General features: G+C 52.4%; 440 protein-coding genes, 14 tRNA genes, 3 rRNA genes, 6 pseudogenes, 4 riboswitches and 2 other annotated features (2 of these 469 only partly in view). Of the genes and pseudogenes, 67 read left to right on the top strand and 396 right to left on the bottom strand.

Annotated features, from left to right (window positions below; all coding sequences use genetic code 11):
- The 15 genes from alaS to ACZF99_RS18740 form a co-directional block, all read right to left on the bottom strand.
- On the bottom strand, positions 1–1,819 hold the 5' portion of the coding sequence (gene alaS / locus ACZF99_RS18670) for an alanine--tRNA ligase (protein ID WP_483606572.1). Its footprint begins 806 nt before the window's first position; only the first 1,819 of its 2,625 coding nucleotides appear in the window; it begins with the start codon at positions 1,817–1,819; the stop codon falls past the left edge of the window.
- Positions 1,820–2,320: 501 nt separating this feature from the next.
- Positions 2,321–3,268, bottom strand: coding sequence for a ribose ABC transporter substrate-binding protein RbsB (gene rbsB / locus ACZF99_RS18675; RefSeq protein WP_483606573.1), 948 nt, complete (start codon positions 3,266–3,268; stop codon positions 2,321–2,323).
- Between the two features lie 25 nt (positions 3,269–3,293).
- The gene (locus tag ACZF99_RS18680; protein ID WP_483606574.1) at positions 3,294–4,253 is read right to left on the bottom strand and encodes an ABC transporter permease; all 960 of its coding nucleotides are present in this window, start codon (positions 4,251–4,253) and stop codon (positions 3,294–3,296) included.
- A complete protein-coding gene (locus ACZF99_RS18685) occupies positions 4,243–5,754 on the bottom strand; it encodes a sugar ABC transporter ATP-binding protein (protein WP_483606575.1) in 1,512 nt (503 codons plus the stop codon). Before ACZF99_RS18685 ends, ACZF99_RS18680 begins: the two co-directional genes overlap by 11 nt.
- A gap of 30 nt (positions 5,755–5,784) precedes the next feature.
- Positions 5,785–6,180: a D-ribose pyranase gene (rbsD, locus tag ACZF99_RS18690; protein WP_483606576.1), complete on the bottom strand. Its 396-nt coding sequence runs from the start codon at positions 6,178–6,180 to the stop codon at positions 5,785–5,787.
- A gap of 1 nt (position 6,181) precedes the next feature.
- Positions 6,182–7,123 carry a ribokinase gene (gene rbsK / locus ACZF99_RS18695; RefSeq protein WP_483606577.1) on the bottom strand — a complete coding sequence of 314 codons (942 nt, stop codon included), beginning with the start codon at positions 7,121–7,123 and terminating at the stop codon, positions 6,182–6,184.
- A 37-nt stretch (positions 7,124–7,160) separates the two neighbouring features.
- Positions 7,161–8,198, bottom strand: a complete 1,038-nt coding sequence (locus ACZF99_RS18700) for a LacI family DNA-binding transcriptional regulator (protein WP_483606578.1) — start codon at positions 8,196–8,198, stop codon at positions 7,161–7,163.
- 215 nt (positions 8,199–8,413) lie between these two features.
- Positions 8,414–9,481, bottom strand: coding sequence for an AI-2E family transporter (locus ACZF99_RS18705; RefSeq protein ID WP_483612837.1), 1,068 nt, complete (start codon positions 9,479–9,481; stop codon positions 8,414–8,416).
- Positions 9,482–10,216: 735 nt separating this feature from the next.
- A complete protein-coding gene (locus ACZF99_RS18710; RefSeq protein ID WP_483606579.1) occupies positions 10,217–11,386 on the bottom strand; it encodes a mannitol-1-phosphate 5-dehydrogenase in 1,170 nt (389 codons plus the stop codon).
- Positions 11,383–11,820, bottom strand: a complete 438-nt coding sequence (locus ACZF99_RS18715) for a PTS mannitol transporter subunit IIA (RefSeq protein WP_483606580.1) — start codon at positions 11,818–11,820, stop codon at positions 11,383–11,385. Before ACZF99_RS18715 ends, ACZF99_RS18710 begins: the two co-directional genes overlap by 4 nt.
- Before the next feature lie 42 nt (positions 11,821–11,862).
- Positions 11,863–13,986, bottom strand: coding sequence for a BglG family transcription antiterminator (locus ACZF99_RS18720; RefSeq protein ID WP_483606581.1), 2,124 nt, complete (start codon positions 13,984–13,986; stop codon positions 11,863–11,865).
- An 80-nt stretch (positions 13,987–14,066) separates the two neighbouring features.
- Positions 14,067–15,497 (bottom strand): PTS mannitol transporter subunit IIBC, encoded by a 1,431-nt coding sequence (locus ACZF99_RS18725; RefSeq protein ID WP_483606582.1) that lies wholly within the window; start codon positions 15,495–15,497, stop codon positions 14,067–14,069.
- Between the two features lie 247 nt (positions 15,498–15,744).
- Positions 15,745–15,954 carry a hypothetical protein gene (locus tag ACZF99_RS18730; protein ID WP_483612839.1) on the bottom strand — a complete coding sequence of 70 codons (210 nt, stop codon included), beginning with the start codon at positions 15,952–15,954 and terminating at the stop codon, positions 15,745–15,747.
- 32 nt (positions 15,955–15,986) lie between these two features.
- Positions 15,987–16,490, bottom strand: coding sequence for a PRC-barrel domain-containing protein (locus ACZF99_RS18735; RefSeq protein WP_483606583.1), 504 nt, complete (start codon positions 16,488–16,490; stop codon positions 15,987–15,989).
- 98 nt (positions 16,491–16,588) lie between these two features.
- On the bottom strand, positions 16,589–17,740 hold the full coding sequence (locus ACZF99_RS18740; RefSeq protein WP_483606584.1) for a cysteine desulfurase family protein: 1,152 nt from the start codon (positions 17,738–17,740) through the stop codon (positions 16,589–16,591).
- Between the two features lie 188 nt (positions 17,741–17,928).
- On the opposite strand from ACZF99_RS18740, the pseudogene ACZF99_RS18745 reads away from it, so the two are divergent.
- Positions 17,929–17,994: pseudogene (locus ACZF99_RS18745) on the top strand (hypothetical protein); the annotation flags it as partial.
- 180 nt (positions 17,995–18,174) lie between these two features.
- On the opposite strand, the gene ltrA (ACZF99_RS18750) reads toward ACZF99_RS18745, so the two are convergent.
- The 4 genes from ltrA (ACZF99_RS18750) to ACZF99_RS18765 form a co-directional block, all read right to left on the bottom strand.
- Positions 18,175–19,560, bottom strand: a complete 1,386-nt coding sequence (gene ltrA / locus ACZF99_RS18750; protein WP_483606585.1) for a group II intron reverse transcriptase/maturase — start codon at positions 19,558–19,560, stop codon at positions 18,175–18,177.
- A 454-nt stretch (positions 19,561–20,014) separates the two neighbouring features.
- A complete protein-coding gene (locus ACZF99_RS18755) occupies positions 20,015–21,502 on the bottom strand; it encodes an IS1182 family transposase (protein WP_483606586.1) in 1,488 nt (495 codons plus the stop codon).
- A 196-nt stretch (positions 21,503–21,698) separates the two neighbouring features.
- A complete protein-coding gene (locus tag ACZF99_RS18760) occupies positions 21,699–22,922 on the bottom strand; it encodes an MFS transporter (RefSeq protein ID WP_483606587.1) in 1,224 nt (407 codons plus the stop codon).
- Between the two features lie 76 nt (positions 22,923–22,998).
- Positions 22,999–23,592 (bottom strand): TetR/AcrR family transcriptional regulator, encoded by a 594-nt coding sequence (locus tag ACZF99_RS18765; protein WP_483606588.1) that lies wholly within the window; start codon positions 23,590–23,592, stop codon positions 22,999–23,001.
- Positions 23,593–23,726: 134 nt separating this feature from the next.
- Here ACZF99_RS18765 and ACZF99_RS18770 point away from each other — a divergent pair, with 134 nt between their 5' ends.
- The gene (locus ACZF99_RS18770) at positions 23,727–23,933 is read left to right on the top strand and encodes an RNA chaperone Hfq (RefSeq protein WP_483606589.1); all 207 of its coding nucleotides are present in this window, start codon (positions 23,727–23,729) and stop codon (positions 23,931–23,933) included.
- A 60-nt stretch (positions 23,934–23,993) separates the two neighbouring features.
- Here the strand turns inward: ACZF99_RS18770 and cymR are convergent, their stop codons facing one another.
- Positions 23,994–24,413, bottom strand: a complete 420-nt coding sequence (gene cymR, locus ACZF99_RS18775; RefSeq protein WP_483606590.1) for a cysteine metabolism transcriptional regulator CymR — start codon at positions 24,411–24,413, stop codon at positions 23,994–23,996.
- A gap of 239 nt (positions 24,414–24,652) precedes the next feature.
- On the opposite strand from cymR, the gene mnmA reads away from it, so the two are divergent.
- Positions 24,653–25,786 carry a tRNA 2-thiouridine(34) synthase MnmA gene (mnmA, locus tag ACZF99_RS18780; protein ID WP_483606591.1) on the top strand — a complete coding sequence of 378 codons (1,134 nt, stop codon included), beginning with the start codon at positions 24,653–24,655 and terminating at the stop codon, positions 25,784–25,786.
- An 88-nt stretch (positions 25,787–25,874) separates the two neighbouring features.
- On the opposite strand, the gene ACZF99_RS18785 is transcribed toward mnmA, so the two are convergent.
- Positions 25,875–27,188 (bottom strand): replication-associated recombination protein A, encoded by a 1,314-nt coding sequence (locus ACZF99_RS18785; protein WP_483606593.1) that lies wholly within the window; start codon positions 27,186–27,188, stop codon positions 25,875–25,877.
- A 397-nt stretch (positions 27,189–27,585) separates the two neighbouring features.
- Here ACZF99_RS18785 and ACZF99_RS18790 point away from each other — a divergent pair, with 397 nt between their 5' ends.
- Both ACZF99_RS18790 and ACZF99_RS18795 read left to right on the top strand, forming a co-directional pair.
- Entirely contained in the window at positions 27,586–27,882 is a 297-nt protein-coding gene (locus tag ACZF99_RS18790; protein ID WP_483606594.1) for a CD3324 family protein, read from the top strand.
- 140 nt (positions 27,883–28,022) lie between these two features.
- Positions 28,023–28,943, top strand: coding sequence for an HNH endonuclease (locus ACZF99_RS18795; protein WP_483606595.1), 921 nt, complete (start codon positions 28,023–28,025; stop codon positions 28,941–28,943).
- Between the two features lie 288 nt (positions 28,944–29,231).
- On the opposite strand, the gene ACZF99_RS18800 is transcribed toward ACZF99_RS18795, so the two are convergent.
- The 9 genes from ACZF99_RS18800 to ACZF99_RS18840 form a co-directional block, all read right to left on the bottom strand.
- Positions 29,232–31,394 carry a HelD family protein gene (locus ACZF99_RS18800; protein ID WP_483606596.1) on the bottom strand — a complete coding sequence of 721 codons (2,163 nt, stop codon included), beginning with the start codon at positions 31,392–31,394 and terminating at the stop codon, positions 29,232–29,234.
- Between the two features lie 162 nt (positions 31,395–31,556).
- Entirely contained in the window at positions 31,557–32,225 is a 669-nt protein-coding gene (locus ACZF99_RS18805) for a YdeI/OmpD-associated family protein (RefSeq protein ID WP_483606597.1), read from the bottom strand.
- A complete protein-coding gene (locus ACZF99_RS18810; RefSeq protein ID WP_483606598.1) occupies positions 32,222–32,974 on the bottom strand; it encodes a tRNA threonylcarbamoyladenosine dehydratase in 753 nt (250 codons plus the stop codon). Before ACZF99_RS18810 ends, ACZF99_RS18805 begins: the two co-directional genes overlap by 4 nt.
- Before the next feature lie 39 nt (positions 32,975–33,013).
- Positions 33,014–34,792 carry an aspartate--tRNA ligase gene (gene aspS / locus ACZF99_RS18815; RefSeq protein ID WP_483606599.1) on the bottom strand — a complete coding sequence of 593 codons (1,779 nt, stop codon included), beginning with the start codon at positions 34,790–34,792 and terminating at the stop codon, positions 33,014–33,016.
- Between the two features lie 44 nt (positions 34,793–34,836).
- Entirely contained in the window at positions 34,837–36,081 is a 1,245-nt protein-coding gene (gene hisS / locus ACZF99_RS18820; RefSeq protein WP_483606600.1) for a histidine--tRNA ligase, read from the bottom strand.
- Between the two features lie 631 nt (positions 36,082–36,712).
- Positions 36,713–37,177: a hypothetical protein gene (locus ACZF99_RS18825; protein WP_483606601.1), complete on the bottom strand. Its 465-nt coding sequence runs from the start codon at positions 37,175–37,177 to the stop codon at positions 36,713–36,715.
- Positions 37,178–37,195: 18 nt separating this feature from the next.
- Positions 37,196–37,369, bottom strand: a complete 174-nt coding sequence (locus ACZF99_RS18830) for a hypothetical protein (RefSeq protein WP_483606602.1) — start codon at positions 37,367–37,369, stop codon at positions 37,196–37,198.
- A gap of 133 nt (positions 37,370–37,502) precedes the next feature.
- Positions 37,503–37,955 carry a D-aminoacyl-tRNA deacylase gene (dtd, locus tag ACZF99_RS18835; RefSeq protein ID WP_483606603.1) on the bottom strand — a complete coding sequence of 151 codons (453 nt, stop codon included), beginning with the start codon at positions 37,953–37,955 and terminating at the stop codon, positions 37,503–37,505.
- Positions 37,956–37,982: 27 nt separating this feature from the next.
- Complete coding sequence (locus ACZF99_RS18840) at positions 37,983–40,160, bottom strand: RelA/SpoT family protein (RefSeq protein ID WP_483606604.1); 2,178 nt, start codon at positions 40,158–40,160, stop codon at positions 37,983–37,985.
- Between the two features lie 318 nt (positions 40,161–40,478).
- On the opposite strand from ACZF99_RS18840, the gene uraA reads away from it, so the two are divergent.
- Entirely contained in the window at positions 40,479–41,768 is a 1,290-nt protein-coding gene (gene uraA / locus ACZF99_RS18845) for a uracil permease (RefSeq protein WP_483606605.1), read from the top strand.
- 69 nt (positions 41,769–41,837) lie between these two features.
- Here the strand turns inward: uraA and ACZF99_RS18850 are convergent, their stop codons facing one another.
- From ACZF99_RS18850 to ACZF99_RS18875, 6 genes are all read right to left on the bottom strand, one after another.
- Positions 41,838–42,353, bottom strand: a complete 516-nt coding sequence (locus ACZF99_RS18850) for an adenine phosphoribosyltransferase (RefSeq protein WP_483606606.1) — start codon at positions 42,351–42,353, stop codon at positions 41,838–41,840.
- 57 nt (positions 42,354–42,410) lie between these two features.
- Entirely contained in the window at positions 42,411–44,816 is a 2,406-nt protein-coding gene (recJ, locus tag ACZF99_RS18855) for a single-stranded-DNA-specific exonuclease RecJ (RefSeq protein WP_483606608.1), read from the bottom strand.
- A 44-nt stretch (positions 44,817–44,860) separates the two neighbouring features.
- Positions 44,861–45,817: a cation diffusion facilitator family transporter gene (locus ACZF99_RS18860; protein ID WP_483606609.1), complete on the bottom strand. Its 957-nt coding sequence runs from the start codon at positions 45,815–45,817 to the stop codon at positions 44,861–44,863.
- 115 nt (positions 45,818–45,932) lie between these two features.
- The gene (gene secF, locus ACZF99_RS18865; RefSeq protein WP_483606610.1) at positions 45,933–46,826 is read right to left on the bottom strand and encodes a protein translocase subunit SecF; all 894 of its coding nucleotides are present in this window, start codon (positions 46,824–46,826) and stop codon (positions 45,933–45,935) included.
- Positions 46,816–48,069: a protein translocase subunit SecD gene (gene secD, locus ACZF99_RS18870; RefSeq protein ID WP_068784619.1), complete on the bottom strand. Its 1,254-nt coding sequence runs from the start codon at positions 48,067–48,069 to the stop codon at positions 46,816–46,818. The genes secF and secD overlap by 11 nt, the downstream gene beginning before the upstream one ends.
- Before the next feature lie 121 nt (positions 48,070–48,190).
- Positions 48,191–48,433 carry a post-transcriptional regulator gene (locus tag ACZF99_RS18875; RefSeq protein ID WP_068785339.1) on the bottom strand — a complete coding sequence of 81 codons (243 nt, stop codon included), beginning with the start codon at positions 48,431–48,433 and terminating at the stop codon, positions 48,191–48,193.
- A gap of 249 nt (positions 48,434–48,682) precedes the next feature.
- On the opposite strand from ACZF99_RS18875, the gene ACZF99_RS18880 reads away from it, so the two are divergent.
- On the top strand, positions 48,683–50,296 hold the full coding sequence (locus tag ACZF99_RS18880; protein ID WP_483606611.1) for a putative polysaccharide biosynthesis protein: 1,614 nt from the start codon (positions 48,683–48,685) through the stop codon (positions 50,294–50,296).
- Between the two features lie 10 nt (positions 50,297–50,306).
- On the opposite strand, the gene ACZF99_RS18885 is transcribed toward ACZF99_RS18880, so the two are convergent.
- A complete protein-coding gene (locus ACZF99_RS18885; protein ID WP_483612841.1) occupies positions 50,307–51,005 on the bottom strand; it encodes a DUF421 domain-containing protein in 699 nt (232 codons plus the stop codon).
- A gap of 230 nt (positions 51,006–51,235) precedes the next feature.
- Between ACZF99_RS18885 and ACZF99_RS18890 the strand changes: the two genes are divergently transcribed.
- Positions 51,236–51,628, top strand: a complete 393-nt coding sequence (locus ACZF99_RS18890; RefSeq protein ID WP_483606612.1) for a TIGR04086 family membrane protein — start codon at positions 51,236–51,238, stop codon at positions 51,626–51,628.
- A gap of 82 nt (positions 51,629–51,710) precedes the next feature.
- Positions 51,711–52,550 (top strand): phosphatase PAP2 family protein, encoded by an 840-nt coding sequence (locus tag ACZF99_RS18895; protein ID WP_483606613.1) that lies wholly within the window; start codon positions 51,711–51,713, stop codon positions 52,548–52,550.
- 47 nt (positions 52,551–52,597) lie between these two features.
- Here ACZF99_RS18895 and yajC read toward each other — a convergent pair whose 3' ends face one another.
- The 17 genes from yajC to ACZF99_RS18980 all read right to left on the bottom strand — a co-directional run bounded on the left by yajC (position 52,598) and on the right by ACZF99_RS18980 (position 75,081).
- Positions 52,598–52,906: a preprotein translocase subunit YajC gene (yajC, locus tag ACZF99_RS18900; RefSeq protein ID WP_483606614.1), complete on the bottom strand. Its 309-nt coding sequence runs from the start codon at positions 52,904–52,906 to the stop codon at positions 52,598–52,600.
- A gap of 37 nt (positions 52,907–52,943) precedes the next feature.
- Positions 52,944–54,083 carry a tRNA guanosine(34) transglycosylase Tgt gene (gene tgt, locus ACZF99_RS18905; RefSeq protein ID WP_483606616.1) on the bottom strand — a complete coding sequence of 380 codons (1,140 nt, stop codon included), beginning with the start codon at positions 54,081–54,083 and terminating at the stop codon, positions 52,944–52,946.
- Positions 54,084–54,135: 52 nt separating this feature from the next.
- Complete coding sequence (gene queA, locus ACZF99_RS18910) at positions 54,136–55,164, bottom strand: tRNA preQ1(34) S-adenosylmethionine ribosyltransferase-isomerase QueA (RefSeq protein WP_483606617.1); 1,029 nt, start codon at positions 55,162–55,164, stop codon at positions 54,136–54,138.
- A gap of 7 nt (positions 55,165–55,171) precedes the next feature.
- Complete coding sequence (locus ACZF99_RS18915) at positions 55,172–57,262, bottom strand: SpoIID/LytB domain-containing protein (RefSeq protein WP_483612843.1); 2,091 nt, start codon at positions 57,260–57,262, stop codon at positions 55,172–55,174.
- Positions 57,263–57,310: 48 nt separating this feature from the next.
- The gene (ruvB, locus tag ACZF99_RS18920; protein WP_483612845.1) at positions 57,311–58,315 is read right to left on the bottom strand and encodes a Holliday junction branch migration DNA helicase RuvB; all 1,005 of its coding nucleotides are present in this window, start codon (positions 58,313–58,315) and stop codon (positions 57,311–57,313) included.
- Between the two features lie 31 nt (positions 58,316–58,346).
- Positions 58,347–58,964, bottom strand: a complete 618-nt coding sequence (gene ruvA / locus ACZF99_RS18925) for a Holliday junction branch migration protein RuvA (protein ID WP_483606618.1) — start codon at positions 58,962–58,964, stop codon at positions 58,347–58,349.
- The gene (gene ruvC, locus ACZF99_RS18930) at positions 58,961–59,464 is read right to left on the bottom strand and encodes a crossover junction endodeoxyribonuclease RuvC (protein WP_483606619.1); all 504 of its coding nucleotides are present in this window, start codon (positions 59,462–59,464) and stop codon (positions 58,961–58,963) included. Before ruvC ends, ruvA begins: the two co-directional genes overlap by 4 nt.
- A gap of 249 nt (positions 59,465–59,713) precedes the next feature.
- Entirely contained in the window at positions 59,714–60,397 is a 684-nt protein-coding gene (locus ACZF99_RS18935; RefSeq protein WP_483606620.1) for a BofC C-terminal domain-containing protein, read from the bottom strand.
- A gap of 243 nt (positions 60,398–60,640) precedes the next feature.
- A complete protein-coding gene (gene tnpA, locus ACZF99_RS18940; protein WP_240268557.1) occupies positions 60,641–61,114 on the bottom strand; it encodes an IS200/IS605 family transposase in 474 nt (157 codons plus the stop codon).
- 182 nt (positions 61,115–61,296) lie between these two features.
- Positions 61,297–61,370, bottom strand: a tRNA-Pro gene (locus ACZF99_RS18945).
- A gap of 153 nt (positions 61,371–61,523) precedes the next feature.
- Positions 61,524–63,113, bottom strand: coding sequence for an alpha-mannosidase (locus tag ACZF99_RS18950; RefSeq protein WP_483606621.1), 1,590 nt, complete (start codon positions 63,111–63,113; stop codon positions 61,524–61,526).
- A 158-nt stretch (positions 63,114–63,271) separates the two neighbouring features.
- Complete coding sequence (locus ACZF99_RS18955; RefSeq protein WP_483606622.1) at positions 63,272–66,424, bottom strand: cellulase family glycosylhydrolase; 3,153 nt, start codon at positions 66,422–66,424, stop codon at positions 63,272–63,274.
- Positions 66,425–66,428: 4 nt separating this feature from the next.
- Positions 66,429–68,738 (bottom strand): glycoside hydrolase family 3 N-terminal domain-containing protein, encoded by a 2,310-nt coding sequence (locus ACZF99_RS18960; protein WP_483606623.1) that lies wholly within the window; start codon positions 68,736–68,738, stop codon positions 66,429–66,431.
- 129 nt (positions 68,739–68,867) lie between these two features.
- Complete coding sequence (locus ACZF99_RS18965; protein WP_483606624.1) at positions 68,868–70,532, bottom strand: ABC transporter substrate-binding protein; 1,665 nt, start codon at positions 70,530–70,532, stop codon at positions 68,868–68,870.
- 152 nt (positions 70,533–70,684) lie between these two features.
- Complete coding sequence (locus ACZF99_RS18970; protein WP_483606625.1) at positions 70,685–71,602, bottom strand: carbohydrate ABC transporter permease; 918 nt, start codon at positions 71,600–71,602, stop codon at positions 70,685–70,687.
- A gap of 15 nt (positions 71,603–71,617) precedes the next feature.
- Entirely contained in the window at positions 71,618–72,598 is a 981-nt protein-coding gene (locus tag ACZF99_RS18975) for an ABC transporter permease (RefSeq protein ID WP_483606626.1), read from the bottom strand.
- 254 nt (positions 72,599–72,852) lie between these two features.
- Complete coding sequence (locus ACZF99_RS18980; protein ID WP_483606627.1) at positions 72,853–75,081, bottom strand: helix-turn-helix domain-containing protein; 2,229 nt, start codon at positions 75,079–75,081, stop codon at positions 72,853–72,855.
- A 261-nt stretch (positions 75,082–75,342) separates the two neighbouring features.
- Here ACZF99_RS18980 and ACZF99_RS18985 point away from each other — a divergent pair, with 261 nt between their 5' ends.
- From ACZF99_RS18985 to ACZF99_RS18995, 3 genes are all read left to right on the top strand, one after another.
- The gene (locus ACZF99_RS18985; RefSeq protein WP_483606628.1) at positions 75,343–76,032 is read left to right on the top strand and encodes an N-acetylmannosamine-6-phosphate 2-epimerase; all 690 of its coding nucleotides are present in this window, start codon (positions 75,343–75,345) and stop codon (positions 76,030–76,032) included.
- On the top strand, positions 76,029–76,925 hold the full coding sequence (locus ACZF99_RS18990; protein ID WP_483606629.1) for an ROK family protein: 897 nt from the start codon (positions 76,029–76,031) through the stop codon (positions 76,923–76,925). Before ACZF99_RS18985 ends, ACZF99_RS18990 begins: the two co-directional genes overlap by 4 nt.
- A gap of 62 nt (positions 76,926–76,987) precedes the next feature.
- The gene (locus ACZF99_RS18995) at positions 76,988–78,490 is read left to right on the top strand and encodes an alpha-L-fucosidase (protein ID WP_483606630.1); all 1,503 of its coding nucleotides are present in this window, start codon (positions 76,988–76,990) and stop codon (positions 78,488–78,490) included.
- A 45-nt stretch (positions 78,491–78,535) separates the two neighbouring features.
- Here the strand turns inward: ACZF99_RS18995 and nagZ (ACZF99_RS19000) are convergent, their stop codons facing one another.
- Positions 78,536–80,113, bottom strand: a complete 1,578-nt coding sequence (gene nagZ, locus ACZF99_RS19000; protein WP_483606631.1) for a beta-N-acetylhexosaminidase — start codon at positions 80,111–80,113, stop codon at positions 78,536–78,538.
- A 959-nt stretch (positions 80,114–81,072) separates the two neighbouring features.
- Between nagZ (ACZF99_RS19000) and ACZF99_RS19005 the strand changes: the two genes are divergently transcribed.
- On the top strand, positions 81,073–82,047 hold the full coding sequence (locus ACZF99_RS19005) for a tyrosine-type recombinase/integrase (RefSeq protein ID WP_323077366.1): 975 nt from the start codon (positions 81,073–81,075) through the stop codon (positions 82,045–82,047).
- A gap of 194 nt (positions 82,048–82,241) precedes the next feature.
- Positions 82,242–83,060, top strand: coding sequence for a tyrosine-type recombinase/integrase (locus tag ACZF99_RS19010; protein WP_483606632.1), 819 nt, complete (start codon positions 82,242–82,244; stop codon positions 83,058–83,060).
- Positions 83,061–83,204: 144 nt separating this feature from the next.
- Here ACZF99_RS19010 and ACZF99_RS19015 read toward each other — a convergent pair whose 3' ends face one another.
- The 4 genes from ACZF99_RS19015 to ACZF99_RS19030 all read right to left on the bottom strand — a co-directional run bounded on the left by ACZF99_RS19015 (position 83,205) and on the right by ACZF99_RS19030 (position 87,182).
- Positions 83,205–84,041: a hypothetical protein gene (locus ACZF99_RS19015; protein WP_127575942.1), complete on the bottom strand. Its 837-nt coding sequence runs from the start codon at positions 84,039–84,041 to the stop codon at positions 83,205–83,207.
- Entirely contained in the window at positions 84,025–85,947 is a 1,923-nt protein-coding gene (locus ACZF99_RS19020; protein ID WP_127575943.1) for a DUF2326 domain-containing protein, read from the bottom strand. Before ACZF99_RS19020 ends, ACZF99_RS19015 begins: the two co-directional genes overlap by 17 nt.
- A complete protein-coding gene (locus tag ACZF99_RS19025) occupies positions 85,911–86,324 on the bottom strand; it encodes a hypothetical protein (protein ID WP_127575944.1) in 414 nt (137 codons plus the stop codon). Before ACZF99_RS19025 ends, ACZF99_RS19020 begins: the two co-directional genes overlap by 37 nt.
- A 123-nt stretch (positions 86,325–86,447) precedes the next feature.
- The gene (locus ACZF99_RS19030) at positions 86,448–87,182 is read right to left on the bottom strand and encodes a hypothetical protein (RefSeq protein ID WP_127575945.1); all 735 of its coding nucleotides are present in this window, start codon (positions 87,180–87,182) and stop codon (positions 86,448–86,450) included.
- Between the two features lie 331 nt (positions 87,183–87,513).
- Between ACZF99_RS19030 and ACZF99_RS19035 the strand changes: the two genes are divergently transcribed.
- Complete coding sequence (locus tag ACZF99_RS19035; protein WP_127575946.1) at positions 87,514–87,966, top strand: DUF6650 family protein; 453 nt, start codon at positions 87,514–87,516, stop codon at positions 87,964–87,966.
- Positions 87,967–88,156: 190 nt separating this feature from the next.
- Here the strand turns inward: ACZF99_RS19035 and ACZF99_RS19040 are convergent, their stop codons facing one another.
- The 58 genes from ACZF99_RS19040 to ACZF99_RS19325 form a co-directional block, all read right to left on the bottom strand.
- Complete coding sequence (locus ACZF99_RS19040) at positions 88,157–89,155, bottom strand: tyrosine-type recombinase/integrase (protein WP_483606633.1); 999 nt, start codon at positions 89,153–89,155, stop codon at positions 88,157–88,159.
- Positions 89,156–89,198: 43 nt separating this feature from the next.
- Positions 89,199–89,396, bottom strand: a complete 198-nt coding sequence (locus ACZF99_RS19045) for a hypothetical protein (RefSeq protein WP_127575948.1) — start codon at positions 89,394–89,396, stop codon at positions 89,199–89,201.
- A 273-nt stretch (positions 89,397–89,669) separates the two neighbouring features.
- Positions 89,670–90,962 carry a group II intron reverse transcriptase/maturase gene (gene ltrA / locus ACZF99_RS19050; protein WP_127575949.1) on the bottom strand — a complete coding sequence of 431 codons (1,293 nt, stop codon included), beginning with the start codon at positions 90,960–90,962 and terminating at the stop codon, positions 89,670–89,672.
- Positions 90,963–91,596: 634 nt separating this feature from the next.
- Positions 91,597–91,971, bottom strand: a complete 375-nt coding sequence (locus tag ACZF99_RS19055) for a hypothetical protein (protein ID WP_255315338.1) — start codon at positions 91,969–91,971, stop codon at positions 91,597–91,599.
- 19 nt (positions 91,972–91,990) lie between these two features.
- Complete coding sequence (locus ACZF99_RS19060; protein ID WP_483606635.1) at positions 91,991–92,722, bottom strand: hypothetical protein; 732 nt, start codon at positions 92,720–92,722, stop codon at positions 91,991–91,993.
- Between the two features lie 149 nt (positions 92,723–92,871).
- On the bottom strand, positions 92,872–93,168 hold the full coding sequence (locus ACZF99_RS19065) for a hypothetical protein (protein WP_483606636.1): 297 nt from the start codon (positions 93,166–93,168) through the stop codon (positions 92,872–92,874).
- An 83-nt stretch (positions 93,169–93,251) separates the two neighbouring features.
- Positions 93,252–93,542, bottom strand: a complete 291-nt coding sequence (locus ACZF99_RS19070) for a DUF7678 domain-containing protein (RefSeq protein WP_483606637.1) — start codon at positions 93,540–93,542, stop codon at positions 93,252–93,254.
- An 84-nt stretch (positions 93,543–93,626) separates the two neighbouring features.
- Positions 93,627–93,788, bottom strand: coding sequence for a hypothetical protein (locus ACZF99_RS19075; protein ID WP_164744144.1), 162 nt, complete (start codon positions 93,786–93,788; stop codon positions 93,627–93,629).
- Between the two features lie 19 nt (positions 93,789–93,807).
- Positions 93,808–97,071, bottom strand: coding sequence for a DUF5704 domain-containing protein (locus ACZF99_RS19080; RefSeq protein WP_483606638.1), 3,264 nt, complete (start codon positions 97,069–97,071; stop codon positions 93,808–93,810).
- A gap of 276 nt (positions 97,072–97,347) precedes the next feature.
- Entirely contained in the window at positions 97,348–98,499 is a 1,152-nt protein-coding gene (locus ACZF99_RS19085) for a copper amine oxidase N-terminal domain-containing protein (protein ID WP_127575954.1), read from the bottom strand.
- Between the two features lie 118 nt (positions 98,500–98,617).
- Positions 98,618–99,598, bottom strand: coding sequence for a hypothetical protein (locus ACZF99_RS19090; protein ID WP_127575955.1), 981 nt, complete (start codon positions 99,596–99,598; stop codon positions 98,618–98,620).
- Positions 99,585–100,133, bottom strand: a complete 549-nt coding sequence (locus tag ACZF99_RS19095; RefSeq protein ID WP_127575956.1) for a hypothetical protein — start codon at positions 100,131–100,133, stop codon at positions 99,585–99,587. Before ACZF99_RS19095 ends, ACZF99_RS19090 begins: the two co-directional genes overlap by 14 nt.
- The gene (locus ACZF99_RS19100; RefSeq protein WP_127575957.1) at positions 100,130–100,528 is read right to left on the bottom strand and encodes a hypothetical protein; all 399 of its coding nucleotides are present in this window, start codon (positions 100,526–100,528) and stop codon (positions 100,130–100,132) included. Before ACZF99_RS19100 ends, ACZF99_RS19095 begins: the two co-directional genes overlap by 4 nt.
- Before the next feature lie 81 nt (positions 100,529–100,609).
- On the bottom strand, positions 100,610–101,089 hold the full coding sequence (locus ACZF99_RS19105; RefSeq protein WP_009226907.1) for a hypothetical protein: 480 nt from the start codon (positions 101,087–101,089) through the stop codon (positions 100,610–100,612).
- 88 nt (positions 101,090–101,177) lie between these two features.
- Positions 101,178–103,250 carry a hypothetical protein gene (locus ACZF99_RS19110; protein WP_127575958.1) on the bottom strand — a complete coding sequence of 691 codons (2,073 nt, stop codon included), beginning with the start codon at positions 103,248–103,250 and terminating at the stop codon, positions 101,178–101,180.
- On the bottom strand, positions 103,240–105,111 hold the full coding sequence (locus ACZF99_RS19115) for an ATPase, T2SS/T4P/T4SS family (protein WP_127575959.1): 1,872 nt from the start codon (positions 105,109–105,111) through the stop codon (positions 103,240–103,242). Before ACZF99_RS19115 ends, ACZF99_RS19110 begins: the two co-directional genes overlap by 11 nt.
- Positions 105,112–105,114: 3 nt before the next feature.
- Positions 105,115–105,945, bottom strand: a complete 831-nt coding sequence (locus tag ACZF99_RS19120; RefSeq protein WP_240267630.1) for a CpaE/TadZ family protein — start codon at positions 105,943–105,945, stop codon at positions 105,115–105,117.
- On the bottom strand, positions 105,935–106,666 hold the full coding sequence (locus tag ACZF99_RS19125; RefSeq protein ID WP_127575961.1) for a hypothetical protein: 732 nt from the start codon (positions 106,664–106,666) through the stop codon (positions 105,935–105,937). Before ACZF99_RS19125 ends, ACZF99_RS19120 begins: the two co-directional genes overlap by 11 nt.
- A gap of 11 nt (positions 106,667–106,677) precedes the next feature.
- On the bottom strand, positions 106,678–107,799 hold the full coding sequence (locus tag ACZF99_RS19130; RefSeq protein ID WP_127575962.1) for an SAF domain-containing protein: 1,122 nt from the start codon (positions 107,797–107,799) through the stop codon (positions 106,678–106,680).
- A gap of 39 nt (positions 107,800–107,838) precedes the next feature.
- Positions 107,839–108,069 carry a hypothetical protein gene (locus ACZF99_RS19135; protein ID WP_483606639.1) on the bottom strand — a complete coding sequence of 77 codons (231 nt, stop codon included), beginning with the start codon at positions 108,067–108,069 and terminating at the stop codon, positions 107,839–107,841.
- Between the two features lie 8 nt (positions 108,070–108,077).
- On the bottom strand, positions 108,078–109,559 hold the full coding sequence (locus ACZF99_RS19140; RefSeq protein ID WP_483606640.1) for a CpaE/TadZ family protein: 1,482 nt from the start codon (positions 109,557–109,559) through the stop codon (positions 108,078–108,080).
- A gap of 25 nt (positions 109,560–109,584) precedes the next feature.
- The gene (locus ACZF99_RS19145; protein ID WP_127575618.1) at positions 109,585–109,776 is read right to left on the bottom strand and encodes a hypothetical protein; all 192 of its coding nucleotides are present in this window, start codon (positions 109,774–109,776) and stop codon (positions 109,585–109,587) included.
- 4 nt (positions 109,777–109,780) lie between these two features.
- Entirely contained in the window at positions 109,781–110,095 is a 315-nt protein-coding gene (locus ACZF99_RS19150; protein WP_127575619.1) for a hypothetical protein, read from the bottom strand.
- Positions 110,092–110,880: a DNA adenine methylase gene (locus tag ACZF99_RS19155; RefSeq protein WP_483606641.1), complete on the bottom strand. Its 789-nt coding sequence runs from the start codon at positions 110,878–110,880 to the stop codon at positions 110,092–110,094. Before ACZF99_RS19155 ends, ACZF99_RS19150 begins: the two co-directional genes overlap by 4 nt.
- A gap of 48 nt (positions 110,881–110,928) precedes the next feature.
- Positions 110,929–111,165 carry a hypothetical protein gene (locus ACZF99_RS19160; protein ID WP_009226896.1) on the bottom strand — a complete coding sequence of 79 codons (237 nt, stop codon included), beginning with the start codon at positions 111,163–111,165 and terminating at the stop codon, positions 110,929–110,931.
- A gap of 21 nt (positions 111,166–111,186) precedes the next feature.
- The gene (locus ACZF99_RS19165; protein ID WP_483612847.1) at positions 111,187–112,143 is read right to left on the bottom strand and encodes a M23 family metallopeptidase; all 957 of its coding nucleotides are present in this window, start codon (positions 112,141–112,143) and stop codon (positions 111,187–111,189) included.
- Positions 112,144–112,170: 27 nt separating this feature from the next.
- On the bottom strand, positions 112,171–112,350 hold the full coding sequence (locus ACZF99_RS19170) for a hypothetical protein (protein ID WP_483606642.1): 180 nt from the start codon (positions 112,348–112,350) through the stop codon (positions 112,171–112,173).
- A gap of 15 nt (positions 112,351–112,365) precedes the next feature.
- The gene (locus tag ACZF99_RS19175; RefSeq protein WP_483606644.1) at positions 112,366–112,581 is read right to left on the bottom strand and encodes a hypothetical protein; all 216 of its coding nucleotides are present in this window, start codon (positions 112,579–112,581) and stop codon (positions 112,366–112,368) included.
- Positions 112,582–112,599: 18 nt separating this feature from the next.
- On the bottom strand, positions 112,600–114,117 hold the full coding sequence (locus ACZF99_RS19180; RefSeq protein WP_483606645.1) for a hypothetical protein: 1,518 nt from the start codon (positions 114,115–114,117) through the stop codon (positions 112,600–112,602).
- Positions 114,114–116,606, bottom strand: coding sequence for an ATP-binding protein (locus ACZF99_RS19185; protein WP_483606646.1), 2,493 nt, complete (start codon positions 116,604–116,606; stop codon positions 114,114–114,116). Before ACZF99_RS19185 ends, ACZF99_RS19180 begins: the two co-directional genes overlap by 4 nt.
- A gap of 33 nt (positions 116,607–116,639) precedes the next feature.
- Positions 116,640–116,873 carry a hypothetical protein gene (locus tag ACZF99_RS19190; protein WP_483606647.1) on the bottom strand — a complete coding sequence of 78 codons (234 nt, stop codon included), beginning with the start codon at positions 116,871–116,873 and terminating at the stop codon, positions 116,640–116,642.
- A gap of 8 nt (positions 116,874–116,881) precedes the next feature.
- Positions 116,882–117,586 (bottom strand): TcpE family conjugal transfer membrane protein, encoded by a 705-nt coding sequence (locus tag ACZF99_RS19195; protein ID WP_483606648.1) that lies wholly within the window; start codon positions 117,584–117,586, stop codon positions 116,882–116,884.
- A 4-nt stretch (positions 117,587–117,590) separates the two neighbouring features.
- The gene (locus tag ACZF99_RS19200) at positions 117,591–117,848 is read right to left on the bottom strand and encodes a hypothetical protein (RefSeq protein ID WP_036646570.1); all 258 of its coding nucleotides are present in this window, start codon (positions 117,846–117,848) and stop codon (positions 117,591–117,593) included.
- Positions 117,849–117,927: 79 nt separating this feature from the next.
- Positions 117,928–118,746 (bottom strand): conjugal transfer protein, encoded by an 819-nt coding sequence (locus tag ACZF99_RS19205; protein ID WP_483606649.1) that lies wholly within the window; start codon positions 118,744–118,746, stop codon positions 117,928–117,930.
- Positions 118,747–119,622 (bottom strand): replication-relaxation family protein, encoded by an 876-nt coding sequence (locus tag ACZF99_RS19210; RefSeq protein WP_483606650.1) that lies wholly within the window; start codon positions 119,620–119,622, stop codon positions 118,747–118,749.
- 164 nt (positions 119,623–119,786) lie between these two features.
- Complete coding sequence (locus ACZF99_RS19215) at positions 119,787–122,084, bottom strand: type IV secretory system conjugative DNA transfer family protein (RefSeq protein WP_127575690.1); 2,298 nt, start codon at positions 122,082–122,084, stop codon at positions 119,787–119,789.
- A 300-nt stretch (positions 122,085–122,384) separates the two neighbouring features.
- Positions 122,385–123,086: a hypothetical protein gene (locus ACZF99_RS19220; RefSeq protein ID WP_127575628.1), complete on the bottom strand. Its 702-nt coding sequence runs from the start codon at positions 123,084–123,086 to the stop codon at positions 122,385–122,387.
- 76 nt (positions 123,087–123,162) lie between these two features.
- A complete protein-coding gene (locus ACZF99_RS19225) occupies positions 123,163–123,789 on the bottom strand; it encodes a hypothetical protein (protein WP_127575629.1) in 627 nt (208 codons plus the stop codon).
- Positions 123,790–124,225: 436 nt separating this feature from the next.
- Positions 124,226–124,720 carry a hypothetical protein gene (locus ACZF99_RS19230; RefSeq protein WP_127575630.1) on the bottom strand — a complete coding sequence of 165 codons (495 nt, stop codon included), beginning with the start codon at positions 124,718–124,720 and terminating at the stop codon, positions 124,226–124,228.
- Between the two features lie 430 nt (positions 124,721–125,150).
- Positions 125,151–125,951, bottom strand: a complete 801-nt coding sequence (locus ACZF99_RS19235; RefSeq protein ID WP_127575631.1) for an arsenite methyltransferase — start codon at positions 125,949–125,951, stop codon at positions 125,151–125,153.
- A gap of 73 nt (positions 125,952–126,024) precedes the next feature.
- A complete protein-coding gene (locus tag ACZF99_RS19240) occupies positions 126,025–126,369 on the bottom strand; it encodes an ArsR/SmtB family transcription factor (protein ID WP_127575691.1) in 345 nt (114 codons plus the stop codon).
- An 18-nt stretch (positions 126,370–126,387) separates the two neighbouring features.
- On the bottom strand, positions 126,388–126,561 hold the full coding sequence (locus tag ACZF99_RS19245) for a hypothetical protein (protein WP_164744107.1): 174 nt from the start codon (positions 126,559–126,561) through the stop codon (positions 126,388–126,390).
- A 201-nt stretch (positions 126,562–126,762) separates the two neighbouring features.
- Positions 126,763–127,260 carry a GNAT family N-acetyltransferase gene (locus tag ACZF99_RS19250; RefSeq protein WP_371859502.1) on the bottom strand — a complete coding sequence of 166 codons (498 nt, stop codon included), beginning with the start codon at positions 127,258–127,260 and terminating at the stop codon, positions 126,763–126,765.
- Positions 127,261–127,332: 72 nt separating this feature from the next.
- Positions 127,333–127,782 (bottom strand): MarR family winged helix-turn-helix transcriptional regulator, encoded by a 450-nt coding sequence (locus ACZF99_RS19255; RefSeq protein ID WP_127575633.1) that lies wholly within the window; start codon positions 127,780–127,782, stop codon positions 127,333–127,335.
- Positions 127,783–127,840: 58 nt separating this feature from the next.
- Entirely contained in the window at positions 127,841–128,899 is a 1,059-nt protein-coding gene (locus tag ACZF99_RS19260; protein WP_127575692.1) for a flavin-containing monooxygenase, read from the bottom strand.
- Between the two features lie 219 nt (positions 128,900–129,118).
- Positions 129,119–129,553 (bottom strand): protein-tyrosine phosphatase family protein, encoded by a 435-nt coding sequence (locus ACZF99_RS19265; RefSeq protein WP_127575634.1) that lies wholly within the window; start codon positions 129,551–129,553, stop codon positions 129,119–129,121.
- A 27-nt stretch (positions 129,554–129,580) separates the two neighbouring features.
- Positions 129,581–129,859: an iron-sulfur cluster biosynthesis family protein gene (locus tag ACZF99_RS19270; RefSeq protein WP_127575635.1), complete on the bottom strand. Its 279-nt coding sequence runs from the start codon at positions 129,857–129,859 to the stop codon at positions 129,581–129,583.
- A gap of 41 nt (positions 129,860–129,900) precedes the next feature.
- Entirely contained in the window at positions 129,901–131,664 is a 1,764-nt protein-coding gene (gene arsA, locus ACZF99_RS19275; protein ID WP_127575636.1) for an arsenical pump-driving ATPase, read from the bottom strand.
- Between the two features lie 19 nt (positions 131,665–131,683).
- Entirely contained in the window at positions 131,684–132,043 is a 360-nt protein-coding gene (gene arsD, locus ACZF99_RS19280; protein ID WP_127575637.1) for an arsenite efflux transporter metallochaperone ArsD, read from the bottom strand.
- Between the two features lie 61 nt (positions 132,044–132,104).
- On the bottom strand, positions 132,105–132,524 hold the full coding sequence (gene arsC / locus ACZF99_RS19285) for an arsenate reductase (thioredoxin) (RefSeq protein ID WP_127575638.1): 420 nt from the start codon (positions 132,522–132,524) through the stop codon (positions 132,105–132,107).
- 14 nt (positions 132,525–132,538) lie between these two features.
- Entirely contained in the window at positions 132,539–133,600 is a 1,062-nt protein-coding gene (gene arsB / locus ACZF99_RS19290; protein WP_323077416.1) for an ACR3 family arsenite efflux transporter, read from the bottom strand.
- Between the two features lie 90 nt (positions 133,601–133,690).
- A complete protein-coding gene (locus ACZF99_RS19295) occupies positions 133,691–134,023 on the bottom strand; it encodes an ArsR/SmtB family transcription factor (RefSeq protein ID WP_323077417.1) in 333 nt (110 codons plus the stop codon).
- An 83-nt stretch (positions 134,024–134,106) separates the two neighbouring features.
- Positions 134,107–134,805 carry a response regulator transcription factor gene (locus tag ACZF99_RS19300; RefSeq protein ID WP_164744108.1) on the bottom strand — a complete coding sequence of 233 codons (699 nt, stop codon included), beginning with the start codon at positions 134,803–134,805 and terminating at the stop codon, positions 134,107–134,109.
- A 2-nt stretch (positions 134,806–134,807) separates the two neighbouring features.
- Positions 134,808–135,470, bottom strand: coding sequence for a phosphate signaling complex protein PhoU (gene phoU, locus ACZF99_RS19305; RefSeq protein WP_127575642.1), 663 nt, complete (start codon positions 135,468–135,470; stop codon positions 134,808–134,810).
- A 35-nt stretch (positions 135,471–135,505) separates the two neighbouring features.
- On the bottom strand, positions 135,506–136,261 hold the full coding sequence (gene pstB, locus ACZF99_RS19310) for a phosphate ABC transporter ATP-binding protein PstB (RefSeq protein WP_127575643.1): 756 nt from the start codon (positions 136,259–136,261) through the stop codon (positions 135,506–135,508).
- A 15-nt stretch (positions 136,262–136,276) separates the two neighbouring features.
- The gene (gene pstA, locus ACZF99_RS19315; protein WP_127575644.1) at positions 136,277–137,161 is read right to left on the bottom strand and encodes a phosphate ABC transporter permease PstA; all 885 of its coding nucleotides are present in this window, start codon (positions 137,159–137,161) and stop codon (positions 136,277–136,279) included.
- A gap of 2 nt (positions 137,162–137,163) precedes the next feature.
- Complete coding sequence (pstC, locus tag ACZF99_RS19320) at positions 137,164–138,042, bottom strand: phosphate ABC transporter permease subunit PstC (protein WP_127575693.1); 879 nt, start codon at positions 138,040–138,042, stop codon at positions 137,164–137,166.
- A 188-nt stretch (positions 138,043–138,230) separates the two neighbouring features.
- Positions 138,231–139,229, bottom strand: coding sequence for a PstS family phosphate ABC transporter substrate-binding protein (locus ACZF99_RS19325; RefSeq protein WP_372489729.1), 999 nt, complete (start codon positions 139,227–139,229; stop codon positions 138,231–138,233).
- 252 nt (positions 139,230–139,481) lie between these two features.
- On the opposite strand from ACZF99_RS19325, the gene ACZF99_RS19330 reads away from it, so the two are divergent.
- Entirely contained in the window at positions 139,482–140,195 is a 714-nt protein-coding gene (locus ACZF99_RS19330; RefSeq protein WP_164744109.1) for a response regulator transcription factor, read from the top strand.
- Here ACZF99_RS19330 and ACZF99_RS19335 read toward each other — a convergent pair.
- The 9 genes from ACZF99_RS19335 to ACZF99_RS19375 all read right to left on the bottom strand — a co-directional run bounded on the left by ACZF99_RS19335 (position 140,192) and on the right by ACZF99_RS19375 (position 148,566).
- Positions 140,192–140,518, bottom strand: coding sequence for an ArsR/SmtB family transcription factor (locus ACZF99_RS19335; protein WP_127575646.1), 327 nt, complete (start codon positions 140,516–140,518; stop codon positions 140,192–140,194). The genes ACZF99_RS19330 and ACZF99_RS19335 overlap by 4 nt on opposite strands.
- 319 nt (positions 140,519–140,837) lie before the next feature.
- Complete coding sequence (locus ACZF99_RS19340) at positions 140,838–141,038, bottom strand: SHOCT domain-containing protein (protein WP_127575695.1); 201 nt, start codon at positions 141,036–141,038, stop codon at positions 140,838–140,840.
- A 186-nt stretch (positions 141,039–141,224) separates the two neighbouring features.
- The gene (locus tag ACZF99_RS19345) at positions 141,225–142,448 is read right to left on the bottom strand and encodes a murein hydrolase activator EnvC family protein (RefSeq protein WP_275693633.1); all 1,224 of its coding nucleotides are present in this window, start codon (positions 142,446–142,448) and stop codon (positions 141,225–141,227) included.
- A 118-nt stretch (positions 142,449–142,566) separates the two neighbouring features.
- Positions 142,567–143,034: a MarR family winged helix-turn-helix transcriptional regulator gene (locus tag ACZF99_RS19350; RefSeq protein ID WP_127575648.1), complete on the bottom strand. Its 468-nt coding sequence runs from the start codon at positions 143,032–143,034 to the stop codon at positions 142,567–142,569.
- Between the two features lie 158 nt (positions 143,035–143,192).
- Positions 143,193–144,572, bottom strand: a complete 1,380-nt coding sequence (locus ACZF99_RS19355) for a sensor histidine kinase (protein ID WP_178020418.1) — start codon at positions 144,570–144,572, stop codon at positions 143,193–143,195.
- 4 nt (positions 144,573–144,576) lie between these two features.
- Positions 144,577–145,254: a response regulator transcription factor gene (locus ACZF99_RS19360; RefSeq protein ID WP_323077419.1), complete on the bottom strand. Its 678-nt coding sequence runs from the start codon at positions 145,252–145,254 to the stop codon at positions 144,577–144,579.
- Between the two features lie 62 nt (positions 145,255–145,316).
- The gene (locus ACZF99_RS19365) at positions 145,317–145,712 is read right to left on the bottom strand and encodes a cupredoxin domain-containing protein (RefSeq protein ID WP_240267645.1); all 396 of its coding nucleotides are present in this window, start codon (positions 145,710–145,712) and stop codon (positions 145,317–145,319) included.
- Positions 145,713–145,916: 204 nt separating this feature from the next.
- On the bottom strand, positions 145,917–146,114 hold the full coding sequence (locus tag ACZF99_RS19370) for a heavy-metal-associated domain-containing protein (RefSeq protein WP_036644998.1): 198 nt from the start codon (positions 146,112–146,114) through the stop codon (positions 145,917–145,919).
- Between the two features lie 43 nt (positions 146,115–146,157).
- Positions 146,158–148,566: a heavy metal translocating P-type ATPase gene (locus ACZF99_RS19375; protein ID WP_240267646.1), complete on the bottom strand. Its 2,409-nt coding sequence runs from the start codon at positions 148,564–148,566 to the stop codon at positions 146,158–146,160.
- Between the two features lie 183 nt (positions 148,567–148,749).
- Here ACZF99_RS19375 and ACZF99_RS19380 point away from each other — a divergent pair, with 183 nt between their 5' ends.
- A complete protein-coding gene (locus ACZF99_RS19380; RefSeq protein WP_323077422.1) occupies positions 148,750–150,000 on the top strand; it encodes a hypothetical protein in 1,251 nt (416 codons plus the stop codon).
- A 289-nt stretch (positions 150,001–150,289) separates the two neighbouring features.
- On the opposite strand, the gene ACZF99_RS19385 is transcribed toward ACZF99_RS19380, so the two are convergent.
- On the bottom strand, positions 150,290–152,251 hold the full coding sequence (locus ACZF99_RS19385) for a spermine/spermidine synthase domain-containing protein (RefSeq protein WP_483606651.1): 1,962 nt from the start codon (positions 152,249–152,251) through the stop codon (positions 150,290–150,292).
- A gap of 37 nt (positions 152,252–152,288) precedes the next feature.
- Entirely contained in the window at positions 152,289–152,615 is a 327-nt protein-coding gene (locus ACZF99_RS19390; protein WP_127575697.1) for a metal-sensitive transcriptional regulator, read from the bottom strand.
- A 154-nt stretch (positions 152,616–152,769) separates the two neighbouring features.
- On the opposite strand from ACZF99_RS19390, the gene ACZF99_RS19395 reads away from it, so the two are divergent.
- Positions 152,770–153,288 (top strand): hypothetical protein, encoded by a 519-nt coding sequence (locus tag ACZF99_RS19395; RefSeq protein ID WP_323077424.1) that lies wholly within the window; start codon positions 152,770–152,772, stop codon positions 153,286–153,288.
- 66 nt (positions 153,289–153,354) lie between these two features.
- Here ACZF99_RS19395 and ACZF99_RS19400 read toward each other — a convergent pair whose 3' ends face one another.
- A complete protein-coding gene (locus tag ACZF99_RS19400; protein ID WP_127575656.1) occupies positions 153,355–153,684 on the bottom strand; it encodes a four-helix bundle copper-binding protein in 330 nt (109 codons plus the stop codon).
- A 183-nt stretch (positions 153,685–153,867) separates the two neighbouring features.
- On the opposite strand from ACZF99_RS19400, the gene ACZF99_RS19405 reads away from it, so the two are divergent.
- The 3 genes from ACZF99_RS19405 to ACZF99_RS19415 all read left to right on the top strand — a co-directional run bounded on the left by ACZF99_RS19405 (position 153,868) and on the right by ACZF99_RS19415 (position 155,269).
- Positions 153,868–154,290: a NusG domain II-containing protein gene (locus tag ACZF99_RS19405; protein ID WP_127575657.1), complete on the top strand. Its 423-nt coding sequence runs from the start codon at positions 153,868–153,870 to the stop codon at positions 154,288–154,290.
- A gap of 29 nt (positions 154,291–154,319) precedes the next feature.
- Entirely contained in the window at positions 154,320–154,754 is a 435-nt protein-coding gene (locus ACZF99_RS19410) for a hypothetical protein (RefSeq protein ID WP_172200683.1), read from the top strand.
- 62 nt (positions 154,755–154,816) lie between these two features.
- Complete coding sequence (locus ACZF99_RS19415; RefSeq protein ID WP_127575659.1) at positions 154,817–155,269, top strand: putative iron-sulfur cluster-binding metallochaperone; 453 nt, start codon at positions 154,817–154,819, stop codon at positions 155,267–155,269.
- 84 nt (positions 155,270–155,353) lie between these two features.
- On the opposite strand, the gene ACZF99_RS19420 is transcribed toward ACZF99_RS19415, so the two are convergent.
- From ACZF99_RS19420 to ACZF99_RS19480, 13 genes are all read right to left on the bottom strand, one after another.
- Complete coding sequence (locus ACZF99_RS19420) at positions 155,354–156,721, bottom strand: sensor histidine kinase (protein WP_127575660.1); 1,368 nt, start codon at positions 156,719–156,721, stop codon at positions 155,354–155,356.
- Positions 156,714–157,421 carry a response regulator transcription factor gene (locus ACZF99_RS19425; protein WP_127575661.1) on the bottom strand — a complete coding sequence of 236 codons (708 nt, stop codon included), beginning with the start codon at positions 157,419–157,421 and terminating at the stop codon, positions 156,714–156,716. The genes ACZF99_RS19420 and ACZF99_RS19425 overlap by 8 nt, the downstream gene beginning before the upstream one ends.
- A gap of 64 nt (positions 157,422–157,485) precedes the next feature.
- Positions 157,486–157,767, bottom strand: coding sequence for an FAD/FMN-containing dehydrogenase (locus ACZF99_RS19430; RefSeq protein WP_323077425.1), 282 nt, complete (start codon positions 157,765–157,767; stop codon positions 157,486–157,488).
- 79 nt (positions 157,768–157,846) lie between these two features.
- The gene (locus tag ACZF99_RS19435) at positions 157,847–158,392 is read right to left on the bottom strand and encodes a class I SAM-dependent methyltransferase (RefSeq protein WP_308193141.1); all 546 of its coding nucleotides are present in this window, start codon (positions 158,390–158,392) and stop codon (positions 157,847–157,849) included.
- A 106-nt stretch (positions 158,393–158,498) separates the two neighbouring features.
- Positions 158,499–158,696 carry a hypothetical protein gene (locus tag ACZF99_RS19440; protein ID WP_036644990.1) on the bottom strand — a complete coding sequence of 66 codons (198 nt, stop codon included), beginning with the start codon at positions 158,694–158,696 and terminating at the stop codon, positions 158,499–158,501.
- The gene (locus tag ACZF99_RS19445) at positions 158,693–160,102 is read right to left on the bottom strand and encodes a sensor histidine kinase (protein ID WP_009224861.1); all 1,410 of its coding nucleotides are present in this window, start codon (positions 160,100–160,102) and stop codon (positions 158,693–158,695) included. The genes ACZF99_RS19440 and ACZF99_RS19445 overlap by 4 nt, the downstream gene beginning before the upstream one ends.
- On the bottom strand, positions 160,089–160,835 hold the full coding sequence (locus ACZF99_RS19450) for a response regulator transcription factor (RefSeq protein ID WP_009224860.1): 747 nt from the start codon (positions 160,833–160,835) through the stop codon (positions 160,089–160,091). The genes ACZF99_RS19445 and ACZF99_RS19450 overlap by 14 nt, the downstream gene beginning before the upstream one ends.
- A 2-nt stretch (positions 160,836–160,837) precedes the next feature.
- Entirely contained in the window at positions 160,838–161,623 is a 786-nt protein-coding gene (gene lgt / locus ACZF99_RS19455; RefSeq protein ID WP_009224859.1) for a prolipoprotein diacylglyceryl transferase, read from the bottom strand.
- Between the two features lie 18 nt (positions 161,624–161,641).
- Positions 161,642–162,775, bottom strand: a complete 1,134-nt coding sequence (locus ACZF99_RS19460) for a YVTN family beta-propeller repeat protein (protein ID WP_009224858.1) — start codon at positions 162,773–162,775, stop codon at positions 161,642–161,644.
- A 105-nt stretch (positions 162,776–162,880) separates the two neighbouring features.
- Complete coding sequence (locus ACZF99_RS19465; protein WP_323077428.1) at positions 162,881–164,302, bottom strand: YncE family protein; 1,422 nt, start codon at positions 164,300–164,302, stop codon at positions 162,881–162,883.
- 323 nt (positions 164,303–164,625) lie between these two features.
- Positions 164,626–164,820 carry a DUF2933 domain-containing protein gene (locus tag ACZF99_RS19470; protein ID WP_009224856.1) on the bottom strand — a complete coding sequence of 65 codons (195 nt, stop codon included), beginning with the start codon at positions 164,818–164,820 and terminating at the stop codon, positions 164,626–164,628.
- Between the two features lie 206 nt (positions 164,821–165,026).
- Positions 165,027–165,611, bottom strand: coding sequence for a TVP38/TMEM64 family protein (locus ACZF99_RS19475; RefSeq protein ID WP_009224855.1), 585 nt, complete (start codon positions 165,609–165,611; stop codon positions 165,027–165,029).
- A gap of 100 nt (positions 165,612–165,711) precedes the next feature.
- A complete protein-coding gene (locus tag ACZF99_RS19480) occupies positions 165,712–166,971 on the bottom strand; it encodes a cell wall-binding repeat-containing protein (RefSeq protein ID WP_127575667.1) in 1,260 nt (419 codons plus the stop codon).
- Positions 166,972–167,183: 212 nt separating this feature from the next.
- Between ACZF99_RS19480 and ACZF99_RS19485 the strand changes: the two genes are divergently transcribed.
- Entirely contained in the window at positions 167,184–167,741 is a 558-nt protein-coding gene (locus tag ACZF99_RS19485; protein WP_323077429.1) for a C40 family peptidase, read from the top strand.
- A gap of 48 nt (positions 167,742–167,789) precedes the next feature.
- Here the strand turns inward: ACZF99_RS19485 and ACZF99_RS19490 are convergent, their stop codons facing one another.
- The 10 genes from ACZF99_RS19490 to ACZF99_RS19535 all read right to left on the bottom strand — a co-directional run bounded on the left by ACZF99_RS19490 (position 167,790) and on the right by ACZF99_RS19535 (position 179,250).
- Positions 167,790–169,385 carry a methyl-accepting chemotaxis protein gene (locus ACZF99_RS19490; RefSeq protein ID WP_323077430.1) on the bottom strand — a complete coding sequence of 532 codons (1,596 nt, stop codon included), beginning with the start codon at positions 169,383–169,385 and terminating at the stop codon, positions 167,790–167,792.
- A 121-nt stretch (positions 169,386–169,506) separates the two neighbouring features.
- A complete protein-coding gene (locus tag ACZF99_RS19495) occupies positions 169,507–170,181 on the bottom strand; it encodes a methyltransferase family protein (RefSeq protein ID WP_323077432.1) in 675 nt (224 codons plus the stop codon).
- A gap of 26 nt (positions 170,182–170,207) precedes the next feature.
- Positions 170,208–172,508, bottom strand: a complete 2,301-nt coding sequence (locus ACZF99_RS19500; protein ID WP_323077434.1) for a spermine/spermidine synthase domain-containing protein — start codon at positions 172,506–172,508, stop codon at positions 170,208–170,210.
- Between the two features lie 115 nt (positions 172,509–172,623).
- Positions 172,624–173,091: a C40 family peptidase gene (locus ACZF99_RS19505; RefSeq protein ID WP_323077435.1), complete on the bottom strand. Its 468-nt coding sequence runs from the start codon at positions 173,089–173,091 to the stop codon at positions 172,624–172,626.
- 36 nt (positions 173,092–173,127) lie between these two features.
- On the bottom strand, positions 173,128–174,282 hold the full coding sequence (locus tag ACZF99_RS19510) for a multicopper oxidase family protein (protein ID WP_323077436.1): 1,155 nt from the start codon (positions 174,280–174,282) through the stop codon (positions 173,128–173,130).
- Between the two features lie 241 nt (positions 174,283–174,523).
- Positions 174,524–176,110, bottom strand: a complete 1,587-nt coding sequence (locus tag ACZF99_RS19515; protein WP_127575672.1) for a multicopper oxidase family protein — start codon at positions 176,108–176,110, stop codon at positions 174,524–174,526.
- 124 nt (positions 176,111–176,234) lie between these two features.
- Entirely contained in the window at positions 176,235–177,155 is a 921-nt protein-coding gene (locus tag ACZF99_RS19520; RefSeq protein WP_483606652.1) for a hypothetical protein, read from the bottom strand.
- A 202-nt stretch (positions 177,156–177,357) separates the two neighbouring features.
- Positions 177,358–178,236, bottom strand: a complete 879-nt coding sequence (locus tag ACZF99_RS19525) for a M56 family metallopeptidase (protein ID WP_127575674.1) — start codon at positions 178,234–178,236, stop codon at positions 177,358–177,360.
- The gene (locus ACZF99_RS19530; protein ID WP_127575675.1) at positions 178,202–178,633 is read right to left on the bottom strand and encodes a BlaI/MecI/CopY family transcriptional regulator; all 432 of its coding nucleotides are present in this window, start codon (positions 178,631–178,633) and stop codon (positions 178,202–178,204) included. Before ACZF99_RS19530 ends, ACZF99_RS19525 begins: the two co-directional genes overlap by 35 nt.
- Before the next feature lie 146 nt (positions 178,634–178,779).
- Positions 178,780–179,250, bottom strand: a complete 471-nt coding sequence (locus tag ACZF99_RS19535; protein WP_127575676.1) for a C40 family peptidase — start codon at positions 179,248–179,250, stop codon at positions 178,780–178,782.
- A 4-nt stretch (positions 179,251–179,254) separates the two neighbouring features.
- Positions 179,255–179,388, bottom strand: a riboswitch (cyclic di-AMP (ydaO/yuaA leader).
- 406 nt (positions 179,389–179,794) lie between these two features.
- Here ACZF99_RS19535 and ACZF99_RS19540 point away from each other — a divergent pair.
- Complete coding sequence (locus ACZF99_RS19540; RefSeq protein WP_323077439.1) at positions 179,795–181,954, top strand: copper-translocating P-type ATPase; 2,160 nt, start codon at positions 179,795–179,797, stop codon at positions 181,952–181,954.
- Between the two features lie 145 nt (positions 181,955–182,099).
- Here the strand turns inward: ACZF99_RS19540 and spoIIP are convergent, their stop codons facing one another.
- From spoIIP to ACZF99_RS19560, 4 genes are all read right to left on the bottom strand, one after another.
- Positions 182,100–183,068, bottom strand: coding sequence for a stage II sporulation protein P (spoIIP, locus tag ACZF99_RS19545; protein WP_178020446.1), 969 nt, complete (start codon positions 183,066–183,068; stop codon positions 182,100–182,102).
- Complete coding sequence (locus tag ACZF99_RS19550; protein ID WP_127575679.1) at positions 183,013–183,630, bottom strand: class I SAM-dependent methyltransferase; 618 nt, start codon at positions 183,628–183,630, stop codon at positions 183,013–183,015. The genes spoIIP and ACZF99_RS19550 overlap by 56 nt, the downstream gene beginning before the upstream one ends.
- A 148-nt stretch (positions 183,631–183,778) precedes the next feature.
- The gene (locus ACZF99_RS19555) at positions 183,779–186,169 is read right to left on the bottom strand and encodes a heavy metal translocating P-type ATPase (RefSeq protein WP_127575680.1); all 2,391 of its coding nucleotides are present in this window, start codon (positions 186,167–186,169) and stop codon (positions 183,779–183,781) included.
- A complete protein-coding gene (locus ACZF99_RS19560; RefSeq protein ID WP_127575681.1) occupies positions 186,162–186,530 on the bottom strand; it encodes an ArsR/SmtB family transcription factor in 369 nt (122 codons plus the stop codon). The genes ACZF99_RS19555 and ACZF99_RS19560 overlap by 8 nt, the downstream gene beginning before the upstream one ends.
- Positions 186,531–186,773: 243 nt before the next feature.
- Between ACZF99_RS19560 and ACZF99_RS19565 the strand changes: the two are divergent.
- The 3 genes and pseudogenes from ACZF99_RS19565 (at position 186,774) to ACZF99_RS19575 (ending at position 190,882) form a co-directional block, all read left to right on the top strand.
- Positions 186,774–189,694: pseudogene (locus ACZF99_RS19565) on the top strand (Tn3 family transposase).
- Positions 189,691–190,254 (top strand): tyrosine-type recombinase/integrase, encoded by a 564-nt coding sequence (locus ACZF99_RS19570; RefSeq protein ID WP_255315307.1) that lies wholly within the window; start codon positions 189,691–189,693, stop codon positions 190,252–190,254. Before ACZF99_RS19565 ends, ACZF99_RS19570 begins: the two are co-directional and overlap by 4 nt.
- A 451-nt stretch (positions 190,255–190,705) precedes the next feature.
- On the top strand, positions 190,706–190,882 hold the full coding sequence (locus ACZF99_RS19575; protein WP_178020448.1) for a hypothetical protein: 177 nt from the start codon (positions 190,706–190,708) through the stop codon (positions 190,880–190,882).
- A gap of 190 nt (positions 190,883–191,072) precedes the next feature.
- Here the strand turns inward: ACZF99_RS19575 and ACZF99_RS19580 are convergent, their stop codons facing one another.
- The 4 genes from ACZF99_RS19580 to ACZF99_RS19595 form a co-directional block, all read right to left on the bottom strand.
- Positions 191,073–191,669 carry a response regulator transcription factor gene (locus ACZF99_RS19580; protein WP_323079124.1) on the bottom strand — a complete coding sequence of 199 codons (597 nt, stop codon included), beginning with the start codon at positions 191,667–191,669 and terminating at the stop codon, positions 191,073–191,075.
- A complete protein-coding gene (locus ACZF99_RS19585) occupies positions 191,557–193,086 on the bottom strand; it encodes a sensor histidine kinase (RefSeq protein WP_323077443.1) in 1,530 nt (509 codons plus the stop codon). The genes ACZF99_RS19580 and ACZF99_RS19585 overlap by 113 nt, the downstream gene beginning before the upstream one ends.
- 105 nt (positions 193,087–193,191) lie before the next feature.
- Positions 193,192–193,277: riboswitch (cyclic di-GMP riboswitch) on the bottom strand.
- 813 nt (positions 193,278–194,090) lie between these two features.
- Positions 194,091–194,303 (bottom strand): GNAT family N-acetyltransferase, encoded by a 213-nt coding sequence (locus tag ACZF99_RS19590; RefSeq protein ID WP_371859506.1) that lies wholly within the window; start codon positions 194,301–194,303, stop codon positions 194,091–194,093.
- A 54-nt stretch (positions 194,304–194,357) separates the two neighbouring features.
- Complete coding sequence (locus tag ACZF99_RS19595) at positions 194,358–194,543, bottom strand: hypothetical protein (RefSeq protein ID WP_127575685.1); 186 nt, start codon at positions 194,541–194,543, stop codon at positions 194,358–194,360.
- A 152-nt stretch (positions 194,544–194,695) separates the two neighbouring features.
- Here ACZF99_RS19595 and ACZF99_RS19600 point away from each other — a divergent pair, with 152 nt between their 5' ends.
- From ACZF99_RS19600 to ACZF99_RS19615, 4 genes are all read left to right on the top strand, one after another.
- A complete protein-coding gene (locus ACZF99_RS19600) occupies positions 194,696–195,970 on the top strand; it encodes a hypothetical protein (protein ID WP_127575686.1) in 1,275 nt (424 codons plus the stop codon).
- A gap of 119 nt (positions 195,971–196,089) precedes the next feature.
- Complete coding sequence (locus tag ACZF99_RS19605; protein ID WP_127575687.1) at positions 196,090–196,725, top strand: hypothetical protein; 636 nt, start codon at positions 196,090–196,092, stop codon at positions 196,723–196,725.
- Positions 196,726–197,144: 419 nt separating this feature from the next.
- Positions 197,145–197,471: a hypothetical protein gene (locus ACZF99_RS19610; RefSeq protein WP_127575688.1), complete on the top strand. Its 327-nt coding sequence runs from the start codon at positions 197,145–197,147 to the stop codon at positions 197,469–197,471.
- Positions 197,472–197,512: 41 nt separating this feature from the next.
- Positions 197,513–199,333 carry a hypothetical protein gene (locus ACZF99_RS19615; protein ID WP_127575689.1) on the top strand — a complete coding sequence of 607 codons (1,821 nt, stop codon included), beginning with the start codon at positions 197,513–197,515 and terminating at the stop codon, positions 199,331–199,333.
- A gap of 224 nt (positions 199,334–199,557) precedes the next feature.
- On the opposite strand, the gene ACZF99_RS19620 is transcribed toward ACZF99_RS19615, so the two are convergent.
- From ACZF99_RS19620 to ACZF99_RS19910, 59 genes are all read right to left on the bottom strand, one after another.
- Positions 199,558–199,639: transfer RNA gene (locus ACZF99_RS19620), tRNA-Leu, on the bottom strand.
- A 287-nt stretch (positions 199,640–199,926) separates the two neighbouring features.
- Positions 199,927–200,000: transfer RNA gene (locus ACZF99_RS19625), tRNA-Arg, on the bottom strand.
- A gap of 9 nt (positions 200,001–200,009) precedes the next feature.
- Positions 200,010–200,084, bottom strand: a tRNA-Gly gene (locus ACZF99_RS19630).
- A gap of 16 nt (positions 200,085–200,100) precedes the next feature.
- Positions 200,101–200,176 (bottom strand) — tRNA-Lys (locus ACZF99_RS19635).
- A gap of 24 nt (positions 200,177–200,200) precedes the next feature.
- Positions 200,201–200,277 (bottom strand) — tRNA-Asp (locus ACZF99_RS19640).
- Between the two features lie 34 nt (positions 200,278–200,311).
- Positions 200,312–200,385: transfer RNA gene (locus ACZF99_RS19645), tRNA-Met, on the bottom strand.
- Positions 200,386–200,425: 40 nt separating this feature from the next.
- Positions 200,426–200,501: transfer RNA gene (locus ACZF99_RS19650), tRNA-Val, on the bottom strand.
- Positions 200,502–200,521: 20 nt separating this feature from the next.
- Positions 200,522–200,593, bottom strand: a tRNA-Glu gene (locus tag ACZF99_RS19655).
- Between the two features lie 17 nt (positions 200,594–200,610).
- A tRNA-Ser gene (locus ACZF99_RS19660) sits at positions 200,611–200,702 on the bottom strand.
- 66 nt (positions 200,703–200,768) lie between these two features.
- Positions 200,769–200,841, bottom strand: a tRNA-Asn gene (locus ACZF99_RS19665).
- A gap of 5 nt (positions 200,842–200,846) precedes the next feature.
- Positions 200,847–200,963, bottom strand: a 5S ribosomal RNA gene (rrf, locus tag ACZF99_RS19670).
- A gap of 144 nt (positions 200,964–201,107) precedes the next feature.
- Positions 201,108–204,040: ribosomal RNA gene (locus ACZF99_RS19675) — 23S ribosomal RNA — on the bottom strand.
- A 273-nt stretch (positions 204,041–204,313) separates the two neighbouring features.
- A 16S ribosomal RNA gene (locus tag ACZF99_RS19680) occupies positions 204,314–205,867 on the bottom strand.
- Together the 16S, 23S and 5S rRNA genes with 10 tRNA genes alongside form the textbook arrangement of a ribosomal RNA operon.
- A gap of 422 nt (positions 205,868–206,289) precedes the next feature.
- Complete coding sequence (locus ACZF99_RS19685) at positions 206,290–208,161, bottom strand: LysM peptidoglycan-binding domain-containing protein (RefSeq protein ID WP_483606654.1); 1,872 nt, start codon at positions 208,159–208,161, stop codon at positions 206,290–206,292.
- A 165-nt stretch (positions 208,162–208,326) separates the two neighbouring features.
- Complete coding sequence (ilvE, locus tag ACZF99_RS19690) at positions 208,327–209,205, bottom strand: branched-chain-amino-acid transaminase (RefSeq protein WP_483606656.1); 879 nt, start codon at positions 209,203–209,205, stop codon at positions 208,327–208,329.
- On the bottom strand, positions 209,205–210,101 hold the full coding sequence (gene pheA, locus ACZF99_RS19695; RefSeq protein ID WP_483606657.1) for a prephenate dehydratase: 897 nt from the start codon (positions 210,099–210,101) through the stop codon (positions 209,205–209,207). The genes ilvE and pheA overlap by 1 nt, the downstream gene beginning before the upstream one ends.
- Before the next feature lie 78 nt (positions 210,102–210,179).
- Positions 210,180–211,133: a homoserine kinase gene (thrB, locus tag ACZF99_RS19700; protein ID WP_483606659.1), complete on the bottom strand. Its 954-nt coding sequence runs from the start codon at positions 211,131–211,133 to the stop codon at positions 210,180–210,182.
- The gene (thrC, locus tag ACZF99_RS19705; protein ID WP_483606660.1) at positions 211,130–212,200 is read right to left on the bottom strand and encodes a threonine synthase; all 1,071 of its coding nucleotides are present in this window, start codon (positions 212,198–212,200) and stop codon (positions 211,130–211,132) included. The genes thrB and thrC overlap by 4 nt, the downstream gene beginning before the upstream one ends.
- A gap of 30 nt (positions 212,201–212,230) precedes the next feature.
- The gene (locus ACZF99_RS19710; protein WP_483606661.1) at positions 212,231–213,517 is read right to left on the bottom strand and encodes a homoserine dehydrogenase; all 1,287 of its coding nucleotides are present in this window, start codon (positions 213,515–213,517) and stop codon (positions 212,231–212,233) included.
- A gap of 52 nt (positions 213,518–213,569) precedes the next feature.
- The gene (locus ACZF99_RS19715; RefSeq protein WP_483606662.1) at positions 213,570–214,007 is read right to left on the bottom strand and encodes an ACT domain-containing protein; all 438 of its coding nucleotides are present in this window, start codon (positions 214,005–214,007) and stop codon (positions 213,570–213,572) included.
- A gap of 127 nt (positions 214,008–214,134) precedes the next feature.
- Positions 214,135–215,448: a GTPase ObgE gene (obgE, locus tag ACZF99_RS19720; RefSeq protein WP_483606663.1), complete on the bottom strand. Its 1,314-nt coding sequence runs from the start codon at positions 215,446–215,448 to the stop codon at positions 214,135–214,137.
- Positions 215,439–216,203: a Spo0B domain-containing protein gene (locus ACZF99_RS19725; RefSeq protein WP_483606664.1), complete on the bottom strand. Its 765-nt coding sequence runs from the start codon at positions 216,201–216,203 to the stop codon at positions 215,439–215,441. The genes obgE and ACZF99_RS19725 overlap by 10 nt, the downstream gene beginning before the upstream one ends.
- Positions 216,204–216,356: 153 nt before the next feature.
- A complete protein-coding gene (gene rpmA, locus ACZF99_RS19730) occupies positions 216,357–216,668 on the bottom strand; it encodes a 50S ribosomal protein L27 (protein WP_016311130.1) in 312 nt (103 codons plus the stop codon).
- Positions 216,669–216,686: 18 nt separating this feature from the next.
- Positions 216,687–217,019 carry a ribosomal-processing cysteine protease Prp gene (locus ACZF99_RS19735; protein ID WP_483606665.1) on the bottom strand — a complete coding sequence of 111 codons (333 nt, stop codon included), beginning with the start codon at positions 217,017–217,019 and terminating at the stop codon, positions 216,687–216,689.
- A 14-nt stretch (positions 217,020–217,033) separates the two neighbouring features.
- Positions 217,034–217,345 carry a 50S ribosomal protein L21 gene (gene rplU / locus ACZF99_RS19740; RefSeq protein ID WP_044481735.1) on the bottom strand — a complete coding sequence of 104 codons (312 nt, stop codon included), beginning with the start codon at positions 217,343–217,345 and terminating at the stop codon, positions 217,034–217,036.
- A gap of 13 nt (positions 217,346–217,358) precedes the next feature.
- Positions 217,359–217,447 (bottom strand) — a sequence feature (ribosomal protein L21 leader region).
- Positions 217,448–217,502: 55 nt separating this feature from the next.
- Positions 217,503–218,690: an Rne/Rng family ribonuclease gene (locus tag ACZF99_RS19745; RefSeq protein ID WP_483606666.1), complete on the bottom strand. Its 1,188-nt coding sequence runs from the start codon at positions 218,688–218,690 to the stop codon at positions 217,503–217,505.
- Between the two features lie 89 nt (positions 218,691–218,779).
- Positions 218,780–219,637 (bottom strand): M50 family metallopeptidase, encoded by an 858-nt coding sequence (locus tag ACZF99_RS19750; protein ID WP_483606667.1) that lies wholly within the window; start codon positions 219,635–219,637, stop codon positions 218,780–218,782.
- Positions 219,630–220,535, bottom strand: coding sequence for a peptidoglycan DD-metalloendopeptidase family protein (locus ACZF99_RS19755; protein WP_483606668.1), 906 nt, complete (start codon positions 220,533–220,535; stop codon positions 219,630–219,632). The genes ACZF99_RS19750 and ACZF99_RS19755 overlap by 8 nt, the downstream gene beginning before the upstream one ends.
- A gap of 415 nt (positions 220,536–220,950) precedes the next feature.
- Complete coding sequence (locus ACZF99_RS19760) at positions 220,951–222,096, bottom strand: FtsW/RodA/SpoVE family cell cycle protein (protein ID WP_483606670.1); 1,146 nt, start codon at positions 222,094–222,096, stop codon at positions 220,951–220,953.
- 3 nt (positions 222,097–222,099) lie between these two features.
- Positions 222,100–222,897 carry a septum site-determining protein MinD gene (gene minD, locus ACZF99_RS19765; RefSeq protein ID WP_483606671.1) on the bottom strand — a complete coding sequence of 266 codons (798 nt, stop codon included), beginning with the start codon at positions 222,895–222,897 and terminating at the stop codon, positions 222,100–222,102.
- 3 nt (positions 222,898–222,900) lie between these two features.
- The gene (minC, locus tag ACZF99_RS19770; protein ID WP_483606672.1) at positions 222,901–223,560 is read right to left on the bottom strand and encodes a septum site-determining protein MinC; all 660 of its coding nucleotides are present in this window, start codon (positions 223,558–223,560) and stop codon (positions 222,901–222,903) included.
- 78 nt (positions 223,561–223,638) lie between these two features.
- Entirely contained in the window at positions 223,639–224,169 is a 531-nt protein-coding gene (gene mreD, locus ACZF99_RS19775) for a rod shape-determining protein MreD (protein WP_483606673.1), read from the bottom strand.
- Complete coding sequence (gene mreC / locus ACZF99_RS19780; RefSeq protein ID WP_483606674.1) at positions 224,166–225,044, bottom strand: rod shape-determining protein MreC; 879 nt, start codon at positions 225,042–225,044, stop codon at positions 224,166–224,168. Before mreC ends, mreD begins: the two co-directional genes overlap by 4 nt.
- A 96-nt stretch (positions 225,045–225,140) precedes the next feature.
- On the bottom strand, positions 225,141–226,175 hold the full coding sequence (locus ACZF99_RS19785) for a rod shape-determining protein (protein ID WP_483606675.1): 1,035 nt from the start codon (positions 226,173–226,175) through the stop codon (positions 225,141–225,143).
- Positions 226,176–226,486: 311 nt separating this feature from the next.
- Complete coding sequence (gene radC, locus ACZF99_RS19790; protein ID WP_483606676.1) at positions 226,487–227,176, bottom strand: RadC family protein; 690 nt, start codon at positions 227,174–227,176, stop codon at positions 226,487–226,489.
- Between the two features lie 128 nt (positions 227,177–227,304).
- Positions 227,305–227,910: a Maf family protein gene (locus ACZF99_RS19795; protein WP_483606677.1), complete on the bottom strand. Its 606-nt coding sequence runs from the start codon at positions 227,908–227,910 to the stop codon at positions 227,305–227,307.
- A gap of 218 nt (positions 227,911–228,128) precedes the next feature.
- The gene (locus ACZF99_RS19800) at positions 228,129–229,337 is read right to left on the bottom strand and encodes an SPOR domain-containing protein (protein WP_483606679.1); all 1,209 of its coding nucleotides are present in this window, start codon (positions 229,335–229,337) and stop codon (positions 228,129–228,131) included.
- Positions 229,338–229,521: 184 nt separating this feature from the next.
- The gene (gene murC / locus ACZF99_RS19805) at positions 229,522–230,844 is read right to left on the bottom strand and encodes a UDP-N-acetylmuramate--L-alanine ligase (RefSeq protein WP_483612852.1); all 1,323 of its coding nucleotides are present in this window, start codon (positions 230,842–230,844) and stop codon (positions 229,522–229,524) included.
- Positions 230,845–230,903: 59 nt separating this feature from the next.
- Positions 230,904–232,277: a bifunctional folylpolyglutamate synthase/dihydrofolate synthase gene (locus tag ACZF99_RS19810; RefSeq protein WP_483606680.1), complete on the bottom strand. Its 1,374-nt coding sequence runs from the start codon at positions 232,275–232,277 to the stop codon at positions 230,904–230,906.
- Between the two features lie 22 nt (positions 232,278–232,299).
- Complete coding sequence (locus ACZF99_RS19815) at positions 232,300–234,978, bottom strand: valine--tRNA ligase (RefSeq protein WP_483606681.1); 2,679 nt, start codon at positions 234,976–234,978, stop codon at positions 232,300–232,302.
- A gap of 254 nt (positions 234,979–235,232) precedes the next feature.
- Positions 235,233–235,706 carry an IS200/IS605 family transposase gene (tnpA, locus tag ACZF99_RS19820; protein WP_240268557.1) on the bottom strand — a complete coding sequence of 158 codons (474 nt, stop codon included), beginning with the start codon at positions 235,704–235,706 and terminating at the stop codon, positions 235,233–235,235.
- 159 nt (positions 235,707–235,865) lie between these two features.
- Positions 235,866–236,126, bottom strand: a binding site (T-box leader).
- Between the two features lie 84 nt (positions 236,127–236,210).
- The gene (locus ACZF99_RS19825; RefSeq protein ID WP_483606682.1) at positions 236,211–237,656 is read right to left on the bottom strand and encodes a LysM peptidoglycan-binding domain-containing protein; all 1,446 of its coding nucleotides are present in this window, start codon (positions 237,654–237,656) and stop codon (positions 236,211–236,213) included.
- A 128-nt stretch (positions 237,657–237,784) separates the two neighbouring features.
- The gene (locus ACZF99_RS19830) at positions 237,785–238,726 is read right to left on the bottom strand and encodes an RluA family pseudouridine synthase (RefSeq protein ID WP_483606683.1); all 942 of its coding nucleotides are present in this window, start codon (positions 238,724–238,726) and stop codon (positions 237,785–237,787) included.
- Positions 238,723–240,027 carry a glutamate-1-semialdehyde 2,1-aminomutase gene (hemL, locus tag ACZF99_RS19835; protein WP_483606684.1) on the bottom strand — a complete coding sequence of 435 codons (1,305 nt, stop codon included), beginning with the start codon at positions 240,025–240,027 and terminating at the stop codon, positions 238,723–238,725. Before hemL ends, ACZF99_RS19830 begins: the two co-directional genes overlap by 4 nt.
- A 179-nt stretch (positions 240,028–240,206) precedes the next feature.
- Positions 240,207–241,208 (bottom strand): porphobilinogen synthase, encoded by a 1,002-nt coding sequence (gene hemB, locus ACZF99_RS19840; RefSeq protein ID WP_483606685.1) that lies wholly within the window; start codon positions 241,206–241,208, stop codon positions 240,207–240,209.
- Between the two features lie 57 nt (positions 241,209–241,265).
- A complete protein-coding gene (cobA, locus tag ACZF99_RS19845) occupies positions 241,266–242,813 on the bottom strand; it encodes a uroporphyrinogen-III C-methyltransferase (protein ID WP_483606686.1) in 1,548 nt (515 codons plus the stop codon).
- 6 nt (positions 242,814–242,819) lie between these two features.
- Positions 242,820–243,782, bottom strand: coding sequence for a hydroxymethylbilane synthase (hemC, locus tag ACZF99_RS19850; RefSeq protein WP_483606687.1), 963 nt, complete (start codon positions 243,780–243,782; stop codon positions 242,820–242,822).
- Positions 243,783–243,784: 2 nt separating this feature from the next.
- Positions 243,785–244,435: a precorrin-2 dehydrogenase/sirohydrochlorin ferrochelatase family protein gene (locus tag ACZF99_RS19855; protein ID WP_483606688.1), complete on the bottom strand. Its 651-nt coding sequence runs from the start codon at positions 244,433–244,435 to the stop codon at positions 243,785–243,787.
- A gap of 181 nt (positions 244,436–244,616) precedes the next feature.
- Positions 244,617–246,050 carry a glutamyl-tRNA reductase gene (gene hemA, locus ACZF99_RS19860; protein WP_483606689.1) on the bottom strand — a complete coding sequence of 478 codons (1,434 nt, stop codon included), beginning with the start codon at positions 246,048–246,050 and terminating at the stop codon, positions 244,617–244,619.
- A 207-nt stretch (positions 246,051–246,257) separates the two neighbouring features.
- Positions 246,258–246,656, bottom strand: coding sequence for an adenosylmethionine decarboxylase (gene speD, locus ACZF99_RS19865; RefSeq protein ID WP_483606690.1), 399 nt, complete (start codon positions 246,654–246,656; stop codon positions 246,258–246,260).
- Positions 246,657–246,978: 322 nt separating this feature from the next.
- Positions 246,979–247,563, bottom strand: coding sequence for a non-ribosomal peptide synthetase module (locus ACZF99_RS19870; RefSeq protein WP_483606691.1), 585 nt, complete (start codon positions 247,561–247,563; stop codon positions 246,979–246,981).
- 197 nt (positions 247,564–247,760) lie between these two features.
- A complete protein-coding gene (gene yihA / locus ACZF99_RS19875) occupies positions 247,761–248,405 on the bottom strand; it encodes a ribosome biogenesis GTP-binding protein YihA/YsxC (RefSeq protein WP_483606692.1) in 645 nt (214 codons plus the stop codon).
- 51 nt (positions 248,406–248,456) lie between these two features.
- Positions 248,457–250,793, bottom strand: a complete 2,337-nt coding sequence (gene lon, locus ACZF99_RS19880; RefSeq protein WP_483606693.1) for an endopeptidase La — start codon at positions 250,791–250,793, stop codon at positions 248,457–248,459.
- 153 nt (positions 250,794–250,946) lie between these two features.
- The gene (lonB, locus tag ACZF99_RS19885) at positions 250,947–252,665 is read right to left on the bottom strand and encodes an ATP-dependent protease LonB (RefSeq protein ID WP_483606694.1); all 1,719 of its coding nucleotides are present in this window, start codon (positions 252,663–252,665) and stop codon (positions 250,947–250,949) included.
- A 412-nt stretch (positions 252,666–253,077) separates the two neighbouring features.
- The gene (ispG, locus tag ACZF99_RS19890) at positions 253,078–254,199 is read right to left on the bottom strand and encodes a flavodoxin-dependent (E)-4-hydroxy-3-methylbut-2-enyl-diphosphate synthase (protein ID WP_483606695.1); all 1,122 of its coding nucleotides are present in this window, start codon (positions 254,197–254,199) and stop codon (positions 253,078–253,080) included.
- Positions 254,200–254,321: 122 nt separating this feature from the next.
- A complete protein-coding gene (gene clpX / locus ACZF99_RS19895) occupies positions 254,322–255,578 on the bottom strand; it encodes an ATP-dependent protease ATP-binding subunit ClpX (RefSeq protein WP_059040933.1) in 1,257 nt (418 codons plus the stop codon).
- 12 nt (positions 255,579–255,590) lie between these two features.
- Positions 255,591–256,181, bottom strand: coding sequence for an ATP-dependent Clp endopeptidase proteolytic subunit ClpP (gene clpP, locus ACZF99_RS19900; RefSeq protein ID WP_483606696.1), 591 nt, complete (start codon positions 256,179–256,181; stop codon positions 255,591–255,593).
- A gap of 254 nt (positions 256,182–256,435) precedes the next feature.
- Positions 256,436–257,857: a trigger factor gene (gene tig / locus ACZF99_RS19905; RefSeq protein ID WP_483606698.1), complete on the bottom strand. Its 1,422-nt coding sequence runs from the start codon at positions 257,855–257,857 to the stop codon at positions 256,436–256,438.
- Between the two features lie 249 nt (positions 257,858–258,106).
- Entirely contained in the window at positions 258,107–258,994 is an 888-nt protein-coding gene (locus ACZF99_RS19910; RefSeq protein ID WP_483606699.1) for a hypothetical protein, read from the bottom strand.
- Between the two features lie 243 nt (positions 258,995–259,237).
- Between ACZF99_RS19910 and ACZF99_RS19915 the strand changes: the two genes are divergently transcribed.
- Positions 259,238–259,311: transfer RNA gene (locus ACZF99_RS19915), tRNA-Arg, on the top strand.
- A gap of 1,154 nt (positions 259,312–260,465) precedes the next feature.
- Here the strand turns inward: ACZF99_RS19915 and ACZF99_RS19920 are convergent.
- The 8 genes from ACZF99_RS19920 to ACZF99_RS19955 form a co-directional block, all read right to left on the bottom strand.
- A complete protein-coding gene (locus ACZF99_RS19920; RefSeq protein WP_483606700.1) occupies positions 260,466–260,900 on the bottom strand; it encodes a DUF1801 domain-containing protein in 435 nt (144 codons plus the stop codon).
- A 206-nt stretch (positions 260,901–261,106) separates the two neighbouring features.
- The gene (locus ACZF99_RS19925; RefSeq protein WP_483606701.1) at positions 261,107–261,718 is read right to left on the bottom strand and encodes an N-acetyltransferase family protein; all 612 of its coding nucleotides are present in this window, start codon (positions 261,716–261,718) and stop codon (positions 261,107–261,109) included.
- Positions 261,719–261,904: 186 nt separating this feature from the next.
- A complete protein-coding gene (locus tag ACZF99_RS19930; protein ID WP_483606702.1) occupies positions 261,905–262,855 on the bottom strand; it encodes an L-lactate dehydrogenase in 951 nt (316 codons plus the stop codon).
- 136 nt (positions 262,856–262,991) lie between these two features.
- The gene (gene nikC / locus ACZF99_RS19935; protein WP_483606703.1) at positions 262,992–263,891 is read right to left on the bottom strand and encodes a nickel transporter permease; all 900 of its coding nucleotides are present in this window, start codon (positions 263,889–263,891) and stop codon (positions 262,992–262,994) included.
- A gap of 13 nt (positions 263,892–263,904) precedes the next feature.
- Positions 263,905–264,909: an ABC transporter permease gene (locus tag ACZF99_RS19940; RefSeq protein WP_483606704.1), complete on the bottom strand. Its 1,005-nt coding sequence runs from the start codon at positions 264,907–264,909 to the stop codon at positions 263,905–263,907.
- 39 nt (positions 264,910–264,948) lie between these two features.
- Positions 264,949–266,613 (bottom strand): ABC transporter substrate-binding protein, encoded by a 1,665-nt coding sequence (locus ACZF99_RS19945; RefSeq protein ID WP_483606705.1) that lies wholly within the window; start codon positions 266,611–266,613, stop codon positions 264,949–264,951.
- Positions 266,614–267,031: 418 nt separating this feature from the next.
- Positions 267,032–268,030 (bottom strand): ABC transporter ATP-binding protein, encoded by a 999-nt coding sequence (locus tag ACZF99_RS19950; protein WP_483606706.1) that lies wholly within the window; start codon positions 268,028–268,030, stop codon positions 267,032–267,034.
- The gene (locus ACZF99_RS19955) at positions 268,027–269,016 is read right to left on the bottom strand and encodes an ABC transporter ATP-binding protein (RefSeq protein WP_483606707.1); all 990 of its coding nucleotides are present in this window, start codon (positions 269,014–269,016) and stop codon (positions 268,027–268,029) included. Before ACZF99_RS19955 ends, ACZF99_RS19950 begins: the two co-directional genes overlap by 4 nt.
- Positions 269,017–269,575: 559 nt before the next feature.
- Between ACZF99_RS19955 and ACZF99_RS19960 the strand changes: the two genes are divergently transcribed.
- Complete coding sequence (locus tag ACZF99_RS19960; RefSeq protein WP_483606708.1) at positions 269,576–270,088, top strand: glutathione peroxidase; 513 nt, start codon at positions 269,576–269,578, stop codon at positions 270,086–270,088.
- Positions 270,089–270,184: 96 nt separating this feature from the next.
- Here ACZF99_RS19960 and pstA (ACZF99_RS19965) read toward each other — a convergent pair whose 3' ends face one another.
- The 4 genes from pstA (ACZF99_RS19965) to ACZF99_RS19980 form a co-directional block, all read right to left on the bottom strand.
- Positions 270,185–271,066, bottom strand: coding sequence for a phosphate ABC transporter permease PstA (pstA, locus tag ACZF99_RS19965; RefSeq protein WP_483606709.1), 882 nt, complete (start codon positions 271,064–271,066; stop codon positions 270,185–270,187).
- Between the two features lie 3 nt (positions 271,067–271,069).
- Entirely contained in the window at positions 271,070–271,948 is an 879-nt protein-coding gene (gene pstC, locus ACZF99_RS19970; protein ID WP_483612854.1) for a phosphate ABC transporter permease subunit PstC, read from the bottom strand.
- A 132-nt stretch (positions 271,949–272,080) separates the two neighbouring features.
- Positions 272,081–272,941, bottom strand: a complete 861-nt coding sequence (locus tag ACZF99_RS19975) for a phosphate ABC transporter substrate-binding protein (RefSeq protein WP_483606710.1) — start codon at positions 272,939–272,941, stop codon at positions 272,081–272,083.
- A 26-nt stretch (positions 272,942–272,967) separates the two neighbouring features.
- The gene (locus ACZF99_RS19980; protein ID WP_483606711.1) at positions 272,968–274,389 is read right to left on the bottom strand and encodes a stalk domain-containing protein; all 1,422 of its coding nucleotides are present in this window, start codon (positions 274,387–274,389) and stop codon (positions 272,968–272,970) included.
- A 167-nt stretch (positions 274,390–274,556) separates the two neighbouring features.
- On the opposite strand from ACZF99_RS19980, the gene ACZF99_RS19985 reads away from it, so the two are divergent.
- Together ACZF99_RS19985 and ACZF99_RS19990 are read left to right on the top strand one after the other, a co-directional pair.
- Positions 274,557–274,937 (top strand): PilZ domain-containing protein, encoded by a 381-nt coding sequence (locus tag ACZF99_RS19985; protein ID WP_483606712.1) that lies wholly within the window; start codon positions 274,557–274,559, stop codon positions 274,935–274,937.
- An 89-nt stretch (positions 274,938–275,026) separates the two neighbouring features.
- A tRNA-Gly gene (locus ACZF99_RS19990) sits at positions 275,027–275,100 on the top strand.
- A 398-nt stretch (positions 275,101–275,498) separates the two neighbouring features.
- Here the strand turns inward: ACZF99_RS19990 and ACZF99_RS19995 are convergent.
- From ACZF99_RS19995 to ACZF99_RS20005, 3 genes are all read right to left on the bottom strand, one after another.
- A tRNA-Arg gene (locus ACZF99_RS19995) sits at positions 275,499–275,572 on the bottom strand.
- Between the two features lie 88 nt (positions 275,573–275,660).
- Positions 275,661–276,011, bottom strand: a complete 351-nt coding sequence (locus ACZF99_RS20000; RefSeq protein WP_483606713.1) for a hypothetical protein — start codon at positions 276,009–276,011, stop codon at positions 275,661–275,663.
- Between the two features lie 34 nt (positions 276,012–276,045).
- Positions 276,046–276,360: a hypothetical protein gene (locus ACZF99_RS20005; RefSeq protein WP_483606714.1), complete on the bottom strand. Its 315-nt coding sequence runs from the start codon at positions 276,358–276,360 to the stop codon at positions 276,046–276,048.
- Positions 276,361–276,530: 170 nt separating this feature from the next.
- Here ACZF99_RS20005 and asnB point away from each other — a divergent pair, with 170 nt between their 5' ends.
- On the top strand, positions 276,531–278,375 hold the full coding sequence (gene asnB, locus ACZF99_RS20010; protein WP_483606715.1) for an asparagine synthase (glutamine-hydrolyzing): 1,845 nt from the start codon (positions 276,531–276,533) through the stop codon (positions 278,373–278,375).
- A gap of 93 nt (positions 278,376–278,468) precedes the next feature.
- Here the strand turns inward: asnB and ACZF99_RS20015 are convergent, their stop codons facing one another.
- The 3 genes from ACZF99_RS20015 to ACZF99_RS20025 all read right to left on the bottom strand — a co-directional run bounded on the left by ACZF99_RS20015 (position 278,469) and on the right by ACZF99_RS20025 (position 281,064).
- Positions 278,469–279,101, bottom strand: coding sequence for an XTP/dITP diphosphatase (locus tag ACZF99_RS20015; RefSeq protein WP_483606716.1), 633 nt, complete (start codon positions 279,099–279,101; stop codon positions 278,469–278,471).
- 2 nt (positions 279,102–279,103) lie between these two features.
- The gene (rph, locus tag ACZF99_RS20020; protein WP_483606717.1) at positions 279,104–279,865 is read right to left on the bottom strand and encodes a ribonuclease PH; all 762 of its coding nucleotides are present in this window, start codon (positions 279,863–279,865) and stop codon (positions 279,104–279,106) included.
- Between the two features lie 140 nt (positions 279,866–280,005).
- Positions 280,006–281,064 carry a GerMN domain-containing protein gene (locus tag ACZF99_RS20025; RefSeq protein ID WP_483606718.1) on the bottom strand — a complete coding sequence of 353 codons (1,059 nt, stop codon included), beginning with the start codon at positions 281,062–281,064 and terminating at the stop codon, positions 280,006–280,008.
- Between the two features lie 152 nt (positions 281,065–281,216).
- Here ACZF99_RS20025 and ACZF99_RS20030 point away from each other — a divergent pair, with 152 nt between their 5' ends.
- A complete protein-coding gene (locus tag ACZF99_RS20030) occupies positions 281,217–281,783 on the top strand; it encodes a phosphatidylglycerophosphatase A family protein (RefSeq protein ID WP_483606719.1) in 567 nt (188 codons plus the stop codon).
- 80 nt (positions 281,784–281,863) lie between these two features.
- On the opposite strand, the gene ACZF99_RS20035 is transcribed toward ACZF99_RS20030, so the two are convergent.
- The 3 genes from ACZF99_RS20035 to ACZF99_RS20045 all read right to left on the bottom strand — a co-directional run bounded on the left by ACZF99_RS20035 (position 281,864) and on the right by ACZF99_RS20045 (position 284,916).
- On the bottom strand, positions 281,864–282,865 hold the full coding sequence (locus ACZF99_RS20035; RefSeq protein ID WP_483606720.1) for an MBL fold metallo-hydrolase: 1,002 nt from the start codon (positions 282,863–282,865) through the stop codon (positions 281,864–281,866).
- Positions 282,862–283,596: a class I SAM-dependent methyltransferase gene (locus ACZF99_RS20040; RefSeq protein ID WP_483606721.1), complete on the bottom strand. Its 735-nt coding sequence runs from the start codon at positions 283,594–283,596 to the stop codon at positions 282,862–282,864. Before ACZF99_RS20040 ends, ACZF99_RS20035 begins: the two co-directional genes overlap by 4 nt.
- Positions 283,597–283,767: 171 nt before the next feature.
- Entirely contained in the window at positions 283,768–284,916 is a 1,149-nt protein-coding gene (locus ACZF99_RS20045; protein ID WP_483606722.1) for a peptidylprolyl isomerase, read from the bottom strand.
- 238 nt (positions 284,917–285,154) lie between these two features.
- Here ACZF99_RS20045 and ACZF99_RS20050 point away from each other — a divergent pair, with 238 nt between their 5' ends.
- The 6 genes from ACZF99_RS20050 to ACZF99_RS20075 all read left to right on the top strand — a co-directional run bounded on the left by ACZF99_RS20050 (position 285,155) and on the right by ACZF99_RS20075 (position 292,940).
- Positions 285,155–286,510, top strand: coding sequence for a dipeptidase (locus tag ACZF99_RS20050; protein ID WP_483606723.1), 1,356 nt, complete (start codon positions 285,155–285,157; stop codon positions 286,508–286,510).
- A gap of 134 nt (positions 286,511–286,644) precedes the next feature.
- Positions 286,645–288,132 (top strand): IS1182 family transposase, encoded by a 1,488-nt coding sequence (locus ACZF99_RS20055; RefSeq protein WP_483606049.1) that lies wholly within the window; start codon positions 286,645–286,647, stop codon positions 288,130–288,132.
- A 454-nt stretch (positions 288,133–288,586) separates the two neighbouring features.
- A complete protein-coding gene (ltrA, locus tag ACZF99_RS20060) occupies positions 288,587–289,972 on the top strand; it encodes a group II intron reverse transcriptase/maturase (protein WP_483606585.1) in 1,386 nt (461 codons plus the stop codon).
- Between the two features lie 721 nt (positions 289,973–290,693).
- A complete protein-coding gene (locus ACZF99_RS20065) occupies positions 290,694–291,647 on the top strand; it encodes an ArsR/SmtB family transcription factor (protein WP_483606724.1) in 954 nt (317 codons plus the stop codon).
- Positions 291,648–291,660: 13 nt separating this feature from the next.
- Positions 291,661–292,563 carry an MFS transporter gene (locus ACZF99_RS20070; RefSeq protein ID WP_483606725.1) on the top strand — a complete coding sequence of 301 codons (903 nt, stop codon included), beginning with the start codon at positions 291,661–291,663 and terminating at the stop codon, positions 292,561–292,563.
- A gap of 32 nt (positions 292,564–292,595) precedes the next feature.
- On the top strand, positions 292,596–292,940 hold the full coding sequence (locus ACZF99_RS20075) for a hypothetical protein (protein WP_483606726.1): 345 nt from the start codon (positions 292,596–292,598) through the stop codon (positions 292,938–292,940).
- Positions 292,941–293,117: 177 nt separating this feature from the next.
- Here the strand turns inward: ACZF99_RS20075 and ACZF99_RS20080 are convergent.
- The 32 genes and pseudogenes from ACZF99_RS20080 to ACZF99_RS20235 form a co-directional block, all read right to left on the bottom strand.
- Positions 293,118–293,207 (bottom strand): annotated as a pseudogene (locus ACZF99_RS20080) (helix-turn-helix domain-containing protein); the annotation flags it as partial.
- Positions 293,208–293,224: 17 nt separating this feature from the next.
- The gene (locus ACZF99_RS20085; protein ID WP_483606727.1) at positions 293,225–294,787 is read right to left on the bottom strand and encodes a recombinase family protein; all 1,563 of its coding nucleotides are present in this window, start codon (positions 294,785–294,787) and stop codon (positions 293,225–293,227) included.
- A complete protein-coding gene (locus ACZF99_RS20090; protein WP_068783160.1) occupies positions 294,777–294,974 on the bottom strand; it encodes a hypothetical protein in 198 nt (65 codons plus the stop codon). Before ACZF99_RS20090 ends, ACZF99_RS20085 begins: the two co-directional genes overlap by 11 nt.
- Positions 294,975–295,014: 40 nt before the next feature.
- Positions 295,015–295,497, bottom strand: a complete 483-nt coding sequence (locus ACZF99_RS20095) for an ArpU family phage packaging/lysis transcriptional regulator (protein ID WP_340929130.1) — start codon at positions 295,495–295,497, stop codon at positions 295,015–295,017.
- A 52-nt stretch (positions 295,498–295,549) separates the two neighbouring features.
- The gene (locus ACZF99_RS20100; RefSeq protein WP_068783162.1) at positions 295,550–296,032 is read right to left on the bottom strand and encodes a hypothetical protein; all 483 of its coding nucleotides are present in this window, start codon (positions 296,030–296,032) and stop codon (positions 295,550–295,552) included.
- A 15-nt stretch (positions 296,033–296,047) separates the two neighbouring features.
- Positions 296,048–296,194 (bottom strand): hypothetical protein, encoded by a 147-nt coding sequence (locus ACZF99_RS20105; RefSeq protein ID WP_483606728.1) that lies wholly within the window; start codon positions 296,192–296,194, stop codon positions 296,048–296,050.
- A complete protein-coding gene (locus ACZF99_RS20110; protein ID WP_483606730.1) occupies positions 296,191–296,877 on the bottom strand; it encodes a hypothetical protein in 687 nt (228 codons plus the stop codon). The genes ACZF99_RS20105 and ACZF99_RS20110 overlap by 4 nt, the downstream gene beginning before the upstream one ends.
- A 160-nt stretch (positions 296,878–297,037) precedes the next feature.
- Entirely contained in the window at positions 297,038–297,511 is a 474-nt protein-coding gene (locus ACZF99_RS20115; RefSeq protein ID WP_483606731.1) for an ASCH domain-containing protein, read from the bottom strand.
- A 39-nt stretch (positions 297,512–297,550) separates the two neighbouring features.
- Positions 297,551–297,898 (bottom strand): hypothetical protein, encoded by a 348-nt coding sequence (locus ACZF99_RS20120; RefSeq protein WP_483606732.1) that lies wholly within the window; start codon positions 297,896–297,898, stop codon positions 297,551–297,553.
- 585 nt (positions 297,899–298,483) lie between these two features.
- Positions 298,484–300,991, bottom strand: a complete 2,508-nt coding sequence (locus tag ACZF99_RS20125; RefSeq protein ID WP_483606733.1) for a DNA methyltransferase — start codon at positions 300,989–300,991, stop codon at positions 298,484–298,486.
- On the bottom strand, positions 300,988–302,508 hold the full coding sequence (locus tag ACZF99_RS20130; protein WP_483606734.1) for a DNA cytosine methyltransferase: 1,521 nt from the start codon (positions 302,506–302,508) through the stop codon (positions 300,988–300,990). The genes ACZF99_RS20125 and ACZF99_RS20130 overlap by 4 nt, the downstream gene beginning before the upstream one ends.
- A gap of 11 nt (positions 302,509–302,519) precedes the next feature.
- Positions 302,520–302,954, bottom strand: coding sequence for a hypothetical protein (locus tag ACZF99_RS20135; protein ID WP_483606735.1), 435 nt, complete (start codon positions 302,952–302,954; stop codon positions 302,520–302,522).
- 20 nt (positions 302,955–302,974) lie between these two features.
- Positions 302,975–303,655, bottom strand: a complete 681-nt coding sequence (locus tag ACZF99_RS20140) for a hypothetical protein (RefSeq protein ID WP_483606736.1) — start codon at positions 303,653–303,655, stop codon at positions 302,975–302,977.
- The gene (gene dnaN / locus ACZF99_RS20145) at positions 303,655–304,797 is read right to left on the bottom strand and encodes a DNA polymerase III subunit beta (protein WP_483606737.1); all 1,143 of its coding nucleotides are present in this window, start codon (positions 304,795–304,797) and stop codon (positions 303,655–303,657) included. Before dnaN ends, ACZF99_RS20140 begins: the two co-directional genes overlap by 1 nt.
- Complete coding sequence (locus ACZF99_RS20150) at positions 304,794–305,258, bottom strand: hypothetical protein (protein ID WP_483606738.1); 465 nt, start codon at positions 305,256–305,258, stop codon at positions 304,794–304,796. The genes dnaN and ACZF99_RS20150 overlap by 4 nt, the downstream gene beginning before the upstream one ends.
- Complete coding sequence (locus ACZF99_RS20155; RefSeq protein WP_483606739.1) at positions 305,245–305,622, bottom strand: hypothetical protein; 378 nt, start codon at positions 305,620–305,622, stop codon at positions 305,245–305,247. The genes ACZF99_RS20150 and ACZF99_RS20155 overlap by 14 nt, the downstream gene beginning before the upstream one ends.
- Entirely contained in the window at positions 305,594–306,946 is a 1,353-nt protein-coding gene (locus ACZF99_RS20160) for a replicative DNA helicase (RefSeq protein ID WP_483606740.1), read from the bottom strand. The genes ACZF99_RS20155 and ACZF99_RS20160 overlap by 29 nt, the downstream gene beginning before the upstream one ends.
- On the bottom strand, positions 306,936–307,262 hold the full coding sequence (locus tag ACZF99_RS20165; RefSeq protein WP_483606741.1) for a hypothetical protein: 327 nt from the start codon (positions 307,260–307,262) through the stop codon (positions 306,936–306,938). Before ACZF99_RS20165 ends, ACZF99_RS20160 begins: the two co-directional genes overlap by 11 nt.
- A complete protein-coding gene (locus tag ACZF99_RS20170) occupies positions 307,234–308,064 on the bottom strand; it encodes a replication protein (RefSeq protein WP_483606742.1) in 831 nt (276 codons plus the stop codon). The genes ACZF99_RS20165 and ACZF99_RS20170 overlap by 29 nt, the downstream gene beginning before the upstream one ends.
- A 16-nt stretch (positions 308,065–308,080) precedes the next feature.
- Positions 308,081–308,590: a hypothetical protein gene (locus ACZF99_RS20175; protein ID WP_483606743.1), complete on the bottom strand. Its 510-nt coding sequence runs from the start codon at positions 308,588–308,590 to the stop codon at positions 308,081–308,083.
- A gap of 117 nt (positions 308,591–308,707) precedes the next feature.
- Positions 308,708–309,466, bottom strand: coding sequence for an MBL fold metallo-hydrolase (locus tag ACZF99_RS20180; RefSeq protein ID WP_483606744.1), 759 nt, complete (start codon positions 309,464–309,466; stop codon positions 308,708–308,710).
- 204 nt (positions 309,467–309,670) lie between these two features.
- A complete protein-coding gene (locus tag ACZF99_RS20185) occupies positions 309,671–310,606 on the bottom strand; it encodes a RecT family recombinase (RefSeq protein WP_068783181.1) in 936 nt (311 codons plus the stop codon).
- 14 nt (positions 310,607–310,620) lie between these two features.
- Complete coding sequence (locus ACZF99_RS20190) at positions 310,621–310,773, bottom strand: DUF6906 family protein (protein WP_483606745.1); 153 nt, start codon at positions 310,771–310,773, stop codon at positions 310,621–310,623.
- A 5-nt stretch (positions 310,774–310,778) separates the two neighbouring features.
- On the bottom strand, positions 310,779–311,024 hold the full coding sequence (locus ACZF99_RS20195; RefSeq protein ID WP_483606746.1) for a hypothetical protein: 246 nt from the start codon (positions 311,022–311,024) through the stop codon (positions 310,779–310,781).
- Complete coding sequence (locus ACZF99_RS20200) at positions 311,014–312,597, bottom strand: ATPase (RefSeq protein ID WP_483606747.1); 1,584 nt, start codon at positions 312,595–312,597, stop codon at positions 311,014–311,016. The genes ACZF99_RS20195 and ACZF99_RS20200 overlap by 11 nt, the downstream gene beginning before the upstream one ends.
- A gap of 44 nt (positions 312,598–312,641) precedes the next feature.
- Complete coding sequence (locus ACZF99_RS20205) at positions 312,642–312,869, bottom strand: hypothetical protein (RefSeq protein ID WP_483606748.1); 228 nt, start codon at positions 312,867–312,869, stop codon at positions 312,642–312,644.
- 10 nt (positions 312,870–312,879) lie between these two features.
- Entirely contained in the window at positions 312,880–313,203 is a 324-nt protein-coding gene (locus ACZF99_RS20210; RefSeq protein WP_483606749.1) for a hypothetical protein, read from the bottom strand.
- A gap of 158 nt (positions 313,204–313,361) precedes the next feature.
- A complete protein-coding gene (locus tag ACZF99_RS20215; protein ID WP_483606750.1) occupies positions 313,362–313,523 on the bottom strand; it encodes a hypothetical protein in 162 nt (53 codons plus the stop codon).
- Positions 313,511–313,786 (bottom strand): hypothetical protein, encoded by a 276-nt coding sequence (locus ACZF99_RS20220; RefSeq protein WP_483606751.1) that lies wholly within the window; start codon positions 313,784–313,786, stop codon positions 313,511–313,513. Before ACZF99_RS20220 ends, ACZF99_RS20215 begins: the two co-directional genes overlap by 13 nt.
- Positions 313,783–314,025, bottom strand: a complete 243-nt coding sequence (locus tag ACZF99_RS20225; protein WP_483606752.1) for a DUF7667 family protein — start codon at positions 314,023–314,025, stop codon at positions 313,783–313,785. Before ACZF99_RS20225 ends, ACZF99_RS20220 begins: the two co-directional genes overlap by 4 nt.
- 67 nt (positions 314,026–314,092) lie before the next feature.
- Complete coding sequence (locus ACZF99_RS20230; RefSeq protein WP_483606753.1) at positions 314,093–314,812, bottom strand: ORF6C domain-containing protein; 720 nt, start codon at positions 314,810–314,812, stop codon at positions 314,093–314,095.
- A 67-nt stretch (positions 314,813–314,879) separates the two neighbouring features.
- Entirely contained in the window at positions 314,880–315,101 is a 222-nt protein-coding gene (locus ACZF99_RS20235; protein WP_483606754.1) for a helix-turn-helix domain-containing protein, read from the bottom strand.
- Positions 315,102–315,281: 180 nt separating this feature from the next.
- Between ACZF99_RS20235 and ACZF99_RS20240 the strand changes: the two genes are divergently transcribed.
- From ACZF99_RS20240 to ACZF99_RS20250, 3 genes and pseudogenes are all read left to right on the top strand, one after another.
- A complete protein-coding gene (locus ACZF99_RS20240; RefSeq protein WP_483606755.1) occupies positions 315,282–315,986 on the top strand; it encodes a helix-turn-helix domain-containing protein in 705 nt (234 codons plus the stop codon).
- A gap of 276 nt (positions 315,987–316,262) precedes the next feature.
- Positions 316,263–316,403 (top strand): hypothetical protein, encoded by a 141-nt coding sequence (locus ACZF99_RS20245; RefSeq protein WP_483612856.1) that lies wholly within the window; start codon positions 316,263–316,265, stop codon positions 316,401–316,403.
- Between the two features lie 871 nt (positions 316,404–317,274).
- Positions 317,275–317,658: pseudogene (locus ACZF99_RS20250) on the top strand (Ltp family lipoprotein); the annotation flags it as partial.
- A 27-nt stretch (positions 317,659–317,685) separates the two neighbouring features.
- Here ACZF99_RS20250 and ACZF99_RS20255 read toward each other — a convergent pair.
- On the bottom strand, positions 317,686–318,018 hold the full coding sequence (locus ACZF99_RS20255) for a YolD-like family protein (protein ID WP_483606756.1): 333 nt from the start codon (positions 318,016–318,018) through the stop codon (positions 317,686–317,688).
- A gap of 11 nt (positions 318,019–318,029) precedes the next feature.
- On the bottom strand, positions 318,030–318,314 hold the full coding sequence (locus tag ACZF99_RS20260) for a hypothetical protein (protein ID WP_483606757.1): 285 nt from the start codon (positions 318,312–318,314) through the stop codon (positions 318,030–318,032).
- 219 nt (positions 318,315–318,533) lie between these two features.
- On the opposite strand from ACZF99_RS20260, the gene ACZF99_RS20265 reads away from it, so the two are divergent.
- The gene (locus ACZF99_RS20265) at positions 318,534–318,746 is read left to right on the top strand and encodes a hypothetical protein (protein WP_483606758.1); all 213 of its coding nucleotides are present in this window, start codon (positions 318,534–318,536) and stop codon (positions 318,744–318,746) included.
- 22 nt (positions 318,747–318,768) lie between these two features.
- On the opposite strand, the gene ACZF99_RS20270 is transcribed toward ACZF99_RS20265, so the two are convergent.
- Together ACZF99_RS20270 and ACZF99_RS20275 are read right to left on the bottom strand one after the other, a co-directional pair.
- A complete protein-coding gene (locus ACZF99_RS20270; RefSeq protein ID WP_483606759.1) occupies positions 318,769–318,912 on the bottom strand; it encodes a hypothetical protein in 144 nt (47 codons plus the stop codon).
- The gene (locus tag ACZF99_RS20275) at positions 318,912–319,121 is read right to left on the bottom strand and encodes a helix-turn-helix domain-containing protein (RefSeq protein WP_483606760.1); all 210 of its coding nucleotides are present in this window, start codon (positions 319,119–319,121) and stop codon (positions 318,912–318,914) included. The genes ACZF99_RS20270 and ACZF99_RS20275 overlap by 1 nt, the downstream gene beginning before the upstream one ends.
- A gap of 137 nt (positions 319,122–319,258) precedes the next feature.
- On the opposite strand from ACZF99_RS20275, the gene ACZF99_RS20280 reads away from it, so the two are divergent.
- Positions 319,259–319,492, top strand: coding sequence for a hypothetical protein (locus ACZF99_RS20280; RefSeq protein WP_483606761.1), 234 nt, complete (start codon positions 319,259–319,261; stop codon positions 319,490–319,492).
- A 94-nt stretch (positions 319,493–319,586) separates the two neighbouring features.
- A complete protein-coding gene (locus tag ACZF99_RS20285) occupies positions 319,587–320,447 on the top strand; it encodes an ATP-dependent DNA ligase (protein ID WP_483606762.1) in 861 nt (286 codons plus the stop codon).
- Between the two features lie 79 nt (positions 320,448–320,526).
- Here ACZF99_RS20285 and ACZF99_RS20290 read toward each other — a convergent pair whose 3' ends face one another.
- The 35 genes and pseudogenes from ACZF99_RS20290 to ACZF99_RS20460 form a co-directional block, all read right to left on the bottom strand.
- Positions 320,527–320,796: a holin gene (locus ACZF99_RS20290; protein ID WP_483606763.1), complete on the bottom strand. Its 270-nt coding sequence runs from the start codon at positions 320,794–320,796 to the stop codon at positions 320,527–320,529.
- A gap of 19 nt (positions 320,797–320,815) precedes the next feature.
- Positions 320,816–321,727 carry a peptidoglycan recognition protein family protein gene (locus ACZF99_RS20295; protein WP_483606764.1) on the bottom strand — a complete coding sequence of 304 codons (912 nt, stop codon included), beginning with the start codon at positions 321,725–321,727 and terminating at the stop codon, positions 320,816–320,818.
- 2 nt (positions 321,728–321,729) lie between these two features.
- A complete protein-coding gene (locus ACZF99_RS20300; protein WP_483606765.1) occupies positions 321,730–322,035 on the bottom strand; it encodes a hypothetical protein in 306 nt (101 codons plus the stop codon).
- A gap of 82 nt (positions 322,036–322,117) precedes the next feature.
- Entirely contained in the window at positions 322,118–322,399 is a 282-nt protein-coding gene (locus ACZF99_RS20305) for a hypothetical protein (RefSeq protein ID WP_483606766.1), read from the bottom strand.
- 37 nt (positions 322,400–322,436) lie between these two features.
- Positions 322,437–323,837 (bottom strand): tail fiber protein, encoded by a 1,401-nt coding sequence (locus tag ACZF99_RS20310; protein WP_483606767.1) that lies wholly within the window; start codon positions 323,835–323,837, stop codon positions 322,437–322,439.
- Entirely contained in the window at positions 323,838–324,395 is a 558-nt protein-coding gene (locus tag ACZF99_RS20315; RefSeq protein ID WP_483606768.1) for a phage tail protein I, read from the bottom strand. It abuts the gene before it with no gap.
- Positions 324,388–325,500, bottom strand: coding sequence for a baseplate assembly protein (locus ACZF99_RS20320; RefSeq protein WP_483606769.1), 1,113 nt, complete (start codon positions 325,498–325,500; stop codon positions 324,388–324,390). The genes ACZF99_RS20315 and ACZF99_RS20320 overlap by 8 nt, the downstream gene beginning before the upstream one ends.
- Positions 325,493–325,825, bottom strand: coding sequence for a GPW/gp25 family protein (locus ACZF99_RS20325; protein WP_483606770.1), 333 nt, complete (start codon positions 325,823–325,825; stop codon positions 325,493–325,495). The genes ACZF99_RS20320 and ACZF99_RS20325 overlap by 8 nt, the downstream gene beginning before the upstream one ends.
- Positions 325,822–326,214, bottom strand: coding sequence for a phage tail protein (locus ACZF99_RS20330; protein ID WP_483606771.1), 393 nt, complete (start codon positions 326,212–326,214; stop codon positions 325,822–325,824). The genes ACZF99_RS20325 and ACZF99_RS20330 overlap by 4 nt, the downstream gene beginning before the upstream one ends.
- Positions 326,211–326,639: a phage baseplate assembly protein V gene (locus ACZF99_RS20335; RefSeq protein ID WP_483606772.1), complete on the bottom strand. Its 429-nt coding sequence runs from the start codon at positions 326,637–326,639 to the stop codon at positions 326,211–326,213. The genes ACZF99_RS20330 and ACZF99_RS20335 overlap by 4 nt, the downstream gene beginning before the upstream one ends.
- Position 326,640: 1 nt before the next feature.
- The gene (locus ACZF99_RS20340) at positions 326,641–327,675 is read right to left on the bottom strand and encodes a phage late control D family protein (RefSeq protein WP_483606773.1); all 1,035 of its coding nucleotides are present in this window, start codon (positions 327,673–327,675) and stop codon (positions 326,641–326,643) included.
- A 1-nt stretch (position 327,676) separates the two neighbouring features.
- Entirely contained in the window at positions 327,677–327,883 is a 207-nt protein-coding gene (locus ACZF99_RS20345) for a tail protein X (protein ID WP_483606774.1), read from the bottom strand.
- Positions 327,880–330,246 carry a phage tail tape measure protein gene (locus tag ACZF99_RS20350; protein ID WP_483606775.1) on the bottom strand — a complete coding sequence of 789 codons (2,367 nt, stop codon included), beginning with the start codon at positions 330,244–330,246 and terminating at the stop codon, positions 327,880–327,882. Before ACZF99_RS20350 ends, ACZF99_RS20345 begins: the two co-directional genes overlap by 4 nt.
- Before the next feature lie 190 nt (positions 330,247–330,436).
- Positions 330,437–330,766 carry a phage tail assembly protein gene (locus ACZF99_RS20355; RefSeq protein ID WP_483606777.1) on the bottom strand — a complete coding sequence of 110 codons (330 nt, stop codon included), beginning with the start codon at positions 330,764–330,766 and terminating at the stop codon, positions 330,437–330,439.
- 14 nt (positions 330,767–330,780) lie between these two features.
- The gene (locus ACZF99_RS20360; RefSeq protein ID WP_483606778.1) at positions 330,781–331,302 is read right to left on the bottom strand and encodes a phage major tail tube protein; all 522 of its coding nucleotides are present in this window, start codon (positions 331,300–331,302) and stop codon (positions 330,781–330,783) included.
- Between the two features lie 14 nt (positions 331,303–331,316).
- Entirely contained in the window at positions 331,317–332,756 is a 1,440-nt protein-coding gene (locus ACZF99_RS20365) for a phage tail sheath family protein (RefSeq protein WP_483606779.1), read from the bottom strand.
- Positions 332,749–333,039: a hypothetical protein gene (locus ACZF99_RS20370; RefSeq protein ID WP_483606780.1), complete on the bottom strand. Its 291-nt coding sequence runs from the start codon at positions 333,037–333,039 to the stop codon at positions 332,749–332,751. Before ACZF99_RS20370 ends, ACZF99_RS20365 begins: the two co-directional genes overlap by 8 nt.
- Complete coding sequence (locus tag ACZF99_RS20375; protein ID WP_483606781.1) at positions 333,029–333,502, bottom strand: hypothetical protein; 474 nt, start codon at positions 333,500–333,502, stop codon at positions 333,029–333,031. Before ACZF99_RS20375 ends, ACZF99_RS20370 begins: the two co-directional genes overlap by 11 nt.
- Complete coding sequence (locus tag ACZF99_RS20380) at positions 333,503–334,090, bottom strand: phage tail protein (protein WP_483606782.1); 588 nt, start codon at positions 334,088–334,090, stop codon at positions 333,503–333,505.
- Positions 334,087–334,410: a hypothetical protein gene (locus ACZF99_RS20385; protein ID WP_483606783.1), complete on the bottom strand. Its 324-nt coding sequence runs from the start codon at positions 334,408–334,410 to the stop codon at positions 334,087–334,089. The genes ACZF99_RS20380 and ACZF99_RS20385 overlap by 4 nt, the downstream gene beginning before the upstream one ends.
- Positions 334,400–334,738, bottom strand: coding sequence for a DUF7210 family protein (locus tag ACZF99_RS20390; RefSeq protein ID WP_483606784.1), 339 nt, complete (start codon positions 334,736–334,738; stop codon positions 334,400–334,402). The genes ACZF99_RS20385 and ACZF99_RS20390 overlap by 11 nt, the downstream gene beginning before the upstream one ends.
- Positions 334,739–334,757: 19 nt before the next feature.
- Entirely contained in the window at positions 334,758–335,798 is a 1,041-nt protein-coding gene (locus ACZF99_RS20395) for a major capsid protein (protein WP_483606785.1), read from the bottom strand.
- A 16-nt stretch (positions 335,799–335,814) separates the two neighbouring features.
- On the bottom strand, positions 335,815–336,207 hold the full coding sequence (locus ACZF99_RS20400) for a head decoration protein (protein WP_483606786.1): 393 nt from the start codon (positions 336,205–336,207) through the stop codon (positions 335,815–335,817).
- Positions 336,208–337,308, bottom strand: coding sequence for a head maturation protease, ClpP-related (locus tag ACZF99_RS20405; RefSeq protein WP_483606787.1), 1,101 nt, complete (start codon positions 337,306–337,308; stop codon positions 336,208–336,210).
- A gap of 22 nt (positions 337,309–337,330) precedes the next feature.
- Positions 337,331–338,992, bottom strand: coding sequence for a phage portal protein (locus ACZF99_RS20410; RefSeq protein WP_483606788.1), 1,662 nt, complete (start codon positions 338,990–338,992; stop codon positions 337,331–337,333).
- Positions 338,989–339,216 carry a DUF6148 family protein gene (locus tag ACZF99_RS20415; RefSeq protein ID WP_483606789.1) on the bottom strand — a complete coding sequence of 76 codons (228 nt, stop codon included), beginning with the start codon at positions 339,214–339,216 and terminating at the stop codon, positions 338,989–338,991. The genes ACZF99_RS20410 and ACZF99_RS20415 overlap by 4 nt, the downstream gene beginning before the upstream one ends.
- A 26-nt stretch (positions 339,217–339,242) precedes the next feature.
- Positions 339,243–340,919, bottom strand: a complete 1,677-nt coding sequence (locus tag ACZF99_RS20420) for a phage terminase large subunit family protein (protein WP_483606790.1) — start codon at positions 340,917–340,919, stop codon at positions 339,243–339,245.
- Positions 340,920–341,067: 148 nt separating this feature from the next.
- Positions 341,068–341,595, bottom strand: coding sequence for a hypothetical protein (locus ACZF99_RS20425; protein WP_483606791.1), 528 nt, complete (start codon positions 341,593–341,595; stop codon positions 341,068–341,070).
- A gap of 251 nt (positions 341,596–341,846) precedes the next feature.
- On the bottom strand, positions 341,847–342,089 hold the full coding sequence (locus ACZF99_RS20430) for a hypothetical protein (protein WP_483606792.1): 243 nt from the start codon (positions 342,087–342,089) through the stop codon (positions 341,847–341,849).
- A gap of 464 nt (positions 342,090–342,553) precedes the next feature.
- Positions 342,554–342,769, bottom strand: a complete 216-nt coding sequence (locus ACZF99_RS20435; protein WP_483606793.1) for a hypothetical protein — start codon at positions 342,767–342,769, stop codon at positions 342,554–342,556.
- Between the two features lie 16 nt (positions 342,770–342,785).
- Positions 342,786–343,463 carry a hypothetical protein gene (locus ACZF99_RS20440; protein ID WP_483606794.1) on the bottom strand — a complete coding sequence of 226 codons (678 nt, stop codon included), beginning with the start codon at positions 343,461–343,463 and terminating at the stop codon, positions 342,786–342,788.
- 60 nt (positions 343,464–343,523) lie between these two features.
- On the bottom strand, positions 343,524–343,697 hold the full coding sequence (locus ACZF99_RS20445) for a hypothetical protein (RefSeq protein ID WP_483606795.1): 174 nt from the start codon (positions 343,695–343,697) through the stop codon (positions 343,524–343,526).
- Positions 343,698–344,572: 875 nt separating this feature from the next.
- Positions 344,573–344,725 (bottom strand): annotated as a pseudogene (locus ACZF99_RS20450) (LuxR C-terminal-related transcriptional regulator); the annotation flags it as partial.
- Positions 344,726–344,843: 118 nt separating this feature from the next.
- Positions 344,844–346,334: a glycerol kinase GlpK gene (gene glpK / locus ACZF99_RS20455; protein ID WP_483606796.1), complete on the bottom strand. Its 1,491-nt coding sequence runs from the start codon at positions 346,332–346,334 to the stop codon at positions 344,844–344,846.
- A 241-nt stretch (positions 346,335–346,575) separates the two neighbouring features.
- The gene (locus ACZF99_RS20460; RefSeq protein ID WP_483606797.1) at positions 346,576–347,010 is read right to left on the bottom strand and encodes a MarR family winged helix-turn-helix transcriptional regulator; all 435 of its coding nucleotides are present in this window, start codon (positions 347,008–347,010) and stop codon (positions 346,576–346,578) included.
- A 275-nt stretch (positions 347,011–347,285) separates the two neighbouring features.
- Here ACZF99_RS20460 and ACZF99_RS20465 point away from each other — a divergent pair, with 275 nt between their 5' ends.
- Genes ACZF99_RS20465 through nagA form a run of 3 tightly spaced genes read left to right on the top strand, consistent with a single transcriptional unit; the run spans position 347,286 to position 350,073 of the window.
- Entirely contained in the window at positions 347,286–348,155 is an 870-nt protein-coding gene (locus tag ACZF99_RS20465) for a MurR/RpiR family transcriptional regulator (RefSeq protein ID WP_483606798.1), read from the top strand.
- On the top strand, positions 348,149–348,877 hold the full coding sequence (gene nagB / locus ACZF99_RS20470; protein ID WP_483606799.1) for a glucosamine-6-phosphate deaminase: 729 nt from the start codon (positions 348,149–348,151) through the stop codon (positions 348,875–348,877). The genes ACZF99_RS20465 and nagB overlap by 7 nt, the downstream gene beginning before the upstream one ends.
- A complete protein-coding gene (nagA, locus tag ACZF99_RS20475) occupies positions 348,877–350,073 on the top strand; it encodes an N-acetylglucosamine-6-phosphate deacetylase (RefSeq protein ID WP_483606800.1) in 1,197 nt (398 codons plus the stop codon). Before nagB ends, nagA begins: the two co-directional genes overlap by 1 nt.
- Positions 350,074–350,164: 91 nt before the next feature.
- Here nagA and ACZF99_RS20480 read toward each other — a convergent pair whose 3' ends face one another.
- A complete protein-coding gene (locus tag ACZF99_RS20480) occupies positions 350,165–351,241 on the bottom strand; it encodes a YhcN/YlaJ family sporulation lipoprotein (protein ID WP_483606801.1) in 1,077 nt (358 codons plus the stop codon).
- 212 nt (positions 351,242–351,453) lie between these two features.
- Here ACZF99_RS20480 and ACZF99_RS20485 point away from each other — a divergent pair, with 212 nt between their 5' ends.
- The gene (locus ACZF99_RS20485; protein ID WP_483606802.1) at positions 351,454–352,527 is read left to right on the top strand and encodes a glycosyltransferase family 4 protein; all 1,074 of its coding nucleotides are present in this window, start codon (positions 351,454–351,456) and stop codon (positions 352,525–352,527) included.
- A gap of 71 nt (positions 352,528–352,598) precedes the next feature.
- Here the strand turns inward: ACZF99_RS20485 and ACZF99_RS20490 are convergent, their stop codons facing one another.
- From ACZF99_RS20490 to ACZF99_RS20605, 24 genes are all read right to left on the bottom strand, one after another.
- Positions 352,599–353,669 carry a glycosyltransferase gene (locus ACZF99_RS20490; RefSeq protein WP_483606803.1) on the bottom strand — a complete coding sequence of 357 codons (1,071 nt, stop codon included), beginning with the start codon at positions 353,667–353,669 and terminating at the stop codon, positions 352,599–352,601.
- 17 nt (positions 353,670–353,686) lie between these two features.
- On the bottom strand, positions 353,687–354,673 hold the full coding sequence (locus ACZF99_RS20495) for a polysaccharide biosynthesis protein (protein ID WP_483606804.1): 987 nt from the start codon (positions 354,671–354,673) through the stop codon (positions 353,687–353,689).
- Between the two features lie 44 nt (positions 354,674–354,717).
- The gene (locus tag ACZF99_RS20500; protein ID WP_483606805.1) at positions 354,718–356,025 is read right to left on the bottom strand and encodes a nucleotide sugar dehydrogenase; all 1,308 of its coding nucleotides are present in this window, start codon (positions 356,023–356,025) and stop codon (positions 354,718–354,720) included.
- A gap of 67 nt (positions 356,026–356,092) precedes the next feature.
- Positions 356,093–357,052: a glycosyltransferase gene (locus tag ACZF99_RS20505; RefSeq protein ID WP_483606806.1), complete on the bottom strand. Its 960-nt coding sequence runs from the start codon at positions 357,050–357,052 to the stop codon at positions 356,093–356,095.
- Positions 357,053–357,111: 59 nt separating this feature from the next.
- Positions 357,112–357,519: a hypothetical protein gene (locus ACZF99_RS20510; RefSeq protein ID WP_483606807.1), complete on the bottom strand. Its 408-nt coding sequence runs from the start codon at positions 357,517–357,519 to the stop codon at positions 357,112–357,114.
- Between the two features lie 124 nt (positions 357,520–357,643).
- On the bottom strand, positions 357,644–358,354 hold the full coding sequence (locus tag ACZF99_RS20515; RefSeq protein WP_483606808.1) for a glycosyltransferase: 711 nt from the start codon (positions 358,352–358,354) through the stop codon (positions 357,644–357,646).
- Entirely contained in the window at positions 358,351–359,283 is a 933-nt protein-coding gene (locus tag ACZF99_RS20520) for an NAD-dependent epimerase/dehydratase family protein (protein WP_483606809.1), read from the bottom strand. Before ACZF99_RS20520 ends, ACZF99_RS20515 begins: the two co-directional genes overlap by 4 nt.
- On the bottom strand, positions 359,276–360,106 hold the full coding sequence (locus ACZF99_RS20525; RefSeq protein WP_483606810.1) for an SDR family oxidoreductase: 831 nt from the start codon (positions 360,104–360,106) through the stop codon (positions 359,276–359,278). Before ACZF99_RS20525 ends, ACZF99_RS20520 begins: the two co-directional genes overlap by 8 nt.
- Positions 360,103–361,089: a polysaccharide biosynthesis protein gene (locus ACZF99_RS20530; protein ID WP_483606811.1), complete on the bottom strand. Its 987-nt coding sequence runs from the start codon at positions 361,087–361,089 to the stop codon at positions 360,103–360,105. Before ACZF99_RS20530 ends, ACZF99_RS20525 begins: the two co-directional genes overlap by 4 nt.
- The gene (wecB, locus tag ACZF99_RS20535; RefSeq protein ID WP_483606812.1) at positions 361,082–362,173 is read right to left on the bottom strand and encodes a non-hydrolyzing UDP-N-acetylglucosamine 2-epimerase; all 1,092 of its coding nucleotides are present in this window, start codon (positions 362,171–362,173) and stop codon (positions 361,082–361,084) included. The genes ACZF99_RS20530 and wecB overlap by 8 nt, the downstream gene beginning before the upstream one ends.
- Before the next feature lie 4 nt (positions 362,174–362,177).
- Positions 362,178–363,683, bottom strand: a complete 1,506-nt coding sequence (locus tag ACZF99_RS20540) for a glycosyltransferase family 4 protein (RefSeq protein ID WP_483606813.1) — start codon at positions 363,681–363,683, stop codon at positions 362,178–362,180.
- A gap of 64 nt (positions 363,684–363,747) precedes the next feature.
- Positions 363,748–364,497 carry a CgeB family protein gene (locus tag ACZF99_RS20545; protein ID WP_483612858.1) on the bottom strand — a complete coding sequence of 250 codons (750 nt, stop codon included), beginning with the start codon at positions 364,495–364,497 and terminating at the stop codon, positions 363,748–363,750.
- Between the two features lie 407 nt (positions 364,498–364,904).
- Positions 364,905–365,990: a CgeB family protein gene (locus ACZF99_RS20550; RefSeq protein WP_483606814.1), complete on the bottom strand. Its 1,086-nt coding sequence runs from the start codon at positions 365,988–365,990 to the stop codon at positions 364,905–364,907.
- A gap of 180 nt (positions 365,991–366,170) precedes the next feature.
- Positions 366,171–366,557 carry a hypothetical protein gene (locus ACZF99_RS20555; RefSeq protein ID WP_483606815.1) on the bottom strand — a complete coding sequence of 129 codons (387 nt, stop codon included), beginning with the start codon at positions 366,555–366,557 and terminating at the stop codon, positions 366,171–366,173.
- Entirely contained in the window at positions 366,521–366,865 is a 345-nt protein-coding gene (locus tag ACZF99_RS20560) for a hypothetical protein (RefSeq protein ID WP_483606816.1), read from the bottom strand. Before ACZF99_RS20560 ends, ACZF99_RS20555 begins: the two co-directional genes overlap by 37 nt.
- Complete coding sequence (locus tag ACZF99_RS20565) at positions 366,862–367,221, bottom strand: alpha-helical endospore appendage domain-containing protein (protein ID WP_483606817.1); 360 nt, start codon at positions 367,219–367,221, stop codon at positions 366,862–366,864. Before ACZF99_RS20565 ends, ACZF99_RS20560 begins: the two co-directional genes overlap by 4 nt.
- 25 nt (positions 367,222–367,246) lie before the next feature.
- On the bottom strand, positions 367,247–367,534 hold the full coding sequence (locus ACZF99_RS20570) for a nucleoside-diphosphate sugar epimerase (RefSeq protein ID WP_483606818.1): 288 nt from the start codon (positions 367,532–367,534) through the stop codon (positions 367,247–367,249).
- A 123-nt stretch (positions 367,535–367,657) separates the two neighbouring features.
- Positions 367,658–368,983, bottom strand: a complete 1,326-nt coding sequence (locus tag ACZF99_RS20575) for a glycosyltransferase family 2 protein (RefSeq protein ID WP_483606819.1) — start codon at positions 368,981–368,983, stop codon at positions 367,658–367,660.
- Positions 368,967–370,250, bottom strand: a complete 1,284-nt coding sequence (locus ACZF99_RS20580) for a GT-D fold domain-containing protein (protein ID WP_483606820.1) — start codon at positions 370,248–370,250, stop codon at positions 368,967–368,969. Before ACZF99_RS20580 ends, ACZF99_RS20575 begins: the two co-directional genes overlap by 17 nt.
- A 31-nt stretch (positions 370,251–370,281) precedes the next feature.
- Complete coding sequence (locus ACZF99_RS20585) at positions 370,282–371,013, bottom strand: sugar phosphate nucleotidyltransferase (protein ID WP_483606821.1); 732 nt, start codon at positions 371,011–371,013, stop codon at positions 370,282–370,284.
- Between the two features lie 38 nt (positions 371,014–371,051).
- Positions 371,052–371,798 (bottom strand): glycosyltransferase family 2 protein, encoded by a 747-nt coding sequence (locus tag ACZF99_RS20590; protein ID WP_483606822.1) that lies wholly within the window; start codon positions 371,796–371,798, stop codon positions 371,052–371,054.
- Complete coding sequence (locus ACZF99_RS20595) at positions 371,795–372,919, bottom strand: glycosyltransferase family 2 protein (RefSeq protein ID WP_483606823.1); 1,125 nt, start codon at positions 372,917–372,919, stop codon at positions 371,795–371,797. The genes ACZF99_RS20590 and ACZF99_RS20595 overlap by 4 nt, the downstream gene beginning before the upstream one ends.
- A 13-nt stretch (positions 372,920–372,932) precedes the next feature.
- A complete protein-coding gene (locus ACZF99_RS20600) occupies positions 372,933–373,760 on the bottom strand; it encodes a glycosyltransferase family 2 protein (protein WP_483606824.1) in 828 nt (275 codons plus the stop codon).
- 404 nt (positions 373,761–374,164) lie between these two features.
- Positions 374,165–375,337 (bottom strand): glycosyltransferase family 4 protein, encoded by a 1,173-nt coding sequence (locus ACZF99_RS20605; protein WP_483606825.1) that lies wholly within the window; start codon positions 375,335–375,337, stop codon positions 374,165–374,167.
- 232 nt (positions 375,338–375,569) lie between these two features.
- Between ACZF99_RS20605 and ACZF99_RS20610 the strand changes: the two genes are divergently transcribed.
- A complete protein-coding gene (locus tag ACZF99_RS20610; protein WP_483606826.1) occupies positions 375,570–376,688 on the top strand; it encodes a YheC/YheD family endospore coat-associated protein in 1,119 nt (372 codons plus the stop codon).
- Between the two features lie 93 nt (positions 376,689–376,781).
- Here the strand turns inward: ACZF99_RS20610 and ACZF99_RS20615 are convergent, their stop codons facing one another.
- Genes ACZF99_RS20615 through ACZF99_RS20625 form a run of 3 tightly spaced genes read right to left on the bottom strand, consistent with a single transcriptional unit; the run spans position 376,782 to position 379,809 of the window.
- Positions 376,782–377,585 carry an energy-coupling factor transporter transmembrane component T family protein gene (locus ACZF99_RS20615; protein WP_483606827.1) on the bottom strand — a complete coding sequence of 268 codons (804 nt, stop codon included), beginning with the start codon at positions 377,583–377,585 and terminating at the stop codon, positions 376,782–376,784.
- Complete coding sequence (locus tag ACZF99_RS20620) at positions 377,582–379,204, bottom strand: ABC transporter ATP-binding protein (RefSeq protein WP_483606828.1); 1,623 nt, start codon at positions 379,202–379,204, stop codon at positions 377,582–377,584. The genes ACZF99_RS20615 and ACZF99_RS20620 overlap by 4 nt, the downstream gene beginning before the upstream one ends.
- The gene (locus ACZF99_RS20625; protein WP_483606829.1) at positions 379,204–379,809 is read right to left on the bottom strand and encodes an ECF transporter S component; all 606 of its coding nucleotides are present in this window, start codon (positions 379,807–379,809) and stop codon (positions 379,204–379,206) included. Before ACZF99_RS20625 ends, ACZF99_RS20620 begins: the two co-directional genes overlap by 1 nt.
- A gap of 111 nt (positions 379,810–379,920) precedes the next feature.
- Positions 379,921–380,032: riboswitch (TPP riboswitch) on the bottom strand.
- Positions 380,033–380,219: 187 nt separating this feature from the next.
- On the opposite strand from ACZF99_RS20625, the gene asd reads away from it, so the two are divergent.
- The gene (gene asd, locus ACZF99_RS20630) at positions 380,220–381,017 is read left to right on the top strand and encodes an archaetidylserine decarboxylase (protein ID WP_483606830.1); all 798 of its coding nucleotides are present in this window, start codon (positions 380,220–380,222) and stop codon (positions 381,015–381,017) included.
- 41 nt (positions 381,018–381,058) lie between these two features.
- Here the strand turns inward: asd and ACZF99_RS20635 are convergent, their stop codons facing one another.
- The 3 genes from ACZF99_RS20635 to pdxR all read right to left on the bottom strand — a co-directional run bounded on the left by ACZF99_RS20635 (position 381,059) and on the right by pdxR (position 384,825).
- Entirely contained in the window at positions 381,059–381,988 is a 930-nt protein-coding gene (locus tag ACZF99_RS20635) for a DUF4097 family beta strand repeat-containing protein (RefSeq protein ID WP_483606831.1), read from the bottom strand.
- A 461-nt stretch (positions 381,989–382,449) separates the two neighbouring features.
- Positions 382,450–383,235 (bottom strand): helix-turn-helix domain-containing protein, encoded by a 786-nt coding sequence (locus tag ACZF99_RS20640; protein WP_483606832.1) that lies wholly within the window; start codon positions 383,233–383,235, stop codon positions 382,450–382,452.
- Positions 383,236–383,292: 57 nt separating this feature from the next.
- Positions 383,293–384,825, bottom strand: a complete 1,533-nt coding sequence (pdxR, locus tag ACZF99_RS20645) for a MocR-like pyridoxine biosynthesis transcription factor PdxR (protein WP_483606833.1) — start codon at positions 384,823–384,825, stop codon at positions 383,293–383,295.
- Positions 384,826–384,958: 133 nt separating this feature from the next.
- Between pdxR and ACZF99_RS20650 the strand changes: the two genes are divergently transcribed.
- The 3 genes from ACZF99_RS20650 to ACZF99_RS20660 all read left to right on the top strand — a co-directional run bounded on the left by ACZF99_RS20650 (position 384,959) and on the right by ACZF99_RS20660 (position 387,223).
- Positions 384,959–385,579 (top strand): pyridoxamine 5'-phosphate oxidase family protein, encoded by a 621-nt coding sequence (locus ACZF99_RS20650; protein WP_483606834.1) that lies wholly within the window; start codon positions 384,959–384,961, stop codon positions 385,577–385,579.
- 113 nt (positions 385,580–385,692) lie between these two features.
- On the top strand, positions 385,693–386,991 hold the full coding sequence (locus tag ACZF99_RS20655; RefSeq protein ID WP_483606835.1) for an aminotransferase class I/II-fold pyridoxal phosphate-dependent enzyme: 1,299 nt from the start codon (positions 385,693–385,695) through the stop codon (positions 386,989–386,991).
- A gap of 109 nt (positions 386,992–387,100) precedes the next feature.
- Positions 387,101–387,223, top strand: coding sequence for a YjcZ family sporulation protein (locus tag ACZF99_RS20660; protein ID WP_483606836.1), 123 nt, complete (start codon positions 387,101–387,103; stop codon positions 387,221–387,223).
- Between the two features lie 61 nt (positions 387,224–387,284).
- Here the strand turns inward: ACZF99_RS20660 and ACZF99_RS20665 are convergent, their stop codons facing one another.
- The 5 genes from ACZF99_RS20665 to ACZF99_RS20685 form a co-directional block, all read right to left on the bottom strand.
- Complete coding sequence (locus ACZF99_RS20665) at positions 387,285–388,499, bottom strand: ABC transporter permease (RefSeq protein ID WP_483606837.1); 1,215 nt, start codon at positions 388,497–388,499, stop codon at positions 387,285–387,287.
- A 2-nt stretch (positions 388,500–388,501) separates the two neighbouring features.
- Entirely contained in the window at positions 388,502–389,254 is a 753-nt protein-coding gene (locus ACZF99_RS20670; protein WP_483606838.1) for an ABC transporter ATP-binding protein, read from the bottom strand.
- Positions 389,255–389,277: 23 nt separating this feature from the next.
- Positions 389,278–390,708 (bottom strand): DEAD/DEAH box helicase, encoded by a 1,431-nt coding sequence (locus ACZF99_RS20675; RefSeq protein WP_483606839.1) that lies wholly within the window; start codon positions 390,706–390,708, stop codon positions 389,278–389,280.
- A 407-nt stretch (positions 390,709–391,115) separates the two neighbouring features.
- Positions 391,116–391,892, bottom strand: coding sequence for an SDR family NAD(P)-dependent oxidoreductase (locus ACZF99_RS20680; RefSeq protein ID WP_483606841.1), 777 nt, complete (start codon positions 391,890–391,892; stop codon positions 391,116–391,118).
- Between the two features lie 443 nt (positions 391,893–392,335).
- Positions 392,336–392,794 carry a chemotaxis protein CheX gene (locus ACZF99_RS20685; protein ID WP_483606842.1) on the bottom strand — a complete coding sequence of 153 codons (459 nt, stop codon included), beginning with the start codon at positions 392,792–392,794 and terminating at the stop codon, positions 392,336–392,338.
- A gap of 270 nt (positions 392,795–393,064) precedes the next feature.
- Between ACZF99_RS20685 and ACZF99_RS20690 the strand changes: the two genes are divergently transcribed.
- Both ACZF99_RS20690 and ACZF99_RS20695 read left to right on the top strand, forming a co-directional pair.
- The gene (locus tag ACZF99_RS20690; protein WP_483606843.1) at positions 393,065–393,967 is read left to right on the top strand and encodes a LysR family transcriptional regulator; all 903 of its coding nucleotides are present in this window, start codon (positions 393,065–393,067) and stop codon (positions 393,965–393,967) included.
- 52 nt (positions 393,968–394,019) lie between these two features.
- Positions 394,020–394,829, top strand: coding sequence for a histidinol-phosphatase (locus ACZF99_RS20695; protein WP_483606844.1), 810 nt, complete (start codon positions 394,020–394,022; stop codon positions 394,827–394,829).
- 162 nt (positions 394,830–394,991) lie between these two features.
- Here ACZF99_RS20695 and ACZF99_RS20700 read toward each other — a convergent pair whose 3' ends face one another.
- Positions 394,992–395,564: a GNAT family N-acetyltransferase gene (locus tag ACZF99_RS20700; RefSeq protein WP_483606845.1), complete on the bottom strand. Its 573-nt coding sequence runs from the start codon at positions 395,562–395,564 to the stop codon at positions 394,992–394,994.
- Entirely contained in the window at positions 395,561–396,304 is a 744-nt protein-coding gene (locus tag ACZF99_RS20705) for a DUF1361 domain-containing protein (protein ID WP_483606846.1), read from the bottom strand. Before ACZF99_RS20705 ends, ACZF99_RS20700 begins: the two co-directional genes overlap by 4 nt.
- Before the next feature lie 176 nt (positions 396,305–396,480).
- Here ACZF99_RS20705 and ACZF99_RS20710 point away from each other — a divergent pair, with 176 nt between their 5' ends.
- Positions 396,481–396,810, top strand: coding sequence for an MGMT family protein (locus ACZF99_RS20710; RefSeq protein WP_483606847.1), 330 nt, complete (start codon positions 396,481–396,483; stop codon positions 396,808–396,810).
- Here the strand turns inward: ACZF99_RS20710 and nagZ (ACZF99_RS20715) are convergent.
- The 7 genes from nagZ (ACZF99_RS20715) to selD form a co-directional block, all read right to left on the bottom strand.
- On the bottom strand, positions 396,798–398,102 hold the full coding sequence (nagZ, locus tag ACZF99_RS20715; RefSeq protein ID WP_483606848.1) for a beta-N-acetylhexosaminidase: 1,305 nt from the start codon (positions 398,100–398,102) through the stop codon (positions 396,798–396,800). The genes ACZF99_RS20710 and nagZ (ACZF99_RS20715) overlap by 13 nt on opposite strands.
- Positions 398,103–398,176: 74 nt before the next feature.
- Positions 398,177–398,752 carry an LOG family protein gene (locus tag ACZF99_RS20720; protein ID WP_483606849.1) on the bottom strand — a complete coding sequence of 192 codons (576 nt, stop codon included), beginning with the start codon at positions 398,750–398,752 and terminating at the stop codon, positions 398,177–398,179.
- Between the two features lie 29 nt (positions 398,753–398,781).
- Positions 398,782–399,333, bottom strand: coding sequence for a hypothetical protein (locus tag ACZF99_RS20725; RefSeq protein WP_483606850.1), 552 nt, complete (start codon positions 399,331–399,333; stop codon positions 398,782–398,784).
- A 68-nt stretch (positions 399,334–399,401) separates the two neighbouring features.
- Entirely contained in the window at positions 399,402–399,860 is a 459-nt protein-coding gene (locus ACZF99_RS20730; protein WP_483606851.1) for a DinB family protein, read from the bottom strand.
- 168 nt (positions 399,861–400,028) lie between these two features.
- Positions 400,029–402,458 (bottom strand): S-layer homology domain-containing protein, encoded by a 2,430-nt coding sequence (locus ACZF99_RS20735; protein WP_483606852.1) that lies wholly within the window; start codon positions 402,456–402,458, stop codon positions 400,029–400,031.
- Between the two features lie 127 nt (positions 402,459–402,585).
- On the bottom strand, positions 402,586–403,629 hold the full coding sequence (gene mnmH, locus ACZF99_RS20740) for a tRNA 2-selenouridine(34) synthase MnmH (RefSeq protein WP_483606853.1): 1,044 nt from the start codon (positions 403,627–403,629) through the stop codon (positions 402,586–402,588).
- 15 nt (positions 403,630–403,644) lie between these two features.
- A complete protein-coding gene (selD, locus tag ACZF99_RS20745; protein WP_483606854.1) occupies positions 403,645–404,697 on the bottom strand; it encodes a selenide, water dikinase SelD in 1,053 nt (350 codons plus the stop codon).
- Between the two features lie 205 nt (positions 404,698–404,902).
- Between selD and ACZF99_RS20750 the strand changes: the two genes are divergently transcribed.
- Positions 404,903–405,985, top strand: coding sequence for a permease (locus ACZF99_RS20750; protein WP_483606855.1), 1,083 nt, complete (start codon positions 404,903–404,905; stop codon positions 405,983–405,985).
- Between the two features lie 69 nt (positions 405,986–406,054).
- Here the strand turns inward: ACZF99_RS20750 and ACZF99_RS20755 are convergent, their stop codons facing one another.
- From ACZF99_RS20755 to ACZF99_RS20815, 13 genes are all read right to left on the bottom strand, one after another.
- Entirely contained in the window at positions 406,055–406,498 is a 444-nt protein-coding gene (locus ACZF99_RS20755; RefSeq protein ID WP_483606857.1) for a hypothetical protein, read from the bottom strand.
- 22 nt (positions 406,499–406,520) lie between these two features.
- Positions 406,521–407,501, bottom strand: coding sequence for an ABC transporter ATP-binding protein (locus ACZF99_RS20760; RefSeq protein WP_483606858.1), 981 nt, complete (start codon positions 407,499–407,501; stop codon positions 406,521–406,523).
- On the bottom strand, positions 407,473–408,504 hold the full coding sequence (locus tag ACZF99_RS20765; protein ID WP_483606859.1) for an ABC transporter ATP-binding protein: 1,032 nt from the start codon (positions 408,502–408,504) through the stop codon (positions 407,473–407,475). Before ACZF99_RS20765 ends, ACZF99_RS20760 begins: the two co-directional genes overlap by 29 nt.
- Before the next feature lie 48 nt (positions 408,505–408,552).
- Positions 408,553–409,398: an ABC transporter permease gene (locus tag ACZF99_RS20770; RefSeq protein WP_483606860.1), complete on the bottom strand. Its 846-nt coding sequence runs from the start codon at positions 409,396–409,398 to the stop codon at positions 408,553–408,555.
- A 7-nt stretch (positions 409,399–409,405) separates the two neighbouring features.
- Complete coding sequence (locus tag ACZF99_RS20775; RefSeq protein WP_483606862.1) at positions 409,406–410,356, bottom strand: ABC transporter permease; 951 nt, start codon at positions 410,354–410,356, stop codon at positions 409,406–409,408.
- 62 nt (positions 410,357–410,418) lie between these two features.
- Complete coding sequence (locus ACZF99_RS20780) at positions 410,419–412,029, bottom strand: ABC transporter substrate-binding protein (protein ID WP_483606863.1); 1,611 nt, start codon at positions 412,027–412,029, stop codon at positions 410,419–410,421.
- 307 nt (positions 412,030–412,336) lie between these two features.
- Entirely contained in the window at positions 412,337–412,858 is a 522-nt protein-coding gene (locus tag ACZF99_RS20785) for a YfiT family bacillithiol transferase (protein ID WP_483606864.1), read from the bottom strand.
- 32 nt (positions 412,859–412,890) lie between these two features.
- A complete protein-coding gene (locus ACZF99_RS20790) occupies positions 412,891–415,278 on the bottom strand; it encodes a histidine kinase (RefSeq protein ID WP_483606865.1) in 2,388 nt (795 codons plus the stop codon).
- A gap of 86 nt (positions 415,279–415,364) precedes the next feature.
- A complete protein-coding gene (kdpC, locus tag ACZF99_RS20795) occupies positions 415,365–415,937 on the bottom strand; it encodes a K(+)-transporting ATPase subunit C (RefSeq protein WP_483606866.1) in 573 nt (190 codons plus the stop codon).
- 26 nt (positions 415,938–415,963) lie between these two features.
- Entirely contained in the window at positions 415,964–417,991 is a 2,028-nt protein-coding gene (gene kdpB, locus ACZF99_RS20800) for a potassium-transporting ATPase subunit KdpB (RefSeq protein ID WP_483606867.1), read from the bottom strand.
- A gap of 27 nt (positions 417,992–418,018) precedes the next feature.
- A complete protein-coding gene (gene kdpA, locus ACZF99_RS20805) occupies positions 418,019–419,671 on the bottom strand; it encodes a potassium-transporting ATPase subunit KdpA (protein ID WP_483612860.1) in 1,653 nt (550 codons plus the stop codon).
- A gap of 51 nt (positions 419,672–419,722) precedes the next feature.
- Entirely contained in the window at positions 419,723–419,803 is an 81-nt protein-coding gene (gene kdpF, locus ACZF99_RS20810) for a K(+)-transporting ATPase subunit F (RefSeq protein WP_483612861.1), read from the bottom strand.
- A 100-nt stretch (positions 419,804–419,903) separates the two neighbouring features.
- On the bottom strand, positions 419,904–420,329 hold the full coding sequence (locus ACZF99_RS20815; protein ID WP_483606868.1) for a hypothetical protein: 426 nt from the start codon (positions 420,327–420,329) through the stop codon (positions 419,904–419,906).
- 171 nt (positions 420,330–420,500) lie between these two features.
- Positions 420,501–420,683: riboswitch (cyclic di-AMP (ydaO/yuaA leader) on the bottom strand.
- A gap of 281 nt (positions 420,684–420,964) precedes the next feature.
- Here ACZF99_RS20815 and ACZF99_RS20820 point away from each other — a divergent pair.
- A complete protein-coding gene (locus ACZF99_RS20820) occupies positions 420,965–421,396 on the top strand; it encodes a hypothetical protein (RefSeq protein WP_483606869.1) in 432 nt (143 codons plus the stop codon).
- A 103-nt stretch (positions 421,397–421,499) separates the two neighbouring features.
- Positions 421,500–423,002, top strand: coding sequence for a DUF4274 domain-containing protein (locus ACZF99_RS20825; protein ID WP_483606870.1), 1,503 nt, complete (start codon positions 421,500–421,502; stop codon positions 423,000–423,002).
- Between the two features lie 167 nt (positions 423,003–423,169).
- Here the strand turns inward: ACZF99_RS20825 and ACZF99_RS20830 are convergent, their stop codons facing one another.
- From ACZF99_RS20830 to ACZF99_RS20900, 15 genes are all read right to left on the bottom strand, one after another.
- A complete protein-coding gene (locus tag ACZF99_RS20830; protein ID WP_483606871.1) occupies positions 423,170–423,961 on the bottom strand; it encodes a nucleotidyltransferase domain-containing protein in 792 nt (263 codons plus the stop codon).
- 40 nt (positions 423,962–424,001) lie between these two features.
- A complete protein-coding gene (locus tag ACZF99_RS20835; RefSeq protein ID WP_483606872.1) occupies positions 424,002–424,337 on the bottom strand; it encodes a cupin domain-containing protein in 336 nt (111 codons plus the stop codon).
- Positions 424,334–424,912, bottom strand: a complete 579-nt coding sequence (locus tag ACZF99_RS20840) for a DUF4269 domain-containing protein (protein WP_483606873.1) — start codon at positions 424,910–424,912, stop codon at positions 424,334–424,336. Before ACZF99_RS20840 ends, ACZF99_RS20835 begins: the two co-directional genes overlap by 4 nt.
- Before the next feature lie 212 nt (positions 424,913–425,124).
- Positions 425,125–425,730 (bottom strand): class I SAM-dependent methyltransferase, encoded by a 606-nt coding sequence (locus ACZF99_RS20845; RefSeq protein WP_483606874.1) that lies wholly within the window; start codon positions 425,728–425,730, stop codon positions 425,125–425,127.
- Positions 425,731–425,749: 19 nt separating this feature from the next.
- The gene (locus tag ACZF99_RS20850) at positions 425,750–426,445 is read right to left on the bottom strand and encodes a DinB family protein (RefSeq protein WP_483606875.1); all 696 of its coding nucleotides are present in this window, start codon (positions 426,443–426,445) and stop codon (positions 425,750–425,752) included.
- A 148-nt stretch (positions 426,446–426,593) separates the two neighbouring features.
- On the bottom strand, positions 426,594–427,406 hold the full coding sequence (locus tag ACZF99_RS20855; RefSeq protein ID WP_483606876.1) for a VanW family protein: 813 nt from the start codon (positions 427,404–427,406) through the stop codon (positions 426,594–426,596).
- 359 nt (positions 427,407–427,765) lie between these two features.
- Positions 427,766–428,473: a DUF1961 family protein gene (locus ACZF99_RS20860; protein ID WP_483606878.1), complete on the bottom strand. Its 708-nt coding sequence runs from the start codon at positions 428,471–428,473 to the stop codon at positions 427,766–427,768.
- A complete protein-coding gene (locus ACZF99_RS20865; RefSeq protein WP_483606879.1) occupies positions 428,460–430,700 on the bottom strand; it encodes a glycoside hydrolase family 88/105 protein in 2,241 nt (746 codons plus the stop codon). Before ACZF99_RS20865 ends, ACZF99_RS20860 begins: the two co-directional genes overlap by 14 nt.
- A 13-nt stretch (positions 430,701–430,713) precedes the next feature.
- On the bottom strand, positions 430,714–431,982 hold the full coding sequence (locus tag ACZF99_RS20870) for a hypothetical protein (protein WP_483612863.1): 1,269 nt from the start codon (positions 431,980–431,982) through the stop codon (positions 430,714–430,716).
- A 265-nt stretch (positions 431,983–432,247) separates the two neighbouring features.
- On the bottom strand, positions 432,248–433,054 hold the full coding sequence (locus ACZF99_RS20875; protein ID WP_483606881.1) for a polysaccharide deacetylase family protein: 807 nt from the start codon (positions 433,052–433,054) through the stop codon (positions 432,248–432,250).
- A 30-nt stretch (positions 433,055–433,084) separates the two neighbouring features.
- Positions 433,085–435,967, bottom strand: coding sequence for an exo-rhamnogalacturonan lyase family protein (locus tag ACZF99_RS20880; protein ID WP_483606882.1), 2,883 nt, complete (start codon positions 435,965–435,967; stop codon positions 433,085–433,087).
- Positions 435,968–436,440: 473 nt separating this feature from the next.
- Positions 436,441–438,729 (bottom strand): helix-turn-helix domain-containing protein, encoded by a 2,289-nt coding sequence (locus ACZF99_RS20885; RefSeq protein ID WP_483606883.1) that lies wholly within the window; start codon positions 438,727–438,729, stop codon positions 436,441–436,443.
- A gap of 184 nt (positions 438,730–438,913) precedes the next feature.
- Positions 438,914–440,509 (bottom strand): extracellular solute-binding protein, encoded by a 1,596-nt coding sequence (locus ACZF99_RS20890; RefSeq protein ID WP_483606884.1) that lies wholly within the window; start codon positions 440,507–440,509, stop codon positions 438,914–438,916.
- 128 nt (positions 440,510–440,637) lie between these two features.
- Positions 440,638–441,519 carry a carbohydrate ABC transporter permease gene (locus ACZF99_RS20895; protein WP_483606885.1) on the bottom strand — a complete coding sequence of 294 codons (882 nt, stop codon included), beginning with the start codon at positions 441,517–441,519 and terminating at the stop codon, positions 440,638–440,640.
- Between the two features lie 14 nt (positions 441,520–441,533).
- Positions 441,534–442,466: an ABC transporter permease gene (locus tag ACZF99_RS20900; protein WP_483612865.1), complete on the bottom strand. Its 933-nt coding sequence runs from the start codon at positions 442,464–442,466 to the stop codon at positions 441,534–441,536.
- Positions 442,467–442,800: 334 nt separating this feature from the next.
- On the opposite strand from ACZF99_RS20900, the gene ACZF99_RS20905 reads away from it, so the two are divergent.
- The gene (locus ACZF99_RS20905) at positions 442,801–444,801 is read left to right on the top strand and encodes a beta-galactosidase (RefSeq protein ID WP_483606887.1); all 2,001 of its coding nucleotides are present in this window, start codon (positions 442,801–442,803) and stop codon (positions 444,799–444,801) included.
- 130 nt (positions 444,802–444,931) lie between these two features.
- On the opposite strand, the gene ACZF99_RS20910 is transcribed toward ACZF99_RS20905, so the two are convergent.
- Genes ACZF99_RS20910 through ACZF99_RS20920 form a run of 3 tightly spaced genes read right to left on the bottom strand, consistent with a single transcriptional unit; the run spans position 444,932 to position 448,465 of the window.
- The gene (locus ACZF99_RS20910; RefSeq protein WP_483606888.1) at positions 444,932–446,554 is read right to left on the bottom strand and encodes an extracellular solute-binding protein; all 1,623 of its coding nucleotides are present in this window, start codon (positions 446,552–446,554) and stop codon (positions 444,932–444,934) included.
- 47 nt (positions 446,555–446,601) lie between these two features.
- Entirely contained in the window at positions 446,602–447,522 is a 921-nt protein-coding gene (locus ACZF99_RS20915) for a carbohydrate ABC transporter permease (RefSeq protein ID WP_483606889.1), read from the bottom strand.
- Positions 447,523–447,541: 19 nt separating this feature from the next.
- Entirely contained in the window at positions 447,542–448,465 is a 924-nt protein-coding gene (locus ACZF99_RS20920) for an ABC transporter permease (RefSeq protein WP_483606891.1), read from the bottom strand.
- A gap of 344 nt (positions 448,466–448,809) precedes the next feature.
- On the opposite strand from ACZF99_RS20920, the gene ACZF99_RS20925 reads away from it, so the two are divergent.
- Positions 448,810–450,555: a sensor histidine kinase gene (locus tag ACZF99_RS20925; protein WP_483606892.1), complete on the top strand. Its 1,746-nt coding sequence runs from the start codon at positions 448,810–448,812 to the stop codon at positions 450,553–450,555.
- Complete coding sequence (locus tag ACZF99_RS20930; RefSeq protein ID WP_483606893.1) at positions 450,552–452,180, top strand: response regulator transcription factor; 1,629 nt, start codon at positions 450,552–450,554, stop codon at positions 452,178–452,180. The genes ACZF99_RS20925 and ACZF99_RS20930 overlap by 4 nt, the downstream gene beginning before the upstream one ends.
- A 74-nt stretch (positions 452,181–452,254) precedes the next feature.
- On the opposite strand, the gene ACZF99_RS20935 is transcribed toward ACZF99_RS20930, so the two are convergent.
- The 7 genes and pseudogenes from ACZF99_RS20935 to ACZF99_RS20965 all read right to left on the bottom strand — a co-directional run bounded on the left by ACZF99_RS20935 (position 452,255) and on the right by ACZF99_RS20965 (position 457,618).
- A complete protein-coding gene (locus ACZF99_RS20935; protein ID WP_483612867.1) occupies positions 452,255–452,317 on the bottom strand; it encodes a hypothetical protein in 63 nt (20 codons plus the stop codon).
- A gap of 198 nt (positions 452,318–452,515) precedes the next feature.
- Positions 452,516–453,070 carry a GNAT family N-acetyltransferase gene (locus ACZF99_RS20940; protein ID WP_483606894.1) on the bottom strand — a complete coding sequence of 185 codons (555 nt, stop codon included), beginning with the start codon at positions 453,068–453,070 and terminating at the stop codon, positions 452,516–452,518.
- 212 nt (positions 453,071–453,282) lie between these two features.
- A pseudogene (locus ACZF99_RS20945) lies at positions 453,283–453,624 on the bottom strand (histidine phosphatase family protein); the annotation flags it as partial.
- 249 nt (positions 453,625–453,873) lie between these two features.
- Complete coding sequence (locus tag ACZF99_RS20950) at positions 453,874–454,431, bottom strand: GNAT family N-acetyltransferase (protein ID WP_483606895.1); 558 nt, start codon at positions 454,429–454,431, stop codon at positions 453,874–453,876.
- Between the two features lie 211 nt (positions 454,432–454,642).
- Positions 454,643–454,873: a hypothetical protein gene (locus tag ACZF99_RS20955; RefSeq protein WP_483606896.1), complete on the bottom strand. Its 231-nt coding sequence runs from the start codon at positions 454,871–454,873 to the stop codon at positions 454,643–454,645.
- Positions 454,874–454,882: 9 nt separating this feature from the next.
- Positions 454,883–456,094: a Ger(x)C family spore germination protein gene (locus tag ACZF99_RS20960; RefSeq protein ID WP_483606897.1), complete on the bottom strand. Its 1,212-nt coding sequence runs from the start codon at positions 456,092–456,094 to the stop codon at positions 454,883–454,885.
- 3 nt (positions 456,095–456,097) lie between these two features.
- The gene (locus tag ACZF99_RS20965; protein WP_483606898.1) at positions 456,098–457,618 is read right to left on the bottom strand and encodes a spore germination protein; all 1,521 of its coding nucleotides are present in this window, start codon (positions 457,616–457,618) and stop codon (positions 456,098–456,100) included.
- A 187-nt stretch (positions 457,619–457,805) separates the two neighbouring features.
- Between ACZF99_RS20965 and ACZF99_RS20970 the strand changes: the two genes are divergently transcribed.
- Positions 457,806–458,918, top strand: a complete 1,113-nt coding sequence (locus ACZF99_RS20970; protein ID WP_483606899.1) for a GerAB/ArcD/ProY family transporter — start codon at positions 457,806–457,808, stop codon at positions 458,916–458,918.
- A gap of 14 nt (positions 458,919–458,932) precedes the next feature.
- Here the strand turns inward: ACZF99_RS20970 and ACZF99_RS20975 are convergent, their stop codons facing one another.
- Both ACZF99_RS20975 and ACZF99_RS20980 read right to left on the bottom strand, forming a co-directional pair.
- Positions 458,933–460,216 carry a glycoside hydrolase family 140 protein gene (locus ACZF99_RS20975; RefSeq protein WP_483606900.1) on the bottom strand — a complete coding sequence of 428 codons (1,284 nt, stop codon included), beginning with the start codon at positions 460,214–460,216 and terminating at the stop codon, positions 458,933–458,935.
- Between the two features lie 23 nt (positions 460,217–460,239).
- Positions 460,240–461,373, bottom strand: partial view of a response regulator gene (locus ACZF99_RS20980; protein WP_483606901.1) — the 3' portion only. It continues 468 nt past the right edge of the window; 1,134 of the gene's 1,602 nt are visible here — the last part of the coding sequence; its start codon lies off the right edge, out of view; its stop codon occupies positions 460,240–460,242.

The following is a 461,373-nucleotide window of genomic DNA, read 5'->3' on the forward strand; positions in this document are numbered from 1 at the left end:
GCTCCTCCGGCGAAATGCTGCCAAGATGGGAGAAGTCGAAGCGCAGACGCTGCGGTTCAACAAGGGAACCGGCCTGGTTCACGTGCTCGCCGAGCGTTTCCTTCAATGCCTTATGAAGCAGATGGGTTGCCGTGTGGTTCTTCACCGTATGGCTGCGTTGTTCCCGGTTTACGGAAGCCGTGACCTCCGAACCGACCCGCAGTTCGCCGGTTTCCACCGTCACCTGATGGACATGCTGCCCGTGGGGCGCTTTAAACAAGCCCTCCACGGCGGCGCTGCCGGAGCCGCCGCGAAGGGTGCCCTGGTCGCTGACCTGGCCGCCGCTTTCCGCGTAGAATGGCGTCGAAGCCAAAATGATTTGGCCCGATCGGCCGGCGCCAAGGGTGTCAACGAAAGCGTCGTCGGCCACGATGGCTACGATGCTCGTAGTAACTTCAAGCTCATTATATCCAACGAATTCTGTTTTAGTCGTAAAATCGGATAAAACTCCGCCCTGCACCTTCATGCTGCCGCTTTCGTGACGAGCAGCCCGGGCACGTTCTCGCTGTTCCTCCATGGCAGCCTCAAAGCCTTCACGGTCAACGCCCAGCCCTTGCTCCGCCGCAAAATCCTCGGTCAAATCCAGCGGGAAGCCGTAGGTGTCGTACAGCTTAAACGCGTCCGCCCCGCCGATCAACGTACGGCCGGCCGCTTTGGCTTCACCGCTGATATCCGCCAAAATCGCCAAGCCGTCGCTCAGCGTTTCATGGAACCGTTCTTCCTCCGCACGGATGACCTTCTCAATAAACTCGCGTTTGGTCACGACGTCCGTATAGTAAGTGCCCATGATGTCCCCGACGGTTTCCACCAGACCGAACATAAACGGCTTGTCCAAGCCGATCAGCTTGCCGTAACGTACCGCGCGGCGCAGCAGACGGCGAATCACGTAGCCCCGGCCTTCGTTGGATGGCAGCACGCCGTCGGCCACGGCAAACGTCACTGTGCGGATGTGGTCGGCAATGACCTTAAGCGCCACGTCGCTATCCTCGGCAGAACCGTAGGTTATCCCGGCCATTTGGGCCGTTTTCATAATGATCGGTTGAAACAAGTCGGTATCGAAGTTCGAGTTCACATTCTGCAAAATGGACGCAAACCGCTCCAGACCAGCCCCGGTATCGATGTTCTTGTTCGGAAGCGGCGTGTAGCTGCCGTCCTTGTTATGGTTGAATTGCGAAAATACGAGGTTCCAGACCTCGAGGAAGCGTTCGTTCTCCCCGCCCGGATAACATTCGGGATCGGACAGATCGCCGTAAGCTTCGCCGCGGTCGTAGAAGATTTCCGTACAAGGCCCGCAAGGCCCTTCGCCGATATCCCAGAAGTTGTCCTCCAGCTTGACGATGCGCTCCGCCGGAAGGCCGACCTTTTCGTTCCACAGCTTAAACGCTTCTGCATCCTCGGGATACACCGTCACCGACAGACGCTCCGGGTCGAAGCCGATCCACTTCTTGTCCGTCAGGAATTCCCAGGCCCACGTGATCGCTTCCTCCTTAAAATAGTCCCCAATCGAGAAGTTGCCCAGCATTTCAAAAAACGTATGGTGCCGGCGCGTTTTGCCGACGTTCTCGATATCGTTGGTGCGGATGCATTTCTGCGAATTGGTGAGGCGCGGATTTTCCGGCTTGACCCGCCCGTCGAAATACGGCTTGAGCGGGGCCATCCCGGCGTTGATCCACAGTAGGGACGGATCGTTATGCGGGACGAGCGAGGCGCTCGGTTCGATTTTATGGCCTTTGCCGGCAAAGAACTCCAGCCATTTGGAACGGATTTCACTTGCTTTCATCAGTTTTGACCTCCTAAATGATCCTCTGAAAAATAACAAAAACGCCCCTGAAAATCAGGGACGATTGCATCGCGGTACCACCCTGGTTATCGCTCCGATGCGGCTGGACTTTCGTCCGCCGGCGTCTGCAGCGATCGCCTCGTCGGTCCGATAACGGGGACCTGCCGGTGAATTTATGGTTCACACTCCGAAATTAGCTTTCCGTCCGCGCGAGATTTGGGGTTCTCTCAGCCGCCACCTGGGCCTTCCCTTGCGGGACGCCGCCTGCAGCGGAACCCTTCTCTGGTTAATCCGCTTGCCGAACGTACTTGATTTCATCAACGTTTTTTGATTTTACACATAACATTTCAAGTATATAAGGCGAATAATCTCGTGTCAATGCGGCGAAGGAACGCCATTCATCAAAGCTGCTGCAGCGTTCTTGATCTCATCCAGAATGATGGTTGCGGCTACAGCAAGCTGATCTTGCGGCATTCCTTCGCGTCAATGATTGCTATCCTATTACTTGGTTACAAGTTCCAAATCAACGGGTACCGAGGCATCTACCGATTCACCAGCGGCAACCTTCATCGCAACGTCAATAGCCTGCTGACCGATAAGTTCCGGCTTCTGAGCTACAGTAGCTGCCATCGTGCCGTCATTCACAGCGTTGACTGCGTCATCCGTCGCATCGAAGCCCACGACGACGATTCCCGTCTTGCCCGCAGCTTCGATGGCTTGCAATGCGCCAAGGGCCATCTCATCGTTATGGGCGAACACCGCTTGAACGTCACCGTTACTTTGCAGGATGTTCTCCATAACGCTAAGACCTTTTGCCCGGTCAAAATCTGCCGGCTGAGATGCGATAACCTTCACATCATTCTGGTTGTCAACTGCATTGTGGAACCCTTCCCCGCGGTCACGAGCCGCCGATGTTCCGGCTGTTCCTTGCAATTCAACGATATTTCCCTTCCCGCCGATCGCTTCGAGAATGTAGTCGCCTGCCATCTTCCCACCGGCTACGTTATCCGAGGCAATATGTGACACAATCGTTCCACCATTAGCCGCGCGGTCTACCGTGATAACCGGAATATTGGCGGCGTTGGCCGATTCTACAGCCGTCGCGATCGCGTCGCTATCCGTCGGGTTAATCAGAATAACATCTACCTTCTGTTGAATCAAATCTTCAATACCAGCGATTTGCTTTGACGTATCGTCCTGCGCATCTACGACGATCAGATCTGCACCTGCTGCCTTGGCCGCCTTATCTGCCCCGTCCTTCAAGGTTACGAAGAATGGGTTATTCTGAGTCGAGATCGATAGCCCAATCTTAACCTTGCCGCCCGAAGAACCCTCGTTTCCACCGTTTCCGGTTGATTCGGTCGTTCCGCCTTCATTCCCCGTCGTACACGCCGACAGCATCAGAAATACCGCAAGAAGAAGTGTCCATGTGGATGCTAATTTTTTCATAGCTTATGTCCCCTTTACATTTAAATTAGGTTGTTCTTTTCTTCGATCGATCAAGAAGCACCGCGATTAGAATGACCAGACCCTTTACAACTAGTTGATAGAACGATGACACGTTCAGCAGGTTAAGTCCATTGTTCAGCACCCCTATGATTACGGCGCCGATCAACGTGCCTACAACCCAGCCTTTGCCGCCTGACAGGCTTGTACCCCCGAGTACAACCGCCGCAATTGCATCGAGCTCATAAGAGGTACCTGCCGTTGGTTGCGCTGAGTTCAGCCGCGATGTCAACACAATGCCGCTAATCGAAGCCAACAAACCGCTAATGGAGTAAACCAGCACTTTAACTCTGGTTATGCTGATCCCTGAAAGCCAAGTCGCCTCCTCGTTGCTTCCCACGGCGTAGACACGCCGTCCGAAGGTAGTGTGTTTTAATACGATGTATACCACTGCAAATGCAACCACCATCCAAATAATCGGAGTTGGAATTTGCAGAAAGTACCCTTTACCCAGCAAGGCAAAATCTTTATTCAGTCCAGTAATGGGTCTCCCGTCCGTATATACCAGCGTTAAACCGCGGAAGATCGTCATTGTGGCAAGGGTCACGATAAATGGAGCCAGTCTCCCTTTGGCCACGATAAAGCCGTTGATCGCTCCCATGATGGCCCCTGCTCCCAGCCCGATCAAAACAGCCAGCCAAGTATCCATACCCCCAGCCATCATACCCGCCGATAATGCGCTGGATAGTGCGAGAATCGAGCCGACCGACAAATCAATCCCACCGGTTAAAATAACGAACGTCATACCAAAAGCAATCAAAGCGTTGATCGACACTTGCCGAAGCACATTCAACAGATTGTTGACCGTCAGGAAGTTATCCGCGGATACCGCCAGCACGACGACAATTAACAACAACCCGATGAGCGAGCCAATCCCCTGCAGCCTGACCTTGTTCTGTTTGTGACCATCGGCCGCTTTAGCTTTCATACCGATCCCCTCCCGTAGCGCACATCATAATTTTTTCCTGGGTAGCTTCTTCTCTATTAAAATGCCCCGTAAGTTTGCCTTCACGCATAACCAGTACCCGGTCGCTCATCCCCAGTACCTCCGGCAACTCGGAGGAGATCATCAAGATCGCAACTCCTTCGGAGGCCAGTCGGTTCATCAAATCGTAAATTTCCTTTTTGGCGCCGATATCGACGCCTCTTGTTGGTTCATCAAGTATTAAAACCTGCGGTTTTGTCGCCAGCCATTTGCCGATGACAACCTTCTGCTGATTGCCCCCGCTTAATGATCCGACTTCTTGACCGCTGCCCGATGACTTGATGCGCAAACTGTTGATCATCGTTTTTGCCAACTCTTCCTCCTTGGCATAGTTCAGAACCCCCAGATGCGAAACCGCCTCCAAATTAGTCAGATCCAGGTTATCCCGGATCGACATCGATAGGATAAGCCCTTCATCCTTCCGGTCCTCTGTCACCAGCGCCAGCCCAGCGCGGATGGCATCCATCGGCTTTCGAATCTGGACAGGCTTGCCGTTTAACCAAATTGACCCGCTATCGATCGGCATAACCCCAAACAGCGCCTTGGCCATTTCTGTTCTCCCAGCCCCCATCAGACCGGAGATGCCAACAATTTCACCCGCTCTTACCGAGAAGGAAATATCCTCTATCATCCCTTTTCGGGTCAGTCCTTCGACCCTCAGCTTCTCTTCGCCAAACTTAATATCCAGCTTCGGAAACCGATCCTTGATCTCCCGGCCAACCATCATTTTCACGACCTGATCCATTTCCGTGTTGGCCACTTGCTCGGTTCCAACATATCTGCCATCCCGCATGACCGTAATCCGGTCGCAGATGCGGAAGATTTCCTCCATCCGGTGGGAAATATAGATCATGCCTACGCCCCGTTGCTTCAAAGAATCGATTACGCGAAACAGGCCCTCAATCTCCCGATCTGTCAGTGCGGCGGTAGGCTCGTCCAATACCAGAATCTCGGTATTCATCGAGAGGGCCTTCGCAATTTCCACCAATTGCTGCTGGCCGACAGACAAGTCTCCAACTAGTGTCTCAGGATGAATCTTCAATCCGAGCTGAGACAGATAACGGGTTGATTCTTGCTTCATTTTGCCCCAGTGAATCAGGTTTGTTCGGCCCAAAGTGAACTCTCTGCCAAGGAAAATGTTCTCCATCACCGTTAAATGCGGAATCAGGTTCAGTTCCTGATGAATCATTACGATTCCAAGCTCCTGAGCGGAAGACGGAGTTGGGATGGGCTGCTCTTCCCCTTTTATGCGAACGCTTCCATTATCCCGTGCATAAATACCGTTAAGGATTTTCATAAGCGTGGATTTCCCCGCACCGTTCTCCCCCATCAAAGCATGCACTTCACCGGCTTCCAGCGAGAACTGGACCTGCTGCAGCACTTTTACGCCGGAGAAGCTCTTATCGATATCCTTCATTTCCAGCAGTGGCGTACCCAACTTCATGACCTCCATTCCTCACAAGAACATCGATTTTCAAAAAGTGACCCCAGCCTGCAATACCACATTGGCATAGGGTGTGAATTCCCCCGTCCGAATGACCGCTCTGGCCTTCTCTGTCACTTGTTTGAACTGTTCATGCGTGACTTTCTCTTCATGCGCCGGGCTTAGCAAATTTGCCGTAGCCCGATATAACTCCGGACTGACCTGTTCCATTTCAGCAGCGACGATATAACGCTCTACCTGCAATTCCTCCAGAATCGTCTCCAGCGTTTCCAAATATCCCGGCACCCCTTTCTTCAAGGCCAGATCTATTCTTCTGACGCCAGGAGGAATCGGAAGCCCGCAATCCCCAATCACAATCGTATCCGTATGACCTAGCTCGCTGATTACTCTGGACAGTTCACTATTGATAACCCCTATTTTCTTCATATCATTCTTGCTCTCCCGTCTGCTGTCTTTCTGCTGCGAACCTACGTGCTTCTTCTTTCGTTGGCATGCCCTTCTGAGCCCCAAATTTCGTTACGGCCAGACCGGATACAAGCGTTGCATAGCGAATCGATTCATCTAAACTCTGCCCGCGAGCGAGCGATACAGCCAATCCGGCATTATAGCAATCGCCAGCTCCAGTCGTATCGACCACCTTAACAGGATAGCCCGGGATTCGGCATAGGGTGCCGTTATCATCCAGATAAGCCGAGCCAGCACCGCCCAACGTCGTCACAACATGTGCGGTACCTTTGGCTTTCATGCTCCGCATCGCCAGTTCAAGGTCCTCGCCCCCCGCCTCCATGCCGGTGTATCTGCCAAGCTCCGTACGGTTCGGCGTAATGTAATCAACGCTAGCGAGCAACTCATCCGGAAGCGGCTGCGCAGGCGCGGGATTAAGCACAACCGTCTTCCCCAGCGATTTCGCCTTCTTTGCCGCATAACATACGGTCTCTACGGGGATTTCGAGCTGCAGCAGGACAATGTCGGCCTGCCTCAGCTTATCTTCATAACGGTCGATATCGGCCGGCTCCACCTCATCATTCGCACCTGGGACAACAGTGATACTATTGTCACCGTCCACCACAAAAATCAAAGCGGTTCCCGTCGCAAATCCATCCAAACGTTTCACTCCGTCAACGTTGATGCCATTGTTCCGGAGGGAGCTCAGCAATTCTTCACCGAAGGCATCATTACCAACCGCCCCAATCATTGTTGTCTCAGCGCCAAGACGCGCTGCGGCGACCGCCTGATTAGCTCCCTTTCCTCCAGGAGTGAAGTTGACCCGCTTGCCCATCAAAGTCTCTCCAACCTGCGGATATTGTTCCGTCTCAACAACGATATCCATATTTAAACTTCCGATAACAACTACTCGGGTCTTATCCATAAGCATTCAGTCCCCCTAGAACAATACTGACAACTACTTATTTGCGCTCGGATCTTGGAACAAAAGCTAAAGTAGATTCCCGAGCCAGCAGCTTGACATCCAACTCATAGGTCAGATCCTCTTCCAGTTTCCCTTCGATCTTCTTGATCAACAGACGTGAGATCAAAGCGCCCATCTCATAGAGTGGCTGAGCAATCGTAGTCAACTCAGGCATTGTGACCTCCGTTGTCTGAATGCCGTCAAAGCCGCAAACCGCAACATCGCTTCCGACCGCCATTCCCATCCGCGTTAATGCTTTCAGTGCGCCAATCGCCATCAAATCATTGCCAGCGAAGATCCCATCGATATCCGGATGACGCTGTAGAAGCCGCTCGGTCGCGCTGATCCCTCCGCGGATTCTGAAGTCGCCTTCCTCAAGCAAGGTGGGTGTATACCACGACAAATGATGAACCGATTCCTCAAACCCGATCAAGCGATCCTTGCCAGTTATTAAATCCTGGGGACCATAGATATGAGCGATTTTTCGGCAGCCCATATCAAGCAAATGCTCGACGGCCAGCTTGGCCCCCTCCTTGTTCTTTGATCTTACAACGCTGGCGTTCTCTTTCGAGGGCCCCCGGTCCAGACAGACAAAAGGAATTCCTAGCTTCGTTAGCATTTCCGCCTCTTCTGTACCGAATGTCTGTGAGGCGAATATGAATCCGTCAATATACTTCTTCTTAAGAGTCTCAATATATCTCTTTTCTTTGTCCACCTGATCATCCGAATTTCCCAGGATTACAGTGTACCCGTAGGTAGCAGCAACATCCTCTACCGCTCGAGCCAAATCCGAGAAAAATAAGTTCGAGATATCCGGAAGGATGAGAGCGATCGTATTGGTTCTCTTGCCAGCTAATCCGCGTGCTACCTGATTGGGTGCGTAATCCAGCTTCTCTATTGCGGATTTAATCGAGCGCTCTGTTTCCACATTGACATAACCGCTCTTATTCAAATACCGCGACACGGTCGAAACGGATACGCCTGCTAGCTTCGCTACATCACGGATCGTCGCGATAACAACCACCCCAATCTGCATATGGTATCGGTTCCATCAATTGATCAAACGAAATGATATGATCAATTATGGACAGATTCTATTTCCAAGTTCACTATATGGTACCGGTTCCATATTTCACGAGTTAAATATAACATGCCTTTCGACAAAATACAACCCTTCCGAGGCCTATCCGTCTCAGAAGGGGAAAAGTACCAACATAAAGATAAACGATCCGCAGATAGTCGGTTGCGTATCTAAACTGTTTTTCTACGCACGTAATAAGCATAGAAATGCTGAATAACCACCTTCACCACGGCAAAAAACGGCACGGCAAAAATTAGTCCGGGCACTCCCGCCAGTTCCCCGCCGATCAGAAGCGCCAATATAATAAGCATCGGGTGCATATGCAGGCTGCGTCCCACCACCTGCGGCGAGATGACGTTGCTTTCGATCGTTTGGCACAGCATGTTGACGAGCAGGACGAACAGCACCATTTTCCACGAGATCGTCGTCGCCATGACCAGGGCCGGGGCCGCCCCGAGGAACGGACCGAGGTAAGGAATAATGTTGCACAGCGCAACCACCCCCGCCAGCAGTAGCGCAAACGGCATTCCGATGAGCATGTAGCCGATGTAAGCCAGCACTCCGATCATCACGCACACCAACAGTTGCCCCCGAACGTAGTTGCCCAAGGCCATGTCGATTTCCTTCAGCAACGTAATGATCGATTTGCGCCGCGAGCGCGGCAAATACTGCAGCATCAGCCGTTCGATCAGCTCGATGTCCTTCAGCATGTAGAAGATCAGGAACGGGATAATGAACGCATTAAACACCACCCCGATCGTCGTTCCGATATTGTCCAGGAAGCCGGAAATGGCGCTAGCCAGCCGGTTCTCGAATTGATAAAACCAATGGTTCATCCCCATGCGGATACTTCCCGGCAAAATGCCGTTATCCCAACGATTCATCATTTGCTGCGTGTGAATGGTCAGCTCCGGCAAATGCTCGCCCAGCTCCTCCAGTTGTTCAACAAACATCGGGATCACGTTCATGAGCACGACCGCCAAGAGGGTCAGGAACACCGCGTAAATCAGCAGCACGGCCATCGTCCGGGGCACCTTGCGCCCGCCGAGCATGCGAACGACCGGATTCAAGATATAAGAGATGATAATGGCGATCACAAACGGAGCAAATACGGCCTTCAAAAATCCGTAAACGAGCGCAAACATCGGACGCAACTGCCACACGAAAAACAAGATGACCAGCCCCAGAAGCAGCCAGACGCCATATCGGAACAGCTTGCTTTTGGTGATCGGTTCCATTGGCTCCATCGGTTCCATCGGCTTCAAACCTTCTCCCTCCTACGCGGCGAAATCTTCGTATAGATCAGTATTTGCCCGGGGAGGGAAATTTATGAGGGAGGGGGGCGAAGCACCGGGGAGGTGAGGGATGACGGGTACCGGCAACCGGAAAAGAGTAGAAAAGCGCTGGGGGGGCCGACGGGTGAAATGTTTATACGCTCGCAAAGGCAACCACTGGCGTTTCTTCAGAATCATTTTCTCCCTCTGGCCTTTTCGCGCTCTTCGGCACGATGGGTCCGTAGGCAACTCCTTAATGGACCTGAGAGACGCTATTTGCTCATTTCCCGAAGATTTCCCGGCGTAACGGACTCAGCCGACCTTATTGGGGTTAAAATGCAGCCAACAGAGCCAATTTCGCGGGAATAAGGTCATCTGAGTCCGTTAGGATTCAAAAGTACGGACCTCTTGGTCAATAACGCCTCCTGGGTCCGTTAGCCGCGCGTACGATGATCCAAACTCAAAACAGCCCGAACGCATCTTGTATTTCAGATGCGTCCGGGCTGCTACTCCACTCCACCGCTAGCGGCGGTGGAGCGAGCCGGAGAATTTAGCTTCAAGCAGGTGAATAACGAACCAGAGGTAGTTTACGTCCGCATTTGGGAGCCGCTTGTCCTCCTTCCGTTCTCATCCGTGACAAAGCTTACGGACAAGAACGGCCCGAGGTCATTATTTACATGCGTTGAATAAGCTAATCCCCTACTTATCGCCGCCTAACCGGCTCTTCAACTTCTCATCATGCGCCAGCACCGCTTGATGGATCGGGTGCTCGGCGTCAAGGCCGGTGTATTTGGCCAGGGTCCGCGAAGCGCCGGCTTCTCTCAGTGACGCTTGCAGTTCCGCGGCTTCCGGATCGTCCGGAGCATCGAACCGGAGCGCCATCGCCATCGTCAGCGCCAGGTATCCGTAGCCAAACTCCCGTTCATACGCCTGCGTCGCCGGGGAGACCAGCCGGTCGCCGGCGGACAGCTTGCGGATCGGCGAACGGCCGACCCGCGAAACCTCGTCCGTCAGCGCCGGATTGGCGAAGCGCTCCAGAATCGTATCGATGTATGCCTGATGCTCGGCCGGCGAAAATCCATGCTTCGCCACAAGCACTGCCCCGGTCTCCGAGAGAACGGCGCGCACATGACCAACGACCTTTTCGTCGTTCATGGCTTCCTGAATCGTGGCATGGCCCTGCAGGTATCCCATGTAAGCGGCCGAGCAATGGCCGGTATTTACGGTAAACAATTTGCGTTCGATATATGGCTCCAAGCGATCGACGTAGTGAACGCCTTCCACCCGGCGGAAGCCGTCGAACATTTGCGATTGGTCGATGGCCCACTCATAAAAAGGCTCAACCACGACCTGCAGCGGGTCCTCATGTTGCTGCAGCGGAACGATCCGGTCGACCGCCGCATCGGGGAAGGCCACGTTGCCGTCCGCCCACTGCCGCGTCGCCTCGTCCAACTGGGCATACACATGCTCCTTGAGCTGCGAACTGCCGCCGACGGCGTTTTCGCAGGCGATCACATGCAGAGGGGCCGAAGCTTCATTGGTTTTCCGCAACATCAAGCCTTGGGCGATCGTGCCGGCGATATGCTTCAGCACCGACACGCCAACCGCCGTCGTGACCAGATCGGATTCGGCGATCGCCCGGGCGGCGGCCACGGGGTCATTCATGCTGTTGATCGCCGTCACGCCGCTTACAATTACGGTCTCCCGCTGATCGCTGGCCAGCGTGACGGGATATTCCTTGCGCCGCGCCAGTTCCGAGACGAGCTTCTCGTTGACGTCGATGAAACAAACCTCGTAGCCCGAGCGGGATAACAACCAGCCGATAAACCCTCTCCCGATATTGCCTGCGCCAAAATGGACCGCCTTCATGCTTCCATGCCCCCTTCAAGGATTTCCGCGATTTCCTCTTCCGTTGCAGCGTTCATGATCCGCTCCAAATTGGATTCCTCGGTAAACACCATGGCGACGTTGGTCAAAACCTCCATATGGTCCCCGCCGGCAGCGGCGATGCCGATAACAATAAAGGCCGGCTCATCGCCGCCGAAGTCCACGCCTTCCGGGAAGCGAACGACCGACAGCCCGGTCGAGGAAATCATGCTCTTCGCTTCCTTCGTCCCGTGCGGGATCGCCAGACCGCCGCCCATATAGGTGGAGACGATCTCTTCGCGCTCGACCATTTTGTCGACATACTCCTCGGTAACGTGGCCGGCGTCAACCAGCAGCTTTCCGGCCATGCGGATGGCCTCGTATTTATCGTTGGCTTGGCCGTTCAATATCATTTTCTCTTTAGACAGTAATTTCATAATTGTTCTCTCCCTTTCCACTGAGTTTCCTATCTTCCCTGGTTACAGCTTCTCGAAATAAACCAACAGCTCGGTCGCCAAAAAATTGCGGATCTCCTGGCGTTCTCCCGTTTCCAGCAGTTCCACCAGCTCCGGCTTCAGCAGCAGGGCGCTGATTTCGCTGAGCACCTCCAAGCTCTCGCGCGACAGCTCGCGCGGCGCGAGCATGAATAGCAGCGCACCCACCTGCGTGCCGCCGTCCAGCAGCACCGGCTGCTCCAGCCGGAACAATGCCAGCGAACGATAATTCACAAACCGGGTTCGCGTATGAAACAACGCAAGCGAAGTGCCCGGAATGACCTGGCTGGCCATCTTCTCCCGTTCCAGCAAACGGTCGGCGACGGCCGGCACATCGGATACGGTTCGCTTAACGGCGGACTCTGCCGCCCCGAAGCTCCCGGGGCCGGAAGGCGGAACGAACGACCGGTTCATTTCCTCCAGCGCCGCCGTCACCGTCTCCCGCAGCGAGAATCCCCGGTTATCCAGGGGACTCACGACAAATTGCTCCAGCAAGCTGACGACTTCGTTCAGCGCCATCGACAACGACCGGACTTTGTCGAAGGCTCTGGTTTGGGCCGAGTCCGGCTCGGAAGCGGGCTTGCGCGACTTCAGCGTCGTCTGCTGAACGTACTCGAGCAGTCGTTGGCTGTCCTCGTCCGTGAGCAGCGGACTCAACTTGACGTAACGATCCTCCGCGAGCGGCAGGTCGATCGTCGAAATAATCAAATCATAATCGGACTCCGGGAGTCGCTTGGCTTCGTACCAAGAGACGTTGCCAAGCACTTCGATTTGCGGCATTTCCTTGGCCAACCGCGTGGCCAGCAGCTTGGAGGAACTCAGTCCGCTCGAGCAGACCAGAATAGCCCGCACGTTGCGGCCAAGTTGGTTCAACCGTTCGATCGAGGCGCCGAAATGCATGACCAGGAAGCCGATCTCCTCGTCAGGCACGTCCAGGCCGGCTGCGCTGTCGTTCATCGCCTCCCTTACGATGCCGAACAATTCCTCGTAATCCTTGCGAATGGCGCCAAGCAGCGGGTTGCGGATGCGCGAGCCTTCGCGGATCCGTTTAAACGCCGGGCCCATGTGCTCAAGCAGGCCGCTGCGCAGCAAGCGGTCCTCCTGGAACGGGACGCCGGTCCGCTTGACGACGTTCTCCGTCAGCCGGTACACGGTTTCGACCAGCTCCAAATCCGCTTGCACCAGTTCGGGAGAGGTCTCTTTAGCCCGGCTGAACAATCCGTTCATATAGGCGATTTCTTCCGGCGGGAACGCAAGCGCGAGCCTAGTGGTCAAACTGTGGGCAAAGCGGGCCGTTTCACCTTCCTCCTGCTCGCCGCCCCCGGCGAAAGCCGGCTTGCCGGGGCTGCCTATGCCGCCAACGAGTCTTCCCGCCTTGATCCGGTTCACCGTAACGGAAAGATGGATCAGCAGTTGCGTATAAGCATTTTCGGACAAATGTTCCGTCCAAGACCAGTTCATCGCCCACAACGTATTTTCCACCGTCATCAGGTTACCTGTGCCGACGACCTCCAGCAGTCTGGCGGTCGCCGAGGAAATTTGGCTTTCCGGCGATCCCCCGATCAGATCGGAATAATCCAGGTGATCGGCCGCCAATTGGCATAACGCAGCGCGTTTGCCCTGTTCATCGCCGATCAGTTCCACACCGTAGCCCCGACGGCGGACCAGTTCCAGCCCGAAGCGGCGGGCCCAGGGCTCTACCTCGTCCAAATCGCTGCTGATGGTCGCGACCGTGACCTTCAAGCCATGGGCCAACGTAAACAGCTTGCACGGCTCCTGCTCCTCCAGCAGCCGGCAGATCAACAAGAGCTGTCGCTCCTCCCCGGAGTAATCACTTGGCTTATCCACCAGCAACAATCGCCTGGCCTCCCGCAGCTTCTCGCCTTCCTCGCTGTCTGCGGCGTTGCTCCAGACGGAGATGCCGGTGCCGGATTTGCGGTGCAGGACCAAACCGAAATAGGCCAGTATTTTTTCAATTTCGTCCAGTTCCCGGTGGACCGTTCTGACGCTGACGTTGATCTCCGCGGCGATTTCCGCGGCGGTCATCCCGTTCTTGCGTCCGAGCAGGAGGATGAGGATTTGCTTTTGTCGCGCGGTCATTTTCCTCATATCAAGTCTCCCCCTAATATAGACGCAAAACACCGGCGAAGATCGCCAGTGTTTTGCCCCCGCATCGTTACCGGCGCAGCTTATCCTTTTAGCCGTTCGACCAGTTCATCGTATTTGGGACTTTTCAGAAAATTATCAATGGAGATATGCTCGGCGTCCGGTTTGTTCGCAATCGCGCGATCCGTCAGCGTTTTTTGCGTAATCACGATGTCCGCGTCGCTTGGGATCTCGCTAACCGCCGAATTGACGACCGTTACCTTCACGCCCGCATCCTGCATTTTCTTTCGCAGAACCGATGCGCCCATCGCGCTCGACCCCATACCGGCGTCGCATGCGAACACGATTTTGTTGACCGTTTGTTTCTGCACGCCGCCCGCAGCGGCAGGTGTTGCCGCCTGGTTTTTCGTACCTGCGGCTTTCATCTCTTTCATTTTGGCTGAAGCTTCATCCAAGTTCATGTCCTCTTCGTCTTGTTTACCCGTTTTGAGCAGCAGCGAAGCGACAAGGAAGGAAACGACCGTGGCAACAATAACCCCGCTTAACATCGGCACATATCCGCCCTTCGGCGTCATCAGGAAGTAAGCGAAGATACTGCCCGGCGAAGGTGAACCTACGAGACCGGCACCGGTCAATTGGAACGTGAACGTACCCGCTACGCCGCCGGCCATGGCCGCCAGAACCAGAATCGGTTTCATCAAGATGTACGGGAAATAGATCTCGTGAATCCCGCCCAGGAAATGAATGACCACCGCTCCAGGTGCGGACTGCTTCGCCATGCCGCGTCCGACGAGCCAGTAGGCAAGCAGAATGCCAAGACCCGGTCCCGGGTTGGATTCGAGCATATAGAGCATCGATTTGCCGACCCGAAGCGCTTCCTCCGAGGCGATCGGCGTGATCACGCCATGGTTGATCGCATTGTTCAGGAACAACACCTTGCCCGGTTCAATGATCAGGTTAACCAGCGGCAGCAATTTCGCGTTCACCAGGAAGTCAACGCCCGAAGACAACGCTTTGCTGATGGCCGTAACGACCGGACCGATGCCGGAGTAAGCTCCGAGCGCCATCAAACCGCCAAAAATCCCGATCGAGAAGTTGTTCACCAGCATTTCGAAACCGGATCTGATTTTGCCTTCAACCGCTCTATCGAACTGTTTGATGACCCAAGCGGACAAAGGACCCACGATCATCGCGCCGAGGAACATCGGAATGTCGCTGCCGACGATGACCCCCATCGTCACAATCGCCGCCGTTACAGCGCCGCGTTTGCCGTGTATCATATTTCCGCCGGTGTAACCGATCAGAAGCGGCAACAAATATTTGATCATCGGATCGACCAGCTTGCCGAGATACTCATTCGGAATCCAGCCGGTCGGAATGAATAACGCAGTAATTAACCCCCAGGCGATAAACGCGCCGATATTCGGCATAACCATACCGCTAAGCGCACGGCCGAACTGCTGGACTCTGACCCGGACACCGCCGACGCCTGCCGTCTGTTCTTTCGTTGCCATATAGAGAAACCCCCTTGATATGATGATGTACGGACCATCAATAACCTTGACAGATTGACTCCCGTGTTTCTAACCCCATCCTAATTCAAAGCGCTTTCTTTCTCAATCAAATCAAAACACGGTTTCGTCATGATTATTGTTGACAACATTTGAAGAGCGATTCTCCGCAGGCAAAAAAAAGCCGCCCCCTCGCGCTGAAAAAGAGGGGACAGCTTCTGCATTTCCGCAGCCTGGCCGGAATATAATGTTACGGGGAAGCATGCATTTGCGGGAAATCCTGCACCATTTCCTCTCCGAAGAACAGATCGTCCAGCGAACTGAGCGTTCCGTCTTCCTCGACTTGATACACGGACATTTTGTCGCCGTTCACCGTCAGTTCGATAAAGCAACCCCAGCAGTAGAACTGATGGGTGCCGATTTTTCCGATATCCTTGGAATTGCAGTTTGGACATTTCATCATCAAACCATCACCTATCCATCCACAAAAATTCACGGCTTTTCAAGCAGTTGTTCGCTGCCTGGGGGCACCATGATTACGTTTTCCCCTCGGGCCATTTCCGGCATAAAAGGCAGGAGCTTGCGCCCCTCCATCAGATCGGTGAAAAACCCGTCGCTAATTTCAATTCCAGTAATTGTGTTTCCCAATTCATGTTCAAAATAAACATCCGTCACATGGCCCAGACGAATTCCGTCCTCGGTCAGGACAGGCAGCTCTTTCAATTTCCCGTTTCCCGTTAAAAAGGTGTTCTGTATGTTCTCGGCTCCCCATTTGCGGACAGCCTGGTGATTGCGAATCATCACGGCGTCTTCGCCGTAGGCCACGATATCGTCCCATCGCACCGTTTTGACGCCGGAATTCCAAAACAAACGGTTCTCCAGCTGGATGCCGACGATCGACCAATCGTGGTTCAAGATGATATCTATGACTTTCCCGACCTGCTTGCCATGCTCCACATCGTAGACGGTCAGGCCGATCATTTCCTGCATTCTCATGTTGTAAAGGACACTCCCTGTTTGGGCATTTCGCACTGCGCCGAAAAACGCTTGACCTCCCCTCCGCAAAAGCTGGTTTGACCCCAAAAAGGTGCCTATTATTTTCTTCTACGGAGACGTTCCAGGATGGTTCCAATTTTTTCGGCAGTTTCGGTCATTTCTTCCCTAGTATTACCCATTCCTACGCTAAAACGAATCGCCGAACGCAAAAAACTTGCCGGAAGGTGCATGGCTTCCAGCACATGCGAAGGCTCCAACGATCCTGAAGTGCAGGCTGAGCCGCTCGAGGCCGCAATGCCTTCCATATCCAAATTCATCAGCATCGTCTCCGAATCGACTTCCGGAAAGCTGAGGTTGACGATATGCGGCAACCGATCGGTCGGGTGGCCATTCACGTGGAAGGCTTCGCGGGTAATCCGCTGTTCCAAAGCGAGCAGCAGCTCCCGAATCAGCAACTGATCGTGCGCGGCTCGGGCCTCCCGCTCCGCCGCGGCCAATTCGACCGCTTTGGCAAACCCGGCAATACCGGCCATGTTTTCCGTACCGGCGCGGCGTTTTCTCTCCTGCAGCCCGCCGTGCTGGATCGGCTCCAGCAGCAGATCCTTCCGTACATATAATGCCCCGACGCCTTGGGGGCCGTTGATTTTATGCGAAGAGAAGCTCATCAGGTCGATCGGCAGGTCGCGGCAGGAAATCGGCAGCGCGCCGAGCGCCTGCACGGCGTCCACGTGAAAGACGATCCCCCGCTCCTTGGCGATGGCGCCGATTTCGGCAATCGGTTGAATCGTTCCGACCTCGTTATTGCCGTACATCACGCTGATCAGGATCGTATCGGGACGCATCGCTTCCCGCACCTGATCCGGATGCACCCGGCCATGACGGTCCACCGGCAAATAGGTCACCTCGAACCCATCCTTCTCCAAGCGTTCGCAAGAATGCAACACCGCATGGTGCTCGATCGCGGTCGTGATGATATGGCGGCCGTCCGCTTTGCGGGCGGATGCCGTGCCGAACAAAGCCAAGTTATCGCTTTCCGTCCCCCCGCCGGTAAACACCAGCTCATCCGGGCGGCAGCCGATCCGAGCCGCGACCGTATCGCGCGCCCCGTTCACCAGACGCTTCGCCTCCCGGCCGTAATAATGAACGCTGGATGCGTTCCCGAGTTGCTCCCGCATCACCTTCAGCATCGTTTCCGCGACGTCCGGATGGATCGGCGTGGAAGCGGCGTGATCCAAATAGATATGCTTCATGTTCCTTAGCCACCTTAACTTAAGGGAATACGCGCCGATGACGGTGGGACATATTCCTAACAAATTTTGAGCGAACTTAATTCTATATTATTTTATCCGAAAAAACTACTCATGCGTGAAATACGACATTTTTCGAACCTTTCTTCCTTTAGCCGCCCGACAATCCGGCCGATTTTTCCCGGGAATGGTTCGCCTGGTCCAACAGCCTGTTTGCCGCATTGATATGCAAAGCGATGGACAAAGGACTTGTTTAACGAAAAAAAGCCTGCCGTAGAGAGAGCCCTGCAAAAGCCTCGTTTCTAGGTTATTGGGGGCTCGGAACTGGAAAATAAATTCGATAAAATCGGATAGGAGGCTACCCATTAATTGAGTAGCCGACCTTCCACACCACCGTGCATACCGTTCGGTACACGGCGGTTCAATCGCATTGAGTGCTATTGACGTAGACGCTCGTATTGGGCAGGGAAGTCATAATAACCCGCCTGTGCGAGCCTTTCGTTTGTTACAGAGCGATTCAATACTGCGCTTCCGGCTATTCGCCAGTAGCCCAGCCTTGTGTTCCCCCATTGGTAGGCCTGCCACTTCGGCACCCCCAGCTTGCGCAGGTTTTGCACCTTCGTTTTCGGTCTCTTCCACTGTTTCCAGATGTACATCCGCATCCGTCTTCGCAGCCATTCATTCCAGTTTTGCAGAATCCGCTTCATATCCGCTACGTAGAAATAGCCGATCCATCCGCGAATGTAGACCTTTACGTTTTCCATCACCTGCCGCGCATTCCTGCCTTGGCTTCGACCCGTTAGCTCTTTCAGCTTCTTCTTCGCCTTGGTCAGCGCTTGACGATGTACGCGTACGTATATGCCCCTTCCGTTCTTCCCCAAGGCAAATCCGAGGAATTTGAAGTGCTTCTGCGCCACAACACTGACGACCTTGCTCTTCTGCGTGTTCATTTGAAGCTTTAGCTTCTGTTCCAAATAGGTCCGGCTCGATTCCAGCAGCCGTATGGCTGCTCGTTTGCTCTTCGCCAATACCACGATGTCATCCGCATAGCGGATGACCCTCACGCCTCGGCTTTCCATCTCCTGATCAAATTCGTTCAGGTAGATGTTGGCCAACAGCGGGGACAACGGGCCGCCCTGGGGAGAACCTTCCTCCGTTGCCCGGCACACGCCGTTCTCCATGACTCCGCTTTTCAGGTACTTCTTGATCAGATCAATGACGCGTTTGTCCTGGATTTGTTTGCGCAAGAGATTCAACAGAAGCTCGTGGTTCAGCGTATCGAAGTATTTTGACAGGTCAATTTCGACCGCTTGTCCATAGCCCTGCTCCGCATACGCTTTTACTTTTCGAATGGCTTGCTGCGCGCTTCGCCCCGGGCGGTAGCCGTAACTGCCTTCCGAGAAGCGCGGCTCGAACAAGGGTTGCAGCTCTTGAGCGATGGCTTGCTGAATCACCCGATCTACGACCGTCGGAATGCCTAGCTTTCGCACGCCGCTTCCATCTGGTTTGGGGATTTCCTTTCGCCGTACCGGGCTCGGTCGATAACTTCCATTCCGGATACTTTGTAGGAGTTCCTCTCTGTTTTCACGCAGCCATGGCAGTGCCGCTTCGACAGTCATCCCATCGATTCCGGGCGCTCCGTGGTTGCGCTTGACCTGTTTGTACGCTCGGTTCAGATTCTCTCTGTCCAGGATGCGTTCCATCAGTTCGGTTGCACCGTCTCTTTCTCTACCTTCCCGAGCTTCGATGCTCCGCACTCCTGCATACCCTTCGCGTTCCACGCTATCTCTTTGCCGGCAGCCCTTTCGGTATTCTGCTTTCATCGCGTCGACTCTCCTTTCGGTCTGTACTCAAGACTTACGATTGTTCAGCCCTTCCGCTCGCCGTCGCGGCAAGCGTACTATGGCGTCTGCTGACTTCTCACAGCAAGCTTTACTCCATGTTTCGGATTTTTTTTTTTTTTTCTTCCTACTCCACGTCTGTGAGACCTCCCCGGGTAAGGGCGATAACTTTCCCCTCATCCATCTGCCACATCTACATGATGAGATTCGGGCAGTATTGGACTTTACTTTGACGTGCAAGCTCGTCCGTCTCATCATGCCTTATATGTGATTTCTGTTCGTCAGACCGAGGGTTTGCCTCCGGCTTCCTTCAGATTCGGCCTCGCGACCGACACCCTTGCCTTCAGCTAACAGTTCCTACTGCCAAGCCTGTAGCGGACTTTCACCGCCTAGTTATCGCCCATGCCGGGCGCACACGGAAAAAGCAGCTTCATCCTCACCCGAGGATGGGCTGCTTTTGCTCTTTTAACTTCACCATCCGTTTTACGTTTACCACAAACGCGGTGAGGTAGGCTTGTATTCGCATGCGGAAGAGACCCCGGTACCTGGCTGTATCCATACCGTGGAATCTCTTCATTTCCGCGTTCTTGTGTTCAATGATCGGTCTGCGCTTGATTCGTTCCTTGAACGTATCACTGAACTCGAACTCGATCTGTTCCTTATAATGTTCGGCGATGATCCGAATCGAGTAAGTCTTACTCTTGGCGCCCGGCTTGTAGCATCCTTCGCGCAGCGGACAGGTTTTGCATATCTCGACGTCAAAGTAAAAGACGAGTGATCGGCTCTCTCCGCTGGTCTTGCTGCCTTGAATCGCCTTCCGTTTGCTTCGCTCACCGGCCGGACAAACGACGAAATCGGCATCCTTGTTATACTCGAATCCTTCTTGACGCTCGCCCCCTTCGTGGACAATTGGGTTTAAGGGCACGACAGGCGATATGGTTTCCTTTTTCATTCTCGCCAGATTATCCTTGCCCGAATAGGCGGTATCCGCAATGATTTCGTTTACGGTTACACCGTTTGCTGTGGTTTGTTCGAGCAATGCCGGTAATTGCTTGCCGTCGTCAGTGCTTCCCGGTGTTACCTCCAGCGCGGTAATGATCTCTTCCTCCGTCATGGCGATATGTTCTTTGTAGCCAAAGAACGATTTGCTACTACTCTTCCAGCCGAAACGTGCATCCGGGTCGATGGCGGAGAGAATCCCCTTTTGTGAGAGGAGTCGCTCATCCTCGATGATTTGTTTGGCGATGCCCAGTTTCTCACTCACCGCTCCTTCATGGTCCGGAAGCAGTTCCTCCACGGTCTCTCCCAGTTGCGCCAAGTAGGTCAGCATGGTTTTCTCCGCTTCCGTATCTTCGCTTTTAACGGAGGGCAGCTTAGGTAGTTTCTTCTCCAACTTGGGGTGGCGTTTGACTACGACGCGAAACAGACGCTTGGCCGCGTCACGCAGCACGTCGAACGGCTTTTGTTTTGGGCTGCCGGCCCGTGTATGCGTGGCATCCAGGATAATGGTTTTGCTTTTGACTAAGCCTTGCTCAATGCATTGACTGACCACATGCTTCAGTACGTCTTCGACCTGACTTGCTCCTAGCCGGTGATTACGAAACCGCGACAGCTGGGAGGCGTCTGGCAGCGGATCCTCCGGATTGATCCCGAGAAACCACTTGTAAGCCAGATTCACCTCAGCTTCCTGAATCATTCGCTCATCCGAGAGGTTGTACAGGATCTGTAAGAACAGCAGTCGAAACAACAGTTCCGGCTCGTTTGCCGGTCTGCCGTAATACTTGCAGTAGGAATCCTCCACTAGTTCGTATACAAATCCGAAATCCACCGCAGCATCGATCTTGCGAAGCAGATGGTCTTCCGGCACAAGCTGATATAGCTCCGCATGGAATGATGCGGTTAGTTGTCTGGCTGGCTGCAGCAAAACGGCTCAACTCGCTTCTCTTTTTCTTCCAGTATACAGCAAACCCAGCACCGAAGGGGTACTGGGTTGCTTTTTACAGAAACTGTATTCGTTTTGCAGGGCTCTCCGTAGAGCAGGCTGAAGCGACAAAAGCCAATCGGATCATGCAACGAACGGCTTATTCCCTCGGGAGGCTGCCTCGGCAGTCTCCCTTTTTTTAATATTCCGCCTGCCGCGCCGCGGCCGAAGCCCGCGGAGAGCCTGCCCTGATGGCCAACACGAAACAAAGAATCAGGACGGCCGCGGCGGAGATGTACGGATAACGGATATCGATGTCGAACAAAAAGCCGGCGACGAGCGGACCCGCGATATTGCCGAGACTGGTATAGGCCGAGTTAAGACCGGCGACATAGCCCTGCTGATCTCCGGCCATTCGGGACAATTGCGTACCGACTGCCGGCCGCAAAATGTCGATGGACAAAAACACCAGGAAGGTCACCAGGAAAATCAGCCAGTAGCGATGAACGAACAAAGTCAACAGGATGCACAACCCGGCCGTGATCAAACTGACGGAAATGACCCGCTTCTCCCCGAAGCGGTTGAGGATGGAGCCGAAGACCGTCGCCTGCACGACGGCGCCGGAAATCGAGCCGAACGTGATGATCATGGCGATATCCTTCGGCGTGAAGCCGAATTTATGGTCGACGAACAGGCCGAAGACCGTCTCATAATTCGCCAAACCAAACGACAAGACAAAGACAGTAATCAGACTGATAAAATAGGGCTCCCGGTACGAGCGGGCCAACTGGACGATTAGGCTCTCCCGTTTCGGTTTTGGCATAACCGCCGCTTCCGTCTCCGGCCGCCGGCTTGTGAGCTTCAGCGATTCCGGCAACAAAATGCTCGTAATCACGGCAGCGATCACCCCTGCCGCCGCCGCGGCATAAAACGGGACGCGAATTCCGAATTCGGCAATAAAACCGCCGATCCCCGGACCAATAATAAAACCGGTGGTAATGGAGGCGTTGATCAGCCCCATGCCTTTGGCTCTTTCCTCACCCGAAGTAACGTCGGCCGCATAAGCCATGACGGCCGGCATGATGAGCGCGGCGCCGACGCCTCCCAGCATTCTCGCCGCAAACAACGGCGCCGGTGAACTTACCGTCCCGAAGAGCCACTCCGACAAGGCGAAGACGACCATTCCGGAGACGATGATTTTTTTTCGGCCCAGCGAATCCGATAAACGGCCAGCCAGCGGCGAGAACAGCAACTGCGTCAGCGAAAACGCGGCGACCAGCATGCCGACCATGCTGCCGCTGATGTTAAGCTCCGTCATATAGGTCGGCATGATCGGAACGACGAGCCCGATCCCCGTAAAAACGAGGAAGATATTGATCATAAGCAACAGAATGGCCCCGTTGTTACGAAGTAATAAAGACATAATGGTTTCCTCCACATGAGAATAAAAAAATCTATTTTTATATACTGAACATTCAGTTTGTATTCATAAGCAAAAACTACTTAGGAACAATTCCGTTCAAAAATACGGCCATCGCCGCGCGGTACAAATGCAGGACGTCTTCGAACCTAACGAGCCGCGTCATTTGACTCAACCCTACCAGCAGGCTTTCCAGCACGACGGAGAGGGTTTCGGCGTCGCCCTGCGCGAATTCCCCTGCGATGATGCCCTCCTCCAACAGCTGCTTGTTGAAGGCAAAATGATTGGCAAAGATTTCGGCGATTTTCACCCGAACATCATCAGCCAAGCTTTCGTCGTTCATAAATTCATCCATCGCCTTTGACATGGGGTGATCCAATTCATCGAGCGCCAGTTGCTCAACCATCCCGTATAGTTTATCCGTCGCCGTAGGGTAGGAAGCTTCCTTTTCCCTCCAGCGCTGTTCCCATTCCGTGTCCCACTCTTCGATCAGGTGCAGGAATAAGCCTTCCTTGCTCTTAAAATGATAGTAGATGTTCCCTTTGCTGCTTCCAGTTGCCTTTACGATATCCTCAATAGAAGTCGCCTTGTAGCCTTTTTTTAAAATCAGTTCCTTGGCCGCGCCGACGATTCGTTTTTTTGTCTCCAGGCTTTGCTGCAGCTTTTTGTTCATCGGAAACACTCCAATCTATACTGAACGTTCGTTTTGTATCATAACAAAAAACGAAGCAAAGATCAAACCGATGGAGCGTATGTTATACTAAAAGGGTAATATTTCAAATCCTTAAAAAGAGAGAGGGATAAACCATGAATGAAGGTCCGTTCGGGCAAGAGGAGCAACTCAATCAATTGATGCAGAGTCAGGTTGACTGTACGATCATTACTGTTAACGGCGTGCAGATCAGAGGTACCATTCAAGCCCACGATAAATATTCCGTTCTGATTCGCACTCAAAACGGAATGCAGAATCTGATTTATAAAAGTGCGCTATCCACAATCCGCTCCGGAAAATAAAGCGAAAAGAAGATGCTGTTATAATGGGAAAACAAGGGCTCCAAACGGAGCCCTTGTCCTTTAGATGTAGAACATATAATTTTCCTTCAAGCCATGTTCTTCATAGTTGATCAAGTTCTCCAGCGTTGTCGAGTCCAGCACTTCGGCGATGCTGTCGCGGATGCGCAGCCACAGATCGCGTTTCGCCGGATCGTCCTCTTCGGTAAAATCTACCGGAGAAATCGGCCCTTCCAACACGCGGATGATGTCTCCCGCCGTAATTTCGCTTGCATCTTTGGAAAGAATATAACCGCCGTAAGCTCCGCGCACGCTTTTCACCAGACCGGCGTTCCGCAGCGGCGCGATCAGTTGCTCCAGATAATGCTCGGACAATTGGTTTTTCTCGGCGATGCTTTTTAGGGAAGTCGGCCCTTCGCCGAATTTGGCGGCCAGCTCCATCATAATCGTCAATCCGTAACGTCCTTTTGTGGAAATCTTCAAAGAAGGCACCTCTTTCAATTTTCAAATAAACTTTATATAATTGTACATTGATCCATGAAAGACAGTCTCGGGCGATAAACCGCGTTCTTCCGCGGCAGCAGCGCCCAAATCCGGGAATTCCTCCCTATTCCTATCTTTACCCTGTGCTTATCGTAACATATCATATGTGTTTTGGAAAATAAAGCAACGATTATGGTACAATAAACGGCGAGCGAACGCCGCTCAAAGGAGTGATGATCATGGCAAAGCCCATTAGTGAAACACGCGTCGTCGTCGGCATGTCCGGCGGCGTCGATTCCTCGGTGACCGCGCTCCTGCTGAAGCAGCAGGGCTACGACGTCATCGGCATATTTATGAAAAACTGGGACGATACCGACGAATTCGGCTATTGCACGGCCGAAGCGGATGCCGAAGATGTGCGCCGCGTCTGCGAGCAAATCGATATCCCTTATTACACCGTGAACTTCGAGAAGCAATATTACGATAAAGTATTTGCCTATTTCCTCGAGGAATATAAGCGGGGCCGGACGCCGAATCCCGACGTGATGTGCAACCGGGAAATCAAGTTTGGCGAATTCCTGAACAAAGCGCTGGATCTCGGCGCGGATTACGTTGCGACCGGGCACTACGCTCGGGTGGTGGAAGAGAACGGGGCGTACAAGCTGCTGCGAGGCGTCGACAACAACAAGGATCAAACCTATTTCCTCAATGCCCTGAATCAGGAGCAATTGTCCAAAGCGATGTTCCCGATCGGCCATCTCCCGAAACCGGAGGTACGGCGGATCGCCGAAGAAGCCGGCTTATACACGGCCAAGAAGAAAGACAGCACCGGCGTCTGCTTTATCGGGGAACGCAATTTCAAGGAATTCTTAAGCAACTACCTGCCGGCCAAATCCGGCGAAATGGTCGACATCGTCACCGGCGAAGTCAAAGGCCGCCACGACGGCCTGATGTACTATACGCTGGGCCAACGGCAAGGCCTTGGCATCGGCGGCTCCGGCACCGGCGAACCGTGGTTCGTTGCCGACAAGGACCTGGAGCGCAACATTTTGTACGTCGTGCAAGGCGATAAGCACCCAAGCTTGTACTCGACGTCGCTGATCGCTTCCGGCGTCAATTGGATCGCGGGAGCCGACAAGCTGCCGGAAGGACCGTTCCACTGCACGGCAAAGTTCCGGTACCGCCAGCCCGATCAAGGCGTGACGCTGACGAAGCGGCCGGACGGCACCGTGCACGTGGCGTTCGATCAGCCGCAAAAGGCGATCACCCCGGGCCAAGCCGTCGTGTTCTACCAAGGCGAGGAATGCCTCGGCGGCGGCACGATCGAAGCCCCGGCAAAACTGCGGGCGGAGGCTGCGGCGGCGCAAGCCTAAGCAAAAATAAAGCGGGAGTTACGGCGTCATCTTGACGCGGGACTCCCGCTTTTTTGACGTTAAATAGTCGGGGCTCTTTGCGCTCCGGTTACTTGCCGTTTCGGCGCCGCAGTTCCTGATTATGCTTGATTTTCGCTTCGTTCCCCTGCTCCGTGGCATGATAAAACGTTCGGCTGGCCAGGCGCTTCGGCAAATATTCCTGCTGCACGTAATGACCGGGGTAGTCATGCGGATATTTATAGCCTTCGTGCCCGAGCTTTACCGCTCCTTTATAGTGGGTATCGCGCAGATGCAGCGGCACCTCCGCGGATTTGACCTCTTCGATGGCCGCCATGGCGTTTCCGATCGCCTCCACGACGCCGTTCGATTTCGGGCTTTCGACCGCGAACAGAATCGCCTGCACGACGTTCAGCTTCGCTTCGGGCCAACCGTTGTTGCGGTAGGCGTCCAGAGCGCTGACCGCTTGCACCATCGCCTGCGGATTCGCCAGCCCGATGTCCTCGCTGCTGGCCGCAATCAGCCGGCGGATAAAGGTCATCGGATCCATCCCGAGCTTCTCCACGGCGTACAGAAACCAAAACACTGCGGCATCGCTGGAGCCGCGAATGGACTTGTGGAACGCGGACAAGACATCATACTGCGTCGATTCGTCCGCTTTGACCAGCGGCCGCCGGATCGACTCTTCGGCCACTTCCAGCGTGAGGTGCACCGTGCCGTCCGGTTGCGGCGGTGTGGTCATTGCCGCCAGCTCCAGGGCGTTCAGCGCGCGACGAATGTCGCCGTTGGCCATCGCGGCGATGTGCAGAAGCGCTTCTTCGTCGGCCTGGAGCGGCATGAAGCCTAGCCCCTTCTCCTTATCCTCCAAGGCCCGCCGCATCGCGATCAGCGAATGCTCTTTCGTCAAAGATTCCAATTGGAATAAGGTGGAACGACTCATCAAGGCGCCGTTGACGTAATGGAACGGATTTTCCGTCGTCGCGCCGATGAAGATGATCGTGCCTTTTTCCACCGCCGGCAGCAGGGCGTCCTGTCTCGAGCTGTTGAAACGATGCACCTCGTCCAGGAACAGGATCGTTTTCGTGCCGTAGAAAGCTTTGTCGTTCTGCGCCTTCTCAATGACCTCGCGGACATCCTTCACTGAGGCGTCAACCGCGTTCAAGCGAACGAATTCCGCTTTCGTATGATTGGAAATAATGTGCGCGAGCGTCGTTTTGCCGCAGCCGGGAGGGCCATAAAGCAAGATTGAGGATACCTGGTCGGCTTCGATCGCCCGCCGCAGCAGCTTCCCCGGACCGACGATATGCTCCTGCCCGATATATTCATCCAGCGAGGTCGGCCGCATCCGGTCGGCCAGCAGCCGCCCCGCCGGGCTTTGCTCCTGATTGTAGGAAAACAAATCCACCTTCAAGTCACTTCCTTGATCGTTAGCATGATAATGGAATGATACCAAACTTATTCTAGCATACCTGCGTAAAAAACACTTATAATCGTTCTTTCGCTTTCCCCGCGGCGGGAAATGTGAGTTAATATAGATGTCGGGCCGACGAATCACGGGAAAGGGGGCTGATCGAAGTGATTTCAGTGAGTGAGGTGGCTGCCGCGTAAGCGGCGCCGCAATTAGCGGGGGGCTGGGAACAGCCTCCCTTATTTATGTTTGACGACGACTGTGTTAAGATAGATCCAGTAAAACCAGATTTTGTATTGCGTTCAAATACTAAACCGAAAGGGGGATGCGACCATGTTGACTTCTGTTGCAAATGTTATCAAGGACGGACCACGAAACAAGGAGGTACATGATCGTGAATTACAAGAATGGAAAGGATGTTCTTCCCCCTAGGTTGTTGCAGGAGCTCCAAACCTATATTCAAGGTGAGCTGCTGTACATTCCCAAACCGGAACGGTCGAGGGCGCTGTGGGGGGAATTGAGCGGTTCCCGCATCTCCATCGCCAAGCGGAACGAAGAGATTTTTCGCCTGTACCGGGCCGGGAGCTCCGTACGGGATTTGGCCGGAAGATTTCACCTATCCGATGAGAGCATCCGTAAGATATTGACCAAGATGCGCACCCTAAGACAACCCTCAGCCGTGACCGAGTAACCGGCAATGGGGGATCATCCAATGACGAATCATATACAAACCATAAGCCAAGACCGGCTGGTCTTGGCTATATTCGTATGGAATCAGGTATAATGGTATCATATCCTACTTGCAGCCTATTCCAAACCGAGGTGACTCCCTTGACGCAACAGCAACCCGAACATGTCTCTACTTCCGCGAGAGCGGTAAAAATATGCGCCTATTGCGGAAAATCGAAGCCGCTGGGCGAATTCCTGCGCCGGACCGGCAAGCGCTCCGGCAAAGGCTCGCGCCGCGGCGCCTGCCGCAGTTGCCGCGCGCAGCGCAAGCAACAGCGGGCCCAGGCCGCGTTGCCGCCGGCTGCGGCCCCCGAGCCCGTTGCCGATGCAGCGCTTGCGGCGCCAGCGGCAACGCCCGCCGCAGCGGCGCCGGGCAGCGGCGTCCGCGCTGGCGAAGCCGCGGCCGGGCCAAGCGCGCCGCCGGGCGCGGACACCGCCGCCGCCGGCACGGCCAAGGCGGCGCGCAAACGCAAGCGCAAGCGCCGCAGCAAAAAGGCCGCGGCCCAGATCGCGGCCGTCAAGGACGGCGCAAGCACCGCCAATGCGGGGCCGGCGGCTACCGCGAGCCGGCCAAGCGCCGACGCCGCGCCGGCCAAGCGGCGGATCAAACGGGCGCTGCCCGCCCCGCCGCCGAAGGTCGAGGGGCCCGATGTCCAGACCCTGCGCCCCAATCGCAACGGCATGATCCGCCTGCGCGGGCGCACCGACAAAGGCCGGCGCTGGCAGCAGGAAATCGACTTTGAACTGGCCGTCACGCTCGTGCGCGAGCATATGGCGGTCGTCGTGAACCCGTTCACCATCCGGCGTTTATTCACCAACAAAGCGTTCCGCCATTATATTTTGACGCGGGATCATTATACCTGTTTCTTCTGCGGCGAATACGGCGATACGATCGACCACCTGCTGCCCAAAGCCAAGGGCGGTCACACGACCCCGGTCAACTGCGTTTGCGCCTGCAACCTGTGCAACCAGAGCAAAGCCGATCGGTGGCTGGACGACTTTATGCAGGATGACGCGCTGTAATAGCCGTCTCGTTCATGACTTCACAATATGATCTATGCAAAATTCAAGTACAATCGGGCGTCTCTGGCGATTTTAGCGGAATGTGTATGAAATTTCATACACATTCGCGCAGCCTAAAGGCGTATGCCCTGAATCTATACGAAAAATCGAATACCCTTCAGCACCGAGGTGCTCCCGGTCCTTATTCCGTGTTTATCGGAGCGCAACCGACTCCTCTCCTGAACGAAAGGGAGAATGCCTTAAAGGGAGCCGCTTCCCTATAACCCATCCCTTATTCGCTCGGCAACCTTAATCTTCCAGGCATATCCTGGCCGCATACTCCGGCGCCCCATCACCGGAGACATAATCCGGCAGCTCCTCCCCATGCAGCAGCCACAGTTCGTGCAGCGCCCGGGTGCAGCCGACGTACAGCAGCTTGGCGTCCTTTGGCCCGTAATGCTCCCGGTCGACGTCCGTCACAATCACGGCATCGAACTCCAAGCCTTTCGACAGATACACCGGCAGTACCGATACACCGCCGGCGTATTGCGTCAGCTCCCCGTTGATCAGGTTCGCCTCCAGACCAACCTCGCTTAACGCGGCATGCAGCTCCTCCGCCTCTCGCATCGTCCGGGTCAACACCGCCGCCGTGCGGAAGGAACCGACCAACACCTTGTCCAGCGCCTTCCGAATCAGCGTCAGCCGCTGCCCGCCATCCGCTTCCAGCAGCCGTACCGGCTCCCCGCTGCGGAACACCGGAACGGCCAGCAAATCCGCGCCTACGCCCCGCTCCAAAATCTCGTTGGCGAATTGGATGATCTCCATCGTCGATCGATAGCTGCGCGTTAACGCAAAAAAAGCGGTTTCTTCCGGCCGAAACAGCTCTTTCATCTCCTCCCAATGGCGCACCCCTTTGTAGTAATGGATGCCTTGGGACAAATCTCCGAGAATCGTAAAAGAATGGCCCTTCACAAAGCGGTCCAGCACATGCACCTGAAAAGGGGTAAAGTCCTGCGCCTCGTCGATCACGACGTGGTCGAAGGTCAGATTGCCGTCGATTTCGTGGAGCAGCGTATACAGGTACAGAAGGGCGGCCAGATCCTCTTCCTTAACGGCATTTTTCTTCAGGTAAGCTAGCGTATCCTTCCAAATCCCCCGCGGGATCCGATCCGAGACATCGGCCACTCCCTCCGTTCCGCCGCCTTTCCGCATGCCGAACAGCTCGCGGTACAAGCTGAGCGGCGTCAGCTCCGGCCATTTTTTCGCATAGCTTTTTTCCCGCTGCTGGGCTTTTTTCTTCCTGTCCTTGAGCGCTGCTGCCGATGGCGCCTTCTTCAGCTCCATTTCGATCCAGCGGTGAATTCGCGCCAGCACGCGTTCCTTGCGGCGGGCCACCGGATAATGGCGATACTCCCCTTCAAACCAGCCGATGATCTCTTTGCGCGGCAGCCGCGCTCCTTCCCAGGGTTCGAAATCGTCCTCGGGCACGCAGCCGGACTCGAGATTCGCTAAGGCCGCGTCGATGATCTCCTTGAACGCCATCGATCCTTTGAAACGGCCGGGCAGTTCCGCGTCGGCCAACGCCTCTTGGTCTTTCGTACCGCCGTCAAACCAACGCGATAGCGCCTCCGAGCCATCGGACGGAACCTCGTCCAGCTCGAGCACCTTGGCCGCCCAATCGCTGAACGTACTCTGCTGGATATCCCCTACCCCGAGCTCGGGCAGCACTTCCGAAATATAGTCGATAAACATATGGTTTGGCGCAAAAATAACCAAACGCTCCGCTTTAATCTGCTCCTTATACTGATACAACAAAAAAGCCAGCCGATGCAGCGCCACGGTCGTTTTCCCGCTGCCGGCCACGCCTTGAATAATGAGCGCCGTATTTTTCGCCGCACGGATGATTTGGTCCTGCTCGGCCTGGATCGTCGAGACGATATCGCGCAGGCGGTTGTCCTTGTTCTCGCCAAGCCGATAAACGAGGAATTCATCCGATACGGCCGGACCGTCGCTGTCGCGGTTATACGTATCCACCACCCGCTCCAGAATGCCTTTGCGGATCACGCTGTTCCGCTTCAAATATACCAAGCCTTCGATCAAGCCCTCAGGCGCCACATAAGACGCGTCGTCCCCGCCGGTAAATGAATAGAACAAGCTGGCCACCGGCGCGCGCCAATCGATCACGATGGGGTCTTTGCCGTCTTGGTCGCCTACGCCGACCTTGCCGATATAAAGCGGCGTTTTTCTTCTTCCCCGCTCCTCGAAATCCAATCGCCCAAAATAGGGTTCATGGATCGACTGCTCCAACTGCTTTCGCTGGTTTTCCCGGTTCTCCTCGAGAAGTTGTTCGGTAAAGTCCTGCCCGGTGTACACCGGAATCGAACGCAGCCGCTGTAGCTGCCGGTCGATCTCATCCAAGGTGCGGTCGAGCCGCGCCTTCTCTTCTTGATAGGCACTTTGAAAATCATCCATTTCAGTTACCTCCTAAGGTTTTGTGTACTCCAAGCGTCAAAAGGATTTCCATTATACCACTACTTTGGGCCAAAAAGCGAATTTTCTCAAAATGAAAGACGCCGATCCGGGCAGCCTTTTATCCACCCGAAATCAGCGTCATCCTCGTTGTTACATCTTCTTTTAAGCTTTATCCGACGGGCGCTTCAAGCCCCGCTTCAGCTTCTCGACCGTTTGGGCGATCCGGTTCTCCCGGGTTTCCGCCCGCTTGGCGTCCAGGATCCACTCGATATACGCTTTCCGGTGAGATGGGGCCAACCCGGCAAAAAATGCGGCAGCGAGCGGCTCCTGCCCGAGCGCTGCCGTCAGCTCCGCCGGCGTTTCCGGCGGCGGAGCCGGCTGGCGCTTCGCCTTCGGCTCCCCCTTTCCGGCCGTACGGCGGGACGATCCCGGCGTAAGCTTCACCTTATCCGCCGGGCGAAAACGCATCGCGGACCAGGTCTCGTCGATCGAGATCAGCGCGATCCCGTCGTAACCCGCGGCTTTGACCGTTTCCCAGCCTTTGTCCCGGGTCAAATCGGTGCCTGCTTTGGCGCCGCCTTTCGGATAACATAACCACAGCAGCCCATCCGGCTTAACGGCGCGCAGCGCTACGGCCGCCCCTTCCTCCACGTCCCGGATCGACCGAAAAAACATCTGCACGAACTCGTAATTTCCGGCCCGTTGCTCATCCAAGGCGGCATGCTCCGCGCTTAAGCCCAACCGCTCCACATACCCCTGCGGCGCATCCAGCACGAGCACGTGCCCGCTCTCCGCAGGCAAGCGCAGCTTCTTGGCCAGTTCCGGATTCATACGCGCACGCCTCCGCGCTCCAGCAGCTCGCGCACCGCTACGCTGACCATGATCAAGCCGACCACCGGCGGCACGAACGAGTTGCTGGCCGGCGGCTGCTTGGCCTTGCGGATCTTGGCGCCGGCCGGAGCGATTTTCTCCGTGACGTCCTGGCGTGGCTTCACCGGAGGTTCGGTCGAGAAGACGACCTTGACGCCCTTCTTGATCCCGGCCTCCCGCAGCTTCGTGCGAATCACGCGGGCCATCGGATCCATATGGGTTTTCGAAATATCGGCAACCTGGAATCTGGTCGGGTCCATTTTGTTGGCGGCCCCCATGCTCGACAAGATCGGGATTCCCCGTTTCAGGCACTCTTTGATCAAATGAATCTTGTACATGATCGTATCCGAGGCGTCCAGCACGTAATCGATTTCGTACTTAAACAGTTCTTCGCAAGTCTCTTCCGTATAGAACATATTCAGTGCGATCGTTTCGCACTCCGGGTTGATCAGCTTGACCCGTTCGCACATCAGATCGGCTTTCTTCTGACCGATCGTCGTCGTCAACGCATGGATTTGCCGGTTGATGTTGGTGATATCGACGACGTCCTTGTCGATCAGGATGATCCGGCCGATTCCGGTTCTGGCCAGTCCCTCGACCGCCATCGCCCCCACGCCGCCGACGCCGAGCACGGCCACCGTGCTGTTCTTGAGAATATCCAGTCCCTCCGCCCCGATGGCGAGTTCTGTCCGCGAAAATTGATGAAGCATGGTCTAGTGTACCTCCCGATAGGTTGACGTCTTAATCGGTTATTTCTTCGCTTCCGCCAGCTTGGCGGCGAGCTTGATATGCAACTGATCCAGCTGCGCCCCGTCCACTTCGGATGGCGCGTTCATCAGCAAATCGGTCGCGCTGGCCGTTTTCGGGAAGGCGATCGTTTCGCGCAGGTTGGAACGGCCGGCCAGCAACATCACCAGGCGGTCGAAGCCGAAGGCGATCCCGCCGTGCGGCGGCGTGCCGTATTCGAACGCGTCCATCAGGTAGCCGAATTTGTCCTGGGCTTCCTCCGGCGACAAGCCGATCGCCTTGAACATTTTCTCCTGCACCTCGCGTTTGTATATCCGCATCGAACCGCCGCCGACTTCGTAGCCGTTCAGCACAAGGTCGTACGCTTGGGCAAGGATTTTGCCCGGATCGGCGTCGAACAGCGGCAGATCCTCCTCGCGCGGACGGGTGAACGGATGGTGCTCGGCGATGTAGCGTTTTTGCTCCTCGTCCCAGCCCAGCAGCGGGAAGTCGACGACCCAGGCGAATTTGTAGACGCTGTCGTCGATCAGGCCGAGATCGCGGCCGATTTTCAGGCGCAGCGCACCCAACACGTCGGCGACAACCTTCTTGTTATCGGCGGAGAACAACAGCAGGTCGCCTTCCTCGGCGCCGGTGCGTTCCTTGATCGCTTCGATTTCCTGCTCGGTGAAGAACTTCACGATCGGGCCGCGGAATTCGCCCTCCTTCACCTGGATCCAGGCGAGTCCCTTCGCGCCGTAACGGGCCGCATACGGTCCGAGATCGTCGATGTCCTTCCGGCTCCATGTGCCGCAGCCTTTGGCGTTCAGCACTTTCACTTCCCCGCCCTTCTCGATGACGGAAGCGAACACCTTGACGCCGCTTGTGGCCACGAGGTCGCTCACGTTGACGAGTTCCAAGCCAAAGCGAAGGTCCGGCTTATCCGAGCCGTACTTGTCCATCGCATCGGCATAGCTCAGGCGCTGGAACGGCGTAGGGATATCGATGCCTTTCGTTTCTTTGAACAGGCGCACCACCAGCTTCTCCATCATGTCCAGCAGCTCGTCGCGCGACAGGAACGACGTCTCGATGTCGACCTGGGTAAATTCCGGCTGACGGTCGGCACGCAGATCCTCATCGCGGAAGCAGCGGGCGATTTGATAATAACGCTCGATTCCGCTGACCATGAGCAATTGCTTATACAGCTGCGGCGATTGCGGGAGAGCGAAAAATTCGCCCGCATGCACGCGGCTCGGTACGAGATAATCGCGGGCGCCTTCCGGCGAGCTCTTGGTCAGGATCGGGGTTTCGACCTCAATGAAACCTTCTCCGTCGAGAAAATCGCGGAAGACTTTGGCGGCTTTGGAACGCAGCCACAGCGTCTGCTGCATTTCCGGACGACGCAGATCGAGGTAACGGTATTTCAAACGCAGCGATTCATCCACTTCGATACCGTCTTCAATGAAGAACGGCGGCGTTTTGGCTGCATTCAACACTTCGATTTCGGTGATGTGCACTTCAATATCCCCGGTAGGCAAATTCGGGTTGACCGTTTCGGCATCCCTTTGCACGACTTTCCCTGTGACGGCCAGCACGTACTCGCTGCGCACCCGGTCGGCGGTTTGCAGCGCTTCGCCGGAGTAAGCCGGGTTAAAGACGATCTGTACGATCCCGCTTCGGTCGCGCAGGTCGATGAACAGGACGCCCCCCAAGTCGCGGCGGGTTTGCACCCAGCCGTTTAATGTAACGGATTCTCCGATGTTCGCGGTGCTAAGCGCCCCGCATTGATGCGTTCGTTTCATCGTAACTCCCCTTTTCGCTTTTGACTATTGTTTATAGGTTAAGGTTATTTCAACTCTTGAATCAGTTCGCTTAGCTTCACCGTGCGCTGCTCGCCGCTTTCCATCGACTTCAGCGCGATTTCCCCGCGCTGCAGCTCATCGTCGCCGAGAATTGCCGTGTAGCGGGCCTGCATCCGGTCGGCGGATTTCATCTGCGCCTTCATCTTCCGGCCCAGGTAATCGCGTTCGGCGGAGAATCCCGCTTGCCGCAGCTTGAACAGCTGGCTCGTAACTTCCTTATCCGCCGCTTCGCCCAGGGCGATGAAATATACGTCCAGCGGCTTGACGGCGCCGACTTCGATCTCTTGCTTTTCCAGGATCAACGCGATCCGTTCAAGTCCCATGCCGAACCCGATGCCCGGCTGATCGGGACCGCCCACCTCGGCCACCAATCCGTTATAACGCCCGCCGCCGCCGATGGTGTCAATCGCGCCGATGCCTTGGGCTTTGTATTCAAACGCCGTATGGGTGTAATAATCCAACCCGCGGACAAGGCGAGGATTGATCTCGTAGTCGACCTCCATCGCGCTCAGCAGCTCCCGTACCTTCGCAAAATGCGCGGTGCATTCCTCATCCAGACTATCCAGGATGGACGGCGCGCCGACGAATTTGTCCTGGTCGGTCTTGCAGTCGAGGACGCGCAGCGGATTGCGTTCGATCCGGGCTTGGCAGTCCTTGCACAAGCTGTCCTTCATCGGCAGCAGGAATCCGAGCAGCTTCTCGCGGTAAGCCGCCCGGCTGGCCGGATTGCCGACCGAGTTGATCTCCACCTTTACGCCTTGCAGACCCAACTCGCGGCAGAACTGGTAACCCAGAGCCACAACTTCGGCGTCCATCGCCGGATCGGTCGCCCCGAACGCCTCTATCCCAAACTGGTGGAACTGGCGCTGGCGGCCCGCCTGCGGACGTTCATAGCGGAACATCGGCCCGATGTAATACAGCTTGCTGACATCCGGTTCGCCGTACAGCTTGTTCTCCACATAGGAGCGGACGACGCCGGCCGTCCCTTCCGGACGCAGCGTCATGCTGCGCTCCCCTTTGTCCAGGAACGTATACATTTCCTTCTCGACAATATCCGTCGTCTCCCCTACGCCGCGTTCGAACAGCGAGGTCTGCTCGAAAATCGGGGTCCGAATCTCCCGGTAGTTAAAGCGCCGGCATAAATCCCTGGCCTTCTCTTCGATAAATTGCCATTTCTCGACGGTTCCCGGCAACAAGTCCTGCGTGCCCGTCGGTTTTTGAAAAGCCATATCGTTCATCCTCCATCTCAGACTCGTAAGCCAATATAAAAAATCCCCCGTCCCTGTCTGTTCCAACAAACAGGGACGAGAGATCGGTTCGCAATCACCCGTGGTGCCACCCACATTCCGAATTCGATGTCCGTCACGCAGGTTCGCGCGTCGGCTTCCAAGCATCGCATTCGCTCTTACGCGGTTATCGCCCGCCTACGCCGCACGTCTACTATCCAAGCGAAAAGTAGCTTCAGATTTCGCCGCCGGTTCTCGGGGAAGTCTTTCGTTCAATCATCACCGGAATCCTTCCAGCCTGCTTCGCCGTCCGGGAACGGTATCGATCCGTTCGTTAGCCGCCGCCGAAGTCGGGGATTCTTCTCTGTGGATGTGGGGTTGAACTACTTTGTCCCGTCATCAAATGATTATGAGGTCAACTGTTATTTTTAGATTGTATGAAACCACCGCACTAAAGTCAAGCCCGAACCGCGAAAAATGTCCGAACAAAGAAAAAAACCTGTCACCAACGGGGTGCAGGTTCCAAAGTATTATATTAAAAAGGGGGTCATGCTGTTATTATAAACAAGCAATGTTAAGGGAACATGTATCTAATATTACAGTTATATTACAGAGAACAAAATCCGCAAACGGCTCACGGTTCGGCAATATAAGCGCCTTGCTCGCGCAATTTCCGCACGACGGTCTCGTAATCGCTGTCCTTAACCTTTGCGCTAAGCACGTATTTCCATCCCTGCGGCTCGTCGCCGGTGTCAATGAGCGATTCCGATGCCATCGGCCGGTCCCCGGCAACGGCTTCGCTGCGCTCTCCGTTCAACGCGTCGCCGGCATAACGCTCCCCCATGGCCGTAACCGGCAGCACGCTCTGCACGCCGCGTACCGTTCCGGGCAAGGGCACGATTCCCGGGTTATTCGCCCCCGATGCGCTGATCACCCCGTTATTTAAAGGCAGCAACGGAACTTGGAGCCGGTCGTCCTCTCCCCATTCATTGGATACATGCCCCGCCTCTACCTCATTGATATTGTAGGCATGCAAAGTGATACGTGCGCCTTCCACCTGATCTTCCGTATTGAAATAGGCCTGAATATGTTGGGTCATGCCGATTCCTCCTTATGATCAACATCTGCTTCCGGGTCGAGGTTGCCATTCGACGGAAGGCCTGGCCTCCCGCATCAGCGCGTCAAAGCGCTCCGGCTCGACCAAACGGGCCGACATCCGAGCTTCGCTGCGGTGCCCTGCCGTTAAGAGCGGAATGGACTGCCAGTCTCTCGATTTTGCGGATTGGTGCACGGACAAGCAACTCCTTTGATCGTCAAGCTCTTTACCACAAGGTTGTACCAAAAAAGGCCCGCTTATCCTCCAAAACCGTAAAACCTCCGTTGAAATTAGAGGAAATTGTCCCATCTTATTTTTCTTTTTCTATTTATGCCTCGCCACCGGAGCTGTCCACGATCAAGGTCACCGGGCCCCAATTGGTGAGCTCGACGTCCATTTCCGCGCCGAACACCCCGGTCTCGACCGTCAGTCCTTTGGCCCGCAGCAGCTCGTTTAATCGCTCGTACAGCGGCTCGGCCGTTTCCGGCCGGGCTGCCGCCATGAAGTTGGGGCGTTTGCCCTTGCGGCAGTCTCCGTACAAGGTAAACTGGGACACCGATAAAATCGCCCCGCCGATCGCCGTTACCGCGAGGTTCATCTTGCCCGCTTCGTCTTCGAAAATCCGCAAACCGGCGATCTTCTCCGCCAAATAGGCGGCATCCTGTTCGGTGTCCCCATGCGTCACGCCGACCAGCAGCATCAGCCCCGGGCCGATCGCCCCCACCGTAACGCCCGCCACGTTCACCCGCGCCTCCCGGCAGCGCTGCACAACCACTCTCATTCTTGCTCGAACTCCTTCCGATCCCTTTTATTGCATGATCCGGTGCACAGTGTAAACATCCTTCACCCGTTTAATTTTCTCCACAACGGACTGCAGATGGTCGGTGTTGCGAATCAGGATCGTCATATGCACCAAAGCCATTTTGTTCTTATCCGAGCGGCCCGACACGGCCGAAATGTTCGTTTTGCTCTCCGACACGGCTTGCAGCACCTCGTTAAGGAAGTTGCGGCGGTCGTGACCGGTAATTTCGATATCGACGCTGTAATTCGCTTCGATCGCTTCTTCCCATTCCACGTCGATCACGCGCGCCGCTTCTTCGCCGTCGCTCCCGCCCGGAATGTTCGGGCAATCGCTGCGGTGCACCGAGACCCCCCGGCCGCGGGTGATGTAGCCGACGATGTCGTCGCCCGGTACCGGATTGCAGCATCTGGCAAAGCGCACCAGCAAATTGTCGATGCCCTTGACAACCACACCGTTCGTCGGGCGATGCCGGCGTTCTTCCGGCGCCTTCACTTCCTTAACCTCCGAGGTCAACTCGATGTGCCCGGCGGCCTCTTCCTGCTCTTTGCGCAGTTTCTCGGTCAGCTTCGTCACGACCTGCGAGGCCGTGATGCCGCCGAACCCGATCGCCGACAGCATGTCGTCGATGTCGTTGAAGGCGTATTTCTTCGCCGCTTCCAGCAGCTTGTCGTCGCTCATCCACTGGGAGGGCTCGATCCCCGCCCGTTTCAGCTCACGTTCGATCGCTTCACGGCCTTTTTCCACGTTTTCTTCGCGTTTCTCTTTCTTGAACCATTGCTTGATTTTGCTGCGGGCATGGGAGGATTGGGCGATTTTCAGCCAATCCTGGCTGGGTCCGTACGAATGCTTGGACGTCAAAATCTCCACGATGTCCCCCGTTTTCAGCCGATGATCCAGCGGCACGATCCTTCCGTTCACTTTAGCTCCGATCGTACGGTTGCCGACCTCGGTATGGATACGGTAAGCGAAATCCAACGGGACGGAGCCCGCCGGCAGCTCGATCACTTCCCCGGACGGCGTAAATACGAATACGAGGTCCGAGAAAAAGTCCATTTTCAGCGATTCCACGAACTCCGAAGCATCCTTCGCTTCATGCTGAAGCTCAAGGATTTCGTTAAAGAACGTGATTTTATTTTCCAAACCGCCCGTTCCTGTGCCTTCCTTATACGCCCAATGCGCCGCAATCCCGTATTCGGCGGTCCGGTGCATCTCCCAGGTACGGATCTGAACCTCCGTCGGTTCCCCGTTCGGGCCCACGACTGTCGTATGCAGCGACTGATACATATTCGCCTTCGGCATGGCGATGTAATCCTTGAACCGCCCCGGCATCGGCTTCCACAACGTATGGATGATCCCCAGGGTTGCGTAACAGTCCTTAATATTGTCAACGATGATGCGAATCGCCAGCAGATCGTAAATTTCATTGAACTGCTTATTTTTCATCGTCATTTTCTTATAGACGCTATAGATATGCTTCGGCCGTCCGGACAAATCCGCATGTACGCCCATTTCCTCGAGCTTCTCGGCGATGCGGGCGATGACGTTCTTGATGTATTCCTCGCGTTCTGCCCGTTTCTTGCGCATTAAGTTGGCGATCCGGTAGTACTGCTGCGGGTTGAGGTATCGTAAGGCGATATCCTCCATTTCCCATTTGATCGCAGAAATACCTAATCTATTGGCGATTGGACAAAAAATTTCCAGCGTTTCGTAAGCGATACGGCGCTGGCTCTCCTCGGACTGATATTTAAGCGTCCGCATATTATGCAGCCGGTCCGCCAATTTAATGACGATCACCCGGATGTCCTGTGCCATCGCAATGAACATTTTGCGATAGTTTTCGTTCTGCTGCTCCTCTTTGGATCGGAACTTGATCCGCTCCAGCTTGGTTAAGCCGTCGACAAGCAAGGCGCAATCGTTGCCGAAATGCTCCTGTATCTCCTTTAAAGACACCGTCGTGTCTTCAACCACATCATGAAGCAGGGCCGCAATGACCGACAGCGCATCCATTTGCATGTTCACTACAATATCCGCCACTGCCAAAGGATGCAGAATATAAGGTTCCCCGGATTTGCGAACCTGTCCGTGATGGGCTTCGTCCGCAAACTCGTACGCTTCCCGAATCCTCTCGAGATCCGGTTCCTTTATATAGGCAGACGCCTTTTCGAGTAATTGCTCTATGCCCATTGAGATCCTGATGATTCCTTTCTATATGAAAATATACTGAAAAAACGCATACAAGAGCATAAATCGCCTCATTTTGATTTCCTATAATTATGCCTCTTGCGTTCTCTCCCGTCAACTCCGGGTAATGTCCTTGCTGAGTGTACAGGCGGCTCGCAAGGTCCACCGCATTACAAAGCTGCATGACGTTAGCCGGGCGGAGGGAATGATGTAGACTGAAAAAGCAACCGTCAAGCAATTTTCTGTTGAAAATTGTCGGCAATGTCTATATCCTATTAAGGATAGTTATCTTATGAACGTACCTATAGAGGAGTGAACACGTTGCAACGTGAAATTCAAGTGAATGAGAAAGTCCCGTTCGGACCGGGCGTGCTGTTAAGCCTGCAGCACTTATTTGCCATGTTCGGAAGCACGGTGCTGGTGCCCAACCTGTTCGGCGTAGACCCCGGCATGATCCTGCTGATGAACGGCATCGGCACCTTGTTGTACATCCTCATCTGCAAAGGAAAAATCCCCGCCTACCTCGGTTCCAGCTTCGCCTTTATTTCACCGGTCATGGCCGTGCTGCACCACCATCCGGGGAACGGCTATGCGCTGGCGCTTGGCGCGTTCATCGTCACCGGCGCCATCTTCATTCTGTTTGCCCTGTTGATCAAGTATGTTGGCACGAAGTGGATCGACATCGTATTCCCGCCGGCCGCCATGGGCGCGATCGTCGCCTTGATCGGCCTGGAATTGATTCCGGTTGCCGCCGGCATGGCCGGCTGGATCAACAGCGATCCTGCCGCGGCTTGGTCGCCCGACTCGACGGCCATCACTTTATCCCTGGTGACGCTTGGCGTTACGATGCTGGGCGCCGTCCTGTTCCGCGGCTTCCCGAAGATCATCCACATCCTGATCGGGATCGTCGTCGGTTACGTCCTTGCCTATCTGATGGGTGAGGTTAACACCGCGGCGATTGCCGAGGCGAAGTGGTTTACGCTGCCGACGGTAACGACTCCGCAATGGGACATCTCGGTTATTACATCGATCACTCCGGTCGCGCTGGTGGTTATCGTCGAACATATCGGCCATCTGCTGGTGACGAGCAACATCGTGGGCAAGGACTTATCCAAGGATCCGGGACTGCATCGTTCGCTGATGGGGAACGGGATTTCCACGATCCTGTCCGGTTTCGTGGGATCGACGCCTAATACGACGTACGGGGAAAACATCGGCGTCATGGCGCTGACCCGCGTTTATTCCGTATTCGTGATCGGCGGCGCGGCACTCTTCGCGATTTTGCTCTCCTTCTCCGGGAAATTCTCCACGTTGGTTGCCGTGATCCCGCCCCCGGTTATGGGCGGGGTATCCCTGCTCCTGTTCGGCGTGATCGCCGCTTCGGGCCTGCGGATCCTCGTGGAGCAGAAGGTGGACTACTCCAAGCCGACCAATATGCTGCTGACAACGATCGTGCTCGTCATCGGCCTCAGCGGCACCAAGTTGACTATGGGCAATGTCGAGCTGAAAGGCATGGCACTGGCCACCATCGTCGGCATTTTGCTCAGCCTGTTCTTCAAGCTGATCCAGGTGCTGAAATTAAGCAACGACAGCGAAGAAGCTTCACATTAACCACATCTCTTCACTAAACAAGGGGCTGTTGCCATGTAGAACATTGGCAACAGCCCCTTTCGTCACTTATTATTCGTATTCCACCAGCGAGAATACCTCGATTCCCGGCAGCTTTTGCCGGCCGCCCAGCTCGCTCAACTCGATGAGGAACGCGGTCCCGACCACATTGCCGCCCAGTTGGCGAACCAGATTGACGGAGGTGGAAATCGTTCCCCCGGTCGCCAGCAAATCATCCGCAATCAGCACGTTTTGCCCCGGTTTCACCGCATCGCTATGCATGGCCAAGCGGTCTTTGCCATACTCCAGGTCGTATTCCACCTCGACCGTTTCGTAAGGCAACTTCCCGCTTTTGCGGATCGGTACGAACCCGACGCCAAGCGCATAAGCCAGCGGCGCACCAACCACGAAACCGCGGGCTTCCGGACCGGCGATCAAATCGATCTTCAGATGGGATACCAGCTGCTTCAGTTCGTCGACCGCCTTGCGATACATCGCGCCGTCGTTCAGCAGCGTCGTAATATCCTTGAAGCTGATGCCGGGCTGGGGAAAATCAGGAATTACCCGGATGTATTCTTTAAAATCCAAACCAATCTCCTCCTAGTTCAAATGCGATGCGAATCATTGTCTGTTTCTCGAAATCATTTATGAAGCTCCCTCAATTTGGGTCAGCATCCATTCGGTAATTTCCGGCACCCGGCCGTATTGCAGCATCTGTTCGATTTCAGCCAGCAGTCCCAGCTCCCGGTAACGGTTTGACGTTTCCAGGGCTTGCTTGGAAGGAGACGGATGGATCCGAATCATCCCCGATGCACGGATAATGAAACCCAACTCCTCGAATACGCCAAGCGAGAGCTCCAGCATCCGTTTGGACCAGCCGGTGCGTTTCGCTAGCGCAGCCAGCAAATCGTCCTCGCGAAGCCCTTGCCCGGCACCGCGATAGATCAAGCTGTACACCAGCTTGAAATCATCTCGGGAAGGCGGCTCGATCCGCTCTTGCGGCGCACGCGGCGAATGCAGCATGTAAATGCGCTCCAGTCCGGTAAAAGCCGATACCACCCCGGTCCAACCCTCCGGAGATTCCGGAAGCTCCAGGACGAACAACGTCGCCATCGCCCCGATCGCCTCCGCTTGCGCAAGAGCGTTGCCGGGACGTACGCCAACGCTCTTATCATATACCCAAACCGGAATATCCTTCAAATCAAGGGACTGGAAAAAAGCGGAGCCGCCATTCAGCACAACGGCGGAAGCGCCCTGGCCGTAAGCCGGCAGATTAACCAACTTGCCGTGCAGCTCCTCCAGCAGCAGCACCGGATTCCGGGAACCGCGGTAATCGAATACCTGCAGGTGCGACACCGCCAGATCCTGGATTATCAGCTGCGGCTTGCGCGAACCATTCCATTCGTTGATCCCGGCTTCCGCGACGATGTCGACTCGGGCCTCCTCCGCCAGCAGCGAAGCCAATTCGCCCTTGCCGAACATGACCGCTTCCACCGTTTTTCCGTTTTGGCCGAGAATCAGCTTTAAATGCTTGCCGTCTTTGCCCATTTGCCGGCACTCCAGCAGCTTGAGGCCGCGGAGGAGCAGCCTCGGGCAGGCGTTCGCCATGCCGAACGGCGCCAGATGCTGGAGCTGCTCGATGGCTTGCAGTGTAACGTCCTCCAAGGAACAGGCCAAATCCGTCTGCAGGACCGGCACGAAATGCTCGGGGCCAAGCCGATCGGCGGCAAAAGCATTTAATCGGCGGCCGAATTCCTCCAAGCGCTCCCGGTTAAGGGACATGCCTGCCGCAGAAGGATGCCCGCCGAAATGATCCAGCAAGTCGGCGCAATCCGTTAACGCTTCATAAATGTCGAAGCCGGGAATGGAGCGGGCCGAGCCTTTGCACTCCCCCGTTTCCGGGTGAATGCCCAGCACGATCGTCGGGCGGTAATAACGTTCCAGCAATTTGGAGGCCACGATGCCCACGACACCGGCGTTCCAGTCTTCGCCGGCCACGACGATGACATCCGGCAGCCCCTCCGTCTCCGCCTGACCTTCCAACTGCCGCAGCGCTTCTTCCACCATGTTCTCGACGAGCATTTGGCGTTCTTTGTTAAGCACATCGAGTTCCTCGGCGATCGCCTCGGCCTCTTCCATGCTCTCCGCCGTCAACAAGGCGACGGCGCGATTGGCATGGCTCATGCGGCCGCTGGCGTTGATTCGCGGCGCCAATCCGAAAGCGACGGACGTCGACGTCACTTCCCCGCTGGACCAGCCGGATGTCCCCAGCAGCGCCGTCATCCCCGGGAAGGCAGACCGCGCCATCGAGGCGAGACCCGCCTTCACGATCACGCGATTTTCACCGATCAGCGGCATGAGATCGGCGATGGTCCCCAGCGCGACGAGCTCCGTCCAGTCTTCGGGGGTGTCTTCTCCAAACAGCGCCTGGGCCAGCTTGTAAGCCACCCCAACCCCGGCCAATCCTTTAAACGGGTACGTACAATGGGGAAGCTTCGGATTAATCAGGGCATACGCTTCCGGCAAAACCGCCGGCGGCTCATGGTGGTCGGTGACGATCACCTCCATGCCGACCGCATTGGCGTAAGCCACCTGCTCGACCGCGCTAATTCCCGTATCGACCGTCACGATCAGCGTGAATCCTTTTTGGTGAAAATGCTCCAGCACCGGAATATGCAAACCATACCCTTCTTTGGTACGATGCGGAATGTAGTAGTCGTATGTAGCACCAAGGCGTCTCATCAGTTGAATCATCAAGGTCGTGGACGAAACGCCGTCGGCGTCGTAATCCCCGTAGATCAAGATCCGTTCCCCGTTTTCCACCGCACGGCGGATTCGGGGAACGGCTTCCTTCATGCCGCTGAGCAGCATGGGGTCATGTTGATCCGCAAGGTTTCCTCTTAGGAAAAGCTGCGCCTCCTCCGGGCTCTCTATCCCCCGCGTAACCAGCAAAGACGCAAGCAGCGGGGAAATGTTCAACTGGCCGGCCAGTCGGCTGGCAGCCTCTTGGTCGCAAAGCAGCGAATCCCAGCGATATTTGGAATGAAGCAAAAGCGGCACCTTCTTTCTTCCTGTCGGTTCTCTCCGGAGCCGGCTTACTGAAGCAGGTTCGGCAAGTCGCTGTCGGATTCCTCGGTATTGCTCTTGTACGGATATCCCGCTTCATACGGCGCGATTTGAATCCGAACGTCGATGATATGGGAAAACCGGTTAAGCAGCAGCATTTTGGCCCGATTGGCGATGTCGTTGGCTTCCATCACGGTGATCCTTGGGTTGACGCTGATCTTCGCGGTCACGGTTACATAATGACCGTTCTCCTGTGCCTTCAAATCGTCCACGGTGATGACTCCGTACACCCGCTGCACCGTTTCGATTAAGGATGCGGCATCCTCTTCGCGAATCGGCAACGCAGGCGAACCGTAAACGGAGCGTTTCACCAGCCGATAGACTTGAATCAGCACATGTAAAGCTACAAGGATCGCCGCACTCGGTTCAAGATACGCCATGGCCGGTAAATCCCAGGCTTGCCCGCCCATCGCTCCAAAAACGCCCGCCAACACCGTGACGGATGAGAACAGCGAATGGCGGTGTTTCTCGATCATCGATTGCTGATCGACGTCCGTCTTCCTGCGGGATAACCGCAGCTTGACCTGAAACAAGGCTTCCCGGACAGCCATCGACAGGAGCACGGCTGCCAAGACGAAGGTTTCCGGCGGAGTGGTGTCCGCCTCGGCGATGTCGGTAATGGCGGCAATCCACAGCTGTACGGCGCCCATCAGCAGAAAGACGGAAAAGAAAATGGTCGGCAGCGGCTCGGGCGACTCTTTGCCGGCGGACGCCGATCCGGACCCCCGTAAACGCAGGTTTCCCGGACCCGGCAGCCTGGCGGCAACCCCGGAGGCCGCATCATACGCGGAATATAATGCCCCGGCTAGCAAAGCCAAGCTTCCGTATAGCAGACCCACCGTCCCCAAAAAAACGGCAAGGACGAAATCCCCCACGATGCCGGTCCTTGCTGCCGGTTGCGAAATTACGGCTTGTTCTCGTGTCATAATCACCCTCCTGATGCACATCACAGCGGATAAGAGGCGAAAGCCGCGTCAAAAAGACGCGGCTCTATCCTCATCCAGCTCATGTTTTGGCGGTTCAATCAGGCATAGCGGCCGCTTAGGAAGCTTTGGCCGGTTTGCGCTTTTGCTTGCTCTTCAATACGAACCAGAGCGGGCTGGCGATAAAGATGGAGGAATATGCCCCAAACAACAGCCCGATCACCATCGCAAGCGAGAACATCCGGATCGACTCCCCGCCCAGCAGGAAGAGGAAGAACGCAGCTACAAACACCGTTAATGCGGTATATAAGGAACGCATGATGGTTTGCGATACGCTTTCGTTTACCAGCTTGATCAGATCCTGGCGGGACTTCTGCTTGGCAAAACGCAGGTTCTCGCGGATCCGGTCAAAGATAACGATCGTATCGTTAATCGAATAACCGATAATTGTTAATACAGCTACGATAAACGTCAAGTCCACCTCAAGCCGGAAGATCGAGAACACGGCGATGACCATAAAGGCATCATGCAGCAACGCTACAATCGCGGCTACAGCAAACCGCCATTCAAACCGGATGCTGACATAGATGATAATCCCGAGACAGGAGATCAAGACCGCGTAAATCGCATTGCGCGCCAACTCCTTGGCCATTTCCGGATCCACGGTATTCACTTCAAACGAAGCCTTCTCGTCCAGTTTCGAAATTTCCGCTTTCAGTTTCGCATCACTATCTTCATTTAAGACTTTCGTAAACCGGATATTCATCCGGTCTTCCCCGGGACTGATCGTCGCCCCTTCATCAATGCCCAGGTTCTCCAGAATCGGATTGACTTGTTCCGCCGTCAGAGGCTTGGACAGCGTAATATCGACATTGGATCCCGCTTTGAAGTCAACGCTGTAGTTCAAGCCGAAGAACGACAAACAGATAATGCCGGCAATGGTCAGGACAATCGATAGAGTGTAGAAATATTTGCTAAGATGTACGTAATCTAGATTCTTATTAAAGCTCACGAATGTCACGCTCCTTCACACCGAAATATTTCGGTTTCAACAGCTTGCCGGCTTTAAGCAGCAGGTTCAGCAGGAAACGGGAGAGATAGATATTCGTGGCGATACTAAGTACGATTTCCACGATGAGCACCAAGGCAAAACCTTTGACGGCCCCCGTACCATACGCATACATCACGGCCGCAACGATGATCGTCGTAATCTGCGAGTCCAGCACGGTACGCAGGGAGTGCTTGTCCCCTGCTTTAACGGCGGACATAATGCTCTTGCCGGACCGCATTTCCTCATGGATCCGTTCATTGGTAATAATGTTGGCGTCAACCGCCATCCCGATCCCGAGAATAATCGCTGCAATCCCTGGCAGGGTCAGGGTAAAATCGGCCCAGACGAACACGAGAATGAGCAACCAGGTGTGCACGATTAACGTGAACGAAGCGATCAACCCAGGCACCCGGTACATGCCGATCATGAACAACAGAATGAAGAGGGAGCCAATCAGGCCAGCCTCAATCGTCTTGTCCAGCGATTGCTTACCCAGCGTTGCGCCGATGCTTTGCGAATATTTCTCCGTTAATTGAAGCGGGAGTGCGCCAAGGTTGATCTTGTCGCGCAGTTCCTTGGCCTTGTCCAAGTCGCCGCCCACGCTGATTTGTGCGCTTCCGTCGGTCAGAACGGCTTGAACGACCGGGTCGGAGACCAACTCGTCGTTCATATAGATCGCTAACGGTTGTCCCAGCAACCGCTTGGTCACCTCGGCAAATTTCTCTTTGCTGTTCACTTTGATGCTGACCACCGGTTCGTTCATTTGGGTGAACTCCAGCTTGGCTCCGTTTGCAGCAAAATCCGTGCCGATCATTTCGATTTTGTTGTATTCGTCGGCGTTCTTCTCCGTGCCGTCCTTACTGCGGAACGTCAGCGTAGCTGGTTCCTTCATCGTCTTGCGCACCGTAGCCTCATCGGTCACGCCAGCCAACTTCAGGCGAATCCGGTTCGTGCCTTCCGTCGTCACTTCCGGCTCGCTTGTCCCCAGCTTGTTCGCCCGGTCCTCCAAGCTTTTGGCCGTTTGGATCAAGGATTCACGCGTAACCCCGCTTCCGCCCTCAAGCGGACTGGCTTCATATAGAATCTCAAAGCCGCCTTTCAAATCAAGGCCGAGACGTACGTTGTTCAACAGGTCGGGGGTTGTCCAAGCCATGATCCCAAACGAGACAACCACGACGGTTATGAATGCGATAATTCTTTTCATCCCGTACTTCTTTCCCCTTTCAAATTCTCAATATTCCTATTATAGCGATGGCCGAAAAACCAGTCAATTTATCTAATATTGTCAATTTGATTAACGACCGGCACGAAAAAAAAGATCCCCTTCAATCTAAACGGGATCCCCGATAAGCGGACATCGTCATATAGTTCATAAACTGGGTTACTTTTAGAGAAAGAATGTCATTGACCAACTGATACAAAGGGGGGATTCCGCCCTTCTCGTATTTATGGCTGATACACTCCCAAATGTCGGGTCCGGTGATATGCTCGTACCCGATAAGCCGGAACTCTTCGGCCTTGCTGCGACACAAGCCCTCGATTGCCTCGTTCAGTTGTTGGTCCGTCATTTGATCTTCAGCCACGTTCAAGCCCCCTTCGAAACCCCGTCTTATTACATTCTACCCTAAATCTCCGAATCCTGCTTAGAAGAGTTCTTCCATTTCCGAATCTTGCGAAAAAGACGAGTCATGAACCGGGACAGGTCTGTCATATCCATAAAGAGAGAGGTTGTACGGCCTCGCTTACGAGTTTATTAGGCAGCTGTTCGCATCGGTTGATGGAAGAAATCGAATGCTGCCGGGGGAGTGGAGTTTCGATTGAATAAACAAACCTTTATCCAGGGTACGATGATCCTGCTGGTGGCAGGGATCGTGAACCGCCTCCTGGGCTTCATTCCGCGCATCATGCTGCCTCGCGTGATCGGGTCCGAAGGCGTAGGACTGTATCAGCTCGGATACCCGTTTTTTCTCGTGCTGGTGACGATCATTACCGGCGGCATTCCGCTCGCTGTGGCGAAACTGGTGGCCGAAGCGGAATCCACCGGCAAGCCGGAGCGCGCCACGTCGATTTTGCGGACAAGCCTGGTGTTTACGACGGCAGCCGGTTTTCTGTTTACGTTTCTCTGCCTGTTTGGCGCGCCGTGGGTAACCCGGTACGTCCTGACCGATCCGCGCGTCTATCATACATTTATCGCCATGAGCCCGATGATCATCATCGTTTCAATATCTTCGGTCTACCGCGGATATTTCCAGGGAAAGCAGGATATGATCCCCTCGGCCATCTCCTCCATATTGGAGACGGTCGCCCGAATTATCGGCGTCCTCTGGTTCTCTTATCTGCTGCTCCCGATGGGGATCGCCTATGCGGCCGCCGGAGCAATGCTTGGCGTCGTGGCCGGCGAAGCGGTTGGCATGGGCGTCCTGCTATGGCAGTACCGCCGCCTGCAGCGGCGGGAGCGCTTGGATCACTCCAAGCCGGGCGCCCAGACCGCCTCCCCTGATGCAACTACCGGTGCCGGCGCTCCACCCGATGCGGCCGCATATCCGTTCGGAGCCACGCTGCGCCGGATTCTGCGCATTGCCATCCCGGTCACGGGCAGCCGGCTCGTCGGTTCGCTATCCTATCTGCTGGAATCGATCACGACCGCGCGAAGCTTAGCCATCGCCGGCGTAGGGGTCGCCGTGGCCACATCGCAATACGGGGCGCTGCAGGGGATGATCATTCCGCTGCTGCTGCTTCCCGGGGCGTTAACTTCGTCGCTTGCTGTATCGCTGGTCCCTTCCTTGGCGGAAGCGCAAGCGCGGGGCGATGTCAAAACAATCCACCTGCGGTTGCATCAATCCTTGCGGCTTGCGCTGGTGACCGGCGCTCCGTTCGCCGCGATCATGTTCGTGCTGGCCGATCCGATTTGCCGGCTGATCTATAACGACGGCACCATCGGCGGAATGCTCAAAATCATGGCTCCGTTTGCCCTCCTGCTGTATATCCAGACGCCGCTGCAGGCAACGCTGCAGGCTTTGGACAAACCGGGCCGCGCGCTCGTCAACACGCTTATCGGGGCCATCATCAAAATCTCGCTGATTTTCTACCTGGCCTCCAATCCGAAGCTGGGAATCTACGGTGCGATTATCGCCATTATCGTCAACTTCATCGTCGTTACCGTCATGCATGGGTACAGCGTGTCCAGAACTCTCGGCTACCGGTTGCCCTACCTTGACATACTGAAAGTAGGGGCTGCGATGCTCATTATGGCCGCCACCGCCGACTATTTATATAAGCATCTCTTCGTAAGCTCGCAGATGGGATGGCAATTCTTGATGGCATCCCTGTTGTCCGGTTTGCTGTATTTGGCTCTTGCCGGCATCATGGGATTGTTCAATCTCCAGGATTTGAAGCGGCTCCCCGTTTTCGGCAAATGGTTTCGGAAATAACCGGCGCGACCTATTTTTCATCGATTGCATTGATATACAGCTTGCCATTATGATCGATGCTGCAGAAGAACACCTGTTTAAAATCCGACAAGCCTTTCGTTTGGATTTGGTTTTTCAGCCAAAAGCGGGTTTTCCCGATTTTCTGCAGGTTCTCGTCGTTCACTTTGCCGTCCATGATCAGCGGCAGCGGAAGCGCCTCGAATTTGATTTTGGCGGAGAGGCTGGCCTCCCTTTTTTTGGGATGCGCCCCTCCTTCCCCTTCAGTTTTATCTTTGGGAATCACGCTCAGCTGTCCAGTTGTTTCCAATACGGCAAACTCAACGTCGGCGACGCTGTCGATCTTCTGCGAACGCAGCTGCATCATTAAATCATCCAGATTGTAGCGCTGTCGCCTCATCTCTTTGCGGTTGATCTGTCCGTTTCGGATAATGACGCTCGGTTCGCCGTCAAACCACAACCGCACCTTGCGGAAACGAAGCGACAACATCGCGATGGCGATTTGAATCAACAGCAGCGTCAGCATGGGAATGATTCCGTCATAGAGGGGCCGATTGATATCTTCCAGGGCGAAAACGGCAATTTCCGCGATCATGACCGAGATGACCAGGTCGAAGATGGACAGCTCGCCGATCTCTCTTTTCCCCATAATACGCATGACTCCGAACACCAAGAAATACATCAGGACGGTTCGGATGATATGGTTTGCCATATGCTCGATCACGGCAATTCCTCCTCCGGCTAGAAGTTCGCGCAAAACATGGTATAGCTATTCTGGCCGCCCCCTCCTCATTCCATGCGAAGGGTCGCAGGTTAAAATGCGGGAGGTTTGCAATAATCTTCCTTGCTCAATTTGGCCAAGTCAGGTCTATCCGGATAAGCTTGACCATAAAATGTGGTAAAACGTCTGTCGAAGACATTGAGGACAGGAGGCCGAGCACGATGCATTTGATCCGCCGAATATTCGGGATTCGTTTGTCCCAGCCCACCGTTGCCGGGTTATGGTACGGATTTTTATGGATGATGATTGGCGCGTTGATTTTATCCTTATTACTGCAAGGGGACATGCTTGAAGAGTTTAAAATGACGGTGTACACCTATCTCGTGCATGCCGTTGCCGTCTTATTCGGAGGAATCGTATCCGGTAAACGTGCCAAACAGAAAGGATGGTATCAAGGGGCTCTGACCGGAGCGCTGTATGTGCTGCTGCTGCTGTTGATCAGCTTCTTGGCCATGGATACGTCGTTGGGGTTTCAGGAATGGGCTTTAATCTTGCCGGGGTTTGTCATCGGCGCCATAGGCGGTATGATCGGAGTGAATCTCGTTCGCAAGTAAACCGGGTTTTACGGCGGCCTCCATTCATGATAAGTTGGACTTAGTCCAAGCGACATCATCATGAGGAGGTCGTTCTCGTATCATGTATCATTCCATGTCCGGCATTTCCGGGCTGACCGGTATTTCCGTCCTAATCCTAATCTGGGCCAACACGCTCCGCTCGCCATGGCACACCGTTATTTCATTGTTTCGGCAACTGATCAAGTCAAGGCATTTGCTGTGGCTTCTGCTGTTGACCGTCGGAGTTTTGCTGTTAAACAAATATGAACTGTTACTGGAAAATCAACTTCCCTACGATATGGATTTCACGCCGTGGATCTTAAGCATCGAGGGACATTTCGTCGCTTCATTTCAAAGCCTGTTTCATGCACCAGCCGTCACCGAAGTGGCCGCCTTCTTCTATTTAGTCGTTTTTCAAGCTTTAATTCTTGCTTCGCTGGGGATTTATGCTTCCGACGACCGACTCCCTTTGCTGTACGCCACCTGTTGTACCGTGATCTTGAATTACCTGGTGGCGATTCCTTTTTATTTGCTGTTCCCCGTAAACGAGGTATGGTCGTATCCTCCATCGGGCGCCTCTTTTTATATGCTGGAGGTCTTTCCGGATTTCGAGAAGGTTTACCGCCCTTTGTCCGGTCTCAATAACTGTTTTCCCAGCCTGCACACCTCGGTCTCCGTCTCTATGGCCATTTTGGCCACGCGCTCGGGAAACCGGCGCTGGGGCATTATGGCTTCATGCTGTTCGGCGATCATTTTGTTTTCGATATTTTATTTGGGGATCCACTGGTTAACGGACATGCTCGGAGGGCTGGTGCTGGCCGTTTCGGCCTCAACCATCGGCCTTGCTTGGGGGAAACGTATGGCGAACTCTTCGCGGCCCGGAAGCCTTAAACCGAATCATGCCATAAAAAAGAGCCTGTAGCATACAGGCTTAGCATACAGGCTCTTGCTTGGTTTGCTTATCGGAAATTACCCTTCCGACTCCTTGATCGTATGGCTGATCGCGCTCCGGTCAAACGTCAGCTTGGTTACATCATTGACGCGGATCACAACCGTGTCGTCGGTCATCTCCATGATCGTCCCGTGCAGGCCGCCGATCGTCACGATTTTATCGCCTTTCTTAAGCGCATTCAGCATCGTGCTGCGTTGCTGCTGCTTTTTCTTCTGCGGGCGAATCAGTAAAAAGTAAAAGACGGCGATCATGATAACAAACGGAATGATCATGGTAACCAGCGAATTGCCGGCCGCCGGCGGTTGTGCGGCATACTGAAAGAACATGTCTTATCCCCCTTTCCAAGATAACTAACGGTATTTCTTAAAATCCTTTGTCATTGCCAAACAGACCGTACTGCTCAAAAAACTCATCCCGGAAACTCAACAACCGATCGTCCATAATCGCCTGACGGACTTTGCCCATCAGATGAATGAGGAAATGCAGATTATGGTATGTAGTTAATCGCAGCCCAAACGTCTCGTCGGCTTTGATTAGGTGGCGAAGGTACGCCCTGGAGTAATTCCGGCAGGTATAGCAGTCGCACTCGGGATCCAGCGGTCCGAAATCGTTGGCATACTGAGCATTGCGCACCACAAGCCGGCCCTGACTGGTCATCGTCGTGCCGTTGCGCGCAATCCGGGTCGGAAGCACGCAATCGAACATGTCGACGCCGCGAATCGCCCCCTCAATCAGCGCATCCGGCGAACCGACTCCCATTAAGTAACGCGGCTTGTCGGCCGGCAGCAGGGGAACGGTATGTTCCAGCATCTCGTACATCAGCGGCTTAGGTTCGCCTACACTCAGTCCACCAATAGCATACCCCGGGAAATCCAGCGAAGTCAAATCGCGGGCGCTTTGCTTGCGCAGGTCTTCGTACATGCCGCCCTGAACGATCGCAAACAACCCTTGATCCTGGGGACGGGCGTGGCTTTGCAGGCAGCGTTCCGCCCATCGGGTCGTGCGCTCCAGCGAGTGTTTGACATATTCGTAATCCGCCGGATACGGCGGGCATTCATCAAACGCCATCATGATGTCCGAACCCAGCGCGTTCTGAATTTCCATGGCCACTTCCGGGGAAAGGAACAGTTTGTCGCCATTGAGATGGGAACGAAAATGTACGCCTTCTTCCGTGATTTTGCGCATCTCGCTAAGCGAAAACACCTGAAACCCGCCGCTATCGGTCAGAATCGCCCGGTCCCAATTCATGAATTTGTGCAGTCCGCCCGCCTCGCGAATGATCTCATGTCCCGGCCGCAAGAAGAGATGGTACGTATTGCTCAAGATGATCCGCGCATCCATCTCCTTCAATTCTTCCGGACTCATCGTTTTCACGGTCGCTTGCGTTCCGACCGGCATGAACACCGGCGTATCGAACGAGCCGTGCGGCGTATGCACGCGCCCCAGCCTTGCGCCGGATTGCTTGCAGGTCTTGATATGTTCATAGGTTATTGCTGCTGCCAATCTGATCAACCGTCCTCTTCTTAATAAATGTGTAATCAAAAGACGACTTATTTTAGTAAATAAACATGGCGTCGCCGAAGCTGAAGAAACGGTACTTCAGGTCGATCGCTTCCCGATAAGCGCTTAGGATCCGCTCTCGGCCCGCCAGCGCGCTGACCAGCATGACCAGCGTCGATTTCGGCAGATGAAAATTGGTGAGGAGCGCATCCACCAGTCCGAACCGGTAACCGGGATAAATGAAGATGCCTGTCCAGCCGCTGCTTTTGACAATGGGGCCGTCCCCGCATTGCCGGGCCACCGTTTCCAGCGTCCGCGCCGAGGTCGTCCCGACGGCTACGACCCTGCCGCCTCTGGCTTTCGTTTCATTCAGGATATCGGCCGTCTCTTGGGGCAACACATAATACTCTTCGTGCATAACATGATCCTCGACCCGTTCCACCGACATCGGCCGAAACGTACCGAGTCCGACGTGCAGCGTGACAAAAGCGGTCGTTACCCCTTTGGCCCTCACCTGTTCCAGCAGTTCCTCGGTAAAATGCAAACCCGCGGTTGGCGCGGCAGCCGAACCTTCGTGTTTGGAATATACCGTCTGATAACGTTCGCGGTCATCCAGCTTCTCCTTGATGTAAGGAGGCAGCGGCATTTGACCCAGGCGGTCCAGAATTTCGTTGAATATCCCCGCGTATACGAACCGGAGGACGCGTCCGCCCATTTCTCCCTCCGCCTCAACGACGGCGCGCAGCTCCTCGCCGAACACGATCACCGCGCCGGCTTTCAGCTTCTTGCCGGGTTTGACCAAGGCCTCCCAGCGGTCTTCGCCCAAACTTTTGAGCAGCAGCACTTCGGCTTTAGCGCCGGTATCCTGCTTAACCCCGAACAGTCGGGCCGGAATGACCCGCGTATCGTTCAGCACCAGCGTATCGCCCGGCCGCAAGTAATCCAATATATCGGAAAACGTATGATGCCGGATTTCCCCGGTTTGCTTGTTTAACGTCAGCAGGCGCGAAGCGCTGCGCTCGGCCAGCGGCGTTTGGGCGATCAGCTCCTCGGGGAGTTCGAAATCGTAAAGATCCACATTCATCGGTTCTTCATTCCTTAACGATAGTCACATTTTGGTAGTAGTGTTGCAAGATTTGCCGGTAATCATACCCGGCGTCGGCCATTCCTTTGGCTCCCCATTGGGAAAGTCCCAGGCCGTGGCCGTTTCCGCGCCCGACGAAGACGAATCGGTTCGCCGTGTCGACCACGCGAGCGGTCTTGTCGCCGCTCATCACGACCAGCGGACCATTGGCTGTCGTCTTGCCCGATGCCGACTGAATCGCCGTTGCGGACGAAGCCGTCCCCGTTCCCGCGGTTCCTCCCGCACCTTGTACAGTATACCGCCCGGTTTGAACGATATCAAACAAAGTGCTGGGCAAACCGTTCAGAGCGGAACGGTACGAGTCCGGATATTTGACGTCGAGCGGTTGCCCGTTGGCTTTGACCTGCATCACCCGTCCGGACGGTCCGCGTTGGGTCACTTCCAAATTCGATATCGAAGACGGGGCTTCCGTCGACGTTTTACCCTTCAGGGATTTCACCAGCTCCTCCGAGCTGTAAGGTCCGCGAATCCACGCATAGGAGCTGGATTCGGGCACTTTGCCCAATACGATGGCTTGGTCGCCCGGATTCAACTTGGCCAGAGGCTCAACATCGGATTGGATGAGCGGCAGCCTCCGGACCAGGACGTTGCTGGTCGTCACCGTCAGCTTCTGCAACCCCGCCGGCGTCGTCCCGTTTAAGGCCGTGTTATCTTCGCGAACGTATCCCGTAATCCCGCTGGACAGCAGAACCTCATACCACGATTTCAACGAGGCTTGCGCGGATTCGTCTCCATCGCTCGGCACGCTGGAATAGATCGGATTGACATTCCCCCAAACCTCGCTCGAATCCGCCGTGACGCCGCCGCTGTTGGACGCGAAGATTCCTTCCACGATTTGTCCGTTCGCCGACACCAGCACTTCTCCGGCCGTGGCGTCAACGGCTTGGACGATGCTGGCCACTTCCTTCTCCGTCCCATTGTAGACTTGGCTTAAGGTTGTATCCACAAGTCCGGCTACTTGAAACTTGTTCAGTCCCGCGTTATACAAGGCATAACTGCGTGCCGCAACCGCCTGTGCCTTCAGGGCCTCCTGCGGCCAAGACGACGGGACTTCGCCGGCGACGACGGAATACAGATATTGTTCGATCGGCAGCTCATTGACGAGCGCCAATTGACCGTTTACTTTGCTGATCTCAAAATTCCCGCGATAGCTGCGCGCCGAACGCTCCACGATCTGGATTGGGGAATTGCCCTCATCCCGGATGGTCAACTTGGCGCCTTCTCCACTAAGCTCGTAATGGTCAACGCCTGCAGGTGCATCCAAACTCAACGTCACGTCACGGTGCAGAAGTAGGGCCGGAACGTTCTCGTTCACCGGAGCCCAGGAAACGCCCGGATGCTGTCCGGCCAGTCCCGTTTGCAGCGCGGACTGCTCGGCTGCGTTTAACGCGCCGCCGACCCATACCGCATACTGCTGCGGTCCGGTCATCACCGCAACCGCTTCCGCCTGCTGTACGTTCAGCGTCCGGCTCAGATTCTCCGCCTCCGTCAGACTCGCCAAAGCACCGGAGGATACGTACAAGGGTCCGCGCGCCTCGGCCTTGCCGCCTTTCAGGGAAGCGGACAGCGTTTGGCTGACCCGGTCCGCCGCTTTCTGCGCCTCCGCCGAGCTGACGTAAGGGCCCGTATAAACGCGGTATAATGTGCCGTTCGCCTGGTCAGCGGCGAAAACCACCGGCTTGTCCGACGTGCCTTGCAGCTTCTTAACCGCAGCGGCGGTCGTCGCCCAATCCGCGGTCTCCAACGCTTTGACCTTATAGCCGTTCACGCTAAATCTTGCGGTTTCGCCCGCACCCCATCGGAGCCACGGTTCCAGCGCCGCATTGGCGTCGAAGCTCGCCTCCGCGGCTGCCGCCGTTTTCAGCGTAACCGCCGGCGTCGTCGATTTATAAGTGCTGCCCAGATCCAAATACATAGCCACGCGGACGCGTGTTGTAGCCGATTCGTCGGCCGCCGCCGGAAGGTGAGTCGCCCCGGCCAGCAGCAAACCGGCGAGAATTCCTTTGCCCCATCGGCTTAACGAAAATGTGCGTTCCATGCGTTTCAAACCCGTTTCTCCTCCTTCATGATGCCTTCCGGACTAAGTTTAAGGCGTCTCCGGAATGGGCAGACCCAAATGCTGATAAGCCGCCGGCGTGACCATCCGTCCCCGCGGCGTTCGCTGCAAAAATCCGATCTGCAGCAAGTAAGGCTCGTATACGTCCTCGATCGTCTGGCTCTCCTCGCCGATGGTTGCGGCGATCGTATCCAATCCGACGGGCCCGCCGCGGAAGCTCGTGATCATCGCGCGCAGCATTTTGTGGTCGATCAGATCCAGCCCCATCGGGTCAACCTGCAACAGTTGCAGCGCTTCTTTGGCGATCTCGGTGGTAATCATGCCGTCGCCGCGCACTTGAGCGTAGTCGCGCACGCGCTTCAGCAGACGGTTGGCGATCCGCGGCGTCCCGCGCGACCGAAGCGCGATTTCCGTCGCCGCGTCGCCGACCATTTCGATGCCGAAAATATCCGCGCCCCGCGACACAATAAAGCTGAGCTCATCGATATGATAAAATTCGAGGCGGCTGACGACCCCGAATCGGTCGCGCAGCGGCGCCGACAGGAGTCCTGCCCGTGTCGTGGCGCCGACCAGCGTAAAGGGCGGCAAGTCCAATCGAACGGACCGGGCGCTCGGCCCCTTGCCGATCATGATATCGAGGGCAAAATCCTCCATAGCCGGATACAGCACTTCCTCCACCGTCCGGTGCAGCCGATGTATCTCGTCGATGAACAAGACGTCGCCCTCCTGCAAGTTGGTCAGCAGCGCAGCCAAATCGCCCGGCCGTTCAATGGCCGGGCCCGAGGTCGTCCGCAAATTGACGCCGAGCTCGTTGGCGATGATGTTGGCCAGCGTCGTCTTGCCGAGTCCCGGCGGTCCGTACAACAGCACATGATCCAACGCTTCCTTGCGCAATTTCGCCGCTTCGATGTAGATTTTCAAATTTTCCTTGATCTGGTTCTGTCCGATATATTCCGCCAAATAACGGGGCCGCAGGCTTAATTCCACCGCCTGGTCCTCCATCATCAGATTCGCGGAAATGATCCGGTCCTCCATCATGCGCTAAGCCCCCTTCCTGTTCTTATCATTAGCCGGCGTACAGCAGCTTGAGCGCCTTTTTCATAACGGAATCCACCGCCTCGTCCGGCCCGACATCGTCCTTCAGACGATGCCACACCCTGTCCAGCTCCGCTTCGGTATAACCCAGGGCTTTCAATCCCTCACGCGCCTCCGGCCAACCCGGGTTGCCGCCATCCGGCAATGCTTCGCCACCGGCTGCGGGCACCGGGTCGAACAACGTGCCGCCGCCCCCCAGCTTGTCCTTGAGGTCCAAAATCATCCGCTGCGCGGTTTTCTTCCCAATCCCCGGCAGCTTGGTCAAGAATGCGATATTCTCCTGATGAATCGCGGCCACGACATGGTCCGGGCTGCCGCCGCTTAAGATTCCCAGCGCCACGCGCGGGCCGATGCCGGATACCTCGATCAGTTTGCGAAACAGCTTCTGCTCCTCCCGGGTCGGGAATCCGAACAGCAAAATCGCATCTTCACGCACATGATGATGGGTATATATCGTCACCGTTTCTTGTCCCTTGGCCGCAAAAGCGTAAGGGTTCGGGCAAAACACCCGATACCCTATTCCTTGTACATCGACAACTACGTACTCCGTTTCCAAATGGGCAATCTGGCCCCGCAAAAAATCGATCATGAACGTAATACCTCGTTTATTTTAGAGTTTAAAGTACAAGAATGCGCATGACAGATCGCCACGGATAACGCGTCCGCCACATCGTCCGGCTTCGGGATCGCCTGAAGTTTCAGGAACATGCGCGTCATCTCCTGCACCTGCCGTTTTTCCGCCTTCCCGTAACCTACGATTGCCTGTTTGACCTGCATCGGGGTATATTCCGCAATCGGCAGCCCCTTCTGCGCCGCGGCGAGCACTAACACGCCCCTCGCTTGGCTGACCGACATGGCCGTCGTGACGTTCCGATTAAAAAACAGCTTCTCGAACGCCACCGCTTCCGGTTTGTATTTGTCGATCAGTTGAACCATGGCTTCATAAACGTGCAACAGCCGCTCTTCCTCCGGCGTATGCGCTTCGGTTTGAATGCAGCCGTACTGCACCGGCGTCACTTTGCTGCCCTGTTTATCAATAAATCCGAACCCGACAATGGCGATGCCGGGGTCAATTCCAAGTACACGCAAGGCTCATCTCTCCCCAATCGTTGCTTAAACTCCCCCATGAACCTTGGATGGAGCCCCGTCCGGCATAAAGCGAACATATGTATTCACTTTATTATAGCAAAAGATCGCGTGCACTGAGGAAAAAGTTTGTAGAAGGGTTGGGGATTGGAGGACACCGTGTGCAATGTGACGTAAAAAAGCGCCTCCCATCCTATGATTCGGGATGGGGGCGCTGCCTTGGTCGTTTTCCGGCATTGCTACTGCTCATTTCTACTGCTCTTCGTTTTGCTGCATAACTCTCTCCGACGGCTCGATCGCAAAGTCGCTGAAGGTGGACAGCACACTGTTGTACTCTTCTTCATCCTGAATGCGGATCCCTTGCTGCAATTGTTGAATCACTTCCGCCGGCAACGCACTCTCCATCATCTCCACATCCATCTGAAAAAAAGTGCGGATCACCTTTTCCTTTTTCGGCGGACCGTCGAATAATGTCAAATTCCCATCCTTGTCCAAGCCGATATAACCGCTTGTTTTGCAGGTGTCGGACAGGCCGTCTATTTTTTCCTCGATCCAAACGTCTCCCCCTGCGCCCAGTCTTCCTTCCCATGCAGGATGGTCCTTTAGGAGCGCTGCGATCTCCTCCGGCGTCATAATGCCAAGTATGCTGCTTTCTTCGCCGCAGGTATATATTTTTGTCAGATGGACGATTCGCGATTTATCCTTTTCCAGGTCCAACAGCCATTCTTCTTCGGCCTCGGGGGCGGCTTCCCGCCACTGGCCCAAAGTTTCGATCGCCAACGGTTCGCGGGCCATCAGCTTTTCCATTTGCTCGGACAATGGCAACCCCATCCAGGCCATAACCGCGATTAAGCAAAAGGCGCTGGCGGTCCATATGGCGCGTCTCCATCTTCTCCATCGTTTTTTTAAGTGTTTTTTGATTTGGAAGATATTCACGGTTATCCCCTTCTATCGGACTTTTGTCTCTATTGTGGCCGACAGCGGGAACCTTTATTCAATTTTGGAAGACGGCAAGCCCCCGAAATGACCGCATCAACAATCATAACCACCCGTCCAACGGGTGGTTTGCTCTTGGGGTATAACCCCCTGTTGCCAAACTGCGCCTAAAGACGCTAGCCTGACAATAAAATTGTTCAGGCTCAGTGTATTTTGTCACCTTCACTTACCAGTTAAACTGGTTTACTTCTTCTTGCCACCGTTACTGCTGAACGGATCTTCATATTCTTTTACACTCAGCTTATCCATCGCCTGGTCGTGTACTTCTTGTTCACGAATATACTTTGCTACGGTAGCTTCATTCAGTCCCACTGTACTCACATAATATCCCTCCGCCCAAAATTTTCGGTTCCCGTATTTATACTTTAATTGGGCATGTTTCTCAAAGATCATGAGGGAACTTTTTCCCTTCAGATATCCCATGAAAGATGACACGGATATCTTTGGTGGAATGGCTACCAACATGTGTACATGATCCGGCATCATATGACCTTCTAGAATCTCCACGCCTTTATACTTACATAGACGTTTGAAAATTTCGATCAAGTCTTTCCTCACTTGATTATAGATTTCTTTCCGTCTATACTTCGGGGTGAACACAATATGGTATTTGCACATCCACTTTGTGTGAGCAAGACTGTAGTTCTTGTTTGCCATCTAAGACCATTCCTTTCATTGAGCCTGAACATCTCAATTTTATCGGGATGGTCTTGTTGGTCAAACCCTCGTTCCCTCCACCCGCATAGCGGGTGGTTTTTTGTTTCGCACGCTTCGCGTACTCAACTGGCTAAAGCCTAAACAAAAGCAGCCATCCGTTTAAGGATGACTGCCTCCATACATCGGGACGACACGATTCGAACATGCGACCCCCTGGTCCCAAACCAGGTGCTCTACCAAGCTGAGCTACGTCCCGATAGCCAAATGGCTTGCCGATTCGGAAAATCGGGCCACTTGCTCTATTATAGCGTTCAAAATGAAGAAGTCAAGAATGAATCTTCGGTCATCGGCGATGTTTGTTCCCGGCCGCCGCTCCCCGATTTTCGCGCATTCTTCAAAGCAGCCAGCTTTAGAAAACCAGCTTTAGGGTCTTGATCTCGTAAGGATGAAAATCAAGGACTACTTCACCGTCATTCACAAGCGGCTCCTCCATTTCTTCCTCCAATAGATTAACCACCATTGCCTTGGCCGCGGGAAACTTCCAATGCAGGCGAACCTGCTCACGTGCACCGGATGATTCGTAAAATCGCAAAATAATCCCTTTTCCGTCCTCTGCCATCTTCATCGTGTCCAGGATGACATGGTCGCTAAGCAGGCGTAAGAACGATCCTTCGCTGGGCAGAACTCCTGGCTGAACCTTCGCAAGCTCAACAACGACTGGCTGATTTAATTCAGCTGCGGCATGTACGACCTTCGCCTCCCGCCAATTCCCGCGATGCGGATAAAATGAATACGTAAACTCGTGAAGACCCAAATCGGCATGCTTATCCGGCCACTTTGGTGAACGCAGCAAGGAGAGTCTCATGATGCCTTCCTTAATGTCATATCCGTATTTACAATCGTTCAGAAGGCTGACTCCGTAGCCGCCCTCGGATAAGTCGGCCCACCGATGCCCACAAACCTCGTACTGAGCCTGATCCCAACTCGTATTATTCGTAGTGGAGCGTTCCAGGGCACCGAACGGAATCTCATACGTTGCCTTAGTAGCAATCACATCTACGGGGAAGGCCACTTTCCATAATTTGTGATCCTCCTGCCAGTTCACAGAAGTCTTAAAGTCCACTCTTCTTGTACCTTTATGAAAAAGGATTTCCTGTTCGATCGTAGACCGGCTCCAAGACCAGCGCAAACGCAGCACGTCTCTGACACATCCTCGTTCAATAACCTCGAAGGATTCCAACTTCGCCGTTCCGGCAGATTGCTGGGCATACCGACTGTCCACGTCCCATGCATCCCATTCCACAGGCCGGTCATGGAAAAACTGAAACTCGTTGGCGACCGTTCCGGCTTTCAACAGTTCACGGTTCTCTTCCTTATCCAGCCAGCGAGTGATCTCTCCGCGTTCGTTAAACTCCATTACATATTTATCCGTCTCCCATTGTAAACATTGAGCGGGATCACGCTGCCCTGCATCCATTTGATTTCCCTTCATATTTGATCGCTTTGTACGCAGCCATACCGTAGTATAACCGAAGGCCGGAATCTCAGGTAGTTCTACCAAAAGGCAGGGGCCATTCTCCGTCTCTATGAGCTGTGATTTCAAAAGTCTCCCTTGTCCGTCGAACCCCCTTCCTTCTGTTCCCGCTTCCAGCGGCAGCTTAATCACGGCATTTCGTTTCCAGCCAAGGCTGTTGAATACAATATAGGGAATGCCCTCCCCCTCGATCCGAATGGCCGATTTTACGCGATCGAGCCCACTTTTCAATACCGAATGGCCAATTTGAGACACCTCCGCATACTCTTTAGAAGATGTCTCATACACCTCAGGGATGGATGAGCCGGGAATGATATCATGGAATTGATTTAGTAAAAGCAGCTTCCAGCCTTGCTCCAAAGCCGGAAGGCAATCCCGATCAGCCGCAGATTCTACATTCAGGCAAGCCGCCAAGCTGCTCCAGATCTCCGCCTCCCGGTATAACAACTCCATCTTGCGGTTCATCTTTTTGTTCCTCGCCTGGGATGTATAAGTTCCGCGGTGGTATTCCAGGTACAGATCACCGTACCATTTAGAAGCAATCTGGTTAGAGCAACCTCTCCAAAATCACTTCAGGCAGATGATTGATCTTTTATAAGTGGACGATCGCTACGGGTGTTTTTTTAATCAACCGCAGATCCGTTGTCACAAATCTTGACTTCCGTTTCTTCCGGTCGATAAACCGCAAGCAACCGGCCGTCGAGATCTGAAGCGAACATAACGGTTCGCTCTGCCTCAAGACGGAACGCATAACCGATTCCGTTCGACGTATCCCTGATTTGAATCTCTGCATCAACCGCGTATTCAGATACGAAAATGTATAGGATCCCCAACGGGAACGAAAGCTTACGCCCATAAACGCCGCTAAGCTCTCCCCCTTTCAACCATTCCAGTTCCGGACGCACCCCCGCTTCATTCAGCGCCAGGCGATAAAGCGCGACCAGCGGCTCCGTCCGGCTGTTCAATTCCAGGGGGAGCGGACAATAAATCATGTTCCCCGCGCCCAACGGGATCGTACGAACACAAACAGGGCCATCTTTCTTCCAAGACGATGTCTGTTTAAACACCTCCGCGATCCGCTGTTTCGGAAAACTTACGGGAAAATGCTCGTTTTCCAACAGCAGCCCCTCTTCCCTACAAACATTGACAAGCTCTTCCTCCCCCAACATTTCGGCCATTCGGTCCGTAGGCTTCCAATACTCGTCGATCCCGATCGGGCCAGTGAACAACAAGGTGCAGCCCGACCGCTCAGCATACGTCACCAGCCGGCTGAGCGCTTCCCCGTTGAAATTATGCGGGCTCGGAACCATAATCAACTTCGGCGGGAACTTCTCCAATGTATCAAGCTGATATTCCGACAGCGCCCGGAAGGGCTGTTTTATCTCATACGACATGACCCGTGCTAACTGAGTCGTAGCGTCCATGGCGAGTTTCCGGCTGGAGAAATCATTCGAATAAGGGTATACAACGACAGTTTCTTCCGGTTCCCGTTCATGAAATAACCCCGAGATTTCCCCGATGAAGCGGCCAAAATGATAAGACACATCCGCTTCCGGCTTCTCCGTGCCATCGGCACGCACCGCCCCGATATTCGACTCGTTAACATTGTTCATGTAGAAATTTATATTCCAGATCCATTGAACTGCGCCAGCCCCTCCCGTAGCGAACGCATAGGCGTATTTCCGCTCCAAGATGGATCTAAGCTCCTCCTCCGAACGCTTCGCTTTCCCCTCCGGCGTCTCCACATACATAATGCCCGTCTCTTGGATCAAGTTCGGTTTATCCGGCGTTTTTGTGAATACTCCGTCCCAAACAAGATCATCGTTTTGCCACCAGGAATGCACTGAGGTATAATCCACTGCGCTTTCATAGAAGAATGGCGTTGGGCGCTGGCTGGCCAATCCTTCGTCCTGGCCGACCGTAATCAATTGCTTATCCGAAAACACGCGGATGGTGTCCGTCAGCTCTCCGATCCAGCGGTTGTGCATATCCATACTGAACAGCGTGAAATCGAGCAGCACAGCATTCCGCAACGGCTGTACGCCGGTGGTGCTGAACGAAATGTCGCCGGCGCGAGGCGGACGCGCCGCGGAGAAATCCGGCAAATCGTCCGGCGTCATATTCCATCGTTCTTGCAAAAGCCGAATGTCGCCGCCATGGCGTTTCTCCAGCCATTTTGCGTATTCCCGGCGCTCCCATTCGTCGCCGACCGGCTGCGGGCCGTTAAAAATATCGTGGGGATTAAACAACGATGGTTCGTTGATCAAATCCCAATGTACATTCGTCGATAATTTATGCCGCGAGACGATCGCGGCAACAAACCGTTTCTGCGCTTCTACGCTGCGCGGGTCGAGATAGGGATTGACCCCCTCCCACATTTCAGGCGTGAAGGTGAAGAAGGTGAACACCACTTCCAGGTCATGCCGTTTGGCGGTTTGCACGAAAGCATCGATCGCCCGCAGCGCTTCCTCGCTAGGGTGTCCGTCCGCGTACATGATGTGGCGCCAGGCGGTCCAAATCCCGGTGCGGATCAGATTAATTCCCGCCGAGCGGATCTGTTTCATATCCCTATCCCATACTGAGGCATTCGGCAAAAACAGAAACTTTCTCGCCACGTCCGACGCCATATACGTCATGCCCACCACGGGAAACGGCTGCCCGTCACGACTGAAATAGTCACGGTCGCGGCTCAAGTGTGAGCCGGAGGTCAACAACTCGCGGTCATATCCCCAAAACCCCTGACGAAGGAAACGGATTTCTCCATCGGAAGCCTCCGCTTTGCATTCAACCGTGTAGAAGCCGGGGGTTAACTCCACCTCGACGGCGATCCGTTCCGCCGCCCACTCTGTCGAAGCGCAGGCGGAAATTTCTCCGGTCCAAATCGGGCTGCACCGTTCGTTCTCTTCCTTATATACTCGCAGGGAGAATTGCCAATGCCTCTTGTTCTCTACGAACTCTCCGGTCCTCGCCAAGGCTTGAAGCTGAAGGTTCAAAATCGGTCGTTCCCCGGAATAATAACTTGCGTAATTCGGTTTCAGCCACATTTCGGTAACTCCCCGTCCGCAGAACGCGCTCCACCGGACCAGAGCGTCGATGCCGCCACTCTTCCAAAACTCCTCCCGCAGTTCCAGATTGACGAAAATCCACCTCCCCCCCGCAAAGCAACCTTTCGTATGTTCAATCAAAACTGCGGGAGCGGCAATCTCGCGCCCGTTCGCCATCACTCCCTTAAGCAGCGGATAGATATGGGCATCCATCGGTCCGGCGCTGCCGCCTTGGCCGGGTTGATCGTCGGACTTGGTTGGATGAAGAACGAAGCCTACGGTATCCTGAATGGCAAACAGTTCTTGCGCCCCGTCGAACAGCGGAATATCGGCGGAACAGACAAAGCGTTCTACCCGCCGAGCATCAACGGGTAATTGCTCGTGAATATTCAACCGCTGGTGGTACGCGGTCTGCTCCGATTCCACAGTCCAACCGGCCCCGTTATGATATACAGGTAACCGAAAGGTCGCTCCGCCCAAGTGCAACAAGCCCCCGCCTTTTTCCAAAAAAGACAGGATTGACGGCCAGGCCGATTTGGGAAAATAGCTTCCGTGAAGATGAATCAGTACCTTTGCGTCTTTCAGCGCAGCCGGTAACTGTTCTGCGGTGCACACCCGGCCTTTCAAGGATAACTCCTTCTCCGAGAGAGAATCGGGACGAATTCCCGAGTAAGGAAAGTTCCTGTCGTAAAAAATGACAACACCATCGTTTCCGTCTCTTTGTTTGAACATCACATTATTCCCTCCATTCGCCTTCTACTGTGAGCAGTGCCTGCAGGCCTTCTGCCGCATTCGGCCCTATGGTGATCCGAAACTCTCCCGGCTCGACGAGCTTACGCAAATCGGCCCCCAATAGGGACAATTCCTCAAAGCCGACGCAAAAGGTCACCTCGGCCGATTCGCCCGGCTCCAAGTAAATCTTCCGAAAGTCTTTCAACTCTTTCTCCGCCCGGGTAAACGAACTGACCAAATCGGACACGTACAATTGGACCACCTCGTAGCCTGCCCGGGCTCCGCTATTCGTCACTATAACGGAGATCTCGGTACTCTCGTTACTGCCAATCGTCCGGCGGGACAAGCACAGCTTTCCGTAATCAAACGTTGTATAACAAAGACCGTATCCAAACGGATAGCGCGGTTGAGTATCCACCTCCAAATAGCGGCGTCCTCGGGTTCGTTTGCCGTTGTAAAGCAACGGAACCTGGCCCGCATGCTTCGGCAGGGATAAGCTCAAACGTCCGGAAGGATTAGCGTCCCCGAACAAAATGTCGGCAATCGCATGACCTCCTTCCTGTCCGGGGTACCAGACTTCAAGAATGGCCGCCGCGTTCTCGTCGACCCACGGCTCAATGATCGGACGTCCGTTAATATAAACGACGATCAACGGTTTGCCCACACGGCCGATTTCCTGCGCCAGAGCAAGCTGGACGCCGGACAGTCCAAGATCCGCGCGGTCAATTCCTTCACCGCAATCCATATCGCTGATTTGCCCCTCGCGGGCAAGCGACGCCCCGGTACGTTGATCCACGGTTCCCTCTCCGAAATCCCGAGCGCTGGATCCGCCTAATACGAGCACAACCGCGTCAGCGCTGGCGGCAGCCTCAACGGCTGCGGAAAAACCGGCCGTTGACGCGTCGCGAATGCGACAACCCGGGGAAAATAACACCTCGGTCCCCAAGCCCGCAAGTTTGGTCCGGATCCCCTCCAACACCGTTACGCTCTTTCCCGGCGGCTGCGGCGAGGTATAGTCGCCAAGCTGATTGTAGGGGGAGTCGGCATTCGGTCCGATCACGGCGATCCTTTGGATACTGTTGCGCTGAAGCGGGAGTATTCCCCCCTCGTTTTTGAGCAACACCGTTCCCTGTATGGCCGCTTCTTTAGCCAATTCCCGATGATTCGCATTGTTTATGAAGACTTCCGCTCGTACGGGGTCGGCATAGGGCTGCTCAAACAATCCCAAGCGAAATTTGGCCTCTAGCACCCTTATCACCGCTTGATCCAGTTCCTCCATACTCACCTTGCCCCGCTCGATTGCTTTACGCAAGCTTGTTCCGTACATATAACCCGACATTTCCATGTCTACTCCTGCTTTCAAGGCCATTGCGACCGCTTCCTCCCCGGAAGCGGCGATGTTGTGCCCTTCCGCAAGCATATCGATTGCGCCGCAGTCCGTAATGACGAAGCCGTCAAATCCCCATTGCCGACGCAATACTTCTTCCAATAGATAACGGTTCGCGGTGCAAGGGATACCATCGATTTCGTTATAAGCCGGCATAACCGATAAGGCTCCAGCCCGAACCGCTTGCCGAAACGGGAATAAATCAATCTCATGAAGCTCGCGCAGCCCGATATGGACCGGCGCTCCGTTACGTCCCCCTTCGCTGCTCCCGTAAGCGGCATAGTGCTTCAAGGTAACCCCGATGCTGTTCGGAGAATCCAGCCGCCGTCCCTGCATCCCTCGGACTACAGCCTCGCCCATTCTTCCGACGAGATACGGATCCTCGCCGAAGCATTCCTCCGTTCTTCCCCAGCGCGGATCCCTCACGACGTCCAGCACGGGCGAGTAGGTGACCGCCCCGCCTTGAGCGCGCGTTTCGAGCGCGATGGCTTGTCCTATCTCCTCCAGTAACGCCGGGTTCCAACTGCTGCCGATGGAGAGCGGCACCGGGAATACGGTCGCTCCGATCGCCATATGGCCGTGCGAGCATTCCTCGCCGAAGAGAATCGGAATTCCCAGGCGGGTGCCTTCTACGGCCATACGCTGCAGCAGATTGATCGCTTCGGCGCCTTCGCGCGGAGAAAAGCCCGTCTGCAGCGTAATGCCCGACCAGGGATCAGCGCGCAACGTCCCGTAAAGAGAGCCGATTCCGCCTTTCAACAGCGTTTCCTGGAACTGCTCGGTCGGCGCCGGTTTACCGTCCTTTCGCTCCACCGCCTTCCAGCCGAAAAGCTGACGCAACTGACCGATCTTCTCATCAAGATCCATCTCCGATAAGAGCAATCGAGCCCTGTTATCGCATGAGAGCCCTGCATCTTTGTATGTCATGATACTTTTCACCCCTCAAAAGATCCATCTGTAACAGCAGATTTCTTCACCCATAAAAATGGCCCTCGCACCGGGCAACTGACGGCGCAAGGGCCTTAACCATAGGTTCAGATCGTCCCAGCCGAGAAACTACCGGTCCAGGGCCTTCTGATATATTTCGATATACCGTTTCAACTGCAGACCCTCAAATCCGCTGACGTAACTGTCCCAATCCTTTTCAATATCTTTGCTGCCCGTAATGAATTGGGCCATGTTCGAATTTACGTAATCGGAAATCGTCGTCTTCAACTGCGCCGCTTCGTCGGAATCCTCCGCAGCGATGAAAGTCCCCTGCGGATAAGCGGAAGTTGTCGCGTACGGCTCATATTTTTCCTTCGTTTCTTTATACAGACGAATGCCGTATCCGCCTTGAACCAGCGGGTCTTGCGGCGCCGTCCATGAAGCCAAGTATTCCTTCGTTCTCAGGGAAGGACCGATCTGCTCCCAGGAGATGTTATGCGTATTGGTGTAAGTAAATGGAACATCGGTGTATTTTGACTGTTGACCGTTAAAATCGAGCTCGCCGGATTCGGCTTTACGCCAGCGCTCTCCTTCGGGTCCTTTCTCTTGCAGCAGAATGGATTCTTCCGTGAACAGAAAGTCAACAAGGCGCATCGCGGCAATTTGCTGTTCCTTCGTCGCCTTATTTGTAAGTGCAAATTGTCCATTGGCGATCCCGTTGACAACTCCGGCCTGCTGCACCCCATTCGGCCCTTTCAACGGAGGCACGGCAACATAATCCTTGTGTCGAGGGTGGGCGTCATCCGGAGATAATGCGAAGCTGATCAGCATCGTTGTAATGGAACCCATAATATTGTCGGGCTCACGGTTGGCCAACTGGTTGACGGCATCTTCATTTTGCGTAAACGCCCCCTGGTCGATCAGCCCTTCCGCGTAGAGCTTCTTCATATACAACAATCCCTCTTTCCACGCTTCTTGGTTGGCGGCGAAATCTACGGTACCGTTATCCACCGTCAGGTAAGTATCGGCATCATTGTAGATGAAGGCATTCATCAAATATCCGTCAAAATTCCCTTTGTCGATAGCGGATTTAACCGTACCCGTTAACGGAATTTCATCGGCTTTGCCGTTCCCGTTCGGGTCCTGCTCCTTAAACGCCTTCAGCACGGTATAAAGCTCATCCGTCGTTGTCGGCACATCCAGTCCCAACTTATCGAGCCAGGCCTTGTTGATCCAGTACTTCTGCGGATAAGTACAATGGAAACACTCATTTACCATTGGAATGGAATAAATGTTGCCATCCGGCGCTGTCATCGAGGGTTTCAAATAATCAATACTCTCCATAGCCGCTTTAACGTTTGGCGCATATTGATCGATCAAATCGTTGAGCGGCAGGAACACGCCCTGGGCCCCGTACCGCATCTGTTCGTCTTTAGATAGATTGCCGTGCAGGATCACTTCGGGATAATCTCCGCTGGCCAACATCAGTTGCTTACGCTCATTCAGCGCATCTTCGGCTGCAAGATCCCAATCAATATGAATGTTTGTTTTCTCCTCCAGCCATTGGGTGTAAAGATTCGTTTCCATATTTTCAATCGTCGGTTTTTGCGGCGCAAACATTTTAAGCGTCATTTTCTCATTCACGATGGGAAGCTCGCCTACCGGGTTAATGGTCACTCCGGCACTATCCTCGGCTCCACCTTTGTCCGCCGCGTTCTTTCCGCCGGAGCAAGCTGACAAGATCAACGTCAACGCAACAAATAACAGCAAGCTCTGGGATAATCGTTTTTTCATTTTTTTCTCCTCCTTACACATTATGGAGTTTCTTGCGATGGATCATATAACTGTCCTCTGTCCACACCGGCAGGTCGGACGCCCCAATCGGCAGCCGGACCTCTCGACATTCCCCCTTTCCGCGCAAGCGTTCGTTCACTGCCCCGCAAGGGTCACCCCTTCAGCGAACCGATCATGACTCCCTTTACGAAATGCTTCTGGACAAACGGATAGATCAGCAATACCGGAACGCTCGCCACCACAATCAGCGCGTACTTGAGCTGATCCTTCAGCCCTGATTGTGCAGTCAGCATATCCACGTTGGAAAGCATTGCAGGATCTATTGTATTGGTGATCAGAATGTTCCGAAGAACAATCTGCAGGGGGAACAACGACTTGTCTTTCAAAAAGATCATTGCGTCAAAATAGGCATTCCAATGACCCACGGCGTACATCAGCGTCATTACGGCGATAATCGGCTTCGACAGCGGCAACACAATGCTGAAGATAAAACGCCAATCGCTGCTTCCGTCCAGTTCCGCCGCCTCGTTGAGTTCCTCGGGTATTGTAGATTGAAAAAACGTCCTCGCCACAATCACTTGAAAAACGGCGAGAGCCGTCGGTAAAATGAGCGCCCATCTAGTGTCCAGCAGTTGCAGGTCCTTCACAACCAAATAATAAGGAATAAGCCCTCCGTCAAACAGCATCGTAACCATGAGCAGCCCCATAACGAATCCACGGCCAGCAAGCGTGCGACGGGACAGCGGATAACCAATCATAATAGTCAAAACGACGTTCAGAGTCGTTCCCACACATGTATAGAAAAGGGAATTCAGAAAACCGGTAATGATATCCCCATTTCGAAAAACCGCTTTGTACCCTTCCAGAGAGAACTCGACCGGAAACAAGAAAACCCGTCCCGAAATCACCGCTTGCGGGGAGCTGAAAGAAGAACTAACGATATTCATCAAAGGAAACAGTACGATGATTAAAACGATCACCAAAAAAGCATATATACCTCCTAGAAACAAGCGATCTCCCATAGATTCGCGCAATTTCCCGTCAGGCGACTTCGTGCGAACCGATGCCATAATACATTCCCCTTTCTACCACAGGCTGGTTTTGGCCAGCTTTCGCGAAGCATAGTTGACAATCAGCAGCAAAATAAGATTAATCATGGAATTAAACAACCCTACCGCTGCTGAGAAACTGAAATTGGCGCCGATCAAACCAACCTTGTACACATAGGTGGAAATCACCTCGGAGCTCATCACGTTGAGCGGATTTTGCATCAGAAATATTTTTTCAAAACCGATCTTCATCATATTTCCGACATTCAAAATAAGCAGTACGACTGTAATCGGTAGGATACCAGGCAGGTCAATATGCCAAATCTTCCGCAATCTTGAAGCACCATCCACTTTAGCCGCTTCGTATAAATCGGGATTAATACCCGCCAGCGCAGCGATATAAATAATTGCTGAGTAACCCGTAAGCTGCCAGGTCTCCGATAAAACGTACACGGTTTTAAACAATCTCGGCACACCCATAAAGTTGATCGATTCAAAACCCAGCTTATTCAGCAAAAGGTTTATGACGCCGAAATTCGGGTTCAGCGCCACAATAAGAATGGAAACCATAATAACCGTCGAGATAAAATAAGGAGCATAAGTAACCATCTGAACTGTTTTCTTAAACCAGCGACTTCGAACCTCATTAAGCGCAAGAGCCAAAATAATCGGGGCAGGAAAATTAATCAGCAGATTGTATAGGCTAATTCCCAAAGTGTTGAATATATAGATCCAGAAATTCGGAAGATTGAAGAAACGAACAAAATGGTCAAGCCCTACCCAATCACTGCCCCAGATTCCTTTGACGACGTTGTAATTTTTAAAAGCGATCTGGGCCCCTGCCATGGGGACATATTTAAAGATGATCAAATACAGCACCGGTGGGATCAGCAAAAGATATAATTGCCAATGCTTGCGCAAGCTTTTAGCCACTCCTCCTCTTCTTTTGCTTCTCCTTCCGACGCCCCCTTCCCGCACCTGCAGCAGCTTATCTGCTCCGGCTCTGCCTGCCGCCATGATACTCTCCACCTTTCTCAAGAACTTCGTAAGCGTCCGGCTTAGGCCTGTGCTTCACTACTCCAATGATAAGTTTCCTGCCACCTGTCATACAATCTGCAACTTTCTACAGCTTAACCATTTTCGAGAAAACGCTTTCTACGGGCGTTTAAGGTTTATGTGTAAAAAAAGAGGCCATCGCTTGATAGGAATTTGTTATATCCTATCTATGCGAATGGCCTTTAGCAAGGCAAACTATTCTTTTTTCGAACGGACTAAGCCCTTTTTCGCTCCCCTTTGCGATATTCACCCGGTGATATGCCATACACCCGACGGAATACTCTCGTGAAGGAATTGGCGCTGATGTAGCCGACCTGCTCGCTAATAGCAAGGATAGGCATGTCCGTTGTTTCCAGTACGGTTTTGGCTGCATCCATACGGAGCCGGATTAAGAAGTCGACAAATTTTTCACCGAATTCTTCTTTAAACAGCTTGCTCAGATACTTGGGGTTAATATCAAACAAATCGCTCAAATAATCCAGAGACAGGTCGGGATTATCGAAATGCTTCTCAATATAGGTCCGAACCTCCAGCATGAGCTTATGGTAGTTACGCGAGTCGCGAAGCGCATGCATCCGCTTGGAAAGTTGGCCTAGAGCCCGAAAAAAGTCTTCCTCCACCCGATCAATCGTATCAAAATCAAGCAGTGCGGCCTGCATTTCCGGCAGCGTCCGACTCTGCCATTCACCGCGAATTTCCTGCGGCAGCATTCCCGTTTCTCGATCCAACTGGTACAGAAGGAAATGAATTAAGCTAGTCAGCTCGTCCTTGCGCAACATCGTTCTCCGTATCCGTCCGAACAGTTCTTTCAATTGTTGCTCCCATGAACTATCGGCTAATCGGAATTCACCGATAATTTGGCGGATCTCCTTCAGGTGCTCAAACAATTCTCCTACCGTATCCTTGATCTCGCCATAAAGAATGACACGATTTACCCCGGTGGACGCTTTAAATTGGAGGGCATCCAGACATTCTCTATAGGCTCTGCGGACTTCCTCCGGGATAGCCACCGGTTCGCTAAGGCCAAATGTCACAGTAAAGCCGTTGCTCTTCGCGATGTCGACACGCCAGCGATCAAAGACGGAGAAAACATGTTTTTCATCCAGCGTCTCCGCTTCCGGAAAGCACAAAATACCACCAAGTTTCCGGTCCTCCAACCACCCGCACCAAATCTCATAGCCTGCCTTTTCAGCTAGTTCGACTACCTTCTCCTCAAGTTCGGCTTTCCAGTTGACGAGCCCCTCTGCCGCCTGTACCTTCACAGCTTCTCCGTACCCGTCGACCTCAAGTATAAACACCAAAGAAGGGCGGAAAGAAGGCGGCATTCCGATCAAGCGCAATTCCTGCTCCCAGACGGGGAGAACCCCGCTTCCCTTCAACAGCTTCTCGAAAACATGCTTTTTCCGGATAGCCTGAAATTCTCTTTGCTCCTGCAAATAGAGATCGTTTTGCTCCACAATTCGGCCGATTGTCTCGCCGATAAAATTGAACTCATTAGGATAAGTGGATATTTTATCGGATTCCGTCCCTGCGTATACCTGAATTTGGCTCACAAGCCGTTCGAGCGGCTTATACGCTCTTCTGGTAACGATAACGATCCACAAAATACCGACGAAGACCGCAATCCCCCCTAACATCGCCCAAACTCCGCTCATTGATTGCAGCAGCTGGACGGCACTATTCCGAATTAAACCGCTTTCAATTGTCCAGCCTGTATAATCCGAGGAAAGACGGGTTAAAACATCGCTTCCTTTCATACTTGCCGAATCGCTTTGTTGGTTATCCAACAAGTCCTTCCCGTTCTTATCCAGAATTCGAACAAAGCTAACCTCGCTATCGTACATCTCCTTTACCTGACGCGATAGTTTTTCCTTGTCCACATTAATGACGATAATTCCTTTGCTGCCGGAGTAAAAAGGCATCGGCCGGGCAAGTGTCACCACACTGCGTTTCGCCTGAAAGGAAAATTCGTTAAATTCCCGTATGCCCGACCATTCGGACGGGCGGCCGTTGGCGAAATAACTTCGGATAAAATCCCGGTCTCTGAAGCTTTCCATATTGCTCGACGTACTCAAACTTAATACAAAGCCGTCGCTTAAACGTACAAGATAGATGGAATCGATATCGGGAAAGCTGATTTTTAAATCCTGCATCGCTTTGACGGCTTCCATATACACATAAATTTGGGATGTATCTTTTTCCTGCAGAAAGGCTTGAAAGCTATCATTTACCATCGATTCACGAAGAATCCGATGATCGATATTCTTCAAGGTCTGCTCTGTATACCGAAGCGCTTGTCCGGCTAGCGATTCATTGCTTTTGAGCGACTCTCTCCGGCTTTGCTCGCTTAACGTCTGATAAAATATAAACACTAGGAAAGACACTACGACAAAGAACACCGGCGTGTAAGCCAGCAGCATTCTGCGAAACCAGTTATATCCCATTGCCGTCCCCCTCTGTTCAATCTTCCTCTTTGTTGATTATTGCAAAGTGCCGCCTCTTCTCTCTTAATTCTTATCAATTCGGGCAACTTTTTGTGTTTTTTTATCATACCACTTTTCTTCGAAATAACCGCGAATTTTTGAAAAATGCATAAAGTTGAAAAACGCTGATTGCCACGCCGCTTCCCTAGCACTTAGCATACTTATCATAGTCGTGTCAGTTTTTTGCCATTCACAACAGTAAAGTAAAGGAGTAGATCACTAGTGACAACACTGATTCCTCCGGGCAGCCTTGTCGTTTCGTGTCAAGCATTGGAAAATGAACCTCTGCACGGCAGCTTCATTATGGCCGCAATGGCGCGCGCTGCAAGTTTGGCGGGGGCTCGCGGCATCCGTGCGGGAGGAGCAAAGGATATCGCTGCCATAAAGCAATCGACGAATCTGCCGGTAATCGGCCTGATCAAAAAAACATTTCCGGATTATGATGTCTTTATTACTCCGACACTGGATGACGCCATCGCCATGCATGAAGCGGGCGCCGATATCGTCGCTCTCGATGCCACAGGCCGAAAGCGCCCGGATCAACGAACTTTATCCGAAGTAATCTCCTCGCTTAAAAAGAAAAACATCCCGGTTATGGCCGATATCTCAACTTTCGAGGAAGGGGTAACGGCGGCTGCGCTCGGGGCGGATTACATTTCCACCACGTTATGCGGATACACCTTCGAGACGGCAGGTAAGGAATTACCCGATTTGGAGCTTGTATCTAGGCTGACCTCGGCGCTCGATGTGCCGGTCGTAGCCGAAGGGGGCATTCATAAACCAGAGCAAGCGGCCGAAGCGCTGCGGCTCGGCGCCAGCTTTGTTGTCGTCGGCTCCGCGATTACAAGACCACAACTAATCGCCGCCGAATATGTCAAAGCCATGACAGCTGTTGCCGACGGTTCGCGATGAACCGCTGGCTTGGGATTGACATCGGGGGTACAGCAGTCAAGGCTGGTGTTGTTGCGGCCGACGGCTCTCTGATCTATAAAGCGAGCAGGCCAACCCATGCGGAACGAGGACGCGAGTTCGTTCTGTCGACAGTTCTGGAACTGGCCCGCGAGTTGCTGAACGCAGTCCCTTCTCTCTCCGGCATTGGAGTTGGTTCGGCCGGACGCATTGATCCAAATAGCGGTACGATTCTTTATGCCACAGAAAATCTTCCCGGCTGGTCGGGTACTCCCTTAAGAGCTGTCCTTCACAAAGAGTTCGGCCTCCCCGTATGCGTCGATAACGATGTGAATGCAGCCGCGACAGGCGAATGCTGGATCGGGGCCGCTGCTTCCTATCGGACCGTTGCCATGCTCTGTCTCGGAACTGGAGTTGGCGGCGCCTATGTATATAAAGGGACCGTTATCGGTGGAGCTCGCGGAGGAGCGGCCGAATGGGGCCACATGATCCTCCATCCGAACGGGCTGCATTGCAATTGCAAGCGTCGGGGCTGTCTCGAACAATATGTCTCCGGCACGGCGCTTAACCGGGCAGCCAGCCGGATCGACCCGTCCTGGGATAGCCGGACGCTGTTGCAGGCGGCGGAAAATGCCCACCCGTCAGCTTTAGAAGTCATCGAATCGTTTTCCATGAATCTGGCGATCGGCATTGTCAACGCAGCAACTGCTTACGACCCCGAGGCCGTGATCATAGGCGGCGGTCTCATTACCACACGCCATGTATGGTGGACTGAGCTGCAGCGGCAGATTAACCTGCTTCAGCCCGGTTCCTTTGTACTTCTGCCTGCTGTTCTCGGAAATGATGCGGGCATCATCGGAGCTGCGCGACAGATCCAGCAGATGACTGTTTTATAACTCCCCCGGAAAACATACAAAGCTATGTTTTTCCAAAACCAAATAACTTTGAGGTGATTAATGTGTCAGAAAAGCTGCTCAACTGGAGGTCGAAGATAGACGATATACAGGAAACAATCAAAGCCGGACCCTTCTCCCCTAACTGGGAATCGTTGCAGGTCTATACTCCCCCGGCGTGGTACCAGGACGGCAAGCTCGGAATATTCATTCATTGGGGTGTATACTCCGTACCGGGCTATGACAGCGAATGGTATCCGCGCAACATGTATATTAAAGGAACTAAAGCCTATGAGCATCACCTGGCTACCTACGGACCTCAGAACAAGTTTGGATATAAGGATTTTATTCCTCTATTTACAGCGGAACATTTCGACGCCAATGATTGGGCCAGTCTGTTCCGGCAGGCGGGGGCAAGCTTCGTGGTACCCGTGGCCGAGCACCATGACGGGTTCCCAATGTACGATTGCCCGTTTACTCCCTGGAATGCAGCTGCCATGGGGCCAAAACGGGACATTATCGCCGAGTTGGCCGAAGCGGTACGCAATCAATATTTAACGTTTGGCGTGTCCAGCCACCGCGCGGAAAATTGGTGGTTCTACAACGGAGGGCGCGACATCGAGTCCGACGTCACGAACCCTGCTTACTCCTCCCTCTACGGACCGGCCCAACCGTGCTATGGCGATCTTGCTTATCCGTTCCCTTTTTTACAGCCAAACGAGGAGTTTCTAAATGACTGGCTTGTTCGAACCTGTGATTTGCTTGATCGTTACGAGCCCCAGTTGCTATATTTTGACTGGTGGATTGAGCAGCCTGCCTTCAAACCCTATTTGCAGCGGCTGGCAGCCTATTATTACAATAAAGCCGCCTCACGGGATCTTGGGGTCGCGATAAATTACAAATTCGAAGCCTTTGCAAAGGGCAGCGCGGTTTACGACGTAGAGCGGGGATTACAGGAGGGGATCCAGCCCGAACTCTGGCAAACCTGTACCTCTGTGGCGAAAACGGCCTGGTGCTACGTGGCAAACCATCAATATAAAACTTCGGAAGAAATTATCGGAGATCTCGTCGATATTGTCAGTAAAAACGGCGTCATGCTGCTTAATATTGGCCCTAAACCAGACGGAACCATTCCGGATGAGGAACGGCGGATTTTGCTGGATATCGGAACCTGGCTGAGACGCAACGGAGAAGCCATTTACGGCACTCGCCCGTGGACGGTTTTCGGCGAAGGACCTACACCAATCGTGACAGGCACATTTAACGACATCAAACGGGCTTCCTATACAGATAAAGATATTCGTTACACTACGCGCGGCGACGTTTTGTATGCTATTGTTTTGGGGCGGCCTTCGGAAGGGCGAATCATTCTGACCTCCTTATCCCCAAACCGTAATCTTTACCCTTCGGACATCGAATCCATCGAACTCTTGGGCTCGCACCATGCCTTGAACTGGGATCGCAACAGAGAAGGGGTCATCATTGAGCTTCCTCCGGAGGAGCACGCCAACTTCGGCCTTTCGTTCAGAATCAACAAAAAAGCCAACACTATCTCCGTTCAAAACTGATAAGACAGAAAAGGAGCGGCGCAAGTTTCCCTGCGTCGCTCCTTTTTAATGCTCGCCCGTCTCCAAAGTTACCGGCAGCTTTCCTGATGCCTTCTTGTTTCCTATCAGGATTGCCGCGAGCAACTCCAATGTAATGGGCAAGTCTTCATAGCAGGCAATATATGTTTTCACTTGCGGGAATGCCATCAAATCATACGGATTACGAACGGATACCGCTACAACCCGCTCATGATTTTCCACGAGCCTCCTCACCATAATCCCTTGGGAGGGGAACCTCAATGTGTTGGAGGTCTGAACGATCACCTGGTCCGATTGTGAAGCGACCTTCATCGCCGTATTGATCTCTTCGTCGGTAGGGTTGGAGCCTACGACGATCTCGGTCATATTCCCGCAATAGCTGCGAAGTTCCTGCACCAAAGTATGCGGCAGTACCGTCGGGTCATCTCCTCCCATATGCAGTTGATGCTTAACCCGGACTACAAGAATCGATTGTTCCGGATCCAGCGGAAGTACTCCGCCTTCTTTGACCATGGTTATACTCTTGCCGACAAGCTCACGAACGGCAGCCGCGGATTCCGGCAACACGATAGTTTTGTTAGCCTGCTCCAAGCCGATCACTACATCCCACATATTTCTGCGCTTTTTCATATTCAGAATGCGCCCTAGCGATCTGTTGATCCTCTCCTCGGAAATTCTGCCGGTGCGTACAGCCTGTATAATCGCTTCAATGGCCTTGACCTGCTCGGTAAATGTATGGCTAACCAATACCATATCCACGCCCGCCTCGATGGCTCGCACGGCTCCCTCGGCCGTGCCGTAGTTGTCATGAATTGCTTTCATCTCCAGACAATCTGTCGTTATGACACCGTCGTATTGCAGTTTCTCTCTGAGAAGACCTGTCACCACGCGGTTTGACAACGTCGCCGGAACGCCTTCCGGCTCAAGTTCGGAAAATACGATGTGCGCCGTCATCATTAAATCAACCCCAGCCTCTATCGCCGCTTTAAAGGGGATCAGCTCCAATTTCTCCAGACGTTCCATGGAGTACGGGATTACGGGAAGATCGAGATGGGAATCGGTACGGGTATCGCCATGCCCCGGAAAGTGCTTCGCCGTTGCCGCGATGCCGGATTCTTGATACCCGCGGATGGCGGCTGCCCCCAACCTGGCCACCAAGTGCGGGTCTTCGCCGTACGAACGGATACCGATGACCGGATTCATCGGATTATTATTCACATCCATATCCGGCGCGTAATTTACGTTTATCCCCAGAGCTCTGAGCTCCTTTCCGCTAATACGTGCCATACGGTAAACCCCCTCCGCGTCACCGGCAGCTCCCATGGCCATATTGCCGGGGGTTAACGTAATTCCTTCTTTAACATGAATATTACTTCCGCCTTCCTGATCGACAGCTATGAGCAAAGGAACCCAATCTTCGTTTCCGCTCTTGGCCAACTCCTGCAAACTTCCGGTCAATACTCTCAACTGCGCGGGCGACTCAATACTGCGATTAAATAAAATAACTCCTCCAATATGATAATGTTGGACAAGTTTACGGACCTCTCCAGTAATTTCTTTCCCATTAAAACCCCCAACCACTAGTTGTCCCGCTTTCCGCGCCAAGCTCCAATTTAAAAAGTGCATGATACGCCTCCTGTATGCTCAATTTTCCCACCCATAAGGGTAGAGTAGAGTGTGTACAGGATCAACGCTCATTTTTCGCCTCCATTTTCGCGAACCATGCATTTTTCACAATGAAGATCACCATTACCAAGCATACTTAGTTATCTGTCGGAAGCAACATATTCTCATTCAGTAGGTTCCCAGTAGAAAAAGGACCACCCAGTTTGCAGCTTCGCTCCAATGAAGCTTTCTATAACTGCCGTATCACAGACAACAACCTTTGCGAGCTTTTACCCATATCACCTTTATATGACCGATACTTCTTTCTACGCACCATGCAGTTATAGTTTGAGCCTTTTGTTTCCAGCGTCATTATCGGTGATTGATAGTGTCATCACCTTTACAATCCTTGAGTGTCAATCAAATAACCCACTCAATTCGTCTTCAGGTGCGGATTAGGATGTTTATTTCTTTCCAAGTCTTTCTCCGTTTTGGATCCATAAGGCAGTTATGATATTATATCGAATTGAAACAGGTCGGACAGCAGGCATCCATTTTACAGAACAAATCATAATTTCGCTTAGTGCAACTCAGTAACCTATCATATTTAGTACTTCATCTTAAAAATCAAAAGTCCTAAATCACTGCAACTCCGTGATTTAGGACTTTTGATTTTTGTTTGATGCCGGTGAAGGGACTCGAACCCCCACGGTTTCCCTCACGATTTTGAGATTGGCGCTATGGAAGGAGGGAAACACTCGTTCGCCAATCATCGAGATTCCTTATGGGACAAGGGAAGTCGGACATGGATTATTTTCCCACTAACCCAATACGTCGCTTGTTTTCCGACAGGGTTTTGTGCGCTCGCTAAACCCACAGATTGACGCGGTTACAGGCCATCAGGCGCGCCAATCTTTTTACCGCACCAAACTCCCGATCCAAATTTCGGGAGGTTTCACATGCAAATTAACTCTGAATCCACTGTAGCATACGATGCTGTTTCGGCAAAAAAACAATACGCCGAAGCCGTCCGGCTGTTCTTGATGGACTGCCAGTTTCGCAATCTCTCCAAGTTTACCATAGACGGTTACCACGTCTATCTCAAATCGTTGCAACGCGATCTTGAAGATTGGTGCCTTTCCCTGGATAATCTGACCCCTAAAGACCTCTCCGTCCGCATGATTAACAAAATGCTCGAACAGCAATTTAAGCCCAATACGATCAACGGAAAGATTCGCACGCTTCAGCAGTTTTTCAAATTTTTATTCGAGGATGGATTACTGACGACTAACATTGCCGAAGGGTTAAAGCCCCTCAAGAACAAACGGCAAGTCGTTCATACTTTTTCCGAAGAGCAAGTCAAACGAATCCTAGCCTCCCCCGATCAAACTACATTTACCGGATTACGGGACTATGCCATTATGCTTCTTTTCCTTGAAACCGGCATACGCGTCATCGAAATGAGCCGTTTGAAAATCTCAGATGTGAATTTTGAGGAAAATACGGTGCACATTCAAATGGGGAAAGTCCGTAAATTCCGATTGGTACCATTTCAGGCCACATGTGCGGAGATCCTCAAACGATATATCGCAGAACGGGGAGATCAGCCCTTCAACGACCTTTGGGTCACGGTTTTCAATACACCCATGGCGAGAAATTCCTTCATTAAAATGGTGAAGGAGTATTTTCATCGAGCAGGCATTACTGGCGTGGAAGGAGCCTGCCATGTGTTTAGACACACGATGGCAAAATTGTTTTTGATGAATTGCGGCGACATCTTTACTTTGCAATACCTCCTCGGCCACGCCAACCTCGAAATGACTCGCTACTACGTCGAGTTGTTCAGCACCGATATTCATAAACAGCACGAAAAGTACAGCCCGATTGAGAACCTCGCGGACGAAGGCAACTTCAATGAAAGCGAGGTGCAGTAAACATGGAGATGCCGGTAAAACGTCGTAAAAATACACTTACCTCCGCTGCTACGCAGGTAGTTGCCCCAACATCGGCAGCTACACCGAGCAAGCCGCAAATCGGTTTTCCCAAACTGCTGCAATCATTTGTGTTTGAATGCCGGGCCAAAAATTTATCCGATCGAACTATCGAGTTTTATGAAGAAAATATGATCATGATGCAGAAGACTTTCGAAGAACAAAACCAGGACTTTGACGTCCTCGCCATGACCAACCGGGACATCAAGCATCATTATATCGGATATATGCTAGGCAAAGGACTGGCCAGCAATACGGTAAACGGGCGCATCAAAACCTGCAAAGCGTTTTTCAAGTTTTTATATGAGGAAGGCTATATCAAGCACAAACTGGCTGATGAACTACGGCTAATCAAAGCGGAAAAGAAAATGATCCAAACCTTTACCAAAGAGCAATTGCTTGCCTTGCTCAACCAACCCAATCGCCAAACCTTTACGGGATTTCGGGATTATACGATCATGATGGTTATGCTGGAAACGGGGATGCGGATCGGAGAATTGCTGAACTTGAAGGTCGGCGATCTTTTCTTAAAAGAAATGGAGATCCGGATTGTTCGGGGCAAAGGCGGAAAAGCGCGGCGCGTCCCCATTCAAAAAACGTGCATTAAAGTGTTGAAACAATACTTAGCCGAACGCGGTAATGTAGAGACGGACTGGCTCTTCGTGAATGTAGAGGGCACAGCCCTTCGTACACGAACCATACAGGAAAACATTCAGGAGTATGGGAAGTTAGCCGGCATATCGGGCGTTCGGGTATCGCCTCATACATTCAGACATACAATGGCGAAGTTTTACATCCTGAACGGCGGCGACGTTTTTACCCTACAACAGATTCTCGGCCACAGCACACTGGACATGGTCCGCTATTATGTAGAGCTTTTTAGCAAGGATATTCGGGAACAGCATCAGAAATATAGTCCGGTGGAGAATATGAGTCGACTCCGGATCGGTGGATAATATACAATAAGAAAATAAACAAAGGGCTGCATTAGGCGGCCCTTTGCTACTTTTCAAGACAATTTTGAGGAATACCCAAACTGTTCTTTTGAAAATACTGTAACTACTTATTATTTCATCTCAATGTAAACCAGAGTCGAAGTCCTACCTTCTAAAAGGATACAACCCATTTAATTGTTTTTCTTTCTCTTCTAAGTATTGTTCTGCCCAATCAACACCATCGCTGATTGCCTTTTTTATATTTCCTGTAGCATATGTAAAACTCTTGATATTAAGGAAGCTTACCTCGTAATCGCCTTGCATCCAGGTGTCTCCCTTTCCCTCTTCTCTAATCCAAATCCCAACAAAGCGATTTATAGCACAAATATGGGCTTCATCAATATGTCCAGATGGCTCTGATTTTTCAATAACAATAAATCTTGATGCGGCAGCATACGCTAACATTTTTTCCTCATTTGTAAGATGACCGATGTCGGGCTGATCTTTAATTAAATAAGGTGAATATCCTAGTTGTTTTAGTTCATTACAAATTGCGACCAATTTTGCCCATGCTTCTGGTGTATTGTCTTTCCCCAAAACTAGGACCATTGATTTCTTCCAATTATCAAGCCAATCCGAAAAAGATTTATTTTGTTTGGCTTCTTCAACTTTTCCATAAAATTCCTGTAATGCCTGCTCTAAACCATGATCAGACAAAGGTTCTTTTATTCCTAAGTCACCAAATTCTTGATACATCCTTGGGCGAATATATGAAGGTGACTCAAGATATACAAATAATCTATTGAATAACGATCGTTGAGTGAGCATTTCAACAAAAGCACTACATAACTGTTGCTTGGTCATCCCCCTACCAACATAATCTTCTTTTTCTAAATTTAACAAGCGCCCCAATGCATAAATTTCTTCTTCAGAGAATGATCGTTTCAAGAAATCTATTAAGCGTTGTTGATTCACCAGATTGTTTTCAAAATGTGAATTCAAAGAGTTTTCCCTCGTCTCCATTATTATTGAGCTCCAATCTAATGTAAGGATCAGTTGCTAGTTCTTCTGGCATCAAGATAGTTGTAATGATATATTGGAATTCAGGTTCCAAACCTTCATCAGTGAATGATTTTTCTAAGGTATCTTTCACATAAGTAAAAATCCTGTTATAAACAGCTGGATCAATGTCATTTATGTTAGGAGAGTCATGAACAAGTAATCTGGGATGGGGTGTATCAACCTTTAGTGCCAATTTTAATAATGCCAGGTCATAAGCAATCACTGCCAAAGTAATTGCTGCCGCGCCTGTATCTTTGCCCTCACCCAAATTAAGATATCTAATTTCAACTTCGAAATTTTTCGCCCTCTCACTTAGTTGAAATGAACCAATTCGGTTCTCAAAATATAAATAGGAAACAACTTCATGAAAGTACTTCTTCAAATTATCAATATTATCTTCCATTTGTTGTTGAACTCGGTTTCTGTTTGATTTTGCAATCGCAAGTTGATCCTTTGCTAAACCATGTTTCCTTTTGTATTCTTCATGATCTCGAAAATACTCTAAGTCTTGTCTTAATCCAGTTAGTTTCTCATTAAGTTCTTTTTGTTCCTTTTCAATTAGGTCGATTTTCGAAAGTATTTCACTTGCATCTTCTGAAATTTCCAAATTCAATTCATCTATTTTGCTGTCAATTTCAGACATCCTAAGTTGAAGCTCTTCTAATATATGATTTAACTCATTAATAGATTGAACCAAATCTTGTCTTTCGTTGGACAAAATAATTTGCATAGTCTCCAAAGCCTTATTAGAATCCTCTTGATCCTCTGCGCTTCGGGGACATTTAAAGGACGAGTCATTTGTAATAGTTACCAAACAAACAGGGCATTTCTCATACTCATAAGGATCTAATAGTTGGTGTGCATGATGAGCCGTTTCTAAATTTTCTTTTTCCGTTTGAACTTCATTAAGCGTGGCCTGAAAACTGTTAATTCTCATTTTTATTATGTTTTCTTCTTTAGAAAGATTTAATTTCTGCTGAAGAAACTCTTGCTTTTGCGTGATTCGTTCATCATCTCTTTGTTGAAGTAGGACTAATTGTTGTTTGAGGCCAGCTATTTCATCATTTTTTTCTTTGATCTGCTCTAATATTGTTGCTGCTTCCGATCTAATCAATTCTTCAGCTTGATTAACCTTATGATGTACATACTTTTTTATGATATCAAAAGCCTTCTTAGCTTCTTTTTCTGCTGCCTCAGCATCACTTACTTGTTTGTTTGCATCTAAGGTTTCAGAGGTAGTTAATCCAGAAAGAAATTGTTGCAGTTTACGTTTTTCATCAGCTTTAGTATAATAATTCCCCGCTTTATCTATAGTTTCAAAACCACCAACTTGATCCCTGAATAAAATCTGCATAATGTCACGAAACGTTATAAATCTTTCCCCTTCAAAAATGTTTGCTTTAGAAAAAATTGTTTCCTCCAAAAAATTTCTATAATTTTCAATTGGATATCTTTCGCCTGTGAGCTGTATTCCATTTAGTAAATCACTTATGCGCCAATCTTTATACAAAATACAAATATCACCTTTAACAAGATTTCGTTGAACGGTATATTTTTCATCTTTAATTCTAAATTCCATCAATAAATCATGTGATTCGAGTGTTTTTTTTCCAAACGCTTTATCTCGATTTAAAAAGCTGCTTTTCCCCAATCCATAATTTAGCAAATGACAAAAAGTTGTTTTTCCAACACTATTTCGTATTCCCGGTTGGCTATCTTGTCCTTCTCTAGAGGTTTCTTCCATTAAAGTTGCACGAATCACATTTAATCCCGCCCTGAATGTGACATCTGTTTTTCCTCTGGGCGGATTTATTGCGACACGGTTGATGAAGAGAAAGTTCCCCATTGTTCTTCTCCTACTATTCGTGATATTTGCTTATTAAGTAATTCAATGTTCATTCCCATCACCAAGCGACTCGCATAATCAGCTTTGTGTTGAATCCGCATAATGGTTTCGCTGCCTGATGAGATTTCTTTCTTGGAAATTAGTTGAACAAATTCATTTTCAATTTGAATAAGACCTTTTGCAAACAATTCTTTTATACCCCTAATAAAACGTATATCGTATTTTTGGTTAATATACGGTACCAGCATAGCATCTAAATTTCCAAGCTCCCATTCGGGGACTTTATTTAGAAAATCAACTTCTTCTTCCTTGCTTAAAAACTTGGAGAGTACCTTAGAGAAGCGTACAAGGTATAGTGCGCAAGCCAATTGGTTCATGGAGCATTTCGGCATGTAATTTAGTATTATAATTAATATCAATCCATTGACTGAACTACTCTCTTCAATATCATATGTAGCCAACTCTTGCTCAATATTTCGCTTAAAAATAATCTTTCACCTTCATTCATTAAAAATGTAACAATCGTATGTTGTGTCGAAAATAACTCCCGTTATCTGCTCAAGGCATTCATCGTAGTATTCCCGAATTTGAGGCGGCAGTTGCGCATATAAATGTTCAAGTAAACGCTCAAATCTAAAATCTGCTGTATACTGACTCACTGGGTAATTATCGCAAATGCGAAAATATAAAAACATGACCTTTTTTTTAAGATTATTATATTTGCGATATCCTAATTTTTTTGCCAAGCGTTGAAGCACTGAAATCTCTGTTCGACTTCTCATCGCATGTTCTTGCCTATCCTTAGAAAACTTTGCTTTGTTTTCAAGCTTGTCTTTGAACTCAGTCATATCTGCACTGTCAATATCCGCAGTATATTGTTCCAATTCAGCATCATCCATCTGCTCAAGCGCTTGCAGTAACGAAGTAAACACCTTACCGAATTGATTGGCTAGATCTGTATCGATTGGTCGGATCCCTGAGCTTTTATTTCCATTTTGGTGGATCGATACCTCGAACTCCTCAATTAACTTTGAAGTAACCCCTTTTTGTACGGATCGATCTACTATTGCACTTAGAGCTTGAAACGTAGTTGATCGCTGCGGATAAACATCATTGGGATGCTCTTCAAGTACGACACGACAAACTCTCTCAATCTGTTCAGGTGTAGGATTCATTTTATGAATTTTATCAATAATCAATTGTTTTTCCGGCTCGCTTGGACTAAGCATTGCCACAGCTATCACCTACCTATTCTATAAAAATGAGCCGATTGATTTACTTTCTAAGTACTTTGATGTACATTCGACATCTTTTCATATTTTCCCTCTTCAAATCAAATACTTGCCTTATGATATATTTCTACATTTTTTCCATTTCCCCTGCCTAACTCGACAACATAAATAGTACTCGGGGCCTATTTATTGGATTAAACCGAGTCGTGTCCAAAACGTAATAAAACTTGCGGTCTACGTATTACTGCTACTATTCAACCTGTTATTGAATTGTTAGGGTGTTCGATGATACCATAATGGTAAATATTGGTTTGCTTATTGGAGGGATGCAATTTTGGGTATCAAAATTACAGGAATCAGTGCCCCATTTGGAGGTTTATCGTGGGAAATCACTGAAAGTGAACGACAGGGAATTGAAAAGTTATTTTATTTTCTGGAGGCAAAGAGACTTCTTACAAATCCTATTGAAATGGAAATGCCGGAACATTGCGCTACCTCAACGATAGAAATTAAAAATTTTATCGTTGTTTTACTCGGTGACCGTGCATTCTCAGACGCAACTAAGACTATTTTGAGAAGTATGACCGATGCTTGCAACACATTTTCAGATGAACTTAACGCAAAAAAACGGCCTCACATTATCTATAAAAATGATCAAGGAGATTGGGTGGACAGCAACTACTCACAAATTTACAAAAACTTTAGAAGTACTATACGCTTAGGTATCCAAGAATTAGAAATACGCTTTAGACTTAAATTTGAAAAAGCAATTCCCGAGGAGTATTGAAATTTAGTATGAAGGAGAGTTCAACTCCTTCTCCTTCATACTTTAACATTTTAGATTTTCGTTGTCTTTCAGACTTCGTCCACCGGCAGCTCCAGCACATCCACCTTGCCATCCGCCAATCCAAGTTGTGAATGAAAAATATAGACCCGAAAAACGATACCTCAAGTCCCTTTACCCCCATACGCGTATTTTATTTCCTCCGTCCCAAATTCCGCATCGGAGATGCTTTCATATGCTGCAGCTTCTTTTCCGGCTTCCACAGGTTCACATATACTTTGACCATGTCCTGTGTGGTGTGGCCGAGGATTTCTTGCAAGCTGTAAGGATCGCCGCCATTGAGGATATACATTTTGGCAAAGGAATGACGCAATGTATGAGGACTGACTCTGACCCCTTGGATTTTTGCCTGCTCCCCATATTTTTTCAGCGTTTCCTGGAAAGTTCTCCCGCTTAAGCGAGTGCCGTCTACCGTAACAAATAAAGCAGGCTCCGGCAGTTCCCCGCGTATTTTCAAATATTTCAGCAATACTTTGCGCACTTCATCGCAAAACGGGACGTCACGCGGCCGTTTGCTTTTGCCCAATACACCGATCAAATAGCTTTGTTTGAGATCGATTTGAATGAGATCTAATCTAACCACTTCGCCTAAGCGGAGGCCCGTGTCCAACATCAGATAGAGCATGCAATAATCCCGGTATCCGGTAAACATCGTCAGATCCGGTTGTGCCAGTAAAGTAACGACTTGTTCTTCCGTAAATGAATAGATGATCGGCTTTTGTCCGCTTCGGACTTTTAACAAGTCGGCCGGGTTTTGCTGAATCCACCCTTCCTGGTGTAAAAAAGCAAAAAATCGCTTGATCGTCTTGATTCGATTGTTAATCGTATTCAACGCATAATTTTTCACATCCACCATATACGCCACGAAATGGTTTCGAAGGAAATCAACCGTCAATCCCTCCACCTGTGGTTCGATTCCTTGCTCTACCATGATTTTGCGATAGCTGTCCAAGTTTTCCTGTTCAAATTCCACTGTCCGCTCCGCTTCCGTTTCCGTACGCTTAGCCGCGATGAAAAGTTCAACCGCCTCATCCCACGACAATGTGGTTTCTGTCCCTTTTTCGAATTTCATCTCCGTTATCGCATTTCGGCGTCGTTTCGGCTTGGCAAACGGACTTTTACTTTGCAACATGGGAACGACGTTACTGCTCATCCGGCTCACCCCACTATTTCTTTTAAATTGGAGAACTCTTTTTTTGTACATCCACGACCTTAAAAGCCTCTTCGTTTCTACATATCCCGTAATTCTCTTTGAGAAGCCGCACCGCCCGTTGCCGCGCCATCTGTTCTGCCGAGAATACACCATCCGAATAGATTGAAATTTTAAGACGATATCCTTTGGTTTCCAATAAACATTCATATTGTTGATTCATTCTGCACCTCACCCCAACGTTTACTTCCCGTTCTTAATTTATTTGTACGGCAAGACAAACAATGATCGTGACCTTGGTATATGCGAACAAAAATCTCAGGGTCAATTTGGATCGTTTTTCCGCATTTCGAACAAGTAAACTTAATTCTATCCACACCTGCCACCTCGATTTTGCTAGAGTAAAGGGCTGGCTCGCCAGCCCCTCCTCATCAAACCGTACGTGAGGTTTTCCCTCATACGGCTTTCCGATGTTCGTCATTCATGGGCATGCAGATTACAATAGCGTTTGTAGTCCATGTATTTGGGCAATATACTTCACCTCAGATATTGAACTCTTCCAATTCCTGCGTTGTCTCTTCTTCGCGTACCACCGGGTGAATCGCTGCAGAATATACCAATCCAGTTTCGCTAATCTCTTTTGGCTGTAGTTCGTGTAGTAATAATTTCTCCATCCCTGAATCCTTGGATTAAGCCATTCCACCTGTTCCGCGAACGATTTCGAACGCATGCCGGGCGGGGCTAATCTGTCTTTGACCACGCTTCGTATACGTTCCTCTGCCTTCTTCGTTAGCCACTGTTGTGTGGTATAGTACACCTTCCCTTGAGAGGTTTCTGCTTTTGTTTTTCGGTGATGCATCCCTAAGAAGTCGAATCCTTCTTCTCCTGTCCATAAACCTACAATGCGGGTTTTCGTAGGGTGTAGGGTTAGCTCCAGACGTTCCATTATTCTGCCTATGAGTTCATAGGCATGCTCGGCGTCCTTTCTGGTTTTGCAGACCACTACAAAATCGTCTGCATACCTTGTCAGTTCTCCCAACCCGCTTCCGTGTTTCTCCCACAGCCGGTCAAAGTAGTTCAGGTAGATATTCGCCAGAAGCGGTGAAATGACGCCACCTTGCGGTGTCCCTAAATCAGAGCGTCTTACGTTTCCTTCCTCCATGACTCCCGCTTGTAGCCACTTCCGGATTAACTTCAGGATCCTCCTGTCGTTGATACGCATCTGTACCAACTTCATGAGTTTCTCTTGATTCATGTTGTCGAAGTAGCCTTGGATATCGACGTCGACTACCCAATTTCCTTTACGGTTGCAGGCTTTCCGGATTCGCTCCAACGCTCCCTTTGCACTTCGTTTCGGACGAAATCCGAAGGAGACTTCTTTAAAATCCGCTTCGAAGATGGGTTCAATGACTAGTTTGGTTGCCATCTGTAGGACTCGGTCGCGCACGGTAGGGATGCCTAGTGGTCTTGGCTTCCCATCTTTCTTCGGGATGTAGTGCCGCCGCACGGGCTGCGGATGGTAATGGCCTTCCTTTAGTTCTCGCTCGCATTCCTTGAGGAAACTTGTTTCTCCTTGTTCTTCAATATCTGCAAGCGTCACGGCATCCACTCCCGCAGCTCCCTTATTTGCTCTCACCCGTTTCCAGGCTTCGCATAGCACATCCCACCGGTAGACTTTGTCGTACAAGGCATGGAATTTACGCTTATGGTTCTCCTTGGCCGCATGACCTAGCTTTTCTTGGAGTTCTTGAACTTTTTCCTTGGGTGTCGTTAGCCGCTTGGCATTCACTCACTCGTACCTCCTCCAAAAGCATAAACAAAGTAGGACCCCTTCCCTCCCTAAGGTTATGTTGTCCTTAGGTTCTTCGGTACTATGAGCCCCTCGGACTCCCTTCCCACAGACGGTTCACTTCATCTTCTGGACTTATAGAGCGTCTCTTTACGGGTTTCTAAAAAAAAAAAAAATCCCGTGTGGGGGAGGGTCTCCCCAGTTCACTGCATTATCTTTCAACCCATGCCGATCCCTCTACGCCGGAGGATTCTTCACTATTGTTCCAAGTTCTGCACAGTTTCCTTGGCCTTCGTCCATATGTCCGGGACTCGGCTTCCTCTTCTTCCCTTCGCAGGGCCTTTTTGTCGACGCGGCAGGATTCACTTGATGTTACGGCCTGGGTTGTTGCTCGCCCGGCCTCTGGCCGGTACTTTCGTCGATGCGCTTTTACGCACAGATTTCGCCATGCGCAAGCATCCTAGCTACAAGAGTGGCTTGGCCCCTCTCTTGGTTGGACTTTCACCAACTAGATAATGCGTGCCTCTGGGCACGCGACATAGAAAAGCCGCCCCGATGGGACGGCTCAACTGTTCCGTATGACTTGTAATTGGCTTACTAGTGAAGCTAGCAAGTAATATTTTGCCTAAACCGCTTATGCTCTGGACAGCGTATTCGCCGTTACAAACAAATTCCGGGTTTTAAATTCGGTCGGGCTTTCTTCCAAAAGAATACGCCGGAGATTACCGGTTGCATTGAGCCAAAAGTGCGGCTCACTCAGTGTATATTGCTTCCGATGAACCCAAGCCGGGCATTCCACTTGATAATCGTTGCAAAGCTTATGTGTCATGGCCGCCAGGAACGGGAGCATGTGGTCTGGAAAGCCGGGATAAGCTTCCGGTTCCCTCTGTACCATGCGAATTCTTTGTTCAGGCGTAGCCCGATAAAAAGCATCGAGAAAATTACCGCAATGAATGGCGAATTGGTCGATATCTGCTGCTGCTTCCCGGGCAATGTCCCACACTGTCATGTCCATCCCTCTTTTCCGATTAATGATTTAGTAGTTCTTCCAACAGATAGGCTGTTCTCGGCAACACCCGATGTTGAGGATAAAACTGTTCGACTACCGAAAGCGCCTGTTCTGCCGTTCGGATGTTCAAATACCGCAACAGAAAGCGGATATCGTCCACATCCTTACTTTCATATGTTCGCGCAGCCAAGCACTTCATGGCCAGCATATATTGTGGCGAGGCAGCGAAAATGTCCAAATGGCTCAGCCTGCGATAAAGCTGGACATCATGCCGACTCGAAACAAATCCCTTTACCGCATTGTTTAACCAATCTGCCGGCAAGCGATACTCATCGGCCACATTTTTGATGATCGCATAAAATTCGCGAGTCGGTGCGAAAATGGCGTCGACGTCCTTGGTACTGTCGCGACTTTGAAGCACCAGACACATCACTGCTCCGCCAAACAAGCAAATTTCGCCGTGTAACTGCTGTTGTTTTAATTGGTCATTGACTTTTTCTAAATACCTTAAGATTTCTGCCTTGCGCAAAACTCCATCTCTCCTTTCATTATAATAGGGGAATCGTTTTTTCAAAAGAGACTTCCATGGCATATTGCCGTGCAGACCGGCCGAAGTTTTGCTTGTCGCACTACGCAAACGAACTGAAAAATAAAAAAATGAAAAACCCGCCAAACGGCGGGCTTCCCGATTAAACGTATTATGAATCGATCGAAGTTTTCTTTGAATTTTGCCAATTACGCATTCAGGCATCTGAGTTGTTTGATAAGTTTCAATCCATGCTTTCGATGGGATAAGTTCAGGTAACCTTTCGTTTGAAATCGGAACAAATCAAGCAGTTCCTCTTCATTACATGAAAATACCCGCCAGAACGCTGGCGGGATAAGTGAAGAATATACGGGCTAAGTCCGTCTGTTAAACGGCGGAAGATCTTCCATGCTTATGAACATCCCCAGTCCGTCGGAAAGACCGCAAAGGTACCACGCTTCCCGTTCAGCCGAAGCACGTTCGTTCTTATAATCTTCCCACTCGGACAGAATTTGAAATTGCTCTTTCGACAAAGTCTGACAAAGTTGATCGCGGAGTTCCGCAATCCGCTTATATTCATCTGTCTGACGATTCTGCTGCGCGAATCGGTGATCCAGAACATCCATACGCTTTTGAAATACCGCCATTAGCCAACCCGGCAATGTTTCCACACCAACCTCTCCTTCCTAATCATTAGGCTGGTGTCGATCTTAACTCTGACGCGCCGCGGTTGGCAAGTCGCTCTTTTAGAGATTCACTCCCGACTTTCCCGATACCGTTTCTCTTCTACCGCCCAGTCCACTTGTTTCCGATCAAAGTGTTCCACCGTCTTCTCAACTACCCGGCGTATGCGGCGATCTTGCGGCGGGCCGCCGTCCCAACCTCGCTCGTAACAAGCTATTCTACTTCGAAATCCGGATGAGCGATCCGGATACACGTCCAACCGGCTTATTCGCCCAAATGCAATCCCGTAAGTGGACGGCTCGTCAAATACTTGTGCCTCCACATAATAGCCGTCCACCTCTCCGACAAATCGTCGTCCCATCCAAACGCTTCCCTTTTCACGAAACATCGGTTTCCTCCTTGTACTAATAAGAAATAGACCTGAACCGTTTTTCCTGATCATGATTTAATCAAGACGATACGGCTTTACAATCACGTTTCGAATATCTCCTTGGGGTGAACTGAGATACGCATCGCGGCGCGCATCTTCCTTTTTCCCTTCGTAGACATAACAGGATTGAGTCCCATCCTTCCACTTAATGGTGACCTCCCATTCCTGTTTTTGCATCGCAGCACCTCCTTGTCGGTTAATGGGTACCACCCGTTCCATAATCGTCATAGGATGATAAATTGGCATGATAAAACACCGCGTCGCCATCCTTCAGTTGGAACGTCACGCCGTACGGATCGGTAAAGCTGCGCTGGAAGCCTTCCATTTGCCACTGGTTGTTGAGTGGGCCATGAATGTATTGCAGATGCGGGTTGTTCAGGTCCTTGTTACGAATCGTTTCTAGGTTGAAATTTACGATAATATATCCGTCCCGCAGGAAAATCGAAGACTTGTCGTTCAACCCGTTTTTACGTCCGTACTCAGCCAGATTGAATCCTTTCGGTACGGCATATGCCGCGGCCGGAATACTGTACTCGCCGAACCAGTGCTGTACCGAAGCATTCGCGCGCGCTGCGTTGACACCGGATGGTACGTTCATGTTGCCGACAAACGTCCGGAGCTGTGAAGGCAGCAGCATAATATCGTACCCGCCAACATAGGTTGGCTTTTGAGCGCTTTTCAGATATTGATTGATGAAGGATTGTTTCGTTCCGCTACTGCCGTTTAAAGCCCACAATGAGCCGGCTGTGTCCATCAACTCCTGCTTGGCTACATTTCGCAACCGGGTATCCAATGTGATATTGCGCCGCTCAACATCCTCGCTCGAACCAACCCGGACAAATTTTTTTGTGTCAGAGTGATAGTACAAGTCTACTTCTTGACGTTTCTTTCCTTGCCGGTCTACAAAATAGAACGTCGGCGTAATTCGAATCCCGTCGCCTGAGCCGAACATATTTCCTTTCGTCATGACTTCGAACTTTACATGATATCCCGTCTTGACGGCCACATTCTTCTTCCCTGTCTCCGGATGGCTGCCCTGCCGAACAGGCAGCGTGAACGGCTGCTTATTGCCGCGAGCCGCACCATCTATATCCTTCATCCCGACCCAATAGGCGTTCCCGGTTGGCGTTGCACTGCCTTTTTGCTTTCGGAATACGGTCTCCCATTGGAAATCAGCGATATCGGTTATGCGGAAATCATACAACCGTCCGATCACTTCTACCGGAACCACTTGAGTAGCCACATGATGCGAAAGGTCCAAATTGGCATTCATCTGCGTCGTAAATCCGGAAGGGCAGTTCTCCGCGAAGGTGCGAAACAGCACCTCATATTGGCCTTCATCGACCCAAACCGGTAAATAGAACGTCGTCTTGGTCTGGGCCACCGGAATCGATGTCCACGTTTCTTTCGGTATAAAGGTTTTCCGGTCCGCAGCATACACATCAAACGGGAACCATACCTGCTTGTCCCGCGTATATTTGGCGTAATCCCGATTGCCGTAGCCCTTGATCTCCCGGTGCTGTCCGCTTGTCGGTACGGTCACCGTAAACGGTCGATCCAAAATAAGCGCGGAACGCCCTGCCGTCGGTTTTGTTTTTTGGTTGTGCGCCTGATCATCCGAAACGGAAGCATAGTTCACCACCGGCGTATGCACGGTCACCGGGTTGATGCCTTTGATCGGAAAGCTCTTGTTTTCACCGCCGCCGATTCCTTTGATTAAGGCGTACGAAATGTTGCCCGAACTTGGCTGGTTGGCCTTGTTTGTTTTCGATGAATCAATCACATATCCCGATCCGTATAGCACATACTGCCCGATTGTCGTCGGAGCCGGAATCGCTCCGGGAGTCGGCGCTTTTTCCTCGACGACTCGATTGTCCATAATGGTCCCTCCATTAAAGACGAGTGAATCGTTCTTTACCTTGATTTTTCCGACGGCCTCCTCCGCTTCCGACTTCCAATCCTCATTCGGAACGGACGGGCGGCTGCTTCCGCCGGAAATGGTTTCTCCGGGCAGCCTCACATTTGAATAAACGGGATCGGTTATATGCGCATTCAACGAAGCGTCGTGTGCTGCGGAAACGGACGGCGGTGTATAACCAGCCGGTTGCAATGTGACCCCACCCGAAGGAAGCGCATAGTTGGTGAAGTTGGCTTTTTGAATGCTATAAACCTCAAGGCGATCAATCAGCCAGAAGCTGTATTTACGTTGCACCGTGTAATTTTTAGTAACCGTTTGGGTATCCGAACGGGATACCGTCCTCGTCGTCGGATTCCCGTTCTCATCCGGGGGACCGGATACCTGTTCCGTCCACCGCAACGTGTACGTCTTACTCACTTGAATCGGGTACGATTTTGTCCCGATCATTTCCAAGAACGTATTTCGATACAAATACGACTTCGCCAAAGCGTTGACGTACAGACTCTCCGATGTGGGTATGCCCTTAAGAACATCAAATTTTTCGGCTCCGCGCGCATCGGCCTGAATCACGGCGGACACCTCCGGATCCATCACGCTTGCTTCCTTTGAATCACCCGGGGTCGGTCTACCGTCACTTCCCGGTTTGCGTACCGTGTGGTTCGAGGTGGAATCGCTCATATTGCCGTCCACATCTTTCACGACAACCGTTATCTTTACCGTGACGCTGTTTCCGGAAGTAAACGGGATTTTGATCGGAAGCGTTTTGGTAGCCGATGTACCGGTAAGCGTTCCTGATTTATCGGCCGGTTGCGTTAGCGCCGCATTCTGAATACTGGTGATTTCATATGACTTTAAGGACTTCGGCGATTTCGCCTCAAAGATAAAATCCCCCTCGACTTCGTTAACCGACCCAGCAACCTCTGCCGGAGCTTCAATCCGAGAGGTTACGGTAACCAAGGAGGTTGACTCTCTATATTCGGCGACAATATCAGCTCCGCTAATGAATACGCTAATGTGCCGGTCAAGCAGATTGTCTTGCCCGATTTCCCGAACATATTGTTTTTTCTCGGGATTATTTTTGGAGACTACATACGATCGGACGATTTCATACGATTTCCCGTTCGATTCCAAGGTTTCGGCGAACGTATGCTCAATCTCTTCTCCAGCTAAAAACTCGCCCTTCCGGAACGTGCACGATGGGTCCGTGATGACCGTCCCCGCTTCGGTTTTGCAGACGATATCAACCGGAAAGGACGGACTGTCGTAGGTTACGGGAATCCCAAAATAATTGTCCAGATCGTCGGGATGAGCCCACGGCTGCGCCTTCTTGATCGCATCTAATGTATAGTAAGGCCCTCCGATCTGAGTTCCGTTCCGGGTAACGGTCATGATCGCATAGAGATAGAGCTGGTCGTTCTGTTTAATGCCTTCGAGGCCGTTATCGGTTAACGCTTTTGTCACCTTCGCCTCAGGCACTTCGAAGAACGTGGTGACGGGAGTGCCGGGCGCAGGGTTTGGCGGGTACTGTCCCGTTTGTTCCAACCCTACGACCCTCGCCGATCCCGGGCCGGTCGGGTCACAGTGTTTTCCTTGCGAATCATACGTACACGATGGCGAACTTTCCCGGCGCACTGTCCAACCGACGGTTTTAAAACGAATTCCGGATGATGCGGTTGTACTGGTAATGTTGAACGTTATTTTTCCTTTACTAAATTGAACGTCCGGGACATCTGCATGAGTAATCAAAGGCCAGGAAGACAATAAAAAAGTGCATGCCAGCAGCATGCACAAACCGATTTTTATTCCTCTATTCATCCGTTACTCAGCCTCTCGAATAATATGGTTAAAGAACAAGCTTGCATTCGCACTGACCTTTAACGCCTTCCCCCAGTTCCCGCCAACATTGGTTACCAAGGCAATATCCGAATAGCCTTCATACCAAACTCCCTTTTTAAAAGGAATATCATTTGAAACCCACGTATCGTTCTCCAGCCTCATCTCCCCTGGGAACCACGTATCATAAATAAGTGTTTTATGTTGCTTAAATTGATTGAATTTAACCCTGAACTTGGATCGCACATGGTACCCGCCGAATCCATCCTGATAAATTATGGACGGTTCCGGATCCAAGTATCCCTCAAGAACGATCTGGTTCTTTTTCACCCAGTCCACGTATTCCTTGGCTGCCTTCAACTTTCCGGTATTGCCGTCCGATTGGACTGCGGCCAGCTTTTCGGCCCATGTATCGTCAATTGTACGATAGTCGACATTGAGCCATAACGCCCCGAATGTTTTAAGCCGCCCCATCCAGATGTCAATGTTCTCTTTCTTGAACTCCGGCCAGTTCGCATACATATCGGCCGAGACCGACCGTTCCTCGGGATCGGGGTTGGAAAAGGGATATTTCATCTCATACATTTCATTGGGCACGTCAGCCAAAATATACGGGTAATCCTGCGAATTTTTCGGCAGGTTGGTGGTGCGAATGAGCCGGCCCCATTCATCGTACTTGGCACCAGCTTCCTTCTCCTTTGTGGAAATCACAACGGTTGATGTCGCCCCATCCCAATTGACTTCTACACCCAGTACCTCGCTGACAAAGCGCAACGGGACAAAGGTTCGGCCACCGCTCATAATCGCCTTCGTATCAAAGGTCACGTCTTCGCCATTAACCGTCGCCTTGTTCTCGCCTATCGTCAGGCGGATACGCTGATCCCCCTGTTCAATCGGGACGGTCTTGGTTTGTGGTTCCCAGCCTACCTTCGCTTTCATCTTTTCGGCGACGAAGCGAACCGGAACGAGCGTCCGGTTGTTCTCATCGGAAAACGCTTGGGCATCGGGGAACCAGATTTTTTCGCCATCCATCACGACACTGACAAACGTCGGCGCTTTGAATGCCGCGCTGGAGTTGCCTGCTGCTAGGCCGAACAACGTTATAAACGCTAGGCTAATACTTACCCATTTTTTCATGTCCGGTTCACTCCTTTATTCGAGAAAAAATGTGAATATTAGGAAGAAATCGACGTTACGTCTCCATCTTATAATCCCTGTGCCAACCTGTCCACCCTTGGATAAAAATCGTTTGACCTCAATGGTTATTGCTGCATTCCAGCGGCCAATATCCGTTCCGCGCAGCCTCTTTTTCACTCGCAAACGTCTCTTCAACCGGATAAGTGTAGTCGCATGTGTCGCGGTAATACACTTTTCTGCCGTCTTTCACCGCGCCGATAATCGCCGGCTTTTTCAACACCCGGCTGCCGCCGAGCGCGTAATTGTTGTACGTTTTGCTCCCCATCGGAATCCCTTGCACAAACGCCATTACGCCGATATCGTCGATCGTGTTATTCCATTCTTCGGCACTGATCGTCGGCAGCGTAAACGTGTAGGAGATGCCGTAGCGGGAAACGTATTGATTATGCCGATTGATTCGGTATGCCAGTTCATTCTGAATGGCGTCCACGATCGTGCTGCGACGCACCTGTTCGAACAATGCCGCATCCCGCAAGAGAGGAATCGTGGTCTCCGCCTGTATTTCCGATCGAAATCCTTCCCGCCAAGTCCCGCTTCCGGCTTCGTAGGCAAGGACGTGATCGTCCAACGTAAAGGACAAACTGTTCCCTTGGCTATCGGCATAAGCATACGGCTTTTTCGCACCCCAGACCGGACGAATTTCCGTTTCTCCGGCCGCATTACGAAACTCTTCCTCCGCATATACCCAGAACCCGTTATAATCCATCACGATGATCGCGGGAATGTAACGGCGAAGAACGCCTTGTGCTACCGTATCTTCGGCAATGCCGAAGTTCATGTACAGGGTTCGGTAAAACGTATCAATCGCTTCCTCCTTGTTCACCCGTACCTGTTTGACCGATTCATAGCGTGCTTCCTGTTGTTGATCGGCAGTGATCAAAAGCGCCCGCGCCGCATCATCTACCGCTGTATCCAACGCTGCATCGTACCGCAGTTCGGTGAGCAATACCCGCCGCTGGGTGTCCGTTTCGATACGATTGATCACGAAAAACGAAAATAAGATCAGAACACCCACGACCGCCCAATTAATCATCTTCATTTCGGACAATGCCTCCATACGGAACGAAGATTTTCTCATTCGGACTGATCGCATGATTCAAAAAATCATGTAGGATAGTTCCATTCGTCCGGTTCGTGTTTTTTACGACAACGGAGAACGTATCTCCGACATGCAGCCGGTAGCGGCGTGCCGGATCGTCTTTGCCCTCCGCGCTGTTCGGAAACAGCACCTTCAAGATTTGTGCATTGTAAAATGTGTCGTAATGCACGTCGTATTCGCCACGGAACGTTTCCGGAAGCGTAGAATCGTCATAAACCGGATTGTACCGCTTTTGTCCGTGCTCCATCTGAACGTCGAAGGTATTTCCCGTCAAATGGATTGCCTGGATAAAATCGTTGTACATGACTGGGGAAATATAACCTTTGTCCCGGACCGCGTCGACAAACGATGTCGTTGCCCGCAAGACCACCAGTTCGGATACATCATCCTGCTGATCAAAAGCGGCGGAAACCGGGAAGATATATAATAGAAGAACTGCGATCAAGACGGCAAACACTTTGAGTAGACTGTTCATCCTTCACCTCGCAAAACATAGGCAATTCGCCGCAACTGCCCGTCCGGACCGCGTTCGTACGAGGGTTGATACCGGCTATCCAACCGAATGCTTGATGCTGAGATATCATCTCGCTCCATCGTCGTTGCATATAAAACGCCATTCACAACGACTTCCACCCCAGCGTCCCCGATGCGGGCAAGCGATTGCAGTACTTCCGCGCCGGATACACTGCCGTCCCCGGCTATCGGGAAAAACGTTTGGTGAACATTTCGGTCCTGCATTCGCTCTGAAACAACGGCCGCATTCAGCGCGGTCGCCCCATTTTGAAACAGGAGCAACCCGGCGGTGGCTGCCATCACAAATACAAGACATGCAAAGCTTATATCCATCATGGTTCGTACGGAGTGCCCCATGAGCCGTCCTCCTTTCCGCAAAGCGAAGCGGACATGCCTTTGCGCTTTCAGGACAAAGACATGCCGTTCGCCGGTCCGTTCTTACTGTTGCCGGAAGATGATGCCGCGGATCACGTTGCTTTTGTCCTTGATCAATTGGGCCCTAAACTTGCCGCTCGGATTCACGTAGTTGACATTGGATTCATCCATCGTGTGATCAAGCTGACCGGGTGCGGCCCCTATGACCGTTCCGTAGGTGATGCTATCCATTGACACGCCCGTATTGATGACTTTGCCGTACCATTGGCCGGCCGGATTTTTCCCGGTGATGATTTGAATACCAAACTGGTCCTCCCCGCTGAACTTGCGAATGGCATTGACGGTTTGGCTGCCGGACAGCACCGTGTTGTCGTAGACGGTAAACTGCATTTGCGACAGTTCCGTCTGAAGATTGGAAAAGTTGCTTTGTGCCGTTTTCGTCGAATCCTGCGCGGAAATAAACAGCAGAACGGCCAAGGTGATCAGTGCGACGGCAAGCAAAATGCCGGCCGCCATGACGATCGCTTTTTGAGCGTTGGACATGGAGTTCCCTCTCCTTCTACATTAAATTGATGAGAATGAAAAAAAAGCCCTTGCGGTATGCAAGAGCCGGAAACGGCCTTAGAGGCTGTTATTGAATTTTCTGAATCTGCTCGTAATAGACGGTCATCTGCGACAGACTGACATAGACGAGCGGAAAAACAAGATAACCGAAGATAAGGACCATCATCGGTGCGAAACCGATCATTTTCCCCCACCCGGCTTTTGCATCCAAGAGCCGTTCGTAATCTTGCTTACGCTGTTCCTGCAAGTAGGTTTGCTCAGATTCCAGGTCATCGAACGCGTCCCGGATCGGAATCCGTTCGACCGCCATTTGCAGTTTTTCCACCATGCGAACAAACGGCAAAAACGGGGCTTCCGCTTTCAGATTCTCCAACGCTTGTTCCGCGCCATGTTCATAATGAAGCAGGCAATGCTGAATCGGTGTCTTGAAGATGTGGGCAAAGCGCTCCATCCATTCGAGCATGTGCTCTACCGACATTCGGTCCATTTCGGACAGCATGGCGATCACCGACTGGAGTTGGTCCACTTCATGTTTCATTTCCATCTGCCGCATTCGCCGGCGAAACTGTAGAACGCCGACCGGAGCGGAGTAGCCGACCCAGCCCCCAAACAACGCCAGCATCACCTCCCACCATTTCAAGTATTCTTGGTTCATAGCTTCCATTTTGGACAGAATGCGCTGCGCGGCAACGAACAGCTCCGCTTCTTCCCACTGTAACTGCGGGTCGCTGCGCAAAGCGGCACGCACAGCTTCCGGAAGTCCGGTTTTCACCCCCTTCACTTCCGTCATGATCCGGCGATCCAGCACCGACTTCTCCCGGCTTTCCGCTTCTTCCCGGGCGGACAAGCGGCCAAACATCATATCCGGTTTGACCGGTGCATATAACAGTTGGTGTTTGGTGACTGCATGCAACGTGACAAAAAGCCCGAGTGTCAGCAGAAACGCGAGTATGCCAGCTGTCGCGCGCTGCACCCAAAACCATTCCAAGCGGAGCGGCGAGTTTGTTTCGGCTAGCAGCCTCTTGCAGCGCGTGGCTTCCCGCGTCTCGGGATGAGGAACGATCCGGTCGATAAGCCGACGAATCCACGGAAGTTCGTACGCTTTTTGCTCCCAAGGCTTGCGACGCCGCGGTTTGGTTTCGCCCTCCAACTCCCGCATGTTGCGAAGCAATACATAGGAAACCAGAATGACCAGTAGAAGAGCCACTTTCGTGATCCACCCGAGCTTACCGGCATAAAATTCGTCCATCATCGGAAAATAGTGGCTGGCCCAGCTTTCAATCGGCCTTGTGAACAACATCGGAAAAAGCGCAATCGCCGTCAACCCTTGCAGCAAATAGCTAAGCTTCTCCCGCCGCAAAATCTCCAGGTTCAGTTCGGTCGTCAGTTTGCCAAGCGCCTTCAAGTAGAGCGAACCGGTCTGCAGTTTCTTGTCCCCGTATTCCTTAATCAAATGCGAAATCCCAGCCAACCCTTTCAGAAAGCGATTCGGCGCCACCTCCTCGTAACGTTCCAGCCTCTCGTCCGGTTCGTGGGCGGTCAGCACCTCATAGACTTCCTGCCCGTGCAGCGCCATCTCATAGGGCGCAGTTTCCGTTGCATCGTAGACCGCTTCCTCCACCATTTCATGCCGATGGTAATGATGCCGCACATCGGCCATAAAGTGGCGAAGATGGTGAAGCAGCCGGTTTTCCGCACGATGCACAAACAGATCCGCAAGCATGCCATGTATGGCCCAAATGCCTGTGACCATCATGATCAAAGTTACCGGATCACGAACAAAGCCGATCAGCGGAATCAGAGTGAACGCCAACAGCCCCCACGCCGCTAGCGCAATCTTGATCGTCTCCAGCCGCAGCTTCCATTCATCGTACCGCTCTAGCACCATCAGCCGCCTGCGGATCGTGTTCAGGTAAGCACGAAGCAACGGAACCCGTTCGCAAGCCAAATAGATGCGTTGCAAGATGCTGTAAACCGCTTGTCGATTCGTCGGTTTGCCGGGGAGCCGCAGTTCCTCATATTCGCGGATCGAACCCGCACCCGTATTTTTGCGGGACAGCCACTGGAATAGCAGGATCGCGGCTAGAAGCAGCACGACCGCCCCGCCAAAGATAAGGGAAAGCAACTGGTTAAATTCCATACCGTTCCCCCCAGTTCTCCGTTAGAAAAGCCTCAAAGGCTATGCGATCCGCATCCGACATCTGTTCCCGCATCTCGTTTGCGTTTTGAGCGGATATAGGGTGAATCGCCACATAGGCTCCGTTTTGAAATTCAATCACATTTCGCTCCTCGTACAGCTTCCGGTCGGTGGAACGCTGAAAAAACTCAACGGCCGTTTCCATAAATGCAGCCATCTTGTCTTCTAACTTCTCACCTTGCCGAAAATGGACGGGGTACGCCTTCTCCTGATCGAGCGGTACGCATTCGGTAATGCGCTCAATGTAACGGTGGCCGTTCATATCGCGCTTCCAGTGGATATCGAAGTTAAGTACGCTGATCACTTGCTGCTCGGCGATTTTTTCGTTCTGAAATACACCGGTTTTCAGCAGCGAGTTCCGTAAAGAAAACACCAGATCGCGGAGCGTCTTGGCGTGATGGGTAAACAGCGTAAACAGCGAGGCCACCTGTGCCATCTGAATCATCCATGCCGCAACCGGGTCCGTGGCCACCTCGCCGAGAATGTTGACCGTACCATCCGTCTTTTTCTGAATATCCAGCCCTTCCTGGCCGGAAATCGTCTCGGTTTCCCGGAAGCTCAGGATATTGCGGTCCTTATAGATTTTCCGCAGGTTCAATTCGAAGTTCATCTCCTGGACCCGAATCGTGTACGTAGCGGGAATGTATCGGACCATCGCCATCAAGAGCGTCGTTTTCCCGCTGCCCTGCGCACCGGTAATTGCGGTAATTCGGGCTCCTTTAACGAGATACTGGATGAGCCGGATCGGCAGCTCAGCATTTCGATCCCGGATGAGCTGTTCCAGCGTGGCGCTTTGCACATCGAATTTGCGCACAAAAAACGCCCACGATTCGCTGAACCGGGGACGCAGTACGACGACGCGGGAGCCGTCGGCCATCTCGTTTACTTTATAGCCGTTGCTCTCCGACAATTGGCCGGGATAGTTGTACTTGTAAATATTTTGGCAGACACGCTTCAGTTCTTGCTCCGAGCCGAAGGAGAGGAAGCTAAAGTGAATGGATTTACCTTTGTAAAATACCCAAACACTGTCGTGAGATTTCGGCACTTCCCGCAATAAGGAGTCGGCCTGGAACTCCCATTCCCCTTCCCATACGGAGGGCTGCAAACCGGATACGCCTCCCGACACGCCGTCGATCTTCATATCCCGGATCTCGTCCACGACACTAAAGCCCTTGTACATTTGATAAATGCGTTGCACGACAATGCTAAGTTTGTCGTCGAAGTACAGCCGCCGCGCTTCTTTTTTGTAAATCTCGTAGATTTCATCGGCGGTAATCCGATACGATTCGGTCTGGCCATCTTCAATACCAAGTTTGGGCTGGTCCAGTTCATACTTGCGAATCAACTCCCCGAGCGCATCATACCGGTATCGTTTTTTGTACAGGTACAGCAAAACTTCGAACTGGTCCTGAGATGAAAGTTCATACGGGTCGTCGAAGGCGATCACCCGGTCGATGTTCGTTTCATTAACCCCATACTGCTGAACCAGTAAATCCGCCAAATATTGTTTGACGTACGCTTTGTCCCGGATGTCTCCGGATGTACAGCCGCGCAGCGCTTTTTTCAGTTCGGCTCGCTTACTTTTCCGGCGGCGAAACTCCTCCTCGGATAGTCCGAGGTCATGCAGGTTGCCGCTCGTCAGATCGTGTAACGTCTGCTTTACAAATGCGGTCATCGCCTCAATCGTAAAGGCTCGTTCCTGCGGCGGCTTTTCCGCTTTCTGCCCGCTCATACGAAAATAGATCAGCGCAGCGGTCAGCCCAAGCAACAAGACGATCATGATACCGTTGATCCAAACGATCATCGTTCACACCCCCTTGCCGCCGAAAAACGGTTTGTTTAACTCGGCTTGTTCGATGATCGCCTGGGCTAGCGCCCGTACGCACTGCATGAATGCATGATGGGCATGATCGCGCGGTACATTACGGTTTCTAAACAGAAAATCGATTGCCCGGCCTTCCTGCGCTGCGTCCATGAACCCTGCCTGATGTGGGACCGGATAGATCGGCATCTTCACCCGATATTTCCGTGCCATATTTTTGGCAGTTAGCGCGGAATCACGGTCGTACTGCCCCAAAACAAGCAATAGTTTTTTCCCTTTGAGCCAATCCTCCCGATGCCGAAAGAACCGTTCCAATACAAAACGGTTTTGGTTCAAACTTACGATGACAAGATCGGCGTTTTGAAGAAGCAACTGCGTCCAACCGGACCCGACACCGCTGCCACCGTCAATCAAAGTCAAGTCGTAATAGCGCTTGGCCGAATCGAGTAGCGGTGCAAGCATATCCTTCACGCCCATGATCAACGCTTTGTCCGCCTTATTCGAACCGGGCAGCAAATCAAGCCGTTCTTGGAGGAGCGGCAACGTGTAATCGCGGATCATTTCCGGCGAGAGTTTGCCGTTTTGTGCAAGCCGTGCCAAGGCATCGATGCCGGAGTCCGCTACAAAGGCAAGCAGATCTTCGGAGCTTCGCTTGATCAGCGCTTGCTCGACTGCCGCACGGCGGCTTTGCAAATGGCCGAATAACACGATTCGGGAGGAATATTCAAGTCCGAGCAGCGCCGCGACGGCGATCAGATTCGTCGTATTGCCCGTTTGACCCGGTACCGGGCTCCAGAATACGATGTTATGACCCACGAAAATCCCTCCTTGATCGTTTCCACGCGGCTTTGATCGTTCGCTCATCCAGGCCGAATATATGCTTAGCCATAGAAAAGACCGTATGTCGGTATGCTGGCGACAGCTTTCTTAGTTCAATGCGGCTATGATGCTGGTGATCGATGCGAGCCGAAACATCCCGCTCATCGAACGGGATACGTAACACCGGTTCCTGCCACTCCACAGATTCCGTTGTCACATGCGAATCGATGTACGACTCCGCTATAGTCGACTGTACGAATGGATTTACCAACTTAAAAAACGGCAGCGGCCGAATGATGGATTCGTTAAGACAAAGCCGACGCATCAACTCCGCATTTTTCAACATCGCCAGCTTCTCCAAATTACTGCACCAGACCCTTTGGTCATAGGATGGCAGATCTTTTCCTTTCACAAATTCGGTATGATCCGTATCGAGCAGGAACACATCGTAATCCGCCCATTCCCCTTCCGTTTCCGTTTGTTTCAGAAAACGGTCCAATTGGCCGAACGTAAGGAACCCTGCCGCGATATCCATCCCATCAAATTCGGTAACGAAAGAAGCCTGCCGTTCATCCGGAGATGTCATAAACCCAAGTATCGATTGTGCGATCGTTGAATCGACGATAAGCACCTTTTGCCCAGCGGCAACCAGCAGTTTACCCAACACGAGCAGCAAATGGCTTTTATCCGGCGCACCGAGAAAAACAATTTTTTTCATGACAACCTCCTTCAGGATACCGGCGGCTGGTTGAAGATATCGTCCAGCTTGTCCGTGTTGGTCGGCTGTTCGTCGGAAGCGGACGGCTCCGGGAGCGGCTGGGATGTACCCTGCTGCGGATGGGAAGCCGGTTCTGTCGCTGTCGGCTCAGGAGTAGACGCGGGCTTATCGTCTGATGGTGGTAGACCGTCTTGCTCCGTTTGTTCCACCCCTGCAGCTTGCTGTTGCGCCGATTGCTCCATCGCATTGCCTTGTTGAGTAACGATCCGATCGTTTTGCAACTGCTGCTGAACGGTGACGCTACCGCTGACCACCCGTAGTTTGTCCGCATCGCTCATCGCTTTCAAATTGATATCCAGCCTACTGCGCAACTGGCGAGCGAGTTCAGTCTTGGCCTTTTCCAGTACGTTCGGGTCCCTGTCCATCAGATCAAGCACTTTCGGGTTGGCGGGGTAATTGGCGATTGCCGCTTCCTGCAGACCCGGTTCGATGTAGGGGAGTGCGTACAGCTTGGCCCCTTGCAAATACGCATCGATGATGGCGCTGGAAGCCATCAAGATTTCCGGCTCGTTTATTTCCAGCCGGACGATCATCCCCGAAAGGTCTCGAACCTTCTTTTTGGACAACACGATATAGTCCTCGCCGGTCGGAAAGTTGATTCGGACATCGACCACCTGATCCTTCTGTAAATGGGTCGGCAGTTGGATGACGTTAAACTCTTGCATCCTCAAGTCCCTTGGGATCGGCCCCTCCTCATACAACATGGAAGCAACAAGCGGCGTATTCGGCTGCAGATCGATTTTGGCGATCTTTCCGACCGCCATCTGCGGATCTTTGAAGCTATCCGAAGGTACTAGGGTATGGACGACCTCCACCGCCTGAATATCCCCGTTTCCAAGTGTTGTTCCCGCCGTGATCGGCCTTGCAGCCACCAGGATTCGCGTTTTACCTTGTTGTTCGTTTGTTTTCAATTGCTCGATTTGTTGTTCGTAATGATCCCGCATCTGTTGTTGCAGCCGTTTCTGCTCCGCTTGATGCTGGAGAACAAATATGGTGGAAACTAGGAGCAAAACAAAACTAAAACCGATCGCAATGATGACGATCGGTTTCCGGTAACGGTATAGTAAAGACATCGCCTACCTTCTCCTCTCCATTCAACGTGGTGAAACCGCCTATTGCTTTTCGTGAAACCAGTATGCACGCGTATACAACTGAACGCCGACCCGTGTAGGGATGCCGATACTGGCTTCTCCAGCTCCCTTCCACCCATTCCGGTTCGCCGTCTCTATGGCCGTTCTATCCGCCGAACCTTTATATACCTCCTCTTGCGTACCTTCAATGAGGATATACAGACCGCCTCGACCATTGACCGGGTAAATGACCTGTGTTTCTCGGACCTTCATTCGTCTCTTCACCTTCCTGATTTGAGATGTGACGCCAACCGAGGTAACCATCCTCGTTTTTCACGAAGCGACGCCGTTTCCCGTCCCATCCACCGATCCACAAGCCGGCCCACCTGTACATGATAAGGGCTGCTCGGGGAAGATAAGGTCCACTCCCCGCTTCGCACGGACCGGTAAACGGTTGGATCTTCCGGCAACTCCAGTACTATCGGCCACGGCAGCCGTTCTTTCCAATCTAGTTTGGGAGCAGGCTCCTTCAGCCGGTTCCATACCAGATACAACTCCGGTGTAGGGCGAAGGCCGGTTAGTAACGGCTTCACCCGATCCAAATTGAACAGGCTGGCCGGCTCGTCCGTCGTGATCAACATCAACTGGTCTGCCTGCTCCAAGGCCAGTCGGGTCAGCCTGTCCAACGAAACAGGCAGGTCAAGCAGCACAACATTCGTTTCTTCCTTCAAAAAGTGGAGGATGGCCCGCAGCTCTTCCGGCTGCAGTAGGAATTGCCCTGGCATGAGCGGCGCTGCGACAATGGAAAAGCCCGCCTTCGTTTGAAGAAGACAGGCCCGTCTGGCTTTCGGATCGTCGATCCGGCGTACAAGGTCGACAATCGTTTTATTCGGCTGTATGCGCATGATAGTGGCGACCGTGCCGTTCGGATCCAAGTCGAGAATACAAGCTCGAAGCCCTTCCTTCGATAATCGAGCGGCCAAATGGAGCAAAAGCGTCGTTTTTCCCACGCCGCCTTTCGCAGCATAAACGGCAACAACTGGTGGCAGGTCCGGAGGTGTCCAGGACATGTGCGGCGTCAGGTCAGGTTCGTTTAGGGTTAGGTCCGGTTCCGGTTCGTTTCCAGTGTCCTCCGTTTCAAGCCCGATCTTCTTTCCCATTGATTTATCCGCTGGTTTTGTTTGGTTGTCCGTCTGTGGCAGCTCATACGGAAAACTGCCATTCTCCGGCATCTCCTGAAAAGCAGGGGCGGGAACAACCCTGGTGGATAAAGTTTTCGTTGGAGATGGTTCCACTTCGAACCGTTGCCGCGCTTTTCGCTGCGAGAGCGGAACATCAATGGATACAGATTGCGATTCAGCCGTCTCCATTTCCGTATGTGATAGGAAAGGGGCTTCCGTCTGAAAAACAAGCGTTCTTTCCAAGCTCGAAAGGGTAGCCGTGGCATCACCCGCCGGTATAAATCGGGAAAACAGCCCGTTCGTTTCTTCTTCCGCTGTCACCGTTCCGGCAATCCCCAACGATTCGGTTTGTTGCTCTCCCCAGTCACTATGGTCTTCTATTAGCAACACGACCGGCACTTCTCTTCCCTGGACAAGCCGTACGTAGTCCTTCCATTTCCCCACCATGGCATCTACCACGATAACGCTCATTTCCGACGTGATCCGTTCGGGATCATGAACAAACTTGACTTCGTAGCCCGACCGGCGAAGCCGCTCCACCCACATCTGTCGTTGACTCAGACGAAATAGTGCAACCCGCAACTCCAACACCTCCTTGCCATATCGATCACCGTTTCCTCCGCGGCTCCAGTCTTTTGTCTCGATAATAGACATCCACTTTCAGGCGTGCAGCCAAATAGAATGCAAATTCTTCCGCATCCGCAAATGTGTTACGCCTGTCCATCTCATGCGGATTCCCGTCTTGAACAAACAAGACGGCAAAGATACTTCCTTGATCTGCAATTTGAATCTTGTCCATAGGATTATATCCGTTTAAGAATTGATTCCACGGTACGATAGTCGATGACACAAACATAGCGGGCGTAATCGTACCCCTGAGGGTCAACGGCAAGTACCCGTTTACGATCTGTAAAGATAAGAATAGGCTCACGGCAATACTGCCGGATCAGTCCATCCGATTCCAGGGCAATGATGTCCTCCAGTCGTTGTTCGGTAATCACAAAAACGGGTGCGGAAACGTAAGTCTCGTGCGGTCTTTCCGCATTCATTTCGTAATGAGGAAGAAAAGGTTGCTTACGGTATCGATTAAAAACGCGGACATCAACTCTCAAGTTCATCCCTCCGTTTGCAAATTGGGCGTATAGTTCGTAATGAACAGTTCCTTCACCGGCTGCCGTCCTTTCGTTTGCTTCGCAATGGAATAACGGGTTTCAACGCCCTCAATTACAAATGGGGCGTACCACTCCCGAATGGTCGGATGGTCGTTGATGCTGAGCAAGAACTTGCCCTTGATGCCGCCAAGCAGCTCCCGCAATTTCCGGTGATCGGATTCGTCGAATTTGTACAGATAACCGGAGAGTCCCAAGTAGGGCGGATCGCAATAAAAAAAGGTATCCGCCGAATCGTACCGGGCGAGTACCTCTTCAAAAGATCGGTTTTCGATATATACACCAATCAGCCGTTCATGAGCAACTTTAAATTTTTGTTTGACGTTGGACATATCGTATGCCGGCTTGCTTCGTGTGTACCCCCAATCGTCGGCGTCGTTGTACTTCCCGCCAAAATGCGAGTAGACACGGTAGTAAAAATCATACGCTCGGGTAACCGGGTCGCGTTCCTGATCTCGTCGTTTCATGATACGCTCAAATTCATCACGGGCATAGAGTGCCCACTCAAACCGTTGGGCAAGCCCTTCCCAATCTTCTTGAACCACCCGAAAAAAATTGACCAGTTCCGCGTTGATATCGGAATAAACTTCCACTTTGGATCTTTCCTTGCCAAAGAGTACCCAGCCCCCGCCCCCGAATACTTCCGCATAAACGACATGCGGTGGAAAGCGCCGGATAATCTCTTCACGCAGCCTGTATTTGCCGCCTTGCCACCTGATGGGACTTTTCAGCACAGCTTCACGCTCCCTTCAATATTCACCAAACATCGATCCTTCCCGGCTTTAACCAGAGGAAAGCAACGCCTCCATGCCTGTTGCCAGCAACGTGGTTGCCGTTTGACCAAAAATATGCAGCCGATAATCCGGAACCTCGAGCAACTGTGCCAGATCCAGCGCGTGCCGGACCGCCTGTTGCCGCTCTTTCCGGCATCCAAGATCAAACAAATTGACGCCCGGCAGCAAACCGATGATCTGAATCACACCGCGCATTTCAATCACATAGATTTCAATGTTTCGCACGTCATCCCCTTCTTTCTTTATTCATGGCTCATCCAATTGCCGGAAGTAAGGTAGTGGATCCACTTTTTGCCCGTTCACCCGAATTTCTAAATGCAGGTGAGGACCGGTTGATTTTCCCGTACTGCCCACCCATCCAATCACTTCGCCTTGCAGCACCTGTTGCCGTTGACGTACGCCAATGTCCGTCAAATGCCCATACAAACTGACCAAACCGTTTGCATGTTGCAACAGAATCGCGTTGCCGTATCCGGTGCTGCCGTGGATGACTTGCGTAACCGTTCCGCTTAGCACGGCTAACACCGGTGTGCCCCGCGGCGCGGGAATATCGATTCCTGCATGAAATGCTCCCTGCGCTCCCGTAACCGGATCTACCCGATAACCAAATGGACTGGAAATCGTCGTGTACCCAGCCAACGGCCATAGCCACGTTCCCGATCTGGACAGCAGGGCCGCATATTCCGCTTCTTTCCGATACACCAACGCCACCTCTTTGCTGCTTCCGAACCAAACAACGAGCGCTTCATCCAGGTCCTGGGCGGTCAATTGCAAATAATTTGCCAATGAAAAAATCGCATCGTAGGGATTATCCGGATCAATCTTCCCGTCGCTGTCCCCATCCACGCGATAACCCTCCCACAATGAGCGCGGAAATCCTAAGGCTCCGATCGTGTCGGTTCGTTTGGCTTTCTTCGCCCCAAAATCGGTTGTCACCTGATGAATGGCCGCAAGCCGCGCCCAGGAGGCGTGCTCTTGTTCGGCCTGGATGTAAATCGGCAGCAGGAATAAAGGAATATCGAATTCGGGAGTGTCAGGTACCTCAATGCCCGCCATTTTCGAGGCATCCGATGTCGTGACCAGCGACCCGAGCAAAGCAAAAACAAGAATGAAACCAAGCAATAGGGCCGCGATGCCGGTCACGCCCAAGCTGCCGACGATCCACCAGATGACTCGCTTTCTAAGTAAGCTCCCCGTTTCCATCCGTTTCACCTTTGGCACATAGTTAGATTAATCTTTCTCGTACTCTCGGATCATGGCCGAATCGTCGAGCACATAGCCATTAAACGCAAGCTCCAAGGCCTTCTTTCGACTATGCCCTCGCTTCTCCAAATCCTCCACGACAAAGCGAATCATCGCATCTCGGCGGGCGAGCCGTTCCATCTTCACCGGGTCAAAGTTCGTACGCATACGGTCCTCCTCCTTTCAAAATCCAACCCGCTCCGGTACGTAAATCCCCGTCGTGCTCCAAGAGCGAGCAGCCGGATGCTTCACCCATACATGGCCCGAAGATATGACCAACAGATCAATGTCCCGCCCTTGTACGTTTCCTCTGAGCAAATGCCCATGCGTTTGCCGTTCCACAAAACGAACCGTATCCAGCTTCAGCTCCCGGTTCAGCCAATCGGCCAGTCGTTCCATCGTCCGCTCCCCCTTCCCTTATTTCAATTTTTTTATGATTTTTTTGGCGCGATCTTTGGTTTTTTGCCACGATTGCTTCACTTCTCCAACATGGTAAACAATCTCGCGTTTTGAAACGTCATACATCTCATGCGGTGTTGGGGCCTGGAAGTTACTAAGCATTTGTTTTAATATCTTTTTGCGGAACAGGAAGGCGCAGAAAAAGAGTAGCGCCACAAAGATTTGCTGCAGGATCAAAATACCGGAGCCGCGCGCCACCACATCGGCGACAAGCAGCGTGAACCCCATATAGAAGCCGTAAATTACTTTCGTGCCAAGCGTCCCGATCAGCCAACCTACCCAACGGCGGACAAATGCAAAGCCGCGCTCCGGAAACAAGCCGAGGAGCAGCACCACCGGTGCGAGGATGAGAATGGCCAGCGCCATTTCCTGTGCCAAGACCAGAATGAAAGATACGGTTCCGACAAAAAGCAGCAGGGTCAGCGTAGCGACAAGGGCAAGTACCGCAACCAAACACCGGATGGCTGCCGAACCGCCCATAAACAAGAGCGCCGTATCCGCATGGTCGCCATGATCCACGTTTTCGTCGCCCATGACTTTCCGCAAAATGTTCCGTTGATCCATACCAGGCGCATACTGACGCATCAAGTGCGCCCATTCATCCCCAACCTGCGCATCGATCGTCACCTCTTCTTCTTCCGCCAGGTCCTGAACGGCTTCGACTTCCTCGGCAGTCATGCGAACGTCGTCCGAGTCTTGACGATTGAATTGACCGATCAACCAGGGACGGTCAACAAACAGCTGCCAAAGCCGGTTGGATGTGGCCAACAGTTGCTGGTCCGCGGCGCCGGCAAGCCCCGCCTTCAGTTCCTCACCGGTAACACGCTGATACGGTGCGGCAAGCGCCCCCATCGTCACCTGCGTCAGCTGGTCCATCGTCTGTGATACCGCGCGAATGCTTTGCCCCGCGTTGGTGAAAAACCAGTAGGTGCCGACCAGCACGACAATCGAGCCGATTACGCCGGACGTCAATCTTGTCGTCTGGTTGTTCCAGTAGCCCACTTTCACCATCCATGCAGCCAGCAGGACAAGCGCCCACGGTAAAAACTTGCTGAATAGTCCGGTGCGCATGCCGTCCATTACCGGCAAAATCAGCGACAATTGTTCATTGACCAAATCCGTATGAAACCCCAGTTGCATAAGAAAAATACACAATCGCGTAATAAACGCATTTAGCATAAACAGTCCGTTCGCTATCCAGTTAAGCAGTAACGAAAAAGGATCATTCAGCTTCATTTTCCATCCGGACCACTCAATCAAATCGTAACCTAAGTCCCAGATATAGCTGTCGACCGGATACTGGCGGTAATCTAATGTTCGATCTCCCGGTTCGATGCCCATTTCGCGTTCGCCGGGCAGCAACTGATCGAACATATCCTCAGGAGCATCGGCATAGGCAGGAATGGAGCTCTGAAACACAATCAGGCCAGCAATGAGCAGCACCGTCAATAGCCTAAAGCAGCATCGTCGTCTCAACGGTTCTCCCTCCCTTCCATATCGCCGGCTTTCGGCGTTGTATTAAAAATGGTGAGCAAATCATCCGGCGTCGGCTCAATATGCACCCGTCCGATTCGACCTGTGATATCCTTCATATAGCAATCGCCGGCCTTAAGCTCCCGGAATGCCTGGATCATGTCCTCGTCACCCCGATCCAAACCGAGCAGCGTCAAATTGTCCGCAATCGCACGCGGATCTTCCGTCCGGAAACAAAAAATGGAGCCGAGATTATTTCTCGTCTCCTCGTCCGCCACATCGCCGGGGTTTTGGGTCGCAAGTAAGGGCACGACCTGAAAGGAACGACCCATCCGGATGATTTCATCGATAAGCAGGGCGCCTTCCGGAAAGGCGCGGAGTATCCAACTCTCGTCAATACCGAAAATTTTGAGTTGATCGCTTGGACGGTGAAACATATATTCGCGCCCTAGTGCCGCGACCAAATACATGATACCAATGCCGAACCGTTCGTTTGGCGTCAACGCCTGCTGCAGCCGTTCAGTTCGTTTCTTCGGCAAAGGTAACCCGGCAAGCGTAATGACGATAAACCGTGCACCGCTCATATTCGCGTTTTCTTCCCCATCATGGGCGAAAATAAATTTGCCGAACGGACTTCGCGAATAGGACAACAGCCGGTTCACACAGCGCCGCGCTTCCACCCTGATCGCATCCACCGGCGAATCTTTCGCAATCCGTTCCATTTCCGTTATGAACACATGCAAATCCCGCTTGTCCTGCTCGAACGTACGCTCCACGGCCTCCATAATGGCGTCGGCCCGCTCGTCGTTCCGAGTGCCCTCCAACAGCAGGCTGAGGAAATCCAGCACGATGCTGTGCGCGCGTTCTTCGCTTTTCGACATTCGGAACGGATTGAATTTGGTCGTCGATTCTGCCGAAAAGTTAAGCCGCACCATGTTTTTTTGAATATCCGGGATGAGCGCAAAGCAGCTATCCTCATCCTTGGGATCGATGGAAAAGACGATGCCGCCTTGATTGTAGCCGTGGTAAAACAACGTCTTCTTCAGCACCGACTTGCCCGAGCCGAGCGTACCGACAATGACGATTGCCCCGGACCGGTTCAATTCCTTGGACATCGGACGCTTCAGGTCGAGCAGCACCGGGATACTGTGCAATGTCCGTCCGATGTAGTCCCCGTCCGGGTCGCCGATTTCCCGGGATCCGTGCAGCATGCCCGCCGCCAAAAACTTCGGGTCCATCGGGATGCGATTTTGCTTGTCCATCGCCGATCCCGGCAAAAAAAGTTGAAACGCCCGCGCCTGATCCGCCGGAGAGCGAACGATGCGAATTTGCTTGGTCGCGTACAGCTGCAGCAACTGCGCTGCGCGCTCCTCCAGTTCCTTACGAGAACCTCCCGACACATTAAGCCATGCGGACGACCAGACGAGCGGCATCCCTTTTTGCAATTTGTTCTCCAACACACGCCCGCGTTTGCCCGCCCATTCCAACGTGATCGGCGTCTCTTCGGACGCTTCGGCATATTCCCGGCGCTGGTCTTTCAGCACCTTCCGATTGCGCTGCAGACCACCGGCCGCCTCGTGCGGCGTCTGTACCTGAAAGTGCAGGCTGACTTCGGCGGGAAACGGCAAGTCCTCGAGCGCATACAGCCACTCTTCGCCAATCACCGTAATCTCCTCCGGTACATCGACAACCGAAAAGAATGCTTGATAGCTTCTTAAGCTTTCTTCGTCCTGATCGTCATGATGGACAACCAGCGTCTTCATCTTCTCTTCGCTGACCAAATCGGAAGCGAGCAAAATCGGCAGCGATTTTTTCGGGCGGAGCAGCACTCTGTCGCCTCTTACCCGCACTTCACGCATCGCTTCCGGCGTCAAGATCAGTTCCGGTTCCTGGGAAAGTCCTCGGAAGAAGCCCCGGCGAAGCAACCATTCAATTTCTTGCGGACCGCATCGTTCGCCGTTTAAATGATGGTAAACGTGATTGAACTGCAGGCTCTCGGCGGATTTGGCCATATGCAGGCGCTCTCGCTCCAGCTCGCCGCGCTGACGGTACCAGAACTGCTCCTGAATTTGGCTCAGAAAAGCGTCGGCCAGTTCCTTTAACGTTTGGCCCGTTTTTCGAAACCCGGACAAATCCACTTCGGGAAACTGTTTTTGCACGTCGGAAAGCTGCACAATCAAATAAAGCGACCGCTGCCACGGACGACGTGCGTCAAACCGTTGCATGACCGCCTTCACATACCGTTCGTGCTCCGCGCCCTGCCCTATTCGCCGCCGTCGCCAGTGTTCGGCATCCATCATACGGGTTACCGACAACAACTGTCCATTGCCATGATAGCTATGCAAAAACTGCTGCATCTGGCTGACCGTGCCGCGCTTTTTCTCCGCGGACTGGTAGGCATACGGCTTCAGCGGTATGCGATACACCGCCCACGGTTTCAGAAGCGAATCGAACAGCAGGTTTTGCTCCCAGTACAACACGGGGCATTTCAACTTACTTCACCTCCTGTCATAAAAGGAGGGCACTTACCGGATCCAAATGCGGTGCCGGTCGGCATAATCGTACATACGCTCGAGCCATTGATCCAGTTCGTCCGCTGTCCGCGCCGTGCGAAAATTCGCTACATACGGGAACGAATGGAAACAGACTTCACGGCTGAGCCGATCCGCAATCATCCGCCCTTTTTGCTCCACACTCATCGACTCGTCCTCCAAAATATCATCGATGCCGATCGACACATGATGACGCCAGTTCCCCATATCCGGTTTCACCTCGCATGGATGTCGGCTCTTACTTGAGCCTTCCAATGTTCGTTGCCATTCTCTTTGAACTCCCGCTCCAATTGGATCGGGGTGGCCGCGCTCCCGTACAACACACGATGTCCTTCTAGCCAGGTAGGCGGCACAATGGCTTGTTTCGGCTGCCGTTTGAGCGGCATGATTGACAAACGGCCTGACTTTACATTCCAGCGTATGCGTACTAGTGCGGGAAGGAGGAGAACCCGAAAACCTTCCACCGTTCCAACCAACACTCCCTTGCGGCCGCACCACTCCTCGCCTCCCTGTTGTAGTGACAACCGTTCGTAAGGACGGCAGTGCCCGATAAACCGAATCCGATGGATTCCTCCGGGTTGGCGGACCGCTTGCCAACGGACCACCCATTTGGGTCGAACCAGAAAATGAACAATGTCCCGCAAATAGCGGGGCACCGTTTTGCCCGCCGGATCCAGTTTGACCGTATAATAAGCCGCGGCAACCGGACCGACCGTCATTGTGATCGCCCGATCAAACGGAAGCACCGTAAGTACGGGCAAGATGTAACAAAAAATGAAAAAGACGATAAGGAAGACAAGCCACATGACGAGGCCATCCTGCCGGATCGGCATCCATAACCTTATATCCCCAATATGGTAGATGAGCGGACGAACCCGATATAAGGCACGATACGCTTCCGCTTTCTCCTGCTCGTTCATCGTGTCAGCCCCCCGTCGTATCCGTCAGCCCGTCCACCGAAATGCCCAGCGTTTTGAGTACATAAAAAGCTAAATATTTGGCAATACCGGGTGCGAAAACGAAAATACCGAGAATGATTGAAAGCATAATGTGCGACCAAAGCCGATTCGTTTCTCCATTGGCATACATTTTCACACCACGGTAGATAGCGATCGTCAAGAAAATCGCCTGCAGCAATCGTTTCAGCACAAGCAAACCGGTTTGGACAAAATCCCCATCCATATCCCTCACCTCCAGGTCTAACCAATGAATCGTGGTCCACGCGATCATTTTGATGGCTCGGATTTCGGGTAAGTTATTACTACATAGCCGCCACAAAAAATTTTTGATTTTCTTCCGTTACCTTCATCCGCCACACCTGCGCCAAACGAAAGCCGGTTGATGCGTCCTCGGCGGTAAATGAAACCGTAACGTCGTAAGGTCCTTCTCCGGTTGCTTCCAAACGATCTAACGCTACAAAACGCAACCGGCCATTTAGCGGAACCATTTTGGCGTCTGCCGTTACATAATTGAGCAGGCTGCCAGCATCCTTGCTTTCGCATATCGTTTTCAGGAAACTTTCCATGGCCGGCCGCATCCGCTCTTTCACTGCGGCGGATGCCGCTGCTGCTTGCGGAATCTTCGGAACGACTGGTGGTTCCTGTAATGATCGAATGATCGGCGGATCGGTGACCGCTGCCCCTTTTGCTGCTTGAACCCAAACCGGCACTTCAACTTCCCACATCACCCGCTCCGGATTGGCGGCTATTACGCGAACCCGGACCCGATAAGACGATCCGCCGCTAGCGGCGATGGTCAAAAACTCCGATGCCATCACCTGTTGACTTCGAGTGTTTGATTCGGCCTGTAAGGCAGCAACACGGGCAAGCGCATCCGGATTGACATAGGGCTGCAGCCGCTGCACTCGCTCTTCAGGCAATTCCCCGCCGTCCCAGAGCATCCATTCCCGGGCAAACCCAAGCGCCGTTTGGATCGCTATCTGCTGCTCGGCCGTTCGTGTGAGCAAGGCGGGGACTGGATCGGTTTCTGAGCGAAACAGCGTAGAAACCGCCCCCAAACAGGAAAACACTAGCATGCTCCACAGGAGCAGCTTCGGCAGCCAACGAAATTCCAAGTCCATTCACCTCCCTGCGATCGGGGATGGCTCACGCGGCTGTTTGCCGAGAAGCGGCAGATCCGCCTCTGCGGGCGGCAGCAGCGGCATCTCTTTCAACCGGATGCGCGACTCTCCCACTCCCCACCAAAGTGCTTCCTCTACGCCTTTTCGCTTCCATTCGCTCTCGCTGATTGCCCAGACGTTCGGCAACGGACGACTAAGCAGTGGCCCTTCGCCGAGTGCAGCCCAAAGACGCAACAGACGCTTCGGACGCGACTCAATCTTGGTCACAAACAGGACATGGACAGCCGCAACCGACCTCCACGCAGCGGACAACACCCGTCCGTACAGCCACAACTTGTCCTGCAGCTTCCACTGGTTTTCGCTGCCGGTATCGTACTCCACATGCAGCACAAGCCTTCCCCGCCCAGGTAGCACATACGTGCATAATCCGTCCGGACGAAGCAGCATCGTTTTTTTGCCGGAGTCTTTGAAATGGGCGTATTGTTCTGCGGATTCCCGGGTTGACTGCCACTCCGTTATACCTTCGCCTTCATGGCGCAAACTGTGCTCAATGAGTGAAACAAAAAATGCGTTAGTGCCGTACACATGCTCCAGTTGCATCGGCAACTTCTCCCATGCTTTAGAACGGTAACCATCTTCTTCACCAGCAAGCAGAGCAGCGGTTTTTGCCCCTTGGGCGGTCAGGCCGTATCCTACATGATTGAGCCGAAGGAAGGGAAGCGGAATACTGCGAATCAATCCTTGCCGGTTCAATTGACTGGCCATTGCGTAAAGAGTAGGCAACCGGTAATTCAGAACGATCGCCGCCTGCTTGGCGGTCATCGGTCCGTATCGGTAGATGAGCGCAAGCAGCTCCTTTTTTGCCGCTTCGTACATGTCTCTCTCCTTTCCGCGCAGATGAGAGCAAGTCCGGATCAGCGCGACCGCCGGCTCATGCGCCGGTTGCGGTTTTCGGAGTTGGTTCCATCTAACCCGCTTATCTCCATCTTTATCTCAGACTTGATCTCAGTTTTGATCTCTGACTTTATTAGGCATGAGCCTTACTCCGGCTCATCGCGTCGCCAACCGTTTAGCGGGGACTGCGGTCCTTCTCCGATGTTCATTTCCCGCTCGACCGACTCGATCGACCGGCCATCCTGCTTGTCCGAATGCGCCCATGCTTCCCGGATCCAAGCTTCGTGCTTCACCTGCACAATCTCGTTTTTCACCGTAAATAGCTCAAGACGACCTTCATGTCCTTTCGTGCGTACAATGGCGTGCAGTTCGGCCAGGTTCATCAAATCGGTATTCGTCACCTGGGGTTTCAGCCAACGCGACAATTTGTCCGCATCCGGCCCTCCGAGCTGCAGCAGCATCAGCGTACCGACATTGCCGAGTATCGCCTCCAGAATGCGATCGGATAATTGGGTCAAATACTGGGTGGCCAGAAAGAGTGACAAACCGAACTTGCGATCCTCGGCCAATATTTTCGTCAAGATGTCCGTCGCAAACAAATGGACTTCGTCGGCAAAGAAAAAATGCGCTTTGGACTTATGCTGAGGCCGCTTGCGGCAGGTGAAATGATAGTCGATGAAAAACAGGCTGGCCAGAATCTTCAGTAAATCCGGGACGCAGCCGCTGCCGTCGATGAGCACGATATGGCCCTCGTCCATCGCCCGCCGGGTGTCGATGCTGCTGCGCTCTTGCCCCAGCATCCGCCGCGCGGTCGGGTACGTCGTTAAGGCACCGAGCTTATTCATGATGGGACCGAGATGATCCCCTAAATTTTTGATTTGCGCGAACTCGTCCAGCCAAAAATGGCGCAAATGCAGGTCGAGCTTCGGCAGCAATTTTCTCCGGTAGTTCTCGTTATAGAAAATATCCATAATACCCAGTACCGTTTGCGGCGGCACCGACAACAGACTTAAAACGGCGTTTCGTAAATAATGTTCCGCCCGCGGGCGCGAACCCGGGAACAATTGCTGCAAGGTGGTCACGAACTCCCCGGTCAACGACTCCCGTACATCCGAATGCGCGTCTTGAAACAAGTTGAAGCCGCGCGGCCGTTCGGTAGCCCCGAGCGGAATCAGGTGCAGCTTCGGATACAACTTTTTCGGGATATAACTCAGCAACGTTTCAATTGCCCCGCCGTGCGGGTCGAGAAACGTAAAACCGGGCGCTTGGTCCGACTTCCGCTCCAGATCTTCAACCATACGGGTCATGATCGAGAGCAGCGTAGACGTTTTCCCGGAACCGGTCGTGCCGGCGAGAAACGCATGCTTGAGCATTTGACCCAGCGGCATACGAAGTTCCCGTTCCTGGCCCGGTACGTTGCTTTTCCCGATGTAGAGGCCGTGGTCGAGCCCAGTGGGAGCCGGTACAATTTTTGCATGCATCTTCTCCATATGCGCGGCGGCCGGATCGCCAAAAGCAGGAATGCGCAGCCAGTAGCCCAGTTCCTCCGAAGCGAGCAATAACTGCTTGGATGGCGTTCCCGGTGCGAATACCTGCTTTTTGCCTTTTACCGGCCGCAGGACGATGCCATTACCGCTTCGCATCGATTGCAGCATATCGTTCATCGTTTGCAGTCGCGCTTTGGCCGAAGAGGAACGAATCAGCACGCGAAATCCGGTCCACAGCCCGATTTCATCCTCATCCTGTTTGCTTTGCAGCGTCCGCATCACGTTTTGCTGGTAGGCGGTCAATTCCCGCGGCCGTGATTTAGCCTTTTGGTTCGTGTTCATCTCCCGCCAAATGGACTGTATGGACACCGGCTCATTGGCCGGGGAACGCAGCCAGTTCTCGGCTCTGCGGACACGGCGCTGAAGGAGCCGCTTGCCCGCTGGCGCAAATGCCAGCTCCAGCCACACCTCCTCACCTTCCGCCAGTTCGCCTGCACCCATCGCGGCGATCATTTCGTTCAGCGGATCTTTGCCGGTCGGATGGATACTTGCAACGGAAAGAGCGCCCTTATACGCCGGACGGCCTTCGGCAACGATCACGTTTTTGCCCGAACCAGCGGTAAACACGGGTGTCTCGACCGGAAGCAAATACATTCCGTACACCTGTGTGTGGAACCCGGTACGAAATCCCATCCAGCGAATGTCGGGGACAGAAACGTAGATCCGTACCCGTCCAGCAGGTCCTGCACACTGGATCAGGAAACGAAAATAGAGTTGTCCATACCGAAGACGCTGGAATCGGGGAAGCCCAAGTCCGCTGATATGCCGGGCAAATCGCGTTGCATTGGCAAACTCCATAGGCGTGGCATTAAGGGAGGATTGAATTTCGAACCATAGCGTTCGCTTGTGCTGACCTTGGCCGGGCTCGCACCAGCTTGGAAATAAAAAAGAGAGCATCGCTGCTCCCCTCCCCTCGATCTTCCGCTCCTCAATTGTCGAGATATTGGATGGATCCATCACTCCTTTCCCTTCAGGAACGACCGGTGAGCCCGATCAGCCCTGAAAATGAAAAAGACAGGCCGTCCGGGATGCCCGGGAGCCTGTCCACACCTTTTTGACACTATCAGATTAACAGGATTACGTGACCTTGTCTTGTCCCTTTTCCTGATCATTTTGTGACCTTGGATTGACCTTTGATTTTTGGTAGCTTTAGCCCTCTACTCGAGTCGAATTATGATATTGACTCACTTATCCGACTCAAATAAACCATCTTAATTCTTTTCGAAAGAAAGGAACCCCTTCCGTATTTTCATAATCATAAACCATTAAATAGAGTTTACTAACTTGATTTGCTAACTGAATTATTAGCTGGTCTTTTTCTATTTCTCCCATTTTCAAACCACTAACATCGAGATATGCAGGATATACAGCCGTGGACAAAGATGAACTCTTGATCAAATAGGTAAAAAACTCATTTTCAATAACCTCCCTTTCATCACCTTCTATTTCAAAACACCCTAGCTGGCGATAATCATTCTGAAATTTTCTACCTAGAATAAAGTGGCCAATTTCATTGTTAACCAGTTTTTCTTTAATCATTCTTTCAAAAACTTTATAAGCTATATCTTTGGCGTCATTAACTTGAAGACCGCATGGTTCCCCGTATTTGGTCTTTGTTACAGTAACAGAATCAAAAATCATGCTAAACATTAAAGCTTCATCATCCACTTTATTAGTGATAAAGAAGGAGTAATCTTCTATACTGGAGCTTCCTAGTTCTCTTTGATAAAAATAATGCCTAGCCAGAATCCCTTGAATATTGATCATGTTGATCAGGATTTCTCTTATTTGCTCTTCATCAGTCGTTGAAATAACAGGCAGTTTACGAACAACGAGCTGGTTTGGAGAAAAAAAGGAAGTGTGGTTTTCTTTCATTTCGTTAAAACTAATCTTTTTCATATCCTCACCATTTTCTTTAAAAATGGAAATAGGTGAACTAACTACTTAGTAGTTAATTCACCCAAGTCCTCCCTAATTAATTAGCATTAGCAGTTTCAAAAATAATAGATAGAGGTGCGGGCGATAAAGGGTCTGTCTCTAAAAAGGAGACCGTTAAATCACTGGCCCTTACTCGAACCTTTTCAACATCTGAAGGTATAACAAAATCGTCACCAACTTTTGCTGTACGTAGTCTTGTTGCCGTAAAAGTTGAATTTACATCTTTATCGAGGTATGTGGCAGGTGAAAGTACAGAAGTATTTGTAACAGTAAAATTCCCTTTTAACCCTTTCAACCAATCACCTGTTACAACCATCGTATAAAACAATTCATATTTGTTTGTACCAACATAGTTGTACAAACTCATAGTTAATCCTCCAAAGACAACATCACTAGCGGTAATTGAGCTATTAGGTTTTACTAAAGGAATAGTTGCATGGAAGTTGCCGTTTGCATCACGTTGCAGGACAACTCCATCTTCCTGAAATTGGGCAGGAAGCATTTCTTGTAATGGTACTGTTGTTATCTTTGCCTCTTTACCAGCCACTTGCTCTTCATAAACTGTACCGGCAACTTGAGTGGTTTCACCCATACCATATGCGCTTGTCGCAATAGATACTACGAGCATAATACAAAACAAAGCAGACGAGAATATCTTCTTCATTTAGATTCGAAACCCTCCCATTTTTTGAAGGCTGGCCAGCGATCAATTATTATTTTGTAACAATTCCATTATATCCCAATATATCAAGTTTTGTTATAACATAAATACAATTATTTCGAATATTCTATGTCATTATCCAAATATAGAATATATTTCATAAAAACATCTAGATAGTGATAAGTTATATAATATGTTAATTCTAGTGAGTTTAACTCTTTCTGAGAAAATAGGCAAATCGGGTGAAGATTGACCCGACTCATGGCAATCATTTAGCAAGTTCCAACGGACGACAGAGCCCTGATCCACCACAAGCGGAAAGCCTAACCGTTCGTCTGAAGAGCACCAGTATTGAACTTACCACCGGATTGCCAACCGCTACCATAATTCAAGGAGAACAAGGTTCCTAATCATTTTGTGACCTTCGATTGACCTGACCTTATTCCGCGGAATCGTCCGATGAATCCACATCCGAATTCGCTTCTTTATCATCCACGAATAAAATGGAAGCCTCTCCGCCTACAAAGCGGTAAATGTGACTGAGCAATCGTTTCCGCCGCTTATAGAACATGCGGTGCGTTAAGCCCAGCTTTTCCATGACAAGCATGGAAGGCAGACGGCGCATGTAACGCTCTTCCACAAATTGCTGATCTTCCTCTTGCAAGGAGTGAATCGCGGCTTCCAGCACATCAATCCTCAGTTCCATTAAAGGGATTTCTACATTTTGCAATTGTAAACGGCGGATTATCTCGTTTAATATTGCTTCGTTTTTTTGACCCTTGCCGTAGATCGGGACCAAATCGAATTTTTGTGTAAGCCCCGGGATACGTGACAACTGTTCCCGCATGGACTCCAACTGCGATTTCCAAACCGGTAAAGTGAATAACCAGTTTTCGACGCGAGTGAACGGGATCGGTCGGCTCACTGCCCCCACCCCCGTTGCCGGATACGATGACGAACTCTACCATACCAATCGTGACGCATCAATTGGGCGTAAAAGGCTTGCGAATAGCTGGCTCCACTCCGCTTTTCAGGCTTGTTTGATTGACATTGCGCCGGCAAATTCGGTTTATCCGTCTCGGAAAGAGAAACTTCCCTGAAAGACTGCCCCGCATTAACGACTTCGTGCTTCCCCATCATTTTTGCTCCCTTCAAATTCATGAATGGGCGCGCGCTTGACCTTATTGTACGGGGAAGGTCACGTTTCGGTAAGGCGACTCTTTTTGTACAACCTTTTTACAAAAGGTTGTATATTTTCCTGGAACCCCCATGGGGTATATGCATAAGAATATCAAACAAAAATAGCACCTGCCAACGTGGTTGAAGGTGCTATTCATGGCTTTTGTGCAGTTTCTTAATCCTACTTAAAGTTTAACAGCTTTGATAACGGCCGATTGAATGTAATCCTCCATGCTCGCCCCAGGAACCCAGTCCTGAATGAATTCGCGGGACTCATCTTTCGGCTCAACAACAATATCGTTAAATCCGCTCGATTGAAGCATTTCCCTGACTTCAGCCACGGTGGACGCGCCGGATATGCAGTTTGCTAATGAATCAAGATCACCCCGGATCTCTGCCGGTAATTCCGCTGTCGTCACGATATCCGAGATGGCTAAGCGCCCTCCTGGTTTTAATACCCGGAAAGCTTCACGAAAGACTTGCTCCTTATCGGGAGAAAGATTTATGACACAATTAGAGATGATGACATCGATCGAGTTATCAGCTATCGGGAGATGCTCGATTTCGCCAAGCCGGAATTCAACATTCCGGTAGCCGTTCTTTTGCGCATTGTTGCGGGCACGGCTTACCATCTCTGGTGTCATATCAACACCGTAAACTTTGCCGGTCTCTCCCACTTGCCGGGTAGCCAGAAAACAATCAAAGCCTGCTCCGCTTCCCAAATCCAGAACGACTTCCCCAGGCTGAAGCGATGCGATCGCTTGAGGATTCCCGCAGCCTAGACCAAGGTTTGCCCCTTCCGGAGCCGCTGATAGTTCTTCATTGGAATACCCCAATTTCGCTGAAACTTCATCGGCCGTACCGGAGTATCCGGATGCCGATGTGCTAGCCTGGCAACAACTTGCATTGGAATTGCTTTGGATCGCAATTTGCTTGTATCGGTTTCGTACATGCTGGCGTACATCATCATTCTTTACTTGGCTCATGGAACATCGCTCCTTTTTTAATATATCAATTTTTTTTGATTAAATGTACGGATTAAAAACCCACCATGTGGGCTTATGAACAGCATCCGCTTGAATCGTCCAGTTTGCGGAATATACAGCACAACTCGGGAGATAGCAGTCGGTTAACCTCCGCGTGATTTAACTCATAATAGCTCCAAGTTCCTTTCATTTCTCGGAAGATCAAGCCGGCATCAAGCAAGATTTTCAAGTGATACGACAATTTAGATTGCGGCATATCCACGATTTCTACTAGATCACACACGCATATGCTGCCCTTTTGTGTAAGTTCATACATAATTTGCAGACGCTTTTGATCCGCGAGCGCTTTGAATTTGGCTTCAAACTTGGCAAAATCGATCGTCTCTCCGTCTTGTTCAAGGATGGGAAGTTGTATCATCATGCCCTCTACCTCTCCTTAGCAGCAAGCGGCGCAACAAGCCGCGATCGGCTGCAAGACCACCGACGTCGAATTGTTTTTACTTCCCTTAAGGCTATTGGTATCCAACCACTTCCACGCCTGTCGCGCCCGCTCTTCGATTTCTTTTTGCTGAAATTTCATCAGTTGTTCCATCACGTAATGGTTCATCATCGGACGAACCTCCATTCATCAAAATTTCTTGATGAATAAATCGTAGCATGCAGAGCTGGTAAAATCAAGATTAAATCAAAAATAATTGATTTAATATCGTGATGGTCTCGATAAGCACTACTGCAACGTAACTTTATTGAATCTTAACGTCATCAAACGGCACTGGGGATTTGATGCGAGACGTGAATAGAGCTTTTTTTATTAATTTATCCCCACAACTTCGCTTCGTCTCTCCATAAATAGAACATCTCTCCAAACACCATTCATTTTGCCGATCTTTTCCCGACGACCTACCTTACGAAAACCATGCTTCAAATGAAGAGCTAAACTTGCCGAATTTTCAGGAAATATTCCGGTTTGAATAGTCCAGAACCCTCTATCTTCGGCGATTTCTATCAATCGACCAAGAAGAATATTCCCCACGCCTTTACCGCGTGCATCCTGCTTGACATAGATACTATTCTCTCCGACACCCGAATACACACATCTTGAGGATACAGGGCTCAATGCTGCCCATCCGACGATCTTGTCACCGTCAAGACAAACAATACTGCACTCCAGGTCATGGCTGGAGTACCACTGTTCTTTAGAAGGTGCGTTCATTTCGAAGGTTGCGTTACCTGTCATTATGGCTTCTTCATAGATAGATTTAATGGCTTCCCAGTCTTCACTGGAAACGAGACGAGTTAAGAGCATCATATTCCCTCCACTACTTATTTAGCCATATTATAAATATTATTTTTATCGCAGGTAGTTCGGATTCATAACCGGTCACCCGATTGGGACGGAACAACATTTGTTGGATTTCAACATTGCTTCATTCAACAACTTAATAGAGTGAATTACAGTATCTTTTTCAAAATCGCTCATCTGCGAAAAAATTTCATTCAAATAGTCATTCATTTGTTGATCAATGGTAGCAGCTACGTATTTACCTTCTGTTGTAAGTGAAAGAACAAAAATTCTTCGATCCCCTGGATCGGGAGTCTTCTTTACAAGATTCATTTTAATTAACGTTTGTATTTGACGACTAAATGTCGTAATATCCGTACCTAAAGCTTCCGCTACTTGCTGAATGGACGGATTATGCTGACGATCTATTTCGTAAAGAATGTGACTTTGAACTAAAGTTATGTCGCAACCACCAGCTGAACAACAGTTTTTATTCAAAAAACCAAAACGGCGTGTCATGATTTGAAATAGTTCTCGAACGTTTTCCATTCCACTCACCTCAATTTTATTTATACTTTATACTACTTGTGTTTTTCAAATATATTGTTTATCGACTGTTAAGATGATGCGAAAGCCGTTTCACAACAAACTTCGCATCCGGTCCGACTCCTCTTAATGTTGCGGAAGAGAAAGAGCGTTGTCCCTCGAGTCCCACATAATAAAGTCCAGGGATCTTACTGATACCGGCTTTATGGATTGGCCTTCCTTCTCCATCCAGAGCGCCTATCGCTCGTAGGTAGGGGAATCGCGGCCGATAACCTGTCGCGAAGATGACTGAATCCACCGGTTCTTTTGTCCCGTTTGGCCATACAACTCCATCTTCATAAAAAGAGGTAAACATCGGCTGTTGATCTGGTTTTCCTGCAAGGATACGCTCCTTATACCGTCCCGTATCGTTCACCGCACTTGAACTTGGTGCCGATTTCCCGAATCTCCAAAATGGGAAAGTATCAAAACCAATAATTCTAACCCAAAAATGAATATCCTTCCCCCAAACCTTTTGATTCATAAATTGAACCGGCTGCAAAACAGCGAGAGACGTTTTACTCACCTCAGCCAGTTCAACACCAATTTGTACCGCCGAATTCCCTCGTCCTACCACGACTACTCGCTGATTTCGAAATGAGCCCGGATTTTGGTATTCCGAGGAGTGAAGTGTTCGTCCTCGAAACATCTCCTGACCAGGTATTACCGGCTTGTACGGATTATGAAATGAGCCGTTTGCATTAATGATAGTACGAGCTTGAAACGTATCTCCTGAAGTTGTTTGTATGGTAAATCCATGCTCATCCTTTTTAACCGATTCCACGCGTTGATTCGTTCTTATCGGTAACTGAAATTCCTTCTGATAACTCTGCAGATAACGAATAACTTCATCTCTGGCAGGGTAATGATTTGGATCTCCGGGGAACTTCATCCCGGGCATGGATGAAAATCGAGCTGGCGAGAATAATTTTAGGCTGTCATAATAGTGCGGCCATGAACCGGTTGCTTGGTTATTTGCCTCTAGTATCAGAAAACGTAGCCTTTTCTTTTGCAAATGATATCCTGTGGCCAACCCCGCCTGACCTCCTCCAATCACGATCGTGTCCAGTACATCCATGATGTAAAGCACCTCCATTATATTTGCATTCTACAACTTAAAATAGATAAAAATACCTCTTCATTATTGCGATAAGTCCAAAATACTCGCTTAATAAGTGTAGGGACTATGTATTATATATACTTCATAAATTTGCAATATGCAACTTTTATTTTATTTTGTATGAGTATCTTTTAACAAAAAAAGAAGCCTCCAATATATCAGGCTTCTTTTATTGAATGATTAGTTCCGATTCGGGTATAACGTTCTAAGAGCATCACGCATTTCCGGTTTTATCGCAATTTCAGAACGAATGGACTTGACCAAGCTTTCTGCTTCTGCAACACTGGATGCTTGGCCGAGTTCAAGCATCAATCCGGTAGCTACAGTCCCTGTCCGATTGCGGCCGCCTGAGCAATGAAAATACACTTTCTGATCATGGTCCAATCCTTGTTTAATCGCTTGAATGGCTTCTGCGATCGAAGTTTCTTGTCCGCATGTATCTTCGACAATAGGATAATGATGCCGCATAACACTTTTTGGAAAATCATTTGGCTCCTTACCATCATCCCTTAAGTCATACACATCGGTAATGTCCTCATTCCGCAGCGCTTCCTGCAATCCATCAATTCCACCAATAAATACTTTGCCTTTAACCAGTTCATGGTAATGAGCCATGTTTTCTCTCCTCTCCATATATCAAGCTTAGCAGCAGTTGCTTCCGCCGCTAATCACTAAGCCTGCACCTTCTTCATCTTGTTCAAGATCCAATGTCACTTGGCTTACCAATTCTTCAACTTGAGGATCGATCGCTACCTCAATATTATTGATGCTTTTTACAATATCCGTTTCCTGAGCGTTTTCGAGCGCCAATTGAAAGCTCGGACCGCAGCAACCGCTAGCAAGAACAAATCGCAGCGTCGTGACTCCGGCTTCCTTCATCATTTCTTCAATATAACTTTTGGCTCCATCTGTAATAACCATGACATATCAACCTTTCCAATCTAATTAGATTCCTCATCCAGCTAAGTAGGCTCCGCAATCAGTTTTTTCAACTGCGTATACCCTTTAATTTCCTCAGGCTCCCATGGAATAATCACCGTATGGTGGTTTGACGTTTCATTAATTTCCTGGATCCAGGATTGTTCGGACCGTGCGCGACTTTGCAGGACAGGGTCAGTCGTTCCAACAGCGGCAAAGCTTTGATTAATGACCCACCATTTTGTCGGTATGCCGGCGCGTTTCAAATCATCATTCAATCGAACGGCCTCATAATAAGGAGTAGCTTCAGCCAAAGTGACGATGACCACACTGGTTTCTTTCGAATCCCTCAAACGAGGTAACAACTTTTGAACGGATGGCGGTATCTGACCGGATGAACGCTCAATTTCCTTATGATATTCCTGAGTGGCATCGAGCAGCAACAAGGTATGACCGGTTGGAGCTGTATCGATCACCACGATTTCCTCCCCGCTTCGGTCTACCAATTCAGCAAAGGCTCTGAAAACCGCGATTTCCTCCGTGCACGGTGACCTTAAATCCTCTTCCAAGTATGCGAGTCCATCCTCATCAAGCAAATCCTTGTTTTGATCAATGATTTCCTCCTGGTATTTTTGCACTTCCACCTTGGGATCAATCCGGCTCACCGTGATATATTCAGACTCCTGAATGACAAAATCAAGATGTGCGGCAGGATCTGTCGTACTCAGATGCACCCGGTGACCACGTTCAGCCAGCCCGACGGCAATCGCTGAAGCGACCGTCGTTTTGCCTACCCCGCCTTTTCCCATGGTGAAGACCACGCGGGTTCCGGCCGAATCCAAATCTTGAATGAGTTTTTGAAAGGACGGTATAGATATCTTTTGATGTACCCCTGGAACCGTTTCTGAGACATTGGGCTCAAAGAAATCGCGTAAATTTTGCAGCCCGGTTACATTAAAAGGAGCCATAGGAATTTGGTAAGTCGGAAGCGCTTGGATCACCGGCGGAATTCGCTCCATCGCTTTCAACTGTCTTTCGTAAACCCCTTTAGATACGGGGTCGCCCGGTTTATATTGATTCAGAACACCGTTGATCACGAGATTCTGGTGATGAATACCGATCCCTTTTAATTCAACAGACGCCCGGGCTGCCTCGGTAAGCGGGGATTCGTCCGGTCTGGTGACGATCACCAGCATGGTTTGTTTCTCATCCGTTAAAGTTTGGACCGCTTGCTCATAAACTTTCTTTTGATTTTGCAAGCCGGCAAGCGGGCCTAAACAAGAAGCACCATGTGTGCTCTCATTAAGAAATCCGCTCCAGGCCGTGGGAAGCTGCAGCAGCCGCAACGTATGGCCCGTCGGTGCAGTATCAAACAGAATATAATCGAATCGATCCTTAAGCTCTTGATCCGTCAACAGAGCCGAAAATTCATTAAAGGCAGCAATTTCAACAGTACAAGCACCCGATAACTGCTCCTCCATCGTTGCAATCACCGTGTCGGGCAGTTTACCCCGATACGGATCGACCATGGACGCTTTGTATTCCGCTGCCGCGGTTTCGGGATCCAAATTTGCGGCATACAGGTTATCCACTCCATCTACTTGGACAGGATGATTCGTAAACGCCATGCCAAATACGTCCTGCAAATTCGAAGCTGGGTCCGTGCCGACCAATAACACCCGCTTACCGGAATCGGCTAAAGAAATAGCCGTTGCGCAAGCCGTCGAAGTTTTCCCTACCCCGCCTTTACCAGTAAAGAACAGGTAAGGAGTTAGTGGTATCGACAGTGGATCAAACCGAGTTGGCATCTTCAAATCCTTCTTTCCTTTACGGTTGTACTTTGATTTCCAGACGAACCTTTGGTTTCTTGATGAGTTCATCTTCGGATAGTCCCGTCCAAGCACACAACTCTTCATTGCTTGGATAGTTTCGTTCCTTAACCACTTGTCCGTCCACGATGACAATCGGTAACACATCCGGACCTTTGTCGGAAAGCAACTGCTCCACCAACGAGTTAGCCACAAAAGCTGCAGGTTCACTTGCCAAATTATAACGAGTCACGGTAAATCCTTTTTTGTTCAAATTGTTTACCGCGATGGAAATGCGGATCAACTCAGGATCTACACCAGGGCCGCAAACTCCCGTTGAGCAACACATCGCCGGATCATAGATTTCCATATTTCTCATGAAAAAGCACGCTTCCTTTCCCATAGAAAATAGCCGAGAGTCCTCTCGGCTGTTTTGTTTATTACTCGCCAGTTTCGGCAAACTGTTTGATACGCGCGCCAACTTCATCGCGTACTCTTTGGAACACGGCCCATTTCTCTTCGTCCGTGCCTTGCGCTTTTGCCGGGTCGTCAAATCCCCAATGCTCGCGTTTTACATGCGGAGGGGTCATCGGGCAGCGATCTGCAGCGTCGCCGCACAAAGTGACGACCATATCGGCATTGTTAAGCAGTTCCATATTAATGATATCCGACGTTTGTGCGGAAATGTCGATGCCTACTTCCTGCATGGCTTTAACGGCATTAGGATTCAGTCCATGGGCCTCAATGCCTGCGCTATATACGTTCCATTGATCACCCAAATATTTTTTGGCCCATCCTTCAGCCATTTGACTGCGGCAAGAGTTCCCTGTGCACAAGAAATAGATCGTTTTCTTTTCCATGATTCATTTCTCCTTTATGGTTGGGTTAGTTCAGCATCAAAATACTTGCGTTTGAAGCGTAAAGCCACATTCACTAATGCGATTAATACCGGCACTTCCACTAGCGGTCCAATAACGGCCGCAAAGGCTACACCCGAATCAAGGCCGAATACGCCGATCGCCACCGCAATGGCAAGTTCGAAATTGTTACTGGCTGCCGTAAACGACAGTGACGTAGCAACGGGATAGGATGTCCCTGATTTTTTGGAAAAGAAGAAGGACACTACGAACATCACCACAAAATAGATGATCATCGGAATCGCAATGCGTACAACGTCCAGAGGCAGCGTTACGATCAGATCCGCTTTTAATGAGAACATGAGAATAATCGTGAACAATAAAGCGAGCAGGGCAAGCGGGCTGATCTTGGGAATTAGCACTTTTTCGTACCATTCCGAACCCTTTAATCGGATCCCAATCACGCGCGTCAATAATCCGGCCAGAAAGGGAATTCCCAAATAAATCAGGACGCTTTCGGCAATTTGCCCCATGGAAATATTCACTTCAGCCCCTTGGACCCCAAACCAGCCGGGCAAGACCGTGATAAACACATAGCTAAATACCGAGTAGAACAGAATTTGAAAGATGGAGTTGAAAGCGACTAACCCTGCGGTGTACTCCGGATCTCCTTTAGCTAAATCACTCCAGACTAGAACCATAGCGATACATCTAGCCAGGCCAATCATGATGAGTCCAATCATGTATTCCGGCAAATCGCTCAAAAACAGGAAGGCCAAGAAAAACATTAAAATCGGACCGATGATCCAGTTTTGCACCAAAGAAAGCAGCAATACCTTCCAATCTTTGAAGACTCGGCCCAGCTTCTCGTATTTCACTTTGGCTAACGGCGGATACATCATAACGATCAGGCCGACCGCAATCGGAATCGAGGTGGTTCCCACTTGCATCCGCGACAATATATCCGCAAAATTAGGAATCAACGTTCCGAGGATCAGTCCAACTCCCATCGCCCCAAAAATCCAAAAGGTCAAATAACGGTCGAGAAAGGACAATCTTTTTGTTGCGCCTTGACTCATTTCAAGTACCTCTCCTTTATTTCTGCCTTAAGAAACCCTTCATATAATATAATTATACACTTATTATTATATAAGTAAATAATAATATGTTTATGATTGTTCACAAGGTTCCCGGCGCTCTTTTAGTTCTAATTTCTCGACTTTATTCTGTACGCTTGGTAATTGCTTTAATGCATAAGCAACAGAAGGTTTATTTTCAATACGCAGAGAATAAAAAACCCATTGTCCTTTTTTGGTCTCGGAAACAAGCCCCCCAGCCTTTAGTTTTCGCATGTGCTGACTCACATTAGGCTGGGACATCTGCAACAGCTCAACAATTTCACAAACGCAGAGATCTTTTTCTTTCAAAAGAGCCAAGATCATTAACCGGTTTCGATCACTCAACAATTTGTATACGTCGGATGCTTCTTGATAAGTGTCCATGATTCCCCTCCTCTTATATTCCCTTCAGACACATGCATCATGAAATAATAATATTATTACTTAATTATATTATCTCCAGCATGTTACTTTAAAGTCAACTTATAACCGACGGAAGGAATCGTCTGGATTTCAATAAACGGAACCGCAGCTTGCAGCTTCTTACGAATGGCCGAAACCAGAAAAATGATTCGATTTGTTTTGTAAACGTAAGTTCCAAAAACAACTTCCTGTAATTGCCGAGTGGAAAATACCGTCCCCGGTTTTTTTAACAGATGAAAGAGCAGCGAAAATTCATCCTTACGGAAGGCGATTCGATGATCCAAATAGGTTATTTCCCATCGTTTAGGGTAAACTTCGATTACACCAAAACGAAACACCTCATCTTCTTGAACGTTGGAAAGAGGATAAAGTACATTCTCGGTTACCCGCCGCATAATGGCATTGATCCGAGCCATCAGTTCGGAGTAGCCAAAAGGTTTAAAAATCACATCCTCCGCTCCCATCGAAAGAGCACGAACAACTTCCTCTTCCTGACTCCAATCACTAAGAAGAATGACAGGAAAATCCCCTATCTTACTCAGCTGCGCCAATGTCTCCAACCCGTTATGAAGCGGACCGCCGACATTGAAAATCACGATTTCGAAGGAAATGGATAAAGCCGCCCGGGGCGCTTCCTTTATATTTTGAGACCACTCTACTCTGTTTCCTTGCCTCGTCAAACTATATCTAAGGAGCCTTCCAACGGTGAGATCCTCATCGATTAAAAGAATGCGAAAACTCATCATTAAGGATTCAGTTCAGGACGATGGCCGTTTACCAGAAAAACTACATTCTCGCCTATATTGGTTGCATGATCAGCAATCCTTTCAATGTAGCGGCAAACAAAAGCCAACATCAAAATTTGGTTCATTTCATAAGGTTTTTCTACGATATAAGAAACAAGCTCCCGAATAATTTGACTGTATAGATGATCAACTTGATCATCGTCCCTGGCCATTTTATAGGCTAAATCCACATTCTCATGAAGATAGGCCTGGATAGAGTCATGAATCATCTTCTTCGTAATTTCACCTAATCGTAATATATCGGCGCGGGAAACTTGCATTAGTTTTTGCTCTTCCATTTGCAGTACAACTTCCGCGATATCTACCGCAAGATCAGCCATACGTTCCAAATCACTTGATATTTTAAACGCAACGAGGATTTTACGCAGATCCTTAGCTACGGGTTGCTGGGTTGCGATCAGTTTGGTCCCTATCTTCATGATTTTCTCTTCCAGCTCATTGATATCGAGATCGTTTTTGATAATCTGGTCGGCGCTGCTTATATCCTGCTGATCCAACGCCTGAATCGCGTCATTTAAAACGGTTTCTGTTTGTTCCCCCATTGTTACCAGCAAGGTTTGAAGCTCCGCAAGTCCTTGATCAAACTCTTTGCGCCTCGTCATTGCTTGATCTCTCCCCTATAATGATAATCTTGGCATCAGCCGAATCTTCCCGAGATGTACTCCTCCGTTCTCTGCATTTTGGGGCTTGAAAACAATCGTTCCGTTTCATCATATTCAACCACTTCACCGTTCAGAAAGAACACCGTTTGATCAGATACTCTGGCAGCCTGATGCATATTGTGAGTCACCATCACAATCGTATACTTTTCCTTCAGTTCATTGACCAGTTCTTCAATTTTCAAGGTTGAAACGGGGTCCAGTGCGGACGTTGCTTCGTCCATGAGCAGAATGGCCGGGTTTACCGCAAGAGCTCTGGCTATACAAAGCCGTTGCTGTTGTCCTCCTGACAGACTATATGCGGAACGTTTCAGGTGATCTTTGACCTCATCCCACAACGCGGCTCCGCGAAGACTTTGTTCCACAATACCATCCAGTTCCGCTTTTTTGGTGATCCCGTGAATTCTTGGACCGTAAGCCACGTTATCATACACTGTTTTCGGAAATGGATTTGGTTGCTGGAACACCATCCCTACCTTCTTGCGAAGCGCTTCGGCATCAAGGTCCCCTTGATACAGATCCACTCCTCCGATCCTGACCGAGCCCTCTATTTTCACATCAGCAATCATATCGTTCATCCGGTTTAACGTACGAAGCAATGTGGATTTGCCGCAGCCGGATGGGCCGATGAAAGCTGTTATTGTATTGGCCTGAATAGGCAAGTTAATGTCCTTTAGCGCGTGATAGGTCCCATAGTGCAGATCAAGGCTTTGGATGTCTATAATGCCACTCATACATGTTTCCCCCGGTTAATTTTTATTTTGGTATTTATTACGAATCAATACTGCGGATAAATTCATCAAAATCAGAAGAGCAAGCAGCACCATAATACCGGCAGCAGCCAACTCGTGGAATTCAACTTGGGGCCTTGCGATCCAATTATAAATTTGGATTGGTATCACGGTGAATTGATCCAGCGGATTATCCGGAAGAAACGCCACGAAGGTTAACGCACCAATCATTACAAGCGGTGCCGTCTCGCCAATCGCTCTTGAAAGAGATAAGATGACGCCGGTCAGTATCCCTGGAATAGCCGAAGGTAGCACAGCCCTCTGCACCGTCTGCCACTTGTTCGCTCCCAGGGCATAAGAGGCGTCTCTTCTGGATCTCGGTACGGCGCGAATAGCTTCCTGTGCAGACACAATGATAATAGGCAATACTAATAAGGCCATCGTTAGCGCTCCGGACAAAATACTACGCCCCATCGCCAGAGGTTCAAATCCGCCGGCCCGGACGAATAGAGTCAAGCCAAGAATGCCATAAACGATGGAAGGCACGCCGGCCAAGGTACTGATATTGATTTGAATCAGTCTAGTCAAACGATTCTTCGGCGCATATTCCTCGAGATAAATTGCTGCCCCTACTCCAAAAATCAGTGCGACCGGAGCCATAATGGCAACCATGTAGGCGGTTCCTACAAGCGCGGATAAGAGTCCGGCTTCCTTAGGACGCCGTGAAGGAAAATTCGTGAAAAATTGCGGCGATAAGGCATGAATGCCATCGATCACAACGTCAACGATCAAGGCCGTCAAGCAGACAATGCCAAATGAGGTGCAGACGATGAACAGCAAATGCAAGTAAAGGTCAGTTTTTCGACGAGCCCGGTTAAGTCTTTGATTCTCCAGCTCAAGCATGACTAATACTCCTCCTTAAAGCGTTTAGCCATATAGTGGGCAAAAATATTAAGCAGGAACGTGATCGCGAATAACGTCATCCCGACCGCAAAAATGGTTCCATACTCGACAGATCCGTGCGGCGTATCTCCAAGACTCACCTGTACGATATAGGCCGTCATGGTTTGAATGCTGTCCAGCGGATTTCCGGTTAATGTTGGGGTGGATCCGGCTGCCACAGTAACGATCATCGTTTCGCCAATCGCTCTGGAGAAGGCCAGTACAAACGAAGCCACGATACCGGATAACGAAGCAGGCACGACAACTCTAAGAGCGACTTCAAGCTTTGTTGACCCTAGAGCATAGGCTCCATCCCTAAGTGAACGCGGAACAGCCAACATAGCGTCTTCGCTAAGCGAAGCAATCATGGGAATGATCATGATCCCTACCACGATACCCGCACTTAATGCGTTGAATACAGGGACATCCTGGCCAACGGTTTCGCGAAACACCCACTGAATCATGGGTGTAACAAAGCTAAGCGCAAAGTATCCATAAACAATGGTGGGTACCCCCGCCAGAACTTCCAAAATGGGCTTGACGATCTTTCGAACCTTGCTTGGGGCGTATTCGCTGAGATAAATCGCACTCGCCAAACCGATAGGCATCGCTACGAGGCAGGCAATAACTGTAATCAGCAGCGTACCGCTTAATAAAGGCAACACACCGAATGATTTGGGTTCAATTAAAGGGGCCCATTTCGTAGAAGTGAAAAATTCTATAGGCGATACAAGCCGAAAAAAATTGATGGTTTCTGACAAAAGCGTGTAGACAATACCGATGGTCGTCAACACGGATACAGATGCAAATAGAAATAACAACTTGGGTATAAACCAATTCATAAGTGATTTTCGTTCATTTCTAAAGGATACGATTGGGTTTGCGGTTTTTGGTTCATGTTCAGCGCCCAAATGGATTACTCTCCTCACTTATAAAAATTCCTTTGGGATAGGGATGAAAATAAATCCCCCTTCAAAGGATAAACATAAAAATGAAGGGGGATGTCCCGTAATGACTATTGGCTTAATAATTATTTCAATTTAGCTTTTGATTCAGCTAACTTATCGTCAGGAAGCGGTACATACCCCACCTCAGTCGCTAATTCACCCGCATGATCAACAAAGAAATTCACGAACTCTTTAACTTCAGGGCGTTCATAAGAGCTCGTTTTAACATAGATGAAAAGTGGACGGCTCAAAGGCGTGTAAGATCCATCTCGAACTGTCTCTACAGTAGGTTCTACAGCGGTACCATCCTCATTAACGATGGCAACCGTACGCAGTTTATCCTGGTTTTCCTCATAATAAGCCAAACCGAAATAACCTAAACCATTCTTGTTTCCGGCAATCCCTTGAACCAGGGCGTTATCATCCTCACTAAATGAAACCTGGTCGTCATTACGGCTTGCCTGGGCTTCACCATTTACAGCTTCCGTAAAATAATCGAATGTTCCGGAATCCGCACCTGGAGAGAAAATGTTGATCTTTTCATTCGGCCACCCCGGTCGAACATCGGACCAGTTAACCACCGTACTTTCCGGTTTGAAAATCGCATTCAATTCTTCCACGGTCACTTGGTCTACCCAATCATTTTGCGGATTGACGATGACAGCCAAACCATCATAAGCAACCATCAATTCGATATATTCAATTCCGGCAGCCTTAGCCGCTTCCGCTTCCTCGTCCTTAATCGGTCTTGAGGCATTACTGATATCGGTCTCACCGGCAATAAATCGTTTAAAACCGCCGCCGGTTCCCGAAACACCAACCGGAACCCGCACGTCGCTGTGCTCTTTACTAAATTCTTCGGCTACAGCTTCTGTTAATGGAAACACGGTGCTGGAACCGTCGATTTCAATTTGACCCGACAGTTTTGTCTCTCCTGCAGAATTCGATGGTGCCGCTGAACTTTGTCCATTCGTTTCCGTGTTACCGGCTCCTTGATTAGCCTGATCATTGGATTGACCGCATGCCGCAAGCATACTCACGGTGGCAGTGATCAGCAAAATCATTAACCCTTTCTTCAACAACAAGACCCTCTCCCATTCAAATATAATTATGTTACGATGTGATCGTATATCTTGAATGTTTGAAGAATGTTCTCGTTTTGTAATCTCTATGTAAAATAGATAGTTTTTGTTCGATTTCCTAAAATATTTTCTAAATTCGTCTTGAATTTCATATAAGATAATGTTTATATAATTATGACATAACATGTTGAAGAAATAAACTGCTAAATGAAGATGATTGGAGAAGCGTTATATGAAAAAGGAGGGAACCCCGTGACTCATAGAGCCCTTATTATCCAGGCTGAAACACTTACCGGTGAGTTCATCGCAAAGAAACTATCCGAGAAAAATTATGTGCCTGAAGTTATTCCTAGTGGAGAACTCGGCCTACACGCCGCGTTGACCGCTCCGTTCGATATTGTTATTCTTGACCTTATCGTAAATGGTGAAAAAAGCGGATTTCAGATTTTGCGAACGATAAGACAAAAGAACAATCGCGTTCCCGTTATTATTTTGTCGGATCAGAATCAGGAAAAGGATATCGTTGAAGCTTTGGAGAGTGGGGCTGACGAGTTTGTAAAGAAGCCGTTTGGAATGGCTGAGTTTATGGCTCGAGTCGAAACCGTGATCCGAAGAACCCATAAAAATAAACGTCCGGAGCAATCAGCCTACTCCAGACGTTATTATCAAATCGGAGAATTAACGATTTCCCCGGATAAATATGAGGTTGAATCAAGCGGACAAATCATTGAGCTAAACCCGAAAGAATTTCAGCTCTTGAATTTTCTTTCCCAACGAGCCGACTTGCCCTTATCGCGTAAAGTTCTTCTCGACTCCATATGGGGAACGGAGTACAAGGGTAGTCCACGAATCGTAAATGTTTATATCAGCTCACTGCGCAAAAAACTTGAACCGCATCAAAACACGATACAAATTAAACGCGTCCAAGGTATCGGTTATAAACTGGTTTTATTGAACCGCAATTAGTCACAAACCGAAGCGGCCGTTTGTTGGTCCAGCCAATCAATCATCGCGGCTTGGGAAGGAATATGATTCAAAACGTCTTTAACATAAGGCTTATCCTCAATCGTCAAGGAGTAATAGGTCCACTTCCCTCTTCTGATTTCGCTTACCAATCCCCCTGCCTTCATTTTACGCAAATGTTGGCTTATGCTTGGTTGTGACATCTGAAGGATATCCACAATGTTGCAAACACAAAGCTCCCTTTCTTTCAATAGTCCCAGGATCGTGAGTCTGGATTTATCTCCTAACAATTTAAAGGTCTCGGCCATTGTATCTAATTTATCCATGAGTGTTCCCCTCCAGAGATGGCGCTATTTTTCAAAAACACATATTTATATAATTGTATTATAATATATAATTTGCAAAAAGTCTTTATATCGTGATTGATTTGTGGCGCTCCCTAACCTCAGTAACGTATTAGCGACCGGACAACGTTTGGGCATTGTGATGGTCTTTCTCTTCTCCTTCCCTGTACTCGACCCGACCATAGTCACATTAATGGCTGCCACCTGGGGAGCTGACATAACCCGTAATGTCACTACTATAACGTTTCAGTTGCTAATGCCTTATAGGTGTTTCAAGCTGAGCATGTACCTTTATCAGCCCCTACTTAATATTCCGACCTTGGTTGTTCAATAATTCACGTTTATGAATAAATTCTTCATCATTGATTTCGCCTTTGGCATAACGTTCTTTTACAATCTTAAGGGGACCGTCTTCAACTCTATATTTCCTTATGAGTAATCGTGTTACTACATAAATTGTTGCGCCAACAGCAATGATTAGAATAAGTAACCAGATTCCCATGATAGTGCACATTAAGACCATTACGGAACCATTCATCATCATACATACCTCCCGATATTAGAATCTTCATTTTTTTAAACCGAATATTCCTTGAGATCGCCTAAACAAAAAACAGTAGCCTCGCAAGGCTACCGCTAGCGTCCTCAATCCTTATGAAGGTCTGTTTTTGACTTAATAAGCGACTTTCTAGTTTAAATAAGGTAACGGATCCACTGGTTTCCCGTCAATTCGCACCTCAAAATGCAAGTTATTCCCCGTTGCAGTTCCTGTACTTCCGACCTCAGCAATTTTTTGTCCTCGTTTTACCGTGTCCCCTTTTTTCACTTTAATTCCATTATTGCGAATATGGGCGTAAAGCGTCCAAACGCTGTCTCCATGGTCGACAATAACCGTGTTGCCATAACCACTCCACCATTCTGCAACAATGACAACGCCACTTTCGGCAGCCTGAATTTCCGTTCCCTGAGGGGCTGCATAGTCAACACCTTTGTGCATTTTAACTTCCCCGGTGACCGGATGTACTCGAGTTCCGTACTTTGAAGATAAACGAGCCCCCGGAATCGGTAGGGACATGGCTCCCGAACCACTTTTCACTTTTTCTGATGAAAAATTAGAGTTTGTACTTTTATATGTGTAAACTTGCTCCGACTTCAGCTTGTTTTTTTCTTTTTCAAGTATTGCTCTTTTTGTAGCGAGTTCGATCAATAAAGTCTCCTGCTCTTCCGAAATATCTTCAGATTCTTCAATCTCCTCGCTGTATCGGGCAATCAGTTGCTGCTTCTCATCCTCTTTATTTTCCAAAACGCTTTTCCGCGACTCCGCTTCAACATACAAGGTCTTTATTTCCTCATAATCCTCCTTCAATTTCCGTTGCTGCTCTAATAGAAGCTCCTTGTCCTTATTATATTCATCTAATAACATTCGATCCTGATTGGCTATAGCTTGCAATACTTCGGCACGTTCTAAAAAGTCAATAAAACTTGTCGAGGACAACAATACGTCCAAGTAAGAAACATTTCCGTCTGTATACATCAACCGTATTCGAGAATCCAGCCATTTGGAGCGCTCCTTGACTCTTTGCTTGGTTTTGTCCAACTTTTCGTTAGTCTGGAGTAATTCTGCCTCTGCTTGCTCAGTATCAATGGCGATTTTAGTCAATTCTTCGCTTACGGAGTCGATCTCAATCAATATTTGTTTGATATAGTTTTTATTTTTATTGACATAATGCTCGGCTTCCTGTTGCTGTTTTTCTGCAGCTTTTTGCTTTTGCTCAGCTATTTTCGCCCGTTCTTGAAGTTGTTTCAGTTCGTTGTCTAATTGGCTAACGGTTTTGGCATAAATATGATCCAAAGGGCGGAATAAGAATGTGATTAAAATCACAAATACGGTCGCAGATAACCATTTTCTCAAGTTCAACTACACTTCCCCATTTTCTTATGTTTTTTATTTCTCATTTCATATTAGTATTGTAATTAAGAAATATAGAGAAAGAATGTAGAAAGTACGAAGAAATAACTTATTATTGAAGCTACTCATTCAAAAATTCTATTAGCTTTTTTACGCCCTTTTCAAACGACTTAAGCTCATTTTCATTAAGCTCATCTCGAATCCATTGGTCAAATGGCTTAACAAAAAATTCCTCATTGGCAAAATATACTGATTCTCCTTTATCGGTTAAAATTACAGTCACCTTATTAGAACCACGCATTAGGAAACGCTGAACTAAACCTTTGTTCTCCATTCGATCAATGATCTGAGTAATAGCTCCATTCGTTACACCAATTCGGTTAGCTAATTGTCCCATAATCATTCCTCTGCCAGTACCGATAGTTTGAATGACATGGATTTCACTGGGAGTGAAAGAACCGATCGAACCCAAATTTCGCGGTTGTCGTTCGCGCAGCCGGATTTGATGGAGTAATCGTGTAAATAGAAAGCTGGTTGTCGTTCCAGGTAGTCCTTTCCCCAAGGCCAAAGTATCCGAACTTTTGCTCATTTTTTCTCACTCCTTAATGAATTTTCATATCTTTTTACTTTCTAGCAATAGATTACTAGAAATAACTAAGATAACCCTGAGATTATCCTTAGAATTTGATAAGAATTTTCTCACGAACTAATGCTCTATCCAAAATACAGATAGAGCATTAGTTACTTTCAAGTTATGATTTTGGGTAAACAGACTTTGAATAGACTTCCTTGGCCTGGTGAGCTTGTCACCTTGATAGAACCATCATGGATATCAACGATACTCTTCGCAAGTGCTAAGCCCAAGCCTGTACCTTCGGATGTGTACATTCTTGCCGGTTTGCTTCGGTAAAAGCGGTCAAATATATGGGGGATATCATCCGGCTCGATCCCAATACCTGTATCGTCAATCTCAACACCACAATAATCTGAATCCTGAAAAATCGATAGGGTAATTTGCCCGCTTTCCGGCGTATATCTTATCGCATTTTCAAGTAATATAAGGATCAATTGTTTGAGGAGATCTTCATTGCCCCAAGTCATTACTGAGGGTTGATATTTAAAAGTGATTTCCACTTTAGGATTCGAGGATAGAATTCGTGATTCCAATTCCTTTAAAATATTGGATACATCAACGATTCTTTTTTGAATCTCATGTCCGGCATCCGCCCGAGCCAGAGATAGCAAATCGCCTACAAGCTTTGACATCCGTTTAGCTTCTTTAGATACGTCGCTCAAAATATCGGCTTTTTCTTCTGAAGGAATATTCGCATTCTTCTGCAGAATATCCAAATTTCCGCGTATCGCTGTCAAAGGAGCCCTAAGCTCATGCGATGCGTAAGAAATAAATCTACGTTGGCCGACAAACGCTTTTTCCAAACTATCTAACATTTCATTAAAAGTTTCCGCCAGGTGGCCTAACTCATCTTTGGCCCCCGAATATACAACCCTTTGGTTAAAACTTTGTGATTCCGTTATAGCCTGCGCCGTTTGGCTAATGATCTCTACTCCACTTAATGATTTGCGGGCCATGAACCAACTGGCGATGGCTGCCAGAAGTAATCCTGTAAACGTTACGCCAAAGATTGACCACCCCAAACGTACCAAGGAGGCATCAACTTGCTGTAGAGAAACCTCAGCTTGTATATAGCCGACAATATTTTGCCGATAGCGTATCGGCGTCACCATCACACGGAAACGATTATTTTCTTGATCTGTATAAGTTAGCAAACGATCTTGCGTCTTGTTGAAATCCGTGAATGGAGTATCTGGAGCTCGATAAGGATTGGCGCTCTTCGCAATATTTTTTCCTGTTCGGTCCCTAACGATGACATAAACGCCATTTAAAGAAAACTCCTCGAAGGAAAAATTCGCTTCGGTTAAAGGGGTTCCTTCAACTAATCCTTTCTCCAGTTCCTCCCGAATATGCAAGGACACACTGGTAAGCAAACGATCCTGGTCTCTATAATATGAAGCGTGATGCATAAAAAAGATGGATGATGTAATTCCGATCAACAATATTCCAAAAATAAGGGTACTCCAGAGGGTTAAGCGCATTCTTATCGGCATCGCATTATTCCCTCAATACATAACCGGCGCCTCTGACAGTATGAATAAGGCGAGGTTCATTCTGCGCTTCCAGCTTACTCCGCAAATAGCCTACATATACCTCCAAAACGTTTGACTCCCCTCGAAAATCGAATCCCCATACTCTTTCCATAAGCAGCTCCCGGGTCAAAACTTGCTGAGGATGTTTCATGAAAAAACAGAGGAGATTAAACTCGGTTGTGGAAAATTCAATCGTACGCGATCCTCGAAATGCCTGACGCGTTGAAAGATCGAGTACCAGATCAGAAAAGATCAGTTTTTCGTCTTCCTTCTTCTGATGATCAAGTCGCCGTAACAAAGCTTTAACCCTTGCAACTAACTCTTCAAACGCAAAAGGTTTAACCAAATAATCGTCAGCGCCTGTCTCAAGGCCATGGACCCGATCTGCAATGGAATCCATACCGGTAACCATAAGAATTGGAATGCCCGCATCTTTCCGTAACCTTTTGCAAACTTCCAACCCATCAAGATCAGGCATCATGATATCCAGAATGATTAAATCCGGCTCATCTTCCAGCACCAAATTAAGGCCTTCTTTCCCTCCGTTCGCAACAGTGACCTCGTATCCTTCATATGTAAATCCCCTTCGAATCATGGTGGATATCGTCTTATCGTCATCTATTATAAGAATTTTGGCACCCACTAACGTTTCACCTCTCCACTGCCCCATGACTGCCTGCATTATTTATTGTAGGCCGAAGGTTTTTATTTATACTTTTCTGTTGTGTCTCGAACAACCATTGTCCCTTGGTACCTTCCCATTTGGCTAGTAAACCGGTAGCTCCCTGCTTCATTAGGAAACAGCTCAACTATGGCCTTTTGTCCGTACGGCAGCACGATACTTTTATGATAATGAGGGAACATGACCAATTCTGAATAAGCCGTCTTTTCCTCCCTGATAAATTCCATGCGGACAGGTTTACCACGTTGTACAACAATCGTATTCGGCATGTACTTTCCATTCACGCGGATCTTTACTTCTTGATAACCTGATGGGCTGAGAATAATGTGGTGTTTCTTTTTTTTCCTAAATAAGAAACCGATACTCCCGACAATAAACAGTAGAATTAATAAAGTACCTCCCCATTGATAAATGCTCATGGAGTTCCCCGCTTTCAAAAATTTCATCTTTATGCCAGTTATTATAATCAACAAAGATAAGTTTGTTATGAGATTAACCTGAGAAATAAATAAGAAGTAATTTCGGCTCAAGCCAACCTACCATGATATCACTACCGCAAAAAACAAGCACTCAATTGAGTGCTTGTTCGTAACTGGCATTCAAAGAAATATTGAACTAATCATTTAATTTACTTTATAGCCTGTCTTGTTAATGGCTTCTTTAATCTCATCCAAAGAAACTTTATTATCGTCGAACTCAACTGCAACGGATTTGGAAGCTAAATCAACTTCACACGATGCACCAACATTCTCTACTGATGTTTCCACCTTTTTAGCGCAGCCTCCACAGTGCATACCTTCAACGATTAAATTTGCTTTCATGTTTGTTACCTCCATATTTTGATTTCGTTTTTGAATTCACTTTTTATAATTTTACTCTTTGCAGACGAAGCGAATTAAGCACGACGGATACAGAACTAAAGGCCATCGCTGCCCCCGCAAGCCATGGGGCTAAGAACCCCAGAGCCGCAATCGGAATTCCCAACGAGTTATAAGCCAAGGCCCAAAAGAAGTTTTGTCTAATATTGCTCATGGTTTTACGACTCATATAGATCGCATCCGGAATGCTGTTTAGATCTCCCCGCATTAAGGTAACATCCGCTGCTTCCATGGCCACATCGGTACCTGTACCAATAGCCATACCTATGTCCGCAGTAGCAAGAGCAGGGGCATCATTAATGCCGTCACCTACCATCGCCACTTTTTTGCCTTGAGCTTGCAGCTTCTTGACTTCTTCTGCCTTACCTTCAGGCAAAACCTCCGCTAATACGTGTTCAATACCTACTTCTTTGGCGATGGCGTTAGCCGTTCTTTGGTTATCCCCTGTAATCATGACAACTTCAATACCCAGTTGTTTTAATCTCGAGACAGCTGCTTTTGAGGTTTCTTTAATTGTATCGGCAACCGCAACCAGCCCAGCATAGGCACCATCAATGGCTACCAGCATTGCCGTCTTTCCTCCCGTCTCCAGGTCCTCCATATTGGAAATCGCCTCAGCATAAGCGATATTCCGAGAAGCTAAAAGTTTTCGGGTTCCAACCAGCAGCTCGCGGCCATCTACAATGGCACGAATTCCATGTCCGGGTATCGCTTCAAATTGCTCTGTTTCCGGAATGTTGATTCCTTTGGAAACTGCACCGTTTACGATAGCTTCGGCCAGCGGATGCTCCGACTTTTTCTCGGCAGCCGCAACCAAACGCAAGAACTCATCTTCGTTTAATGCGTCTGTTATAACATCCGTAAGCTCAGGTTTCCCTTTTGTAACCGTTCCTGTTTTATCCAGAATAATGGCATTAATTTTATGCGTCGATTCTAAATGTTCACCCCCTTTGAATAATATCCCCGCCTCAGCGGCGCGTCCGGAGCCGGCCATAATCGAGGTTGGCGTCGCCAACCCGAGGGCGCAAGGGCAGGCGATTACAAGAACGGCAATCAATTTTTCCAGCGCCTCCGCAAAATTGCCTGGCGCTACAAAGAAATACCATACTAGAAACGTTACTACAGCAATAGCTACGACGATTGGCACGAACACGCCTGAAATCCGGTCGGCCACTCTTTGAATAGGCGCCTTCGAGCCTTGGGCTTCTTCAACCACCTTAATAATTTGAGCCAGGGCAGTTTCTTTGCCAACCTTGGTGGCCTTAATCTTCAAAGAACCATTTTTATTGATTGTGGCTCCAATGACGCCTTCACCGGGATTTTTCTCAACCGGTATGCTTTCACCCGTGATCATGGACTCGTCAACCGACGAAGTGCCTTCAACAACTACTCCATCAACCGGCACCTTCTCCCCCGGTTTGACAACGATCAAGTCGCCTACGATGACCTGCTCTACGGGAAGAGATACTTCTTGACCGTCACGTATAACCAAAGCCGTCTTGGCCTGTAATCCCATTAGAGTTTTAATCGCTTCAGAAGTACGCCCCTTGGCAAGCATTTCAAACAATTTACCCAGGATGACCAAAGTGATGAGGACGGAACTTGTTTCAAAATAAAGCTCAGCCGTTCCATGATGCCCCCCCATAAACTGCCATTCAAAGGTCTTATATACGCTATAGAAATAAGCCGCTGATGTGCCAAGGGCAATTAGAACATCCATGTTAGCACTTTTATTTCTAAGCGCTTTATACGCTCCCGTATAAAACTCTTTCCCGATCCAAAATTGCACAGGAGCGGCTAATACCAATTGAACCCAAGGGTTTAAAAGAAACCCTGGAATCCACATAGAGGAAGTCCATTGGAAATGCGCGATCATTGCCCATAGCAAAGGCAAGGAAAGTGCTGCGGAGATAATTAGTTTCACTTTTTGTTTCCGGATCGCCTTGGCCCTATGGTCCTCTTGCTTTGATTCGCTTTTCGGCGTGGCCTGATAACCCAACTTCTGTACCCGTTGGATCATATCCTCCACTGTAACCTCGGATGGTGTGTATTCCACGTGAGCCGATTCCATGGCCAAATTTACGTTAGCCTTCGTTACTCCCGGTAGCTTATTAAGCCCCTTTTCGATTCGTGTAGCACATGCAGCGCATGTCATTCCCCCAATTTGGAAATCAGCCGCAGACTTCACAGTGCCATATCCAAGATCAGAAATTTTTTTTTCAAAAGCCTCAACGTCGGTTTTATCCGAATCAAAATGTATCGTTGCTTTCTCTAATGCTAAATTGACATTAGCCGATTCGACACCGTTCACTTTGTTTAATCCTTTTTCAATCCTTGTAGCACAAGCAGCACATGTCATACCTGAGATCTGCAAAGAAACCTGTTTGCTTGCCATGTCCGACCCACCTCGTTTTTTTCAAGTAACTTGCTTAATCAAAATATACCCTACAGGGGTACCCTATGTCAATGCATTATTTTGATTTTGTTGGTGTTCCTTTTATCGACATTCCTTAGTATTGCCCACTTTTGAAGAGGAGAAGTATAATGGGAGAAGTTTGTATTACCATCGGAGGGTGTTATGAAAGAATTGATTACAAAATTAGCTAATGAATATAAGCAAGATAAAGAATCCGTTTACCAAATATGGTTTCTGAATAATGAAGAAAGATTAAAAGCATTTCGCACGATTAGAAATGGGTTATTCGAAGTGATTAACGCCATAGAGAATAGAACTTTCGGAAATGATTTTAAAGGCTCGCTTTTAGAAACAGTTATTACAGCAATTTCTGAGCAAAAACAAGTATTTACTGGAGCAGCCCATGCTTTTTATTGGAAACCAAAACTTCGTATACCCGACATTTATGAAAATGAAAATAATCAGTTAGCATTCGGGCGTTTTTTGAAAGCTTGCATTTCAGCCACCAATGAAAGACAAATTCTTCAGGAGATTGTGAAACTTGATCAACTTCAAATTAAAGGACTTGGTCCTGCTGTAGCTAATATCCTTTATTTCTTGCACCCCGCTCTCTTCCCTCCATTTAATACTGCCATTGTTAATGGGTTTAACACTCTTTTTGACATGAAAATAAAGTTAGGATCCTGGAGTGCTTATTTGCAAATGAGGGAGACTATTATCTCAATAAATGAGAAATACCGAATACATTTTTCTAAGGATTTGGGAGCTATTAGTGGTCTTTTGTTTGAAATTGGCTCTGGTCGTTACATTTTTGAGCAGGATGCCGTAAAATTTGTTGCATCTTTGGAGAATGCCCAAAACGATAATTGGACTAAAAGACACCAAGAAGTAGTTCAGAACATCCTAGAAGAAAATGAACATTCTGAAATGCAAGCACATTTAGCTAAAGTTGGTTCGGCATTGGGTTATAAAGTTTGGATTGCTCAAAATGATCATAAAAGGGAGTGGAATGGTATAAAGCTTGGTGAATTTTCGATCCCTATATTGGATCTGCCCGCTATGCCAAAACAAACGGCACAAACGATCTCCCTTATCGATGTCTTATGGATAAATGAAAGAAATCAAATAGTAAGTGCGTTTGAAGTGGAGAAAAGTACATCAATTTATTCCGGAATTCTTAGACTACATGACCTCTCCATATCTATAACAAGTCATGAAAGCCGCCTATATCTTGTTGCCCCTGAAAAAAGGGAAAAGGAAATAAAGGCCCAACTATTAAGACCATCTTTCCAACAAGGAGTGCATTTCCCGATTTCTTATATCTTTTTTTCTGAACTACGTCAGAATTGTGATGCAATGTGCATGTTCGGTTCAGATTTGAGTATATTGGGAAAAATCGCCAAGACTGTGTAAAGTTGTTATACCGACTTTACTGTAGGCTGGAATATGAACAAAAGGATATATATGGCTGCTCCTATCCATATGGTGACTGTAAACCCAAAGGTTAGTGATACCGCTGCGGCAAGTAATGAGCCGACTACGGTCATGACTCCATTAACCCCCCAACTCATTGCAACTTGTTCACGTTTCAAATGAGAAAGTCCATGGGGAAAAGGCATCCCCATAAAGAAACCTAGCGGGAAAAGCAGTACGACAATTATGAACATGCGGTAAGTTTCCGGGATTTCCAAAGAATGATCGATTAACCAACCAGCGTGTTTGCCAATAAAGCTAAAAATCCAATGATTAATAATGGGGAATACCGTCTATAAATGGTTTTCCCTCGCTTTGAGCAATAACTTCCTATTCCGCCGGCTACCAAAAGAACTCCTAGAACAGTGACAAAGGATCGAGTTGGATGGCCTAATGGCAAGCTTAGTTTTTGGATAAATGTAACTTCAAGTAACATAAACCCAATAGCAATACCGGAAAAATAAATGGCTTGTCCCGAAGATAATACCCGTCTACGCAGTAAAAACGCTGCCACTAATGTGGCAATCATAATCGCAACGACAAGTCCCATAGGGAAGTGATTAGTTTTATTATAAAAGAAGGGCCTGTTGTCCCGATTAGAATTCACGTTGACATGTTGTGTGTTAAATAATGCTTGTAGTGTCCCGTATTGATCGTTTACATAAGGGATATGAATCGGAATTTGTTGAATATGTAAAGTTGAATCCAATAGCGACTGACCCATTTCTCTATCCATAGGCTGTTTCTGGAGTATAAGTAACGGCCGATTTATGACAGGCCCTTTCATGCCAACAAGAACATGGCCTAAATGCTGGTAAGTTCCCACCACAGCAATATAGTTTTTAAAAGATTTTTCATACATACCCTGCCCCTGATAATATTTCCGCGCAGCATACATCATTTTATTCAATTCCGTGTCATCATGAAGCAAGAAGGCAAGTCTGCCATCGCTATTCAGTCTATTCATATAATCCTTTAATGCTTCTTGCGTATAGATGAAGTTTTCAGTTAAAGCCAGACCAAGCCCATTTTCGGATTGCTTTTTAACCAGAGATAAATAAATGAGGTCATATTTTTTGGTGGTTTCTTTTATGTAGCTTCGCCCATCAGAAATAATCTCCTTAACGCCGTTTTGACGAAAAATATCACCTGAAAGCCCTGCTAGAGCATGAACCGCATCAAAACTCCCCTTATTAATATCGACTGCATCGATTTCTTGAAAGCCGGATATTTGAGCAGTCAATACTTCCTGACCTCCTCCTGCCCCGATAATCAATACACTTCTCTTAGGACCATGCTGAAATGCAAGTGCACCGGTTGTAGTTAGTAAGTAGTCCACTTCTTTGAGTTCTTTGGAATACTTAGAAATTGGTGACAACGCACTTCCATCAATCGTCATATAAAGCAGTTCATCTTTAGTGTCGTAAACATCCGTTCTGGAAAACGCATCCCAATGTGTATAAACAATTTCTGCATCCGGTCTCTTTGAAAAAACGGTAAATGGACTGGTTCGATATGCTTTAAATTCGATGAGGTCCAAAAAGGGATACACCAAATTAAGGCCGAGCCCCATCAAAACGATAGTGTAAACGAGCTTTGACCATCTTCCTGTTTTACGATAGCTTACAACTAAATAAACAAGAATCAATACAAATGTTATTAGAACTATAGTTTGAATAGGGTTAATTGCATTCATCAAGAATATGGCTCCCGCAGATCCTATTCCTGCAGCAACTAAATCAACAAAATATAAAATATGGACCTGATTCTTGCTGGATTGCATGGTGCCAGCCAGAATAAGCCCACCTAAAATAAAAGGCAATATGGCGCATAATGCATAAAAAACAATGCCCCGATATGGTAATGCATACATGGCCAAAACCACGAGTATCATTGAAACTGAAAATATCCCCAAAATCGAAGTGTTCATTTCAAGAAATCGTTCATTCCATTTATAAGCCAGGTAACCACCAACGCCTATCCCTAATGTAGCTAAAGAAATAATTAAAAAAACATAATTATAATCCAAAATGACAGAAAAGAATCGGGAAAGAAATATCTCGAGATAATCATTGCTAAGGAAGAGAAAAAAACTTCCGTCATATCTTGGACAATTGTTCGTGGTTGTAATCGATACATCGATCAATACTCCTCGTGAAATAGATACGATTACAGTGTGATCAATTGCCATTATTTTATTCAGTTAGATTTATTCTTCAACCAACTCATCACTTCATTAATTTGTTCACTGTCACCATAAGTTCCTTCACTACATTAGTATCTCCCTCCTGGATCCGCTCAATAACACAACTCTTCATATGATGCTCTAATAACAATTTTGCAACACCGTTTAGAGCAGATTGTACCGAAGCGATTTGGTTTAGTACATCATCACAATAGGTATCCCGATCAATCATTCCTTTTATTCCTCTAATCTGACCTTCGATCCGATTCAAACGGTTGGTTAAATCGTTTTTTGTACCCTCTGAATGATGACTTTTTCGATCTGTATTTGAGCAACAATCTTTATTGTCATTCTCCGTTGCTTGATTCATAATATTTGTCGCCGAATTCATATTGCTCACCTCCACATTATTATAAATAATATACTCCCTCCCCCTATTTATTGCAATTATATAAGTGAAGCGCATATTCTAACGGAACAAGCCATATTCATGAAGTATAATATAGACCTAGGGGGTATAAGCATTGATCTTCTTCCCAATAATTGCATTGTTTTTTCTTCTAACGGCATGGGTATATTTATTTATTATTTCTTTTCGAACTCAGTTAAGTAGTATGGCAGGCATGATGACGGCGATGGCTGTGGGAATGTCTGTCGGTTTGGGAATGGGCAGCCTTCTGACAGTCATAATTGCAGAGGACTTTTTCAAAACAACTTTGCTTAGTATGTTAGCAGGTGGCCTTACTGGTACATTTATTGGATGGCCAAAAGGTCTTATGGCGGTGATAGACGGATTATTATCCGGAGTCATGGGTGGAATGATGGGAACAATGCTTTTGGTTATGATCCCTCCATCTTCAACCCATACCATGTTGAATATTATTGCTTTGTTTACAATCGCAATCCTGTTCCTAGTCTTTATTTTGTTACAAGGTGAAATAGCCCCTGGAGATCTTAACAAAAAATCGTTCCTTCTATCTAACCCCATTTGGATGTTTACGACGATTTGTCTTTTTCTGGCTGCAGATTTTTTTATCATGTAATTCGAATAACATTCCAGACAGATCAAACCCTAAAGCCCGACAGAAACGGGTTTTAGGGTTTGATGATTATGCGGCCATTTTACGGCATGCTTCGGCACATCTAAAACATGCTTCGGCACATTGTTGGCAATGTTCTGGACCATGCTTTTTGCATTCGTTTCCGCATGCTTCACAAACATCCGCACAGATCTTACAGATCTGTTTCGCATAAGAACTGTTCATGGACATCGCTTGCGCAGAGAAGGCGCAAATATCAGCACACTCCCGATCCAATCGTATACATTCTTTCATCATCCCGATATTGTCTTCTTCTAAACAGGATGTGTAACAATGGTTACATGCCACCATGCAGCGCAGACACTCATCGATGCAATGTTGAAACTGTTCGTGAGACATTTGTAACTTTTCACCTTCCATTCCAATTAGTTGAAATACATGAGGTATTATGCTCCAGTGTAGTTTTTTTATTCAGAAATTCGATGATTAGAAATTGTTCAGGATATCACATCATTTCTACAAAGAAAACACATATTTTTCAGATACAATTTAAAGAGATATTATTTTGGGGATGACCAACAGATGAACCATAAGCTGATGAACCATAAGCTTAAAAAGGGTGATTTAATCTTAATTGTTTGCATTATACTACTGGCCACATTTATATTGGGAGCCAGATGGCTTACAAATGATGCCGTAACGAACATGAACGAGGATTATTACGCGACGATTAGAGTGGATAATAAGATCTTCAAGACGGTGAAGCTTACTGATGAACCCCAAATTATCGAAGTGAAAACAGAAAGAGGTTATGATATCCTGAAGATCCATGACAAAGGCATTGAAGTCATCGAATCCGATTGTCCGCAGAAGATTTGCTTCACTTTCGGACTGATTTCCAAACCCAAAGAAGCCATCATTTGTTTGCCATTACGAATGTTTATAGAGGTCGATGGATCAGAAAAAAATAATGCCGAAAACGAGATCGATGCTTATGTAAAATAAGCTGATCTATAAACGGGGAGTGCTTGATATTGAGAAAAAAGACGGTTTGGGCAGTAGGATCGTTATTCATCATTATTGTTGTTTTAGGAGTTGGCAGCATTTTTACGAATAGATCTTCTAATAATTCAAATTCCTTTTCCTTTGATGAAAAAACTTATGATTGGCAAAATAACGGTAAAGAAAAACGGTACATTACTCAATTACTCGAGGGTAATGTGGATACTTTATTGAAGGGCACCGTTAAAACAGATACGGATTGCGAAGCAGACGAAACTGGAATTAGCAGATGCCATAATCAAATCGAATTGGAGAATAAAAAAACAGTAACGGTTGTTAACATCCATAATATGCAAAACTTCGCCTGTTTCTCCCCTGGTGATGAGGTTGAAATTCAACCATTAACCGTGGGATGGGTGACAACCTTAAAAACAAAAGGTGCCAGCGTTCATGATTCGACAAATTAAAATGAATTAAAAGGGTCCTACCTGAACACCCCATCAAATTTACATAAGGAGTGATAAAAAAAATGGATAGTTGTTGTCAATCATCCACTGACCAGTCGACAATACCTACTCAATGCCCCGTATGTCATCAAAAGGGGAAGGGTATTCAATTGATTACACTCAAGGCTATGCTTCAACCAATTGCATTAGAAATCATCCATCCAGAATGTGATTACTTTTTTTGTATTAATTCATCTTGTGAAGTTATATATTTTTGCGAATTGCAGACCTTTGAAAGAGATATGCTAAAAGTTTCGGTATATCAAAAAGACGATTCAATGGCTGTTCCTGTTTGCTACTGTTTTGGGTGGACAAGAGAACGTATAGTACAAGCGGTTAAAGAAAACCAGCAACCAATTGACCGTATACGGGAACAAGTTCAGGCAAATCGTTGTGGATGTGAGGTTAATAATCCTCAAGGTTCTTGTTGTTTAGGCAATGTCACGACGTTTATTCGAAGTCTTGACAAAAGCTAATCTTTTGTCTTCTCATTAGCAACAATTCTTATGAAAAAAGTGGAATTTAAAGATGAGTTTCTCTTTTAAGAGACAATTCATCTTTTATTTTAACTTTTTTGGAAAGTGTAATGTAAACCTGGTGCCTTGATTGATTTTACTCTCGACATGAATACTGCCGCCGTGCGCTTCTACGATGGCCTTTACGATAGCCAAACCGATTCCGGCACCGCCTGTTTTGCGATTCCGCGATTTATCTCCACGATAGAAACGCTCGAAAATATGTGGCAGCTCATCGGACGCTATGCCCGAACCCGTATCCGAAACGGTTACGTTCACTTGATCTGCAGCTTCAAAAATTCTAACATAAATTGAACCTTCGCCAGTAAATTTATAAGCGTTATTCAACAGGTTCACAAAAACTTGAATCAGTCGTCCAGCATCGCCGGTGATAACAACAGGAGTTTCTTCCTGAATGATGAGATCGATCGGTTTCTCGCTGAACTGAGCTTTTACCGTTTTTTCGGATTCTCTGATTACCTCAAGCAGTCTAACCGGTTCTTGTTTTAGCTTGAGCATCGGATTTTCGACCGCTGACAAGTTCTCCAAATCATGAATAAGCTTTACTAACCGGATAACTTGCCCATGACAAACCTCCAATTTATCGGGCGTTGCTTCCCATACACCATCTTGAAAAGCTTCAATATGGCTTTGGATCGTGGCCAGCGGTGTGCGTAATTCATGGGCGATATCGGCCGTTAAATTTTTGCGCAACTGATCTTGTTGCTCCAGTGCATCCGCTAGATGGTTTAAAGCGAGTCCCACCTCCTCGATTTCCGTTTGACGATGCGCCAGTACAACACGGGAAGACAAGTTCCCTTCCTTCATTTGAGTAGCTATTTGTTTAATGCGTAATAAAGGCCTGCTTAGGCTATTTGACATAATTACGCTAAATATCGTTACACCGGCAATGGCTAAAATAAACGCCACCCAAAGTAACGTGTTAAACAGGTTCAAAAACTGTCGGTTTTGTATTTCAAAATTGCTTGCAAGTCCCTCAATTTCGATCCTGCCAATCTTCACATGATTCTTTGTAATCTCTCGCGTTATTACTTTCGTATTTATAGTACCTTTTTCAGTCAGTGTAGAGGCATGCATCATTCTCCCCATGGATTTCGTATCCCAGATCAAATTGCCTCCGGCGTTATAAATGCTCACGTTATAGTTCCGGAGCATAGCTTGATGGGAGATAGACATTAAAGAATCCTCAGACCATCCCCTTGAACTTTCATCATAGGATCCTTCCAAATCTTCAACAATCGTATCTGCCTCTGCCTGCTGCTGGGTTTGCGTATACCTTCCAAATGAGAAAGACATGACGAGATAAACGATGACCATGATGAGCAGCAGTGAACCGAGGCTTACGCCTAGATGCGAAATTAACAGTCTTTTACGCAGTCCTCCGCTATTCATCGGGTACCCCCTGAAATTTATAACCCACCCCATAGACCGTAATAATAAACGATGGATTTTTCGGATCATCACCGATTTTTTGGCGGATGTTCTTGATATGGACATCGATCGTGCGTTCCATGCCTTCAAAATCATCACCTTGGATCAGATTAACCAGTTCGAAACGGGTAAATGCTCTTTTAGGATGTTTGGCTAAAGTTTCAAGCAATTTGAATTCAATGGGGGTAAGCTGGACGGTTTCGCCTTTAACTATTACTTCATGCCGTTCTGAATCGATGGAGAGGCGGTTCCCACCGAAAGAAATCTTTTTTTCCTGAGTCGTATATCCGGCGGACTTCGATCTTCTTAGCAAGCTGATCACTCTGGCCATCAGTTCCCGAGGGCTGAACGGCTTGACAAGATAGTCATCAGCTCCTATCAATAGACCGTGAACAAGGTCATCTTCACTGCTTTTTGCGGTCAACATGAGGATAGGTATATCCGATTTCTTTCGAATCGTTTTGCAGACATCCTCACCCGAAAGGTCCGGAAGCATTAAGTCCAAGATGACTAAGTCAGGCTGGAGATTTTCAAAAAGCCGAAGCGCCCCATACCCCGAATCTGTTTCGTAAACCAGATAATCCTGTTTCTCCAGGTAGGCTTTAATGACGTGTAGAAGGCTTGGCTCATCATCGATAATTAAAATTTTTGTCCGTTCCATACAAATCCTTTCATTAAATAAGACAAGACCTCACGTAACTCGCGAGGCCTGTCTAAATTCGTGATTAGAAGTTCATCATATTGCTGCCCATCTGAGTATTGTTCATCATACCTTTCGCACCTGAGCCACTGCCACCATGGCAGCTATTATACATCTCCCGAATTTGTTCCTCGGAAAGATCCGGGTGCATTTGTTTGGCATGCGGCAACATTTGTTCAAAGGTGCTTTGGTTATTTACTTTACCACTGTCTTCGGTACCGTTTTCGGCTGTAGCCGCATAGACACCTGCCGTTCCAATTCCCATAACCAAAGCCATCGTTGCGATTCCAATCCATAGTTTTTTCATTAGTATCTCCTCCTTTTGAATATAATATAAACGATAAATATGAAGAACTAATTTATACATTGTGAAGAAGTTATAAAGATCAAACCATTGTATTTAAGGTTAGACTTCTGACGATTGTAGAAAACAACTGCTCGTTTTGTTCAATAGCGAGTCCCGCTTTTTCCACATTTTCCATCGTTCTTCGATTGATGTTCGCCCCAGACAACCTCACAGTGATTGGATTAAGCAGATCCATGATTTTTCCCACAACCGGGTTATCGCTACGCATATGCTCCAATAAACGAATTTGTCCTTCCGGCTTACATACACGAGCCATTTCTTTCATCCCTTGTATAGGGTCTGGAACAGAGCAAAACACGCAGGTAGCTATTACATAATCAAAGGTATGGTCCGCAAAATCCATGTGCTCTGCATCCATTTCAATCAAATCTACCTTCATGCCGAGTTCTTCAGCGCTTAGCTTGGCGTAATTCAGCATACTGGGACTAAAATCTATTCCCGTTAATGAAACGGAAGAAGGATAGTAGGGAAGATTAGCTCCCGTACCAATGCCAACCTCCAGAATATTGCCGCTTAATCCTGATAATAAGCTGCTTCTCCAAGTTTTCATCATTTTACTGTCCATTTTGTGGAACAGAGGGGCTACGCGATTGTATCGCCTTTTTATTTTTTCGGTTTGGACCTTATTCAATATTTTCACCTCGGATTTGAACTTAGGGAACCGATAGGAGTTAAGGTTTGTTTCTTTGCGTGAACCAATATACGATACCAAAGATCGTAGCTATCACAATCATCGATAAGCAAGCCTGCCCGATGGAAAGTCCCATCTGAGTAAATGACATGCCACGGAATGAGAAAGCCGATACGATTAAACATGCCAGCCCCATAGTTATGAGAACAATGACTATAACCCAATCCGCCTTCTTCATATTCGTTCCTCCTGGTGTTCAGGCACAAAGCGGATCTCAAACCTAGTTCCGTGGCCTAACTTACTAAAGACCTTGAGTTCCCCGCCTTGCAGCTCCACCAACTTTTTAGCGATTGGCAAACCGAGCCCTGTACCACCATATTGCCGTGAGCGGGACTTCTCCACACGATAAAAACGGTCAAAGATGTACGGAATCTCATCCTCAGGGATACCCATACCGGTATCTTCCACTGCTATATAAATAAAGGAGCGGTTTTGGTCCAGTTCAACGACGATGCTGCCCTTCTCCGTATAGCGTACAGCATTTTCCAACAAGTTAAGAAGAACCTGCTCCGTTCTCAAACCGTCACCGTAAATCAATGGAATGTTGCTGTTGATCTTCGTTTGGAGAGATAAGTTCTTCTCGCCGGCTTTAAGCTTAATTTTTTGAACCGCGTTATCCGTAATTTCCGCTAAGTCAATCCACTCCAGCGACAGGCTGACTTTTCCTTCTTCCATCTTAGCCAAATCGAATAGATCATCAACGAGGTGCTGTAAACGCATGGCCTCTTCATGAATAATATCTAAATATTTATCCTTCTCCTCCTCTGTTTCATATAGACGCTTCTTGAGGACTTGTGCATATCCTTCCAAGTACGTGATCGGAGTTCGCAGCTCATGAGATATATTCGCAAAAAATTCCTGCCGGGTATCCCTATATCGCTGTAGCTCGATGGCCAGATGATTGATGGAATCCGCCAAAACACCAATTTCATCATCTCGCTGAATCGTTAATCGAGTTTCCAGCTCACCCGCGGCAATTTTCCGGGTTGCCGCTTGCATTTGCAGCATGGGTCGGGATAGGATTTTGGCGATGATCCAGGTGATTCCCAGTGCCAGTAGAAATGCCCCTAGGCCTGACAGTACCAATACGCTACGAACGGCCGTGATGGATTCATCCATATGCCCGGTTGAAGAAAGGACATAAACCGCGGCTTTAATATTTACCCCCGTGGCATCCAATACGGGTCTGGCCGCCACGAAGTAACGTTCTCCATTAGCATCGGTATGTTCAAGCTTTACGGCTTTCCCGGTAAAAAGAAGCTTCAGGTCCTTGGGTTTAATGAATGTTCGGTCCGATATTTCATAGGTTCCGGAATTTGCCAATATGTCTCCTTGTTCAGAAACAAATAAAATACTGACGTTTGAAAAATCGGCAAACTTGAGCAGCGTCTCTTCGGACAACATCTCAGGCGATTGGCTCATCGCTGTGAAGTGAGTCGTGAGTTCATTTACCTCTGTTCTCATTTCCGAGTTATAGAAATTCGTGAACATTCGATCAATCGTCAATCCTAAAGAGAGAATCACGACAACAAAAGCGACGAGAATCATCAAACCAAGCCTGAAGCCAATTTTATTCCTTCTCATTGGAAGTACCCGCTCCGTTGAACTTATACCCTACTCCCCACACCGTTTGAATCGGATTATAGCCAAGCCCTGCCTTTTGAGTCTTTTCCCGAATATTTTTGATATGAGTATCTACGACGCGAACTTCTCCCTCGTATTCGTCTCCCCAGATTAGATTCACCAACTCTTCGCGGCTGAACGCACGTTGTTCGCTTTTCGCGAGCGAGATGAATAAATCAAACTCTTTCTGTGTGAATTCAACGGAATGGTCATGGATAATAACTTCTCTACCTTCCGGTAATATTCTCAGATGGGGAAACTCTAACGCAGCCTCTTGCCGCCTGATGGATTGTGTAATCGCCGAACGGCGGATTAAGGAATAGACCCGGGCAAGCAATTCCTCAGGTTCAAATGGCTTGGTCAAATAATCGTCCGCGCCGATGCCAAGCCCGTACACTTTATCTTTCGTCTCCGAACGCGCGGTGAGCATCAAAATAGCTACATGATCCTTCTCCCGGATCTTTTTGCATACTTGCCACCCGTCCATATCCGGCAGCATAAGGTCCAGCAGAATAATGTCGAAATGATGGTTAGCCGCCATTTCCAAGGCTTCATTGCCGTTTGTAGCTTCCTTGACCTCGAACCCTTCTCGCGTTAAATAAATCCGCAAGAGATTGCGCATATTCCATTCATCATCTACAACAAGAACCTGTAGTTTTGGCACGCCGCCACCCGCCTTTACCGATTGACTCATTTTTACATAGTGATTACCTTTGTCTCTTGGTTGCGCTTAAAGAAGAAATACACCATCAAGGCCATAGAGATCAGGAAGATACTCATACTGGTCCATTGTCCGGCAGTCCAATCCAAGGCGTACCGTGGTGAATCCCCACGAAGGAATTCCAAAGAAAACCGGACCAGTGCATACATCATATTATAACTTAAAAACAGCACCCCTACGGGAAGCTTGATATTCTTCATGGCTATGAGAACTCCAAATACGATCAAATCGAGCTGACCCTCCCAAACTTCGGCCGGCCATAGCGGAACGGAACCATACCGTTCAAAAGCGATGGTACCTTCAGGGTAAACAACCCCAAAGCCTGTCCCAGTCGGAGCTCCAAACGCATCACCATTTAGGAAGCAGGCAATCCGGCCTACGGCCTGACCTAATATGATGGCAGGAGCCACAATATCGGCGAGTTCCCAAAACGAAATTTTATTTTTCCAGGTATAAACAGCCGTTGTCAGGAATCCGCCAACCAATGCTCCCTGTATGGCGATTCCGCCATTCCAGATGGCAAAAATCTCAGATAAATGGTTCGAGTAGTATCCCCATTGAAAAAAGAACACATGCCATATTCTGGCTCCTAGAATGGCACCAAGAAGTACATAGAACACCAGATTAAAGATATGTTTTTGATATTGCGTCCCTCTAGCTAAATAATACGCCATGCCCACGGCAAGCAATACAGCCAAACCCACTACGACGCCATAGGATCTAAGGGAGAATCCCCCGATTTCAAATAAAATTACTCTCACGTCACTATCCCCTTATTATTATGGAGTAACACTAATTCCATTTGGCGTTGTGCCTACTTTAATCGTTGTAATCACTTTATTGGTTTCATTGTCGATCACGGTTACAGTGTTATCGAACATGTTTGTCACATATATTTTACTGTTATCCGGGCTCACTACCACGCCATGCGCCCCTTTGCCCGTCTCGATCGTGGCAATGACCTGATTTGTAGCCAGGTCAATTTTCGAGATACTATTTGATGGATTTTGTTCGGTACCTTGATTCGCAATAATCGCATACTTGTTGTCGGATGGAATATACACCTGCGCAGGACCGTTACCGACAGGTACTTTGATCATTTTCTCGGTAGCTAAGTCCACAATTACGGCTGCATTCTCTGCGTTTAAAGGAACGACCAGGGTTTTACCGTCACTCGTTACGCCAGTCGTTACAGGCGTGCTACCGACCTTGATCTTTTTCTCCTCAACCATGGTCTGCAAGTTCAACACACTAACGGTGTCTTCGCTCATATTTGCCACATAGGCAAATTTACTGTCCGCCGACACTCTAAAACCATGAGGGCCTTTTCCTGCTGGAATCGTTCCCACCGTTTGAAACGTCTTGGCATCCAGTACCGTTACATTATTTCCTTCATTATTGGTAACCAGAACATTTTTCCCATCCATCGTAAAAACGAGATGAGCCGGGTGGATACCTACTTCGACTTTCTTGACGAGTTCGTCTGAAACCGTGTCATAAAAATAGGCATAACCGCTCATTTCATGATCGCCATCTTCGCCATGTCCGCCCTCTTGATCTTCCGCCTCCGACATTCCTTCCATGTCCGACATTGATGGAACAACCGTAGCTCCTACCAATTTCCCGTCGGGAGAGACCTGGACATTATGAACGGCCCCTTCAACCTTAATGGTCTGCAGGACTTGATTTGAAGTTGCATCTATCTTAGTAACACTTCCCCCTTCATCGGCAGTGTAAAAAAACGCCGGCGCAACATTTTGTGAAATTGGGGCTTCAGCTTTGTTTTCAGAGTTATTCGTGGTTTGATTTGGTTGTGCAGCATTGTTATTCTGTTGTGCAGCATTGTTATTCTGTTGTGCAGTACCACAGGCAGTAATACCAATGGCTAAAACCGCTACAGAGAGCGTTATCATCCAGTTTCTTTTCATGTTATTTATCCCCCTAAATTTATTTATTCTCATTTTTATATTTATCCCCAAAAAATATAGTGAGCGTGCTCACTATATTTCTCGATTCAGTTACTCACTCCAGGATAAAGAAACCGTTTCTCCATTGGGTCCGTCAATTTTCATTTCGACCTGAGAGGCTTGCTCTGTTTTTGGAAACCAGGCCAAATAAAAAGGATGGTGTGAGTCGTTGCTTACGGAAACCAACCGAGAAGGAGACACATATTTACCATTTAAGCCTTGCAGGCTAATCCTCTGCTCATTTAACAAATCAGAAATATCGCCAGAATGAGCAGCTAATGAAATTCCATAGATATCATTTTGTTGAAAATCCTCCGCTTTGATATCCGTAAAATTCGGATCATTCCCAAGGTCAGTTGCCTTTAACCTTTGCACCGTGATTTGAGCCGAGCCAAGCGTTCCCTCCTGAACGGATGGATCCGGACTAATGTCAGGGGCGGTTACGTTCGAAGCTTGGACAGGAACAATGATATCTTCCAGCGATATTTCATGCGGTTCGGAACCTACCGGAATTATGGCTACGACCTTTCTGTCTTCTCGGTTGATCTTTACGATATCGTTCGATTGCCGATTTGAGACAAAAGCCCATACCCCATCAGGTGAAAAGCCTACGTGATTTGCATAGGAACCCGTTGAAATCGTCGCTAAAACACGAAAGTTGTCCGTATTGATCACTGTGACATCGTTCGATTTGTTATTGCTGACCCACAATTCTTTTCCGTCTGGGGAGACAGTTACCCCATGAGGAGCCTCTCCCGCTTCAATATCCTTGATCACTTGCATGGTTTTCATATCGATGACAGACACCGTATTCGACTCTACATTGGCAGCAAAAGCATATCGCGAATCCGGCATAACCGCCACCTCGTTAGGTACTTTCCCGACAGCGATGGTTTTGACGACTTTTGCCGTTGTTGCGTCTACGATGGAAATCGTATCATCATTCACATTAGCTGTCCAAACTTGGGAACCATCCGCAGTAACTGCCACATGCGCCGGGCCTTCTCCCGTCTCAACCATGGATTTTAGATTGAGATTCGCCGTATCCACAATGGCTAATTTCCCGCCCGTTTTACCAAGCCCCGGATTAAGGGATACGTATAAGTTTTGACCGTCCGGGCTTATATCGATGCCATGAACGCCTTCGTCAAAAGCAAGTTCCTTTATTTTCTTTTTGGTTTTCGTATCGATCGCTATCAGCGTTTTGCCGTCAAAGCCGGTGCCGGCGTAAAGTACTTTTTGGTCTAAGCTTAGTGCAATACCATGGGAAGCTTGGTCTGTTCCCAGTTTAATCGTGTCCACTGCTTTTCCTTGTTCATAATCAACAACGGAGATGGTTCCGTCTCCAGCGTTTGGTACATAAAAAACTGAAGCAGGAGCTGCTTTCCCTTCTGGCTGTTTTACGAAAAGCCAAGTACCGGCAACGAGCAAAAGGAAAAGCAAAACTCCCCCCCATCGATAGATATTTTTCATGAACTCATCCACTCCATGTTCTCGTCATTGGGTTTGTTAGTGTCGTTTCTTACTCATCATCGGCATCAAAACCAGGTGTGACAATGGGCAAATCAGCAGAAGCAGGAATGGAATAATGTTTCCCGTTGAGCCTGTTATTCCGTTAAAAAGTAGCATTGCAGCGAATAGAACGATCGGCAAAACACAGCACAAGATCATCATCCAATTATGTTTTTTGGAATGGCCGGAATGCTCCCCGCCAGCATGATTATTTCCGTCATGGTTGTGATTACCACAGCAACTCATGTTAGTTCCTCCTTTGTTAATTTGAATTTCGGATTGGTTTACCGGGATAATTTTTGAATTTCTTGCTTCATTTGCTCATTTTGCGCTTTTAGTTCGTCAAGCTGTACTTGCATCGCACGGTCATTTGAATGCTCCGAATGAGAGCCGTGTCCATGACCATGCCCCTTCATTCCAAACATCATAAACACCATCATTAACGGACAAGCCAACAATAGCAGCCAAGACCAATCCATTTGTATTCCTCCTTTATCATTTCAATAACTTGATATGTTCATTGTAAAGAGTGATTGTGTAGAAACCGTGTGGAAAGCGTGCAATTTCTATGGACTTATAAAAAAACACGACCCGATATTATGGTCGTGGTAAGGCGTGGACGGTACTGTATCCAAACTAGGCATGTCAATAATTCAGCCCCTTCGATCCTTTCTTTGGCGAATGTTTAAATATCCGACTTCCTAGATCTGAACTTTCCGGGTATAAAGAGAATGAAAAAGAATGAAAATAGTAGCAATATTGAAATACCCGTCTTGACGCGTTGGTCTTCAATCATCTTAAACCCATAGCCAGCCATAGACTCTAAAAGAATGGACGGGGCTTTTCCGATGCCTGTAGCGAGGAGATAGATCGGGATACGTACTTGTGCTATTACACTCATGACTGTAACCAGGGCGGACGGCATATATGGAATGATTCTGGCGATCAAAACCGTGAGAAACTGCCTAAGAGTACTCATCCGTTGTATACGATGGAACCACAATCTTCTGTTCTTTGAAAGATACTTCTCCTCTAGTTTGAGTGCCCCTTTTCGGTATAACATATAGGAAACAATCGCACCGGCCATTTCACCGAGCCAGGATACGAAAAAACCTGGGATTCCCCCAAACACTAACACATTGGCCATCGTGAGAAAAACGGAAGGAATTACCCCTAAGATGCTGATGACCACATTGAGGACGATGCTAAGGACGTACGATCCTATCCCCCAGCCTGCCAACCATTCTGCAACATCTTCTGCCTGTAACATTGCCGGATTCGCTCCCTAATACTAACATCATTTTTTTAATAAAAAGGCTGCATGGATCATATTAAACAATCCTATACAGCCTTTTTGCCTTTTCTTCGGGTTAGTCGTTCATCCCGGGCATATCCTCCGTATTGCCGTTCATTCCACCCATACTTCCATGATCCATCCCTGATGCCGATACAATCTCCAGCATGGTGTCGATTTGCCCCTGAGCTTCAGCAGAAATGGATGCCTGAGAGCCGGTTAGCCAGGCATGGTTATACGGTCCCTCTGTTGGAGATTTCTCATATTTGGGTTGGACAGACATCACGTAAGACATCACCGAATCCGGCATACTGTCCTTTGTTGTCCATAGAAGCGGTGCATGCTTGCCTAAGTGAGAAAAAGGCGCACCCGCAATAGCCAGTCCCGGATTTTCTGGATTTACAAACGAAAAGTTATGCCCAGGTGTTGTAATTCCCCAACCAAATCCGGTTGCTTTGTCCTTATATTGAGCAAAGGCAACAGCGTTAGCATATGGATCATCGCCAGCAATACGTACCACTTTGCCATATTGCTTTATTTGATTGGCTACATTCTGTGAAATGACAGATTCAGGCCCTAAAATATAAATATTGGCCTTTCCTCCCCGGGTTTGTAACGCTTCTTTGGTTTCCTGCGGTATCTCATCTTTCATGACATACAACAGGGGCTCAGGCATATGAGCGATCCAGTTGATGGCCGGCATTGTATACTCAAGACTTTCCATCGATCCAATGATGACGGAAGAAGGATTTTCACCCGCTACTTTAGCGTAATAAGCATCAATGGCTTTAGCCAAAGCTGCAGGATTATCGGCTGCAAGTTTGTCCGTTTTGAACCCGAGTTCCTTTGCCTGATCCTCAACTTTTTGATCAAGATCACCAACCAAGATCGCTTGAATTCCCTCGTTACTCTCCACGCCTTTCGGCTTTAATCTTTTCATCTCATTTGCAGTAGCTTCAGGAATACCATCCTGATTGACAAACAAAATCGGGCCATTGCTTGGATGATGGATCAAGTCGGCACTAACAACTGCATTCTGCCAATCATCAGCAGATGTAAGAATAATACTCCCTGGACGGTTATCATCACTGGTTGCCATCCATAACGTTCGCGATACCGACACCGCCGCTTCCACGGGATTATCCGTGTTTATCCGCGTCGTATTTTTTGAGGAAATCCATGGAGTCACGACTTTTACTTCGGAAACAGTTGTATTACTTGATGGTTGAACCGTATTCTCAGCTTTAGCAGCATTGTCGTTTCCCGAATTGGTGCAGGCCGATAAAATGAACACCGTAACTAATAAAGCTACTCCGAGTTGGACTGGTTTCTTCATAAGCGCCTCCTGTAAATTCTCATTATTTTCTAAATAGAGTTATTAGGTGATATCCATTTTAAACAAAAAGCTTGTGGAAAGTATGTGGTTTTCGTGGAGATCCCGTTTAATTATTACCTTTTCCGCTTCCAAATATTACGCCTAAACAAACCCTGAAATCCTGTGTTAGGATGACGTCAGTTTCACAAAAAAACATCAGGAGGAAATTCAGCATGAAGAAATCTTTAGCAATTTTAATGGTATCTGCTTCTCTCGTAATGAGTCCGTTTGGAGCTCCGACGACTCATGCATCAAGCGACATTCCTACACAAGCTAAAGCAACTGTAAGCAGTGTGCGGGAAAATGTTATCGCAAAAGGGATGAAATATTTAGGAACTCCTTACGAGTTCGGGTCCAGCAGAAGCAACACTAAAACGTTCGACTGTTCCGACTTTGTAAGACAAGCCTATTTGGAAGGAGCAGGAATCAAGTTGCCTTCTAACTCGAGGACTCAAGGAGCTTATATCAAGAAAAACGGTACCTATACAACAAACTGGAAAAACCTCAAGCGTGGAGACATTATGTTCTTCATGTCATACAAAGGCAGCAAAGCTTCTGACTACCGAGGAATTAATAAAAGCACTGCCCGTATCACCCATAACGGGATTTATCTTGGAAACGGGAAAATCCTACAAACTTATTCCAAAGAATCGGGCGGCGTTCGTATCGATAATATTGAGGGCACTCAATGGGAAAAACGCTTTCTTTTTGGGGGAAGTGTGTTGAAATAGCATAACGAGCCAGTGAAAAATAACTCACTGGCTCGTCCTTTCTCCAAATTATACCTGAAATTGATTAACCTCCTTTCTCATTTTTTCGATCGTTTCCAACATTTGGGCTGAAGTTTTGGATATATCCTCTGTTCTTTTCACTTGTGAATGGCTCGCTTCCATGATGTATTGTACATTTTTTACAGTGTCGTTGGCGATTGAAGATACCGTCTGAAATGAGGCGGCAATTTCTTCAGTTCCTGCAGATATTTCCTGAGTTGCCATAGATATTTCCTGATTTTGCTTAGCTACAACTTCAGCAGAGTTGACAATTTTGTTGAATGCTTGTCCTGCTTCTTGAAGGACTTTTATTCCACGATCAAGCTGCTCGAGTCCCAGCTTTACCCTTTCTGCAGCGTCACTTGTTTTCGTTTGAACAGCATCAATTAAAGATCGAATTTCATGTGAAGAACTTTCAGATTGTTCAGCCAACTTTTTTACTTCATCGGCGACCACCGTAAACCCTCGACCATTCTCCCCCGCTCGAGCTGCCTCAATGGCCGCATTCAATGCCAGTAGATGAGTTTGCGAGGAAATCTCTGTTATCATTCCTGCTATACTGCTTACATTGTCAGACATCTGATACAACTCATTAATACTTTCTGCCATTAAACGGGTCGTTTCATTAAGCTGATGGATCTCCTCAACCGCCGTTTGGATTGACTGATTTCCTCGATCAGCATGTTCCAACATTTCACTTGATGTTAGTGCGACAATGGATGTGGTTTTGGCGATATGCTGAATGTTTTCTGAAATATCTTCCATAGCATTAGCACTGGAAGTCATTCCCTGAGCTTGCTTAAGCGCCCCTGATTCAACTTGGATAACATTTGAGTTCACATCTAGAGCTATCTCTGCAATTTGCTTCGTCTTCTGGTCAACAGATAAAGAAGAATGGTGAACACCTATAGAAACTTCTTTGACGGAATGTACCATTTCTTGAAGCCCCCGTATCATTTGATTGACGCCACTAGCGAGCTTACCTAGCTCATCTCTAGACTTAGAAACCAAAAGATCTACTCTTAAGTCACCAACTGAAACCTTCTCCATAAGATGTGTCATCCAGAGAATAGGCCGTACAAATCTGACCGATAAATAAGCAGCAACTATTAAGGAAACTAAGAGACCGATTATGGCAAACCAAATCATACTTTTTCGAAAATTTTGGGAGGCATGCTCATACATTTCTTTCGGCATACTTACATGGAAAGCTCCAATAACATTGCCCTGCTTATTTCTTATCGGTTCATACAAAGAAAGTTCTTCTCCATTATGGGAAGAACCAAGATAGGCTTCCCCTTTCTCTAAAACCATTTTTTGAACCTCGGTTTCAAGGGAACTCATCGATTCATTATTTGCCATGGAATCATCTGCAGTTGCGATGCTGATTTTACCTTTAAAAATGACGATACTATCTCCAGTCAGTTTATTAATGGATTCTACCGCTTGACTATTATTTTCCATTAGTGTTTCGCCCTTGTACAACTTGGCATTTTTAATTTCCCACTCACCTGGATATTTTTCATTGAGTAATGCTTTGGCCATAGCTTCATTCGTTGCGAGTTTCTTCTCAGCAAGATGGGTCACCTCATTTTTCATCATCATTGCAGAGTATCCTCCCAATGAGGCGATGACAATTAATATGACACTGGAAAACATGATCATCAATTTTAGGAAGAGTTTCACGATAAATTACTCCTTATACAATATTCTACAAAATATTGGGTTATCTATTTCTAAATGTCCCTGCGATTTCTGAAATTTCATTTCTAGTTAATAATCTTCTCGGAACGAATGCCGGAACTGATTTTTTATACTCCAGATATTTCCCCCCAAATTCTTCTATCATTTGTTTTTCTTCTTTTTTGGAAAGTTTTGTATACATGAATAAAAGGATCGGTGCCATTAAAATCGTAATTATAGTTGGCCACTGTACCAAGAAGCCTATGATACTAAGTACAAAACCGCTGTACTGGGGGTGCCGTACTATTCTGTAAATCCCACTTTCGACCATTTCTCCCTTTCCGGCATGAATCCCTTTCCAACCCACCCCAATAATAAATATCCCCGCAAATATAAGTATGTTACTGAGAGGGTGGAGAATGGAGTATAGTGTTGTTGAACCGCCAGCCAAGGCTACCCATAAATGCCCATTAAGATGAGTAAACGGATCCAGTACCGGGTATTTACTCCCCAAAGTTGAAGTTAAAATATAGATTGTTAACGGGAATCCAAACATTTCACTGAAAAGTGCAACTATAAATGCCGCGAAGGCTCCTAATGTTCTCCATTCCCTTTTCGTTTGGGGCTTATATGCCGCAAATACAAACATACCAAAAAATAGGATATTAAATAGAACGGATCCCCAGAGGCCATACGCGTACTTATCCAAAAGATGCATAATAATCGTACCCCACTTATTCAAAATTAAGGTCTATTTATAACGCTTATCAGAGCATAAATGAATCCGCCAACGAGCAGTGCGCCATTGAACCCCAGGCTCATGGAGAGAATAACAGCTAGTACCGAGCCTATTACAGACATAACTCCGTTTATTCCGAACATCATCGGAATTGCATCCACTTTACCAGATTCCTCAAGTCGTTTTAGACCTCTCGGAAATGGAATCCCCATAAAGAACCCTTGAATCATCACTAATATGGAAGCAACAATGATTTTATTAACTAAGCTCCACTCCGACGTTATGAGAAACATTTTTTCTAAAAACAGTATTAATGCTATATTGACTACCACGACCAAAAGAGGGGGTATACGCTCATTTTTCAGAATTTTGTTGAGCGATTTATTCCTGCTCATATATCCTCCCACCCCGCTGCCAACCAGCAATGCCGCCAGAACAAAGCTAAAAGTAATGACAGGATGACCGAAGTAAAGAGAAAATTTCTGTATGAGCGGTGTTTCAATCAACATAAATCCGGCACCTAGAAGCCCAAAGTAAAGTGCTGGTCTCATCAAACTCCGATTTCTTATTAGAAACGGGGCAAAGAAAACCACACTCCCAATTCCGACTGCTGCAAGGAGAATAAGCAGCGATGTAGGTAAACCCTTCTCAAAATTGTAGAAATAGGGACTATCATCTGTAGACGGGACCACATTGTTGCTAAATTTAGCTGTGAATTGTTCGAAATTATCGTGCTCATCTTCTAGGTGCTTTAGCGGACCCTCCTCGTAAATATTAGGAAGGAATAACGGAATATTCCCATTTTCTAACGCCATGCCTATTAACTGATTACTTTCATTTTCCGTAAAAGGAGCATTTTTTATAATAACAACAGGGTAATGAATATGTGCAGCATCATCGCCGTGTTCGGATTGAGGCATAGCTTTGGTAAAAATAGCGATGTGTTTCGGTGCTTCTTTTAGAGGAATTCCCCTATTCATTAGCGCTGAAATTGAGGTCGATACTATTTTCTCAAGATCGTTTTGATCATGAACAAGAAAGGCGACTCTTCCGTTACTTTCCAGTTTTTTTAGATAATCTTTCACTGCCTCAACGGTATAAATATAGTTTTCCGAAAGAGCATACCCCACACTTTGAGAAGCATTCGTCATCACTAAAGATAAAAAGATCATATCGAATTTATCTTTCGTCTTTCTGACAAAATTCCGGCCGTCTTCTGGATAAACCTTCACTTCCGGCAAATTGTAAATGTTGCCGTTATAATCTGAATACTTTTTTACGGCGTTAATGCTCGAAGTATTAATTTCAACTGCAGTAATATCTTTACTCCCGGCCGCCAAAGCGTATAGTATATCTCTCCCCCCTCCAGGCCCAATGATCAAAGATTTATCATTCTTCCCCATCGAAAAAGGTAAAAACTCAGTTTCTTTTTTATATTTTTCCAGGCTGCTTAAATCGCCGTTATATTTCATCATTGGGGCATTAGCCGCTCCATCAATGGTAACTACCATATAGTCGGGTATTTCCGGTAGTCTTATAACATCAGTCCTAGAAAATGAATTCCATTCAGTAGATATAATTTCTGCATTCTCGCCTTCATTTTGATAAGACCCAAACGTTTTTCCTGAATTAGTCAATAATCCGTTGAAATTCTTCTCGATCGAATTTATATACTGAACTGGAATGAGCAAACCTAAAGATAATAGAATGAGAGAAACTATGGTTACAGCAATCAACCTCTTAAAGTTGGAAAACAACGAGATGCTCAGCGCGGCCAATAAGGCAACAATAGATATAACCAGAGAAGACCTAAACATTCCCGAATTGTTCAATAATAGAAGTACAGCAACGCTCCCAACCCCTGAGCCGAGTAAATCTGCAAAATATAGTTTATTGCTTATCCCCGCGGATAGTCTGAAAAGAAGGGATATATAATATCCCCCTATTACAAAAGGAAAGGTTCCCAGTACAGCATAGATTAAAACACTATTTATATAAGGCAGCTTATAGATTACCGATAATATGACAAGATAAATGAAGGCCAATAGCAAAGCAGCATATCCTAAACCTTGCGGCTTTATCCTCTTCCCCAGTGCTTTTGTCTTTTTCTGCTGCATATATACAAGTACGCTTCCGATACCAACGCCGCATATTGCAAAAGATGTGACAAGAAAAATATAGTGATAAGATAAAAGTGCCGAAAATATTCTTGTTAGTATTACTTGGTATACAAATAAGGAAACCGATACTAAGAAAATACTCGATAAAATTAATAAATTCCCCTTTATATTGATTGGCTTTATCAAGAATGCCTACGCCCCTCTAAGTGGTGGAATGAAAAAGAAGTGCGTTTTAAGCACTCCTTTTTTACTGATAAATTCTAGAATCAAGCCTGTCCAACTGATGTCCTGAGCCATTCTTTCATTCTTTCGTTATTTTATAATACTCATCATCAGATAATATACGGCGAGCGGTTACATAACGTTCGACATAATAATCTTCCGAAAGTTTGCTGATTTGAACTCCCTTACTTGCAGATGAATGGGAGAATAATCCATTCCCCATATAAATACCGGCGTGCGAGATGCCCGTTCCGTCCGTATTAAAAAATACAAGATCCCCTGAACGCAGGTTTTTCTTCTCCACCTTTACTCCTTCTTTGGCCTGCAATTTCGTTGTTCTAGGAAGATCAACATCCACTTGTTTAAACACATATTGAATAAAACCTGAACAATCAAATCCTTCGGTTGTCGTTCCTCCATAAAGATATGGGGTTCCCAAAACCTGATCGACTTCCGACTGTAATGCCGACTCGCTGGCAAACACGCTTCCGGCATTAAATACGGTAAGAAGGGTAAGGAATAAAATTGATCCAATAATCTTCTTCAAACTATTTCTCCTCTCTTACTGAACTCCTCCTGTGACTTATTCCATACCGCTCTGGGTTTGAACAGCCAGTTGACCTTCATATTTGATCACGCCGATTAATCCGCCTGGTTCCACTTCCCCGTTCATTGTGTGGTGCAGTTCATGGCAATGGAATACCCAGGTCCCCGGATTGTCGGCAATGAATTCAATATCGTAGGTTTTACCGGGAGCAACATCAATGGTATTCATGACCTGTGGATCGGAGATGGGATGGCCGTCTTCCGCAATGACCCGGAAATCGTGTCCATGCAAATGCATCGGGTGATTTAGGTTGCTGATATTGATGAGACGTAAGCGAACGGTTTCTCCCTTCTTGACAACAAGAGGTTTCGTATCCGGGAATGCTTTCCCGTTGATCGTCCAGTAATTGTAGTCCATGTTCATCTGAGCTGAGCCGGTTCCTTCTGCAGTATGCATCCCCATATCCATACCTGCCATATCCGTCATCTTGCCATGTGCATTCGGCATTTCCACATCCATACCAGCTTTATTTGACATCGTCCCATTAACACCCGTTACTTGCATATCGTCTACGTTCCAGCCGCCAAGCATCCAGGTGATATCCTGATCAAATTTCGGTTGTGCTTCGGGTTTTTGCGGATCTATAATAAACGCTCCGTAAAACCCTTTATCGATTTGCTCAACGCTATTTAAATGGGAGTGATACATAAAAGTTCCCGCATGATTTGCAATAAACTCGTAAGTATAAGATTTACCCGGTTTGATGCCATTCTGCGTGAAAGGAGGTACTCCGTCCATATTGTTTGGAATATGGAGCCCATGCCAGTGAATTGATGTGTCTTCCTTAAGGTTGTTTTTGACCGTGATACGAACCGTATCTCCTTCAGTCACCCGAATTTCCGGTCCAGGGACCGTGTCGTTGATTGTAATGGCATTTACGGTTGTCCCTTTCACCAACTCCCACTTTCCTTCTTTGACATCGAGCGTAAACTCCTTTACTTTACCTGTTGGCACAATAATGTCTGTTTCTTTTAACGGAGGCAGTTTTCGCAATTGAGTGGTGGTCAGGATATTTAAATCTTGTTTGGCCGGCTCCGCTTGTTCTGCATTAGCAGCTCCTACAGAACCAAAGACACTTGCCGCGAGTAAAAGGAACGCCAAGCTGCCGTGCTTCCAAAACTTCTTGATCAAAATCGTCTCCTCCATTTCTTGATTTACTCATTAATCGTGAATTGGAATTAAAAACACCGGATAATCTTCTTCGTTTTATCCTCCTCTCGTAATCTAAGTTGAGTTCATTGTACATGGAAAATGTTGAGAATCTGTGTAGAAAGTAAGAAGATGAAAAATAGAAGAGAGTTTTGTCGATAACCTTTAAGATAAACAAAAGTAAAACTCCTGCAACGACTGATCGCTGCAGGAGTCTTAAAAATTATTCAGGCTTATTTCCGACTGTAGGGTCCGGTGTGTAATTACTTTTGTAGCCCTCGTACATCACGTCGGTAACCATCCCTGCGGACGCATGGTGCAAATCATGGCAGTGGAACATCCAATCCCCTGGATTATCCGCTTCAAATGCAACCACGTATTCTTCGCCAGGCTTCACATTAAGCGTGTCTTTGATCACAGGTGTTCCTTCAAGAGGTTTACCGTTCTTACTTAATACTTGGAAGAAATGTCCGTGTAAGTGCATGGGATGGTCATCGGTTTTAGACAAATTTACTAAGGTAACCTTCACTTTGTCCCCTTTATCTACTTTGATCGAATCGGTATCAGGAAACATCTTTCCATTGATCGTGTAGACCATTTCCCCATCCTTCATTTCTGTGTTCAGATTTAATTTCACGTCTTGATCAAACTTTTGATCCAAAGAGAAATTAGACTTCGCTTGTTGACCGTATTTGGTTAAATCAAAGACAGGCAGCTCAACATCCGCATTCGAGGCATCGGTTTTGCCTGTTGCTCCCTCATACTCAATCACAGCACGCATGTTCTTCACACGCTCATCTTTTCCATGCTCTTCTAAGAGCCATGATCCGGGGTTATTGGCAGTAAATTCGAGATCATAGCGTTCACCAGGCGCGATCGCAATGCCTTGATCGGTGATCACAGCTGGACTATTTACAGGCTGCCCATCGGAGGCAATAACTTTAAATTCATGTCCGTGTAAATGCAGCAAATGCGTAATGTAGCCCGCATTGACCAAACGAATACGAACTTTATCCCCTTCCTTCACGATAAGCTTATCAATCGAATCCCCAGTTTTCCCATTTATGGTGTACAGGTCGTACATGCTCATATCATGCCCAGCCATCTCTGTCATGCTACTCATATCGCCCATGTTCATTTGGCTGTGATCCATCCCCTCCATGCCTTCCGCGTTGCTCATATCCATCTCACCTGAGCTCATCCACTCATCCAGCACAAGGGTATAATCACGGTCATAGCTTTCGTTGGGATCTTCTACGATTAACGTACCATACAAGCCCTTATCAAGCTGATTTACACTATCTTGGTGCGAATGATACCAATAAGTACCAGGAACAGTCGCTTTAAATTCATATGTGAATTCCTTACCTGCAGGCACTGCATCTTGAGTTACTCCCGGAATACCATCCATATTATTTGGAACGGGATAGCCATGCCAGTGTATGGAGACAGGCTCCTCCAACTCATTCTTCAATTTGATTTTCACGGTATCACCGACCTTCACACGAATCTGAGGACCAGGCACCGAGTTGTTAAACGTCCACACAGGCAACGTCAAATCATCCGATACTTTCAAGTTGCTCGTTTGCGCGGTGATCGTAAACTCTTTCCCATCCGCAACAGGAGTAACATTCGTCAATTTGATCTCCCCTGATTGGTTATTTTGATTCGTATTTTGTTGAGAATCACTCATGTTCATTTTTGAATGATCCATACCTTCCATTCCGTTTTGACTGTCTGAATTCGCGCAACCTGCCACGATGGCACTAAAAGCACCTACTGCAAGTAGAATTTTTAGTTTACCTTTCATAATGATCCTCCTCGTATTGATTTTATCTCCAACAGTATATCTAAAATTTGTGTAGAATTTATGAAGACATCTAAATTTTGAAATAATAGATAATGAAAACAAGGAGAGATCAGAAGATATATGTTTATTCAATACTTGCTCTCAGTGACCAGCTACTGCCGCCATTGTCGCTTTCAAAAACAGAATAGCGGTCAGTCACAATGAGCAGCCGGTTGGGATCACGTTTCGATGCTTTGATGCCGAGTGGCATTTCGCCCTTTAAGTCAACATGAAGGTCTGACCAGTTTTTCAAATCTTTTGTTTTTAGAAATCCGCTCTCCGCCATAAGGATGACCTCCCCATTTGCTAAATAAAGCACCCCATATGCCGGTTCATTGGTTAACTGCATGTTCTGAACCTTACCTTCATTAACAATGTATTGAATAAGTCCTGTTTCCGTGGCCGCCAAGAAGGAAGCAGGAACTCCCGGCAGCACCGTAATGGAGTAGGCACCTTCAGGCAGAGTGCCTATGTTTCGCCATGTCTCGCCCCCATCTTTTGTTTCATATAAGTTGTTCTCTGAACCTGCCAGCAAGGTAAATAAACGATTTGGATCGACAGGATCCATAACTAAATAATGCGCATCTGGTTCATTGGGTTTGGATTGATTAGGAAGTCCATTTTCAATCGTTTCCCACGTATCCCCGCCGTCAATAGATCGTTTCACAAATCCGTGACCTGCAGCATATATTTTTGAAGGATTCTCGAAATCCGTTTCGATTCCCATCACGTCGTTGGTTTTAATAGGCTCAAAAGTTTTCTGCCAATTTTGATCAATAAGTTCATATACACCTGTATGTGTACCTATCCAAACCGTTGTGTCATCGGGTGCATAACTAAAGACGTGTGGATGTGTGTCGGACTCAGGGATCAAAGAAGCCAAATTTGATTCTGATTCTTTGGCTTTTTTAATTCCACCCCATATTGCAAATATGATAATTGTGAACAAAGCTACTGCTAAGTAAAAACCAAATCCCCAGGACAATTTCTTTTTTACTCTATACATGATCATTCTCCTAATCATTTATGATAATCAACAAGACCGTATAAAGGATTTCTCATAACGTTAATCAATTCATCATGGCCATTTTCATATAATCTGGCTGAATTCCACACATGTATCTGTTCTCCTATCGCTTTTAATATGAACCATCGAGCCACTTTATATACTACAATACGTAGTTTTAAAACGAAAAAGAAAACGGCTTTTATGTGCAGCCGTTAAATAACATGATGACAGCAAACGTGATGAATACACTAAAAGATATAACCATAGGGGGGATATCCATCATTGGAATTTTGATATGAGAACTCGGTTCAATTAATTTTTGTATCCGATAATTGATGGGATCATCCGCAAATCCAACCCCGATGGGTAATCGTTGATGATTTGAACTCGCACATTTATATAACACACTACCCAAAGCATATGGGGACCCCATGTGCATCATGGCATATTGATCGGCATCGATCTCCATCCAAACATGAATGAAATAATGCATTTTTTTAAAAATCGGTACAAAAGGAAGACTGTCTTTTATGATATTTATGATTAACGAACGAAGAGGATCGAATTTTTTTAGATGAGCGTATTCATGCAGCAATACCGCTGTAATCTCTTCTTGATCGAAACATGCCAGCATCTTGGTAGAAATGACAATTCTCGGTCGAACAAATCCATAAGTTAAAGCGAATAGTGAATGGTCTTTAATAACAATAATTTTTCCATTAAATTGTTGAAATGTTCTATTTATCGCTTCCGTTAACAAAATATCCGATTTGAATCGAACCTCTTTATTCCACTGTTTTTTTAGATTTACTTGTTTGAACAAGATGTAAAAAAATGTTAGAAGGCTGTATATAATAACGATATTCAATCCTATTAATATGAACTGGTGTATCATTGTGCTCTCTCCTAGAGCAGAAAGGCAATACTCCAATATTCCCCATTGGATGGAATATCCCCAAATTTCATGCAACATATAAATTGCCATATTAATCCATAGGAGTAATCCAATAGCGATCATCAAGAAAAAAATGATGTCATGCTTTTTAATGGTTATCATGACGGTCTTTTTTCCATTCATTTAAACGTGATTCTAATAACTTCATCAACTGAGGATCGGCCTGCTGCATCGCGTCGACCATATGATTTACCATCAAGTCCCCGTAGTCGTGAATTAAACCTACCGTAACAGTTTTCGTTTGTTCGGTAATAAATTCCTCCTTGCTTTGTACAGGTTCAAAATAACTCTGCCTGGCTCTCCCCTTCCCTATTGTTGTTTTCTTCAGATGCCCTTTTTCAATCAAGCGATTCATCACCGTCATCACAGCATTGAAAGATAAATCATCCTCCAGAAGAGACTGAACTTCTTTAATTGTTATTCTATTATGTTCCCAAATAATCTCCATGATTTGAGCTTCTAGTGAGCCAAAAAAGCGATTTAGCCCCTCCTCGTTTAAATACATCCGTTTAACAGACATGCTTTCACCCTTTCATCCTATACTACATATTGTAGTTAATAAACTTTCATTGGTCAATTTACAAAAATAATCATCCTCCTTGGATGATTATTTTTGCAAAACATAAGGACAAGCCGATAATTTCTTACAGCTTGTCCTTTTTATAGTTATTCTTGACCAATCATTTTAAGATAACTCTGCTCACTCACAACACGCCTTGCAGTAACATACCGCTCTTTATAATAAGATTCTGACAAACTGCTTATTCTTACACCTTTACTACTTGAAGAGTGTGCAAACTTATTGTCGCCGATATAGATGCCTGCATGAGAAATACCCTTCCCATCCGTATTAAAAAATACCAAATCTCCAGTTCGAAGTTTGTCCTGATCCACCGGAGTTCCCTCTTTTGCCTGGCTTTTTGACGTACGAGGCAAATCCAAATTGAACTTATCAAAAACATATAAAATAAAACCCGAGCAATCAAAACCGGCTACTGTTGTACCTCCATACAAGTAAGGAGTCCCCACCACTTTATCTACTTCATTTTCAAGTTTGGCCGAACTAGCAAAGGAACTGGTAGCGCTCGCTGAAAAAATAAGTGCTGCACCTAATGTCGATAAGATCAATTTTCTCAAATATGTAGTCTCCCTTCGATGCCTACGGAGTTAGCTGAGGGTTCGGTAGAAGGTTCCCTATATTCTTTTTACGAAAAGAATAATTCACCCAAAATTGGTTCCCCCGTTTTCTGTTAAGAAATTCGGCAAAAATTAATTTTTTGTAACCCTACATAATGTAGTCTATTTTCTGTTATTTTGTCAATCCTTATTTTTATAGAAGTACAAAAAATGTAATATGAATGTTTAATCACTTACTGAGGGCTTTCGGAAGCTATTAGAAATGTCGAAACAGATGATTTTTATAAAAATAAGAACGTATCGAAAATTGACATTATCAATATACCATATTTATACTACTGCTTGTAGGGTTACAAGATTTTAATTATTTAGTTACCGTTCTTACATAGTGTATATGTCCTTTATAAGATGAAATTAAGAATGCCATAGCCTCTTCTACAATATGTCCATGTTGGAATAAGAACAGGGAAGGTGGTGATTAAAATATCACATAGAGGTTAAATTAAATACTTAAAAATAACAAATTATGCGAAGGAGCAAGATCATGAATAACAATCATAAACATGATCAAAGCGATCATTCCCGTCGTTCTTCTGAACATCAACATAAAGAACAGCACCACGAACCCAACGAACACCAACATCACCAACATGATGAGCATGAGCAACATCAGCATGTAAGACACGAGGATCATCATCAGCATGATGAGCACCAACATGGAAACCATGTTATGCACGCTGGCGGACATGATCATTCCGGCCATCATGGGCATATGGTTGAAGATTTTAAGAAACGTTTCTATATATCCTTAATTATCACGATTCCGATCCTAATCATTTCCCCAATGATTCAAATGTTCATGGGCGTAAGCTGGCGATTTCCGGGGGATACATACCTTCTGTTCCTCTTGTCCTCATTTGTCTTCTTCTATGGGGGCTGGCCTTTTATTAAAGGGGCTAAGGATGAACTTTCCGTAAAAAACCCGGGCATGATGACTCTCATCTGTCTCGCCATCGTTGTTGCGTATGTTTACAGTACAAGCTCTACTTTCGGACTCACCACGACAGACTTTTTCTGGGAGCTTGCCACGTTAATCGACATTATGCTACTCGGGCATTGGATTGAGATGAAGTCCATCATGGGGGCCACTAAAGCTTTAGAGGAGCTCGCAAAACTTATGCCTTCCGATGCACATTTGGTAAAAGAAAGCGGCGAGATTATCGAAATCGATGTCACTGAACTAAAAAAAGGCGATATCGTACTCGTGAAACCGGGTGAAAAAGTTCCGATCGACGGTCAGATTACTGAAGGCGAAACCTTGATTGATGAATCGATGCTGACCGGCGAATCCGTACCGAATGCAAAACAAGCTGGCGACCAAGTCATTGGTGGTTCCATTAACGGTCAGGGCTCTGTCAAGATTTCCGTTCAGAGCGTAGGCAAAGAAACGTACCTCTCGCAAGTGATTGCACTCGTTCAAGAAGCCCAGGCTTCCAAGTCCCGAGCACAGGATCTGGCGAACCGTGCCGCTAAGTGGCTCTTTTACGGTGCATTGGTGGTAGGGATTCTCACCTTTTCCGCATGGATTGCACTCGGGTATTCGCTCTCCTTTGCTTTGGAACGTATGGTTACCGTGTTGATAATCGCATGTCCACATGCGTTAGGGCTCGCCGCTCCGCTTGTTATTGCAACTTCGACATCGCTTGCCGCGAAGAACGGGCTCTTGATTCGCAACCGAACCGCATTTGAAGGTGCACGGAATATCCAAGCCATTGTGTTCGATAAAACAGGAACTTTAACCAAAGGGGAATTCGGGATTACGAATATCCATCTCGGAAACGTATCTTCCGAGACGGAACTTCTTACCAATGCAGCGAGCGTAGAGACACATTCCGAGCATCCAATCGCCCGAGGCATTACAAAAGCTGCAAAGGAAAAAGGGATTCAGCTTAAAGAAGTGACTGACTTCAAAGCACTCCCGGGTAGTGGCCTCCAAGGGGTTGTGGATGGTAAGGAAATTATGGGGGTAAGTCCTGTATACGTAAAGGAGAAGCACCTTCCGTTTGATGAGGTACGCTTTAATCAATGGTCGCAAGAGGGGAAAACCGTTGTCTTTATCCTCGTTGATGGTCAAGTGGCCGGGATGATCGCACTGGCAGATATGATCCGAGATACAGCCAAAGATGCCGTTCAGGAACTGAAAGATATGGAAGTTAAATCCATCATGTTAACGGGGGATAACCAAAAGGTAGCCCAATATGTCGGTAAGCAGCTAGGCTTGGATGAAATCTTCGCCGAAGTTCTCCCCCATCAAAAGTCGGATAAAATCGACCAGATTCAAACAAAAGAAGGTTTGCGTACAGCGATGACCGGAGATGGAGTTAACGATGCTCCAGCGCTTGCCAAGGCAGATTTAGGGATCGCGATCGGTGCGGGCACTGATGTGGCGATTGAGACAGCTGACGTCGTACTTATCAAGAGCAATCCGCAAGATGTCGTCAATATCATTAAGCTTTCCAGAGTGACCTATCGCAAAATGATGCAAAACTTATGGTGGGCGACAGGTTATAACATCGTTGCCATCCCGCTTGCTGCAGGCGTCCTAATGCCGTTTGGAATTATTCTGGACCCCGCGATCGGCGCCATCCTGATGTCTTTAAGCACCGTCATTGTAGCCATCAATGCCAAATTATTGAAACTATAAGCAAAAAACTCCTGCCATTTCGGCAGGAGTTTCTTGGCCTAAGAATGTATCAAACTTTGAACCAGAAAGTCCTCATATTCAAAATATTTACATAAAGCTTATCCTTTCGGCCCGCGGTTAATAGGGCATTATCAAATCATGTTTATTAAATGGCCGAATTATGATCTTCATGCCAAATTTCATGAATCACATCTGCCAAAATCGATATCGTCCGATAATTTTCTTCTAATACGTTTTCTACACCGCCGATTTCAATGAGTGCGCTAAACTCGGCAAGCGATTGATTATATTGACCATTCCCGCTGGAATGATCCTTTTGGTAAATGACCTTGGAGATTCCAGGTATTTTTTCGTTTAATTTATTCTGTAACCGAGTTGCAAAGTTTTTGGTTTGTTTCCAATTGGGATTATCCCGTCCGACAACAAAATATAACTTAGCGTAATTCACATTGTTGTACAGAATGGTTGTTTTATTTCTTGATTCCGAATCTCGATGTATATCAAATACATATTCTATGGATTTATGTTTAGAGAGCTCCTTGCTCAATGTAGCCTTGGAATAGGTGTACGATTTTACGTACTCGAAATTACTTATTTTACTAGGATAATCATCAGCAGATTGGACCACACTCACTCCTTTTGCCTTTAATTTTTTGGATAGATCCTTTCCCAATAAAGTAACGTTTATTTTGGATTCGAAGGCCTCATTGGGAGCGGTTTTGCCTTGAAGTTCCGGCAGCCAAGATTCACGATTATGGGTATGGTAAATCAGAACTCGAGGTTGTTCCGATTGTACTGCCTCTCTATTTTGAACCATCTTTTTTGCAACTGGGGATACCACTGGATTTTTCACGGAAGATATTAGTTTCGGCTTCTCTACTTTTGTTGTCTTGCTTGATCTATGTATGTTAGTCTTCTCTTCCATTACCATCTGAACCTGACCTTTTTCTGGTAAGGTAGGCGCCTTAGATCCGTTTAGTTCAATGTACGCGGGAATGGCTTTTAGGGGTGTACCAGCGTCGCTGACACCACCCGCAAACGTTTGGAAAAAATACGGATCAAATTTTGCGAAGTACTTTTTTTCGATACATGCCGTTAAACAGGGCTGAAGCATCTTCCTCCACTCGAAAATGGTTTTTGTACGGCATGATAATTGGTTCAAAATGACGGCCGATATCGGTACCCATAATTGCTATAACAGGACGTACGATTTTTTTTATTAAAGACAAATCCTCGGATGGTGGGGCAAATTTATCGAAGATAACTATACGTCCCCCTGTTCGCGTAACCCGAATCATTTCTTGAAAACATAGATCCGGATTGGGGACGACGGATAAGATCAGGTTTGCAATGACCATATCAAATGATTCAGGTGAAAAGGTCAAATCTTCCGCATCCATCTCCATGAACTTAATGTTTGGGGAGTCATATTTTTTCTTGGCTCGATCAAGCATTTCGGGTGAAAGGTCGATTGCTGTTACAGAAACATCCTTGCCCATAATGAATCTCAGGTCTGCTCCGGTACCGACACCCACAAAAAGAATTTTGCTTTTAGGCTTAATTTCGAGACTCTCAAAAATCTTTTTCCGAGCCTTTAGAAAAGGCCCCGAATTAAAGAGGTAATCATAGAAGGGTGCCCAAAATCGAAAGATCACTTTATTCCAATGATTATTCATATTCGACTACGTTCCTTTACCTTTAATAGACGAAGACTATTAACATAACAATATGTGAGAATGGCCAAACAAAACGCCAGCCATTCACAGTTACGTTTTAACAGAAAAATGGGGCTGCCCATTAAGACTCGCAGCAGCCCTTTACTTTTTATTCTTTCGTGCGCATGAGTCGTAAACCGTTTAATGCAACCAGGAGCGTTGCCCCCATATCGGAAAGGATGGCAATCCACAGCGTGAGCCAGCCCGGAATAACGAGTAGCAAAGCAATCAACTTAATTGCAAGTGCAAAGGTGATATTTTGTTTGATGATGCGAAGTGCATTTCGGCTTAGTTTTATCGCGAAAGGCAGTTTTCTTAAATCGTCACCCATCAAAGCCACGTCTGCCGTTTCCAGCGCCGTGTCCGTACCGGCTCCGCCCATGGCGATGCCAACCGTGGAAGCTGCCAGCGCCGGGGCATCATTGACACCATCCCCAACCATTGCTACGTTCCCGTAATCGGATCTCAGTTGTTTAATAAAGTCTAATTTATCCTGCGGCAGCAGTTCTGCCTGAACATCCGATACGCCAACTTGTCCGCCGATGGCCTTGGCCGTACCTTTGTTGTCACCGGTAAGCATGATCGTTTTTTTGATGCCAAGCTGATGCAACTTTTGAATAACCTCTTTACTTGACTCGCGAACTTCATCCGCTACCGCGATTACTGCGAGAATGGCACGATCCGTTCCGACAACCATGGCCGTCTTGCCTTGGTTCTGTAGACTAGTGACCAACTGCTCCTGCTCGCTGCTGAAAAGAGCGGTTGGCATTTCCTTAAAGAGTTTCGGATTTCCAATGTAAAAGGTCGTTCCGTTGACAATACCTTTGATCCCTTTCCCTGTAATGGACGAAAAATCTTCAACCTTGATATCCGAATACGAAATGTCCTCTTCCTCCGCTTTTCTCATGATGGCTGAGGCAAGCGGATGTTGGGAACGATACTCTAATGCAGTAATGACGGACAACAATTCCGACGCATTGGTCTCCTTGCTAAATACGTTGTAATCCGTTACTACAGGGACGCCTTTTGTCAGGGTTCCGGTTTTATCAAACGCAATGGCCTTTAAGGCCCCCATTTCTTCGAGGTAAACGCCGCCTTTGATAAGGACGCCTTTTTTCGCCGCATTTCCGATAGCCGATACGATGGAAATTGGCGTCGAAATAACGAGTGCACACGGACAACCCACGACAAGTACAGATAACCCTTGATAAATCCAAGCAGCCCAGCTTCCATCAAATAAAAGCGGCGGAACGATTGCGACTAAAGCGGCCACGATCATGATGATGGGTGTGTAATACTTTGCAAATTTATCAACAAAGGCTTGCGAAGGTGCGCGTTCACCCTGTGCTTCCTCAACCAGGTGAATAATCTTTGCAATAGTGGTATCATCCACAAGCTTCGTTACCTTTACTTCAAGCAAACCTTCTTCATTTAACGTACCGGCAAAGACATCGTCATCAACCGATTTTTCAACTGGCACGGACTCACCGGTAATCGCTGCCTGATTAACGGCAGAGTAGCCACTGACAACCACACCGTCCATAGCGATCTTTTGACCGGGTTTCACGATCATGATGTCGCCTACCGCTATGTCATCCACATGAATCATTATTTCTTGCCCGTTGCGTCGGACCAGTGCTTCTTTTGGTGCGATGTCCATTAAGGAACGAATCGATTGTCTTGCCCGATCCATCGAGAATCGTTCCAGGGCCTCACTAATAGCGAACAAAATAACGACAATTGCGCCTTCCGCCCATTCCCCAATGATCGCCGCGCCGATAATGGCTACGGTCATCAGGGTTTTCATGTCAAATTCAAATCGCAATAAGTTCTGAAAGCCAACTTTAAAGAGTGAGAATCCACCGATGATGATCGAGGCTGCAAATAGCAAGGAAGTAACCAGGTTTTCTTCACCATTTACATACTGGGAAAGGTAACCGAACACCATCAGTAAAGCTGCATTCAATAACGTGCTGTGCTTTTTATAAAATGGCTCTTTGACTTCCTTTTTAACTTCTTGGGCAGCTCCCCGTTCGGCTTTTTCCGGGGTTACTTTCAGATTCTCAAAGGCGCCGGCTTTCTCCAGTTCTTCAATTGTTGCATTGCCATAAACGGCAATTTTCGAAGCTCCAAAATTCACTTTGGCATCTCGAACGCCAGGAATCTGTTTAACATTATTCTCAAACTTTCCGGCACAATTCGCGCATGTAAATCCCTGAACATTGAATACTTGTTTGCCCTCGGTCACAATCGGGTTTGCCGCACGTACAGGCTTTTCCGGGACGACTTTCAAATTCTCAAATGCCCCAGCTTTCTCCAGTTCTTCAACCGTTGCATCGCCGTAAACGGCGATTTTAGACGCACCAAAATTCACCTTCGCATCTTGAACCCCGGGTAGCTGCTTTACATTGTTCTCAAACTTTCCGGCACAATTCGCACATGTAAATCCTTCAACGCGGTATACGTGTTTACGATCTGAAGATTCCGATACTCTACTCAACGCCAACAACCTCCTTCTGATGCTTCATGGCGAGCCTGATCATTTGTTTGAGCTGCTCGTCTTCCAGTGAGTAGAAAACAAGCTTCCCTTCTTTGCGGTACTTGGCTATGCCCATATTTCGCAGCAGCCGTAAATGATGGGAAGCTGTTGCCATGGTGGAGCCGATAATATTGGCTACATCACAAACACAAAGTTCATCCTCATCGCAAAGCGCATAGGCCACTTTCAGCCGCGTATGATCAGCGAGAACCTTAAAGATTTGGGTCATATCTTTAAAATTATGTCTATTTAGCTTTTCTTTTACCCGATTGACCTTATGCTCGTCAAAACAAAAGATCTCGCAAGTATCTACATGTTCCACGGAACCACCTCAATCAAATATTTGTTTGATTATTATCATACAACACTTTTTCAATTATTCAAATACTGATTTGATTATTTCGCAGAAATGTCTAAAATATTCAAGTTCCGAAAATCTTTTTGGTATCGGAACTTCGTTGTGATCAATCGATGATTTGCCTAATTATAGAAGGCAAGATACACTAACTTCATTTTGATTGTTCCGATACTGACCATTATAGGAACTTTATCCGGAGGGGATATCATGAAACGAAATTGGGAACTGGATGAGTTGATTGAGCATTTCACCATACTCCCGAACGAAATGAAGTTGATAGAAAATAAAACGGGGGAAACCAGGATTGGATTTGCTGTGTTATTGAAGTTTTTTCAAAATGAAGCCCGTTTTCCGACGCACAAGTTCGAGGTCCCCAAAGCTGTGATTGCCTACATTGCCAAACAGATTTTTTCCGATTCGGAACTGTATGCCAGGTACGATTGGTCAGGGGCCTCTATCACGTATCATCGGACACAGATCCGCAAGTTCTTTGGCTTCCGTGAGGATACGATAGAGGACGTAGAGGAAATGACGACATGGTTAGGCCAACATGTCCTGCATCATGATCATGATATTGAACACCTAAAGGAACATGTCTACAGTCGATTTCGTGAGCTGAAAATCGCACCTCCTACCCCAGAGCGCATCGAACGGCTCATTCGATCCGCCACGAAGAAAGTTTCTTCCAAACGACCTATCAAAAACTGCATTCCTCACCCCTGACCAAGCTAGACTCTTTGATTGATCGCATCGCTTATTTGGGAACCGATGACGAAGAGGCTTCCGGAGAAGAGCATGGACAGTTATCGTTTCATGAATTGAAAGCTGATCTGGACGAGCAGGACTTGAGAGTGTGTTAAAAGAAATCAATAAGCTTCGCACGATTCGAAATTTAGAACTTCCGGTCGATTTGTTTAAGGATATTCCTCCTAAAGTGCTGAAGAAATATCGGCAGCGTGTGTCCACTGAGGATATTCGGGAGTTGCGCCGTCATCCTGCGCCGATTCGATACATGCTACTAGCGGCTTTCTTTTGGCTCCGCAGCATGGAAATATCGGACAACCTGGTCGATCTCCTTATTCAGATCATTCATCGTATCGGGGTTGGTGCAGAATGCAAGGTAGAAAAGGAAAGTCTGAAGGATTTACGAAGAGTCAGTAACAAATACGGGATCTTGTTTAATCTGGCGCAAACCGCGATCAGCCATCTTGATGGCATCATCAAAGACGTGTTGTACCCGGTCGTCTACGAGCAAACTTTAAAGGATCTGGTGAAAGAATTTAAACATACCGGTCCAGCTTACCGCGAAAAAATCCATACCGTCATCCGGGCCTCCTATGGCAGCCATTACCGTCGGATGGTTCCGGAAATTCTCTGCATTCTTAATTTTCGTTCCAATAATGAGGTTCACCAACCTGTTATACGTGCATTGGAGTTGATCAAAAAGTACGCAGACTCCGGTCTGCATTATTTCCCTTTATCTAATGACATTCCGATCGATGGTGTCATCCGTACCGCATACAAAGATATCCTTATCGAAAAAGACGACAAAGGACAGGAACTGATGAACCGAATCAATTACGAGATCAGCGCTTTATAGATGCTGCGGGATAAATTGCGTTGCAAAGAAATCTGGGTACCTGGAGCTAATCGGTACCGGAATCCGGATGAAGATCTTCCGTCCGATTTCGAAGAACGTCGCGAAGAAAACTACAAGGCACTGAATCAGCCCTTAGCTGCGGATTCGTTTATTGCTGCACTGAAACAAGTGATGATTCAAGGACTCGAAAAGCTGAATGATGGCATGCCCAAGAACCCCAAAGTGCGAATTACAGAAAAGGGAAACGGCTGGATCTCTGTCTTCCCTTTGGAGCCGCAGCCAGAACCGACCCATTTAGCACGAGTAAAAGTTGAAATTGCACGTCGCTGGCCGATGACCAGCCTGCTGGACATATTTAAGGAGACAGATTTGCGTGTTTCATTTACGGAATAATTCAAGACGGTGGCCAACCGCGAGATTTTGGATCGGGAGACGCTGCAGAAACGCTTGATTCTTTCTCTTTACGGTTTAGGAACCAATAATGGCTTAAAACGGGTCAGTACCGGTGATCATGGTGAGAGCTATAAGGATCTGCTTTATGTGCGGCGCAAGTTTATTCACAAAGACAACCTGCGCAATGTCATTGCTGAAGTGTTCAATGCGATCTTTCGGGTACGGATGCAGGATATATGGGGAGAAGGAACAACTTCTTGCGCCTCCGACTCCAAGAAGTTCGGGGCCTGGTATCAGAATCTGATGACAGAGTGGCATGTTCGGTATCGTGGCCGCGGCGTGATGATTTACTGGCATGTCGAGAAAAACTCTACTTACATCTACTCTCAGCTCAAATCATGTTCTTCTTCCGAGATTGCAGCTATGATCTAAGGGCTGCTTCGACACTGTACCGATATGGAACTAGAGAAAAACTATGAGGATTCTCACGGCCAAAGTGAAGTCGCTTTTGCTTTTTGCAATTTGTTGGGTTTTCAGCTCATGCCGCGATTAAAAGCGATCCACTCCCAAAAGCTGTATCGTGCGGAGGCAGGAATGACAGATGCTTACCCTCATCTACAAACGGTGCTGACACGTCCGATCAACTGGAAGCTGATCCGGCAGCAGTATGACCAAATGATGAAATATGCGACGACTTTACGCTTGGGTACTGCAGAGACTGAAGCCATCCTGAAACGATTCACCAGGAATAACCTGAAGCAACCTAAATAACCATCTTCCTCTGTAACTATTTAAACTCCGAGGAGTTGCGCCGCGAAATCAACGAGGGATTAAATGTCGTAGAGAATTGGAACTCGGCCAACAGCTTTATTTTCTATGGAAAAGGTGGAGAAATTGCCACGAATCGCATGGAAGATCAGGAAATGGCCGTATTATCCTTGCATCTGTTACAAAATTGTCTGATGTACATCAATACCATCATGTTTCAAAATGTGTTATCGGAGAATGGTTTGACCTGATGACTCCAGAAGATTCACGGGCTTTAACTCCGTTAATTAATACCCACGTGAATCCGTATGGCATATTCCGTCTGGACATGAAGGAACGAATTCCGTTAGAAGGTGAATTGGCATGATTGAAAAACGTGTATCTGCAAAAAAGAAAGCCCGCGAATTGGCAAAATACCTGCGGGCAGAACGGCCTGACTATGCTTACCTTAAAAGACTGTTTCATCACCTCAGAGATAGGCTTGAAATCGAAGTGCCGAAAGCTTCAAAAAAATTGCCCTATGTCCCGACCGAAGAAGATTTAAAACGATACTATGAGGTCGTCTGGAAGGCAAAGAATTTTCAGGATATGGTGATCGTGAAAACCTTGATGTATACCGGCATCCGCGTCAGTGAATTAATCCATATAAAACTGACGGATATCGATTTTAATTACTGCCAGATCCGGATTAACAAAGGGAAAGGGAGCAAAGATCGGATTGTTCCTTTCCCTCAGTCCTTCAAAGAACTGCTGGCCATGCATGTAGATTCGATGAGAAAGAAACAGGCTGTGTATTTATTTGAGTCCTTCTGGAAGAAAAAATACACGGATCGGGGAATCCGAAAGATTTTGGCCAAGTATTCCGAGGAAGCCGGACTGACTCAGAATTTATCACCACACAAGCTCCGCCACTTCTTGCTAACCTGACAGAAGAAGCAAGGAATCGACGATGCGTTGATTCAGCCATAATCCGGCCATGAAAGTCAAAAATCGCTGGAAGTCTATTCAAAGCTGGCGATCACTGATGCGCAGCTTGAATATAATCAGGTTATTAATAAATTCCCAGTTAACCCATACGTTTGCTGGTAGTATCAGCGACGCTGGTACTACCTCTTTTAATGAGACAAAGAAAGAAGCTAGAAATACGGACAAGCAGATCCCTTTCAATTTGGTTTGCATCATTGATCCCCTTCTCTTCGTTTTTGATGACTACTCTATTTTTATTCGTAACACTGATAGAATAGAACGAAATTAAAAGAGGGTTCAGTTGACGGCAATAAGAAGATAAATATGTTTCACTACATTAAATCCACATAGGAACGACACAAATAAGTGCTACGATAAACGAGTAGCAAAAATTGATTGAGGAGGAATATCTATGGCAGTAAACGGTGTGTCGAGTTCAGCAATGCCAAGGAATTGCGGGATGGAAAATATGCACGGAGGGACTAAGAAAATATCGTCAAATCACCAACATACTGAAACAGTACATCAGCAGCACAAGTCAGAGATACAGGATCAGTATCGCGGACAAAAGATAGATACTAAAGCATAAGTGTTCCGTCAGAAATCAACCGACGGTTGGCTACGCAGGCCCTGGCGGATTGGCACGCACGACAGCCTCAGTTCTTCGATGGTTTTCTACGAGAGTGCTGTACCTAAATAGATGCCAATTAAATAGAATAGCACCTAACCTGTAATGGTTAGGTGCTATTCGCGACTTTCAATATCAATACACATGGACGCTATAATATCCCTTTCATTTTTGCTTTCTTGGCAGCTTCCCTGCCGGTGTGCACCTTCAGTTTTCGAATCACTCGGTTCACATGTTTTTTGACAGTACTCTCTGTTATATGCAAATGTTCCCCAATTGCGGAACGGGTATGACCATTGTGAATAAAACGGAGGATTTCAACTTCGGTTCGCGTTAATTTTTGGCGCATTTCTTGTTGCTTCATTCGTACAAACTCGGATCGAAGCACGCCTGCGGCAGAAGCATGAATGGAGGATAGGCCCGCATATGCGGCTCGAATAGCCTCCGGAATATCTTCAAGCGCCGTCTTGAGAATATAATTGAAAGCACCGTTGCCGAACGCCTCAGAAACGATCCCTGCCTGATCTAATACTGTAAGCATGATGACTTTCGCATTACTCATGCTGCCAATCTCGAGCGCCGCGTCAAGCCCGTCTGCCTTTTTCCCATCCAGCACCACATCCAATAGCACCACATCAATGTCTAACATACTGACAATGCGAATTGCATTGACTTTCGTCTGAGCCGTTCCGACCAAAAACAAATCCTGTTCCCGATTCACCGTTTCGGATATATATTCGTTCCACACCGGATCGTCTTCCACCAATAGTACTTTGATCTTGCTCATGGTCTCCCTCCCATCGGTTCAATGACGGTGAATGACGAATGACTCTTTGGATGGGAAAATGAAGCGTAAATGACGTACCGATTCCGATTAGACTTTGTACCTCGATGGACCCCTGATGGTGTCGCATGACTTCATGACTGTAGAATAACCCCAATCCATCATTCCCTTCGTTCGATTTGGTTGTAAAGTGAGGTTCAAATATATATGGCATGGCTTCCGGAGCGATGCCGCAACCGGAATCACGAACGGTAATATCCATCGTTTCTTGCGAGAGATTAGACGTTATAGTCAGACACCCTCCTTCGGACATCGCTTCAATGGCATTATAGAAGAGGTTCTTCATGACTTGTTGCACGTGAACAGAATCACAATACAAAACAATCGATTCATCCAATTTTTTTCGGACTTTAAGATTCTTGCTGCAAAATTCTCCCGCCAAGCTATCCAATAGTTGCTCAACGAGTTCATTTATAATACATGACTGCTCGTATAATACCAACTGTTGTGATGAATGACGAAAACGGAAAGCTATTGCTATTATCCGCTCGGTTGCATCGATTAGATGAGATGTGTCCCGATACAATTCCTGTTGCTCGGTTTGTTGGGCAAGATTAAATATACGTCTGGCTGCGACCTGTATTTTTCCCAGTTCACTTTTTAAAGCATGATAGAATTGAAATATAAGCGGAGTGTTCCCATATGGTTCTTGGGGTGTAGATTCCAATCGGATTCGGACACCCAATACACCGTAACGAACAACAAATACATAAAAGCAAATGCATACTGCCGTTAAAACAGCACGTTTGGTATCAAAGGGCGGATAGAATCGGAGCAAAGGCAGAATATAATCGAAAAGCAGTACAAAACTGATCGACGGTACAACAATCCAACAGACCACACGGTGTTGCTGTCTGATCCTCTCATCAACTTCACGGTATGCCAACCTCAAGCATGGCACTGCTGCGGTAGCGTAATAAATCATCGCCCAGAGCGGTATCGGATGTGTATCACGTGAAGCCTCTGAAGGTAGAAGAAACATGATCAGAACCGGGATCAGTGCCCCAACGATTGTGGAGCGCTTCCAACCCTTTCGCCGTTGAAACCATCCCGCATAGCTCAAGCTGAACATCAACAACGAATAAGGAGGCATGTACAAGGCTAAGAAGTAAAAAAACTCTTTTACCCATTCCAGTCCGGCTATAATTGAATCGTTTGCCAAAGGGACAATTGCGGGAATTATCTTCTCATCTATGGCGATAGTCAACTCTCCAAGTACAGAGAAAAAAGCGACTGAACCGGCCCAACGATTTGGCTCGCTTCTCGGATTGGTGAATAGCAGAATGGCGGTCATCAACAATAATGACAATACAAGCACCACTTCAGTTCCCTCCCTCGATGAGGTTCCTCGGCTTATTCGGAATCGGACATAGACGACAAAAAAGACACGTACCCTAACGTGCCTTTTCTCCAGAAGCCTGCCTTTTAGGGTAACCCGGCGATCATAGCCTTACGGCCGCAGACCCGTGGCTTTGCGTCCCCGTCTTTCGAGCGGGTTTGCCATTTTTCCTTCAGCTCATATTTATTTGGACAACCAATCGGAGATTACTTCATAACCCATTCGTCCATGGCGATGATCGAATCCCTCACCTGACCACTATAATGTCATTTAACAGCCACCAGGTGCTACTACCTAACATAGATTCGACATCAAAATCCCTCCCTCTTTTCAAGTCCTTCATTAAGATAAGCAATAGAAGCACAGTTTCGACCGAAAAACGGACCTTTGTCCTAATAACAAGCGGGAAGATATAGTCCAAATTCCTGTCTAATCCTCGCTTTATAGACATATTATACTAGAAGATTCCAGCTTTTGCGAGAATGGAGTTACAAAACTTTCCTTATTTATTTTCATCTCGAAATCGTAATATCCGAATTGGAAATATGGATTTCGAACAGCAGCGACTTTTCGTTTTCTGTAACATGTGCAAGCATTTGTTCATAAATTAGAATCAAAGCAAATCACCTGCTTTATAACCCCTTGCCCTTTTCGCTTGGGGTTCTTCTTTGTTTTTCTGTAACAGGCCATCCGTGCGGAGTTTTCGAAGAACTCCAAAGTCCTGCGAATCTGGCTTTGTATCAAAAATGGTAAAAAGGGCGTTTGACTATAGGCATTCGCCGGATACGGTCTAGGTATCTAACCATAGAATGATGCTGTAAATCAATTCGAAATGGGAGTGATCAACCGAAACCAAGTTCTAGGTTAGCCAATAATTTGTTACGAGTATCGGAATATTACAGAAATGATCAATGTAAGCATTAACTCCCCCAACTCTCTCGAAGTTGGGGGTACTTTTTAGATCTAAAATATACTATAAAAAGTAATTATGATCTTACTAGCAGTAAATGATAATCAGGCGACGCCTCTATTTTGAGAACCTCTTGAATAATTGGACTACTAGGGACATTAATGAAACCCATTTTCCTTGCCAATCCAATACTCGCCTCCGTGTTAGCATTTTCGATACAAATTCGTTCAAAACCTTTGCTTCTGGCATAATTTTTTAACCATTCGATCACTATTGTCCCAATCCCCATCCGCTCAGGGGCCAATGCAATAACACCAATAATCAGGCTTTGATAATAGACACCTTAATGGAAATAAAGCTCTGAACGTAAGTCTAGTCTAACTTTTCCTTCGGCAGAATTGATTTCAACTTTTCTTAGCGACCTTCCACCTAAATAATTTTGTACTTCGACCTTATCAGAGGTCAACTGTTCTAACAAAAGACGTAAACCATCAAAATCAGTATCTGGTATATCAAATGATTTTAGCATTGTACCATCCTCTTTCTTAATATTTTTCTAAACTTCAATAGGTATATTTCTATGCATAACAAACCCTTCTCTCTTTCAGTTACTACACCAGAAAGGATTTTTACTAACCATGTCGAAATTGGTAATTTAATCATAAGATAAGGATGATGGACATGGGAGAGCGTATCTTACATTGTGGAACTTCTTTGGAAAATTATTATACATGCGTCAATCAACAAGTAGCCGGCTTTACGAAAAGAGTCGCTAACGTGAATGACCGGGTCTATATTGTAGTGAAAGTAGGAAATAAATCACTATGCGGAGCTCGCGGTAAACTAAAAGAACCTACCGATTTTCGGCCTTGGAAAGACAGCGATCAATATCCTCAATGTTTCACTCTTTGCGAAATCGAATACTGCCAACCGTTTGACATCAGCATTCTGGAGCAAGCCGGTGGAAAGTATTGGAGCCTCAAATATGTGCAATCCGCAAAAACCATAACCGATGAGACGGCTCTGCAGTTGCTTCAGACTGGCTTTGAACAAAATCGAACCAATGATCTGTTCAAATTCGAACAGCCTTTTACGATTAACTGCAACGGTAACCCTTCTGATGCTGAAGAGTGGTCCACGGATGAGGTGACTGAAGAAAATTACCAAGAAGTCTTGAACACTGTTCCCGATGTTAAAATCAACATCACGAGCACCTATGTCACGGTCAAATTTGAGAATGAAACAGACAAAATCAAAGGACTGGAGCCGCTGGTCAACGCTAACTTTTATCATTTATTCGATGATTTTTCCGAGCATCGGTCCGTGCTTATCCCACAAAACAGAATGTTTATGACTGCCCCTAAAAAAGATGCTAATAACAAAATGATCGCTGGGATCAGCGGTTACCCAGATGCAGTGCTCGTCCGCTTCATTCCCGATAATAAAACGATGCCCATTCAAGTTAACTTAATTGAATACGAATGTTATGGACGATACAAAAAAACACGTTTGGAAAAATTCGAGCATCTAAATGGACACATTATCCCGCAGCTAATGCGGTTTGCATCCACTTTTAGCATTGCTACAGACACGAAAATCAGAGAAGATACAATTCATAAGTGGTCCGGAAAAATCATCAAATACATCAACGAGGATGATTCGATCATGTCCAAAGCAGCGACGTGGATGCACGAACTGGACCCCGAAATCAAAGAACAGAACATTTCATACAATCTTCACAGCTTGCTGGACAAGGCATTCCGTTCTAATTTAAGGATCATTTTAATTATAGATGAATTAACCTCCGAGCAAAACGAAACCATCAAAAATATCATCAACTCATTCAAATTGGAAAATAAGAAAAGCACCGACTTCTTGAGCTTCGTAGTCAAACTGCAGCAAAAAATCGATTTGCTCAACAATACGGAGGAATACGCTCTTTCACTTCAAAAGTGACTGGAAGTAGCTGAGATCGTTTTTTTCTGTTGGAATATGAGAATTGACTTTACCGGTAGAAGATCATGCCCCAAAAAATGGCACGAGCCGTCAGGCAACGTGCCGAAGGAGTTAGAATGATGGAGAATAACAAAAAAGTATTTGTACCTGATGATAAAGGGAATAAGAAACAAGGGATTGACCTTGGACATTACACGCATATTCGTGCGTATCATGCCTGTCGTCCTATTGATATGGAAAGCTACTTTTCAGAGGGCATAAAGCCTTTTAATGTAGAGGAAATGCGTCAAATTGCCACTGCCACATTTGGAATATCAGTAAACACAGTTATGGATTACGACCCTACACTGCAACCTTCCGATTCCAAGCATGTCTATTTCAGCTTGTTTAAAAAAGAACTCCTGGGCGAAAGCGGACACTATTTATGTTGGGGGAGTGAATACCTTGCCGCAATTGCTGCACAATTAGATAAAGACATATATGGGAAATATCACGATATGCTATCCAGTACCGGAATCCCCACTATTTTTGTTTGTGATGTCCCGCTAGAATTATTGCCTCAATGGCAAATAGACGATATATCTGAACACTATGATCCTCATGACAGTAACTCTGCATGCTGGATTTCAGAAAGGTTAAAACCTGAATATATTGTTGCTCATGAACATCCTTCAAAAATATATAACCCTGTCCAAAGAAGCCAGTATATAAATAAACAAACCCACTGCAAATGGTGCGTCCCTGTGCAAAAGTAGCATCGGGCCAGATTGGCCCGATGTCTTGTGACTATACTTTAAAGATAACCTCTTTCTCGACTAGTGAATAGACAAAATCCTGAATATCTCGATAGATTATATTTTGAGGATTAAAGACTAAATTAAGAACATAATGCGCGGCTTTTCGCGACTCCCACTTATTTAGGTCATATATGGAGAACTTCATATCTTTTTCTCGATAGGAGAAGCTTCCAAGACGATTCTCAGCAAAGCCAAACTCATCTGGATACACAGACATGACCGATGCTAGGTATTCTTCTCGTGGTTGATGAATAAGAATTTTCGAATTTCGGAAATATTGTACGAGAAAGTTTATGGTATACCGAAGACCAATATCTTTCTATAGATTGTCGCCAGTCTGATTGTGACGTCGGAACCGGATCAAGGAGGTGAAACGTATGGTGAAGTATTCGGATGAAGAGATCAGAAATATCCCCAAAATCACAATAAAAATCGCTGCAGATTATTTGGGTATATCCCCGAACATGCTGACACTCGGCATGCGCAACGACTTGTTGCCCATCGGTTTTGCGGTCCGCAACGAAGACCGCTACAGAGAAAGTTGGTCCTATACCATCGTGCCGGAACGTCTCATTGCTTATAACCACGGAAAAATCAATGCTGTCCAGGTCGAGAATATCGAGAAAAATTTGAATACGATTATTAATCAATTCGAGGAAATGAAACGGGACCTGGTTTTTCTATTAAGCGAAAACGAGGGATAGGGGGAATCAAACAATTTGACGCTATTCTCGCACCACAGACAGTGAATGAACCGCTAAAAGAAAGTGCTGCGGCGGGTACTGCTGATGCGGAAGAAGAAAATCAACAAGCCATGCAAATAGAACAGGAGGTCATGTCTGAGCCAAAGGCTCGCATTTCTACTGTTGCAAAGAGCTTATCCAAGGAAGGGAAGGAGGTGAACGCTGTGCCAGAGCATTCGGAGATCGTAATAACACGTAAGCAATTATACGATGAAATCTGGGAAATGTCTGTCGCCGGAGTAGCCAAAAAATATAATCTTCCCTATGCTCATCTAATGAAACAGATTAAGGAAGCTGGCATTCCGATTCCTCCGTCCGGATACTGGACCAAGCTCAATTTCAACAAGCCTGTAACCAAACTGGAACTACCGGAACCGGCGGATGAGAGGATTTTCATTTACAGAACCGTACCGGCCGCTCGTAAAAAGAAACATCGAGCGATTTCTGAAAAGGATTCCGTTAGAGCGGAGATGGAAACAGCTGTCGGCGAATCTTCACCAACGCTTGAATCTTCTGTGTTACTAGTCGAGGAACAGACACCGTCCGTTTCAGTAGACGATACCAGCGAATCTACTCAAACGGTCGGACAACCTGAAACGTACGAGCAATCTGGACAAACCTACAATATTTATGACAGAGAAACCTTGTACAAAGAAGTATGGATGGTGCCGGTAACCGAAGTAGCGAAAAGATATGGTGTCTCGGATGTTGCGATCCGTAAAGTCTGCCAGTCCTTTGATATTCCCACACCTCCGGTCGGATACTGGGCCAAGCTTCGTGCGGGTAAACTGGTTAATCCAATACCACTCCCGATAAGCAGCAAGCCCGCTAAGAAATCAGGCGTAAGAACCGGAACTGAGTATACACCTCAGATTGAAAAAGAGACTCTCGCATTTCTGAATGAGAAAGAGAGAACAGTCGTGCTTTCCACTGCAACACAAATCAGGATACCTAACGAAAACGCGAAGATGCACCCAACAATTGTTGCTCATCGCAAAGAAGTCATGGAATGGAAAAAAAAACGCAAAGAACAAGAAGCAATAGGCTTCAATCGGCGTGCCAAGGATTCTCCTCTCTTTCTTGCCGACACGGTGTCCGAAGAAACATTACCTCGGGTGTTACATATAATTGATGCGCTAATCAAAGCCATGGAGCCGTTAGGATGTTCGCTTACCAGCGATCTTAAATTTATAGTCAACGGGGAAACTGTCTCTATATCGGTTTCAGAAGCGCAAGACGAGGTCAAGCATATTCCCACGAAAGAAGAAAATATGCAGCTTCTGAAATATGAGGAAGACAAGCGCCGCAGTTCATGGGCGTCAAAGCCAAAAATCAGAAAGTATGACTATGTTTACAATGGCCGAATCAGCTTTTCAATATATGCCGCAAAAAACTTTCGCGATTGCAAATCATACGTCATCGAAGATCGCCTTGGCGATATCATGATTGCGTTTTACGAAGCTTCCGATATTCGCCGACAAAAGCGCGAGGCCCGCGAGGAAGCTGAACGTAAACGCCAGGAAGAAGAGCGGCGAAAAGAGGAGCGAAGACAACGCTTTAATGCTGAAGTGGAGCAAACGCTCGCTTTGGAAAATCTTTCGGAGGACTACGATACCGCCTGCAAAATAAGGCGTTATATTGCCGCAGTGGAGGCATCCGGAAACCTCGATCCCAAGTCGATGAAGTGGGTGGAATGGGCGAAAGCCAAAGCGGACTGGTATGACCCAACGATCGCGAGAGAAGACGAATTTTTCGGAAAACGCGATCATGAAAAGAACTCGGATCAGAAGAAGCTGGAGCGCAACAGCTACAAATGGTGGTGAAGGGCAGGCAGATCAAAGCAAGCGGACTATCTCTAGGTTCGCTTGCTTTGTTTTTTATCGAGATCGTTTTCCAAAAATGTGTTCTTCACCGAACTATACTTTTAGGTTGATCCCGAATATCTCTTCTAAACAGCTCGATGTCGTACTGTTACTGCCAATCCATAATGTCCTGAACATTAAAAAAGCCCTTTGGATTCCTGATCCCAAGAGCTTGATTTCATTGTTGGTACCGGCGAGAGGACTCGAACCTCCACGGTTTCCCACTCGATTTTGAGTCGAGCGCGTCTGCCATTCCGCCACGCCGGCACAATAAAAATATATAATTTGTCATGCTTGACTTGCATGCTACATCGAGTTATCCTCGACACACCAGCCGCGTACAACCTGACCGCGTTACATCTAAACAAAAGCGCAGTCCTCCAAAATCGGCTGAATTTTGGGGAGTTTGGTGCGGGTCCACCGACTAAAGCGCGGTGCCCTTTTCGGAAAACCTTTATATATCAAGGAACGGAATGGTTCGGCGCGTAAAACATGAGGCGCGTACAATTTTGAGTCGCGCGCGTCTGCCAATTCCGCCACACCGGCAAAAGGGACGCGCCCTAAGAGATTCGAACTCCTGACCTTTTGATTCGTAGTCAAACGCTCTATCCAGCTGAGCTAAGGGCGCGTATGAAGATGGAGCGGACGACGGGAATCGAACCCGCGACCCTCGCCTTGGCAAGGCGATGCTCTACCGCTGAGCCACGTCCGCATAAGCAATATGAAACTGGTGAGCCATGAAGGACTCGAACCTTCGACACCCTGATTAAAAGTCAGGTGCTCTACCAACTGAGCTAATGGCTCGTACAAAGATAAGGCATAAATAAATGGCGGAGCCGACGGGATTCGAACCCGCGGTCTCCTGCGTGACAGGCAGGCATGTTAGGCCTCTACACCACGGCTCCACACTTGAATAATGCCATCCTCGTTCGAGGATAATTGCGGGGGCAGGATTTGAACCTGCGGCCTTCGGGTTATGAGCCCGACGAGCTACCGGGCTGCTCCACCCCGCGTCAGTAAAAGGAAATCTATTCACTTCTGTAGTAAGTGATATGGTGGAGGCTGAGGGGATCGAACCCCCGACCCTCTGCTTGTAAGGCAGATGCTCTCCCAGCTGAGCTAAGCCTCCGCATCTGGGAAGATAAAGAATGACCCGTAGGGGATTCGAACCCCTGTTACCTCCGTGAAAGGGAGGTGTCTTAACCCCTTGACCAACGGGCCACAATCAAAGTCCTTGCTGGCGGAGAGAGAGGGATTCGAACCCTCGAGACGCTTGTGACGCCTACACGATTTCCAATCGTGCTCCTTCGGCCAACTCGGACACCTCTCCATATGAGTTGGATTCCCCGGAAGAGAAGCAAATATGCAAGGCATACAAGCTTTCTTCCAGGATGGACTCCCCGAACAGGACTCGAACCTGTGACAACTCGATTAACAGTCGAGTGCTCTACCGACTGAGCTATCAGGGAACATTGCTTGGCGGCGTCCTACTCTCCCAGGACCCTTCGGTCCAAGTACCATCGGCGCTGGAGGGCTTAACGGTCGTGTTCGGGATGGGAACGGGTGGAACCCCTCCGCCATCGCCACCAAACATGATTTTTGCGCTGCTTCCGCTGCCTGATCCCTGCTTCAGCAAAAGATCAAACCTTAGAAAAGACATGCAGCTTAAAATCGTCATTCAGACGCTTGATCGCCTGAAAACTGGATACGAAACGAATTTGTGTTTTAGATGTTTTTGGATAAGCCCTCGACCGATTAGTACCTGTCAGCTCCATACATTGCTGCACTTCCACCTCAGGCCTATCAACCTCGTCGTCTTCAAGGGGTCTTACATACTGGGAAATCTCATCTTGAGGGGGGCTTCACGCTTAGATGCTTTCAGCGCTTATCCCGTCCGCACTTAGCTACCCAGCTGTGCTCCTGGCGGAACAACTGGTGCACCAGCGGTGCGTCCATCCCGGTCCTCTCGTACTAAGGACAGCTCCTCTCAAATTTCCTACGCCCACGACAGATAGGGACCGAACTGTCTCACGACGTTCTGAACCCAGCTCGCGTACCGCTTTAATGGGCGAACAGCCCAACCCTTGGGACCTACTTCAGCCCCAGGATGCGATGAGCCGACATCGAGGTGCCAAACCTCCCCGTCGATGTGGACTCTTGGGGGAGATAAGCCTGTTATCCCCAGGGTAGCTTTTATCCGTTGAGCGATGGCCCTTCCATGCGGTACCACCGGATCACTAAGCCCGACTTTCGTCCCTGCTCGACTTGTCAGTCTCGCAGTCAAGCTCCCTTTTGCCTTTGCACTCTGCGAATGATTTCCAACCATTCTGAGGGAACCTTGGGGCGCCTCCGTTACTCTTTAGGAGGCGACCGCCCCAGTCAAACTGCCCGCCTGACACTGTCCCCGTACCGGCTTACGGTACCAGGTTAGAACTCCGATACGATCAGGGTGGTATCCCAACGGCGCCTCCACCGAAGCTGGCGCTCCGGCTTCCTAGGCTCCCACCTATCCTGTACAAATCGTATCAAAGTCCAATATCAAGCTGCAGTAAAGCTCCATGGGGTCTTTCCGTCTTGTCGCGGGTAACCTGCATCTTCACAGGTATTAAAATTTCACCGGATCTCTCGTTGAGACAGCGCCCAAGTCGTTACGCCATTCGTGCGGGTCAGAATTTACCTGACAAGGAATTTCGCTACCTTAGGACCGTTATAGTTACGGCCGCCGTTTACTGGGGCTTCGGTTCACAGCTTCGGAGTTGCCTCCTAACCGCTCCCCTTAACCTTCCAGCACCGGGCAGGCGTCAGCCCGTATACTTCGCCTTGCGGCTTCGCACAGACCTGTGTTTTTGCTAAACAGTCGCTTGGGCCTTTTCACTGCGGCCCCCTCGAGCTATTCACTCTACCGGGGCACCCCTTCTCCCGAAGTTACGGGGTCATTTTGCCGAGTTCCTTAACGAGAGTTCTTCCGCGCGCCTTAGAATTCTCTTCTCGCCTACCTGTGTCGGTTTGCGGTACGGGCACCTTCTCCTGGCTAGAGGCTTTTCTCGGCAGTGTGAGATCATGACCTTCGGTACTGTAAATTTTCCCTCCCCATCACAGCCCAGCCTTAAAGTGTGCGGATTTGCCTACACACCAGCCTCACTGCTTGGACGGGGCATTCCATCGCCCCGCGTCACTACCCTGCTGCGTCACCCCATCGCTCATAGCGGATTACGGTGGTACAGGAATTTAAACCTGTTGTCCTTCGACTACGCCTTTCGGCCTCGCCTTAGGTCCCGACTTACCCTGAGCGGACGAACCTTCCTCAGGAACCCTTAGGCTTTCGGCGGATCAGATTCTCACTGATCTTTTCGTTACTCATACCGGCATTCTCACTTGTATGCTGTCCAGCGCTCCTTACGGTACACCTTCAACCTACATACAACGCTCCCCTACCCCTGATGCAAAGCATCAAGCCATAGCTTCGGTGGTGTGTTTAGCCCCGTTACATTTTCGGCGCAGAGTCACTCGACCAGTGAGCTATTACGCACTCTTTAAATGATGGCTGCTTCTAAGCCAACATCCTGGTTGTCTGTGCAACTCCACATCCTTTCCCACTTAACACACACTTGGGGACCTTAGCTGATGGTCTGGGCTGTTTCCCTTTTGACAATGGATCTTAGCACTCACTGTCTGACTCCCGGTTATAAAGTACTGTGGCATTCGGAGTTTGACTGAGCTTGGTAACCCTTGGCGGGCCCCGCACCCAATCAGTGCTCTACCTCCACGACTATCCCACCGAGGCTAGCCCTAAAGCTATTTCGGGGAGAACCAGCTATCTCCGAGTTCGATTGGAATTTCTCCGCTACCCCCACCTCATCCCCGCACTTTTCAACGTACGTGGGTTCGGGCCTCCAGTGCGTGTTACCGCACCTTCACCCTGGACAGGGGTAGATCACACGGTTTCGGGTCTACGCCTACAAACTAAGTCGCCCTATTCAGACTCGCTTTCGCTACGGCTCCACCTTCTCGGCTTAACCTTGCTTGCAAACGTAACTCGCCGGTTCATTCTACAAAAGGCACGCCATCACCCCTTAATTGGGCTCTGACTTCTTGTAAGCACACGGTTTCAGGTTCTCTTTCACTCCCCTTCCGGGGTGCTTTTCACCTTTCCCTCACGGTACTGCTTCACTATCGGTCGCTAGGGAGTATTTAGCCTTACCAGATGGTCCTGGCAGATTCATACGGGGTTTCACGTGCCCCGCACTACTCGGGATCCGTCTCGGAGGGAACAGACTTTCAATTACAGGGCTTTTACCTTCTTTGGCGGGCCTTTCCAGACCTCTTCGTCTAATCGGTTCCTTTGTAACTCCATGTGAGACGTCCCACAACCCCGAAGAGCAAGCTCTTCGGTTTAGGCTAATCCGCGTTCGCTCGCCGCTACTGACGGAATCACTTTTGTTTTCTCTTCCTCAGGGTACTTAGATGTTTCAGTTCCCCTGGTCTGCCTCTTCATGCCCTATGTATTCAGGCATGAGTGACTGGATATTACCTCAGCCGGGTTTCCCCATTCGGACACCCCCGGATCGATGCTTGCTTACAGCTCCCCGAGGCAGTTTCGTTGTTCGCCACGTCCTTCTTCGGCTCCTAGCGCCTAGGCATCCTCCGTGTGCTCTTAGTAGCTTAACCAAGTTGCTCGGTATTGTGCTGTCCTGACTCCCAAAGGATCGGCCATCACAAAACCTTCGCATTAGTCGTCACTACCTCTTATTTCACTTGTTTGACACAAGTTCAGCTAAAAGGATGGTTTCTAAAACGCAAATTTCGTTTCGTTTATCCAGTTTTCAAGGATCAAGGTACATCATTGAGAGTTGAACTCTCAAAACTGAGCAACGAGTGAGCAACAGGCCGAGGCCTGATTTGTATTTGAATGTCTTCGTTACAGAAGACGATTCTCCATAGAAAGGAGGTGATCCAGCCGCACCTTCCGATACGGCTACCTTGTTACGACTTCACCCCAATCATCTACCCCACCTTCGGCGGCTGGCTCCTTGCGGTTACCTCACCGACTTCGGGTGTTGTAAACTCTCGTGGTGTGACGGGCGGTGTGTACAAGACCCGGGAACGTATTCACCGCGGCATGCTGATCCGCGATTACTAGCAATTCCGACTTCATGCAGGCGAGTTGCAGCCTGCAATCCGAACTGAGACCGGCTTTTCTAGGATTCGCTCCATCTCGCGACTTCGCTTCCCGTTGTACCGGCCATTGTAGTACGTGTGTAGCCCAGGTCATAAGGGGCATGATGATTTGACGTCATCCCCACCTTCCTCCGGTTTGTCACCGGCAGTCACTCTAGAGTGCCCAACCTTACTTGCTGGCAACTAAAGTCAAGGGTTGCGCTCGTTGCGGGACTTAACCCAACATCTCACGACACGAGCTGACGACAACCATGCACCACCTGTCTCCCCTGTCCCGAAGGAAAGCCTCATCTCTGAGACGGTCAGGGGGATGTCAAGACCTGGTAAGGTTCTTCGCGTTGCTTCGAATTAAACCACATACTCCACTGCTTGTGCGGGTCCCCGTCAATTCCTTTGAGTTTCAGCCTTGCGGCCGTACTCCCCAGGCGGAATGCTTAATGTGTTTACTTCGGCACCAAGGGTATCGAAACCCCTAACACCTAGCATTCATCGTTTACGGCGTGGACTACCAGGGTATCTAATCCTGTTTGCTCCCCACGCTTTCGCGCCTCAGCGTCAGTTACAGCCCAGAGAGTCGCCTTCGCCACTGGTGTTCCTCCACATCTCTACGCATTTCACCGCTACACGTGGAATTCCACTCTCCTCTTCTGCACTCAAGCTGCCCAGTTTCCAGTGCGACCCGGAGTTGAGCCCCAGGATTATACACCAGACTTAAACAGCCGCCTGCGCGCGCTTTACGCCCAATAATTCCGGACAACGCTTGCCCCCTACGTATTACCGCGGCTGCTGGCACGTAGTTAGCCGGGGCTTTCTTCTCAGGTACCGTCACTCTCCTGGCAGTTACTCCAGAAGACGTTCTTCCCTGGCAACAGAGCTTTACGATCCGAAAACCTTCTTCACTCACGCGGCGTTGCTCCGTCAGACTTTCGTCCATTGCGGAAGATTCCCTACTGCTGCCTCCCGTAGGAGTCTGGGCCGTGTCTCAGTCCCAGTGTGGCCGTTCACCCTCTCAGGTCGGCTACGCATCGTCGCCTTGGTGAGCCGTTACCCCACCAACTAGCTAATGCGCCGCAGGCCCATCCGTAAGTGACAGATTGCTCCGCCTTTCCCAAGTCCCCCATGCGAGAAACTTGCGTATCCGGTATTAGCTACCGTTTCCGGTAGTTATCCCGGTCTTACGGGCAGGTTGCCTACGTGTTACTCACCCGTCCGCCGCTAACCATCAGGAGTGCAAGCACTCCATCAGGTCCGCTCGACTTGCATGTATTAGGCACGCCGCCAGCGTTCGTCCTGAGCCAGGATCAAACTCTCCAATAAAGTTGAAACTTATTGAACAAGCTGATAGCTCATTTTGAATCTGACGAGATCGGATCGAATTTCAAGGCCGGAGTGAACCGGTTTGAAATTCATCCTTAAATCTCAGTTTATTACTCACTCGTTGTTCAGTTTTCAAAGATCAACTTCATTCTTTCGTTCGTCGCTGCGTTTCAGCGGCGACTTAAATAATATAACATATCGAGTGCGGGATAGCAAGCACTTTTTATAAAACAATTTGTTCCAGATGGCTGGCTATCGCTTTCTATTGGCTTCTCCCTTTAAACTCAACATTTTAGTAGTTTTCAGGGGACATTTAATATACCATATTCAGCTTACAGCCTCAAGTCCTTTCTCTTAGGAAACGAATGGATCTTGTCAAAAGACAAGGAGGGGGGAACTAACTCCCCCCTCCTTGTATACCATCAAGCATTGATCCAAGGATTCCGCCGTCCCGATGTTTTGGAGGTACGGGATCGAGTCTTTTGAACAGCAGTTCTCGTGCCGGATTTGCTTTGTTTTTTCGAATTGGCCTGCGAGTCAAGGTTGGCCGATATCTTTACGTTTTTCTTGGACGTTTTGGATTGGGTCTCCGTTTTTTTTTCTGCGATAACCTCCGCCTCGTCATCGGATGCCGAAGTCTGCGCTTCCCGATCAAAATGTCCCTTCATATTTTCGGTCCCGCCAACTTCCCCTTTTAATGGTTCATTTGCAATCGGGGCTTGGTTGTTTGCCCCGGGATAGGCCATCGGGTACCCTGGCGTAGCCGGAACGGAATAAGCGGCCGGCAATACCGATGAAGGATAACCTGGTACGGGCGGACCGTAACAAGGCATATATCCGGGATGATGCCCCCAATCCATCGACTGAGGATAGAAGGTGTTGCTATGCGATACAGGAGATAAGGGGATCGGCGAGTTCCCGTACGGCTGATACCCGGCATTTGGAGCCAGATTCGCGTATGGGTTCCCCCCTCCCAAATCTGGCATTTGCGAGGCAGCGAGAGCGTTAACGTTGGAAATCCCGGGATACTCCCCCTCCGCCGGCGACAGCGCCGTCGGCGGCTGCGGAATTGAAGGATTGTCGTAAAAGGCGGATACGGGTTCAGCTGCAACCGGATATTGATAAAACGGAGGATAAGCTTCCTGAGCCGTATACGGATAAGGGGAGGTTCCCGAACATCCGCAAGGAGACGGGGCATAACCCGTGGCCGGAAGTACAGTCGGAGATTGCTGCGCCTGATAGAACTGTGGCATAGGATAGTTCGGATAAGAAGGATGTGCGTACAGGTTCGGTTGCACATTGGGTTCGGAAGTGTACGGACTGGCTCCGGTCGGTTCCCCCTTCATCGGCTCATACCCATACGGACTGACTCCGGTCGGTTCTCCCTTCATCGGCTCATATCCATAAGGACTGACTCCGGTCGGTTCTCCCTTCATCGGCTCATACCCATAAGGGCTGACTCCGGTCGGTTCCCCCTTCATCGGCTCATACCCATACGGACTGACTCCGGTCGGTTCCCCCTTCATCGGCACATTGGCAGCAGGGCTGACATTCGTTGGTCCATAATTCGCAGGTGCGATATTTACCGGTTCATACTTATAAGGCTCAACCTTAACCGGTTCGTAATGAATCGGTTGGAACTTAGTGGATTCATACTGGATTTGCTCCACTTCCACTTTGATTTCCATCGGCACCTTCTTGGGGGGCTCTACGTGTACCGGTTGCTGCTTCGGCGGCTCCACCTTCACCGGCTCTTCCTTCGGCTTCTCCTTTTTCACCGGCTCGACTTTCGGCGCTTCCACCTTTTCCGGCTTTGGCGCCGTCATTTCCGGCTTGACGCCCGTTGGGGCCTTCGTTCCCGCACCGGCAATGGGTGCCGTGTTTTTCTTGCCGGTTTGGGCCGGGGACAAGCCCGTGTTAGCCCCGGAAGGGTTATCGACCCCACCGACGGCGGTTCCTGAACCCGTGGGAATGTTTACGATATCCCCGACCTTCAACTGGTTCGGATCGCGGAGCTGAGGATTTGCCGCAATCAAAGTCTGCAAAGGCACCCCCCAAGCTTTCGACAGCTTCCACAACGTGTCACCCTGTTTTACGACGTGCTTGTAAATATTGCCGCCCGAATCCCCGCCGATCGGGACGGCGACGGCCGGAATCTTCACTTTTTCGCCGACGTTCAACTGATCCGGATTGGCGATCTGCGGGTTGGCTTCGATCAATTTCTCCAGAGGCACGTTATACTTTTTGGAGAGTTCAAACAAAGTATCGCCTTTTTTCACAATATGGATTTTCACGCGATAAAGACCTCCTAGGTTTCTTCTCCGGTACGTGATGATCGCCCGGGGCCCATTTATTACATCCTATGCAGGAGCCCGGTTTTTGACATCCAGGAAAAGAAAAAATCCTATCTTCCTTCTAAATCAAGGAAAATAGGATTCTTGCCCGCGTCTATCGAAAGCTTACCAAACCTTCAATCCGTCCTGATCGACGATCGCGCGGAATTCTTCCAGCAGCTTCAGCGTGACCGGGCCGGCATGCCCCTCGCCGATAATGCGGCCGTCGACTTCGCGTACGGCGATGACTTCGGCCGCCGTTCCCGTCAGGAACACTTCGTCAGCCACATAAACGTCATGTAGCGTAAACGGCTGCTCCTGGATACTGTAGCCTTTTTTGCGGCAAATCTCGATGATCGCCTGGCGAGTAATTCCGTCCAAGGCACCCAAGTAACATGGAGGGGTCGTGATCATTCCGTTTTTGACGATGAAAATATTGTCGCCCGAGCCTTCGGTCACATACCCTTGCGCGTTCAGCATGATCGCTTCGCCCGCACCGGACAGGTTCGACTGGATTTTCACCAAAATATTGTTCAAATAGTTCAGCGATTTGATTTTGGGATTCAGGGCGTCGGGAATGTTGCGGCGCGTCGATACGGAAACGGTTTTCAGCCCGATTTTGTAGGCTTCTTCCGAATAGATCGCAAGCTGCTCTACGATAATGATCACCGACGCTTTCGGGCAGCGGTTCGGATCCAAACCTAAGTTGCCGGCGCCGCGGGAAACAACCAAACGGATGTAACCGTTGCGCAACTCGTTGCGGCGAAGCGTCTCGACAAGCGCATCCTCCATTTCCTGGTAGGTTAGCGGGATCTCCAGCATGATCGATTTGGCCGAGTCATAAAGGCGGTCCAAGTGCTCCTTGCATTTAAAAATATTCCCGTTATAGATGCGGATGCCCTCAAAAATGCCGTCCCCGTACAAAAAACCGTGGTCGAACACGGAAACCTTTGCTTGATCTTTAGTTACGAATTGTCCGTCTAAGTAAATCCATTGCTCTGCCATTATTTTGGCACCTCCGCTTTTTGTTCTCCAAATGATAAGCTGGGATAACTCCCTAGCACCCGCACTTGACAGCCTAACGCTTCGATTTCTCCAATCGCTGAACTTAACAGCACGGCATCAAGCGATTCAAGCACGTCCATAATAAAATAGTAATTCCCGAGCCGTTTCTTGGTGGGGCGCGACTCGATGCGCGATAAATTCAGTTTGCGCCACGCAAACGCCGACAATACCTGATGCAAAGCACCCGGGAAATCCTCCGGCAGCGTCACGAGCAGGCTCGTTTTACGTTGGGAGGCTGGGATCACCGGTTCCAGCGGCTGGGGGCCGATCAGAACAAACCGGGTGTAGTTGTTGTCGTGGTCCGTCACTTGGCGGGCCAAGACATCCAGGCCGTGCCGCTTGGCGCCGAGGGCCGTGCCAATCGCGGTCCAACCCTGTCCCGGATTTTTCCTCACCCATTCCACCGCTTCTGAAGTGCTGCCCGTATGCTCCAGTTCCGCCCTCGGCATACGCGAGCGGATAAATTGCAGGCATTGAGCCATCGCGACCGGATGGGACAATACCTTCGTCACTTTGGCGTAATCGAGATCGCCGGGTTGATCGGCCGATTGGAACTCTTCCCGCTTGCCGATCAAATTCTGCACGGAAGGGTACACCCATTCGATCTGCATCGGAATATCCACCTCATGGACAAGCCAATCCATATGCAGGCTGACGGAGCCTTCGATCGTATTCTCCATCGGGATGACGCTGTAATCGCTGTGGCCGCTGGCCGTTGCCAAGAATACGTCGGAAATCTGCTTGAAATGGAGCAACTCCACCGGCTCGTCGCCGAACAGGTGCAGCGCCGCTTCATGGGATACCGAACCTTCCGGCAGCAATGCTATTCGTTTCATCTCCGCTACTCACTCCCTAACTTCATCCAACGTTCTCGGTGCTCCAAATCTATGGAAGGCAGCCGGTCCTCCGCTCGCTCAAGCCTGAATGTAATCCAAAAATGCTTCATTTTCCATAGTAAGCTCAACGGCCCCGGATGTGCAAGGGTTCAACCGCATCGTCTGGGCGCCGATGCCCTGCTCGCCAAGCACCTCCAGCAGGAACGCCTCCAGCCGATCGTCCGTTCCCTGGCGGCGATCCGTCAGGCAGAGCAACGTCGGACCGGCTCCGCTCAAAGCGGCGCCTAACGCTCCGTGAGCCGTCGCTTCCCCGAGGATCCGGGCCATGCCCGGCACAAGCGAAGCCCGGTAGGGCTGGTGCAGCCGATCGCGCATGGCGGCCGGGATCAGATCCAGCCGGCCCGCGGCCAGCGCCGCGGTGAGCAGGGACGCGCGGCTGACGTTGTACACCGCATCCTGCAAGCTGATCTGTTTGGGCAGCGCCTCGCGCGCCTTGGACGTGGACAACTGAAACTCGGGGATAGCCACAAGCACCCCCAGCTCTGCCGGCGGCTCGATACGCAGCACGTCCGCATGCGACCCATCCCAAACGGCGGTGATGATCCCGCCGAACAGGGAAGCACCCACGTTGTCCGGATGCTTCTCCAAAGCCGTAGCCATGTCGAACAGCTTGGCTTGGCTTAATGGCTCACCGATCAGCAGGTTGGCGGCAAACAGCGCCCCGACGATCGCCGAAGCGCTGCTGCCAAGTCCGCGGGTCAGCGGAATATCCGATTTCATCGAGATTTCCAATTCCGGCAAGCTCACGCCGGCTTCCGCAAACACCGATTGCGCGACTTGATACACCAGATTGCTTTTATCGGTCGGCAGCCCATCCAGGTTCTCCCCATGCAGGCGGAAAACCGTGGAATCGGCCGGTTTCATTTCGATCCAGGAATAGAGATTAAGCGCCATACCAAGCGTATCAAAGCCGGGGCCCAAATTCGCCGTGCTTGCCGGCACCTTGACCCGAACGCCTTCCATGCGAATCATGCCCGCGCTCCTTGCAGCTTGGCGATCGCATCCAGCACCGCTTCTTCCGTATCCTGCACGACAAGCGGTTCGCCGCCGATGCTCTTGATGGCGATGTTCGGATCCTTCAGGCCATGTCCGGTCAAGACACAAACCACCGTTTCCCCGCCTTTAAAATAGCCTTCGCGTTTCAGCTTATATACGCCGGCGATGGAAGCAGCCGAAGCCGGCTCGGCGAAAATGCCTTCTTTGGCGGCAATGGTCCGATACGCTTCGAGGATCTCATCGTCCGTGACGTAGTTGATTTGCCCGCCGGATTCCTCCGCCGCGGCAACGGCCGTCTTCCAACTGGCCGGGTTGCCGATGCGGATGGCGGTCGCAATCGTTTCGGGCTCCAGGATCGGTTCGCCCTTCACGATCGCCATCGCGCCCTCGGCTTCGAAACCGACCATCCGCGGCAGGGAAGCCGATTTGCCGCGCTCATGATATTCCTTGAAGCCTTTCCAATAGGCCGAAATATTGCCGGCATTGCCGACCGGAATCGCCAACACGTCGGGCGCTTTGCCCAGTTGATCGCAAACCTCGAACGCCGCCGTTTTCTGGCCTTCAATCCGGTACGGGTTCACCGAGTTCACCAGCGTGATCGGATGTTTGGCGGTAATGTCGCGCACGATTTCAAGCGCGCGGTCGAAATTCCCTTCAATCGCGATCACTTTGGCACCGTAAATCATCGCCTGGGCCAGCTTGCCGAGGGCGATATTATTATTCGGAATCAGCACGATGCAGTCGATCCCTGCCCGGGCGGCATAAGCCGCCGCTGCCGCCGAGGTGTTCCCCGTGGACGCGCACATGATCGTGCGGCTGCCTTCCTCGATCGCTTTGGCAACGGCCATGACCATGCCGCGGTCCTTAAACGAACCGGTCGGATTCAAGCCTTCATATTTAAAATACAAGTCAAGCTCCAGTTCCTTCGACAAATTCTCCGCGCGCACCAGCGGGGTATTGCCTTCCTGCAGCGTCAGCTTCGGCGTCTTGTCGTTAACCGGCAAATATTCCTTGTACGTTTCCAACAATCCGAGATATCTCATGCAAAAAGAACTCCTTTATCCGTTTAATGTTTATCCCTCGACGCGATACACGCTTTTGATCCGGTGGATGACGTCCAGCGACTCGAAATGAGCCAATACCTTATCCATGCTCGCTTTGCTGGCGTTATGCGTGACGATCATGATCTCCGCACCGGCCAAATTCGTGTTCGGCGACTGCACGACCGACTCCAAGCTGACCTCGTATTCGGCGAACACCTGGGTGATTTGCGCCAGGACGCCGGCTTTATCGTCGACGTGCAGCAGCAGGAAATTTTTATAGGCAATTTGTTCGTCGGTCTTCAGCTTCTTCGGCTTATACGGCACGATTGCCTTCAGCCCGTTGACGCCAAGCTTGAGATTCTTGACGACGGCGACCAAATCCGCGACTACGGAGGTGGCCGTCGGCATTTCCCCGGCGCCCGCGCCGTAGAACATCGTTTCCCCGACCGCTTCCCCGTACACGTACACCGCATTGTATACGCCGTTTACGGCCGCAATCGGATGCGTTTTTTTGACCATCGTCGGCTGCACCGTAATGCTGAATTCGTCATCCTGCCGTTCGGCGATGCCCAGTAGCTTCATCTCGTAGCCGAGGCGCTTGGCATATAAAACATCTTCCCTCGACACCGTAGAAATGCCGCGGACGTGAACATCGCCAAGCTCCACGTTCGTGCGGAAGCCGAGCGTACCCAAAATGGCCATTTTGCGGGCCGCGTCCAGCCCCTCCACGTCGGAGGTCGGATCGGACTCCGCGTACCCAAGCTGCTGCGCTTCCTTCAGCACGTCCTCGTAGGAGGCGCCTTCCTGGCTCATTTTGCTCAGAATATAATTGGTCGTTCCGTTGACGATCCCCATGATCTTCATAATCCGGTCGGAGGAGAAGCCCTCGATTAACGTGCGGATGATGGGAATGCCGCCGGCCACGCTGGCCTCATAGAATACATCGCATTGATGTTCCATCGCTTTCTCCAGAATCTCCGAGCCGTACAGCGCCATCAAATCCTTGTTGGCGGTCACGATATGTTTGCCGCGTTCGAGCGCCTCCAGAATATAAGCTTTCGTCTGATCTACGCCGCCCATCACTTCCACGATGACGTCAATTTCCGGATCGCGGATGACCGACCAGGGATCCTCCGTCAGCTTTCGCGGATCCACCTCGATGCTGCGCGTTTTCTCTAAAGTCTTGACGGCGATTTTCTCGATCACGATCGGCGAGCCGACCTGACTACTGAGGTCCTCCTGATGTCCTTCCAAGATTCGGACCACGCCGGTCCCCACCGTGCCGAGTCCGAGCAGTCCTACTTTCACAGGCTTCACAGCCGTCCCCTCCCGTTATCCAATTGCGGGTGTTCCCGTTTGGCTTCTTCTCTTATCCTTGCCCAACGATCTGTGTTCTCCTTACTCCCGGGATGCCTTGCAGCGAGCCCAGCATCTCATCCAGCTCCTCGGTTAAGCGCGAGGTTTCCACGGAGATCACGACATTGGCTTTGCCTTGCAGCGGAATACTTTGGTTGATCGTCAGTACATTGCCGCCGGAACCGGCGATCAGCGCGAGTACCTTCGACAAAATCCCCGACCGATGCTCCAGGTCAAAGGAGATGGTGACGATGCTTTCCCGATCGATTTGATTTAATTGATGAATGCCGTCTTTATATTTATAAAAAGCGCTGCGGCTCAACCCCACCTGCGCTACGGCTTCGTGCACCGTCTTGGCATCCCCGGAGGCCAGCAACTGCTTGACCTGCAAGGTCTTGACCACCGCTTCAGGCAAAATATCCTCACGTACCAAATAGTAGTGCTCTTTCACGAACGTCCTCTCCTTAGAGACTTTTGTTTTCGTATAGTGGACATTATAGCGGAAATTCGGAAGTGTGGCAATGCTTTTTTTGTCCTGTCCGATAGCAAAAAAAGCACCTTTAAGGTGCTCCATGCCGTCAATAGTAGTAGCTGCTGCCTTCCACGAATTCAAACTCGAAGTCGCCGATACGAACCGGTGTGCCATCCTTGGCGCCCCGCTTCCGCAGTTCATCGTCAACCCCCATATGCCGTAAGGTGCGGGCGAGCTTCAGAATCGCGTCGTGGGAATTCAACTGCATCCGCTTCATCATCCGTTCGATCTTCACGCTTTCCACCACAAACGTCTCGTTCTCGCGGCGAATCGTAAAGCCTTCGTCTTCCGTTTGGTCCAATTTGAAAATTTTGCGTTCCGTAAGCTCGGTCACTTCTTCGATGGCCGGCGCCTCCGGAATTTGCTCCAGCAGATCGGATACGCGGTACAGCAGTTCCTGAATGCCCTGACGGGTCAGCGAGGAAATCGGTAGGATTTCCAGATCCCCGCGTACCTTGGCGACTTCCTCGCGGAATTTCTCCAGATGCTCCGCCGCTTCGGGCATATCCATCTTATTGGCGGCCACGATCTGCGGGCGTTTCTCCAAATCCGCGTTGTATTGCCGCAGTTCATCGTTGATCTTCTGCCAATCGTCAAACGGGTCGCGTCCTTCCGAGCCGGCCATATCAACAACGTGGACGATCAGCCGCGTCCGCTCCACGTGACGCAGGAACTCATGGCCCAGGCCAACGCCCTCATGCGCGCCTTCAATCAGCCCGGGCAAATCGGCCATCACGAAGCTGCGCCCGTCGCCCACTTCGACGACCCCGAGATTCGGGGTAATCGTCGTGAAATGATAGGCGCCGATTTTCGGCTTGGCCGCCGATACGACCGATAGTAACGTCGATTTGCCAACGCTCGGAAATCCGACCAGCCCGACGTCCGCCATCACCTTCAGCTCCAGCACGACCCAGCGTTCTTCGCCTTCCTCGCCATGCTCCGCCAGCTCGGGCGCCGGGTTGCTCGGCGTCGCGAACCGGATGTTGCCACGTCCGCCGCGTCCGCCGCGAGCGACGACGACCTGCTGCCCGTGACGCGTTAAATCGGCGAGTACCTCTTGGGTATCGTCGTCGATGACGACCGTTCCCGGAGGTACCCGTACGATCATATTCTCCGCATTGGCCCCATGCTGGCTTTTGTTTCGCCCTTTCTCTCCGCGCTGCGCCTTGAAATGCCGCTGATAGCGGAAATCCATCAGCGTTCTTAGGCCCTCGTCAACGCGAAAAATCACGTCGCCGCCTTTGCCCCCGTCACCGCCGGCCGGCCCGCCTTCGGGAACGTATTTCTCCCGGCGAAAGGCCACAAGCCCGTCGCCGCCGTCGCCCCCTTTAACATAAATTTTCGCTTTATCTACAAACATGCGTTCACCTCGTTTATTTTTCCGCAAGGCACCCGAAGCCGCAGCGATCCGTTCTCCGCATCGCCGCGATCGGCCCGTACCCGCATTCCCGCAATCCCTTCATCGATATGGCGTGCGAGTGCCTCCTGATTCCCTGCTGCACCGATCTGATCGAATCGAACCAGCACCTCGCCGCTTTCGCGGTACATCGACATCTTCAGTTGCAGCATCTCTCCCCAGGAAGACCGCCCGCTAAACTGAAATATCCGCACCGTTTCTACGATGGCTTGGGTCAGTTCTTCCGCTTCTTCCGCGGTCAACAAGCTGTCCAACTGCAGTTCGTCCTCAATGTCAACGTCCAGCTGTACCGAACCGTTCACCTCACGGAACGATTGCAGGTAGAAGACCAAAGCCGGGACGCCAAGCCTTGCAATTTTGCTCTCCACGGCCATTCGTCCTTTTATTCTTTCCACGCAATCGGCCAGTTTATCAATTTTCCGAAGCTGGATATACCCGTACAAAATCTGCAGATCGTTCATCCAATCATGGCGATGATGGCCTAATGTGGCGGAGGCCGTCCGTTGAACCGATTCCAGCAAATGCTTCCGCTCCAGTTCAGCCGCTTTCCGAAGATGCCGAACATAAACCCCAAACAGCACGAAAAGAGCACCGCACAGAAGAACCTGTCCGATCGGCGATTTCAGAAAATAAGCAAGTGTCAGGCTAACGGCCGCCAACAGCACGAACATCGCCTTCACCATGAACCGATGTTTCATATTTTCCCCGTTCCTCTAACAAATTGGGCGGATTTGGATTCCACCCTGGCATCATTACCCAGTATAACATACCTGCATTAATATCGCTCCCGTTATGTACGCAAAAAAAGAGAAGCCCTGACACCAACGTGCCAGGGCTCTTGCTTCAAGCTCTTAAGCTTCGACTGTAGCCGCTACAGGAGCGGTTTCCACAGGGTAGACGCTCACTTTTTTGCGATCGCGACCCCAACGTTCGAACTTCACGACGCCGTCGATTTTCGCGAACAGCGTATCGTCCGAACCGATGCCTACGTTCGTACCCGGGTGAATTTTCGTTCCGCGTTGACGAACGAGAATGCTTCCGCCCGTTACGACTTGACCGTCAGCACGTTTCACGCCAAGGCGTTTCGCGATGCTGTCGCGTCCGTTCTTCGTGGAGCCTACGCCCTTTTTGGAAGCGAATAACTGGAGATCCAATTTCAACATTGTAGTCTACCTCCTTCTTCAAATAATGACGTCCTGTATCTGAATATACTTCCCGTATGATTCTTCGATACTCTTCAGCATAACGACAAGCGAGGCAAGCAGCAATTGCGCTTGTTCTTCGGCTTCCGTCCCGGCCGCCACAGGGAGATTCGCGCTGAGAAAGCCGTTCTTCATCCTGGAGTCCATCACCATGCCCGTCAACGCTTCGATCGCATTAACCGTTCCCACGGTCACGGCCGAAACGCCTGCGCAAACGATGTCTTCCCCAGCCTTAGCGTAGCCGGCATGGCCTTCCACCTCAAAACCCGCAATGCCGTTATCCTTCCGGCGCAATATGGAGACGATAATCAAATTATCGCACCTTCTTACGCTTGGATTTTCTCGATCGTTACTTTCGTGTAAGGTTGACGATGACCTTGCTTCTTGTGGTAGTTCTTCTTCGGTTTGTATTTGTAAACGACAACTTTTTGGCCTTTGCCGTGTTTCTCGACTTTCGCCGTCACACTTGCGCCGGATACCAATGGAGCTCCCGTTACCAATCCTTCGCCTTTAGATACCGCCAACACACGATCGAACGTTACGCTTGCACCGTCTTCTGCGTTCAATTTCTCGATGTAAAGCACATCGCCTTCTTGAACACGGTATTGTTTACCGCCGGTTTCGATAATTGCGTACATTTGCTTGCACCTCCTCATGTCTCAGACTCGCCTGATTCAGGTGCCGTTAGACGCCAAGGTCCAGCGGACTTGTCGACCCGATCGGAGCGGTTGCAGCATGTGCACAAGCTAACTTATGACACATACCCTAATATACTATCATGGGCCTTGCAAAAAATCAACTCATTACCGTGTTCTCTTCCCGCATTCTTTTGCGCGTCATTTCAAGCAAACCAAGCTTGGTCCAGCCCAAAATATGATGCTGCGTTCGGTCGCCGGACATCGCCTGTTCCAACCGTTCGCAAACGGCCGCTCGATGCTCGTCGCTGGCCATGTCGATAAAATCGACGATGATGATGCCGCCCGTGTCCCGCAGCCGGATCAACCTGGCCATTTCCTGCGCGGCCTCCAGATTCGTGCGGAATACCGTGTCCTCTAGGTTGTCTCCCCCGGTGAACTTGCCGGTATTCACATCGATGACGGTCAGCGCCTCGGTCGTGTCCCACACCAGATAGCCGCCCCCGGGCAGCCAGATTTTCCGTTGAAAATCCCTCTCCAGCTGCGGCTTTACCTCATAGTGGTCAAATAACGGCGCGGCGCCTTCATGCACGATCACGCGTGGCGTCTCCCCCGGAAGCATCGCTTGCAGGAAAGTCAGCGCCTCCTCGGCTTGCTCCAGACAATCCATGATCAACTCGTCCGTTTCCGGACTGTACACGTCGCGCATCAGGCGTTGGATCATGCTCAAATCCTGATGCAGCACGACCGGCGCCGCAGCGTGTTTCGCCTTCTCCAGAATGGCCGCCCACAGCTTGCGCAACTGCGCAAGATCTTCGCCGATCGCCTCGCCGTCCTCTTCCTCGGCGACCGTACGCAGAATCAGCCCTTCCTCTTCGCTGCGCAGCTCCTCGCCGATCATCTTGAGGCGGTGTTTCTCCTCTTCCCGCTCGATCTTCTTGGAAACGGCAACATAACCGGACGTCGGCATATAGACAATCCAGCGTCCCGGCAAGGAATAATGAGTCGTCACTCTAGCTCCCTTATTGCCGATCGCTTCCTTCACCACCTGAACGATCAGCTCTTGACCGGGTTTCAGAAGTTGCGCAATCGACGGCTTCTCCTTCGGCTGCTTCTCCAAATGGGGGTGCAGCACCTCGTCGATATAAAGAAACGCATTTTTTTTCTGACCGATATCCACAAAAGCGGCCTGCATGCCGGGAATGACATTGACCACCTTGCCTTTAATAAAACTGCCAACCAGTCCCCGCTGCTGAGAACCCTCTGCCGCATACTCCACCAGTTTGCCGTTTTCCATAAGCGCTATCTCCGTAGAGCCGGGTCCGCAGTGAACAATCATCCTTTTCATGATCTCACCCTTCATACGTTCGTCATCCATTGATCATGAACTCTTTATCAAGTAACATGCCCGTTCCATTATATCACGACATTTGCGCTTCAAGCCCCGGAACTTCCCTGTAAGAAAGAGGAAATAACCCGCTGCTCCGGCACGACCGCCACGATGTTCCCCTGGTGGTTCATCACATAAATGAAATGGTATTTTTCTCTTTTAAATAGACGCAAAATATGATCCAAAGGTTTCGATTTGTCGGCAATGATCGGCTGGGCCAAAGTCCCGGTCAGCAGATGCCTGGAGAAGCTGCGGTCCCGGTTCACCAGAAAGCGCAAAAAACGGTAAGGAATGTTCCGATAATCGGTCAGATTGGAATAGAGCAAAAAAAGGCCGATCAGCAAAAGATTCAACTGCATCCCCCCCAGCCCGAGCAGCAGTGGCAAAAAGGAATAAACCAGCAGCAAGGCGCTGAACAACAGGCTGATGCGGTAGGACCAGATCAGCGTGGCGTGGTAAGGCATGGCCAGGCTGCAGACTGCCTGCGAGACTTTCCCTCCGTCCAGCGGGAGGATGGGCAACAGATTAAATGAGGCAATCAACAGATTACTTTGGATAAAATAGTCCAAAAACGGCCCGTCCCAAATTCCGGCGACATGCAGCAGCAGGGAGGCGCCGATCAGCAGGACGTTCTGCAGCGGTCCCGCCAAAGCGATGGCGATTTCCCGCCCGGCCGTCATCTCCCCCGCGTCTTCCATCACCGCCACCCCCCCGAACGGGAGCATTTGGACGGACAACACCTTGATGCCGTACATGCGGGCGGCGAATACGTGGCCCATCTCATGAACGAACACGATCGAGAACAAGGCAAGCAACTCCAGGAAATGGCCGGTCAGCACCGACGTCAGCATGATGATCACGAAAAAAGGGTGGAAAGAAATCGCGATGCCGCGCCATTTAATCAAACGGAATCACATCCGCCGGATCGATATACCGGTCATCTTTTTTGACCGCGAAGTAGAGCGTCGGCAAAGGCGATTGCGTTCGCGGCGGAAGGCTGCCCAGAACATCGCCTCCTTCCAGCCAGTCCCCTTTTTCGACGGAGATCCGCTCCAAATGTCCGTACACCGAAACATAACCGCCGGCGTGCTGCACCGTGACGGTCTGCCCGGTGACGGCATCCCGGGCAGCGCCAAGCACCCTCCCGGTTCCGATCGTTTTGACCTGTGCGCTGCCGGCGTCGGGGATGATCTCCACGCCCTTCAGGCTTAAGGCATAAGGGCTGGCCAAGCTGCCGGCGATCGGCGGAGCGAAACCGGTTGCCGCCCCAACCCGCAGCCCGCGATCATCGTTGATTTTGAATATCGGAATAAACGACGGCGCTCCGCCGAAATAACGTTCGTACCAGGCTTGGGCCGCCTGAAAATCCATCTCCACGGTAAGCGACTTGGCGATAAACGCGCGGACCGGCGTCGCCCATGACGGCTCGTAGCGGTTTATCCCCCAGATCGCCGCAAATAGAAGCGCGCTGATGATCAGTCGGGCGAACATCGCGTTCCAAAATGAAGAACGTTTTCCCGGTCCGGCTCCGACAGGATCTTCGATACGGCTTCCGTAGGCGCTCCCGTACGGGTCCTGCCAGCGGCCTTGCCCGCGTTTCCATAACAGCTCGGGATCGGGTTCGACGTTATCCGGGCGCTCCGCCTTGCCATTTCGCGCCACTTGTTCACGCGGGGCAACGGCTGCCTGCCCGTGCGCCGTTCCCCAGCCTCGGTCCGGCGGCAGCGGACCCACGGCGTCTTCCATCGTCAGTTGCCGAATCCGCTCCGCCCTCCGTTTCTTCACATTTGATTTCACGTCCATGTTCTCATCCCTCCGGTCCGATGCCCAGTTTGTCCTTGGCCTGTACTTCATACTTATGAGCCAGAAGGATGGAATATGAACAAGCTCGCTTCCGCTTAACGGCTTCGGCTCAGTCTAGACATTGTCTACGCATGCCTCAATCACTCCTGAGCTCTGAAGAAAATAGCGTTAATATTTGTCGTTATTTCAGCCGATTTGCCTTCAAGTCGCAAAATAGCGGGAATTTTTAACCTTATTTATCCGATTTCACCCCAAACTGTCTTGGATTCTCCATAATAAGGGTAAAAAATCACCTTATTTCATCCAAAATCCCTTGAATAGCAAAAATAAGGTGACTTTTTACCTCTATCTGGTTTGGACAACGCCCACTTCCGCAGCGCGACCAAAAAACCGATGCCCTCCGGCACCGGTTTGTCTAGTCCACCTTATATTTCTCCTGATGCAGCTTAATGCTGAACACCAGTCCGATACATAACATATTGATCAGAAGCGAGGTTCCCCCATAGCTGATAAACGGCAAGGTAATCCCCGTAATCGGCATCAGTCCGATCATCATCCCGACGTTCTCGAAAATCTGAAACAAGAACATCGCTACGATCCCGACGATAATGTAAGCCCCCCGCTTATCGATGCAATGCAGGGCGATCAGGATCATCCTGTAGATGAGCAAGAAGTAGACCAGCAGCAGCACCGATGCCCCGATGAACCCAAACTCCTCGCCAACGACGACAAAGATCGAATCCGAATACGGGTAAGGGATGAATTTTTTGTTCTTCAAGTCGCCTTTCATGTATCCGTCGCCAAGCAGTCCCCCGGAGCCGATAGCGATCTTGGCGTAGTTCGATTGATGCCTGTCATCGCTCGACGCTTGATCCGGGTTGATGAACGTGTTGATCCGCTGGTACCAGTGGATCTTCTGATGTTTCTCCAAATAGTCCTGAATCTGCGTGTTATAGGCGTTAAACAACGTAACGAACAGGATCAATGCCCCTACGGCGGCCGTCAAAGCGATCAAGACGTGGCTGTACCTGGCATTTCCGATCCAAAGCATCCCTACCAGCACCACGAGATAGATAATGGCATTCCCCAGGTCCGGCTGAATCAGCACGAGAAAAAACGGCAGCAGCGTCACCAGCGTAATCGGGATGATGTCGCGCCGAAATTGCAGCGGTTGCCCCATTTTTTGGCCCAACATATACCCCGTCGTCAAAATCAGAATGACCTTGACCAGTTCGGCTGGCTGAAATTGTAGCCCTCCGATCTGAAACCAACTGCGCGCTCCGTTGATTTCCGGCGCAAACAGGTAGACCAGCACGAGAAGCACGCAGCCCGCCCCGTAAATGTACCAGCTATACCGAAGCAGCGTACGATAATCAACCAAAGCCATACCGAACACGGCGACAAATCCCAGCAAATAGAAAAGAATCGTCTTGATGTCGTAGCTTTGAAACTCCGAGCCATAAGGAGCAATGGCACTGCGCACCAGGAGGGTACTGAACAGCATTAACAATACGAGGATTCCCACCATCAGCCAGTCCACTTTTTTTAGTTTAAAAAACAACGGTTATCCACCCATTCCAAAAAACTTCTTGAAGCGCGTAAACACGCCCTTCTTTTGATCCAGCAGCATCAGCGGCACGGTGTCGCCCAAGATCCGCCGCGCGATGTTGCGGTAGGCGATCGCCGCCGAGGATTCGGGATTCATGACCGTCGGTTCGCCGCTGTTGGCGGCTTTGATGACCAATTCGTCGTCCGGTACGATTCCGATCAAATCGATGTTCAGCACTTGCAAAATCCCTTCGATATCCAGCATGTCCCCGGCTTTCATCATATTGATCTTGATCCGATTCACAACCAGCTTCGGCGAAGCGATATGCGAGTTCTCCAAGAGGCCGATAATCCGGTCCGCATCGCGCACGGCGGCATGCTCCGGCGTCGTGACGACAATCGCCTGGTCCGCGCCGGCGATCGCGTTCTTGAAGCCCTGCTCGATCCCGGCGGGGCAGTCGATAATGACGAACTCGAATTCCTTCTTGAGTTCCAAAATAATATCCTTGACCTGCTCCGGCGAAATAGAGTTTTTGTCTTTCGTTTGCGCAGCCGGGAGCATGTACAGCTCATCGAACCGCTTATCCTTGACCAGCGCTTGATTCAAACGGCAGCGGCCTTCGGCGACGTCGATCAAATCATAGATGATCCGATTCTCCAGTCCCATGACCACGTCCAAATTCCGCAAACCGATGTCCGTATCGACCAAGCAGACTTTTTTCCCCAGCAGCGCAAGCGCCGTTCCGATATTGGCCGAGGTGGTCGTTTTGCCGACCCCGCCTTTGCCGGACGTAATTACGATAGCTTGTCCCATGATTCACACCCCTTTAAACACGTTAAGGTCCGGTCTTACCCGGGTAATATTGATGATTTTGTCGATCTGCATCTTTCCTTCCCGCAGAAAAGCGAACTCCATGCTCGTTTCCCGGTTCTCCCACTCGTCCGGAGGCCGGCTGATCGTTTCCGCGATCCGAAGCTGCGTCGGAGACAGGTACGAAGCCGCAATGATCGACTTCTCGTTCCCCTCTAGTCCCGCGTGGGCCATACCCCTTAGTGCGCCTAAAATCAGAATGTCGCCGGTACAGCGGATCGTCCCCCCGGGATTGACATCACCGATAAACAGCAGGTTCCCCTCATGATGCAGCACTTGGCCCGAGCGGACGATACCCGCGATCGTAGCCAGCGCCCCCGGCCCATCCGCGCGGACGATCTCCGGCATTTCGAAAGAGCGGACAAGCAGATTGCCTTTTTGCTTCAATATATCAAGAATCATTTCCTTCTGATCCTCGGTGACGAGTCGCATCCCCAGCTTCACGTCGACGTGGATGATCGGCCCGGTCAAAATATGTTGATGGCTAAATTCCAATTTATACTTCAATTCCTCCAGAAGACTAGAAAAATCGCACTTGTCGTCCAGCAGGAAAACCAGGCCATCTTTGATTCCTTTGATCGTCACGTGGTTGGATTTTACTGTCATTAGCCTGTCCCTCCCCCCTAATCAATTCGCGCCGGAGCGGGAAAGTTCCTGCTTACGGCAAGCAAAATAAGCGGGAAGTCAAGCATTCTCCTCGGGCGAACGCCTGCGGGTGATGATTTCGAGCTGACGCCGCAGCGGCACGTAAATCGCCAGACTAAACAAGAACTGCACGAATACGTTCGGGATGATATGGTTTTTGAGCGCCCATGTATACGGCTGATGGATCAATTCAAACAGCGAATACGTGCCGAACAGGATCGAATCCAGCAGCAGGCTGCCGAGCAGCACGACGATCATCATGAGCGGCAGAGGGGCGCGCTGGTTTCGCGACAGGAGTCCGAGCAGATAGCCGGACAATCCCATGGCGAAAGAGTAGGCTCCGATCAACGCGCCGTAAAAGACGATATCGTGTAATATTCCGAACACCAATCCGAGGATCAGCCCCGTATGCCGGTTCTCATAAACGGAAAAATAGAGAATGACCACGTAAACCAAATGCGGAGCGATCCGCGACTGCCAAGCCGGCGGGACCAGCCAGGGAACCAGGGTTCCCTCCAGGATAAACAAAAGGAACAGCAGCAGGAATAGAATTAGTTTGCGTTTGTTCACTCGCCATCACCTTCCGGCGTAAACACGATGAACAGTTCCTTCCAGTCGGTGAAATTTGCGGCGGGCTCCACCGTAGCGGTATACGTCAATCCGTATTCGCCAACCTGGATGTCCTTCACCGTGCCGATCACCATCCCGCGCGGGAATACACCGCCGATCCCGGAGGAGACGATCAGGTCGTTTTCCTTCAGTGGTGTGGCATCTTCTATGCGCGTCATCAGGAACATCCCCTGCACCCGATCAAACGTCTCGATCATGCCGAAGACGTCGTTTTCCTTCCCCTGCGCCGTAACGGCGATGCCGTTGGAATTCGGGTCCTTGGCGTCCATCGAGGTGGCGAGCCGCACGGTGGACGTAAAGTTGCTGACATGGCTGATCACGCCAACCAACCCTTTTTCGGTAGAGACGGCCATCCCCTCCTTGACGCCTTCCCGTGCCCCAAGGTTGACGACGATCGTAGGAGTGACGGGATCGTCGTTGACGCTGACCACTTGAGCGATCTTCCAGGTGTAATCGTAAATCCTCTTTTGGGCTTCGGTGAAATCAAGCTTATCCTGCAACCGTGCGTTTTCTTGAGCGATCCAGTTATAAGTCGCTTTGTCACGCGTATAGTGCGCCAAGGCGATCTTCAGCTGTTCGTTCTCCTCCTCCAGCGCTCGGAGATTCGAAATATCTTCAAACAAGCCCGCTACATAGCTAGCGGGCTTGTAAAACACGTATTGCACGAAGCCGACCGTATCCTTGATGAACTTCTCCGGCCAGGATAAGGCGGTCCTAGGCCCCAGCGTAAACCCCATCACCGCAATAAACAAAATAAGTCCCATCAACAGAATAAACAATCTTTTGTTGCCAAGCAGCTTAAACAGTTTTCGCACCCTCCAACCATTGCATTTTTCTTGGAAAAACGGCATAGGCCGTCCAATTCAGGACGGCGCCGCTTTAATATCAGGGGTGCCTTCTCCCGCGCGAAATTATCGTTTGGAACGAAGGGCTGAACTACTTTTCGATTTGAATAAATGAATATTATCCAAGGCCCGGCCCGTGCCGATCGCCACGCAGTCGAGCGGATTCTCCGCCACGATGACCGGCATGCCGGTTTCGCTGGCCAGCAGTTTATCCAGGTTGCGCAGCAGCGCGCCGCCGCCGGTCAACACGATCCCCCGGTCCATAATGTCCGCGGCCAATTCCGGCGGGCATTTCTCCAAGGTTACCTTCACGGCGTCGACGATCGCGCCCACCGTGTCGCTCAACGCATCGGAAATCTCATCGGAAGTGATCGTAATGGTCTTCGGCAAACCGGTCACGAGGTCGCGTCCGCGGATTTCCATCGTTTCGACCTTTTCCAAGGCTAGTGCGGAACCGATATCCATTTTGAGCTGCTCGGAGGTTCTTTCGCCGATCATCAGATTATATTGGCGTTTGATGTACTGGATAATCGCTTCATCCATTTCGTCGCCCGCGACGCGGACGGATTTGCTGGTGACGATCCCGCCAAGCGAGATCACCGCCACTTCCGTCGTTCCGCCGCCGATATCCACGACCATGCTGCCGGTCGGCTCCCATACCGGCAAATCGGCGCCGATCGCCGCGGCGAAAGGCTCCTCGATCGTATAGGCCTCGCGCGCCCCGGCTTGCTTCGTCGCGTCTTCCACAGCCCGTTGCTCAACGGCCGTGATGCCCGACGGAACGCATACCATCACGTTCGGATGGCGTTGGAACAGCGAACGCTGCTTCTGCGCCTGATTGATAAAATATTTGATCATCGTTGCGGTTGTATCGAAATCGGCGATGACGCCGTCCTTCATCGGACGGATCGCCCGGATGTTGCCGGGGGTTCTGCCGATCATCTTTTTGGCGGACTCACCGACGGCCACAATGTTTTTGGTATCGGTATGAATCGCTACCACCGAAGGCTCGCGGACGATGATGCCCTTGCCTCTCGTATATACCAGCGTATTCGCCGTCCCTAAATCAATACCCAAGTCCTTTGTAAAGCCACCCAACATGCTGCTTCTTCCTTTCCTTCTGTATCTAACCCATTATATTAGAGGTTGTTCAAAAAGTCATCTTCCGATCACGAAGTTCTTCGCAGTAGCGTATTCGGCAGCGAATCTTGAATTCAGCCGGGTCTTCCGTTGCTCACGTACCCAAAACGTACGCTCCGCTACTCAGCCCCTAGCTTCATCCAACCTTCTTGGTGCTCGAAACCCGAATTTTTGAACCTTCATTGATCCTGTTGTTCAAAAAGTCATCTTCCGATCACGAAGTTCTTCGCAGTAGCGTTTTCGGCAGCGAATCTTGAATTCAGCCCCTCACGTTACATCAAGCCCTGCTCCTTCAAGCTGACGAATTTCCCATCCCCGATCACGATGTGATCAAGCACGTCAATGCCTACGATATCGCCCGCTTCGCAAAGCCTGCGCGTCATCCGGATATCCTCCGGACTCGGATTGGGATCGCCGCTGGGGTGATTGTGGGCGCACACGACGGAAGCGCTGCTGCACTTGATCGCGGCGCGGAACACCTCGCGCGGATGCACGATCGAAGCGTTTAGGCTTCCGATGGAAAGCGTCTCCTGAGCAATGACATGATTTTTCGTATTCAAAAAAAGACAAACAAAATGCTCTTTCTGCAAATAGCGCATTTGCTCCATCAGCAGGTCGGCCGCATCCTGCGGACTGCGGATCGTACCTTGCTCCGGCAGCCGCGTTTTGGCCAAACGCTGCCCCAGCTCGATCCCCGCCTTCAACTGTATCGCTTTGGCAGGGCCAATGCCTTTCTGCTTGATCATTTCGTCCAAGCTGACATCCACCAGGCCGCGGAGTCCGCCCACGCCGGCCAGCAGCCGCTGGGCCACATGGACAGCCGATTCCTGACGCGTTCCCGTACGCAGCAGAATGGCCAGTAGTTCGGCCTGGCTGAGCGCGCCCGCACCGTATTTGATCATTCGTTCCCGCGGCCGCTCTTCGGTAGGAAGATCACGCAGCATATAGGGAGTTTGTTCCATCGTTACCCCTCGCTTCCGAATGGTTTCGAGCCGTACCGGACATGCCGGCCCGCCCGTCCTAAGTTCGGAAGGATATGCTTTATCACTTCCCGTATGGCCTGCCATCGCGGCAAGCCATGCTTCCTTGTCTACAGCACCCGAATATTGAAATCCTCCAGCATTTCGACCAGCAGCGACAAAGGCAAGCCGACGACATTAAAATAACAGCCTTCGATTCCGGTCACAATCGTGGCACCCAAACCCTGAATGGCATACGCCCCCGCCTTATCCAATCCTTCCCCGCTGCGGGCATAGGCCAGGATTTGCGCTTCGTTCAACGCCTTCATCGTTACGGTCGTCGCCCGGTAGTCGACCTGGCGCGTGCCGGTCAAGGCGTCCACGCAAGCCACGCCGGTATACACCGTATGCTCCCGCCCCTGCAGGCTTCGCAGCATGTCCGCGGCCTCTTGCACATCCCGCGGTTTGCCCAAGATGTCGCCGTCCCTGACGACGACCGTATCGCTGCCAACGATCACCGCATTCCGGTCTACCGCTTGGTCCAACCCCCGGTAAACGGCATCCGCCTTGCGCCCGGCAAGCTCCATCACGATTTGCTCCGGCGGCAGCGCCTCTTCATAAGATTCGTCCGTATGGCTCGGCACCACCTCGAAAGGAATCGCCAGCGACGCGATTAATTCACGCCTGCGAGGTGATGTGGAAGCAAGGATGATGCGGCGCAAATTTGCGGTATTCAATGCGGAAACTCTCCTTTGTAGAAACGATTTCATGTCCAGAATGGTTACAAGCATCACTTAGTAAAAAATGGATGCGGTTTCGACAGCGGATTGCTGTCATCCCCGCCATTTTTTGACACTAATCTATTATAAGATTATTTGGGCCCCGGGCGCAAACACAAAAAAGGCAAGGGGAACTATTTCCAGTTCCCTGCCTTTTGTTAATGCGAGCGCCAAAATTAGGCTCCGGCGTCGACCAAGGACTGCTCGGCCATGATAAAGCGCATCATTTCGTTCTGCACTTCCCAGAGCAGTGTTTTTGCCCCGCTTTTTTGGTATTCGCTCATGGCCTCGACGGCCCCGTTGATCGCTTTCTCCATTTCACCGGCCAGCGAGGCTCCCGCCACCGACCATTTGCCGCGAATCGCCGAGGCGCTTTCCGTCCAGGCTTGGTGCTTAGCGCCCAGTTGTTTCAGCTCGGCATGCCGCTGCGGCTGCGGATCCGCTTCCGTCAGCAGTGCGGCGGACGCGGTGCTGAGCAAGCGGACCAAGTCGGCGCTTTGCGCCATAAACCCTTCCAAAGCCTCGCGTTCTCCGGCAAATTCAACGTTGGCCGATGCCGGGAACGAAATTTCGTGCAAAATGAGGTTAACGCCGGCCGCCTTCAGTTGGCCGCTCAGCAGCTTCGATTGCTCGCGATCCGTTGAAACCCCGGCGTACACCCGCTTCTCGTCAACCGTATCCCGGGCGGCGGCAATGCCGGAAGCCTGAAGCTCCTCCTGCGCCAGCTGCACGCCCTGCGCTGTGCTGAACACGCCGTATTGCAGGAAATAGTAAGTCTGTACGGGCAGTTCAACGCTGAGAAGCGGGACGTTCTCCTCCGGTGTCGTCGCCGCTTCCTGAATATTCCCCATGGCCGGCAAACTTGCCGCCTCCTCTGTATCCGCCTGCTGCGGCACGCCGATTCCCGGAAGAGGGAACTTGATTTCCTGATTGAATAGGGATAACACGACAAATCCAAACAACGCGCCCGTCACGATCGCTCCGGTTAACGAACCGGCGACCTTCCACCACGAGGTTCGGTGGGGGCGGGAATAGGTGGGAGGGGGGTCCTCCTGCCATCCGATCCGCCACGGGTCTCCCCCGTAAATCTCTTCCCAATCGTCGTCAGCGGGAGGGGGATTTTCCGTAACTTGTTCCGGGGCTCGATCCTCCCAAGAGGTCTCCTTCGTTTCTCGGCGCGGGTTGCGATCCCGACCGCCCGGGAATACGGTTAGTCCCATTCCCGTATGGTCCGTAAAGGGGTCCCCCCATTCCTCCACCGTTTCCACCGCTCGATAGCGTTGAGCCGTATCCCGCTTCGGCGGCTCACCGATCTCCGGAGATAACTCCGGCCGAATTTCCCGGCCATCCCCGTCAAACCGGAATGTCATTCTGGCTTTGTTCACGGTCCGCACGCTCCTTGTCCATTCTTCTACCCTATCCATATGAGCGCGGGACGCCCGTTATGCCAAGCCGGGAGAAGCGTATGCAAAGTTCGCTAAACAAAAACGCGCCCAACAAAAAACGGCCCCCGGGTACGCACAAGACCCAGCGGAGCCGTTTTTTTCGCCAACGAAACGATATCGAGCTTTAGTTGGACAACCCTTTCACCAACTCGTATCCCACTTTATAGATGTCGCCCGCGCCCATCGTCAGCACGAGATCGCCGGGCTGCAGCCGGTTTTGCAAATCGGCAAGCACATCCTGCTTCGTCGGTAAGTACCGGGCTCCGGCATTACTGTTTTCTTTAATCAGTTCAACCAGTTTGGAAGAATGTACTCCTTCGATCGCTTTTTCCCCGGCAGGCGAGTAAATATCGGTAATAATCACTTCATCCGCTTCTCCGAACGCCCGGCTGAACGCATCCAGCAGGAAGAAGGTCCGCGTGTAGCGCTGCGGCTGGAACACGGCGATGATCCGCTTCCCCGTCGCTTTGGCGGCCGCGATCGTCGCTTGAATCTCCGTCGGATGATGAGCATAGTCGTCGATGATCAGGATGCCGTTGTGTTCCCCCAACACCTGGAAGCGGCGCTTCGCTCCATGGAAATGGCGCAAAGCCTCCGCAATCTCGCCAAACGGAATGCCCGCTTCCATGCAGACGATAACGGTAGCCATCGCATTGTAAACATTATGCCGGCCCGGCACGGACAGCTCTACGGTGCCGAGCTCCCGGTCCCCCTGATTCATTTTAAAGGTTACACAGCGGTCCCCAAGCTCGATCTCATAGGCCGTATAATCACAGCCGGTTTCGATGCCGTACGTAATGGTCTTGCTTTGAACCTGGGGCAGCAGTTCCCGCACGTTGCGGTCGTCGCCGCAAACCACCGCTTTTCCGTCCGGTTTGATCTGGTTCAGGAACTGCACGTAGGCTTCCTTCAAGCGGCCGAAATCGCCGCCATAGTTCTCCAGGTGGTCGGCTTCGATATTGGTGACCACCCCAAGCGAAGGGTGATATTGCAAGAAGGAGCCGTCGCTTTCGTCGGCTTCCGCCACCACGCATTTTCCCTGCCCCGCTTTGGCATTGGTGCCCATGTCCATAATTTCCCCGCCGATAATATAGGTCGGATCCGCCCCGCAATGCTCCATCACGAGCGCGATCATCGACGAGGTCGTCGTCTTCCCGTGCGCCCCGGCCACGGCGACGCCGGTCCGTTCATTTAATAGCCGGGCAAGCATCTGGGAGCGGTGCAGCACCGGTATCCCTTGCTCCTGCGCTTCCAGCCGCTCCACGTTATCCATCGGCAACGCCGTCGAGTAAACGACCAGATCCGCCCCATGAACGTGTTCGGCGGTGTGGCCGATGTAAATTTTCGCTCCCTTTGCGGCGAGCTTCTCCGTCAATTCTTGGGAGGCGACGTCCGATCCCGTGACGGTATAACCCATTTCCAGCATCACGCGGGCGATGGCGCTCATGCCATATCCGCCGATGCCGATAAAATGCACATGTTGTTCGGTCGTATTCAACAAAATGGTCACCAGCCTTTTTCAGAATCGGTTTGATGCAAAAGGGTCGCCCGCACGTCCGAGATCAAGTACAACGTGCCGGTTACCACCCCAAGATCCTCCCGTTCCGTCCGTGACTCCAAAAGCGAAAGGGCTTTTCTCCAGTCACGTTCCACGATGATATCCAAATCCGCTTTCGCTTCCGTCCCCTGTAGTTCGGCCACGAGTTCAAATAACGCCTCGGCGTCCATTTTTCGGCGAAATTCGGGCTCGGTCAGAATAAGCGTATCCACTATTGGTAATATATGCTTCAAGTAGCCGTGATGATGCTTGTTGGCCAGCATCCCCATCATCAAATGCAGTTTTCGGTATCGGAAGGCTTCCGGCAGGCTTTGCGCCAGCGAAGCGGCGCCTTCCGGATTATGCGCGCCATCCAACACGATTCGAGGCTCTTCCCGAATCAGTTCCAGGCGTCCGGCCCAAAAGGCGGTGCGGAATCCGTCCTGCACCTGCTCATCTTCAAGGATAAAAGCCAAATACTGCCGCAGCAATTCCAGCACCATCATGACGCCGGAGGCGTTTTTGCATTGATGCTCCCCAAGCATGCGGATCGTAAAACCCAGGTCCCGGAACGGACCTTTGAAACGCAGTTGCTGCTCCTTGGCATCCACCGCATGCCGCTCATACCGGAACTGCTCGCCCATCAGATAAAGGGCGGCATGCTTGGCCGCGGCCGTATCCTTAAGCACAGCGACCGCCTCGGGCTGCTCGACGCAGCTGACTACGGGCACGCCCGCCTTAATAATGCCAGCCTTCTCACGGGCAATCTGTTCAATCGTGTCGCCAAGGACGTCCATATGATCATAGCCGATATTCGTAATCAAAGAAACAATCGGCGTGACGATATTGGTCACATCCATCCTTCCCCCAAGCCCGGTCTCCCATACCACCACGTCGGGGTAACACTTTTCCGCAAAATACAAAATTGCAATCGCCGTGCTCACTTCGAACATGGTCGGAGATCCCAGATCGGTTGCGGCGATTTCTTCGACCAGCGGAACAACGCGGTTCGCCAGCTTCAGCAGCACCGGTTCGGGGATATCCTCCTCGTCATACTGAAAGCGGTTGGTGAACTTCGTGATGTAAGGAGACGTATAAGTCCCCACATGATAACCGCATTCCCGCAGCGTCCGGGTCAAAAAAGCGCAGGAGGAGCCTTTCCCGTTCGTTCCCGCCACATGAATGAACTTCAACCTCCGCTCGGGATGGCCCAATCTTTCCATCATGAGCTCGATCCGGTCCAAGCCGGGCCGAATGCCAAACGGCAGTAACCCGTTGATCCAATCAACCGCTTCAGCATAGCTGTTCAGCGGCAACATTTCTTCGTCTGTACGATCCCCCATGTCAGTCACCTTCATCATTTACTTACCCTTTCAGCTCCGCGATCCGGGCCAGCACTTTGTCGCGTTTCTCGGAATAATCGGCCATCTTGGCGCGCTCTTCCTCGATCACTTTCGCCGGTGCTTTGGCCACAAAGCCCTCGTTGGCCAGCTTCTTCTCGACGCGCTCGACTTCCTTGTTCAAGTGGTCGAGTTCCTTCGCGAGCCGGTCGATCTCCTGACCGATGTCAATCAGGCCCGATAACGGCAGGAACAGCTCGGCTCCGGTCACGACAGCGGTCATTGCCTTATCCGGCACGGCCGCGTTCAACGAAGCCTCGTACTCCGACGTGTTGCAGAACCGGCGCACGTAGTGCTCGTTGCGGACCAGCACCTCCAGCACATCCGCGCTGCCCGGCTTGATCACCAGCTCGATCTTTTTGCTCATCGGCACATTCACTTCGGCGCGGATATTCCGCACCGCGCGAATGACGTCGATCAGCAGATTCATTTCCTGAACGGCGTCCGGCGCTTCCAGCGAAGGCTCGTATTCCGGCCAAGCCGCCAGCATAATCGTCTCGCCATCATGCGGCAAATGCTGCCATATTTCCTCGGAAATAAACGGCATAAACGGATGGATCATGCGCAGCGTCCGATCAAGCACGTAGGCAAGTACCGATTGGGTTTTCTTCTTCGCCGCGGAATCTTCCCCGTACAGCGACAGCTTAGCGAATTCGATGTACCAGTCGCACAGATCGTCCCAAATGAAGTTGTACAGCAGCCGTCCGGTTTCCCCGAATTCGTAAGCGTCGATCAAGCGGGTGATTTCCTTGGCCGTCTCGTTCATGCGATGCAAAATCCAGCGGTCGGCCGTCGACAGTTCGCCGCTGATATCGATATCCTCGTACGTAACGCCTTCCAGGTTCATCAAAGCGAAGCGGGACGCGTTCCAAATCTTGTTGGCGAAGTTGCGCGCCTGCTCAACGCGCTCCCAGCGGAAGCGTAAATCCTGCCCCGGCGTATTGCTGGTTGAGAGCATATAGCGCATCGCATCCGTGCCGTATTTCTCAATGACCTCCAAAGGATCAACGCCATTACCCAACGACTTGGACATTTTGCGTCCTTCGCTGTCGCGGACAAGGCCGTGCATCAGCACATCCTTGAACGGAACCTCGCCGGTAAATTCGAGCGACGTAAAGATCATCCGGGCCACCCAGAAATAAATGATGTCATAACCGGTGGAAAGGACCGACGTCGGGAAATAGCGCTTGAGGTCCGCACTGTTCTCATCCGGCCAGCCCAACGTGGAGAACGGCCAAAGCGCGGAGCTGAACCACGTATCGAGCACGTCCTCATCCTGTCTCAGATCGTCGCGTCCCAACTTGGCCCGCGCTTCTTCCTCACTGCGAGCCACCACCATTTCACCGGTCTCATCGCAGTACCAGGCCGGAATGCGGTGCCCCCACCACAATTGCCGGGAAACGCACCAATCGCGCACATTTTCGATCCAATTCAAATAAGTTTTCTCGAACCGGTCCGGTACGAAATGAACGCCTTTGCCCGATTTCTGCGCTTCGATGGCCCTTTCCGCGAGCGGCTTCATCTTCACGAACCATTGCGTTGACAGATACGGCTCGACAACGACGCCGGTCCGTTCGCTATGGCCAACTTGGTGCACGTGATCTTCGATTTTGATCAGCACGCCCATCTCTTGCAAATCCTTCACGATTTGCTTGCGGCATTCGCTGCGGTCCAAACCTTGATATTTGCCGGCTTCGCCGTTCATCGTGCCGGTCTCGTCCATGACGTTAATCTGCGGCAGGTTATGGCGCAAGCCCACTTCGAAGTCATTCGGGTCGTGCGCAGGGGTAATTTTCACGGCGCCGCTGCCAAACTCTTTCTCGACGTATTCATCGGCGATAATCGGGATCTCGCGGTCCAGGATCGGCAAACGAAGGGTCTTGCCGATCAAATGGCGGTAACGTTCATCCTCCGGATGCACGGCGACGGCGGTATCGCCAAGCATCGTTTCGGGACGCGTCGTCGCCACCGTGAGATGGCCGCTTCCGTCGCTCAGCGGATACTGAAGATGATACAAATGCCCGTTGACCTCTTTGTATTCCACCTCGATGTCGGAGAGCGCCGTGCGCGCCGCCGGATCCCAGTTGATAATATATTTGCCGCGGTAAATCAAACCCTTCTCATAGAGCTTGACGAACACTTCGCGAACCGCCTGGGACAATCCCTCGTCCAACGTAAACCGCTCGCGCGAATAGTCGAGGGAAGCGCCCATTTTGGCCCACTGTTCATGAATCGTTTCCGCATATTGGTCTTTCCATGCCCACACCTGCTCAAGGAACTTCTCGCGCCCGAGATCGTATCGCGAGACGCCCTGCTCTCTAAGCCGCTGTTCCACTCTCGTCTGCGTTGCAATCCCCGCGTGGTCCATCCCGGGCAGCCACAAAGCGTCATATCCCTGCATCCGCTTGGTGCGGGTCAGAATATCCTGCAGCGTCAAATCGAGCGCATGCCCGATATGAAGCATCCCGGTTACATTGGGCGGCGGGATCACGATCGTATACGGCTTGGCGTCCGGGCGCTGTCCGGCTTTAAAGAACCCGCGCTCCAGCCAATAACGGTACCATTTCCGCTCCGCCGCTTTCGGATCGTACGTCGTCGGCATCTCGGCCGACAAGGCTTGTTGGCCTTGATTTTCTGTCGTCATCCTCTTCAACCTCCGTTACAAATAAGCATAGCCTTGGCGATCCCAAGATAGTCGTCCGGCATCCATTCCCATCTACTAAACGGGGGCCGCCGTTTTCATGCTGCCAAAGAAAAATCATAACCACCCGTCCAACGGGTGGTTTGCTCTTGGGGTATAACCCCCTGTTGCCAAACTGCGCCTAAAGACGCTAGCCTGACAATAAAATTGTTCAGGCTCAGTGTATTTTGTCACCTTCACTTACCAGTTAAACTGGTTTACTTCTTCTTGCCACCGTTACTGCTGAACGGATCTTCATATTCTTTTACACTCAGCTTATCCATCGCCTGGTCGTGTACTTCTTGTTCACGAATATACTTTGCTACGGTAGCTTCATTCAGTCCCACTGTACTCACATAATATCCCTCCGCCCAAAATTTTCGGTTCCCGTATTTATACTTTAATTGGGCATGTTTCTCAAAGATCATGAGGGAACTTTTTCCCTTCAGATATCCCATGAAAGATGACACGGATATCTTTGGTGGAATGGCTACCAACATGTGTACATGATCCGGCATCATATGACCTTCTAGAATCTCCACGCCTTTATACTTACATAGACGTTTGAAAATTTCGATCAAGTCTTTCCTCACTTGATTATAGATTTCTTTCCGTCTATACTTCGGGGTGAACACAATATGGTATTTGCACATCCACTTTGTGTGAGCAAGACTGTAGTTCTTGTTTGCCATCTAAGACCATTCCTTTCATTGAGCCTGAACATCTCAATTTTATCGGGATGGTCTTGTTGGTCAAACCCTCGTTCCCTCCACCCGCATAGCGGGTGGTTTTTTGTTTCGCACGCTTCGCGTACTCAACTGGCTAAAGCCTAAACAAAAAAGCCTTTCGTCTCAAAGGACGAAAGGCTTTGCTTTCGCGGTACCACCTTTGTTTCGCACATCGGCATCCGGCCTTTCCGGCATCCGGCACTCGTCATGCGACACTCATACAGATAACGGCTGCTGCCGGTCCGTTCTAACCATCGTAAATAGACGTTCAAACGGACAACTCCCGGGCGACTTCGGCGAGCTACATGTCCTGCGGAATCTCTCAGCCGTGGGTTCCGCTCTCTGAAGGGTACGCTGCCTACTCTTCCCGTTCCAAGTCTTTGCAATAGATCTTATTGCTTGAATCTATATTATCATAACTTGGAAAGGAACGGGAGTCAACAATCCGCCTTTTTTCGCGGCGATTCCTTAAGGAATGTATAAGACTTGCCCCTCGTTGACTTGGTGCTCGGACAGCCGATTATACAGTTGCAGCTCCCGCGAGCTCAAGTGGTAGCGCTGAGCGATATCGTCAAGCGTTTCCTCGCGCTGCACGATGACCAGGCGCACTTTGCGGAATGGAGTTTGATCTTCGCTGCTGATGAATAGATTTTTCCACCGCAGTTCTTCGCCTTCCCCCTGCTCTCCGCCGGCGCTCGGGCTTGGCAGGTCCGAGGCGTCCTCCAGCGCTTCCTGGGGCACCCGCGGGGAAGAGGAGATCAGCTTCGTTAAGCCGAAGCTTTCTTTTCCGCCTTCATCACTTCCCTTTTTGGCCCCAAGCGCAATCTTCATTTCCTTCTTCTCTTCAGGCCGAGCATTGGGCCCATGATCGACTTCGGCATCCGATTCCGGCTCAACGGCAGCCCCGTCCGCCGCTTCTTTCGGTACGGCAGTGCCTTCTTCGGCCGCTTCGTGCGAAGGCGCCTCAGACTCTACAGCTGCCGTTTCCGCCGCTTCGTCGGCACGTTCGGCCAGTTGGAATTCGGACGACGGCCGAACTTCCTCCTTAAACCATACGTTTGCGTCCAATTCCGGCTCGTTCTCCGCGAAGGTTTCCACGGCAGTTCCAAAATCCGCGCCGGATTCCTTGTCCGCCCAAGGATTGGTCTCCTGGAACGCCGAATCTTCCTCGGTCCAGGCTAGAACCTCCTGCGGCTCGTCCGCATTTCGATTTTGTGCATTCAACACGTCGTCCGGGAACGCCTGCCAAGAAGCAAATTGGGGAACATGCGGTACCTGCGGATCTTGCTGCCCCAATTCCAGCCCCGCTTCCGGATTTTGTTCCGGCTCCGCGTCCACAGCTTCGCGCGTTAACGAATTCCAGGAGAATGCCGGCTCGTTCTGCACCTCTTCCGCAAGCAATGGCGCCGCGTCCACCGGTTCGGATTCCGCCGGATTCGGATCGAAAGCTGCAGGCGCGGCCGTGTCCGAATCCGATTCGTTGCCGCGGATGGCGGAGACGACATGCGCCGTCGTAAACTCCCGATCCTTCCATGCATCCTGCTCGGACAGCAAAGCAGAGGTCTCCACACCCTGAAGCGACAATACGCCCGTTATGTTCAAGCTGCGCGCACTGAGCAGGTCAACGTCGAAATTTTCGATCTCGACCGTGATATCCTCCAACCGGTTGACCCGGCTTAGCGGAATCGTAATTTCCACGGGAATGTAGTGTTCCAATTCCCGCGTCTCCCCATCTCCCCGGTAAACCCCCGACAACAGCAAATGGCCGCGCAACGCGGCATACTCCTCCCCGGGAACCACCTGGATTTTTGGATAGAGTTCGATCTCCTCCAGCTCTTCAATGCCGATCACATCTTCAGAAAGATGTATGCGCTCGTAAATATCAAACCTGAGACCATAGGATTGATCAGCCAACACGTTACCTCCTTTCAGCATATCCAAACCTGATTTAAAATCGATGAATCATGATCCAAATCATCCTCGTTTAATCTATATGCTTCAAAAAGGAGTGCATGCCAGCTTTTTGCCCATGCGTCCGTCCTTCAGTTGAACAACCGCTCCCGCAGCCCGGTCATAGCCGGGGGCCACGGATCGTCGACCTCCACCGTTTCCCCGGTGAGCGGGTGCGGGAACGACAGGCGTTCCCCGTGCAGCGCCTGATGGGACAGCCACTTCGTGCCGCCGCCGTACAGCTTATCGCCTACGAGCGGGTGACCCGCCGCGCTCAGATGGACGCGAATTTGATGCGTCCGGCCGGTTTCCAAGGTTAGCCGAACCAGACTGATCCCATGCTTCGGATAGACCTCCAGCAGCTCCACGTGCGTCACCGCCGGTTTACCGCCGTGGGAAACCCGGCGCCGCTGGTTATGATGCCGATCCCGGCCGATCGGCTGATCGATAACCTTAAGTTCAGGGTTGACAACGCCCTGTACGAATGCGATATACGTCCGTCCGATTTCTTTGCGGCTCATCGCGTCGTCCAGCTTCAAATGCGCATATTCGTTTTTGGCGAACAACACCGGACCTGACGTGAATTCGTCAAGCCGGTGAATATGCGCCGCGGCGATCGGCTCGCCGCGGCCGGCAAACCATCCGGCGACGCGGTTGGCCAGCGTATCCGGCGGAGCCGGTGTCACGCGGGAAGCTCCGCCCGCAAGCTCGGCGCCGTCCGGATGGACTTTTAGCCCTGCCGGCTTGTGCGCGACAAGGCAAAAATCGTCCTCGTATAACAGCTGAAGCTCCGCCGCGAATGGAGTATATTGCGACTCTTTAGGCGGAAAGGCCCGCAGCCTTAAACGGTCACCGGCAAGCTTGATGCCGCCTTCGGACCGAAGTTTGCGCAGCAGCTTCGGAGGAGCTTGCAGCCCCTCCTCCAGCCAGGCCGCCGCCGCGTCCAGACTTTCCTGCCCTTCGCGTACAGGCAGCTTGCCGGGCATCAGCTCGAGCCACTCGCCGCGCCGCGTCCAGTTTAGCTTACGGCTCACAGCTTTTGCAGCGCCAACCGGTGCGCTTCGATCGTCAGTTCGATGTCTTCGTCGGTATGCGCGCCCGAGACGAACATGCCTTCGAACTGCGAAGGCGCCACGTTGATGCCTTGCTCAAGCAATGCCGCGAAATAACGGCGGAACAGGTCGAGATCGCTCGTCTTCGCCGTATCGTAATTGATGACATTCTCCTCGGTAAAAAACGGGCACACCATGGAGCCGACGCGATTGATCGTGCAAGCTATGCCCCGTTCCTTGGCGTTGCGCGTAAAGCCCTCCTCCAGCTTCGCCGATAGGCGCTCCAGGCGGTCGTACACCTCCGGAGTAAGCAGCGACAGCGTCGTATAGCCCGCAACCATCGCCAGCGGGTTGCCGCTCAGCGTCCCCGCTTGATAAATCGGCCCGCTGGGCGCGATTTGCTCCATGATCTCACGCTTTCCGCCGTACGCTCCGACGGGCAGCCCGCCGCCGATCACTTTGCCGAGGCAGGTCAAATCCGGCGTGATGCCAAAGCGTCCCTGCGCACAATTCAGATCAACACGGAAGCCCGTCATCACTTCGTCGAAAATCAGCAAGCTGCCGTATTGCTCGGTGATCCGGCGCAGGCCTTCCAGAAATCCCGGTAGCGGCGGCACCACGCCCATGTTCCCGGCCACCGGCTCGACGATCACGCCGGCAATCTCTTCGCCGAAACGCTCAAACGCCAGCTCTACGGAGGCTAAATCGTTATACGGCACCGCGATTGTATTGGCGGCGACGCCCTCCGGCACCCCGGGGCTGTCCGGCAATCCCAGCGTGGCGACGCCGGAGCCTGCTTTGATCAGCAAGCTGTCGGCATGGCCGTGATACGAGCCTTCGAATTTCATGATTTTGCTGCGCCCGGTATACCCCCGCGCCAGACGAATCGCGCTCATCGTCGCTTCCGTTCCCGAATTGACCATCCGCACCACGTCGATCGACGGTACCCGCTCGGCCACCAGCTTGGCCATTTGCGTCTCCAGCAGCGTCGGCGCGCCGAAGCTCGTCCCTTTGGCGGCCGTTTCCTGGAGCGCCCGAACCACCTCCGGATGAGCATGCCCCATAATCAGCGGGCCCCAGGAACCCACGTAATCGATAAAGCTGTTGCCGTCGATATCGTAAATGCGGGAACCGCTCCCGCGTTCGATATACATCGGCGTCAAACCGACGGATTTAAACGCCCGCACCGGGCTGTTGACGCCGCCGGGCAAGACCTGTTTCGCTTCTTCGAAGGCCAGCCGCGACCGCTCCTCGCCCCTCCGGCCAATCGTATCTTTGCTCATCGATACCCCTCCTTTGATGTCCCTTAATGCCGCCCTTTGCACGATTATCCCTTTCATTAAGGGGACCATGGACCGGAGTGAGCGAGCTCTTCTCCAGCACTTGGCTCTCTGATCAAAAGGGATAATCATGCAAAGCGTCCGGCCAGCGTGTTTTGATTTTCCGATCCCGGCTAAGCTTACTATTGCTCGCGTAGCCAGCGCGCCATATCTTTGGCGAAATACGTAATGATAATATCCGCCCCTGCCCGCTTCATGCCGAGCAGCATCTCGGTGACGATCGCCCGCTCGTTGATCCAGCCTTGCTGGGCGGCCGCTTTGACCATCGAGTATTCGCCGCTTACGTTATAGGCCACCAGCGGCAGATCAAATTGATCGCGCAGCATGCGCAGGATGTCCATAAAAGCCAGCGCCGGCTTGACCATCAGCATGTCCGCGCCCTCCAGCACGTCCGATTCCGCTTCCCGCAGCGCCTCGCGGGAATTTGCCGGATCCATCTGGTACGTCTTCCGGTCGCCGAACTGCGGCGCCGAGTCCGCCGCTTCGCGGAACGGCCCGTAAAAAGCGGACGCGTATTTGACGGAATACGACATGATCGGCACATGGCTGAAGCCGGCTTCATCGAGCCCGGAACGGATCGCCTGCACGAATCCGTCCATCATGTTGGACGGAGCGATGATGTCGGCGCCTGCGCGCGCTTGGGAGACAGCGGTTCTTACCAGCAGCTCCAGCGACTCGTCATTCATCACGTCGCCGCACACATGCCCGTCGCGTTCAAACGTATGTACCCTGCCGCAATGCCCATGATTAGTGAATTCGCACAAGCAGGTATCGGCAACAACCAGCAGATCCGGGTACCGCGATTTAATGATCCGCATCGCTTCCTGCACGATCCCGCCCTCCGCGAATGCCGAAGTGCCCACGCTGTCTTTACTTTCCGGTATTCCGAACAGCAGTACGGCCGGAATGCCCAGATCGACGATCTCCTTCACTTCCTCTTCCAGGGTGTCGAGCGAAAAATGAAACACGCCGGGCATCGACGAGATTTCGTTCTTGACGCCGCTCCCGTAGGTCACGAAGATCGGTTGGATCAAATCGTCCACCGTCAGGACGGTTTCGCGCACCATCCCGCGAATGGCGGCCGACTGACGCAGTCGGCGATGTCTTACGATGGGAAAACTCATGTTTGATACCCTCCTAGTATGCAGCACGGGGAATGGGCCTCCGTGTTGAGAAATAATTCATTCCGCCGGAGCGGTCCGTTCTTTCCAAGCGCACAGCGCCTGAAGCAGACTCGCGATCGTCGCTTCTTCCGCAAGAATCGACACATTCAGGCCGGCGTCCTCCGCCGTTTTCGCCGTGACCGGTCCGATGCAGGCGATCTCCACGCCATGGAGCGCTGCGGCCGGATCGGCCACGCCCATGCCGGCGAGTGCGGCCAGCAGATTCGTCACCGTCGACGAGCTGGTAAAGGTAACGGCGTGGATGCGGCCTTTCTCGAGCATCTTCAGCAGCTCGTCGTCCGCTTCCCCCGCCGGCACCGTCCGGTACATCACCGCCTCGGTGACGGTCAGTCCCTGCTCGCGCAAAGCGGCGGGCAGCCAGGCGCGGGCGAGATCGCCGCGAGGCAGCAGCACGTGCTGCCCCGGATGCAGTTCGCTGCCGTACGTTTCCATCAGCCCCTCGGCCTGGAACTTGCCCGGCAGACCTTCCGCAGCGATCCCGCGCTGGCGCAGCGCCGCCTGGGTCGCCGGCCCTACGGCGGCGATTCTCGCTTTGTGCAGCCCCCGCACGTCCTTCCCCAGTCTCTCCAGGTGCGAGAAGAAATACTCCACGCCGTTCACGCTCGTGAAGAACACCCAATCGTAACGGTCCAGCCGCGCCAGCGCCGCATCGGTGCCGGCCAGCTCCGGGCCCTCCGGCATAACCATGTCGATGACCGGGAACTCGTACGGCTCGCCGCCAAGCTCCTCGATGCCGCGCACCAGCTCGCTGGCCTGCGAGCGCGAGCGAGTGACGAGAATCCGCTTGCCGAACAGCGGCAGCGCTTCCGCCCACTTCAGTTGCTCGCGCTGGGACACCACCTCGCCGACAACCGTCACGGCCGGCGGCTTGAAGTCGGCTTCGCGCACCTTCCGCTCGATATCGGCAAGCGTGCCGACCAGCGTCTCCTGCTCCGCTCTCGTCCCCCAGCGGATGAGGGCGACCGGCGTTTCGGGCGGCCTTCCGTAATGCATCAGCTGTTTGCTGATATGTCCGATATTCGCCACGCCCATCATGAACACCAGCGTGCCTGTCGCGTTGGTCACTTTCTCCCAGTTGATCGACAAGTCGAGTTTATCCGGACTCTCATGACCCGTAATGATCGACACGGACGAAGCCATGTCCCGGTGAGTGACCGGAATACCGGCATAAGCCGGCACCGAAATCGCCGCCGTGATCCCCGGCACGATTTCATAAGGAATGGCGTGCTGCCGCAGCAGTTCGGCTTCCTCACCCACGCGGCCGAAGATCGTCGGGTCCCCGCCCTTCAGGCGAACGACCGTTTTGCCCGCGAGAGCCAAATCGACCAGCAGCTGGTTGATATGCTCCTGCTTCATTGTGTGGCGATCGGTTCGTTTGCCGACGTAGATTTTCTCCGCCCCGGGTTTCGTTCTCTTCAACAGGCTGGGATTGGCCAGACGATCGTATACGATCACATCGCCTTTCTCCAGGCAATCGAGCCCTTTCAGCGTGATCAATCGCGCATCACCTGGGCCTGCCCCAACCAGATAAACTTTACCGGCCATTCTCCTTCACTCCCCGGCTTCTTGTAATAATGCGGCCGCCCCCAAGGAGATCAGCCGACCGGCAACCCGCTCGCCCAGCTCGGCAGGATCCGTCCCTTCGGCGCTTTCCTTCAAGATGGTCGCCCCGTCCGCCGAGCCGACCATCCCCGTCAAATGCAGGCGCCGACCGCCGCTTGGCTCGGTAGCCCCCGCCGCCGGCAGCAGCGTCGCGTAAGCCCCGATCGGTACCTGGCAGCCGCCGTTCAGCACGCCGAGGAAACGGCGTTCCGCCGCAACCGTCACCGACGTGTCCGGATCATTGTACATGGATAAGAGCCGGCGCACCTCGTCGTCGCCTTCGCGGCATTCGATGCCTAGCGCCCCTTGGCCGACCGCCGGCAGGCAGACCTCCGCCGGCAGATAGGCCGTAATCCGCTGCTCCCAGCCCATCCGGTATAAACCGGCAGCCGCCAGGATAATCGCATCGAAGCCTTCCTCCTCCAGCTTGCGCAAGCGGGAATCGATATTGCCGCGGACCGGCTCCACCACGAGATCAGGACGATACGCCTTCAACTGGCTGGCACGGCGCAAGCTGCTGGTTCCAACCCTTGCCCCCTGCGGCAGTTCGTCGAGGCCTTGGCCGCTTCTCGAGATCAGCGCATCCCGCGGGTCTATCCGCCGCGGTACCGCACCATTCATTAATCCCTCCGGCAGCACGGACGGCATGTCTTTCATGCTATGTACCGCTAAGTCGATTTCCCCGCTCAGCATGGCCTGCTCGATTTCTTTGACGAACAGCCCTTTGCCGCCGACCTTGGATAACGTCACGTCCAGAATCCGGTCACCCTTGGTCACAATCTTACGGATTTCAAAATCAAACGGCAGGTTATGCGTCCGGCAGAGTGCCTTCAAATCGTCGATGACCTGTCCCGTCTGCGTCAGCGCCAGCTGGCTTTGTCTCGTCCCCACCACAATCGTTCGCTTCGTCATGCTTATTCCTCCGTCTGTTCCTCGATCCAGGCAACCGTCGCCGCTTCGCTCCAAGGACGGAAGTTCCCTTCCCGGATCGAGGTTAAAATATCGGCCTCGGCCAATCTCCGAAACAGACGTTTTCGTCTGCCGGGATCGCCGATCCGTGCTTTAATGAAAGCCCGTGCGGAGCTCAAAAAATCAATATACTGCTCATAATCTTCTCCAAACCGTTCATCGATCTCCCGAATCAGCTCCCGCGCGGCCGCCGGTCCCGCTCCCGAGGTGGAGACGGCGACCACCAGCCCGCCGCGGCGCAGAACGCCGGGCGTAATCATGCTGCCTCGCGCGCCGTCGCCGGCGTCATTCACTGGTATGCCCTCCGCTTCGGCTTCGGCGGTAACGGCTGCGTTTACCTCCGGGCGATCCGTCGCGGCGAAAGCGAGGAACGCACCGGCCAGATCCCCGCGCCGGTACTCGCGCTCTAGCCAATCAACATGACGCCGTTCACGGTGGAGCCGCAGCAGGCCTTCCGTTACGACGGGGCTGACCACGACCGTGTTCGCTCCCGCATCAGCCAGCATCGCCGCTTTGCGTTCGGCTACCGGCCCGCCGCCGATGACGACGCAGCGCCGGCCGGCCAAATTCAACAGGACGGGCACATAATGAGGCATAACGCATCCCTCCCGAACCTTCGCTTCAACTCGTTAATAGCATACCCTACCCTGCCGCATTTTTCCATGTTTCATCCCTTCAAAAAAAAGCCCTTCACCAGCGCTTCAGCATCGAATCAGCCATCGATTCGGTTGCATCCGGCAGAGGGCTCAGGGCGTTTCCGGGGCTTAACTATAAAGTTTATACAGACGCTTTCGCCAGCGAAGGCTCCGGCTTAAAAGCGACCCGGCTTGGGGCCGCATCCCGGATCTCGGTTAAACCTTCGGATTCCCGGGGCGGCAGCATCCCTTGCGAGTCCGACATCTTCGAGGTCTCCTTCTCAAAAGGCAAGTCGCTTTGTGCTTCCAGTCGATCCTCCAACGCAAAGATTTGCGTAAACAGTTCCAGCGCCTCCGTGCCTTGACCCTCGCCGGCCAGCTCTTTGATCCGGTTGATCGGGTCATGCATCATTTGGTTGAGGATGCTCCTGGTCAGGCGCCGGATCACCTTGCGTTGCCGTTCATCCAGCTCCGGCAGCTTGTTGAAAAGACTGTCCAGCGTGCTCTCGTGGATATCGGAAGCCTTCTCCTGCAGCGCCCGGATTACCGGCTTCACGCCAAGCGTCTGCAGCCAGGTTGCGAAGGCGGTCATTTCCTCCTCGATCATCGCTTCGATCTTGACCGCTTCCGCACGGCGCATCTCCATATTGCTCTCGACGATCCCTTCGAGATCGTCGATATCATACAGGAATACCTGCTCCAGCTCGCCGATGGCCGGTTCGATGTCCCGAGGCACGGCGATGTCGATCATAAACAACGGGCGTTCCTGACGTCCCTTCATGCTCCGCGCAACCTGTGCCGAAGTGATGACATACCCCTCCGCACCGGTCGAGCTGATCAGAATATCGACCTCGGACAGCCGCTCCATCGCCTCCTGCATCGTGCAAGGCACGCCGCCGCATTTGGCGGCGAGCTCCTGGGCACGGGCATACGTCCGATTGGCCACCAGCACTTCCTCCGCGCCGGCGCCGCTCAGATGCTTGGCGGTCAGCTCGCTCATTTTGCCGGCGCCAAGGATCAGCACGCGTTTCCCTCCAAAGCTCCCGAACACTCGCTTGCCGAGTTCCACGGCCGCATAGCTGACCGAAACGGCGCTTTCGCCGATGGCCGTCTCGGAATGGGCCCGTTTGCCGAGCGTTACCGCTTGCTTGAACAGCGTATTAAACCAAGTTCCGGTGCATTTTTCCCTTTGCGACAGCAGGAACGCATTTTTGACCTGGCCGAGGATTTGCGTTTCCCCCAGCACCATGGAATCCAGGCCGCAAGCGACGCGGAACAAATGACGTACCGCTTGTTCATCTTCATACATATATAAATGGCGGGTAAATTCTTCGCGCGGAACCCCAAACCAGCGTTCCATGAAGCTGCGGATGAAATACCCGCACATGTGCAAACGATCGACCACGACGTATATTTCCGTACGATTGCAGGTGGCGATAATCACGCCTTCCAATACACTCTTGGTGCGTAAGAGCTCCTGCAGCGCTTGCGGCATGTCCTTGTCCGCAAAGGAGAAGCGTTCCCTAACTTCCACAGGCGCCGTCCGATAGTTTAATCCGACTACGACGATGTGCATTGCAAGTTCACCTGCCTTGAATAGATGTTAATATCACCTTTCGAAAACAAACTATGTTAATTATATCACAGTAGTACTGGACTCCCCGGCGATTTATATGAGTTTTTTATGAATTATTTATGAAATTCATATTGCCAAAACAAATAACCATGGAAGCTCCATGGTTATCCTATTTTGCCCAATATTTCAAAAAAACTACCTTTATATCTAGACGAACTCGGCTCGATTCAAGCTCGGTTCGGCAACTTCCAACTCGCCCATACCGCGAACCAGCTTCTTCGCGTACGTTTTCTCCGGATTCAAGACGGACACCAGGTAATCGATCGCCAATTGCGGATCCACCATTTCCCCGCAAGTGTAGCAATCAATGGCAGCAAACCCTCTCTCAGGATACGTGTGGATCGAGAGATGGCTTTCCGACAGCATCACTAGCACAGTAGCCCCCTGCGGCTCAAACTGCCTGGACTGGATCGACAGCACGGTAGCCCCGCAAGCCTCCGCAGCTTCCACCAAGTGGACTTCCAGCAACCCGGCGTTGTTCAGCACCTCATAGTCGACGCCCCAAGCATCAACCGCAACGTGTCTTCCGAAAGTTGAATATTCCATCTTCCGGCTCCCCCTTCCTAGGAACAAAATGTTTGAAAAAATTTCATCCGCTAGGACCTACGTCATTCACTTCCCGAGGGAAAAATCTCTCGCAACATCTCCATGTCCTGAGTGAATCCTGGTTCCTATATTCTTTTCAACGAGATTAAAAATAACATCTCTTGAGGACAAATGCAACCTATTTTTTCTGGCGAAACGCCTCATCCGGCCGCGGGTGTTCCTAATAAAAAACCACCCTGATATCCAGGGTAGTTATCACTAGTACATTATGACGCCGACCTCCCGCTGGTGACTTCGGTTGGGGGAAGCCCGGAATTATTATTTAAGCTTCCAGAACGAACAACCTCCGCGTGCAATGGCGCAGTTTGTCGTCGATACATTCCACGTCCGCTTCTCCGGCGATAAACCGCTCATCAAGCAGCGCATTAATATCCTTGCGGATGCGGGCGATTTCCAGCTCGACATCGTTATTCCGGTAAATCTGCTGCAGCTCTGCCGCCGCATCTTTGTATTCGAACACCAGCTTGTAGGAATCCCGGGAATACTCGACAATCTTACGAACCCGGCCTTCCTGATAATAATACATCATCATGAATCCGTTATAAATTCGGGTAACCATGCCGGAACCTTTAAACGCCGCGAACAACAATCTCATCACGTTCGTCAAGTGGGGTTTCTCCAAGCGGAAAGACATTTCGCAGACATAAAAACCGTCGATACGTTCAAATGGCAGATGCACTTCTTCCCCGCCGTCATCCTCCAGAACGACCTCTTGCCCGCCGTTGTCAAGCACCTTGACCCGCTGGCGCACGTGAGGGTCGTATACTTTGTGAACAAATTGCGACATCTGGACTTCCGTTAAACGCATACTGGCATTGACATACTCTGTGGCTAACCGCTGAGCCATACAAATCTCCTCAATTCTTAAATCGCTTTATCATAATTATACACTACGATTCCCGTCGTACGCTCAGCCGCCAAAACGTGAATTCTTGCCATTTTCCAGAAAAAACGGCATTAAGCCGTTTTTAACCTCCACAATCCCGCTGCATGCTCACTTTCCTGCCGAAACTGCTCCGAATCCCTTTGGCATCCACCGAATTCTTAACTTTCTCCATTTTTGCCCACAAAGGCATCCGGGCTTATCCCCTCATTCTCCTCCGCAAGCTCGGCGTAACGCGAGATTTCCGCCCATAGTTCCTCTTTGCCTATTCCCTCTTCCGCGGAAAAAAGGATCAGCGGATCGCCCGCCCGCAGCACCAGCGCTTCCTTAATGATCTTCAGGTGCTTCTGCCAGCGCGACTTCGGAACCTTGTCGGCCTTGGTGGCTACGACGCAGACCGGCAGCTCGTACGCCTTCAGCCAATCGTACATCAGCTCGTCGTCTTTGGTCGGCGGATGCCGGAGATCGATGATCTGCAGAACCAGCTTGAGCGTCTCCCGCTCCAGCAAGTATTTCTCGATCATTTTGCCCCAGACCTCGCGCTGCGACTTGGAGACTTTGGCGTACCCGTACCCGGGGACATCCACGAAATAAACCCGGTCGTTGATCCGGTAATAGTTAAGATGCTGGGTTTTTCCGGGGGTCGAACTGGTGCGCGCTAGGTTTTTGCGGTTAATCATCCGGTTGATCAGCGACGATTTGCCCACATTGGAACGCCCTGCCAGAGCAATCTCCGGCAAGGCGTCCTCAGGATATTGATTGGGGCCGACAGCGCTGATGATAAATTCAGCCTTGGTTACCTTCATCGTTCAATTCCTCTCTTGGTCGGCGCGCCGACTGGCGCGGGCGCCTACATGCTAATGCAATTCGGGATGCTCCACGAGCGCATGCTCAAGCACCTGATCCATATGGGACACCGGCACGAATTCCAAGTCCTCCTTGACGCTGTCCGGAATATCGCGCAGATCGCGCTCGTTGTCCTTCGGCATCAGGACTTTGCGGTAACCCGCCCGATGCGCGGCAAGCGACTTCTCCTTCAGTCCGCCGATCGGCAGCACGCGGCCGCGCAGCGTAATTTCGCCGGTCATGGCGACATCCTTGGAAACATGACGGTTGGTTAATGCCGAGATCAGCGCGGTCGCGATCGTAATGCCCGCCGAGGGTCCGTCCTTCGGAATCGCCCCTTCGGGGATGTGGATGTGAATATCGTTCTTCTCGTGAAAATCAAGCGGAATCCCGAGCTCCGCCGCTTTGGAGCGGGTATAGCTGAAGGCGGCCTGCGCCGACTCCTTCATCACGTCGCCGAGCTTGCCGGTGAGCGTCAGCTTCCCGGTTCCCGGCACGACGGTCACCTCGATCACCAGCGTCTCGCCGCCAACCTCCGTCCAGGCCAGCCCGGTCACCGTGCCGATCTGATCCTCCAGTTCGGCCATGCCGTAGCGGAATTTCGCCGCGCCGAGGTAATCCTTCAGCGTATCCGGCGCAATCTCGATCTGCTCCTTGCCTTCGGACACGATCTGCTTCGCGGCTTTGCGGCAGAGCGCAGCCACTTGCTGCTCCAGATTGCGGACGCCGGATTCGCGGGTATACTCGCGGATCACTTTCAGCAGCACGTCTTCGCCGATCGCCAGTTGCTCCGGTTCCAGCCCGTGCTCGCGTTTTTGCTTCGGCAGCAAGTAACGATTGGCGATCTGCAGCTTCTCCAGCTCCGTGTAGCCGGGAATAAACAGCGTCTCCATCCGGTCGAGCAGCGGCCGAGGAATGTTGTGCACCGCGTTGGCGGTCGTGATAAACATAACGTTCGACAGGTCGAACGGGACCTCGATAAAATGATCGGAGAACGTGTTGTTCTGCTCCGGATCCAGCACCTCAAGCAGCGCCGAGGAAGGATCGCCGCGGAAATCCGAAGCCATTTTGTCGATTTCGTCCAGCAAGAACACCGGATTCAGCGTGCCCGCCGATTTCATGCCCTGAATCACCCGTCCCGGCATGGCGCCGACATAGGTGCGGCGGTGTCCCCGAATTTCCGCTTCGTCCCGCACGCCGCCCAGCGAAATACGGACGAACTCGCGTCCCAGCGAACGGGCGATCGAACGTGCCAACGACGTTTTTCCGACCCCCGGCGGTCCGACCAGACAAAGAATCGGGCCTTTCAGTTTTTTGACCAGCTTCTGCACGGCCAAATATTCCAGAACCCGCTCTTTCGGCTTATCCAGGCCGTAGTGATCTTCGTTCAGCACCTGCTCCGCCTTGGCAAGATCGAGGTCGTCTTCGGTTTTGTTGCTCCACGGCAAGCTAAGCAGCCAATCCACGTAATTGCGGATGACGCCGCCTTCCGCCGAGCTGGCCGGCATTTTCTCCAGGCGGTCGATTTCCTTCTCGACCTTCTCCCGAACCTTCTCCGGCAGCCCCTTCTCCTCAAGCTGAGCCCGCAGCTCTTCCGCTTCGCCGGCCCGTCCTTCCTTCTCGCCAAGCTCCTTCTGGATCGCTTTCATCTGCTCGCGCAAATAATATTCCTTCTGCGTCTTCTCCATCTGCTTCTTGACGCGCTGGTTGATTTTGCGTTCGAGCTCAAGCACTTCGCGCTCGTTATTTAAGATGTCGAGCAGCTTCTCCAGCCGCTTGCGAACATCGACCGTTTCCAAAATCTCTTGCTTATCCTTGATTTTCAGCGACAAATGGCTGGTAATCACATCAGCCAGGCGCCCGGCTTCTTCGATGTCCGACACCGCCGCCAGCGTCTCCGGCGTGACCTTTTTGGATAAATTGATATAATGTTCGAATTGAGTCAACACCGTACGCATCAGCGCGTCAACTTCCGGATCGACCGTTTCTTCCTCCGGGCGTTCTTTGGCCATAACCTCATAATATTCGTCATTGTCCAAATATTCGATAATTTCTGCGCGCTCCATACCCTCTACCAGCACGCGGATGGTGCCGTTGGGCAATTTCAGCATCTGGCGCACCTTCGCGACGGTGCCGATGCGAAAAATATCTTCCCGGGTCGGTTCTTCTATGTTCACTTCCGATTGAGAACAGAGGAGAATCAGATTATCTTCGACCATGGCTTTTTCCAGCGCCTTCACGGATTTCTCCCGTCCTACGTCCAAGTGCAGCACCATGCTTGGATAGACGAGCAGACCGCGCAGCGGGAGCAGCGGGAAACGCCGGCCTTTGGATTTGTGGGGTCCCATCGCTTATGCACCTCCAAACGTTCTCTGTTGATATCATTGCTATTTTAGCAAAAGTTACTTAAAAACACCAACGAGGAGCGGCCGCTTCAGACAGCCGCCCCCCGCAAAGCAAACGATTTGGATGCTCGTCTTGGCCATCCCTTTCTCGCTCGATTACATTGCCCCGCCCTGCGAAGGGGACTCCGCATGCAGGAAAGGCGCAGGAGCGGTGGCCGGAGCGAACAGCTCGCCTCCGGCCGGCAGCTCCAGGTTCTTCTCGGCTTCGGGGCCAAAAACGTGACGGAACACGTCCCCCAGCGTCTCGACGGCAATCACCCGCAGCCCTTCCAAACCTTCGAACAACGTTTGCCAATTGTCCTTCGGGATTAGAACCGTCGTTGCCCCCGCCTGGAAGGCCGCCTCCACCTTGGCCACGACGCCGCCGACCGGCTTGACTTTGCCGTGGATCCCCAGTTCGCCGGTCATGGCAATCTGATGGTTCACCGGCACTTGCTTGATCGCCGACGCGATGGCGGTAGCAATGGCCAGCCCGGCGGACGGGCCGTCGATCGGCGTTCCACCCGGGAAGTTGATATGAAGGTGATAGTTCGACGGATTCAGACCGATCCGCTGCAGAACGGTCAGGACGTTCTCCACCGATCCCTTGGCCATGCTCTTGCGGCGCAGCGTACGGCTGCCCCCGCCGATTTCCTCTTCGTCCACAACACCGGTTATGTTGTAGTTGCCCTTGCCCTTCTCGGCCGGAACGGCCGTCGCTTCAATCTCCAGCAGCGTGCCCATGTTCGCGCCGTACACGGCCAGGCCGTTGACGACGCCGACCGCAGGCTGAGCCGGAACTTTGCGGTCCGGACGCGGCGCCAGTTGGCTGCTCGTCGCCACCCATTCCAGGTCCGACGCCAGCAGGTGGTCGCGCTTCTCGGTGAGAGCTAACCCGACGGCCAATTGCACCATATTGACCGCTTCGCGGCCGTTGGTCGCGTACTTCTTGATGACTTCCACCGCTTCCGGGCAAGGCTGGAAGCCGATCCGCTTCACCGCATCCTCGGCGATTTGGGCAATTTCCTCCGGCAGCAGCGGCCGGAAATAAATCTCCATGCACCGCGAACGCAAGGCGGCCGGAATCTCTTGTGGCGAACGGGTTGTCGCCCCGACCAGACGAAAATCCGCAGGCAGCCCGTTTTGGAAAATATCGTGGATATATGCCGGCGTATTTGCGTCTTCGGAGTTATAATACGCACTCTCCAGAAAAACCTTGCGATCTTCCAAGACTTTCAACAGCTTATTCATTTGGATCGAATGCAATTCGCCGATTTCATCGATAAACAAGATTCCGCCATGGGCTTTCGTGACGGCGCCGGGCTTCGGTTGCGGAATGCCGGCGACGCCCATGGCTCCCGCCCCTTGGTAGATGGGGTCATGCACCGAACCGATCAGCGGGTCGGCGATGCCGCGCTCGTCGAAACGGGCGATGGTCGCATCGATTTCAATAAATTTGGCATCGGATTTAAACGGGGATACCGGGTTTTTCTTGGCTTCCTCCATCACGACGCGTGCCGCCGCCGTTTTGCCGACGCCCGGCGGACCGTAAATGATCACATGCTGCGGGTTGGCGCTGCAAAGCGCTGCTTTGAGCGCGCGCAGCCCGTCCTTTTGACCGACGATGTCGTTCATCGACGCCGGACGAGTCCGCTCCGCGAGCGGCTTGGTGAGCGAGACGGCCCGCAGCTTGCGGAGTTTCTCCATTTCCTTGCGCGATTCCCGGTCCACCGCCACCCGGTTTCCTTTTTGACTGCGCAGCTGATTCCAGAAATAAAGCCCGATGACCACGGCAAAAAACATTTGAACCGCCATCAGGATAACATTCAAATCCATACGCGTTACGCCTCCCACACTTTAGACTGCTCTTAGACTGATACTTGGTAGTATAGCCTTTTCGCTCCAAGGTAAAACAAGGAGTTTTAAGTGGGATATTCTAGAGGGGGTCCAACTCGGGTTGAAGGCAGGGGGTTGAGACCAGTGGACTAGAAATATTGTAATCTCTACAACATTTCTTAAGGTTTTACTTCGTCCAGTTAGGGAACGTTGTAAAAACTACAACATTTTGAAGGATAATCCAATAAAACAAGGCTGAAATGTTGTATAAACTACAACTTTTGGGCCCTAAACAACGATCTCCCCCCGAAAAAGTTGTAGGAAATACAACATTTATTCTTCGTTCACCTCGCGTGCCGGACCAAAAAGCCGCCCCCTGCATGGAGCAGGTTGCGGCTTAGATCAAATGCAATCAGGACTGGGCGTGGGCGCGGTGTTCCTTGCGTCCAGGAATTTCACCGGTCGCTTCGTACACCTCCACGATATGGTCGATCTCTTTCTTCAATTCGTTCAGCAGTTCGGCTTCCGGCACTTTGCGGATCATCTCCCCGTAGCGGAACAGCAATCCTTCGCCGCGGGCACCGGCGATCCCGATGTCGGCTTCGCGCGCTTCCCCCGGGCCATTAACGGCGCAACCGAGCACGGATACCTTGATCGGCACCTTTAGGTTCGCAATGTAAGCTTCCACCTCGTTGGCGATGGAGAATAGGTCGATATCGAGCCGGCCGCAGGTCGGGCAGGAGACGAGCGTCGCTGCGTTCGTGATCAAACCAAACGTCTTCAACAGCTCGCGCGCCACCTTCACTTCCTCCACCGGGTCCGCGCTCAGTGAAATCCGGACCGTCGAGCCGATGCCCATCGACAAGAGGGCGCCGATGCCGGCCGCGCTCTTGACCGTGCCGGAGAACAAGGTCCCGGCTTCCGTAATCCCCAAATGCAGCGGATAGGGAATGACCTCCGCCGCTTTGGAGTAGGACGCGATCGCCATCGGAACGTCCGATGCCTTCAATGACACGATGATGTCATGGAAGTCGAGCTCCTCCAGAATGCCGATATGGTACAAGGCGCTTTCCACCATCGCTTCCGGCGTCGGATAGCCGTATTTCTCCAGCAAATGGTTCTCCAGCGAACCGGCGTTTACCCCGATCCGGATCGGGATGCCGCGGTCCTTGCAGGCCTTAACGACGGCTTCGACCTTTTCCCGGCGGCCGATGTTGCCCGGATTAATCCGGACCTTGTCGATGCCGTTCTCGATTGCCAGCAGCGCCAGCTTGTAGTTGAAGTGAATGTCGGCGACCAGCGGGATATGAATCCGTTTCTTGATTTCCTTGATCGCCGCAGCCGCTTCCTCGTTGTTCACCGTCACGCGTACCAGTTGGCAACCGGCCTCCTCCAAACGGAGGATTTCGGCGACCGTCGCTTCGACATCTGCCGTTTTTGTCGTACACATGCTTTGGATGATGACTTCGTTGCTGCCGCCGATTGTCAGATTCCCGACTTTGACCGGCCGCGTCTCTTGTCTCAAGAATGTCATGTCTGGTCTCTCCCATAACGTCAAAGCTCCACCCCCGCGGGCATGCGCCTTTTGGGAGGCACGACAACGCAAAGGTGGAGAACCTTGACCTTTATTTTACCGCGAAAAAGCGGCTTCCCGCCTTACGCGCTTTCTTCTTGTTTTTTGTTCGGCTTGGCGGCCAATTCAGGAACCGTCTTCTCCTGAACGACCTTCTCGGTAATCACGCAGTCCGAAATATCGTCGCGGGACGGTACTTCATACATCACGTCGAGCATGATGCCCTCGATGATCGCGCGAAGACCGCGAGCGCCGGTATTGCGTTTGATCGCTTCCTGAGCGATGGCTTCCAGCGCCTTTGGTTCGAACTGCAGGTTGACATTGTCCAGTTCGAGCAGCTTCTGGTATTGCTTCACCAAAGCGTTCTTCGGTTCGGACAAAATGCGCACCAGCGTTTTCTCATCCAGCGGCTCGAGGGTCGAGATCACCGGCAAACGGCCGACGAATTCCGGGATCAACCCGAACTTCAGCAGGTCTTCCGGCAATACCATCGACAGGTATTCCCCCGGTTTGAGTTCTTTTTGCCCGTCGCTGCCCGCGTTAAAGCCGATAACTTTCTTGCCGATCCGGCGTTTGATCATTTGCTCCAGGCCGTCAAACGCCCCGCCGCAAATGAACAAAATGTTCGTCGTATCGATTTGGATAAATTCCTGATGCGGATGCTTGCGTCCGCCTTGCGGAGGAACGGAAGCGACCGTGCCCTCCAAAATTTTCAGCAGCGCCTGCTGTACGCCTTCGCCGGAGACGTCGCGGGTGATCGAAGGATTCTCCGACTTGCGTGCCACTTTATCGATTTCGTCGATGTAAATGATACCGCGTTCCGCTTTTTCCACGTCATAATCGGCGGCCTGAATCAGCTTCAACAGAATGTTCTCCACGTCTTCACCGACGTAGCCGGCTTCGGTCAGGGAAGTCGCATCGGCGATCGCGAACGGTACGTTCAGGATTTTAGCCATCGTTTGCGCGAGGAGCGTTTTCCCCGAACCCGTAGGGCCAAGCAGCAAAATATTACTCTTCTGCAACTCGACATCCTCGATCTTGCTTTGCGTATTTACCCGTTTGTAGTGGTTGTAAACCGCAACGGACAGCGATTTTTTCGCTTGTTCCTGACCGATGACATACTGGTCCAAAATATCGCGGATTTCCTTCGGCTTCGGAATTTCCTTCAGATCCAGCTCTTCCTCGTGGCCAAGCTCCTCCTCCACGATTTCCGTGCACAGCTCAATGCATTCGTCGCATATATAAACGCCGGGTCCGGCAACAAGCTTGCGTACCTGCTCTTGCGATTTGCCGCAAAACGAGCATTTTAGTTGTCCTTTTTCATCGTTAAACTTAAACATATAAACACCCCTTTATAGATTAGTGGGCTTGGAGATGACCTGGTCGATAATCCCGTAGGCCTTGGCCTCTTCCGCGCTCATGAAGAAGTCGCGGTCCGTATCGCGCTCGATTTTTTCAAGGGGTTGACCCGTTCGATCCACGTAGATCTGATTCAGTTTTTGTCTCGTCTTGATGATCCAATCGGCATGGATTTTAATATCCGTCGCCTGACCGCGAACGCCGCCAAGCGGCTGGTGAATCATCACTTCGCTGTTCGGAAGCGCGAAACGCTTGCCCGGAGCCCCCGCCGTCAGCAGCAGCGATCCCATGCTGGCCGCCATGCCCACGCAAATGGTGGACACATCGGGTTTGATATATTGCATCGTATCATATATACCCATCCCCGCGGTAACGGAACCACCCGGAGAATTGATGTACAGGTGAATATCTTTCTCAGGATCTTCGGCCGCCAGAAACAACAGTTGGGCAATCACGAGATTGGCAACTTCATCATCAATAGCGTTGCTGAGAAAAATAATGCGATCTTTAAGGAGTCTCGAATAGATGTCGTACGACCGTTCTCCCCGATTCGTTTGTTCTACGACCATAGGTACCAGACTCATGCGACCAACCTCTTTTCCTTTTCAATTTCCCTTGCGCTTACGTAAAACATTCTATCATGTTCGAAGCCCCGTGTCATTTTTCGCCCCGTACAGTTTATGTTCGTTTTTACACATTATATAACCTTGGGCTTGTCCCGTGCCTAATGGAAATAAATGTATCGTTCGGAGATGAAAAATTAAGGCACGCATTTTATCATACGTGCCCTAACTTTTATCGTGATGTATTCAAAGAAGCAAGATCAAGGCTGGAGCGATTACTCTTCGCCTTGGGCTTCTTCGGCTTCGGTTGTGTCGGCGTCCGCTTTTGCTTCGGATTTCGTCGACTTTTTCGTCGTTTTCTTTGCGGCCGGCTTCGCTTCTTTGGCCTTCGCTTCCGCTTGTTCGGCCGGAACTTCCTTGCTGTTCTCCAGCAGGAACTCGATCGTCTTGCGGATCAGGATTTCCTCGTTCAAGCTGCCCAAAGAACCGTTAGCCGCCAAGATGTTGCGGATTTCTTCCGGCGTGCGTTTGTAAGCCTCAGCCATATCGTTCAGTTCTTTGTTGATTTCGTCTTGAGTCACTTCGATCTTCTCGGCTTTGGCGATCGCCTCGAGCACCAGGTTGTTGCGAACGCGTTTCTCCGCATCTCCCTGCATTTGTCCTCTCAGATCGTCCACCGTTTGGCCGGAGAAGCCCAGGAACATATCCAGGTTCATGCCTTGCGAACGGAGACGGTTGTCAAAGTCGCGGACCATATTCTCCACTTCGCCATTGATCATGGCTTCCGGAATTTCCACTTCCGCGTTCTCGCCGATTTTGTCAACGAGTGCCCCTTCACGGGTAGCTTTGGCCTCTTGCTCCTTGCGAGCGCCCAGCTGTTTCTTCAAATCTTCCTTGAACTCGGCAAGCGTATCGAATTCGCTAACGTCTTTCGCGAACTCGTCGTCCAGTTCAGGCAGTTGTTTGCGTTTGATTTCATGCACCTTCACTTTGAACACGGCTTCTTTGCCAGCCAGCTCTTCCGCCTGGTACGTATCCGGGAAAGTGACCGTAATATCTTTGAAGTCGCCGGTAGCCAGACCTACAACTTGATCCTCAAAACCAGGGATAAACGTGTTGCTTCCCAGTTCCAGGGAGTAACGTTCCGCTTGGCCGCCTTCGAAAGACACGCCGTCCACGGAGCCGTCAAAGTCGATAACGACCGTATCCCCGTTTTGGGCCGGTTCTTCGTCGATGACAACGAGCTCGGCATGGCGTTGTTGCAGACGCTCCAGTTCGCTGTTCAGCTCTTCTTCGCTAACTTCAATGTTAACGGCAGGCACTTCCACGCCTTTGTAATCACCAAGCTTCACTTCAGGTTTAACCGTGATTCTGGCTTTGAACTTGAATGGTTGTCCTTTAGCGAATTGCTCAACGTCCACTTCAGGGCGATCCACCGGGAAAATATCCGTTTGGTCGACAGCTTCGCCGTATGCTTCAGGCAGCAAAATGTCGATCGCGTCTTGATACAGGCTTTCCACGCCAAAACGCGCTTCAAAAATCGGCCGAGGCACTTTACCTTTGCGGAAACCAGGTACGTTGGCTCTCTTCACGACTTTTTGAAAAGCTTTATCCAGTGCGGCGGCTACGCGTTCCGCCTCCACTTCAACCTCGAGTACGCCGAGGTTCTTCTCTATTTTTTCCCAGGTTGCTTTCATTTTATGCCTTCCCCTCCAAATTTCACATATACTTTAAATACTGAAACCGAATCGCGAATAAAGCAGCTATTTCGAGGTGTTTTGCACTAAGGTTCCAGTATAGCTGTCTCTATGAGCACGATCAGAATAACCATTATATTATAAACAACAAAACATCATTTTACAAGAGCCGATCCATAGCCAGGTATTGGCGGCGGCGTTTGCATTTTGCAAGCTTCATAGAATAGATCTTTTTTCGCGATCCATCCGCTACAATCCGCGAACTCGTCCCGTCGCCACGAATCTAGCGAGCGAGCGGCAGATCTGCTCATAGCGAAGCCGCAGACCATCGGTAATCCCATACATGGCGCGAATTTCCTCATCGGTTTGGCTGCCGGACAAACTGTCCGCCACCAACTGATGCAGCGCCGCGGCCCAGAGATCGATGACCGCGTCCTCCTCGTCTAAGAGCGAGCGATAATCCGCGGTTCCGTATAAAGCCATCACAAACTGCGACCATAACTCCTGGGCGAAATAAAAAAGGGTCGGATCATGCACCTGCGTCTGATTCCCTACGCGGTCCAAGACCGCCTGCACGGCCGGAGGAAAATCCTCCGGTTTCATCGGGACGGCTTCAATCTCCACTTCCACCCGCTCCCCACCGCGTGTCAAGACCAGCGTTCCCGTCATACCGCGGCGTCGCAGCGTCTGCAGCACCCGGTATTGCAGCAGCGGATGAAGTTCCTCCCGGGTTATCCATTCCAGCAACGCGTCGTCGACCTCCGGCCGATCCAGATAAGCAAGTTGTTCCAGAGCCAGGAACGTCTGCTCCGACAGCGGCTTATCCCTTACGGTATGTAACAACTTGTCCGCATAACCCGCATCTTCTGCCAGTTTAGCCTCCGCGAGCCGGCGTGCCAGCATTTCTTCGGTTTCTTCCTCGTCCTCGACGCCCTGCGGATCCGGCATGCCGTCCTTCAGCGCGGGAAATGCGCCGATCAGCCAGTCCAGCAAAGCCTGCCATTCCTCGTAATGCCGGGGATCCTCGCCCTGACATTGCAGCAGGAACTTCAGAAGCTCCACGGCCTCCCCGTATCTCTCCGTCTCCAGCATGCGGGTCAATTCGATCTGATAGTAGTCGAGCGTCTTTGGAAACAAGACGATGTTGTCTTTCTCATCGGGTCGTGAACTGCTGATAAGGGCACCTCCTTTCCTCCGAATAGCAATTAATTGAGATTATAGCATAGTCCCCGGCGAAGACAAAAACTCCCGTCCGTATGCCGAAAAAAAACGCCCGATTCGCTCGCTCTGCGTAATCCTCCAAGTTTTTCATGGAGGTTATTGATCCTTAGCACCTCCTATGATATAATATTTTTTGCTTGTGTTTTTAATATTTGTGGTGTCCCAGTAGCTCAGCTGGATAGAGCAACGGCCTTCTAAGCCGTCGGTCGGGGGTTCGAATCCCTCCTGGGACGTGACGAAAGAGCACCCGTTTGGGTGCTTTTTTTGTTGCGTCCCAGGTTGGGATGAGAACCCCATTAGGGGTTCGTCGGAGCGAAAACGCCCGCGGAAGCGGGGTGGAGGAGCGGAGTCTCGAGCGGTGCGAGAGTACCCCGACGGGGACAGAAAGAGCCCTCGTTAGCACCCGTTGGGGTGCTTTTTTTGTTGCGTCCCAGGTTGGGATGAGAACCCCCATAGGGGTTCGTCGCAGCGAAAACGCCCGCGGAAGCGGGGTGGAGGAGCGGAGTCTCGAGCGGTGCGAGAGTACCCCGACGGGGACAGAAAGAGCCCTTGTTAGCACCCGTTGGGGTGCTTTTTGTTGCGTCCCAGGTTGGGATGAGAACCCCCATAGGGGTTCGTCGCAGCGAAACCGCCCGCGGAAGCGGGGTGGAGGAGCGGAGTCTCGAGCGGTGCGAGAGTACCCCGACGGGGACAGAAAGAGCCCTTGTTAGCACCCGTTTGGGTGCTTTTTTTGTTGCGTCCCAGGTTGGGATAAGAACCCCCCATAGGGGTTCGTCGCAGCGAAACCGCCCGCGGAAGGGGGGCGGAGGAGCGGAGTCTCGAGCGGTGCGAGAGTACCCCGACGGGGATAGAGTTGCACTAAGTGGATTTTCCACATCTAATTCGGTCTTTTTGGAACAAAATAGATGAACTAGTTGGAAATTCTACAGTTCAATCCGCCAAAAAATGCCCCGGGACGAGAAATCCGCAAAAACAACTGTTGGATTTCCACTTAGTACCGTCCACGTGGAGAAAAACACAAAAATTAAGTGTAGTTTTTCCAGTTACCAAACTCACCCGATCGAGGGATCACGCCAAACCTGCCAATAAGTAACGCCCCGGAAGGCCTCCGCTCTTAAGAGATTCTGCAAAAAAGCCTAACGAGCATGCCGATGCCGACGTGCCGATGAAATGCCGAAATGTATCCGAAATTTCGATAAGATTCCGGCTCCCGCCGCTTATATCGTAAGTTCTATATATATGAAATTTCAGCTATTATCCAGATTCTATTCCATTTTTCGCATACGTATATCGCATATATTTGGAACGACGGACGGCTCCTGCAGTTTCCTCCTGTGCCCGTGCCCCTACCGTTATCGACTCAAAAAAACAAAGAGCGGCTTACGAGTTACTGACCTTTGCCATCGTGCGGATACAGCCTCTCCAGAAGCTTGACCGACTGTCGGATCAGCGCGCGCAGCACGTCCACATCGATATCGGCGACCTTATTGATATAGACGCACCCCTTCCCTCGGGTATGCTTCCCGAACGATTCGAGCAGCGTATCCCGGTCCGGATCGTCCGGCGCCAGATATAGGCTGATCTTCGCCTTCCTTGGCGAGAATCCGACCAGCGGCGCGTCCCCTTCGTGGCCGGAAGCGTATTTGTAATGGTACGAGCCAAATCCGATGATGCTGGGGCCCCACATTTTTGCCGGAAACCCGGTTTCTTCCGAAAAAAGATCCAGCAATCGGTAAGCGTCCTCCTTCTTCTTCGCATCGACCACCCTTTCAATGAATTCGATGACGCTGTCGTCGTTTGCTTGGGTTTTCAACTTATACATCGAACTGCCTCCTTCCAAATTTCCGACTATGCACCGGCAAGTCCATCTTAACCCTAATTATTCCTTATCCCAAGCTTCCTCAACCCAGTCGAGCCAATCGTTCTTTAACGCGGTATACGCGCTTCCGCGGATACAACTCCAACTGGCACCCTCTCCTCTCACCATAAACCGAATGTATGTTCCTTCCCAGAGCCTGGTTGCCAACTTCATCCGCCCAGATCCCCTTTATCTCCCATCCATCTCATGTAGATCCTGGCATTGAATCCGGCTTGCTTCCGAAACCAGCGCTGCGGCTTTCGCCGAAATTCGACGTAACCCAATTTCTCGTACAACCGGATTGCGGTCATATTGGTATCCACGACCTCCAAAATATAATCCTCATAGTTCAAACGGGAAATGAGCTCCTTGTTTAGTCGACTGGCCACCCCGCGCCCCCGGGCTTCCTTGGCCGTCGCAACCGCTTCGAAATAACACTGCCGATCCGCCAAATCGAGCGGCTTTTCCAACTCCTGCCGCACTAAGTTATAGAACAGGGTTCCCCTGAACCACCCAAGCTCGCGGCGAAGCGCCGCCCATTCGAACCGAAAGGGGCGTTTACGCCCTGCCGAATACGCAAAAATCCCCACGACGTTACCCTCTTCCAGCGCAACGAAAAACCGTTCTTTGACCAAGGCATGCTCCAGCGCCTTTGCCAACTTCCCCCGATCCGTCGAGAAAAAAATCAGCGAGTCGTAAAACCCCTCTACAAAAACATCGGCTGCCTGCCTGACCTGCGCGCCCCCGAGCTCCGCCAAATTTTTGATCACGAAGTCTCCCATCGTTCCTGAGCCCTCCTGTGCTTTTTTTCTACTATATAATGGGGGAGATTCCTCCAGAACCGTCTCAAGGAGGATTTGGCGATCCTTCCGGAAACGGAAGCAGGGCGTCGGATACGGCTTTGCAGGCAAAAAAACACCGATCTATCGGACCGGTGCTCATGGGCCGGCAATTCCGGCGGCAACGCATCAGGCTTGAAGATTGGCGATCGCCGTCTTCAGGATCTCGCAGGACTGTGCGAATTTGCGCTGTTCCTCCCAGGTCAAATTCAACTCCAGCACCTCCTCGATCCCTCCGTCGCCGATGATGGCGGGGACCCCGGCGCAGACGCCCGTCTGCCCGTATTCGCCCTCCAGCACGGCGGAGACGGCGATGATCTTATGCTCGTCGTTCAAGATCGAACGTACAAGGTAAGCCAACGCGTTGCCGATCCCGAACTGCGTATTGCCCTTGCGCGTAAAAATCTCCCACCCCGCGTCTTTGGTTTTTTGCGCGATTTCATCCAAATGGACGTGGCGAAATCGCTCTTTATGCTGCTCCAAAATATGCAGCAGCGGCTTCCCGCCGATCGTGACATGCGACCAGGCGACAAACTGGGATTCGCCGTGTTCGCCCATCGCGTACCCGTTAACGCTGCGCGGGTCAATCGAAAACACCTCCGACAGCAGCGTTTTCAGGCGGGCCGAATCGATCGAAGTACCGGTACCGATCACCCGGTTCCGCGGAAACCCCGATACCTCGCGCACGATGTAAGTCACGATGTCAACCGGATTGGCGGCCACGACAAAGACGCCGTCAAACCCTCCCCCAACGATGCGGCTGACGATATCCCGCGTGATTTTCTCCGCTTCCTCCAGCACGTCCAGCCGCGTTTGCCCCGGTTTCGGATTGGCTCCCGCCGTCAGCACAACGACGTCCATGTCGCGGCAGTCCTCCACCCGGCCGGCCGACACCTTCGTGCGGGCCGGCGTAAAATCCATGCAATGCGACAAATCCAGCGCATGCGCCACCGCGCGGTCATACGTCCGGTCGATCATCATGATCTCGTCGCAGATCGATTGATTGATCATGGAATAGGCGCAAGCCGTACCGACCAGTCCGGACCCGACAATCGTCACCTTCCTCGCTTTTTTGGCCATTCCGCCGCCTCCTTATCCTGCCCTCTCTTTTATCTTACGCCTGAATTATACCCGCAAACCAATAGACCCGTATATTAGGCACGCACACATGAAAAAACTGCCGGGACAAACCTCCCGACAGTCGATCGTGGCTGGATTAACTTTTCATCCGCGGATCAAGCGCATCGCGCAAACCGTCGCCCATCAAGTTGAAGGCCAGCACGGTCAGCATAATCGAAATCCCCGGGAAAACGACGGTCCACGGGGCGGTGGCGATGAACTGCCGCGAGTCCGACAGCATCTTGCCCCATTCCGGCGTAGGCGGCTGCGCGCCCAGACCAAGGAAGCCGAGCGCGGCCGCTTCGATGATCGCCGTAGCGATCCCCAGCGTGCCTTGCACGATAATCGGCGTTAAGCTGTTGGGCAGGATGTGCCGCAGCAGAATCGCGCTGTTCTTCATCCCTATGGCCCGCGCGGCGGTGATATACTCTTCATTCTTCAAGCTCAGCACCTTCGCCCGCACCAGCCGGCCATAGGTCGGAATGTTGACGATAGCGATGGCGAGCAGCGCGTTCTGCAGGGACGGGCCGAGAATGGCCACGATCGCGATCGCCAGCAGGATGCTCGGGAACGCCAGCAGGATATCGAACAGACGCGAGATAATCATGTCGATCCATTTGCCGTAGAAACCCGCCAAGATGCCGAACAACGTCCCCAGAATGATCGATCCCACGACGGAAAACGTACCGACCCACAGGGAAATGCGGGCCCCGTAAAGCACGCGGGAAAACAGGTCGCGTCCGAGGTCGTCCGTCCCGAACCAATGGGCCGAGGACGGAGCTTTCAGGCGGTCGCGCAAAACCTGCGTATCGTACTCATAAGGGGCGATGACCGGTGCGAGCAGCGCGATCAGAATGAAGAAGCCGAGCATGATGAGGCCGACCATCGCGATTTTATTTTTGCGGAACGCTCTCCACGCATCGCGCCAAGGTCCGGAAACCTTCTCGGCCGGGACGGAGGTGCTTCCGTTGGATGTTGCCGTAGTTGCTTGCGCCATGGGTTTCCCTCCTTTACCGGTACCGGATGCGCGGATCGACCGCTGCGTACAGCAAATCCACGATCAGATTAATGACGACGAATAGGAAAGCAATGATCAGAATCCCGGACTGAATGACCGGATAATCGCGCGAACTGATCGCCTCGTAAATATACCGTCCCACGCCAGGCCAAGCGAAAATCGTTTCGGTCAGGACCGCGCCGCCGAGCAGCGCGCCCGTTTGCAGACCGATGACCGTCAGCACGGGAATAAACGCATTTTTCAGCGCATGCTTATATACGACGATGAACTGAGAAAGACCTTTGGCTTTGGCCGTCCGAACGAAATCCGAATTCATGACCTCGAGCATGCTGGACCGCGTCATCCGAGCGATGACCGCCATCGGAATCGTGCCCAGCGCCACGCTTGGCAAAATCAAATGCTTGACCACCGTCCATAACTGATCCCAACGGCCCGCGATGAGACTGTCGATCAGATACAGATTGGTTACGGCTTCTACCGGATCCCGCTGGTTCATTCGCCCGATCGAAGGCAGCCAATGCAGCTTGAGCGAGAAAATCCACTGCTCCATAAGCCCGAGCCAGAAGATCGGCATCGATACCCCGATCAGCGCGATGAGCATGCAAATGTAATCGAACCAAGAGTTTTGCCTCCAGGCGCTGATAATGCCGGCGTTCACGCCAAAGAAAATCGCAAACGCCATGGCCGCCACGGTTAACTCCGCCGTTGCCGCCAGATACGGGGTGATCTCCTGGGCAATCGGCACTCTCGTGCGGATCGATTGCCCCAGGTCACCTTTCAGCAAATCTCCCATGTACGCGAAATACTGCTGATACCACGGATTGTTCAGACCAAGCTGCTCGCGGAGCGCTTCTTTGGACTGCTCCGTCGCCTTCTGCCCCAGAATCGTTTCCGCGGGATCGCCGGGAATCGCATGGATAATGGAGAACACGATAATCGTCATGCCGATCAGGACAGGAACCATGATGAGAATTCGTTTCAACACATAAGCTTTCAAGATGAGGTTCACCCGCCAGAGGCGTTAAGATACCGCCTGTTATTCGAAATAGATGTTGCTGTAGTACTCCGTACCTGTCGGCGCCGGCACATAACCTTTCAGATTCGCTTTCGCTGCCAGGAGCGGCGTCGTATGCACGAGCGGAATCCATGGCGCGTCGGCCTTGATGATTTCCTGCGCTTGTTTGTATAACTCTTCGCGTTTCGATTGCTCGGTTTCTTTTTGCGCCGCAATCAACAATTCATGCAGCTCATCGTTCGCATAATAGCTGTAGTTGTTGGACGGAATCGCGTCTTTGTCCAACAGTGTGTACAGGAAGTTGTCCGGGTCTCCGTTGTCGCCGGTCCAGCCGAGCATGAACAGATCGTCTTTTTCGCCGGCTTGCGCATCGTCCAGATAAGTGGCCCATTCCGGAGATTCGATAACAACCTTCACGCCAACCGCTTCGAAGTTCTGTTGGATGACTTCGGCAACTTTCTTGCCGTCCGGCATATAAGGACGGGATACCGGCATCGCGTAGAAGACATATTCGCCCGGCAGGCCGTTTGGATAACCCGCTTCCGCCAGCAGCGATTTTGCTTTCTCCGGATCAAACTCATAATCGGCGATGCTCTCGTTGTAACCCCATAGGGACGGCGGCATCGGGTTCTTGGCCGGTTCCGCTTGGCCGGCGAAGAAGGCATCGATGATCGCTTGCTTGTCGACGGCATAGTTCAGCGCTTGTCTAACTTTCACGTCGTTAAACGGTTCTTTCTTGAGGTTGAAGCCGACGTAACCGACGTTGTTGGAAGGACGCTCGATCTTTTGCAGATCCGGGTTCGCTTCCAGCGTCGCCAGATCGTCCGGGCTCAAGTCTTCCATCAAATCGATCTCGCCGCTTTGCAAAGCGTTGAAGCGCGCGGAGTTGTCCGGAATGGAGCGAACGATAACTTTGTTCAGCTTCGGAAGCCCTTCTTTCCAATAGTTCGCATTCTTCTCCAGCGTGATCGAGTCGTTGCGTTTCCATTCTTTGAACACGAACGGGCCTGTACCGACCGGTTCGTTCTTGAAGTTTTCCTTCTTCTCCTGAATGGCCGTCGGGCTGGCGATCCCGAAGGAGGTCATGGCCAGGTTTTGCAGGAACGGCGCTTGCGGCTGGTTCAATGTGAATTCGACCGTGTTGGCATCAACCGCATTAACTTCTTTGATGACGCGTTTGCCGTCAGGGCCAAACATGGAATCGTAGTAGTCGAAGGAGTCGCCTTCGAATTTAAATTCGCTGGTTGGATCGGTCCAGCGGTTGAAGTTGAATACGACCGCGTCGGCATTGAAGTCGGTGCCGTCATGGAATTTCACGCCTTGACGCAACGTGAAGGTGTATTTCAAACCGTCGTCGGACACCGTCCAGCTCTCGGCCAGCGAGCCCTGAACCTCTGTTGTTCCTTCTTTGTACTCCAGTAGAGAGTCAAACACTTGGTGCGCGATTTTCAGCGACTCACCGTCCGTTACGATCGCCGGATCCAGGGAAGCGGAATCCCCGCCGCGGCCGACAATCAACGTGTCTTGGGCGGAATCGGCCGGAGCGTTCGCTTCCGTATTCGTCCCCGCATTCGTTCCGCCGGAGTTGCCGCCACCGGCACTGTTGTTCCCCCCGCAGCCCGTAAGGGCAACGGCTGCGCTAAGCATCATGACCAATACGACACTGCTCCATCTTCTTGCTTTCATATTGTGGCTCCCTTCTGAAATACGATATATAATTTCTTGTTTATAAGAAGCCGGGCTTAGTTTCCGGCTATAAACCATGGCGGTAGTCCAAAACGTCATCTTTCGATCACGAAGTCAGTCTGTCACGTAGCTTCCAGCAAGCTAACGGACACCAGAAACGCTATTGGCCTGCTTTGGGGCAGTTCCCGATTCTAACGGACCGAGAAGACCTTATTCTCAGTTAAAAGCGGCTAAGTGGCCGCATGAGTGAGCAATAAGGCCTCTGGAGTCCGTTACGGCGGGAAATAGCCGGGAAATGGGCAAATAAGGTCATTACGGTCCGTTACGCAGCCGTGCAGCCGCGCTGCCGGGCGTCCCTAGCTTCATCCAACCTTCTCGTTGCTCCCAACCTGACTTTTTGAACAAAGATTTAATTGCTTTAAGCCAACGCGCTTCCTGCGGCCTTCGCTTCCGTGAACAGGTGGCAGGCTGTCAGGTGGCCCGCTTCCGTCTCGGCCAGCTCAGGGCGGCGCCTCCGGCAGACGTCCATCGCCATTGGACAACGCGTATGGAACGCACAGCCGACCGGCGCATTGGCAGGACTGGGCACTTCGCCCTGCAGGATGATCCGCTCCGTCTTCTTGTCCGGATCGGGCTCCGGTACGGCGGACAGCAACGCCTGCGTGTACGGATGCTGAGGCGCCGAGTACAGCTTGTGCTTGTCGGCAATTTCGACGATACGCCCGAGGTACATCACCGCGACCCGATCGCACATATGCTTCACGACGCTCAAATCGTGGGCGATAAAAATATACGTCAAGCCGAATTCCTCCTGAAGATCCTGGAGCAGGTTCACGACCTGCGACTGGATCGACACGTCAAGCGCCGAAACCGGTTCGTCGGCGACGATTAGCTTCGGCTGCAGCGACAACGCGCGGGCGATGCCGATCCGCTGGCGCTGGCCGCCGGAGAACTGATGCGGATAACGCTGCAGATGGCTCTGCGTTAATCCGACGACATCGATCAGCCGGTCGATCATGGCCCGGCGTTCCTTGGCATTGCCCACACCGTGCACAATCAGCGGTTCCTCCAGGATGCGCTGCACGGTGTGGCGTGGATCCAGCGAAGAGAACGGGTCCTGGAACACGATCTGCATATCTTTGCGTTTTCGGCGCAGCGCTTCGGGAGACAAGGCGGTCATATCCTCTCCCTCGAACAGCACCTTTCCACCGGTCGGCTCGATCAGCCGGAGCAGCGAACGGCCGGTCGTTGATTTGCCGCAGCCGCTCTCCCCCACCAGCCCGAACGTTTCGCCCTTATTCACCGTAAATGAGATGTCGTCCACGGCTTTGACGAATTGCTGCGACTTGCCGAACCATCCGCCCCCGAGGGGGTAGTATTTTTTCAAATGCTCCACTTGCAGTAACGGTTCACTCATACGACTTCCTCCTGTGGCGTTTCATGGAGCCAACAACGGCAGCTATGCGCCGTTTCGTATTCCTTGAGCTCAGGCAACTGCTCCAGACAAACCGGCATCGCGTGCGGACATCGTTCGGCGAACCGGCAGCCCTTCATCCGCGTGTTCAGGATCGGCACATTGCCCGGAATGGAGAACAAGCGTTTGCGGTCTTCGTCCATGCGCGGCACCGATTTGATCAACCCTTGCGTGTAGGGATGCAGCGGATTTTTGAAAATATCCCGCACGTTGCCCTCCTCCACGACTTTCCCCGCATACATGACGGCGACCCGGTGGCACATATCGGCGACGACCCCAAGATCGTGCGTAATCATCATGACGGCGGTGCCGTTCTCTTCGTTCAGGCGCCGGATCAGATCGAGAATCTGCGCCTGGATGGTCACGTCGAGCGCCGTGGTTGGTTCGTCTGCGATCAGCAGCTCCGGGTTGCAGGAGATCGCCATCGCAATCATGACCCGTTGCCGCATCCCGCCGGACAACTGGTGCGGATACTCGTCGATGACGGCTTCCGGCCTTGGGATACCTACCTTTTTCAGCATGTCGATCGTATGCTCGCGCGCTTCTTTTTTGCGGAACCCCCGGTGCAGTTGGACCGTCTCTCCGATTTGCTGACCTACGGTAAACAATGGATTCAGCGATGTCATCGGCTCCTGAAAAATCATCGAAACGGAGTTGCCGCGAATTGCCCGCATTTCCCGTTCCTTCATCGGAACGATATCCTGCCCTTTAAATAAAATCGACCCGTCGGTGATTTTACCGGGAGGCTGCGGGATGAGCTTCAAGATCGACAAGGAGGTCACGCTCTTGCCGCAGCCCGATTCCCCAACGACGCCGAGCACCTCGCCGGGATTGACAAACAAGTTCACGCCGTCCACCGCAGGGATTTCACCCCGATCGGTAAAAAAGTGGGTGTGCAAATCCTGAATCTGCAAAATGGGTTGAATCATGTTCCTGCCCCTTTTCCTGAAAAATGGAATATTGCGGTCTTCACGAACAGCTTCACCGACAATCTCTCTTTCGACAATGTCCGCCATAAAAAGACAAGTGTATAATTGTTCTGTCTTACTGTGATTCACTAAAGCGATAGGCTAAAGTCAGGCCTTCGAGCCTCTTTTCTTAGATGCTTGAGTATTGTCAAAAGCCGTCTCTTAAGAGAGGACGAATGTGTATTCCCATTTCTTTGCTGCAACGAGATAAAGTAGAGGAATAAGCGAGGACGACAATTGGAGCGATATATGATAGGTCACAATTTTTGCCGCTATTTCGCTAAAAAGTGACAATTAATCGAACTTTGGTCAATTGAGGTGTTAAGTTAACTGACACAAAACAGAAAAATGTTTATTTGATAAGTTACTTTACAGCATTTTTATAGGATAGACAATAGAAAATTTCTTAGTGTCAGGTCTATGACAGCTATTTGCGTACGATCTTTTAAATTTGAGATACTGGGAGGATTTGGAGTACAATGGAGCTAAATGCTATCCAAATTTCGCGAGAGGTGATCTTATGAATTCTGAGCCAACGAGTATCTATGATTCCGAAGTCCGTACCATTACGGGCGAATCGACGACGCTCGCCCCCTACCGCGGCCAAGTGCTGCTGATCGTCAACACCGCCAGCGCCTGCGGTTTGACTCCGCATTACGCAGGGCTGCAGCGCCTTTACAGTCAATATAAGGACCAAGGCTTCTCCGTCCTTGGTTTCCCTTGTAACCAGTTCGCCGAGCAGGAGCCCGGGACTGAAGCGGAGATCAAGGCATTTTGCGAAACGAATTATCAGGTCACCTTCCCGCTCTTCGCCAAAATCGACGTATATGGGGAGCAAGCACACCCGTTATACCGATATCTGCTTAAGCATACGCCAGATCCTTACGACACCGGCGATATCGAATGGAACTTCGTGAAGTTCCTCGTTAACCGGGAGGGCGCGATCGTCAAGCGGTACGGTGCCCGCACCGAGCCGTCGGAAATCGAGCCGGACCTTCAGGCGCTGCTGGCCGGTTCGGCGGCAAGCCGCTAAACTTTGAGCCCTTAAACGCAATGCGCGATAACGGCAAAAAAGCCGCGGGAGCCATAAGCTCTCGTGGCTTTTGGGGTTTGCCGGCCTGCGTCCACGTTATCTTTTCAGCTTGCGGTTGTTGAACCATAGCGGCACGCGGAATACCAGATTGATCAACAGCACGACGAACACAAGCACGGCGGCCGACTTATCGGCGATTTCCCGAGCATCCTCCACAATCGCCTCCGATTGGACATACCAAAGATGGACAGCCAAGGTCTCCCCCGGTGAAAACAGGTTGAAGTCCCACATTTCCCCTGAAGTGCTAAGCCCCGCCGTCAAAATAATCACGGCCGATTCCCCGAAGGCGCGGCCCGCCACTAGACAGATGCCGGTGACGATCGCCTGCATCGCCACGGGGATCACGACGGTGCGGATCGCCTGAAAATGCGTAGTGCCCAGCGCATAGGCTCCGTTTCTAAGCTCGTTTGGCACGGCACGGACCGCCTCTTCCGTCACCCGGGCCAGCATGGGCAGGTTAAGGAATGCCAAGCTAACCGCTCCGCCAAGGATCGTGAGACCGATCCCGAAATATTCGGCGAAGATCGCCAAGCCCAACATGCCGAAGACGATCGAAGGCACGGAGGACAGTGATTCCACGCAGATGCGCAGCACCTCCGTAAACCGATTGTTCGGCGCGTATTCCGCCATATATATGCCGGCGCCAACGCCGATCGGAATTGAGATCAGCAGCGAAAGGAACAGAACATAGAAGGAATTGAACAGCATCGGACCGATGCCTCCGCCGGCATCGATTTCCTCCGGCAGCTTAATCAGGAAGCCCCAGGAAATCTGCGGCAGCCCTTTGCTCAGGATCGTGAACAGCAGCCAAGCGATCAACAGCAGGATCGCCGCTCCCAATCCGTAAAAGACGCCGGTGGCCGCGCGGTCCCACAGCAAAGAGCGGGTATATTTCCGGGATCGTTGAAACCCGTTCATGGTTTACACCTCTCTCTTTCGGCCGACGAAGCGGATGAGCAAAATCAGGGCAAAGGAAATGAGCAGCAGCAGAAACGCCATCATATGCAGGCTGTAGTTCCACGTCGATTCGAACTCCACATTGGAGATTTGCATCACGATATTGCTCGTCAGCACCGAAGCTGGAGCAAACAGCGACTTTGCCAACTGCGGCGTATTGCCGATGACCATGACCACGGCCATCGTCTCGCCGATGGCGCGGGTCATGCCCAAAATGACGGCGGCGACGATCCCGCGACCGGCCGCCGGCAGCACCGCTTTGAAAATCGTCTGCAGTCGGGTCGAGCCCAGCGCGTAAGAGGCGTCACGGTACTTTTTGGGTACGGCAGTGATGGCATCGTCGCTTATTCGGCTGATCGTCGGCAGAATCATGACCGTCAGCACCAGCGCGGCGGCCAGCAGCCCGTCGCCCAGGCCCTCGCCGCTTAGTTCGCGAAGCAGCGGAAGCAGCACCGTCAACCCGAGATAGCCATAAACGATCGACGGGATACCGACCAGCAGGTCCAGCAGCGGGCGTACGATTTTTTTAAGCCAATGGGGCGCAATTTCCGCGATCAGAATCGCCATGCCCACCGAAACCGGGACGGCAATAATCATGGTTAAAGCGGTTAAGGACAACGTATTGACGATAAACAAGGCGGCGCCAAACCGGCCCTCCTCCGGCGTCCAATCGAAGGAGAAGAAAAATTCGGCGAACGAAACGTCCCGGAAGGTCAGAATGGCCGTCCTGCCGATGAAGAAAACGACCAACGCCAGTACGAAGCATAACGCCAAAATGCTGAACAGAAAGTAGTTTTTGAATAGCCGGTCCATCCGTCGCGCCCGGTTGTTTCCGGCCGTCAGTCCGCGCGGAGGCTCGGGGGCCGTGCCGGCGTGCGAAGCGGTGTGTTGAGCAGGTAAATTCACCCTGGTTCCTCCCATGCATAAGACCAGCCCCGTTGTATGGGGCTGGCCGGGTTCATGCAAGCTTCTGCTTTATTTCATTGCCGAAATCGGAATGAATTTCAATTTTTTCAGTGAGCCTTCCTGGAACTTCTTGCTTTGAACATATTCGATAAACGCTTTTGTCGCTCCGGTCGGTTGACCTTTGGTCATGTAGTAGCCGTACGACCAAATTTTATATTTGCCGTTGATGACATTTTCTACCGTGGCTTCAACCCCGTTGTGTTTCACGGCTTTGATGTCCTTCCCGCTGATGTACGTCAAATCGATGTAGCCGATTGAATTCGGTGTCGTGGCTACGGCCGTTTTCATGTCGCCGCTGGAGCCCACTTCCTTGTAGTTCTTTTCCTTTTTCACGATATCTCCGCCGCCGAGCGCCTTCGCCTGGTAGTTGACGCGCGTGCCCGAACCGAACGAACGAGTGATGACCACGATGTCTTCGTCGTCGCCGCCAACCTCTTTCCAATTGGTGATTTTTCCGGCGTAAATGCCTTTCAGTTGCTCCGTCGTCAGATTGTCGACGCTTACGCTCTTGTTGACGATCGTCGCGAACGGAATGACCGCAACTTTGTTGGCAACTTGCCCGTCGAACGCTTTAAAGCCGGGAACGTCCGTGCTGGCGTCCCAGTCGCAGGCGCCGATTTCCGCAATTCCTTTCTTTACGGCTTGAGGTCCGGTGACGGAGCCTTTGCCCGAGGCGGCGATTTTCACTTTCGGATGCAGCTTTTGAAACTCCTTGGCCGCTTGCAAAGTCAGCGGCAGCAACGCCGTCGAGCCGTTCACCGTTATTTTGCCCTTGAGCTCGTCCTTCGCCCAAGCGGACCCCGAAATCGTCGTCGACAGCAGCACTGCCGAGGCTACCGTGACCAATGATAATTTTTTCAACCAGTTCATTCAAATAAAACTCCTTCCGGATTCGATTATTTTGTCAGTTCCGTCGATTTGCCGCCTTGCACCAAGATTACCTTGCCGTCTGCGATGAGCGCGATCATTCCGTTCTTCGCCAAAGCCCATTCGGAAACGGACGCTTTCGTGCCGTACAACTCCGTTTTTGCGCCGGTTGGGGCGACTTCGAACAAATGGCTTCCGTTGGCATCCTCAGCAAGAATGACCAGCTTACCGTTAATGACATCGCTCGAGATGACGTCAACGTCGGCGACCAGATTACTGATCTTCGTACCGTCCGCCGAGATGAGTTTCAGCACGCTGCCTTCCGCAGCCCCATCCGGATCGGCACTGATATATGCCGCGCTGCCATTCGGCAGAAGGGACAGATACAGCTTGTTGTCCAGTTCTTTCGTCAGTTGCACCGGTTTGGCGTCCTTCTTGCCAAGCTCCAGCGAATAGACTTGCGTCCCTGCTTTAGAGTAATCGATCGTCAGCGACTCTTCCGTGCCTTCTTTGTCCGTTTCGGCTTTACCCGTCACGTTGACGAAGTAAACCAGCTGCTTCTCGTCCGGAGATACTTGTACCTCGGCTTTGTTCTCCACTTTATCGGCCAGCACTTCCGTTACTTGCGCCGTATCCAGGCTTATGTATGCGATTTTCTCCTGCTTGTCGCCTTGGATGAAATAGATTTTCTTGCCGTCTGCCGACCAGGTCAAATCCGTCTTCACCGATGTGTCGGCACCAAGCTGCTTGACCGTACCGTTCCCCGTATCGATCAGGAACAAAGCGCCGGTTTCATCCGTAAAAGCCGCAGTGGTATGGTCTGGCGACAAGGCTGCCCCAACGACATTTCCGTTATCGGAAAAGAGCTCGGATTGGCCACCGTTCCCCAATTTTAATAGCTGCACGGTTGCCGCATCGTCTTGACTGACGATGACATTGCCGGCTGCGTCGAACCACGGTGCGGAAAATTGGCCGCTCAAACGCGCAGTGCTGCGAAGCTCGCTTGTACCCGGAAGCACCTCGCCTCCCAATGCTTGAACAAGCGCAGCCGGTTCGACGTATACCGAACCTTGTACGGACAGCGGAGCCACTGTAAACTGGGCGTTAACTCCGTCGACCCGGTACCCTTTGGAGCCGGCTTTCAGCGTGACCGCGTGTTGCCCCAGGCTGTCGGTCACCGTTAATTCGGCGCCGGATTGCTTGATGGTTGCCCCCAACCCGCCGGCCAAATCGCGAAGCGAATACAAGACCGCTTGATTGACCGTCACGGTTTTCAGCGATACTTTGGCGCCGTCGATCACAACGCTTTGGTTCACCACTTTCAGTTGGCCTGCGGCGACTTGGGCCGCGACCGGCTTGAAGCCGGCTTCGGCTGCCGCGCTAGACGCCATCGCTGACGTCGCCACGACCGCGGAGGCCAGAATCATCCCCATAACCTTACTCATCTTCATTCATTTCACCCTTTATATTGGCATATGTAACTACGATTTGATTGTCGTATACAATTGTTAAATCAATTCTCGTAGATTGTAAGGTGATGTAAAAACGAAAAAAAAATTCTCCCCTTTATCGGTAAAAAGACCGTGTTCATTTCGACGATTTTCGCTATAATCGAGTTATGATGACGACTAGAAGAACCGAACCTTTTCGCTACTCCCTAAATCCGCCGATAGAGGCATCGCTCGAAATCCTATCCATCGACGGGCTAGCGTTACCCTGCAAACCTGCGCAGATCGATCTGATCGATATCAGCAAATCGGGCTGCCGGGTCCGTACCGAATTAAATCTGCACGCGTCCTCCCACGCCATACGCATCCTGCTTCACGTGCGCTTAAGCGAGGAGATCCGCACCTTTCCCGGAGAAATCCGCTGGCAGAAGGAGCTTGAACCCCCAAACCAACATTATGGACTACACTTGGAACTGAACGATGAAGAGAAGGAGGAACTGAATATCGAGTTGCGGGGGATGGCGGCAGCTCGGAGGATTTTCGTCAAGTAAAAAGTAAAAGCAAGCGCCCCGGCCGGTAATATATGGCGGGGCTTGATTCTCGTCTCGGTTGGGGTTATAATATTTCTTGCTTAGCTTTTGCGGGTGTAGTTCAATGGTAGAATGCCAGCTTCCCAAGCTTGAGGCGAGGGTTCGATTCCCTTCACCCGCTCCATAACCTTTTTTAACCTCTAAACCCTTTGGTCACAAAGGGTTTTTTTGATTTATTCGGAAGTTGAACTGCCGAGGATCCCGGCACCGCCACGGGCCATGGCGTTCGATTCCTGAGGCGGTTTTGCGGCATCCTGGGGGTGAGAACGCCCAAAATAGATGTTGATCTGCGGCGTCCGCTGTCGGGGTTCTCATCCCAACCTGGGACGCAACAAAAAAAGCACCCAAACGGGTGCTAACAAAGGCTCTTTCTGTCCCCGTCGGGGTACTCTCGCACCGCTCGAGACTCCGCTCCTCCACCCCGCTTCCGCGGGCGTTTTCGCTGCGACGAACCCCTATGGGGGTTCTCATCCCAACCTGGGACGCAACAAAAAAAGCACCCAAACGGGTGCTCTTTCGTCACGTCCCAGGAGGGATTCGAACCCCCGACCGACGGCTTAGAAGGCCGTTGCTCTATCCAGCTGAGCTACTGGGACACCTAGACATAAAAAAGGATGCGTTAATAATTATAGCGCATCCCTTTTGTTTTTTCAAAGCGATTTTCGGCAAAACATTGGCGTTTTCTTAAGTCGTCAACTGCTCCAACCGGGCGGCAATCTGCTCGTTGGCGAGCAAATTTTGCAAAAACTCCTTGCGTTGGATTCCCGGATCCGGCCACCCCCGGTCTCCAAACTGGTCTTCCGCTACTTCGGCAAACGCCTGATGCAGATTATTGTCGTACCAATCGATCTCCAAATCGGCATCGCTGCGGATCATCCGGATAATTTCATATCCGTTGCCGTCCACGGTACGAGCCACGTAGACAAAAAGATCGGGATCGCCCACCGCGCCCGGATACACCTGAATCACCGCGCAGGGCCGGTCCTGATATTCGTCCATCCGCCGATATTCGGCGTCCTTGATATAATACGTCACAAGCGATGCTCCTTTCGATGGGATCTAAAGGCAGCTACAGCAACGCCGCAAAACCGGAGCGCTCCATTTGCCTCCGGGTCTCCGCCGTGCCCAGCCGGTATATTTCTCGATACAACGCGTTCAAGTGGCTCTCGTAGCTGCGGTTTACCTCGCTCTCCGGCGAATCCGGCCAGGGGTACGTAAAAGCGAGAAAGCCGCTTTCCTCCTTCTCGCCCAACTGCTCGAGCATATGGCTTAGGGTATCCGCCTCCTGCCGGGTGGCTTCAACCTCCCATTCATACGCCGCGGCACTGGGATCTTCAAGCAGCGATCGCCCTTGAACAGAGATGTAAAATGACCTCTTTTCCAAGTCCCTCCCTCCTTTCTGTCGCTTGCTTTAACCTCGCGCTTTGCCGCCTACAAGCCATAGTTTTCCATAATGGACAGACATTTTATGCCCTCGTTCGGCATAATTTGTTAATACTTTTCACCCGGTCGGCAAGCGGGACTGTAAAGCAATGCGGAGAGGAGATAGCAAAAATGTGCGGAATAACCGGCTTTATCGAATGGAACCGGGACTTGACCAAAGAATCGGATCTGGTGTTATCCATGACGTCCTGTCTGGAAAAACGGGGACCCGATGCCCAGGGGACATGGATTTCCGGACCGTGTGCTTTCGGACATCGGCGCCTTAGCGTCATAGACCCCGAGAACGGGGCGCAACCGATGATTATTCATGAAGAAGATGCGGTGTTTACGATCGTATATAATGGGGAACTTTATAACGCTCCGGAGCTGAAGGCCGAGCTGCAGAGGAGAGGCCGTACGTTTCGCACCAATTGCGACACGGAGGTGCTGCTGCAATCGTATATCGAGTGGGGGCCGGATTGCGTATACCGGCTGAACGGGATATATGCCTTCGCGATTTGGGACAGCGTCCGGGAGCACGTCTTTTTTGCCCGGGACCGCCTCGGGGTGAAACCGTTGTTCTACAGCGAAATGGACGGCACGCTGATCTTCGGCTCCGAGCCAAAGGCGATTTTGCGCCATCCGAAGGTGGAGCCGGTCGTCGGGCCCGAAGGCCTTGCCGAAATTTTCGTCATTGGTCCGGCGCGAACACCCGGCCATGGCGTTTACAAGGATCTAAAGGAGTTGCGTCCGGGTCACGTGATGATCTTCAACCGCAGCGGGCTGCGTAAATACGCCTACTGGAAGCTGGAAGCCGAACCCCATACGGACAATGTGGAGGAGACGGCCTCGACGATCCGCAAGCTGCTGCAGGACACGATGGATCGCCAGCTCATCTCCGACGTGCCGGTGTGCACTTTGCTGTCCGGCGGTCTGGACTCCAGCGCGCTGACGGCGCTCGCCGTCGATTACTACAAGCGGACCGGCCGTGGACAATTGCATACGTATTCGATCGACTACGTCGATAACGACAAGCATTTCCAGGCCCACAGCTATCAGCCCGGGGCGGACGGCCCGTGGATACAGCGTATGGTCGAGGAAATGCGGACGGCCCATCACGCCATTCAATTCGACACCCCCGAGCTGGTCTCGGCGCTGCCCGATTCGACGATTGCCCGCGACCTGCCGGGTATGGCCGACGTTGACGCTTCGCTGCTGCTGTTTTGCCGGGAGATCAAAAAAGGGGCGACGGTCGCCATCTCCGGCGAAGCCGCGGACGAAGTCTTTGGCGGATACCCGTGGTTCCATCGCGAAGAACTGCTCAATTCGGGGACGTTCCCGTGGTCGGTGGCGACCGGGCTGCGCGCCGATTTGCTGTCTCCGGAAATCCGCGAATGGATCAAGCCGGAACAGTACCTCGCCGATCGTTACAGCGAAGCGGTAGGGGAGACGCCGAAGCTGGAAGGGGAGGTGGGGGAGAGGGCCCGGATGCGGGTCATGTCTTACCTGAACATCACGCGGTTCATGCCGACGCTGCTCGATCGCAAGGACCGCATGAGTATGGCCGCTGGACTGGAAGTCCGCGTACCTTATTGCGACCACCGTCTGGTGCAGTACGTCTGGAACATCCCGTGGGAGATCAAAACGACCGGGAACCGGGAAAAAGGAATTTTGCGCAAAGCGCTCGAAGGCATTCTGCCCGAAGACGTGTTGTACCGCAAAAAGAGCCCCTATCCCAAAACGCATAACCCGAACTACCTTACTGCGGTGCGCGATCAAATGCTGAACATCCTCGACGACGCGACCTCGCCGATCCTGCCGCTGATCGATGCGAACAAAATCCGCGCCATCGCCGCATCCAAGGAATCGTCCACCAACCTGCCGTGGTTCGGTCAACTGATGAGCGGCCCGCAGCTGTTCGCTTATTTGTCGCAGGTAAACTTCTGGCTGAGCGCATACAACGTCAAAATTCGATAATTCAAAGCGTAAAAAGCAAGCCGGGCCCCTCCGCTCCTGGCTTGCTTTTGTCATGAACGCGAATTGCTTACAACGAGCTGGAAATCCTGCTGTTCAGTTTACCTGCGTCCCGCCCAGCTTCTCCGCGAGCGCCCGCAGCGCCGCACCGCGATGGCTGATGGCCTGCTTCTCCTCCAGCGTCAGCTCGGCGAATGTCTTCTCGTAGGCCGGCAGGTAAAACAGCGGGTCGTACCCAAACCCGCCGCCGCCCGCCGGCTCGGAGGTGATCCAGCCTTCGACCTCGCCGGAGGCTTCGATGAACCGCCCTCCGGCCGGGTCATACAGGGCCAAGTGGCAGACGAACCGCGCCGTGCTCAGCAGCGGCTGTTCCGTATCCTCCCCGAGCCGCCGCTTCTCCAACTCGGCGAGCAGCTTCTCGTTGTTGTCCTCGTCGCTGGCGTTTTCCCCGGCGTAACGCGCCGAATAAACGCCCGGAGCGCCGTCCAGTTGGTCGACGCAAAGTCCCGAATCGTCGGCCAGCACGGGGCGGCCCAGCGCATCGCCGACCGTTTTGGCTTTTTTGCGGGCGTTCTCCGCGAACGTCGTCCCATCCTCCACTACTTCCGGAACGTCCGGGTAGTCCGCCAAGCTCCGAACCTCTTTGCCAAGCGGTGCCAATGCATAGGCGAACTCCCGCACCTTCCCGGCATTGCGGGTCGCAACAATAATCACCGGTCCTTCGATCATGACTACACCGCCGATCCGGACTGCCTGCTGCCGATCTGGAGCGCAATCGGTCCCAGCGCCTCGCGCTGCTGCTCGATCATCTCTCGAATCCCTTTCTCGGCGATGGCTAGCAAACCGTCCAACTCCGAGCGGGAGAACGGGCTTTCCTCGCCGGTGCCTTGCACCTCAACGAATTGGCCCCGGCCGGTCATAACGACGTTCATGTCCACCTTCGCTTTGGAATCCTCCTCATAATTAAGGTCCAGGAGCGTATCTTCCCCGACGATCCCTACGCTGACGGAAGCAAGAAAATCGGTGATCGGAAACTTCGGCAGCGCATGTTTCTGAGCGATCCTATGCATCGCCAGCGCCATCGCCACGAAAGCTCCCGTAATCGACGTGGTCCGTGTTCCGCCGTCCGCCTGCAGCACGTCGCAGTCGATCGTAACCGAGCGTTCGCCCAGGGCCTGAAGATCGACGACCGAACGCAGCGCGCGTCCGATCAGCCGCTGGATTTCCATCGTCCGGCCGCTCAGCTTGCCGCGGGCCGATTCCCGCTGGTTGCGCGTTTGGGTCGCGCGGGGCAGCATCGCATATTCGGCCGTAACCCACCCCTTGCCTTGGCCTTTCATGAACATCGGGACCTTCTCTTCAACGGTTGCGGTACACATCACCTTCGTGTCGCCAACCTCGATATAAACGGAACCCTCCGCATATTTATTGATATTGACGGTTAAATTCATCGGCCGGCGCTCGTCCGCCTGGCGTCCGTTGCTTCTCATCATCATTGCCTCCTACGGTTTCTTGCTGTCTGTATGCTTTCCCTATTCTACCAAAGTGTGGTCATAAAAGCATCTTTCCATTCGGCGAAACAAAAGGAACCCCGCCCATCGCAGGATTCCTTTTGTTAAAGGTCGGCATACCGTTACAGCGGGATTTCGTTGATCGTCTCCGGCCGCATCACCGGTTCGCTGTAGGTCTGATTGTCCAGACCAACGACTTCCTTTTGCCCGTTCAGCCAAATGCGCACCTTGCTGTCGTCTTTGTTTTCCGTGACCGTCAGCACTAGCGACTGCAGCATTTGCGCCGGCAGCTTCTCGCCGGCTTCGAACATATCGTCCGTCAGCGCGACGGTAACGACGCCGTCTTTCGAGATTTCGACGCTGTCGAGCTTGGTGTTGTCGGTCACAACCCGCTCCAGTCCGTCGCCTTGCTGCGGCCCCTTGAGCAGCTCGCCCAGCGCCGATTTGACCGCATCGCCGCCGGCTGGCACGAACCTTGTCACCGGCACGAAATACTGGACACCGTCCGGCGTTGCCGCGGAGAAATACACGATCACCGGGCTCAGTTGAGACAGGCCGGATTCCGCTTTTAGTTCGAGGTTGATGCCGAAGCTGCGACTGAGCGGACGGTCCAGCGGCGTACCGTTCACCGGCATCTCGTTCAGCTTTTCCCCATCAACCCACAGCTGAACCTTCTCCACATCCGGCGTTCCGGTCAGCGTCCAGGTCAACGCTTCGAGAATTTTGCGCTCATCCGCGGCCTCATAACCGGCAAACGCTTGATTGAACTCGACCACGGCCAGCTTCTCGTCTTTTTTGACGGTAACCGCCTTGACCTCGCTGCCCGCCGGAAGTATGCCCCTAAAGCCGGCCGGGAGCAGACCGGCATACTTGCCGTCCTTCACCAGCATCTCCAGCATCCGATTCAGCTTCAGCGCAGCCTCGCCCTCCGGCAGGTGAAGGGCGACCGGGGCCAGCTTACCATGCTCATTCACCAGATAAACCGTAGAAAGGGCCTCCTCTTGCGCAAAGCTTGTCTGTTCTACGGTATCAAGACCCTCCAGCATCCGGGTTTCCATGTCGGCGGGCGGAGGATCGATTTGGGCGGAGTTTCCCCCAAACATGCCGCAGCCCGACAGCAGCAGCGGGAGCGAGATTGCCCCGGCGGCGGCCGTATTTCGTATTCGGCGGTTCCGTTTCATTTTTGTTCGTTCCTCCCTGAGTTTTTCATTTGGCTAAGGTTTGTATTACTATATATACGAGCCTTGTCCCGAAAAATAACTATATTTTTCCGGGAACTGGACAAACTGCTTCATATCCTGTCGATCCGACTAAATCACAAGGAGTAGAGTGTATGGGGATGGAACAACCGAAAGCTAAAGCGCCTTACAGCCTGAACAGTAAAAAGGTCGCCGACGCCACCAAGATGTGGCTGCACAAACGCGGCGTCACCACCGAGCAAATCGCCGAACTCGTTCTGTTTTTGCAGCAAAAATATTACCCGAACCTGACGATGGAAGAGTGCATACATAACGTGGAGCAGGTGCTGACCAAGCGCGAGGTGCAAAATGCGGTGCTGACCGGCATCCAACTCGATATTTTGGCAGAGCAGGGAATGCTGATCCCCGAGCTGCAGGACATGATCGCCAACGACGAGGGATTGTACGGCGTTGACGAAATTCTGGCCTTCTCGATCGTCAACGTTTATGGAAGCATCGGCTTTACCAACTACGGCTACGTCGACAAACTAAAGCCGGGCATTCTCGAGCAACTCAACGACAAGTCCCTGGGACCGTGCAATACGTTCCTGGACGATATCGTCGGCGCGGTCGCGGCTTCGGCCAGCAGCCGAATCGCTCACCGCAAGCAGGCGGAGCGGGAAAAAGAAAAGGGCGAAGAAACGCTTGACGCCGAGCGTTAACCCAATCGGCGCACCCAACAAAAAGGAGAGCGGTATCGACTGCCGCTCTCCTTTTTGTACCGCTTGCCAAACCGAACCGATCAATCCGGCGCAAATCGTACGATTTCGACTTCGCTATCTCCGTGCACCCGCTGCTCTATAGCCCGTCCTTGCCGGACCAGTTCCACCAGATGGGCCAGCGTCTCCGACATGGCAAAGCGCATTTGATGAATGCCAAGTTCCGTGCCGAACAGTGCCGCACAGACATCGAATCCGGTCTGCGGCCGTTCCCGCAGCAAGCCTTCGATGCGCGCCAGCCGCTCCTCATGGTGCTGCTGCAGTTGACGCACGCGTTCTCCGAAATAATCGAACGGATGGCGGTGTCCCGGATAAGCGGTCGCCACCTCGTAGCCGCTAAGCTTCGCGAGCGAATCCAGGAACGATCGCAGCGGCTGCGGATCGCTGCCGGGCAGGAAGCTGACGTTGGGGGAGATTTGCGGCAGTACCGCATCCCCGCAAAACATCAGCTTGTGCTCGGCATCATAAAACGACAGATGACCCGGGGCATGTCCGCCGGTTTCGACCGGCAACCAGGCTCGTCCGCCCATGCGGACCGATTCCCCCTCGCGGAGGAACGTCACTTCGGGAGCCGGGGTGACCTGGGCGACAAAGCCGTGCAAGTGCCCTGGCAGTTGGGCGCACCAGGATTCCGGCATCCCGTGCCGACGGAATAATTCGGGCAGCGCCGCCTGCATTCGGCTGTCCGCACCCCACATCAGCCGCGTCTCCTCAAAAGCACGCGGAGACATCAGCACCGCCGCCCCGGTGATTTCCTGCAAATATCCCGCCAGGCCGTAATGGTCGGGATGGTGATGGGTCAGGACGATCTGGGTAACATCGCGGGGCGTGATCCCGAGCTCGTGCCACGCGACCCGCCACTCCGCCTCCGTCTCGTCCGTCCGCGGCCCCGGGTCGATGATCGTAATTCCCTCTTCACTCCGCAGCACGTAACTGTTCACCCGGCGTAGGGGAGGGGCCATGGAAATCGGGACACGGGCAACGATATCCCGCTCCCAAAGCTGAATTTCCGGCAGCAGCGTCATGGGCGCACCCCCACCAGGATCATGCGCCGGGACGTATCCGGGTCGTAAGCCTCTTCGTCGTAATCGCCATGAACGTGCTGCAGTTCCAGTCCGGCCTCCGTCAGCATGCGCCGAAAATCATCCAACGCGTACAGCTTGATTCGCTCCAGGTAATGCCTCGGCTCCCCTCCGGGAGCGGTAATGGCGATGTCTTTGATCACATAACCGTCTTCGATCCGGCGCCGTTCCACGATCCGCTGCCCTTCATCCTCCCGTTCCGAATGCGGAACAAGATGAGCCGCCGTGTAGGCGGGATTCAGAAAATCGAGGAGAAAGCGGCCGCCCGGCTTCAGCACGCGCGCCGCTTCCCGCAGCACCTTGATCTGATCCCCGTCTGTCTTGAAATACCCGAACGAGGTGAACAGGTTCACCACCGCATCAAACTCTCCGCACTCGAGCGGCAAGCGGCGCATATCGGCCTGGTGCCAGGCGACCCTGTCCTCGATGTCTAGGCGCTTCGCCTCGCGGAGCAGCACCTCCGACAGGTCCACGCCGGTAACCAAGAATCCCGCGTCGGCCAACGCCAGCGAATGCCGCCCCATGCCGCAGCATAAATCCAGCACCTTCGCTCCGGGAGCTAGGTTCAGCCAGCCGATCATCCGCTCCACTTCATGTTTCGCGCCCTGTACGTCACGGTGTTTATATACCAGCAAATAATCTTCTCCGAAACTTAGCTCATACCATTCCGCCATCTTCTCCTGCCTCCTAAACCTATCCGCACAAAAAACTCCCGAATCTCTTTCCGACACCCCCATTGTACCGCTTGTTCTTTGGAAACTCCAAGCAATAATAAGCGAACTTTCTGAACATGAAAACCGCCGGAGCTTCTGCTCCGGCGGTGCTGCGGCTGCGCCGCGCCAAACTTACTGCGCTTCGGCCGCGTCCGTGAACGTATTGGTGATCTTGGCTTTGCTGCGCACGTCCTCCAGCCACATTCCCGACATGCTGGCAACCTGTTGGGAGACAAGCCCTTTGCGGATCTCATCCTGCTTCTCCTCCAGCGTTGCCGTGTGGGCTTCCTTCTTCTCGGTGACTTTGATGACCTGATAGCCTTCGCTCGTTTTCACGGGTTCGCTGACCTCGCCTTTCGCCAGCTTAAAGGCCGCCGTTTCCACCGCTTCTTCCTTCTCGCCGCGGGCGAAGAAATCGGTGTCGCCGCCTTGGTCCTTCGTTGCGGCATCAAGCGATTTGCTCTTGGCTAACTCCGCGAAGTCCGCGCCTTCGCCCAACTGCTTCACGATATCCTTCGCCTCCTGCTCGGTAGCGACCAAAATAACGGAAGCGCGAACCTGCTCCGGCGTGTTAAAGGAATCTTTGATGGATTCAAACGTTTCCTTGATTTGCTCGTCGGTCACCTTGATCTCCGGCTCCAGCAGCTTGGTCAGCTTCAGTTCCATCACGACCTGCTCCCGCAGGTCGTCCATGGTCATGCCGTACTGTACCAATGCCTGGTTCAAGGCATCCTCCGAGCCGAACTGGGTTTTGTAGCTTTCGATTTCGGCATCGATATCGGCGTCTGTCACCGTAATGTTCTTCTTGGCGGCCTCTTGGTTCACGAGCTCCTGATTAATGAGATTCGACAGCACTTGTTCCCCTCCGCTGGCCGCCAATTCATCATACAGCCGATCTTTCGTAATCTCCACGCCGTTCACCGTTGCGACGGCCTCCGCTTTGTTCGTGGCAAACGGCGGTTTGATCAACACAACGATCAGCAAAACCGCCAAGACCAGCGATACAATCGGCCATACTTTATTGCCGGATTTGGAGGTTTGGACCGCTGCGGCCTCAGACTCCCCTTGCTGGGAGACCATCACCGGCGTCGAATCCGCGTCGGCTACGGTGCCTTCGGCGATAAAATCCGCGTCGTCCGCCGGATCGTATCCCGCTTCCTTCGGTTCGGCGGGGTCACCTTCCATTTGGTCGGCTTGTCCTTCCGAAGACAGCGTTTCCTCCTCCGAGGCTTCCGCTTCCCCTTCGTCGAAATCCAGCCTTCTCTTATCCTTTTCTTCCATACGTCTTGCGACTCCCTTCTTCGGAAAGCATTCGTTTTTTTAGAAAATCGTACTTTCTTGACTTTACCAGAAATAACACCGCCTTACCTTAAATAATCATAAAAAAACCGCCGATGTTTTTAAGTTAAATTTAAGGATACGCTGCGAACCCGCAAAATGTGGACCCTTTCATTCGTGTTCTCGACAAAAAAGGTGTAGAATATACGGGTAAAACTAGTTCGGGAGGAACGAATCGACGATGGATTATCAAGCTTACTTTTCTACGAACCGCGAACAACATTTGCAGGAACTTGGCGAACTGCTACGGATCCCCAGCATCTCCGCCTTGTCCGAGCACAAAGGCGACGTGCTCAAGGCCGCCGAATGGATCGCCGAAGCGCTGCGCCGCGCCGGCATGGAAGCGGTGGAGGTCCACCCCACCGCCGGGCACCCCGTCGTTTATGCCGAGCATTTGCATGCTCCGGGCAAACCGACCGTTTTGGTCTACGGCCACTACGACGTCCAGCCGGTTGACCCGCTGAATCTGTGGGAGACGCCGCCGTTCGAACCGGCCATCCGCGACGGCAAGCTGTACGCCCGCGGCGCGACGGACGATAAAGGCCAAGTGTTTATGCATATCAAGGCAATTGAAGCGATTTTGAAGCAGGAGAAGGCGCTTCCGATCAACATTAAATTCTGCATCGAAGGGGAAGAGGAAGTCACCAGCCCGAACCTGCCCGCCTTCCTGCAGGCCAACCAGGAGAAGCTGGCCGCCGACGTGATTCTGATCTCCGACACGGCGTTAATGGCGCCGGGCAAACCGGCCATCTGCATCGGTCTCCGCGGTTTATGCGCGATGGAGGTGTCGGTTTTTACCGCCAATACCGATTTGCACTCCGGAACATACGGCGGCGGCGTGCCCAACGCGCTGCATACGCTGGTGTCTTTGCTCGCCTCCCTGCATGACGAGCAAGGCCGGGTGACGGTCGACGGTTTCTACGAAGGCGTGCCTGAGCTGACCGCGCTGGAACGCGAAGAGTTCGCCAAACAGCAGTTCGACGAGGAGAAGCTGAAGCGCGATCTTGGGTTAAGCGAGCTCTTCGGCGAAGCGGGGTACTCCTTCGTCGAGCGGACTGGTGCTCGGCCAACGTTGGAATTGAACGGCGTGTACGGCGGGTTCCAAGGGGAAGGCACCAAAACGGTGTTGCCTAAGGAAGCCCATGCCAAAATCACCTGCCGCCTCGTCGGCGACCAGGACCCGCAGGCCACGATCGACCGCATCGAGCGTCACCTGCGCAAGCACCTGCAGCCAGGAGCGACTCTGAAGGTCAAAGCGACCGAGAAAGCCCGGGCCTTTACGTGCAATCCGGAAGATCCGATGTTGCAAAAAGCGGCCGATGCCTACGAATCCGTGTACGGCACCCGGGCGCTGTTCACCAAAGACGGCGGTTCGATCCCGATCGTCGAAACCTTGTCCCGTGTCCTATCGGCTCCGGCCGTAATGATGGGCTTCGGGCTGCCGGACGAAAACCTGCACGCGCCAAACGAACACTTCAACCTGGAGAACTTCGATAAAGGGCTGCTCACCATCGTCCATTATTTGAAGTCGCTGTAAACCTAAATATCTAAAAAACCGTCCCTTGGAGAGCCCTGCAAAACGAATACAGTTTCTGTAAAAAGCAACCCAGTACCCCTTCGGTGCTGGGTTTGCTGTATACTGGAAGAAAAAGAGAAGCGAGTTGAGCCGTTTTGCTGCAGCCAGCCAGACAACTAACCGCATCATTCCATGCGGAGCTATATCAGCTTGTGCCGGAAGACCATCTGCTTCGCAAGATCGATGCTGCGGTGGATTTCGGATTTGTATACGAACTAGTGGAGGATTCCTACTGCAAGTATTACGGCAGACCGGCAAACGAGCCGGAACTGTTGTTTCGCCTGCTGTTCTTACAGATCCTGTACAACCTCTCGGATGAGCGAATGATTCAGGAAGCTGAGGTGAATCTGGCTTACAAGTGGTTTCTCGGGATCAATCCGGAGGATCCGCTGCCAGACGCCTCCCAGCTGTCGCGGTTTCGTAATCACCGGCTAGGAGCAAGTCAGGTCGAAGACGTACTGAAGCATGTAGTCAGTCAATGCATTGAGCAAGGCTTAGTCAAAAGCAAAACCATTATCCTGGATGCCACGCATACACGGGCCGGCAGCCCAAAACAAAAGCCGTTCGACGTGCTGCGTGACGCGGCCAAGCGTCTGTTTCGCGTCGTAGTCAAACGCCACCCCAAGTTGGAGAAGAAACTACCTAAGCTGCCCTCCGTTAAAAGCGAAGATACGGAAGCGGAGAAAACCATGCTGACCTACTTGGCGCAACTGGGAGAGACCGTGGAGGAACTGCTTCCGGACCATGAAGGAGCGGTGAGTGAGAAACTGGGCATCGCCAAACAAATCATCGAGGATGAGCGACTCCTCTCACAAAAGGGGATTCTCTCCGCCATCGACCCGGATGCACGTTTCGGCTGGAAGAGTAGTAGCAAATCGTTCTTTGGCTACAAAGAACATATCGCCATGACGGAGGAAGAGATCATTACCGCGCTGGAGGTAACACCGGGAAGCACTGACGACGGCAAGCAATTACCGGCATTGCTCGAACAAACCACAGCAAACGGTGTAACCGTAAACGAAATCATTGCGGATACCGCCTATTCGGGCAAGGATAATCTGGCGAGAATGAAAAAGGAAACCATATCGCCTGTCGTGCCCTTAAACCCAATTGTCCACGAAGGGGGCGAGCGTCAAGAAGGATTCGAGTATAACAAGGATGCCGATTTCGTCGTTTGTCCGGCCGGTGAGCGAAACAAACGGAAGGCGATTCAAGGCAGCAAGACCAGCGGAGAGAGCCGATCACTCGTCTTTTACTTTGACGTCGAGAAATGCAAAACCTGTCCGCTGCGCGAAGGATGCTACAAGCCGGGCGCCAAGAGTAAGACTTACTCGATTCGGATCATCGCCGAACATTATAAGGAACAGATCGAGTTCGAGTTCAGTGATACGTTCAAGGAACGAATCAAGCGCAGACCGATCATTGAACACAAGAACGCGGAAATGAAGAGATTCCACGGTATGGATACAGCCAGGTACCGGGGTCTCTTCCGCATGCGAATACAAGCCTACCTCACCGCGTTTGTTGTAAACGTAAAACGGATGGTGAAGTTAAAAGAGCAAAAGCAGCCCATCCTCGGGTGAGGATGAAGCTGCTTTTTCCGTGTGCGCCCGGCATGGGCGATAACTAGGCGGTGAAAGTCCGCTACAGGCTTGGCAGTAGGAACTGTTAGCTGAAGGCAAGGGTGTCGGTCGCGAGGCCGAATCTGAAGGAAGCCGGAGGCAAACCCTCGGTCTGACGAACAGAAATCACATATAAGGCATGATGAGACGGACGAGCTTGCACGTCAAAGTAAAGTCCAATACTGCCCGAATCTCATCATGTAGATGTGGCAGATGGATGAGGGGAAAGTTATCGCCCTTACCCGGGGAGGTCTCACAGACGTGGAGTAGGAAGAAAAAAAAAAAAAAATCCGAAACATGGAGTAAAGCTTGCTGTGAGAAGTCAGCAGACGCCATAGTACGCTTGCCGCGACGGCGAGCGGAAGGGCTGAACAATCGTAAGTCTTGAGTACAGACCGAAAGGAGAGTCGACGCGATGAAAGCAGAATACCGAAAGGGCTGCCGGCAAAGAGATAGCGTGGAACGCGAAGGGTATGCAGGAGTGCGGAGCATCGAAGCTCGGGAAGGTAGAGAAAGAGACGGTGCAACCGAACTGATGGAACGCATCCTGGACAGAGAGAATCTGAACCGAGCGTACAAACAGGTCAAGCGCAACCACGGAGCGCCCGGAATCGATGGGATGACTGTCGAAGCGGCACTGCCATGGCTGCGTGAAAACAGAGAGGAACTCCTACAAAGTATCCGGAATGGAAGTTATCGACCGAGCCCGGTACGGCGAAAGGAAATCCCCAAACCAGATGGAAGCGGCGTGCGAAAGCTAGGCATTCCGACGGTCGTAGATCGGGTGATTCAGCAAGCCATCGCTCAAGAGCTGCAACCCTTGTTCGAGCCGCGCTTCTCGGAAGGCAGTTACGGCTACCGCCCGGGGCGAAGCGCGCAGCAAGCCATTCGAAAAGTAAAAGCGTATGCGGAGCAGGGCTATGGACAAGCGGTCGAAATTGACCTGTCAAAATACTTCGATACGCTGAACCACGAGCTTCTGTTGAATCTCTTGCGCAAACAAATCCAGGACAAACGCGTCATTGATCTGATCAAGAAGTACCTGAAAAGCGGAGTCATGGAGAACGGCGTGTGCCGGGCAACGGAGGAAGGTTCTCCCCAGGGCGGCCCGTTGTCCCCGCTGTTGGCCAACATCTACCTGAACGAATTTGATCAGGAGATGGAAAGCCGAGGCGTGAGGGTCATCCGCTATGCGGATGACATCGTGGTATTGGCGAAGAGCAAACGAGCAGCCATACGGCTGCTGGAATCGAGCCGGACCTATTTGGAACAGAAGCTAAAGCTTCAAATGAACACGCAGAAGAGCAAGGTCGTCAGTGTTGTGGCGCAGAAGCACTTCAAATTCCTCGGATTTGCCTTGGGGAAGAACGGAAGGGGCATATACGTACGCGTACATCGTCAAGCGCTGACCAAGGCGAAGAAGAAGCTGAAAGAGCTAACGGGTCGAAGCCAAGGCAGGAATGCGCGGCAGGTGATGGAAAACGTAAAGGTCTACATTCGCGGATGGATCGGCTATTTCTACGTAGCGGATATGAAGCGGATTCTGCAAAACTGGAATGAATGGCTGCGAAGACGGATGCGGATGTACATCTGGAAACAGTGGAAGAGACCGAAAACGAAGGTGCAAAACCTGCGCAAGCTGGGGGTGCCGAAGTGGCAGGCCTACCAATGGGGGAACACAAGGCTGGGCTACTGGCGAATAGCCGGAAGCGCAGTATTGAATCGCTCTGTAACAAACGAAAGGCTCGCACAGGCGGGTTATTATGACTTCCCTGCCCAATACGAGCGTCTACGTCAATAGCACTCAATGCGATTGAACCGCCGTGTACCGAACGGTATGCACGGTGGTGTGGAAGGTCGGCTACTCAATTAATGGGTAGCCTCCTATCCGATTTTATCGAATTTATTTTCCAGTTCCGAGCCCCCAATAACCTAGAAACGAGGCTTTTGCAGGGCTCTCCCTTGGGGCGGTTTTTTAGATATTGCACCGTCCAAATGAACTCCGGCCAATAAACACGCCACACCCCCTTTCCTTCCTTTCCGCTCCGATTGTTGTATTTCGTACAACAATTTAGACGCAAAACGACCTAATAACTACAGATTGTTGTCTTTTCTGCAACATTTCTCGTGGTTAATTTTGCCTGATAATGCGATATTGTTGTACTATTTACAACATTTCAGCCTATAGACCTTAGAACGGGGTAGATTGTTGCACAAATTACAGCATTTAACCCAGAAGGACAAGAAAACGGATAGCGTCCCGTCGCAGTTTATTCACGACGATCGGCCGCTTCGATTCGGCTTTATCGTTTAAGCCCTAGCTTGCAGTTTTGCTGCATCGCTTGAGACTATCGCCCGCCCGGATAAGGGCTTAAGGTCCGCTATTTGCTCGATAAGCTTGCAATACACAGTCTATTCGATTAATATAGAACAATAATTATGTTCTATATTTATAGAACTAAACGAGCATTTCAATGCCTGCCCCTGTTCAAGGAAAGAGAAGAGAAGGGAAGAGAAGCGTGATGGACTATCAAGTCGAAGCGGATTTTGCTCCAATTTATGAATGCGCGGCAAGCCTGACGGCTTTTTTCGCCAAACAAAACCACGGTGCCCTGGATGCCGGAAAACAATGGGTGAAGGACGTTCAGGAGCGATTTGCGCCCGCGACCCTGCAGAAAATGCTGATATCGGTCAAACTGCTGGATGATTTCAGCTTGTCCCCGTATATTTGGAAATGCCCGGGTCCGCGTACGGTTGCCCCATTTTTGGAGTGGTTCTCCGGATTATCTTTGGGTGAACTGTACGAGATTTCTGCCGCCTGCAGTCAATCGGTCCCCGCCAATCTTGCGGAGCTTCGGGATGCCGCTTGCGAGGTGTTGCAGGAATGGAATTTGCGTTATTTCGCCACGATCGATCCCCGGATCAACGAAGGTCTGCAACAGGAAGCAGCCGCCTTAAAGTCCCGATTGAGCGGCGGAACAAGCGGCATGGATATCTATGAGCAGGCGACGAACGGGATGCGTTTATATCCCGGCGATGCGCTAGCCCGGGTCGTGCTCATCCCCCAATACCATCCTCGCCCGCTGGTGACTTCCAGCATCTTCGAGACGATTATTTTCACCCAATATTCATGCGACCTGTTTTCTCCGGCTCCGGGTTACCCCGCTCCGGCTCTGCTTCGCTTAACCCGGGCATTGTCGGATGAAACCCGGCTTCGCATTCTCCGGCTGCTGGCCCGGAAGCAGATGACGTTTACCGAAATCGCCCGCGACATCGCCATCTCCAAAAGCACGATCCATTACCACTTGATCGCGCTTCGGGCGGCCGGATTGGTGATCGTGCATTACCAGGCCAAAGGCTCCGAGTTTAAGTCGGTCGAATACAGCCTGCGCCGCGAAGCGTTAAACGGGTTGTCCGGTCAAATCGACGACTATTTCGAGGGCGGCGAGCCCGCCGGTCCAGTCGTGGCGAAATAAGGAGATGATTGCCTTGAAGCAGCATCGCGCTTATTACGGGCTCCTGTCAACGACCGCCTTAAGCGGATTCGGAGATGCGTTCGGCTTGCTTGCCATGGAGTGGCTGGTTTATGAAATCACCGGCTCAAAACTGGCGATGGGAGCGCTCGCGCTCTCTTCCGGCATTCCGGAGCTGGCGATTCGCCTGCTCGGTTCTCCGCTCTCCGACCGATTGCCCCGCCATCGCCTCATGGCAGGTCTGGCCGCCGTGCGGCTGATCGCCATTCTTCTGCCCTGGATTGCCGGCATGGCCGGACATCTGCAGTTATGGCACTTGTTCCTGGCGGCCGGACTCAGCGGCTCTTGCTCGGCCCTGTTTATGCCGACAGCCATGGCCCTCGTGCCGGAAGCTGCCGGTTCCCGCAAGCTGACCCGGGCTTTCGCCATGATCGACGGATGCCGGAATGCGGCGGCCTTGGTCGGTCCGGCGATTGCGGGCGGCGTGGTGGCCGGGTTGGGCACGCTCCCCGCACTGGGCGTTAACGCGGCCTGTTACCTGGCGGCCATCGCCATGCTGCTGTTACTTCCGAAGAGCACGCACCGGAACGAAGCCCCTCCCGCTTCCATCGCCGCTTATCTGCGAGAGATCGTCGAAGGCTTTTCGTTTTACAGGCAGGTTCCCGCCATGTTTGCCGTCATGGGAATGGTTTCGATCAGCAATATGTGCCAGGGCGCCATCTGGACGATGATGGTTCCGTTCGTCAGCGAGGTCTTGCAGCGGGACGCCGCAGCGATGGGTTCCTTCACGACCGCTACTTCTTTAGGCTCCCTGGCGGGGCTCGGACTGATTTCCTGGCTGGGCGACATCAAGCAGCGGCGGCGAGTGATGGTCTTCAGTCTGGCGGCGATCGGAGCTTCAACGCCATCCTCGGTCTAACTCGGAGCTATCCGGTCGCTCTGGCGGCACTGTTGGCTTCGGGAGCCTGCGGGCCCTTCTTCAGCTCCCTGAGTTCTTCCCTGCACGGCAAACTCGTTCCCGACCGATTGCAGGGCCGCGTAAATGCGAACCGATTTTTGATCGGCGGGGCCCTGTATCCCGTGGGGACGTTTGCCGGGAGTATCCTCGCCGAGCATTACGGCGTGCAGACGATGTTCTTGGCCGCCGGGCTGCTCCCGATCTTCAGCTCCTGCGTCATGCTGCTCCTCCCCGGGCTTCGAACGCTCGACGGAGAATTGTCCGAAATCCGGACTCCGTTCCAGCCCGCCCCCCCCGCCAAGACAGCGGGGCATAGCCACACGCCCTTGGACGTTTAACGCCGAAAACCTCCGCTCCCGCATGACAAGCAGGGCGGAGGTCTTTTGTTCTTGGCGTGTTGGCGGCACTTCGCGGCGCCTTTCCGGGACTCAAACTATAGACAAAAAAACCTCCTCTCTCTCCCTGACGGGATGAAAAAGAAGGCTTGCGGCTTTCTACGCACGCGTAGTCTACCGTCAGATTTTCAGCTCCCCAAGCTTGATCAGCTCGACAACCGCCTGCGCGCGACCTTTGACATTCAACTTTTGCATGACATTCGTGATGTGTTTTCAAGCACGCATAGTTAAACGTATGTCTGGACGTCCACCTCTCCATCCTTATTAACTTCGATTCTCTTGACCATTTGCATAAGCAACATGCGTGTTTTCTCAACGTCATCGTATGTTTTCATTTCAGTCAGTTCTTTAAGATTCTGCTTTGCTTCTCGAATGACTTTCTCGCGATCGAGGCTCCTACGTTCGTTCGCCTCAATGACAGCCAAACGATGCTCCGAATCTGAGATATCTTTTTCATATTGGCCTTTTTCGAACTCATACTGAGCATCGTCAATTTCGCCCAACATATGTTGGCGCCGTACCTCAAACAAGAGCTTCCGGTTTTCCTCAATCCGTTTTTCGAGTTTTCGCTTGTCCTTCTCCGTGTTGCTTTCAGGCAACTGCGAATTGATTTCAGAGGCCCCCTCTTCCTCCAACATTCGGATTGATTCCCGGACCCTTTCCAAAATGTCCTTAATCAGCTCGTCCCGAAATTCGTAATACGGGAGCCACTTACCGTTGGAGCATCCAATCTCGCCTGTTCTCCGTCTCCGCGAGCACATTAGGTACCGGTAGTCTTTGCCGTTCTTATTTTTGGTTTTGGATCCCATCGAAACCATGGCCGTACCGCACTCTGCGCAGAAGATGAATTTTGAAAAAACATTAACAAAGGATCTTCTCCCACCGCGCGTCCCTCCGCCTCTAAGCAGGCGAATCTCCTGGGCGCGATCAAATACCTCTTTTGAGATGATTGCCTCGTGAGTTTGGAAAGGGGTCTTTTGCCATTCGGATTTTGGTTTCATCACGAGCTTTTTACCTCTGTCCATAAGGTCCGACAAGTCATTGTATGAAACCTCCGTTGTATGACGGCCATAGACAGTGTATCCGGTGTAATTCTCGTTTTGGAGAATGCGTTGTACTGAAGTTAATCCCCAGACACCGCCACGATATGACGGGATTGGGGTGTTCTTCTCGTTGTCTCCGTTTAGGTAATTTACGATGTTCTTCTCGCCATTCCCATTGAGATAAAGCTCAAATATCTTCTTTACGATCTCAGCCTGCTCCGGAATGACCTCCAGCGTCTTTCTGCCATCAACAACCACTTTTCGATACCCGTAAGGAGGAATAGATCCTATGTAATTCCCCTTGGCAGCTGATTGCCGGATTCCTCTTCGCGACGATTGGCTAATATCGCCACTTGTATTTTGGTTGACAACTGACTTGATCCCAAACAGCAGCTCGTCGTCCTTCACGGCCGAATCGTAGCCGTCCTCAATGGACACAACTCTGATTTTCAAAGCATTGACAAGAATCCGTTTAAGCGAGATGGCATCCAGAGCATCCCGGCTAAAACGCGAGAGAGAGGCGAACCAGATTGATCTGATTTCGCCTCTTTTCGCATCGGCTATCATTTTCTGTACATCTTCCCGAGCCACAATGCTTGTCGCTGTGTCTCGATCTTCGTACACTTTTGAAATTGTTATATTCTCCCGACTTGCACGCTCACGAATGAAAGCTTCTTGGTGCTCTGGGCTATCCTTCTGCGAATCTTTTAACGTGGATACACGGACATATGCTCTATCATCTTTCATGACCATTACGCATTTCCCCCGAAATGTATTTATGCAAAACATCATCCACATTGTACGCTACAGCCCCGTTATTTTCTAGTGCTTTCATGATCGCTCTTTTGGCAAAGGCTCGAATGATTTCATCTGATTTTTCCTGATCACACACCTTGTGATACCTAATCGTGAAGGATTTTTTGCTTTTCCCCATGTTTGCATCACCCACTATTAGGGTATGAGAAGGGGCTTGGTTAACTTGCCCCTTCTCGTTTCTCGTTCCCCGTTTTCTCCACTATCAAATCCAGATTGGAAGCTAACTTGAAAAAGGCTTTCCAGCGGATCTTGTCGTACTTCCCTGAGCTGATCGGCGGCTGGAACACAAAATTGTACACGTGCTGATCGGTGATGTAGTCGTGTTCCTTGGTCAAATATCGTTCCTCGATCAGAAACCGTTCCATCCGGGGCATCCGGCGGACAACTCTCTCGATCCGCTCGCAATACTTTCTCCGTTGAATCTGCTTATCTACGTTGTGGACAGCAATATCCCCTGTCTGGTCGCTGGTAGTACCTGTGTAACCTCGGGGAGATAAGCTGTAGCTTGCCGTCGTGCTCGCCTCCCGCTCCTCCTCATCTTCCGTGAGAAATTTATAATATCTGTATTGTTCCAGCGCGCGCTCCACGGCCTCCTGCGTCTTGCTTCGATCGATTTCCGGGAGAAAGCTTAATTGCTCCAAACGCGCTCACCTCCATCGTAGGGGATACCCCGGCCGAAGCCGGGGCGGGCAATCAATACGGCAAAACATCCGATTCGGAATCAACTCCAGCCATAGGGTCATCTTCTTCGCCGAAATCAAGTTTTGCCTGGTTAGGATCATCCACCTCAACCGTTCCGTCCGGGTTGATTTTCCCTCTCAAACCTTCGCGATACTTCTTCTGATGTTCTTCGAACTCTTCCAGCGTTTCATCCGATTCGGTGATCGTCAACACGACATCATGACCAGCTTTTTTGTAAAATTCAAATGATTTCTCCGCCGACGAATCGCCCTTTACCTCGAAGTCGAGGACTGTCTTTTTGGCATCTTTGGAGGATTTCTTGAACTCAGCAGTAAGCTGCTGCTCAACCCCCTCGATGCTCAGAATGACCACAGATCGTGTCATCTCGGTAAGCTCTGGCTTGTGCTCATCGTCACCCTTAATGTAAAATTGCACTTGCTCCTTTTTCGAATCCTTCGTTTGTTTGTTGAAGCATGCTTTGATTGTGATAGACATTCTAATTTCCCCTCTCTATGAATTCGTAATGATAATTGCGATTGCTACGATCGCCGCACAGCAGATCATGGCCAGGCTTTGCGCGAACGATTTGTTCCGGTCGCCCTCGGCGATAGTTCCGAGAAATGATAGGCCGGCGATGATGGATAAGAAGATGATCATGTCTCGCTCGCCTCCTTTGGTTTTATCCTGAAATGCAACCGTCCGTTGATGATCTGGCTCTCGCACCAATCGCACTCCCACTTCTTGAGCGCCGCGGCGAGCGATGATTTCGGCGATGCGTAATGGGTCTCGCAATGGTCAAGGATATCGTTCAAGGAGGCCCATTCGCCGCGAGCATCGTACTTTAGATAATCCCTAACCCTATCGATCGTTTGACTGTACTCGGTAATATATCCACCCCCAGCATGCCCGCCGGGGAGCTCCTTGTGCTTTTTGGTCAAAGACTCGCGCAAATGGTTGTCAATTCTTCGATGGAACCTGCATCTTTCGGTATTGAGCACATATGACGGACGCGGGTACCAAGTTTTCTCAGGGGAAACAACCTCCAGAAGCCCAATTCCCTCTCTGCGTAGAATTTTCTTAACATAATTGCTCACGCGCCGGTTCTTTCCTTGCGGAACAGCGATGTAAATGTAATTCGAGTACAGTTTCCAGCGAGCCGCTTGCGCGAGTAGGTCAAGGGTTAATGACCGCTTCATCTCCACCACTGTCACTGCTGGGCCGGATACTGCTACGATATCAGCGCGGCCGCCGGCTGTAAGGCTGGTGACTTCTGTGTAGACGTCATACCCCTTATCCTCAAGCCAGGCCTTGACCGGTTCAAATAAGTCCGTCTCCTTCACTCAATACTCGCCTCCCCGCCTTCTGTACTTCCGGCTTTTTGATGACAGCTGCGGCGCCGTGGTGTTCAAATGGCTCTCGATGATCTTCTTTGGCGGCGGACCGTCAGCGCCGATCTTTTTGAGGTGCGCGGCCAGCTGTTCCCGCGTCCAAATTTCTCGCTTAAGCCCCTTGTCCAGCATCTAAAACACCTTCCCAATTCCAAAGCCCCTGCTGCCCCTTTGCTGGTATCGGCTCAGGCAGTTGCCGGACGTCTGCCAGTTCCCAGGCAAAGCGGCCTTCTTCATACCAACCGAATGATTTCTCTTTCTGACCGATGTAATGCACTTTGTCGAAATCATATTTACTGTCCGGACATCTGACGATATGCACCCCATTATCAACCGTGTCATAAATCCGGTAACACCCTACAAGTTGCGCGGTTGCTATTACCGCTCCAAATGCCATCGGAGTCACCTTATGCCATATCTCGGGATACCTTTCTGCCAGCATCATGCAAGTTTTGAAGTCTTTTTGCTTCCCTGCATGTATCGCAATCGGACCTTGGTAATGTGTTCGCCAGCCGCGCGTTTCAAACCGTTTTTCGCCAAGGGCGATCAGCGTCGCCCAGGGCTGGTTTATCGTTATGGCTTTCATGGATTTCACCCCACATGAATTAAATTTTCGTACTGTGCATCATAGGCAGTTAATATTTACAAGTATGACTTTTTCCCACCCATAACCAGCCACGATTGTTTTTGCTTTTTCTAGCGCTTCGTCGTCCGTTATTGGATCTTCTTCCAATTTGTCATAAGCTTCATCTATCAATTGCTCTTCATCTTCGGACCGAATGAAAATCCGCTCTCCCCTTGATGTCACTTCATCGACCTGTGGCGAACCAAAAACCGCCACCCAACGATTGAAACCGTCGTCAGCCACGATTTCGGAGTCTACCATCGGTAGAATTCTTAATTCAGGATTTTCAGCAACAATTTTCAGTAGTTCGGCAACATTTTCATTTTGAATCTGCATTTCTGTTTTCATTTTCATTTGCTCCTTCACTATTTGTGTCTTTAATGTCAGTCGTCATCGGTGTCATCCTCTTCGTTCCATATCTCCTCCGGATGCAGTTCACCGCTCCGAATTTCTTTAATCAGACATTCGATCAGCGTCAATTCTGATAGCATGCCTGCACGTCCGGAGTATTTGAGTCGGTTCTGCTCGTTAGGTCGGCCACGCCCCGGCTGCGTACCCCTCGCCTCAATCCTTCGGAGCTTCCGCCGAAGGTATTGTCGGCGCTTGTTGATCCCAACTTCGAGGAGTTGCAGTGTTTCCTCAGCAGTTTTCATAACCGATGCACCTCTACTTGTGATCAAAACAAAGTTATCTGCTCCACCTGCTGCACCACCCGCGGCACTGCGAACCGATTCCAATTCGCTGCCGGCCACGCGCCGGCGCCGTCCGGCTGCCGGAAGTAAACAACCTCAGTCCCGTCTGGGATAACTACGCGGGCGACGAATCTAGCCGGGCCGTCGCAGATGGTGTTCAGATCGTGCGTCCAGTCACCCGGCGCCGATGCGCGGATGCTGGCCAGCAGGGTCAAGCATTCTTCGTGCGTGAGGTGTCGGATCATGCCAAATCCTCAAGATCGAACAGCGTGGGCATCTCAACCTCCGCCTCAGCTGCTTTCAAGTACCCGATTCCGTCCCGGAAATAATCGGTGTTGAGTTCTACCCCGTACCCGCGACGCCCCATCTTGACGGCCATGTAAGGAACCGTCATCAGACCGCCGAACGGGTCAAATACGAGATCTCCAGGGTTGCTGTACCGGTTGATGATCCGCTCCACGATGTCGAGCTGCAGCGGACAAACGTGCATCTGCTGGCGCCGCTGGCTTTGCGTGGAGTTAAGCGTACGCATGCGGTTGATGTCGTCCCATACTTCATCCGTCCAGGATCCGGGGGCGACCACCATAAAGGTTGCCGGCAGCTTGCCGTCCTGGTCGAGTTTCTTCGCGAGCTCGACGTGCTCCGCATAGCTGTAGACGTTGTCCCTCGAGTATTTGCGGTAGGCATCCTGCAGCTTATCCACCGAGACCGCGGCGAGCTCGTCTTTGGTCAGCAGCCGGTCACCGCTGGATCGCCAGTATCCGTGAGCATCGATCTGCCATTGTGCCCGGGTGTACTCTTCCTTTGTCTTGGTGACCGGTTCGTCGGCGTAAGCGCGGCTGGTGTCGCTCGGAAGCTTGCGGAATAACAGGATATACTCAGGGCAGCCAACCCCCATCTTGCTGCCGTCCTTGCATTGCTCAGACCAGCCAAGGCGGTAAGTCTGGTTGTTTTCCCGGACCACATCCGTTACAACCGTGATCATCCCGAAATAGCGGAAACCGTGCTTTTTGTAGTGCTTGATGCAGTCGGCGTGGAAATCCTCCATCGTCGGCATGCCATCCCCAGTCGCGTTCCCGAACAGGACCCGATCTTTCACGTGGATGGCAGCCACCCGGCCAGGCTTCAGGATCCGGAGCAGCTCCGGTGTCAGGTGGTCCATCTGCTCGAAAAACCGCTCGGTGTCCTCGTTGTGGCCGAAATCGTTGTAGGATGGCGTGTATTCGTAATGGTTTGAAAACGGGATTGACGTATGAATCAGATCAACGCTAGCCTCCGGCATGCTCTCCGCCTCAAGCACACAATCGTTATTGACGGCCGTCCAGCGCTCGCCTTGTAATTTCACTCTCTCAACTCCAATCGTGCGGGCCAACTTGTCGAGTACCGACGTGCCCGAAAGACCATATTTTTTAATGATCTCGACCATTTTGCCGACCAGATAATCATGCTGCCGCCACTTTTCCAGCAGGGTTTTCATGATCTCCGATTCGCTCTCCATGTGGATGAAATGGACCTCACATGGTTTCGTTTGGCCGAACCGATATATCCGGTGTACCGCTTGAATCGTGTCGTTAAAGCTGTAATCGATGCCGGCAAAGACTTCGATATGGCTTTGCTGCAGGTTGGCACCGGAGCCGAGAATCTCCGCTTTGGACAGGAGCACGGTGTATTTCCTTGCCTTCCAATCCAGGATTCGCTGTTCCTTTTCTTCATGCGACAGGCTGCCATAGACTGAGGCGACCGTGATCCCTTCGGCGGCTAAAGCCCGCTCGATGGCATCCTGCTCGTCGTTGAGATGGCACCATACCACAACCTGCTCCGGGAGGTTGGACTTGACAATCTCCACCACCCGGGCAACCCGCGCCCCGATACTCTCTCGCTTCTCCCGGGCCGCATCTTTCAGGCCCATTGCCGCATCTCGGAGTAAAAGCAGCTGTCCGTCCCGCTCTGCTCCGGCCTCGCTGTGGTCCACTGGCAGCTCGTGGTATTGAATATCCAGCGGCGGCAGGTCATACCCCTCGTCTGAGTATCCCAAGTCGCTCGGTTTCGTGATAAACAGCGCCCAAGTTGAAACCCACATCCAGAACTCATCCTCTTTGTGCGGGTAGATCGTCAGGTTGTTCGCCTTGGTCGAATCCCGCTGGAAGAACCGCGTCAGGGCCTGGCCTGTATCCATGACCTCCAAGAATCCCGCGTAATGGATCAGTTCCTTGTATTTGTTCGGGCTTGGCGTGGCGGTGCAGACCAGTTTGAACGGCACGCCCTTGAACTTGTCGAGGAACGTTTGGTAGGTCTTGGTGCCGTATCCGCGCAGCACGCTCGCCTCATCCAATACGCAGGCCGTGAAGTAGGTCGGGTCAATGTCCCCGTCCCGAACCCGCTCGTAATTCGTGAGAAGGATGGAGCCGGCGGCGGCCTCTACCTCCGCCATGGTCCGGACGTATTCCGGTTTCTCCAGCCCCAGCAGGTTCACAGCGTCGTTTTCAAACTCAAGCTTTACGCCGAGCGGGAGAACTATCAGTGCTTTGCCGCCGCGGTATTTCACGACCAACCGACAGAACTCCAACTCCTGGATGGTCTTTCCCAGACCGAAGGCTTCGAAAAGCGCCCGGCAGCCGCCTCGGAGTGCCCAGACAACCCCGTCCCGCTGATGCGGCTTTAGTACGGGATGTATTTCATCCGGGGAAACCGTGAATCCGGTCTCCCTGGCAATCTCGATTTTGGTTTTAAGAAAATCAATGTAATTCAAAGGCTAACCCCTCCTTTCAACGCATCATCTATCACCTTTATTGCCGCCATTACCGGGAAAAACTGTAGCGGATCAACCGCATTCCCAAGTGCTTTAAGGCGAGCCGTCCGGTCTTTTATGCCAGTTGCCACCCGGGGTGGCTCCCAATCGTGTTGTTGTTGGCCCATAAGTGCGGGTTGCGGGTAATTCGCGATGAATTCGGCAAAAGCATCCAACGGATTTATTCCACGTCCGTCCATCCAGGAGGAAAGTTCATTAGAACTTCTACCCATTCCGGGTTGAGTTGGCCGGAATGCCCCACCCGAATCATTGCCCCGGGTACTGTATCCCGGTCCGTTTGACTTTGCGGCAGTGAGGCATTCTTCGAGTCCTGCGCAGCCGGTGTCGGCCACATTTTCGCTTCCTGATACGTCGGCCTGTTCCCGTTCCCAGAAAACTGCGCTTGAATCATGTCCGCCATCGTTGCCATGCTGTTCGTTGGCGTGGGCCACATCCGCACTGCCCCCGGCAAACCGTTCCTCGGGTCCTCTGTATTGATCTCCCCACGTTTCTCCGCATCGTTCGCCCGTGGAGTCGGCCAAAATTTCGATTGAAGATGAACTTGCGTTTGGAGATGGGTCGATTTCTCGATTGGTCGGCCGCTCGTTCTCGCCGTCATCCCCATAATTCCGTCCGTTGCTTTCGGAGTAGGCCACATTTTCACCTGATCGTTTAGGTTCTTGCTCCATCCCTGATCCTGTTTCCTCGCCGCCCTTGGTCCGGTTGGATCGTCCCCGCTTCGGTAGTCCCGGGCTTGCGGCGTGGCCCATAGGCTGATTGCGTTCGCGAGGTCGACCTGTAATTTTCGTCCGTTCTTGTACGGTATCTTCCCCCGCCATTCGTCCACTTCGCCGATTTTTCGCCCCCCGTTCGGCACCATCGGTGTAGGCCATAATGCCGATTCTTTCCCTCTTGTGTGAGGCGCCGACAGCTGCAGCCGGAAGAGCAAAAACGACGACTTGGTAACCGATGTCTTCAAGGTCTTGGCAGATACGTCCGAGGAGCATGATTTCTTGTTGTGTAAGTATCGCTTCGTAAAAGTCCTCTTCCTCCGTGCGGGTAATGGTTCGACCTTCCACGTAAGCCCCCCCATCTGGCTCTGCCATACTGAGGAGCCCAGCAACATTTTCGCCAACAAACCAAGTGGGCCCGACATCTGCAACGACTCTGACAACTTCTGGCCAGAGATAACGCTCGTCGTCGGTCCCCGCTCGCTGCCCGGCGTGGCTAAATGGCTGGCAGGGGAATCCGGCGGAAATAATGTCAATTGTTCGATTTGGTCCGATGATTCCATCTCGCTCTAATACCTCCCTCGTTAAAGTACAAACATCGTCGTATATGGGGCGGCCGGGGTAGCGTTTGGCGATAACCTTGCGCGGGAACGGCTCGCGTTCACAAAAGGCGACCGATTCCATGCCTGCCCATTCTCCGGCAAGATCGATTCCGAGAATGCCGCTGAAAAGACTTAGGTGCCTCATACCATTCCCCCTCAATATTTCCGATCCAACCCGAGCGCGATAGCCATTTGGTTAATTTCAAACTTTTCACGACCAAGCGCCCGGGCCGCCACAGATCGGCGCCTGCTGTCGTAATTCTCAAGCATCCACTTCCGCTCGGCGTCCGTGATGTTCAAATCCTCAAATTTTGGTGCCGGCGGCGGAGGTGGCGGAGAGATGTCCGCCAGTTCGCGAATTGTACTGTCATCGTCCGTGAGTTTCAGAACTCCCGGTTTGACCTTGATTAAGATGCCGCGCTTAATAAGTCCCGAATTGATCTTGTACACGGTGTCCAGCCGAACCCCCAGCCGCTTCGCCGCACCTTTCCTTGAAGCGCTGGTTAACACTACTTTTAGCGACTTGGCTTCGCTGGCGGTAATCCTCTTTTCTTCATAGAGTCGTAGAATCTGAGCCTCAACTTCAGTCATACTTCCGAGCCTCCTCCCCCTCAAAATAAGAACTCTTGTTCTGTCGCATGGGCGTGACCGCCCGTCGCCGCAGGTGTTCCCCGGCGTTTGTTCGTTTTTGGTTTTGGCTTATTCACGTACTCTTTGTAGCCGTCCGGATCGATGATGGACCATATGACTTCTCGCTGATAGATGAGTTCAAAGTCATCCAAGGTCTTCTCTCCGCTCCTAACCCGGTAAACTGCCTCGCCGATCTTGGCAATGATGTAGGCGTCCACCACGTCATGCCGGGGATTGGAGTAGCCGAAATGCTCAAGCGCCGCAGCTGCCATCGCTTCCTTCTTGGCCTTCCCCTTAAGGCGTTGTTTGCTGCCCTTTTCACCGGTCCAGTTGCTGACACTGACGAACTTTTTTACGGCGTCCGGCGCCACCTCGTCAAATGAAAGGCCCTTTCGGGTGATCATGCTCTCCAGCCCGCCGTGAATTTTGGCGGTAGTAACCACCCTTTCCGTGGCATAGCCGATACCCTCTTTCATGATCTCGTCCCCAGGCTGCAGGATCCGGTAGAGCTGATTTTCCAAAGATACCCGCTGTTCCTGGGTTATGCCGCCCGGAGCCGACCTCCCTTTCCCGACCAGGACCGTTTCAAGGATCGGGTTTCCCGCGGCGTCCAGGATAACCACCCCGGTATGCGTCGCCGGGTCGATTCCTACGAAGCGCATCAGTTCGCCGTCCTGTACGGCAGGATCAGGTATAAGCCATCGCTGCCGCCCCCGGGCCGTATGATGATCGGGCTCATTGGGCCGGTAAACCCGATGCGTACCTGATCGCTATCGATCGCCTTCAGGACGTCCAGCATGTATTTGGCGTTAAAGGCAATTTTAAGCGGATCACCTGTAAGTTTTTCCGCCTCTAGCTGCTCGAGCACCATGCCGACATCAGAGACTGTCGATCTGATCTGTAACGCCCCGTCCTCGGTCGCTTCGAACCGGACGATATTCGTCTTTTCCTCGCGGGCCAGCAGGTAAGCCCGGTCAAGAGCCGCCTCAAACGCTTTGGTGCTTACGTCCAGCTCCGATTTGAATCCCGTCGGGATGATTTTCGACGTGTCCGGGAAAGTGCCGTCCAACAGCCGGGTGTAAAAGTGAGTTGCTCCGACATTGAATAGCGCATGGCTATTGCCTACCGAGATTTCGACATCTCCCTGATCGGGAATGATTTTGATTAGTTCGTTCAGCGTCTTGGCCGCAATGACGGTGTTATGAAAGCTCATGTCCTCCGGCACATCAATTTCAGCAATAACACTGGCCAGACGATGCCGATCGGTTGCTAAGAGCTTCAACCGCCCGCCGTCGAGGTTCCATAGCACCCCGGTAAGAATCGGGCTCTGCTCGTTGGTAGAAGCCGCGAACACTGTGGACCGGATCAACTCCTTAAGCTTGCTTCCCGCTACAGCGAAGGTCAGTTCATCGTCTACCACCGGCGCCGCTGGGAACTCTTCCGAATCCATCCCAACCAGTTCGATGTTCGTCCGGCCCGACTTAATCCGGGTGCTAAATCCGTCCCCCACCTCGATCTCGACGGTGTCCTTAGGCAGCTTTTTGATTACCTCCACGAAAAATTTGGCCGGGAGAACCACACTGCCTGTATCCTCGATGTGGACGATCTCCGTGCCGTCGCTTTCTTCAATCGGTATAAATGCTTGGATCGTGGTGTAGATGTCGCTCGCGGTGAGCGTAACCTGGTCCGTCGTGACATCCATCTTGATGCCGGTAAGGATCGGGACCGTGGTCTTGCTGCTGATCGCTTTGGAGACGTGTTGGACGGCTTCGTTCAGTTCTTGCTTTGAAATGCTGATTTTCATGCCCGTTTCATCCTCCTTTGCTGGCTTTTTGCCTTGCGATATGCTAACTTCCGATTACGCTTGTATTGATTTTTGAGCCTCGAAGCGACCTCCATCCACTCGGCCCGAATCCAGTCCACTTCTATCCAGGGTGTCTTGTAGGTATAGCTCGCCTCGAAGTTCCCAGCGATCAATTCAGTCTCCCCGTAGGAAAAATGATCTTTATAATGCGTGTTCATGAAGTTGTAGCCGCATTGGGTTATCGTTTCGACCACGCCCCAGTGGTCTTCACTCCATGATCTGTGGTAGAGTTCCTCCCCGCAGATAGGGCATTTATCTGTTCTATCCTTCCGCCGATACTTCGCATCGTCGAGTTCTGCCTGAAGATAGTCCCTATCGGAATCAGACAGGGTCGGCAGTTTCAGTAGCTTTCGGATTGATACGCCTCTCATCCCGTTCACCTTCCTTTCAATCGTCATCATCCAGCCAGGCTGAGATATCGACCTTCTTGCCCTCGTCCGGCGGAGCTGCTGCTGGTTTGCTCGCCGGCGGCTTTGCGGCCGCGGGTACGGTTTCAGGCGGCGGAGCGGCGGCCGGCTCCCTGAACTCTTGGAACTTCCAACCAAGCCTCGTGTACATTTCGCGAATCCAAGGGAACTCCTGTACCGCGCGGCCCTTCCGGTAGAACTCAATCAGTTCCAAAGTGCGGTCGTAGATGGCGAGCTGCCGCCGGCGTTCGTACGGTGTCATGTCGTTCAGCGGATCGTCGAGCTTGGCGGCGATTTCAAACAGCTTTTCTTCCGCGCGTCGCAACTCCTCATCGTCTTTTATTACGCGACTGCTCATACTCCAGCACCTTCTCCCGCAGTTTATCCTTGTCGTCCCGGCTTAGGTTTGTGAACCGGCCATTTTTTCGGTTAAAGAACATCTGGATCATGCCGGTTCCGATCTTCCGGCCCTTTGCCATGATCAGCTCGATCACGCCTTTCCAAGGGGTATCCGGGTAATAGTAGTCATCCCGGTACAGGAAGATAATCACGTCAGCGTCGAACTCGATATTTCCAGACTCACGGAGGTCGGACATCATCGGTCGCTTATCATTCCGCTCCTCGCATTTCCGGCCGACCGAGCTGATGGCTACCACCGGGATATCAAAAGCCCGCGCCATCTTCTTCAACTGCTTGGAGACGTAATTCACCCGGTCCGCAGTCTGGCTGAATTTCTTCTCTGTTTCGATCAGCTGCAGATAATCGATGTAGACGATCAGGTTTGAATGCTTTTTTTTCATCGCCTTGGTCTGACGCCAGATATACTCCATGGTCATCCCGGGTGTATCGTCGATGTAAATCGGCAACTGGTCCAATATTTCAAGCGCCTTGCTGTAGCTGTCCCAATCATTCTCGGTGAGCCGGCCCTTTTGGACTTTTTTGGCATCTATCCCGCTGATGTCACAAATGTACCGCTCAGCAACATCCTTTGCCGGCATCTCGCCAGAAAATAACGCTGCCGTCCATCCTGACATGGCCGCCGATTTCGAATCACTAACGACAAACGCCGTTTTGCCGATACTCGGTCGCGCCCCGATGATCGTCAGGTCCTGTTTCTGATGGCCGCCGCCCATCTCATTGAGCTCGTCGCTCGCCGTCTTGGCACCAGTTATGCCGCTCCGGGAGCCGCGGGACATAATCTCCTTGTGGTGTCCGTCCAGAACGTCCGGAATCCACTGCATGCCGTCGACCGTGCCCTGGCTTTTGAGGTCCTGCAGGCGCTCCATCTGGTCCTTAACCTGAGCCAAATCCACCTCGCCGCGAGACAATGCTTCTTGAAGCGCCGCAGTTGCTTGCCGCTGAATACTTTCCTCCCGAATAATTTGCTGGTATTGGTCAAAGTTTGCTAGAGTCGGAACGGAACTCCTCAGGCGCATCAGGTACGATATGCCGCCAATCTTCTCCAGATTCTTTCCCCAATGTTCAGCCAGCACCAACGGATCGAATGGATCTTTCACTCCCGGCTTATCCGAGAGATTTTCATGAGCCCAGTTCAGCGCCTTCATTACAATCCGGTTTGGGCCGTCCGGATCGAAGTCATCCGGCGTTAAGTAACAATCATCCATCAGTTCGGACTTTTGGAGCAGCGCCCCCAGCACAGCCTGTTCTGCCTCAAGACTCATGGCCGTTCACCTTCCGTTTCACTACAAGCCGCTCGAGTCGTTCGCGGATATGGTCCGGCATGGGCACGGCCTTTTCGTCGTAAGCTTGGAGGGCAAGCTGCTCTTGCTGCTCCTCCTGCCGCAGCAGATCGTAATAAGATGGTTCTCCCTCCGGATCCTGGACGATCTCCGAGATCGTCGGAGCGAATTTGCTCGTCCGGATATGATGAGCCAAGCGCCGCTGAGCAGTCTTAAGATCGATGTCCTGGAGCATCATGTGCCAGAGTCGGGTGCCAGGCTCAGTAATTTCAAAGAAGGGATAGGCGGTTTTGATCATTGATAGGAATTTCGCCGCTTCCGTTTGCTTCACGCGCCGCCCCCTCCTCATAAAAGCGATTCAGTATGTCTAGCTCCTCTTGCCGCTGTTGAGCCTTCGGTTTAAAAGAGGATTTGGCCTTCTCCATATCTCTCTTAATCCAGACACGGAGCGTTTTATTGTGGTCCTTTTTATGCTGGCTCTTCTTCTTGTTGGTCTGCCATTCGTCCAGAGCTTCGATGGTGTTATCGACTCTCTCTTTTCCAAAATCAGCACATAACTTTTCGTATTGATCGAGAGTGAGATATACCGTGTCATGGAACTTCAATTTTTCTGGAGAACCCATATCTATATCTCCTTTCTTTAAACCTTTCTTTAAATACTTTCTTTTTTGGGTGTCTAATCCGTCACCCCTAGAAGGCTCTAGAGGTGTCTTTTTAGTCACCTCTGGGGTGTCTAATCCGTCACCCCTAAATAATTCGAGTTGAGATGTCTGATTAGTCACCTCTACCACCTTCCACGATTCATAATCTTTGTTGAATCTGATGATTCTTGAACGAGTCCCTATTTGTTCGGAAACGACTTGTATCACGTTCATTTCAATTAACTTTGTCAGTTCCCGAATCACTTGGCGCTTTGCTATCTCCGTTGCCTCTGTCAGGAATGAAACCGATAATTCCGCCTCTTTCTTCCCGAATCCGTAGGTGTAGCGCCAAATGATTAGGATTAACCGAAGCTGAGAGCCGTTTAGTTTGAATTTTGGCACTTGCTCCAGCAATTCGTTCGATATCTTGGTGAATTTATCTGGTTGAGGGTTTGCCATACCTCCTCACCAACGTTCAGGTTAATTGCTTTGCTTGCTCCACGATCTGACCAGCGAGCTGGCTAATGTGTTTTTCGTCCAGTGTTGTGCCCGACCATTCCCTCAGCAAACCGCTGACCCTGGCCTGCAGCCGTTCCTCCGGCGTTTGCTCGGCGGTGTAGCCATTGACCAGGGTGGAGACAAAATCATGTGGGTGGGTTACCGCATATTCCCTCAAAACCATTTGCCGATCAGTTCTGCTCGGCTGATCTGCAGCGATAATCCCGAGCACATGACTCAGTCCCCCGGCCGAATCAAACGCATCCGCCACTTCCCGCGGTAGCTCCACTAACCGCTGTTCTCCGGCTGCCTTTTCGATCGTTTCGATCAGCATCTGGCGTTCTTGCTGCAGGTCCACCAATTCCTGCGCGTACTTGGCCAGATCATCAATCGCTTTGTCCCGTTGCTGCAGGACCTCGTTGTACTCGGCTTCGGTGTAAAGCAGCTCCCCATCTCTCTTGCGAACCCCAGTGGACCAGCGTCCCACTAGATCGGGGAGGTAATAGTGCGACTCACTAACTGAGGTTACATCCCAAATCGATCCTTGCTGGTTGTGGTACCACGTATCAAGATCAGAACCGTTTGTTATCAAAACCTTAGGCATCTAAACCACCTCCAGAAAATAATCTCGTTTATTGATCAATCCCTTTTCGAATAACGCCATCCGTACTGCCTGCGACGCGAGCTCCGGCGTGTTGTTCGTGCTGCTCAAATGGGTCAGGTAAATCCGTTCTCCGCTGCCTTTTACCAGCTTCTGCAGCGCTGCCGCCGTTTGCTCGTTGCTCAGGTGACCTCGGTGCGGGTCGGCGATCCGGTCCTTGAGGTAATCATCATAAGGACCATTAAGCAGCATGTCAGAGTCATGGTTTGCCTCGATGATGTAGATGTTGCCTTCCATCATCTCCAGCATGTCGTCATCGATGTGACCTGTATCAAATACCACGCACGCGCGGTTCCCAATGTCGTCCTCCACCGCGTACCCGACCGGCTCGTAGGTGTTGTGATAGGTCCGAAAGGGGCGGACCGTCAGTTCACCAATCCGAACGGGCTCGTACTTGCCCCAGCGCGTTTCCAGCACCCGGCGCAGCTCATCATCCACACCGGAGATACCTTTCCATTCGCCATCCGTGGCCCAGACCGGGATGCGGTACTTCTTAGCCAGTGTCAGTCCGCGGATATGATCGCCGTGAGCGTGGGTGATAAAGACGGCCTGAATATCCGTCGCGGCGTTGATCCCTCTGGCCAGCAAACGCTTTTCCAGGTCCCGCTTCCACTTACCGGCGTCGATCAGGATCCCGGTGCCGCCGCTTTTGAGGTGGATGCAGTTACCGTCCGAACCGGTTGCTAGGATCTCGACTTTCATATCGATCTCTCCCTTTTGATTCGTTCCTGCCAGCTTCGGTCAAATTCGCATCCCTTTGCCGGCCATTCGTAATACCTGCGGCCCAGCACAAAGGAGACAAACAGATCAGTTTCGGCCTCGTAATACACTCCGTTCAGCACTTCCCCGGCCGGATCAGGAGACGCATTAAGATCAGCACCGCCAAATAGGTCTAGTTGTTCAACCTCACAGCGGGAGTTCATCTTGCTCAGCCTGCAGCTTCTCGGCAATATGGAGGTCCATCACCTTCAGGAGAGCCTTCACTTCTTCAAGCGTCGGCGTTTCGCTTTTGAATTTGCCGTACTGGTCGGTGTATTCTTGCATAGCTTCAGGCGTTGTGATCCCCAATGCGACAAAGTTCTTTTTCATCTGGACCTTGCATTTTTTCAGTTCAGCTTCATCGTCTGGATTCGCCGCATTCTCTGGTTCAGCGGGAGGCGGCGTTTTAGTGACTGCTGCAGTAGCGTTCGCTTCAGCGGTGATATCGCGGCGCTGTGGTTCCGATTCATTCAACGTGGAACCATTTCCGGGAACTTCATCCTCGTTGATGTCAATTCCAAATTGACCCTTCAAAGCCCGCTTCGCTACGTGCTTTTTGAACATGTCGGCCGTGTACTTGGTCCACATCGTCTTTTGGTTCTGAATTGGGCTATTTAAGAAGTGTTCGACTTCGCTCCAGTCCATCAGCACGGTGAATGGAGGGAAACCTTTACGGTACGCGATCGCATATGCCCCGATAATTTTCCCGCGCGGAAAACCTATTTCATGTTCCACGATGGTCCATTCATCTTCACGCTCGCCTGTTTTTTCGTTATATACCGTGGACTTTTTGGCTTTGAACGTGTCGTTCTCGCATACTACCTGGGCGTCATACCCACCGTATCCTTCGTGCTGTTTAGCGAGGTAAGCAACACCCTCGATTCCGATCTGGAGCGACATCTTGCCTTGGTAAACGATGGCGTAAATATGGTTTAAAAACGGATTGAGTCCAGAAGCATATGCTGTTCGTAAGAACAACTGGAACTGTGAATCAGTAGTCCCTACCGCGAGGGTGTTCTTCATCGTTTCAATGTCTTCAACGCTCCAGTTTCCGACGGTTGCTAATTGATTGGTACCTGCCATATGGTTTCGTCCTCCTAAAGGAAAAGAGTTTTAGTTGTATTCGTGAAACAGTGGACCAGCTCAAGCCGATCATCGAGTGCCTTGAAAACGAGCCAGTTATCGGGATTAAAACCTGCTTCTCTAATGATTATTTTCTGGCGCCTGGTTGGGTTCTTTCCATTCTTCATGGTGTTCACCCCTGCGAGTAGAACTTTTTAACAGGTGTTCCGTTCGCCTTTGCCAGGGCCTTACGTTCGCGCCGGGAAAGGATCGGCCCATGGAACTCTTCTTTGATAGCAGTTGCGACAACCGACGGGCCTAAGCTACCGGGCTTGTACGCCTTATCCAGCTTCGCCTCCTGTTTGAACTGACGAAACACTTTTTGCTGCACATGCAGTCTAGCTGCTGTAATTTGCTTTTCAATGGATTTATTCATCATGGGATAGGTCCTCCGTTTCGATTGTGAGATTTTGATTTTCAACCGCACGGGCCGTGATAAGTTGCCCGTATACAGCCACTCTGCCGGTGTACTCCCCGATTCCATCAATGAAGGTCGGAACAATCAGACCGGATTGCTTGTACAACACTTCCGTGAGCTCCAGACCAGCAGCGATCTTCTCACCGGTTGAGAGAGTTGCGTAATCCTTGCCGTCCATTTGGATCGAAAAGTCCGGCTCGTACTCGCCCGTGGTTTTGACATATTTGAAAAGCCGAATTTTTAGCCGATCGAATAGAGACTGAATTTTCTCAGCCTGGAGTTCTGCCTCCTTGGCCCGGTAAGCCTTGATCGCGTCCAGGATAAAGATGGATTCCTTGAGGGCTGCCAGTGTTTTGTCCTCGGCCTTCTTCGCTGCTTCGACTTCTGCCTTGAGACCTTGCCGGGATTTGTCTGCGCGGATCATATCCTCCAGAGCATCCCGTTTCTGCTCAAGTTCACGCATACTCTCCCATAGTTTGGAGACGTCAACCGGTTCGATGGCGGCCAACTGTCCCTCCAGTTCTTTGCGTTTAGCGACCAACTCCGCATGCTCAGTACGCAGTTCTTCTTTGTGCTTCTCCTTGGCGTCGGTTGCCGCTTGGCGGGCTGCGTCATCAAATGGACGCTGACAAGTCGGGCAAGCATCATCGATCGGCTCGTTGTAAACTTTCATGTACCGATTCTTGGCCGCCTCTACCTGCTGCCGTGCCGCAACGAGTTTAGCCTGCAACTCAGATCGGTTATTGTTGGTCTCCGTAGCTGCCTCAATCTGGACGTTGATCCCTTTGATTTGCTCCAGCAGCGCGGCCGATTCTGCTTTCGCTGCCTCGATATCCGCCGGAGCCTCTGGCAAGCGGTCCAACTGCTCCTGCAGCGTCTTGGTGCGGCTCTGCGCGGCGATATGCTGCTTTTCGAGCTTCGGTTTAAGCCCGTTTTTCCCACTATGCCGGTCAACCAGATCATCAAGGGACGATTTTTTCAGCAGTTCATCAAGCTTGGTGGCGGCCGGGTTGAGTGGGATATCCTTGGCCTTCTGATCCGGGGTAGTCCGACTCATTTCGGCCAACACATCGCTTCGAACTGGAGGGAGAGTGTTTTTAAGAATGAAGGCCCTCTGGTCGAATTTGTGCATTGTGAAAAAATAAGCTGGATTATAAAGAGAAAGAAACTCTTCTTTTCCGAAAATTTCTGCGACCGCTTCTTTAAATTTGGTGAATGTTTTCGGGATGTCGTCTACCAAATAAACCGCATCACCGACGTGAATCCCTCGTTCGAAAACCCTCTCTTCGCCGTCCACACTCAAGGTGAGACGTCCACCAACAACGTCGAAGTCGTAGGTTGTTGGAGATGGATTCCATGTCTTGCCGAAAAGGTCTGTTCCGAAGAATATCCATGCCGGCGCTTCCCCGATCGTCGTTTTGCCTTCCCCGTTTTGTCCGGAGAGCTTCGTGATGTCGCCGTATGTGATGTCCAGCTCCCGGATCCCGGCGAAGTTTTGAAGCTCCAGCCGGATGAATTTAATTTGCTTTGCCATTCACGTTCCCCGCTTTCCGTGATATATTGAAATTGGAATTTTTCTTATTTGCTGCCTTCTTGGGCGGCCTTTTTTCTGTCTACCTTTACGCCGTATTTCTGCTCGAGCTTTTCTAGCTCGCCGATCAGGTGGGACCGGATGTCCGGGTTATCCTCCGTCTGCAGACAATCCAGCACGAAAAGGTAATTGTTAAGATCAATCCGGACAACGGCTGGTTGCCGCTCATAAACGCTTAGGGCAAGGTTGATAGGTAATAGTGGTGTTTCTGGCATTGGCATCCTCCTATAGCTCCTCCATCGGCACAGCGTCCGGTTCCTCTTCGCATGGAGTCTGGATCGCGGATAACACCGTCGGTCTTATTGCTTCAAGCACATCCGCCATTGATCTCAAGTTACTGATTGCCTGAGTTACAGTGTTTTCATGATCCAAAGCCCTTCTAGCAGCCCTATAGACTGACGCCACATCGATGCTGGTGCCGATTTTTATAGGTTCCGGCATGCTGTAGCTATGGCCGGAAACGTTGGCTATTTCCGATTCAGACATTTCTACAAGCCATTTCCGGTCGCTCGAATAACCTGCTTCGCTTGTTTTTGCGATCACTTTCACTGCTCAACATCCTCCTTTTTGGGCTCAGAAGCCCGATTTTGGCAAAAAAATAATAGGCCTACTCGTTTTCGCAGTCCTCGCAGAGTCGCGGATAACCCGGCTCTTCGCCGTCGATCATCATCCCGCAGCACTCACAAAGCAGACCATCAAGCACCATTTCAGCAGCTTCTCCCATCGCCTTCCTCACCTCCCTTCAAGTCCTGCTCAAGCTGCTCGTCGCGTTCCCGCTTGTAGGCAGCCAGTTCGTCCTCCTGCGGCGCCCGGGCTTGCTGCTCGCCATATAGCGGCTGGGAGAAGCGGTCCAGTCCTACGCCAGCCACGCTTGCCATGTCCCGCGCTGCACCCGGCCCACGAAATCCTCAAACGTGATGCCGTAGCGGGCGCCGATGTCGAAGTGGGTGAAGTATGTGCCGAGCTTCTCGTGATCATGGCCGTCCGGAAGGACATCGTTCGTCGTCACTTCGTGGTTTTTGAAAAATTCGACCATCCGAGCTGCTTCATGACCTTTCATCAGTCCGGCCACGAAAACCGGTCCGCGGGAGAGGCCTTGCGAGTGTAAGAGTGTTGCAAAAGTACCATTCATAAACTTTTTGCCTCCAATTCATAGAGTTTTTCGCAAAAGTACTGGACCAGGTCCTTATTCTTGATACACTGTGCTGCGTATGCTGCTTCTTTTAGTCCGTCGATCTTTTGCACCAGCTCCGCGTTTTCTTGCATCGCCTTCAATAGCTCCGGCTCCTGCAAAGGGCTTAACGTCCCGGCCATAAACTGCAGGTACAGATGGGCCAGAATGCGGTGAGTTGGGTGGATAAAGATCGCCACGTTATCACAATCCTTTCGTTTTGGTTTCAATTCGCTTCATTCAGTTGTCAAAGAGCGGATGATGATTTTAGCTGAAGGCCATTTGAGAGTTCGCCTGCTCTATATCCCGCAGTAATTTCCCGTGTGGTCGCCAGCCGCCTACATATTCCTTCGCCTTGTCGAAATCCTTAACCAAGGTGTTTTTATAGGAATTTGTGTTGAAGTAGCCTTTGAAGTCCTTCCAGAGCGACGAATAGGTTTCCCCGCGGATCGTCTTGTCTTGATATGCGGGGCTCTCTTTCCCGCCGAGCGCCGTAACCACGGTTTTGTTCGCGATCAGCTGCAGGTCGTTCTGCTGCCCGTAATCAATGGTCGTGTTGTTCTCCAGCCGAGCCACCCGGACCTCAAATGCCTGAGTGCGCTGGTCGAGCAGGAATATCGCCTGAAGCTCTTGGCTGAGCTGTTCGTAGGGATTTGACTTAACCCGGTAATAGTCATCCACCAGCATTTCGTAAGCTTCCCATGCTTGGTCTGTGTTGAGCGACTTGGCGTGCATCCAGGCGCCTTTCTCGGTCCAGAGGTAGAGACGATTAATGTTACTGGCGACTTCGAAATTTTCTAAGTTGCCTTTAAACTCTCGTAAAGCATCGCCTTGAATTAAGAAGAAATGTTTCCCTTCTTTGTACCTCGATTTGTTATTACTGAAGTTCTGTTGAATTTTTATTGCGTCCGTTCCAAACGACTCCGCCAACTGCGATGTTGTAAGCACGCGCTGGCCTTCGTGATTAATGATCTGGAGCTTGTTCATTTGCACCATCCCTTCGTTCAAACTGGTTTAATTGTTAAAGACCAAAAATCGTTATAACTACGTTTCGTTATACTTTTGTTTCTTCTACCTCGTTCTTCACGAGCTCGGAAACTTCAATCTCGAACGCAGAAGCTATCTTTTCGAGAACTTCTAATGAAGGACTGTGTTTATCTTCTTCCAAAGCTGTTAAGTATGAGTAAGAAAGTCCGCTGTTCTTGGATAACCTATAAGGAGTCCAGTTTCTTGCCTCCCTTAATTTTGCTATCCGCTTTCCTATGCTAGTGATCATCAGGCTCACCTCCTGAAGTCAATATAACTACGTTTAGTTATATAATCAAACATCGTCATACCTCAATTTAGTTACAAAACTACATGTTTTCTCTTGGTTTCTTCATTTATGTTGACATTTCGTTATAATTCAAATACTATTATGACTGAATATAGATATAACTTAGATAAAGGAGTCGCTATGGATACCATTGAGAAGATCGAAAGAATAATGAAAAGAAGAGGTTGGACAAAATACAAACTTGCTAAAGCTTCCGGTCTTCCACAAACCACGATTACATCGCTTTTCAGTGGACGAGTTAAAGCACCTTCAACCGAAACGTTAACTAAAATAGCTTTAGCACTGGGTGTTAGTGTATCGAGGCTATTGGGAGAGGATGAAATTCCGCTTTTTGATGTGTCAGTTCAAGAAAAGAACAAAATGCGTGAGAGTTTACACGATGGGCTTACGAAGGTTTTAGCAATACTGCACAATGGTGGCTTCAATGAAGAAAACACAAAATTAACCGATCTGAAAGAAAAATATAAAAATCTTCTGGGTGACGGCCATTTGCATGATCGCTATTTATATGAGGAATTATATGACGAAATTTACGATCTACCTGTTACATGCAATAAATTCAGAGAATTTAGTAACTTATTGAATGAGTTAATAAAGTTGTCCAAATGTGAATCTATAGACACAGGAAATGATGTATTTAAAGAAAGCCCTTCCTCATACACCGCTGAGAAAGAGCTTTTTGATAAGTCACTTGAATTGTCCGATGAAGAGATTAAACAAAAGTATGATTTTAAGGTTGACGGCCGGGAACTGACGGAGGAAGAATATCAACGGATGATTGCTGCAGTTCGGGCTGAGCGGTTATACCGGGACAGTCAGAAATAGCAAGCTTTAAAAAATCCGGATCTTTGCCCATTGCGATCGATAGCTTAGTTAAGTCGATTTCTTGTTTACTAATAAGTCATTCCTCCTTGATGTAATATTTTTCCGCGCGAGATGTTAAGACGAGCATACCACAAAATACGAACAGTTACCAGAACAAACGTTCGTAACTTTAACATAGTTTGGAAAGGAGTTCCCATGGGTTACGTGCTCGGGGAATGCCTTTTGTTGGACCGACTCAAAGAAAAAGGAGTAAGCCGGGCTGAATTCGCAAGGGCTATGAAATGCACACGATCATTTGTGACACAACTCATTAATGGGGATGCACAAATGTCCCTGACCTTCGCAATCAATGCCGCGCATTACCTTAATTGTCGCGTGACTGATTTGTATGTACTAACCTGGTCCGACGAAGGTTGAGTAGATTTTCTACTCTCCCCCGAGCATATTGTTCAGCAATGCTTAACACCTCGTTCTCCTATTCTAAAACTTTCCACATAACCCCGCTGTCGCAAAATGTCGAAACTACTACTTGTAAAATAATACATTCGATGCACCAGTGATCGGACTATATGCGGACAGATATCGGACAAACCACCACCTTTCGGCGAACGCAAAAAAGCCGCTACAATCTGGGTTATCAGTTCCAGGCAAAAGTACTTTCTTTGGCGTCATGGAGTTACCTCCATAACGACATTGAGCACTTTTTTTTAAAAGCCTGTTTCTTTAACCCAGATCATAGCGGCCATACTACGCCCTATAATCCTTGAATTTAAAACCCCACTCACCGATGAAAAAATGACATCAGTGACAATTAGAATGTCCCCTTTCGCGCTTGCCAGGGGAAAGAAGAATGATAAAAAAGGTATGGGATCATAATAGCAGATTTCCACGAAGTTTGTAAAGTATTGCCTTAAATATCTAGAAACATTTTCCTAGTTCTGGTAGACTACAACTATAATTATACAGGGAGGGGTTCTTTACCGTGTGGGCTTTTATAGGTGTGTTATCGTTTATCGGCTTCATCGTTTTCATTATTTTAGGCATCATTGCAGCTGCTAAAAAAAATGGAACAGCTAAGAAGAAATTTATTACTGGGGGCGCGTTATTTGTAATATTGATCATTGCCTTCGCAGCCGATCCTGGTACGACAGTTGAAAATGCGGACAATACAGATGATCAGCCCGCAACTGAAGCGACCGCAAACGCCGTAACGGACGATGTCAGCACAGATGATCAGGCACAAAAAGAGAACGAAGATAAAGCGAAATTAGAAGCTGAGAAAAAAGCGAAAGAAGAAGCCGAGGCAAAGGCTAAACAGGAAGCTGAGGAAAAAGCAAAAGAAGAGGCAGAGGCGAAAGCAAATAGCGTCCCTCGGGAACATAAAGCGGCGCTAAAAAAAGCGGAAACATACGCGGAAGTTATGCACATGTCAAAGGCAGGCATTTACGATCAGTTAACCTCTGAGTATGGAGAGAATTTCCCAAAAGAAGCTGCTCAATATGCTATCGATAATCTTGAATTCGATTGGAAAGCAAATGCATTGAAAAAGGCGCAAGAATATGCGGAACTCATGAGTATGTCTGATGCAGATATTTACGATCAGTTGATTTCGGAGCACGGAGAAAAGTTTACGAAGGAAGAAGCACAGTACGCCATTGATAATTTAGAATAAAATTAAAGACCCCGGAGAGATCCGGGGTTAATTTATTTCCGCGCTCAATATATCCTCAATCTTAATCCACTGCCATTCGCCGGTCCCGGTCGACAACTTAATCTCGCGCAGATATGTCTGGACGGTTAATATTGCCCCGCGGATCTCGGTGTCTTCGTATTCTCCCCATATGCACAGCGTCACGATCTTCCGTTCCCGAAAAGCCTCGGCGATCGCTCGCTCGATCTGCTCGATCTCCTGTGCGTCCAGGATCGGCCGTTGTTTCCGGCGCTCCTCCTGTCTCGCTCTCCGCAGCGACTCTTTGTGTTCCGGCAAAATAAACTTCGACTCCCACAGTCCCGCTCCCAATCTGCTGCTCATGATGTGCCCCCCTAATACTTTGTCCAATAATCAATGTTGCTGCTAGTTGTTGCTTTTTTGGGGCGCTGCTGCGGCTGATCCCTCTCCCACGCCTCCAAAATGATGATTGTGTCCAAACGGGGGTTATCCGGCCAAAAGATATAACGTTCCTCCACCAGCTTATTAAGCGCAGCCTCGATGTCACTATATTTTCGGCCTGTCGTGCGCTCCAGTTCAGGTTTGGTCGGCATCCGGTGCCGTTGCGATGCAAAATTAAACAGGATACGGAGCAGTTTGCGCTCCAAATCTTCAAGCATGATATCACCTCTATTTTGCGAACATTTGTTTGTATTATACGCCGATCAAAAGAAAAATAAAAGCCCATCCGGAATTAATCCGCAACGGGCAAGTTGTAGCAACATGATAAAAAAATATATCAACTAATTGATATAAAATGTTGACAAGTTATATCATTATGTTGTATATTTATATCAGGAAGTTGATAGAAAAGACTTCCTAGGGAGGTGAAAAACGAAATGGAAAAATTGCTGTTGGATGCTTTTACAAAGCTCCAAAAACGAGAACACCTCCTGCGTGTGAATCGCGACCAGCGGGCACTGGGGCGAATCACCGAAGAGGCGTTCAAGAAGCAAGAGGCGGAGATACTTGAACGGTATCGCCTCACGCTAGGAGAGGAACGGGCTTACAACCTGTACCTCCGTATGAAAGGCAAGCGCAACAGCAAGTAAGCGCGGAAGAGGGGCCGAGCAATTAGGCTCCTCTTTTCTTGTGCTTTCGTCGTGCCTGCTTAAATCCAATCATAAACCAGTCGTAATTGTCCATCAAGCTATCCATATCGACATATACAAAGGGGATCAGTAAATTACCGTGGGCCTTATAATCGATGTTCCGCATCAGGCCCCCTCCTTTACGTGCTCCAGGATCTCGCCGATCCCGACCTCCAAAAAGTCGCACAGTTTATCAAGCGTATCTAAATCAACGCGTTTAACCTTGTCATGATACAATCCAGACACTGTATTTACGGCCAAGCCAGTTCCGGCAACTACATCAGTTACCTTCAGCCGCTTGCGCCCCATGATTTCGCTAAGGTGATTAATGACCATTCCAAACACCTCCTGACAATTAATATACACTAGAATGATTTTTTTATCAACAAGTTAATATTATTTATTGACTTCTTATATCAACATGTGCTATATTTATATCAGGAAGTTGATAATAAGAACGGAGGTAAAGAGGGATGAAAGAAATCTTTATCAGAAATGATTTAACTGTTGAGGTAGACGGGTTGAAACAAAGAAACAGATACATTGTAAGTGCGATGTACAATGTGAAAAATGAAGATGCAAACGGAGTGTGGTACACGACAAAGCAAAGGGTCATCGAAGACGTAACGCTCACATGGGGCGAAATCGAACAAGAAGGCGGCGTCGCTGAGATAAACAACCAATTAAAAGAGTGCTATAACGTTTAGGGGCTACGGCCCCTCTTAGGGGAATGCCTATTCCACAACTTACCGCACCTCTCCCGAACATCCACGCGATATAATCGGGATAGAGGTGTTTTTTATGTTTATTGATTCAATGTTACTCGCAACAGCGCCGGCCCCGTTTTCTGACCCGCGCTATATATTCGAGCCAAAGATCGACGGCCACCGCATGATATTTTCCCAGACCGACGGCGTCGTCCGCTTGTATACACGCCACAATAACGACTGCACCCGTCAATACCCGGAGCTACAACTGCCGTTTGGTCATGACGTTGTCCTCGACGGCGAAGTTGCCTGCGTCGATCCAGCGACCGGCGTTTCCGACTTTGAGGCAGTCATGGCGCGGTTTAAAGCGAAGAAAGCCGAGAAGATCGCGCGGCTCACCGTTACTCTCCCGGCCTATTACGCGGTATTCGATATCTTACGCTACAATGGCGAGGACTTGCGGAAACTGCCGCTCCTACAGCGCAAAGAGATCCTCGCGAGCTTGGCGCTACCGAGTCCCAGCTTTGGCATCGTGCCTCACATCGTCGGCGCAGGTGAGGCGCTTTTTGCGCAGATTGAGACGCGCGGCATGGAGGGCGTTGTGGGCAAGCGCGCCGATAGCGTATACGAGTCAGGACGCCGCTCCGAGAACTGGCGTAAGGTCATCAATTGGACGCATGCGGACGTGTATATTACCGGATACAAAAAGGCGGGGTTCGGCTGGTTGGCGGGTGTCGCCGATGAGCGCGGAAGGGTGCGGCCGGCCGGAATTATCGAGCTCGGTGCCGGTCCTACCGAACGCAGGGCATTTTATGGGGTTGCTCAGCAGCTTGTCACCGGAGAGAATCGCGAGTTTGTATTCGTTGAGCCACGGATAAAAGCGAAGGTCAAAATACGAAACTGGACCCGCGCGGGGATGTTACGGAGCCCGGTTTTTGAGAGGTTCATAATATAAAAAAAAGCCCGCCAACCAATTAAGGTCAGCGGGCTTTCCTACCGGCGCGTCCGGATTTCTATTTCCAATATATCACATATTATTGCTTTGTGCTACCATCACGTTTATTTCCAAGCTCAAACAACCCCGTAGCAGACAGCCCAGCCAGGCCACCAGCCCAAAGACGCAAAACAAGATCCAAGTCCGTGAAGGGGGATGCGGCAGCTCCGACCAGAACCCCGATCACCACGCCGATCAACGGTATGATGTTCTTCGGCAGGTTAATTGTCGTCTTAACCAGTTGCACCAAAGCAAGCACAAACACGGCCAGCACCGATGCGAAGGCCATTACATTATTCAATACTTCCATGATTATCAATTCTCCTCTCTTATTCTTCCGGGATACCCGCGGCGCGCCGCAGGTAATTCGCCAGATTATTAAAATGCTGCGCCCGATCTTTGTTCCCTTCATCCCGAGCCTTAAACCATGCTGGCGAAAGCCAGCGGATAATGATCTCCTGAGCGTTGCTCTTGGGTAGCTTAGTCAACGGCGCTGCGGCCGCTCCGGGGGTTAGCGAGATTCCGGCGGCCAGCCGCAGATTGTTGGCCAAGTTGTGGAAGTGAGTCTTGCCCACCTCGTCCCCAGCTTTTTGGGATGCAAACCATGCCGGAGATACGTAGTTATCGATCAACGCCTGGGCAATCCCTGCTGGCAGCGGGGTAAAGTCCGGTGGCGTGATCGGCGCGGCCAGCTCCGCGGCGACATCATAAATCAGATCCTTGAGCGTCTTGCCGCCCGCCTTCAGAGCCTGCTCGCAGTCCGCTTTACGTGCCGGGTCCAGCTGCTTGTGGCTGGCAATGTGTGCCGAAGGATTCTTGCCCCACTTGTCGCAGCAATAGGCCAGGTACCACACAAACCGCTTATACGCCTCTGTAAAAGTGATCCGGCCACCGTAACACAACTCTATCCCAAGCGCCGCGTCGTTGGCATCATAGCCGAATAGGTCGTTGTCGGTCGTCACGTTGTAGAGGACGTGCCAGGCTTTCTCCGCCGGCTCCGCACCGGTGCCCGTCGGGATGATCTCCAAGATGTGCTCATCATCAATAAACACATGGGCCGAGGCGGAGCGATCCGTCAGGTTGTTAAAATAGGTGTAGTGGTTGTCCGCTGTCGCTCCCGGATTACCGGTGTCGTGGGCAACAAAAAAGGCCGGTGTTCCCGTTTTTAACCGGGTGCCTGGCCGTGTGTTCGGGCGCTTGGTGATGTACCGGCGCTCGATCGGGTATTTTGTTTTGTCCAAAACTATCCTCTCCCTTCGGTTTCTTCAAGCCGGTCGATCCTCTTATGTGCTTGCTTGGCCGACTCTTCGTTGCGTGTGACTCGTTCACTCAAGGCGTCAATCCGCTGACTCTGCATGCGTTGCTCAAACCTGATATCATCGACCCCAGATCGGATGTATCCCAAGTCATTTTTTAACGTTGTAATCGTCTCGGCGTCCTGTGCGACGTCTTGCCGTACCGATCTGGCCCGGCCCGCCCACCCTAGCGCCATCCCGCTTAACCCCGTCAGCACGGACACAACTGCGGTTATTATTGTGACGTCCTTCATGCTCCCTCTCCCCTCCCAAAAAATCGCCCACGGATCAGCTCCGATGGCACAAAAAATACGCCTTGCGGCGCTTCCTGTGGGTTTATTCTGCTATTGGTTCGGTGACTTCATCGGGATAGTTCTCGGCAAGGTAGTCATAGGGGCATACGCCGACGGTACCGCCCTTGTTTTTATAAACGTACTGACCAGGCAAAGCCGTGAGCGTGGTCGTGCCGTTCTTGAGGGTCACGGATTGCAAAGCACCGGCGGGCGAAAAGGCTACGGTAACACCCATGCCCGTGAGTTGGATTATCTCCTGAATCGATGCGAAATCTTTAAGCTCTACTGCTTCGACGTAATCATTCGACCTAAACATTCTGATCATTGTCAACACCCTTCGATATGTTTTTCATTTCGCTTAATCATCCCCACGCCATAACGGTAACATTATATGATGTAGCCAAGCGTTGATTATATAAATACAAGTTACTTACTAACTCGTCCTGAACAGAAAAGAAACCAGCCGTAGATGCGGATTTGGACAAATATAATTGCATGTCACTCTCCCCGTTAAAACCTACGGAGTAGAAGGTTTTTATCGGGTATAATGTACCGCCAGTGAAGTTGTCAAGACGCGCGGCTAGAGCCCATCCAAACCTTTGAATATTGGAATTAAAGTCAGGCTCGGACGTTGCATAAGCAAGCAGTATAGACGGCGTAAAAGGTACGGTAAACTGTTGCCAAGATCTTTGAGTTAGATTAGGTAGCCGCGTGTAATAGTATTGTTTGGGCTCTAAGGTACCTAAAACCCCAAATAAATTAACCCCACTTTTGATATTCCCGGGTACAAGGTCGGCGTCGCCTAATATCGTAATTGGACTGCTGTAATATCCGGCATCCTTTGTTTGGTTGGCCGTACCCGGCGTTACGGTACCGCCTGCGCCTCGGTTCGGCATACTCCCTGTCAGGTTGTTCCCGCTGGCGTTACTAAACGTTTTACCGGCCAATACATCCGCCGCTGTCGCATTCCCGGTCGCCTTGATAATCGCTGCCATTTTTGATAAGAGCGAATCCCAGCTCTCACTTGTGGACGCTGATATCCCCTTGGCAATGAGTATGTCCACCACCTCTTGCTTACGCTCATTGCCAAATTGAAAAGCCTGTGACGCTGCCTCATTCGCCGCATTCGCCGTGTTCTGCGCCGCCATAGCTGCATCATATGCCGATTTGACGGCCTTCGATGTCGCTGCACGATCCTCGGCGGTGCTGTTGGTGGCATTGGAGAGCTGGACGATGCCTTTTTGTGTCGTGGTGGCATCATTGATCTGTATTCCGGCAATAGCATCAGCCAACTCCTCCTGTGTGACGTATACCAGGGATTCGTCGATGTTGGCCGTGATGTCCGCCGCTGCTCCGACAAAAACGTTCATATTCAACGCCTTCTCAATCACCCCATCTCCTTGCGGGGTAATATAGTCGGCCGTCGCTCCGGAGTTGGCGTACATATAGAGGATCTCACCGTCGTCCGGATCTTCGGCAAAAATACCAACCTCCCTTAAGTAAAACCCGGTTGTAACGTCCTGGTTGGTCAATGTCGCCCCGATGAGCGCCCGAGTTGAGCCTGCTGGACGTTTGAGGCGTGAGATGGCCAGGTCCTTGACTGGGGTAATCAAAGCGGTCATACTCTCCAGGGATTGCCCGCTCAGCGTGCCGCTCCCTACCGCCATTCTCGTATAAACAAGTTGGGCGCCAGTCTGCGCTTTTGCCTGCAGCTGACGCCCCTTATTGGTTAATGCATAGCTCCAAGAGCTCACAAAAATCACCTACCCTATTGTGATAAACTCACCGATGTGCAACATACCGCCATAGTACATATCGCGCGCCTCGATGGTCTCCTCCAGGATGACCGCCTCAAGCCACGCCGAGAGTCGCTTTACCGAGTCGATAGCCTGTACAAACTCTTGCGCCCTCTCATTTGTAGCCGACGGATCGCTAGTGCGTACACGGAAATATCCCGGCTCGCCGCCATACTCAAACCATTCTTCAACCTGGCCCGTCCCGAATAGGATCGCTATCAATTCCTCAACAGCTGCGGGTGTGCCTTTCCGGCGGTGGAAACGAATGGCGTTTTTGACCAATTCTCGTTTTTGATCGATCGGCAGCGATGCATCGTAAAAATCCACATGCAGCTGCCAGGCCATTTCATCCGCTTCAACATCGTTCAGCGTATTCAACCGGTCGAAAATGGACAGCTTTGAGATAGCCTCCGTTGTTTGCCTTAATTCTTCCTGTATGGATTGAGCAGCAGCAGAAAGCGCCGGGTCACTCCTCAGGTTCGGGGGTAACAAGTCCAACAGGTGCACATTCTGGATGTCAATCATCTTCAAGCCCTCCAAATGTCACGCTAATAGTAGCGTCTTGAGCAACTTGGAAACGTGATAAATCCACAAATGTCGGTTCTGTGACCTGTACCCTTAAAGCACCTGCAGCCATAACCCGCTTGATCAGTTCCGAGGGATTGATGTCTCGGCCAAGTTTGGACTTTTGCCAAAGTACATATTCGGCCACAGCGGCCGTCACTGCCTGTTGTATTGTCGTTGTCTCGGCAGCCCGCGAACGGTCTACGTAATAGGTGAGGTTGATATTATACGGGACCGCTGCGGGGGCTTGCGCCGTCACTTTATCTGTAAGTGGCCGTACTTCCTTTTCGGTTACCGTTGCCAATACATCGTCCAACATGTCCTGGGTCGGTATCTCCCCTCCATTCAAGAGAGGGACCAGTACAACCTCCACGGCCGCAGGCGATTCAACCGCCACATCGATGATGGAGCTGCTCGCAGACTTCGCCCAAAACTCATAGGCCCCCGCTGGGCCGGCTACGCTAAATGACTCCGGGGCCGATCTGATACGTTGCCGATATGCATCGTCTGTCTCCGTATCCGTACCGCCGGAACTCTCTGTGGTATTGGTAACGCTCTGGACAAACGGAAGCGGGTCTATCAGCGCATTTAGTTGGCCGGGGGTAAAACCATTCCCGGAAACCCCCGGGACCGAACACAAGGCCGGCACGCTGCCTGTAACCGCTCCTGCGGGTATCTGCAGCACGTCCGAGGTCACGAAAAACAGTTCTCCTCCCCCGCCTTGCGGCCCGACCCGGGTTCCGGCCGGAATGATCTGCGCCGAGGCAAGCGGAATAGAAAGGGAAAATTGTAATGTTGTCCTCGCCGCCTCGGCGGGCAGCCTGGTCGTATCGTACATTTCGCCAATGTCGTCTAACACTTCTCCTGTCGCATAGCGCAGCAGGTTTTGCCGAGCCGTTGCATTGATCAGCACCCGCTGTTGCACGATGATTTGCGCCAGCGACAATAAAAAAAGGCGTTCCGGGTCCGCTGGGTAAAGAGTACGGCCCGTAATCGCCTTGTGCACAGTCAAAATGCTGTCGATAATCGTCTGAGGATCATCGTCGATAAACTTTAAATCAGCCAAGATCGTTCACCTCCTCGGCTAGGGTGTAATAAACAATCGGGGTCAGCGTGCCAGCTTCATCGTCCTGGGTAAAATCAACCTGTGTGATGGTCGCCCGGGGTTCATACTCGGCCACAAGGGAAGTAATCAGCCCGGCCAGACGAGCACGGAGGATGGGCAAGGGATCATCCATAATGCTATTATCCAGACCTAGCGACCTCGCAAACGGAACGGACCCCATGGGTGTAGCGACCAGTGTACGAATGTTTTGCCCCACTTCATCTTCAAGAGTCTTTGGCCCGAAGGATATCGGCGGTTGCATACGCATATCCACGGTATAGATCATTTGACGTATTCCTCCAACGTGATATTTACTGTGGCCGCCAGCACATTGCCCTTGGCGTCGATCTCATCCCAAGTTTGCTCCAACCCCGTTATGACCCATAATCCGACCCCGACACCTTTGTCGCCGATCATCAGCGGTACAGCCTTCCCTTTTCGGTCCAACTCCGTCAACTGGTCGAGTTCCTTGCGCGGATTGATCCCAAGCCGCGCGTCAAATCGCACGCTAAAAGATACCGTGTCCAGTCCCGGTCCGATAAACTGGGTGAGGGGCTTTTTGCCAAGCACCTCATGGCGAGCGTAACGGCCGGCGCTATTGCGCGTAAATTCCGATAATGTCCGCAACAGATCAGCGCTCACCTCGAACACCACCGGACCCAAAGAGCCGATCATAGTGGCTCACCCGCCCTCGTGATTGATGCGGCCGTGATCGAGCCGGTGACTTCCAAATCCCCTTCGATCTTGACGCCGCTGTTGGCCTTGACAACCAACTTCCCGGCTTGCTTGTCATAATAGACATAGCTGCCGTCCTCAAACCAAACACCGCGCTGCTCCGGATTTCCCGGGGGCGTATTTTCGTCGTTGAAATATGAGCCAAGGCAAAACCCAGCCTCCAATCCAGACCCCAAAAAGCAGCACAGGACTCTATTTCCGACGGCAGGGAGATCATTCCCCATGGCCCATCCTCCCCGGGTCAGCACAGGGAGTTGATCGCTGACCAAATCATCCCGATCCGGGAAAGTAACCCTGACCATGCCCGCAGTGGTATCCACGCTGGATACCGTCCCAATGCGCAATAAATTTTGTATAAGTCCCATGTCACCACCCCAGTACTTGCCGAATTTCGATATCAGTCGTATACCCGCCGCTACCTAATTGGTGAGTCGCGGATACAACCAAATACTTGCCGTCGAAGTTTCCAAACCCTTCGATCATGATCGTCACCCCCGCGGCTAAGCGAACATCACCGACAAGGGTCAATCTGGCCGCGCTCATTTCTTTGTTCTTTTCTCGCAGGGCCTTTTTGGCCTTGCGCATAGCCTCCGCTTGGCTACTGGCCTGCTCGTTGATCTTTAATATAGGGCCGATGCTCGGCGCTCCTGGTGGCTTGTACGTGGCCTTGATCGTCTTATTCGACTTAGCTTGGGTATAACTGATCTCGCAAGCGATGTACGTCGCGTAAGCAGCGCTCCACCCGAACTCATAGCTTAAGATGTTATCCGTGCCACGGGTTAATGTCAGGACAGGGGGGGCCTTCTCGTATTCGAATTCGTCGAATAACACAAGCTGGCCGCCTGTGACCTTGATCGCCACGCCTTCCGACTTGGCCTGCTCGCTCAAAAATTCGATGTCAGATTGATCCGTTTGGTCCAACCTGTCGTAGCTGTATGTCTCTTTGATCAGGTAGTTTAGCTTTAAGCCGGCTTTTTTTGCGACTTCTGCAGCGATCGTCTTGAGCGTCACCTTTTCCCAAGCCTTTGTTCGCTTTTCCTGCCGGATATTCGCCGCAATCGGCAGGCTTACCGCCTTGATACTGACTGCATCCGGCGGCCCCGAGAATGTGAAGGAATCAACCTCGAAACTGCCAAGTGGGAGTTTTGATACCTCTCCGGGTTTGCTCCAGTTGATCGTCCGGATCTCCGCTTTGATCTTGTCGCCTTGTAGCGGAGCCCATTCAGGACTTTGCCAAAGCCGATCCCTGTCCTGCAGCGAGATGGAGATATCATCCAAACTCCCTGGCGCTGCATCTGTATACGTAAAATCAAAGGCATCCTTGGCGATATCGAGTGATAATCCGACTCCGTTATAGGTCAAGTGAAGTTCTGCCCGGCGAGCATCCTGCATTTTATCCATATCATTCCCCTCGCTTCCAAGGTGGTAAAGTCGCGGCCTGCTGCGCGGGGATGGCGGGCACATCCAGCAAAACCCCGGCCGAAAAGACCGACGTGCGGATGTGACCGGGATTTTGCTCCATGAGCAGAGCTGCAAACCTCTCATCCCCAAAAAGTTTAAAGGAGATACCGTCCCAGGTATCTCCTTGAATAGTGGTGTACTGCATCATTGCAAACTCACCCTTTGCTGCTTGTTTTGCAATTTTTTAAGCATCTGCTCAAGCTTTTGGAGAGACAGTTCGGATGCTTGGGCTACCTGCTGCTGCACATCGGCGCCGCCAGAGATGTTATAGTGTGGCGAAAACTCAACGTAAATGTCACCACCACCTGCTCCGCCTCCACCAGATCCAGCACCACCGCGAGAGTCCAACAAGCTCTCCAGTTTGGACAGTGGCAGCACCGCCTCCTGCTCCGCCCCCTCGCCGATCATCGCCAGCGTCGGGCCTGTTGTGATGGCTCCTTCTGCAAGCATTGGGATTTGCGGTAGATCGACGCCGAAAGTTTTGCCACCAAGCCCGGGCACCCAATCGGGGATGTCAATGCTGATCGATCCGATCTTTTCAAACGCTTGGTTGATCAGGCCGATTACAGCATTGATCGGGACTTTTAGTATCGAACCAAGTGCGGAAAACACCCCGCTGAAGATGTCCCGAACGCCTTCCCAGGCTTTTCCCCAATCCCCGGTAAAGACACCCGTAATGAAGTCCAAAACGCCTCCAAGAGTGGTCATCAGACCGTTGAAAATGCCGGAAACTGAATGTATGGCGGCGAGTACCACGGCCTTAATAATCGGGAACGCGAAGTTGAACACGCCGACCAAAGCGTTGATGATAGGCTTAATGAAGTTGAACAGCGCCGATATGGTTGCGCCGAACTTGGTAGCCACGGAAATGATTGACGGCAGCATGGCCGTGAATGCCCGCGACACCGCCGGCACAGCATCGTTCGCGATGAAGCCGAACACCTTAGAGACGATAGGCCAAAGCTTGCTTTGCAGATAAATGCCGATCGGCAATAGCGCTTTGCTTACCTTCAGGAGAGCTTGCCAAAATGTAGTTCCAAATTTCATGGCAAGTGGCACAATCGCTTTAATTGTTTTCCCAACCGATCCCAGAGCGTTCATAATGTCAGGAGCAAAGCTTTTATACGCAGATGCAGCTTTATCCACCAGATCGATAATATGATGGAAGAGATTTCCGAAACCCGAACTGATCTCATTGGCATCTGCATCGTCCATGCCGAACATTTTGGCTAAACTAAATCCAGCGCCTGCGGCATCTCCGGCAAACAGGGTTCGGACAGTACCGTATAGCGTGTTTAGAGGTTTAAGCCACTGGCCCACCTTGTTAAATGCCTTACCCGCCACATCCATAGCGACAGGGATATATTTTGTTATCCAGTCAGCAACCCGGCGGATCGTCGGTGCTAGCTTCTCTCCAAGTTGCAACTTCGCCCCGTCGATGGCCGAACTGAGCAGGGTCATCGATCCAGTGAACGTATCCATTTGCGTGTTGGCCATGTCCATGAGCGCACCGTCAGCGCCGGCTATAGAACTCTTCAAATCTCCATATTCCGCACCAAGCCCGTCCATTATCCCGGTAAAAGTCTTCATGTGTTCTTTACCGGCTATCATGGAGATGTACTGCGCTTTCTGGGCATCGGTCATCTTGTCCATCTTACCCTTAACTTCAAGCAAGACGTTTTCCAGACCCTTAAACCTGCCTTGGGAGTCAAAAGCCGAAATATTCAGCTCTTTCATAGCTTTCCCGGCCGCTCCGGCGCCACTAGTCAAGTTGGTCACGATAGCATTCATCGCCGTACCCGCTTCGGCACCTTTAAAACCCCGGTTGGCCAATATGCCCATCAACGCGTTGGATTCTTCCAGCGGTACGTTAAAGGTTTTGAACGTACCACCTGCTACCAGGAATCCTTCCATCAGCGCGTCGATGTTTGTATTCGCGCGGCGAGAAGTTTGGGCTACCTTATCCAGGTACCCAGGGAGTTCGGATACTTGAATACCGAGTGCGGACATAGAGTCAGTGACCAAATCTGAAGCGCGGCCCAAGTCTATTTGCCCGGCCTCAGAAAGCCGTAGCACCGGTTCAATGCCCTGCAGCATCTGTTCCGTATCCCAACCGGCCAGGGCAAGGTACTGAAGCCCGTCCGCTGCTTCTGCAGCCGTTTTGGAGGTCTTCGCCCCCATTTCCTTCGCTTTATTCGACAGTTGGGTAAATGCGTCTCCTGTGGCTCCTGACACCGCTTTTACGTTTGCCATTCCCTGCTCAAAGGTCGCAAACGTATTTACTACGTCTTTTACGCCACCAACGATTTTGGACAAAGCAAAGGCGCCTGCTGCTATAGCTCCTGCTTTTTTCAAAGCGTTAGCCATTGACGCGCCGGCGCCTTCCGTCTTCTTCATCTCGTTTCGCATTTTCCCAAACTGTCCCGAAGCATTATTAAATGTTCGGTTAAAGGTTGGATTTATCTTGCCACCAAGCTGAAAAATTGTTGAATATGTTTTTTTGTTTGCCACTACCGCCTGCCCACCCTTCTGTAATGGGTTGGTTTTGGCTGCCGGGCGGCCCGCCTTTTCTCGACGTTCTGGTGTGCTTCAAACCACTTGATTAAGTCTCCAAGAGGCTGACAAATCCAGTATTCGATATGTGAGCCCGGAATAGAGGAAGAGAGGATCAGGATGATCTCCCTCAGATACTGCAAATCCCTTATTCCGGCATCATTAAAAAATTGGCAGCCAACTGCGTGACCTGGGTAAAGTCCTTGGCCTTGAGAGCCCGAATGAGTTCAATCGGCTGTTTAGCTGCTCTCGCTGCGACAGCCATCTGATAAGATAGGGACGTCGCCCGCGCCAAGGAAACTTCCTCCGGGTCAATCCGGCGTGCCTGTTTGACGCAAACGATTAAGTCCTCGGCGCTCAAATCGTCGAAATCGAGGGTGAGCTTTGTCACCGTCTCCCCATCGAATTGGATTGGTTTAATCAGGGTGTACAGCCTTTCATCCGCCACCGTTTCGGTCATTGCTTCTTGTTTTGCCATGGCTTAAACCCTCCTTATTGTCCGAGATTCGCCCGCACTTTGGCTCTGTAATCGACTCCGTCAATGACGCAAATATCATTAAATCGATCGATCTCAAGCGCGGTCGCCCCGTCATAAATTACCTTGATATAAAGCACCTCAACCTCGTTACTGCTTTCCATGGGGTTACCGGTATTGAGGCTCCCCAGTGTTGTGTTTTTGGGCATCGACCGCATTGTGACTTTCAAAGGTACTTGCAATGTCTCGCCCGAACCTGTGTCCAGGACATCAATAGACCCACGAAAATCAATCTGCTGTACTTCCTGCCGAGCAAGTTTGAAAGAGCCCCCTTCCAGCGTCCGCCAGTTGATCGTAGCTGACATCGATCCAAAAAGGCCCAACACCGGCATATCGATTTCACCAGGAATGCCGGCACCAGTGATCGTTTGCGTCATAGCCTCCAAATTAGGCAACTCAACGTCGGCAACGCCCAAATAATCACTGCCGTTACGGTATGCGTTAAAGCTGTTTAGGGTTGATGGAATCTGCTTTGGCAAGTTCTTTCCCTCCCTTACGCCGCGATTGCGGCAAGATATGATGCGTCATACTCAAGCACAAAATCGATGACCTGCGCCGGAGACGGCGGCGTCACGTAGATGTGAAATTTAAGTTTGCCGTCCATGATATTCTCCGGTGGATTTTCTTCCGAAAGGAACTCCACCCGGCCGCCTAGGATATACCCATTCGACGCCAGGCCATTGAGCCAAATGTTAACACTATCCGTAATGGCTTCTACCAAGCGCTTGTTTGTCGCACTATCGAGATATCTCCAATAGGTCAGCGTCACAGTGTTGGCGATCCAGTCCATCATGCGCCGGACTGGGATAAATGCGCTTTGCGGATCGGTCTGCGCCGGGTAGGCCCCGGTACGGTTCCCACGTGTGGCCCAACCGCCGATAAAATTCAGGGCGGTATGGATGCCGGCGGCGTTCAGGTATTCGGTGTGTTCCGGCCCGAGGGCAAGCTCTCGATCATCAGTCAGCGTGCCGTCAATCTCCATGCCCTTGTTCGACGGCGACAAACTAGGGATTCCGGCGTTCCCGGTGTCTGTCCGGCAAATCACACCAGCCAGGTGAGTCGATAGACGGTACACCTTACCTGACTTGGTCACTTTCGGGTAGGTATTAAATTGCCGTGGGTCCGTGTAGCAATTTTCCTCTTTCCAAGCCGGCGCCTCCGTATACTGCAGGTTGGACGGCAGGTCTGTAATCGCCTGTGCCCGAAAATGGTTGTTGATCAACGAAGCTTTTGCGACCATCACTGCCGCAACTGTCGGGTCATCAGACCAGCCTGGGGCGATCACAATCCCCGGCACAAGCCGGAACCGTGGGAACACTTGGTTGAGCAGTTCTAGCCCCGTGGCGGCCAGCGTCGTGCTGTCCACGCCGCCGATAATGTCGGCCGCATTGACCTTGCTCGCATCGATTTTGTCGTATCCAATCTGCAGCGAGGCGTTGTTGGTGATCGCTCCGCCTGTCTTGGCAGTCAAAATCAGTTTCCCAGTAGCATCAAAGCTCAGCGTATAATCCGTGTCGAGCACGTAAGTCGTTGATCCATCGGTATTTGTTACGGTAACAGTGCCCTTAACAATGCCTTCAGGCAGTGTGGCTGTGCCATCAACGAGAGTCACAGCAGCCGGAGAAACGGTCGTTTTATGTTCCGCCGGGTCCAGAACGTTAATAAGCACAATCGGGGATTGTTTGTAGAGCTGGAAGTGGGAATAGATCACTTCACTAAGCGTATAGTCCTCCCAATCGTCCGAATACCCGAAAGCATCGACTGCCTCTTGATACGAGTAACATAGGATCGGGACATTGACAGGCAGCGTTGAAGCTTTGGAAAGATTAACCGGTGCTGTGCCGATCGCCACTGGTAGCGTAAAGTTTTGCTGAACCGGGGTAATGACCGATCCTGGAACCTCAGATACATAAATCCCATGTCTTTCAGCCATTCGTGTGAGCTCCCTTCTTTACAATTTGATAGGCGGCGTATAGGGTTGTTCCAGGCGTATTGACGTCTTTTTTTGCGCGTGTAAGCTCGCCCACCGGAACAATAAGCACGGCTAGCTCCGGATATTGCTTAATCAGACCATCCAAATGTTTCGGCACGCCGCCTTTAAAGATCGAGAAGCTATTCAACCTGCCGCCAGGCAATGGCGGACCAACATAAATGAGTTGGTCAACCGGCTTTAATTCTTCAACACGAGCTGCAGCCCGTTTTTTTTCAGTCGCCAAATAAATCAACCTCCTGTCTTACGGCTGGAAGTTGCCACGTGGTTTCTGCCCCACCAAAATAAAAAGGGGCAACATCTTCCTCGTGCAAGGCCCAGTCATATGGGTAAATGATCTTGTATTTGCGATCGATGAATCGCTTTGCGAAAAGGTGTGTTTCGATCCTGCGCAGAATATTAAGAACCGTTCGGTGACCCTGCTGATCAGGCGATTCATCATACACCCCGATGATCAGTCCAATTTTGCATGTTGCCGCTTCATCTTCACCTGCGGTTTCACCTTCCATAACACGGACGATGATATACGGGAAATGCTCGGAGTCGTCCTCCACCTGCTTGTCTGGTAGTCGCTGAGGGTAGACGTTCAGTGTCGCCGGCTCGCCGCGGGCATTAGACGTCTCAAATCCCACAAAAAGAGCCTTGATCTCATTGACCAAGGCGTCTTGTAATAGGTATGGCGTTGACATTTAGTTGCCCTCCATGATTCGTTTGATCTCATGATCCAATCGCGTTTCGAAGGTCTTGGCGGCTTCCTGCTCGACAAAGGCACGTACACTCCGATTATCAAGCATTTGAGGTACCGGAGGACCAAAAAGTCGTTCAATCGGCAACGCCGTCCAGTTTCCGCCTTTCCCCTTCTTACCCTTGGCCCCTGGCTGCCGCTCAAACACCTTGTTGCCGTTGACCGACGCAACGAATGCTCCGACAAGCCGCTTGGCGCCGCCTGATTTTTTTACCTGGACCTTAAGCGCTTTTGGTGGCTTAGCATGGCGCGGCACCCGAGGGCTCACCTTAAACTTATCCAGCCCCAAGGCCCCCGCACTCGACTCTACCGCAGCTGATAGTGACGACTTGGACGCTCTTCGGACTGTAAACGTAGAGTTAACATCTTTAGCCTTGGCCGTGTACTCTTCCCGGACCTTCTTTGATGCATTCGTTTTGACGTTAGCCGCCGTGCGGTTTAATGCCCTCATAATGGCAAGCGGCGCCTTCTTGGGATATTGTCCCAGGCGCCGCTCAACCTCCTTCAGCTTTTCGGCATCGACCGTAATCACGATTTGTTCCTCCGCAGGGTGATGACGTACGTTTCATCGTTCGCCTGCACGTCGGACACGTAAAAGGTGTGATCGTCAATTTTCATTCGTGTGTCGATAACCGGCTTTTTCTCAAAGTCCGATTTTTTCGCGTGAAATAAAAAAGACGCGCCATATACGCCGTCCGTTGGGTTTGATGCAGATGATTTTCGTTTTTGCAGCAGATCATCGTCGATGATGATCGTCATTTTTTTGTCGTCGACTCGATGCTCTTCGCCAAATTCGCCGAGGTTAAAAAACACCTTCTCGACGTCAGCCGCGAGCTGATCTTTAAAGTTCATTCAGACCACCAGCAGTCCACTGCTCGGCGTACCATTCTTCGTATTGAGAGATGCGATCCTCGGATTTCCCGGCAGGATCAATCAGCAACGTCTCCAGCAATTCTTTTTGTTCATCCGCCTTCAACTTTGCAAATTGCTCAGGAGTGGTCAGGTCATCAAAAAGCGGATTATCCTTGTCAGTCTCCGATTCATAGGATGTTTTCCCTTCTTCCTCGGCTGCCCCCAACTTAATTAATCTCTCTGCTTCTGCCTTTGTAAGTCCTAGGATTTCATCGCCGTGCTTGTATTTCTCGCCGTTATGAATAACGTTTTTAATAGCTTTTATCATAGCTAAACCCTCCCTTTAATTATTGCATTACCTTTGCAACAGCCCAGCCGTTAACGTCAAGTGGAATCGGGAAAGGACGGGACAACAATTGAAGGAAGCGCGCCGCCGGCTCTTTGGAAGTCCACGACTGTGGCGTGATTTGTGCCTTAACATATTGGAATTGCCCATTATCGCCCATAATCACATTGGCGCCATAAGCGAATTCGAAAGGCTTACCGTCAGGAAGCATTGCGAGCGTTCCCGCAGGAATGAAATCAACCTCTTGGCCGTCCTCATCAGTGTAGCTAGCGGTTAAGCTGTAAACGTGGAGATCGACTTGAGCAAGGTAGCCATGGTAGACAACCCCATCGGGAAGAATATCTTGGTTGAGGTTACCCGCGGTGATGACAGAGTTATTATTGATCTTGGCGATCTCAATAACTTTCGGGTGACGCATGATCCGTTTGCCGACCTTGAATGTAGTGAGGATTACGCGCGGTGTTCGTCCGCTCTTTTGCATCACGTCCTGTTTGATTTCCTCAAGAATGCCATATACATCAGCATTATCATTATCAAACAGGTCAGTCCCCGAGAGCGTATAAAGATTTTCGAAATCGTAATCCAACTCCTGATTTACACCCTCACCGATCTGCACCACTTTCCCCGTAAACATAAGGCTGGACGCCATTTGCATCTTGCGCTGAGTGATGGTGCTTGTCAGATCTACGATATCTTGAGTGAGGAGTTTTTGAGCACGCACCTCCGGGCTGTCCGGGTTGTACAGCGACTCTCCAGCTTGCCGAACTTTCAGGTCAATGGTCGTAATGGCACGCATCGGTTTAACAAGGGCCGGTGTATATTGTCTTGCTGTAAAACCCGTCCGCAGCACAATCTTACCGGGAAGCAGTTCGTTTACATACGGAGCGATTGGCTTATGGCCTTTCTTTGTTTGGATTTCGATCTCTTCTTTTTCAAAAGTTTCGCCCTCCGAAAAGAATTGATCCAAGATGTATGTGCTCGGCTTAGGCATAGCCTCGACTACACGAAACAGGTATGGAAACGAATAAATGTCTTTTGCCATTGTCAGGTAAACCTCCTTATTTAACTACTCGTTTTGTGATGATTCCGATTTTACGAAGGGCGTCTTCGTGCGTTGCAATGGTATCTGTACCGCCAAATTTAAGGGCATCGCGATTAAACTCGCCGTCGGTATACGCAACAGCACGCACATCAGATGTACTAGCATCAACTTCCACGTCGGCGAGGATAGCATACGGATCTTGCGAACCATCCGTAGACGTGGAGTTTACAGGTAGCATGATCGGAGTGCCTGCGTACACGTCGGTTTCAGCAAGCTGAGAAACCTTCCCCAACACCGTGCCTCGAGTTACAATGCCGGCGCCGCCTTTTACGATAATGGCAATGGCTGTAGGCGGCTTTACTCCACCCGCAAAAAGATCATCAAATTTTTGGCTTTCGTAGGCTGGCATTTACACCAATCCTCCTTTTTTCGCGATCAATTCCTTGGCGAATTCGACCATTGCGTTGACAGATTTCTCCTCGTCTTCTTCATCCTTTTGACCAGGAACGGCCGGAGCCTGTGCGACAACCTCAGTAACATTGCTATCTTGAGAATCTTCAAGGCGATCTTTTCCTTCCGCCTTAACCCGTTCAGCCGAGGCTTGGACGATCTTCATCGCAACCTCTGCGGCTGTTTCTCCACTGGCAATTGCATCGGTGATAAATTGAGCGGCCCCGGGCGCAGTGGCCAGAGCATTCAAATCAGCAATACGCTTGCGCTCTGCTTTAATCGCCTCTTGAGTAGCAGCACCCATGATTTCTTGCACCAGATCAGGGTGTTTTGCTTGCAATTCTTTAAAATCCATTGTTTTCGGTTCCTCCTTTGTTGGTTCAACTGGTTTTTTTGCAACAGGGCCTTGATCCAGGTTTTCTATATCTTGTTTTCCCAGGGAAGCAGTAAGAATTTTTGAACGAACTGTATCCAAGACTTCCGGCGGTAGTTCTATTCCGAATTGCATGCTCGCAACCGGCGACAACTCTTCAGCAGCAAACATGATTTCATCAGCAAACCCGAGCTCGACAGCTCTCTTTGCGTCGAAGAACGTTTCGTTTTTCATGAGGTTTAGAATCTCTTCTCGAGTTCTGCCGGTCTTGGCGACATATGCGTTGATCATTCCTTCGTCTACGCTAGATAACATCTGGGCGCTTTGCTGGTGAACTTCCTCGTTTCCTTCTGTTCTGGTCATCGATCGATGAATGAATATCTGTGCAGTTGGAGAGATTAAGACTTTATCCGCTCCCATAATGAACACTGACGCTGCGCTGCCTGCAATAGAAGGTATTTTTGCAGTTACAAAGCCTGAATACTCTTTGAGTGATGTGTAAATTTCAGAGCCTGTCCAAGTTGAACCGCCGCCAGAATTAACATATACTTCAACATCCTCGCCGTTCGCCTCTTCAAGCGCATTATCCACTAATGACGGGCTGATATAAGGTATCCCTAACCAGTCATAAATCCACGCATTCTCATCACCAACAACAACACCGCTAAGTTTGATTTTCTTTGGCATCTTTTTTCCTCACCCCCTTTCATTAAGTCTCAGCGTCGGAATCATCTTCACGGTCATCCTCTTCGCCGCCTTTGCCATCGCTTGGCTGGCGTTTTGGCGCTGAAGCCTTGGCGCCACCGGACAACCCTAATTCTGCTAAGCGTGATTGCTCATAAGCCCGTTGCTCAATGTTCTGCTCCCACGATCCGCCAGTCAGTTCGGTTGTTTCGCGCTCGGCCGTAGAGAGATTTTCGTTGATGCGGGTTACCGCAGCGTCCACTTCTTTGGTCGGATCAAGTAGGCCCTGTGACGGTCCGTGCCATTCAGCTTTTGTGTAAGCAGCAAAAATAGCCGGGTCATCAAAGATGCCAGGCGCGTCAATTCTTCCTTTGGTTACGGCTTCGACAAACCACTCTTCATAAATCGGTTGGCAGAACGACTTTGCCAGCCATGACCGGCGCATGCGGTACATTTTCCAGGCTTCCAACAGGGCGCCGCGGGAAGCTGAATAAGAGTTGGTAAACTGCTTGGTGAGAATTTCGAACGGCAATTCCAGAGCTGCCGCAATCTGTCGCAGCAAGGCATTCACGAACCCGACATAATCCGGATTAGGGCGAGTCGGATTTGCGAACTGCGCTTCCTCTCCAGGATCCAAATATACGATAGCTCCCCGTCCCATCTTGATGTTGTCCCCGCCGGTCCCTGGGATCGGTTCGTCGTATTGATTCTCCGTCTCCGGCTCCTCCATGCCATATGCTCCATTATCTTCCTCAGCTGGACTTTTGATAAAAACGGTATACATCGCGGAGATGACCGCAGCCATCAATTCCGCCTCGGTGTACTGGTCCAGTTGCTTGAGTGACTCAATAATCGGAGAGATAACCGGGATTCCCCGGCGCTGCCCGGGTCGTTCCGCTTCAAACAGATGGATAACGTTCAACCTCCCGGTACGCGCCCCATACTTCTCGACTCTCACCCAATCTTTTGGCGCTAAGGCTACCCTATCGCTGCCCGGGTGTTCGTTCGAAAAGTGGTAAGCTACAACCATGCCGTCAGCGTCAACCTCCACGCCGGACTGTATTCGTTCAGGATTCTCCAAAGCCTTGGTTAGTGGAGTGTCGCACCGATCGGCCTCGACCAGATTAATCCTTAGGTCATAAATAGAATGTTTACGCGGCAACATCGGCAGCAAGGCGAACACGTCACCGCTCATCAACATTGATAAAAAGGCCAGGGATTGGAGCTCGTGAAAATCATTCAAACCGGCTGCGTCGCACTTTGTTGATTCGGACCACAAAGACCATTCTCGATGTATGCTATTTCGCAGCTTTTTCGCCTGGTCCTTGCTCAATCCTAAAAAATCTGCGTCGAAAGCCGGCTTAAGCCGTAGGCCTGTACCCACAATGTTGGTCCTCAAACCTTTATGCGCGGCCGCAACAATATCGGAACCCATATGCAGATCCCGCGCACGCGCCCGGAGTTCATTAAGGTTTTGGTGGATGTCGGCATCGGCGTCTCCGATTGGTGTCTGCCACATGACCATGGATTTTTTGGTCCTGCTGGCTCCATGACGGCCGTAGCCTTTACCGTAACTACTCAGGACGTTTTGTACCGCTTCATGCCGTGCAGCTTCAGCTCGGGCTGCGGCCCGGCGCTCTGCGATGCTGGGAGCAACATAACCGATGAGTTTATCAAGCTTGTTCATAAATCAAATGGGGTTATGCTCCTAACCTTCGTGCGGCGCCGGCCTGTCTGCAATTCATCGCAAAGTCGGCCGTAGTATTTTTTTCGCTCCAAAACAGTTGCCATATCAGTTCTCGTCAGCGTCCGCCCCGCGATGCTATATGAGGCAGCTGTCGCAAGTGCGATCTCAGCATCGTGCCACAGCTTATACATTGCCTTTGCTTCTTCAAGTGTCATTTTAGGCATTTTCCCCTTCACCTCCTTTCATAGGGTTACAAGCTGCTTGACGCCCCTTTTTTGCGCCGTTTTTTTACTGCTCCTCCTCCGGGAATAACCTTTGGTCCGTTCGGTTGTCGCTCGATTGGTAGAGAAAGGTTTGGTCGCAGTATCTCGATGACCGCGCGGTTGTAAACTGCAAGGTCAAACGGTTCGTTCCGGTCCCTAATCTTTCGCCACGTCTTGTATTTTTGGCCGCCAATCACTTGATAGAAAGGCTCCTCGGCGGTTAGACCGAGGAAATAATCCTCCGTATACCCTTGCTCCTCACCCGGGAAGTGGCAATAAAGTGGACCCGGTTCTTTCACATTGAGGCTGTCGAAGATTTTCACCTTACCGTCATCTACCCCCAAACTCCACAGGATGGCACCCTCCCGCTGTGTCTTTGACTTTTTATAAATAAACGGGATATGCTTCGCAGTCTTTGGAGTGATCCCCTGACCTTTGATGGCGTAGATGCGGCGGTAATTCCGCGGCCTAGTGAATTCGTAAACCTCTTTGGTGTAGTGGCCGCCGGAGTCAATGCACGCGCCGATGATCCGAAATTCCCGGCCACCTTCCCCGATCCACGAACGGGTTAAGAATTCGTCCAGCTCCCTCCACGGCCCAGGGGTGTCAAGGTTCCCGGGTATTACGTGGTACTCGATCCGCCAAGACTCCTTACCCGCTCCCCATCCAATGACCTCCACCTCAAACCGGTCATCCTGGGTATCGACCGCGGCCGTCAGGACTTTCACCCCAGTTGGTACTTCGTATTCATAAGCTTCTCGGCGAGCGGCGAGCGTTCTTTCGTTAATGCCCTCACCCTTTGTTTCCCACGGCTCACCCAGAACGGTATTGATAAATACTTTTAGCTTGTCAACTCCCTCTCTCTTCGCAACCAAAAAAGCCTTCGTAACCTCGCGCCAGTCTGACCAAGGGCTAGAAAGCTGGTTGATATGAAAGCCACGTCTGGTTGAGTGTTCTTTACGGGCAATCCACTGTCCCTCTCCGTGCTTCCATTCCTTTTCTGATCCGGTTAATCCGCAGTATGCGCAACGATGTTCGGCCTTTGTTACGACGATTTCGCCACTCTCAGACACGTAATGATCGTAAACAATCCCGTCTTTAAAGCGCAGAGGTTGCAGTTCCCCGCAATGCGGGCACGGCAGGCACCACTGTTCCATCGTGCTATCCTGATAAAGTTGGTAGATTCGGGATGTTTCCTTATCCACCGGAGTCGAAACAAATAGATGACGCCTCTTATGCCGATAGGTTTTTGTTCGGGCCGTTGCCAGCGCAATAGGATCGCCCTCATTTCCTGACGAAATTGGAAAGCTGTCAACCTCGTCGCAAAGGACGACCTGTATAGGGCGTGATTTAAGATCGTCTGGGACGTTCGCTCCCGCTATTGCAACGTACCCACCAGGGAAAGACTTCTCCTCAATCGTGCTCCCGCTCCCCCGAGACTTGGCAGCTTCAATCTTCGACCTTAACGCTTCGGTGCTATTGAGCATTGGACTAAGCCGTTTTTTGGAATAAGCCTGAATTAGGGTGTCGTTGGGCAGCACATGCAGAATAGGGCAAGGCTCTTGATCAATGTAGGAACCAGTCACATTCAAAAGAAACTCCGTTTTCCCCACTTGCGCAGAGGCCATGATTACGACCTCTTCCCATTCCTCGATGGAGTTCATAATTTCTCTTTGATACGGTGCCCGGTCAGTCCGCCATGGACCCGGCTCCGCGCTACTTTCCGTGGTCAAGATCCTGTTTGCGTCTGCCCACTCTGAGACCGTAAGGCGCCTCTTTGGCTCCCACTGCTTATTCGCTCGGGCGAATAGATCAACTGTTTTCTGAGCTACCATGATCTGTTTCGCCCCCAATCTTGTCTGGGGTGTACTTCGCCAGGGCGGAAAGCACGGTCTCAATTTCTCGGCGGACAACCGCCTCCACGACTTCAGCGGGCTCGTTTTCACACTCTGTTGCGATCCGACTCGGTACACCAAGCAGCCGAGATTTTGTTGTCAGGATGAGATCGGAAAGGAGCCGCTCGACGTCGGCGGCAGCATGCAGGTTTCCCTTCATTCGTTCTAATTCGAGAGCCGCCTTTTCGGCTTTTGTCTTCTCGTGCTCAGTCTTGAAATCAATGAGCCGCGGCTTTTTGTCATCCTCCTTGCCACCAGAGGCGTACTCTATGTAAGCCTGAACCGCATCGCCAAGAATGTATTTCCCACGCTCCACTTGAGAGAGGATCTTTTCTCCCGTCAACTGGCGCACCCAACGATCTGTTTTCCCGATAACGGCCGCAAATTCACCGGTGCCGACGACTCTCTCATGCAGTTTTGTCTCTTCCGCTTTCTTTTTGGCCATTATCTCACCTCAACTTCCGTTTTTAGCCGATTTACATGGTTTTCCCGCCCATTCGCTTAATTCGAAGCGAAATTCAAAAAGCCCCGAATCCTGACGATCCGAAGCGGAAGCGGAACTAAAATTTTGAAATAATTTCTAGCGGGAAATCGGGGTCACGCGCACCCGCAGTCCATCTCGACCCCCAGAAGGACCCGTGACGCTCATATCGCCTCGTATTGCCCTTATTTCACATTCTACGTGATTTGTTCGTCTCAATCATCAAATGCATGTGCGGTGCCATTCTGTGCGTCTGGTGACGTTTCCCATTCAATGCCGTTCACAATATCAATCGACCGTGGCAAGACACGATCAATCATAGCCTTAGGTATCATAGTTTCAAGCGCGGGCCTAAGGGCTAACTCTCGAAAGAACTTTGCTGCCTCTGTCATATCCTCTGAGATTCCTACTGCGCTGGTCTTTACGATAACCAGTTCTTCATCAGTTGCCCGCTTCACGGCATTCGCTCCTTCATCTGCTGCAGCATCTGGTCGACCTCACTAATCTGTCGCTCTTGTTCTTGGAGTACGTGATAGGTCGTGTACATGTCATAAGCCTTGTCAACGATCATCATGACCAGAATCAATATGAGGAGCACATATAGCGCTCGTTCCCAATTAAAAGATCTCATCATAATCAACCCTTTCTCATCTCATATCTACGCAGTAACTCATCCGAGTGCATGCTGCATTCTTCCGCCCATGCTATTGGAACCTCAAGACCTGCATCAGCAAATCTCTCTATAGCTGCAACTAAGTCCGCGTGCCTTTGAGTGATGCTCTCGTAAGAGTGGTCGGTTTGCTCTAACCATAGCCATTGGGGCATTACTCCCCGTAGTGGTTTTTGAAGCATGATCTTTCCCTCGCTTTCTTTTGCAATATAAAAAGGCCACCCGTTTGGATGACCTTGAATTGCCGTACTCTTATTTCTTCCAGCTTGCTTTACATATCTGGTAGATATAAAGCAGCTCTTCCTCAGAACATTCCTTGAGACGTTCTTTATGCCAGGACCACACCTCTGTATGACCGCCATAATACTCACCATATCTCCGTACAATCGGGTGATTCATTACGGTGTAGTAAGGTGTTGTCCCATTTACCAATGACACCAAATCATCTTTGTCCAGATCCAACTGCATGATGCATCCCCCTCGTTTAGAACTGATCATGCATACCTACATCAAAGCGCCTTTGTGACGCATGCAGGAATGCAATGATATTGCCGTTGTTGTTCTTGGGAAGATTCTCGAAATGATCTCTTACCTGCTCTTCCCATTGATCTATCGTAACGTCATATGAGATCAGATACTCGATTTGGTTAATGATCCATTCTTGCTGCTGCTCTGTGACTCTCATATGCTGTTTGTTTTTCTTTTGTTGGAAGTATTTCAGATAGGTTTTTATATACCCAAACTCGTCGCTTGTTAAAGCGATGTATTTATTTAATCTTTTATCATTCGTTATTATATAATCATTCGTTATTAGTGTTGGATTTTCCAGTTGTGGAAAACCCGATTCTGGATGAATTGATGGGCTTTCGAAAATATCCATCTCCCATGACATGATTTTACCCCGGCCGTCCTTCAAAACATAACGCTTGACGTATCCGAATGACTCGAGTTCTTTCAGGCCGGCGCGGATGCTGTCTTTTCCCTCGGTTGTATGCTTCACCAGCTCATCCAGGTAAAAGCGGAAATTATCCGGCTTGGATAGCATGTAGGCCAGCAGCCCGCGGGCTTTGAATGAGAGGCGTTCGTCCTGGAGCGGATCGTTCAGAATCCGGGTGAATGGCGGCGCTGCCTTGCCTGATTTATTGACTCGATGTGTTGCCACCTCACTCCCCTCCAAAATAAAAAGCCGCCCATATTGAGCGGCCTATGGATAAATCCTTATTTAATCAGAGAAACTCTCGTCCTTTACTTGGAGCGCTAAACTAAGCGCGCTGCTTTCATCAATAGCCTTTTTTTGAAAAACTATCTTATTCGAATTTTGTTCTTTAATCACCGCATACCATCCATCTGGTCTATTGGACGCTACAGCAAGATATTCCTTCTTTTGATTATTCACAAAAATCACCTCCCAGCATCATATTTCGACGCCAGGAGCCAACTTCCTGCTATTCCCAAACGATCCTTTCTGAAAGGGCATCTTCATCTCCGGACGCCATGATGTCCCAGCATGTCTCGCAGAATGACGCTCCTAAAGTTGTATGGCACTTCGGATCTGGAGCATTGCAAATCGTGCATTTATCTGTCGTCGGCCTCTTAGACTTGCCCGTTTCTTGGTCAACCAGCATCGCCATTCCTCCTGACATAATAAAGAGCGGTAATTTATCGCGGCTACCGCCAATCCGCATCGGTTCAGGCTTTTTGCAGGGAAAACAGCACCGACAAACGCGAAACCCTAAGCGGAGAAGCGGATTCGAACCGCCACCATCAGCCCATCCAGGCGAGCGTGCTATCCATTACACCAACCCCGCATAAACTGCAGCATGCCGCTCGAACAGCGCGTACAGGCCCATTGCCGACATGCCGCATTTATTCCGCCAGCCGACCAGGTGCGTTCGCGACCGCGCCTGCCGGGCTTACAGCAGATATGCCCCTTACTACCTCAAGCTACGTAAAACGTAACCCTCAAGCAGTAATAAGTGGCGCCGCCTCATATATCCTCATCCAGGATTTGTTTGCACACAATATACTGCGATTCGGTACATATGCGGCGTGTGCTAGGAGAGCCGGATCGGAACTTTGCACCATCACGTTTTTGGCCATCCGCGGCCGGCCATGATCCAGGGCGTTCACGCCCCATCGGTGTCCTCTCACTCGAATCTCCATGGTACAAGATTATCACGTTAAAAACGCCGCAACTCACAATGTTTTCTCATTTTTTTCTTAATTTTTTCCTTGAAATTAAAGCGAATTTCGTTTGTGTGTTTCAAAATACATTACGTTGGAAATGTGATTACGGACGGTTTTCTCACTGATAAACAGTTGCCCGGCAATGTCGCGCGTCGTTTTATCCTGCACGAGAAGCTCGAAGACTTCCCGCTCACGATGAGTTAACAGAAATTTGCTGTTACGATCGCTGCTCTTCAAAATGCGTCACCCCTCCTTGCTCGGGTTTTGTGGTTTAACAAGGTTCAGGGATACAGTCAACACATCTTATGAAAGAGCAGGGTTAATGGTGCGGTGCCGCAAAGAATTGGGCGGTCCGTTATTTAAAGGCCATTGCGGCATGAACCGCTTTTAGCCAGCCTTGGTAGAGCGCTTCCCGCGTAGCCTGCGGCATGGCCGGTTCAAAGCGGCGCTCCAGCCGCTTGCACTCCGCGATCTCATCCAGATGTCCCCAGTAGCCTACCGCCAGCCCCGCTAAAAAGGCGGCCCCCAGCGCCGTCGTTTCGCCAATCGCCGGACGCTCCACCGGGACGCCGAGAATATCGCTTTGGAACTGCATCAGGAATCCGTTCGCTACGGCCCCTCCGTCCACTTGCATGGACCGCACGGCATACCCGGAATCTTGCTGCATCGCGCCAAGAACGTCTCGGGTCTGGTAAGCCAGCGCCTCCAGCGTCGCCCGGATGAAATGCTCTTTCGTCGTGCCTCGCGTCAAGCCGAATACGGCCCCGCGCACATCGCTGTCCCAATACGGGCTGCCGAGCCCGACGAAGGCCGGGACGACGTAGACGCCTTCGGTCGACGCGACGCGCACCGCGTAAGTCTCGCTGTCCTTCGCGTCCCGGAACATCCGCAGCCCGTCGCGCAGCCATTGGATGGCCGAGCCGGACACAAAGATGCTGCCCTCCAGCGCATACTCTACTTTCCCGTTCAACCCCCAGGCCAATGAAGTAATCAATCCGTGCTCGGACAAGACGGGGGTATTTCCGGTATTCATCAGCATGAAGCAGCCGGTTCCATACGTCGTTTTGACCATCCCCGGCTGGAAGCAGGCCTGCCCGAATAGCGCTGCCTGCTGATCCCCGGCCGCCCCGGCGATCGCCACCTCTTCCCCGAAGAAATGATACGGGATCGTCGTCCCGTACACCTCGGAGGAGGATTTGACCTCGGGCAGCATCGCCTTCGGTACATCCAGCAGCGCGAGCAGCTCGTCATCCCATTTCAGCTCGTGGATGTTGTACATCAGAGTCCGCGACGCATTGGAGTAATCCGTCACGTGCAGCCGTCCGCCGGACAGCTTCCAGATCAGCCACGTATCGACGGTGCCGAACAACAGCTCCCCGTTCATGGCCCGTTCGCGAGCACCTTCAACATGATCGAGGATCCACTTGACCTTCGTTCCGGAAAAATACGGATCGAGCAGCAACCCGGTTTTGGCCCGAAACAGGGCATCATGGCCCGCTTCGCGCAGCTCCTCGCAGATCGAAGCCGTTTGCCGCGATTGCCAGACGATCGCCGGATAGACGGGGCGGCCGCTTTCTTTCTCCCAAACGATCGTCGTTTCCCGCTGGTTGGTGATCCCGATCCCCGCGATTTGCTTGGGCTTGATGCCGGATTCCGACAGGCAGGACGCAATGCCCGACAGGATCGACCCCCAAATCTCGTTCGGGTTCTGCTCCACCCAGCCGGGCTCGGGAAAATACTGCGGGAACTCCCGCTGGGCCGAGTGGACAATGTCCCCCCGCCGATTGAACAAGATGGCCCGCGAGCTCGTCGTTCCCTGATCCAACGCCAATATGTATTTATCCATACCTTCCCCTCGTTTCACACGATAGAATAACGCTTACATTCCTCCTCTTATCATAACCCGACAGCCTCAGGCGCGTCATCTCCGCACCCGCCTCATTTTCAAATTTAAGATTTCAAAATTTTATCAACATATCGCACCGATAGAAACTTCCGGTTCTGCCGCCGAAAGACGGCGCCGATGCACGCAAAGAACCGCGGGATTCCCCCGCGGTTCTTTGCGTGTGCTGCCCTTCTTTGCCCAACTAAGGTTTGTAGTTTCTCGAGAACTTCTCCAGGATCGTAATCAGCATCTCCAGTTCATCCGTGCTTAACACGGATAAATGCGTTTTCAACACTTCCCGCGACCTTTTCCGGGCTTCCGCCAGAACCTCGGATCCCCGCTCGGTTACCGACAGCAGTACCGCCCGCCGATCCTGTTCGTCATGCCGCCGTTCCACGTAACCGCTCTGGACAAGCCGGTCGATCATGACCGTAATCGCGCTGGGCTTCACCTCTAGCTTCTCGGCCAAATAGCTGACATTGCAGGTGTTCTTCTGGGCGATCAGCGTCAGCATATGAAATTGTGGGCCGGTCAAGCCAAGCTCCTGGTGATGCATCAATTCGCTCTTTACTTTGCGGAACGAGCTGGACCACACCGACTCGATCCGATCTATATAATTGTCGAGATCAGACGTCAACCTTACCCTTCCTCTCTCCAAGTTGGAGTTATCTCCTCCAACACCTTCTCGCGCTCGAAACCCGATTTTCACGCGTACTTTAAGTTTATTATGCGGCGCCCGAAAATTCAAGGAATCTGTCGCCATTTGGCGGGTTACCCTACTTGAAAACGGTTCGGAAATCCATTATGATGAAACCGTAGTATCAAAATTATTTTCACAGTTCACACAGATTTTATAAAAACAATTTTCGTTTAGCGATCAAAAGCCATACTTCCGAAGGGAGGATCATCGCGATGACACCCATATTGCATGCCGTTTCCAGCCATTTGGAGACGTTGCCGCCGCAGGAACGCAAGCTGGGCGAATACATTTTGGAAGCGCCCGCTTCCGTCATTCATCAGGGAATCACGGAGCTGGCCAACGCGTGCGGAATCAGCCCTTCGACGGTGACGAGGTTCTGCAAAACCTTCCACTTTAAAGGATTCCCCGATTTCAAAATGAAGCTGGCCTCCGAGCTGGCCCATAAACCTGCGGAGAATCACTACCAGGACATCATCGCCGGCAACGACCTGCGCAAAATCGTTGAAGCGATGGAAGCCAACCATGTGGCCTCCATCACCGACACCACCCGGCTGCTCGACATGAACCAGCTGTCCCGAGCCGTCGAGGCGTTATGCCGCGCCAAGCGCGTCGATCTGTACGGCGTTGCGACTTCCTCGATCGTAGCCCAGGACTTCTATCAGAAGTTGGTGCGCATCGGCAAGAACTGCACCGCCTTCGCCGATTCCCACATGCAGATCACCTCGGCTTCCTCGCTGGGCGAAGGCGACGTGGCGCTGGCGGTTTCGTATTCCGGGGAAACGCCGGAAACGATCGATGCCCTGCGCTGCGCCAAGGACAGCGGCGCAACCACGTTGTCGCTCACGCAGTACAGCAGCAACCGCCTCGCTACGCTGGCGGACATCCCATTATTTTCGTCATCGTTGGAGGAAGGCATGCGCCGGGGCGATATGGCCTCGCGGATCGCGCAGTTGCACGTCATCGATATTTTGTTTACGGGTATGGTCAGTCTGGAATTTCAGGACTTCATTCCCAAGCTGGAAAGCTCGTACCAGAACGTTCAAATTTACCGTAAAATCCAAGGAGGTCAACACGAATGCTGAATATTATCAAAACCAGCAGCGAGCAGCAGTTCAATGAAACCGGAGCAGGCATCATCGCCAGTCTTCTGCAATCCAATCCGCGGGCGATCCTGGGCCTGGCAACGGGCAGCACGCCGGTCGGGGTGTACGAGAAGCTGATCGAGCTCTACAAGGAAGGCAGCGTCAGCTTTAAGCAAGCCAGCAGCTATAACCTCGACGAATATATCGGGTTGCCCGCAGACCATCCCGAGAGCTATCGCCGCTTCATGGACGAGAAGTTGTTTAACCATATCGATATTGTACGCGAAAATACGCATGTGCCATCCGGAAACGCTGCGGATCCCGAGCAAGCCGCCAAGGATTACGCGAAGCTGCTGGACGATGCCGGTCAAATCGATTTGCAGTTGCTCGGCCTCGGCCATAATGGCCACATCGGCTTTAACGAGCCCGCCGAAGAGCTTACGGGTCCGCCGCATGTCGTGAAGCTGGAAGAACGGACCCGGCTCGCGAACGCACGCTTCTTTAATTCCATCGACGAGGTGCCGACGCATGCGCTGACGATGGGGATCGGCTCGATCCTGCAGGCCAAGCAAATCCTGCTGATGGCCAAAGGCGAAGACAAAGCGGAAATCATCGCCAAAGCGTTGAAAGGGCCGATTACGACGCAATGCCCGGCATCGCTGCTGCAAACTCACTCCAACGTTGTCGTTGTCGTCGACCAAGCCGCAGGGAGATTCCTGTAATGAGCGGAAACGGACGAACTTTCAACCTCGTTCACGCCGAAGTCGTTACCCCGCGCGGAACGTTCCGCGACGGCGCAGTCGCGGTTGAAGACGGCGTGATTACTTACGTCGGTACAACCGCAGGCTTGCCGGGAACCCACGCTGCCGCTGCGGACGTCGAGACAATCGATGCGGGAGGCAGCTACGTGCTGCCCGGCTTTATCGACGTGCATGTGCACGGCGGCATGCTGGAGGATTTCTCGAAACCAAGCAAGCAAGGTCTGGATGCCATCACCAAGCTGCATTGCAGCCAGGGGACCACTTCGATGCTGGCTACCACGATGACCTTGCCCAAAGCGATGATCGACGAAGTGCTGGCGGAAGTCCATCAATATATGGCCGGCAACATGCCTTATGCCCAATTGGTCGGCGTCCACCTCGAGGGGCCCTTCATAAGCCCGAAATGGCCCGGAGCGCAAAATCCCGCTCACATCGTCCCGCCTAACCGGGAATGGGTTGAAGCCTGGGACCGGCAATATCCGGGATTGATCAAGCAGGTGACGTTTGCGCCGGAACGGGAAGGGGCGCATGAACTGATCCGTTATTTGCGGAAGCAGGGAATCGCGGCGGCCGCCGGCCATACCGATGCGACTTACGAAGAAATCATCGCCGCTTATGAGGTAGGGTTAAACCACTCCGTGCATATGTTTAACGCCATGACCCCGCTGCATCATCGCAAACCGGGCACTGCGGGCGCCATCCTGAGCACGCCGGGAATCAGCGCGGAAATCATCGCCGACGGAATCCATGTGCACCCTGCGGCGATCCGGCTGCTGGCCAGCGTGAAGACCGGCAGCAACCTGATCCTCATCACCGATGCGATGTCCGCAGCGGGGCTCGGCAACGGTGATTACATGCTCGGCGACCTGCCGGTCGTCGTTAAGGACAACGTCTGCACGCTTCGGGACAGCGAAGGCACGCTGGCCGGAAGCACGCTGACGATGATCCGGGGGTTCCGTTATCTTGTGCGCGAGGTCGGGTTATCGGTGGAACGCGCGTCGGAAGCCGCCAGCGGCAATCCGGCGAAGCTGATCCGCATCGATCATTTGACCGGCTCGGTGGAGACCGGCAAGCAGGCGGACCTGCTGCTGGTTGACCGGGAGCTGGACCTCAAGCGGGTATGGATCAAAGGACGTGCTTTCCAAGCAAACGAATAAAGGATACATCTCATTCAAAAGATAAAGCGCGAGCGGCAGGGACAATCTTGTCCCGCTTCTCGCGCTTATTCGTTATTTCATTCATCTTCCTTTAACGGGTTGTTCCGCCTGTGAAGCCGGCATTCATACCACGTGCGCCGGTACCGGTCGTACCCATGGTCCCCGTCCCGTTGCCCATGCCGGCATTTGGACCTGTCGGCGCATAGCCGTTAGGGCCGGTCATCGTTCCCGTACGTCCGGGAAACACGCGGTTGATCATCGTTTCGAAATCGCTGATGAAGTTGTTCAGCGTACCGCCGCCCCGGGTTTGCGTTCCGTAATCTCCGATGCGGGAGACAAAGTCGGCGTCGCCGGACACATAGACATTGCGGATATGCGGCGCCGTTTGCTTGATGGCAGCCTCTATCCGGTTCTTAACGTCTTGGGATACGTTGTCGGTTCCCGCTCCCAAGGCCCCGTTCCCGGTGGTGAAGCCCGAAGGGGTGTTGTTCATCGTCCCGTTATTCGTACCGGTGCCATAAGCCGAAGCACCCGTACCGGTTCCGCGGTTTATGCTGGACATGCCCATGCCGCCTCCGGATCCGAACCGGTTACCGGTTGTTCCGGTTCCCAGCATGGAGCCGTTGCCGCCGCGGTTTACATTATTGTCCGCCCCGAACAAACCGCCGCGTCCGAGATCAAACAGACCGCCCGTACGGCCGTTGCCGCGAGCGAATCCGTTGTCTCCGGCGCCGCGGGTGCCGTAGTCCGCGCCATAAGGTCCGCCGACATTGGTCGTCCCGAGACCGATTCCGTTCGGACGCTGCATGCCGTACGCGGTGGTACGGCCTGTCGTGGTATTGCCGTGGAGCGTGACGCCGACATAAGCATCACGGTCGGTAACAACGACATGTGCCGTTTGGACGTCGCGGAGCTGCGCGACTTTATTGCTCAGCGCGGGACTGTAACGCAGGGAACGGATTCGCTCATCCTGCCCGTTGCCGGCACTGCGGGAGAACAGGCGATTGCCCTCGTTTAGGGAATTGACGTCATAATTGCGGTGATTGCCCCGCATGTTATGCGTCCGCACATTATTGTTGTCGGTGCCATTACCGCAACCCGCCACCAAAGCAACGCCGGCAAGCAATGCTGCGGATAACGATAAGTTAACGACTTTCGCTCCTCGCATGTAGTCATCCTCCATCCGTAATAATTGATGTATGAAACAGGACTTAGGATGCGCTAAATCCCGTTGTCGTCATACAGGTAAACATAACCGAACGACCCACCTCCCGCCTGGCTGACGGTGGGGCGAATCGCGGCAAATCAACCCACACGTCCGGTTCGCGTCACGCGTAAACTAATCGTAAGAGGCTCAATAACTTCAAGGGGTGCTAGCCCATGAAAGTGCTGTTCACGTTCTATGTTCCGAGCGGAGGGGTGGAGACCTTAAACCGCTTGCGCTGCGCTGCACTAAAAACCCGGAATATCGAGGGTCATATTATGTATTTGCGCCCCGGGTCCGGTTTAATTAACACGCAGTTGGCGAACATTCCCGTTATGGTGGGGCCTGGGGATGCCGAACTGGTTCATCGACTGCCGCAATATGATGCGGTTATAGCTACCTCGGATTACTGGATTCCGGGGAGGCTGCGCCGGCTCGGATTTCAGAAGCCGATTATATTTGAAATCCAGGGTTTGGGAACGCGGGAACAAGCGGAGCAGACGCTTCGGGAAGGAACGGAGGAAGTTCTCCGCCATTGCCAAGCTTCACTGATGCCGCCAACGCCCCATTTAATCGAGCTGGCCGCCGCGTGCTATCCGACACTGCCCAGATTCGTGTTCCCGAATCCGCTCGACACGCAGCACTTCCACTATAAGGTTCAACCGAAAAACCCGGTCCCGATCATCGCTTGGGTCGGACGGCTGGAACCCAATAAGAACTGGGAGCTGTTCCTGGAAATCGCAGCCGCACTGCACCGCCAGCGTCCGCGGACGGAAATCTGGATGTTTCTCGATTATCAGCTTCCGTCTGAGGAAACCAAAAACGCGTTTTGGCAAAACGTCAGCCGATTGGGACTTCAATCCAGCCTGAAGCTGTATCCCAATACGCCAAACCGGGAGATGCCTTTTTATTTGTCGCGGGTCGGCGATTCCGGGGGGCTGCTGATCTCCACTTCTACCCTGGAGGGCTTCGGTTACGCTGTCGCCGAAGCGTTGGCTTGCCGCTGTCCCGTCCTCACCACCGATTCGGAAGGAGTCCGTCTTTTTATTAAACATAATGAAACGGGCAAGTTCTTCCCTTATCCGCAGGTCGGCCAAGCGGTTGCCGGCGCGCTGGAGCTGATGGACTATCACGCGCAGCGGGAGAAGATCCGAAGCTTGGGGCAAAAGCATATTCACCAGTGGTTGTCGCCGCAGCAATATGCCGATTCGTTCCGCCAAATGCTGCAGCAATTAGGGGTAAATGAATGAAAACGCCAAAAGAACCTCCAGTGAATCCGGAGGTTCTTTATTCGGCAATTTTTTTTGTACAAATACATATACTAATGGGGAAACGCCGTCCCCAAAGCCTGTTTTAGTTTTTTCTCATTTTCGAGAAGCCCGGGGTCGTCCGGCAAATAACGAAGCGCCTCCCGGTTATGCTCGTAAGCTTTAGTCAAATGGCCGAGCCGGGCATAACAGAGGCAAAGCCGGCTATGCGGCAGCCAGGTCCGGGACGCGGCGTGAACGATCGCCGTCCAGTTTCCGCCATTCGCGTTCTGCAGAGCCTGAACATACCAATAGGCGGCGATGGCCCACTCCTGCCGGTCTTCCATGCATCTTCCGATGGCACAGCAGATTTCCGACTGCGGGATATCAAACCGGAGCGATTGCAGCAACACCTCCAGCTTCTCCGGTTCGCGCCCCAGCTTCTCGTAGCAATCGGCTAACCGGGCGCAGGTCAGCACCAGGTCATCCCGGTTCGCCTTAGAGTCGCGGAGAAATTCCGCAAAATGCGCCGCCGCCTCTTCAAACCGCCGGGAATCGGCCAACTCGCACGCCAGATGATAACGCAGCCGCCCTTCCAGCACGCCGCCGGCAGCCAAATAATTTTCGATGATCTTCAGATTCCGTCCGGAATGGTCTCCGGCACCGCGATGGGTAACGGTGATATCCGACAGCAGCCGTTTTCCTTCCGCGACATCCAGATATTCGTGTACGATGCCGATCCAGCGATAGTTTCGGCTTCGCTTAACCAAACGATTTCTCCGGGTAAAGGCCAAGGGGGCTCCGGTTTGCTCCTGCTCGCGAAGCACGTAATTCATCAATACCGCATCGACATCCGAAGTCAATTCGCTTTTCAATTGGAGGAACTTGGCACGATTCGGTTCGGTGAAGATATCGTCGGCATCCAACCAGAGAATATATTCGCAGGTCGCTAAGGAAAAGGCGTAATTTCGCGCGGCCGCAAAGTTATCGCGCCAGGCAAAATCATAGACTCTGGCCCCGTAAGCCGCCGCGATGTCCTTGGTTCGGTCGGTTGATCCGGTATCGACGATGACGATTTCATCCACCAAATCCGCGGCCGATTTGAAGCATACGGGAAGGCGAACCTCCTCGTTCTTGACGATCATGCATAAGCTGACGGTAATCAGTTTAAGAACCCTCCCTCCTTCAGCAGCTCGGCGACCTCCGTTTTGTTCAGCAAAGACGCATTGGAATGATATTCGGAGAACAAAGCGCGCGGCAGATTGGAATAATGGGCAACAAGCTCCTTGGAGCCGGGAGGAAGAATAACAAAATATTGGTCGCTATATTTCAGCGTATAAGGAGCTTCGTAACGGGAGACCAGCACTTCATGAAGTTTCTCCCCGGGGCGGATGCCGATCTCCTGGACGGGAATTTGGCGTCCAAGGTAATGTTCCGACAGCACCTCGGCAATGTCGACGATTCGGCAAGCCTTCATTTTCATGACGAATGTTTCGCCTCCGATCGCCGTCGTGGCCGCTTTGAGGAGCAGATCGATCGCCTGCGACAAGGTCAGGAAGAACCGGGTCATCTCCCGAACCGTTAGCGTTAAAGCTCTTCCTTCACGCAGTTGATTGATGAACAGCGGGACGACGCTGCCGTTGGTTCCGAGCACGTTGCCTCCGCGAATACAGGTAAACCGGGTATGCTCACTTAAATCGTTCGCGCGGATCATCAGCTTTTCCCCGATCGCTTTGGTCATGCCGTACGTATTCGTCGGATCCACCGCTTTGTCGGTAGAGACATCAATCACTTTAATGACCTTATGCGCGATGCTTGCCCGAATGATGTTTTCCGTTCCGAGCACGTTGGTCTTCAGCGCTTCTTCCGGCTGAAATTCGCAAACCGGCACATGCTTTAACGCCGCCAAATGAAAGACATAGTCGACTCCCTTACAGGCCGCTTCTACCGCCGCATAGTCGCGGACATCGCCGATCAGGTACCGCAAGGAGGCGTGCCCGGCAAATTCCCGCTGCATCAAAACCTGCGCGTATTCGTTTCTCGAGAAGATTCGGATTTCCCGCGGCCCCTCCTGCAACAGTCTCCTTGTCAGCATTCTTCCCCAGGATCCGGTTCCCCCGGTAATTAAAATCGTCTTGTCTTTGAACATCATTCAACCTTCCTTTCGTGACTATATTAATCGTGAATTTCCGTTTAGGAACCGGCTTTTCGCCCTGCGGATCCGGATTTTCCGCCTCCTAGCGCAACGATCCGCGCTTTGCCCTGAATGCCGGCGGCCGCATTTCGCGTATCGAACACGAACGGCGCGTACTCCATGACGTCCTCCAGCGGCAATCCGCTGTGATGAACCGCCAGCACCACGCAATCCGAAGAGGCCAATCGCTCCTCCGTTAACTCCACCGAACGCAGCTTGACGCCTCCGATCTCCGCCTCCGGAATCAGCGGGTCGTGATAATCGACCGTCGCGCCTGCGGCAATCAACAGCCGGATCAATTCGATCACGCTCGATTCGCGGATATCGGCGACATCCTCTTTGAACGTAATGCCAAGAATCAGAATTCGCTTGCCTTCAAGAGAGGGGACGTTCAATTCCTCCTGCAGCCGGGAAATGATGTAGGCCGGCATCTCGCGGTTAATCCGCGAGCTGATCTCGATAAACGAGCTGGCTGCCCCCACCTGTTGCGCTTTCCATTGCAGATAGATCGGATCAACCGGGATGCAGTGTCCTCCGACGCCGGGGCCGGGGTAAAACGCTTTGAAGCCAAAAGGCTTTGACGAGGCGGCCTCCACCACTTCCCAGACATTGATCCCCAATCGATCGCAGAGTAAAGCAAACTCATTGATGAACGATATATTGACGAAGCGGAACGTATTTTCCAGCAATTTGGCCATTTCCGCGGTTTCCGTCGAAGACACCCGTACGACGGTTCGGAAAGCCGCGCGGTACAGTTCCTCCGTCCGATCGGTGCAAGCGGGGGTAATGCCGCTGACAATCTTGGGGATATCCCGCAGCGGATAACGGCGGCTTCCGGGATTGACGCGTTCCGGAGAAAATCCGACAAAAAACTCCGTTCCCGGGTTTAAACCGCTTTTTTGCAGGAGGGGCAAAATGACCTCCCGCGTGGTTCCAGGGTAAGTAGAGCTTTCCAACGCGACCAACTGCCCGGGCCGAAGATGCTCCCCGATCCTTTCGGCGGCATCGATAAGGTAGGTCATGTCCGGTACATGCTGGTCCGTCAAAGGGGTCGGTACGCAAATAATGACCGCTTCGGCACCCGCAAGCCCCCCGAAGTCTGAAGTTACCGTCAGTTGCTGAGCTTCGACATAACGTTGGATCTTCGCTTCCGGAACGTCAGCGATGTAACTGCGCCCCATTCGCAATAGCCGCAACTTATTCTCGTCCTTGTCGAGGCCGATGACGCGAAATCCCTGGTCCAGGTAGGTTTCGGCCAAAGGCAAACCGACATAGCCCATACCGACGATGGCGATAATACGTGACAAAATCCATCTCCCCTTTCGCTTGATTTTTGACGATGGTTAGTTCAATCGCGATCCCTCCGTATCGGAATCAACCGACGATCGAACCTATCATTTGGAGAAGCTGCAGGGAACGGACGGAGGTCGAATGTTTCTCTCGGACGAACTCATATCCTTGCCGGCTGATCTTGGCCCGCAGCGATTCGTTGTTCGGATGCAGATAGAAGTGGAGTTTGGCCAGAAAGTCCCGCTCCGTGACGGCCGCAAAATGTACGCCGGATCTGAAGCCAAGCTCCCGCAAATCGGCGTTGTCGGGAGCGAGCAGCAGCGTGTTGCAGGCGGGCACCTCAAAGTATTTGCGCAGCGGATAGCGGTATATCGAATCACAGCTCAAGAAGATCTTGGCCCGGTTCACTTCAAGGGCAAAACCGCGCGCCACGGGCGCCTGGGCTTCGGAGCCGAAATTCGCATAGCCGGGGTGGTTATGGCATACGAAGCCGGGATGCCCGGACAGGGCGCTCTTCATCTTATGGCGAAGCGGGTACACCTTCGGGTTGGATGCGCCCATGAGCAGAACGTCGATATTTTTCCGGCGCCGATAGTCCCTGAACACGCCGGGCTCCACGAAATGGGGGAGCCAAAACAAACGGCCCTTGAACTCGGGATACCGTTCCCCGAACGCTTGCCGATACATCGTAAAGATGTTCGCGGACGGAAACCGGCGCAGAAACTCCCGGCGCTGCTCGGACTTGGCGTGAAGATCATGCATGATCATGCCCCAAGGCAGCTTCAACTGGGCCAGCCCATGAACTTTAGGGCAATAGGAGGCATGAAACATGTCGTTAAACAGAACGAAATCGGGCCGAAAGGGGATCCGCCGGAGAATCGCCCGTACCTCTCCGCCCCTATAATCCAAAGCCAAATCGGCATGTTTTCGCAGTTCCAATTGCATATAGTGGAAGTTTCGCTCCAGATATTGACTGAAATCCTTCGTCACGAACAAAATTTTTAGCCGCTTCATCCCTTCAAGTCCTTTTCTGTCGGAGATCAAATACTCGTTTAGCAGAAAACCTGCCCGGGACTCCCCGAGGCAGGTTTTCTGGGCCTAACCTAACCCTGTTGGGCAATGCCTGTAAAAGCTTCGGGACCGTTGCGGATAGCCGTTGTTGCCCCGGAAATAAAGGACGTATATACGGTTTCCGGAGCGGCCGGAGCCAGGAGGTCGGCGGCTATGAAAGACGTGACTTCCGTCGAAGTGGCGTTGCTGACGACGCCATCGAGCGTAAAGATGACATTGGCGGGAGCATACGTCGCACCGCGAACGATTTCGATCGTATACGTATCGCCAACATCCCCCAGAATGCCGATGACCCCTTGCAGTATGACGATCGGATTCGGAACGTTTTGCGTCTGCAGCCCAATGATCCCGAACAAAGCGGGAGTATCTGTGAGCGGCGTCCCCGGGAAACCGGGCTGGTTGGAGTTTACGGAGCTTCTGGCATCAAGAAAGACACCCATCTCTTAATCACCACCTTCTTGTAATCTAGTACAGGTTATGATCAGAGCGCGGTTTTGGTATAGACAACTTGATCAAGATAACCGCTTATTTTGTCTCTCTTGCCGAAGAGACCCGCTTCCGGCTTCATGAAGTGGCGATAAGGTGGGTCAGCGCGTCCCGGTAGCGGTTCTGGATGAACGCGATCTCCGCCGAAATGGCCGCCTGGTGGCGCAGCGTTCCCATCCCCGAATGGCGGCGATAGGAGACCAACGGCACGTTCAAATAAGGAAATGCGGCGCGGGACAGCAGCACCCGGTGCCATAAATCGTAATCGTGAGTATAAGGCAGGGCCTCATCAAACAAACCGACGCGCTCGATCAGGCTGCGGCGAATCATCACGGTGCAGCCATTAACCGGATTGCCGCCATAGAACGTATTCGCCAGTTCCCGCATCCCCAGCGGCTGCATGCCGGCATTGTATTGAGTGACCCGTCCATACTCATCGATATAATGGAAATTGGTATGCGAGATTTCGGCGCCTTGTTCCCGCATGAAATTCAACTGAAGCGCGATCTTCTCGGGCGAAAACAGATCGTCCGAACTGAGCCAGGCGACGTATTCCCCGGACGAATGGCGGATTCCGTGGTTTAGCGCGGAGGCCGTTCCGCCGTTGGCTTTGCCCAGATAATAAATATGCCCGCGATAAGGAGCAAGCCGCTCCGCATGAGCGGTCGAGCCGTCGTCAACGACAATGATCTCCGTATGCGGGTACGTTTGATTTAGCGCGCTTTGCACCGCCTGCTCGATATACGGACAGTTATAAAACGGAATAATGATACTGACGCGTGGATTCATGACGATGCGGTTCCCTCCTTGCGAAAATAGTCCAGTACCTCCTGCAGGGATCGTTCCCAAGCCACGCTCGCGCGCCACCCCAGAGCCCAAAGCGCTTGCGGGAGGAGCGGCACGTCGCTGCGGAACGCTTCTTCACCCGCTGGGGAACCGACCCGAATCTTTAAATCTGCGGCGTCCGTCAGTTGCGCGAAATCCTCGGCCAGTTCGGCCAAGCTCCTCTCCCGCCCCGAGCAAACCGGATATACCTCGCCAATCTCGCCTTTGCGCAGCATCGTTTCATAGGCGTCCACCGCGTCGCGAACGTCCAAGAAATCGCGGCGGGCGTCCGCGGCGGACAATAAGAAGGGAGGAGGGGACTCCCCTCGCTCCAAACGCACGATATGTCGAGCGAGCAGAGAGCAGATGCCCGTAGACGGCCCGGCTCCGATCAAATTGCCCGGTTCGGCGATCATGACGTTAAGGTGAAACAGCTTTCCCCATGCCAACGCCGCGGCCTCTTGCAGCGATTTGCTTAACCCGTAGGGATGGGTCGGCCGAAGCGGCCGCTCAAGTCCGAATTTGAGACGCGAGCCGGCAACAAGCACGCGGGTATCCGCCAGACCGTAGGCCTGCAAGGCATCCAGCAGGTAGAGGGTCGTCATGACATTGCTTTCCATGTAGAGAAGCGGCTCCGCCCAGGAATCCGGTACCGAGTTTTTGCCGCCCAGATGCAGCACGTACTGCGGCCGGGTCCGGTCGATCGTTCGCTTGACCGCCGCTTTGTCCGTCAAATCGCAGACCATGTACTGGACCCCTTCAATGGCGGGCAGCCCGGTTTCGCTCCGCACCAACGCAAAGACCCGGTACCCCTTGGCGGCGAAACGGAAGCTGGCGTGGCGGCCGGTAAAACCGCCGGCTCCCGTGATAAGGATCGCCGTCCCGTCACCCATGCCGTCTCATCCATTCGGCCATTTCCTCCAGCATTTGCCGAAAGGGGGGGAGAGGAACCATCGCCTCCGGACGGGTGTTCACCAGTGTCCGATCAAGCGCGGGGCCGTCGTCCGGTTCGACCTCAATGTCGCCTCTCCCCCAGATTTCCCGAAACAGCTGAAGCATCTCGTATTTGCTGACGACTTCCGGATGCGCCAGATGGATCAGTCCGGACACTGGACGATCGAGCAATAATTCGATTGTTTTGGCGAGCTGCACCGTAGTCACGCCGTTCCATTTGACCCGGCGGTACCCGGATACCTTGCCTTTTTGGCTCATGAACCAATGAAATAACCCGATGCCCTGACGTCGAACTTCCGGCCCGATGATCGAGGTGCGGATCGTCAGGTGCCCTTCGTCGCGCACTTCCCCGAGCGCCTTGGTTAAGGCGTAGGTCGTGATGCCGTCGGGTTGATCGTCCTCTCGGTAGCCGCCGCGGTCGCCGCGAAAAACGCAATCCGTGCTGATGTGAATCAGTCGCGCGTTCATTTTGTCCGCCAAATGCCGCAGCCGGTGGGGCAGAAATCCGTTGATGTGGTAAGCCATGATTTTGTCGCGGTCGGCAAACTGGTTCAGGACCCCGACCGCATTGATCATCACGTCCGGACGAACCAACTGCACGGCCTGATCGACGGCCACGATATCGCCGGCATCCAAAATCAGCGAATCGGGATCTCCGGGATCGCGCGACGTATAAAACACCCGGTGCCCTCCGTGCTCCCGGAAATGCCGCACCAGTACATGACCAGCCATGCCATGGCCTCCGAGGATCAGTATTTTCATGAAAGAAATCCTCCTTTAATCAGCATGCCGCGAATATCCTCCTTGTTCATCAGCGCATGCTCCGAGCTCAGCTCGCCGAAGGTGACGAGCGGCAAATGACCGTACCGCTCCTTCAAACCCGCAATTTCCAGCGCAGGCATAATGACCAGATACTCCTTGTCGTATACCACGGTCGTCCGGCTTTCGTATTCGCTGAGCAGCAGCTCATGAATCCGTTCCCCGGGCCGAATCCCCGACTCCACGATCGATACGTCCGCTTCTCCCGAATCCTCGATCAGCACCTCCGCCAGATCGACGATCCGGCAGGTCGGCATCAGCATGACGAAGATTTCGCCGCCCACGCTTTCCCTGGACGCCTTGAACAGAAGCTGGATCGCTTCCGGCATCGTCAGGAAAAATCGGGTCATCTTCAAATCGGTGATCCGAACCTCCTTCTTCTCGCGGATTTGCTGCTTGAACAAATGGATGACGCTGCCGTTGGTGCCCAACACGTTGCCGCCCCGGATGCATACAAACCGGGTCTGCTCCTGGAGCAGATTGGCGTATACGACCAGCTTTTCGCCGATAGCTTTGGTCATGCCGTAAAAGTTGGACGGGTTGGAGGCTTTGTCGGTAGAGATATAGAGAACTTTCTTGACATTGTTTTCGATAGCGGCTTCGATAACGTTTTGCGTGCCGACCACGTTCGTCTTCAGCGCTTCGCCGGGCTGCTCCTCGCAAATGGGCACATGCTTCAAGGCAGCCAGATGGTAGACGATGTCCACGTTTCGGCAGGCCGCCGTCAGCGCCTCCTTGTCGCGGATATCCCCAATGCGGAACGTAAGGCGCTCGTCGTCAAAGGCGCGGCTCATGGCCACCTGCGCCGCCTCACCGCGGGAATAGACGATGATCTCCTTCGGCTCCTGGGGAAGGAGCTGGCGGATCAGCTCGTATCCCCAGGACCCCGTTCCCCCGGTGACGAGAATGACTTGATCTTTAAACATTCAACTTCCCTCCAAGCACGAATTTGACCACTTTCTGCGAAACGTTCTCCTCAAGATAGCCTTCGGGGCAAGGCCACGAGCGTTCCATCCCCGCCATCAGCGCCGCCGCCTCGGCAATTCTGCGGGCGTCCACGCCGGAAACGACGTTGCTGCCGCAATCGACCGTTTCCGGCCGCTCCGTGGTTCGGCGAACCGTGACCGTCGGCACCTGCATGATGCAGCACTCCTCCTGTACGGTGCCGCTGTCCGTCAACGCGCATAACGCATGCTTCTCCAGCTTCACGAAATCAAAAAAACCGAACGGCTCATGAAACTCAACCAAAGGATGCATTTCCAGCTTCAAATCGCGTTCGATCCGCGATTTTGTGCGCGGGTGAATGCTGCAGATCAACCGCTTGGACGTAGACTCCGCTACCCGGTTTAAACCTTCCATAATGGCATGCAGGGAAGTCGGCCGATCGACATTCTCGGCACGATGGGCCGTAACGAGATAATATTCTCCTTCTTTAAGCCCCAGCCGCTGCAGAATGCCGCTCGCCTCGATCTGCGGCTCGTAATGCTTCATCACTTCATAAATCGGATTGCCGGTCAGCACGATCCGGCGGCTCGGAACCCCCTCGGCGAGCAAATGCGCTTTGCTCTGCGGAGTATAAGGCATATTGATCGTCGATACCGCATCGATGACTTTCCGGTTTTTCTCCTCGGGAACCTCCAAGTCGAAGCAGCGGTTGCCCGCTTCCATATGGATCGCCGGGTAGCCAAGCCGCTCGGCCAGCACGGCGCAAAGCGCGCTGTTCGTATCTCCCAGCAGCAGCACGCGATCCGGGCGTTCCGCTTCCAATATCCGTTCCATCCGGGCAAACATGGCCGAAAGCTGGCCGCCCAGCGTCGTTTGATGGTCTTGAAAAACATAATCCGGCTGTCTCAACCCAAGCTCCCGAAAAAAAACATCGCTGAGACTGGCCGTAAAATTCTGTCCCGTGTGCACCAGCACATGTTTGTCGGCCCACCGGTCCAGCAGCGGGATGATCCGGCTTAGCCGGATGATCTCCGGCCGGGTTCCCAAAATGGTCATGATCTTCACGGTCTCATCTCCTTGCTGACATCTTGCGTTTACGCATGCGTTTCGTACGGGCGCCCGCCGTTCTCCGGACAGGCTTGCGGCGGCGCCGGGCCGGCTTGCGAACGCGACCCTTCCTGCTGCGGCGAGCGGTTAAGCTTCCTCTTGCACCGGGTCTTCTCCGGCGCAAGCGCTTGGTTCGCTTCGTTCGGGTTCTCCGGCGATGCCCGGAGGGGGAGGCGGGCGACGCCGGAGGCATTTCCCCGGTAGACATGGACTCCAGGGGGGCGACGCGGACATCCGTCCCGTCCGCGGGCCCATCCCCCGGTTCGGGCAGAGGGACGGCAAGACCCGAAAGCCCCTGCATGCGCTGAACCAACCCTTGAAGCCGCAAGTCGTAGGCAGCCGGGCCGAACACCGCTTCCGCTTGGGCCCGGTTTCTCCCTCCCACGCTGGCGGCCAGCTCCGAGGAGGCCAGCAGCTCCGCGCACTTCTCCGCAAGCCCGCCGCTATCCCGCGTCGATACCAGGTAATCCCCGCTGCCCACCGCCTCCAGAATTTCGCGCAGCCCGCCCGAGGCATATGCGACGACCGGTTTGCCGAATACCATCGCCTCCAGCGCGGTTAACCCAAACCCTTCGGGCAGGATCCCGGGAACGACAACGATATCCATCGCGCAAAAAGCGGATTCCACCCGTTCTTCAAAACTGGCGAAAACAAACCGGTGTTGATGCTCGGACGCCTGAACCGACCGCTTCAAATCCCGGTAATACTCATGGTGAATTTCCGCGCCGACGACGACGAACTTCGCCGCCGCGAACCGGTCCGCCAAGCTCAACGCCGCCGCGATGAAATGATCGGCCCCTTTCTCCGGAATCAGGTAGGAGGAGATGTACCCCACAAGCACTTCCGACGGTTTGACTTTCCATAGCGCTCGTTTATGCCGGCGTTGGGCCGGCCAGATGTCGGGGTGGATATCCTCGGGATTCCACGAAGGGTACAGCAGGGCGGTTTTGCCCGCGAACGGCGTTCCCAGGAAGGGGAGCAGCACGGAATCGGAAATCCCGATAATCAAGTCGCTGTATTTCCCGATCAGCTCCACCGCCTCCGCGGTGAATTCATTGGACGCGATCACCTCGGTAATCTGCCAAATGACGGGGATCCCCAGCTGTTTCGCGGCGATCGCCGGCGAAACGTTGACGCTGGTATTCACGAGCACGGCATCCGGCCGCTCCTCGTTCAGCAGCTCGATCGTGCGTTGCACCTGTTCGCTCCAGGCGACCTGGCGGAACTCGCCGGCCAAACCGGCGTGCGGAGAACACATGCCGTAAAGCAACCCGTTGTCGCACATGATCGTCCGGATCCCGTAACGTTTGGCCGATACCGATAAACTGCCTTGCCGGGGAACCACAATCGTACAGTCATAGTACACCGATAGCTTTCTGGCGTTGAACAACAATAGCTTCTCGGCACCGGTTACGTTTCTTGAATTGCACACATGCGAAAATAGCAGCAGCTTTTTCTTATCCGGCACGATTGCCCCTCCTTTGCTTGCATGGGTTCCGGGCTTTCCGGCCCCTGCCTCATTACCGCAGGTCTCACCCGAAAATCACAGTCAACAGCTGATCCAACCGATTCGCATACGTGTGATCCCGCAAGGTCCGATCCAGTGCGCGAAGCGCGATTTCCCGTCTCTCTTGTTCATGGGTCAGGTAAAAGCGGACTTTATCAACCAATTCCTCGGGCGAGGAGAACGTTTCAATCTCTTCCCCGGGGAGGTAAAACGACGCCAGATCGTCGCGCGCATCGACCAGTTGGAGCGTGGCGCAGGACGAGATTTCGAATGTCCGCGGATTGGGCGATGCCGCCGGAATCCCCGCATTGTTGTTGTTGACGTCCTCCTCGAACGGAGAACGGTGCAGATTCAGGACGATTTTCGAACCGCTGTAGACCTCGGCCGTCTCCAACGGTCCCATCCACTTGCCCAGCTCGATCCGGTCCGCATAAGCCGGGAACTCGGGCAGCCGATCCCACCAGATGCCATTGATCATTAATCCTTGTTCCATCAGTGCGGGAAGGACCGGTTGGAGATAGACCACCCGGTTCCAATAAGCCGAGCCGATAAAGCTAACATTGCGGCGATGAGGGGATGGGATCAAGGTTGGCCGATAGTGCGCCGGAAACGCCGCAAACGGCAGATAATGCACCTGGCTGCAGCCGGCGGCGCGATAAGGCTCGACGCAGTTCCGTTCAAGCGTAAACACATAATCGTAGTGAGCGCTCAGCGGAATGGTCATATCGGTGTAATACGGATCATCCGTAAACCAGACGGCCGTCGGAATGCCCATCGCCCGCACGGCTTCCACATGCTCCACAGGGAGCTCCAGCCCGTCGAGAGCGAGCAACAGATCGGGCTTATGCTGCGCCGCCAAATCCGGAATCGGATCGCCCGGCACGGCGGCGATCAGCTCGGCGGTTAAGGTGCGGAGCGTTGACGTTACGGCCTCGTCGAGCGGGGAATACGGAAAACCTTTCCCCGAACCGACATACAATACTTTCACATTGCGAACCGGGAATGCCGGGCGCGGTTGATTGACGATATAACTGGCTCTTCCCCGCAGATACCCTTCGGCGAAACCGTCGCGGAGCCCGTTGGCTCTTCCGTTCTCGGCCGGGCCCACCACGGTTTGAATCGGATTGCCCGCCGCTTCCTCTATAAACATAATGTCACTCCTTTATGAATGGGTTCTTGAAACTAGCTTTGCGCGACGACGTCCAGCAGGCGACTGACGCGATCCAAATAGGTATGGACGGCCGTTGTCGTCCACAGCGAACGCCAGGCGATCAGACGCCGCTCCTCCTCGTGTTCGAGATAGTAACGGATTTTGGCCTCCAGCTCCGCTACGTCCCGGAACGTTTCGATGTCGTAGCCCGGTTGGTAGTAGGCGGGTAAATCGCTGCGAATGTCCGTAATCTGGAAAGCGCCGCAGCCGGCGATTTCATAAGTTCGCGGATTGATCGATCCGCCCGGGGTGTCGCGCCCGTTCCGGTTGTCCTGGCCCGCTTGCGTCGGCCGATGGATGTTGAGCACGATTTTGGAGGCGTTGTAATAGCCGACCGTCTCCTCGACGGGAACCCAACCGGGGCGGATAAACCGCGACAACAGCTCGTAACGGGGCAGCCGGTCCCAGTGAAATCCGGCGATCAACACCCGTTTATCCTGCAGGAACGAACTTAAGTGGTCGAACAAGGCGACCCGGTTCCAAAAGGCGTTGCCGATGAAACACACGTCATAGCGGTATTCCGGCTTTGCCGGAACCGGTCGGAACTGGCGCGGATTGGCGGCCAGCGGAAGATGGTGAACGTTCCGAACTCCGAGCGAACGATAGAGCTGCACGCATTCGATTTCGTGCGTAAACACCACGTCGTAGCATAAAGCCAGCGCAATCGTATCGTCGGTAAAATAGGGGTCATCGACAAACCAGACGGCGGTTCGAATGCCCATCCTCCGAATTTGTTCCATTTGCTCGGCATGGTCGGGCGGAAAGACGTGCAGCGAATTCATCACCAGCACCAGATCGGGACGATGGCGATCCGCATCCTGCAGCATCATATCCGGAGAGGTGACGAAGCTCTCGCGCGTCAGCTCCGCGAGGGCCGCTTGAACGCCCTCGTCGATCGCATCGAACCCCTGGGGCACGTACAGCACCCGCAAATCCGCCTTATGCCGGGAAACCGGCGGAATTCGTTCGAGTACGGCCTGGCATCCGCCATACCGGATCCCTTCTGCGTATCCGGCCTGATAAGCTTCGCCGTACCGGTTTTCCTTGACGTTCTCCAAGGTTCTTCATCCTATCTTCGTGGATTTCTATCTTGCGTTTCCTGGGTCTTAATAAATATATGCTGAGGGGACACGTGCATCATGGACGACTACCCGCCCGCCTGAGAAATTGGCGAATGCCGCCCTTCGGCCGCCGGAACGCAAAAAAAACCGCTGCCGGATAACCGGCGGCGGTTTGCGTTAAATTTGATTCTTATAAGCTATTTTGTGCCCGTCCTCGTAACCTTGGGCGAATCCGCTGTTAAAGCCCTCTTGATAAGCCTCGTTATAGGCTTGATCGTAAACTGCCGCGTCTTCCGGCGTTGCCGGTGGGGCGGCTACGGGTTCCGGCACGGCAACCGGCTCGGGAATCGCTACCGCGGGCACCGGCAAAGCGGCGCGCCGCCGTCTCCATCTTCTTCTGCCGCGGCGAGAGCGCAGCTTATGCACCGCCTTGCGCCGCTTTCGGCGGGCATAGGCCGGCTTGCTCCCCCGGCGCAGGGACAGCTTCCGTTTTTTGCGGGGACGAATTTTTCTCAGCGCGCGCGGCTTCACACGGCGGGCGCGCCGGAGTTTGGTTTTTGCCATACTTCTTCCTCCTGTTCTCCTCGGGTAACGTCGTATGCGGCATAACAAGTGTCCATCATCCATGGCGGCGAAGGAGTTCCGTATTTGACGCGATGAAAAGTCAACCCGCAGACCGTGCGGGCCATCGCTTCCTGATATTTCGTCAACTTATCGATATTGCCGGCGATATGCCTGGCGGCGTCCGGGGACAACTCGGTCACGTCGGCGAGGCTGCCGAGAATTCGCGCCATCGCCTGCTGACTCTGGCTGATCGCATCGATCAACCGGAGTTTGGCCTCCTCCCCGGCTTGAAGGGGAAAGATCGTCATTTGCTCGAATCCTCCAGATCGAAATCGCCGCCGCCGAACAATCCGCCAAAACCACCATCCAGGCTATCGCTTCCCCCTTCTTCATCGCCTTCCGGAAGCACCGTTTTCAGGTTGCTGCACAGCCCGTTTTGCAGCTTGGTCAGGCCCTCGATCACCTCCACGAGCTGATCGTGAACATCCAGCGGGTCCCCCAGCTGTTTTTCGTGGTCTTCGAAACTGCTCTCCAGCACATGATTCAAAATCCAGTTGCGCACCTTCTCGGATTCGACGGCCTTGGCCTCCAGGATCATGGCGACGTTCCACTGGATCTTGGCGGCCGCGTCCAAGATGTTCAGATAGGCCTGTTCCCTGCTCATGGCATCATACCCCGCTTCTTCAACCTTACTCTTCCTCGCGGTCTTTCAATTGCTTCATGACAAGACCTAAGTTCTCGGCCATCGCCTCCTGCAAATCGGCAATGGCGTTTAAATAGGAAATCACGCTTTTGTTGATCCGGCCCGAATTCTCCAAAATCCCGGACGCCCCTTCAAACGCCGGTTCGGCGTCGGGAATCGCGTGCACGATCTGCGCCATGCGAACGGCAACCTGCCGTTCGGCATCGATCACCCGCGCCATCTGCTGATGAGAGTGGGCCATATGCACGATGATCTCCGAAATTTTCTGCTCCACTCTGACTCCTCCTCGCCTAAGGCCGGCCTTTCGCTGGGGAGCGGACACCGGCCCCTTAAGTGCCCTGCATTAACATATGCCGTTACGAATGAGCGCGTTCCTGAGGAATCGGCCCGTTCCAGCCTATAAATCTTCGCTAACCATACGCGGCGGGGGCAGAACGGGCAGCCCCTCGGGATAAGCGGCGATCACGTCTTCCGGAACGGCTGTGTCCGAAAGGGCCAGCCCCCACGCGCGCAGCGCGTATTCGGAGGCGACCTCCCGCCGATGCCCCCGGTCGATTTGATACGGCCGGCCGCCACAGACGACGACGGTGCCGTCCGGCAAGCCCTGCTTGGGCGGCATGCCGCCGCTTGGCCAAGCCAACTGTTCTTGCGAACGGGCCGGCCCGGCCGGCAGTTGGAGCAGATCGAGTACGGACAGCCGTACCGGCTCCGGCAACGTGCCCGGAGCGCCGGCCGGGTGCACCGGATGCCGAACGCCATGCTCCAGCCAGTGCATGTTCCCGTTCACGTCCCGAACCCGCACATGGGTCGGGAAGAAATCCGCCGCCTGCAGCGTCCGCTCCCCGCGCCACACCGGCACCCGGGCATACAACTCGTGCAGGTCCCCCCATTTTTCGTTAAAAAAATGGTGGTTCCGGTCATTCACTTCCTGGAAACCCTGGGAACCCAACCCTTTCATCGTCATGCTTCCATAATGGTGAACGAAGGTGTCCCCGGCGATCACCATCTTCTTGCCCTGCAACCGCAAGCGGGCGACCCAGTCATCATCCTCGAAATTGCCGATCTCGTACCCCTCGTCAAAATATCCGACTTGCTCCAGCGTCGTACGCGGAAAAGCGACGCAAAAACCAACCAACCGATCGGTTTCGCGCCACTTCCCGGGATCGGGACGGTTGTGCATGGCGGCGAAAGCCGGCATATCCGCAACATCTACATAAGGGACGTCGATTTGCTGTTCGCCGCTGATGTAATTCGTGACGGGGCCTGCCGCGGCCGCCCCCGGAACCTGCCGGAGGCAAGCCAGCAGTTGATCCAGCCAGCCCTCCGTGACCAGCACGTCGTTATTCAGCAGAACGATCGTATTTCCTTTGGCCATCATTAAACCGGTATTCACCGCGCGGGCAAAACCCAGATTCTGCGGATACACCGCCAATCTCACCCGCCCCTGCCTCCGCCGGACCGCGGCGGCCGTACCGTCGGTCGATCCGTTGTCGACGACGATGATTTCATGCGGAGAAGACGTATATCGATCTATGTGATCCAAGCACTGCAGCAGCAGATCTACGCGATCGTAAGTCGGAATAATGATGCTCGTAAAGTCCTGGCCCCAGCCAAACGTCCGGAGGCCTTCGCGGACCCCGTACGCATAGCCGGCAGCATATCCCTGTTCATACGTTCCCGAAGCGCGCTTCGCTTGCGTGTTCCCCTCAATGTCCGTTTGCACCGGTGTGCACCTCCCCGAGCTGCGGCAATGCCGCTTCGCCTTGTATCAATTTATCGGCCAGATGTCCCATATCCAGCGCCACCTTGCCCAGTTCCCCGGACAGCCGCACGCAGATCATCACGGCAGCCACGCCGGCCGCAACCAGGGCCAGGTCAAAATCCGGAATTTCCCGAGCGCGCATGGCGATCGCCGCCACATCGGCTACGCCTTGAACCGGGGCAATCCACCCGGCAATATTGAAGCCGCGCTGCCCGAGAAATCCCGCCAGCGCCTCCGCCTGATTTCCGATCAACAAGAGGCGCCGTCCTTGCAGCAGCCGGGTCAAATAGCCGCCGGCATTCAATTCGTAATTCACGGTCGACGTAGTCAGGCGCAGAGTGCGGTAATCGACCCCATAATGGCGCAGCACGGGGAACAACAGCCCTTGATAGGACGGATGCCGGGATTCCGGTACCCCGATGATATCGGCGGCTCGCACGGCGGCCGCCAAAGCCTCGCGGGTCGCCGGGTCCGGCAGATGCACTCCCGCATAGGGCAAAAACGCTCCCCAGCGGAGCGCTTCCTCGGTGGAGATCACCGTGCCGTGCGCTAGGGTGAGCAGTTCCCCGTCGCCGAGGCGGACGATGGACAGCGGCCGGCCTTCCCGCAGCGCCGCGTCAACGGCGGCGAATACGGCGGCCGGCGTGAGCAGCGGGTGGAGCCGCCGGGCAACGGCGGGGAAACCCGCGGCAATGACATCGTCCACCCGCAGCTCGGGCAGCAGCATATGGCGGGGAATCAAGCGGCCCAACTTGGCTTCCCCGCCTTCAAACAAGCCTTCGCGGTAGCCGTCTTCGAAGGCGGCGGCGCGGACCCGCTCCGCTTCCGCCTCGGACCAGACGGTCCCGGCATCGCCAACCGGGGCCGATTCGGGCGCCGGCGGCGCGGCAGGCAGCAACGGCGGCGGCGGTAACGCGCCCGGGTTGGGCGCAGCGGCCGCCGCGGACCCTTCCGGGCCGCCGCCAAAGCTGCCCGCGCCGCCCGTAACGTCCGCGCCCCGCCGGGCTCGCCGCCACGCGGCCGGGCCGTTGCCGCGGCGCCCGCGCCCCGCCGCCGGTCGGCCGCCGGACCGGCGGCGAAGCTCGACCTTGCGGGCGGCGGTACGGGCAACGCGGCTGGCCTTGCCCCGTCCGCCGGACCGGCGGACCGCCGCGGCCGCGGCAGCTTTGCCCCCGCCTCGCCGGCGGCGGGTCCTGCGGCGGCTGGCTGGATTGTCGCGTAAAGCCATCCCCGTGCCTCCTTTCCGGATTCGCTGTCGCTTAGGGCAATACGCCTTTCATATGAACTCCGGCTTCCTGCAGCGATTCCAACGTGCCGGCGTCCCCCCACCACAGCTGGAGTACGTCGAATTCCAGCTTGCCGTCCCGCGCGTAGCGGTTGTTTACGTCCGTAATCTCCAACTCGCCCCGGGCGGAACGGTCGATGCTGCGGATGATGTCGAATACGGCATCATCGTACATGTAAATGCCGGTTACCGAATAGTTTGATTTCGGTTTTTTCGGCTTTTCTTCGATATACGCGATATGGCCCGGATCGTCCGGAGTGAACACCGGCACGCCGTAGCGCCGCGGATCGTCCACCGGCTTCAGCATCACTCGGGCACATCCCGCCGGCTGCTGCTTGAATTTCTCCACGTATGGCGTCAAATCGTCCAAAAACAGGTTGTCGCCAAGGAGCACGACGAATTTGCCGCCGGGCGGAATAAACCCGTCGGCCAGTTCCAGGGCTTCGGCAATCCCGCCGGGCGACTCCTGCACGCGATACGTCAGGTTCACGCCGAAGTTCTCCCCGCTGCCGAGGAAGTCGGCGTACAGGCCTGCCGATTGCTTGCTGATGACGATGAGAATGTCGGTGATTCCGGCTTGACGCAGCCGTTCTATGCCGTAACAGACCATCGGATAATTCCCGACCGGAAGCAGATGCTTGTTGATCAATCGGGTCAGCGGGTATAGACGCGTGCCGCTGCCCCCCGCCAAAATCACGCCTTTCATGAACGCTCCTCCCCTGCACCAAAGTTTTGATTTTCTTATCAAATGAATTGCCAAGGATCAACTCCCCATTTTTCGATAAACCGCAGACGGTTCCGTTCCAGAAGTTCGTTCCACCCCTCCGGATGCTGGGCCTTAAAGCTGGCGCTGCCTTCGTGGTACACCAGCGTATCGCCGCAAACGAGCAGACGGTAGCCTAGCTGCCGCGCGCGATAGCAGTAATCGTCGTCCTCATAATGGCCGGGTGAAAACCGTTCGTCAAAAAGCCCCACGCGGCCCAACACTTCCCGCTTGAACAGCAGGCACATGCCGACAAGCCGCTGGACTTCCTGCCATTTGGCCGGATCGGAACGGTTGTGGCGATCCGCCGCCTGGGCGAAGTCCTCGCCTTCCGCCCAATCGATCGCCACCTGCTGCCGTCCGCTGGCATAATTGGTCACCGGACCGACGAGGCCGACATCGGCCGCGCTATACAGCGCCGGCAGCAGGTTAGAGAGCCAGCGCGGGGAGACGGTGACATCGTTGTTAAGGATGAGCAGCTGATCGCCCGAAGCGACGGACAATCCCCGATTCACCGCGATCGGAAACCCTTCATTCCGCGGCAGCGCCGCCAGGATAAGCCGTTCCCTCAGACAATACGATGCGGTGTCGTCCTGGGAGCCGTTATCCACCACGATGATTTCGTATGGGGGATCCGTATGGCGGCGGATTGCTGCAACGCAGGAGGCCAGCAAGTGCACCCCGTTATAGGTTGGAATGATGATGCTCGTTAACCCGCCTCCACTCATCGTGCATTCCTCGCTTTCGCCAATTCGCTGCGGCCTAGCGTCGCGAACCGCAGGCGAACGCCCTCCGTTTTCATCACTTCGCCCAGCGCCTCCATGTGATCCCCGACAATCATCCGCGCGACCGCATTGCCCGCTCCGCTGTTGCCGCTGCGAATGCGGTTTTTGCGGATCACGTCGACGGACACGGGGGCGCACGCTTTTAAGCCGCGGGCCAGCGCCAGTGCCTGCGCCTTCGGAGGAACGATCAGCGCGGCCGTCCCCACCGTTCTTAAGGCGCGGCGGGACAGGGCGTTCGGCACCGCTGTCAGCGAATTCGCCCGCAAGTCCGGGCGGCCCAGCGCCAAGTTCAGGAACGCCTTGCAGCGCGTCACCTCATCCTGCTGCGAAAATGGCGGCAGATACGGCGACAAATCGTTCAACGCCAAATCCTCCCCCCGGTCAACGGCCATCAGGAAGACGGCCAAATCCTCTGCCGCAACGCACAGATCTCCGTCCGTGAACAGCAGAATGTCCCCGGAGGCTGTTGCCGCCCCGATCGCCCGACCGACGTCATGACCCAACCGTTCGGGAAAACTAAGCCGCAAAACTCGCGGATCCCGGTCCACGGCGGTAAAGCTGCCGTCGCTGCAGCCGTTCAGAACCACGATGATTTCCCGCAGGGGCAGCTTGCGGAGCTCCGCCACGACCGCAGGCAGCGTCTTCTCCTCGTTGCTGGCCGTCACGATCGCCGAAGCGCTGCCGTTCAGAGGCAGCGGGATCCACGGCTCACTCAATCCGGCGGCGTCGGCATAACCTCGGCGGTAGGCCAAGGCGGCCGTAAGGACGGCGGCATAAGGCAGATTGTCGATCCCCTCCGCTTGCGCCCATTCCCGAAAACGGGCCTGCATATGGGGCGAATCGGCCGCCTCTGCCCCCCGCTCCACCACCGCCCGGGCGCCGGCAGCCCGCGCCTTCAATTTAAGCCGCTGGAGCGGGCCGGAGACGGAGCTTTTCCTGGCGGACGGCCGAGCCAATCGGCCGCCTCTGCGGGCCGGGCCGTTCTTCGTCCGGCTTGCTCCGCTGCGCGGGCGGGCCAGAGCTCCGCTTTTCCTTTTCCGGCGCTGCTTTATCGTTTGCTTCATTGCCATCAATGTTTCACCTCACCTTGTCGCGCTGCCGGCCCAGATCGCCGTACCCGCCGCGCGGCCCCTGCTGGCGGAGCAGCCAATGGATGGCCTCCAAATGATCCCCCGCCACGAGAGCGGTCAGCGGATCGGCGCGTTTCCCTTTGTCCCGCATCCTTCCCCGGGCCGGGTTCAGCTTGCCGACAGGAACGGTATGGACCGCCCGCACGTTTAGCCCGAGCAGCACCGCTCTGGCCAAAGCCAGCGGCGGAACCTCCAGGGCGTCCAGCCCGACGGTTTCGGCCGCTTTCCGGCTCATTGCGTGCGGGACTGCCGTCAGGGAAGCGCCCCGCAGGTCGGGGCGCTGCAATAAACCGTTCAGAACATGTTTGGCCAGAACGACCGGATGGACCTCCTTTCGGCCCGCCGGACCCGAATAGCCGTTCAGCGCAACGTCGACGCCGGAAAGCACCGCCTTGACGTAGGGGCGCAGTTCCCGAGCCGGAATGACCATGTCGGCGTCGACGAACAGCAGCGCTTGGCCGCGGGCGGCTTCCGCCCCTACGCGTCTGCCGACATCATGCCCCAGCGGCTCCGGTGTATGGATCACACGGGCGCCGATGGCTTCCGCCAGCTCGGCCGTCCCGTCGGTCGACCCATTGGCGACGACGATCGTCTCGCTGCGGGGATGCACCCGGCCCGCTTCGCGCAATACGCCGGCCAGCGTCGCCCTTTCATTCATCGCCGGGATGATGATGGATACCATGGGATCGGGATGATTGACCAAACGCGGCAGCATCGGCTTGCGTTGAAGCGGTTTGCGGTTCAACCGGATGCGCGGCTTGCGTTTTTTGACCACATCGATTTCCTCCCAAAACGTGATAATACCGGAGCATATACCACAGTGTATGTCATGCCGGGGGGGTGGTAACGGCAAACGTACAGCTGTCCACTCGAATGCGGCAAGGGCCCCCGGCCCTGCCGTGAAAAATGCCTGACGGCGTCCTCGACCGGCGGTCTAACTTCTGCCTTGTGTGCGTGCCTTGATGTCCTTCATGCCGCCTTTGCACGATTATCCCTTTCTTTCAGGGGGCTAGGGCCCGGAGTGAGGCAAGCTCTTTCTCCAATTCTCGGCAATCTGATCAAAGGGGATAATCCTGCAAAGCGTCCGGCCAGCGGATATTGATCCTCCCTCGTAAATTCCAGTAAAAAAAACGCCTTCCGGCGTTTCAATAGGTTGAATTTACGGCCTGCCGGCCGGTTTCAGTTTTTGACGCTGCGATGGCCTGCGGTTTGTGCTCTCCCAGCGCGTACGATGTCCACCCAACGGTCAACGGCATGTTCCCAGCGGTAATGGCTCCGAACCGTCTCCCGGCCGGCATGGCCTAAGACCTGGCGAAGCTCCTCATCCCGGAGCAGCAGGACGATTCGGTCCGCCAGGCTCGCTTCCTGCCCCCATGCGAGCAGGCCGTCCGCGGCGAATTCGGCCATCGCAGGCGGCGAGTCGCTTGCGTCAAGGATCGGTACGCCCGCAGCCATCGCTTCGATGCGCATGAACATCATCTCCGCTTCATCACCAGCCAAGAGGACCAGGCAGTCCGCCAAGAGGTACCCGTCCGCCATATGACCGACCGGGGCGGCCGGCAGGCGGGCGATCCGGACCGGATCATAAGCGGCGAGCGCCTGAATTCCCCGCCGGTCAGCCGATTCGCGCAGCGAACCGGGGAAGTCGGCGGCCAGGAACACCAGCAGCGCCTCCGGTACTCGGTTCAATACATCGGAGATCGCCGCGACGATTCGCCCCTCTTCGCCAGGCGGCGGCAAACAGCCGGCCAGTAGGACGATTTTGCGGTCAGCCCATCCCAACTCCGCCAACCGTCGCCTACGCTGCCGTTCCCCGTCCGGCGTCCAGCGCAGAGCCCGATCCTCCAGGCTGGCTCCCGGCGGATTCACCCAAACCGGGGTATGCAGGGAAGGAAAACGCGCAAGCAGTTCGGCCCTGGCGCGTTCGCTGCCGACGATGAGGCCGTCCACACTTTCCAGGATCTGCGTCGTGCACGCTTTGGAATGACAGGAAGGAGAGAAGACCGGGGCGCTAGGCAGGGTCAACAGGACGCGAGCAAGCGGGAGCCGACCCTTGAGCTGGCAGGCCAGCAGCGGCCTTCCGTGAACGTCCACCGTATCCGGCCGCCACTTGCGCAAATGTCGCAGCAGCGACTCCAGATAAAGCCGGCCCCCCGGCAGCCGATAAAAGGGAACGCTGCCGATCCAGCCTTGTGACGGCAGATGTCCGTCAGCGATGCCGAAGATGCGAATGTTCAGCCGTTCCGCCACGTGAGGGATCATCCGCTCAAGCACTCTCTCCGCCGGGCGGTGTTTTCCCGAAGACGCCGCTAGAGCGCCGGGTGCGATGACCGCGACTTTTTCCCGATCCATGTGATGTCTCCCTCCTTACCGTTTTGCTTGATTTCGTTATCCTAAATATACGAAACCCGCCCGGCAAATGTGACAGCTTCCCGGAAGAAGAGCCTATTTTGCCACAAGTCGCGTGGGTGCCGTCTCCCCGGTGATCGCCCGAAAACAGGCGGCTGTCGCAGCACAGTCGTCCACTCTTTTTGCCCGGGACAACATACATTGGAGGAAGAAGCACGGGAAGGAGGAAACCCACTTGAGTCAGGACACTGTCGGAATCTTGCTCAACTCCAGCATGTACCGGGGGATCCCCACGCGAAGAACCGGCCAAGAGTGGATTGCAGGTTATGAGGAAACCGCGCGAGAATACGGATTGACCCCCGTTTTCCTGCGTCTGGCGGGCATCGATCCGGTTGGAGACAGCTGCGTCGCGTACGTATATAACGGCATTGAGTATGTGGAACAACGGCTGCCTTTGCCGTCGGTGATCCACAACCGTGCCCTCTATCCGAGGCTGGCGGCCCAGAACAAACTCCAATCCCTGAACGCCCGGGGCATCGCGATCTTCAACGCCAACAATCGTTACGGGAAGGACTTCGTTCATCGCCTGCTTTGGAGCACACCCCATCTAAAGGCGTATCTTCCCGCCGCGATGCCGCTGACCTCCGGGAGTCTGCGGAGGATGATGTCCCGCCATCCCGACCTTATTTTAAAGCCGATCCGCGGCTCCGTCGGCCACGGCGTCATGCGATTGCGGCATGCGCCGGCGTTCGGGTGGGAACTGACCTATGCTTCGCCCCTGGGCAAATGGAACACGGTGCGGCTGAACCGGGGAGAACTGCCATCATGGATGCGGCGCATGTTCCGGCGTACGCCTTATCTGGTGCAGGAGCGCATTCCGCTGGCGGAGTACGAAGGACGTCCCATCGATCTGCGGATCACCGTGCAGCGCGGGGGTGGGGGCGAATGGGGGGTAACGGGACGTTTTGCGAAGATCGCCGCCGCAGGCAGCTTCGTCTGCAACATCGCAAAGGGCGGCGAAGCCTGGCCGGCCGAAGAACTGCTGTCCAAGGCGCTCCCGGAGCGGGTCGTCCCATCGGCGCTGGCACACGTAGAAAATCTGGCTTTGGCGATCTCCCGTTATCTGGGCGCACGGCTGCCGCACCTCGCCGACCTGGGGCTGGATATCGGCCTGACCGCCAGCGGACGTCCTTACTTTATCGAATGCAACGGACGCGACCAGCGTTACGGCTTCCGCAAGGCTGGATTGCCCGAGGTCTGGAAAGATACCTACCGTCAACCTATGGCTTACGCCGGCTTTTTGCTTGGGCGGCAGCCGCGCATATCATTCGATCCTGCCAGCCAAGCGACATAATGAGGTGCGATTTGTTAAAAAAGGGGCTTATTCCTTGGTGCCGGTGCGATGGTCCCGGACGGAATAATGCCCCTTCGATTTATGAACCGACGGTTAATGATAACGTACGTCGGCGATGCCAAACGGCGGATACGAAAGCGCTAGCGCATAAGCCGCGGCGGCGGCCAACGCCAGGAGCAGCAGCACCAGCGCATCGTACCGCGAATAGGCGGTGCGGTAATAATACGTGCGGGACCGGTTGCCGTCAAACGCCTTGGCTTCCATGGCGACGGCGACGCGGTGTGCCCGGCGGATGCTCTGGGACAGCAGCGGCACGGCGTACAGCTTGGCTTGAGCGACGAGGCCGGGCAGCCCGCGCGGCCGGCGAACGCCGCGGATGAGCAGCGCATTGCGGCGGACGAGCAGCTCCTCCCAGACCATGGGGAGCAGCCGGACCGAGGCCATGAAGCTGTAGGCATATTTCGGCGGCAGCTTCGCCTGCTGCATCAGCGCGTAAAACAAGGCGACCGAAGGCGTGGTCAACACGAACAGCAGCCCCTCGGCAGCAAAGGCCACCGCCTTGAACCCGATATGAATCCCCCGGAAGAAGCTTTCCTCGGAGATGCGGAACAATCCCCACTCCCACCAGACCAACGTGCCCTTGCCAAAGAGGATCATCGTCGCCGCCGAGGAGGCGAAGATCAGCGCAAAAGGGAGGACAAGCAAGGCGATTTTCCACGGTTCGTATCCACTGAACAGGAACAGAAGCACCGTAAACAGGACAGCTTGATAGAAAATAAAGTCCAGCCGATGCGTAAACAACGTCAGCAGAAACAGCAATATCACGAAAGCCAGCTTGGCGGCCGGATTCGCCCGGTGCAGCCAGGTCTGCCGCTTCGGCGTCAAGAACTTCCTCATTTCGTCATCACCGCCTCCAGACCGGGACGCTCTGGCCGTTCCGTCTCTGCGGAGGATTCCGCTGCCGGCCCGGACGACCCAAGCGATCCGCACGGTTTATCTCGGCTCGCCGCGAAGTTCGCCGCCCGCCGGGTCGCCCGCTGCGACGCCAGCCGCCCGTCCCGAATCTCCCAATGTTGGGTGGCGACCCGCTCGGCAATCCGTTCCTCGTGCGTGACCATGACGATCGCGGTCCCGCGGCGGCGCAGCGCTTCGCAGAGCTGCAGGATCGCGAACGTGTTCGCCGCGTCCTGGCCGAAGGTCGGCTCGTCGAGCAGCAGCAGCCGCTGCTCGCGCACCGCCGCCGCGGCCACGCTGAGGCGCCGCTTCTGCCCCAGCGACAGCTGGTAGGGATGACGCGCCTCCAGGCCGGCCAGGCCAAACCGCTTCAAATAATCCGCCACCCGTCCGCTCAGCACCTCGGCGTCAAGTCCGTCCTCCCGCAACGAGAAGGCGACCTCGTCCGCCACCCGATCGGCGACGAACTGAAACTCGGGATTCTGGAATACGAAGCCGATTTCGCGCGCGGTCCGCTCCATTTGCCGTCTGCGGGCGCGGCGGGACAACTTCTCCGTCTCCATCCGGTTTCCGTGCAGCACGTACGCGCCCTCCGTCGGCAGCAGGCCGATCAGGCTGAGCAGCAGCGAGCTTTTTCCCGCCCCGTTCGGCCCCGTGACGGCGATCCAATCGCCGGGATACACTGCGGCCTGCCCGACTTCGATCACCGGACGCCCTTGCCGGAGTCCGTGAAATTCCTTCAGCTCCACCAGGGCCGGTCCGCCCGGCGTCCGGACGTTCTCCGCCGGCTCCAGCAAGCGGCAGCCTGCATCTGTGGCAAAGTACTCCTCCCAGACGCCGGGGTACCAAATGCCGAACTCGGCAAGCTCGGAACGGTACGCATCAAACACGGCCTCCGGCGCGCCTTCGCCCAGCACCCGTCCGTCCGGTCCGAATAGCACGACGCGGTCAACCAGGCCAAGCGCCGTGAGTTCCTCGATCCGGTGCTCGACAATGATCAAGGTGCGGTCCTCGGCTACCTTGGCGATCGCTTGCCAGATTTGCTCGCGGCCCTGCGGGTCCAACAGAGCCGAAGGCTCGTCAAGCAGCAGCACCTCCGGATCGCCGAGCAGCACCGAAGCGAGCGCCAAGCGCTGCTTCATCCCCTGGGACAGCGAATCGATCGGTACGTGGAGCGAAGGCAGGTCGAGCCCCACTTTAACCAAGGCGTCCTCCATTCGCGCGGACATCTCCGGCTGCGGTACGCTCAAGTTCTCCAGGGCAAAGGCCAGCTCCTCGTCAACGTAAGGCATGCAGAATTGCGTGTCGGGATCCTGGAACAAGAACCTCCACGATGACGGGAGCCGTTGTGCGGACGCGCGCATCGGAATTTCCACCAGGTCCGGGATGATGCCGGACAGCACCTGCAGCAGCGTCGATTTGCCGCAACCGCTGGGGCCCAGCAGCAGGACGTGTTCCCCGCGCCGAACGGAGAAATTCAAATCCTTGAACACGAATTCGGCTTCGCCGGGGAACTTCAGCCGGAGTTCCCGTACCTCTGCCGCCGTATCTGTTATTCGCATCAGTCGTTCAGCGCCGCGTAGTCTTTTGGATCCACCGGACGCAGCAGCGTAGTGACCCCCGTCGCTTCCACGGCTTTCACCACGGCGTAGGCGAAGTAACCGCAGATCAGCGCGGAACTGACGGCCCGCATCGCATATTTGGCGGTCAAGAGCCAAGGCTCGTAATCCTGTACGTACCCGTAGAAGAAATCCGGAATCACCGAGCCGGCAGCGGCCCCGATTCCGGCCAGAGCGGCAACGGAGCCGGAAAATTTCCGGTACCGGAACGCGGCGAACACCAATTCCGCCCCTAAACCTTGCAGCACGCTGTAAAGTACGAGCTGAACCCCCCATTCGCTGCCGAACAGAATTTCCACATGGGCTGCCGCCACCTCGGCAATCAGCGCCACCCCCGGCTTGCGGATCAGCAGGAACACAAGCGTTGCGGCCAGAAACCACATCCCGTACACCAGCTCATCCGCCTGGAAGAACAGGGGGGAGAACAAATTGTACACTGAGCTCCAGAAGTGATACACCACGCCAAGCACCAACGAGACCAGCACCGTCACCAGCAGATCGCTCAGCTTCAAGCCGCGGCCGATTCTTTTTTGGACAACCTCCGACATCTTCATCTCTCCTTTTAATCCCTAAATTTGAATTTCATCGCATCGCAAAAAAACCGCCTGAATAAGCTCAGACGGCGGTCAGGTCACGAGGGCGCACGAAAAAACGCAAAATATCCCGGACGATCGATTCTCTACGCTGGCATTATCCAGATCAGATTAACGGTCCGCGGCGCCGTATGCCGCTATCTCAGCCTGATTCGCTCAAGCCCCCGTATCCCTATGCGATTGTTAATTGTTATTAACATACACCAACCTTGCCCCGGCATCAAGTCTAAATTTATACAAATTCGTAAACCGGGGTTACAAGTTGCCGTATTGATTTCAGCCCTATTCTGTGTCAAGATAAGCGGAAGTGGCAACGAATTCATCAAACCAACGCAGCACTAACGGACAGACTAGGAGGATGCGATTTGGCCGCGAAATGGATGAAATGGTTGACGGAACTCTCCTCCCGGAAATGGTTGTCCCGGATGATGGGCAAGTTCTCCCATTCGGGCTTGAGCCGGGCGATAATTCCTTTCTTCGCCAAATCCTACGGGATTCCGCTGCATGAAGCGGAGAAGGAGCTTCGGGAATACCGGACGCTAAACGAGTTCTTTACCCGAAAATTGAAGCCGGGCATGCGCCCGCTGCACGCGGAGCCGGGAACGATGATCAGTCCGGTGGATGCGCTGATCACGTTTATGGGCGAAGTCCGATCCGGCACGATCCTGAACGTCAAAGGACAGGACTACGCTCTGGAAGAACTGCTGTCACGCTCGCCGCGTGTGGAAACGTACAAACACGGTTACGCCTTTGTACTTTATCTTAGTCCTACCGATTATCACCGGATTCATGCGCCCGTGGCCGGCAAGAAGCTGGAAAGCGAGCATATTAAAGGCCGGGTCTACCCGGTCAACGATTTCGGCATGCGTCATATGAAGAAGGTGTTGTGCCGGAACGAACGCCTGATTACTTATATTTCCCACGCTTACGGGGAGATCGCCCTCGTCAAGGTGGGAGCGATGAACGTCAGCAGTATCCAATACACCGACCCTTCGGCCAAAAGCTGGGAGCAGGGGGACGACCTGGCTTACTTCGAATTCGGCTCGACCGTCGTCCTGCTGACGCAAAGCGGCACCTTCATCCCTTTGCCCGGACTCGAACCCGGACGGAAGGTACGGATGGGCGAAGCGCTGGGCCGCTTCATCCCTGCGGACAAAAGCTGAATTCGCTTGTTCCGCTCCGCCGGCTTACGCGGGCCCTTCCCCTATTGTACCGTAATATTGCCGATGGAAGTCCCCAGCTCGACCAGCGGCCCCCCGCCGCCCCGCTTGCTGCTTCCTTCCGGCGCCCCGTTGATTTGCCCGAGGTCGCTTGACGTTTCCAGGTTGCAGGCCAGCGACGGATCCAGCTCCGCCGTCACGCTGCCTACGTCGGTTTTCGCCTGCAGCCGGCTGCCCGTGTCCATCCCGAGAATGTCCAAATTCAAGCTGCCGGTTGCCGTACGGATCGAGGATTCACCCGCCAATCGGGCATTCTCGACCCGGATCGAACCCACGTCCCCCTTGAGCCGATACGTTCCCGTCAACCCGCTCGCCGCGATTTCGCCGACATTGTTCGTGACTTCGAACTCCTCGATCCCGGCAGGGACCTCCACGATATAGTCGATGCGGAATTCGGTAAAATGCAGTTCCTTTTGGGCCCAATCCCACAGATTCCGATCCGGTTCGCCCTTGGCGTGCACGCGCACCTGCACCGCGTTGCCGTGAACGATAACGGAAACCTCGCTCTGTTCGAACAACTGATCCAGTTTTGCCTTGCGTGCCGGGAGGTCTGCGGCCTGGATAGTCGCCTTTACCGCGACCTGATCGGACGCGCCTTCTTTCAGCTCGAGACGGCCTACGGCGTTATCCAACTGCAGCTTGCCGGCGGTGCCGATTTCCCCGGTTGCCGAAAGTTCGTGCGAGCGTCCCGTAAACGTCAGATCGTCCTTCCACTCGCCGGCCGCCAACGCTACCGATTGCTGAACGGATGCCGCGGTATCGCTGACCGATTGACGAACCGAGTCGACGGCGTTTCCCTTCGTCTCCCCCCATTGCTGCCCCAGCGATGGGTTCTCCGCCGGGCCGCAGCCGGCGGCCAAAGCCAGCAGCACGGCCGAAGCCGCCAGCCATGCGATTTTGGATGTAGGTTTCATTTGAATATTCGTCCTCCTTATATGTTCACCTACCCTGATTATACAAGGGGGGCCGGGACCCGCCACTGGCGCGAGACCGGTTCGCTCCCTGGACTTTGGTCAAGGATCCTTCGGAAGCTTCGCCGCCGGGCGGCCGGAAATGCGGACGTCATGCGGACGGCGGCAAAACCGAGAGCAGCAGCAACGGCCAGCCTAGTCGAAACTCTAACGCTTGTCAGCGACGCTATTTGCTAACAAAACGGGGGGCTTGCATGATGCAAACGCTCGGATTCACGCCTGAGAAGAAAGTTCGTCCAAGAGCAAGCGTAATAGGATCTGCAGATGTGGCAGGGGTAGCTGGGAGTAGTTAGGGGTAGTTGGGGTAGTTGGGGTAGTTGGGAGAAAAAAACGCCGGAGCATCATACTCGGCGATCGACGGTTAGGGTCGTTATATCGTTAGTCAAAAGCAGGGGACAGCCTGATTAGCGGATTTCCGACGGGCTTTTCCCCGTGTATTGTTTGAATTGGCGGCTGAAGAAGAAGATGTCCCGGTAGCCCAGCGCATCGGCGACTTCGGTCACATTCATGCCGGCATGAAGCAGCAGATGCTGAGCCCGGTCGATTCTTGATTTGATAATGTAGGACTGCACCGACATCCCGATAATTTCCTTGAATTTGATCGAAAAATACCGGGGGGACAGGCCTGCCCGGGCGGCCAAATCCTGCACCTTGTGGGGAAGTCCCGGGTGCTGCAGCACGTAATTGGCCACCTCATGAATCACTTCATGCAGCTGGTTGCTGACCTTCTTCTCCATCGGCACCTCCCGTTCTTCCCGCAGCAAATGAATGAGCAACTGCTTGAGAATCAACTGCGCCTCCTCCTCGGCGGCGTACGCCTTCATTAAGAACAAACGGACGTAACGAGACAACATGTACTCGAAATCCAGCGTATCCTCCAGCACGCGGTACGAGCCCGGCACTTCCATGACCGGCTCGTGGACGTCGAAATGGATATAAGTGAGCACCAGCGGACGCTGCGGATTGTGCGTTGCGCTGGTGTGATCCCCTTTACGGAACAGAAAGCAGCTGCCTTTGCTGACCGGAATGGGCTGGTCGTTCAGGACAACCGTACCTTCTCCGCTCCACACATAGAACAGGTCGTAGTTCTGCAGCGGCTTCTCCCGCTTGTGCCATTTCCATCCGGGTTCGCATACGATTTTGGCGAATGCCGGCTTCAATTCGAATGAAGACGGTGAAACGTGAAGCATGTCCTTCCCTCCCGACAAAAAATCCTAACGGCGCATATTGCTGCCTTTATTATACCCTTAAAACCTGCGGGTTTGAATATCTCCCCAGGCCGCTTTCATGCGATTTACCCCCTCAACCAGCGTCTTTTCGTCTAAATGGGAAAAAACAAAGCAAGCCGCCGGCGTTCCCGGCGCGATCCGGTAGATGGCCGCATCGCGAAAACGGACGCCGTGGGCTGCGGCTGACGCTCGAAACGCCCGGTATTCTTCCGGCGTGCGGCGCCATTCGGCGTACAGCAGCAGACCGGCGTCGGCCGGGCGAAGGTGAAACAATTCGCCCAGCTCCCGTTCCAGGCTGCGGCGGAACGTCTCCTGCTTGGCGCCGTAGTGGCGGCGCATCCGGCGCAGATGGCGCTCGTAGCCGCCCGTGCGCATGAACCGGGCGAGCGCCCGTTGCTCGAGCCGCGCCGGCGGCACCGGCTCGTAGAGCGCCTTCGCGCTCGCCACGGGCCGGACCAGGGCGCGCGGCAGCACGGCATAGCCGACCCGCAGGGCGGCGAACATCGTCTTGGAGAAGGAGCCGACGTACACGACGCGCTCCTCCCGGTCCAGCGCCTTGAGCGGCTCCAGCGGGCGGCCGCCCCAGCGGAACTCGCTGTCATAGTCGTCCTCGACGATGACCGCGTTCCGCCGCGCGGCCCACGCCAGCAGCTCGCGCCGCCGGGCGCGGGAGAGCACGGCGCCGGTCGGGAACTGCCGGGACGGCGTGACGAACAGGAGCCGCGCTTCCCAATCGCGCGGCACGATGCCGTCCCCGTCCAACGCAGCCGGGACGGCCACGCCCCCGCAGGCGGCCACCGCCCGCGGGATCCCGTAATAACACGGGTTCTCCAGCACTGCGGGTTCGCCTTCCCCCAGCAGCAGTTGGGTCAGCAGCGTGATCGCCTGCATCGAGCCGTTGAACAGGCAGATATGCTCCGCTTCTGCGGCAATGCCGCGGCTGCGCCGCAAATGCGCGGCGATCGCCGCGCGCAGCTCCGGCTCGCCGGCCGGGTCCGCCCGGTCCGCGCCTTCGCCCGAGGATGCGCCGAGCTTGCCGCGCGCCGCCCAGGCCATGGCGCTGTTCCACTCCGCCGCCGGGAACAGCGCCTCCCACGGCCCGCCGTCCCGGTACGAAATCGGGACGGCAGCCGATTCCGCCGCCGCAGCGGCGGTGGAAGCCCCGCCCGGCCCGGCCGCCGCCGCGAGCGTCGCTTCGGCGGCGTCTCCGCCGATGGCCATCGCCGCCGTCACGCGCTGCCCCCAGCGGGACAGCGCGATCGGCGCCTTCGGGCCGTCGTCCGCCTGCGGCGGCTGCAAGCCGCCCGCGACGAACGTGCCGCTGCCGACCGCGGTCCGCACGTAACCGTCGGCTTGCAGCATATCGTACGCCTGCGAGACGCTCCCGCGGGACAGGCCGTATAATTCGGCCAGCTCCCGGGTCGCCGGCAGGCGCGTTCCCTCCGGCAGCGTGCCGTCAAGAATGGCTTCGCGCAGCGCATGGTACACGGCTAAATATTTGTATCGATATTTCTCGCTGAACGACGCCAGCGGGATCGTAAAGTCCGGCAACCCATGTCCCCCTTCTTCCGCCCTAAGTCGGCTTAACGTCAAAATGGACTATTAAAATTAATGTAAATTGGTTCTTTTTTATTGTCAATTTTCGGCGTAAGCTGGGAGTCATTCTACGAAGGAGGAATGAGCGATGCGCAGAAAAGAATTCGATATGACGGAGGAAAACGAAATCCGCGAGTTTTTGCGGGAGATGAGCTTCGGGTTTCTCGGCACCGTGGGCGAAGACGGCTGGAGCCGAGTCACGCCGCTGAACTTCGTATACGACGGCAAGCATTTTTATTTTCACGGCAGCCTGGCCGGCGAGAAAATGAAGCATCTCGCCCGCGATCCCCGGGTAAGCTTCACGGTGGCCAAGGAGTATGCGATCATCCCGTCGTATTTTACCGATCCCAAGCTGGCCTGCCCGGCTTCGGCTTATTTCAAAAGCGTCATGGTGCGCGGGCGAGTCGAAAAGGTGGACGATCCGGAAGAAAAAGCTCGTGCGTTCACTTTGTTCATGGAGAAGCTTCAACCCGAGGGCGGCTACGCGCCGATCACGCCGGAGGATCCCGACTATGCCGGACAGCTGAAGGCGGTGGCGCTCTGCCGGATCGTCCCGGAAGCGATCCGCGCCAAATTCAAATTCGGGCAAAACCTGAAGGAGCCAATGTTGTCCGCGGTCACCTCCGGCCTGGAACGGCGGGACGGCGAGCTTGATGCGGAGACGATCGCTTCCATGAAGAAATATTGTCCGGCTCACCGTGAAAAATAGGCTGGGTACCTCGCGATTACACCGTGACGCGCCCGGATCGAAATGATATAATGTTAGGCAGTTTAAGACGGTACTGTCCTAAAATATCAAACCGATTTGGAAGGATGAATGTGATGAACCCACTCGCGGAGCAGTTAAACGAGAGCGTCAAATCCGGGAATAGGCACGTGTACGACATGCTGTCGACGCTGGGCAAAGAAATCTATTTTCCGAAGGAAGGCATTTTGAGCCAATCCGCCGAAGCTTCGGCCCACGCCAAAAAATATAATGCCACGATCGGCATCGCCACCGAAAACGGCGGCCCGATGCATCTCGCGGCGATTCAGGATACGCTGTCCGCCTATAAACCGCAGGATTTGTACCCTTATGCCCCGCCGGCCGGCAAGCCCGAGCTGCGTGCGGTTTGGCGCGACAAAATGATTCAGGAGAACCCGTCGCTCGCCGGCAAGAGCTTCGGCAATCCGGTCGTAACGAACGCGCTCACCCACGGCCTCAGTATCGTCGCCGACCTGTTCGTCGATGAAGGCGATGCCGTGATCTATCCCGATAAAAATTGGGAGAACTACGAGCTCACCTTCGGGATTCGCCGTCACGCCAACATCGTGAACTTCCCTCTGTTCACCGACGATATGAAGTTCAACAGCGCCGGTCTGCGCGAAGCGCTGCTGGCGCAGAAGGGGAAAGGCAAAGCGGTCGTGATCTTGAACTTCCCGAATAATCCGACCGGATATACGCCCGGCGCCAAAGAAGGCGGGGAGATCGTCGCCGCGATCCAGGAAGCCGCCGAAGCGGGAATCAACGTGGTTGTCGTAACGGACGACGCTTATTACGGATTGTTCTTCGAGGATTCGCTGAAGGAATCGTTGTTTGGGAAGCTGGCGGGACTGCATCCGCGCATTTTGCCGATCAAAGTGGACGGGGCGACAAAGGAAGAATACGTTTGGGGGTTCCGCGTCGGGTTCATCACTTATGCTGCCGAGAACCAGGCCCTTCTGGCCGCATTGGAGCAGAAAACGCTGGGGATCATTCGCGCCACCATTTCCAGCGGCGCCCACCCTTCGCAGACGTTTGTGCTCCAAGCGCTGAAATCGCCGGAATTCGCGGCCCAAAAGGATGAAAAATTCCGGATCATGAAAGGCCGGGCCAATAAAGTCAAAGCCTTGCTCGACAGCGGCAAGTACGGAGACGTGTGGGAATACTACCCCTTTAATTCCGGGTATTTCATGTGCCTCAAGCTCAACACCGTGTCCGCGGAAGAGCTTCGCCAGCACTTGATCCATCGGTACGGCATCGGTACGATCGCACTCGGCGACACCGATTTGCGGATCGCTTTCTCCTGCATCGCGGAGGAGAACCTGGAAGAATTGTTTGACCTGATTTACGAAGGCGTCCGGGACCTCCAGGGCAAATAGGCGGCCGCACCGCCGGAGAACCGGCACGATGGCCCAAGCACGCTTACGCCCCCTCTCATACAATACGGTGTACGATTACACTACTGCTTAACCGGAAAGGGGTATGAACATGAGCGGTGTTGAAGAAGTAAGAGGCGGCTACGGCGGCTACGGCAGCCTGTTCACAAGCACGGGCGTGATCCTGGTTCTCTTTATTCTGCTGGTTATCGTTAGCCGTTCCATCCTGTACTAAGATAAGACCCTCCATCCGAAAAGGACCGTTTCCCCTAAAGTGGGAAACGGTCCTTTTTGAATCACTCGTCTTCGTCCTCTTGCCATTTGCGCGACATGGCGGAACGCATGCCGAATGCCAGCAAGAGGCCCGCGGCCAGCGAGCCGAACGTCAGGAAGGCGTCCCCGCCCGGGATGACGGCCATCGGCAGCCAGAGCAGCACTGTCAGCGCCAGCAGCAGGCTGGAGGTAAGGCGCAGCACCGCAGCCTTCCTGGCTCCGGACGGCAACGGGTAATAGGAGGCCGCCGGTGAATCGCGATGTACCTGACGCAGGGAAGTCAACTGCGTGCCCGTCAGGAACACAAACAGCAAATAGACAGTCGGACCCAGCCAAGATTCGTCGTTCCAACCGGTCAGCACCATGCCGAGCAGCGTCAGCCGCAGCACGATGCCCAGCAGCTCGCTGCGGACGAACGTCTTGACCAGCAGGTATCGGTAAGCGTCGGCCGGATTCCAGGGAATCCGGTTGCCAATGCCGGACAGCCAGCGGCGGCGGACCACTTTCTGGCCTTCCGCCGGCACGTCAACAAACCAACCGAGCACCAGCATCACCCGTGCCGCGGCCGACCGTTCGGTCGCGATGAGGTTGTCCCAAGGGATCCGGTGCTTTATCGGAAACCGCAAAACCAGGGCGTAATTGAGGCCGACGAGCACCGTGAACAAAGCGCTTTTCCAGGCCGGCTGCCAGATCCAGGCCGCGGTCATCAACAGGAGGAAGCACCAGCGAAGCAAACGGAACCCGGCTCTGGACCGGGACGAAATCATCCGCAGCTCCTGCCAGGCTCCGTAGGCGCTTAACGCCTTGAGCAGCAGGAGGACGAGCAACATCAGCCAGAGGGGATGAACAACTCCGCCGCTTCGCTGATATAGCGGCCAAGCCAACAGTACCACGATATAGAGTCCGATCAGCTTATAAATCAGTCCGTTCCGAAAAGCCGGGGCCAAATACGCGTCCATTTTCGTCTCTTGCGGCAACAGGAAAATGACGTCCGCCGGTTGCACGTAGGTTCGAAACCCGGCGTACACAGTCAGAGGCCCCCACAGCAACAGCAAAATCCAACGAATCGGCAAGCCGGGCGGAATCTGTTGCAGAAACGCCGTATACCAGGCCGAAAACGCAATAAGGAGCAGGAGCATCAGCACGGCGACCCCACTCTGAAACACATAGGGCAAATACGGGAGCACTTTGCCCCAAAAGTCCGCTTTCCGCCGGCTTCGCAGCGTTCGAAGCTCCATCGCTACTCGCCGTCCTTCACTAAGGCGTAGAAGATCTGCTCCAACGAAGCTCCCGAGACTTGCGCCTGCTCCCCGATCTCAGCCAGCGTCCCTTGGGCCAGCACCTTCCCCCGATGCAGGACAATAAAGCGGTCGCAATAATTTTCGATCGTCGACAGAATATGCGAACTTAACAGAATCGACGCGCCGCCTTGCTTCATCTCCAGCATGAAATCCAGCAGCGACCGAATACCGAGCGGGTCCAAACCCAAAAAGGGCTCATCGATAATATACAGCGACGGCCGGGCAACGAATGCACACATAATCATCACCTTCTGCTTCATCCCCTTGGAGAGATGAGCGGACAGGCTGTCCGCCTTCTCCTCCATGTGAAACAGCTTCAGCAGACGGTCCGCCCGCTCCCGGTAAGCCCCCGGCTCGACGCCGTAAGCCCGGGCGGCAAACTCCAGATGCTCCCGAACGGTCAGTTCTTCATAGAGCAGCGGCGACTCGGGAACGAAAGCCAGCCGCGACTGATAAACCTCCGGCGCTTCGCCGCGCGTTCTACCGGAGACCAGAATCTCGCCTCGATGCGGCGACATCAGCCCAAGAATATGCTTCATGGTCGTGCTTTTGCCGGCCCCGTTCAGCCCGATCAGCCCGACCATTTCGCCCGGCTTCACCTCGAAGCTAATGTCGTGAAGCACAGGCCGTCCCAGGCTGTAGCCTCCGCTCAACTCCTCGACCTGCAGTACGGGCAGTTCACTTCCAATCAAACGAATCGCCTCCCACAATCCGCCTAACTCCGCGGCGGCTTATTTTTCAACCACTTCGGAGCGCCTTTATTTTTCCGATCCTGCAGGCGCTCCTTCTTTCGCTCGGCGGTCGGCGTCGCCTTTCGCGGCCCGCCGTTGCCGGAAGCCCCAGGGTTCCCCGACCGGCCGGAGATCTTCGCGGGCTTGCCCGTCTTTCCGCCATCCTCGGCCCCGGCAAGGCGGTCCGTCGAAGACGCCGAGCTTGCGCGGCGGGTTGACGCGACAGCCCCCGCCTTGCCGGCGCCGGACGGATGCGTCCGCTTGCCTGCGGCGGCCGTTCCGGCATCGACCAGCTTGCCGCCGTACAACGCCTTCGGTTCGATCTCGATGCCAAGCTCCCGGGAGAACTTGCGCATGATGAACTCTTCCTGCGGAGTTAGGATCGAAACGGCCAGCCCTTTTCGGCCCATGCGCCCGGTCCGGCCGACCCGGTGAACGTAATGCTCCGCATCGATCGGCGGATCGAGGTTGACGACCAGCTCCAAGTCCTCGATGTCCAACCCGCGCGCCGCCACGTCGCTCGCCACGAGCACGCGGATCTTGCCGTCGCGGAACCGCTTCAGCGTCAGGCTGCGCGCCGTTTTGTCGGCATCGCCGTAGAGGGCTCCGGCGCTGAGGCCGACAAAGTTCATCTTCCCCTCCACCTCGGCGATCTGATCGGTATGATTAATAAAGGCGATCGTCCGCGCCGGTTCGAAGTGGCGCACGATGCGGCGCAGCATGTCGATTTTGTCCCGCGCTTCGCATACGAAGTATAAATGCTCCACGGTTTTGGACGTCCGCTGCTCCGGTTCGATCCCGATTTCCAGCGGATCGTTCATCTCTTTCGCGGCCAGCGCCCGGATCGCCGGGTTGATTGTCGCCGATAGGAACATCAGTTGACGGTCCCGCAGCGTCCCGCGTAAGATTTGCTCCACGTCGGCCGTGCCTCCGAGCTGGAACATCTGATCCACCTCATCAACGACGACGGTGCGCAGCGTATGCAGCTTCAATTTGCGGAGCGCCAAAATTTCGCGAATCCGGCCCGGCGTACCCACGACGAGTTGGGGATGCATCTTCAGCTTTTCCAACTGCCGTTTGATTGCCGCGCCGCCGATCAGCGCCTGGGTTTGGATTCCCAGCGGCTCTCCGTATTTCTCCGCTTCCCGTTGGATCTGCATCGCCAGCTCCTGTGTCGGGGCCAAAATCAACCCCTGCAGCGCTTTATCCCCGGGGGAAATTCGCTGAAGCAAAGGCAGCAGATAAGCCAGCGTTTTCCCGGTGCCCGTCTGCGATTGGGCAAGGACATCCCGGCCTTCCAACGCTGCGGGAATGCACTCCGCCTGAACCGGCGACGGCTCCGAGATGCCGTAGTCCAGCAAAGCTGCCGTCAGCTGTTCTCCGATACCCAGCCCGGCAAATGTTGTTTTCGTCATGAAAAATTCATCCTTTATTTTCATATTGCGTGTTGTTCCATGCCAATATTTTCATTATATGCGATAAGTATCAGTCACAACAAATCAAGGCATCAATTTACCGAGATCCGGAAACGGGTGTTGCCCTGCCCTTCTCCGAATTGTTGTAGTTTGTACAACATTTTTAGTGCAAAACGGGCGATCCCCCTTAAAATGTTGTATTTTATGCGGCATTTCACGCTCCATTTTGCTCTGCTGCGATAAAATGTTGTACTTTTTACAGCAATTTGGCCTGAATGCGCCGGACCGCATCAAAATTGTTGTATCAATTACAACATTTTCTCCCTCTAACCGATCGACTCGCTTTCAAAGCCTCCTTTAACTCCCTATCGATCCGCAAACTAAAAAAGCCCACCTTCGCAGGCAGGCTATTTCTTATTCATCACCCGATAGGTTAATCGATCCGCCAAGCGAGGAAACATTTGGTACCACTTGGCCCCTACGCCGGCGATCCAGGGCAGATTGATCTCTGTCACGCCCTTCTCCGCCGCCTTCACCATCGCTTGGGCGACCCGTTCCGGTTTCAGCATCATCCATTGCACGTTTTTCACGTATCCTCCGCCGGGGTCGGCGATTTCAAAAAAGGGCGTATCGATCGGTCCCGGATTTATCGTCGACACCGTAATGCCGTATTCCCGGACCTCTTGGCGCAGAGCGCTGCCAAAGCCAACGACCGCATGCTTCGTAGCGGTGTAAGCCGTCGATTTGGCCGTGCCGATCTTGCCGGCCATCGAGGCAACATTGACGATGCGACCGGAACGAGCGGCTTTCATGGACGGCAGGACGGCCTTCGTACATCGGACCATGCCTATGTAATTCACGTTCATCATCTCGCTAAATTCGGAAACCGGCATTTGGTCCAAGTATTCGAATTTGCCGTACCCCGCATTGTTCAACAGAACATCCACCCGTCCAAACTCCGTCAGGACACGTTCGAATCCTTCCTTAACGGAAGCGTCGCTGCCGACGTCCATCTCAAGCGCCAGGCACGGTCCCGCCATCCCAGCCGCAACCTGCTTCAGCTTATCCGTATTCCGGGCAGCCAATACGACCACCGCGCCGCGCTCGGACAACATTCGCGCCGCCAGAGCGCCAATTCCGCTGGAGGCGCCGGTTGTTACGACGATTTTCCCCTCTAACGACATACTCCTAACTCCTTCCGCCCACTCATGTTGGTCCGCCTACGCTCCGCTAACCAGCAACGGAACTCAGAGACGCTATTTATCCACCTTCGGGCATCTCCCTCTGTTAACGGAACGGATAGACCTTATTTCGAGAAGAAAAGGGGTCATTTAGACGCGAATAGAGCCCAATAAGGGCTCTGGATTCCGTTAGGTCGGGAAATAGTCGGGAAATGGACAAATAAGGGCTATACGTTCCGTTAGCCGATGAAGCCAAGCTGCAGCCTCCCCGGACCGGACGTCTTCCCTAGCTTCATGCGACCTGAAGCGTGCTTGAATAAACGCGCACATCGGAAGCCCGAGCTTCGGCGCTCCAGGCCTGCCTTGTACCACTTTCAAGGTATCGGCAGTTGGCACTGCGATAACTACGATAACTGCGATAACTATGACTTTTTGCTGCCTCTATCTTAAGAGATCATCACTTGAATGTCCAACTCGCCGATTCCATCCATCAGCAGCGGAATGCAAAGCGCCTTGCGCGGTTCCATCCCGGCCGCATTTTCCGTCTTGATGACCTGCGGAGGCGTGATGTCCACGGCAAATCCTTGGTTGGACAATATCGCACTGGCGTTGCCGCTGATCATGTTGCCAAGCTCGGATATCGCGCTTTGTCCCATCTCATCCATTTCCGTCAACACGAAGCCGCCCATCATCGCAGAAACGATGCGAAGAGCCACGGTTTCCTGCAGTCCGAACACGACCATGCCGCTGAAGTGTCCGGTCATGCCGATCTGAATCCATATATGATCCTGCACAGGAATTACGTCTTTAACTCCCATACTCCCGGTGGAAGGAGAAACTTGAACAACCTGTTGTATGACCGAACGTGCGGATTCAAGAAAAGGATTTATGACTTCTGCTTTCAAAATTATGCGCCCCTTTTCACTAGGAGAATAACTTTACGATACAATAGACCCAGCTTTTAGTTAAACCATATTATACTTTATTCCTATACATAAGTCATTAAAAATCGAATCATGGAGATTGGACGCACTCTGTGTAGAAAGAGATTGTCGAAGTAAGCCAAACGGCGCAACATTGATTTAACGAAGGAACATCCCCTATAATTATTAAATCAAGAGGAACCGCCGAATCTGGCGGGCTCCCCAAGGAACGGGAAGAAAGGAGGGCTTCTGGTGAATATTAGTCAGTTGGAAACGCTGATCACCATATCCAAAACGAAAAGCTTCCGAAAGGCCGGAGAATTGCTCAACTTAACCCAGCCTGCCGTATCGGCCCAAATCAAGAGCCTGGAGGACGAATTCCGCACCGTATTGGTCGATCGCAACCAACCGGTCACCCTGACGGATCGAGGCCAGGTATTTCTCGAACAGGCGGAACGCATCCTGGATATCGTCGAGGAACTCAAGCAGAAGTTGTCCGATATGGAGCATACCCCCCAAGGCCATATCGTGTTAGGCACTACGACATCGATCGCCATTCAAATTTTGCCGCGGATCTTATCGTATTTCCAAGACCAGTTCCCGCTGATCAAGACGACCATCCAATCCATGCCTTCCAGCCAGATCTATCAAAACGTGGAGCAGGGGCTGGTCGACATCGGCATCGGTTATTTGATCGAAAACAACCCTCAAGTGCTCTCGTCGGTGTTATATTACGACACCTTCGAATTCGTCGTCTCGCCATTGCACCCCTTGGCGGGCATCCCTTCACCCACGCTCGAGTCGCTGCGCGACGTCCCTCTCATCATGTTATCGCCCGATACGGTCGGGCGCCGGTTTATCGACGAGGTCTTCCGGCAGCACGACATCGAGCCGCATATCGTCATGGAACTGTCCAGCAGCGAAGAAGTCAAACGAATGGTGGAAATCAATTTGGGCGCGGCGATCATTTCCCGGCAATCGATATTACGCGAGCTGAAACAGGGCACGCTAAAGGTCGTGCCGATTCCCGAACTCGAGGTCACGCATCCGGTCGGCGTCATTTACAAATCGAGCCGTTATATCAATTCGGCGATGCAGCAGTTTTTGGGCGATCTGAAAGGCATGCCGGAGACGCACTTCATCAGTTCCGAATAAGCCAGGACGGGATAGGTCCAAGTTCCCGCCACCAGAAAGGAGCAGTCACCCGATGAAATTCGACCTTCATACCCATCACTTCCGCTGTGGACATGCCGACGGCAACATTCGCGACTATATCGAAGCCGGCCTCGCTGCCGGATTGTCGGTCATCGGCATCAGCGACCATACCCCTTACTTCGGCCACGAGGAGGACCAGCCTTTTCCCCGGATCGCCATGAGCAAACAAGCCTTTGCCGGTTACGTCGAAGAAGTGCTGAAGCTCAAGCAGGAGTACGCCGGCCGGATCGATGTATTATTAGGAATCGAATCGGATTTTTTTCCGGAACACGCGGGCGCATACCGGAATACGCTAAACCAGTATCCGTTCGATTACGTGATCGGTTCGGTGCACAGCGTCGGAGAGGTAAGCATCTTCAACAAGAATCGTTGGAAAGGCCTGAGCCGCGAGGAGAAGGTAACCAGCAAGGAGGCCTATTACGAGTTAATCCGTCAATCGGCGCGCAGCGGAATGTTTCAGATTCTGGGACACATCGATGCGATGAAAGGCAACTACCCGGCATTTACCGATATTCCGGCCGCACATGCGATCGACGAAACGCTAAAAACGATCGCCGAGCACGGCGTTGCTATCGAAATCAATACCTCCGGGAAAACGAAGCTGAGCGGCGGTTGGTACCCGGACGATTCCATTCTTGAGCGGGCGCTTTATTTCGGCGTTGCCGTCACCTTCGGCTCCGATGCCCACACGCCGTCGCGCGTTGGAGATGAATGGGAAGACGTCGCCCGGCGCCTCAAAGAAATCGGATTTCACGAATGGGCGTATTTCAAAAACAAGCAAAAAATCACCGTTCCGCTGTAGTCCCGGTTGGATTCGCCAGGCAAAAAAAAGAGAACCCGTCATCTCACGCTCCGGGTTCCAAGGGAAAATATATATTCAAAAGGGGGTCATGTATTAAGTGTACCCCCTTTCTATTAGGGTTTGATCACAGCTATATTTCATTTGTGTAACAAAAGCTATCACTTACGTTTCAAGGAACTTCCCCTCGGCGACATACCTTTTGAGCTTCATTCCCTCTCCCGCTCGCCCGGCTTCGGAAATGCTTCCGGCCTCCCGCAGGCCGCATTTTCTTAGGACGCGCTCCGACGCCGGATTATCCGGGTGCAAGCGGGCCTCGACACATCCGAGTTCGAGTGTGCCGAAAGCGAACTCCAGCACTTGTTCCGCCGCTTCGGTCGCATAGCCCATGTTCCGGTAAGCCGGGGAGATCAGGTAACCGAGCCGCGCTTTTCGCCCCAAGGCATCCCAATGCTGCAGCGAACATAGTCCGATCCAGTCGCCTTCCCCTTTTCGAACCACAGCAAAATGAAGATCGCGCAAAAACCGGTACGATTCTTCGAAATAACGGTAAAGTCGCCCGGGAAACAGCAGCTTCCCCGGATGGATCGCCATGAACTCGCGCACCGCCGGATCGCACATGCAGCGGAACATCGGGTCCGCGTCTCCCGGCAGAAGCCGCCGCAGCGTCAACCGCTCGCTCTCCAGGACCGGGAAGCGCCGCCGCAGCCGCTCCTTGATCTCCGTCAGGTCCGTCATGGTTGCTCTCCCCGGACCCGCTCCGAAGCGCGTTGGACTTTCGCAAACCCGTAGAGCACCAAATAGCAGAATAACGTGATCAGAAAAATCCATTTGCAAAACGCCAGCGCATGCTCCACGTTCGCGGCATCGGCAAAATAAGCGGCCGTTTCCCGGAGCACATCCCCCGGATGCTTCAGCAAATCCCAGCTGTTCCAGCGGATAAAGCGGCCAAGATAAACGCCGAAGCTGCTGAGCAGCAGCACGGTCACGGCAAACGCCCAACCGGCCAAGCGACCTCCTGCTCTCCGCACCAACTGATGCACCGACGCCAGGGATACCGTTGCCAGCGCCAATCCCAGCAATCCGGCAAACAACAAGGTGAAGAGGTGATCCCAGAACGAAATATCCTCCCAAAACCGAGTGCCCGCCGCAATCGGATAGCGGTTAAACGGATGCAATAGATCGGTAATCAAATAAGCGGCGTTCGGATAAAAAAACAGCCACAGCAACCCGACCGGCACGCTTAAAGCCAGCCTGGCCGTCCGCGATGCCAGCAAGCCGATCAGGTCGAGCAAGACCGCCAGTCCCAGCGGAATCCAGGCTAAAAATGCGTTCCAGATCAGAAACAGATAAGGCGGACGCCCGCCTTCCGGCAGCCGCGTGCTAATGACATATTTCATCCCGATGACCGTACCGATAAACAAAATGCCGTATAAAATCCATTTGCTCGGATAACCAAGTTCCTTCCATCGCTGCAATACACAGTACCTCCCGTCAAGCTCTTTGCCAATATACGATTCGGGCCGGCGGATAGTTACGCCCGGTTCGCGCCTCGCAGCCAGTCCGATGCCGCCATGCACGGCTGGAACTTATCCCGAAGGCATGGTATAAAACAAATAGATCCTTAGTTAGTTCAACAAAAGGAGTATGACCCATGCAGCCATTTACCGCACGAACGATCGATATCATCGCCGCCATCCCGCCCGGCAAAGTGATGACCTACGGCCAGATCGCCGCCGCCGCAGGCAGTCCCCGCGCCGCCAGGCAGGTCGTTCGCATCCTGCATAGCATGAGCGGCAAATACGGCTTGCCCTGGCACCGGGTGATCAACGGGAAGGGGGAAATCGCCCTGCAGGAAGAAGCGGCCGTACAGGAGCAGACGTGGAACCTGGAAGCGGAAGGCGTGGAAGTGTTGCCGGGCGGAAGAATTAACTTGGCCCGGTACCAGTACCGCCCGGAAGACGAAGTGGATTATAACCCGTAAGGCTTGAGCGTGTCGCGGATCTCGCGGTTGATGTCGTCCGTCTCGGGACCCGGGGCAGGCTCGTCGCTCAAAGCATACTTTTGCTTCAGCTTCAGCACATCGTATACGCGTTCGTCCAACATTTCCGGCGTTATCTTGCCCGAAGCCACGGCAGCGCGGAGCGCCTGGAGCACCTGCTTCTCCTTATCGTAATCATGGCCGACCAGCACGATGTTCCCGCCGGCCCGGACGAACAACACGGCTGCATCGCCGATATCGTAATGCTGGGTGATGGCGCCCATCGTCATATCGTCGGAAATGATCGTCCCCTCGAATCCAAGCTCCTGCCGCAGCAAATCATCAATAACCGCTTTGGAGAAGGAGGCCGGATGATCGGGATCCAACTGCGGCATGAGCAAATGAGCGATCATCACGACGTCGGCTCCCTCTTGGATCGCCTGCTTGAAAGGGACGAGCTCCAGCTTCCGCAGCCGGGGCAGATCATGCTCGACGACCGGCAAACCGAGATGCGAATCCACCGAGGTATCGCCGTGCCCCGGAAAGTGCTTAACGACCGGGATCACGCCCTGTTCCCGAATCCCCTTCATGACGGCGATGCCCATGCGGCCGACGATCTCCGGCTTCGTGCCGAACGCCCGGTCTCCGATCACCGGATTATCCGGGTTGCTGTTGACGTCAAGCACCGGGGCGAAGTCGAGGTTCAAGCCGAATCCGGCCAGCTCCCGACCGATGATGCCGCCGATTTGCCCCGCCAGCTCTTCGCTGCCGGTATCGCCGATCTTGCGGGCGGCCGGCAGCTTGGCGAGTTCTCCCGGCATCCGGCTGACCCGGCCGCCTTCCTCGTCGACGCTCAGAAACAACGGCACCTGCTGATCCCGATTGGCGTCCTTTAATCCATTGAATAGTTCGAGCGCCTGCTTGGCATTCTGGATGTTGTCCTTATAGAAAATAAAGCCCCCGACATGATCCTCTTCGATCAGCGAGCGAGTCACGTCGTCCGGCTTCGTGCCCTCCATGCCCACCAGAACCAGTTGGCCGATTTTTTCATCCGTGCTTAGCCGAGCCAGCAGTTCGGCCGCAGGATCGGCCGGTACTGCCGGCGTATCCGGCGTTTCTGGAGCGGAGGGGGACGCCTGCCCCGGAGGGGGTTCCGTCCCGCCGGAGCCGGAATCGCCGCTCCCTGCGCCGGCGGAAGGCGGAGGGTTGCCGGTTCCCGCCTGGCGGGAGACGCATCCCCCGATCAAGAGGGCCGCCACCAGCAGCAGACAGGCGACCGTCCATATGCTATTCATCCGATGCCGTGTATTGATCCCGCCCATGCGTCCGCCTCCATTTTCTTTAGGAATATGCCTTTTTTCCGTAGAGCTCATCCCTGCTTCCATTTCTTCTCCGCGATGGACGGCACGAAGCTCTCCATCCGGGACAGCAGCTCATCCGGGTCCTCGGCCAGATTGAGCAGGGATTCGTGCCCGGGAGGAACAAATCCCGACCGGACGCACGAATTCACCAGCTCCAACAGCGGCTCGTAATAGCCCTGTACGTTGAGGACGCCCACCGGCTTCTGATGGATGCCGATTTGCAGCCAGCACAGCACCTCGAACAGTTCCTCCAACGTGCCGAATCCGCCGGGAAGGGCGATAAAACCGTCCGCCATTTCGTTCATTTTCGCTTTGCGGGCATGCATGCCCTCGACCTCGATAAACTGCGTCAACCCCGGATGGGCCATTTCGCCGTGAATCAAACCGGAGGGCATGATACCGACGGCTTCGCCGCCGGCCGCCAGGATCGCATCCGCTACCGTGCCCATGAGCCCATGCCTCGATCCCCCGTAAATTAAGCGATACCCCCGTTGTGCCATGACTTCCCCCAACTGCTCCGCCTTCACACGGTATTGCTCGTCTTCGCCGAAGCGGGAGCCGGCAAATACGCAAATCGATCTCATCTTCTTCCCTCCTGCAAGATGAATATAGACTATACGAAATCAGGCGAATCCAATCGCCCGCCGGCAAAGTCCCAGCGATGGCTGTATTTCACCAGCCGCGGATGCAGAGGTTCCGGCTCGGCCGCAAGCAGGAGCCGGATTTTGACGATCCACTCCTCAAAGGAGGAGAAAGAGGCAAACTGATTCGCCAGCTCCGGCGTGAGATACATGAAATGCGGCGCCGGGTAGATTCCCGTCAAATGGCGAAGGGCCGTGTCGATCGGCGTGTATTTTTTTCGCTTGCCTTCCCAGCCTTCCACGACGATCGCCGGCGCCGCCCCCTTCCGCTCCCGCCTCCACTCATGCAGCCGGTCCTCCCTTCGATAGAAGGGACTTACCGGATCTTTGGCCATCCGCCTCACCGTTTCTTCATGTAACGGATACAGGACCAGCTTTGCAAACTTGCGGTTCTCCGCCTCCTCGGCGGCCTCCCGCAGACCTTCGTCGGAAATATGCTCAAAGGAATCGTAAAAGATCAGCGTGCCTTTCCGGCTCGGGGCCGGAGGCTCGTAACCAAAGGGCACCTGAATGTTTTGTCTCAAGCGGTTTCCTCCTCGGTGCGGTTATTTGGGATATATGGATAGGATGCCCTTTGTTTCAAAAAAGCCAGCTACCGGATCCCCCGGTTGATAAAATTAGGCGAAACCGGCGCCAGGCCCAGTTCCCGCGACCAAACCGAGAGCTGCCCGATATGATGAATTTCATGGGCGATGACATGGCGAAGGATTTCGCCTTGCGTAAACTCCCTTCCCCATGGATCGGTAATGGGCAATCCGTCCATGTCGTTGGTCCATGTCTGGAGAAACGCCTCTACTTCCGTATGAAACGAAGCCGACAGCTTTTTCACCAATTCCAGAGACATGTATTGCTTGAAATCCTCCTGGAAATCCGGTTTCCCTTGGATGGTGCGGATCCAGCTCCACTCCACGTCGACGATGTGGAACAGCGTCTGCAGGATGCTTCCCACGCCGCCTACCCGCTTGCGAAGCAGCTCCTCTTCGGATACATTTTCACACCATGCAAACCATTCTTCCCGGACCTGCCAATTATATTGAAACATCTTTAACATCGACCTGACTCCTCTCCCTGGTAAAGGCGCCGCGAATCATCACAATCCTCGGCGGTAACCTGATTTTACCATAAGTGCCGGGACCAATTCAGCCCGCGAAATGTAAGATGGTTGAAAAAAAGAGAAGCCGCAAGGGCTTCCCTTCTCCTTCCCATTTCACCTGCCGGCTTATTCCAAGCCGATCGGCTGGTCCGTCTGGCCTTGAAGTTTCACCAATCTCATCAGTACGGAAGCCGCTTCGGCTTTGGTAACTTGTTGCTGCGGACTAAATTTGCCGTTTTGTCCTTGCAGCAAACCAAGTCGTACCGCGATGGCAACCTCGCCGGGCCGGGTAATCTGATTCGCGTCGCTGAATTGGCCGGCCAACGCGTCTTTTCCGTAGAAACTCGCCAACCGGTCATATTTGACGATGGAAGCGAGCAGGACGGCCAACTGCTCCCGGGTCAGCTTGCGATCCAACTGCAGCGGGTCGATGTTGTCGATCCAGCCGAGCTCGGCGGCGTAACTGACCGCCTGCGAATACTTGCTGTCCGCAGGCACACCGGTCGACGTTGCGGGGGAGGAAGCCAACACGTATCCGGTATAGTTCGGATTCGCCGCCTTTACGGCATAGGTCAGCCAATCGCCCGCCGTAATCGATGCGTCCGGATTCAAATTCCCCTGATCGTCCGGTTCGAGGATGCCGTACTGAACCAAAGTCTTCAAATCCGCCTCCGCCCAGTGTCCCTTCAGATCTTTAGGTTCCGCGTTGTTCCCCGGGCGTTCCGTACGGAGATCTTCATAGGTGGTGACCCATTTTCCCGTCACGGCATCCAACACCTGATAAGGCTTCGACGGATCCTTGGACCGCGGGGAATAAACCAGGTAAACCTTCGGCTCCACGTAGGAGTTATCGATCATATACCCGCCAAATTGGGCATATTGCAGCTCCAGTTCATAATTGTCCAAGTAGGATTTGAGCGCTTGCTCGGCACTCACCGTTACGGCCTTGCCATCGGGCAGCTTCGCCGGGATCTGGCCGCGATTCACGGAATAGTAGAACAATCGTCCATAGGCGTCGATCGTGATGGACACCCCTCCGCCGAGAACCGGAATGTCGTTCACGTAACGCTCCAGCTCGAAGCGGTATTGTTCTCCGTTGGACAGGCGGCTCCACGCTTCGCCTCGTTCGAGCAGCTTTAACTCCCGGCTGGCTTGCGGATACAGCTGGTTCACCCACTCCAGTGCGCGCTGCTTCGCTTGATCGTAGCTTAATTTGGACGCTCCCGCGGGCGCCGCCAACGGTTCGCGCGGCTCGCCGTAATTGTAGGATTCAATTTCGAAGCCCACGATTTGTCCGGTCAGGGCATCAACCGTTGCGTACGTTTGCGCCGGGAAATGGAAGGGGCCCGACAGGTTTTGCCGCTCTTCCTCCCATCTTAATCGCCAAGTATTCCGTTCCGGATTCTGATAATCCTTGTCGAGATTCGGATAACTGAGCTTGCGTCCTTCCGGAATAAATACGGTCTGTTCCACCAGCTTGGCGGCTTCATCGGAAGTCAGTTCCGCGTTGGACGTTCGCGGCTGGAACGGCTTGGTCCCCGCCGGCACGTCGCTGCGCGTAATCTTGGCAGCCGCGCTCTCTTTGCCTTCGCTATCGATCTTATGGCCGGTCAGCGCGTTGATCGGCAGGGCAGCTTCGTCGGCGGGTCCCCAGGCCAGCACCCAATCCGAGATGACGCCTTTTTTGTACACCGGAACATACCCTAAGTCAACCTGAAATTCCTCCCGGAATTTCTTCTGCGCATCGACTTGCGAAACCGTCGGTACGGAGGAAGGATAATCCAGCTTCTCCCCCGGCCGGCTGAACTGCGTCACTTCTCCGTCGCCGGTAACCGTGATATTGATGGATTCGAATCCCGAGGGCAAGCCGTTCTTCAGAATGCTGAAGTTAAAGCTGTATTGGACGGGGCCAAGCAATGCCTGCGAATCCGGAAAATAAATCGAATCGCTTTCTTCCACTTCATCCGCCGCGATCGATGGCACCGCCTTGGCGATAAACGCCTTTGCTCTCTCCAAGGCCTGTTCTCTCGTGAATTTCGGCGGATAATACGACTTGGCGACCTGCCGCGGAAAGCTGATATAGGTATTAATCAGGTCCCCGGTAATCGCGTCGACCTGGCTGTTAAATCCATAGCTTCCGTTGCCGACCTCAACCTCCCAATGAATCGTCCAGACGTTTTGATTGCTTGGTGCGGGATACACGTTGTTCACGCCGTATTCCACCCGGGATACCTTAGCTGCCTCCAATGCCGGAAACAACTCCCGAACCTTGGCGATGGCCTGCTCTTTTGTGATTTTCGCATTGGCCGGGTCGGCTGCCGCCTCCCCCGATTGGGACGGACCGGTTCCCAAATTGCCGGACTCCGCGACAACCGTGGTTGACCACGCCGAAGACGATCCGCTGACCGTTCCGCCGTGTTCTCCGCCGTCCGCAAATACCGCACCTTGCGGCAAAGCTACCGAAAGCGTAATCAAACCGATGAACGCCAGCTTGATCAATGGCTTTCTGCCCGCCGCCTTGCTTAATGGATTCGTCTGTTGCTTCAAACGTTTCACCTTCCCACTTTTCCCCATATTTTCTTCTCTATTGTAGAGAAGTTGTTCTGCATTTTCCATCTATAAATCCTTACTAAGCGAAAAAAAAACAGCCCGCCAATCCGCGAGCTGTCCGGTACGATTCTATTTAAACCGGCTTCGGCAACAGCCGCTCCGCCTCCCGGGCCGCCTCATCAACCGAGTCGGCGCGAATCACCGTAAATTCCGCGTCCTCGTATTGAGCCTCCGTATGAGCGTACCGGGGGTCATAGTAGTAAAGCAGCAGGAGCTCGACCGCGCGGTCGTAACGTCCCGAAAGCAGGCATTGTTCGATCTCGGCCGCAATCGGCGTGCGGATCTTCGATTTGATTTTCCGGAACGCCTGCAAGCAGGCCTCCGGATCGTTCCAAGGCTCGTAATCCGCCAGGATGATCTGCACGCGTACATCCGTCGGGAGGTCGATGCGGATATGATGGCCCCGCTCCTTTTTGGCCATGAGAAAATCCGGGACGACCACTTTGCCGATCCGTTTGCTTTCGGCTTCCATCAGCACATAAGGAGCTTCCCGGTAACGAAGCAAATCCTCCAGCAGCAAGGAATCGAACATCTTCTGGTTATGGGCCTGCAATCCGATTTGACCGAAAACCGATCCCCGGTGGCCGGCCAGCCCTTCCAGATCGATCACGGGATACCCTTTTTCCCGAAGCTTGCGAAGCAGCAGCGTTTTGCCGCTCCCCGTATTTCCGTGAATCACCGTCATCCCGGGGGCAAAGTCCATCTTCTCCAGCGTGCCGACGACCCACTGGCGATAGGCCCGGTAGCCGCCGGCAAGCCGGTAAGTATGGATGTCCATGAGGCTGAGCAGCGTGGCCGTCGTTCGGCTTCGCATGCCCCCGCGCCAACAGAACACCGCTTTCCGCCCGGGAATTTCCGCAAACCGCCGAACGAAGTCGGGCAGCTTGGCCGAAACGACCTCAAGCCCGCGCTGTTTGGCGGCATCCACGTTCACTTGTTTATATAAAGTTCCGATTTCCGCCCGCTCCCGATCATCGAACAGCGGAATATTCAAGCTGCCCGGAATCGTTGATTCGGCAAACTCGGAAGGCGACCGGACGTCGATCATCGTGATCGCTTTGCCGCTCTCCCGCTGGTCGGCCCATTCCTCCAGGCTCAAATCCTGAAACGTATCCAATCTTCAATCCCCTTCCTACTCTTCCACCACGATATTCCCCGCGTTTTCGGCGGTGACCTCACCGATCAGGCTTGCCTCGACGCCGGCTTTCCGCAGGTCGGCCAACAACCCTTCGCTTTGCTCGGGGCTCACCGAAATCAGCAGCCCCCCGGATGTCACGGCATCGCACAAAATATAACGGCCGATCTGATCCAGCGCGTCCGGGAACATGATGTCCGCTTCCACGTGGGCGTAATTGTTTTTGGTCCCGCCCGGGACAAAACCTTGCTCCGCCAGCTCGCGCACGCGCGGGAGCATCGGTACGTCGCGATGCCGGATCGTAATCCCGGCGCCGCTTCCCTTGGCCATCTCCAGGGCATGGCCCATCAAGCCGAAGCCGGTCACGTCCGTACAAGCGTGCACGTCGTACGGCTCCATCACTTCGGCGGCCGTCTTGTTCAGCGCGGCCATCACGGCGGTGACCCGCCGCGTCTCTTCGGCGCTGAGCTGATCTTTCTTGATCGACGTGGTCATAATGCCGACGCCGATCGGCTTCGTCAGGATCAGCTTGTCCCCCGGCTTGGCGCCGGCATTCGTTCTCACCTTGTCCGGGTGCACCAGCCCCGTCACGGCCAAACCGAATTTCGGCTCCTTGTCGTCGATGGAGTGGCCGCCCACCAGCGTCGCCCCGGCTTCCTGCACTTTGTCCGCCGCACCGCGCAGGATGTCGGCCAAGATGCTCTTATCCAAGGTGGAGATGGGAAAAGCCACGATGTTCAGCACCGTCAGCGGCTTGCCGCCCATCGCGTAAATATCGCTGAGCGCATTGGCTGCGGCGATTTGCCCGAACGAATACGGATCGTCGACGATCGGCGTGAAGAAATCGACCGTCTGCACCAACGCCAACTCGTCGTTTAACCGGTAAACCCCGGCATCGTCGCTTGTATCGAGTCCTACCAGCAAATTGGGATTCGGCACCGCCGGCGGGAGACTCCGGATCACCTGCATCAAGTCGGCGGGGCCGATTTTGCAACCGCAGCCCCCTTTGCTGGACAGAGAAGTTAATTTTACGGGTTCAGCTGTAGACATAAAATCCTCACAATCCTTCCCTACATCATTAATAGGAGTACCTATGCATCTTAATATCAAGCGTACTCCAGTTGCGGCCCAAAAGGCAACAGGCCCGAACGCCCCAAAACCCGAGACATCCCGGATCAGCCGGCTTGCCAACGTATGGTATACTATATTTCGTGCGTTGGATCAAATCAATCGTTAGCGGAGGGAATTAGGGCTTATGGTTTCATCATCGACAAACGGCAATTATCCGCGGCAGCAGCCGCATCATTTCAATAAACGCAAAGCCGCGCTGTTTACCATTCTGTTTCTCATCATAGCCATTGCCGGATTAAGTTATGTCAAGTGGTGGCCTTACTATGAAAAAGCGTTCAAAGCCGCCACCGAGCATTCGATCGGCTCGTCGATCCTCGGTACGGACGTTTCCGCCCCGGTCTCATGGAGCGGAGCCCTCGATTATGCGGCGGCCTACTTTAAATCCGTTTGGAAAGCCGCCGTATTGGGCATTTTGCTGGGTTCGCTCGTGCAAGTGCTGATTCCGGCGCAGTGGCTGTACAAAGTCCTCGGCAGCAACCGCTTCAAAAGCACCTTTCTCGGCGGCATCGTCTCCTTGCCGGGCATGATGTGCACGTGCTGCGCCGCGCCGATCGCCACGGGCTTGCGCAAACGCAACGTATCCGTCGGCGCCAGTCTGGCGTTCTGGATCGGCAATCCGGTGCTGAACCCGGCCACTTTGATTTTCATGACCTTCGTGTTGTCCTGGAAATTCACGGTGCTCCGCCTCATCTTCGGCATCCTGCTGACGTTCGGGGTCAGCTATTTCGCAAACCGTCTGGCCAAAGGCAAAGAAGTGCCTGCCCCGGCGGAATTGGAACAAGCGGAGGCGGGAGCCGGACTCAAGGACGAAAGACCTTTTGCCCTGCGCTGGCTGAACAGCCTTGGGATGATGATCCTGAACGTCGTACCGGCGTATCTGTTGTCCGTCCTGCTGCTCGGCGCTTTCCAAGGCGTCCTGTTCCCGGTTGAACTCGGCGGCGGAATTATGGCCATCCTGTTGTTCGCCCTCGTCGGCACGTTGTTCGTCATTCCGACGGCGGCGGAAATTCCGATTGTCCAATCGTTCACCGCGCTTGGGCTCGGCACCGGACCGGCTGCGGCCTTGCTGCTTACGCTTCCGGCGATCAGCCTGCCATCCATGATCATGGTATCGCGCTCCTTCCCGCGCAAGGTGCTGCTGTTCGTCTTCGCTTCCGTCGTGGTCCTCGGCAGCGCGGCCGGGTTAATAGGTACTTTGGTGCTATAGGAAAAAAAGACAAGCGAGGGATCCGTAAAACGGCTCCCTCGCTTTCAACATCACGGAAGCGGCGCCCGTTTACGCCAAGGCCTTCAGGCTGAGCGAAACTTCAACACCGTTCTCCGTCTCTTGTTCGGCGGCAATTACCCAATTCACGGCCAGCGCCTGCTTTAACCGTTCAAGCTGGGCTTGCGTCAGTTGCAAGCCTTCCATCTTTCCTTCCCCAACCGTGAAATCGGACTGCGAATTCAAGCCAAAAGCTTCCTCCAGCCAAATCTTCAACCCGTTTCGGGTGTTGAACGTCATCCGGTATCCGTCCTGAATTGCCTGCTGCAGGTTCTCTCCGTGCTCCTCCGCATAGGCAACGAAGTCGCCATATTCGTAATCTTCCCCTTCCGCGGCTTGAAAAGCGGAAACATCGCGGGAGTTCACGGCTTGCAGCAGCCGGCTATCGGTGATCCCCGCCTTTCTGGCATGCTCCAGCAAAATGGCGGTATGTTGAGAAATGTTGACTTTTTCCATCCTGAACGATCCCCTTACTAAATTATTTATCCTGATACAGATGACATGCAACGAAATGCTCCGGCGCGATCTCGGTAACCCGCGGTTCCTCCTGTCTGCAATGATCGGTTGCAAACGGGCAGCGCGAAGCGAACTTGCAGCCGGCCATGTTGTTTAGCGGACTAGGCGGTTCGGTCTGAACAACCGGAACGGAAAGGTTGCGCACCTTGGGATCCGGCACCGGAATCGCGGCAAGAAGAGCCTGCGTATAGGGATGGGCCGGGTGCTCGTACAGTTCATCGCTGGGGGCCGTTTCGACCAGCTTCCCGAGGTACATGACCCCGATGCGATTGGAAATGTGCCGCACCATGGATAAATCGTGGGCGATGAACAGGTAAGTCAGCCCGTACTCCGCCTGCAAATCCTCCAGCATGTTGACGACCTGCGCCTGGACGGAAACGTCCAGCGCGGAAATCGGCTCGTCGCACAGGATGAACTCCGGATTGACCGACAACGCTCTGGCGATGCTGATCCGTTGGCGTTGGCCTCCGCTGAATTCGTGCGGATAACGGTCCGCATGCTCCGCTTTCAGGCCGACTTTTTCCAGCAGCGTCAGTACCCGCTCCCGATTCTCCTTCTTGTTGCGGAGTCCCTGAATGCCCAGCGGCTCGCTGATCAATTGGGATACGTTCATGCCGGGATTCAGCGAGGAATACGGATCCTGGAAGATCGTCTGCATTCTTTTGCGGAAAGGCTTGAGCTGCCGCTCGTTCATCTTCGCGATATCCTGCCCATCGAACCATACGGATCCTTCGGTAATATCGTACAGTCTGACAATGCTGCGTCCCGTCGTGGACTTGCCGCAGCCGGATTCGCCCACCAGTCCGAACGTTTCGCCTTTGTGAATATGAAAGCTGACATCGTCCACCGCTTTCAGCCAGCCTTTAGTCCCCCCCGGTCCTTTGCCGGAGGCAGGAAAATACTTTTTCAGTCCTTTAACCTCCAACAACGGCTGATCGCCCATCGGAATCCTCCTTCCGTGTCTTGGTGTCATTGCCTTCCGCTTCCTGGCCGATCCAGCAAAGAGCGCGGTGTCCCGAATCCGTTTGCCGGTATGCCGGCAGGGTCTGACAGATACTTCCGGCGTACGGGCAACGATCTATAAACGGACAGCCGGCCGGAGGCTCCAGCATATCGGGCGGCGAACCTTCGATCGCTTCCAGGCGTTCCCGCGTCCCCGACACCGATTTTGGAATCGACTTCAGCAGCCCTTGGGTGTAAGGATGCAGCGGGCTCTCGAAAATTTCCTCTACCGTGCCTTCCTCCATGATGAGCCCGCCGTACATCACGATCACCCGGGTGCAAACCTGGGCGACTACGCCCAGATCGTGGGTAATGAGCAGGATCGACGTGCGGGTCTTCTCCTGCAGCTCGCGCATCAGGTTCAGGATCTGCGCTTGAATTGTCACGTCCAGCGCCGTCGTCGGCTCATCGGCGATGAGCAGCTCCGGCTTGCACGACAACGCCATGGCGATCATCACTCGTTGGCGCATCCCGCCGCTGAATTCATGCGGATATTGCTCCATCCGCTGTTCGGGCGAGGGGATGCCTACGTCCCGCAGCAGTTGGATCGCCAGCTTGCGGGCTTCGCCTTTGCTGATCTTCTGATGCCGCAAAATCACTTCCGTCAACTGCTTGCCGACCCGAATGACCGGATTGAGCGAGGTCATCGGATCTTGGAAGATCATCGATATCCGATTGCCGCGGATTCTTCGAAGCGTTTTTTCGGGCAGGCTCAGCAGGTCTTCATCGTGAAACAGCACCTTGCCGGCGGTAATCCGGCCGGGAGGCTGAATCAGTCCCATGATCGATTTGGCGGTAATGCTCTTGCCGCTGCCCGACTCGCCGACGAGGCCAAGCACCTCGCCTTGATTTATCGCAAAATCGATGCCGCGCACGGACTGAACTTCCCCCTGTTGCGTCATAAAAGAGGTTTTTAGATTTTGGACGGTTAATAGCGTGGTCAAACGTCTCACCCCGTTTTCATTCAAATTCCTATGCTGCTTGGCACATCATCAGCGCTTGCTCGTTTTCGGCTCGAAGGCCGTCCGGAAGATGTCGCCGAGAAAATTAAACGACAGAACGGTTAACAGAATGAATACCCCCGGAAAAATCGCCATGTACGGCGCGTCGCTGATAAACCCTTGCGCGTCATTCAGCATGCTGCCCCAAGAGGAATTCGGCTGCTTGATGCCAAGCCCCAAAAAGCTGAGCGAAGATTCCATCAGGATCGCCGAAGCGATATTCATCGTGGCCGAAACGATAATCGTAGGCATGATGCTCGGAATGATGTGCTTCATGATGATCCCGAACGCGCTTTGCCCGGACACCTTGGCGTACAGCACGTATTCGCGCTGCTTGACGGATAACGTCTCCGCCCGTACGATACGCGAAATATTCATCCAGCTCAACATGCCGATGATGATCACAATCGCTCCGATCCCCGGTCTAAGATAAGCATTTAATATCAGCATCAAAAAAAACGAAGGAATCGACATCAACACGTCAACCGCACGCATGATCCAATTATCGAGTCTTCCTCCAAAGTAACCGCTGATCGTTCCAACGGCCGTGCCCAGCGTCACGGAAATGGCCATCGCCAGGAAGCCTACGCTCAAGGAGACCCTTCCCCCATACAGCGCTCGGGCAAAATAATCCCGTCCGTAGTCGTCCGTGCCGAACCAATGGGCGGCGCTTGGCCCCTGCAGCCGATCCATCACGACGATCGCGTTCGGATCGTGCGGCGCCAGAAAAGCAAACACGGCCGCCAAAACGAAGATAGCCAATACGCCCAAGGCGGCGATCCCGGCTTTCTGCTGTTTGAACTCGGCAATCATCATACGCCATCGCAACTTATTCATCGTTCGTTCACCCCGCTGTCTTTATGCGTGGATCGACCACACCGTATAATAAATCCGCCGCCAGATTCCCGAGGACCAGCATGACGGAGGTCAGCATGGTTATGCCCATAATGACCGGATAATCGAGCCCGGTCACGGCGGTAATGCCAAGCGAACCCATCCCCGGCCAGGAAAATACGGACTCGGTAATAAAAGCTCCGGCAATCAGCTCGGGCAGCGACATCCCCAAAATCGTCACGACCGGGAGCAGGACATTACGGAAAACATGACGCCATAAGACGGTATTTCGCGTCGACCCGTAAGCGTATTGAATCTGCACGTAGTCCTCTTCCAACTCGCTGATGGTGCTTGAACGGATATAGCGCATATACATGGACACGTTGATAAAGCACAGCACCGTTACCGGCAAAATTCCGTGTTTGATGATGTCCAATGCCGAATCGACGCCTACTGTCCGCATCCCCATGCTCGGCAGCCAGTGCATTTTGAAGGAAAACCAGAAAATGAGCAAAATCCCGAACCAGAAGGCCGGAATCGAAATGCCGATATAAGAGAACAGGCTGAGAATCCGGTCTACCGGACGGTTTTTGCGGGAACCCGCATACAGACTCAAAGGGATCGCGATAATTAAAGACAATAAGAGCGCCGTTCCCATCAGGCCGACGGTCGCCGGAATACGTTCCACGATCAGAGTCAGAACCGGGCGGTGATTGACCAGCGAATATCCGAGATCGCCCCGGAACACGTTCTTCAGCCACAGCAGGTACTGAACATACACCGGTCTGTCGAGCCCGAGGTTTTGCCGGATCCGCTCCACATCCTCGGCGTTCATATTCGGCGTTACGAAAGAAAGGACCGGATCGCCGGGTGACAGCTTGATTAAGCCAAAGGAAACGATGGAAATGAAAAAGAGCAGCGGGATGGCTTGCAGCACCCGCCGCAGAATGTATCTTTTCAACAGGAATCCCTCCCAAACCAACGCCGGCCTGAACAGGCCGGCGTTACTGAGCCGTTGGCTGATTATTTTTTATAAAGCTTGGACAGATCCTCCAGCATGACGACCGGTTTCGGACGCGCTTCTTCCACCCCGCCGTAGCTGTTGTCGATCGCGACCACCGCTTTGGTGTAGGCGATCGGATAGACGGTCATCTGGTTGGCTACGGTTTGCTGGATCTGCTTATACAATTCCGCCCGTTTCGTTTCGTCGGTTTCCACGGCAGCCTTGCTCCACAACTCGTCGAACGCCGGATCTTTATAATGAGAATAGTTGTAGGCTTCCTCGCTCATGTAGAGGGATTTGTAAGCATCCGGTTCGTATCCCATAATGTATCCGCCGAAGTTCAGCTCAAAATCCTTGTTGTTCATGTCCAGCGTTTTGTTGCCGTAGGCCGTCACGTCCATCGGGAGAAGTTCTACCTCGATGCCTGCGTCCTTCAGCTTCTGCTGAATGTACAGTGCTTGGCTTTCCTGCGGTTTGTTCGTATTGGTGTAAGCCAAGCGCAGCTTCAAATTGCCAACCCCGGCCTCGCTTAACAATTGCTTCGCTTTGTCCAGATTGGAGTCGTATTTCTCGACGTCCGAAGTTTGGTACAGCGTATCCGGCGTCAGAATGGAATAGGCCGGCTCGGCGAATTCCGTAGAAGAATAGGAGGCCGTGATCAATTCGTTGCGGTCGAGCGCATAGGCGATCGCCTGCCGAACCCTTACGTCCTGCATCGCCGGAACGTTCAGGTTGAACACCATGTATTGAAGGCGCCCTTCAGGATAAACCAGCATGTTGAATTTTCCGGTGTCGTTCAACTTCTTGTAATCCTGCGTATCGACCATGCGCATTTGGATTTCGCCGTTTTGCAGCGCCAGGTTGGCCGCGTTCGGATCTTTGGCGATCCGGTAAGTCACCGAATCCAGATGGGCTTTTCCGGCAAAATAATCGTCAAAGCGCTCCAGCGTCACGTATTCGCCCGGACGGTATTCTTTGAATTTAAACGGACCGGAACCGATCGGATTGTCGTTTTTGGCGCTCTTCTCGATATCCGCTTCCCCTTTGAAAATATGCTCGGGGATCGGAAAGAGTTGAACCAGCGCCCCATCGAACGACGCCGACACTTCCGGCAAGACGATGTCGACCGTTAAATCGTCCACCTTCTTCACGGTAACCGGTTTACCATTAAAGATATAATAACTGCGGTTCGGATTGTGCTGATTCTCGTCCAGGATGCTGTTGATCGAAAAGACGAGGTCGTCGGCGGTGATGGGTTGTCCATCATGCCACTTCAGGCCGTCGCGCAATTTGATCGTATAAGTGAGATGGTCCTCGGACACGGTCTCGCTTTCGGCGAGCACAAATGTCTTTTTCCCATCGCTGATATTAAATAACGGAGCGTAAAGCGACTGGTTGATCGTCAAGGTGACGCGGTCCCCGGCATAAAGCGGGTTAAGCGCCTTGGGATCGTCGGACACAGCGATGATAAGCGAGCCGCCGTCCTTCGGCTGGCCGTCCGCCTCCGGAGCGGATGCGTTGTTGCCGGAAGGGGCTGCCGCACCGTTCCCGTTCCCGCTGCCTCCGCAAGCGCTCAACACCATAATGATCGAGATAAGGAGCGTAACGAGTCCTACATGGTTGCGTTTCATAATTATATACCCCCATATGATAGTGTAATAGAGTGTATGAACTAGTATAACAGAGGGATTCAGAAATTCAATCCTTTTTTCCGATTTATTCTATCGGGATTGTTAATATAGGCGATATGAAACGTAAATAAGGGGGCCGCAAGGCAAAACAAACGACGCCGGGCTCGAATATCCGTGACGGACCTCGGGCCAGGCGTCGGAGTAGATAGTTATAATTTGGCACCTAGGCCGTCCGGAAAGTGTCCATGATTAAGAGGATCTTTCCCGTAATGCCTAAAGCCGGCTTCATCCGTATTCACTTTTGTTTTTAGAGATCCAGTTTCGTTCTCAAAGCGGTAATATGCGCGAGATGATGATTTCCGTGCCAGGCGTAGTTGCCGAGATTGTAGGCCAGGCTGGTCGATTGTCCCGATTCGGGGTGATGGAACTTGCGTTCAAAGTCCGCGTCGCCGAGCGATCTCAACAAGAGGGTCCAGCGACGGTGCAGCGCTTCGAGCAGGAGCAGGGAAACCTCGATCTCTCCCTCGTAATCCGCCAGCATCGCCCAGCGGTCTTCAAAATACGGCCGGATCGTTGGCGTCTCCTCCGTGAGCGCCAGTTTAAAACGGGTATAGGCGTTGATATGGCTATCGGCCACGTGATGCACAACCTGACGCAGCGTCCAACCTCCCTCGCGGTAGGGCAGGTTCAATTGGTCTTCGCTCAAACCCGCGACCGCTTGCCGCATACGTGCCGGCAGCGTCTCGATTTCACGTATCCACTGTTCCCGCTGGGCGGCGGTAATTTCGCCTTCGAATGCAAATTTACCTATCGGATATCTAGGGTCCATTTCTAGTTTCGCCTCCTTTATCGTTGATTCTTTTATACTCCATTCGGGCCATCCTGTCGATACGGTTCCGCATGAAACGGGGCTTTTCGTTTTTTCGCTTGGGCGGAAGAGGCAAAACCGGCGACGACCAAGATGTCCATATGCCTGGCAAGCCGGAGCAACGGGCGGATAATCTCTCCTCTCCGAAGCCGCTGCCACCAGTTTCTCCGGGATTGACCGAGGATCATCTGCGTGCTCTTCAATTCGTCCGCCCTGCGAACGAGCGCCTCACCGAGCTTTCGCGTGCGCGCCCCCCTCTGCATCTCGAAGGTTCCGCCCAGATGGCGGGTCAGCTTCTCGATCGCTTGAATCCGCGCCCTTTCCTGCGGAGTCGGCTCTTTGCCATTATGCCGGTAGAAAACATGCCACTTGGCCTTCAACCGGTAAGCGATCCGAAAACCGCGCCGGATCAACCGCTCCGCGTTGGCGCTTAAAGTCACGCCCACGAAGATCGCCTCCTCCCGGTAAGTCGGGCCCCGCAGCGGACTTTGGCGCTGCCACGATTCCAGCCGCTCGTCGACATCGTCGGCGATTTCCCTAAGCGCGAGTTCGCGCAGGGCGATCAGGTTGCCGGTTTTGAAAAAATTCCCGAGCGCCTGGTCCACTTTGTCCATCGCGTAGATTTTGCCTTCCCGCATCCGTTGCTGCAGCGACCTGGGAGCAACGTCGATGAGTTCGACCTCATCGGCCTGGCGCAGGATCGAATCCGGCACGGTCTCCCGGACGCGAACGCCGGTCATCCGTTCCACGGCGTCGTTCAGGCTCTCCAAATGCTGCACGTTCATGGTCGAAATCACCGAGATGCCGGCATCCAGAATCTCCAATACATCCTCGTAACGCTTGTTACGTTTGCTTCCGGGCATGTTCGTGTGGGCAAGTTCATCGATCAGAACGACCTCCGGATGCCCGGCGATGATTGCCGCTGTATCCATCTCTTCCAGCTTCGTCCCGCGATAATCGATGACGGCGCGGCGGAACAAAGGCAGCAAGCCGACCTGGGCCGCGGTTTCGCTGCGTCCATGGGTTTCAAGCAAGCCGATGCGCACGTCGATCCCTTTTTTGCACAAATCGTTGCCTTCCCGCAACATCGTGTAGGTTTTGCCGACCCCGGGGGCCGCGCCGATGTATACTTTAAACTTGCCGCGGCGGATCCTCCCGATTTCCCGGTCCACTTCCGCTTCGCTCAAACGGCGGTAAGGCTCGGCCGCCCCGCTTTTCTCACGGGTTTTGGCCGGCATAATGCGCTCCCCTTCGTTGTCGGCTCGGTCGGCAATGATAAAGATATCCATGTTCCTTGTTTTCTTTAAAATGTCGCCGATGATCGAGCCATGCCAAAATTCCTGGAGCCGGCTTTGCTTGGAATGGCCCAATACGATCCGGGTTACGCGGTTTTCCAGGGCAAAGCGGACCAGCAAATCCGGCAGTTTCCTTCTGTTGGACATGGGGAGTTCCGCAAATTCGGCCTCCACCTTCTCCACGAGTTGCGTCAACGAGCGTTTGAAGGCTAACGCTTCCGGGGACAACCTCCAGCGCGGATTCACGAACGTCACCACCAGCAAATCGCCGTTCAGCCGCCTCGCGATCTGCTGGCCCCGCCGCACGTAAATGGAACCGTTCCAGTGATACTGCGCAGATACCAGGATCCGCTCCGCCACGCCCGCCGCGCCAATCAGCCCCTGTTCCTCCCGGTGTTTCTCCAGCGTATCATTGACGCCTTCGGCCATCCACCGCAGCGCCAACTCGCGCAACACGCTCAAATTCCCCCGGTTGAAGACGGCCTTATCGGGAATATTGCGCAGGTTCCCGTCCGCCAGCCGCTGCAGCAGCGTTTCCGGCGAGACGTCGATTAGCCGCACTTCGTCGGCCAGCTCCAGCGTGTCCGCCGGAACGGTTTCCTTGACCTGGATCCCCACCAGTTTTTGAACCAAATCCGTCATCCCGTCCAATTCATAGATATTTACGGTCGTGATCACGCTGATGCCATGGCCAAGCAAATGATTAATGTCTTGGAGACGGTTTGGAAAAGGGGCTCCTTCCCGGTTGGTGTGCGCCAGTCCGTCCACCAGCACCACCTCGGGATTGCGCCGGACCAAGGCCTCCAGATTCAAGTCCTTTTTCTCCACGCCGTCTTTCTCCCAGCGGATGCTCGGAATTCGCTCCAATCCGGCCAGTTGCTCCGCCGTCTCCGGTCTTTGCAGCGTCGACACGGCACAAACGATCACGTCGATGCCCTCCGCATGCAGCATCTGGCCTTCCCGCAGCATATGGTAAGTTTTTCCCGATCCGTTGACCGCCCCGACGTACACCTTTAGGCGTCCCCGTTGCAATTCGCAGATCGATTTGAGGATTTCCTCCGGCGTCTTTCGTTTGAAGCTGCGCAAAACCTTTTCCTCCCCTATTGCTTTCGCATATAAAAGCACCTATACCCTGCCTGAAAAATTACTTTTCAAGCAGGGCGTCGGCCGCTTTATTGCGCTGCCTTCTTCTGAACTTCGATATTTAGCTCCAGCACGTTAACCCCCGGTTCCCCCAGAAAACCGAGCTCGCGTCCCCGGGTATGCTCCTGGATCATTCCCTCCAGCTCCTCCACGGAAATCCCCGTGGCTTGGCTAACCCGCGGAATTTGCGCCTGAGCCGCTTCCGGGCTGATCTGCGGATCGAGGCCGGAAGCGGAATTGGTGATCAGGTCGATGGGCAGCCCGCTCACCGGCACATCCGGATTCTCCCGCTTCCACGCCTCCACGGCGTACGCCGTCCGCTGCAGAATGTCGGCGTTGGACGGCGCATAATTCGGCGAACCCGAACCACCCGCGTCATAATCGATGCTCGAGACCCGTCCATGGAAGAACCCCGGGGCCGTGAAGCTCTGGCCAATCAGCTTCGAGCCGATCACTTCATTATTTTCGTTGTAAACGAGGCTTCCATTTGCCTGATCCGGCATGGCTGCTTGAGCAATCCCAAGCACGACCAGGTGGTACAGCAGCCCGCAAAGCACCATCAGCACGAGGCTGGCACGCAGCGTTATCCATATATTTCGCATCGCTCATTCCATCCTTCCGAAAGATATCAAATCCACATGTGGACCAGCAGATCGATGATTTTAATGCCGGCAAACGGCACGATCACCCCGCCCAGTCCGTACACCAGCAGGTTGCGGGCCAACAGCTTGGAGGAGCTCATCGGTTTATAAGCAACGCCCTTCATCGCGAGCGGAATCAAAAGCGGAATGATGATCGCGTTAAAGATCAGCGCCGAAATGATCGCCGAGTCGGGGGAACCCAGCCCCATGATGTTGATGGCTTTCATCTCGGGAATCGCCAGCATGAACATCGCCGGGATAATCGCGAAATATTTGGCAATATCGTTGGCGATGCTGAAGGTGGTCAATGCCCCGCGGGTCATCAAAAGCTGCTTGCCGATCGACACGACCTCGATGATTTTGGACGGATCGGAGTCGAGGTCGACCATGTTGGCGGCTTCCTTCGCGGCCACGGTGCCGCTATTCATCGCGATCCCTACGTCCGCCTGCGCCAACGCAGGGGCGTCGTTCGTGCCGTCGCCCGTCATCGCGACCAGCTTGCCCTCGGCTTGTTCTTTGCGGATGACCGCGATTTTGTCTTCGGGTTTGCTTTCCGCGATAAAATCGTCCACGCCGGCTTCGCGGGCGATCGTCGCCGCCGTCAGCGGATTATCCCCCGTGCACATGATCGTTTTGATGCCCATTTGCCGCATCTGATCAAACCGTTCGCGCATACCGGGCTTCACGGTATCCTTCAAATGGATCAAACCGTAAATACGGTTATCGACCGCCACCGCGAGTGGCGTGCCGCCGGCCGTCGCGATCGCGTCGCTGTTCGCATCCAAATCCACAGGAATTGGCCCACCTTGGGCGCCAACCCACTTCTTGACCGCATCCACCGCACCTTTGCGGACCTTTCGACCGTCGCGCATATCAATGCCGCTCATGCGCGTCTCCGCCTTAAACTCGATGAACTCCCCGCCGTCGGCAAGCTGCGCGTCATAGGCGAGACCTTGCTTTTTCATCAATTCCAATACCGAGCGCCCCTCCGGCGTATCGTCCTTGACCGAACTGATCGCCGCCCAGGCCGATACTTCGGCCAACCCGGCTCCGCCGACGGGCACGAATTCGCTGGCCATCCGGTTCCCGAACGTGATGGTCCCCGTTTTATCCAAAATGATCGTGTTGATGTCGCCGGAAGCCTCGACCGCTTTCCCTGACATCGCCAGAACGTTAAACTGCGTGACGCGGTCCATGCCCGCAATCCCGATCGCCGACAGCAAGCCGCCGATCGTGGTCGGAATCAAACAGACCAGCAGGGCGATCAAAATCGGCACTTCCAGTTGAACGTTCAGGTACTGCCCGAAGAACGGCAGCGTGACGACCACGATCAGGAAAATCAGGGTCAAACTGATCAGGACGGTGTTCAGCGCAATTTCGTTTGGCGTTTTTTGGCGTTTGGCTCCTTCCACGAGCGAAATCATCCGGTCCAGGAACGATTCCCCGGGATCGCTGGTGATCTTCACTTTGATCCGGTCGCTGATCACCTTCGTGCCGCCGGTCACGGAGCTGAAATCCCCGCCGGCTTCTTTGATGACCGGCGCCGATTCGCCGGTGATGGCGGATTCGTCGACAGAAGCCAGCCCCTCGATAACTTCCCCGTCGCCCGGAATCATTTCGCCCTGGGAGACTACGGCAATATCACCTTTGCGCAGTTCGGTGGAAGGAACCTGTTTCACTTGCTGGCCTACCAGCTTATTCGCCATAATCTCTTTTTTCGTTTTCTTGAGCGAGTCCGCCTGCGCTTTGCCGCGGCCCTCCGCCAGGGCCTCCGCGAAATTCGCGAACAAGACCGTAATCAGCAGAACCAGCGCAACCGTCAGGTTAAAGCCGCGGGACACGCCGCCTCCGAAAGCGTTCGGCACAAAGATCAGCAAGGTGGTGATCAGAAACCCGACTTCGACGACAAACATGATCGGGTTGCGAATCATGACCCTTGGATCGAGCTTAATAAATGATTGTTTCACGGCGCTCCGAACGATCTCTCCGGAAAGCATCGTTTTTTTCTTACTCATGCCCGTTCCTCTCCTTTATTCAACGCGCTAAGGCTTCAATGTGAGATACTCGGCGACCGGTCCCAGCACTAGCGCCGGGAAGAAGGTTAAGGCGCCTACGATCAGAATCGTGCCGACGAACACGCCCGCAAACAGTCCCGTATCCGTGCGGAACGTGCCGACCGTTTCCGGTACCGGCTTCTTCGCCGCAATCGATCCCGCCACCGCAAGCAGCGTCACGATCGAGAAATAGCGGCCGAGGAACATCACGATGCCGGTGGCGATATTCCAGAATGGCGTATTGTCGCCAAGCCCCTCGAACCCGGAGCCGTTGTTGGCCGCCGACGAAGTGAATTCGTACATCGCTTGGGTCAGGCCATGGAAACCGGGATTGGAGATCGTATCCGGATCGCTGGCCAGAGCCAAAGCGGTCGGAGCCAAAATCAGCAGCGGATGAATCAGCAGCGTCACGGCGAGCAGCTTGATCTCTCTGGCTTCCAGCTTCTTGCCGAGAAACTCCGGCGTCCTCCCTACCATCAGGCCCGACAGGAACACCGCGATCATCGCATACATCAAAACGTTCAGGAAACCGGCGCCCACACCGCCGAAAACCGTATTCAGCATCATGTTGGAAATCGCCACCAACCCGCCGAGCGGCGTCAGCGTATCATGCATCGTGTTGACGGCCCCGGTTTCGGATGCTGTTGTGACGGTGGCATATAACGCGGACTGGGCCATGCCGAAACGGACTTCCTTGCCCTCCATGCTGCCTTGGTCATGCTGGTTTCCCATGGCGTTCAACGCCGGGTTGCCGGCGCTTTCCGACGCCAGCGCGACGCCCAGCATCACGATAAACATCATCAGCATCGACACGAACAAAACGCGACCCTGTTTGGTGTTTCCAACCATTTTCCCATAGGTGAAAGGAAGGGATGTGGTGATGAGCATCATCAGCAAAATTTGCAGCAGGTTGCTGATTCCGCCCGGGTTTTCAAACGGATGGGCCGAGTTGACGCCGAAAAATCCGCCGCCGTTGTTCCCCAGCTCTTTGATCGACAGGAACGAAGCGACCGGTCCCCGGGCGATATGCTGCTCCGCCCCCTCCAGGGTATGGGCCACCGCGGACGGCTCGAGGGTTTGAGGAACTCCCGCAGCCACGAAAATCAAAGCCGATACCAAGGCGACAGGCAGAAAAATCCGCGTAATCGAACGGATCAAGTCGACGAAGAAATTGCCGAGCGGCTTGCCGGCCAGCCCGCGAATAAACGCGATGGCCGCAGCCAACGCCGAGGCCGGCGCCGTAAACATCAGGAATACGATCGCGATCATCTGCGAAAGATAGGACAGGCCGCTTTCCCCGCTATAATGCTGCAAATTCGTATTCGTCATAAAGCTGATCGCCGTATTGAAGGCCAGCGTCGGCTCCATGTTCGGCACTCCGCTTGGATTCAACGGCAGGAAATGCTGTACCCGGAAAATCATATAGACGATGAGAATCATCCCTGCATTACTGAGCACGATGGACAAGGCGTATTGTTTCCAGGTTTGATTTTCCTGGCGTATGCCGCTCATTTTGTAAATGACCTTTTCCAAAGGTCCAAACCACCGGTCCAAACCGTTATTGCTATAATCGAAAGCCTTCGCCAAATACAAACCCGCCGGTTTGGCGATGAGAACGACAAGCCCCAGCGTCACGATCATGGCGATCCAACTATAGATAGTCACGTCTTATCCCTCCGAACGACAACGTTTTTAAAATTTTTCCGGATGAAGCAGCGCATAACCCAGGTAAACGAACATCGCGGCAATCATGATACCAAGCACCCACATCATCGTTCTCCACTACCTTCCGAAATCGCTTTGGACGCCCACGAAACCAGACCAATCATCATCAAGGTTAAGAGGATCAAAATGCCCAACATATAAATATCCGTCATTGTCCGTATGCCCCTCCTTTTTTCTCTTTTTGCAAAATAAACGAGACGTCTTTCCCTTTCGTATAAATTACGAAGTCCGCTCCCAGCCCTTTGTAGACCGCGCCCGGGTTTATTCTTTGCGTGATGATGTAGATTGCCTTTGAAGTCCACGGGCGGCAGAATTGCAAATACCGGCAAGTCAATGTCAGCGATTCCTCGAAAATATACACGGGTCCGATGGAGATTTCCGGTACCATTTGATTTTTGCGCTTTGTTGTATCCACCAGAACGACATGCTCTATTCCCCGCTCCATAGCCTCTTTGCGGCTTTTGGAGTTGTTGACCATCAGCGCAAACGGGATGCCGCGGAATTTCATAGATTTGATAAAATCGGCGGCCAAGGCATTCGGGGCCGTCACAAGCGCATATTCGAGCTTGCACATCTCTGTTCTTTTCCTCCTAAACTCTCCTGAATTAGCCATCAAAAAAACTTCAGTTTGTGAAATTATTGTAAATTTCCTACTCTTTTGTTAATGTAAGCAATCCGCATTCTTTCATTAAAGAGCATAATAAAGCCACAGAGGATTTCCCTGTGGCCTATGATCACAAGCTCACCATCCTCTCTCCCAACGCTGACGAGGTTAGCTGTCGGATTCGGGCGGTGAGAGTCGCCCTACCCTTGCGGCAAGCGCTGCTGCCGCAAGGGATTCACCCCGGACCGTTCCGCCGACTCTCACATCGGCACCGGTCGTTTGGGTCCCCCGTTTTCCGGATCGGAAATTAAGCGATACAGAATGTTCTATTGGATTCATTTCATGAGACGAATATTACGCTTACGGCAAATCTTTGTAAAGCAAAGCCGAATGCAAAAAAGAGATGAAAAACAAATTGTTTCCGGCATGTTTAGCGTTTCAAAGGACAAAAGAATCCTTTCTCGACGATTTGCTCCCTCGCAGACCCTTACTTGAAGGTTTGCCTAAGGCTTGTCGTTCGAGCAATAATTAATCTCTTTGCCCTAGCTAAAGTACAAAATGCAATTGATTATTTCTGGGGATGGATTGAAAATAAAGAAGATTGAATGACGGTTCTGTCGCTTATGAGCGAAACAGAGCTAGAACAGCTCGGGCGGGAAATGCTGGAGGCGGAAAAGGATTCAACCCGTGTGTTGGATTACCAAGTCATCGGACCAAATTCCAAGAAAACACCCGCAAGGTTTCTCCTTTCCCCCAGCTACGCCTGCCTGTGGGGCGGCTATCCTCTGGTTATTTTAGTGCGCCTTTCCGATGTCGCGAAAATTCACGCGGAGGAGGAGGGCAAAACAGCGGTCACACATGGAGCAAAAAACACCACCTATCGCAGCTTTCATCTGCATACCATCCTCTTTTACTACAAGAACTCAGAGCAGGATGGGGACAACGGCATGGTTTTTTTTGACAAAGCGATTCGGGACAAGGTGTTTGAGATGCTTCAAACTCAGTGTTTTGGCGCAGCAAGGAACCCCGGATCTTAACCCTGCTTTCTGGCCGTTGTGATATCACAGCTTCTCCATGCCCGCCGAACAAAATGTATGATGCAGACATGGGTACAATCATCTTACACAAGGAGTTTTTCATATGAAGAAGGATCGAAACACCTCGCAGAATGGGGAGAACCCTGAAAACAGGACGGATTTTCAAGACTTGCTTACGCGTGCAAACGGCAATGATTTGCAGGCGCAGCATGAACTGGCTCTGTGTTATTATGCCGGTGACGGTACAAATCAGAATTATGAATATGCTGCCCATTGGTTTACCCGCGCTGCAAACATGGGACATATAATAGCGCAATACCATCTCGGAGTTTGTTATGAAAACGGCTTTGGTGTGGAGCAGGATTTACGGCATGCGGCAGAGCTTTACCGCGCAGGCGGCAAGAACGGCGATACGGAAGCTCGAGAGAACCTGTGTCGCATGGCGGAAAGCGGGTTTGTGTTCGCACAGCTCCAGATGGGGCGTGCATTGTATCATGGGCATACCGAGGAGGAGGACAAACAGCAGGAAAACGCCCAGGCTGCCCTATGGTTCCAGCGTGCGGCGGAGCAGGGAGATGCCGAAGCACAGTACCTGCTTGGGCGCCTGCATTATGAAACCGGCAAAGAGCCGGACAGCCTGCAAACGGCGGTGCAGTGGTTTGAAAAATCTGCCGAACAGAACCATTTGGAGGGGCTTCGGAATCTGGCCTTATGTTATGCCTTTGGGGACGGAGTGAAAAGCAGCAAAAGCAAATCACAGGAGCTTTACCGCCGTGCATTCCCCATTTGTTTGGAACTGGCCGAGCAGGGCGATTCGTCAGCAATTGCGTTGATGGCAAAATCTTATTGGCTTGGCCAAGGTGTAAAACGCGATTACGCCTTGGCTGCGCAATGGTATGAAAAATCTGCGGCATTCGGAAATTTAGAGGCCATGTGCCGCCTTGGCGAATTCTACGAACGCGGACAGGGCGTACCCAAGGATGCTGCAATCTCCGCAGAGTGGTACCGCAAGGCTGCAAACAGCGGCAGTCCATACGGACTATACAAGCTCGCATTTTTTTACGAAAAGGGCTGCGGTGTGGAACAGGATCTGGAGAAAGCCTATGCTCTCTATTGCACTGCCGCCGATTGGGGCAGCGGTGATGCCGAGGAAGCGCTGGGACGCCGGTTCGGGCACAAACCACGGTGGAAGATATTGGCGGAGGAACATGCGGAACAGAAGCAAAATCCCCGTCTGATGTCCAACGAGGAGGAGTACCGGGAGTATAGCCGCAGGCTTGAACGCTACAACTGGGACGATGGATTTACCTTTCCCCAGTCGTTGTTGAATGATTCCGGCTGCGATCTTGCTCTTGCGCTGAAGATTTTCTATCTGGCGGATGGCTACAGCTATTTGCATCGCTTTTTGGGCCAAGAGCCAGTTGGCTCGGAGCAGTGGCTGAAGTTTGTAGAAGCTCTGTACACAAGGATTTTGGAAAATCATTTTCCAGACACGGAAAGCCTCTTTCCCGGAGAAAAGCACTCTTGTGCGCTTCCCCTTTCCAAGGTGCAACGCTTTCGTTTGCGCAAGGCAGGCGTTCCTGCGGTGTTTCTGGAGAATTTATAACAGGCAGAGGGGGACGCATGGATAGATGGATCAAGATAACTGCAGGAGGCTTTTACAATTCGTTGGCTCCAAACGCGAATTTACCGAAAATCAAATGTACTTTTGCGCTTGCCGCAAAAAAAGATGAAGACCTCCCCCAAATAGGGCGGCCTTCGTGTGCGTATCAGCTAAATGTCGCCGATCGGCGTTGATCCGTGTTGCCAGTTCAATTCGCTGTCCTCCACAAAGCGCGAAGGCCAGCTCCGACCGTCGTCGCCCCAGTCGGCGAACGTGCGGACGGACTGGTAAAACGCCTCGATATGCTCGCCCGTCGGCTCCTTCAACACCCGGTCGATCAAGCGCAGGAAATCGTCGGGCCGGCGGGGCGCTTTCTCCAGCACCTTGAGGAACCATTTATGATACGGATACAGCATTTCATTATGCGTCAAGATCAGCCTTCCGCCGAATAAGACCAGGTTATTGACGGCATGCCGCAGCAAATAAAGGTTGTCATGCTTGAAGGCTTCGGCGGAATACCATTTCCACGCCTCCAGTTGGGCCAGGAAACGGGCGGCGTTCTCCTGCTTTCGTTCCGCGGGATACCGGACGATGTCCGCGAGCAGCTCCTCCAACCCCGCAACCCTTGAAAAGGCGACGATCGCGCCTTCAAAGGCAAAACGCGCCGGCTCGCTCCCCTTTTCGGCCACCTGCCGCATAAATTCGTAAGAGATATATTTTCCGTCCACATACCCCGACTCGTAGTCCGTCGATTCATTTTCCCAATACGTCGTTTCCCCGGTGCTTATTCGCCGAGCATAATCCTCCTCGGAAACCACGATCATCACGTCCACGTCCGAGGAGGCTTTCGCGAATCCGTGGGCGATGGAACCCGTAATCAGCAGCGCCAGGGTATCCTCCCGGGCAGCCAGCTTGTCGGTTAGCTTCTTGATCGATTTGGCATGATGCGGATACATCTTCATGAACGTTTCTCCTTTCCGTTCTCCGAGCGTCCGGTGCCGGTCAGGCCAGAACCCGGTCGCCCCGCGTATTCGGCTGCGAAATCACGAGGAACTCCAACTCCCCCGCCGATAGATTTAACACTTGGTGTGCCAGCTCCGGCTGGACTTCGATGCCTTCGTGGGGATGAAGCACATGCCGGGTCCCCTCGATTTCGATGTGCATGCAGCCGGACAAGACGAAGAAAAACTGCCTGGACTCATTGTGAAAATGCCGGCTCTCCCGGGTATCCGGGGGCATTTTTTCATGAATGATGCTGCAGTCTTCCCGGTCCATCAGCCGCCAGCCGTCGCAATTTCCGCCCCAAATGTAATGCTCCGCGTTGTTTTTGCTGATCATCCCGTCCCGATCCTCTCTTCGATAAATTGGCGCAGCCGCGTATCCTCCCAATCATACATCGCCAGCAGCGCTTCATACGGATCGCCGTCCAGCCGAAACACCGCGCCGAAAGCCGGCTCCGTCTTCAAGCCTTCCCGCTTGCGTTGTCTGACGGCCCTTGCGGCTTCCGGGCCCGCCAATTCCAGGATTCGCTGCTCGATGACCAGATGCCTGTAGGCGTTTTGCTCCGTCACCGGCTTCGGCTGGCCGAAGATCTCGAACGCAAAACCGTGAAACGTAAAGTTCGCGACCGTACGCAGGAGGCCGCCGACGGTTTTGCTGGAGCAGGCGTAATCCCGGCATGCCCCGAAATGGAGCTGCAGCTCCGCGGCAAACCGTTTGGCGTCATGGACCTCGCAGATGATGTCCAGGTCGCTTTCGGGCAAATCGATGCCCAGCGGAATCGTCCCGGCCAACACCGGATGATACGGAGCCAGCTTGTCGGCGATCCCGAGCTCCGCCATCGCCTCGTAAGCTTTACGTTGACGTTCGTTTCCTTCCAACAAGTACGTCATATCCAAGAAACGGTTCGTCATCGTCACGCCGCCTCCAAATCAATGGGTTTCGCCTTTTTTTACAATGATATATCGCAATCTATACTTCTTCGTGTTGTTTTGCTGAAAAACATCACTTGCATGGTATACCGTCCGGCTCGGCTGTTTCCCCCAAATCATGCCTTCCGCAGCAAATCGCCGATCCCAATAGGAGCTCAATTTTTCCACCTTCCTCACGATCTGCCGCTTCGCGGCTAAATTCCGGGCTTCGCCCGAAGCAATTGGACCATATCCATCCAGTAGCCCTCCGCCGCGATCACGTCAAGTCCGGCCTGTTCGGCCAACTGCCGGATATTTCGCGTTTGGTGGCAGCCGTATGCCCGATACAAAAGCGGATCCAGCGTCTTTTGCAGCACGGAAACCAAAAGGCTGGAACTGATGCCATGCTCCAACAGAAGGATCTCTCCCTCCGGCTTGCACCAGCGGCGGATTTTCCGCAGGAGTTCCAACGGCTGCCGGTAACTGCAGAACGAGAGGGTCGAGATGACCGCATCAAAAGAATGCTCGGCAAAATCCGCCTCCTCCATATCGGCGCACACGAAATCGGCGTTCACCCGCAAATGCTCGGCCCTGCGTTTGGCTTTATCCAGCATGGCCGGGCTGAAATCGATAGCCGTGATCTGCACGCCGGGCGGATAATAAGGGAAATTCGCCCCCGCCCCCACCGCCAGCTCCAGCACGTTCCCCCGGGCATGGCGGAGCAATTGCTGACGCCACCGGCTTTGGGCCAGGCTTTCGGTGCGGCGGTCATACTGATTGGCCTGCTTGTCAAAAATGCGGACTAGCTTCTTCTTATCCACCCCATCCCCCCATGGAAACTTATTTTTGGAGCCGCTGCTTGATGCGAATCGCTTTGTTCAGATGCAGGAAGTTGTGCCGGGTCGCCGGCATCAAGATCAATCCGGCATAGGTCTTCTTCCCCCAATAATCCAATAGCCAATCCGCTTCCGGCTTCACCGCGTGTTGGGCTCGGAGTCTTTCGATTCCCGCCGCCGGCACCTTGCGTTTGAATTGTCCCGGCTCCAGGCCGCGGACGATCTCTCTCGTCCTTCTCCCCACTTCGACGCGGTATTTCCATAGAGCCTCCAGATCGATGGCCGCGCTGAGTTCGGCGACCTCTTCCTCCGTCATACCGTTGCCGGTATGTAGACAAGATATATTCAGCTGGTTTAACCAATCGCCCTCTTCAAAAACTTGTTCTCTCTCCCCGATCAGCACGTTCATGGTCATGTCTTCAATACGGGCGATATGCCATAAATGCCAAAGAATCGAGTTTTTCGTATCCGGCGCTTTCACCGGGTACTGGCGCAGCGTATTCTCCGTCGCTCCATCAAGCAGTCCGTCTTCAAGCGTGTTTAACTTAGCGTCCTCGGCATCCGCCATTTTCGACGCGTATAACCAAGCATGCTGGCTCAAAAATAGCTCCACTGCCCGCTCATGCGCTCTCGGATTCTGCAGGAGCACGGTCAACCGCTGATGATTCGCGTTCCACAGCTTTCTTTGCCCTAAATCCAAAGTTCATCCCCCTTTCGGGCTTATCGCGGCAGCCCCGCGCGATGAATTCCACAGCCGTTCCACGCCAAGTAACACCCGATCGTCAGTCGTCATTACGTTCATGTCCTTTCATGGCGATGGGGCAGGTGTTTCCTGATGCCGGAGCGGATCAGTCCGCATTGCCGCCCTGCTTCAAAAAAGGCGGGTACATCATCAATGCATGGTTCTCCGTAATTAACTCGTCCGCGATCCGTTCGTTGTCGGGATTATAGATTTTGCGAAAGATCCGGTTGTGGCGAACGTATCCGCCCCAAGCCTCCTGCGTGATCCGATGATCTTTTTCGTAAACCTCGTACCGGTACGAGGGCTCGTCCTCCGATCGCCATTCTCCGACCAGATGATCCGAGGTCAATTGAAGCTTAAGCTGATAGGGGTGCTTCGTACGATTGCAGATCTGCAAATCCAAATAGTTATAGGCGCAGGTCGCGCCGCTCCCGAAAGGCTGCGTTCGCCCCGCGTCCGGAAATACGTCGTAACTGTGCCGATGCCGTTCCGTAACGATCAGGGGAGTATGCAAGGTCATCCAATAGATCAAATTCGATAATTGGCATAACCCTCCCCCAACCCCGGGCTGAAATCCCCCGTAAAACAACACCATTCCCTCCACATACCCTTTCCTGCGGGTAGGTTTGCCGATTAACTTCCAATAGGAAAAAGTTTCGCCGGGACGAATGAGGATGCCGTTAACTCGGTCGATGGCGATACGCAAGTTGTTGATTTTATTATGCTGAAGCCACATATCTACATCCTTCAAGCGCCGCAAAAGCGGGGTTTGATGCGTAAAGACCCGGTATGCGAGCGGCTCCTCCGACCTGACTTTAGCGAATTTCACTCCACCGAACTGCCATTCCAGGTATCTTCGACACGTGAAAAAATGCTTTCCCGCGAGCAGCCGCAGCCTGGATCTTGGGACGGGTCGCATCGTTTCGCCTGCACCTCCTATGAACTTCCCTTTCCATACTTTATTCGCGATCATTTCGGCGGATACCTGCTGCAAAGCAAAGAAACACACCAACTAGCGGTGTGTTTCTGGGTCGGCTGTGAAAAATAACTGCAGGAGTGCATCTGTTTTCACCAATATTCGGGTTTTTAAGGAAATAGCTGCAAGAATGCAGTTATTCTCAAGGAAAAGGCCAATTTTCTCAAAAACGCAGAAAATAACGGTACCTGTGCAACTAATTAGCCGTTTCGATGAGAAGTTGAGGAAATAACTGCATCTACACACTTATTTCGATGATTTCATGCAATTCGGCCCATGCTTGTTAGTGAGGCAAGGGAAGGTCACGGCCCATATACCGTCAAATCCGAATATTCCGCAATCAGCGGGGCCATCTGGCGAAAGCCGATTTTCCCGCCGGCCAGCGGCGGACCGTAAGAAAGCCCGTCATCCAGCCACGAAAACACGATCAACTCATTGATCGCAAACGTGATGGACGGGCCTTCTTTGACAAGCAGCATCCGATAGCTGTCCGCGGCATCGGCAACCCCCGGCAAGGGGTCGGCGCCCTGCGCGACCAGATGGAAGCCGTAGCTTTTACGCAAGTTACAGGTGTGGAAACTGCGCTCCTCGGCCCACATGCGGCGAAAATACGAGACGTGATAGGCATCCATCGCCCCGTGGTGATACTGATCGTATTCGCCCGTGCGCGGCGGCAGCGCCGGATCGAACAGGTCCCTCCCCTCCGCTCCCCGGGCGCCAAAAAACAATATCGCCAGGCCCGGCTCCCGGATCGGCCGGAACCGCCAGGACACCGCCATCTCCGCGGGAAACTCCTCGGGGCACCAGTACACCAGATTGGCTTTTTGCCCTTCCCCTGCGCTCCGTCTGCTCTCCAGGCGCATCCGGCCGAGAGGAAAGGTTACGGCTCCGTCGCCCTCCATTCTAAACCCCGCCGTATCCTGCGAGGACTGGAGCGGATTGCCGTACAGCAAACGCCAGCCTTCGGGAATGAGGGGGCCGCCGTTCATCCGGTTGTCAAGATTCGCCATCCCCGCCGGCCTCCTTTCCGCGCAGCAGCTTGGCAACCTCAATCCCCGCCAGCAGCACGATGCCGATTCCGTGGGTATCGTTCAACTGCCACGTTAATTCGTCCTTGTAATAATACTTGTTGAAAGAATAGCCGGACCCTCGGCAGACTCCGTAGACGTTGCCGTACTTGTCGATGCAGTTCTCGGTCAACCCGCGCCATCCCCGCACGGCGGCATCCAAATAAGCTTCCGGCTCCTTCAACCAGCCCTGGCGGACGCCCCGGGCGAACGCGTAAACAAACATCGAGGTGCAGGACGCCTCCTCATACGATTCCGGGTCGGTCAACACCTGATGCCACAGCCCGCTTGTTCCCTGCAGCCGCAAATAACCTTGGCCAAGCTCCCGATAGAATGCCAGCAGATCCGGGCGAAGCACATGCTGTCCGGGCATGACCGACAACAGCTCCGCCAGCGAAAAAACGACCCAGCCGTTCCCTCTCCCCCATGCCACTCCGTTCGGCATGCCGAACTTCATGTCGTAGACGTGGTGCATAATACCGAGCTCGGGCATCAACAGCTTTTCCTTATAACGCAAAAACTGGGCGGCCGCATCCTCCAAATAAGCCTCATCTCCCGTCAACTCGTAGTATTTGCTTAAAAACGGCGTGCTCATATACAGGTCGTCGCACCAAAGGGTGTCCTGCATAAAATCGGTCGTCCCCCGCGCCCGGTACAACGTTCCGTCCGGCAGGCGGTCCTGCCCGCGGCCGATGTAGCGGGCGATATGCGCCGCTGTCTCGGCGGCTCCCCGGATCGGCCGCAGCTTGTTCGCCTCCAGCATCGCGGCGCCAAACGAACCGCAATCGTCCAGCGAATCGATCATCGCCAACTGGTGGTTGATGCCGGGGGCTCCGTACCGATCTCGGTCCCACAGCGCATACGCGTGCAATTTACTGCACGCTTCGATATGCCCTGCCGCGTATTGGACGAAATGCGGAGCGTCCAGCACCTCTCCCGTTTGCAACAAACCGTAGAGCGTCACCCCCAGCGGATAATTCCAGCGGCCGTACAACGGGCTTTCCGTAAAAGGTCGGACCCAGCTGTCCGGTCGGTCAAGGCGCCAAAACGTCGCCTCCTCTCCTTGCCCCAGCAAGGCATCCATGACGGTGACCTTCGCCGCCTCCGGAGCCTTTCCCCCGGAAAAAGGCCCCGCAAACAGCCACGTTTCCGTCATCCCTTCCACGGGATAGGGCTTGATCAGGCGAACGCGATCGCGCCCGTCGTTCGGATCGTCTCCGGCACCGTCCATTCTCGCAGCCTCACCGGTATCTTCCGCTTCCCTCGCTTCGTCAATCGCAAACCCCCAATTTCCGCCGCCGCAAACCGACTCCACCACCAAATCATGCGTACCGTAGCCGATGCCGCGCAACGTGAAGTCGATCCGCCCCCTTTCCTCCGCGCCGCGAAATACCGGACGACCGTCGACATAAACGGTCACGCCGCCCTCATACCGGCCCGCGATCCGTACGCTGCCGGCCGGGAACCTCAACGTCTCCAGCTTGCACCACGCAAACGCCTTGTCGCCGGGCCCCGCTTCCGGGCCGAACAGCCGGGTAAAGCAACCCGCTTTCAGCTCATGCGGCGACCATCGGTCTTGGGGATACCACCTGTCAAACACTTGATTGCTCCTGTCCCAGGGTTCCGGCTGCGGCTCGCTGTAGACCCATCCCTCGCAGCCGTACCGTTCCGGCGTCGGATTCAACACATGCAGCGGCGCTCCTTTCACGCTGCCCGTGCCGAACACGCCGCCGCAGCCGGTGCCGACCGCCGTGAATTCCAGCACGATGTCGTTCCGGCCTTTTTTCGTCTTCGCGCGAAAGAAGGCTTTCCGGTCGGGAAATACGTCATCGTTCAAATTCGATTGAAAGGCGAGCCCGCCGTTGACATAAATTTTGACCGGGCTGTAGCAACTGACCGCAAAAGGCGTTTCCCCCTCCTGCTCCCCCCACAGCATCCCCCATACGTACACGAATTGTCCCGGAGACAGCTCCGGCCAACGGCGGGCCAAATTCATCTCGTAACGGCAGTCCGCCAACCGCCGGAACCCGCGCCGCGAGTGGACGCGGTACACCGGAGGCTGCGGGGGATGGGCTCCGGTGTACCTTCCCGCCACGGCGGACAATACCGGCTCGATGCGGCCCGCCGCAATCCGAGCTATCGCTTCGCCTTCGTGAAAATAAGCCGACATTGGTGCCTCCCCCCTACTTCCATTCGATTTCTCCCCCAGGGTACAGGGTGGAATTATACAGCCGTTTCGGCTGCGGAAGCCGACGAAGCGGCAGGGATGCCTGTTCCGGGCTCAAGCTGCCCCCCGCTGACGGTCCAAAGTCACCGGAAGCGGCGGCAAACCAAGCCCCGCTGATCTCCAGCGGTTCGCTCGCAAACAGGACGGCCCGTTCGTCGTCGTAAATGATCACCTGTTCCGTCCCCCGGCCCAGCAAATCGCCATGAACCGCATACCCCTCATGATCCAATTGCGCAACGATCCGCTGCTCTCCGTCATAGAGAGCCGGGTACACGCCCCCGCCGCGGCGGTACGCCAAAATATAGTCCGGCGCCCCCGGGAACCAGCCGCTTAACGTTTCGGCGATCGTCAGCCAGCCGCTCGTTTGCCGCTCCTCCTTCCACAATTCACGGCCTTCGGCATCGAGCAGGAACAAGGCGTCCTTGCCCTTTAAGCCTTTTCCGTCATCCTCCCGAACCATCCGATCCAACCCGGCGATCTGCAGACCCGGCAGATCCGGCCTGAATTTGCCGAGGGCGATGTGCTGCGACTCGATCGAACCTTCGTACCGCCACAGTTCCTCGCCTTCCCGGCTGTACATTACCGTCACGCTGCCGCCGATCACCAGTTCGGGAGCCCCATCGCCGTTGACGTCCCCGACCCAAATACAGTCCGCATGATCCGCCAAATTCCGGCAGCTCCACAGCACATGGCCTTGGGGGTCCAACAAATCGTATCCCGCCATCACCTCATCGCGGCCGTCTCCGTTCAAATCGCAGGCCCAAGGATAATGCCCCGTGTTCCCCTCATGCGTCCATAGCAGCTCGAAATCGCGGTTCAGGGCCCAAATCCGCCGGTACCGGTCCTTCAAAAGAATATCGGAAGCGCGCTCCCCGCCGCTCAAATTGGCGATGACGATGCAATCATGCGCTTCGGGATCCGGCAAATCGTAAATTTTTTTCACCGAACCGTCCTCGCCGGACAGCACATAAAAACGCCCGTTCATTACGCACAGCACTTCCAGCTTGCCGTCCCCATCCAGATCATAGATTTGGGCCGGGTAATCCGAACCTTGACTGCCCGCCCCGGGATCGGGTTTGCCGTGCTGCCACAGCAGCCGTCCGTCCAGGTCAAACGCCGTCAGGCACTGTACCTGATGGGGGATGTACCGCACGTCCTGACGGTTGTCGGACTGAACGAGCAGCATTTCCATCCGGCCGTCGCCGTTCAGATCGCCCAGCAGCATTTTGCAGCGCGGTCCGGCCGCCGAAATGCCGATTTCCGCCAGCCGGTATGAAGTTTGCCCGTTCGCTGCGCCTCCGGTGCGGCTTCCTGCCTCCAAACGCATTGCCTCCGCACGAGTTTCCGTTCCGTTCGTCATTCCCACATCGACCGCTCGCCGATTCACCGGCTCGAATCCCATCGTTACTCAACCTCCCCTTCAATAAGTAAAACGTTCGGCAACGATCTCCGGGCATCTGACCCGTTCTTCGTAATAGCGCCAAAAGATTTCAGCGCAGTTCCACCTGCGCCCCTCCGGGCACCTCCACGATGCCGCCGTCAACGCGGAGCCAAACCGGAGCCGCCCCCGGATTGTGCACAAACTCCCGCTCCGCGGAAAACCGCAGCCATTTGCAGGCCTTCATGTAATCGACGATTTCGATGTTGGTCGCGTACCAAACGTCCTCCTGCCCGCCGACCATCTCGCAAAATCGTTCGATCAACTCCCAGTTGTTGTCGTTATCGAATTCGTAGCTGTGCCCCCAGACGTACATCAGGTACAAATACTGCGTTTTATGCAGCCCGACGAAGGTTTGGGCATATTCCAGCAAACGGTCTTTGTGATGGCAGGTCGCTTCCCACTCCAGCCAATCCTCCGGCAGGCCAAAACCGCCGTGGGTTCTTACCGTCCGCGCGTATTCGATGCCGAGATGCGGCAGCAGCTCTTTGATCTCCCGGCTGTAAGAGCCGTTCGGATACGACATCCCCCGCACCGTCGTCCGGAACAACCGCTCCAGGTTGCGGCGGTCCTCCATCACCTCGTCGACGACCTGCACCATCGGGCAGTGGGCCATCGTCGGGTGCCAAACCGTATGCACGGATACTTCATGTCCCCGATATAACGCCACCGCCTCTTCCGCCGTCAGGCGGTCCTCGCCTCCGAGCAGCCCGGAATTGAGGTGGAACGTCCCGCGAATCCCACTGCGGTTAAAAATGCCGACCAGCCGCTCATCGGCCCTCCGTCCGTCATCGTAGCTCATCGTTAGCGCCTTATGCTTCCCGCCCGGAAAGCAAAAATAAATGCTCGGCCTTTTCATGCTTGAGACCGCCTCCTTGACCCTGATTCGTTAGGTTGCTGCGGTTGCCCGTTGGTCCGCCTGATGTTCCGGCAAAAACTGATCGATCAGCTCCAAGCTGATGATCGTATTGAGCGACCACTGCGAAGCCTCATTCGTATTCATCCAATCCACTTCCAGCACTTCTTCCGCATGCAACGCGGGTACCTCGGCCCGGCTCAGATCGATGCGCCCGAAGTCGTTGTCCAGCAAAATCGACCAGCACAGCGCCGCCGTCGCCGCATCATTGTGGTAATACGCGCCGTAAGCGGCGATTGCGACGCTCAGCACCGGGTGCTCAAAGCGAAGCGGGCCGCCGCCGATCGCCCCGTCGGTTCGCGCAAGCTTCTCCTCCGGCGGCAAATTGTAAAACAAGCCGAACTCCGCCAGCATCTCCTCCCACTCCGGGTCCTCCAACAGCCCGGCCAGCTCGAACCATACCTGCGGGCCGCCCATGCAGATCGCCAAATGCCGCCCCCAGTTGTCGTCCCCCATGGCGGTCAGCACGCCGGTCCGCGGGTCGTACCCGTAGGTTGGCCCGGAAATGAGCCGGAAGTTCGCCGCTTTCAGGCAGCCGATCCCCGTCATGATCTTGTCGCGGTAAGCCTCATCCTCATAACGTTCCCAGCGCGTCATCCAGTTTGAGCTGAAAGCGGCCCAATCCGGCCCGACGCGGATATGCGTAGGGTGTTCGTCCTGCGGAAAATAAGCCCGCATCGGGTCCAGCGAGACGGTAGAGTAGTCGGCGTCCTTCACCTCATCCATCATGTCCCCGATCCGCTCATCCGCCGTTAAATAGTAGTAATACCGGTGCAGCCCGGCCATCGCGATCCGCGCTTCCTTGCAGCCGCAGCCCCAGTGGACGACGTTGTGGCGCGACCCGAGCCCGGCATATTCGCCGAAATGATACGCGTCCACTTCGCTCGTATGCCGGGTCATCGCTTCCGCCATCCGGAACACGTCCTCCCGCCCCGACCGCAGAAAAGTCAGCCACAGCCACATGTTCGGGACAAGTTCGGCATTTTGCCAGGCGCAGCCGCCGAGATCATAGTTCCACACGTGGCGGACCGGATCGTAGCTGTGCATCACGTCGCCGTAATCCCAAAAACCGTACCATTTCCGCTGCTCGATTTCCCGCCGGTAAAAAGCGAGGATGCCGTCCAGGCGGTCTTCAAGATCAGCTTTCGCCGGGGTGCTCCGGTCGGGCAGGCTCCAAATGCCGAACGCGCCCGTGGCGTAATAATGCTCCGGCTCGCAAACGAGCCGGGCAGGCGCGCCGGCCTCGCGCGCCATGCGGGCAAGCTGCTCGGACTCCGGCGTCCTCCCGGCGCACCAGACCGTCAGCTCGCTCGTATTGGCGATGCCGTAGGGCGTGGCCCGCAGCTCCTCGGCCCCCTCGTATGAAGACTCCACATGCGTCTTCGTGTCGTAATGCCGCAGATCCATCGCCCCCGCTTCCGGCGACCAGAGCCAGACGGTAAGCCTCGCCTCCTCTCCGGCCATGCCGGAGACCTCCATCCCGGACGGATGTTTTTGCCAGAAGTCTTTGAGCCCTACGGCAAGTCCGCCGCCCTCGCTCCCGGCATACCCCAACCCTCCGGCCCGCCGGCCGTCCGCCGCTTTCACCCAACTGCAGCCTTCCCCGGTCCGCTTGGCGATCCGGTAGTGTTCGGAGGAGTCCTGTATGAGCTTAAAAGCGTCCCAAGTTGCCGAGTCGTCCAACAGGCTGAGGAAATAAGCGTCTTGCTCCGGATCAAACGCAATCGTCCGCCCCGCCGTCTGCCCGGCGAACAGCTCGCGGTAGCGCCCCTTCGTGCGGCGCGTATGGAGCGTTTTCGGCGACTCGCTGAACAAACCCCGCTCGCCCGCAAAACGCACATGCCGGTTGTAGAGCGGCCCGCGCATCGGCAGGGTAAAGGCAATGCCCAGCCCTTTAATGAAATCTTGATGCGGGTTGCCGTCATAGTGGAACGTGTAGACGAGGCGGATCGACTCCAGCCCGGCGTAAAAATACAACCGCAGCGTAAACGGAAGCCACTCCCTGCCCCCGCCGAACGCCTGATGCCGGCCCTCCAGCTTCACGACCGCGCGGACCGGGCCGGCCTGCTCCACCTTGGCCCGGTGGATGCGGCCGGCGAACGGTTCCTCGCGCCGGACGCGCATCCCGCTTACGGCGCTTTCCGCTTCACGGAGGCAGACAAGCGTTCCGCCGCTGCACACTTCCGTCCCGCCCCGCGCGATGCTGCGGATCACTTGGGGGCCTTGGGTGCCGATCAGGCAGGTGATTGCCCCCGTATCGACGCAGATCGCGTCCTCCAGCTCGGTGACGGTAACCGCGCTGCCTGCCGCATTGCCGACAGGCTCATGCTGTGCGGCTGCGCAACCCGAAGCGGGATTTTCCGCCGTCAATGCGGCTTCCGCTTCGCCTCCGCCCGTTCCGAATACCGCCGCATGGGCCGTCCATTTAACGCTTCCGTCCGGCCAGAAAGCCGTCGGCCAGCTCTGCACGGGGACAAGCCGCATGCCCCGGTCCGAAGCGAGTTCCGTTAGCGCTGCCTCGTCCCGCACCAACGCAGCCCCTGCGAACCCGACCGTTTTCGCCATTTTGACAGCGCCTGCCGGCCCGGCAGGGTCTTCGAACCCACCAGGCCCGGCGGAACTTTCAGACCCGGGGGAAGGGTCTGACCTGGTGGACACGTCAGTTCCTGTCGACACGTCAGTTCCGATGATCGGCCCGCCAAGCCAACCCAGCTTGAAACCCGGCACCTCCTCTCGGGCCAGCACGCCTTTATTCCAGGGAACGCCCCAGGTCGTTCCGACCGGCAGCTCCGGTTCACTTCTCCCGCTGAGCCAGCGCAAATGAACCGGCTCCGTTCCAGATACAGTTCCTGACACGGCAATCATCTCCTTTTCCAATAGGTGCCCTGATTGTAGGCGCAAGTCCGTTTTACCGGCAATGAGACATTTTTGCCCGCGCTTTCCCGGACCCCTGCCTGCCGGAATTAGCCGAATTGCACATTTTTCTCCGGTTTGGACTTTGTTGCGCCCCCGGCATCCCGCCATTTTAGTGCAGCCGGGCCAAGCGTATGCTTCCGAAGCAGGTTTCCTGAACAGCCTCCAGCAAGCGAACGGACACCAGAAACGCTATTGGCCCGCCTTAGGACAGTTTCCGATTCTAGCAACGGACCGATAAGACCTTATTTCGGTCAAAAGCGGCGAAATAGCCGACCTGAGAGCCCAATAAGGTCTCTAGAGTCCGTTACAGCAGGAAATAGCCGGGAAATGGGCAAATAAGGTCATTACGGTCCGTTACGCAGCCACGCTACAACGCTTCGGTCCTGTTAACCCGACTTTTTGAACTCGTACTTTTACTGGCTGAGTTCCCGGTACCGAGTCGGCGTCATCCCCTCCAGCTTCTTGAAGATCCGGTTAAAATAGCTGTGCTGGTACCCGACCTGCTGGGCGACGTCGCAAATCCGCAGTCCGGTATCGCGCAGCAGTTCCTTCGCTTTCTCCATCCGCAGCTCGGTCAGGTAATCGATGAAATTGCGGCCCGTCACCTGCTTAAACGACTTGCTCAGGAAAAACGGGTTGGTGCCGAGGTGATCGGCGCAGCTGTCGAGCGAGATGTCGCGCATGTAGTTTTGCTGCAAATAGATCATCGCCTGCTCGATCATGAACTTGACCCCGGCATTAGCGCGGAGGGACAGTTCCTTAAGATAAGGGGCGAGCACTTTTTCCTGGAACCAGGTCAGGATCAGCTCCGGTTCGCGGATTTGCGAAAGCGATTCGTATAAGTTGACCCCCTTGAACAAGCGGTTCGGGTGAATGCCGGACTGCATGATGGCGTGCTGGATATGGCCGAGCAGTTGCAGCATCCCCTGCTGCACGTCGATCGTTTTGGCTCCGCCAGCGCTCAAAGTTGCCAAAAATTCGCCCAGCAGCCGGTACGCGTCCTCCTCCTGACCGGTCCGCATCGCCTGGATCAATTCACGCTCGAGCGTAAACGAATAGGCCGTCTCCCCCTCCTCGGCCCCTTCGCCTTCCAGCTTCTCCATCTCGATGATTTGGTTGTCGCCGTCAAAAGGCCTGTAGCTGGCCGCCTGCCGCACCCCCTCAAACGCGAGCGGGATGTCTTTCACCTGGGCCACAGGCTTGCTGACCGCCACCGTAACGCGCATCCTTAAAATCCGGTTCACCGTACGAATCAGTTCTTCGCTCAAAGCGTGCACTTCGGGCAAGTAGGAATCTTCGCTCGGCGTCATCAGCAAAATCCCGGTCGATAAATCGTGGAAATGGATCGTATCGGACTGGCTGAAACGCTGCGAAGCAAGTTCGCCGATAATGTTCGCCGCCGCGTAGGAGGCCAGCCCTTCGTCGCCGTTTTTGAATTTCCCGCCCAAGCCCGTCATCCCCGTCAGTTGAACATAAAGCAATACAAAGCGGCGATCCTCCACCTCCCATTTAAACCGCTCCATCCGGCGGCGAAGTTCCTGTTCGGAATAGGCGTACAATTGGCCGTGCAGCAGTTGGTGGAGGAAGCTCTCCTTCACGTGGGGCAGCTGTTCCGCCAGCTTTCGCTGCAGATCATGGCTTTCCCAGTTCAAGTTCCGCCATTGCCGCTCGATCAACGCAAACTCATCCTCCTGGATCTCTGCGGCGGCATGCTCCGGCAGCAACGTCTTAAACAGCCTCCGGATCGGGGAGTACATCCGTCTGGACGCCAGCCACGCCAGCAGGGCGGCCAGCATTAAAGCGCTGAAGCTCACGATAAAAATCAACTTGGATACAAACATCACCGGTGCCGTAATGCTGGAAATCGGCGAAGCGGAGACATACGCCCACTCGTTGGCGATCCGGGAGAACGCCCCGTACGTGACGGTATAGGTTTTCCCCTCCCATTCGAAGAAAAAAGACGCTTTGCCGGCGCTTCCCCGCTCCCGAATTTCATCCCTCAGCCGCTGCACGAACGGCGAATCCGGGGCACTGCCGCCGGCCGAGGCGAACAGGTCGCCGGTCGTTTGCACAAGGAACGTCTCCCCTACGTTATAGGGCGTCATCGTCTTCAGCATATCCGCCACCTTCCCGGTGGCCATCCGGATCAGCAAAGCGCCGAACGGTTTGGGACTGCCTCCGGGAATGTGGTGAACCAGCGTCAGCTCCTTCTCGCCGGGACGGCTCGGGTCGAAGGCCCATTCCGTCCAGTAGGTGCTCTGCCGCGTCCCGATCAATTTATCGTACACGCCGGCCACCGCCGCGGATTCGATCTCCCCATACTCGGGATTAAACAGGACCGGCCGATCCCCTCCCAAATAAAGCTCCACCTGCTTGATCATCGTATTGGAGCCTTGCATGACGACCAACGTTTTCGTAATGTCCCGCGCCCGCTCGAAATCGATTTTGAAATCGAGCCCATCCAGGCTATAATCGAATTTCGGATCAAACGCCCAATGGGACAACATCAGCTCCAGATTCGTCAGTTGACCGTCGATGTTGCGGGCTCGCTGCTCGATTTGCCGGTGATGCATCTGCAGCAGCTCGCTTTCCAGCCGACCGCCGACCATGCCGTACACGAGCGCCCCGGTGATGATTCCCGGAATGGCGGAAACCACCAGCATCAGGATCAGGTTTTTGCGGTAATACCGACCTTTCCCCATTTTCATTTTCTCACCAACCGAATTAAGGTATATCCAAAAATGTAAGCGCATACATCGAAAAAATCAATACAATTTGAACGATTTGGGATTCGCAAGTGCAGGAAGCTGTCCGCAAAGGCTCGGGAAGAACCTTCGGGACAGCTTTTTACGGGTACTTACATTCGATGATTATAGAGTAATGCGCTTAAGGGTTCGCTTGGCTATAAAGTTCGTTCATTTCCTGGACGAGATCGTCCCCTCCCGATTTGCTCCACAGTTCGAAAGCCGCTTTCAAGCCGGCCTCGTCGAGCTGCCCTACAATAAACTTGATGCGCGCATCATTGATGATGTTGTCAAGCTGCTGGCCTTTTTGCGAGTAAACCGTGGAAATGAACGGCTCCGCCGGGTTGGAAACGATATACTGCTCGTTGGCTTTCTGTACCTCGGCTTGTTTGATCCGCAGCGGCGTCTGCTTCACCTTTTTGGCGCGGTCCTCGGGAATAAACGCGAGCATTTGGTTCAACCCTTCGACCTCGGATTCCAGCTTTGCCGTATCTTTGATCGGTTCGACATAATCGTCCACCAGATTGTAGTGAACGCCTTCCTGTCCGAAATTAAGCAGCGTTTGCATCTCCGGCTCGTTCAGTTGATCCAGGAAAGCAAGCACGCGTCTCAGCTCGGCTTCGGTCTTTACCGTCGATTTCGGAATCGCCAAAATGCCGGAATAACCGGAGGTGGGCAGGGTACGAAGCTGGCCGTCGGTACCCGTGACGCCGCCCGTTACGTCAATGTAGTGCTTATCCGGCTCGTCTTTGCCCTCCTTCACGAGCGCCGCGTGTATTTTGTCGTCGATCCGTGCGCCTACATCCACGACGTCGACGATCGATCCCGCTTTGTTGTTGACGACCGGATCGACCCATTTCGCACTGTCCATGACGGCGAAGTCGGAGTTGATCAGCTTCTCGTCGTATAGCTTCTTCATGAATTTCAGCGCTTCCACATACTCGGGATATTCATGTTCGGGCACAAGCCTGCCGTCCTTCACTCCCCATTTGTTCGGCGTGCCGAACCACAGCTTGATCGTGTCGAAGCCGCTGGCCCATTGTCCCGTCCATTTGACCAGAACCATGCCGTACGTGTCGTCTTTTCCGTTCCCGTCCGGATCCTGCTCCTTGAACGCCTTCAGCATGTTGTAAAAATCGTCGAGCGTTTGCGGCGTTTGCAATCCGACGTGGTCCAGCCAGTCCTTGCGGAAGGCGATTCCGTTCCGGCCCAACACCCGGCCGCGGTAGATGCCATAGTTTTTGCCTTCAATAGAAGAGTTTTTCAAAATGACCGGGTTGGCGCCGCTCAAGTTTTTGTAGTCTTTCAGATAAGGCCCCACTTCCCAAAACGCTCCGGACTTGGCTGCGCCGACGAAGCTCGGCCCCTTCACGTCGCTGACGTAAATAATGGTCGGCAGCTTGCCGGAGGCGAGCGTAATGTTGAACTTGTCGGCATAAGAAGCGTTCGGCACCCATTCCAAATGAATTTTTGTGTGGGTTCGTTTTTCGATCTCCTCGACAACCGGGCCGTCGTCTTTCGGATAATTCGTTTTGAAAATCGGCAGCATGATCGAAAGTTCCAATGGCGCCTCCGACGAAGCATTCCCTCCCCCGCTTTCGCCGCCTTGCGTTGCGGCCGGGGACGCTTCCGGCCCATTCCCTGCGCCGCTTCCTCCGCCGCATCCGGCGGCCGCGAACATCAGCGTTGCCGCCAGCGGCACGGCTATCCAGCGCTTCCAACTCGTTTTTGCATTCATAGACGGTTGACCTCCTTTTCATCGTATGAGTTGCGTTGCTTAATATTGCAAAATCATCGAACCCTCCAGGGACGGTTCCATGAATTTACACGAAGGTAAATCCCGGTTTACGGGACGGCCGAGATCGCTCAGCCTTTGACCGAACCGAGCAGCACCCCTTTGGCGAAGTGCTTTTGCAGGAACGGGTACACGCACAGGATCGGAATCGTCCCGACGACGATAACGGCCATCTTGATCGATTGCTCCGGCGGCTGAACGAAGGTCGGGTCCATGGAATTGATGTCTCCCGCGGATTGGGACAGCATGACGATCTGACGCAGCATCACCTGCAGCGGCCATTTCGCGGGATCGTTAATGTACAGCAGTGCCGAGAAGAAATTATTCCAATGGCCGACGGCGTAAAACAGCGTAAAGGTAGCCAGTACCGGTTTGGATAAAGGAAGCACGATCCGCCACAGCAAGCCGAGTTCGTTGCAGCCGTCGATTTTTGCGGCATCCTCCAATTCCGGGGGCAGTTCCTGAAAGAAATTTTTGACGATGATCAGGTTAAATGCGCTGATCGCCCCAGGCAAGATCAGCGCGTTCATCGTATCCAGCAATTGGAGATCGCGGATAACCAAATAAGTTGGGATCATACCGCCGCCGAACAGCATCGTAAAGATAACCAGGTTCAGCACCAAATTGCGGCCCATCAGATTGCGCCGGGCCATCGGGTAAGCCATCGTCACCGTAAAGAACAGATTGACGATCGTACCGACCAAGGTCACGTAGATCGACACGCCGATACTGCGGACGATCGTGTCCGTCGAGAGAATAAACTTGTACGCGTCCAGAGAAAACGTCCGCGGAATGAGAAACACGGCACGCTGCGTGATTTCCGCGTCGCTGGCGAAAGAACCGGAGATGACGAAGATGAACGGGAGAACCGCCAGCAGTCCGAACAGGCTGAGGAACGCGTAGTTGAACACGTCAAACACCTTTTCGCCCGTGCTTTTGTATTGTTTGGCCATATGAACGCACCTCCTTAGTAGAGTCCCGATTCTCCGAACTTTTTGGCCAGCCAGTTCGTGCCGAGCACGAGAATGATGCCGACGACCGATTTGAACAAACCTACGGCCGTGCTGTAACTAAACGCCCCTTGGGTGATCCCGAGCGTGTACACATAGGTGTCGAACACCTCGGCCACTTCGCGGTTCAGCGCGTTCATCATCAAGTAAATTTGTTCGAAGCCGTTGTCCAAAATCGAGCCCATCCGCAGAATCAGCAGAATTACGATCGTGCTGCGGATCGCCGGCAACGTAATGTGCCATAGCTGTCTCCAGCGCCCCGCTCCATCGACGATGGCGGCCTCGTACTGTTCCACGTCCACCCCGGCCAGCGCCGCGAGGAAGATGATCGTCCCCCAGCCGCATTCCTTCCAAATCGTCTGCAGGATGATCAGCGGCCGGAACCAGTCAGGGCTCGCCAGAAAGTCGATTTTTTGGCCGTTAAGCGCATACAAATATTCGTTGATCATGCCCCCCTCGGTCGTCAAAAACACGTAGGTCAAACTGGCTACAATCACCATTGAAATAAAATGAGGGACATAGATCAACGTCTGGATCGTCCGCTTGAAGAAGGACAGACGGATTTCATTCAGGAGCAGCGCCAAAATGATCGGAGCCGGGAAGAAAAAAATCAGATTGTAGAGCGACAGCACCAGCGTATTGCGCAGCAGCATAAAGAAATCGGGGTTCTGGAAAAAGACTTTGAAGTGCTCGAGGCCGACCCATTCGCTTTTCCAGAATCCGAGAAACGGCTGATAGTTTTTGAAAGCCAGCAGCACGCCCCACATCGGCACATATTTAAACACGATAAAATACAGGAGTCCGGGAGTCAAAAGTATATACATCCACTTGTCGCGCCTAAAGCGCCTCCACATCGTTTCCCGTTTGCTTCTTATAGGCGGTTGATTCATACGGACGCTTGCCGCAGCCGTTTGCTTCACCCCGTTCACCTCCCAAAAATCATTCTGCCGTACCGCGAAACCGGGAAACGCCGCTATCGTCCGTCCGGCGGCCCGTGTTTGGCGATCGATGTAGTCCTCATTATGAAACGGCATTTTCTTTCCGGCAATTGGACTTTCTTGAACGCGCTCCCTGTCCTGGTGCGGACAGGATTTTCAAAAAAGTGCGAACCCGGCAAAAGATTGCTATTGCAGCCGCACCGCGTCTGGCGCAGACTGACGGAAGAACCCGGTCGGCTACGCGGGTCCTAACAATCCCTACATTCCTTAATGCGAGGTGGACTTGATGATCAACGGGAAACTTTATCACGGCGCTGCCCTGTATCCCGAGCTGTGGAGCCGGGACGTGCTTATGGAGGATATCACGTCCATGAAGGAGATCGGCATCAACGTCGTGCGCATGGGCGAGTTCGCCTGGTCCGTACTGGAGCCGGAGGAGGACCGGATCGACATCGCTTATTTTGCCGAAGTCATCGGGCTCCTTTATGAGCACGGGATCGAAACGGTGATGTGCACGCCAACACCGACGCCGCCCATCTGGATGAGCTATGGCCATCCGGAGCGGATGCACGTGACCGAACAAGGGACCGTCATGAACCATGGCGCAAGGCAGCATGTCTGCACGAACAACGCCTATTTTCGCCAGCGGGCCGCCATCATTACCGAACGGATGGCCCAGGCCGTCGGTCGGCTGCCCGGTGTGATCGCCTGGCAGCTCGACAACGAGTTCAAAGCGCATGTCGCCGACTGCCTGTGCGCTTCCTGTAAAGAGCTGTGGCATCGTTGGCTTGAGCGGCGTTACGGCACGATCGAGGCGCTTAACGCGGCGTGGGGCACCAATGTCTGGAGCCAGACGTACCGGCGTTTTGAGGAAGTGCCGCAGCCCGGCCCCGCCCCGTTCCTGCACAACTCGTCACTGCGGACGATGTACCGGCTGTTCACGATGGAGCAAATCGCCGAATTTGCCGACGAGCAGGCGGCGATCCTCCGCCGTTACTCCGATGCGCCGATCACCCATAACAGCAACATTCCTTTTTATCTGGACAACGAACGGCTGTTCCGCAATCTCGATTTCGCCGCCTTCGATTCGTACGCTTCCCAAGCGAACGCCCATGCTTATCTGTTTAATTGCGATCTGTGGCGGAACTTAAAACCGGGCAAGCCGTTTTGGGTGATGGAGACGAGCCCCTCCTTCGCCGCCTCCCTGGAAAGCTACGCCACGCCGCATCCGAATGGCTACGTCAAGGCCGAAGCGGCGGCCGCCTATGCCCTGGGCGCGGGCGGGTTCTGCTACTGGCTGTGGCGGCAGCAGCGCTCGGGCAGCGAGCAGCCCCACGGCTCCGTCGTCAGCGCCTGGGGTGAACCGACGATCGGCTACCGCAGCGTGCTGGAAGCGGAGGCGGCCCGGCGGGCATTGGAGCCGATTCTGCTGGCGAGCCGGCCGAAACGCGCCGAGGTCGCGATCACGTATTCGGACCGCGCCAAGGCTTTCCTGCAGACGGAGCCGCACCGGAAGCTGAATTACCGCGGGGGGATGAACGAATTTTACAAGCGGATTTTATCGCTGGGCCTTTATCGCGATGTTGTTCCCGAGGGAGGCGATTTGACGGGCTACAAGCTGATGTTCACGCCGTTTCTCCCCTACGTGTCCCCGGAATTCCTACAAAAGGCGTTAAATTGGGTCAAGGAAGGCGGCGTCTGGGTTGCCGGGCCGCTGACCGGCGGGCGGACGGCGGAGCATACGATTTCGACGGATGCGGGACTTGGCGAACTGGAGGTTTGGGCCGGCGTCAAGACGGTATACACGTATCCGATGGACGGGACCGGATCGCTCGGGGAAGCATTCGGCGTCACCGCCCCGCTGTCCCTGTGGAGCGCCGTTTTTGAACCGGTCGGCCGGGACGTTTCCGTCGTCGGCACCATTACCGGGGGCGTGACCCCAGGTGTCGCTTTCGCGACGGAACGCCGCCACGGCCGCGGTAAAATCGTCATGCTCGGCTCCCTGCCGTGCGGCGAAGCGGGCGATCTGATGCTGCAAAAGCTGATCAACCATTACGCGAACGAGTCGGGGGTTGTCCTGCGGAGCGATGTCACTCCGGGCACGCTTGTTGTTCCGCGGACCGGGGACGACGGCAAGGAGCTGTGGGTTATCGTCAATATGGACGGCATTGGCGGGAACGTCACTCTTCCCCGCGATGGTTTGGACGTTGTTACCGGGCGCAAGGTCGCCTCCGGGCTCCACGCCGTTGCCGCTTATGAATACCGAGTCATCCGCCTGTCGAGTTGACATAGAAAAACGCCCGAACCAATTGGAAAGGGCGCTATGTCGGCGGTCATCTTGCCGGGAATGCGGACGCACGAAATACCGCCCTGCAGTCGATGCGCAGGGCGGTATTCGTTCGTAAAAAGATCGCGGTTTATTCCACACTCATATAACGGTCGTAGGCATCGGTGCGGATTTTCATCAGCTTCTCCAGCCCCATGTCGTTCAGCTTCTTCACGTAGGCCTCCCAACTTTCGTCGATGCCGCCTTTGGTCACCCATTGGGCGCGCATCGTCGCCACATAGCTGTCGATATCCGTCGTCAAGGTCGGCAGCTCTTGGAACTCCTCGGCGGTATACATGACGTTCGGGAACGGCGTCGTCACGTATTCGCTGCCCATTTTGTCGATTTCCAGCTTAAGGCCATCGCCCGCTTCCGGGTTCAGCACGATGTTTTTCTCGAACGAAGGGCTGACGTATTTCGGTCCGAAATCCCGCAGCGATTGCTCCCAATACCAGGCGTCCGCGCTGGTGCCGGCCGGCGGATCCATCAGCGTATACGTGCCGTCGTCGTTCTTCTGGATAACCGTGCCGATCGCGCCCCAGAAGTTCTGAATGCTCGCTTCGTTGGTGTAGAACTGGTCGGCCCAGCGGGCGGCCACTTCCGGATATTTGCAGGACGTTGTGATCAGCAGCTCGTTGCGGTTAAAGCTCATGCCATTCGGATTGCCCGGGTTGTAGCGGTTTCCGTCGGGACCTGCGATCGGCGGAATGGCGGCGTATTGATCGCTCCATTTGCCGAACACGGCGTCCGGCGTCCATTGGTTCGTGAACCCGACGATCGGAGCGTCCGCGTTCTGCTGTTTGGCCGATGTCATCGTGGCGTCCTGGGTGAACAGCTCTTTGTCGATCAGGCCTTCCGCGTACAGCTTGTTGGCGAACTTTAGGCCTTCCTTATACTCCTCGCTGATCGGATAAAAGACCGGTTTCCCGTCTTTCACCAGCATACTGTTGGCGTTGATGTCGGTGATGCCGAACGGGTTCAGGAAATCCGGCGCCAGTCCGGTTTCGGTGTACGGAATTTCGTCCGCTTTCCCGTTGCCGTTCGGATCCTGCTCCTTAAACGCTTTCAGCACGTTGTAAAGATCGTCGATCGTGTCCGGCACCGGAAGCCCCAATTGATCGAGCCAAGCTTTGTTGATGACCGGCTGGTTTTTCGTTTTCGGACGCGAAGGCAGCCGGGTCGGCAGGGAATAGATTTTGCCGTCCGGGAACGTACTGATCTTCTTCAGCTCCGGCGTCTCGGCCATGGCGGCTTTGAGGTTCGGCATGTATGGGTCGATGTAATCGTCGAGCGGACGGAAATAGCTTAAGTTATTGACGATATCGGAATCGGAAAAGGTCTGGTCGCCCAGGATAATGTCCGGCAGCGTGCCGCTGGCCAGCATGATCGATTTCTGCTCGCCCCAGTCGTTGGATGATACGACCTGCCATTCGATTTTGACGTTCGTGTTCGTCTCCAAATCCTTTAACCATTGGTTCTGGGTAAACGTATCGCCCATATTCCCCCAACGCATCGTCAGGACTTTGAGCGTCACCGGTTCGTTCACGATCGGCAGCCCTTCCTGATTGAAATTGCTCGTATCGCTTGGCGCCGGGTTCCCCGAACCCGCGGAAGAATCGCCTCCGCCGCAGCCCGCCAGCCCGAAGGCGAGCGCTCCTGCAAGCACCAGCGCCGTCCATTTTTTCGCCGCGAATTTGCCGGTTTGTTTGCTCATTGAAAGATCCCCCATTCATTGTTTTTGCCCTGCTTCAACGTAACGGACTAGCTCTTTACTGCGCCGATCATCACCCCCTGATTGAAGTATTTTTGCAGGAAGGGATACACGCACATGATCGGAACGGTCGCGATAATGATGACGGAATACCGCATCAGATTGGCGAGCCGGAGCGCGATTTGCGCCGCTTCGCCGGTCCCCATGCCCGACTGCATCTGATTCGTGATCAGGATGTTGCGCAGGACGAGCTGCAGGGGGTGCAGGTCCGGATTTTTCAAATAAATCAAAGCGTTGAAATAAGAGTTCCAATAACCGACGGCGATCCATAGCCCCAGCACCGCGATGATCGCCTTGGACAGCGGCAGCACGATTTGGGCGAAATAACGGAGGTTGCCGCAGCCGTCGAGTTGCGCCGCCTCCCACAGATCCTCGGGAATGCTCGATTGGAAGAACGTCCGGGCGACGATGATATCGTACACGATCACGGAAAACGGCAGCACCATGACCAGAAACGTGTCGTACAAATGGAAATCCCGGATCGTCAAGAAGGTCGGGATCAGTCCGCCGCTGAAAAACATCGTGAAGATGAAAAACAAGGAAAGGAACTTTCGTCCGACGAGATCCTTCCGCGACAGCGCGTACGCTGCCGACACGTTGACGATCAGGCCGATGGCCGTGCCCACTACCGTATACACTATCGTGTTTCGGTACCCGATCCAAATGTTTTCGTGCTTGAACAGCTCCTTGTACCCGTCCAGAGTAAACCCCTTGGGAACGAACCACACCTGCCCGTTCGCCACCGCCGACGGATCGCTGAAGGAGGCGATCACGATAAAATAAAGCGGATAAATCAAGATGATCAGAAACAAGACGGCAAAAACATAAAGCAGCACTTCCATCACTTTGTCGGACGAGCGGTTGTTGATCGGCTGCGGGGCCGTGCCCGCTACCGGATTGGCTGTGTCCATCTCCATCTCCTCCTTTCCTCTACCATAAGCTGTTCTCGCTGTATTTCTTCGAAATCTGGTTCACCAGAATCAGCAGCAGGAAGTTTATGACGGTGTTGAACAGGTTGACGGCCGAGGAGAAGCTGTACTGGCTGCTCAGCAGGCCGATTTTGTAAATGTACGTGGACAAAATTTCGCTCGCGGTAATGTTCAGGTCGTTTTGCATCAGATAAACCTTTTCGAATCCGACCCCCAGCAAACCGCCGACCCGCAAAATAAGCAGCGTGATCGCCGTCGGCATCAGCATCGGGATATCGATGTAGCGGATTTTGTGCCAGCGGCTGGCCCCGTCGACCGTAGCCGCTTCATATAAGCTGGGATCGACCGTGGACAACGCGGCGATGTAAATGATGCTGTCCCATCCGACATGCTGCCACACGTCCGACCAAACGTAGATGCTGCTGAACCATCCGGCCGAGCCGATCAGGTCGGGTGCTTCCGCGCCGAACAGTTTGTACAAATGGCCGACCAGACCGGTGCTCGGGGAAAGCAGGATCAGCATCAACCCGACCATGACGACCGTGGAGATAAAGTGCGGCATGTACGACACCGTTTGGAAAAACCGGCGGAACCGGTTCGCCCGCATCTGATTCACCATCAACGCCAGCACGATCGGAATCGGAAACGTAGCGATGCTGTACAAGCTGATGACGATGGTGTTCTTAATGGTCGTCGAAAATTGATAGGAATGGAAAAATTTCTCGAAATGCTTGAGCCCCACCCACGGACTGCCGTTAATGCCCAGCGCCGGACTGTAGTCCTTGAACGCAATCAACACGCCGTACATCGGTTTATATGCGAACAGCAGCGTCAGCACCACTGCGGGCAACAGCAGCAAGTAAAGTCCGCCGTTTCGCTTGATTTGTCCGAATGTACGCCTAATACCAAATGCGCCGGATTTCATGACATCCCCTCCTTCATCTCCATTCATCCGTTTCCGCATTACGTTTATCCGGCGGCTTCGACATCCTCAGTATAACGTCCCGCTTCGTGTGTTTACCGGACCTCTTGGGCACGGAATGCGGACTATCCGGCCGGGATGCGGATTCCAGGCCAACGCCTTGGGCGGCTTCGGCGGCAACCGCCTAACGGTAAGCAGACTTTTCCTGGCGTTATCCGGACTTTCCGGCGAAATCGAAGGGACGCCTTATTCTTTTTTTAATGGAAGGTTTTATAATAGAATTAAAATTCAATAAAGCGCATTCATACGAATTAAAAGCGCGGGAAAGGATGCGGCGCTAGCAAGCCATGGCCAAATCGACGAAAATCAAACAGTATCCGGTCCGCCATTACGTCAATATCATGTTTCTGATTTCCTTTGTTGTCCTGATCCTGGATTTCGCCATCAGCATTTCCGCGATATCGATCGTCAAGCAGCAATCCACGCGCTATTTGCAGGACACCGCCGACTTGTACATCCATCGGATCAATCACGATTTTGCCTATATCAACCACTATACGGGCTGGACCCTGGCGAACGACGAAAACCTGAAAGCGATGAACGACAGCCCCATGAACAGCGCGGAATTTTTCGAAGGGAACGAAAACCTGCACAAACGTTTTAACGAGCTGCAGAAAAACTATGGGCAGGAATACAACTTTTTCGTGTATTTGAAGAAGCAGGACTTCTTCCTCAACTGCGCGCCGATCAGCATTCCTTACACGGATTATCTGGAGCTGAAGGAACAGGTGATCGCCAACGTGGAAGCGGACCGGAACGTGTACGAGAAAATCTACTCCAAATGGACGCCGGTGCAGATTAACGGCAAGTATTACATTACGAATATCGTGCCTTATCACGATAGCTACATGATCAGTTTGGTTTCGGCGGATAACTTGATCCGACCTTTGCGCGCGCTGAATCTCGGCGAAGACGGGTTCGTCTCCCTCATCGATGATCGCGGCATGGCCGTAACCAGCCCGATCTCCAACAACGGCAAGCTGCTGGACGCGAATCCGCAGCCGTCTTCGTTGCCGGATCTGTTCCGCGCCGGAACGACGGTCAACGGGGAGTTTACGAACGCCTCTTTTCACGTGAAGCTGGTGATCCAGTTCGGAGCGTTCGAAAAAATCATGATCGCCCAGCTCCTCATCCTCCTGTTGGCCGTCATCATCTCCTGCAGCCTCGGATTCATCCTGCTTTACTTCAGGAACACGGTGCTGCGGCCGATCAAGAGCTTCTCCTACAACCTGGCGTTTTGGACGGAGGAAGGCGAGCCGCTGGAATTCGAAAGCAGCAAAATCATCGAGCTGGAGAAAGCCAACAAGCAATTCATGAATCTGGTCGGCCAGATCAAAAAATTCAAAATCGACTTGTACGAACGGGAGTTGGAGAAGCAGCGCATCCAGTTGGATTACATGAAGCTGCAGATCAAGCCGCATTTCTTCCTGAATTGCCTGACGAACATCTACAGCATGGCGCAAATGCAGTTGTACCGGGAGATCGAACAGATGGCCTTGTCCACCTCGAAGTATTTCCGGTACATCTTCCAGAACGACGGCGACTTCGTGAAGCTGAGGGACGAAATCGAGCATGTGCGGATTTATCTCGATATCCAGAAACACCGGTATCCCGATGCCTTGGCTTACCGCATCGATGAGGAAGCTCCCCTGGCGGACGCCGAAATCCCGCCGCTCGTCCTACAGACCTTCGTGGAGAACGCGGTCAAATACGCGGTATCCCGGGTCTCGCAGGTACAAATCAATCTTGAGGTCCGGCTGCGGCAGGAAGGTGGCGAAGAGCGCATCGCGATCCGGATCACCGATACCGGACCCGGATTCCCGCCGGATATTCTGGAGGATTTGCAAAACGGGAACCCCCTGGATCAATCGGCGGGGACCCATATCGGAATCATGAACACGCTGCAGCGTTTGGAATCCTTATACGACGGTCAAGCGGCCGCGTCGTTCTCCAACCGCGAGGACGGCGGAGCATGCGTGATCTTATCCCTCCCGGCCTACGCCGGAATGAACAGGAGGAGCGTGGCCATATGAATGCTTTGGTCGTGGATGACGATGTCTACGTCGTCGCCGCTTTGGAGAAGAAAATCGATTGGACGTCGCTGGGGATCGAGAAGGTCTACACGGCAAACAACGTCGCCCAGGCGCGCGACATCCTGCAGCGGCACCCGGTGCAAATCCTGATCTCCGACATCGAAATGCCCCAGGGGAGCGGGCTGGAGCTGCTGGCTTGGATCCGGGAAGAGAAATATGCCGTTCAGGCTATCTTCCTGACCAATTACGCCGATTTCAACTACGCGCAAAAAGCGATCGAGCTGCAGAGCTTCGAATATTTCCTCAAACCGATCGAGTTCGATAAGCTGATGCTGATCCTGCGTAAAGCGGTCGCTCGGGCCAAGGAGCAGCAGCATCGGGAGAAAGCGATTCAAGAGGGGGCGCTTTGGCAGAAAAATCAGGCGAACCTGGTGGAGTATTTCTGGCGCAAACTGGTCAGCGCCAGCTCGGCCGCGCCCGTCAAGCCGGGGGCGGTGGTCCAGGCGACGGAAGACCAGCAGCTGGCTTACCGCATGTCCGACCTTATCCAGCCGGTGCTGATCCATGTGTTTCCTTACAACGGCAGCCTGGGCCGGGAGGAAAAAGGGCTGTTCGATTTCGCCCTGGGGAATGTGCTGGGCGAGCTGCTGCAGAACCCGCGGTTTTCCGTCGAAACCCTCCTGGAGTTCAAGGAATATCATTGGATCGCGATCCTCAAGTGGAACGATCCGCCGGAGCCCGCGCTGCTTGCGGAGTTATGCGCCGAATGGATTCGCCGGGCGAATGCGTATTTGAATTGCGACGCCTGCTGCTGCGTGGGCCTTTCCGGCCGCTTGGAGAGAATCGGTCAGGCGCTGCACCAGCTGCTGGCGATGAACGAAAATTTGACCAAAACCCGCAACCGGACCTACTGGGCGGAGCGCGACGATCCGCAAAAGCAGCCGGAATACCTTCCTCCGGACTTGGCCCGTTTGGAGGAACTGCTCCACCGAAACGATCCGGCCGCATTCCTCGCCGAAACGTCGCGCTACCTTCGCGACCGCCTGGACCGCAAGACGCTGGACACCGCGGGCCTTGCCTTGTTCCGCTTGGACATCGTGCAGCTCGTGTACGCCTTTCTCAAGATGAAAGGCATCGAAGCGCACAAACTGTACGCCGCGCGAGCCAACGAGCAACTGCTGGCCGGGTCCCTTCATTCGATCGAGGACATGGAGGAGTACGTGGCCTATTTGGTCCACACCGCCCTGGCCTACCGGGACTTCGCCGCCGAGCCGAGGTCGGTCGCCGAGGAAATCAAGCAGTACATTCACGCGCATTACGGCGATGAACTGACCCGGAACGACCTGGCGGAGGTGGTCTACCTCAACCCGGATTATCTGGCCCGCTTGTTTAAGAAAGAAACGGGTGTCTCGCTCGGCAGCTACGTGATTCAGGTCCGCATCTCCGTCGCCAAGCAGTTGCTTGAAACGACCAAACTCTCGGTATATGCCGTAGCCAACCAAGTCGGGTACGCCAACTACTCCTACTTCTCCAAGCTGTTCAAGCAAGAGGTCGGGGTAACGCCGAACGAATATAAGAAGAACCCGCGGAGTGCGGCACGGTGGCCGGTGGCGGAGCGGGCTTGAGGCGTGACCATGCTGGGCGTCACAAAATGGGCCTTCCCGCCGTAAACGGCAGAAGGCCCTTTCCTTAGTGAAAATCACTGACTCAAATAGACAAAATAATCTATTTTTATACCCTTGTAGCCTAAGTATCTAAGCATTGTCGAAATATTGCCTCGATGATAGGTTCCATGATTCACAATACTGAAACTCTTGTCCTGCCGCGTTTCGATAAGTCACTCTCTTCTCAACATCATTCATCGATAATAAATATTGATGAATTTGTGTTTGGTTTTGCCCGAAATCTTCCCTTAACTTGTATTTTAAATTTTAACTTATTTCCCTCATATTGGTACTGCTTATGTTGCATTTATATAGCCGTCCCAAGCTTCACGCGTCAACTCGAACTCGTAACCGGCGAAAACGATCGGATTCCCATCCGCATCGTTGCTGAAAGAACCCGTACTTTCTCGAACCGGTCTCATGCCTAAGCGGTTCAACAGCTTGCACGACGGTTCGTTCGCCGCCGCCGTCCCCATGATGATTTTTGCCGCCTTAAGCTCTTGAAACGCGTAAGCCACAAGCGCACGGCAGCTTTCCAAGGCATAACCCTTTCCATGTTCCCGAAAATCGAAACAATAACCTATGTTGTACACGCCCTGCTCGTCAGTAGGGTTTAAGCAGACATAACCGATAAACCGTCCGCTTTCTTTTAAGCAGACAGCCAAATACTGATCCCCGCTCGCAAACCAATCGCAAGCTCCTTGGATGCCCTCCTCCGAGGTCGGCCAAGGGTGATCGTACTTTCCATAAGGCGACGACATATATTGAACGATCATTTCCCGCAGCGGATTCCCATCCTTCTCCGGACGGAAATTACGCAGGGTCAGGCGCGGCGTTTCCAGGTTTAGCATAGGGTTGACTCCTTTAGATAGAAGGATATAAAACGGCAGCCATGATTATCGTAGAATGAGTTCTTACTTTCCCCTATTATACCATCAACTACCATCAACTACCATAACTAAATCCAAACCTAACAGGGTTAACTTGCTGTCGGACAAGCTGCCCAACTCGTCCTTTTGCCGAAGCGGCGTGCTTGCGGTAAAACCCAGATGAACCATTAAACGGATTCCCCTCCGGGTGAAGGGAACTCCCTATCTTGAAACATCTTGCTTACTAAAGGATATAGGTCATTGTCTGACATAATCTTGTCATCGCATGAAAATACGATCTCTTTCAGATCTTCATGGACAATTATTTCCTTGCCGGCAGCCTTCGCTAAATCTTCTATTGTCAAAACAGCGCGTGAATACGGGCTGGAGTAAAAAATGTCTATGCGCTCATTCTTCAACACTTCAGTTATACGCTTGGCATCTTCCTTCCCCTTGTCCGTTAGTCCCCTGGTGCGTTCATTCCCATCCACCTTAGGGGATTCGCCGTGCCTTACCATATAAATGTATGTATTCATGTTTTCTTCTTTTCCTTCTTCATAAAATACGTTCGTCCGTTATAAATTCCCGGAAAGACTCGTCATACTGATATTCCGCCCCATAGATCCGGCAATGCGCTTCTATCATATAGTGAGCATCGTTTGGGGTGAATGGCCGGATCTAATATATGCGAATAATCGGCAATGTAAAATAGAATAATGAAGCCCTCCACAAGGCAAGTTTGCTTACGCTTAACCTAGTTTGGTCGGTGGAGTAACCGAATTCTTTTAGAGATTTCTTTGGACTAGTCTTTCTTCGAACTCTTTTCTTAGTAGAGAGTAGTGGTATTGATCGCTAATGGACCCGTCGCGAAACCAATAATGTTCTCGATAAGCGCCCTCAAGTTTAAAATTAAAGCTCTCCAGCAATCGGATCGAAGCTTTATTACAAGAAGCAGTCGTAGCATAGACTTTATTTAAATTTAAATTTTCATCGCGGAAGATTTCTTCCAAGAATAAACCGATCATCTTTCTCCCCACCCCCTTTTTTCTACGGAATGGGGGAACATAATAACCAAACTCTCCGCTTCGATTTCTCGGATTATAATCAAAAAGATTTATTTTCCCTACCATCTCACGATCCTCAAGATCAATGATAACATAGTGAAGTTGTCTTTGATTTAAACGAACCTTGAATTTCTCCCGATAAGCTTCGTAATTTTCCAAATCTTCAATTGGTCGACAAGTGTGATTTTCCTTTTCGGTTTCGTCGGCAGCCCACTGATAAATCACCGGCAAATATTCAGAGACATTGGCCTCGGTTAATTTCAACAGTTTGAAAGTCATTTTACTGCCACTTCATTGTCCTGAATGATTCGGGTTGCTTCACTTCTATTCAAATTGATCTCTCCTTAAAATGAAAAGGGTTTGTCTGTTAGTTCCATCATCTCCCGACTTCAATTCATTCCTCAAGATCAAATATCATCTTGTACACATCCGGTTTTGAAGTTTTCATGAAAAAATTTGGCTATCAACTTCAGTTATTCCGCCCCAATCCTTATCCCACGATTCGCTGAACAAAATCGTTGACGGGCGTATATAACCAAATGATCAAATAGAGCGGGCTGGGGACCTGCACCTTGAGCACAGTGCATAATGTTGCCGCAATGCCTGCCAACCAGAGGAAGATGAACACGGCGAGTTGGCCGAATTGACGGGAACGAAGCAAGGAAGGCAGATCAAGAGCTATACAACACGCGGCAACCAACAGAACGGCCAGAAGGTCCATGATACGGCCTCACTCCTTCATGTCATCCTGAAATGATTTATCGATGAGCCCGACCCGGTTGATATGCACGGAAGCTTGATAATGAACGGGCAGCGTTTTTAGGTAATTTGCCCGCTGTTTCTTCAGCTTCTCCCACACCTTCGGATGGGATTGGTAAATTAGTTGGCCAAACCCCAGAATATCGGAGTTGTATTTACTAATAATTTGATCGGCCGCATTTTCCATGAGGTAGATGATCCGTTCTTCCGCCTTTTTCTCCAATTCTCGGATCACCCGGTCGTCATCCAACTTCTCCGTACTCTGCGAAGCCTGAACATTGACGGTGGCGCGTACGGAAATGTAAATATTCGGCTCCCCATCGATGACTTTGACCGTTCGCTTGGTGGAAGTCCGGAGCGCCTCCATCACGATGGGCTTTCCGTCATCTCCTTTCACCGGACCGGCGCTCTTCTTCACTTCACCCATAATATAGTTATAACCAATCGTTTCCTCGTCATTAAGCCATCCGATCAGCTTGTCCTTTTTAAAAACAGCGAGGCCATGAAACTTCATACTTGCTTTGGGCTTCGTGCTTTCCAAGTTTCCCTTCGACCCGCCTGCGGAACGGTCGCCAACGATCTCTATGCTTGACAGCGCGATATTTCTCCCCTCGGCTACTAAGTCGTCAACCAGTTTGTCAATCGTGACGGGTGACGTTCTGGCTGTTGATTGGGACGAGGTCTGTAAGGAATAAAACAGCCGGTTGGCCGGTAATTTATCCAGCGGCGTCAATATCCGCAACACCTCGGAGGCCTGGGCATCCCGCGCGACAGCGATGAAGAAGTCCGTCCGTGGTTCGCGGCTTCTTATAATGACATCCAGCACCGGGGAAATACCAGAGCGGGCTAACTCCTCACCGAGCACCAAAATGCGGATATGCCCCAAATAACTTGATCTGGAGCTCATTAAGGTAAATTTATGCAGTGCTTCAAAAACGGTTGGGACTTTAAATTCGTAAACGGTGACCGGCGTTCCGCCCCCCTTTGCGGTGGTTGTGGCGATTTCCGCAGGAACGACCACCTGCATCGTTACTTTGTACTGGTCTCCCTCCTTATCCAACCCGTACCCTAGGACAAATGCCAGTTCATTAAGCTCTCTTCTTTCCCAGCATCCACTAAGCAAGGCAGGCAGCAAAATGATCAGCATGAACCCGCATAGCGTTGTTTTCAACGTTTTCATCATGGTTTACGGCTCCTCCCGCCCGGTTTGTCCTTGCCGGATCACGTTTTCGGTCCCGGTTTGCTTAGATCTCGTTGTTAACCTCGGCCAAGGAAGACGGAAAACGGAATCTTTCAAATCGCTTTGAATATAGGGTCCGATCGGACTCATATAAGGCATTCCGAAAGAGCGCAGCCCGGCCAAATGCAGCACGATGATAAAAAGGCCGAACAAAATGCCGTACAAGCCCATAAACGCCCCCAGTGCCATCAGGCCAAAACGGATGATTCGGACGGCGATGGACATTCCCGTCTCCGGAATCACAAAACTGGAGATCGCCGTCACGGACACAATGATGACCATGGCGGATGAGATAAAACCTGCCTCTACGGCCGCTTGTCCGATCACCAGGGTCCCGACAATGGAAATGGCCTGGCCGATGTTCTTCGGTATTCTTACGCCCGCCTCGCGCAAAACTTCATAGATGACCTCCATGAGCATCGCTTCGATGAAAGCCGGAAAAGGAACCGCCTCCCTTTGCGCAGCCAAGCTGATCACGAGGGTGGTCGGAATCATTTCCTGGTGATACGTCGTAATGGCCACATAGAGCGCCGGGGCCAGCAGCGCGATAAAAAATGCCAAATAGCGGATAAATCTCAGCAAAGTGGCAATATCCGCCCGCTGATAATAATCTTCGGCAGATTGGAAGAAATTCAAAAAGAAGGAGGGAACTAATAGAGCAAACGGCGTACCGTCCACCAGGATGGCCACTTTCCCTTCTAAAATTCCCGCCGCGATCGTATCGGGGCGATCGGAATTATAGATCGTGGGAAACGGAGTAACGGCCGTATCTTGAATGAATTCTTCGATATAGCCGCTTTCCAAAATACTGTCGGTGTCGATCTTGGCCAGACGCCGTTTTACTTCGGCCACGATTTCCGCATTGGCAACGTTGTTCAGATACATAATGGCCACATCGGTCTGGGTGACCTTGCCGATTTGAAACGTCTCGAGCCATAGATGCCGATCCTTGATTTTTCGCCGGATCAGCGCCGTGTTGGTGCGCAGTCGCTCGGTAAACCCCTCCATCGGCCCGCGTAAAACCGTCTGTGAGTTGGGTTCACCGACATTACGGTCCTCCCAGCCGGGAAGTGCGATCCGCAGCGCGGTATTTGCTCCCTCCAGCAGCAGTATGATACATCCCGATAAGAGATCATGAAACAGTTTGTCGTAATCGGTGATTTCCGTGATATCTCCAGCCATCAGAATGCAATCCTTGAGAAGTTGCAGCTTCTGCGCGGCGTCCAGCTTTTCCGGTTCATCAAATTCGGAGAATCCCCGTTCGGTCAGCGAGTAAAGGATGGAATTGTGCAGGGTGCCGGTATCCACCAGGCCATCGATAAAAAACAAGATCAGCTTTATGTTTGTCCCTAGAATCAGCTTCTTTTTCACCAGATCCGTGCTCCCGCCAAGCGCTTGTTGCAGCAGAATTTCGTTCTCCTGCAGGCGGGCCGACAATTGACCTTCAAGGCTTACTAATTGATCCACTCTCGTCACCCGGGTTCTCCGCCGATAGGCGTTTTTTGCTTATTTTGGTCGATTCGGCCATTATTATTCGCAAAAAATCCAGAACAGGAGCATACTGTCAATTCATTGCCGGCATACTAGCACAGACTGGCGCTGAAATCGCGTACCCGGTCGAAATGTGAGCCCTAGGCGGAAGGATGTATAGGACATGAGCTTGGAAAAAGGACGCTTATCTTCAAGACAACTGACAGTACTTGCCCTATTTGTGTTTGTTGGCGACATGGCGCTGATTTATCCCTTAACCATGGTGGCCGATTCGAATCAGGACGCCTGGATCGCAAGTTTGATCAGCTTGCCGCTGGGGCTCGCCGGTATCCTGATCCCGCTTAAAGTATATTATTTTTATCCTGAGCTGAACCTCATCGAAAAAGTTAATATAATCCTGGGGAAAGGGGTCGGAACCGCAGTCAACTTGTTCTATTTGTTTTTCTTTCTGATGGCAACGGCCATTTACATTCGAGAAATCGAGGATTTCATGTGCACGCATATTTTTGAAGGTACTCCAGGCGCCGTTTTTCGTTTCATGACCCTTTTTCTGGTGATTTACGGTCTTCGCCTGGGTCTTGAGACGCTCAGCAGGGCCGCCGAAATTTTATTGCCGCTCTTCATCCTGTTTTTCGTTTCATTGATGGTTCTTCTGCTTCCGCAAGTCCGGCTGGAGAATCTGTTTCCTATCATGAATACACCAGCCCCTAAATTGCTGCACTCCGTTTTGTTTGGCGTCAGCTATCCGTTTGGCGAAATGATCGTATTTCAGATGGTGCAGCCGTACGTCAAGCGGAACAAGCATACCAACAGGGATATCTTTCTCATCATGATTTTCGGCGCGGTTGTCCTGAATTTAATTTTGTTTCTCTCGATTACCGTACTGGGCACTTATCTAAGCGAGCATCAATTTTACGCCGCCTACATCCTGGCGCAAAAAATCAATATCGGCAATTTCCTGCAGCGAATCGAAGCACTGATGGCCATCGTGTGGGTCATCACCACCTTTTTCAAAACAGCGTTGTATTTCTACGCCTTTACGCTCGGTTCCGCCCAACTGTTTAACCTGAAAGGCTTCCGTTCCTTGATTTTTCCGGTTGGTTTCCTCGTGTTTGGACTTTCGCAACTGGTATCGAAAGATATTGTTTTCTACCTCAAAAAAATCCCCGCCTATTGGGTAGACTGGGATTTTACCGTTTGTTTTGCGATCCCTCTGCTGCTGCTCATCGTTTATTATATTAGGAAACCGAAAATCCGCTTGAACAGCGGCGGCTAATTAGCTCTTGCTATTCAAAAGTGAGCCCTCCCAATCACCAACACATCGGAGTTTACCTCCTCCATTTCGATGACGACCCCGTCGTCCGTCCTATGAACCACCGGCCGCATCGGGCACCGGATTTCCAGGTCAAACAGCTCAAACGCAAACGCATCCGGCGCTAGCCGTAAATGGACGGCATGGCTGTAAGGAACGTAAGCCATCAGCGTATTCCCGTCCCGGCTGACGGCGGCGCGGATGCCGGACGGCACGTCGATCAGCAGCTCCTGGGCCGGACGGCAGCCGAGCATCTCATGCCTTTCCATCAGCCAGGCGCCCAGGGCAACGTCCGAGGCCCCGGGAAGCCGCAGCGCCGTCCGCCAGTCGAATGGCACCTGCGAGGCATGCGCTTTCGTGAAACGCCGCCCTCGCCGGTGCCAGGACCATAGGCCGTGGGCGCCGTAAGCAAAGCCGGCCGAGGCCCCGGAGAGCACACTGGACCAGAATGCCCTGCGCACCGCAAAGGCATCGAAACGGCCGTACGCCCCATGATGGCCGTGCCCTTCGTAGCAGGGCTCCGCGTTGACGACCGGGCGGCCGTTCGGCCGGGCCGCGAAGCTCATGGCCAGCCCGTAGGCATCCGGCTGGTCCGCCAAGCTATGCCCGGACTGGTAGGCATAAAAGTCCAGCCCCGGATGCCGGTCAAGCCGCTCCGGCAGAGCGGCCAATCTGCCGCACACATGCAGCGAAGCCAGGGCTTCGGGGGCGACCCGCTTCAACATCTCCAGCGCATGAAGATAATAGTCCGCCGCTTCTTCCGTTTCAAAATTCGTATCGCCGCTGATATAATACAGCGGATCGTAAGGCGAAAACGTCCGCACCGCCAGGCCGACATACGAAGCGACATGCTCCCGGGGCATTATAGACGATGCCCCATTTTGCCGCGACATCCAGGTTCCGGGCACGTATTCTCCCCATAGAAGCACCAGGGCGCAGGTCATCCCCCGGGCAAAAGCCATCTCCACCATGCGGGCGGCCTGCCGGAAATACGCCGGATTCGGTTCGGCGAAATTCAAAGAGTCGTCCTCCTGCAGCGCAAACGGACAACGTCCCTCCAGCAGGCCGCTTCCGTCATGCATGATCGGCAAGACGGAGATTTGCAGAACGTTATACCCCTGCCGGCGGCGGACCTCCAAATAGTCCTCCCATTCCTCAAGTTCGGCACCCGAAAATGCGTTCCATACCGTATCTCCCAAATAAAAAACCGCTTTCCCATCTTTCCGAAAAAAACGGCCGTCCGGCGAAACGGACCATTTCACAGCGATCAACCTCCCCGGCGCGCTTACCCCTTCATCTCGCTGGGCGCCACGCCCCAATATTTGCGGAACACTTTGGCGAAATAACTGACATCGCGATACCCGGAGGCGTTCGCTGCGTCATACACTTTCATCCCGCCGCTCAAATGCTCCTTGGCCAACTCCATTCTAAGCTTCAGGACGTATCCCGAAAAGGCAATACCCGTTTCCCGCTTGAACAAGCGGCTTAAGTAGGACGGATTGACATACAGGCGCTCGGCCAAGGTATGCAGGCTTAAATCCTCTTCGCCCAACATCTGTTCGATCGCTTCCATCATTTGTTTGACCAGCCGGTGGGTGGAGCTTCGGCGTTCATGTTCCCGATAAGCGGCAATGTGGCCTGCGGCCCGCTTGGCCCACTCGACAATCTGGTCTTTGGACAACAAGGATTCGAAGGAGAGGAACCGGCGGTAATCGTCCTGCAGCACCTTTTGCATCGACCATCCGCGGGACTGGATCATCCGCGTAAATACGCTGCTCAAATGCAACAGATGCTCGTAGGCCAGCCCGGAGGAATCGGCCCGGGCGTAAACCGCCTCGAAATATTCGTCGATCAAGCGGTAGGCGCCGGCCGAATCCCCGGCATGCAGCGCAATCTCAAGCTTCTTCTCGAAGCCGGCATCGATCGCAATGGGATGTTCGCTGTTCTTCACGTCCAGGTAAGGAATGACGATTTCATTCCCGTAAATCGCCCGCTCCTGCAGCGATCGGCACGCCTGCCGGTAAGAATGCGGGACTTCGGCCAGCGTGCCGACGATCGTCCCGAGGCCCGCGCTGGCCGTCAACTTCAGGCATTCCTTCACAACGTTCAACAGGCGCGGGACCTGCAGGTTGACCCGCTTGGCCAAAGTCTGCTCCGCGCCCTCTCCGCGCTCATAGAACAGCAGCACCGCGGTACCGTCGGCGTCGGCGAAAACCCGGCAATCCTGCCCCTCGGCCAATTCCCCGGCGATGGACTCCAACGAAAATTGCAGCAAAGGCAAATCCGCCGCCGTAAAACGCGACTCCTCCGCAGGCAGCGGATCGATGTCGCATACCGTCACCGCAAAATGGGAATATGCCTCCAGTTCCAAGTTCAGCTCCCGCATATGCTTGTGCAGCTCCCATTCGGCATAACGGTC

The sequence above is a fragment of the Paenibacillus sp. JL3B1040 genome, from assembly GCF_057063165.1.

Bases quoted from the DNA above. Each gene is read 5' to 3' on its own strand.
- rbsB (WP_483606573.1), bottom strand. From the start codon at position 3,268: ATGAAAAAATTAGCATCCACATGGACACTTCTTCTTGCGGTATTTCTG.
- ACZF99_RS18680 (WP_483606574.1), bottom strand. From the start codon at position 4,253: ATGAAAGCTAAAGCGGCCGATGGTCACAAACAGAACAAGGTCAGGCTG.
- ACZF99_RS18685 (WP_483606575.1), bottom strand. From the start codon at position 5,754: ATGAAGTTGGGTACGCCACTGCTGGAAATGAAGGATATCGATAAGAGC.
- rbsD (WP_483606576.1), bottom strand. From the start codon at position 6,180: ATGAAGAAAATAGGGGTTATCAATAGTGAACTGTCCAGAGTAATCAGC.
- rbsK (WP_483606577.1), bottom strand. From the start codon at position 7,123: ATGGATAAGACCCGAGTAGTTGTTATCGGAAGTTTAAATATGGATATC.
- ACZF99_RS18700 (WP_483606578.1), bottom strand. From the start codon at position 8,198: ATGCAGATTGGGGTGGTTGTTATCGCGACGATCCGTGATGTAGCGAAG.
- ACZF99_RS18705 (WP_483612837.1), bottom strand. From the start codon at position 9,481: ATGGAACCGATCACCAAAAGCAAGCTGTTCCGATATGGCGTCTGGCTG.
- ACZF99_RS18710 (WP_483606579.1), bottom strand. From the start codon at position 11,386: ATGAAGGCGGTCCATTTTGGCGCAGGCAATATCGGGAGAGGGTTTATC.
- ACZF99_RS18715 (WP_483606580.1), bottom strand. From the start codon at position 11,820: ATGAAATTACTGTCTAAAGAGAAAATGATATTGAACGGCCAAGCCAAC.
- ACZF99_RS18720 (WP_483606581.1), bottom strand. From the start codon at position 13,986: ATGAGGAAAATGACCGCGCGACAAAAGCAAATCCTCATCCTCCTGCTC.
- ACZF99_RS18725 (WP_483606582.1), bottom strand. From the start codon at position 15,497: ATGGCAACGAAAGAACAGACGGCAGGCGTCGGCGGTGTCCGGGTCAGA.
- ACZF99_RS18730 (WP_483612839.1), bottom strand. From the start codon at position 15,954: ATGAAATGTCCAAACTGCAATTCCAAGGATATCGGAAAAATCGGCACC.
- ACZF99_RS18735 (WP_483606583.1), bottom strand. From the start codon at position 16,490: ATGAGAATGCAGGAAATGATCGGCCTGACCGTCTACGATGTGGAGCAT.
- ACZF99_RS18740 (WP_483606584.1), bottom strand. From the start codon at position 17,740: ATGAAGCATATCTATTTGGATCACGCCGCTTCCACGCCGATCCATCCG.
- ltrA (WP_483606585.1), bottom strand. From the start codon at position 19,560: ATGAAAGCAGAATACCGAAAGGGCTGCCGGCAAAGAGATAGCGTGGAA.
- ACZF99_RS18760 (WP_483606587.1), bottom strand. From the start codon at position 22,922: ATGTCTTTATTACTTCGTAACAACGGGGCCATTCTGTTGCTTATGATC.
- ACZF99_RS18765 (WP_483606588.1), bottom strand. From the start codon at position 23,592: ATGAACAAAAAGCTGCAGCAAAGCCTGGAGACAAAAAAACGAATCGTC.
- ACZF99_RS18770 (WP_483606589.1), top strand. From the start codon at position 23,727: ATGAATGAAGGTCCGTTCGGGCAAGAGGAGCAACTCAATCAATTGATG.
- mnmA (WP_483606591.1), top strand. From the start codon at position 24,653: ATGGCAAAGCCCATTAGTGAAACACGCGTCGTCGTCGGCATGTCCGGC.
- ACZF99_RS18800 (WP_483606596.1), bottom strand. From the start codon at position 31,394: ATGGATGATTTTCAAAGTGCCTATCAAGAAGAGAAGGCGCGGCTCGAC.
- ACZF99_RS18805 (WP_483606597.1), bottom strand. From the start codon at position 32,225: ATGAATCCGGAACTGGCCAAGAAGCTGCGCTTGCCTGCGGAGAGCGGG.
- ACZF99_RS18810 (WP_483606598.1), bottom strand. From the start codon at position 32,974: ATGCTTCATCAATTTTCGCGGACAGAACTCGCCATCGGGGCGGAGGGA.
- aspS (WP_483606599.1), bottom strand. From the start codon at position 34,792: ATGAAACGAACGCATCAATGCGGGGCGCTTAGCACCGCGAACATCGGA.
- hisS (WP_483606600.1), bottom strand. From the start codon at position 36,081: ATGGCTTTTCAAAAACCGACGGGCACGCAGGACTTGTTGCCGGGAACC.
- ACZF99_RS18825 (WP_483606601.1), bottom strand. From the start codon at position 37,177: ATGACCCAACATATTCAGGCCTATTTCAATACGGAAGATCAGGTGGAA.
- dtd (WP_483606603.1), bottom strand. From the start codon at position 37,955: ATGAGAGTGGTTGTGCAGCGCTGCCGGGAGGCGCGGGTGAACGTGGCG.
- ACZF99_RS18840 (WP_483606604.1), bottom strand. From the start codon at position 40,160: ATGGGCATAGAGCAATTACTCGAAAAGGCGTCTGCCTATATAAAGGAA.
- ACZF99_RS18860 (WP_483606609.1), bottom strand. From the start codon at position 45,817: ATGACACGAGAACAAGCCGTAATTTCGCAACCGGCAGCAAGGACCGGC.
- secD (WP_068784619.1), bottom strand. From the start codon at position 48,069: ATGAAAAGAATTATCGCATTCATAACCGTCGTGGTTGTCTCGTTTGGG.
- ACZF99_RS18875 (WP_068785339.1), bottom strand. From the start codon at position 48,433: ATGACGGACCAACAACTGAACGAGGCAATCGAGGGCTTGTGTCGCAGC.
- ACZF99_RS18885 (WP_483612841.1), bottom strand. From the start codon at position 51,005: ATGGCAAACCATATCATCCGAACCGTCCTGATGTATTTCTTGGTGTTC.
- ACZF99_RS18890 (WP_483606612.1), top strand. From the start codon at position 51,236: ATGCATTTGATCCGCCGAATATTCGGGATTCGTTTGTCCCAGCCCACC.
- ACZF99_RS18895 (WP_483606613.1), top strand. From the start codon at position 51,711: ATGTATCATTCCATGTCCGGCATTTCCGGGCTGACCGGTATTTCCGTC.
- yajC (WP_483606614.1), bottom strand. From the start codon at position 52,906: ATGTTCTTTCAGTATGCCGCACAACCGCCGGCGGCCGGCAATTCGCTG.
- queA (WP_483606617.1), bottom strand. From the start codon at position 55,164: ATGAATGTGGATCTTTACGATTTCGAACTCCCCGAGGAGCTGATCGCC.
- ACZF99_RS18915 (WP_483612843.1), bottom strand. From the start codon at position 57,262: ATGGAACGCACATTTTCGTTAAGCCGATGGGGCAAAGGAATTCTCGCC.
- ruvB (WP_483612845.1), bottom strand. From the start codon at position 58,315: ATGGAGGACCGGATCATTTCCGCGAATCTGATGATGGAGGACCAGGCG.
- ruvA (WP_483606618.1), bottom strand. From the start codon at position 58,964: ATGATCGATTTTTTGCGGGGCCAGATTGCCCATTTGGAAACGGAGTAC.
- tnpA (WP_240268557.1), bottom strand. From the start codon at position 61,114: ATGGCAAACAAGAACTACAGTCTTGCTCACACAAAGTGGATGTGCAAA.
- ACZF99_RS18950 (WP_483606621.1), bottom strand. From the start codon at position 63,113: ATGAACCGCAAGATGGAGTTGTTATACCGGGAGGCGGAGATCTGGAGC.
- ACZF99_RS18955 (WP_483606622.1), bottom strand. From the start codon at position 66,424: ATGTTCAAACAAAGAGACGGAAACGATGGTGTTGTCATTTTTTACGAC.
- ACZF99_RS18960 (WP_483606623.1), bottom strand. From the start codon at position 68,738: ATGACATACAAAGATGCAGGGCTCTCATGCGATAACAGGGCTCGATTG.
- ACZF99_RS18965 (WP_483606624.1), bottom strand. From the start codon at position 70,532: ATGAAAAAACGATTATCCCAGAGCTTGCTGTTATTTGTTGCGTTGACG.
- ACZF99_RS18970 (WP_483606625.1), bottom strand. From the start codon at position 71,602: ATGGCATCGGTTCGCACGAAGTCGCCTGACGGGAAATTGCGCGAATCT.
- ACZF99_RS18975 (WP_483606626.1), bottom strand. From the start codon at position 72,598: ATGGCGGCAGGCAGAGCCGGAGCAGATAAGCTGCTGCAGGTGCGGGAA.
- ACZF99_RS18980 (WP_483606627.1), bottom strand. From the start codon at position 75,081: ATGGGATATAACTGGTTTCGCAGAATGCTGCTGGCTTACACGCCGGTG.
- ACZF99_RS18990 (WP_483606629.1), top strand. From the start codon at position 76,029: ATGAACCGCTGGCTTGGGATTGACATCGGGGGTACAGCAGTCAAGGCT.
- ACZF99_RS19005 (WP_323077366.1), top strand. From the start codon at position 81,073: ATGCAAATTAACTCTGAATCCACTGTAGCATACGATGCTGTTTCGGCA.
- ACZF99_RS19010 (WP_483606632.1), top strand. From the start codon at position 82,242: ATGATGCAGAAGACTTTCGAAGAACAAAACCAGGACTTTGACGTCCTC.
- ACZF99_RS19020 (WP_127575943.1), bottom strand. From the start codon at position 85,947: ATGGGGAACTTTCTCTTCATCAACCGTGTCGCAATAAATCCGCCCAGA.
- ACZF99_RS19025 (WP_127575944.1), bottom strand. From the start codon at position 86,324: ATGAACCAATTGGCTTGCGCACTATACCTTGTACGCTTCTCTAAGGTA.
- ACZF99_RS19040 (WP_483606633.1), bottom strand. From the start codon at position 89,155: ATGTTGCAAAGTAAAAGTCCGTTTGCCAAGCCGAAACGACGCCGAAAT.
- ACZF99_RS19045 (WP_127575948.1), bottom strand. From the start codon at position 89,396: ATGAATCAACAATATGAATGTTTATTGGAAACCAAAGGATATCGTCTT.
- ACZF99_RS19055 (WP_255315338.1), bottom strand. From the start codon at position 91,971: ATGACAGTGTGGGACATTGCCCGGGAAGCAGCAGCAGATATCGACCAA.
- ACZF99_RS19060 (WP_483606635.1), bottom strand. From the start codon at position 92,722: ATGCCTGAATGCGTAATTGGCAAAATTCAAAGAAAACTTCGATCGATT.
- ACZF99_RS19070 (WP_483606637.1), bottom strand. From the start codon at position 93,542: ATGGGACGACGATTTGTCGGAGAGGTGGACGGCTATTATGTGGAGGCA.
- ACZF99_RS19075 (WP_164744144.1), bottom strand. From the start codon at position 93,788: ATGCAAAAACAGGAATGGGAGGTCACCATTAAGTGGAAGGATGGGACT.
- ACZF99_RS19085 (WP_127575954.1), bottom strand. From the start codon at position 98,499: ATGAAAAAATGGGTAAGTATTAGCCTAGCGTTTATAACGTTGTTCGGC.
- ACZF99_RS19090 (WP_127575955.1), bottom strand. From the start codon at position 99,598: ATGAAGATGATTAATTGGGCGGTCGTGGGTGTTCTGATCTTATTTTCG.
- ACZF99_RS19095 (WP_127575956.1), bottom strand. From the start codon at position 100,133: ATGAACAGTCTACTCAAAGTGTTTGCCGTCTTGATCGCAGTTCTTCTA.
- ACZF99_RS19100 (WP_127575957.1), bottom strand. From the start codon at position 100,528: ATGGGGCACTCCGTACGAACCATGATGGATATAAGCTTTGCATGTCTT.
- ACZF99_RS19105 (WP_009226907.1), bottom strand. From the start codon at position 101,089: ATGTCCAACGCTCAAAAAGCGATCGTCATGGCGGCCGGCATTTTGCTT.
- ACZF99_RS19110 (WP_127575958.1), bottom strand. From the start codon at position 103,250: ATGGAATTTAACCAGTTGCTTTCCCTTATCTTTGGCGGGGCGGTCGTG.
- ACZF99_RS19115 (WP_127575959.1), bottom strand. From the start codon at position 105,111: ATGATCGTTTGGATCAACGGTATCATGATCGTCTTGTTGCTTGGGCTG.
- ACZF99_RS19125 (WP_127575961.1), bottom strand. From the start codon at position 106,666: ATGAAAAAAATTGTTTTTCTCGGTGCGCCGGATAAAAGCCATTTGCTG.
- ACZF99_RS19130 (WP_127575962.1), bottom strand. From the start codon at position 107,799: ATGTCTTTACTATACCGTTACCGGAAACCGATCGTCATCATTGCGATC.
- ACZF99_RS19135 (WP_483606639.1), bottom strand. From the start codon at position 108,069: ATGAAGGTCCGAGAAACACAGGTCATTTACCCGGTCAATGGTCGAGGC.
- ACZF99_RS19145 (WP_127575618.1), bottom strand. From the start codon at position 109,776: ATGGACAAGATTCAAATTGCAGATCAAGGAAGTATCTTTGCCGTCTTG.
- ACZF99_RS19150 (WP_127575619.1), bottom strand. From the start codon at position 110,095: ATGAACTTGAGAGTTGATGTCCGCGTTTTTAATCGATACCGTAAGCAA.
- ACZF99_RS19165 (WP_483612847.1), bottom strand. From the start codon at position 112,143: ATGGAAACGGGGAGCTTACTTAGAAAGCGAGTCATCTGGTGGATCGTC.
- ACZF99_RS19170 (WP_483606642.1), bottom strand. From the start codon at position 112,350: ATGCGTACGAACTTTGACCCGGTGAAGATGGAACGGCTCGCCCGCCGA.
- ACZF99_RS19175 (WP_483606644.1), bottom strand. From the start codon at position 112,581: ATGGAACGACTGGCCGATTGGCTGAACCGGGAGCTGAAGCTGGATACG.
- ACZF99_RS19190 (WP_483606647.1), bottom strand. From the start codon at position 116,873: ATGGGGAACTGGCGTCATCATGTGTCGATCGGCATCGATGATATTTTG.
- ACZF99_RS19195 (WP_483606648.1), bottom strand. From the start codon at position 117,586: ATGAACGAGCAGGAGAAAGCGGAAGCGTATCGTGCCTTATATCGGGTT.
- ACZF99_RS19200 (WP_036646570.1), bottom strand. From the start codon at position 117,848: ATGGATGGGGATTTTGTCCAAACCGGTTTGCTTGTGCTGAAACGATTG.
- ACZF99_RS19205 (WP_483606649.1), bottom strand. From the start codon at position 118,746: ATGGACTTGGAATTTCGTTGGCTGCCGAAGCTGCTCCTGTGGAGCATG.
- ACZF99_RS19210 (WP_483606650.1), bottom strand. From the start codon at position 119,622: ATGTACGAAGCGGCAAAAAAGGAGCTGCTTGCGCTCATCTACCGATAC.
- ACZF99_RS19215 (WP_127575690.1), bottom strand. From the start codon at position 122,084: ATGCTCTCTTTTTTATTTCCAAGCTGGTGCGAGCCCGGCCAAGGTCAG.
- ACZF99_RS19220 (WP_127575628.1), bottom strand. From the start codon at position 123,086: ATGAAAAAGATTAGTTTTAACGAAATGAAAGAAAACCACACTTCCTTT.
- ACZF99_RS19225 (WP_127575629.1), bottom strand. From the start codon at position 123,789: ATGAAGAAGATATTCTCGTCTGCTTTGTTTTGTATTATGCTCGTAGTA.
- ACZF99_RS19235 (WP_127575631.1), bottom strand. From the start codon at position 125,951: ATGAGCCAAGTAAAGAATGATGATGTACGCCAGCATGTACGAAACCGA.
- ACZF99_RS19240 (WP_127575691.1), bottom strand. From the start codon at position 126,369: ATGATACAACTTCCCATCCTTGAACAAGACGGAGAGACGATCGATTTT.
- ACZF99_RS19245 (WP_164744107.1), bottom strand. From the start codon at position 126,561: ATGATGAACCATTACGTGATGGAACAACTGATGAAATTTCAGCAAAAA.
- ACZF99_RS19250 (WP_371859502.1), bottom strand. From the start codon at position 127,260: ATGATGCTCTTAACTCGTCTCGTTTCCAGTGAAGACTGGGAAGCCATT.
- ACZF99_RS19255 (WP_127575633.1), bottom strand. From the start codon at position 127,782: ATGGAAAACGTTCGAGAACTATTTCAAATCATGACACGCCGTTTTGGT.
- ACZF99_RS19265 (WP_127575634.1), bottom strand. From the start codon at position 129,553: ATGGCTCATTACCATGAACTGGTTAAAGGCAAAGTATTTATTGGTGGA.
- ACZF99_RS19270 (WP_127575635.1), bottom strand. From the start codon at position 129,859: ATGGTTATTACAGATGGAGCCAAAAGTTATATTGAAGAAATGATGAAG.
- arsA (WP_127575636.1), bottom strand. From the start codon at position 131,664: ATGCCAACTCGGTTTGATCCACTGTCGATACCACTAACTCCTTACCTG.
- arsD (WP_127575637.1), bottom strand. From the start codon at position 132,043: ATGAGAAATATGGAAATCTATGATCCGGCGATGTGTTGCTCAACGGGA.
- arsC (WP_127575638.1), bottom strand. From the start codon at position 132,524: ATGGAAAAGAAAACGATCTATTTCTTGTGCACAGGGAACTCTTGCCGC.
- arsB (WP_323077416.1), bottom strand. From the start codon at position 133,600: ATGAGTCAAGGCGCAACAAAAAGATTGTCCTTTCTCGACCGTTATTTG.
- ACZF99_RS19295 (WP_323077417.1), bottom strand. From the start codon at position 134,023: ATGGACACTTATCAAGAAGCATCCGACGTATACAAATTGTTGAGTGAT.
- ACZF99_RS19300 (WP_164744108.1), bottom strand. From the start codon at position 134,805: ATGAGTTTTCGCATTCTTTTAATCGATGAGGATCTCACCGTTGGAAGG.
- phoU (WP_127575642.1), bottom strand. From the start codon at position 135,470: ATGACGAGGCGCAAAGAGTTTGATCAAGGACTTGCGGAGCTTCAAACC.
- pstB (WP_127575643.1), bottom strand. From the start codon at position 136,261: ATGAGTGGCATTATAGACATCCAAAGCCTTGATCTGCACTATGGGACC.
- pstA (WP_127575644.1), bottom strand. From the start codon at position 137,161: ATGCTTGAGCTGGAGAATCAAAGACTTAACCGGGCTCGTCGAAAAACT.
- pstC (WP_127575693.1), bottom strand. From the start codon at position 138,042: ATGAATTGGTTTATACCCAAGTTGTTATTTCTATTTGCATCTGTATCC.
- ACZF99_RS19335 (WP_127575646.1), bottom strand. From the start codon at position 140,518: ATGGATAAATTAGATACAATGGCCGAGACCTTTAAATTGTTAGGAGAT.
- ACZF99_RS19340 (WP_127575695.1), bottom strand. From the start codon at position 141,038: ATGGGAATCTGGTTACTTATTCTAATCATTGCTGTTGGCGCAACAATT.
- ACZF99_RS19350 (WP_127575648.1), bottom strand. From the start codon at position 143,034: ATGAGCAAAAGTTCGGATACTTTGGCCTTGGGGAAAGGACTACCTGGA.
- ACZF99_RS19355 (WP_178020418.1), bottom strand. From the start codon at position 144,572: ATGCCGATAAGAATGCGCTTAACCCTCTGGAGTACCCTTATTTTTGGA.
- ACZF99_RS19365 (WP_240267645.1), bottom strand. From the start codon at position 145,712: ATGAGCATTTATCAATGGGGAGGTACTTTATTAATTCTACTGTTTATT.
- ACZF99_RS19370 (WP_036644998.1), bottom strand. From the start codon at position 146,114: ATGAAAGCAAATTTAATCGTTGAAGGTATGCACTGTGGAGGCTGCGCT.
- ACZF99_RS19375 (WP_240267646.1), bottom strand. From the start codon at position 148,566: ATGGCAAGCAAACAGGTTTCTTTGCAGATCTCAGGTATGACATGTGCT.
- ACZF99_RS19380 (WP_323077422.1), top strand. From the start codon at position 148,750: ATGAAAGAATTGATTACAAAATTAGCTAATGAATATAAGCAAGATAAA.
- ACZF99_RS19385 (WP_483606651.1), bottom strand. From the start codon at position 152,251: ATGGCAATTGATCACACTGTAATCGTATCTATTTCACGAGGAGTATTG.
- ACZF99_RS19390 (WP_127575697.1), bottom strand. From the start codon at position 152,615: ATGAATCAAGCAACGGAGAATGACAATAAAGATTGTTGCTCAAATACA.
- ACZF99_RS19400 (WP_127575656.1), bottom strand. From the start codon at position 153,684: ATGTCTCACGAACAGTTTCAACATTGCATCGATGAGTGTCTGCGCTGC.
- ACZF99_RS19405 (WP_127575657.1), top strand. From the start codon at position 153,868: ATGAACCATAAGCTGATGAACCATAAGCTTAAAAAGGGTGATTTAATC.
- ACZF99_RS19415 (WP_127575659.1), top strand. From the start codon at position 154,817: ATGGATAGTTGTTGTCAATCATCCACTGACCAGTCGACAATACCTACT.
- ACZF99_RS19420 (WP_127575660.1), bottom strand. From the start codon at position 156,721: ATGAATAGCGGAGGACTGCGTAAAAGACTGTTAATTTCGCATCTAGGC.
- ACZF99_RS19425 (WP_127575661.1), bottom strand. From the start codon at position 157,421: ATGGAACGGACAAAAATTTTAATTATCGATGATGAGCCAAGCCTTCTA.
- ACZF99_RS19430 (WP_323077425.1), bottom strand. From the start codon at position 157,767: ATGAAAAAACTATGGATTGGAATCGCAACGATGGCTTTGGTTATGGGA.
- ACZF99_RS19435 (WP_308193141.1), bottom strand. From the start codon at position 158,392: ATGGACAGTAAAATGATGAAAACTTGGAGAAGCAGCTTATTATCAGGA.
- ACZF99_RS19440 (WP_036644990.1), bottom strand. From the start codon at position 158,696: ATGAAGAAGGCGGATTGGGTTATAGTCATTGTTCTCATAACTATGGGG.
- ACZF99_RS19445 (WP_009224861.1), bottom strand. From the start codon at position 160,102: ATGAGAAGGAATAAAATTGGCTTCAGGCTTGGTTTGATGATTCTCGTC.
- ACZF99_RS19450 (WP_009224860.1), bottom strand. From the start codon at position 160,835: ATGAGTCAATCGGTAAAGGCGGGTGGCGGCGTGCCAAAACTACAGGTT.
- ACZF99_RS19460 (WP_009224858.1), bottom strand. From the start codon at position 162,775: ATGATAACGCTCTCTGTAGCGGTTTTAGCCATTGGTATTACTGCCTGT.
- ACZF99_RS19465 (WP_323077428.1), bottom strand. From the start codon at position 164,302: ATGAAAAATATCTATCGATGGGGGGGAGTTTTGCTTTTCCTTTTGCTC.
- ACZF99_RS19470 (WP_009224856.1), bottom strand. From the start codon at position 164,820: ATGGATTGGTCTTGGCTGCTATTGTTGGCTTGTCCGTTAATGATGGTG.
- ACZF99_RS19475 (WP_009224855.1), bottom strand. From the start codon at position 165,611: ATGTTACAGGCAGAAGATGTTGCAGAATGGTTGGCAGGCTGGGGGATA.
- ACZF99_RS19480 (WP_127575667.1), bottom strand. From the start codon at position 166,971: ATGAAGAAACCAGTCCAACTCGGAGTAGCTTTATTAGTTACGGTGTTC.
- ACZF99_RS19485 (WP_323077429.1), top strand. From the start codon at position 167,184: ATGAAGAAATCTTTAGCAATTTTAATGGTATCTGCTTCTCTCGTAATG.
- ACZF99_RS19490 (WP_323077430.1), bottom strand. From the start codon at position 169,385: ATGATGATGAAAAATGAGGTGACCCATCTTGCTGAGAAGAAACTCGCA.
- ACZF99_RS19495 (WP_323077432.1), bottom strand. From the start codon at position 170,181: ATGCATCTTTTGGATAAGTACGCGTATGGCCTCTGGGGATCCGTTCTA.
- ACZF99_RS19515 (WP_127575672.1), bottom strand. From the start codon at position 176,110: ATGAAAGGTAAACTAAAAATTCTACTTGCAGTAGGTGCTTTTAGTGCC.
- ACZF99_RS19520 (WP_483606652.1), bottom strand. From the start codon at position 177,155: ATGTATAGAGTAAAAAAGAAATTGTCCTGGGGATTTGGTTTTTACTTA.
- ACZF99_RS19525 (WP_127575674.1), bottom strand. From the start codon at position 178,236: ATGAATGGAAAAAAGACCGTCATGATAACCATTAAAAAGCATGACATC.
- ACZF99_RS19530 (WP_127575675.1), bottom strand. From the start codon at position 178,633: ATGTCTGTTAAACGGATGTATTTAAACGAGGAGGGGCTAAATCGCTTT.
- ACZF99_RS19540 (WP_323077439.1), top strand. From the start codon at position 179,795: ATGAATAACAATCATAAACATGATCAAAGCGATCATTCCCGTCGTTCT.
- spoIIP (WP_178020446.1), bottom strand. From the start codon at position 183,068: ATGCTTCAGCCCTGTTTAACGGCATGTATCGAAAAAAAGTACTTCGCA.
- ACZF99_RS19550 (WP_127575679.1), bottom strand. From the start codon at position 183,630: ATGAATAATCATTGGAATAAAGTGATCTTTCGATTTTGGGCACCCTTC.
- ACZF99_RS19570 (WP_255315307.1), top strand. From the start codon at position 189,691: ATGATTGAAAAACGTGTATCTGCAAAAAAGAAAGCCCGCGAATTGGCA.
- ACZF99_RS19575 (WP_178020448.1), top strand. From the start codon at position 190,706: ATGGCAGTAAACGGTGTGTCGAGTTCAGCAATGCCAAGGAATTGCGGG.
- ACZF99_RS19590 (WP_371859506.1), bottom strand. From the start codon at position 194,303: ATGGGGATTGGGACAATAGTGATCGAATGGTTAAAAAATTATGCCAGA.
- ACZF99_RS19595 (WP_127575685.1), bottom strand. From the start codon at position 194,543: ATGCTAAAATCATTTGATATACCAGATACTGATTTTGATGGTTTACGT.
- ACZF99_RS19600 (WP_127575686.1), top strand. From the start codon at position 194,696: ATGGGAGAGCGTATCTTACATTGTGGAACTTCTTTGGAAAATTATTAT.
- ACZF99_RS19605 (WP_127575687.1), top strand. From the start codon at position 196,090: ATGGAGAATAACAAAAAAGTATTTGTACCTGATGATAAAGGGAATAAG.
- ACZF99_RS19610 (WP_127575688.1), top strand. From the start codon at position 197,145: ATGGTGAAGTATTCGGATGAAGAGATCAGAAATATCCCCAAAATCACA.
- ilvE (WP_483606656.1), bottom strand. From the start codon at position 209,205: ATGGCAGAGCAATGGATTTACTTAGACGGACAATTCGTAACTAAAGAT.
- pheA (WP_483606657.1), bottom strand. From the start codon at position 210,101: ATGAAACGAATAGCATTGCTGCCGGAAGGTTCGGTATCCCATGAAGCG.
- thrB (WP_483606659.1), bottom strand. From the start codon at position 211,133: ATGATTCGCATGGAAGGCGTTCGGGTCAAGGTGCCGGCAAGCACGGCG.
- thrC (WP_483606660.1), bottom strand. From the start codon at position 212,200: ATGAGATATCTCGGATTGTTGGAAACGTACAAGGAATATTTGCCGGTT.
- obgE (WP_483606663.1), bottom strand. From the start codon at position 215,448: ATGTTTGTAGATAAAGCGAAAATTTATGTTAAAGGGGGCGACGGCGGC.
- ACZF99_RS19725 (WP_483606664.1), bottom strand. From the start codon at position 216,203: ATGAAACATCGGTTCATGGTGAAGGCGATGTTCGTGCTGTTGGCGGCC.
- rpmA (WP_016311130.1), bottom strand. From the start codon at position 216,668: ATGTTGAAATTGGATCTCCAGTTATTCGCTTCCAAAAAGGGCGTAGGC.
- rplU (WP_044481735.1), bottom strand. From the start codon at position 217,345: ATGTACGCAATTATCGAAACCGGCGGTAAACAATACCGTGTTCAAGAA.
- ACZF99_RS19745 (WP_483606666.1), bottom strand. From the start codon at position 218,690: ATGAAAAGGATGATTGTTCACTGCGGACCCGGCTCTACGGAGATAGCG.
- ACZF99_RS19755 (WP_483606668.1), bottom strand. From the start codon at position 220,535: ATGGACGTGAAATCAAATGTGAAGAAACGGAGGGCGGAGCGGATTCGG.
- minD (WP_483606671.1), bottom strand. From the start codon at position 222,897: ATGGGACAAGCTATCGTAATTACGTCCGGCAAAGGCGGGGTCGGCAAA.
- minC (WP_483606672.1), bottom strand. From the start codon at position 223,560: ATGACAGTAAAATCCAACCACGTGACGATCAAAGGAATCAAAGATGGC.
- ACZF99_RS19785 (WP_483606675.1), bottom strand. From the start codon at position 226,175: ATGTTGGGTGGCTTTACAAAGGACTTGGGTATTGATTTAGGGACGGCG.
- radC (WP_483606676.1), bottom strand. From the start codon at position 227,176: ATGGAACAAACTCCCTATATGCTGCGTGATCTTCCTACCGAAGAGCGG.
- murC (WP_483612852.1), bottom strand. From the start codon at position 230,844: ATGAGCGCCATCGCCCGCGTGATGCTGGAAATGGGTTATACCGTCACG.
- ACZF99_RS19810 (WP_483606680.1), bottom strand. From the start codon at position 232,277: ATGGGGGATCGTACAGACGAAGAAATGTTGCCGCTGAACAGCTATGCT.
- ACZF99_RS19815 (WP_483606681.1), bottom strand. From the start codon at position 234,978: ATGACGACAGAAAATCAAGGCCAACAAGCCTTGTCGGCCGAGATGCCG.
- tnpA (WP_240268557.1), bottom strand. From the start codon at position 235,706: ATGGCAAACAAGAACTACAGTCTTGCTCACACAAAGTGGATGTGCAAA.
- hemL (WP_483606684.1), bottom strand. From the start codon at position 240,027: ATGAGCAAAGATACGATTGGCCGGAGGGGCGAGGAGCGGTCGCGGCTG.
- hemB (WP_483606685.1), bottom strand. From the start codon at position 241,208: ATGAGTTTTCCCATCGTAAGACATCGCCGACTGCGTCAGTCGGCCGCC.
- cobA (WP_483606686.1), bottom strand. From the start codon at position 242,813: ATGGCCGGTAAAGTTTATCTGGTTGGGGCAGGCCCAGGTGATGCGCGA.
- hemC (WP_483606687.1), bottom strand. From the start codon at position 243,782: ATGACGAAGCGAACGATTGTGGTGGGGACGAGACAAAGCCAGCTGGCG.
- ACZF99_RS19855 (WP_483606688.1), bottom strand. From the start codon at position 244,435: ATGCCTCATTATGTGCCCGTCCTGTTGAATTTGGCCGGCCGGCGCTGC.
- hemA (WP_483606689.1), bottom strand. From the start codon at position 246,050: ATGCACATCGTCGTAGTCGGATTAAACTATCGGACGGCGCCTGTGGAA.
- speD (WP_483606690.1), bottom strand. From the start codon at position 246,656: ATGGAATATTCAACTTTCGGAAGACACGTTGCGGTTGATGCTTGGGGC.
- ACZF99_RS19870 (WP_483606691.1), bottom strand. From the start codon at position 247,563: ATGGCTCAGCGGTTAGCCACAGAGTATGTCAATGCCAGTATGCGTTTA.
- yihA (WP_483606692.1), bottom strand. From the start codon at position 248,405: ATGAAGGTAACCAAGGCTGAATTTATCATCAGCGCTGTCGGCCCCAAT.
- lon (WP_483606693.1), bottom strand. From the start codon at position 250,793: ATGGGACCCCACAAATCCAAAGGCCGGCGTTTCCCGCTGCTCCCGCTG.
- lonB (WP_483606694.1), bottom strand. From the start codon at position 252,665: ATGGATTTGAATGTTATCCTGATGGCGGTTCAAATGTTTTTTGCCGTG.
- ispG (WP_483606695.1), bottom strand. From the start codon at position 254,199: ATGACATTCTTGAGACAAGAGACGCGGCCGGTCAAAGTCGGGAATCTG.
- clpX (WP_059040933.1), bottom strand. From the start codon at position 255,578: ATGTTTAAGTTTAACGATGAAAAAGGACAACTAAAATGCTCGTTTTGC.
- clpP (WP_483606696.1), bottom strand. From the start codon at position 256,181: ATGAGTCTGGTACCTATGGTCGTAGAACAAACGAATCGGGGAGAACGG.
- tig (WP_483606698.1), bottom strand. From the start codon at position 257,857: ATGAAAGCAACCTGGGAAAAAATAGAGAAGAACCTCGGCGTACTCGAG.
- ACZF99_RS19920 (WP_483606700.1), bottom strand. From the start codon at position 260,900: ATGTATAAGTTGAAAACCCAAGCAAACGACGACAGCGTCATCGAATTC.
- ACZF99_RS19925 (WP_483606701.1), bottom strand. From the start codon at position 261,718: ATGGGAGACTTCGTGATCAAAAATTTGGCGGAGCTCGGGGGCGCGCAG.
- ACZF99_RS19930 (WP_483606702.1), bottom strand. From the start codon at position 262,855: ATGGCCAAAAAAGCGAGGAAGGTGACGATTGTCGGGTCCGGACTGGTC.
- nikC (WP_483606703.1), bottom strand. From the start codon at position 263,891: ATGGCGCAAGCAACTACGGCAACATCCAACGGAAGCACCTCCGTCCCG.
- ACZF99_RS19945 (WP_483606705.1), bottom strand. From the start codon at position 266,613: ATGAAAGCAAGAAGATGGAGCAGTGTCGTATTGGTCATGATGCTTAGC.
- ACZF99_RS19950 (WP_483606706.1), bottom strand. From the start codon at position 268,030: ATGAGTGAACCGTTACTGCAAGTGGAGCATTTGAAAAAATACTACCCC.
- ACZF99_RS19955 (WP_483606707.1), bottom strand. From the start codon at position 269,016: ATGATTCAACCCATTTTGCAGATTCAGGATTTGCACACCCACTTTTTT.
- ACZF99_RS19960 (WP_483606708.1), top strand. From the start codon at position 269,576: ATGAATTCTGAGCCAACGAGTATCTATGATTCCGAAGTCCGTACCATT.
- pstA (WP_483606709.1), bottom strand. From the start codon at position 271,066: ATGAACGGGTTTCAACGATCCCGGAAATATACCCGCTCTTTGCTGTGG.
- ACZF99_RS19975 (WP_483606710.1), bottom strand. From the start codon at position 272,941: ATGAACTGGTTGAAAAAATTATCATTGGTCACGGTAGCCTCGGCAGTG.
- ACZF99_RS19980 (WP_483606711.1), bottom strand. From the start codon at position 274,389: ATGAAGATGAGTAAGGTTATGGGGATGATTCTGGCCTCCGCGGTCGTG.
- ACZF99_RS19985 (WP_483606712.1), top strand. From the start codon at position 274,557: ATGATGACGACTAGAAGAACCGAACCTTTTCGCTACTCCCTAAATCCG.
- asnB (WP_483606715.1), top strand. From the start codon at position 276,531: ATGTGCGGAATAACCGGCTTTATCGAATGGAACCGGGACTTGACCAAA.
- ACZF99_RS20015 (WP_483606716.1), bottom strand. From the start codon at position 279,101: ATGATCGAAGGACCGGTGATTATTGTTGCGACCCGCAATGCCGGGAAG.
- rph (WP_483606717.1), bottom strand. From the start codon at position 279,865: ATGATGAGAAGCAACGGACGCCAGGCGGACGAGCGCCGGCCGATGAAT.
- ACZF99_RS20025 (WP_483606718.1), bottom strand. From the start codon at position 281,064: ATGAAACGGAACCGCCGAATACGAAATACGGCCGCCGCCGGGGCAATC.
- ACZF99_RS20030 (WP_483606719.1), top strand. From the start codon at position 281,217: ATGGGGATGGAACAACCGAAAGCTAAAGCGCCTTACAGCCTGAACAGT.
- ACZF99_RS20035 (WP_483606720.1), bottom strand. From the start codon at position 282,865: ATGACGCTGCTGCCGGAAATTCAGCTTTGGGAGCGGGATATCGTTGCC.
- ACZF99_RS20040 (WP_483606721.1), bottom strand. From the start codon at position 283,596: ATGGCGGAATGGTATGAGCTAAGTTTCGGAGAAGATTATTTGCTGGTA.
- ACZF99_RS20045 (WP_483606722.1), bottom strand. From the start codon at position 284,916: ATGGAAGAAAAGGATAAGAGAAGGCTGGATTTCGACGAAGGGGAAGCG.
- ACZF99_RS20050 (WP_483606723.1), top strand. From the start codon at position 285,155: ATGGATTATCAAGCTTACTTTTCTACGAACCGCGAACAACATTTGCAG.
- ltrA (WP_483606585.1), top strand. From the start codon at position 288,587: ATGAAAGCAGAATACCGAAAGGGCTGCCGGCAAAGAGATAGCGTGGAA.
- ACZF99_RS20065 (WP_483606724.1), top strand. From the start codon at position 290,694: ATGGACTATCAAGTCGAAGCGGATTTTGCTCCAATTTATGAATGCGCG.
- ACZF99_RS20085 (WP_483606727.1), bottom strand. From the start codon at position 294,787: ATGAAAGATGATAGAGCATATGTCCGTGTATCCACGTTAAAAGATTCG.
- ACZF99_RS20090 (WP_068783160.1), bottom strand. From the start codon at position 294,974: ATGGGGAAAAGCAAAAAATCCTTCACGATTAGGTATCACAAGGTGTGT.
- ACZF99_RS20100 (WP_068783162.1), bottom strand. From the start codon at position 296,032: ATGTCTATCACAATCAAAGCATGCTTCAACAAACAAACGAAGGATTCG.
- ACZF99_RS20105 (WP_483606728.1), bottom strand. From the start codon at position 296,194: ATGATCATCTTCTTATCCATCATCGCCGGCCTATCATTTCTCGGAACT.
- ACZF99_RS20115 (WP_483606731.1), bottom strand. From the start codon at position 297,511: ATGAAAGCCATAACGATAAACCAGCCCTGGGCGACGCTGATCGCCCTT.
- ACZF99_RS20120 (WP_483606732.1), bottom strand. From the start codon at position 297,898: ATGAAAACAGAAATGCAGATTCAAAATGAAAATGTTGCCGAACTACTG.
- ACZF99_RS20130 (WP_483606734.1), bottom strand. From the start codon at position 302,508: ATGAGGCACCTAAGTCTTTTCAGCGGCATTCTCGGAATCGATCTTGCC.
- ACZF99_RS20135 (WP_483606735.1), bottom strand. From the start codon at position 302,954: ATGACTGAAGTTGAGGCTCAGATTCTACGACTCTATGAAGAAAAGAGG.
- ACZF99_RS20140 (WP_483606736.1), bottom strand. From the start codon at position 303,655: ATGCGCTTCGTAGGAATCGACCCGGCGACGCATACCGGGGTGGTTATC.
- dnaN (WP_483606737.1), bottom strand. From the start codon at position 304,797: ATGAAAATCAGCATTTCAAAGCAAGAACTGAACGAAGCCGTCCAACAC.
- ACZF99_RS20150 (WP_483606738.1), bottom strand. From the start codon at position 305,258: ATGATGACGATTGAAAGGAAGGTGAACGGGATGAGAGGCGTATCAATC.
- ACZF99_RS20155 (WP_483606739.1), bottom strand. From the start codon at position 305,622: ATGAGCAGTCGCGTAATAAAAGACGATGAGGAGTTGCGACGCGCGGAA.
- ACZF99_RS20160 (WP_483606740.1), bottom strand. From the start codon at position 306,946: ATGAGTCTTGAGGCAGAACAGGCTGTGCTGGGGGCGCTGCTCCAAAAG.
- ACZF99_RS20165 (WP_483606741.1), bottom strand. From the start codon at position 307,262: ATGATCAAAACCGCCTATCCCTTCTTTGAAATTACTGAGCCTGGCACC.
- ACZF99_RS20170 (WP_483606742.1), bottom strand. From the start codon at position 308,064: ATGGCAAACCCTCAACCAGATAAATTCACCAAGATATCGAACGAATTG.
- ACZF99_RS20180 (WP_483606744.1), bottom strand. From the start codon at position 309,466: ATGAAAGTCGAGATCCTAGCAACCGGTTCGGACGGTAACTGCATCCAC.
- ACZF99_RS20185 (WP_068783181.1), bottom strand. From the start codon at position 310,606: ATGGCAGGTACCAATCAATTAGCAACCGTCGGAAACTGGAGCGTTGAA.
- ACZF99_RS20190 (WP_483606745.1), bottom strand. From the start codon at position 310,773: ATGAAGAATGGAAAGAACCCAACCAGGCGCCAGAAAATAATCATTAGA.
- ACZF99_RS20195 (WP_483606746.1), bottom strand. From the start codon at position 311,024: ATGATGAATAAATCCATTGAAAAGCAAATTACAGCAGCTAGACTGCAT.
- ACZF99_RS20200 (WP_483606747.1), bottom strand. From the start codon at position 312,597: ATGGCAAAGCAAATTAAATTCATCCGGCTGGAGCTTCAAAACTTCGCC.
- ACZF99_RS20205 (WP_483606748.1), bottom strand. From the start codon at position 312,869: ATGCCAGAAACACCACTATTACCTATCAACCTTGCCCTAAGCGTTTAT.
- ACZF99_RS20220 (WP_483606751.1), bottom strand. From the start codon at position 313,786: ATGAATGGTACTTTTGCAACACTCTTACACTCGCAAGGCCTCTCCCGC.
- ACZF99_RS20230 (WP_483606753.1), bottom strand. From the start codon at position 314,812: ATGAACAAGCTCCAGATCATTAATCACGAAGGCCAGCGCGTGCTTACA.
- ACZF99_RS20235 (WP_483606754.1), bottom strand. From the start codon at position 315,101: ATGATCACTAGCATAGGAAAGCGGATAGCAAAATTAAGGGAGGCAAGA.
- ACZF99_RS20240 (WP_483606755.1), top strand. From the start codon at position 315,282: ATGGATACCATTGAGAAGATCGAAAGAATAATGAAAAGAAGAGGTTGG.
- ACZF99_RS20245 (WP_483612856.1), top strand. From the start codon at position 316,263: ATGAAATGCACACGATCATTTGTGACACAACTCATTAATGGGGATGCA.
- ACZF99_RS20255 (WP_483606756.1), bottom strand. From the start codon at position 318,018: ATGAGCAGCAGATTGGGAGCGGGACTGTGGGAGTCGAAGTTTATTTTG.
- ACZF99_RS20260 (WP_483606757.1), bottom strand. From the start codon at position 318,314: ATGCTTGAAGATTTGGAGCGCAAACTGCTCCGTATCCTGTTTAATTTT.
- ACZF99_RS20265 (WP_483606758.1), top strand. From the start codon at position 318,534: ATGGAAAAATTGCTGTTGGATGCTTTTACAAAGCTCCAAAAACGAGAA.
- ACZF99_RS20270 (WP_483606759.1), bottom strand. From the start codon at position 318,912: ATGCGGAACATCGATTATAAGGCCCACGGTAATTTACTGATCCCCTTT.
- ACZF99_RS20275 (WP_483606760.1), bottom strand. From the start codon at position 319,121: ATGGTCATTAATCACCTTAGCGAAATCATGGGGCGCAAGCGGCTGAAG.
- ACZF99_RS20280 (WP_483606761.1), top strand. From the start codon at position 319,259: ATGAAAGAAATCTTTATCAGAAATGATTTAACTGTTGAGGTAGACGGG.
- ACZF99_RS20285 (WP_483606762.1), top strand. From the start codon at position 319,587: ATGTTTATTGATTCAATGTTACTCGCAACAGCGCCGGCCCCGTTTTCT.
- ACZF99_RS20290 (WP_483606763.1), bottom strand. From the start codon at position 320,796: ATGGAAGTATTGAATAATGTAATGGCCTTCGCATCGGTGCTGGCCGTG.
- ACZF99_RS20300 (WP_483606765.1), bottom strand. From the start codon at position 322,035: ATGAAGGACGTCACAATAATAACCGCAGTTGTGTCCGTGCTGACGGGG.
- ACZF99_RS20305 (WP_483606766.1), bottom strand. From the start codon at position 322,399: ATGATCAGAATGTTTAGGTCGAATGATTACGTCGAAGCAGTAGAGCTT.
- ACZF99_RS20315 (WP_483606768.1), bottom strand. From the start codon at position 324,395: ATGATTGACATCCAGAATGTGCACCTGTTGGACTTGTTACCCCCGAAC.
- ACZF99_RS20325 (WP_483606770.1), bottom strand. From the start codon at position 325,825: ATGATCTATACCGTGGATATGCGTATGCAACCGCCGATATCCTTCGGG.
- ACZF99_RS20330 (WP_483606771.1), bottom strand. From the start codon at position 326,214: ATGATCGGCTCTTTGGGTCCGGTGGTGTTCGAGGTGAGCGCTGATCTG.
- ACZF99_RS20335 (WP_483606772.1), bottom strand. From the start codon at position 326,639: ATGGGACTTATACAAAATTTATTGCGCATTGGGACGGTATCCAGCGTG.
- ACZF99_RS20340 (WP_483606773.1), bottom strand. From the start codon at position 327,675: ATGGATAAAATGCAGGATGCTCGCCGGGCAGAACTTCACTTGACCTAT.
- ACZF99_RS20345 (WP_483606774.1), bottom strand. From the start codon at position 327,883: ATGATGCAGTACACCACTATTCAAGGAGATACCTGGGACGGTATCTCC.
- ACZF99_RS20355 (WP_483606777.1), bottom strand. From the start codon at position 330,766: ATGGCAAAACAAGAAGCAATGACCGAAACGGTGGCGGATGAAAGGCTG.
- ACZF99_RS20365 (WP_483606779.1), bottom strand. From the start codon at position 332,756: ATGGCTGAAAGACATGGGATTTATGTATCTGAGGTTCCAGGATCGGTC.
- ACZF99_RS20375 (WP_483606781.1), bottom strand. From the start codon at position 333,502: ATGTCAACGCCATACCTATTACAAGACGCCTTGGTCAATGAGATCAAG.
- ACZF99_RS20385 (WP_483606783.1), bottom strand. From the start codon at position 334,410: ATGAACTTTAAAGATCAGCTCGCGGCTGACGTCGAGAAGGTGTTTTTT.
- ACZF99_RS20390 (WP_483606784.1), bottom strand. From the start codon at position 334,738: ATGATAAAAGCTATTAAAAACGTTATTCATAACGGCGAGAAATACAAG.
- ACZF99_RS20395 (WP_483606785.1), bottom strand. From the start codon at position 335,798: ATGGCAAAAGACATTTATTCGTTTCCATACCTGTTTCGTGTAGTCGAG.
- ACZF99_RS20400 (WP_483606786.1), bottom strand. From the start codon at position 336,207: ATGCCAGCCTACGAAAGCCAAAAATTTGATGATCTTTTTGCGGGTGGA.
- ACZF99_RS20405 (WP_483606787.1), bottom strand. From the start codon at position 337,308: ATGCCAAAGAAAATCAAACTTAGCGGTGTTGTTGTTGGTGATGAGAAT.
- ACZF99_RS20410 (WP_483606788.1), bottom strand. From the start codon at position 338,992: ATGAACAAGCTTGATAAACTCATCGGTTATGTTGCTCCCAGCATCGCA.
- ACZF99_RS20415 (WP_483606789.1), bottom strand. From the start codon at position 339,216: ATGCCTAAAATGACACTTGAAGAAGCAAAGGCAATGTATAAGCTGTGG.
- ACZF99_RS20420 (WP_483606790.1), bottom strand. From the start codon at position 340,919: ATGAACTCCATCGAGGAATGGGAAGAGGTCGTAATCATGGCCTCTGCG.
- ACZF99_RS20425 (WP_483606791.1), bottom strand. From the start codon at position 341,595: ATGGCCAAAAAGAAAGCGGAAGAGACAAAACTGCATGAGAGAGTCGTC.
- ACZF99_RS20435 (WP_483606793.1), bottom strand. From the start codon at position 342,769: ATGCAGTTGGATCTGGACAAAGATGATTTGGTGTCATTGGTAAATGGG.
- glpK (WP_483606796.1), bottom strand. From the start codon at position 346,334: ATGGATAAATACATATTGGCGTTGGATCAGGGAACGACGAGCTCGCGG.
- ACZF99_RS20465 (WP_483606798.1), top strand. From the start codon at position 347,286: ATGACACCCATATTGCATGCCGTTTCCAGCCATTTGGAGACGTTGCCG.
- nagB (WP_483606799.1), top strand. From the start codon at position 348,149: ATGCTGAATATTATCAAAACCAGCAGCGAGCAGCAGTTCAATGAAACC.
- nagA (WP_483606800.1), top strand. From the start codon at position 348,877: ATGAGCGGAAACGGACGAACTTTCAACCTCGTTCACGCCGAAGTCGTT.
- ACZF99_RS20480 (WP_483606801.1), bottom strand. From the start codon at position 351,241: ATGCGAGGAGCGAAAGTCGTTAACTTATCGTTATCCGCAGCATTGCTT.
- ACZF99_RS20485 (WP_483606802.1), top strand. From the start codon at position 351,454: ATGAAAGTGCTGTTCACGTTCTATGTTCCGAGCGGAGGGGTGGAGACC.
- ACZF99_RS20490 (WP_483606803.1), bottom strand. From the start codon at position 353,669: ATGATCGTCAAGAACGAGGAGGTTCGCCTTCCCGTATGCTTCAAATCG.
- ACZF99_RS20495 (WP_483606804.1), bottom strand. From the start codon at position 354,673: ATGTTCAAAGACAAGACGATTTTAATTACCGGGGGAACCGGATCCTGG.
- ACZF99_RS20510 (WP_483606807.1), bottom strand. From the start codon at position 357,519: ATGGGTGTCTTTCTTGATGCCAGAAGCTCCGTAAACTCCAACCAGCCC.
- ACZF99_RS20515 (WP_483606808.1), bottom strand. From the start codon at position 358,354: ATGAATCCACGCGTCAGTATCATTATTCCGTTTTATAACTGTCCGTAT.
- ACZF99_RS20520 (WP_483606809.1), bottom strand. From the start codon at position 359,283: ATGGGTGACGGGACGGCGATCCTTATCACGGGAGCCGGCGGTTTTACC.
- ACZF99_RS20525 (WP_483606810.1), bottom strand. From the start codon at position 360,106: ATGAAAATACTGATCCTCGGAGGCCATGGCATGGCTGGTCATGTACTG.
- ACZF99_RS20530 (WP_483606811.1), bottom strand. From the start codon at position 361,089: ATGTTTAAAGATCAAGTCATTCTCGTCACCGGGGGAACGGGGTCCTGG.
- ACZF99_RS20545 (WP_483612858.1), bottom strand. From the start codon at position 364,497: ATGGGCATTCCGACGGCCGTCTGGTTTACGGATGATCCGTATTACACC.
- ACZF99_RS20555 (WP_483606815.1), bottom strand. From the start codon at position 366,557: ATGGCAAAAACCAAACTCCGGCGCGCCCGCCGTGTGAAGCCGCGCGCG.
- ACZF99_RS20560 (WP_483606816.1), bottom strand. From the start codon at position 366,865: ATGACGATCTTTCCCCTTCAAGCCGGGGAGGAGGCCAAACTCCGGTTG.
- ACZF99_RS20565 (WP_483606817.1), bottom strand. From the start codon at position 367,221: ATGAGCAGGGAACAGGCCTATCTGAACATCTTGGACGCGGCCGCCAAG.
- ACZF99_RS20580 (WP_483606820.1), bottom strand. From the start codon at position 370,250: ATGGCTTTACGCGACAATCCAGCCAGCCGCCGCAGGACCCGCCGCCGG.
- ACZF99_RS20585 (WP_483606821.1), bottom strand. From the start codon at position 371,013: ATGAAAGGCGTGATTTTGGCGGGGGGCAGCGGCACGCGTCTATACCCG.
- ACZF99_RS20590 (WP_483606822.1), bottom strand. From the start codon at position 371,798: ATGAGTGGAGGCGGGTTAACGAGCATCATCATTCCAACCTATAACGGG.
- ACZF99_RS20595 (WP_483606823.1), bottom strand. From the start codon at position 372,919: ATGAAGCAAACGATAAAGCAGCGCCGGAAAAGGAAAAGCGGAGCTCTG.
- ACZF99_RS20605 (WP_483606825.1), bottom strand. From the start codon at position 375,337: ATGGATCGGGAAAAAGTCGCGGTCATCGCACCCGGCGCTCTAGCGGCG.
- ACZF99_RS20615 (WP_483606827.1), bottom strand. From the start codon at position 377,585: ATGAGGAAGTTCTTGACGCCGAAGCGGCAGACCTGGCTGCACCGGGCG.
- ACZF99_RS20620 (WP_483606828.1), bottom strand. From the start codon at position 379,204: ATGCGAATAACAGATACGGCGGCAGAGGTACGGGAACTCCGGCTGAAG.
- ACZF99_RS20625 (WP_483606829.1), bottom strand. From the start codon at position 379,809: ATGTCGGAGGTTGTCCAAAAAAGAATCGGCCGCGGCTTGAAGCTGAGC.
- ACZF99_RS20635 (WP_483606831.1), bottom strand. From the start codon at position 381,988: ATGAAACCTACATCCAAAATCGCATGGCTGGCGGCTTCGGCCGTGCTG.
- ACZF99_RS20640 (WP_483606832.1), bottom strand. From the start codon at position 383,235: ATGCTTCACGTTTCACCGTCTTCATTCGAATTGAAGCCGGCATTCGCC.
- ACZF99_RS20650 (WP_483606834.1), top strand. From the start codon at position 384,959: ATGCGCAGAAAAGAATTCGATATGACGGAGGAAAACGAAATCCGCGAG.
- ACZF99_RS20655 (WP_483606835.1), top strand. From the start codon at position 385,693: ATGAACCCACTCGCGGAGCAGTTAAACGAGAGCGTCAAATCCGGGAAT.
- ACZF99_RS20660 (WP_483606836.1), top strand. From the start codon at position 387,101: ATGAGCGGTGTTGAAGAAGTAAGAGGCGGCTACGGCGGCTACGGCAGC.
- ACZF99_RS20665 (WP_483606837.1), bottom strand. From the start codon at position 388,499: ATGGAGCTTCGAACGCTGCGAAGCCGGCGGAAAGCGGACTTTTGGGGC.
- ACZF99_RS20675 (WP_483606839.1), bottom strand. From the start codon at position 390,708: ATGACGAAAACAACATTTGCCGGGCTGGGTATCGGAGAACAGCTGACG.
- ACZF99_RS20680 (WP_483606841.1), bottom strand. From the start codon at position 391,892: ATGTCGTTAGAGGGGAAAATCGTCGTAACAACCGGCGCCTCCAGCGGA.
- ACZF99_RS20695 (WP_483606844.1), top strand. From the start codon at position 394,020: ATGAAATTCGACCTTCATACCCATCACTTCCGCTGTGGACATGCCGAC.
- ACZF99_RS20700 (WP_483606845.1), bottom strand. From the start codon at position 395,564: ATGACGGACCTGACGGAGATCAAGGAGCGGCTGCGGCGGCGCTTCCCG.
- ACZF99_RS20710 (WP_483606847.1), top strand. From the start codon at position 396,481: ATGCAGCCATTTACCGCACGAACGATCGATATCATCGCCGCCATCCCG.
- nagZ (WP_483606848.1), bottom strand. From the start codon at position 398,102: ATGAATAGCATATGGACGGTCGCCTGTCTGCTGCTGGTGGCGGCCCTC.
- ACZF99_RS20720 (WP_483606849.1), bottom strand. From the start codon at position 398,752: ATGAGATCGATTTGCGTATTTGCCGGCTCCCGCTTCGGCGAAGACGAG.
- ACZF99_RS20730 (WP_483606851.1), bottom strand. From the start codon at position 399,860: ATGTTAAAGATGTTTCAATATAATTGGCAGGTCCGGGAAGAATGGTTT.
- selD (WP_483606854.1), bottom strand. From the start codon at position 404,697: ATGTCTACAGCTGAACCCGTAAAATTAACTTCTCTGTCCAGCAAAGGG.
- ACZF99_RS20750 (WP_483606855.1), top strand. From the start codon at position 404,903: ATGGTTTCATCATCGACAAACGGCAATTATCCGCGGCAGCAGCCGCAT.
- ACZF99_RS20755 (WP_483606857.1), bottom strand. From the start codon at position 406,498: ATGGAAAAAGTCAACATTTCTCAACATACCGCCATTTTGCTGGAGCAT.
- ACZF99_RS20760 (WP_483606858.1), bottom strand. From the start codon at position 407,501: ATGGGCGATCAGCCGTTGTTGGAGGTTAAAGGACTGAAAAAGTATTTT.
- ACZF99_RS20770 (WP_483606860.1), bottom strand. From the start codon at position 409,398: ATGAATAAGTTGCGATGGCGTATGATGATTGCCGAGTTCAAACAGCAG.
- ACZF99_RS20780 (WP_483606863.1), bottom strand. From the start codon at position 412,029: ATGAAACGCAACCATGTAGGACTCGTTACGCTCCTTATCTCGATCATT.
- ACZF99_RS20785 (WP_483606864.1), bottom strand. From the start codon at position 412,858: ATGGACCCTAGATATCCGATAGGTAAATTTGCATTCGAAGGCGAAATT.
- kdpC (WP_483606866.1), bottom strand. From the start codon at position 415,937: ATGCGAAATATATGGATAACGCTGCGTGCCAGCCTCGTGCTGATGGTG.
- kdpB (WP_483606867.1), bottom strand. From the start codon at position 417,991: ATGAGTAAGAAAAAAACGATGCTTTCCGGAGAGATCGTTCGGAGCGCC.
- kdpA (WP_483612860.1), bottom strand. From the start codon at position 419,671: ATGATCGTGACGCTGGGGCTTGTCGTTCTCATCGCCAAACCGGCGGGT.
- kdpF (WP_483612861.1), bottom strand. From the start codon at position 419,803: ATGATGTGGGTGCTTGGTATCATGATTGCCGCGATGTTCGTTTACCTG.
- ACZF99_RS20815 (WP_483606868.1), bottom strand. From the start codon at position 420,329: ATGTGCAAGCTCGAATATGCGCTTGTGACGGCCCCGAATGCCTTGGCC.
- ACZF99_RS20820 (WP_483606869.1), top strand. From the start codon at position 420,965: ATGACGGTTCTGTCGCTTATGAGCGAAACAGAGCTAGAACAGCTCGGG.
- ACZF99_RS20825 (WP_483606870.1), top strand. From the start codon at position 421,500: ATGAAGAAGGATCGAAACACCTCGCAGAATGGGGAGAACCCTGAAAAC.
- ACZF99_RS20830 (WP_483606871.1), bottom strand. From the start codon at position 423,961: ATGAAGATGTATCCGCATCATGCCAAATCGATCAAGAAGCTAACCGAC.
- ACZF99_RS20835 (WP_483606872.1), bottom strand. From the start codon at position 424,337: ATGATCAGCAAAAACAACGCGGAGCATTACATTTGGGGCGGAAATTGC.
- ACZF99_RS20840 (WP_483606873.1), bottom strand. From the start codon at position 424,912: ATGACGAACCGTTTCTTGGATATGACGTACTTGTTGGAAGGAAACGAA.
- ACZF99_RS20855 (WP_483606876.1), bottom strand. From the start codon at position 427,406: ATGCGACCCGTCCCAAGATCCAGGCTGCGGCTGCTCGCGGGAAAGCAT.
- ACZF99_RS20860 (WP_483606878.1), bottom strand. From the start codon at position 428,473: ATGGCGAATCTTGACAACCGGATGAACGGCGGCCCCCTCATTCCCGAA.
- ACZF99_RS20865 (WP_483606879.1), bottom strand. From the start codon at position 430,700: ATGTCGGCTTATTTTCACGAAGGCGAAGCGATAGCTCGGATTGCGGCG.
- ACZF99_RS20870 (WP_483612863.1), bottom strand. From the start codon at position 431,982: ATGCTGCTGGGCGATCTGAACGGCGACGGCCGGATGGAAATGCTGCTC.
- ACZF99_RS20875 (WP_483606881.1), bottom strand. From the start codon at position 433,054: ATGAAAAGGCCGAGCATTTATTTTTGCTTTCCGGGCGGGAAGCATAAG.
- ACZF99_RS20885 (WP_483606883.1), bottom strand. From the start codon at position 438,729: ATGGGGAAAGGTCGGTATTACCGCAAAAACCTGATCCTGATGCTGGTG.
- ACZF99_RS20890 (WP_483606884.1), bottom strand. From the start codon at position 440,509: ATGAATGCAAAAACGAGTTGGAAGCGCTGGATAGCCGTGCCGCTGGCG.
- ACZF99_RS20895 (WP_483606885.1), bottom strand. From the start codon at position 441,519: ATGGCCAAACAATACAAAAGCACGGGCGAAAAGGTGTTTGACGTGTTC.
- ACZF99_RS20900 (WP_483612865.1), bottom strand. From the start codon at position 442,466: ATGAATCAACCGCCTATAAGAAGCAAACGGGAAACGATGTGGAGGCGC.
- ACZF99_RS20905 (WP_483606887.1), top strand. From the start codon at position 442,801: ATGATCAACGGGAAACTTTATCACGGCGCTGCCCTGTATCCCGAGCTG.
- ACZF99_RS20910 (WP_483606888.1), bottom strand. From the start codon at position 446,554: ATGAGCAAACAAACCGGCAAATTCGCGGCGAAAAAATGGACGGCGCTG.
- ACZF99_RS20915 (WP_483606889.1), bottom strand. From the start codon at position 447,522: ATGGACACAGCCAATCCGGTAGCGGGCACGGCCCCGCAGCCGATCAAC.
- ACZF99_RS20920 (WP_483606891.1), bottom strand. From the start codon at position 448,465: ATGAAATCCGGCGCATTTGGTATTAGGCGTACATTCGGACAAATCAAG.
- ACZF99_RS20925 (WP_483606892.1), top strand. From the start codon at position 448,810: ATGGCCAAATCGACGAAAATCAAACAGTATCCGGTCCGCCATTACGTC.
- ACZF99_RS20930 (WP_483606893.1), top strand. From the start codon at position 450,552: ATGAATGCTTTGGTCGTGGATGACGATGTCTACGTCGTCGCCGCTTTG.
- ACZF99_RS20940 (WP_483606894.1), bottom strand. From the start codon at position 453,070: ATGCTAAACCTGGAAACGCCGCGCCTGACCCTGCGTAATTTCCGTCCG.
- ACZF99_RS20950 (WP_483606895.1), bottom strand. From the start codon at position 454,431: ATGACTTTCAAACTGTTGAAATTAACCGAGGCCAATGTCTCTGAATAT.
- ACZF99_RS20955 (WP_483606896.1), bottom strand. From the start codon at position 454,873: ATGGACCTTCTGGCCGTTCTGTTGGTTGCCGCGTGTTGTATAGCTCTT.
- ACZF99_RS20960 (WP_483606897.1), bottom strand. From the start codon at position 456,094: ATGATGAAAACGTTGAAAACAACGCTATGCGGGTTCATGCTGATCATT.
- ACZF99_RS20970 (WP_483606899.1), top strand. From the start codon at position 457,806: ATGAGCTTGGAAAAAGGACGCTTATCTTCAAGACAACTGACAGTACTT.